This is a genomic window from Paenibacillus sp. FSL K6-0276, from assembly GCF_037977235.1.
Lineage (GTDB): Bacteria > Bacillota > Bacilli > Paenibacillales > Paenibacillaceae > Paenibacillus_AQ.
This window is the reverse complement of sequence record NZ_CP150276.1, coordinates 2,765,164-3,226,536: the sequence shown is the minus strand read 5'-3', so window position 1 is coordinate 3,226,536 and position 461,373 is coordinate 2,765,164. Positions and strand designations below refer to the sequence as shown.

Genomic DNA, 461,373 nt, shown 5'->3' with positions numbered 1-461,373 from the left:
GAGCCGGAACAATAGCTCACCCATGTTAACTATCCCTGCCCGTATCGTTAGCAAACGAAGTGAAATAAGGCAGCAGGTTCAAGAAGATAATGGTTCAAGTCGTACGAGTACAACATACTACTTAACGTACGAATTGAATGGTGGCAGTCGAATAGAATTTAAAGTAGATGGCCATGAATATGGAATGAGTGCAGAAGGCGATAAAGGCATGCTTACTTATCAAGGAACTAGATATTACGGATTTGAGCGACAGCCACAATACTCTACTGCGGAGTAGTTATTAGCTATACATTAATTCTAAAGCCATCTCCCTGTTCCATTCATCGGAGCAGGGAGATGGCTTTTATGTGCGAATAAATGTGCAACTAAGCGAAAAGCGACTGATTTGAAAATTAGGCGAGAACTGTCACCTCTTGGGCTAATGCACATACAATACAGCATGCAGTTAAGAACGAGGTTGCAATCAAGAAGCGACCCCAAGGAGGAGACAGCGTGGCCGTCATCAAAACGAACTCGGAAGATGTAAAGGTGCTGGCTCGGTTGATGAGAGCGGAAGCGGAAGAAGATGGAGATCTAGGCATGCTTATGGTCGGGAATGTTGGCGTCAATCGGATTCTTGGGAATTGCCTGGATTTTTTGAACATTCGTACTGTGAATGACATGGTCTATCAAAGTCCAGGAGGATTCGAAGCGCCGCAGAAATCATATTTCTATCAACGAGCAAGAGAAGCAGACATCCGTCTTGCCAAACGTGCAATTGCAGGTGAAAGAACTTGGCCAGCGACCAATGCTTTATGGTTCTTCCGTCCTGTAGGAGATTGTCCTCCAACCTGGTACAACCAACAAAACACAGGCCGCTTTAAAGCTCATTGTTTCTTTACTCCGACTGGAGAAGATTGCCCGGCTGTATTTATTGGCAATTAGCAGAGTAACTGTGTAAAAGAGAATTACTCATTATTATGAGTAATTCTCTCAGTAAGCTAGTGTAAAGTTTCTTTTGTGCCCAAAGGGAGCAGCTGCTCCGATAAACATTTAGGAGGTTTCATTAAATGATCGTTCAACCATACCGTCCCGTCACTTACACTATTGGTAGTGTTTCTTCAGGTATGCAAATGCCAATGTCAACAGGAATGCAAGGAATGCAAGGCATGCAAGGCATGGGCAGCATGCCGCCACAAGTCACTAGCGGAAGTCCGATGACACCAGGAGGGGTTGTAGTCCAAACCCCACCACAACAGTACGAACAATCTTATATCGAGAATATTTTCCGACTGAATTTAGGCAAAGTAGGTACATTTTATTATACGTACGAAAATAACAAAGAGTGGAATGCCAAAATCTACAAGGGTGTATTGGAAGCTGCGGGCCGTGACCACATTATTATCAGTGACCCAGAAACTGGTCAACGCACCGTATTACTTATGATTTATTTTGATTATGCTACATTTGATGAGCCCCTTACTTATCAATATCCTGGTGTGATCGGCAATCCCCCTACAACGAGAAACTGTCGCTAATCTAGTCCATATTTTTCGGATGAACCCCAAAGCCAAACGGTTAGGGGTTTTTCTTTATATATAATGATATTTTGGAATAATAAGGGGAATAAAGAGACCCATTTTTTTTCGAAAGGACACGCATGCTTGCGAATGCAACCAATATATTTATATAATGAAAGTATATATTCAAATTCGTGATTCTAGATTGGAGATGAAACCATTGGGAAATTGATACTGAAAGGAACAACTGGCAAGCTTCATGCCAATACTTTGAAAAAACGAAGGAGGTGGGCCTATCCATCCGTACGGAGAATGATGGATAGGATTATAAATTGAGCGACCCTTTACCCGGTATATTACACGTAGGTCTTATTATTCTGTTGGTATTGTTGAATGGATTCTTTGTTTCAGTCGAATATGCAATGGTGAAAGTACGAAGCGGTAGAATTGATACCCTTATTGAAGAAGGTAGTAAAAAAGCTTTAAAAGCGAGAAGCATCGTTCGCAACTTGGAAGGTTATCTATCCGCCTGTCAACTTGGTATTACATTGGCTTCGCTTGCGCTAGGATGGCTGGGGCAACCAGCTATAGCTAACCTTATCGGGCCTTTATTAGGAAGTATAGGTTTTGGAGTAACCACTGTTAATGTTGTATCTTTGATTATTGCTCTAATGTTCATAACTATCTTGCATATCGTACTTGGTGAGCTTGCACCTAAGACCATTGCAGTTAACAAGGCTGAATCTGTCCTTCTGCTAACATCTGGACCGATGAATGTGTTTTACAAGATCATGTATCCAGTGATATGGATCGTAAATGGGCTGGCACGTGGTTTATTGCGGATCTTCCGTTTAGCCCCAGCTTCAGAGCTGGGAACGGCGCATACGGAAGAAGAGATCCGTATTATCATGCAAGAAAGTAACAAAAGTGGCTTAATTGATAATACCGAAATGGCGCTGGTTGACAATATTTTTGAATTTGTTGATACAATGGCTCGGGAGATCATGATTCCTCGGACAGAAATGATCTGCCTGAATAATAATCTTTCAACTGAAGAGAACCTTGAGGTTGCTTTTGATGGAATGAGGACGCGTTATCCAGTCTGTGACGGAGATAAGGATCACATTCTAGGCTTCATTCATATCAAAGACTTAATTAGGGATCGCGCACAAAGCTATCATAAATTAATTCGTCCTATACTAACCGTTCCAGAATCTATTCAGATTAGTGCTCTGCTGAAGGTCATGCAGCGTGCGAAGACACAAATTGCCATTCTGATTGATGAGTACGGCGGAACATCAGGAATGGTTACGCTAGAAGATATCATGGAGGAAATTGTGGGCGAAATTCAGGATGAATTCGATGAAGAACGTCCTGGTGTTGAGAAGCTGGGGGAGGATGAACACTCCATCGACGGCTTGATGCTTATTGAAGAGATTAATGATCTTTTGGGTATCCATATGGAAACAGAGGATTACGATACGATAGGCGGTTGGTTGTATTCTAAACTGGAGGTTAATCCACCTCAAAAAGGGCAGTCTGTAGAATTTGATGATCATTTGTTTATTGTGGAAGAAACAGATAATAAGCGAATTTCTCGAATTAAGCTACTGAAGTTACAGCTATTGACTGAAGAAGCTGGTGCTTAATGAACTTATTTATAATGTTAAGGACGCAGTGCTTATAGCACTGTGTCCTTTTTTACAGTATTGTTTGCCAAAAAGAGATTTAAAATTATATAATTTTAAATGTATATGATAAAAACTATATTAGTCCATAGAGGACAGAAAGGAATTCTCCTTGAGTAAACCTAATAAAAGTACAAGCGTTCCCCAGCTGAGCAAACAAGAAAAACGGCGGGTAGAACAGGAGCAGCAAAAGCAGAAAACGAGAATCTTAATTATCAGTTCAATAGCTTTAGTAGTCATTATTTTTGTTGGATTGTTTATGTTAGCCTCGAAAGATGCCACAAAAAATGCCACATCAGGAGAACCGGTAGCATTCAATTACAATGAGCTGCCAAGGATCGGTAAAGAGGATGCACCGGTTAAACTTGTTGAATTTGGAGATTTCAAATGTCCAGCTTGTTCCCAATTTGCTACTTCAGTTAAACCGCAAATTGTTCAAGATTTTGTCAATGAGGGGAAAGCAGCGCTCTACTTTGTAAATATGGCTTTCGTTGGTCCAGACTCTGAGACTGCCTCACTTGCTGCATTATCTGTATATCATCAGAATAATGATGAATTCTGGAAGTTCTATGATGCTGTTTATGCACAACAAGGTGAAGAGAGCGAAGAATGGGCGACTGAGGATTTCCTAGTAAGCCTTGCGGAGAAAGAGAAGCTAGCTATTGATTACGAACTACTTCGTAAAGATATCAAGGAACGCACATATGCAGATGAGCTGAATAATGGCATTCAGTTAGCTAGCGAAGCAGGTATGACTACTACGCCTTCACTCTACATTAATGGAGAACCGGCAGACGATCCTTTCGACATTGAAGCGATTACAACTGAAATTAACACCGCCGTAAAAGCTGTGGAGGTAAAGTGACAAAGTCCCTATCTTTCTGCAAGCGTAACTGCCTGTATCTCGCCTGGTTTGTATCACTAGTTGCTGTCGCCGGTAGCTTATATTTGAGTGAAGTATTGAAATATGAACCCTGTAAGCTCTGCTGGTTCCAGAGAATTTTCATGTATCCTCAGTTAATCCTACTGGGAATCGCGACGTTTCGAGGGGATAAACGCATCATCCCTTATGTACTTCCATTAAGTCTGATTGGTGGCAGTATCTCAATCTATCATTATGCGGAACAGAAGATTCCTGCGTTAAGTAAAGTCCTTCCTTGTACGATTGGTGTTCCATGTAATAAGGATTACTTAAACTTTTTCGGATTCATTACGATTCCTATCCTTGCGTTAATTGCTTTTGCTTTAATTAGTATTTTGCTTTGGTACGGACGCAAGGAAGAAGAAGTGTTGGAGTTAGAAACAGAGGAAAACCTAGGATTTTAATTTCATACTTTGTAGATACAAAATATGTGAAAAGGTATTAAAGACACGGGGCAGAGGGATAATTGAAGAGAATGAAAGAGAGCATCCAATTAGACGCTATATTTGCGCTTATTGGATGTTTTTTCATTCTTTTTTCATTTTTTTCAACGCTTTACTGTATACACTTTGTAGACTAATATTAGACCTTGTGAGAAGTTGAATATGCGCTGAATTTTCTTAGGAAAAACGGGGGAACCAAACTTGGCATTTATGCCAAAGGGGTGAATCGGAATGAGTCGATTGGACTTGTACCGTAGGGCTATATACCACAGCCCGAATCCGCCAGCTAACCTCGTAAGCAAGGTGGAATAATGACCATGCATAGCATGCGGATCATTTCCGTATGCTATTTTTAGTGTCTGCATTTATGAAATCCACCAATGAAAACAGCGCGCGGAATTTCCGTTTCTGCTCTCAAAGAAAGGAACTGTATCCACAATGGTAAGCAAGGTAAAACGACTATTGATCGGGCGTCCGATGAAGTCGAACGAACTCGATCATGAAAAGTTATCCAAGGTGAAAGCACTGGCTGTCCTGTCTTCTGATGCGCTCTCGTCTGTAGCCTACGGAACGGAACAAATTCTGATTGTACTGGTGGCTGCGGGGTTTACTGCCATCTGGTATTCCCTGCCAATTGCATTAGCCGTATTGGGCCTGCTGGCCATTCTGATTTTATCCTATCGGCAGACGATTTATGCTTATCCGCAAGGAGGTGGAGCTTACATCGTAGCCAAGAGTAATCTTGGCGTTCCGACAGGTCTCCTAGCAGGAGGGTCTTTACTGGTGGATTACATTCTGACCGTAGCTGTTAGTGCTTCGGCAGGGACGGATGCGATCACATCTGCTTTTCCAAGTCTTCATAATCATACTGTTCTCATTGCTGTATCTGTTATCATTCTTCTAACTATAATTAATCTTCGCGGAGTTACAGAATCGGCTTCATTCATCGCAATCCCAGTGTATTTGTTTGTGGTTTCGATTGTAGTTCTGATTATCTCCGGTGTTATAAAATATGCACTAGGCGGCGTTCATGCGAATGTGCCTGAAATAGGTGCCGCTGTATCCAATGTTAGTTTGTTTCTGCTGTTAAAAGCTTTTAGTTCTGGCTGTTCGGCACTTACAGGTGTAGAAGCCGTATCTAATGCGATTCCAAACTTTAAAGCACCAGCTGAAAAAAATGCAGCCAAGACCTTAATGATCATGGGAATCATCCTTGGCTTTATGTTTACCGGTATCACACTGCTGGCGTATTGGTACGGAATAGTACCTGACGAAAAGGCTACCGTTGTCTCGCAGATAGCTGAATCGACCTTTGGTCGCGGCACCTTGTACTTTTTTATTCAAGGTATCACTGCAGTGATCTTGTTCTTGGCAGCTAATACGGCTTACTCAGCGTTCCCACTACTCGCATTTATGTTTGCAAAAGACAAATATATGCCACATGCTTTTATGGTCCGTGGTGACCGTCTGGGTTTCTCTAATGGTATTATTTTTCTAGGTGTTCTTTCTGCCGTGCTTGTAGCTGCATTCCACGGAAATACAGAAAGCTTGATTCCTCTTTATGCGGTAGGCGTGTTCATTCCTTTTACATTGTCACAGCTTGGAATGATGGTTCATTGGTTCAAAACAAAGCCGGCGGGATGGCAAAGAAGATTTGTTGTGAATACCATCGGTATGCTGACTACATTGACTATTACGCTTATTTTTATCATAACTAAATTCTCGAGTGTATGGATGGCATTCATCTTCTTACCTGCTGTAATGTTCGTGTTCTACCGTATTCACAAGCACTATTTGAACACTGCAGATCAGCTTCGTATATGTCCTAATACCGATAAACCTTTGATTAAAGGAAGCACAGTTGTTGTCCCTGTTGCCGGTGTAACACGTGCTGTACTACATTCCATCAGCTATGCGAAGTCTTTGACAGATAATGTTGTGGCTGTGTATGTAGGCTTTGATGAAGAGGACATCCATAAGATGGAGCAACGGTGGGAGGAATGGAATCCAGGTGTACGCCTGATTGTACTTCGTTCCAGATATCGCAGTGTAATTCGTCCGTTAGTGAAATTTATTGATACTGTAGAGTGGAAGACTGCAGCGACGGATCATATCACTATTCTAATTCCACAGTTTATTACTAAGCATTGGTGGCAAGCCGTGCTTCACAATCAGACCAGCTTTTTAATCCGCTCCTATCTAATGAATCAAAAAGATGTTGTGGTAGCGACTGTCCCTTATCATTTGAATAAATAATGGATCATTTAGGAGAGGCTATATCCGGAACATTCGGAAATAGTCTTTTTTGTATTTTTTTAGAAGGAAATTGTTGTAAATCCACAAAATTTAAAATTTATATGTTGACATAGAGAATGAGAATCAATATCATTTAAAAGTGAGACAGAGGTAGTCAACACCTTTGAAAACAAAAGCGTGTACACACTAGGAGGGTATTTAATGTTTTCGTTTAACAGAAAAAGATTTGGAAGCATGAAATTAACGATGATCGGATTAATGGTGATGGTGCTATTTTTATCCGCTTGCGGTAATAATAATTCCGGAAACTCTTCAAACGCAGGAACAGAGCCAACGACAGCGCCTACGGCTGAAGCCACAGAAGCTCCCGCAGCGCCTAGAACGTTAACTGATGCAATGGGACATGAAGTGACTATTCCGGCCAATCCACAACGTGTGCTGGGTTCTTATTTAGAAGATTCTTTGGTAACACTAGGGGTAACTCCAGTTGCACAATGGTCAGTGCCTAATGGTGTTCAGGATTATCTGTCTACTGAATTGAAGGATGTTCCTACGATCAGCTACGACCTTCCGCTGGAGGCTGTAACCAGCTTTGCGCCGGATCTAATTCTCATTCCATCAGAGTCTTCTGTACAGAATGGCATTTATGATCAATTGAATAAGATTGCGCCTACTTATGTTATTGGGGATGAATTAAATCAAGATTGGCGTAAATCGCTGCTTAAGATCGGTGAAATTCTGAACAAGACCCCTGAAGCAGAGAAAGCCATTAAAGATTATGAAAATAAAGCGGCTGCAGCGAAAGAAAAGCTTAGTGGAGCTATTGGACAAGAGTCTGTGGCGATTTTATGGTTGGTGCAAAAGAACTTCTATATTGTAGACGAAACTCGCAGCAGTGGAGCTGTGTTGTATACAGATCTTGGAGTCACTCTTCCTAACCTAGTCACAGAGATTCCAGCAAGAACAAGAGCAACTTGGAATCCTATTTCACTTGAAAAGTTGTCTGAGTTGACAGCTGATCATATTTTCTTGGTGAACAGTGATAAATCTGAGGGTTCAGAAATCTTGGATAGTGCAATCTGGAAAGGCATTCCGGCTGTAAAAGCTGGAAACGTACATGAAATGAGCTCAGCAAGCAGCTGGCTATACAGTGGTGCGAATGCTGGCACCAAAATCATTGACGATGTATTGGAAAACCTTGTGAAATAAGAACTTGTAATTCACCGGTGATGAGCTTTTCATTTCGGTCTGAAAGTGCGTGCAGATTAAGTATCTAAGGATACAAAGATCTGCACCATTTTTTTATAAACCACTCTATCATGCGTTAAATCTGTTCCTCCATTGTACATAATAAATATTTTTGCGATAATGAGAATGATTGTTGTTATCATCTAAATCGTTGTAACTATCTAATAAGGAGACGACTTATGGTTCCACCCTCAGAATTCGCACACAAAAAGATGAATCAAGAAACGGAAAAAGCTTTACATTCACGGCCAGCAGCTGCTATCAGTATCATCATTTTTGGCCTTGTTACCATAGCCTTTGGACTGGCACTTTCAGTCTCCCTAGGTGCGGCAGATATTAAGTTAGCCACGGTATGGGAAGCCATATTTCGATTTAATCCAGATCTTCAGCAGCATCAAGTGATTAGAGAACTACGATTACCTCGTGCTATAGCTGGTGCCTTGGTCGGTGCTTGCTTTGCAGTAGCGGGGGCTATCATGCAGGGAATGACACGGAACCCACTTGCGGATTCAGGTCTGCTCGGATTAAATGCAGGGGCGGGTGTAGCGCTGGCATTAGTGTTTGCTTTTGCACCTTCGCTTTCTTTCACTTCTCTCATGTTGTTTTGCTTTATCGGTGCAGCTGTAGCCTCATTGATCGTGTTCGGAATAGGGTCTATCTCCTATAGTGGCCTAACACCCTTACGGTTGACTCTCGCAGGCTCTGCAGTCAGTGCACTGCTAGTCGCCATTAGTCAAGGCGTAGCAATCCTCTTCAACTTATCTCAAGACATAGCTTTCTGGTTAGCTGGTGGAATGGGAGGGGCAAGCTGGACTCAGATAAAAATTATATTCCCTTGGGTTGTGGTGGCATTAATCGCAGCCCTGATGTTATCTCGATCGGTCACGTTACTTAGCTTAGGAAAGGAAGTGGCAGTTGGACTGGGGCAGCGGACCAGATTAGTACAGATAGCTTGTATGATTGTTGTAGTCATTCTAGCAGGAAGTGCAGTCTCGACCGTTGGGCCTGTTGCTTTTGTAGGACTTATCATTCCGCATGTTACCCGTTACTTGGTCGGTGTAGATTACCGTTGGATTATTCCTTGCTCGGCAATCCTTGGGAGCTTATTGATTATATTTGCGGACATTGCCGCTAGAATGATTAATGCACCTTATGAGACCCCGTTGGGAGCTTTAATCGCCTTAATAGGTGTACCATTCTTTATTTACTTGGCGAGCAAACGGAAGGGGGAGCTATAATGCCTAAATTTACCCTAACTCCGTACGAAAAAGAACGCCGAACACGAGGAATGACAGTGTTATCGCTGCTTGCTATATTGATCATCGTAGTATTTATCGTCAGCATGAATACTGGGTTTATGCGTCTGTCACCACTAGAAGTACTACATACTCTAATGGGTGATGGAACACATCAGCAAAAGCTTATTTTATTTGATTTCAGATTACCACGTATAGTAATTTCATTGTTAGTCGGAGCAGGCTTTGCAGTTTCTGGATGTATCCTACAGAGCCTATCGCGTAACGCACTTGCTGAACCAGCTACGCTGGGAATAAATGCTGGAGCTGGTTTTGCGGTGATCATCTTTATCTCCTTCTTTCCCGCAACAACAGCAGCACCCGTATTTGTACTCCCGCTATTAGCGCTTGGTGGAGCTAGCTTAACCGCAGCCCTAATCTATATACTTGCTTATCGGAAAGATGATGGTCTGTCCCCTACGCGGCTGATACTCATCGGGATTGCAGTCGCTGCAGGAATCAATGCAGTTCAACTTGTTTTGTCTTTAAGGCTTGATCCTAATAACTATCAGTTTGTAGCTACGTGGATCGCTGGAAAAATATGGGGTGGAGATTGGAGATTCGTTCTTGCTCTACTACCCTGGATAGTGATTCTATTGCCGTTCTCTTTCTATAAAGCACGGATACTTAATGTATTAAATCTTGGTGATCATACCTCATTAGGACTTGGAATGCGATTGGAAAAGGAACGCATCCTGCTTCTTGTTACAGCTGTAGCCCTTGCTGGCTCTTGCGTCGCTGTAAGTGGTGGTATTGGCTTCGTCGGTCTAATCGCTCCTCATCTGGCGCGTAGGCTTGTAGGCCCCAGACATCAAGTGTTGTTACCTGCATGTGCTTTGACAGGGGCACTGCTTATGATTACCGCCGATACGATCGGAAGATGGGTGTTACAACCTGCGGAAGTACCAACAGGTATCGTGGTTGCGATCATTGGCGCACCTTACTTTTTATATTTGCTCGCCAAATCAAAAGCGTAAAACAAAGCAAATGCTTACGAAGTGAGTTTTACTATGTAGTCTAATCAAGGAGCCATGCTCCGTAAAACTTTAAAGGAGTTGTAAATCATGTCAGAACGTTTAAATACAAAAGAGTTAAGTATTGGGTATGCGGAAGCTACAATAGTTAAAGGATTGAACTTGTCCATTCCAACAGGGAAAATTACAGCGCTTGTTGGAGCGAACGGTTCCGGTAAATCAACAATCCTCAGAACCATGGCGCGGATTATGAAACCTAAGAGCGGTAGCGTGATGCTGGACGGCAAATCGCTCCATAATTTCTCTACAAAAGAGGTCGCTCGGCAGCTTGCGATTTTACCGCAAAACCCGACGGCTCCTGATGGTTTGACGGTGTCTGAGCTGGTTAGCTATGGCCGTTTCCCACATCAAAAAGGGTTCGGCACGATGACAGCAGAGGATCGTAGTATTATTTCCAACGCTATTTCCGTCACTGGAATGGAGCCTTTCCATGATCGACCGATTGATCGTCTTTCTGGGGGACAACGTCAGCGTGCTTGGATCGCTATGGCATTGGCACAAGAGACAGACATACTATTCCTAGACGAGCCAACAACATTTCTTGATATGGCCCATCAGCTTGAAGTGCTTCAACTTCTACAAAAACTGAATGAGGAAGAGGGACGTACGATTATCATGGTGGTTCACGATCTAAATCATGCTACTCGCTATGCGCAGCATATGGTAGCTATTAAGTCCGGTAGTGTAATTAGTGAAGGCTCCCCTACTGAAGTCATGACACCAGATGTGCTTCGCGAAGTATTTGGAATTGAAGCAGATATTGTTCCTGATCCACGTACGGGTGTGCCGTTGTGTCTTCCTTACGAACTTGCTGCGTATAAAGCAGTGTAATTATAGTAAATACAGTTTATTAAGCGTGGGAGTATAATCAGTTATAGTGGCTGCAAGAAGATTGTCTTTACTTTATGCATGCCTGCTGATTGTTCCGCTTCAAAATAATGTTTATAATTTACGATAACAGGCTCCCGTCATTGACAAGGGAGCCTGTTCGTTGTTACAGTTGTGTTTGCCTACAATTCCATGATAACTACTTAAGTATAAACGTTCTTATATTTAAAAATAGATCAAGGATCATCATTTATACATGATTAAAGGAGCATGAAACATGAATATTGACAAAATTCAAGATGACCTGCAAAAGCTAATGACTACAGGAATAGTGAAGAGTCATGAGAACTTAAAAGATCACGTGTACACCAAAATGGGCGGAAAAGCTGATATTTTGGCAGCACCAGCTACTTATGAGGAAATACAAAAGATCGTTACATATGCTGAACAGAATGGGATAACCCTTACGGTACTTGGGAACGGCTCCAATGTGATTATTCGTGATGGTGGTGTGCGTGGTATTGTTCTGCAAACGGCAGGACTAACCGAAATGGGAATTCGCGACAATCTCTTCTATGCTCAGTGCGGTGCCAAAATAATTGATGTTTCCAGATATGCACTGGATATGGAGCTTACGGGTCTTGAGTTCGCCTGTGGCATTCCTGGAACAGTTGGTGGAGCGCTTTACATGAACGCGGGGGCTTATGGCGGAGAAGTAAAAGATGTGCTGCATAGTGCGCTGGCTATAACTAAGACCGGACAATTGGTTACTCTACAAGGCGATGAACTGCAATGGGGTTACAGAAAAAGCGTGTTCGCAAGCGGCGAGTATATCGTTCTTGAGGCCAACTTTGCTATGACTTCCGGTGATGCATTGACCATCAAGGCTAAAATGGATGAATTAACTTATTTGCGTGAATCGAAGCAGCCACTTGAGTATCCATCTTGTGGTAGTGTGTTTAAACGTCCTCCAGGTCGGTTTGCAGGTCAGTTAATTCAAGAGAGTGGCTTACAGGGAACAAGAATCGGTGGTGCTGAGGTATCCAAGAAGCATGCAGGGTTTATTGTAAATGCAGATAATGCAACTGCCAGCGATTACATTGGGCTAATTCACCATGTAAGAGCGACTGTGAAAGATAAATTCGGAGTGGAGCTAGAAACTGAAGTGGAGATCATTGGAGAAGAGTAATAATTGAAATCTAAAAGAGTCTGCAGATTACGATGCAGGCTCTTTTTTTGGTACGCCCAGCATGGGCGTCATCTTTAGGGTGAAAGTCCCGAACGGGGGCTGGCGAGCGCCTACCGTTAGCCAAGGGCAAGGGTGTCCACCGTGAGGTGGAATCTGAAGGAAGCCGGAGGCAAAAGCACGGGCCAAGGTACACGAACTGGATTTGAGGCTGTGTCCGTCGGATGAGTCACCCAAACATGACGAAATCCAGAGCCGCCAAGGGCGGACGCGGTAAACTCCAGTGGTCGCGGGCAGACAGATGACGTTCTTATCTGGGGAGGCCTGTCAGGTAAGCAAGGAAAAAAACTTGTAACCGTAGCCGAGAGGCTGCGCTGAACTGGCAGGAGTCAGCAGAGGCCATAGTACGTAAGCTGTTGCAACAGTTTACGGAAGGGCTGAACCGAAAGGAGAGAGGAAACGATGCGTTCGCAGGAAGAGCAACGACAGCAGAATATCTCGCAAGAGAGCTTGCGGCAAAGAGAAGCGGTGAAGCCGTTAGGGTATGCCGGAGCGCCGAGTTCTTCGTCGGCACAAGTCGCCCCTCCCTCTCGCGAAGACCAGAACAACTTGCTGGAGCGAATGCTCGAAGGAGATAACCTTCGGCTCGCCTACAAACGAGTGGTGCAAAACGGAGGAGCACCCGGAGTGGACAATGTAACGGTAGCGAATCTACAAGCTTACTTGAAAACACATTGGGAAACGGTGAAAGCCGAGCTTCTAGCGGGCGCCTATAGACCTGCGCCAGTCAAACGGGTGGAAATCCCCAAACCCGGAGGCGGTGTACGGCTGCTAGGCATCCCGACTGTAATGGACCGATTTCTCCAGCAAGCCCTTCTACAAGTCATGAACCCGATCTTTGACGCGCAATTTTCTTGGTATAGCTACGGCTTTCGCCCAGGGAAGAGTGCGCATGATGCAGTCAAACAAGCCCAAAGATATATCCAAAGCGGTCTTAGATGGGTGGTAGACCTGGATCTGGAGAAATTCTTTGACCAGGTGAATCACGACATGCTGATGGCAAGAGTCGCACGGAAGGTGATGGACAAAAGAGTACTGACACTGATCCGTGCCTATCTGAACGCCGGAGTCATGGTGAAAGGAAAACGAGAGCGTAGCTGGGAAGGAACGCCACAAGGTGGTCCGCTCAGTCCGCTCTTGGCGAACATTTTGCTAGATGATTTGGATAAGGAATTGAGTGGACGAGGGCTGCGATTTGTACGCTATGCGGACGACTGTAATATCTTTGTAGCGAGCAGGCGAACGCGTCATGGAATCGGTAAGTCGGTTTGTAGAAGGAAAGCTGAAACTGAAAGTGAACCGGGAGAAAAGCGCGGTGGCCAGACCTTGGCACCGGAAGTTCTTAGGGTTCAGTTTCTTGAGTCAGAAACAGGCGACAATTCGAATAGCACCGAAGAGCCTCTTAGCATTTAAAGAACGGATTCGCGAGCTAACGAACCGAACATGGTCCATTTCAATGGAAGAACGGATTGGCCGACTGAACCGCTATCTGATGGGGTGGCTGGGCTATTATCGTCTAGCTTCGGCAAAGACGCATCTCCAAAGGCTGGACCAGTGGATACGGAGAAGACTCCGAATGTGCTTGTGGAAGCAATGGAAACGAGTGCGCACACGAATCCGAGAACTCCGGGCACTAGGGGTTCCAGAGTGGGCTTGTTTTAAGATGGCCAACTCGAGGCGAGGCGCATGGGAAATGTCCCGGAACACGAATAATGCCCTTCCGACTTCCTATTGGGAAGCGAAAGGGCTGAAAAGTTTGCTTTCATGTTATCTGGAACTTTGTTAACCTTTTGGAACCGCCGTATGCGGACCCGCAGGTACGGTGGTGTGAGAGGACAGGGGCTTACCGCCCCTTCCTACTCGATTCATAATAACATGTTGTTTAATCCGCTGAAAGGGTGTATTTAGCTCGATCTGTAGTTATTTCCGCCTTGCGATCACCTATGTCCTCAATACGAAGCCCGTCAATAGCTAAGTCATAGGTGGAGTGTGGTAGCGATACTAGCTCACCATCGGCGTTTAAAGTGCTGCCAAATCCTTTTAATATTAATGCACTCCCTAGATAATCATCGATAACATCATCCGCACTCCGAAACTCAACGGCCTCCAAATTAAAATGGATTTTATCCAGATCACGAAGCTCTTTCTTTTCAATAACAATGGTTTCATTTACATGACTGTTAATCCAATCCATAAGTTTCTGTATGCTTTGTTCCATAAGATGATCCCACCCTTACCTCGAAGATTATTATGTTTAAGTTACCCTTTTCTTTAAATTTGAATCCATATTTTTTCCACATCTCAGCGTTAAAGAACACAGGAAGGTACTAAGGAATAGCGAATGTTACAGATTAGCAACAACAGAGATAATCCCCTACAACCAGAATAAGGATAGAAAGAAGTTAACTATTCGGAAAAGGTGGTAGTGCCATTGATTCAGCTAACCGAGGTCTCAAAGTATTATCAAGAGAGGTGTGTGGTTGATCGAATTACGTTCACGGTGGAGAAGGGAGAGGTCTTTGGATTCCTAGGTCCTAATGGTGCTGGGAAAACAACAACAATGCGCATGATGACGGGTCTTCTTCAGCCTACAACAGGTGAAATATTAATTAATGACATGAATATTTTACAGCATAAAAAAGAAATCCATGCCCAAATTGGCGTTGTTTTCGAGCTTCCCAATCTGTATATGCGTTGTTCTATCCGAGATAATCTGGAACTGTTTGCTGATCTGTATGGTTTACCCGTAAAGCGAGTGAATGAAGTGATGGAGACCCTCCAACTGTTAGACAAGGAAAAAGCTAAGGTGAGTAGCTTGTCCAAAGGTTGGAAGAAGCGCGTCCTAATCGCCAGAGCATTATTACATAAGCCCCAAGTGTTGTTTTTAGATGAGCCTACCAGTGGATTAGATCCAAATTCAGCTTCACTCATTCGTAATCACATCAAGAGAATTCAAGAAGAAGGCACAACCATTGTCTTAACGACACATGATATGCACGAAGCAGAGGAATTAAGCGATAGAGTGGGTATTATGCATGCTGGCGCATTGGTGGCACTCGATGAACCTCATAGACTTAAGTCCATTTATGGTAAACCAGAAATTGAAGTTAAATATCAACTGGATAGGGAAGTTGTTATGGAATCCTGGCTGATAGCGAAAGAATCTACAAAAGATCATATTTATCAGCTAATGTCTACTAATCAAATCTTAAGTATGCACAGTAAAGAGGCTTCACTGGCAGATGTATTCGCTGCCCTGACGGGAAGTGAGTTAAGTTGAGTTATCCATTATGGAAGCTATTTAAGCATGAATGTAAGGATATACTTCGTAATCCAGCGACTGTGATTTTAATTTTTTTACCTATATTTATGGCTAAGGTAATCATCACAGTAGTAGACAAGAGTGGTCTTGATTTCATGCTTCTTTCTACTTGGATATTGTTTGCGCAAGTAATGGTAGGGATAATGATTACCGGCCCAGGATTAATTGAGGAGCGAGAAAGTAAGACTTTTGATGCGCTGTTGATCACACCCTTAAGCAGAGATCAGATCATTGCTGCTAAGGGCGGAGCAGTGCTTGTCTGCTCATTATTTTCTCAAATGATTGTGTTTGTAATAACCAAAGGGATCAGCGATTTATTACCTATGCTTTTGTATATGGTATTTGGTGGAATTATTTTTGTACAAGTCAGAATTATCATTGGATTAAAGGTAAGTTCCTCCAAGAATGGTTCAGCCATCAGCTCCGTATTTATGGTTGTTTTTTTCTTGGTAGCTTCTGTGTACGTCGCTCTTCCGGAATGGACCTATCCGATCTTTACCGTTCTGCCAAGTATTGAAATCGTTGAGAATTTGAACAGTATTCTTAATGGAGAAGGATTATTGCTCGTAGAAAGTCTGCTCTTGCTCTTGTGGATTGTGGTGCTTTCGGTCTGGATTTGGAAGACGGGTAAAGAGTAGAACTTGTCAGGAGCGGGCTCCCATGGTATAGTTCAAGACGCAATATGTTTTAAGAAGAAGTCTGCACGGATTGTGCAGGAGAGGTTCGCGAACTCCCTCTATAAAAAACTAAGAGTATATTAAACGTATAAGCGGATGCTGTCCTTAAACCGGATGCTGCCTTCGTTTCTTCTTAGTAGAGCCAAGTTTTCGAAATCTCGTTCTTCTTTCCATTACCGGCCAAGGCCGAAGGAAAAGAGAGGGGTTTTTTGTCGTGTCAGATGGAAGATTGAAAGAGGAAATGCAAGAAGTCACTTTGCTTGGTAATCAGGGAACACAGTACAAGTTTGGTTATGATCCAGCTATTCTTGAGGTGTTTGATAACAAGCATCCTGGGCGTGATTATTTTGTTAAATTCAACTGCCCTGAGTTCACTAGCTTATGTCCTGTAACAGGACAGCCGGATTTTGCCACACTGTATATTTCGTATATTCCTGAACAGAACATGGTGGAATCCAAATCTTTAAAGCTGTATCTGTTTAGTTTCCGTAACCACGGTGACTTTCATGAGGACTGTGTCAACATTATTATGAATGATCTGATCTCACTGATGGACCCACGTTACATTGAGGTATGGGGCAAGTTTACTCCGCGTGGAGGCATATCGATTGATCCTTATTGCAACTATGGAAGACCGGGTACGAAGTATGAGGCGATGGCGGAGCACCGCTTAATCAATCACGACCTCTATCCGGAAAAAGTGGACAATCGCTAATCCCAACATGTTGATAAGGAGAGATTTAGATGAATAAAAAAGCACTCGTTGTATTCAGCGGCGGACAAGATAGCACGACTTGCCTAGTTTGGGCTTTGAAGCAATTTGAGGAAGTGCAGGTAGTTACCTTCAATTATAATCAACGTCATGCGGCCGAAATCGAAGTTGCAACGGAAATAGCCGCTAAGTTTAATGTAAAACAACATATTCTTGATTTAGGGTTGCTTAACCAGCTTGCGCCGAATGCACTTACCCGTCAGGATATTGATATCGTTGCTGGCGAAGGCGATGAGCTTCCTAGTACGTTTGTGGACGGACGAAATCTGCTGTTTTTATCTTTTGCAGCGATATTGGCGAAGCAGTTGGACTATTCCCATATTGTCACTGGTGTCTGCCAAACGGACTTTAGTGGGTATCCGGACTGCCGTGATGTTTTTGTAAAATCATTGAATGTTACGTTGAATTTATCTATGGACTATGAGTTTGCGATACACACTCCTTTGATGTGGCTGGATAAAAAAGAAACGTGGAAGATGGCCGATGAACTGGGTTATTTTGATTATGTTTGCGAGCACACACTGACCTGTTATAACGGTATTATTGGCAGTGGTTGTGGAACTTGTCCGGCTTGTCTATTACGTCAGCGTGGTCTTGAGCAATATGAGGCGGAGAGAACGGAGGTCGGTTCTTAATGCTTAACGAGGTCTCAGTCTGCAAAATATTTACGTTCGATGCGGCGCATCAATTAATTGGTCACAAAGGGAAATGCAGCAATCTGCACGGACATACTTATAAACTCGAAGTAGTACTTAAGGGCAAACCTGTGGCTGTGGAAGACCATTCTGACGAAGGTTTTGTTATTGATTTCAGCGATATCAAAACGACAGTGCAACAAAGCCTTGTAGATCGAATAGATCACGCTTTTCTTGCTATGGGAAATGAACCTGTGTTAGAAACGTTAACGAATACGGGCTCCAAAGTAGCCTTGTTGTCTTTCCGCACCACAGTTGAGAATATGTCCTCATATATTGCCTTTAAGCTTAAGCAAGCAGGGCTGCCTTTGTACTCTGTAAAGCTATGGGAGACACCAACCTCCTGGGCAGAGGTGCTGGCTGAAGATATCCCTGAAGATGGGCCATCTTACCGGTTGTATGGGGGCTGTGACTGTGAGTAAGATTCCCGTAATTGAAATGTTCGGTCCCACCATTCAAGGTGAAGGTGCGGTAATTGGGGTGAAGACGATGTTTGTCCGCACCTATGGCTGCGATTACCGCTGCGGCTGGTGTGACTCCGCTTTTACCTGGGATGGTACTGCTAAGGATAAGGTTCGAATGATGGAAGCGGTTGAAATCATGAATGAACTATTAGCTTTAGCTGGGGATAATTTCGACTGTGTTACGATTTCAGGCGGTAATCCTACCTTGATTGGTGAAGGAATGGGTACTTTCATTAACCTGCTACATGAGCGAGGAATAAAAGCCGCTATAGAAACTCAGGGCAGTAAATGGCAGGAATGGTTCAATGACGTGGATGTGCTGACCATCAGTCCGAAGCCACCAAGCTCAGGGATGACGACGAATTGGGAGATGCTAGATAACATCATGCGTAGGATGGAGAATCTGGGACGTTCCACGCATAGCTTAAAGGTCGTTGTGTTTGATGATAGGGATTTTGATTATGCAAAAGAGATCCACCAGCGATATCCGGATGTGCAGCTCTTTCTGCAGCCGGGTAATGATGATGTCACGGAAGAGGGTAACATTTCTTCTCGACTTCTGGGAAGGCTGGAGTGGCTGTTTAATAAAGTAATCGAGGACCCAAATATGAATAGAGTGCGTGTACTTCCACAGTTACATGCTTTAATCTGGCATAATAAGCGAGGCAAGTAAAAAAGGTTTGAAATGGAGCGGGTGTCTGCTTAGCAGATACCCGTTTTTTGTTGAGAGGAGTCTTTAAATAGGTAGATAGAATGTCCCATAATCTGGTATGATTTTCATAAAAGTTGTAGGAGGTACCTAATGGGAAATTCAACTGCACTATTAATTATCGATGTTCAAGAAGCTATGTTCTCCTATCCTGATCAAAAGCTGTACGATGAAGAGGATGTAATGGAGAGAATTATTTCCCTTCAGAACAAAGCTAGGCTGGCAGGTACTCCAATAGTTTATATTCAACACACCGAAGATGATGAATACACAAAAGGTACACCCACATGGCAGATCAGTCACCGCATCACACCGCAGGAAGACGAAGTTATTGTGGAGAAGCCTACGTGGGATGCTTTTCACCGAACCGAACTGCAAGATGAGCTACAGAAACTCGGGATCACGAATCTGGTGATTTGTGGGATGCAAAGTGAGTTCTGTCTAGATACGACCATAAGACGCGCTTACAGCATGGGATATAAAAATGTGCTGGTTTCAGATGCTCATAGCACCTTTGATAACGGGGTTCTAAGTAGTAGTGAGATCGTTAAGCATCATAATGCGGTAATCGGAGGGAGATTCGCCCAGTTACGAGCTGAAAGCGAGGTTCAGTTCTAGATGAATACACCTCAAGCTGCCATGAAACCTATTCAGCGTTCTCGACTTAGACTATTTGCCGGAAAGCGGTATTTTATTTGGAAAAGATACTTGAAATGGTGCACTAGCCGCAGTAAGGTAGCGAAGCAGCGCACTAGTGATATTTTATCTTATGAGGCAATGAATCACGCTACACCATTATTAAGAAGTCTTCGGAATGTAGATATGGTGCTTCAATACAATAAAATAACTAATTTACGGCTGGCGATCGCGAAACTGGATGGACTCATGGTACGTCCGGGGGAGACTTTCTCTTATTGGAGATGCATCGGTAAGCCCAGTAAACGAAAAGGCTATTTGGATGGGATGGTGCTGCATTATGGGGGCTTCCATTCTGGAGTTGGCGGAGGCTTATGCCAGTTGTCCAATCTCATCTACTGGATGACACTGCATACACCTCTTACAGTAACGGAACGTCATCGGCACAGCTATGATGTATTTCCAGATGAACAGCGTACACAGCCATTTGGAAGCGGGGCTACCTGTTCTTATAATTATTTGGACCTTCAAGTGAAGAATAACACGAATCAAACGTATCAATTAAAGCTCTGGCTGGATGATAGCCATTTGCATGGGGAATGGAGATGCGATGAGCAGTCTCTTTATGAATATGAAGTGTATGAAAGTGACCATAGGATTAGCTTGGAGCCTTGGGGTGGATATATACGTAGCAATCGGATTAGTCGAAAAGTATATACACGTACCGGCGACCTAGTTGGAGAGGAAGCTGTAACGGATAACTATGCGCTTATGATGTATTCCCCGCTTCTTCATGGATAAGAGCAATTTGATATTACGCTGTACCCATAAAGCATATACTCTCGTCAGAAATGACATTGCTTATGCTTTTTTTAGTGAAATTTAATGAAAATAGATGCATTTTTTCACGGTCTGCGTTAAATTAACATATGTGACTTAAGATAGTGAAAGGACGCGTACCATGTGAAGCTTAAAAAACCACCACTTCCTATTCCCATTTTAATGTTGATTGGGATTGTGGCTATCTCTTTTTCTGCCATTTTTATTAAATGGTCTGCAGCACCAGCATCTGTACAAGGAATGTATCGGCTTCTGTTCACCTCACTGCTGATGTTGCCTTTTGCAAGACCTTACAGTGGAGCTGCGTTCGCTCTTCGTAAAAAAGACTGGATCATGCTTATGTTCTCAGGCGCTATGCTAGCTCTACATTTTTTGCTTTGGATGGGCTCTTTGAAGTATACTTCGGTAGCAAGTTCAACGATGATCATGGCGCTGGAGCCAGTGTTTATTATGCTGGGCGTTTATTTTTTGTATAAGGAAAAAACGGCTGTGTCTGCTATTCTGGGGCTGAGTATTGCTATTGGCGGAGTAGTGTTTATCGGCTGGGGAGATATTGGTATTTCTGCGGATAATCTGAAAGGTGATTTGTTATCGGTTGGAGGAACAGTAGCGGTAGCTGTGCATATGCTTATCGGTCAAAAGCTTGTAGTGCGCATGCCCTCATATTTGTATAGCTTGATAGTGTTCTTGTCAGCGGCTGGTGTGTTTGCCATATACAATCTGATTATGGGGATTTCCTTCTTCAACTATCCTGCGAATGAGTGGGGAATCTTCCTATTGCTTGCAGTGGTACCTACGGTATTCGGCCATATTTTATTTAATTGGCTACTACAGTATGTATCCGCAACTACGGTATCTATGAACATCTTAGGCGAACCAGTGGGGGCTAGTATCCTTGCTTATTTGCTCTTAGGAGAACAATTAACTGCGCTACAATGGGCAGGTGGACTTTTGGTTATGTTTGGACTGGGCGTATATTTGTATGCTGGAAGAAAGAAAACGATTCAGGTGGCAGATGCCATTCAGAATGCTTCATAACAGATATTTTAATCATAAAGGGGTCGCAAGGTATGGAAGAACAAGATCAAATTGTAGATCAGAATACTGAAAAAAACACAGGGCCAACGAGTGAGGAACTATGGAACGAAGACACGTACACAGCTTGGGTTGCTCGATTTGGTACACCGTCAGAGGCAGCAGCCAAGTTAATCAAGGAACCAAGTGCAAAGCTGTACCCGCTCTCTACTTATTTTGGAGATGTGCAGGGTAAAAAAATGATGAATCTTATGGGATCAAACGGAATGAAGGCAGTTGCACTGTCATTACTTGGGGCGGACGTAACGGTTGCCGACTTCTCGGAAGCTAATGCGCGTTATGCGGCTGATCTTGCACAAGAAGCGGGTATTCAGCTTACCTACATCGTATCGGATGTTCTTAAGCTTCCAGATCACGTGCTCGACGGTTCATATGATATCGTATTTGCGGAGTTAGGGATTGTACACTACTTTACCGACCTTGCACCGTTCATGGAAACAGTCCGTAGATTGCTATCTCCTGACGGGGTATTTATTCTTAGGGATTTCCATCCTGTGACGACTAAGCTTATTTCGTCCAAAGGATCTACTGCTAAGGTTCGCAAGCACAAAGTTAGCGGTGACTATTTCGATACGACATTGGAAGAAAAAAAGGTCTCGTACTCTAAGTATTTGCCTTCCACAGGTAAACCAGTAGGTGAACAGGAACATAGCGATGTATATTGGCGCCGCTGGACACTTGGAGAAATTGTAACAGCTGCTGCCAGTTCTGGACTTGTGATCCGCCAATTAGTCGAAGAACCCAATCTATCCTCGGACGTTTATGATAAAGGAATACCAAAGACGTTCACCTTGGTGGCCGGAAAGGGTCTGTAATAAACATATGCGCTGAACTGAGATTGTCTCGGTTCAGCTTTTTTGTGAATATAAGAAAGTATATATTTTACGCTATACATTATCCATATATTTCTCGCAGAAACGGCTGCACCATCCCTGAAAAGACGGCGCAGCCGTTTCTGCTTGGTTCAAAACATAAAATTTTAAACGTTTTTGCGGAGAATATTCCATTACATTGGAAAGTTATAGGATATACAATAATTTTACATTCAAGATTGAAAGCGATTACTTCATAAAAAAGCATTCATAAATTTGAGGTGGATATCAAATGGACGAAGTATTGCTCCGTATGGCGGGAATCGATAAATTTTTCCCAGGTGTTCATGCATTGAATCAATGTCAATTTGAACTGAAGCGTGGAGAAGTTCATGCATTAGTTGGAGAAAATGGTGCAGGGAAGTCTACCCTGATGAAAATTGCAACTGGTGTCTATTCCAAAGATGCGGGTCAGATGTGGTACAAGGGATCAGAGGTGGAAATAGCCAATACCCGTGCTGCGCAGGAACTTGGAATCAGTATTATCCATCAAGAATTGAATTTAATGCCGCATCTTACAGTGGCCCAAAATATATTTATTGGTCGTGAGCCGCGTAAGGCACTGAAATGGTTCGTTGATGATCAGGAGCAGAATCGTAAGGTGCAGGAACTGTTTGATCAGATGAACCTAAAGTTGGATCCGAAGACTTTGGTCTCAGACCTGACTGTCGCTAATCAGCAAATGGTTGAAATCGCCAAAGCATTGTCCTTCAATGCGGAAGTACTGATTATGGATGAACCAACCGCAGCGTTGACAGATACGGAAATTAACGAGTTATTCCGTATGATCGAGCAGTTACGACAAGAAGGGGTAGGCATCATATACATCTCTCACCGAATGGATGAATTGAAACGGATCTCAGACCGCATTACAGTCATGCGTGATGGTTGCTATGTGGATACCGTTCGGACGGATTCGGTAACAATTGATCAAATTATTAGCATGATGGTCGGTCGTGAACTTTATCAAGCGTCAAAGCCGACAATATCGAAACAGACACAGCAAGTTGTATTAGAAGTTCAGAATCTATCCAGTGGGCAATTGTTGAAGGATATCAGCTTTCATCTGAATAAAGGTGAGATTCTGGGTTTCGCTGGATTAATGGGAGCTGGACGTACTGAGGTTGTTCGCGCCGTATTTGGGGCTGATCCTATCGATAAAGGTGAGATTAAGCTGCATGGAAATACGGTTCGTATACGACAGCCTCATCAAGCGGTGCAGCATGGTATTGGCTATTTGTCCGAAGATCGCAAACGCTACGGACTGCTTGTAGATATGGACATTAGCATGAATAATGCGATTGCTTCCTTCTATAAATTCCGTAATGCATTCGGATGGATGAAGGATCGGGAAATGCGAAAGTCAGCGGAGCAGCATGCAGAATCACTAGCAACCAAGACTCCAAGTATAAGCCAAAAAGTCAAATTCTTGTCCGGTGGTAATCAGCAAAAAGTAGTTATCGGTAAATGGTTGACGAGAGACTGCGATGTGCTGATCTTCGACGAACCGACACGTGGTATTGATGTAGGGGCGAAAAGTGAGATCTATAAGTTGCTTGATCAGTTGGCGAGCGAAGGAAAAGCGATCATTATAGTCTCCTCAGATCTCTTAGAGATTCTAAGAATGAGTCATCGCATTATTGTCATGTGTGAAGGACGTATAACTGGAGAACTAATCGCAGAAGAAGCATCGCAAGAAGCAATTATGAAATACGCGACGATGCGTTCATAATCGTTCAAGAGTTTATCGGAGGTGTCAAGGTTATGAGGATCGCAAATAAAGTGATTAGCCAACCTATCGGCTCGAAGCAAACCGGGGGGCAATCAGGATTCAAACAAAAATTATTGGCATTCGCAAGTTTGATCATATTGGTCATCGTATTTTCCGTAGCATCAAGTAACTTTTTTCAGTTCTCTAATCTAGTGGGTATTCTCGTCTCTACAGCTGTAATCGGAGTATTAGCGCTAGGAGCAACCTTTGTAATTATTACGGGTGGAATCGACCTAGCTTTGGGAACTGTGATGACCTTCTCCTCGGTGATGGTTGGTGTCATCATTACATTCTGGGGACTACCCGTTCCACTTGGAATTCTAGGCGGGATTCTAGCGGGTGCACTGTGTGGATTTATAAGCGGTTTGATGGTGGCGAAGATGAGTATTCCGCCCTTTATCGCTACTCTAGCGATCATGATGGTTACTAAGGGATTGTCACTTGTCATAACGGGTGCCAAGCCGATTTATTTCAATGATGATCCGATATTTGCCAAGATTGCAATGGGCAAGATGATCCCTGGCATTCCTAATACCATCGTAATCTTCCTATTGCTCGGTGTTATTGCAAGCGTCATCTTATCGAAAACAATTATTGGACGCTATAACTTTGCACTTGGCAGCAATGAAGAAGCGACTCGCTTATCAGGTGTGAATACGGTCAAATGGAAAATTGTGATCTATACCATTACAGGGATCTTCAGTGGAATCGCTGGTATCCTGATGGCATCCCGACTTAATTCAGCCCAGCCGTCACTTGGTACTGGTTATGAGCTTGAAGCCATAGCAGCCGTTGTAATTGGAGGTACATCTTTAAGTGGGGGCGTCGGTTCTATTCTGGGTACGATTATCGGTGCACTGATAATGAGTGTACTGACAAATGGCTTGCAGATTATGTCCGTTGCACAGGAATGGCGAACAGTCATTGTTGGTGTAGTCATCATCATAGCAGTATATGCTGATATTCTGCGCAGACGGAAGCAATGAACGAGGTATTATCTCCATATGGAGTGATATACAAAGCAAATGACGAGGGGGAAATATTAAATGAAACAGCGTCGCAGAGGGATTATCATGATTGCCAGTTTGTTACTGGCTACTACCTTACTTGGTGCTTGTAACAACAGTGATAGCAAAAAGAGTGCATCCGGTTCAGACAAACCATATATCCCAGTCATTTCAAAAGGATTTCAGCATCAATTCTGGCAAGCGGTTAAGCAAGGAGCTGAGAAGGCTGCTAAGGAGTTTAACGTCGAGATCACGTTTGAAGGACCTGAAAATGAGAGTCAGGTAGATAAACAAATTGAAATGTTGCAGACGGCGCTAGACAAGAAACCTGCAGCAATCGCATTAGCAGCTCTGGACAGCAAAGCAGCGATTCCTTATCTGGAAAAAGCAAAGGAAAACAATATTCCAATCATTGGCTTTGACTCTGGAGTAGACAGCGATATCCCTGTAGCAACAGCAGCGACTGACAATAAAGCGGCAGCAGCATTGGCAGCTGATAAAATGGCTGAGTTGGTTGGCAAGAAGGGCAAAGTAGGTCTAGTCGTACATGACCAAACAAGTAGCACAGGACAACAGCGTCGTGATGGCTTCTTAGAACAAATGAAAGCGAAATATCCAGATATTGAAGTGTTAGAGCCGCAATATGGCGGTGGAGATCAGTTGAAATCCACGGATCTAGCTAAAGCGATGATGCAGGCCAATCCAGACCTTAAAGGGATCTATGGCTCAAATGAAGGTTCTGCAGTAGGTGTGGCTAATGCGGTAAATGAATTGCAGATGGGTGGAAAGATTGTGGTCATCGGCTTTGACTCCGGTAAACAGTTAATGGACGCAATTCGTAGTGGTGTTGTGGCTGGTGCTGTTACACAGGATCCCATTGGTATTGGTTATCAAGCAGTGAAGGCAGCTGTTCAGGCGATTAAAGGGGAGACCGTAGAAAAGAATATTGACACCGGGTTTCACTGGTATGATAAGAACAATATTGATTCCGATGAAATCAAACCTCTGCTATACGAATAGGAGATATTAATAATAGAGGTTGCCTCACAAAGGCAACCTCTATTATGCTTATACAAAAAGGTAAACATTTACATTAAGAGGAATGGATGCGTTAATAGCTTAGGAGGTGTTGGATGTATAAGATTATTCTGGTTGATGATGAAGATGAGGTTCGTGAGGGGATCAAACAGAAGATATCATGGAACAAATATGGTTTTGAGCTTGTTGGTGATTTCGATAACGGCAGAGATGCCCTTGAAGCGATCGAGCAGTATCGACCAGATGTGATTATTACAGATATTTACATGCCCTTTATGGATGGATTAGGATTGGCCAAAGCTGTAATGGAACGTTATCGGGACATGAAGGTCATTATCGTAACTGGATATGAAGACTTCGAATACGCCAAGCGGGCTATAACCTTGAAGGTGACTGAATATTTGTTAAAACCGATTAATGCCCGTGAGTTTGCCGAATTTCTAAGCAAAATGAAGCAGGATTTGGATGAAGAGCATTTACAAAAAGCCAATATCGCTAAGCTTCGCATGCAATTAAATCAGAGCTTTCCTTTGCTCCGCGAACGATTTCTGGAGAAACTTGTTACTACTCGTATGAAAAACGAAGAGATCGAGAATAAAATGAATTATTTTCATATACAGTTGCAGGGTGCGGTTAAGCTTGCAATCGTAATAGATATAGAAATGGAGAATCGGAGCCAGGACATTGCTTCTGATGCAGAGCTACTTCGTTTTGCCGCTTTTAACATTGTGCAGGAGCAACTTGAGAAGGAGCAGGGAGGCGTTGTGTTTCAGACGAGAGATGGTAAACTCGCCGCGATATTATCAGGGGATTCAGAAGAGATCGAAGTCACAACACAGCTTCTCGCGGATCAAGTTCAGACCAGCTTGAACAAATATTTGAAGCTGACGGCTACCATCGGCATCGGTCGAAAATACTCTGGCTTGCAGCAAATACCACAATCTTTCCAGGAAGCGATTTCATCGATAGAATATCGATATCTTTTAGGCATAGATAAGGTTATCTCCATTCAGGATCTTGAGTTTGGTAAAGGATTGGATCAAGCACATTTCTCATCATGGGAAAAGCAATTCATATCCGCATTGAAGACAGGTAAAGCTTCAGCGATCTCGGAGGTCCTCTCCAAATGGTTTCAGGAACTAAAGAGTAATAGCTCCTCAATAGAAGGCTGCCGCAGTAGCATCTACCAGATGCTCGTCTCTCTAATGAATTATGTAGTGGATATCGGATTCCCTAATACAGTGCTTGTTTCTCAAGATATGTTCGCAGAGGTTGCTGCCCTAAAGACTTTAGATGAAGCTAGGAATTATCTAGAGAGAACTTGCCATGAGCTGATACTTAAGCTATCGGAACAAAGAACAACAGTTAGGACTTCTCAGATGAAAGCCGCGGAAGCTTATATTCGAGATAATTATTGTAATGACAGCTTCTCACTCAATGAGCTGTGTAGCCATATTTTTATGAGCATCAGTTATTTCAGTGCGACTTTTAAACAGCATACCGGCGAGACTTTTATTGAGTATTTAACTCGTCTCCGTTTGGATAAAGCTAAAGAACTCCTTGCAGTCACACAGTTGAAGACTTATGATATCGCTGCTAGAGTTGGCTATGCTGATCCACAGTATTTCAGTGTTATTTTCAAACGTAATGTAGGGATCACACCGAAGGAATATCGACAGCGACAGAAGGAGAATCTCCCTCTATGAAACGTCATCGCTTCTTTCGAAGTCGAAGTATTCATACTAATATTGCTATTTCATTTTCACTTCTTATCCTCTGTACGACTATCGTGCTGAGCTATACTTCATATCGGCTCTCCTCAGCCGCTGTCATGGGGAATTCCGTAGCCTACACTTCACAATTAATAGAACAAGTAAAACTGAACATCGAGAATTACATTAGCAATATGGAGAGTATTGCTGCATTGGTGTTAACTAGCAGTGATCTAGAAAAGTATGTGAAAGGTTCGAGTTCGGGGCAAGAAAGAGAGGCCAAGGATAAGCAGTTAGCAAGCCAATATCTTCGTTCTGTAGTCCAGTCCCGCACCGATATTTCTTCTATAGTGTATGCAAGCTCGGAAGGAATAACGGTTTCAGATCGACTGGATGCAGTTTTGAAACCGCTTCCCGAGTTGGTTTCTCAAGAATGGTATCAGCAAGCTATGAACCAGACCGGAGTTGCTGTTTCCTCCTCGCATGTACAGCACCTATTTCAGGATGAATACCGATGGGTAGTGTCGATCAGTAGAAAGCTCTTGGATACTTTTTCCGAAATGGAAGCAGAACGACAGGGTGTGCTACTCGTAGATCTTAATTACAGCGTTATTAATAATCTGTGCAAACAAATCGAACTGGGAAAGCGCGGTTATGTATTCATCGTAGATCCGGCGGGGAGCCTGGTCTATCATCCTCAACAGCAACTGATCTACTCGCAGCTCAAGTTTGAGCAATTGGAAACGGTTCTCGGGATTAAGAGTGGATCAGTTACGGTTAACACTGGGGACGAACAGAAACTGTACACCGTGGATACAACCAGCTTTGGCTGGAAGATTGTGGGGGTTACCTATCCAGATGATCTGGTTGCTAACAAACAGCGGATGCAAGGGACCGCCGCCCTGTGGGGAGCAGTAAGTCTGATCTTCGCTATGGCAACATCCGTGTTCCTCTCGTACGCTCTGACCAAACCGCTCAAGAAACTGGAAATGAACATGAAAAAAGCGGAACGAGGAGAGTTCGACATTCGTGTGGAGATTGAAAGCACGAACGAGATAGGCAAGCTTGCCCGAACTTTTAATCTTATGATCATGAAGATTAAGGAGTTGATGAGTCAGATTGTCATGGAGCAAGAGATGAAACGTGTGAGTGAGTTGAAGGCACTCCAAGCTCAGATTAAACCCCACTTTTTGTATAATACGCTAGACTCGATCATCTGGATGGCAGAGACTGGAAAGATGGAGGAGGTGGTCGAAATGACCTCATCTCTATCGAAGCTGCTGCGTTCTACGATCGGAGAGGGCGAGGAATTGATTCCGATCGCAAGAGAACTAGAGCATATTCGGCACTATCTAACGATCCAGAACATGCGCTATCGCCATAAATTCACTTATTCTATAGAGGTTCATGAAGATATTCTTGAATGCAGTATTTTGAAATTGGTCCTTCAACCCTTAGTTGAAAATGCAATCTATCATGGCATAAAGCATAATCCTGAACAAGGTCACATTCTGATTAGGGGCAAAAGAGAGCAAAGCGATATTATTATTCAGATTATTGACAATGGTGTCGGCATGGATACAGAGCAGATTGGCAAGTTACTGCTTCAAAAGGCAGATTATAAGAGTGGCAGTGGTGTAGGAGTCGCGAATGTGAACCATCGAATTCAGCTTTATTTCGGGGACCATTATGGTTTGTCTTTTGCAAGCGAAATGGAAGAAGGGACGACGGTTACGTTAAGTATTCCAGCGCTCTATGAGGAGGAGAGTTAATGGGCTCACTTTGGTCAAAAATAGGCCTGTCTGCTCTACTGTTATTCTTCATTGTAGCGCTTGGGTGGGTAGGCTATCGTATGTTTACGAATGAACTTGGTACCAAGGTCAGAACTATTATCTACGTTCCTAAGACCATCGATAGTAGTATTGAATTCTGGGAAGTGATGAAACAAGGTGTGGCGACTGCTGCCAAGGAATTCGGTGCAGATGTACATATGGTAGGAACAGATACCGAGCTAGATGTGGATAAGCAGATACAACTGCTAGAACAGGCGATTCAGGAGAAGCCCGATGCCATTATTTTGGCTGCTACCGATTATTATCGTCTCGTTCCGATTGCAGAGCAGATTAAGGCTGCGGGCATCACTCTTATTACGGTGGATTCGGGACTGAATGGCGGTGTATCAGAGAGTTTTATCGCCACAGATAATTACGAAGCAGGACGTAAAGCAGGGCAGGAGTTGATTAAAAATATTCATAGCGACGATCAAGTCGCCATTATTAATTTTGTACAAGGCTCCGCTACAGCTATAGAGAGGGAGAAAGGGGTTCGGGATGCGTTATCTCAGAATGGAGTTAATCATGTGCATGATACCCTTTACAGTAACGGATCTTCGCGGAAGGCATACCAATTAACTATTGACCTTCTAAAGAATCAGCCACAACTAAAGGGAATTATTGGCCTAAATGAGCCATCTACATTAGGTGCGGGTCTGGCAATTATGGATATGGGCCTAAAATCAAAAGTGAAGTTGGTTGGATTCGACAATTCCAGTAGTGAAGTTCAGTTGCTGGAGAAAGAAATTATGCTGGGAACGGTAATTCAAAAACCTTTTACTATGGGGTATTTGGCTGTGAAAACCGCACTTGAGGTCGTTTCAGGTAACAAAGTAGATCCTATTATGGATACAGGCTCCGAATTCATTACGAAGGAAAATATGTACACAAGCGAGAATGAAAAGTTAATGTTTCCCTTCATAGAATAAGTAAGCAATAACGCCTTCGACGTCCCTAAAGGACGGTAAGCGTTTATGCGAGAAATATAAGGATAAGTATAGTGTGAAACTTATACTTTCTATATTTTAAATAAGGGAGCTTCCAAAACCGTTATGGCTTTGGGAGCTCCCTTATTTTAGTTACTGGAGTCGTTTAATATTTCGGAAAATGATTGCTGCAACGGTGTTAATATATGATCTTTTCGCCAAGCCAGAACAAAACCACCGCTCTCAGGCAAAATTCCTGGCAGAGGAGTATAACAAAGACGACCCAATTCAAGTTCTGCTTCAATACTAGCCTTAGAACAAATTCCTACTCCATCCCCCTGGCTGACTAACTTCTTAAGTGTCTCAGGTGAATTCAACTCTGATCGGTTCCACAACCTTATATGATTTAACTGTGCCCATTGATCCGCAAATCCCCGTAAACAAGAACCAACCTCATACTGAATCCAAGGCTCAAGCGCTATCTTTTCCGGTGTTAACTTCCCTATGTTCTCAAATGGATGTCCAGGTGCAAAAATAAGCACAGGTTCATCGCGGACAATGAGCTGAAAGTTAAAGGATTCATCATGCCAATCTGAAGTGTGTAAAATAGCCATTTGAATTTCTCGGCTCCGGAGCCGTTCTCGTAACAAAGTATCACTTTGGATGGTCATTGAATTATTAATCCCCGGATATAGTTTCATGAATTGGATTAGCGCTTTAGGTAAAATATAAGTTGCAGGAATATAGCTTGCTTCCAGCTCTAATGTACCTTGTGTAGGGGAAGAAAACTGCTTTACAGTACGTTCAGCTTCGGCTGTGAGTGAGACGATCTTGATAGCATATTGATACAAGGCCCGTCCAGCATCTGTGAGCAGTACTCGTCCACTTCGATATAGGAATAAAGGAGTACCAAATTCATTCTCTAGATTCTTCATATGAAAAGACACGGTAGGTTGTTTAAGGCCTAATTCAGCAGCTACATCGGTTACTTTTTTATATTTTTCAAGTAGTATAACGATCTTTAATTTCATAATATTCATGACTTTCCTCCGCATAATGCTTAGTTGGATAACAAATTATATCCCCATTATAGATTATATCTATACATATATATAGTTTCTATTGGTATTTTTATCGTTGGCTTTACAAAGTTAAGAAGTTTCTCTAACGAACGAGCTCTAGAATAAGAAGAGTCAGAGGAGCCAAGAAGCTCCGGACAACAACATATGCGTTCGATGAACTTTTACAGTAAACAAGCATATGGGGGCCAAAGCTCCAGAACACCATGTTAAAGCTTTCGAAGCCAGTTTTGTACGATCTGTATGAGGAAGCCATGCTAACAAAACATTTAGGAGGAGACAAAACAATGCAATTAAAAAAATCATGGATTATGACTTTGGCTTTAACAAGCGTACTGGCACTTTCGGCCTGCGGTAATGGTGGAGGAAACAAAACGGGAGGAAACGCTGCAGCTACAAATGAAGGAAGTGGCGGTGCTAAAATAAGTGGTTCGATTCTAGCTTCAGGTTCAACTGCACTACAACCATTGGTTGAGCTGGTTGCTGAGAATTTTATGGATAAAAATGCTGGTGTGGACATTCAAGTTCAAGGCGGCGGTAGTGGTACTGGTCTGACTCAAGTTGCTGAGAAGCAAGTAGACATCGGAAACTCTGACGTATTCGCAGAGGAAAAACTAAAAGATAAAGATGCAGAAAAAGCAGCAGCACTCGTAGATCATCAAGTAGCTGTAGTAGCGATCGCAACTGTAACACATCCTGATGCTGGTGTGAATAGCTTGACTAAGCAACAGCTTCTAGACATTTTCACAGGAAAGATCACTAACTGGAAAGAAGTTGGTGGAGCGGATCAAAAAATCCAAATCATTAATCGTCCAGGAAGCTCCGGTACACGTGCAACTTATGAAAGTTATGCTTTAGGAACAAAAACTGAAGATATCCCAGGATCTATTCAAGAAGATTCCTCCGGTACCGTTAAGAAGATGATCGGAGAAACTCCAGGAGCTATCGGTTATCTGGCTCTTTCATACCTTGATGATTCCATCAAAACACTTAGCCTCGATGGTGTAGAAGCATCTGTAGACAATGTTATTTCTGGTAAATATCCAGTATGGGCTTACGAGCATATGTACACAAACGGCGAACCTAATGAAACGGTAAAAGCATTCCTCGACTTTTTCTTAACAGACGAAGTACAAACAGGTGAAGTCGTTGAGCTTGGGTATATTCCAGCAGTGAAAATGCAAGTAACACGTGACGTTGCAGGAAATGTTACAGCTAAGTAATTAGTAAGGATTAGAATCTCAAGTGATTAGAGGCGGATACATCTGCCTCTCTTTTCACTTTAGAAAGAGGGAGCAATTGAGGGTGAAACTAAAGAACTCACGCATCGAGAAACATCATATTGAAGATTTTGTGGGACGTACATATATGTCCTTCTGTGTACTGCTATTGATAACAATCATTGTATCGATGGTATATTTTGTAGCGTCTAAAGGCATTTCAACTTTCACAAGTGGCGATGTTAGCGTTTCTGATTTTCTATTCGGTACGAAGTGGTCACCTGAAGCAGATACGCCATCCTTTGGTGCTTTTCCGTTTATCGCAGGATCTTTCTTGGTCACTTTGCTTGCAGCATTGATTGCTAGTCCACTTAGCCTATGCGCTGCACTATTCATGACTGAGATTGTTCCAGGATGGGGAAAAAAATTGCTTCAGCCAGTGATTGAGCTGTTGGCAGGTATCCCTTCAGTTGTTTATGGTTTCATCGGATTAAGTGTTATTGTACCGTTTCTACGCAACAACCTGCCTGGTCAAGGCATCGGGGTAGCTGCAGGCGCGCTTGTGCTCTCGGTCATGATTCTTCCGACGATTACAAGCGTGGCTGCAGACGCGCTGGCTTCATTGCCGCAAAATTTAAAGGAATCCTCCTATGCGCTTGGTGCTACCCGGTGGCAGACGATCTCTCGAGTGATTATTCCGACAACGTTTCCTGCTATTATGACAGGTATTGTTCTGGGGATGGCACGTGCATTCGGTGAAGCCCTTGCTGTACAGATGGTTATCGGGAATGCGCCATTCGTACCTAAATCACTCTTTGAATCAGCTTCTACCCTGACGAGTGTGATTACGCTTGGAATGGGGAACACAACCATGGGCTCTGCGCACAATAATGCTCTGTGGAGTATGGCACTGGTTCTTATGCTAATGACCTTTGTATTTGTCTTCTTTGTGAGACTGCTTGAAAGGAGAAATAAAATTTGAAGCCGAGAACCGTAAATAAAATTGCCACAAGCCTTATTGTATTTTTCGCAATGCTCATCGTAGCTATTCTTGTTGGTCTATTGGGATATATCCTCTTTCGAGGTATTAGTCATATTAGTTGGGATTTTCTATTCTCGGCACCGCAAAAAATCCGAGCAGGTGGAGGGATTGGCCCTCAGCTATTTAACTCCATATTCCTGTTAGTATTGACGCTAATTATTACAGTACCACTTGGATTGGGAGCCGGTATTTACATGGCTGAATATGCTCGTCCAGGTAAAATCACCAGCTTTATTCGCTTAATTGTTGAAGTATTATCTTCGTTCCCTTCAATCGTAGTCGGCTTGTTTGGTCTATTGCTGATTGTTAACTATTTCAATCTAGGCTTCTCTTTAATCTCTGGTGCGTTGGCATTGACGGTCTTTAATCTACCGTTGATGGTTCGGATTACTGAGCAAGCTTTCCGTAGTGTTCCGAAGCAACAAAAAGAAGCTGGTTTTGCGCTAGGATTGTCCAAGTGGAAAATCGTAACCTCCGTGTTGTTTCCAGTAGCATTACCTACGATTATTACCGGTACTATTTTGTCCGCTGGCCGTGTCTTTGGGGAAGCAGCCGCGTTGATGTTCACTGCAGGAATGAGTAGTCCAAGACTAGATTTCACCAACTGGAATCCACTTAGTCCAAACTCACCACTGAATCCTTTCCGTCCAGCAGAAACACTGGCTGTTCATATCTGGAAGGTAAACAGTGAAGGAATTGCTCCTGATGCTGCGCAAATTGCTGCGGGAGCTTCTGCAGTACTTGTAATTATGGTATTAATCTTCAACCTGGCAGCACGTTATTTCGGAAGATTTATTTATCGTAAGCTTACAGCTTCAAAAAGAATGAACTAATTCCTAAAAATTAAAGTAGAGATGTAGGAGGAGTAATCGATGGGAACGTCGGCAACAGCAGTGCGTGAATCTTTTCAAACCGAGGACCTGAGTATTTATTATGGAACATATGAGGCAGTGAAGGGTATTAGTCTTCCTTTTGCTGAAAATACGGTTACTGCACTGATCGGCCCATCCGGCTGCGGTAAATCAACCTTTCTTCGTTCACTGAACCGGATGAATGACGAAATCTCCGGATCAACAACCAAAGGAAGCATCTGGATTGATGGAGTAGATATTAATGCTCCTGGCACAGACGTTATCAAACTGCGTCAGAAGATCGGCATGGTTTGGCAAAAGCCGAATCCGTTCTATAAATCTATTTATGATAACATCGCTTTTGGACCTAAGTATCATGGGATTAAAGGGAAAAAAGCACTCGATGAGATTGTTGAGAGCAGCCTTCGTAAAGCAGCACTGTGGGATGAAGTTAAGGATCGGTTAAAAGATTCAGCGCTAGCGCTGTCCGGTGGTCAACAGCAGCGCCTTTGCATTGCAAGAGCGTTGTCGGTTAACCCACAAATTCTACTCTTGGACGAACCAGCTTCTGCACTAGACCCGGTCTCCACAGGTAAAGTAGAGGAGCTAATCAAGGAGTTGAAAGAGGAGCTTCGCATTGTAATTGTGACACACAACATGCAGCAAGCTGCACGGATTTCTGATTATACAGCTTACTTTTATCTAGGATCTCTTGTAGAGTATGATAAGACGGATAAGGTCTTTACAAATCCTGAGAATCAAATGACACAAGAATATATCACGGGTCGTTTCGGCTGAGTCACTTCAACATCGTTCCTTAGGGGACGGTGTTTTTGTAAATATAAGAGTTTATATGCTGCACAACTATAACATTCTTATATTTCTACAAGGAACGGATGTCGCTTTAAAGGACGACAACGTCGTTTCTTCTTATTTCCTGTTATTTGCAAAAGGTAGAGAGATACTGTATTATTTGCGATAATGATTATCATTATTATAGGGAGTGGATCTGATGACACAAACTCAACCGACTCAAAAAAATAGCGTAGCTAATGTGATTAAAGAACGTCGCTCCATTAAACTTTTCAAAAAAGATCTATTACCTCAAGGTTTATTAGAGGAATTGTTGAATGTAGCCGTATGGGCACCGAATCATGATCTGCGTGAGCCGTGGAGATTTATTGCTTTTCAAGGTGAAGGTTCAAAGTTCTTGGCTGAGGCCGCATTTTCCTTCGTGAAACGAGCGATAGCTGATCCAGAAGTAGCCGCTAAACGTAAAGAATATATCTCCAACATTCCTTTGACATTAATTGTGGTCATCCCCGAGGATCCTCGGCAGAGAGAGTGGGATGAGGATTTTGCAGCAGCGTCCGCACTTGTGCAGAACTTCCAGCTAGCAGCTTGGGAACAAGGCGTAGGAACGATTTGGAAGACGGATCCTTACATCTATTCTCCTGAATTCCGTAACAAAATTGGTGTGAAGCCAGGTGAGAAGATCATTGCTATGATCCATGCTGGATACCCGGAGACTGTGCCAGACAGCCGTCCACGGACGGATGCTTCGGAGTTACTGCAGATCGTTGATAGCTATCCAGAGAACGGTGTAGTGGAATAAGGGAAACGAGCATCCATTGGGATGCTTTTTTTTATTGCGGCGTGCCCAGAGGCACGCATTATCTAGTTGGTGAAAGTCCAATCAAAGGAGGGGCCAAGCCACCTTTGTAGCTAGGATGCTTACGCATGGCGAAATCTGTGTGTAAAAGCGCATCGACAAAAGTACCGGTCAGAGACCGGGCGAGCAACAACCCAGGCCGCAACATGAAGTGAATCCTGCCGCGTCGTCAAAAAGGCCCTGCAAAGGGGAAGAGAGGCTGCCGAGTCTCGCGCATATAGACGAAGGCCAAGGAAGCTGTAAAGAACTTGGGTCAACAGTGAAGAATCCTCCGGCGTATAGGGAACGGCATGGGCTGAAAGATAATGCAGTGAACTGGGGAGACCCTCCCCTGCACGGATTTTTTTTTTTTTTTTTTTTTTTTTTAGGAACCCGTAAAGAGACATTCTATAAGCCTAAAAGGTGAAGTGAATGGTCTGCAGGAAGGGAGTCCGAGGGGCTCATAGTACCGAAGAACCTAAGGACAACATAACCTTAGGGAGGGAAGGAGCCCTGCTTTGTTTATACTTTTGGAGGAGGTACGAGTGAGTGAATGCCAAAGGGCTAACGACACCAAAGGAAAAAGTTCAACAACTCCAAGAAAAGCTAGGTCATGCGGCCAAGGAGAACAAAAAGCGTAAATTCCATGCGTTGTATGACAAGATTTATCGGTGGGATGTACTGTGAAGCGTGGAAACGAGTGAAAGCCAATAAGGGTGCCGCAGGAATAGATGCGGTGACGCTAGCAGATATTGAGGAACAAGGAGAAACACCGTTTCTCAAGGCATGTGAGCGAGAGCTCAAAGAAGGCAACTACCATCCACAACCTGTACGGAGACACTATATCCCGAAGAAAGACGGGAAGCAAAGGCCACTGGGTATACCCACCGTACGCGATCGAGTCATACAGATGGCAACCAAACTCGTGATTGAGCCCATCTTTGAAGCAGACTTTGAGGAAGTATCCTTCGGATTTCGTCCGAAACGAAGTGCTAAAGGTGCGTTGGATAGAATCCGAAAAGCCTGCAACCGTAAAGGAAATTGGGTAGTCGACGTCGATATCCAAGGCTACTTCGACAATATTAATCAAGAGAAGCTAATGAAATTGGTACAGATGCGTATCAATGACAGGCGGATACTTAAAATAATACGAAAGTGGCTGAGTGCAGGAGTTTTGGAAGAAGGAACGGTAAGACGTTCGGATTTAGGGACACCGCAAGGAGGAGTGATTTCACCGCTCCTTGCGAATATCTATCTAAATTACTTCGACCAACTCTGGGAGAAACACGGAAAAGGAATAGGAGAACTCACGAGGTATGCAGACGACTTTGTAGTGGTTTGCAAAACCAAAAAGGACGCAGAACATGCGTATAAGCTTATACGTACGATTATGGAACGTCTGGAGTTGACCCTACACCCGACCAAAACTCGCATTGTAGGATTGTGGACAGGAAACGAAGGATTCGATTTCTTAGGCATGCACCACCGGAAAACCAAAGCAGAAACATCCCAAGGTAAGGTGTACTACACCACGCAGCAGTGGCTAACACAGAAGGCAGAGGAACGTATTCGTGAGGTGGTCAAAGAAAGATTGGCACCGCCGAGCATGCGTTCAAGATCGTTCGAGGAACATGTAGAATGGCTCAATCCCAAGATTCAAGGATGGAGAAATTATTACTACACGAACTATAGCCAAAAGAAGTTAGCAAAACTAGACTGGTATATTTTGGGGCGGTTAACACGGTGGTATGCAAAGAAGAGACAACGCAAAAGATGGATAGGTTCATTATCTGAGGTTAAATATATCGCCTTACAACATGGACTTAAAACGCTATTGTAATCCGCACGCCCATGAATGACGAACATCGGAAAGCCGTATGAGGGAAAACCTCACGTACGGTTTGATGAGGAGGGGCTGAATTTATTCAGCCCTTTACTCTAGAATCAGTTTGTGATGAATGCAATATATAATGTACATAATGACCGATATAATTTACATTGGGATAAAACGGTATGGATTGATATAAGGGAGGGAATAGAGTGGGGGAGAACAAGAACATCAAGTTGAAACTGGCTCGTATACAAAAGAATCTTTCCCAAGAACAGTTAGCTGAAGCGGTAGGGGTTACAAGACAGACGATCGGGCTGATTGAAGCCGGGAACTATAACCCAACGATTAGGTTGTGTATAGCCATCTGTAAGGTGCTAAATACGTCATTAGACGATATTTTTTGGGAGGAATAAGGGTGAGAAGGACAAGGATTAAAGATGAGCGGATTATCACAGAAATTCAAAAGTTTAGTTCTCATGGGTTTTTGATTGTGTTTGTGGGTCTAATGGTTAGTCTTTTTGTTAAAGTGTTTATCCTGCAATGGGACATTAAATATTGGTTGGATACGTTCGTGATTGTGATGGTAGGCTGCTTGTATATTACTGTTCGTTCCGTCAAAGATGGAATATATCTGCTACCGAGTAAGGAAGGGGATGTCAGACAGTTTAAAAAAATCAATTTAATTTGGGGAGTTGTCAGCACGTTAATATGGGCCGTGTTAATGTTCCTATCTGATCTTAGAGAGCCTGGGGAGGTGGATATTAGTAAAAGTATATTGAGCACGCTCGTTGGAGCGGTTATTTTTTTCGTTGGGATCACTTGGGGGATGTGGTTCTTAATCAAAAGATCCAACAAAAATGTGGATAAAAATCTAGATGGATAAGTGAAATTGATATTCACTCTTGTAAAACTAATGTCATTAGTTTATATTTAAGCTAATACCATTAGTTTTGTGGAGGGGTAATGATGAGAGTAACACATGAAGGACATTTACTACAGCTGACTTGGATGCCAAGATTGTTTCCTGTGAATTGTTACATCATAGGGGAAGAAGATGGATTGACTTTGATAGATGCGGCAATGCCGTTTAGTGTAAAAGGAAAGGAATTATAGATACCTCTGCGAAGTTAGGTAAGAAGATCACTCGTATTGTATTAACTCATGCTCATAGCGATCATGTAGGTGCATTGGATGAGCTAAAGAAGCTGCTTCCAGAGGTTCAGGTGTACATCTCAGAGAGAGATGCAGCATTACTTCGCGGAGATCATTCTCTTCGGGAGGGAGAACCTCAGACCCCTATTAAGGGGGGCGTTCCCAAGAAGATATCTACACAGCCAGATATATTACTCTATGATGGCGATACCATTGGCTCATTGACAGCGATTCTTACCCCTGGTCATACCCCGGGCTCTATGTCTTTCGTTGATTCACGGAGCGGCGCTGTTATCGTTGGAGATGCTTTTCAAACCTTTCGAGGAACCGCAGTGTCAGGAACCGTAATTCCTTGGTTTCCGTTTCCGTCTATGGCGACCTGGAATAAAGCTCAAGCACTGAATAGTGCTAATAAGCTTCTGAAGGCTTCACCGACTTTACTGGCTACTGGGCATGGAAACTTGCTTAAAAACCCAGTCCAAACCATGGAGAAAGCTATACACAAAGCACAGATGATTCAAGATAGGAGTAATTAAATGTCACCTAGAGCGGGATTAGATAGTCGTACGCTAGTTATTGCAGCAGCAGAAATTGCTGATCATGAAGGAATAGAAGCCGTGACCTTGGCCGCTTTGGCTAACAAACTGGGTGTTCGTTCTCCGTCGCTGTACAATCACATTAACGGGCTGCAGGATTTGCGCACACAACTTGCGATTTATGGACTTGGCGAGCTTTCCACGACCATGACCAACGCGGCTAAAGAGCTTAGTGGAGATGCTGCTGTACAGGCGATGGGCCGAGCGTATGTGGATTTTGCTAGGAGTCGCCCTGGTTTATATGAGACTACGCTGCGAGCGCCTGAACAGGCAAATACGGAGCTGGAAGCGGCAAGTGATCATATTTTGAAGCTTATTATTCATGTGATGCAGGATTATCAATTGGGTGAGGAGGGAGAAATTCATGCAGTACGCGGGTTACGAAGCATTCTGCATGGTTTCGCCTCTTTAGAGCAAAAGGGCGGTTTCGGAATGGTGCTTGATACCAATATAAGTCTATCTCGCCTCATCAGTACTTTTATTGCCGGGATCGGAAATATGAAATCTAAATAATGGAGTACATAGGAGATGATTTAATGAAGTATAAGGGATATGAAGAGGGCAGTGTCACCACTTTTGAGGAAACAGCAGAAATTGTTGCCAAGGTTGGGATTTTACCGCTTGCAAGCCTGATTCCTGAGCACCCATCTTTAAACGGATTAACTAAAGCGGAGAATTGGCATACGGGATCAGAGCTAGACCCGTGGTCATGGCGTGTAAGGTTTCCTGGTGAAGGCCTGGCTGGATACGGCAAGTTTGTTAAGAAAAAAGCTATCTTAGTCTCTAGCGAGTGGTTCCCAGCATTTGTTGCAGCAGTAGGAAGTGCTAAATCTATAGAAGAACGTTACAATGACGGATTGGCAAGCAGAGAAGCAGTGACCTTACTTCAAATTGTCCGTGAACATCAAGGGATTGATACGCGTATACTTCGTGCTGAAGCTGATATGAAAGCAAAAGAAAAGAAAACGGTATTCGATAATGCGGTTACGGAGCTTCAGGCATCGCTGGACATCGTTATTTCAGGTGTAAAAGAACGCCAAAATGCAGAAGGTGAGAAAAATGGCTGGAGTAGTACCTCGTTTGAGACCGTAAACCACTGGATGGAAGATAACGGTCTTTCCGTATGTGAGGGCGATAGAGAAGAGGCTATAGCTTGGTTACATTCCAAAATGAATGGCGTATGGTCGCCTACAGCAATAGCTTGGACGAACAAAGCATTCTCATGGAAATAATAAGAAACGACGTTGTAATCCCTTAAAGACGACAACCGTTTCTCGTAGAAATATAATAACAATTAACTGTGGAATTTATAAATTGTTCTTATATTTAAATAAAAACGGTTAATCACTTCTCTTCAATGAGAGTGATTAACCGTAAGCGTTTTCTAATAAAGTCATATCCATCAGATTATTGTTCCAACATTGGTGCTAAGTAAGCAATCAGGAAATACAAGAATCCGAAAAACAGCATAACATAGGCGGTATATTTGATTGCATTAGATGCAACAATTCTTGAATCCACCGGTGCTTGAATTTCTAGCTGTTCTTCATCATCGCTGTCAATTTCATTGGATATTGGGTCTCTCAACATGATAATCCCCTCCTTGGAAATTAAATCCTTAATTGTATTGTGACATATTTGTGAACGGAAATCAACAATAGTGTGAACAATTATTGAACTTTTATTCAAATTTGGACATTTTATTTTTTGATATCTAGAAAACAATGCCAAACAACCTGCTTTTGTCCTCTGGAGGAGGAGCAAAGCAGGTTGTTTGGCATTTGATCTATCTAAGAGTTAATGTGAACAATCTAAGCCCAATCGCCGTCACGGAAGATAGGTACGGTTGTTCCATCATCCTTAATCCCATCTATGTTCATTTCGGGTGATCCCATCATAAAGTCAACATGGGTATGGCTTTGATTCATCCCTTTTTCCAGCAATTGTTCTTTGGTCATTGTTGTACCTTCTTGAAGGGTGAAGGCATACGCTGCACCTAAAGCCAAATGGCAGGAGGCATTCTCATCATACAACGTGGTGTAATATAGAATACCGCTCTCGGAGATCGGTGAGTGGAAAGGCACCAGAGCGACTTCTCCTAGATAGGCAGAACCTTCATCCAAAGCGATAAGGGAAGCCAGTGTTTCTGAACCTTTTTCAGCGGTGAAATCCGTCACTTTACCATTCTCAAAGGTAAGGGTGAAATTATCAATAAGTTTACCACCGTAGCTAAGCGGCTTAGTGCTACTTACCTTACCATTAACGCCAGACTTCAGTGGGGCAGTAAATACTTCTTCTGTAGGGATATTGGCGAGGAAAGGGACACCGTTGCCATTGACAGCTCCGGCCTGACACCAAATATGTCCTTCTGGTAACTCAATCGTTAAATCTGTTCCAGTAGCTGTATAGTGCAGTTTACGGAACTTATTATCATTCAAGATAGCACAACGCGCTTTTAGGCCATCCAGATGATGGCTCCACGCTTCAATAGGATCGGCTTGATCCGCACGTGTGGCTTTAAAGATAGCATCCCATAGCAATTCAATTTGCTGATCAGATGAAGCTTCAGGGAATACCTTAGCCGCCCAAGATGATGATGGGAAGGCCACAAGACTCCAGCTTGCGTGATTCCCCATTAACAATTCACGATATGGAGCTAATGTCTGTCCAGAGATCCGCTGATTATCAGCAATTCTTCCTGCCTCAACACCACTCAATAGATCTGGATTAGTAGAGGTTATCGTTAGAAATGCTGCACCCTTTTTAGCCAGATCTTCCAATTCATCTGCTTGCCACTTCGGTGGTTCCAAGAAGGAATCGGATGGAGCAAGGTCATAACGCGTACGTATAACAACCTCATCACTATAATTCACCTTGACTAGCTTCGCGCCCGCTTCATAGGCTTTGCGTACCACAAGACGCACTAGTTCTGCGGAAACGATGTCGGCATTCACAACAAGGGTCTGACCAGGTTGGATATTAACCCCAATCTTCACTGCTAGTAATGCATAATTCTCCAGTTTTTGCTTGAAATCCAACATAGTTTCTACTCCTCCCAGTACCTCTAATCTTTTATTTCATATTTAGTAGTAATTAAAACGCCCAGTTTCCATTAATGAATACAGGTTCTTCAATTCCATCAGCAGTTATCCCGTGAATATTCATCTCTGCAGAACCGATCATGAAATCCACATGGGTAACACTATTATTCAATCCATGCTCAATCAGCTCATCTGGAGTCATATCCTTACCGCCTTCTAAACAGAAAGCATAAGCCATACCTATAGCAAGGTGATTGGATGCATTCTCATCAAACAATGTGTTGTAATAAAGAATATTGGACTCAGAGATAGGGGACTTATGAGGAACTAATGCAACTTCACCGAGGTATTTTGCTCCTTCATCCATACTAATGAGGTGTTCAAGTGCTTCTTGACCTTGCTCTGCACTAACACTTACAATTCGTCCGTTCTCAAAAGTAATAGAGAATCCATCAATAATGTTGCCGCCATGGCTAAGAGGTTTTGTACTTCGTACGGTGCCATTTACACCAGTCTTTAGAGGGGCGGTAAATACTTCTTCGGTAGGCATATTGGCTACAAAAGAATGACCTTTAGCATTAATGCTGTCTCCTTGTGCCCAAAGATGGCCTTCTGGAAGCTCGATGCTTAGGTCCGTGCCAGGTGCTATGTAATGCAGCTTTTTATATTTTTTTGCATTGAGTACGTCTGCTTTTTGCTCCAAGGTATCAAGATGCTCCTGCCAAGCAGCTACTGGATCTTCACGGTCTAGTCTCACGGTGTGGAAAATAGCTTCCCAAAGTTTACTTATACGTTCTTCAGCTGGAACATTAGGGAACACTTTATCTGCCCATGCTTGACAAGGTACAGCAACAATACTCCAGCTAACTTTGTCGGACATTTGCATTTCACGATATTTGGTGAGCGCGGCTCCCCGTACTTTTTGATAATTGGAGATTCGCACAGGGTCAATGCCTTTAAGTGCATCAGGATCTTCCGCGATCACATTAAGAATAGCCGCACCCTTCTCAGCGAATTCGGTCATTTCTCCTGCGTACCAAGTAGGAGGCTCAGTGAACACTTCTGGAGCAGCATGTTCAAACTGCTGGCGCGTAATGCTCGCATCACTCCAGTTCACTTTAACTAAACTAGCCCCGATCGCATATGCCTTGGCGGTAATCAGACGTACGAAATCAGCCGCAAGAATCGGTGCATTCACCACCAGAATTTGCCCTGGTTGAACGTTAACTCCGATCTGGACAGCTAGATCTGCATATTTACTAAGTTTTGCCTCGAAAACAGTCATCGATATTTCCTCCATTTGCTAATAGTTTGGTACTTTACAAGTATTGTACTAAATTATTAACCGCCGGATGAAAAAAGTCAATTACGTGGAATTTACAATGCAAAGAGCAGGAATTACGTTCATTTCAATGCTATACTGAAAGGGTAGATGATTTGATGAAAGGAAGGAAGATAAGCGGATGAATCTAGAGATCGTAAGTGCTGAAATGAGCCGTAAAGAGGATAGAAGTTATGTAGGGAGGACGATATTTACTCTCGAAAACCATAAGGCTCCATATGAGATTACTTTCTTCAGTACAAGAGGAACGGAATGGGATTACAGTATAAGCTTTGCAGGTGAGCCTGGGAGCGAAGAGCAGTTCTTAGAAACTGACGCGCTGCTTGAGAATGATGACGATGTATACAATCAGTTGCTAGATGCTGCACTGGATAAACAAGAGATCGTAGAAGAGTAAAATATACAGTTTTGATGTAACCAGCGGCAAAATTTTTAGCCGCTGGTTACATCAAGCCTTATCCGATCGTAATCTTGCCTTCAGGATAACGGTAAAGCTCCTTACTACCCTTAGGCTTGAGCGCATAAGCAAGAGTAAGTGGACCCGTCCGACCTAGAAACATAAGAAAAATAATGAGTATTTTACCTGTTGTAGTCAGCTCTGGAGTAAGACCCATAGAGAGACCTGAGGTTCCGAAGGCAGATACGGCTTCAAAAAGTATAGCAAGGAAGTCAGCCTTCTCTGTCAAGGATAACAACATCGTAGCGATGACAACTAGCATCAGAGACATTAATGTCATCGTAACAGCTCTATAGACATTTTCTTTTGCGATCCGGTAACGAAACATTACAATATCCTCTTTACCCCTTAATCTTGCGGAAACCGCAGCCACTAGAACAGCGAACGTAGTAATCTTAATTCCCCCACCAGTTGACCCAGGTGCAGCTCCTATAAACATTAATAAGATCATTAGAAATTGTGTTGATTCTCGCATAAGTGGAATTTCAATCGTGGTGACGCCGCCTGAACGTGGTGTTATCGCTTGTAAGAAGGTGGCCATCATCTTTCCACCTGCACTCAAGGGCTTCAGCGTAGAATTAAACTCCAGCAAGAAAAATAGAGCAGACCCAATGATAATCAATATCGCAGAGGTCGAAAGAACAACCTTCGAATGAAGAGTAAGTTTTTTGCGTTTTGGAAAGTCCAAAATATCGGATAGGACGATAAAACCTATCCCTCCAAGAAAGATGAGGATCATCGAAGTAAAGTTGACAATAGGATCATTTACAAAACGAGTAAGTCCACTAAAGGGCCCATGAATGTCACCAAATAGATCAAATCCCGCATTATTAAAGATAGATATACTGTGGAAAATTCCATAATATATAGCTTTCCCGAAAGACATATCCATCATAAACCTACCGGCAAACAAGATGGCACCTGTAAGCTGAATGACAAGGGAATAAATTAGGACTCTGCGGATTAACTGTACAATACCCTGCATCGAATTCTGGTTCATAGATTCTTGCATAAGGATTCGCTCTTTCAAGGATATTCGTTTATTAAGGACCAAAGTAATCAAAGTAGCCATCGTTATAAAACCCAGTCCTCCGAACTGAAATAAAACGAGTAGAACAACTTGTCCGAAGCTAGTCAGCTGTGTGCCCGTATCAACGACTGCCAGACCAGTAACACATGTTGCTGATGTTGCCATGAATAATGCATCAATAAAAGAAATATTCTCCTCTACTGATGCAGCCGGCAGACTGAGCATTATAGTTCCGGCAGCGATCAGTATTACAAACCCTAGTGATAAGACTTTAGGTGGAGTTAATTTCAATCCACCGAAGTTCAGGTTAGCCAATGCAATTCTCCTGACATACGTGATATTAGAGTAATGCTCACAAAATTATAACACAACTTACCAGGCCTTCCCTAAATGGAGGGAGGTAATTGACATATTTTATCGAATTATTCTAGAATAACACCCTATTCTGCAACTTTAAAGAGGAGGCTTTCTTAATGGTGACAAGTCCGATTCTGAATAAGATTGGTGCGGTTTTTATTCCGGTTAAGGATATTGAGAAATCTAAAGAATGGTATTGTCAATTGCTTGGGTTGCCGTTGGATGGTGACGTATTATTCGGGCATTTATATGTAATCCCCATGAAGGGACCTGGAATCGTATTAGATAGTAAAATTTACACTTCAGAATCCGTTCTTAACATTCCCTCTTTCCATCTAAATACCGAAGATATTGATGCTGCTTATGATTATGTGAAGGCAAGCGGTGGAGAGATTCTTACGGATATCGAGCATGATCACTGGTTCAATTTTAAAGATCCTGATGGGAATGTCATCATGGTCTGCCGTTGTTAAGAACCTTGCAGTTCGGAGGAGTAAGATATGATCATTACGCTAAGAAAGTTAATTCCGGAGGATGCATGTGAATTACTACGTCTACAGCATCAGTTGGATCAGGAATGGTAGGTTTCTTATCGGTTAGAGGTGGAAGTGTTAGACGCAATCGCCATAGTGCGTACATAGTCATTGGCATTCTAAGACAGTATCAAGGTAAGGGGATCGGTGCAGGTCTGTTCCGAGAGATGAATACATGGGTTATGAATACTGAAATTGTTCGCCTTGAGCTAACGGTTATGTCACATAATCAAGTGGCTTTAGAGCTATATATTAAAAGCGGGTTTGTAATCGAAGGGACCAAAAGAAAATCTCTTGTTATTGATGGACAGTGGGTAGATGAATACTACATGAGTAAGATCTTAATAAAAGAAAAAAGGATAGAGGATCAGATATAATCTGATGACTCTATCCTTTTTTATGAGTAAAAGCTTATGAATTCTCAAGCTCTGACGATTTAGTATCACCAGCATTTTCAATGATGACCTCAACTTTGCGGACACGGTATCTGTTCATCTCACGAATGATTAAGGTTACGTGGTCATGAACAATACTTTTGCCAACGGCTGGATCTGGGATATGACTGTATAACCAGCCTCCAATCGTGGTCACTTCTTCATCTTCGAAATCAAGACCGGTGAGTTCCTTGACCTCAATAAGAGATACCTTACCATCGAACAGATAATTTGTATCGCTTAGTTTCTCAACGTCTCTGCGTTCATCACCGTCAAATTCATCACGAATTTCACCTACGATTTCTTCTAAAATATCTTCAATCGTGATGAGTCCAGACGTTCCACCATATTCATCAAGCAGTAGGGCAATGTGCACCCGCTCCATTTGCATACGTGTTAAAAGATTCTTGACCGGTGTTACCTCAGATACTGTCAGAACAGGTTGAATCAAGCCTTTGAAATCAAAATCAGGATTGTTGTCATATTGTAAATAAAGCTGTTTCGTATTGATCATTCCGATGATATTATCCTTGCTTCCTTCAGCAACCGGGAAACGAGTATATTGTTCCTTACGGATAATCTCGAAATTTTCTTTCAATGAATGATTGGTGAAAAGACATATCATATCAGTTCGTGGAACCATTATTTCTTTGGCCAACATCTCATCAAAAGTAAAGATACGGTTTACATAGCCATACTCAGCTTTATTGATTTTTCCACTTTCATAGCTTTCGGACAAGATCAAACGAATCTCATCTTCACTATGAGCGTCTCCATGCTCACTTGCAGGCTTCATCCCGAAAAGGCGAACAAGCAGATTTGCGGAACCGTTCATGAACCAAATGAGAGGGTACAATATTCTGTAGAACCAAATAATCAGCGGTGATGTAATTTGACCGATTTTTTCCGGAATGTTTATAGCTACCGTCTTCGGAGCAAGTTCCCCGACAACGACGTGTAGGAATGTTGCAATAATGAATGCGAATAAAAACGCAAGAGGGTGACTTACACTTGAACTAATATTAGCCCAGTCGAATACCGGAAGGAGCAACTGCTCAAACGCCGGCTCTGCTAATGCACCAATACCCAGCGCAGTGATCGTAATTCCAAGCTGACAAGCGGATAAGTATCCATCAAGATTAGCAGACACTCGCTGTACAGCTAAGGCATTTTTCTTACCCTCGATCACCATTTGACTGATCTGGCTACCTCTAAGTCTCACCAATGCAAATTCCGTTGCTACAAAAAAAGCGGTTAAAATAATCAAAATAGCCACCAACGTCAAACTAAGTCCTATACCCATATAATCTTTACCATCCCTTTCGTTCCTAAAATAGGTTATACTCATATTATGAGTTCTTATGAACTATTCTACGAACTTTTTAGAAAAATATCAAATGGTGGAGGGAAACTGATATGGAATCATTTGCATTGACTCGTGTGGAGATGTCCAGTCTTCTGCTCTCATTGACCGGATTATCAGACCGGAAACCGCTGAATATCCTCCAAGAGGCATGGACTAAATTTCATCTTGATGAAGTACAAAAGGGGACTTCACTACCCGCTTTTTTATCTACAGATGTTCCACCCATTTTACAAAAGATCATTAAGGGCCACCATGTTAAAGGCTTTTCACTCGGTGAAATTGCCTCATTAGGCCATTTAATAGAGTATTCCACGTTGACCGTTACAACTATGCAGAATTGGGTTAAGCGTGACTTTAAGGAATATCTCGGTTCTCCTAGAGAAGGTAAGAAGTATTCGATTAATCAGGCAGCGCTTCTGTTTATTATCGATGATCTCAAATCAGCCCTTAATTTCGAAAGTATACGTCAGTTATTCCAGCTAATGTTCTTGAATCCAGATCGGGACGATGACGATCTCATTGAACCGGCTAAGCTGTATTATGCATATGCTGAACTTTTTGAAGAGATCAAGAGCAATCCAACGATACAGACGCAATGTAAAGTAGATCAACTTTTGCACAAGGAGTTTTCTTGGAAAGAAGATTCCCTTCTTAGAAGTTCCACAGATCGTGTGATCAATCGGCTGACGCATCTTACGAGATCTCAGAGAGAATCTGTCCGCAACATCCTGCTTATCGCGACGATATCTGTTCAGACCTGTTATTTTCAATCGCTAGCCAGACAATACTTTAATGCTGCTTTATTCCTTGATTTTTGAACGCTTCAATTTTAAAATGTATAAGTGAAACAATCAAAATTAAGTTTTATTAGATAGATGCTTTATATAAGGGGGCTTAGAATTGAATCAAATGACACTACTGCGGAATCCAAAACAAAGGAAGTTACTCTTCAGTGCAGGCTTAAGCTGGATGTTCGACGCGATGGACGTCGGGATGATTTCTTTTGTTGTTGCAGCTTTAGCCAAGGATTGGAACCTGGGACCGGAGCAGATCGGAATATTGACTAGTATTAACTCCGTAGGTATGGCTGTGGGTGCTGCGGCAGCTGGAATTTTAGCGGATCGTTTTGGACGTAAACCGATTCTGTTGTGGACGTTGCTTATTTTCTCGTTTGCAAGTGGATTATCGGCATTTGCTACAGGCTTCGCTATACTCTGTGTACTTAGGTTTATCGCTGGATTTGGACTAGGCGGGGAGCTGCCTGTCGCTTCAACATTGGTTTCTGAAAGTATGCCAGCTCGGGAGAGAGGTCGTGCGGTTGTTCTGCTGGAGAGCTTTTGGGCTGTCGGGTGGATTGCTTCTGCTTTAATCGCATTCTTCGTTATCCCTGATTATGGCTGGCGTGTAGCTTTTGGTATCGGTGCTGTTCCTGCTCTATACGCTTTATATTTAAGACGCGCCATTGATGATTCACCGAAGTTTGCAGAGATTAAGAAGGCGCCTGTATCCTTGAAGAAACGGATCGCTACAGTATGGTCACCTGAGTACCGCCGTTCTACCATTATGCTTTGGATTTTATGGTTTACCGTGGTGTTCTCGTATTATGGCATGTTTCTATGGCTACCTACAGTTATGGTACTTAAAGGATTCAGTTTGGTCAAAAGCTTTGAGTATGTACTTATCATGACACTCGCCCAGTTGCCTGGTTACTTTACTGCCGCTTACTTCATCGAGAAGTTCGGACGTAAGTTTGTCCTAGTCATCTATATGCTGTTCACTGCGGTTAGTGCTGCTTGGTTCGGTAATGCGACTACGGAAGGCATGCTGATGGCTGCTGGGATTTGTTTATCGTTCTTTAATCTCGGAGCTTGGGGTGGAATGTACGCTTATACACCAGAGCTGTACCCGACATCTATACGTTCTACAGGCGCAGGTTTAGCGACCTCCTTTGGCCGGATTGGTGGTATCATTGCTCCTTTGTTAGTAGGGGTGCTGGTGGGTAAATCGATGGCGATTGGTTCCATTTTCATGTTATTTTTTGTAACGATTATTATCGGTGCGTTAGCGGTGCTCTTCCTAGGAAAAGAGACAAAAGGAACGGAGCTTCTGTAAAGGATAATTCTTCATTACATACTTGATGTTAATCTATTAACAATGCTAAAATTTATTAAGAACAAAACGGTTCCTTCACAGTTGTGAACAGGACCGTTTTTTTACATTAGTCCTTCTTTTATAAGAACGGAGCGATCGAACATGAGTAAGGATAGTAAGCAGCCTCATTTCACGGAATTAGTCTGGGAAAGCACGGAAGCAAATATTCCTATTCCCCCGCGAAATTCCCCTGAACCTGAGCTACCCAAGTCATCATCTGCGAGTATAGGAAAGCCTAAGGCGTCCACTGAACCTTCTTTACAGTTACAGCTTTGGGATTCGGAGACGGAAACACCGGAGCCTGTGACAACAACCGAAGGACAGTTCGTAACTAGAGCGAAGGAATTGGAACACAAAACCGAGGATTCAGCGCTATTTGTTCCTTTTAAGAGCTACTGGCCTACCTATGGCCATATGACAGGCACACAAAGTAGATGGTATTTTTATTGGCGTAATGAAGTTAGACATGGTAGATATCCGAAGGCGGATCTTTCATATATTTTTCTGCACGTATATGAGCTTATTAATGGTGTAGGCTGGGAAGATCCTTATGATGGCTATAGGCAGCTCAGTCAAATCTGGGAAGCTTATCGAGAGAGTTACAAACGTCTGGATCAATATTTAGGTGGTTGGATCGCGGACTTCTCGTTTGTTCATCATTTGGATGTGCCTCTTTCACTAATCGTTGCTCGTTCACGTGGCCTTGCTGGAGATCTGGCAGAACTAGAGTTAATGCGATGTCTTACTATAGCTCCTGATCAGCTAACCTTTACGGTATTAACAGCAATGTCGGACTACGATATTAGTAAATCCAAGTTCTACATGGGAGAAGGTAAAGATGCCCTCGAACAATACATCCCGCAGGTAGTGGCATTAATCAACGCTTATGTCACCCGGAGACATGGCTCAAATTTGGTCGAAATGTTCCCACCAGGACCATCTGTGATGCGGGAGCGTTATTTATTCCGAAGTGCCGTATATGATATTTCGCTATATGGCTATTCTGTACTTATACCAGTTGTGCGTATCAGTAAATCTCCACCGCTTCGTAGTTTGATTACAAGGCTGTTCCGTTTGACTGAGAATAAACTACGGGAACTGCTGGGATATCGAGGTCGACTCAAAGGGGTTAACGTAGATGCCGATATGGACAACCTAATCACTCGTTTCCTGAAGCGGGAGTTTGAGAAAGAGAAACAGGAAGACAAGGGTCCGGCAGTGGTTATTGATCGTGAGAAGCTAGAACGTCTGCAGAGTGATTCCGAGATTGTCCGAACCATGCTTACGGTTGAGGATATGAATGAGATGGACGAACTTGAGGATAGCGAGGCCGAAGTCATTACTGAGGAACCCAAGCCAGTAAAAGAAGGCATTAATCCTATTGAATCTCTTGAGCCTGAATCAGCAATTGAAGAAGTTCATGCTACAAACGTTGGGACGGAGTGGGAGCAGTTTGCAAGTGCTATAAGTCCACTACAACGAGGAGCTCTGCTTGCTCTTTTGAAAGAGGACGGAAGACAAGCACTGCAGAAGCTAGCTGCTGCAAACGGCACGATGTCAGAGCTCTTGATTGACGAGATTAATGAAATCGCAATGGACATTCTCGGTGACTTGATCATAGACGGAGAAGAAATAGCAGAGGAATATACAACTAATCTGCTTAATATTTAATGAGGTGAACTTTTGATGAGTGCATTAAAAATACCCAAACGCATGACGACAGCGCTAGTCAATTCACTGACAGCCGGTGTGGTTCCGCGTATCGGACTAGAGCATATAGCTGTCGGCCGCCGGCCAGAGATTGAAGCTATATTGAGAGATATGGACAACATTGCGGAGGGTGGAGCTGCTTTTAAGCTGATTACAGGAAAATTCGGTAGCGGAAAAAGCTTTCTTCTGCAGATGATCCGTAATTATGCAATGGACCGTGATTTTGTTGTAGCAGATGCTGATCTATCCCCTGAACGAAGATTAGTGGGAACGAAAGGACAAGGTCTCGCAACTTACCGTGAGCTGATGAGTCATTTATCTACCCGGACGCGTCCAGATGGAGGAGCACTAGAGATTATACTACAAAAATGGATCATTACGCTTCAGCAGTCAGTGATGCAGGAGAATGAATACGGCCCTGATCACCCCCAGCTTGGTGACGAAGTAGAGAAACGAATCTATGCTGTAGCCTCTGAAATGCGCGGTTTGGTACATGGATTTGATTTTGCCAAAGTGCTGGCTTCTTATTGGAATGCACATAAGCTCGCTGACGATGAATTGAAGCAGGATTCTCTTCGCTGGCTAAGAGGTGAATTCGCCACTCGAACGGAAGCACGAAAAGCACTCGGTGTAGGCGTGATTATTGATGATGACAATTGGTATGATTATATGAAGCTGTGGGCGGAATTCACTTCTGCTATTGGTTATAAGGGACTGCTACTGTTTATAGACGAAGGCGTCAATCTCTACAAAATCACGAACAGCATCTCACGTCAGAGTAACTATGAGAAACTGCTTACGATGTTCAACGATACAATGCAAGGCAAGGCAGAAAGCTTAGGAATTTTTATAGGAGGTACTCCGCAATTTGTGGAGGATGGAAGGCGTGGGTTATTTAGCTATGAGGCACTGCGTTCTAGATTAGTTGCAGGACGATATGGTGCGGCGGGTCTGAATAATTACACTGGACCTATCATTGCGCTGGACATGCTCTCACACGAAGAGATTCTGGTTCTTTTACAAAAGCTTAGAGATATCCATGCTCTTCATTATGGTTATGAAGCACAGTTAACGCAGGAACAATTGGTTCATTTTATGGAAGAAGCCGTAGGGAGATTAGGGGCTGACGAACTCTTGACTCCGCGCGAGGTGGTTCGAGATTTCATGGATCTGCTACACACACTGCACCAGCATCCGGAGATCTCATTCGAGAAGCTAGTAGGTGAACGGACCTCTAAACCTGTTGAGACAGAACAAAACGAGCTGGATGGGTTCCTGGCGGAGTTTGAATTATGAGTGATAATCCGTTTTATAGGCTGGCTCCATTTATTAAAGAATTCATTTATAAGAACCGCTGGGAGACCCTGCGCGAGGCGCAGGTGGATGCCTGCCGTGTTCTGTTTGATACGCCGCATCACTTACTGATTGCTTCGGGTACAGCTTCTGGCAAGACAGAGGCAGCTTTTTTTCCGGCGCTTACCGAGCTGTATGAACGTCCTTCCGATTCAGTGGGGATTCTGTATATCGCACCATTGAAGGCACTGATCAACGATCAATTTACACGGCTGAACGATTTACTCCGTGAAGGCAACATTCCGGTGTGGCATTGGCATGGTGATGTTCCGCAAGCCGATAAAACCAAACTCGTGCAGAATCCTTCCGGCGTGCTACAGATTACCCCTGAATCCCTTGAAGGACTATTGATGAATCGCCCGAATGCCATTCCAGCGCTGTTCCATGATCTACGTTTCATTGTTATTGACGAGGTGCATGCCTTTATGGGCGCTGATCGAGGGATTCAGGTCTTGAGTCAACTAGCGAGAATCTCCCGAATGGCGGGATGCCAACCGCGCAGAATCGGTCTATCGGCCACGCTTAGTGACTATGCCTCCGTAACGGAGTGGCTGGCAGCAGGCACGCGGGAGAGCGTTGAAGTCTCCGCTCCACAAGGCGGGCGTAAGCTCCGTTTAAGTGTGGAGCATTTCTCTTTTCCAGATGCACGGGACGAAGTGCAGGCGGAGCATTTAGAACGCGCGAAGCAGTCTTACTACGATTTCATTTATGATCACACGCATCTTAAGAAAGCGTTGATCTTCACGAACAGCCGCTCGGATGCGGAGACGGCGACCCTTGAGCTGCGGAGAACGGCCGCGAAGCGTGGGGAACGGGATGTCTTTCACGTTCACCATGGCAGTATCTCCGCGATGCTCCGCGAAGAGACGGAAGCCGCGCTGCGGCAAGGTTCCGGACCTGCAGTTGCGGCAGCGACATTGACGCTGGAGCTGGGCATTGATCTAGGAGAGCTGGAGCGAGTGCTCCAGGTCGGCGCACCTTATAGCTGCGCAAGCTTTGTGCAGCGACTGGGTCGCTCGGGCAGGCGCGGTGACGCCGCATCCGAGATGATCTTTGTCACGCCCGAGGAAGAGGATGAGGAAGCGCAGCTTCCGGCTCGGATGCCTTGGACGCTGCTGCGAGCGATAGCGGTTATAGAGCTATATGTACGCGAGAAGTGGGTTGAACCACAGGTGGTGCGCCAGCTGCCAGTTGGGCTGCTATACCATCAGACGATGAGCATATTGAAGAGTATGGGGGAGGCGGAGCCGGAGGAATTAAAGGAAGCTGTTCTGAGCTTACCTTCCTTTAATGGCATAGATCCTACGGACTACGATATCTTCATGACTTATATGCTGGCTATGGGACAAGTCGAGAAGATGGATGAAGGTAGCTTGATTATCGGGATGGCGGGGGAGAAGATCGTGAACAACTTCCGCTTTTACGCAGTCTTCAAAGACGATGAAGAGCATGTTGTCTATAACGGGACTGAAGAGATCGGTTCGATTACAACGGTACCACCTCCTGGCTACTGCTTCACTCTGGCGGGGAAGCTTTGGAAGGTAGAAGAAGTCGATAATCGCCATAAAGCAGTTTATGTGAAAACCTCACGCGGTAAAGTGGATACGTTATGGCTTGGAGCGGGTGGGGATGTTCATACACGAATTATGACCAAAATACGTGAAGTCTTAGGCGCAACTGCCTTGTATCCGTATTTAGCTCCGAGTGCGGCAGCGCGGCTTGAAAGAGCCCGTCGTTTAGCGAAGGAAAGTGGAATGCTTGAACGCTCCGTTATGCCAGCAGGTGGAGATTCGATGTTTATCCTACCGTGGGCGGGTAGTCGGCAATTCCGCACGCTGGAGCGCCTTCTCAAGAATAACTTAAAGAGTTCACTGGGACTACGTTCTATTGTACCTATGGAACCCTATTATATGGTCGTTGCCGGTAAGGCAGATGCAGAAATGCTGGAAGCGGAGATTATCGCTGAAAGCATGGCTGCCACAGATCCTCTAACACTGCTATCTCCGGATGAAGCGCCCTATCTCGGAAAGTATGACGAGTTTATTCCTCACGAGCTACTTCGCAAAGCATTTTCTTTGGATGGATTAGATGTTCCCGGTCTTATAGAAGTGCTGAAACAGTGGCGTCAGCCTCAGTAAATAATCGGAAATATATTTTAAATCAAAACGTCCGCTTCTGTGGGCGTTTTGTTATGTTCGGACCCCATAACAACATTTTATCCCGCTTGCGTCGTTTTAGCCTTTCCTGCTGTTCCAAAAGCTGTATAAAAATGGGGCGGAAGGAGAATAGTATCTAGAAGATTCCTATAAGAGGATGATTGCGATGTGGTCTAAAATAGTCTCTTATATTCCGGACTGGACAATTTTTATGCAAGCGGCGATAACGCTGTTCTTTCCCATAGGAGTTTATTATCTTTACAGGTATTTGTATTTTTATGTTGGAAGCGGACGCTCTAGGGAGACAGGGGCCAAATCACAGGAAGCGGAACTGAAGAAGGGGGACAAACGGGAAGCAAATCCGCAGCACCGTGTGTCTTCTGCGTTTACCCAGGACTATGATGCCGACCTAGCAGCAATAAAAACGGCATTAGGGGGAAACGGAGATGTGCATTTCCGTGAATTCTCAGTCAAAGGTATTCAGGCACGTGCCGCGTTGGTCTACGTGGAGGGTATGCAGGACGAAGAGCTAATCAATCAGCAGGTGCTGCAGAATCTGATGTTTGCCGGTGATGCGCAGGCTTCGAAAGATATATACACCTATATGAAACAGAATATGCTCCCGCTGGCTCAGCTTAGTGAAGCCAGGGATCTGGACCAACTGCAGGAGTCTGTCCTGTTTGGATACACTGCGTTGATTGTCGAAGGCATGCGTGAGATGCTGCTGGTGGGCTTTCCGCATGGAGCAGTGCGCTCAATTACTGAGCCGACCTCGGAAGCTTTATTGCGGGGACCACGGATTGGCTTTACTGAAGTGCTCAGCGAAAATACTTCAATGCTGCGGCGTCAAGGGCTCAATAAGAACCTGGAAATGAAAATGGTTGAAGTAGGCAGCGAAATCAAGAAGAACTTGGTTATCGCTTATATGAAAAACATTGTAAATCCCGATCTGCTACAGGAAGTGAAGGATCGGATCTCCAAAATTGATATGGATTTCATTCTGGAATCTGGCTATGTGGAGCAGTTGATCGAGGATGATTATTTAAGTCCGTTTCAGCAAACACAAAATACGGAAAGACCCGACCGTGTGATTGCCTCCTTATTAGAGGGGAGAATCGCTATTTTGCTGGATGGCACACCGTTTGCACTCGTTGTGCCAGTGACATTCAGTATGCTTATGCAGTCTCCCGAGGATTATTATGAGCGCTGGCTTCCAGGTACACTTTTACGGGTGCTACGATTTTGCGCAGCATTTCTGGCTCTGTTAGCCCCTGCGCTATATATTTCCTTTATCTCCTTTCATCCGGGGCTAATTCCTACTCAGCTGGCGATTTCCATTATCGAAACACGCCAAGGAGTACCCTTTCCTGCTTTAATCGAAGTGTTGATTCTGGAGATTTCCATTGAAATCTTGCGTGAAGCTGGAATTCGTCTGCCGAAACCCATAGGTCCAGCAATGGGGATTGTCGGAGGTCTGATCATTGGAGATGCCGCGGTACAGGCCGGTATTGTAAGTCCCTTTCTAGTAATTGTTGTCGCCGTGACAGCGATCTCTTCATTTTCCATACCGATGTACAGTGCCGGCATTACCCTCCGAATCTTACGATTCGCAGGCATGTTATTTGCGGCGGTCCTGGGCATGTTCGGAACCATCCTGTTCTTTCTGCTGATTTGTAGTCATCTGACTCGACTTTCAAGCTTCGGGGTTCCTTACATCACCCCTATCTCGCCTTTCCGGGTAAGTGACTGGAAGGATTTATTCGTCCGTGCGCCGTTATCCATCATGAAGCGAAGACCGGAGATGCTGAAGACCCAAAAGAAAAAGCGCAGGTCCTAGAGAATGTATCTTAGCATGAGTAGAGGGGAGACCACAGTGTTCAAACGTACTGATGACAAGATCACAACCTCGCAGGCTGCCATAGTATTGACGAATTCGATGCTAGGAGCTGGAATACTGACCTTGCCCAGAGAAATTGTCCAAGCTGTGAAGACTCCAGATGCCTGGATTTCTGTGATGCTGGGTGGTATCGTCGTGTTAATAGTGATACTGGTTATGGTGAAGCTTAGCCAGCAATTCCCAGGTAAAACTGTCTTTCAGTATTCTAAAAAAATTGTTGGAAATCTTCCAGGCGGTGTACTGAGTTCACTGTTGATTCTGTATTTTATTGTGATTGCGGGATTCGAAATTCGTGTACTGGCGGAAGTAACATTGTTCTTTCTTCTGGAAGGGACACCAATCTGGGCGATTGTGATGCCGTTCATCTGGGTTGGTACTTACTTGGTGTACGGTGGGATTAATTCCATTGCTCGCGTATTTCAGATTGTGTTTCCAATCAGTATCTTTATCCTGATTATTTGTTTTATCTTAAGCACCAGGATTTTTGATATCCAGCATTTGCGTCCTTTTCTGAGTGAAGGCATGATGCCGGTGATCCGGGGCATGAAGTCGAGCATCCTGGTCTTTACCGGTTGTGAGGTTGTGATGACAATGACGGCCTTTATGCAGCATCCACAGCAAGCAGTCAAGGGAATGTTGGTCGGATTATGCATCCCGCTGATGCTGTATCTGATTACTGTCGTAATGGTGGTCGGCGGTCTATCTATCAATTCAGTAATCACCAGCACCTATCCTACGATAGATTTGGTACGGAGCTTTGAAATTTCAGGTTTCTTTTTTGAACGATTTGAATTTCCGTTGTTGGTCATCTGGCTGATGCAGATGTTCTGCAATTTTTGCAGCTTTTTCTTTAATGCGTCACTTGGAATCTCGCAAGTGTTCAACCTGAAGATCCATCCGGTGATGTTTGCCTTAATGCCTGTAATTTTCATCTGCACGATGATCCCTCAACGCATCAATGATGTCTTCAGTCTTGGTAATTCGATTGGCTATATGGGTGTGCTGATTTTTATGTTGTTGCCACTGTTATTGTCGATTGTATTACTGATCAGGAAGAAAGGACTCAAGCAGAATGTTTAGACAGAGGGTTATACACTTACTGTTAATATTCATGATTCTGCTTACGCAGCCTGGTTGTTGGAGCAGTAAAGAAATTGAAGACCTGAGTGTTATTACGGGATTGGCGCTTGACAAGGGGGAACCTAAAGCGCTCGAGCGGGAATTTGAGGAACGTGGAGGGAGCTACCAAAAGCATAATAAAGTTACGGCAACCGTACAAATTGTGCCTGGAAGAACAATCGGAAGCTCCGGAAAAGGCGGCGAAACACCCAAAACCCATTTTTCCAATATTTCAGAAACAGGGGATTCTCTGTTTGAAGTATTCCGTCAATTCTCCATACGAAAGAACCGTCCGATTATAGGCAATCACCTCAAGGTTATAGTCATTTCTGAGGATCTAGTGCAACAGGAGAAGATCAGGCAGTTAATGGACTTTGTACTGCGAGATAACGATATCCGTCCGAGCTGTCTCATATTTCTTAGCCAAGGGCGTGCGTCCGATACGCTTATGACGACCGAGGAGGAGATTCCTTCCTTTCGACTGGTGGAGATGGTCCGTAACAACTTCAGAACCAGTAAAGTTATGAAGGGCATAACGTTATCGAATCTAGATGGGCTGATGTATTCCAAGCAAAGCTTTGTGTTGCAGAACGTTGTGGAGGCACAAGGTGAGGTCAAATTTTCCGGAGCCGGTATTATCAAGGGAGATACAGGACATTGGATCGGCAATCTCGACCCAAATGATGTGGAGAGTATTGCCTGGATCAAGGGGGATATAAAAGGCGGGAGCATCAAAGCATATGATCAGTCGAACGATTCAATTACTTATGAGATTAAATCCGTTAAGAGCAAGATTACGCTGAATGAGACCGATGATAAGAAGATATCATTTCATGTTGCAATTGAGTCCACTGGACGCCTAATTGAGAATTGGGATGTTGATGCGCATTCCTCGGATGTTGTTTATTTCAAAGAACTAGAGAAGATATTTGAAGAGAAATTAACCCAACATATCAATGGTCTTATCCACAAAATGCAGTTCACCTACAAAGTGGATGTAGCAGGATTCGGGGATTGGTTTAGCATTGAAAAGCCGCATGTCTGGAAACAGATTAAGGATCATTGGGACGAGAAATTTACTCAGATTCCATTGACCTTTGATCTAAAGCTTAAGATTACCGATTTTGGTTCAACATCTGATTGAACGAGTTCTCAGGCAAGGAACATTGGCTATAGAACTAAGCCTGCAACAGACAGAATATCGAAAATATTTTTAATCGAAACGCCCGAATAAGCGGGTGTTTCGTTATGTTCGGACATATTTTGTATTTTTCTAGAAAAAACAAACCATTTATCTTAATTTTTACACCTTGTTGAAAGCGCTTAACAGTACAATAATTAGCCTATAACGAAAACAGGGGGCGTCAAACAATGGTCAGCAAAAAAATGAAGGCAACTTCAACAATTGCGTTATCAGCAGCTTTGGTTTTAAGTATGGCAGCGTGTGGAAATTCAAACAATGAGAGTAAAGGCGATACAGAGTCTAAAGGTAATACAGCTACGAATGCTCCAGATGCTGGAACTACAAAAACCGAAAGCGCTAAGAAGGTCACTATTACTTTTCAAAATATTTACCCAGATCCAGCAACACCTTCTTACAAGATGCTTCATGAGTTAGTCGATCAGTACGAAAAAGAAAACCCTAACATTCACATCGAACTGGATACTTTAAATACGGACCAGCAAAAGGTCAAATTGAAAACACAAGCCGCTTCCAAAGAAATTCCTGATATTACGATTGTTAACCCAGCTGCACAAATGAAACCTTTCGTTGATGCTAAATTGTTCGCTCCCCTGAATGACATGCTGGATCAAAATGGACTGAAAGACACCTATCAATCCGGTCTTCTCGATTACTACAGCTTCGATGGCAATGTTTATGCACTACCAGATGGTAATAACATCGAGGTAGTCTACTACAATAAAGAACTATTCGAGCAAGCCGGCATTAAAGACACCCCTAAAACATTCGATGAATTACTCCAAGATGTTAAGATCTTTAAAGCAAAGGGCATTACGCCAATCGCAATCGGTGAAAAAGATTCCTGGACGGGTTCATTCTTGTTCATGAATATCCTGCTTCGCACAAATGGAGGTCCTGGTTTCCTTCAAGATGTACTGGATGGTAAAAAAACATTTGAAGATCCTGCTTTCGTAGAAGCTGTAGATCGTTTCCAAGATCTCGTGCAAGCAGGTGCATTCCCAGATGGAGCTACTTCGATTGATGCTAACGCAGGCGGTAATATCTTCAAATCTGGTAAAGCTGCTATGTGGGTGATCGGTTCATGGGAAACAGGTGCAGTTGACGCTTCCTCTGTGGCTGGTAAAGCAGGAGCCTTCCAATTCCCATCCGTCAATGGTAAAGGGGATCCAAATGAATTCATGCTCGCACCAGGTAGCGCATTTGCCATTTCTGCGAACAGTGAGCATTTACAAGAAACGAAAGACTTCTTGAACTTCTTCACACTGAACCTTCCTAAAAAACAATTTGAACTTAAAAATGCTGTAGGGATTGGTCAAAAAGTGGAGGGAGATTTGAAAGCCGCAGGTTATTCTGATCTGGCGATCAACATTTCAGGATTGTTCAATCAGGTTAAAGGTGGAGACTTGGCCTTTGACAATACTATGAACCCAGCTACGGCGCAAGTACATCTCAGCAGCATCCAGAATCTTTTTGTTCAAAAAATGGATTCCGCTCAAGTGGCAAAAGAACATCAAACCGCATTTGAAGCAAATAAATAAGAAGGTTTCCAAACGTGATGCGAGGGTGCTTAAACGCTTCTTCGCATCGTGTTTATATTCTAGGGGGCGGAAATAATGAAGGTACTAAAGGTTCCAGCGCGCACAATAGCCGTCTTCGTGTTACCTTGCCTGCTTTTGTATGTGTGCTTGGTGTTTGCTCCTATCCTAGTATCCTTTTATACAGGATTGCTACAATGGGACGGAATTACGACTACGAAAACATTTGCTGGACTTGCTAATTTCAAAGAGATGTTTTTTCATGATCCAGTGTTTTGGCCATCTGTAAGGAGAACCTTGCTCTATGCTGTTGCCTCCATGGTGGAAATTCCATTTTGTTTGTTGATGGCTATCCTTCTAAATCGGTACGTGAGAAAAGGAAACACTTTAGTTTCTATTTACTTTACGCCGGTTATTTTATCAGTGGTCATCATTGGGCAGCTCTGGAAAACGATTTATGACCCTGTCTCCATGGGAGGGATGTTGAATGGCGTTCTGATCTCACTTGGGCTAGATAGCTGGACTCATAATTGGATCACAGAACCTAAAATTGCAATGTTCGCGCTCTATGCAGTATCTCTTTGGCAATATTTCGGCTACCATTTGCTGATTCAATATACCGGTGTTCAGAATATCCCGGATGAGCTGTATGAAGCGGCAAAGATCGATGGGGCTGACGGATTCAAAGCCGATCGCTATATCACTTTTCCGCTGATTATTCCAATCTTTAAAATATCTATTGTACTCGCCTTTATAGGGTCTTTGCAGGCTTTTGATCTCGTCATGGTCATGACAGCCGGTGGACCCGCTCATGCTACAGATGTTATTTCCACACATATGTACAACAGCTCATTCCTATCTTTTAAATATGGATATGGTAGTGCGATCGCTTCGTTCTTGGTCATACTGTGCCTTGTATTTACTGCTGGCATTAATACTATCTTTAATAAACTTGAAAAAAAATTCAGTTAGCAAAGGAGTGCGCGATCATGCGGAAAGTCAAGAAAGGATTCGTGTATCTTCTCTTTGCGATTCCTGTCGTTACCCAGCTATATCCTCTTCTTTGGCTACTACTCTATTCCTTGAAGACCAATGAAGAGATTCTGGATGGCAGTTTTTTCTCATTTCCTAATGTATTTCAGTGGCATAACTATAGCGAGGCTTATAAGTCCGGTAGTTATCTAAAGTATTTATCCAACAGCGTAATGGTTACCGGTGTAACGATGATCTTCGTCATTCTGCTTAGCTCGATGGTAGCTTATGCGATCTCTCGGTTCCGTTGGCGTTACGGCAACTTGGTCATGACGATATTCTTAATGGGGATGATGATTCCCATGCAGGCCACTTTACTACCGCTGATGATCATTTTCAAAAATGTGCATGTTCTGAATACACATTTATCGCTCATATTGCCTTATGTTGCTTTTTCTACTCCTATAGCGGTGTTCATTTTAAGTGGGTTTATGAAAAGCATTCCGCATGAAATCGAAGAATCGGCCTTTATCGATGGGGCGAGCGTATATCGTATCTTCCGCACGATCATTCTTCCTGTTTCCGTACCGCCGGTAATGACAGTGTGTATTCTAACGTTCATTAACATTTGGAATGAGTATATCTTAGCGGCCACCTTCATTTCCTCCGAGAAATTGAAGACTTTGCCCTTTGGCGTGTACACATTTGTTAGCCAGTATTCTGTTAACTATGGTAATATCGGCGCTTTTCTAGTCATGGGTGCACTGCCCGTCATTTTAATTTATTTCTTCCTATCTAATCAGATCACGAAAGGAATGGTGGCAGGAGCAGTAAAAGGATAATACTATATTGCAAATTACAATAATGGAATTATAATGAAGAAGCAGCAGGACAGATGAGTTTGAGGAGGGAAGCCTTTTTGAGAAACAGCTTTCATTCCATCCACCATCGATTGTTTTTGCTGTTTCTTTTTTGTATGTCTAGCATTCTACTGATTGTGAGTCTGCTCTACTACAACCGGACAACGGTACAGTTTCATGAGAAAATTAGTGATTTGTCGCAGAAAAATGTCGCTCAGACGGCTGATCTTTTCAGCTTGCTGTACAAGGGCTATGACAGTCTTTCTAAATCACTCAGCAATAACTTTGAATTGATACGTCTCCTTAATGAAACAAGCAATGAGCCCGCAGTAGCCTACATCAATGAACAGACGATTACGAATATTCTCGGAGCTATCTTTTATTCGAGGGATGACCTCGTAGGGATCCATGTCATTACGGATAAAGGAAAGATTTATAATTACGGAAACTATATGAATGTGGTTGATCCAGGATATATGAAGGAGGATTGGTATCATCAGCTTCAGGCTTCCTCCGGTAAAATGGTCTGGCTCGGCGTCTATGAACATTCACTTATCGATCAAGTGGAGGATAGTCCTGTGTTTGCCTTCGGTCGTCAGATTTACGATCTTAATGAGCACAAACCGATTGGTATTGTTCTGTATGAGATGAATCCGAAGCCTGTTCTAGATGCACTTGATAATGTAAAGCTGGGAGAGCATAGTCAGGTGTATTTAATGTCGCAGGATGGACGATTCGTATCCTCAGCAAAAGATCAGGAACCTGATTTAAGGCAACTCCCATCTTTGCAGAACTCCCAAAATGTAGTGGTCGAACAGAAATCGAATCGTCTGCTCGTCGCTTCTAAACTGTCCTTCTCCGGATGGTGGGTGCTTAGTATTACTCCTGATCGCGACCTAAATGTGGAATTGGTAGAGATGAAACGTTATCTGTTCATTGTATTCTCTATCCTCGTACTCGTCTCCATCCTGATAGCTTCCATTGTTTCACGAACGATTTCTTTACCGCTTAAAAAGGTGATCCGAGAGATGAAGCAAGTGGAGATCGGTAATTTCCGGGGAATGGTGAATGTTTCTTCTTATCAAGAGATTAATATCCTTGTTGCTTCCTTCAATCGCATGGTTCGCCGAATCGAAGAACTGATCGAGCGGGTAAAGCTCTCTTCCGTCAGTGAGAAGAATGCTGAGCTTCATGCTTTGCAATCTCAAGTAAACCCACATTTTCTATACAATACACTGGATATGATTTATTGGATGCTGGATGAGGAAGGAAATGAGCAGCTGGGCGAACTTGTTCTCTCGCTTTCTTCGATGTTCAGGTACAGTAGTCATTGGGAAGCCGACGTAGAAGTCACTCTTCGAGAAGAACTGGAACAAATCGGACACTATCTTAATATTATTTCAATCCGACTGGAAGGTCGTCTACGGATTGAGATGAATATAGATGAACGATGGTTAGATGTTCGCCTTCCCAAGATGACTGTACAGCCGGTCATTGAAAATGCAGTAAAACATGGTTTGGAATCGCTTGACCGCCAAGGGATTCTGATGGTTAGTACACTTGAAGAAGCTGGAGTGCTAAACATCATTGTTCAGGATAATGGTAAGGGGATGGATGCAGCGAAGCTAAATGCATTGGTGGAATCCTTGGACCGGCCAACAACAAAAGAAAATGGGAAAATGGGGATAGGTCTTCAAAATCTACATCGACGGCTCCAGCATATGTTCGGAGAATCATATGGTCTTGTGATACGAAGTTTACCTGGAGAAAGAACCGAAGTGGCTATCGTGCTGCCGATTCCGCAGGAAGGAGAGAGCAATCGTGAACATTCTCATAGCTGATGATGAACGGGTGATCCGCGAAGGCATCAAGCGTACAATAAGAAGTATATATCCAGATTATTGTGTTCATGTTGCTGCGTCGACAGAAGAAGCTGTCAAGATTATGGAAGAACAGCCCATTCATATCGTCTTAACAGATATTCTCATGCCAGGAATGAATGGCTTGGAGTTTATGAGGATTTCTAAGCGGCGGTATCCTTATGTCAAATGGGTGGTCATCTCTGCACACAGTGAGTTTGCTTACGCGCAAGAGGCAGTTCGTCTTGGAGCGAGAGATTATTTACTAAAACCGATCGGCAAAAGCAAGCTGCTTGAGATCATCAGTAACTTAGCGTTAGAAATAGAGCAGGATCATAAGCTCATTAAAGATGAAGACCGGCTAAGGACAAGTCTGAAATTCTTAAGAGAAGGTGTATTCCAGAGACTCGCATCAGGTTTTAATCTCGGTAATCTAGACATTAGTCAATTAATTGAAGATCATCAATGTTTCTATTTGATTTTGCTGCAAATGGATGCGGGCGATAAAAACATTCGTATTGAGCATTTTATTGTAGAGAATGTGTTAACCGAGTTGATTGAGCGGGACGGGAGCGGGTTTGTGGTCAGCTACGACCGACAAAGTCTGCTGAGTTTAATCACCTTAAGAGAAGACGTACGACTAGAGACTTTTCTGGAAGATGGGAAGACATATTTGAAGCAGTATTTGAAAACACCCTTTCAAATGATACATTCCGGACTTAGCTATGATATAAATACCGTCCCTCAGATCGTAATGAACTTAAGAGAGGTTGTGAATTCGCAAGTATTGGATTTAGCGCCTGCTAAAGGAAGCGGTGAAAAAGCCATCGACATCGCTTTGCAGTATGTTAAGGAACACTATTACGAAGACCTCACTTTGGAAAAAATTGCTTCTGTTGTGTTTTTAAATCCGGTCTACTTTAGTCAACTATTCAAACAAAAGACAGGTCAAGGATATAAAGAATACGTTACATCCTTACGCTTGGAGCAAGCGAAGTTGCTGCTAGTGAACTCGAAGCTTAAGGTGGCAGAAATCGCCGAACGTATAGGATATCAGGACATGCGACATTTTACACAGATGTTCCGCAAGCGGTTTCTTTTAACTCCGACAGAGTATCGTCAGCAGCTAAACAATGGAGCATAATGAACTCATCCATATGAAAGCTAAAAAGGATCTCAGCAGCTATTAGGTTGGCAATTGAGATCCTTTTTTGTATGTAGATCAGTAAGGGGGGTAACTAGAAGCTGCATATACAAACAAAAGGAAAAGTAAAATCAAGATTGCGTAAATAAGCGTACCGACAATTCCACATACCAGACCCGCGATGGCTAGGCCTCTTCCTTGCTCATACCGAATCCGGATCTCTTTCAGTGATATGGCAGAAAGTATAATCGCTACAATCCCTAACAAAAATCCGATATAAGGCACAACTATGGACAGAATTCCTAAGACGAAACCAGCAATTGACTTGCCATTCATCGGTGCTGGAGGGGGTGGAGGTGGATAATAGTTTTGATTCTCGTTCGGTTCATAACTTATCAAAGTCACCTCCAATAAAGAGTGTTATTGAATGTAGTTAATCCAGTGTTCGAGATGTACACAAGGGACAAGTCCAATAGATTCAGCTAATTTGATGGACGCTTGATTCGTTTCAAGAACGTGATAGCGTGGAATAAAACCAAGCGCTAAAGTTTCCTGAATAGCTGTTCGAACCACTTTTTTAGCGTACCCGTTTCTCTGAGAAGATTCTAAAGTATGTACAGCGCCGATTTCCCAAATGGTTTCTTCATTACGAAACGCAAGACAGGTACTGACTGGATTATCGCCTTGAAAGATCGACACGGAAAAAGCCCCACTTTGAAAATAGTCTTCTATTTCATCTTTGGTGTAATGATTAGCGGCCCACAGCGGAATTAACCTGTCATCAACCAAGTGATTGATTACAACTTCTTTGTCCTTCGGAAAGATTTGTCCCTCAGTTGTACTATAAGAGAAGAACCCTCGAACTTTCTCTATAGAAAAATGCGCGGACAATGCCTTCGTATACTTCACATCTTGCAATTTAAATACAAACTTCGCTTTCAGGGGCAACAGTTGAAGTAGAGCCGGAAATAACTCAGGGTTGCTGTAATCCATAAATACGATGTAATCGGCTTGAGGATATACTCTATGATCATATGCGTATGCTGTGGCTGGAAGAAGCAATAAAACGCCCCACTGATCTCCATGCTCTACCAGGTGAGACTCCATGACTTCGTGGAAAGAGGTTATCATTTTTAACAAACTCACATTCTTCAATGGTTCCTTGCGCAATCTGGTCATAATTTGGTCGTTCTGGTGCATGTTAATTTACTCCTCGCTCAATATATTTCACTATAAATTGTACTTATGCAGATATTCATATTTTGGATGATCATTATAGCGCAGAAAGATGTAAGCTTGACAGTGACTGCTATAATTTATTAGGGAAATAATGCCTTTTTTTCTGGAAGGAGAACCTTACCACTACAGTAGCTCTATCACAGGATTGTTTGGGCTAATCGGTGTAGCAAGTGCTGCGGGTGCTCCATTTATCGGGAGGTTAGCAGACAGGATCGCACCTAAGAAGATTGTAGGTATACTGTTGGTGCTGACATTGATTGCTTATGGATTCTTCGGTTTACCGGATTTACAATTTGGAGCCTAATTGCCGGAGTAATTATTCTGGATCTTGGAGTACAAGGGTCGCAGGTTAGTAACCAAACGCGGATCTATGCACTTGAGCCAGCGGCACGCAGCCGTATTAATACTGTTTTTATGGTTAGTACTTTTACTGGTGGAGCTATTGGATCAACACTGGGAAGTTTTGCATGGCAGCATTGGGGCTGGAGTGGTGTCTGTATGATGGGCGGAATGCTAATTGTAGCCGCTATATGCATTTGGATAGTATATAGAGTAATTGAGAAGAGGGTATTATACGCAGGAGGTGCATGATTATCGCTGAGAAGACAAAAGTCGTAGAAGTTGTCCCGTATGACCCAGAGTGGAAAGTAGAATTCAATAGAATAAGAGATCAGCTGTTATCTTATGTCGGAGATCTCATTATTACGATTGAGCATGTGGGTAGTACTTCTATTGAAGGGCTCGCAGCTAAACCTATCATAGATCTTGATCTTGTGATGGATAGCTACGATGTACTCCCACAAATTATAGAACGTTTACAGCAGCATGGTTATGAACATCAAGGGAACTTGGGAATAGAAGGCAGAGAAGCCTTCAAAAGACGTCAAGCGGACGAATTTATGAAATATCATCTGTATGTATGCCCTAAGGATGGAAAAGGGTACTTGGAGCATATCGCATTCAGAAACTATCTTCGTTCGAATGAGTCAGCGCTTCAAGCGTATGCAGAGGTCAAACAGCGTCTGGCGGTACAATACCGCTACGATATTGATGCTTACTGTGAAGGAAAGACAGCATTTGTCACCTCGATTTTATCCAAAACCATGAAATGACCCATAAGCAATCATGTGCCAGATCGAAGATGGTTTCGATATTCACTGGGGGACATGCCGCTCCATTTACGGAACTGCTTGGAAAAATACAACGCGTCATTGAAACCGACCGAAGAGGATACCTGGTCGATAGTGAGCGTTCCTCCAAGCAGTTCCTTTGCTTTATCCATGCGAACCTTTAACAAATATTGCTTGGGTGACATTCCAATCTTTTGCTTAAAGGCCTTAGAGAGGTGTGCCCTATGATAACCAAGAGAGGATGCCATGTGGTCGATACTGATCTGTTGATGAAATTGGAGAGAGATCCAGCGGATCGCTTGATTGATCTGGCGGTCGATAACATCTGGTAATTGTGCGGATTTAGGGGTGAGCGAACTTATGTTCGCAAGGCCGAATTTGTGCACCAAAAGGCGCAGCCACCCAGAAGCCTCCAAACTTTCCAACCTTGGATAAGCAGACTGCTGAAAGGAAAAACGAATATGTTCATACAAGTTATGTATCTCTATAAGGTTATCTAAGTGTATTAACGGCTTGTCCGGTGTAATCCCCACTTCTTTTAATAGCTGTTGAACGGCTTCCCCTTGCAAGGCCACCCAAACATAAGTCCAAGGCTGTTCCATGTCTGCCTGATAGCTGAATAATGCCCCTGGGAAAATAACAAAGGTATCTCCCGTACCACATACCTGAGAGTTACTTCCACTCTGAAACACGCCCTTTCCTTCAATTACGGTATGTATAAGGTAGTAATCGTGAACAGAAGGCCCCATCTTATGTCCAGGGACCGGTTTGCCTTCACCGCTGAACAATACAGTCAGGTCGGGTTCATCTGGAGCAAGATTAAACCCTGCTGTGAAATGATAATGCTCTGAAGCCATTTGCTTCCGACCTCCTATAAGTGATTTGATTTACAATTAGATTATAGGACGGATCACTTAAATGCAACAAATATCCATATATGAATTGTATTTCTCCATACTCTTTGAGACTGCTCTCATTTATAGTAAATAGTGAAGAGAGCAGGCGGTCACCATCATAAATCACAGTGTTTATAAGGGATTTTCATTCTAGTTTTCTGTGTATATGGCGATGTTGAAACCGTACACCTCACTAAATAAGGAGGAATATTTCACATGTCTAAAATTACATTTATCGGAGCGGGTAGTACCGTATTTGCCAAGAACGTATTGGGTGATTGCATGAGAACACCAGCCCTTCAGGGTTTTGAGCTTGCATTGTTTGATATTGATCTTCAGCGTCTTAAAGATTCTGAGAATATGCTGAACAATATAAAAGAAAGTAGTGGTAGCACCTGTGTCATAAAATCCTATACGGATCGCAAAGAAGCCTTACGCGGAGCTAAATATGTGATTAATGCGATTCAAGTTGGAGGTTATGATCCTTGTACCATTACGGACTTTGAAATTCCGAAGAAATATGGCTTGCGTCAGACGATTGCGGACACGGTTGGTATAGGTGGTATTTTCCGCAACTTACGTACCATTCCAGTCATGCTGGATTTTGCTGCAGACGTAAGAGAGGTTTGTCCAGATGCGCTTTTCATGAACTATACGAATCCTATGGCAGTACTGACCAATGTGATGAACACCTATGGTGGCGTGAAGACCGTTGGATTATGTCATAGTGTACAGCATTGTATTCCAGGCTTGTTCGAACATCTCGGAATGGATCAGACAGGGGTACAGGCTAAGATTGCCGGGATTAACCATATGGCTTGGCTATTGGAGGTTACGAAGGACGGAGAGGATTTATACCCGGAAATCAAACGCCGCGCCGCTGAGAAGCAGAAAGAGCATCACGGAGATATGGTTCGTTATGAAATGATGCTTAAATTTGGTTACTACATTACGGAGTCTTCGGAACATAACGCAGAGTATCATCCTTATTTTATCAAACGTAATTATCCGGAGCTCATCGAACGTTTCCAAATTCCACTCGACGAGTATCCTCGCCGCTGTGTAGATCAAATTGAACGCTGGCAGCAAATGCGTGAGGAATTAGTAAATAACAAAGAGCTTGTGCATGAACGTTCGCATGAATATGCATCTTACATCATGGAAGCCATCGAAACGAATGTACCTTTCAAAATAGGCGGCAATGTTATGAATACAGGTCTTATCACTAATTTGCCAAACGAAGCTTGTGTAGAGGTTCCGTGTCTTGTAGACAGCTGTGGAGTAACTCCAACCTTCGTAGGTGATCTGCCTCCGCAGTGTGCAGCACTGAATCGTACGAACATTAATACACAATTGCTCACAATTGAAGCAGCGATTACGCATAAGAAGGAGCATATCTATCACGCTGCTATGCTCGATCCGCACACATCTGCCGAGCTGTCGATGGATGATATTACTAACATGTGTGACGAGCTGATTGCTGCGCATGGAGACTGGTTGCCAGCGTATAAATAAATTGCCTATATCTACAATTCAGTACGCAGAAAGCCTGAGAAATCAGGCTTTTTTTTGCTTGTCTGTCTAGGACAACTGGGGTACATCGGAATACACATATATGGACACCTAATTGCGGAGGTGAAGCGTGATGATCATTGAGAGCCATACTTTAGCATCGTCCACATCCCATGCCACCCCTTATTATGTGATCAGAGGTGAGCTACCTGGTCCTGTGTTTATGGTGGTGTCCGGCATACACGGGAATGAAACGGCAAGCATACATGCTGCTCATAACATCGTGAATCGCTTGAGACAAGGAGAGCAATATGTTCACCGAGGAACTCTTATTATTGTTCCCCTCATGAATCAAAAAGCTTATCGCAAACGAATTCGAGGAGTGCCAGATTTGAACCGAACGTTTCCACGTTTTCGGAACGAATCTGCAAGCCATCCGTTATCCAGCCTTGCTTCAATTAGTACGGCGTTATCGACCCACCTGGTATCTTGATCTCCATGAAGCGAACGGTCTGTCTCAAAGAAATCCTAAGCGACTCGGTCAGACTATTATCATAAAGCCTGGGAGCCGAGGGACGGTTACAGCAAGAAGTATCATAAAAGACATTAACCGTTCGATAGCTTATTCAGGACATCATTTTAACATCCGATTACGAGAGCGTCCCGGTTCGTCACGTGCAGCCGTCTCCCGTATATTAGGAGCGAAGGCTTATACTGTGGAAACCTGTTGGAGTCTCGACCGTGACCTTCGTATTCGGTATCAGATAGATATTGTTAGCCGTTTTCTAAGAAGTGCGGGGTTGACGTGATGAATAGAAACTCTTTAATCTAAGCAAGTTGACCCTAAGTTCGTGGGATTCAGCTTGCTTTTTGTTGACTGAGCAATGTCATTCAGTTGAATCAAAAATGCAAGAAAAATGGCCATATTGGCCTAGGAGAACATTTGTTCGGGTTGGGAATTTTTTGCGAGGAAAGATCTGTGATTCTAATAATTTGAGATTTAGGTAGAATTCGTATACCATTGTCACATACAAGATTAAATACAGTGGGGGAAAGGTATACATTCAATGCCTAAAATGATATATAGTTTTCGGACTAAAATGATTATGTTGCTAATGGCCAGTATGCTAGTATCTGGTGGAATAACCTTTTTAATCTATAAAGCTCTCCAGCGATATTATCGCTCTGAGGTAAAGTTTGAGAATCCATTAACCCAAATTCGCTATGTAATAAGAGATATTGGAGATGTGAATACATTTTTAATTATCTTTATACCACTTGCCATTTTATTCTTCTTTTTATTCACTAAACCGTATGCAAAATACTTCACAGAAATCTCAAAGGGGATTCATCAGCTAGCGTCAGGTGATTTCTCAGAACGAGTAGATATACCCTCCAAAGATGAGTTTGGGATGATTGGACAAGATATCAATCTGGCAATTGAGAATCTACAGGAAGCCATTGAGCGGGGAGACATTGCCGAGAGCAGTAAAGATCAACTCGTGTTGAACCTAGCGCATGATCTGCGTACACCGCTAACCTCGGTTATTGGTTATTTGGATTTGATTTTGAAGGACGAACAATTAACTCCCGAACAGACCAGACATTACACAACGATTGCTTATACCAAATCTCAACGCTTGGAAAAATTAATCGATGAGCTGTTTGAAATCACACGAATGAATTACGGAAAGCTTAAACTCGAGAAGACCTCGATCGATCTCAGTGAGCTTCTCTTACAATTAAACGAAGAATTATATCCAGTCTTTGAGAAAAATAGTCTTACTTCCAGATTGGATGTAACTCAGCCACTGAAGATTTATGGTGACGGGGAATTGTTAGCACGTGTATTTGAGAACCTTCTCACGAATGCAGCTCGTTACGGAAATGACGGTCAATTTATTGATATTCACGGTTACTTGGATCAAAACGATGTAGTCGTTGAAGTTATCAATTATGGAAATTGTATTGAGCCGGAAGAACTGCCACGTATTTTTGATATGTTTTACACGGGTGATCGTGCACGAACACATCCGACAGGAAGCACGGGACTTGGCTTGTTTATTATTAAAAATATAGTAGAGCAGCATGATGGAACCGTATCTGCGCATAGCAGCGTAGTTCGCACACTCTTTGAAGTACGCCTCCCGCAAAATAGTAATTGAAGATCAATTTCTAATTCATGAAGTGCTATTCTAAAGAGGATTCATTGGTTGGAGGATTAATAAAGATCGTCTAACCTTTGAAATCCTCTTAAAAATGTGATATCATTAGCTTGCTAAGTAATTTGGATGGCGGTTCGGGGGAACAAACTGTGATTGAAGATGAGATAAGAGAACTACTTGATAAAATTTCAGCGAAAATGCGTAGAGATTATGCAGAGCTTCTGAGGGAACTTAATCTTCATGTTGGCCAAGAACAGTTATTATGCCGACTATGGAGAGAGGATGGAATGACACAAATACAGCTGAGTGAACGTTTGAACTGTGAACCTCCCACAATTACGAACATGGTAAAATCACTTGAAAATCATGGGTTTGTTGTTCGAAAAAGAGATCCTGAAGATGGCAGAGTAAGCCGAGTATACCTAACGCTAGCCGGACGTAATCTTTGCGAACCTGTGGAACAAATATGGAACAAGCAGCTGGATAAATTATTAGCAGGGATTCTACCCGAAGAACGTTTATTATTAAGAAGGCTTATGAAACAAATGGCTGATAATTTATCTTGAATCAGGAATTATTCACAGAATTATTCACCATAACCATTAGCAAGCTAATTAAAATTCAGAAAAGAGGAACATAGATGATTACCAGTTTGACTCGAATCAATGAACTAGCCCGGAAAGAACGTGAAGAAGGTCTGACAAAGAGTGAGTGGGTTGAACAGATCGTTTTGCGTGAAGATTACCTACGTGAAATTCGTGGACAAGTTCGTAACAGTCTATCAGGAGTGACGATTGTTGATCCTGAGGGAAATGATGTTACGCCTGAAAAGATTCGTTTATCCCGCAAAGAAACATTGAACTAATGAAGAACTAATGAACTTGAAAAACACCTTTAGAATATCGTTGAATTGCCCCACGGCTTAATCAGCGAATATCTAGAGGTGTTTTTTTGTGATGTCAAATAGACGGAAGTGAAACCACATCTATAAAAGTTCTCTTAACGGAAGTTTAATTCAATTTCACTAGCTGAGGCTGAAAGTTAAGGTTCAATTAAACTTGAGTTACACAGGATCTAAGACTGGATTGTTAGAATGAAATGGACATCAGATAAGATATAAATATGTGGGAGCTGGAATTAGATGATGAAAAAGACAGTTTTCTTTTTACTAAAAGCAATAGGAGTTATAGTCATAGCCATAGTGCTTTTTCTAGCCATTGTTTTTACGGTTAATGTGATCTGCAACAAATTGGAGAAAGGTAAAATTGAACCATATGGTCAGCAAGTACCTGTAGACGGAAAAAACATGAATGTCACGATTCAAGGAAATGGTGAAGAGACGGTGGTATTACTACCAGGATACGGAACTGCAGCGCCGGGTATTGATTTCAAGCCGCTAGTTGACGAGTTATCTCCATTTTACAAAGTGGTTGTGATTGAGCCATTTGGCTATGGATTAAGTGATGTCACCGAAAAAGAACGAAGTATTGAAAATATTGTGAGTGAATTACATGAATGTTTACAACAATTAAATATAGACCGTTATATTCTGATGGGGCACTCCATATCCGGAATTTATGGTCTAGACTATGTGAACAAATACGAAAACGAAGTTAGTGCATTCGTGGGGATCGACAGCAGTGTACCGGCACAAGGGGGCGGGGATGAACTTCCAATAGCAACCTTAAAATCACTTAAACAATCAGGTTTCTACAGATTGCTGGTTAAACTCGATCCAGCCCAAATCATTACACCAGACGTTGATGATAAAACTAAAGAGCAAAATAGAATGATTTCACTTAAAAACATGATGAATCCAAACACCATTAGCGAAGCAGAGCATTTCACAAGTAATTTTAAAGCCGCTGAAACTTTAAAGTTCCCTAAAGAACTTCCTGTAGTGTTCTTCTTAGTGAAAGATACTACGGATGTTGAAGGCTGGGAAACTTTACATGAAGAACAGATAAAAGATTCTTTACATGGGAAGATGATGATGTTTGAAGGAGATCATTATTTACACCATACACGATCGAAAGAAATCGCCCAGAACTTCAGAAGCTTCATGAGTGAAATAAAATAAGATGCATGAGAAAACGTCGAACGATTCCTTTTGTGAATCACTCGACGTTTTTTATATGAATGATAAGTTGCAAAAAATGATGATTGATCAAAGCAATTGTGGGCACTCTATATCCTAATCTTTATTATAGGAAGGACTACAATAGCATGTGCGGAATAGCTGGAATATTAAAGTGTAATGGACAACCACCACAAGAAGAAACCTTAAAACAAATGACAGGTGCAATGAATCACCGAGGTCCTAATCATGAAGGAGTATGGCTCGACTCTCGAATTGGGCTCGGTTTTCGTAGGTTATCCATTATAGATTTGCGTGATGGCAATCAACCGATGACGAATGAAGATCGTTCCCTTTGGATTGTTTTTAATGGTGAAATCTATAATTATAAAACACTACGAGATCAGCTTAAGCTAAAGGGACATCACTTTCAAACGCAATCAGATACAGAGGTCATTGTGCATTTATATGAGGAATACGGCAAGGACTGTGTCCATCATTTACGTGGAATGTTTAGTTTTGCGATTTGGGATGTTAAGGAACAGACCCTTTTTGCTGCTAGAGATCATTTTGGCATCAAGCCTTTATATTATTACAAAGATGAGAATAATCTTTTATTTGCTTCGGAAATTAAAAGCATACTTGCTGTTCAAGGAGTGCCTAGAAAGCTTCAGTATCAAAGTTTATTCAGCTACTTAACTTTTCAGTATGTGCCACAACCCGATACGATGTTTGAACATATTTATAAGTTAGGACCTGCAGAGCGAGTATTTGTTAACTCGGAAGGCGAAATGAAGATCGAGAAATATTGGGAACCCCATTTTCATCCGGTAGAACGATCTTTAGCAGACTATGCGGAAGAAATTCAGTGGAAATTGAAAGAGTCTGTAAACCTTCATTTACAAAGTGATGTGAATAGAGGGTGTTTTTTGTCCAGTGGAATTGACTCCACAGCGATAGCTGCAATGATGAGAGCAGAAGAATCCACAAAAACCTTTTCTATTGGATTTGAAGGAGAGAACAACGAAACGATCATTGCAAATCAAACGGCAGCCAAACTGGGAACGGATCATTATTTTCATATCTTATCTACAAAAGACTTTTTTGAGAGTATACCGAAAACGGTCTGGCATCTAGATGAGCCTATCGCAGATCCTTCCGCAATTGCACTCTATCATCTAAATCAGCTTGCAAAAGAACATGTCACGGTTGTCTTATCAGGTGAAGGTGCGGATGAATTATTCGGAGGATACCGAATTTATAGAGAGCCAGACGCATTAAAAGCAATATCATGGATGCCCAATTTCATTAAGACTACGTTACGAAAATCATTAAACATGTACCCTTACAACTTTTATGGTAAAAATTATATACTTCGGGGACTGACACCTTTAGAAGAGCGTTTTTTCGGTAATGCTAATATCTTTAACAAAAGCGCAAAGATGAACTTGCTCCATGAATCGGTACATGCTCAAAGAAGTTTTTTACATGCCACCGATATTGTTAAGCCTTTTTATGAAAAGACAGTACACCTAGACCCAACGACAAGAATGCAATTTATTGATATGAATTTTTGGTTACCCGGCGATATTTTGTCAAAAGCAGATAAGCTGTCCATGGCACATTCTTTAGAATTAAGAGTACCGTTTTTAGATAAAGAGGTTTTTGAAACGGCTAGTAAGATTCCTGTATCCAATCGGATTGGCAACAAAACAACAAAACTCGCTTTGCGTAAAGCTATGGAAGGAATCGTTCCGGATGCTATTGTGAATCGCCCGAAATTAGGATTTCCCGTACCGATTCGTGATTGGCTCAAGACTCCAATTTCGAATATAATATTTGAGCAAATACGATACAGCGGTATTGAAGAAATATTCAATATGAATATCATCGAAGAGATGTTTATCCAGCATCGGAGTAATAAAGGTGACTTTTCGCGTAGAATATGGTTAATTTACATTTTTTCAGTGTGGTACACTCTTTTTATGAAAGAAGATCTGAAGCAATTAAATAATGCCACGCAGTGATGGGAGTGGTTCGAATGAATATTGAGGAATATGCGTGGAATAAACATGAACAGCAACTAAAAGAAACAAACGAATTTACTTATAGTAGTCCGAAGATAAAGATTGTAGATAACAATGAATTAAGAAATCAACTTGAAGAAACGCTTGAAAAATTGCCGCAGAAGTTACTTGCCAAATGGGCTTTGAGAATTGCTGTTGAACATTTGTCTTATCTGGATGATTACCTTGTAAATGACCCGCGAATTGATTTAGGTATAGAAACTCTAGAAAAGCGAATAACAGGAGATATTAGAGCCTTCGACTTAAGAAAAATTGGATTTATAGTAAATGAATTAGCTAAAGAGTCCACAACCGAAGTTAGTAAGTATGCTGCACGTTCTTTTGCCCAAGCGATTGCAACAGGACATATGAGAGGACATGCTATGGTAAGCAGTGACTATGCAGTTAAGCTTGTAAATTACATATCAAACAATTCCTCAGTGGCCGAGGCCGCCACAAAAGAACGTGAAAGACAATTAAGGATAATTGAAGAGTTGATTTGAAATTGCAAACACATATAAGGTTACTCTAAATAGTTAAATAATGGAAAAAATAACGTACGTAAATAAACAGATAAAGTTTTATGCGAGATTCTGGCGGGCTTTAAAAGGTTTGCTTTAAATTAATATCACTACACATTATACAAATGAAACGAGTTCTGCAAAAGAAAAGATCAACTGGTTCATGGAAAGGAAACATTTAAACATTGCAGCGAACATTAATGGACGACAATATTGGCAATATTAAGGAACTAAATTGCTAGTGCCATTAATTTAATCATAACTTACTCACAAAACCCGTATTTTGTACATATGTCTATAGGTTGGAAAATACCCTTCTTGACATAATGAATGTGTACTGAATTGTCTGGTGATGTCGGTGGACAAGAACATGGTCCCTTGTAGGACAAGAACTTGGTCCCATTGCCGACAAAGCCCCTATTCTAGCCATAAAAAAACAACTCAATTGAGTTGTAATCAATAATCATGCTTCTTTAAATAAGAACTCACGTAATTAATTAGTTCATAATTTTTTGGATAATCAATGGATATCCGTGCCGGTACGTAGGATTTCATCTTTGAAATAGCTCTCTTTTTTCTTAAGCTATGATTGGGGCATTGATATGCAGTGATTCTTGTGTTGATTGTATTTTCATAATACAGATTGAAGTTTATACTTTCAGCGCTCTTAACTTTAACCTCTTGGTATTTAAAAGCAATTTTGAAGTTAGCTTTTGTGTTCATGAGTATCTTATCCCAGTTAATATTTTTCTTACCATGAACTAATATATCATCAGCATATTTTAGACACTCGTAAAAAAACACTAGACTAAATCGATATGACCATTGTTCTTGGATCCATTCCAATGTATCCTTATTTACCCGTTTCCCCTTACTCGTAAGAACATATTCTTCCAATAATAATTTGATGTCATCAGTTATTGCATTAGTAAGCTAGCCCTATTCGACTAATAATGCAACCCATATAAATATTACATACAATAATATAGCTGTTGCAACGGCACTTAGTGGAATAATCCATGTTAGGTGTGTTTTGAAGGGTTTCAGTACACGTATCCATTGATCTCTTTTTGTGAGTAATTGATTGTTAGCTATTCTAATTATATTTTCAACTTTATGTTCATCTGTGTTAAGGAACTCCTTCCAAAGTTGATCATACTGTTCTTTGATTGAATCTTTATTGGTACTATCTTTTAATATAACCATATCTCCCTCCTATAAATATTTTGTAGTAATAAGAGATCAGGAGAATAACTATATATCCTCCTGATTTAAAATTAATAGTTTATATAGTTATTAGTTCCCGTAGATATGACCTCTAACTCGTACTGCATGTGCGTCACTCGGATTTGATATCTTTAAATGTACTCCCTGTGGAGCATGTGATGCTGCTACAGACATAGTTTCATAAAAAGCAGCACCATTCCAATAGTTAAACCCTGTATGGAATATTTCCCCGATTGTATCATCGCCATAAAAATGTTTATATACAACGCTGTATCTCATTGTGCTCTCGACAGTTACTCCTCCAACCTGTTGCCATCCTGTTATACCCAAAACTGTTTCTGTCATATTAAATTGGTTACTATAGATTGAATCACCCTTACCAACAGTAGAATCTCCATAATTTCCTATATTCACTGATTGAGGAGCAATAAGACTTTTATTATTATTTTGCGTATTGGATAGTTTTTGTGCAGCCGTACTCATTGTTTCTACCCCGTTTATAAGTAATTTCCAAGTTCCTTCATGTTCAATTACAGGAAGAGATATTTTATTTATTTCTCCATTTTCTTTTCGGGTTAGATCCAGAGTGACTATAAATGAACTATCGGAATCAGGTAAAACACTTTCAATACTTGCATTGGAAAAGGGGTCGGTAGTCAAATTATCGTTGTACTGTTCAATTTGATCTTGCTCTGAACTAAATCTGGTATCAACAACCCATTTCACTGCCTCAGTAATGTCTCCAGATTGAACAGCGTCAATATAATTACTTACAGACTCTTTTGCCAATTCTAATGGTGAAGTCGCTTCTGCATTACTTAATCCAGGGAATGCAGAAAGTAAAACTAATGGTACAACAACCAAGGTTCTTTTCAATTTACCAAAAAAATTAAAACTTGTCATTATTACAATTCACCCTGTCATCTATTTTAGAACACTATATTATCATACCTTTTTTGGGGTTTTTTGTAAACTAAAAGGTTAATTATGTAATATATTGTAGCTGATGATTTTTGTTTTTCCTGAAATTTCGTGTAGGATTATACTAATCTATATTTGAGGGGTGAAGGAAATAGTGGAAAAACAAGATACAAAAAAAATAATAAAGAACTTCTTATTGAAATGTTATCAAGTGGAGAAGTAAAAGTAGAAACAAAAGTTAAAAACAAGCTTGCCAGTCATACGAGCATAATTACAACAACGACAATCAGTATAGATGACAAAAATATTTATACTTCTAATGTAGAAACAAAAAACTTTCATTTTGGTCGTTGAGAGGTTAAATTCTGTCAGAATAGCTTGCTATAATACAAAAAAAGGGATTTACCGATAAGATTACGGTAAATCCTTTGTTTTGTTTACGAAAAGGGATAATGAATATACACAGTAACTGAGCGGTCATCGGAGATAGGACAAGTATAGTAAATTCTATTCTCTTCCGCTGTCCCCAATACACTAATCATCATACTATATCACTGCCTTCACTCTTAGATCCCATAGTTCTTCTGGAATAGGTAACGGTATTACTGTGACAATGAATATTTCTAATCGATCACCTCTTTTTTATGATCTCGATGGCATCTCCTTTATCAATTACCATTTTAATATACTCACCTTCACTTAATTGGTCCTCAAATCCTGTTACATCATATTCCGTACCCGATATCGTGACGACGGTATGCACTGATGATGAAATAAAACCTTTAACCCGTTGTAATTTTAGAGATTCAATAACCCCGGTTACTTCGGTATAAGTTGAAGAAGAAGCAGTGCCTTTACTGGTACCATACAAGGTAGCAATCGTGACTATGGCCATTAACGCTAAAACATAGACCCAGAATCCTTTATGCATCTTATTAACTCCTTTTTCAGGTGAGCGGAGCTGCAGCAGTTGGCCACGCCGCCGATCATTTAACTCCATAACGTTCTGCCAGTCTACAAGCTTGTCTTCCGAGTCTAACACTTTATTTTCAGTCTAATACTTTATTTTCATCTGACACCAATAGCTTCCTGAAATAACTAGTTTGGGGAGCTATAGCCGCTAGATCCTACCGGCACCCACGTAATTAATCTGTTCGACCGTCGTCCACCATCTCTCTCTACCCATTCGGCCAATTCACGTGGGAATTTATTAAAGAATCTTCTTATGCAGGTAAAAAACAAGTTGTTAAAATGTTTAATCCAAATTAGTTTGATACATGTCAAATCGGCAATAGTACCATGTTCTTGTCCATTTTCGGCAATGGGACCAAGTTCTTGTCCGAAGAAAAGGACAAGAACTTGATCCCTTAAAACAGAAAACCCGCGCTGGGCGTGAACTCTTATGGGACTATGTTCTTGTCCACCGACAGTGTTGTCGGTGGTGGTGGACAAAAACATAGTCCCTTGTAGGACAAGAACTTAGTCCCTTTGCCGACAAAGCCCCTATTCTGGCCATAAAAAAACAACTCAACTGGAGCAGTTTTCAATAATCATGCTTCTTTATATAAGAACTTACGTAATTAATCAGTTCATAATTTTTTGGATAATCAATGGATATCCGTGCTGGTACATAGGATTTCATTTTTGAAATAGCTTTCTTTTTTCTTAAGCTATGATTGGGGCATTGATATTCAGTGATTCTTGTGTTGATTGTATTCTCATAATACATCTTAAAGTTTATACTTTCAGCGCTCTTACCTTTAACCTCTTGGTATTTAAAAGCCATTTTGAAGTTAGCTTTTGTGCTGATGTGAGAATTTATAAGAACTTTATCTTTAAGACATAATCTACATTCTTGAAGCATTCGTGCCCCAGCTCCCTGCCGGCATGCCTTAATGGTCTATATATTTGGCACAGGCCCCTCAAAAAAAATAACAGAACCCTTAACTTAAAGCACTTTAAGGGTTCTGTTTATTATTTTATTTATTTGACATATTTAATTGCATACTTGTCAAGAAGCATTTCGGATTTGTTCAATTGCTTAATTCCTTCTGCCCCCTTCTTTTCACCTGCATTGAATTTGGACCAATTTATTTTGGTCGTCTTCAAGCTGTCCCGCATTATAGTGAACCCTTCCAACTGGAGTTTTGCTCCTGCCAGATAGTAGGTATGTATTTCTTTCAACTCTACATTATTAGCTTTGAGGTTTTTCAACCCGGATACAAATTTAGTATAATTGGGCAATACAGTATTGTTTAAAGTAAGAAAGAGTGTTTTTCTTGTTGAATCGTTCAGGAGTCTATTTTGATTTAACGTAGTTATGGCTTTCTTTTCATAGCTTCCTAATGGCTGCAACTGCTCAATGTAATCTTCAAGATCCTGTAACATAATTTCTTCGTGTGTAGGTTCCTTTATAACTACCGGCTTAGTTGGTTCAGGAATGACTGTATAATCATCCACCACTTGAACAGTGAATACATAAGGTTCAAACTTTTCTCCAATATTGACAGTTAAGGTAGCATTCCCTTTATTTATTGCATGAAGTTCAGAAACCCATTGCGTTTTTCGTACGACCTTGACAACATTCTCATCTGAAGAGATTGGAGTGAAGTCATGTTCCGTAACGTCTGCATCGGTCCAGTCAGTGATGGCTATTTCGTATGATTTCCACTCCCCAACTTTTATCTCAGCAGGTTTGGTCACTTTGACAATGTCGGTGATGTTCTGTGCAGCCGCATAAATACTGCCAACCCCGAATACAACCGATACTATAATTGCTAGCATTAGCGAATAAATCCAACTCTTTCGTTTCATATAGCCTTCTCCCCGCTTAATTATTAATAGTAAAGCATCTACCAATTTTGCTAAGACATTTCATGAATAGGTCGCAGGTAGCAAAAGCAGCATATTACTTTCCTCTTATATTATATAACTTAGCAGGAATAATTGTCCTATGTTTTTTGGGTTTGCTTCCCGTTTCGGGGCACCACCTTTACAAAGGAATGGTTTTACGTCCGGGTCTATTCTGATCACTCACACAAATGCCGTCCGCCAGCAGATTCCAAACGCTTCCTTGTTTCCGAACGCGAGTATAGGCGAGCATTCGACACCTGTGGCCTGCGTCAAGTCGGTGTAAGACATACATTAGATAATCAAATCGGCAATAGTAACATGTTCTTGTCCATTTTCGGCAATGGGACCAAGTTCTTGTCCTGAGTAAAGGACAAGAACTTGGTCCCATAAATCAGAAAACCAGCGCTGGGCGCGGGCTCTTATGGGACTATGTTCTTGTCCACCGACAATGTATGACCTTTATTGATTGAATGTTGTGTTTAACACCTTCATTTTGATATGGGCATACGTATTTGTCATCCGACATTTGTATATATTGTTACACATTATACGCCCCTGTTTTCCTCGATAAAAATAATAAGTTGTCTGAAATAAAAAACCACCCGCTTTTAGTACGCAAGGTGGCTAGGTTTAAACAATTTTTAATCTGATTTGATTCTTACGTAAGTCGGACTATCATATCAAGTGTTTAGTGCTTGAACAGTCTGATTCAATCAGAAAAGCCATGATTATTTTAAATATTTCCCTGTGAAAGAATGTTTAGCTTAAATGAATTGTATAGGTTTCGCCTCAAATATAATTTGGCCACCCCTGCTGCCGCCATCAGGCCCCATGTCGATAATCCAATCCACCTGACTGATGACGTCAAGGTTATGCTTGATAACGATGACTGTATTGCCCTTGTCCACGAGCCGGTTCATAATTTGCCACAGCCCCAGTGAAATCGCCGGCAGCTTCAGTCCACTTCTGCCGCAGCGGTTATATGTCATCGTCGCATAGCGCTCGCTTGACGCCACGTAGTTGATCATCGTAAAGTCCCCCCGTGAATCATTGCTTCAAAGGTATAACCATGTTCCACGTATCGGAAGCGTCCTTAAAACCATCACTGCCGTCCGAGACGGCCGCGAACAAATGAGTCGGCTTGCCGTTCTGGAACAACAGGAACGGCCGCTCCAGATTGCCCAGCGTCTGCACCGTGCCGTCATCCCAACGCACCGTCCGGGAATAGCCTTGCGGCTGCCCATGCAAGCTCCATTTCAGCCCGTCCGGCGACTCGGCGTAGATGCCGCCGTATTTTTCTCCGCATAGATGCCCTTCCATATCTTTGGCGATCAAATTGTATCCTTCGTTTGTTTGCCAGATGAAAGGGTCTTCGATATGGAACGACTCAGGAGGAAACACTGGCTCGTCACTCAGCACCCGGTACAGCCCCTCGTAGTGATCCGCATACGCAACGCCAATCGTCATGCCGCCATGCAGGTTGCCTTCGTAGTGACGTGCCTTGTAGATCAGCAGCACGGAACCGTCCTCCCGGACACACGGAGCCGGATTGGAGGTCAGAAAGCTATCGAATCGTCCGGGACGTGTTGGCAATATCGGTTCGTCCGCTCTGCGCCACGGGCCCAAAACGCTGTCCGCTATAGCCAGACCTACCCGTTTGTTCGCCCGCGCCACGATGCATTGAGGATCGGTTAACCCGAAATTCCCGGGCGGCTCTGGATCGCTTAGCGGATGGGTCGAACCCGTATAATAAAGCAAATATTTGTTGTTATGCTTGACGATATGGGGGTTGTGCGTGCAGCGTCCGTCCCAATATTCCGCTCCCCTCGCCGGAAGCGCCACCTCGCAGAATCGGTACGGTCCCTCTGGGGTATCCGAGTCTGCCCTGACAATCTCTGAAGCCGTCATCCAGCCGGGATGCATCGGCAGTGTCTTCGGCCAGCGCGAGGCAAACATATGGAATTTGCCGTCCTCGCCCTGCACGACGGAACCGCACCATACCCAATAACCTTCCATACGGAAGCCGCCGCCACGCGGAGCCGGCAACATTGTGCTAGTATGCATGTACAGTCACCTCGTTTTTTCCCGCTGCTCCATATTTGCTGTGAAACATGGTCTCCCATCCTTCCAAATGAAGTGAATAACAGGACTGCTCCATATATCGATCCTAAGGCGTATTCAGCCCCACATCGTCGGCCGCTAGCGGGCGATTCAGTAGAGGCGCGCCGGAATATTCGTCCGCCCCCACATCTGCAGTCGCCCGCATTTGACCGTCCATATCCGCCAGCACGAACGCGTATGTCCCCACAGCTGCATCAGTTGCCGGGCTGCTCGCGGACAGTTTCTGAATGCCGTTAACCGCAGTCAGCAGCGGATTGATATTTCGGATCTGCTCCGAGCTGCGCGATATGTTGCTAATAGTGCTGCCAAACCCGATGTTGCCTTGGAACAGCGTATTCGTTGTCGCCGCCTCGTAATAAAGCGTGCCGGTGCTGTTGTATACGATATTGTTCGCCACGACGGAATCCTGCGGAGCATACGCTTTGCCCGAGCCGATGACGATACCGGTTTTGCTGTTTACAATCGTATTGTTTACGATAAGCGCCCGGTAAACTTTCCATTGTTTGCGCAATTGTTCGACCGTCGGACTTGGAGGGGAGCCTCCAGTACCGCCGTCGAAGTCGCCGTTAGGCAAGTAGATTGCTTCACCAGTCAAATTCTCAAAGTAGTTGTTATAAATCTTATGGTCATTGCCGAACATCCGGATGCCTTCCTGATCCGACTCCACGCCGTCCCCGAGGAAGAAGTTGCCATATACGCTGTTGTTATGGCCATGCCGCAGCGTCAGGCTGCCCTTGGACGTGCGGAATGTATTGAAGCGCACCGAATTGCTGCTGCTCTTGACCGATACGATTTCCGGCTCTCCATCGCAATTCTGAAATACATTGTATTGTATCGTATTATAGCCGTGGGAGAGCGTAAGACCCGACAAGCCGAGACGAATTGTCTCTTTGCCGTTAGCTACCCATGGGCCTACATCATGGAAATAGTTGTATTCGATAATATCGTATTGCGAAATTTGCCCTGAGCCGTCCTGTCCTTCGTAAGCGATCAGCGGTTCGGTGTCGCTCTTCAGTCCGAAGTCATTCCGGTCGATGCGGTTATGATGGCTGTTCGTGCCCCGCACTTGCAGCCACATCAGGCCGCTCCCCGAGCTTGGAAGCGCAAACGTATTACGGGTCAGTCGCACATGGTGCGAGCCTTCCAACACCACTGCGCCATTGCTTGTGTTCGTAAACTTTAATCCGTCCAGCACCACATGCGAGGAGTTCTCGACGCGGAAGCCTGACGCTCCCGAGATGATAGCCTGACCGCGGTTTTTCGCTTTAATGACGATTGGCGCGTTGGCAGTGCCGTTTTTGTTCTGAACAGCAAACGGGCTTGTACGCGAATACGTGCCGTTTGCCAACACAATCGTTTTACCCGCCGTAGCGGTTGCAAGCTCGGCAGCCAACTGCGTGGAAGTGCTAACTTCGACGACCGTCCCTTCGCTACCGCTGCCGCTTGAATCGCTACCATAAATTTCGACCTCGGCAAAGCTGTTCCAGGCGTTCACCGAGTTGCCGTGGCCAACAATACGAACGTAGCGGACGGGGGCAACATCGGCAAAATCAAACGTCAGCAAGCTGTTGCTCAGACTGCTGACCGCTCCCGAAAGCACTGTACTGAAGTTGTAGCCATCATATGAAGTCTGGATATCAAAAGCGAAAGTTCGCTCCGCCCCGTTGGTGAAGGCGATCTTCACGTATTCCACCCGCTTGCTCGATCCAAGGTCGTATTGGACCCACTCCCCCTCGCCACTCGCTGACCAGCGCGTGTTAAGATCGCCGTCGATTGTATACGCGACGATATTGCCGTCATCTCCGCTGGCCATAAGTTGTGGCACGGTAATCGCCAACTTGCTTGCGCCTGGCGGAGATCCGCTCGCGGTGCCGTAGAGTTCAACTTCAGAATAGCTGTTCCACAGGTTGGAGGAATTGCCGTGCCCAACGATCCTCACATAGCGGGTAGAATCGACATCCGGAAAATCGAACGTTTGCAGACCTTCCACAAGGCTACTCACAACTCCGCTGCTGACGGTCGTAAAGGTGGAACCGTCCGTAGACGTCAAAATATCAAAAGTAGAAGTGCGGCTTGACCCATTCAGAAATGCAATTTTGATGAAAGACACTTTGCGATTTACGCCCAAATCGTACTGGATCCATTGCACGTCGCCATTCGCCGACCAACGTGTTAAGAAATCGCCGTCCACTGTGTTGGCTGGAACGTTGCCGTCATCTCCGCTCGCCGTCACGTCGGAGCTGCCAATTGTGAACTTCGTATCAGCCGCCCTCGCCGTTCCTGATATTAACGCAACCAGCATACAGATCAAAATAATGCACGTCATACTTTTGGTTCCCATAATTCATTTTCATCCTTTCCATTATGAAATGATGGTTATTGAATCATTCCCTTCGTTCCGTCCGGCACCTCCTCTCAAGAATACGGAAGCCGGGAGGAGCTTCCTGTCCTCCCGGCTTCGTGATTACGGCCTTTGATCCCGCTTAAAAAACATGCTGGCTCCAGCCTTTGCTCTTCGCCAAAGCTTCAATATAATAGTAATCACCGTAAATCAGCGATACGTTGATGTTGGTATTGACTGGCTTATGACCGGTTGCGCCGAGCAGGATGCCTTCATACTCCGGCTTGTCGAGCGCACTGTAGTTGTTCGACAGCGAGCGAAGAATGCGCGTGGCCGCGCGCTGATATAAAGCGGCTTCCTCAGGAGCCACCTGCGACGCGATATCGATCAAGCCAGATGCTGCGCAGCTCGCCGCCGAGGTGTCGCGCGGCTCGTCCGTCAAGTCGGTCGCCGCACGGAAATCCCAATGCGGCACATCGTCTTCCGCCAACGCGCTGATGAAATAATGCGCCACCCCCTTCGCCGCATTCAAGTAACGCGCTTCTCCCGTATAGCGGTAAGCGCAGCTCATCCCGTAGAGCGCCCAAGCTTGGCCCCGCGACCAGGACGATTGCGGCGCGAAGCCCTGTCCGCCGTCATAACGCTCCACTTCGCCCGTCTCCGGATCGAAGATAACGATATGATGCACCGAGCCGTCGCCTCGGATGAATGAGCGAAGCACCATATCTGCATGGGCGACCGCAATATGCTTGAAGCGCGGATCATCGCTTTCTTCACTCGCCCAGAACAGAAGCGGCAAATTCATCATCGAATCGATGATCGACCAACCCGTCTGGTTGCGGGGCCAGGCTCGAATGAACTGTCCTGCCGGGTTGTACCTGCCCGCCAGATAGTTGGCGGCGAACAGCCCGCGCCGCCGAGCGTCCGGGTCGCCGGTCAGCTTGTAGCGGATAACCGATGTCGGCAGGAACTGAAAGCCAACATCGTGGTGGAAATGGTTGTCCCGCAAGTAACATTGCTCCATGCGTTCGTCCCAAGGCTCCGCCTCCTCCCGATAATGTTGCTCGCCGGTCATATCGTACAGAATCCACAGAATGCCCGGCCAGAAGCCCGAAATCCACTGATCCACTTTAATCTGGTCATATTTGCCCGCCGCCGAAACATGCGGCGCTTCTGTCCAGCCCGCTTCGATCATATGATCAACTTTAATCTTCACTTTATCCCACCAAGCCGTCAGCTCGGATGGTTTCAGTTTCACATTTTCATTGCTCATCTCTGAATTCCACCCCTTCTCCTAACCTTTAATGGCACCGATCAAGGCGCCTTTCACGAAATATTTTTGTAATAGCGGATAGACCAGAAAAATCGGAAGGGTCGCTACCATAATCGTGGCGTATTTCAATGTCTCGCCCAATATGATGATCTCATCCTGGGAGGCTCCTTCCGCCATGGAGGTTGCCTCGCCAATAATCAAAATTTCTCGCAGGATCAACTGCAACGGATACAGCGACCGATCCTGAAGAAAGATCATGGCGTTAAACCAGGAGTTCCAGTGGCTTACTCCGTAATACAGGCCTACCACTGCAAGCACGGGCTTGCAAAGCGGCAGGAAGATGCGGAACAGAATGCCAAAGTCGTTGGCGCCGTCGATCTTGGCCGACTCTTCCAGCGCATCCGGCACTGCCTCGAACGATGTTCGCATGATAATGAGGTTAAATGCGCTTATTGCGGTAGGCAGGATCAGCGCCCACAGTGTGTCCGTAATGCCCAACCCTCTGACCAGCAAGTAGAACGGAATTAATCCACCGCTGAAAAACATGGTAAACACGATAATCAACGTAAGCTGCTTGCGATATTGCAACGTTTTTCTGGACAAGGCGTATGCGGCAAAGGAAGTAAGCAGCAAATTGAGAGCCACGCCTACAATGACAATAAATAACGTGTTGCGGTAGCCGAGCAGGATCATCGGGTTGCTGAATACCGCCCCATATGTTTCAAGCGAGAAGCCCAGCGGCTTCCAAAGAATGCCCTTATGCGCCATCATCAGCGCTGGTTCGCTGAATGAAGCAAATGCCACGTATAGAATTGGGTACATTGTTACAATCATGAGTGCGGACAAAAACAGCGTATTGCAAACCCTGAATATATGTTCACCCAAGCTTACTCGCATGCGAACCCTCCTCTACCACAAACCCGTATTGTTCAACTTCCGGCTTATCCAGTTGGAGCCGATAACAAGCGCGAAGTTAATCACGGAGTTGAACAATCCGACAGCGGAGCTGAAACTGAATTGAAAATCTTGAAGCCCGATCCGGTACACATACGAGGAAATGACATCCGCTGACACATAAGTGGTCGGGTTGTACAACAGAATAATTTTCTCGAAGCCAACGCTCATAATTCGGCCAATGTTCAGGATGAGCAATATAACGAAAACGGGAAGCAGACCGGGTAGAGTAATATGAAGCATCTGCTTCCAGCGTCCACCCCCGTCGATCTTGCAAGCTTCATATTGCTCGAGATCGATCGCAGACAGCGCGGCCAAATAAATAATTGTACCCCAGCCTATATGCTGCCAAATATTCGACGAAACGAAGATTGTCCGGAAAAAAGACGGCTCCAGCAGCATCGTAACCCGCTCACCGCCGAAAAATGCGATAATATCGTTAATGACGCCGTCACTGCTCGTAAAATCCTTGATCATGCCGCAAATAATGACAAGCGAAATAAAATGCGGCAAATAAGTAATCGTCTGAACCGAACGCTTGAACAGTGCATTTTTCACCTCATTAAGCAACAAGGCGAGAATAAGCGGAGCGGGAAAACCGAAAATGAGATCGTACAAGCTAATCATCAGAGTGTTTTTAAACACCCGCCAAAAATACATCCCGCCAAAAAAGTCTTTGAAATGCTCAAGTCCTACCCACGCGCTGCCCCCAATTCCAAGCCGGGGGTTAAAATCCTTGAACGCAATAATCGAACCGTACATCGGGAAATAATGAAAAATAATGAAATATAACAAAACAGGAGTAAGCATCATGTACAAATACTTGTTCTTAACCATGTCTTTCGCAATATTAAGCGGCAGACGACCGGCATGCGTGACTTTGCTGCGTCCCAGCTTAAATTGAGCCATCTCCTACTCCTCCTATCCACATCCAGCATTATCGGCAGGGGATGGCTGCACCATTCCCTTGCCCCCACGGCAGCCTGCAGCCAGCCGTGGGACGATACATGGAGTTATCTGTTGTTGTAGCGATCCAAGGCGCCTTGATAGATGTCGATTACATCGCGAATCCCCATATCTTCCAGCTGCTTCACAAAGCTGTCGAACTTGTCGAGCGGCTCGTTGCCCATTACAAATTTGATGAACATTTCTTCCAGATACGTGTTGACTGCCGTCATCGTCTGCGCTACCTTCTTGCTCTCATCTACAGTAGGCGTAATGAACGCGGGCAAAATATGTTTCGCCGCATCGGTCTCCGACCAAATCTGGACCGCCTCGTCCTGTTGTGGGAACGTGTTGGTCGTTTTTTGCTCATGCATCGGAAATGGACCGTTCGGAACCGTATACTGCGCCAACATCTGCTGTGAAGTGTACTTATCGTTTTTTACGATCATATCGGTAAATTTCGGAACGCCGTTGTCCATCGTGTAGCTTTCGCCTTCAACGCCGAAGTTGTACATCATGGTTCCTTGCTCGCTAAATGCGAAGTCCAGCCATTTTACGATCGTTTCCAGGTCTTTCGCCGATGTCGTCACGGCCGCGCTTGCTTTCGGGTTATATTTGAAATCGCGCTGTCCGGTGAACGGTTTTTCGCCTGCTTTCAATACCGGATAAGGAGCCGCTACAAGATCAAAAGCCGGATTTTGGGCTTTACCGGACTCCAGCCATTTGCCCATTCCGCCGCCCAGCAGGAAAACAGTCGCGCCGGACTCACCGTTCAGAAGCCGCTTATCCAGCGTGTCGCGCTCGACGATCGGGAAGTCTTTATCAATCAGCCCTTCGGAATACCACTGGCGGAACAGCGTCATAACATCCTTGTATTGCGGATCTAACGGACCGTATTTCACTTTGCCTTGGTCGTCAATATAGAAGCCGTGCGACGTTTTGTATGCGTCGAAGAACGCGTCCTGCAAATTCATTTTGTTCGCGTATAGCGCCGTCAGCGGTGCTACGGCGCCTTTTTTCTCTTTGAACGCCGTCAGAACCTTATGCCAATCGTCTACCGTTACAGGCAATTGCAGCCCTAGCTCATCCAACCAATCTTTGCGCAGCATTGGTCCGCGGAAGACTAATCCTTCCTCGTTTCGCACCATCGGGAAGACGTAATATTGGCCACTGTCGGTTTTCACCATTTTATCCAGCTCTGGATTAGCTTCCAGCATCTTCTTCAGGTTAGGCGCATATTGGTCGATCAAATCGTTTAGCGGTACGATAACCCCGTCTGAAATCGCCTTTTCTGGTCCACCCGGATAAATACTCCAGTCGTACTCCAGCACATCCGGCAGCTTGCTGGAAGCCAGCAACAAATTAAACTGCTCTTCAGCTTGACCTTCGGTCGGGTGGATGTAGTTCACTTTCACGCCGGTAGCTTCTGCAATCGCCTTCCCGATCGGCGCTTCAGCCAGATTCGTTGTAAATGTAATCAGGTTTCCGTTGATTGGAGCCCAGTATGAGAAAGTATCTTTCGTATCCAGCGGATACACCGGCATATCCGATCCCTCGTTGCCTTTGCTTACGCCATCGCCGCCCTTATTGCTGACGGCGCTTTGAGTCGGCTCTGTCTTATCCTTGTTTCCGGAGCCCCCATTACTGGAGCATGCGGTTAACAACAATGAAAGTACCATTGCGATCCCCAGTGTGAGCTGCAGCCTTTTATGAGTCTTGCCGTTGCGATTTTTCGCCATTGTGCCCTCCGTTCTTTTCGTCTCGAATAAGTTGGTTTGAATACGCTTTCAACATAACGTTAATCTGGTGCCGCAAGCCATCGTTAAAACCTAAAATATACTGCAATTTCTCAAAAATGAGGGTAACAAAACCGCATGTTTGCCACTTTTTCTTGAAAAGAAAAGCCCTAGAGCTACTTGACTTCCCTGTAGCGCCCGGGCGTTATCCCTTCAAATTTTTTGAATATGCGGTGGAAGGTATTCACATCGTTGTAACCAACCTTCAGCGATATTTCGCTGACCGTATATTTCCCGCCGATAAGCAGCAATTTGGCCTGCACCAGCCGCGTCTTGTTAATATAATCGAGCAGAGATTCGCCGGCAAGTTCCTTGAACAGTTTGGAAACATACGACGGCGTCATGGAGAAGGCTTCCCCGATCATCGAAATGTTCAGGTTCTCGTCCTGGTAATACTCGTTGACATATTTCATGACCTTATCGATTAGCGGATTGCTGCAGTATTCACGGTTATTATTAACGTAGCCGCACAGAAGCTCTAGCATATCGTAAAGCTGGCTGCGCATCTCCCCTACCGTCTGGCATTGCATCAGGCGTTCGATGGCGCGCACTCCGTCAGGCATATCCGGCTTGCCCGCGATGCGGATTTCGCCGATTACTTTTTGCAGCGTAGCCATTAGATCGAAAATGAGACATTTGGCAGTATGAAAAGGAAACGGCTCCGTCGTCACATTTTTCTGAATGATCTCCCCGACGAACGCTTTCGCCTTATCGAGCTGCCCTTCGCGAACCATAACGATCAATTGCTGCTCGGCCTTGAGCGGATAAAAATAACCACCTGGAGCAGCCCCTAGGTTGTCATTGCCGCTCAGGTCCCCATAATGAATAATGCCCCCGCTACCTACAATGATACGGTATTCCATCGCCTCGATCGCTTCCTGGAACGCCTGGAAGATGCCATATTCGCCCTCCTGTTGCGCGCTGATGGCAGCGGTCAACTGGACATGGGCATGATTGGAGATGAACGACATCGTTTCTTCCGCGATGTGCCCCAGCTCCCCCCGCTGCTCCGTCGGCGATGCAAGCTGATGGTTGACGATGCAGGCGAGCAACTCCTGGTCCAGCTCTACCGCATAGGCGTTTACTGACTTTCGCGCGACCTCCTCGACCACGTTGGCGATCAGGAAGTGCAGCAACCGCTTATTATGGACCTGATCCTCATCCTTCCGATGGAACTTGCCGAAGTGCTCGATGCGCAGCAAAATAACAGAAAATCCGCCCAGCGGGAAACGCAGATCATAGGCTGAGAACGATTCGTGCAACGGGATATGGCTGTCGAGTTGCCCCTTCAGCAGCCGCTGCAAAAAGTGCGATCTGAGTGTATTGTTATGCTGATTCAGCTTGTAATGAAGCTCCTCCTTCTCATGGAAGGTGCTGCTCAGCGCCTGCTCCAGAAAGGAGTATTCATTGGAGCCGCGATCAAAGGTAAAACCCGCCTTGAACGACAAGCTCTGGATCAGCGCATGGATCGGCAGGTAGTTCCGTTTGAGGAGCCAATACGTCACGCCACCGCCAACAATAAGGCAAAGCAAGATGCTGGCGATCGTCAATTGCTCTACCACGTTCATCTTCTGGTGATATACGTTCGCCGGCAGCGTCATCACATATTTCCATCCCGTAATGGATGAGGTTGTGTAGGATGCAACAAGCCGGCGACCGGCAGTCTCGATCTCAAGTTGTCCCGATTCTTCCGACATATCGCCGTATAATAGAGCAGGTTCCGACAGCGACTCGCCCGTAGACGCAATGAACCGGTTGTCTTCATCCAGAATAAAGATCGTACCTTTCTCAGGCGCCGAAGCTTGCTCTAGCAGCTTGCTGCGGTCAATCATGAACAGCAAGACAGCTCCAGGTTGATTCATGATTGTTGAGTTCACATTTTGGGCATACATGACCGTAGGCCGCCACTCATTCTCTTCGGACACAACAACGGAGTGGTAGCCTTTAATGTACCATTGGTCAAAATATTCTCGTAACGACTGGTACGGCATATGCTCTTCAAGGCGAATATGGTCGTATAACGCTTCGATGTTCATACGGTTGTTGCGGGCGATGACCGTATCGCTATTTTTGTAGTAAATATAAATGCCTTCAAGAAAATCGTTAGCGATTTCGTATACGCGCAAATCATTAGCGATTTGGTATATATCGTAGTGGTCCGAATCAGACAGATTGGTATCGGCCGAAATAAATGCTGCGATTCGCCTGTTGAGGCTCACCTCGAGGCTTAGATTCTCGATTCCTTTGAACTGGCTATCTATGGCTTGCTCCATCTGAAGAAGAATAGATTGGTTGGCACGGTTAATTTCAGCCTTTACAACGTTCAGCGTCGCGCCGTATATAACGCCGCTGATCAGAATGGGCACGAGCAGCACCGAGACGTAGGAAAGCATCCAGGTCATGTATACGCTGCGATTTTTATGCCGGAGCTGCTTCAGATAGATTGTCCACCGGTTTCGAGTTTGGGCCATAGGTTCTCCTCCATGTTAGTTTTAGTCGGAGTCGGGACCGACGTCAATTCTTGTCAGAATAGCCGGACAACGAATATCCGCGACATCCGCTTTATGATTGTTAATACAAACCGCCGGAGACGGCCGGTATTCATAGATGGCCGGCTGCTCCTTGCCGCATATTCGATTGTAAGCGATTACACATTGCTCCGGCGCATAAGGAATCCGCTTGCCGAGGGTAATGCCGTGACGACAATTGACAATCGTATTATTCACTACACTGGCGCGATAGACGCGCCAATGTTTCCTCAGTTCCTCCTGCGTCGGCGCCTCGGGATAGCCGTCCGATCCGCCATCGTAGTTGCCGCCGTCAATGAGCAGCGCATCCAACGTCAAGCTTTCCATATAGTTATCAAAAATGTGATGGTCGTTGCCGTAAATGCGAAATCCGCCCATTTCTTCCTTCACGCCATCGCCGATAAATACATTATTATGAAAGCGATTTCCATGTCCGTGACGCGCTGTCACTTGGCCGGCGGAGTTAAGGAACGTGTTGTACCGAACTGTATTATAGCAGCTTTTTACCGAAATAATCTCGGGCTCTCCGTCGCAATTTTCAAACAGGTTGTGTTGAATTGTAATATAGCCGTTCGAGAGAGAGATGCCGGACAGGCCGAGCCGGATCGCTTCAAGCCCATTGACGACACGCGGGCCTATATGATGAAAATAATTATATTCAATGACATCATGCTGCGAGATTTGTTCACCGTCGCCATCAAAAATAACGAGAGGTCCGAGGTCGGCCTTTGGCCCGAACTCGTTGCGTTCGATCCGGTTCCAGCCGCTGCCGCTTCCCAGCACTGACAGCAGACTATACTCCGCCCCAACCTGTCGCGGCTCAAATCTATTCCGCGCAATCCTCACATGCCGCGAACCGTCCAGAATGATAGATTCGCGCTGCTCGACCTGGAAATGCAGTCCCCATACCTCTACATAAGCAGAGTTTAAGATGCGTATACTTGATTCTCCAGCGATCGTCGCTTTTCCTTTATTTACAGCGCGAATGCTTAATATTGCGGTGTCCGATCCTACTTTGCCTTCAATGATATAGTCTTCATTCCGTTCGTAAACGCCGTCTGCCAACAAGATCGAAGAACCAGGTTCTGCCCGGCCAATGGCTGCCGCCAACTCGTCGCTACTCGATACCCAATAAATAGTAGTCATTTTCCCACCTGCTTCCTATAGAATAGGCGGATATGATCCGCAGCCTCTGCAGGATCATATCCGCAACTTCACAACCTCTATTATGAAAGATACGTTTCCCATGCCATAGTGTAAAAAAATGAAGCAATCATAAAAATGTAAACTGAGGCGCAAAATAAGCGGGAATTACCGCCTTGCAAGCTGTAAATCGCAACCTGCCGGTGTACAATAAATGAGAAAGGACGTATCCTGACACCAAATCGTGGATACGTCCCCATTGTTGTTGCCTGCTCTCCCGCCCGCTTACCCGAAAAAGAAGTACGCAACCTTCATCTCTTCTTCTTTCAACAGCAACTTTTGTGCCGCTTCGAGCAAAGGCGTGCGGTCATAGACAAGACTTTTCATCGCTATTTTGCCATCGGTAATCGTGAAATAGTGCGCTTCTTTCGACGGATCGTCGCGACGGCGGTAGGACACGCTTCCCGGATTCAGCCACAAACTGTCGTCACTCAAATAATGAATGCATCTGCGATGTGTATGTCCGAAAATAATGCGGCGATCTTCTTCGGCCCCAATTGTCCTGACGTTGCGTTCCGCCCAGAAAGCATCGTACTTGGGCAAGCTATCAATCGTCAAATAGTTTTCGTACAGATGCTGCATTGTATAGCTATAGCCGTCCATCTCGAATGTGCGGTAGACCGGTATGCTTTCGAGGAAGGAAATTTCCGCTTCGCCGAGCAGCCTTGCATTGTAATGCGCCCACTTGATCTCATCCTCCGCCACATCATGACCGCTATTGCCGTTTCGGTACAGGTCGATAATAATGTCGTCATGGTTACCGCGAACACAATTCGCATCGTTCTTATGCACCCATTCGATAACTTCCCGCGGGAAAGGCCCGTAGTCTACAAGATCTCCCGCGCAATAAATCACGTCACAGTCGGATTCTGCCTTGCGGATCGATTCCAGCGTTTTGACGTTGCTGTGAATATCCGAAATAATTAAAGCTTTCATAATCGATTCAACTCCCTAAGATTCAACATTCTCAGCAGTACCGTCACCACATCCGCCCACGTAGCTTTATCGCCTGGCATGAAATGGTCCCGCACCTCAATGATTCCCGCGGCAGACGCCAAGGATACAGCCTGCCTTTCCCAGTCGGGGGTGTCTGCGCTGTCCGCAAACCACTGCGGCGCCGTCCACAACATTGGCCGGGACATAATTGGTGGATGGTTGCGACGAAATGGCCGTAACGGAACCTGCGTGTAACCCTATTTGACCATTCCCTTCAATCGGTAGCCTTCGGACAATATTCAGGCTGTAGACATTGCGTATCAGGCTGTTCTCTTCGTTTTTTAATTCCATGTTCAATTGGTTCACCTCGGCAAATGCGGAATGCTGTCTCCCGAAGACAGCAGCAAACACTCCGTCATTTCGAATTTAAGTGTTCTCCCATTTGTCGAGCGGCACTCTCCCTCCTTTATATAAAAAGATGGAACCTTGATAAATCGTCAAAAGCTAAAATCGCCCTCAAATATTCCAACTTCTTATCTACAATTTTTGGAATGGACATCAAATCTTAAAAAAGTCACTCATATGATCGGTATGTTTGGATGAACAGCCGCTGCCACAACTAAATAATCTGGCCTCCTTGTCATGGACACTTAAAAAGAAGGCTGCAAGGTAGCCGACAAAAGAATGGATTCCTTATCTCGACATATCTCACGAATAAGCATAGAAACATCTGTTCTTCTGTCAATAAAGTGGACAGTGTTGTTAGGAAGTTTTCTGGTAGTAGAGTTGCTCGAAACGTGACGGTGACAGATAGCCTAAGGTACTGCACGTTCGTTTTCGGTTATAAAATAATTCCAAATAGCGATACAGCTTCTCATACGCTTCTATTTTCGTTTTAAATTTGGGGACGCAATAGACCATTTCCCGTTTCAGTATGCTGTGAAAAGCTTCAATACAAGCGTTGTCATAACAGTTCCCAGACCTGCTCATACTCGCTTTCATCCCATACTGCTTGAGCTTGCTTCGGTACTCCTTGGAAGCATACTGCGCTCCTCGATCAGAGTGGTGAATGAGTCCAGGTCCGGGATTTTTCGCAATATACGCTTGGTTTAATGCATCCAGCACCAGATCGGTGGTCATCCGGTCACTGAGTTTCCATCCCACAATTTGTTTGGTGTACAGATCCAGAATACTGGCTAAGTACAGCTTGCCTTTGCGGCACGGAATGTAGGTAATATCCGCGACCCATTTCTCGCCCGGTTTCGTGGCTGAAAAGTCTTACTGGAGCTCATTTTTAGCGATGGGAAACGCATGTCTCGAATCGGTTGTCGCCACTCGAAATTTACGGGACATACAGGAACGAAGACCGTTTTTTCGCATGATAAAGCCGACCGTACGTTCCGATACGACCCAGCCTTCCTTTAAAAGTTCATGACGAATTCTCGGGCTACCATACCGTAATTCGGAGTCATGGTAATGCCACATAATTCGCTCCGTGAGGCGCTTTTTTCGCTTTGCTCTCTGGGATGGCGTTGCTGCACGCCATTTGTAGTAGTCACTCCGAGACACCTGCAAAACCTGGCACATCTTCTCCACTCGAAAGTCGGAGCGATACTCTTCGATGAATTGGAACCTCAGTTCTTTTCTTAGCTGAAGATGTGCAGCGCCTTTTCTAGAATCGCGAGTTCTTCTTTCAGATCTTCGATCTCTCGATCTTTTCGGCGCTGCTCTGCTTCAGTGGCTTTCAGTGTTTGCTCCAAATCACGGATTTTCTCCGGTTGATGGACGGTTTCCTGATCGAACTGACGATATTTCGCTAGCCACTGATGTAACGTGCTTTTGGGGATATTCAGTTCCTGCGCGACGTCAGACATCGTCTTCGTTTGCTCTTGAATGTACTTGACCGTTTGCTTTTTAAACTCTTCATTGTAGTGTTGCCGTTGTTCTCCCATGAGTGGACACCTCATCTTTCGTTAAGCTCATTATTCCTTTTCGCTAACGTTGTGTCCACTTTTTATTCTAGCTGCAATGTTTACCTCTCATCGAGTCAATTGTTCATAACAATGTGAAAACTGTCCTGTATTATGCTACTTATTGAGGTTTTAACTACAGTGTTTTTTTATTTAGATATCCATCAAATCGGTAATCGGACTATGTTCTTGTCCATTTCGGCAATCGGTACAAGTTCTTGTACCGATAAAATAAAAAAGCCGCTAAAATAGCGACTTTGGTCAAGACCCCATTTTATAGACACTGAAAAAAGCCCTAGCCAATAAGCTGCTTCCGGTACTGAACCGGAGGCAGCTTATTTAGCTTTCGTTGTGGCCGATGTTGGTTGTGAAATCGAATGTAATCTTCAATTTTCCTTTGTGCCTCACCATATTTCGGATATCATAAGGATAGAGTCCTTCCGTTTTGAGATGCGAGAAGAAGCTCTCCATGGAGGCATTGTCATAACAATTGCCTCGGCGAGACATGCTGATTCGGGCGCCAACCTTTGGCAGCATGTCGTGGTATGCATGGGACGTGTATTGGAATCCCTGATCGCTGTGAACGATCAGTCCGGTCACGTCTTTTTGCTGAGTCCATGCCTGCTGAAAGGTTCTGAGAACCAGTTCATTGTCGTTCCTAGCACTCATTTGATAAGCGATAATTTCGTTATTGAACAAGTCTTTAACGGCTGAGAGATACAGCCACTTCTCGCCTACACGATATTGCGTGATGTCTGTCACCCATTTTTGGTTGGGAGCAGCCGCCTTGAAATCCCGTTTCAATATATTTTTCGCTACCCGATCTCCTTCGGAAGAAGCATAATTACAACGATGCTTTCGGCGGATCCTCGAACGAATTCCTAGATCCTGCATGATTCTGAGTACCTTCTTATGATTCATCCAAACCCCGTGGTCTTGTAGCAGGAACAATTGAATTTGGCGATAACCGTAGACGCCATTATACCGTTCATACACCTGCTGAAAGAGTTCTTTCGCTGCCTGGTCCCGTTCAACTCCTTTTCGTTTCAAGAAAGCGTAATACCCACTTCTGGAGACAGCAAAGAGTTTGCAGAGATCGCTAACGGCATACTCTTTTGAGGCGCTCTCAATGACTCTATATTTGTTCGTTTCACCTCCTGCATCCAGATTTCCAAACACTTTTTTAGCATTTCATTTTCCAGTCTGAGCTTTTGAACATATCAATCTTGATCGATATATTCTTACGACGTCCTCGTTGATCCATTAGCCTAAATACGCCTAGCTCTCGGGAACTCTTCATCCATTTCTTTACTCGACTTTGATCTTGAATCTTAAAATGCTCCGTAATTCTCCGATAGGTCCATCTTTCCTCCACATGTAAACGAGTGGCCTCTTTTTTTATCTCATTCGAGTATGTTTTAAACTTCTGTTCTTTGATCGCCACAAAAATACTCCCCCTAGAGTAGACATTGGATAAACCAGGGGTTTTATCCAATGTCTATTCTAAGGGGTGCACTTCAGATTGAAGCCAATCCTGTTCAAGACTTTTTTCATGATGCGCAACTTCTCGGAAAGTGAAAGTGAACCCATTCATAGTTTTAGACCCGAGCCATTACTTTTTTGTGTTTTGCAACCTCCCTATACCCATTCCCTTTCATTCTTAGGGGCATATGATAATCCCATATATTTGATATATGGAGATGAGCAAATGACAACACCAATTGATGTGTTAATCCCAGCGATTGAGAAGGATCTAGCGACACTGCCCCATATGATCGATGCCGACACCGTGCTCATTCGTCCCAACGTCTTCAAGACAGGTGACAAGACCGTATTTTACTGCAGAAACTGGAGTCTGCCCGAATACTCCCGTACGTATAAGAAACTGATGGGAAAAAGCCGCTCTGCTAAATTATCCTTCGTTACTCATTACCTACTGTTCGAGAAAGCAAAAGTGAAGCAGTTAAAACAAGCGATTGAGTCCAAACATAACACGAGCTGGCACTCTGCCATTATGAGAAGTATGAATAAATCCAAGCAACGTTCCAAGATGTCTTCCCTGATTAAAACGTACCGGTCCATTCTTTTCACAAACGTAAAGGGTATCTTAAATCTTCCAAGGCTGTTGCCAAATGAAGCGCTATGAAGTGGTCTGGAAAGGACCGATACACAAAACAAGCGGTCTTGGCCGTGTCAGCAGAGCCTATGCAAGATCACTGAAGCGGCAGGGTGTTACCGTTCGATTAGGTGCGCCAAGCCATCGTAATATCGACATCCAGGGCAAAAAGGTACTGATTTATCACCATATTCCCAGTCACATGCAATGGAAAAAAGAGCACAGCGTGTATGATTCCATGATTTTGAATACCGTGTGGGAAACAAGCAAGATCCCCAAAAGCTGGCTTTCACATATGAACAAATTTGATGCGGTGTGTGTTCCCACCCTGCATAACAAGAGAGCTCTAAGGCACAGCGGGGTGAAAGTCCCGATTTTTGTCGTTCCTCATGGGGTAGACACCAAGGAATTTCATCCGAACAATAAGAAGATGTCTTTGCCGGGTGCGGCAGGGAAGTTTACGTTCGTGTCTGTCTTTGGTTTCCAGCATCGCAAAAATCCGGAGGGTCTACTAAGGGCATACTGGGAGGAATTTTCCTCTAAAGATAACGTGATTCTGGTGATCAAAACGAACGGATATGCGGCGAATGAGAACGAGAAGTGGATTCAGCAGAAAGTCATGCAATACAAAAAGAGACTGGGGATTCAAAAAGATACAGCCCCTGTTGTCATTATCGGCCGTCAGCTCAGTGAAAGCCGTCTCAAAGGCTTGTATACGCTCGGCAATGCCTTCGTCCTCCCCACCCGCGGCGAGGGCGTCGGCCTGCCTTTTTTAGAATCGCTGGCGAGCGGCGTACCAGTCATCGCTACAGGCTGGGGCGGGCAAACGGATTTCCTTACGCATAACAACTCATTCCTGGTTCCATATCAGCTGAGGAGCCCTTCAAGCAGCATGAATAGAGCCATATCCAGAAAGTTCAGCAGATTGTTTGCGCAAAAGGGACAACGCTGGGCCGAACCGGATCTGCACAGCCTCAAAAAGCTCATGAGGAAAGCGTACGAGAATCCCTATCTTTGTAAACGGAAAGGACACCAAGGGCGAAGGGATATGCTTCAGCTATCCTGGGATCGGGCGGGGAAGTTAATGAAAAATGCGATTGAAGAGGTCATTCGATCCAAGACATAAGGATGAAGGTGATGCTCCTTAAGGAAGGAGGAATGAGCTGCGTATTGTACTATTGTGCGGGGGATCTGGAAAAAGGCTTTGGCCTTTACCCAACGAGATTCGTTCCAAGGTATTTCTTAAGCTTTTTCCCGATATCCTGTTGCATTCTAAGGAAAATCTCGCTCTCCTCGGAACAAAGCCTATCACCATTGACACAAATATGCCCACATTTATGACATTAATCTCCCTACAATGTGTCTCTTCTCACCTTATCACAGTAAAATAAAAAGTTGATCTTTAAAATAGATCAACTTTTTAGTGTGCGTAAATTGAGGGCTTCTTCAAGATGAAGACTCCCCGCTAAACCTTCCCATATTCAAAGGCTATGACCAACTTATAACAGCTCATCTGCGATCATTTTTGCCTTTTCCGCAAGCTCCCTCATATCATCGGTCGGAACAAGCTCGGCTAAATCGTAGGACAGCGGATTACGGGAAAACTTGTTCAATTCATCCCGAAGCAGGGTTCTTTTTTCTTCGGAGGCATCAATATAAAGTTTGCACGGCTGTCTAGCCTCATCCAAATCATGCAAATCGACATAGCCTGATTTACGACTCTCCAACACAATGGCTGAAAGATCGATTAAAGTACCGCAGGCAATATCAAGTTCTACCCGAAACATGCCGTTAGCACTTCTCATATCAAATCCAATATTACCGCCGTTTTCCAAGTCTCCCTCGGAAAGCAGAACATCGAAACCCAAGTCCTTTAAAATCTGATTGAGCGTCACATCCGTTAAGTCCAATTGTTCCAAATAGTCTATTAATGCCAGCGAATCATCGGAACCGCCAATTAATTCTCCCCACCATTTGCTTATGTACATGTTCTTCTCCACTTTCTTTTAGGAATTGTAATTTGTACCGCTGTCAATAGAATAGACACATAGAATCGAGAAAATTAAGCTACAGAACGGTACGTGCGTTCACGCTGGTTGGGTGTCATATATCCAATGCTAGAATGAATGCGTTTCCGTTGTAGAAGCAAGTAATGTATTCAAAAATACGTTTTTTAGCACAAGCACGTGTCTTGAATTTCTCAAGTTACTTCGAATTCACCTAATTTAATTACCATTACTAATTCTCCGATTATGTTGTATATGAATGAATAACTATCCCTCTATGAATCTATCCTTATATCGAAGGTTGTCAAAATGAACATAAATCTTCAATCATTTTACTGCTTATTTCTGAATCCGTTCCCCAGTTCAAAATTTTTGCCGTTTGTTGAATTCTTTTCAAGGAATCAATAGCGCAATGCTTTAGCCCAGGATCAATTACCCCAGTTATTTTTATCTGACCAAAAGCGACAGCATAAGTGACCATATCACTTTGGATCATGTTCATCTCGTCAGTCTCTACTACTCTTTTTACTTCATCTTCTAACAAGCTGCTTACGGGAACATATTTCATTCCCCATACCTTTTCAATTATAAATTTAGGAAACTCAACAAAATTCAATTGACTTTTCTTTCGCAGATTTTCAGTTAATTCCGCCAATGTATCCGAGCCTTCATCACTGCCGAAAGGCGCTTCTTCCTCGCCGCAGTCATAATAAAAATCGTCTGTAAAATGTTTAACAAAATTAGGATGGGATGTCTTGGTATGGAGCCCTATTTCCTCATTATCAAAGTATAAATGGTTGATAAAATCAAAATTACTATCAGCCTGATAGCCTTTCTTTAACTTTTGTTTCATTAGTTTTTCAGCTTGTTTGGTACATTCTTCTTCAGAGTCAAATTCTTTGATCTCATATTTTCCGGCGGCGCCTGTCTTTCCATAATTCACAACAAAGTCACAGCCACTATAATCTATCCACCAAAATTTACTGGATTTTTCGTCATGAAAGGTGAATGATTGTTTCACTCTAACACCCCCTAAATAATACGTTTCAGATCCCAAGACAGCTTTGCCTAACCGTATATTGATCCACACGGTAAGAATCTGTTATTTTTTCATGAGCTTTGTTGAATGTAAAGTAATCTAGTGAATTGCTTCTTAAGTATGTTCTAGTAAGCATGGGAAACTTCACATAACAGACGACAATTGTTAAAAGAAAATAAACCATTAGACTAAGAAAATATAGTATTAATCTATCTGGCAGGATAATGCAAATGATGAATAGAATAGTTAATATTAAAAGGTCAATTTTACAGATACCTTTTACTATTTGGAGGTGGCGACTATACAAAAGTTAAGTAATTCCTTTAGTGGAGCACTTAGAACATTTTCATATTGGATAGCAAACGGTACAGTGGGATTACCACTTCTTGAGGGTATTGATTATTCTTGTATTTTTGAAGAACCAAGTGCACTAGAACAAGCATATGCCATATTTGCAAATGTAATCGAGATGGATGAAGTAGGGATAGTTTGTAATGCCAAATATGCAGAAATGAGAGCAGCACAGTATATTAGAAGTTATGTTGACAGTAGTTATAAGGTTGAACCAGAATTTGAAGACTGGGAAATTGATCTTTATTAGACAACATTAAGCTCTAACGAAGAACTATAGCTCAATAATAAGCGGCAGTCTAAAACTTTATTTTCTTCTTACAACAATTTCCTATATTACAGCCATTTTAACATAATATCCTTCATGTTTGATATCGTCCAATTGTTTTAGAACCTGAGTCATGTACTCTTCTTCCATATAAAAATCAAAGAGCATAACAACCCAAAGCACATCTCATATTCTTCAATTAATACTACCTTACGAATGTGTTTTGAAATTGATGTACCTGTATTAAGATTAGAAAATGCAGTAAAGTTTCTCAAACAAAAATAACCACATAGATGAAAGAAACCCGATTAACTTATTACGAGAATCGGGTCTCTTTCATGGCTTCATGATCAATATCGTATTATATAAATGCATGAAGAGTTACAAATTCCATTCGATAAAGAAAGTTCTGAATCAATCTATAGACCTACGGGAAAATGCTAAGACTTGTACATGTTCGTCAATCCGGGCCAGATCTGACACGAAGCACCACAGGAAGGGCAGCTCACTTGCCCGGCCAAATACGGGATGTGGCGCATGAGCCTGCTTTCTCCTATGTCGGAGCAAAGCTGCTGCAATACGACCAATTCGTTGTCCCTGATCGCCTGGGACGGCGTAATGGAGATAGATTCCTGCTCAGCATGAAATACAGGATCGCTCCGATAAGCCAGTAGCTTGTCGTCTTCAGGGGAAGGCCAAATATAGATATCTTCGCCGCAGGACAGACAAGAGGCCACATATTCGTCGCCTTCACTGAACGTGATTAGAACTTCAGCCGCTCCCCTCCAGCCTCGGTACGCTGCATCGGCCGCGATGACGTACCTTTTCTCTCCGTTGTCTTTGCCGACTTCAGCCGCAAAACGCATCATATCTGAGCTATAACCGGCCAGTTCTGCGATAGCGGTCATATAGCTGTTGTAGATATCCATACACACAACCATACCGGCTCGATCCATTAGTGGCTGTAGTTCAACCGGCAACTCATAACCGGCTCCGCTGCTTTCGCACCGATTGGCTTCGAACAGGCCACAAGTCACGAAAATATCCAGCTTGACCTCCAGACTCTGCGATCGATGGGCAATCTCGGCCAGGTAAGGGACTGCGGCCAGTGTGCTTGAATAAATGGTATTTTGATGAAACAACTGCTCCCAATACAATTCAACTGTTACAGCTTCCTCATACTGCTTCTGCAAGTGTTTGATCAACTGCGGTACATTCTCAGCAGAGCCGTAGGGACCATCCATTTTACCCCATACAAGACTGGCCAAATCCAGCATGCTATCCACCTCATTTTATGTTTGTGAACATTATCCTTTAATTGTATTTTCTACTATGCAAATGTTTTTAAATTTCATAGCTTCAAGTTTTTCTTTTGTTTGCTGTGTACACATCAACCAGTTGTGTTGATAGTCTTCTTTCGTTCTTATTGCTGTAAAGAAATCGGTATTAATAGGTTGAGGGTTACAAACATCAACATACATGTCAGAATAAATATAAACAATATCAACTTCTTTTTCTGGCAACCATTTTGCTCTCTTAATACGGGGTTTGCCGTTATTTAATGTATGTACTAACGGATTCTCTCTCCATTGTATCTCGTTCACTTTAAGTCCTGAAAAATTTTGAACCAGTTGCTCCGCAATGGAGCGGTGCGTGAACATTCCTTCTTGTAGAGATGCGTTCACACCATATGTTTCTATGAAATCTCCAACTTTTGAACCGATTACACCATATAAGCTTTCATTAGACCACATAGCTTCAATTGATTCATTTTCTTTAGGTTTGGATGGCATATCCTTACCTTTCCATGTTGTCGAAATATTAACATACCCATAATCATCATCTATAAATGACTTCGCATTAATAACCCAACCAGTGACCGACATTTTTCCACCTCATATAAATATCTGAAAATATAAATGAAGCATAGACGACAAACCCGAAACCGACCACAGCTAATAAAATTAAACCACCAAAATTAAAACACAACAGCAATCAATACATCATGCCTTTTTTAATACTCCTTGAGGAGACCCCGAGCAAAGAAAACTCAAAACGCCGACAACTTTTCCAAACACTTAATCATCGTTGTATTTGTAATACTTATCCCTTCCGGTTCGCTGCTGCCCAGACAGCCGCGAAACCGTCCGCGCACTCGCCCTTCTCTTTTTGCTGCCGTTTTTGCAGATTGTCCAGGCTGCCCCAGATCAGTTCCACCAGATGGCGGGCATAATGAGGAGCCAATGACGCTATAATTCTAGAGAGAGCTTGCAGATTCACTGCGGTTTCGAAATCTGTGCGATATTTGTTGAATTTACCGTCCTGGCATCTAAGCAGACAAGCGGTTATCGTCGGCAGCGTCGTTTCGTCAATCCCATACTGCTTAATGAATGCCCCGGCAAAAGCAGCCTGAACGGACTGATGCTCTTCATCTACACGCTCCATATAGGCCTTCACGAGCGGAAAATAACGTCGATTCGCTAGTCCCAGACCGAATGCCGCATACGTACCGGGCATACAGTTTTTCTCGACCTCTGTGTCTTCATACCATTCATGCTCCACCATCGCCAGCCGCACGTAAGTCTCCAGCTTCGGATGCAACTCCTCATACTGCAAAGCATTAGCAAAGAAACGATGGGTTTGCGATTTCGCCAGACCTGGAATAGATACTATGTTTTTGGCTTGCGATTTCAGCTTGATCTGATAGCTTCGGAAGAACCCTTTATCCAGCAGGCGACAAATAAAATCTAGACCCTTCGCATAACTGTCCGCACATTCTTCCTTGATTCGAATGGTGATAATCGAGAAAACGTCATGAGCCTGACATTCGATCTGTTCATCCTTATAAAGGATAACTTCTGCAGGAAGCGTTCCGCTACCCACCTTGAATACCTTGACCGCCCGCGTACTGCCTAGTTCCTTCAGCCTTTCCAGTAGATCGAGTCCATTTTTTCGACTGTAGTTGGGTTCGTATTTAATAATCAAAATGGCCGTTTGCAGAACCAGTTCCATTTGCTTCGGCTCCATAGCGGTCAAGTCGATACCCTCTTTTATTGTATGTTCAGCTTGCCCCCATCTGGACTTGACACTATGGAAGTAAATCGGCAAAAACACACTTTCAGCCCACTTTCTAAACGCATGAATAAATTGGGAACGATGCTCATCCAGCTTTGATTTATTACCTTTATTCCGTTCCATCACCAACCCATATACGCGCAAAATAAAGGCAGTATCCATATCCGGAAACAGCTGCGGATCGACCAGATGCCGAGAGAGAAAGAAGCTCTCCAGCGGATCAGTCGGATAAGACTGGCCTTCCAGTTTATCCTCGATATAGGCATGAATGCGCTGCAACAGAAGCTCACGCTTGCGCTGGTTCACATCGTTCAGTATGGGAAGTGTTTCGGAGCCGCCGACTTCGATGCTAGCTTGAAATCGGTAATTCACCAAGGCACTGTCCTCATAAATTTGCAGCTTTTGTCTGATTGCCTTTTCTAGCAACGGTATCAACACATTCTCTATTTCCTGATGGGTCAGCGGGTTTTCCAGACGAGTACCCTTGTGCTGACAGTCTGGTGAACCGTTAATCCAAGAATATAATTTGATTTTCCCATCGCTATACTCAATATGTAGAAGGTCATGAATGCCGATTTGAAGCGAAGTTCGCCCAGTAATTTCGTTTATGTCCTTTTCCTTTTTCTGTTCGATCTGTTGAAACCATTCATCTACTGCACCAAGTATTTCTTCCGCTACCGTGTTGATCAAATGGTTAAAATCGGCATCCAATTTCATTCCGTTTCCACCTTCCTGTGTTTGGTTCTGCTTTCTCCATCTTTCACCAAGATTGGTACACTCCTTGTATTTCCCACTCAAGGGAAATCGAGTTCTGGTGTAATCTTTTGAAAGATCTTCTCTACCTCGGCAGTATGGCTGCGCTCAAGTTCCTGCCATTGAACACACGACAAGAGCACAAACACATGGGTATCCGACAAATAAGAATCCCGAAACAACCGAATCTCAAACTGCTTTTGAATGATATCCGCAATGCCTCGAATCGTTATGTAACGATCGTTAGACGAAAACGTCAGTGGAATCGAATAAATTTCACCCGCGTATGACAGAGACAGTCCTTCATCCACCTCTTCCACGATTACTTCTTCAGGTAAAAATTTACCAAATAAACGGACAATCTCACTATCTTCTTCTCGCCAATCCACAATCACCCCGTACACCCAGGAAAACAGATTAGCTCGTACCGACGACAACCCCTCTTCCCTTGCTGCATGCAAGAAGTCCGTCCGATCATGGTCACTGAACACACCCGAATGCCTGTTCAAAAATGCATCAATATCCTCCACACTTCCGTGGAATAGAAATTCCAAATCGTGTTGTTCTATTTGTTTCATCACGCTCACCTCATCAAAGTTCTCGTTTGGCATTTTGCCTATCAACTCCGATTCAATTCTACTCTTCAGAATGGTTGACCATCCTGTCTCCAAATCTTTCACAACGTGCTACCATACCCCATCCCGCCAACGGGAAAAAGACGGTGGGGAGCTAGCTCCTACTCCTTACGTCTGTTGATGGAACAGGCATAGCGTGCGACAATCTGTACAAATCTCGATATACAACGTACCTTCAGAACTTTCCAACAATACGTCCCAAGGAAGCGCCGCGAGAAATTTCATGGTTTGGCCGCAATCCGGACATGTTCCAAAATGGGCATCCTGCACCCAATCCGGCCAGCCTCCGATCGTGATGACCTCATCACCACCACTAGCGTAATGCTTCGGTACAGCCTCGGCACTAAGTGTGAGCTGATTCTGGCTCATCTCCAGAAGCTCCGCCTCAGTACAATAATTTTCCGTTTCGAAAGACGGCTCATTAGACACGATTTCACTCCGGCCATCTTCCCCATAGCACACGAACGTCTCTTCAGAGAATGTGATGCAATTCGGACAGACGGGAATGGCGAGTATGCCATCGACCCCCAGAAAAGAAAATCGTTCATCAAGGCCATCCAGCCGCAGGACATCGATCAATCGGCAACCGCAATGCGGACAGTGCTGCTCCAATAATTGACCAGCCTTTGCTGCCTGATCGACGCCATCTCCCGGCAGCATCGTGTAACATCGCTCGAAGTACAATGAGCTGCGATTCCCCTGATCATCGAAACGCCAGCCACCGTGATGAGCATAGACAGACGGGTTCACATACAGCTTGCTGCGCCAGGGCAACGGGTTACTCTCCAGCCTCAGGAATGCTTCCTGAATGACTTCATCACCTTGCATTGCAAGGCAGAGCAGCAAATGACTTGCTTTATCACATGCAGGATCAAAAAGACGAATAAGCAGCTCATCACGCACCTCGGGTGAAGCATTCCGATAGAGCTTAGCTGGAAAGAATATACCCTTGTCGAACGCTGCTTGTGCAATTTGCGCAGTGTTGATGTCGTGATAGCCAAGCAACCCATTGAAGTCTTGATAAACTTGATCCCACTCCCCAATCGTTTCAATATTCGAGATGATCGATTCAACCATTTTCTCCACTTCTTCACTGCTCATAGCCTGGTAGGCTTCCCGCTGATTCTTATTTCGACAGCGATAACAGATTCCATTAAAAACAATAGATTTTCCGCATTCTTGGCATTGATTCGACATATTTATTTGCATCATACTCACTCCCACTCTTTTGTCCTCGCGCTAATGAAAACATTTCATCTGAGCAGGTAGTCATTAAAAAGCCAATCCTCTTTGACTTCATGTACTGCTTGAGGCGCTGCGAGAGCAGCTACTCCGCCCCTTCTATTGCTACTTGAGTAGCTTGTTCTTCAGATCCTCGGCCGTGTCCGGCTTCCAATAGCTTATTTTTAATTTCTGCTCCTGAACCAATTGTCCAACCTGTTCAAAAAGCGCTGCTCTCTTCTGGGCTGGCCAATGGGTAAATGACTGCAAATCACTAGACACATTCCAAATTGAGGTTGCATTTTCCTTTTGGGACCATTTTTTTATAAGAATCGATTCAACGTCCTCATAACCTATCCGATACAAAATACCAACATATGTCGCGCCAATTCCATCATCCAGAATCGCTCTTTTCAGAAAATACGATTGAACCTTTTGGCAACAAATTTTATTATTTAGCGGAAGCAGATCACCCAGCACATCATCAAATTCTCCAGTTACTCTTCCAACATAATAGCTCGTTTTAATAAGACCGCTTAGCTTTTTCTTCTCCGGATCAGCTGCCAAAAGTTCTATCCAGCGCACATCCAAATCCTCAAACAGCAGCGGTTTAAGTGAAAAATATGTATCATCCCTAAGCATATGACCCCAGCCAAACAAAAACGTATGCCGGTTTTGCTTAGGATCAAACTTCACCGTACCTAGCACGTTCAAAATAAAACACTGCGCCACCGGATCTTTGTAATACTGTGAAAAGGCCTCGAAAACATCGCCAGCAGGCTTGGTTAGAAGCGCAGAAGCGAAGACAGGAGACAGCCAGGCTCCCCCATATTGTTCATATAGCTTGCAAGCCAGCGCTTGCAGCCTAATATCTCCATCCATCAAAACAGAGCCAGCCAAAATCATAGGAAAGGCTTGCTCTAAAGTCATACCTTCCAACGTATCGCTTATATCAAAGGAAGAAGTATCTCTGTGGGTTAACTTTAGTACCTCGCTGTCGCGCTTAAATGATGAAACCTTCTGGATATGCTCTGCTGCAAGCTCATACACCTCGCACATTTTCTCACTCGCTTTGCCCGGCATCATGCCAAGTAAGGCAAGCAGTGTTTCATGCTCTTCCCAGCTGATCTTGCTGCCAGGCTTCTTCTCCAGAAACGTCTGCAAAAAAGCTAGCAATCGATCAGCAAGCAGATCCGACACTGTATTCGAGAATGTGTGGTTTAATATATTTTCGCATTTTTGAGGTGACTTTAATAGCTTTTTCCAATAAGCTGTAGCCGGTTCATAATCAATCTTAGCCAGTGCCCTCTGGGCGGCAAGCTTACTCTTCCCGCGCTCTGTACTAGCCAGATGCAACAGCTCAGGCGCCTCTTTAGCTCCGAGCTCCGAGATAGCCTTCTCTCTGCTACTCCCTTTTGGTGGCAATGCATCGAAAACTGGCTGATTATAATCTGTCATTACTGCGTTCCTCCTCATCCTGAATATTTCTATTATAGTAACATGACAAATTTTTCCGATATATAGTTCTGACTTCCTATAAAACACACCCTGCATAACCCGCCTTCTTCTACCAAATGCCGATCATGTCAGCAACTTCGTCTTCAAAAAGTTAGCTTAATGCCCATTCCCAGTCTAATACTATAATTTTTTCCGACAGTAGTAAGAAAAAAGCCGATTATTCCTTAGCAGGGAAGATCGGCTTGTTATTTTCAATAATGTCATATCGTATGTTTTGCGCTTTTTGTTGGTATGACCCCAGATAGAGAAACTAGATATGTATTCAGGTCTATCTCTGTCCACTTGCTGTATTTTTTTGCGTATAACAACCCAAAAGCACGCCATGCTGCTACATCTTGTAACGTACTTTCTTCATTTCCGGAATTAACAACAGTCATTTAACACGCTCTATTATAAAAAGAATCGATTTTCAAACACTAGCATATCAGGTTTATATGATGAAGACCCTACTATGGTCACTTATTTATTTGGTTAAACAACTGCTGTTCCTTTTTGCCAAGAGGTCTGATTTTCTCGGCATTTTTAAAATTTTCGATAGCCTTTGTTAGACTGTTTTTGATCGATTTCTCTGTATGGTCCGTCTTGGATTTGGCCATCCATTTTTTCCGTAAGATCTGTACTGTGCTTTCTTTTTGCTATGTAATTTTCTGAAAAATCCGCTACCCACATAAAAGATTGAATATCTTCAGATTCCACCTGTTTCATGACTTTCACTTCGTATATAAAAAAATAACTTCAATTATCAAAGATATTACCGATGTGGATCTGTTCCAAAATCAATTCATCCAAGCTATCTGCCTGTTTCTCAAAAGGATCATCCACTTTAAAAACTGCATCAAATCTGGAAATTTTAGAGTTGAAGGAAATAAATACGAAGATCAAGGCGGAAGTGATTGATTTTTTATCAGACATGACTAAGCTGACACAGTTGGATTTTCAATATATTGATTTTAACAAGAAACGCATAGAAATCATTTATGCTATTGATGAAGAGAGCAACAAGCAGAACGGCAATAATAACCGATTTGAGCTTATCAACGGTCCGTGAGTTTACATTTCACAAGTTCTTGTTGTGATATGCAAACTCTTTCTCAATTAAATCTTCGAAACTTTTTGTAAGAAGTTTTATTTTATTTTGTTCATGGGCATAATAATATATTTTTGTTAGATCATTAGATTCAGAAGTATCCCATAAAACCAAGTCCCCATCAGCTTCTTTCCAAAACTCACCAAGAACATAATATTTTTTACCAAAAAACTCAAGAGGATATATATTTTCAAATTCGATTTTAATACCTTCTAAAGAGATGGCTGACACTGTTTGAAAAAATTCCGCAATATCTTCAGGCATTTTTATACCAGAGGTTGTTTCAAATTTTTCGACTTTTTCATTGTTTAATCCAACGTGAATGAAATCACTTTCATCAAAATTGTATTTCAATGAATTTGAAAACTTGGGATATCGATTAAAAATTTCAGGAAATTCAGCTTTTATTTTTCTTAACCGCTGTTTCTCCATTTCTAAGTTTGCTTTATAGGATTCTTTCAGTTCTTTCTCATAGTTTTCCTGATAAACATTTTCTTTCACATAAAGGATCTTGCTGTCATCTAAATATTTAATTGCTCCTTGTTGACTGCGCAAAATAGGTAACCAACGGAACCCATGCATACAAGGTTTAAGCCTCAGATATTCACCACGATTTAAAAATGACTCCAACTGCTTGTTATGATTATTCCACCAAGTGCTCCATTCTTCTGGAGAAGTCCTACAAGACGCCAAGTTTATCAATTGTTCAATTAATTCTTCTTTTATAATTGACATTCGTTCTCTCCTACATATCGTTTCTAAACTAATTAATAGCATCGCTTAACTTGACTCTCTATAGATCCTTTCGTTCATCCATTTTTGTGCATATATGCACGTTTATTAGAATTATCAAACTTAATATCAAAGGTCTTTTCTGTTCCATTTAACGCCATAGCTAGGTCACGTAACTTGAAATAGTTATTCCCGAAAATGTTACAAAATGATTAAACCTTACTCGGATTTTATGCAAGTCATTTTAATTTGGGTGAGGTTTTCTAAGTTGATTTCGATTTGTAATTCGGTATGCTCATTAATAGCGATTAGGATTTTATCTTTAATTTCCAAGTTTTTTATAGGGTTTGAATTTTCAAAAAACATTCCCCATACCAAACGGTCTTTAGCATCCGTACAAGCAATAAATCCTTCATTTCCCATTTGACCATCACCGCCATGGATTTTCCCGTCTTGATAATCAATACTGACCCGTTCATCAACGATCGTCCAATAATCATCATTATACTTTGCTATGCTTTCAATGGTTGTGTCACACATGGGAGAGCAAAAAAATTCACTTTCTTTTGTGTTGGGGTCATATAGGCTGTAACAATTTAAAATTGTTACAGTGCCATTTGGAAAGACGATGCAATTAATGCCGGGCAGTTCATGCTTTTCAAGATTCCAATGTTCCGAAATACTAATATTCATAATAAATCTTCCTTTACATCCTATTTTAATACAACATAATTCTGTACTTCGCATTAGTTTATTGTTTTGAACTATACCAGATTAGCCTCCGCCATTTTTAGATGAGGTTTTCAGCCTGTGAGCTGTCCGTTATTGCTATTTGTTTTCCATTAATTTGCGGTTTGTGACAGCTACGCTAGTACTAGCCCTACTAAAAAATAATGAACCAGCCTACTTAATTTTCAGCTGATTCATTTCATATACTACTGTTTTTATGCATTGTTTTTCTATTGCATCTCTATTGTATTAGACATGATTAATTGAAAAAAATCTTCAAGACTATTTGCTGTTTTTTCTACTTCTTCGAATTCAGGTTCACATCCTTGTACAATAGCACCTATATCATTCGTTAAATCAATTGCATAGAATGAATATCCATCATCAACTGACATAACTATGGGTAGATATTTATCCCACCATGAAATTATTTCTGATTTCCATTCCTCATCATTCTCTGTTGCTTCTAAGCTTAACTCTTCAAATTCATTCCATTTAAATGCACTATCCGAGTTATTATTATACTCATCCTCACATATAAACCATGTTTTCTTACTAGGCGTTATGCATTCTTTAACCCTTTTTAAAAAATCTAGATAACCTTCGGGAATTTCTTTATACCTTGATGCTATACTATCATTTAAATTTAATTCATATTCAGATTTATCAGTTATATCCCATCCATTATCTTTAGTCCAACTAATGAATTCACTGCATTTCTTATTCATAATTCCTCCTACCGGTTGAACACCCTTATGCTGGATACTGCAACTCTTAACCAAATACTCTCATAGAATTGCTCGAAATTTGCCGATTTCTTAGTGCCCGTTCATTTCCTCATTTCATTTAGTAATCGCGCACTGCATCGAACCAGCGCTGAGCCATCTGCTCTGTTATAGGCTGGCCAATCAGGTGATCAGACTGGCTGAGTTGCCATACCGCTTCACCAATGTCTTCTCGTTCGGTGGTTTCGATACCTTTGAGGGTATTGAAGCGCACGGTGAAAGCGGTAATGGCCGCCTCGGCATCGGCCATGCTTCGGGCCTGGGCCAAGTTTGCCTGTGCAATGTTGTAAGCTTCGTTAGCCAGCTTGGCCAGACGTTTAGGCCAGGACGAGAACGGGCGGCCAAACACAGTCGTCCACCACTCAGGCTTTCGCAATTGGCTCACTGAAGCATGGTCGGTCCACGCGCGTGTTTTATCGCGTGTTTTCATTTGCTGCTTTAGGCGCTTGCCCGCGATCTCTTCCACATTGTAGGCGATAAATCTGTCAAGCAACGGCCATGTGTTCAAGGGCGGCAAGTCCCCCAAATCTGGCATGAAGCGTAGCTCCAGATTTGTTAACCGGGCATGACGAGCCAGCAAGTCCATGTCACAGAAGTTCCCCCACAAACTCAGTGAGTTAAGGTTTGGGAACCGGTTCAGACACTCCAGCGAGATGGGCTGTCTTAGCGGCGCGTTCCGTAGCGTCAGGCTCGTCACTTGGTGCAATTCACCCAGGTCGGGCAGCAAGTAAGAAGTATCATTCTTGCGTCGGCTAGTGCGCGGCGCTAGTGTTAGAGAAGATGGCATATCGCCAGTGGCCGAGAAGCGTGATAGATCGCCGGACACGCTCAGGCGGAAATGCCGCTTCGGAAGCTTCAGGCTCAGACGCCCCCCGGACGGGTCCAACTTGATATGCAAGCCATGCAAATTGGATTGTCTGGCGTCTGCCACCGTGTCTGCAAACAGGATCGGAGCCCACGTCATCTCTTCAATGGGACGTTTCTGTGCCCAATCAAAAAAGCCTGCGTCACTGCCTGTATAGTGCAGAAATCGCGGCCAGGGCGAGCCCGCCGGAGTGGCAAAGGCATCGAATACGGTCCAATCGATTAAGGCATCAGGCGCAACGTGAAGATCTGCCTTCTTCCCCAATTGCGACGGTCCAATGGATAGACTGCCCACACCGGGCTGAATGACAAGAGTGTGACTGCGAGGACCTGTCAGGTCGATGGGATAACGACCAGCTTCTCTAAAGGAACCAGCAGTAGGACGAGCTTGATTATCATTTGGCATTTCTATCATCCTTTCTTCTAAACCATATCAAGTCATTTCGGCAAGTGCAGACATTAGTCCATGCCATGCGTGGCCTCCTTGACGACAGGACTTTTCATTCAATAGGTTAATTGCATTAGTTTGTCCTTTGTGTTTAACCCGCTTGTGTTCTCCTTTAAACTCAGTCCTGCCAGATTTGCGATCTGTTTCGGATGATGGTAACTACTTATGTCACCAATCTCTGCAATGAAGCCAGCTACTGTATCTCTACCTACTCCTTTAATGGCAAGCAATTGTTCTACACCCGGTATTTGCTCAATTAATTCGCTGAGCTTTAGATCAAGTTCATCGAACTTATCCTGAATAAGTAGGTACTGTGTAAGCAGTAGCTGAATCTCCATTTTGGCTAAATCCTTGCGCTACTTAATGCCTACAGAACGTTTCGCTGCCGATTTCAGGTTCTGTATTCTACCCATACCCCAAATAATCGTCAACCTTAGAGAAATACGTGTTAGACTGTGCCCATAATTAGAAACAGCGACAATCATGTTCGAGAAAATAAAATCTTAGACTGTCGCTGTTTTATTGAACTATAGTTCTCTGTTAGTTCAATGATCATTTTAAATATATACTTACAGGTCAAATATAGGCGGAATAATTCGATCAAAGTCTCTATGTACAAGTGCAAATTTATCGTCTGAACCCCACAACGGTTTAGAAAATGAAATAACCTCATTCTCTCCTCGAGGGGTAAACTCGACTGAAACTTCCACATTAATTTCATGAATTATCACATCAGAATTTTTGTCGAAATAACTATCTTTTGCTAACTCGTGATCTTCATCTACGTCATAATAAAGGGATGAAGTAGTTCCTCTGATATGTAGCAAATTAAATTGATCAATATTCCAAATAAATTTTTCAACAATATTTTCACATGGGTGGGTAAAGTATAACCAGCCCTCACCACTTGGCAGGAAAACAACTAATATGTCTTCCATGGCACCTGGAGCATATAAATTATCAACTGACCACAATCCGGTTATTCTTTTTTCTAGAGTCATTTTAACCCCTCCCTTATCGGTACACTATTCATAATTTCCCGTTAAAATACATACCTTGAATAAGACTGGCAGCTGTCTAATGAGTTATCGTTCATTGTTAGCAAAATAATAAATTTTAAAGGACTATATCCTGAAAACCTACTTCATACAAATAACAGCTCATCAGCGATCATTTTTGCCTTATCCGCAAGCTCCATCATATCATCGGGCGGAACAAGCTTGGCTAAATCGTAGGACAGCGGATTACTGGAAAACTTGTTCAATTCATCCCGAAACAGGTTTCTTTTTTCTTCGGAGGCATCCATATAAAGTTTGTGCGGCTGCCTAGCCTCATCCAAATCATGCAAATCGACAAACCCTGATTTAAGACACTCCAACACAATGGCTGAAAGATCGATTAGAGCACCGCAGGCAATATCAAGTTCTACCCGAAACATGCCGTTAGCGCTTCTCATATCAAATCCAATATTACCGCCGTTTTTCAAGTCTCCCTCGGAAAGCAAAACATCGAAACCCAAGTCCTTTAAAATCTGATTGAGCGTCACATCCGTTACGTCCAATTGTTCCAAATAGTCTATTAATGCCAACGAATCATCGGAACCGCCAATTAAATCTCCCCACCATTTGCTTATGTACATGTTCATCTCCACTTTCTTTTAGGCATTCTAATTTTCCAAATAAGATAGTTTCATTAAATAAGAGGTTATTGGCTTTAACAACGCTTAATCCCTCAAAAGCATCGACGGTCAAGAAGCACCTCACGAATATATTCTGCAAATGGGATATCAAAAACCGGACTCAGTTAATTCATTATGATATGAAAATATGTAAACAGCTACTTGTTGAGGACTAATAAGTTATTTAATTTAGTAATCGTTTCCTTAGAAACTTTTTTACTGTAAAGGTCTTCATTTTGCTTCCAATATAGTAATGTCTTTTTCATAGAGATGGCGAACTCAGGATAAGCAAGATTGTAATGGACTCCAATGCCAACTGTAGCAAGTAGGCATTGGGTGTATTTTGGGAGCTCGCCCACAATTGTGAAGAACATATCGTTATACTCAAAATAAGAAACACGCTCTTTAGCATGATCATAGCTCAACGGATAGGTAGAAATGCGGGCAGTCTTACCCTCAAAGGCTGCATACTTGTTTGCCTCTCCCCATACTCCCTCCCAGCTGAAGTTGGTCAGGCGAGAGGCTAGAAAATCGTTATAATCGGGTTCAGAGTGCTGTTCAATATCGGTGAATGCTATGCGCATTGAACCTCGGTTACGATAAAAGGCGCTGTCGATAATGATAATGCCGCCGTATAAGCCACTGGGATATTGAAAAGTAAGGCAGCTGCCATTGTGATAATCACTTTCAACTTGCGTAGGTGGCTTGACCCTCTTTTTTGCTATGCTTTTGGGTACGCTAATTTTGGCGATAAATGTATGTAAATACTTTTTTCGCTGGTTAATAAAATGTGCATTTGCTCCAAGCTGTTCACAGACAGTAAAGTCACTCCCACTCTCAATGATCTGAGCGACTTGCTCTAACAGCGAATCCTCTAAGGATTTCGTTTCCCAAAGGCAGTAGGACAACGCAAATAATACATTGTTTCTATCATCTGTATTATTTAAGCTATAAGTAAATTTCTCTTGTAACTCGCTTACAATTTGAGTAACTTCAGAACCCCGATTGTACTGATCATAGAAATATTCCTTGATCTCACACGAGGTGTCATTACCAAAAACCTCAGCACTCCATGTTCCCATACGCTCAACACCTCTAGAAAGTTATATGCTACTGTAAGGCTTCTACTACCGATAATCGGGTAATGTCATTTCGATGCAACAGAGGATAGTGGTGTACCTTGATATTTCCAATCAATCTAATACAGCTCGTGAAAATAGGTCTTTCATTAATGAGTCATCTTCACATGCTTCCTTAAAGGCGATTGCAAAACTAAGTATGGCTTCTTTATTGTCTGTATAAATGCAGAACGTATCGGCTTCCGGGTCAAATCGTATAATATCAACTAAGTGAGGCATTTTTTCTTCAAGAAACACGGCTGCTAATGAACCCCAATCATAGCCATTGCCTTCACATCCTTCTTCGGCTCGTGTTTGAAAAATTTCATGCTTATATTTGCCAACACCTAAAATCATTGATATGCTTCCATTATTATGCGCAACTAGCCCAAATGGGTTTATTTTTTCTTCAACTTCTAACAAACGGGGGTCAGTCCCAATCCTCATCCCCTTTTCAACGTTTACTATATGGATGGTTTCATTTCCTGCTCTAGCAGCGGCGTTGCGGCTCATTTCTAAAAACGTCCTGCCATGTGAATCTTCAGGATCTAGTGCTACAGCTTGTTCAAAAGCAACGATCGCTTCCTTATACTGTTCAAGGTAATAATAAGCATATCCTATTCGGAAATGCCAAAGAGGGTCGTGCTCGCCTTGCTCTTGCACAGATAAAAAATATTGGATAGCTTCATTATAATTTTCTTGATTATTCAATGCTCTTGCCAAAAGGCAAACTAAGTCATAGTCCCTGTCTACCTCGGGTATATCCATAATTTTGTTAATGATTTTCGCATGCTGGCTCTTGTTATGCCAAAGAGTGAGCTGTTTCAATAAATCCTTATCCATCTTTGTATCATCTCCTCTTACTTTAATCAAAAAATGATTGCCATATATTAGAATAACCCATATGATCTATGAAGTTCAATCAATTGCAATTATCTGAGAAATGAAGCGAGGGGTAAACTTATGAGTGAAGAGTGGATACATGCTATGCATGGTGTGCCTTGGACGCCTAAAAAAATGAAAGCAGCTGTTGAAAAACTAAGGCGACGAGCTACGATCAGTTTTGCTTTTGATTCAGATACATTGGCGGATTTAGTAAAATTAGATGAAATGGTCCTATCCCATCGTCCTGATCTTATTTTGCACATATGGAGTTACAGAAATAAAGGGGATTATTCAGTTGAAATGCTAGACATCTTAGCTGGATTGAAAAACGTAACTGCCTTGCATCTAAGCATGAAACAAAAGCAAGATTTACATAACCTACAGACGCTAAAAAACGTGGAATTTTTGAGAATTGATTCTGACCAAACACTTTCTATCGATTTTATAAGCAGTTTTCAAAAACTTCAGCACTTGCAATTAAGTGGAAAATTCGATGATTTGTCTCCCATAGGAAACTGTAAAAATCTTAGCAGCATAATCCTTCAGTGTACAGTTGAACAATTGAACTTTGTCAAAGAGATCCCCATAGAATATCTCCTTATCGATAACTGTAACGTGAATTGTGATCTGGATGTACTCAACGTTCGAACCTTGAAGATGTTAGAGCTATCATCCATTGCAAAACTAGAGGATGTTTCCTTCTTGAGTAGATTCGAGAATTTGGAGTTTTTGAGTTTGTCTTTATCCAGAGTGGAGAAGCTATGCGATTTTTCTGCTATGGATAACTTGAAACAATTAGAACTGAAAAACATGAAATCGCTGATAGAGATAGATGTCTTAAAAACTGCATCAAATCTGGAAATTTTAGAGTTGGAGGAAATAAATACGAAGATCAAGGCGGAAGCGTTTGATTTTTTATCTGACATGCCTAAGCTGAAACAGTTGGATTTTCAATATATTGATTTTAACAAGAAACGCATAGAAATCATGCAAAAAAAATGGATTGATTCAGGTAAACAGGACATTTTAATGGATTGTATTCCAAAGGAAAAAAGACAAAGAAAGATGAATTCGATTCATCTTTCTCGTATATTGATGTAGTTTGCTTTTCATGAGAATACACCTCGAAAATGGGTAGTAACAGAAGGTAGACATAAAGGCAAAGATATTTGGAAAGGCCATTGCAATGTAATTCAAGAAAACGGATATTTCATTTGATAAAGATTAATTAAAGAGCCTGTTTAAAAAGCCCATAAAATTGGATAAAAAACAAAAATGCACCTATGCGAAAAATGGTAAAATGGAAGTAACCACACGACCCTATAACCAATAACGCGGTGCATTAACACACTCGGTTTTGACGCGGAACTCATCGCTTATATCGATGTGTAGGTAATATCTGCTACCCACTTACGGTTTGGGGCTTCTGCTTTGAATTCACGATCTAGCACATTGTCATAGACGGGAAGGTTATGTTTGGAGTTGGTGGTTGCCTTATTCTTTTTAACCGTACGGGATCTCAGCTCTAGTTCCTTCATGATACGTGATAAGGTTTTCCCCGACACGTGAAAGTCTTGTTGTTCCAGCACTTCTTTGATTTTTCGGCTACCATAAAGTCGACGAGAATCTAGAAAAATTCGGCGAATCCTTTACTCCATCTTTTTCCGGTCTTTACTACGTTTGGTTTCCTTATTTTTGTTTTCTCGCCAAGTATAGTAGACGCTTCGTGAAATTTCAAAAACAGAGCACATCTTCGCGACACGGAGCTTGAAGCGATGATCATGAATGAAGGAATAGATCAGCGCCGGTCTTTTACGAAGTCGTGCATCGCCTTTTTTAAAATTTCGTTTTCTTCTTCCAGATCTCGAATCCGCTTCTGCAGATCGCGAGATGTCTGGTCATCTGGTTTTCATCTGTACCGTTTGTAATTTGAACTCATTATCATATGTTTTTTTCATCTTAGACACCTCGAACGGATTTGGTTTTATTCTCCCATTCTCGGTTCTCCGTATCCACTTTCTAGTCTAGCTGCAGATTGATTCACCGTCTTTTAAAAGCATTAAGCCATCTTACTTATCTGAGCTTCATATTGCTTCCTGTCGAACACAAATGGCTTCAATATATCATAATTCCAATACCCAGCTGCTGAATCAAGACTTCTATTAGGTTGTTCAAATTCACTCCAGATGACTTTATCATCCATAATAGTTATCTTAACATTGAAATCCCAACAACCTGGACTTCCACAAACACATTCTAATATAGAGACTTTCTCATCATAGAGATACCATTTGTCTGGTTCGTCAAGGAAATGTCTAGATGGAAAAAACACTACACTTTGTGGAAGCCCTCTATATTCTCCTGCTATTTTAGCATTGAATGGGAGCTCAATTTCCCTAAGTATTTGAACTAATCTTTTGTCGTTGATATAGATATCAACAAATTCTGATTCATCAACTTTTGTTAATACTAGCTTGATTTTGTCCAAGTAAGAATACCTCCTAAATTTCTCTTTTATTAAATCATAATTATTCCTCAGCATAATTAGTGGACAGAACTTTCCAGTATTCCCAAGCTTCTAAGTAGCCTTGATTTCAATTTGTAATTCGGTATGCTCATTTTTCGAATCCCTCTGCTTCCCGACTTTGAAAAATTTCTTTTTTATAAGTACCAACATTCAACTCTTCGATCATTTGAAAATATGAATGCGTCTGATCCTAGTTATACTTAAATTCATATTTTCCAGCAATGTACTCATTAGCGTTATATTTCCCCAACAAACTACCAATCACGTTCACGAATGGCTACTTCTGTTTCTATTTCGATACCAAAAAAGGCTAAAATATCTTCAACAGTTTGTGCAATTGATTCTCTGGCAACTGTTTCAATTTCGCTGTCATTTTCGTCAAACTCTTCTGCAAGATCATTGATTGCATGGATGGCGAAATCAAGCTTTGATTGAATTTCTTCGATATCTTGATTTCCTTGTTCCAAAAATTCAACAACTTTAACTAGTTCAGCTTTGACTTTATCCACAAGAAAATTAGGGTAGTATCCATCAATGTACATATCTTTTAAATATTCAAATGACGCACCACCATTATCTTGCATGCTTAGCTCAAATGGTTTAGTTTTGTCTGCAACATTTACTTTACCTCGGCTCCAATCTAATAATGTCAAAGTATCGCTATCTTCTGGATCTAGCTTATCTGTAATTTCAAATTCTCTTAATGCTTCCTCATATTGTTCTAGATAATAGTAGGAATAGCCCACGCGAAAATGCCAAAGAGGGTCATCCTCACCTAGTTTTGCAATACTCAAAAGCTGTTGAAGTGCTTCATCATAACGTTCCAGGTTATTCATAGCTCTTGCCATTAAACTGACCGTATTATAATCTCTATCTGATTGGGGAATTTCCATAATTCTATCTATTATTTTTTCATGTTCATCTTCTTCATGCCAAATAATAAGTTGTGCGAAAGGGTCTTTTTCCATCACTCTGCCTCTTTTCGTATGTAAATTTTCCATATATTTTCCTAATTTCCCTTAAATCAACTATCACCATTACTATATCATCATTTTGTGAATTAAGGATATTATTCTATGAATGACCTATTTTTACACGTATGTCAGCAGATGGTCAGAGATTTGCTACTCCTCTTAATATAAATTCTAAGAATCAGGATAAATTTTACGATATTCCTCATCGTCTTTCGTTTTAGTCCAAATACCATATTTCCAACTGATTTCACCATTTTTCAATTTTGTTACTACATCTTCTTCATATTTTTCATAGTTGAAGGATTCATCCATATCGATACGAATATCTAAAGTGTGATGTTCATCACACAACAAATCACTAAGGTCGTCTACTCTATCTACAAGTATGACTTTATAAGTAACCGTGTCACCTTCAGCAATAAAACGACCTTTTTTTGTTTTCGTAAGGTAAACGAATGCCAAAAACTTTTTCCATCTTACAAACAAGTTTTCCGAATAAATCATCTTCAAGCAAAACAATACTTAATATTTTTTTCATAACGCTAAACCTCCTTCCATTACGCTCAAAATATAAAAATAAATACAAAATTGACTGTCCAGATACGCTACAGATATACCATTAATTTATTTTGCTTTTTTAGGCTCTTAGATTCTTGATCTTAACTTTCATGGCTAATAGTCAATATGTTTTCGTTCGCATCCAAATAGACAACAATCAACTGATCCGTATACTCTGGGTCAAAAGTAAAATCCATAATGAATATCTGTTTTTTTAGTTCTTTTTCAAAGTTACTTCCCAACCAACCTTCGCCCAAGCTGCTTCCCAAGCTTTTTAGCATAAGTAGGTCAACCATCTCCAGTTCACTTAATGTTTCAGGTTGCTCCATCCCAAACATTACTTTTAAGCTTTCATCATCCATTTCTAATAGATGAAAAGCAAAGAAATCATGAAGCAACTTATAACTAGGGTCTTTTGTATTTTGAATAATATCTCTTAGATGCGCCCGAGCCTTGTTTACCAACTCATCCATGTGATCTAGTGCATGGGAAACACGAGCGATATCGCTCTCATTTTGTGTAATTTTTTCCGACACATTAAAATAAACCTGGATCTTGTTATCAGGCATTAGGTTATCTATCCAAATAGATTCGCCGGGTGTGTACTCTAGACTAGGAAATTTCGTGCTTGGTATTTGTTTCATCATTTAGTTGGCTCCTTTAATCTTTCTGATCAATTAGGGGTCCCACCAGCAAAACGCGGATTAACAACGTAAAGAGGGAATTTACCCAAAGAACAACTGTTATTATCACGTTAAATGGTCCTGCCGTACTGAAAAGCCTTGCCTATCCTTCATTTTTAGTCATCAACTAAATCGATGTGTCAGCTTGAGCTATACTTCAACCTGATGTCATACTACAGACTTAAAATCGTCTAGATAGGGTCGTTTTCACCTTTTTCTGACGCCTCATTCACCGACTCTATGAGCCTATCTGGACACATTGACGGCTTAATGTTGTAAATACGCGTTTTGTTGACTGTACCCCTATCTCGATTGAAACGAAACAGGAAATTCTTCGTGCATACTAGGAGGTGTCCGTCTAAAATAGAATATTTCCTAACGGAAACATTGAGGGGATAGTCCATGTGTTCACTACACTACTATCGGGCTATCTTTTTTTTCTTTAGCTTTCTAATGGCTTGCCTTGTACCTTCAACCCTTGAGACCATTTCTTTTTCGCAATACTCATCAAGAATTTCAAGAGTCCCTTAAGTAATAATCTTAAACTTAGGAATAAAAAGATGATAGACGATTTACAAAGATAACTATCCAATCATTAAGATCTACATTCTATTAAATTCATATCCACTACAAGTAGAAAGGAAAAAAAGACCACATTACCGATGTCGATTACGTAATGTGGTGTATTTCATGGGTTAATTTAGAAGTTTATTTCTTTCCAGTCACTCTCACTTATTTTTTCATATGTTATAAAACCTTCAGTTGAAACCCTTTTTTCAAGCATCCTGCTAACCTCGTGTTTAGTACAATCCTTCTCCATATAAATTTCATCTTGTAAAAATAATATAAATATGGAACTGGATGCATCGTTATTCACCAAATAGAAACCCAATAATTCGTTATATTGAGTGCTAAAAAACAAACCTATATACTCTATTTTGAGTTTAATATTTTCCTTGCATTCAATTAATCCTTCATAACTATCAAATAAATTAAAATCATCCAAATCGTAAATTCTATTCATTGAGATTAGCGGATTCATACCTCTTATATACAAGCCTATGACATCACCATTATCTTTCTCAAGAAAAAGGACATGGTCTAATCTCTCATTATCATCCTCATCGTGTAAATAAATAATACTTGAGATTTCTTTTTGCACAAAAAAAAATCAAACTTTTTCGCAAAAGATAATATATAATTATTCATTTCCATCCTCACTCTCTAATCAAATCTAAGTCGGATATTTACTTACTTGATAAACGACCTCCTTTTTTTTATCTCGATTAACTAAAACAACTGCATCACCCTTAACATAAGCATCTACAGAGTTGATTGTATTCCAATCAAAGGATTTCGAATTAGTGCGATTTCTGGGTCATTTACAATTGATAAAATGAACTTCTTCATCCCTTCTGTATCCCCTCTAGTAACTGAAACACCTAAATCCCTTGAAGTGCGGCCCATTTTCTTTGCTGGCACAATCTCACTTCACTTTTGATATCAAAAGTCATGGATGGATGACGAAAAGAGAGAGGTTATGAATACCCTCCCAAAAAGTTAGAAAATGCTTATTTCGTGGTACTAGGATTTTATGCAAGTCATTTTAATTTGGGTGAGGTTTTCTAAGTTGATTTCAATTTGTAATTCGGTATGCTCATTAATAGCGATTAGGATTTTATCTTTAATTTCCAAGTTTTTTATAGGGTTTGAATTTTCAAAAAATATTCCCCATACCAAACGGTCTCAGCATCCGTACAAGCAATAAATCCTTCATTTCCCATTTGACCATCACCGCCATGGATTTTCCCGTCTTGATAATCAATACTGACCCATTCATCAACGATCGTCCAATAATCATCATTATACTTTGCTATGCTTTCAATGGTTGTGTCACACATGGGAGAGCAAAAAAATTCACTTTCTTTTGTGTTGGGGTCATATAGGCTGTAACAATTTAAAATTGTTACAGTGCCATTTGGAAAGACGATGCAATTAATGCCGGGCAGTTCATGCTTTTCAAGATTCCAATGTTCCGAAATACTAATATTCATAATAAATCTTCCTTTTATATCCTATTTTAATATAACGTAATTCTGTACTACGCATTACAAGCTCTGGGTCGCTGTAAGTGACATTGGAATCATAGTAATAACAACATTCACACTTCATAAAAATTATCCTCGATCAGTGCCTCGAATGAATCCGCTAATAACTCGATCTCCCCGCTATCGTGGTAACAAATGAAAACGCTTCCTGCTTTATTGATTATAATCGGATCGCCGGAACCATTCATAGAGATGACATAGCTGGTTTGTAAAACCTCTGCAAAGGGAGGCTCCTTGTATTGCTCTCGGGCCCCTAGAGTCAAATCGACAACCGTTTCGTTTCCGAGACTGGAGCCATTTGAGAATGCATATACCGCAAGACCTGCATATGCCCCCCCAAACGTCCGGATAAAATGCACATAATCCTCATGAAAGTTTACTTTCAGACGCTGCTCTGCATTAGCAATTTCCTCTTGGCTCGCCGGACTGCCTACTATTGTGCTATTATCCTCCCGATGAAGGAAAGTATTTAATCTCTTCATTAATGTATCATTCATAGGATAGTCGCCCTCCCTGCCAATTAATTCGAATTAGCTACCGTTCAAGCCCCCGCTATCGCATCCGGACTTTTTGATTATTTTCATAGTTATTCAACACTCTCAATTTTCGAAAGATTAAAGTCTTCCCAATTATCTCTTGTGTTCTGTGAATGTGGATTAGCAGGAATTATAATTTTTTCCGTTGGCAAGTAAAAATAATTCTTTTGGGTATTCTTTTGCAATCCTGAAATTTTCTTTAAGTCCCTTTGAAATGTTCGATAAAAAGATTGTATCTGTTTATTAGGATTCTTTGATATCATACGCATTTGTATAAGTTCTCGACTTTTATCGGTTTCTCTGCCGCCTTTAACTTCAATAGAATAGGAGCTTGGTGTATCATGAAAATATCCAAATTCTTTGATTTGTGTTATATCTTGTATGGGGTAGCAGGAAAAGAAAAAAGAGTTATATGCAGTATCATTAAAATAACTGGCGAACAAATCGATTTTTTTACTTTCAAAAGATGAATATTGACGTTCACCCTGTGCGTTAGCAAATATTTCGGCATATAGTTTAACTCCATGACTCAGCATTGCATTATGGCTCTCAGTAAGAAAATCCATAACAGGCATTGAAATATTAAAATAGATAGCTATACAATTTTCCTCCTCATCCAAAATATAAATTAATAGGCGTTCTTCAAGTTAAATTTTACCGCACCTAACGAATCTTAAACAGAATAAATCACTCATTCTCCATTAATTCAATGATTGAGTTTGCATGAGATTTCATTAACTTCATAAGGTTTTCTGAAACATCTTTAAGTGGATTGTCTTCACCGCATTCATGTATTAACATTTAAATCTTTCCAGATTTTCTATCAAGGATAGCGATGCTTCAGGTAGCCATATCTCCTATATATAAAACTAATCTCCCTTTAGTTTAGAAAAGGTTGCCAATCAACCTTGCATGCCAGTTCGCCCGCAGGCTCCGCACGCAAGAGCGTTAGCTATCGCGCTCGTACGTGTTACGATCAAAAAGAAGAGGTAAGAGATCAATGGACGATAGAGGTCGAAGAGTCATGCAAACGATTCAAAACTTGTTCGTACATATGGATTGTGCGAACCGCCTACTGCTTGAGGCGCTGTGAGCCGCGCCGGTGGACGAACCAGCAAGGAAGCGACGCTGTTCCTGCACGTGCTCCAAGCGGAGCGCATCTAGCTGATCCGGCTGCGCAGCGAGAGCAGCTAATCCGCTCCTTCTATTGCTACTTGAGTAGCTTGTTCTTCAGCTCCTCGGCCGTGTCAAGCTTCCAATAGCTTATTTTTAATTTCTTCTCCTGAACCAATTGTCCAACCTGTTCAAAAAGCGCTGCTCTCTTCTGGGCTGGCCAATGGGTAAATGACTGCAAATCACTAGACACATTCCAAATTGAGGTTGCATTTTCCTTTTGGGACCATTTTTTTATAAGAATCGATTCAACGTCCTCATAACCTATCCGATACAAAATACCAACATATGTCGCGCCAATTCCATCATCCAGAATCGCTCTTTTCAGAAAATACGATTGAACCTTTTGGCAACAAATTTTATTATTTAGCGGAAGCAGATCACCCAGCACATCATCAAATTCTCCAGTTACTCTTCCAACATAATAGCTCGTTTTAATAAGACCGCTTAGCTTTTTCTTCTCCGGATCAGCTGCCAAAAGTTCTATCCAGCGCACATCCAAATCCTCAAACAGCAGCGGTTTAAGTGAAAAATATGTATCATCCCTAAGCATATGACCCCAGCCAAACAAAAACGTATGCCGGTTTTGCTTAGGATCAAACTTCACCGTACCTAGCACGTTCAAAATAAAACACTGCGCCACCGGATCTTTGTAATACTGTGAAAAGGCCTCGAAAACATCGCCAGCAGGCTTGGTTAGAAGCGCAGAAGCGAAGACAGGAGACAGCCAGGCTCCCCCATATTGTTCATATAGCTTGCAAGCCAGCGCTTGCAGCCTAATATCTCCATCCATCAAAACAGAGCCAGCCAAAATCATAGGAAAGGCTTGCTCTAAAGTCATACCTTCCAACGTATCGCTTATATCAAAGGAAGAAGTATCTCTGTGGGTTAACTTTAGTACCTCGCTGTCGCGCTTAAATGATGAAACCTTCTGGATATGCTCTGCTGCAAGCTCATACACCTCGCACATTTTCTCACTCGCTTTGCCCGGCATCATGCCAAGTAAGGCAAGCAGTGTTTCATGCTCTTCCCAGCTGATCTTGCTGCCAGGCTTCTTCTCCAGAAACGTCTGCAAAAAAGCTAGCAATCGATCAGCAAGCAGATCCGACACTGTATTCGAGAATGTGTGGTTTAATATTTTTTCGCATTTTCGAGGCGACTTTAATAGCTTTTTCCAATAAGCTGCAGCCGGTTCATAATCAATCTTAGCCAGTGCCCTCTGGGCGGCAATGCATCGAAAACTAGCTGATTATAATCTGTCATTACTGCGTTCCTCCTCATCCTGACTATTTCTATTATAGTAACATGACAAATTTTGCGGATATATAGTTCTGATTTCCTTTAAAACAAACCCTACATACCCTGCCTTCTTCTACCAAATGCCGATCATGTCGGCAACCTCGTCTTCAAAAAGTTATTTGAGCCAACGTTTCATGTTAGCGTAGTATCGTAGATATGGATCGGTGACTGTATTATTTTCCTAGTCTAATGGTTTATTTTCTTTGAACACCTAGAATACTGATAATAATCCTTCCATGAAAGCACATCAACAGGAAAACCGTTAATTTGTGTTGGAACGCGACTTTGGGCATAATCTCTGCTGCTACACTCGCTCAATACTATCAGTCGCTTGATAGGACATGGACTTTGTAGAAATGATGTTCTGGTAGCATATTACTCCTGCATTTTAATTCCGACTTCATCAACACTACCACTCCACTGTAGGTAATATCATTCTCATGTTCGCCCAACAGTTGAAATACACTTTTCATTTCACGACTATGTAAAAATAATTTGGTCATCTCATACCCTCTAGTCGTTAAATAGTCAATCGTACAGGTGCCGCAGTAAACTTATTCGGACTACCTAATACCTGTATTAAATTGCCCCAAATGTGGAACTTCCAATGCTCACCTTCATTCGGGTTCACTACCCGTTGATCTTGAGTCATCATTCTACTCAGTTCTTTGAAATCGACATAATAGATTTTGCTTCCTTCTAAACGAACAGCAAGAACTGCAATGTCCGCATCGTCCAAGAGTTCTACTTGTTTTATTGTAAGGTCGAACCATCCCTTGCCGTTTGGATGGATCTTGGAGAATGGTGTGCAGACGACGACTCGCTTTAGACGAATCTTTAAGATTATCTCGACCATTAGATATTTTTAAAAACACAAACAGACCAACGGCGTCCCGTTAGTCCACTTTCGATGGATGCGCTCTCCATGTTACTCATAAACACTACTTTCTCTAGATGACTTGTGACTCTCGTAAAATAAGGCTATAACTGCGCTTTGAAGCCCCAAGTATGTAGTCGAACCAAGTTGTTTATGTGTGCTGTACTCATTAGCATTAAATTTACCCAACAAACTACCAATCACGTTCACGAATGGCTACTTCTGTATCTATTTCGATATCAAAAAAGGCTAAAATATCTTCAACAGTTTGTGCAATTGATTCTCTGGCAACTGTTTCAATTTCGCTGTCATTTTCGTCAAACTCTTCTGCAAGATCATTGATTGCATGGATGGCGAAATCAAGCTTTGATTGAATTTCTTCGATATCTTGATTTCCTTGTTCCAAAAATTCAATAACTTTAACTAGTTCAGCTTTGACTTTATCCACAAGAAAATTAGGGAAGTATCCATCAATATACATATCTTTTAAATATTTAAAGTCAGAACTTAGTTTTTTCATGAAATGATCCTCCAATAATATGACTAGAATATGGATATTTTACTGAATATACTTTTTCTACGTCAATCATAAAGAAAAGCACGTTCTATTGTTTTTTAGATAAGTATTCCTCAGATACAAAATCAGCAAGCCAAACTCCATTATTGGCAACGTAAAATTTTACGCCACTATCAAAAGCGGCTTCCCCATTCACTTCAAGGATAACCAATTCTTCTCAGTCTGTAAATAGTAACTGTTCTGGATCAATTGTTCAGTCGAAAAAATTGTGCTGATTCGATCTGTCACAGGGAAGCCGGGAGAACGAAGAGGCTTTAGGATCGATGCACCGTAACTGAAGACCCTGTAATCTAATGGGGAAATATTGTGTATGAGGTTCAATATACACTTTCTTTAACCTGAAATTCTAACTAATCTATAAATACCTCTGAGTTCCTTAGTGTATCGTACATAGCTGTTTTCCAATGATTTACTAGATTCATGTTGCAACTTATAAATTTTCGATTTAATTCTTCTTTTATAACTTGAGCAGTTGAATTTATAAAAAGCCTGATATCACAGGCTTTACTGAATACAAATTATTTAGGTTCCTTGGTGTCATTGGTTGTCATGCTCATTTCTTACCCAAAGTTCTTCTGGCGTTGAGCGAATCTCTGCTTGTCACAGCTTTTCTTTCAATTCACACAGATGTTCATTTAACGAAATTCGTTCTCCACTTTACATCCCCTTTTCAGGGTTGAATATATCTAATGAATCATAACTCCTTCATAATCGTAAATGAGCCGTCGATTCGGTTCTGGAACACAAGATGCCGCTTAATGCTACCCATGTAGTCGGATTGCAAAAATTCGTTGTTGCCGACCTGGCGCAGTCCTGAACCGTTCAGCCGAATGGCGAAAGTTCCTCCAATTTCCAAGTTTTCAGCACTTGCGGTGAAATACGCCCATCCATGCAAGATGTCCAAAGGCTCAAGTTCCCAACCAATTATTTTACGAACAATTTCATTACCCCTATTGAACAGATGAAGGAAAGTAATACCCTTCTCTTTATCACGCTCCACAAAAACGAATGAATCGGAATCAGCATCTCCCATGTAATCTGTCATATAGAAGAAATAGGTAGAGAGTTGCTCCTCCTTGTTCTTCTCAGAATCCCAATTATCATCGTTCTGCTCGATATACGTCCCGCCAGTGGGCGGCAAGGGCTGTCGCATGAGCGGAAAATAGACCTCCAACCAGTCAGTTTGTATTCCTGAGCCAATGTAATACCGATACCTTTTATCCCGCTCATCCAATATGGTCGAACTAACTCTAACTTTCGACTTCCCATCCAGCGACATCCGGTACACGCCAGGCTCGGTAGTCATGCTATTGGTGATATAATAGATGCTCTTGTTCTTGAGGAAAAATTGATCGATTCCCCCTAGGCTGGTAAGGCGTGTTAATTTCTTGGAGGGCATTTCAAACTTGTAAATATCTCCTGTCTGGTTAGTCCCATGCTTCAGAAGATACAATGTCTCGTGATTTTCATAAAGGATGTTGCTATAATTACCGGTTATGACCGGATAAGTCTTCGTCTTGTCAGGCCCGGCAACCGTCTTGTACAGCCCCACATTAGCTTTTGCCCAAAAGATTGTCAACGGTTCCAAGGGCTTTGTATAAGCAATTTTTTGGACTTTAATCTTTAATTCGGGTGCTTGTTCTAGATTTGGAGCGATTCGAGTTGCCCCGGTTAGTGTTATGGATGTCAACACAGCCACAATGAGAACAATCATCTTACGTTTAATCATTTCTATCCACTTCTCCCCAGAAAATAATTCGAACTCTCTCTCCAGTCCTTTCTTGAATTAACATAAGGAGAATCCTTGTCTCCACGACAAGAGCTAGTACTCTCCTCGTACTAATATTCGACACAAGGGATTATTTCCCTCTGCTTTTACATAATCGGTAATCCTTATATAAACCTAGGAACAAGATCTCTCCACTGTATTCATTTTATTTTAGGTATACCTTTGCAGCTAATAGTACAAGTTCTTGTCCATTTTCGGCAATGGGTACAGATAAATTGAGCAGACTGTGGTAGCCTGCTCAACATTAAGTTTTATTCAAACTCCATTACTTCATTCCTTGTAGTTGGACCAAGTTCCCTAAACCTTTGAAATAACCCATTTTCCGTGAAGTGATTTATCTCACTTGAATATTCACCCATGATAATCCAATCTAAATCGATCTAAACATGTTTCTTAATTTCGCAAATCATATCAATTGGATATTTGAAAATTCAATCTGAGTCATGTTGTTGAATTTTCGGATGGGGGCCTTGGTAATAAAAGATCAACCTTTTTGAAATGATTCCTTTTGAATTATACTTGCGTATACGCAGTTCATATAATACCAACTTAATTTTTCCTTAGCGTACGTTTTTCGCGTTTTGTTGGCGGTACCTCTACTGCAAACTTTCTACATACTCTTTCAGAAAGGCGTCTAGCGTGCGGGGTTCTCTGCCAAGCAAGCGCTTCACAGTGTCAGTAGGCCTTTCCAGCACAACCGTAGCCATAGCTTGAATTTCCACAACATGGTTCGCGATCCAAGGAGGCATGTGCCCATGCTCGATTAGATTGCGGTTTAGAGCTTGGGGTTCCATGTTGATGTAGCGTATCGGCCGATCAAGCAGGGCAGATAGTTTACCCGCGATCTGGGGATAACTGAAAATCTCCGAACCGGTAAGCGTATAGATTTGCCCCGATACCTCTCGGTTGGTCAGAACCTCTGCGGCAACATCCGCGATATCTCGACAGTCAATGAAGTTACATGGCGAATCGCCCATGGAGCCGAAGAAAACATCTTGTGTCGCAATCGTTGGTGCAAGGTTCAGTAAGTTTTGCATGAACGCATAGGGGCGCAACACGGTGTGGGTGAGACCTGAATCGCGCAGGGTTTTCTCGATTTGTTGATGCCAGCCTGCCACTGCCACTGGAGAACTCTTCTCAAAGGCAGGACTGGATATTTTGACAATGTGTTTGATTCCGGCTTCAGCAGCAATCTGAATGATCGAAGTTTCCAATTCGATTTGTCTTGGACTGTTGGACATGGCGAGGAAGAGCTGGCTACCTCCTGTAAACGCGCGGCGCAGCGATTCGGGGTCGGAAGCATCGGCCGATGCGACCTCAATAATCGACCGGCCTTTTTCTCCGATCTGATCACGCAACTTCTCAGGTTCTCTGCTCAGCGCCCTGGCCGGTACGCCAAGATCAACCAATCGTTCCAAAAGCGTACTGCCTATCGTACCTGTTGCTCCAATAATAATTATCATTTCTTATCTTCTCCCTTTGGATGATAAATTTGTTGTGACGGCAAGACGCCACCGCGACGTCACTATCGTGCTTGCTATGAATCCAGACAAGGGGAAATCGATCCAGACACGACCGACCCAAGCCAAGTGATTGCCCGGAATTATAATTCCCAGCAAACTAGATGTCGCCCATGCGGCGAATAGGCCAAATGTTGCTCCCATCAACGCAAACAGCCCAACCACAACCAAGCGAGGTGCGCCAATGATCCACCGTTTATGGCTTCCGCGGCTGCGCAACCAAAGGCCAAGCATCAAAGCTCCCAAGGCCGATGTTCCGCCGATTGTGGTCAATGCTCCTATTTGAAGCCCCCTGTCGGCAGTGATCAATCCCCCGATACCTGCCATAATAGCAGGAGCAACGTAAGCCATTACAACTTCACGCCACAATACAAAAGTCTTTGGCTTGGAACCAGCAGCCTTGGTACCATAAATGCCATCTGTCTGATTCGAGTACTTCATCTTGTTCATTTAGTTACTCCTTTCTTCTTTTAACTAGTTCGTGGTTGTTTTCAGTGAGATATAATTAGGAAGCTAATTATATAAGAGAAAAAATGGGCTAGCTTCACTAGCCCGTTCTACTCATTACTGATGTTTTCCTTTGGTTCGCATGATTCGTCCGTAAGTGCTGAGATGCCTTGTGTAACTCGACCTAGCAGGTCGAGAAATACGCTGCGGTCCTCGATATTGAGTAAGCCCACCATTGCTTCCAGCCGAGCGAAATGCTCAGGAGCCATATCACGGAGCTTCTTTGCTCCTTTTTCCGTCAAAATGACCGATCTCTGACGGCCATCTTCAGAGCTTGATCGCCGAGATACTAGGCCATCTCGCTCAAGAGTGTCGATAAGACCAGTCACTGTAGCACGTGTAACACCTAGATGCTCCGCTAATTGCGAAGGCAACTCTTCTCCTTCGTTATCTTCAAGGTCTGCCAATAAACGATATCGCCCTGTTGATAAACCGAATCTGGAGAAATGAATCTCCGCGGCATGTCCAAGCTTGGCTCCCGCTGCCATTAGCCTAGACGCGACGAGTATAGCCTGTGCGTCTATGTCTAGGTTATAGCGATCAATCTGACGCTTGGATTGTACAAGCGAGGGAATAGAGTTAATGTCATTTGTCAAATTATTATTGTTGTTCATACATATAGTATGGTCCCTAATCACTTTTGTGTCAACACATTTTTCTATCAATGCCAATGAAAACCAACGGCAGAGATCCTTAGAGTAAAGAAACGACAGGCCGAGTTGCCTCTCGTCTCTACCGTCTGCACCACGTCTCCATGCCCGTTATACAGGTAATAATAGTTCTAATGCAGAAAGACTGCCGGCAAATTTCTCCGACAGTCTTTCTCTTAAAAAGTAGTATGCTTATCTTCATATTCGCTGGACAATCCCTTAAGCGATTTGATTTTACCATGGGGATGCTGTTCTTGCTTTCGTGACTTCCAGGCAGCTTCCTTCCTTCTCTTCTGGTGAGCCATAAAAGATATCCTCCTCTGGAAATTGAGATGTATACTACTTCCTTATGATGTCATTCCTAGGCTACGTTCATTCATATAATTATTTTGTGTTTTACAGGCATAATACACTAGGGTATTTGTTTTTTTGGTACGTTCTCCTCGTATCCGTTGGCCGCCGGTGCATACTGTAGCGGCACAATCGAGTTCTCCGAACAGATTTGCACATTGTAGCCAGTTTAAGTAATAGTTCCTTTCCTTCATCGTAAAATAAACCGTCCGTTCATTGATATGTCTTTTATTTTTTCTGATCGTGACCACTTGTTTATTCTTCATCACTATTTCTTGTATTATCAAATTGAGTAAAAATTGAAAGACCACTCCGTTCATCAAAACTCAAACGAGCGTGGTCTTTTAGGGCCTTTCTAGTAATTATTAATATTGCAGTATCGCTTTGGCTACGATTGCAAGGTCTATAATATCAACCGTACCGTCATGATTTACATCCGCTTTCTCATTCCAGCCCGCTTGCCCCTGATGTGAACCGTAAACTTTCGCAACAATTGCCAAGTCTCCAATAGAGATACTTCCATCTCCATTGACATCTGCAGTTATTTTCTTGGCATCAAATATTTGAATTGCTGTTTCCATTGCAGCCTTCGCGCTATCCACCAGCTGTTGAGAAGCATTCGGATCATTTGCTATCGTAAGGGCCGTATCGATCGTCGACTGCAATATCGTTTTGGAGCCATTCGTATAAAGACCGTCCTCATTGCCTTCCACTGCTGCATTGTACTTAGCTTGAGCGCTTGTGATCAACGTATTCAAGAGAGTTTTATTTACAGGTGTACTTGCTATACTTATTTGAATCTCGTGGGAGGCTCCACCGACCTGCAGCTCATTCCCCTCTCCGTTAGCAATCACAACATGGTCAACAAAAATGGTCGTACTGGTTTCCTGAGATACGGATTTTGCCTTAAATTCAAATGATAGCAAATCGCCTTGGGCTGGCACGTCCGCACCCACACTGGCAACTATTATCCGGATTTGTCCTGGGACTTTCTCCTTCGTACTTATGACTTGGAATCCGTCCTTCAGTGATGTAACCGCTTCGAACTGTACATTCACGGGATCATAGTGTAGCGTCAAATCTTGAGCAGTTACCGATTGGTACACACTTTGCGTAACGTTGCTCAATCCCATTGTGAGATCAAATGTTTGACTAGCGGGAACCTTCTGCAGTCCAGTTAAAGTAACCTGAGACACTTGAGGTGATGGCAATACAGTCACACTTATGCTTGTTGTTAACTCTACGTTGTTCGGATTTAATACTCCGTTAGGCAAGGTTACCACTCCGCTAACTGTGAACGTCTGTCCTGTCGTTGCAGATGGAATATAGGTTGAAGTATCCACATCCCATGCCACTTTGGTTTCTAGACTTCGCTTATTGGTCAACAGTTCGACTGTTGCGGGCAAACCAAGAGCCACAGCTGTCTTCGCTGTTCCGTTGGCCACTCCAGTGATGGATGCCGGTGCTGTTATTCCTTCAAGCATCGGCACTTCATATACTTCGAATTCGGTTATGTTCGGTTCTCTCCCCCAACCGTTTGAGTCCGTTTGTGTACCTGTAATTAAAAACCTGATTTTCTGGGCTGTTACTCCAGCGAATGAGTGTGTAATAGGTTTATCTATTGTAGTCCCGCTGGCAATATCAATCCAACTGGTACCACTGTAATACTGAAGCTTATATTCCGTTGTCCGGTTCAAAAACTCACTAATAACAACCTGATTAAACGTTTTATTAGATCCAAAGTCCATCTGGAGCCATTCGTTAACACTTGTTCCGGTTCGTGGAGCCCATTTCGAAATCGTACTTCCATCATTCGCATTACTTGGTATAAAATCGTTATTCATTTGGCTTGAAGCAGTTGCTGTTGCAGTTAGGGATAGATTTACATTCGGATTTGGAATTACGGGAACATAGTTATTGCTTCTGGATATCGAAAAACCTTGCGCTGCATCTATAGTATCTGTATTCGTATACATATTAGATAGAGATATGCTCTTCGTTACCCCGTTTTGTGTAAAGGTATTTCCTTGAATAACAACATCTTTTGACCCTTGAAAATTAAGCTGCAATCCTCCTTCCTTTATAATATTATTGTTAAACTTGAAACGGTTAACACTTTTGGAATAAATACTCGTATTTCCGTTCCTTTTAAAGGTATTACCTTCAATACTGATATTACTATGGACTGTTTTATCCGGGTTCGTTGAGGAAGTGCTTGGTTCGATGCTAATTACTGAATTTCCTCCATAATTGAATCTGTTATTGCTAATCGTTACATCTTTCACCATTCCTGATTCGTACCAACTACTCGCGTCGTCAGCTATTAAAATTGCACTCATTGGTGCTCTATTAAATGTATTATTGTCAATTATAACTTTTCCTCGTGTAGTCATCAAAATACCTCTAGTCGAGAAGGATTCAAATGTTGATCCTGTAATTGTAACATTCGGAGTCCAGGTAACGTTCTCTACATAGAAGCTATTTACATTCACCGTGTTTGGAACATCTTTATCAAGAGTAAGAAGAATATTGTAATCGTCTACTCGTGTCACTCCTGTCACTGTAGCGTTGCCAGCAGCAAGCAAGCTGGACCCGTCTATAAAATCAATCGTGTCGTTAACAGCAAAGGCATCAAATCCCCAGCTCTGAGAGTGCATAAATCTTACTTTAATCTGGTTGGAAGCTGGTTTATCAACGATTCGAAGATGAGTTCCGTGAACGTTGATCGGGTCGTCATGAGCTCCGAAAAAGTTGGAATTATTGACTTTAATTTCGCCCTTACACCCGGAAAATTGCATGAAATCAGCCATAGAAGCGTTCGTACGACCACTCCCAGCTTTCGGAGCGAAATTTAAATTCTCAAAGTCAAGATTCTCACTATATTGTCCTACGATCCCAAGCCCTGGGGCGGCGTGGAAGCTTACCCCTGTCCACGTTACATCTTTGCTTCTGTAGATAACAGCGCCTTGTTCTTTTCGTATATCATTGCGAAGCTGATAAGTATATCCATTTACTGCTATTGGAGCGGAGTTAAAGTTAAATCTTACTTTTCTGTTCCCTAAATCCTGGACACTAACCACGCTGGATAAAGGGTTCGAAGTTCTCCATGTTTCTTTTGTATTGGGATTATATCCCTGAACTTGCGTGACGTTTGCATAACCGCCAGCTACCCAATTATCGATCGGATTGCCGTTACTATCAACTTCTCCAGTCCATTGAAGCATGTTGTTCGTGATTTTATACAACGAATCTGGATGAATATCTGCTTCGAAATACGTACTGCCAACTGTAGCTACGGTCAGTTCGGACATAACAGGTCGCTTAAAGTCAAAACTAATGTTATTCATATTCACATTCGTAGCGTGGTCAAACACGATAGGTGTCATTACACCGTGGAATAATAACGTTGATCCGTTACCCCGGATCGTGATGTCGTTTATATTTTTAAATAATAGCCCTATCTTTCTCCACCCACCTGGTGTTTGCGCTGCTGTTGAGGCATTTGAAATATAGTACTGAGCACTAATGGCAGATGAATCATTAAAGTTATACGTCCCTGTAGGAAAATCTAAAATTACCGGCTTGGTGGCATTTTGGGCGGCTGCAATCGCTTCATTAACCGCTGGTCCTGCGTCGTCCCCTGTGTAGTTGACGGTTATGACCGAATAGGTTACACCATCTTTGATTTCCGTCGTTTTTGTATAACTAGTAGCAGCAAAAGTTGTCGGTATGTGGAATAGACATATTATTACAAGAAGCAAGAAGGATAGAGCTATCGCATTTAAAGGTTTTAATGACATCATTTTCCACCTCTCAAAATATGTGATCGCTTCCAGTCTGGGTTTTAACACTCTTTTCGATCCCCCCATAATCTCTAAGAGTTCATTTGTTAAGCCTGCAAATAATATATTTTAGTACCGCTATAATAAACATGGAATTTTATCCTTTTTTACTTGTAAAATTAGATGAGTTATTCCATAACAGCTCAGTAAAGAAAATATTAGTAACCTCGCGACCGGGTTTTTTCCGAAAAATCTCAGAGTCTGTCCACCATAACAAGCATGGACTTCATCACAACAGCTCCAGTGGTCGGAAGCAGCATTACGGTCTTAGGAAATCGTCTGACCAAGGTTACGGACACAAACACCATGAGCACACTTATTACAAAAATAACTATAAAAACTGTAGTTAATCAAAACAGCCGAGTATAGCGTTCTTTTATAATCATCGACTAAATCTTTAGATTTATTGCCCTTCTCTTGTCATGTGAATTCCTCATAAAAATTAGTACAAAAAAAAGCGAAACGGATAAAAGCTCCGCTTCGCTCACTCACTGTGCCGCCGGCACTATTTTGCTTGTTGTCCTGATATCAATATTCCATATGCATCAGTGACTTAAGCATAACTATCAAACTATTTACTAGTGCCAAGTAATAAATTCACAATTGTATCAAGCTGATGCTCTAATGAAAAAGGGTCCTCCATTACGAATTCATCATGATAATTATCACCATACAAATAAACTTTACCTTTCTGTTGGAGGCAGCTGCAGCATATCGTATATAGTGGAAGAACCATAGTTTCCGCTCTTTGCCGCTAAGACGTATACCGCTTTTCAGAAAACTGAACAATTGAAACGGTTTCCCCTTCCGCAAAGGGGCTATTTCTTTGCCGGTATCTTTTATTTCCAGCATACAGCCAGAGAATAAGACGTTACTTACTAGAAAGTGCCGTGTCACTACACCGCAGTTCCATCCTCTACTCAAACAGCCGATCAGCTTATTTCCACAGGTAAAGCTTCCAACTATAGGAGAGTCACTAGGTTTCTAAAACACATTTAGGGACAAAGTAATAATCATTTTCTAAGCCGATCCAGAAAAGGATCGGCTTATTTTTAAAGCTTTCTTAAGATCAATCCTGTCTGTTCTCAACAGATTTCATACGGTTTTGTTCGTCAGGCAGTCGGTCAATACTAAATTCCTGGCCTGCTTCTAACTCACCATTGCCGCAAGCACTTCGGGCAAAATTTGTGAACTGTCTTTTTTGCTCATCAAGCTCGTGTTTTTGCTTTAGAAGCTCTTTCGGATCCTGATTTGTCATACTGTTAACCTCCTAGGAAATCAAAATAAGTCTCCTATTATGAGTTTTGCTGGTGCATTGATTCGTCCTTGATTTCTTCTTGAAATCCGGAGATGCTATGTTCACGGCGTTTGTTTTTTTCAGCTATTTGAGTTTTTTCTTGTGCTGAAATTTCATCTCCAAATTCTTCGAGATAATCGTTCGCTTCCTGGTAGTTTTCTATCGTGTTCTGAATCGCGTTTTGCAAGTGTTCAACGTTATCCTTGCGATTATCCGGTTTGCTCATAATTGTCACCTCCCAAAAATGGAATTATGCTGTTTATTCGCACTACAGAAGTTTTCCATAATAGTGCCGTGCTTATGCAAGAAATTCAAAATCCAGCTTCTCTTTGTTTATTGAAAATAACGCTATCCGGATTCTGCGGTAGCCCTCCTAACCGGAGCTGAACAGTTCGCCAGCTTACATTCGGAGCGTCTGACAACGAACCTTGCATCCAGTGTTTTCGCTTCATAGGTGACCTGCCTTCGTTATTGTTCCATCTATATTACATGATGTACGCATCTCTGTATCTTCTTCACGAAATTTATATTATTAATAGCCGAACCCAGCGTGGGATCGGTTATACATCGTGGCTTCTTTTAATTCATACTCGCCCCCAGAGCGCTCAGCAATTAATTTAACAATTTCATATCCATAGCGATCAGCTTCGAACAAGAGCCGTAAAACCATCGTATCGGTATGTCCGCGTAGAAGGTCGGATGTAATTTTGTTCTCACTCATATCATCACCTCTCAATAGCGTTGTATATCATACTACTGTGACAGTCAAGGACTTTGACGAATAAATTCGCTCTACATAATAAAAATACCGCCCTTAGTTTTCTAAGGCGGCATCTTGTGTAATTTGAAAGTTCATATCGTACTCCGGTTACGCTAAAGTACTTGATCTATAATATCCGGATCAAAATCAACCATAATAAGTATATCCATATGACGGGCGTTCCGTAGCAGATAGTTAACCGATGGGCAATGCGAAACCCGCACAGGATTTATCGTTCTGATCTGGAGCCCATATCTTATACAGACGAAAATTACCTTACGCCTGCGCCAAGGCCCACATAGCGATTCATCCCGATCCCATGCCTCCAGTCGTTCATCCACATCTGCGATCTCACGCAGAGTAAGCTCCCTCAAGGCGATTAGATCTCCAATTTTTTCAGAAAACTCCAGTGCTTATTTAGTTAACTGAATTTATTGCCTCACTTCTCGATACCATCTAATTCTGATACGATTTCTTATACTCGCGTCCGTCTGATTTATCTTGAATGGGGTTCCACACCTGGGCAAAGAACGGTTCACGCTTTGCACGTTCTTTGTAATTCCAGCTTTCGAGTTCACACTGCGGGCAGAAATGTCCACCTTCTAGCATAAGCTTGGGACTTGCGGTAAAGGTATGGCCGAACGCACATTTGAAATCGAGTTTGCCCGTCCAATCCCCCGTTTTCATGTCACTTGAAAGGCATTCACCACCACGAAATTTCGCAGCACCTTTAATATCTTCTAAATTTAATTGTGATGCTGGCTTATTTTCATCGTAGCCGTGATCAAGCTTGATGACTTTATCCCAATTCCCGAATTTCTTCATTTCGGACACCTTTGCAGGAATCGCCTCCCAGTTGTTCTTGCTGCCCCAATAAGCGTCTATTTTCTCAATGTCATTATCCTCGATAAAACGTATCGTTCCGCGTTCCTTCACAGCCTGCTTTTTCATCGTCCGCTTAATCATCGCACCCATGAATTTTTGTCCTCCGGGCAGCTTCGTAATGACTTTCGCTACAGATACAAGTGCGCCAAGATTATCGAGGTAGCTTTGATAGAAATAATCTATTGAATCACGGCGAAAGTGAAAATAGTTCTCCAGCTTGTCAGAATCCAAATAATATTGTCCGTGAAAATTCCGTGTTGCATACCATTTGGGGTCAATTACATAATCGAGATTCGTTATTCCAAGCTTTCCATAAAGCACCCGATACATCTCAAGCGTGCTGACTCGACAGCTCTCGCCCCCGCCAATGTTGTAAATGTGCTGCCAAAATCCATCCTCTAGTTCTCCATCAATATCTTGGATGCACAGGTTCCGCATTAAACGTCCTGAATCCCGGTCAGATACGTATTCAAGCACATTTTCCAGACAGTTATGGAACATAATAGGGTCTTCTATCTTGCTCATCGCTGGACCCATGATACCCGTTTGGCGGAGGCTTACCCAATAACTTAGTCCTGATTCAATTACCATACGCTCAGCGGCAATTTTCGAAACGGCATAGTAGTCGTAAACACTTGGTTTGAGAGGGTCGCCCACACGCCCCCAATGGATCGGCGGCATACGGTCACCCGTCTCCGCAATTGTGCCGATATTTACGAAACGCGTTACATGGGCACGACCACTTTTCTTAATGGAGTCGACGATATTTTTCGCTGAACCATAATTAATCTGCATGGTTCGTTCGGGAAACTCGTCTGCAGCAGGAGATACAAAAGCAGCGATATGGAGCACAATGTCGGCATCCTTCACACATTCATAGACCAGGTTGCGGTCTAGTAAATCGCCATAGACTACTTTAACACCATTTAGTCCCTCATATTCTTTCAGCTTTTGGCGGCTGGTTGAATTGTCTAAATCAAAGAGTAATAGCTCGCACTTCGCTAAATCGTTTCGCAGTAACTTTAATGTTTCGCCACCCATATTGCCCGCTGCACCTGTTATCATGACGCGTTTTTTCTTCACCATATTCATCACCTGCATCATAAGTTTATTGACAAGTCAATCGTCTCCCTTCAGAATACAGACACAGTGTCTATTTAACAACCACCAGTTGATTATCGAACTGATGTGACTTAGACAGTTTAAGGTAATCTGTCGATTATATAAAAACTTTATTATATTGGAGGCGAATCTACGATGAATCAACGTGAAAGGTTAACCAAACTGCTGCTGAAGCAGAGCTTGATTAGTCTGCTCAAAGAAAAAAACATAAGTCAAATCAGTGTAAAAGAATTATGCACGTCAGCAGGCATTAATCGCTCTACCTTTTATTTGCATTATGCAAATGCATATGAGCTGCTAGAACATGTAGAGCAGGAGATTATTGATAACACAAGTGAATATCTAGAAAAAATCGAAGCTAATGACAGGGGCATTACTTATATATTGGCCTTTTTAGATTACATCAAAAAGAATGATGATCTGTTTGCCGTTATGCTACTCAAATCAAATGATAACGTGTTGTTTTCAAAACGTTTGCTTAATGAAATACTGATGAATATTGACAATCACCTTCAGCTTGACGTTCCTGAAAATATGAAACGGTTTACTTATGCTTATTTGGTTAATGGAAGCTTAGCGATTATACAGGAGTGGATACTAGGAAAATTCATTATATCAAGCAATGAGTTGGCTCAACTCATTTTCTCTTTAGCGGACCATTCCTTATTAGCGTTTAAGTCATCGGACGAGAATTAAGGGTGTTCCCTTCGATTCATTCTGGCCACGCCGGTGTCTTAAATACCGCCCTTTTATCCATGACAAGTTGCATTAATGCCGTCCACTATGACAAAGGCCATACATGACGTATTCAGCCATTATAATATCTCGATATACCCCTCTGTTCCGTGCACGCGAATTCGTTGCCCATCTTTTATCAGCTTGGTAGCATTCTCCACTCCGACAACTGCTGGTAATCCATATTCACGTGCGATAACTGCTCCATGGGTCATCAGACCACCAACTTCTGTGATTAGGCCTTTTATGGATACAAACAATGTTGTCCAGCTAGGGTCAGTAAATGAGGTGACTAATATATCTCCATCTTCCAGATCTGCCTCTTCCATGTTTAAGATGACACGTGCTCGTCCTTCTATAACTCCAGAAGAAACAGCTAGACCTACGATTGCTCCGGCTGGGAGATTTTCACGTTTGTACTCACCTGTAATGATTTCACCATCAGACGTGATAACACGTGGTGGAGTTAGTTTTTTATATAATTTGTACTCATCTTTTCGTTTGCTAATGATTTGGTAATCCAGTTTATTTGTGCTTACGACTTCGTGAAGTTCTTCAAAAGTGAGATAGTATATATCTTCTTTTTCATGAATAACGCCCGCTTGTACGAGTTGTTCAGTTTCTTTCAGTAGAGACTGCTTATAAACGAAGTAGCGATTAACCATACTGTATTTGGGATATTCCCGATAACCGCTGAAATTCCGGATTAGGTCGATCATTCGTTTTGTTTCATTGGCTTTTTGTTCACCATCCGGTAATCGCTTCAATCGTTCTAATAACACTTGTTCTTTTTCCAAAGCTTCCTGTTGCCCTTGCTCAAATTTCCGATCGCTAGCATTAGGCTCAAAGGTTTTAATGTTACTGAGAATCATGGGGACAAGAGTAGTTGGTTTTTCACTCCAACGAGTTTTAGTAATATCGATTTCTCCGCTACATCGCATTCCGTATTTGTTGAGGTATGCCTGGATAGCGTCTTGCGTTTCCTGTCCACCATCAAACTTAACTAGCTCATCCAAGAAGTTTTCATCTTTTACATGCTGTAAATAATGAATTACTTTTGGATAAGGACGAATCACATCTGCGACATCCAATAGCGCAAGACCCATTTCCGAAGTAATATTGCCCTGTACAGATTGAGAAAGCGTATCTGCTACGTTTTTTTCACCTAACCACTCATTCATTTTTTCATTGATCCATGATGAAGCATCCATAGCCGCCATAATCACACCCAAACTTTGTGGGTCAAATAGAAACTTCTTTAATTGCTGTAGATCTTCTAGAATAAAATCAAATAAATCTGATCCAGATTTCGTTTGGATGTGTCGTTGTAACTCTTCTATCGATGCTTGACTCTTCTTAATCAAATCAGTAACGATTGTCGGATCGCTATCGATTTGTGCTTGAGAATCCGCAGACGATATCCCTTCATTGCTTTTATTGGGACTAGGTACTTTTTTAACATCTGGTGACGATTTTATAAAATCTTCTCGCGCTACGATGGTCATGAGTGCGTCTTTTATGAGCGGATCGGATTTCCCCAAGGTATTAATTATCATTTCTCTGCTGACAGGCGAAGCCAGATGTGTTGTCACATCAACAAACAATCTTCCGCCAGCTGTACGCATAGGTGCAGGAGTCGTTAACAGGTAAAATGACAACCCTAGTGGTTTCATGGGATCCGTCATCATTTGTTGATGCCCGACAGATACGTAAACGTGATTTTCTTGATCATTCACTTCAGGAATCGGAAATAAAGTAGTGATTGGACGGCTCTGAACAATATAAAATGTATCGTTGGCCAAACACCATTCGATATCTTGTGGGTAACCGAAATAAGCTTCAATCTCTCTACCTATGCGTGCCAGTTGTGAAATTTGTTGTTCCGTAAGTGTTTGAATCTTTTGCTGATCGATATCGATCTGCCGGGTTTCTGTTCCACCTTCTTTTAGTCCATAGATAGCCAATTTTTTGGTTGCAATCCTCTTATCAATGATTTCTTCTTCCTGTACTTTATAACAATCGGCAGATACTAACCCAGAGACCAGAGCTTCTCCAAGCCCAAAACTGGCATCGATGGATAGCAACTTTCGGTTAGAAGTCATCGGATCAGCGGTAAATAAAATTCCTGAGGCCTGTGGGAGAACCATCTTTTGCACAATAACAGATAAATAAACCTGATTGTGGTCAAATCCATTTTGCTTACGGTAGATTACCGCGCGATCTGTAAATAGTGAAGCCCAACATTTGCTGATATGCTGCAAGATGGCATCGACGCCGATGATATTTAAAAAGGTGTCTTGTTGACCTGCAAAAGAGGCATGTGGTAAATCTTCAGCAGTCGCACTAGAACGCACTGCATAAGCATGTTCCTCACCTAACTGAGAGAGATAGTGAGTAACTGACTTCATAACATCCGAAGGAATTTCTACTTCCATAATGACTTGTCGAATCTTCCTGCTGATTTCACTAATTTGATCTCGATCTTCTACTTTTAGGATAGTTAATCGATCCAACAAAGCATAATACGTTTCGTTCTGTTCTATGGCTTTTTGATAACCCACTGTTGTAACACAAAATCCTTCTGGTACTTGTATTCCTTCAATTTTTGATAAACGCCCTAAATTCAACCCTTTTCCGCCAACGAGCAATAGCTGCGTATTTTCCACTTCCTGAAAACCGAGAACCAAAGAACTCATTCGAAATCTCTCCTAACCATTAAATTGAGAAAAAACATTTGACAAGAGTTTAGCAGCATGGTACATTATTAACGTAAGATGCAAAAACTATGTCTATTAAACTCGCGGTAGTCGTGATCCGATTATATCATCGTGTCTGTTCATATGCAATATTAAAGAACCTGATAAACAACTCAGGTTCTTTTTTTGATTTCTAGCTATCATTAGAATGCATTCGGAGTGTGAACATCGCGGACTAGTAAAGAGAGACGAGGCTAGTTATAGCAAATAAACCACAGCCCTTTATTTAGGCGTACGGTTTATTTGCTTTAATATTGGAATTACAGTCCCTTGACTTCAAACTCATAGATTCGCGCTGCAGTATCGGCTCCCTGCGTGGGCTTAAGAATCAATAATTTTACATAGCGGGCTTTCACCAATGCAATCGCGTCTGTCGACTCGGCTGCTGAGTTTCCTTGGACTTTGACGACATCAGTCCAGTTCGTTCCATCGCTGCTCACCTGAATGGTATAATCGCTGGTATTAAACCCGGACCATTCTCCTCCGCTCTGAGCATGCTTGATGATAAAAGAGCTGATTTGATGCTCGGCTCCGAGATCGACTTGAAGCCAATGAGGCAGATTTCCAAGTGCACACCATTTGCTGTTATCCGTCACTTTACCGTCTACGGCGTTTGGTGCTCCTTCTTTTTCCCCGCATGCATGATCGGCTGTTGCAGTTTTGCCAAGTGCTAAATTCTTCACCGCACCAGCTTCCTTGCTCACTGTGATGAGCGCCTTTTTCGTAATTGTGTCTTGGCCCGAACTGTTGGTTGCAGTCAGTGTCACGCTATACACGCCTTCCTGATTGAACGTTACAATCGGGTTCTTCGATGTGCTGACAGCTGGGCTTCCGCTTTCGAAGTTCCATGACCATTCTTCTGTCACTTCGGTCGACAGGTCGGTGAAGTTTACGCTCTCACCTGGAGCCACCAAGGTCCGATCAGCCTTGAACTCCGCAATCGGCTTCGGATAAGCTGGCCAGCTGATCTTCACGCTGGATGTCTGACCTTGCTCGTATCTTCCATTGATTGCAACGACCTTCAATACTGTGACTGTTTCCTTGTCTATTCTTCTCATCTCAGGAACGTAAAACACATGATTTGGCGTTGCACCCATTAGCACCTCACTGCCATCTGGCAGTACACGATAGATTTCGTATTGCTTCACCTGCTGGTCAAGCTGTTTCCACTCCAATCTAGCATCTCCATAAATTCCATCGCGGAAATCGGATTGAGTGACCTTCAGTTCGCTAACTGCCGGCAGCGTTTTTATCGGGTCGTTGGCATTTTGGATGGAGAGCTGGCCTATTTGAATGGAATAATCACTAATCGTGTCCTTGGTATCAAAATAAAGTGACAACGCTACGATCCGTTTCCCTTTGTATGGGGTCAAATTCAATGTTTCGGTAGTCCAGCCTGGTTCTGTCTTATCCTTCACGTTAAGGAAGACAAATTGGTCGGGTTGGTCTGCGAAAGCAAGACCCACCTTCAGGCTTGGCTTGTTCAGTGTTTTATACGTGACTGACAGCTTCGTACTTGCTTCGATTTTAAGGTCTGTCTTGTAGAGCTTCAGATGTGTCGCATTGTTATGGCTTAGATCACCTGATACCTTCAGCGAACTGCCGCCGTAATACGCATCGGACCAATCGAGCTCCGGAGTAAGCGATGTTCCTTTGCTGTCTGCGATCCAGCGCCATGTTGGCAGGATATCCTGCAGGCTTCGGTTATTCCATCCCTTATCCCGAACCTGCTTCCCTAGAACATAATATTTCTGTCCGCTTCCTGTATTGAAGTTGGTGATGAAAGGCAGCTCATTTACAGAGGATGATTCTACCACATTGTTCGCGATTCCTTTCCAGGCCTGATCGCTCGCGGTATTGCCCGGATTCCCGTTTGGCCCCACCCAGAATTTGTTCTCGCGTGCGAAGAAGTCCTCCATACTCTCCGCGCTGTTAAAAGCCCAGTCCGGGCGGTAAATACCAAGGGAAGTGACTGCAGGTTGACCATCCGTGAACAGCAGATTCCAGTTCACCTTCGTATCGTAACCCTTGGCCTCAACATCGATGCCTGCATACAGGTCATACGGACTTCTGTCCAAGCTTCTGGCCTTCTCTGCTGAGCTTTTAAGATCTTTCCACCAGAAGTTCAGGAACATATTGTCTGTTATCTGCTTCTTATTGTCTTGCAGGAACATTGCATTCTTGTCATTTAGTGCATTTTGCCAATTGATACTGCCCTCCTTGGTCATGGAGTCGTACCATACGATGTGCATAGATGCAGATTTGTGCGATTCTAGATAACTTAGGAAAGCTTTCATTTGCTGTGCGTCAGCTGGTGTTCCACCCTCAGTCTCCTGGTTAATGAACCAACCGTCAAATCCGTAATACTTCGCAACCTGGATCAGCTTATCTGCGGCAGGAAAGGAGCCGTCGCTGTTCTGTTGAAGCATTTGCTTCACCCATTCAAATTTCCCTCCATACACGGTTGGCGGGAAGAATACCGTTCCGATGATCGGCACGCCATTCTTATGAGCCGCGTCGATAGTATCAGCGCTTGGCGGTACGATGATCCCTTCACCGGCAGATCCGCCCCAATAGACAAGCTTGTCAACATACTGCCAATAAGTAAACGTGTTAGCTCCAAATTTGTCCGAACCCTGTGATGGCACACCACTTGTTCCCGAGTTCAGTGCTGATAGAGCCATAACTTTCGGCGCTTTTGTCGCATGAGAGTTAACTCCATCTGTCACAAAGCGGTCTTGCAGCGGGATTGTGCTCTGGTTGAATGCCGCATCCGGGTCGGATGCAGGAGTCCACTGAAGCAATTGCTCTGGAAACCAGTAGGATGAATAAGGCTGTTTAGCGAACGCAGTAGTGGATAATGCTGCGCACATCACAAATAAGAATATAAAACCTACACCAATCTTTTTCATGCCGTACTCCTCCAATTGATAGATTATATGATTGCGCTTACATTTTATCAAGTTGGACAAAGCTGTAGATAGTGGATTAATGGCAAATTCAGGTGCAATTATTACAGATCGTAAGCCTGAAGCTCTATAGCAAGCATCAGCTTGCGCTCCATAAATAAAAGAGCCCCCATTTAAACAAACGGGTGCTCTCAATCTTTTAATAGGTTCCTATTTTTTGGAATACCAAGCTATATTACGTGTTAGATCTATTGATCCCATTTCCTGGTTCCACAGGCAGAGTCGGTTGCCGCAAGCGTACTTTCGTTAATCTTTCAGGTTTAGTAAAAAATGCCGTGTGTTCTGATAGGCATCTCTCCATCCCATCTTAGCGTAGAATCGAAGTCCATCAAGTCCCTTGAAATAATAGGCGCCGATTAACCGCTCCTTAAAATAATGAGTCGCGATTCTGGCTTTCTCTTGATAGTCTTGATACGCTTTAATGACACCACTCCACGGCATATGCCGATCGAGAATCGCAAGGTCTACGAGAAAATCACCGTACATGCAATTCCCATCAATGATGCCGGTAATCCGTGTTCCGTCGGACAAAATATTCCACTGGTGAAAATCTCCGTGTATAAAGCTTCTGTTCGATTCATTATATGGTACGTAGGTCATCAAACGACTATAGATTTCTTCGTATACGTCTCTCTCCAAGCAAGACGTGCGGAAGAGTTCATGCCAGTTCTCCCAGAACGTCCCCGTCTGATCTTCAGCATTTACGGCAACGACGAAGTCCTTCCAAGATGAATAGGATCCGTTGCCGTCAGGTCCGATCCACCCGTACCCGTTAGTTCCTCCAATATCCGCTTCAGCCAGTCTTGTCAAGATGCCGATAATCTCCGGCAACTGATGGGTTTGTTCCTCTGCCGTGCAATCGGACAGGTTGCGCCCTTCCATCCGCTCCATGATCAAATAAGTTAACTGGCTAGTTCGCCCTAACGCCAAACATTTGGGGAAAGGGATGCCTTGGCCCGACAGCAAATTCGATATATAGCTTTCCGTCTCATACGTACGTTCCAGATCGCTGAATTTCACAACATAGCCTTTCCCTTCGAGGATGAAAGAAAACACGTTGCTTAAGTTGCCACCAGACAGCGGTGTAATCTCAACCGCACCAGGTGTGAGATGATTCCACAATACTTTTTCAATTTCACTCATTGCCAAATTCGGTTTCTCGTAAGCCATCATCGCTCCAACTTCCGTTTATTAGAGTCCAGTATGAATTGAGCCGCAGCATATTCAAAACACTATACCACTGCCTCCACCACTACAAAAAGATTAAATATCTCGTTCCTCATACTGAAAGGGTTCTTCCAACGAGTAAATTTCATGGAAAAATCCTACGAACGGGATATCGTCTTCCAGGCATTTTATGCAATATGATAACTCTTCATCACACTCCGGCTCTTCACCTTGATTCCGCATACACTCGAACTCATCTACAATTTGTTCCATGAGGGTCACTTTGATAAATAAGGGCAATTTCTCCAATATCGAATCTTCGATCCGTGTCTCTGATCTGTATCCCTCAAGGACTGTTGTAAAATAGTCATCCATGAATTTTTTGCGTTTACCCGCGTCTGGTTCAGCCGCTATCCAGCCTACTCCGCTTCTCCAGAGATCTGCCAGGTCATACATATACCAACCAAAACATGAATTATCGAAATCATATACAGTGATTTGCCCGGTATCAAAATCTATCATATAATTCCCATCGTTGTAATCAAAATGGATCATACCAAAGGACGTATGGTTTCTTTCTAATCCTTCTAAGGTTTTCAGGAGCTCTACCAGCTTCTCTTTAAGCAGAGGTAAGGAATCGGGGATCAGTTTATTGATAAACTCGACATTATATTTATCCAAAAAACTATACCGACGATGGACAGGCGTATATTCTTTTGACAATTGATGCATTTTTCCTAGGACTTTTCCGCAGTTATAATAATATTCGGTAATTGGAACTCCTTCCCGATACCGATAATGATTGTCCACCAACTTTTTTCCTTTGGCCTTTTCAAACAGGCAAACAAAAAAGGTGTAATTATTATGAGTGATCTCTTCCAGCAGATTCCCCTTCTTGGAGCTGACTACATCTGAGACACTACCGCCATGCTCGAATAAATACCTGATATATTCAGCTTCGCCCAGCAATTCTTCCCGGCTCCTGTCATTTAAGAAGGCGATCCTGAGTATTTTTGCATCAGCACCAACTTTCTCACAGTTATAAACGACATTCCGCCCTCCGGTATGTGCCTTAATCAGCCACGTTTCATAACCTTCTAACTCGTACAACTCTGATACTAATGGAAACAAATATGCATCAAAGATTTTAACTACCTCATTATTAGTCAAAAAATCTCTCCTTTAGCGTGATAGAATGTGTCCAACTAATTCTACTTCTACGTACAAATGTTTAATCGCTGATTTTAAAAAAATATCTTCACATCCAACGTATATTCTCCCAAATCCACTTAATATATGTATAGTTTACCAGCTTCTACTGATAAACTGGATAGTGAAAACAATTATAATTGAATTATCCTGATTCGTTATTTTAGGCTAGTTTCTGCAGCTCACGGAATTAATCGTTCTGAAGAGTACAACAGATACAGCGAGTTGTTTTCACAGATCATAAAACGCCCAAACCGTAACAATTCGGGACGTATGCAATAACAATTAGGCGTTTATCAAATCGGCAATGCGACTATATTCTTGTCCCTTTGCCGTAGTTTATTAGTTTTTTTGTTTGAGACATCAATAGCCAAACTTAATGGAATGAATGAATCTATTTTAGAGATACCTTTCTTTAACATTTTTTTGTTTTCCATGAACAATTCTAATTCTACTGTTTTGATACTTAAAAAATGGAGGTGAAATAAATCCTTTAGAATAGACTGAAGAGGTCTTCCTGACGCATGACTTCTTGTATCCTGTAAACCTAAGATTCAATTCTCCTGATAGTTCGCACGCCATCTCTTTCCTGAGGATTCGACTCTTTGGATCCCGATAACGGTTACGTCAAAACCACATTCTTCAAATATTTCTCTCGGTAACTTGCCCTTGTTATTTTCTAAGATGAACAATTGCTTAAACGCATCTGTATATGTAATTGCTTTTGATGATACGAACTTCACATAAGGATTACTAGATAACTGCTTGATTTCTTTATCTGTGAATATTTTCTTGCTCATACTATTCCTCTTCCCGTCTTCTTGTATAGACAAAAATACCCTATCGAGTGACTTTTTTAAAGTGTCTACTCGATAGGGTACAGTTTATTATAAGTCAGATTTTTTTTGATTTTAAATAACCACGAAACTAAACAAACTGACTCCTGTTCATAGAGAAATCATTAGTTTAGGTACTTTATAAATGATAACAAAACGGATTACATTTTGTTATATGTCTCCATGAATAAGAAGGATACCTGCAAACATCAGCTGAGTCCCTTGTATCGATATAGCTCCAGAGTATAAGATGATGCCGCTCCGTATCGGGAAATAGATCAATCTCCCGTTTCTAATCCTCTGGTGCTAGAATCAAGGAGAAGCATAGCGCAAATACTTCTATTCGTTCTCTTCGTGTGAACATATCGCCATTCTGTTCGCCTAGACCTTTCGATAATCCGTAGCTTTCTAGAGAGAGCAGTGGATATGCTTCATCAACAGGCAAGTAATCCGGCGCGAATATGCTTCGCCCAACAGAACCCGTAAGCGGACTCGCTTGAATCTGTAACGAGTTTGATTATAAACAGACATACTCAGGATGCCATTGCTTTTTCACAAGAAAAAACCACATGGAGTATGTAATACTTTCTCATGCGTTTGAGATTATTCTGTAATTATCATAATAGTGAGTAGTCCAAAAGGTGTGTGATCCAAGTAAATGCTTTACAAAGAAAAAAGTGATGCTCTATTTTTCCACCGTACAATACAGAAAACACCGTAATGTTACCAGGATATGCAAAAAAAGCTTTTAGAGGTACATATGTACCTCTAAAAGCTTATGTACAACGAAATCTTGAAATTTGTTATTTTATTGCTCCCGTTCCCTGCATAGAAACTTTAACATGTACATCAAATACAGCCTCGGGATAAATGGTCTGCCATTGCTCCCATTCCATATCCCCTTCATGCCGGGTAGCTCTATAGAGCAATCCGAAACCGAGCGGATCTATCCCGTTTGTTTGCAGCTTTTTCATCAAGCTTGATATCTTTGTCTTCTCTTCCTGTTCAACATTCTTTTCAAATTCATCCCAATTGTCTTCATACAGCAGGTTTACGAATTCTTCTACAATTCCGCGCATTTGGACAGATACATGAATAACTGGTTTATTTTTATTGTTTGTATCAATCGTATAGCGCCTCTTCAGTTGTTCAATGGCCAAGACGAAAGGTTGACCTTCCATTTTTGTGGTGATTTCGAAATGAGGATAACTTTTAAGCAGTTCTTTAAAGACGCGAGTTTCCTCTGGAGTCAAAATCGTTTTTATCTTCTGCTTGTCTAAAAGAGCAGCCGTATCAATTTTGTATACCTCTTTTTCAGCCTCGATGACCGGCAAGTAGGGGTCCATGCCCTTTTCAGTGGTTCGACGATAGAAATCATAAAATTGTTCGGGAACCGTGAACGATGAGATTGATCCCGATTCGGACAGGCTTAAAAACAATGCGTTACCTGAAAAATTTTCCGATTTTGGTTTCATTTTAAGAACGGTCTCCGCGTTAGGCTTTCCTAATGCCACCATCCCCTCCATCGGAATATCGAATCTTCGCGACAGCCAACTAAGCGGCTCTTTGATACTCTCATGGGCTAATGATTCACCCAAAATACATACTTCTAAGAGGCCATAATTGAGATCTTTCGATGTTTTTGCGGTTATCCGCCCGATCGCGCCTGTTATCGTTTCGGAATTCTCGCTTATAATTTGAGTATTATTCACAGAAGGATCAATTTTTTGGGTGGGTAAAGCTAATTTTAAAGTCACGCGATATGGATTATTTACATCATCCGATTTATCTACTCCGATGGCGATCACGAATATACGTTTGTCGATATCCTTGAAGGCACAACCCGATTGTATAGCCACTGTAAAGCAGAGGAGCAACAGGAAGATGGTTCTCATGCTCTGCGCTGCCATTTCATTACAGCAAACAACGCAATAAGCGCGACCATCAGAAATTCGGTATAAAATCGTAGCTCAAGCCAATTGACTGTATGGTATTTGATTTGTTTTAGTGTGAATGTGTTGAAGTAGATCATTGTAACGATGGTGAATAGGCCGCAGATTGTCCAAGATAATAGTTGTTCCTTTCGTGGATTGTTTTGAAATTCCATAGAGAAGCATCCTTTCAACAGTTCAAGTCCAACATGAATGGTTACAGCCGCATATATTAAGAGCAAAAAAAGGACTATGAGAAAATAAGGCATAATCGTACGTGAGAATAACCCTGACATGATACCAATAGAATCTAATGCAGAATACGTGGGGGCTATATAATTTCCCACCCCGTAAGTGCCATGAATCCCAATGGAAACAAGCAAACCAATAACCAAAATATGAAGATTAACAATAAGGATAATGGGGAAGAACTTCCATTTGATTTTACTGGGGACAACTCGGTTAAATATGATCAAGCAGACGAATCCAGAGAAAACACTATTTACTGCAGCAATCGTTTCCCATTTTGGCCAAGTGAATGCATAATCTGCCATTGCTTTAATGGAATTCCACTCTATTCCTTGGCTAAAGATGGCTTTTGTTAAAATGTAATACATTATAGGAATACAAATAAAAAGAACCAACTCTAGCGTACTTAAGATTGTTTTACTTGACCTTGTAGCTCCCCAAGATACCGTAAGAAACACAAATGCTATGATAATAATTGTTTTTACATCTGTTAGATACAAATTAAAAAAGGATGATGCGTATCCTATCATGATACATCCTTTTGTTATAGTCATAATTGAAAAAAATATTAATAATGATACTCTTGCCCCTGCCGGCAAAAACATCCGAAAGATTTCAGGCAAACCCTGCTTTGGAAAATGCCCTAATGACTTCGTCATTGTTACAAGAAATATCATGCCACTAACCGCACCTATCACGATAGCCATCATGCTTCCATTAAACCGTTCATCCAATAAAAGGTTATATAATAAAAGACCTGAGATGGTTAACCCATCATACCATAATACATAAAAAACATATCGATTCAATGAAAAGCATCCTCCTTTCCTTTATTATTTTTCGAATTTTTCATGCTCTCCAATAAACACTTTTAAATAAGGTTCACCAAAGCTCTTTAAATCGTTCAAATAAATGATCAAACAAAATAGTCCTGCGATTAAGCCCACATATCCAAATAAACTAGCTAACAAGATAAAAGGATATTTGACAATCCGTAATGCAAAACTCATAGCATTGATCGGTACGACAAAATTGGCGATACCAATGGCGGCAGTTACGATAATCATGATATTGCTAACCAGATTTGCCTGCTGCGCAGCTTGTCCTAGAATTAATCCGCCAACCGTCGTTGCTGCCGCGCTAATCGATTTGGGAAGCCGTATGCTAGCTTCGATTAAGGTATCGATTAAGAACATCATAATGAGCACTTCAATGTACGACGGATAGGGAATACTCGCACGGCTACCGGCTATAGAGAAGGCGAGTTGGGCTTGAAACAACTCAGGGTTGAATGAGACCATAGAGATATAGATGCCAGGAAGCAGCACCGTAATGAAAATGCCGATATATCGTAGCACCACAAGGCTTAAACTGATCCATAACTGCTCAAAAGCATCATCCATCGAGGAAATAAAATCATAAAAAGTAGCTGGGGCGATTAAAACGAATGGGCTACCTTCAACAAGAAGAACGATTTTTCCTTGTATCAGATTTAACGCGACGCGATCCGGTCTTTCTGTAATCATCAATGTAGGAAAAAGTGAGTATTTACGACTAGTAAGTAATCTTTGAAGGTGTGCCGCTGAAAGAATGACATCCGGTTTAATCGAAGCGAGCTGCGTTTGAAGTTTGCTTAATACTCTTTTATCAACTAGAAGACTATCATAAACCAAACCGACTTCTGTCTGTGGTAATCCCCTAAGCTTTCTTTGCTCATAAACAAGATTTGGAGAGGGATAACGATATCGAATCAAATTGAGATTTGTATCAATCACATCGCTGAATGAATGTTGCGAGCCATAAATCGCCGTTTCCGAGCTTGCATCCCCAAGCTGATTATTGATCACTTTTTTCGCGCTGAACAAGAAAAGCTCGTTTTCCATCTGAATACAGGCATGGCCGATCATCAACTTCTGCAAAATGTCTTGTTCCTTTTCCGGTTTGCTGATGTCGGGAAGTGAAGTAAGATAATCTTTGAATTCCTCTTTACTCGAGCATTCTAGTATGGAGTAGATCAGATCAGCCTTGATTTTCTTTTCATCGCAAACGCTGACCAAGTAGAGGATCTCCAACTCAATATCCTGAATTCGAACGAGTTCCTTCTTCATATCGCTTGAGGAAGCTAGCTGCTTCTTAATTAGTTGAAAGGCTTCGATCATGGTGCAGCAATCCTCCGGTTCTTTTTTATCATCTTTTCCTTTTATCCACAGTTTTATTCTTGCCTATAAATATACTAATAATCGAAAGAACCATTTTCATACTCCTCCCAGTTATAAAACAAAAAGGCAGGAACAAGGTTTATCACCTTATTTCCTGCCTTTCAATTATCATGTCATAACTAACGGCAATTCCCTCATTCCCCATTCTTCCTTCAAAATCCGGGTAACGACTCTTCATCCCGTAACGTTTTAGTTCACCACGACCCTAACACGACAAAGGTTCAACACTTGAGTATACAAGTCGCTACTATTACCTTCTCCATGAAACCTCCAGAGATTGGGAGCGGCTTCACTCCACAGTAGTGCGTCTTGGCCTAGTTCAAAGTCGAGGGAACACTACCCGGTGAAACTGTGTACTCACTCTCGTCCACCGAGTGTGTTTTCTCGCTGTTCAAGCTCTTGGCTTCTCTTTTGAATGATCTCTTATGTTTCGCCTGAAAACAGTAAAAATGGCCTACCACCATACGATTTGAGTGGTTAACATTCATTCGATTGGCGACAGACCTAATATTCCAATATGGCCGGAACGATGAATGAGCCTGATGGCACGTTTAGTGCGACCTCCGGGATACTACCCCATAAGCAAACAAAAAAAGCCGCAATGAGCGACTTTTTGATTATAGTTGACTACTGTGCTCCCACTATTGGATGCGGACCAGCAACAAAACCACAATAGCTTTGCTTTTCGATCTTCAGATCACACATTCTCTAACATGAATTTTCCAATTTCATTCAAACTATCTTCCGCTTGCGGTGTGACCCCCACCTGATCGGCAAAGCCGTGGGAAAGTCCTTTGTAACGAACCGTTTTCACTTTGACGCCCGACTCCTTCAGCTTTAAGGCATATGCATCATCCTCTATACGCAAAAAGTCATATTCACCAAACAAAATAATGGTAGGCGGCATCCCTATCAGATCTCCTCGCAGCGGGCTAACATGAGGGATTGTATCATCGGGCACCCCCAAATATTCACCTAAGCTGACAGTTCCTAAACCGCCGCTCAGCAGGTCCAGTATCGAACGAATCTGTTTATCCTGAGACGGGGATATTTCATAAACATCTCTGCGCTGCATATGTTCCTTCATTCCTGCTGCGTCCACGCTTGGATATAGTAGTGCCTGCGCCTTTACCATCTGAGTTCCCTCATCCCGATCTTTCATTGCACACACCGTGGCTAAATTCCCACCTGCGGAATCTCCAGAAATACAGATGCGATTCGGGTCACCATTGAATTCTTCGGCGTGAGCATATACCCATTTCAACACGGCATAACAGTCGTCGAGCCCAGCAGGGTATGGGTTCTCTGGAGCTAGGCGGTAATCAACCTGAATCGATACGCAGCCGGTATTCGCAACCACGAGCTTGCACATCTCCTCTACTACATCAGGTCCACCTGCTACGAAACCACCTCCGTGGATGTAATAGAACACAGGCTGCAGTCCTTCGCTCTTCTTCTGCGGGGTATAAATTCGCACAGGTACTGCCACATCTCCGTTCTGAACCTTCGCATGCTTCACATCAACACCATCAGTGATCGGAATGCTATTCACGCCATTCATCATCCTGCGCATTTGAGCTGCACTTTTTTGTATATTTTTCTTTCGGCTGCCTTTCAACATCATCTTAACCAACATGCCCTTGAAGCCTTTCAGGAGTGACTCCATACTCTGATAAAAGCGAGGATCTAGCACGCCAGGCTCATCGGTTTCAGGAATGGGCTTAATCAGGATATCCAGCCCATTTTCATTAATGACATGCTGTCTTTCAAGAATAGATGTAAGAAGCTGTTGAGAATATTTACGTTCCATGATGATGCTCCTTTTCGAATATTGTATGGTAAAACGAATCGCGGCGATTTGTATGGGTTGCCATAACTTAATTATAGATTTGTAATTGCAGAAAAAATATCGCAATATTTCTTTTGTTATATCCTTCTTTTATCATTATTAATGAAAGCGATTTCACGAATGACTTCGAGAGCAAAAATACAATATAAAAAAACAAAAAAAGGACGACACTAATGTCATCCTTGATATACTATTTTCTATTTAACGTGTTAGTCTAATCGCTTGTACCTCATGTGGCTGTACAACAGCATTTACCACAAAATTCGCTGTCACTTGCTGCGATCGCATTTGAAATAACGGCAGGGACCGACTTTCAAGATAAGACCATTCTTCTGGACGCATGTCCTTAGGCGCGCCCATACTCAGCCATTCGTCAAAGGCGCTTCCCCCATCCGGACCTACCGAATACCTACGCTCTGTATAAACACCCGGCGTTAAGTCGTCGAGACAAATGTGATACTGACGGGAATTGCGTATATTGAACACGTTGTACCGTTCGGTTTGAGTCAGGTGAGTGGTATGGCGATAGCGATACAGTGTATCATAATGACAATAATTATATAAAAATATCTGTATTTCACCTTTTGAAGAAGTTATAAAATACCCATCACCTTCAGCTATCAGGCAGCTTCCTGCATACCGCAACAACTGCAGCGCACGATAACAGCTTTTGGGCAATCCCCCGCGAGTGAATAAACCAAACCCGCCATGAAAAAGATCCGACGAAGGAACGATCTCCTCCATATGGTCACTTAACGACCAGTATCCCATAGCCTCAAACTGGTCGTAGTTTTCCAGAATGTTTTTGAATAGAAAAGCGGATTTGTAGGAGGTATCGTTGCACAAATCACGCTGCCATATGCTATTACTCCACTCTTCAAGAATTACGGGCAGATTGCCGAAACCACGTTGACGCAGTAGCTTTTTGACCTTGTGCAACGCGTGCCCCAAAAACTGTTCATCGCCGCTTGCAGCAAGAGCAAAAGCTTCATCCTCAGCCATAAGCTTTAGACCAGTGTCTTCTTGTGATGGTAATATGCTGTGATAAGCACGTAGAGCCAATGAGTCGGGCATACAGGTACCCTTACTGCAAGACACTAGAAAGTCGCTGATTAAATCACTTGAATCAATGTTGCTTCCTGGACCAACGATATGAAGCAGTGGATCGATAGCACGGATCGCGAGGCTGGTCTCTCGATAAAGCACCCAGTATTCTTCCATTGTAAACACACCATAGCTCGAAAACTCTGGACTCACGAATGGAGCGAACCTCCATTCCCGAACTGACTCGATCCCATACCGGTCAATGAAATGCCGAACAAGAGAAGTCACAAGGGCGAGCCATTCGTCTAATTTTTCGGGCATAGATAAGATGCTTGGCCTCTTGAATGGAAACACGGCTTCTCTCGCTAATGCTGAGGGCATATAACTGAATTCCACATAAGGTTGTAACTCGACTGAAAGCATGAAGTCCAGTACCTCATCAATATAAACAAAGTTATAATCTATGCTGCCCGACATTTTGCTGACATATATCATCATGTCATCGTCCAACAGACCTTTGCAGCGCATATAGCGAAAGCCAATCTCCTTTTGGATCTTTCGTATTTGCGCTTGTACCGCGCCATTCAACAGATCTTTGGCATATCCTGCATTAATCAATGTCCGCCAGTTATGACTCAGCGTCCGAATCTTACGGCTAGTGTCCACATGAAGATCATGTATCTCGTTGACTTGGGGTTTGACATTGGATTGCTCGGGGTGTTGCAAATGCTGCATCAGTGTAGAAAAATCGGTCGAGAATCCCACACTTGCCGTATTGTTCTCCTTAGACTCAGCGACATCTTGCTCATTTACGAGACGGTATTGCCCTGGTGTAACGCTAAAACGCCGTTTGAAGGCATCGATCAACGCGTTGGTACTTGGAAACCCAACTTCTGAGGCGATGTCCGTGATCGTTCTTTCACTACGAAGTAGAGACACAGCCTGACTCAACCTAACATTCGTAAGGTAGGCAGTGAAAGTAAGACCAAGCTGTTTCTGAAATAAATGAGATAGGTAGGAGCTACTTAAATAGATAGTGGAGGCTAGTCCACTCAGTGTAATATTCTCCCGGTAATGTCGGTGAATATAATCGGTAGCTTTACGCAACCTTTCCCTGCTTGGGGATTTGGAGGGATCCTTAGGCTTGTTCTGCTCAAGAAAATTATGCACAAGGTTGTTCAGCAGTACCCCCACACGACTACGTAATAATATAGGTAAACGAGATTCGTTTTTGTAATAGGCCTGGAATACGCTGGCGAACTCACTGCGGAGTAAATTATAACGAGCTTGCTCCTCCTTCGGATACAGAAAAGACTTACACTCTATAATTATACTTTCAATCTCAGGACAAAAAACTGCCAAAAATGCGGGCGAGATAAACAACGACAGTGCTTTGCCCGAACCTTGCATCTCCAAGGAGTGCAGTTGGTAGCTGTTCAATACAATAATGTCATCCTGCCGAACTTCATAGGCAAACTGCTTGTCATCCAGCTGTAGTACCCCAGTTCCCTGCAAGATATACATTACCTCTAGTTCCTGATGCCAGGAAGCGATAGCGTCTTCAGGGAGGTTTATTGAAAACCTAAAATCCGAGGCAATCAACGTATTTTCTTGCATACCTAACCTCCTATTCATAAATCTTAATGGAGCCTTGCCTCATCCAAAATCCTATCATATAACCCCATGAAATCAAGTCTTCCGTTGTTAACGAAGGTTCGGATCAGGTTGTTTTTAGTGTCTTTTTTACAAACAAAATAAAAAGCACCAGACTAATAAACCCAGATATTGCACAAGTAATAAATACCATCTGATATCCCATGAGCTGTGAAACAAATCCTAGTAGAATAGCTCCTAAACCAATTCCTAAATCAAAAGCAGTTAAGAATGTAGCGTTCGCTACACCTCTTTTCACTGGTGGAGCTAATCGAATCATCGCTACTTGAAGAGCCGGTTGTGCTGATCCGAATCCAATTCCGTACAAAATAGCAGTAATAACTACTCCAATAAGTCCTTTAGACATTGTTAGGACGAATAGTGCGACTATCAGAATGAAAAGAGCAGGAACAATAATGACCCCTTCCCCATATTTATCGGAAATCTTCCCTGTAAGTGGTCTAATTACTGCAAGTGTGACTGCATAGACTAAGAAAAAAGTACCCGTATTAACTTCTATGTTTGCAGCAAACAGTGGTAAAAATGTTGTTATGCCTCCAAAAGTAAAAGATAAGAAAAATGTAACAATAGCAATAGGTAAAACTGTTTTTTCAAAAAATGATATTGGTTTTTTTGATGTATTTTGAACTGCTGGAACTTTCGCACCAAATCCAAGTATGAATGCAATCAATGCTAATACTGTACATAGAAGAAATAGGTAATGAAATGAATATGATTTTGTTACCCAAAGACCAACGATTGGTCCTAATGCCATTCCTAATGTCATTGCTAGTCCATACCATCCCATTCCTTCTCCACGACGAGATTGTGGAATAACATCAGTCACAGCCGTTCCTATCGAAGTTGTAGCAACTGCCCAGCTGACTCCATGGAGGATACGTAATACTACTAAAAACATAATGCCTGTTACCCAATCATAAAAATACATTGTTATTGCAAAAAATAGTAATCCGCTTATTATAAATACTCGTCGACCATACCGATCCATTAATCCTCCAATAATAGGACGGAAAATTACTGCCGATATTGTAAACACTCCAATAATTAATCCAACTTGAGATTCACTTCCACCTAATTGTTTGATAAACATAGGCAGTGTTGGCATTAGTAAATAAAAACCACTAAATAGTAATAAAGCTGTAATGGTCAGCATGATAAAGTTTTTTGTCCATAAACGTTCCATTGTAATGTAATCCTTCTTTCTATCGATTTTACGCACTCTCCAAAAATAGCGAGATAGGCGAATAAAAAAGCAGTACCACCGCTATAAAAGTGCTGGTACTGCCCTTTAGAGTGACAAGCGCTTTGTTAATTAGAACGTACTTGATACTTTAACAGCCTTTTCAAGCCCTTCAGCAATAATCACTTCTGCTTTATCAGGGAATTGGTTGTGTCCTTCAATCACAATGGTCTCCATGTCTTTTACACCGAAGAAGCTCATCATACTTGTTACATATTTAACAGCCATTTCTACATCAGCTTTTGGTCCCTCAGAATATACACCGCCACTTGCGTTTAATAATACTATTTTTTTATTTCCAATAAGACCCACTGGACCTTCTGGCGTATATTTAAATGTTTTGCCCGCGCGGTTTAGGTAATCAATATATGTGTGTAGTACAGCTGGGATGGTTAAATTCCATAAAGGGAAACCAAATACGACTTTATCGGCTGCAAGGAATGGATCTAAATATTTATCAGCAACAGCTACTGCTTTTGCTTCTTCTACTGTTAAATCTAATCCTCTACTAGACTTAAATGTACCGTTAATCATATCTGCTCCTACGTAAGGCAATTCCTCATTGTATAAATCCAGCTCTACCACTGTATCATTTGGATGTGATTCTTTATAGCTCGCTAAAAATGCCTCATATAATCTAACACTAACCGACTGATCCGCTGGGCGATTGTTTGCTTTTACAAATAAAACTGTTGTCATTCTTTGTTCCTCCTGATTGTTCACTCTTATGTTGTTTATAATATTTTTTTAAAACTATACTCCATTTCTCCAGCCATAGCTGCAGGAGTATCACCAGTTTCTCTGAAATCGTGCGTATACATTTGTTCAAACGGTCCAAAGTTCACTTGCTTATAAAATTCAAAACAAGGAAATCCATCGTGTGCTCCTTGCATATCGACAGTACCATCTTTTTTGACATGGACTATTAATAGATAGTCAACAGGAGGTGCATATGCATTTAATGGATTGCTAGCACTTGCACTCATTTGAAACTTGACGTCATCAGAACCCCATACAATATCAGTGCACAAAATACCATCTGTACTAGCTTTTCCTGTTTTTTTATTAACAGAACCATCTGGAGTTGTAACTCTTTCTGTTGTAATGCCAGTATTTGCATATGTGAAAATTTCTTTTTTGTAAAAATCCACAACTACTTCTTGTTCAACTCTGGAACGCATAGCGTTGACAGCATAGGGTGTGAATTCGCGTGAGTCACCTTCAAATTGGATCACGTTTCCTGTTTCTGCATCCTTTCTAGGATCAGTCCAAGATATTGGAATAAATACACTAGCTCTAATTTTAACAATATTAGTCATGAGAACCCTCCATAATTTATTAATTCTGTTTCAGTGAATACCTTTTTTACACAACCGAAATATAGTCAACTTGATTGACTACATTCTGCATAGTACAATGTATTTCGAACAAAGTCAACTAAGTTGACTTTATTTGAGGAGGTTTTATGTATGACTCAGGAAGTATTTAGTGAATTGGATCTGACATCACTTTTATCATTATCCTTAAGTACATCAATTAATGAACTACATGATAGATTGCGTGAATTAGGATTTGGAGATATTAGACCTGTACATGGTTTTATGTTTAAATGTATTACTCCAAACGGAGCAACAGGTATAGAACTCGCTGAATATTTAGGAATTTCTAAACAAGCTGTAAGTAAAATGGTGGATTATCTTGAGAAAAGTGGTTATGTAATGCGCAAAACTCATCCCACTGATATGAGAGGGAAAATTATTATTTTGACCGAACGAGGTTGGTTAGTAGTGAAAGAAAAAGAGAAGATACTAACAGAGATTGAGCAACGTTGGATTGAAAACATAGGTACCGAACGACTTCAAATGCTCAAAGAAGATCTAACAAGACTTGTTTATGAAGCAAATGAAGATAAATTACCAACGAGATTAAGACCTGTCTGGTAAGTGTGTGGTGAGAATTTCGGGTATGCTGCAATACATCAGACCAAAAAGGGTAGAAGACTTATGGATCTGTCTTCTACCCTTTTGTAAGCTGATTATCTGCAGTGTAACCTTCAGTATTTTACTCCAGGAAAATACTATCCTAAATACCCTTTAACTAAGCCCAGCGGCAGTGGCTTGGGCTGCTCGCAGCTAGTGACCAGCTCCGCATACCGCTTAGAGTCGGAACTTGTATGGAATGCATGCATAATCTCAAGTACGTGATTGGCGAGTTCTCCGTTTGCGCGCGGCGTTTCCCCCGTGTCGATGCAGCGGGCCATATCCGCTACTCCTATGCCTCTACTGTTATCTGCATAATTGTAGATAAGCGGGATCTCTTGGAATTCCGGGCTGTTAGCCGGGCGCATAAGGATCGGCCCTCCGAAGTTGTTGGGGTCCGGTACGATCAAAGTTCCTAGCGATCCGTAGATCTCGATTCTCGGCAAAGTGCTGTGCCAAGTATCGAAGCTAGTGATCATCGTTGCCACGGCACCACTGTCAAACTCAATCGTTCCAGCAACATGTGTAGGTACTTCTACATCAATGACTTTACCAAACTTCTTTTCGCTAGTGATCGTTCTATGAGGAAAGGAGGTTTTAGTGATACCGCATACTGTTTTAGCTGGGCCCAACAAGGACACCAGCGCGGTTAAATAGTAGGGTCCCATGTCAAACATGGGTCCGCCACCGGCTTTATAATAGAATTCCGGATCAGGATGCCAGCTTTCATGTCCATGACAGAGCATAAAGGCAGTTGCCGCCACCGGCTGTCCGATATATCCATCCGCAATCAGCTTACTGCAGGTTTGCAGACCACCTCCGAGAAAAGTATCTGGTGCGCAGCCGAGGAACAGGTTTTTTTCCTTCGCAAGGCGAACTAGCTCGGTGCCATTCTCCAAGGAAAGGGATAATGGCTTCTCCACATACACATGTTTACCTGCTAGTAAGGCTTGCTTACACACGTCAAAATGAAAATTAGGCGTTGTTAGATTAACGACAATTTCAATCTCTTCCGAAGCAATTAATTGCTCTGTCGTCCATACATGAGGAACTCCATATTTCTCCGCCGCTTGCTCTGCTCGTCCTTTATCCAAGTCGGAACAAGCATAAACCTCAGTATTAACGAAGGTCCCATTCAAATTTTCAAAATAAATGCTGCTGATGTTTCCGCAGCCGACTATACCTACCTTCACTTTGCGCAAGATCATTCCCACCTTATCTCAGTTTTAGTTAGCCGCCCATAAAAAGCCTTTTCGCATCAGTTCCTTGGCTTCTGGAATATCGAAAACATCTGCATGATGTCCAAGTGAATTATAGAAAACCTTCCCTTTTCCCCATTTCTTCGTATATACAACGGGCATCGTGATGACACCATTCGCTGAATGCTCACCCTCACTCATCACAAACGCAGTTGTTGCCAAAACATCCACCGCAGGATCCACATGTAAATAATATTGTTCCGATTTCACCTTGAAGTCTTGGATGCCCTCCACAATGGGACTTGAGCCGGAGTGTACGATATTAACTTCGTACTCTACCCCATCATTAAATGGATGCGCTACCCATTGTGACCCGGTCAAAAATTGCCACTCTGTATTGTTACGGAAAGAGTCGCACATCCCTCCATGACAACCGGCAATTCCTACTCCAGAAGCTACTGCCTTCAGAACCGAAGATGCCTGATCATTGCTGATTTCTCCCATGGTCCATACCGGTACAATAAGGCTTAAGTCCGCAAGCTTCTCTGCACCGTTGAAGCTCTCCAGCGTATCAGACACTTCAACTTCAAAGCCTTCATCCTCTAGAATGCCAGCAAAAATTGCGGCTACTTCATTTGGTTCATGCCCATCCCATCCACCTTTTACAATCAATGCCTTCTTCGTCATCCTGCAATCTCCTTTATATATGTAGTCAACCTTTCGTCCATCTGATGAAATTGTAATCCAGATCGTAGAGGAGTGCTCGCCATTTCACTTGTAGGAATGGTCATTTTTTGCTAAGTTTTAGAGGTGAACATAAAATTCGAATCGCATGAACAGGAGATCTCATGAAAGCCTTTCACGAAAATAGAACTTACCATTCGACTTTCCCCTTCACTGTAATAGTGTCTAATGAATTTGATTTTATAGCCCACTGGCATAACGATCTTGAGATAGTCTATGTATTTGAAGGTTCAATTCGGATGGGAATCAATTCTGAAATGAGGGTCTTGAAAACAGGTGATATGGCTATATGCAGCAGTGGAGACATCCACTACTATGACAGTAAAAGCAGCAGCTCCAAGATAATGATGGTTATATTCAATCCTTCTTTAATCGGTTTTCCTGGAGGATGGCCCCTGAATGTGAGACTGACTTCACCATTTATTGAGAAACGAATAGCTACACGAGAAGAAGAGGTAGGTATCAACAAACGTCTTCCTCTGATCCTGCAGGAACTTATGGGTGAATATAATCAAAAGCTGGAATATCATGAACAGGTAATCATTGGCCTATTGCACGAGTGGAGCGGACTCATTTTACGGCATGTTCCTTTGGATAAGATTAATCCACAGAAAGATAAAAGACGCATCACTAACATGAAGATTATGCAAGGGGTTCTTGAATACCTCGACGTCAACTACATGCATCCCATCACACTTGCTGACGCTGCAAGGCAAGCCAATATGAGCCTCTTTTATTTCTCCCGCTTCTTCAAGAGTCTTTCGGGTATGAGCTATATTGCGTACCTTAGCAACATCCGAGTCAACCAGGCAGAACAGCTGCTGCTGACCACAGACAAATCCATTTTGGATATCGCCCTGGAGTGCGGTTTCACTAATATCCGTACCTTCAACAGAGTATTTAAACAGATTAAACAACGGACTCCAAGTGAACTGCGTTAAAGGATACAATTCCCATTACCTTACTTAAGCAAACAAAAAGCCGATGATCTTTTGGTTTAGATCATCGGCTTTATTTTGCGTTGAGAAAGAGTGTCACCTGGTAAACCTTTTCTTTGAAAAATGTGCAACGTTTATTAACTGATAATCATACCTGCAATAGCGGCGCTTAAACAAGATGCTAGTGCGCCAGCGATGATGGCTTTTACACCTAAGCGAGCAATGTCCGGTCTGCGTTTAGGTGACAGTTTGCCAAGTCCTCCAAGTAAAATTCTTAGAGAAGAAAAGTTAGCGAAACCACAAAGTGCAAAGCTTATAATCACCACTGATTTTTGAGATAAAGTATCAATAAGTGGAGCGAAATTACTGTATGCCACAAATTCATTAATGATTAATTTTGGACCGATGAAGTTACCTGCTGTCAAAGATTCATACCAAGGAACGTCAATTATAATTCGCAAAAGGGACACTATATAAATACAAACAGTCCCAATGGATGTAGGATCTCTTTTCACAGGGACTGTTTGGATGAACTATTTAATCTTTATCACTACTGTGTTCAGACCCGAAAACCCTTTAAAAAATTCACAGCCTGGCGGATATCTTCCTCTGGATTAGTGCCAACTTCCCGTTCTATGGTCAGGAATCCTGTATAACCGATGTCGTTCAGCGCTTGCAGATAATTGTTCCAGTCGACAGAACCTGCTCCAAGTGGAACTTCACGGAACGCCGAGCCGGTCTCGGCCATTTCAGCCATCTTCTCATGGTCTAATGCTGGTGCTTCATAACCATATTGACCGTAAACATCGCGCGGATCGATATCGGCAAGTTTGAGACCATCTTTAGCATGGGTGTGTACAATGTAGTCTTTTAGTGTATGAACACCTTGCACGGGATCATCACCAGTCACCATCACCATATTGGCCGGATCAAAATTGACAGAAACCCCTCTGGAACCCAGACCGTCTAGGAACGTCTTCAGACACGCAGCGGGTTCCGGCCCAGTCTCAATCGCAAAGTAAGAATTCATCTCATGTGCATATCTGCTGAGTTCCTCGCAGGCGATGTGCATGGTTTCATAGATTTTACTGTCCGGATTAGCGGGAACAATACCGATATGTGTAGTTACTATATCTGTACCTAGCTCCTTGGCCAGTTCCATAATGCGTTTGGACTTTTCGATTTTGGCACGGTTCTGTGCAGGGTCCTGAAAACCATGTCCGCCCAAATCTCCGACGAGGGCAGAAATTTCGAGACCCAGCGAAGCGATGTAATCCTTCCATTCACGGCGGACTGACTGAGAAAGGTTAGCGGGATCAAATTCGCCTTGCACCGCATAAATCTGAACTCCATCTGCCCCAGCTTCTTTTGCCTTGCGCAATCCCTCTTTCACTCCGACCTGAAAGCTGTCTACGATGACGCCGATTTTGTTAGTGATAATTGGTTTAATCATGGCAATATCCTCCTTTATAATGAATTAGATTTGGCTCCAAACCCGCTTGATGTATTCCAACCCAAGTCTTGTGCCCTTGCGGCACTCTTCCATTCCCTCAAATTCTACAGAGATATATCCGTCGTAACCGCTTTCCTTAACGATTCGAATTACACTCGGCATATCGATGTCTCCTTGACCAACGATGGAACCTCTCAACCAGTTCCCACCGGAGGACTGGAACCAACCTTCGCCAGGCTGGCGGTCTTGCGGACGAATATAAAAATCTTTGAAATGCACCATCGAAGCAAGCTTGATGTTGTTAGTCACAGCAATAAGTGGGTTCTCATCTGCGCACAGGAAGTTGCCAATGTCGAGTGTTGTACGGAAGTTGTCTCTTCCTACTGCGTGAACCAACGCCTGTACACGATCGCTGTGCTGAATAAAGTATCCATGATTCTCCACACTGGTCGTAATGCCCAAACCTGCGGCATAATCGGCAATTTCTCGGCAGGCTTCAGCCAAATGTGGAAGCTCTTCCAAAAAATGCGTGATTGATAGATCATTTGACGAGGCTACATCATGCCGCATCCGCTGAATGCCTAATGCCGCACAGACGTCTACTTCCCGCTTTACCCGCTCGACTTCCCGCTGTCTTTCCGCTGTCTCCAGCCCGGCAAAGTTCGCCCCGATAGCATAATTGGACAACTCTAGTCCACGACCCGCTGCCGTTCGTACGATCTGATCAATTAGCTCAGGATTTTCAACCAAATTGATGCCCAAGGGTACAATCTCCGCATGCTCCGCGCCCAGATCGGCGATCGTCTCAATGACACCTTCAAGCGTGAGCTCACCCGTCGAAAAAGCTGAATGCAGACTGTAAGTGCTGATTCCTAACTTCATAGTTTCACCTCTTCACCTTTGGCTGCGGATTCATAGATCGCACCGAGTATTTTCATGATTGTAACGCCGTCTTGCACAGGACTAATCGGTGTAGCGCCGGTGCTGATGTTGTTCGCAAAATGATTAATTTCATTCTGGAATGCACTGTTGAACTCAAACCCCTTATGATCGGTCTGCGGATAAGTATTGACGATCGTATCCGCCTGTTCTTTGACGATGACTATCTCAGGATCAATTTCAAAACCACCCTTGTCACCGTACAGGCGCACCGAGCGCTCGTCTTCCTTAACATGCAGTGTAAAGCTAACATCGACCATCAGCGAAGCTCCATTCTCAAAACGAATTAGTGCATTTGCTAAATCTTCCACCGTATTGTTCGCTGCATCGTAATCAGCCGCTTTATAGAAAGAAAGATTCTTGATATTAGAACGATTGCCAAGCTTCCGGTAGGTATTGGCACTTACCGATACTGGGTTCGGACGGCCCATCAAATACCAGCACAGATCGATCACGTGGACGCCGATATCTATCAGTGGTCCGCCGCCGGAGCGTTCAATATCACTGAACCAGCCGCCGGGATTGCCGAGTCTCCGGAACGTCGTCGCCTTCGCATAGTAGATTTCGCCGAATTCTCCTTGTTCCACCAATGTCTGAAGTAGCTGGGCATTGGAGTCATAACGTCGTACAAAGCCTACTTGCAAAGTTTTGCCGCTCTTTTCCACTGCCTGCTGAACTTGAAGCGCTTCTTCAACCGTGCGGCAAAGCGGCTTTTCCACAAGTACATGCTTGCCTGCCTCAAGCGCCGCGATGCTGATCTCAGCATGAGAGTTGTTCCATGTGCAGATGCTGACTGCATCTATTTCGGAATTAGCCAGCAGTTCACGATAATCCGTGTATACTTTTTCCACGTTATACTCAGTAGCAACAGCTCGTGCACGCTCTTCATTCAGGTCACATACCGCATATATGGTTGTCTGCGGATTATTCCGGTAAGCACTTAAGTGCATGCCGGAGATAGAGCCGGTTCCTATTACGCCAATTTTGATCATATCCATCAACACTCTCTCCTTTATTTTGCATAGGGTATGATTCGTATTATAATGATTTCAACCCTAAACACCATGCAGAGCCTTGCGGTTTCATTTGTACAATTGTGCTATAGGAGGTGCAGTCAATAAATGTTGGACTATGATAAACATCTTCAGGAACCCATGGACATGCCGGATCCCGAGTTTCCGATTAAAGTACATACCCAGCGCTTCAACCAAGAGGGAGTTTTGTTGTTCCCACATCATTGGCATGAGCATCTTGAGTTTCTGTTTATTGAAAGCGGTGAGGCTGTTTTTGAATGCGGACGAACACCGATCAACGTACGGGCTGGCGATTTAGTTGCTGTGAACAGCAACGAGCTACATTATGGGGTGAGCGCTTCTTCTAATTTATTGTATTATGCGATTATTGCAGATACTTCTTTGTTGCATAGTGCGGTAAGCGACGCTGCCGAGACCAAGTTCATCGCCCCGATTCAGCAGAACCAGCTGCTGTTACGTAACCATATCCGGGGGGATCAGCACATTACGGACTGTGCGCTGGCGATTATTCGGGAACTGGAACTTCGCGAATTTGGGTATGAGCTGGCCGTCAAGTCCGAGCTATACCGCCTGCTAACGCTGCTATTGCGCAGACATATCGTCACCGTACTCTCACAGGCTGAGCAAGAAAGACGTATTCAGACCGTTGAACGCTTCGCACCTGTTTTGCGTTATATCGATACCCATTACCAGGAGCCGATTCAAGTTGATGAACTTGCGGCACTAACAAGGCTAAGCCGCTTCCATTTCAGTCGTCTCTTCAAGGAATTAACTGGGCATACGATATCGGAATATATAAATGCTGTCCGATTAGACCGTGCAGATTATTTGCTCCGACATACCCAGCTAACGATTTCTGAAATCGCTACCACTACTGGCTTCAGCGATATCTACTATTTTAGCCGGACTTTCAAAAAGCATAGAAAAGTAACCCCAAGCAGTGTGAGAGGGTTCTAGTTAGGTGAACAAAGGACTGCCTCTTGGCAGTCCTTTGTTATTGAATGGAACGTTTTCTGTAGTTAAATTGTCATTGCCATACAAGCTGTCCCTTTCTTATTTTTGCTGCATAGATGATTTGGCCTGTATGATAATGTACTTCTCTTACCATCGCTATCATGAGATTAAGAGCGGTAGTCTCGTTATTTACTTGGCTATATGTAAGTGGTGGTAAATTAAGAAAGGGTTGGGTCATCAATAACTCCGGGTTAGATTGTAGCCGTTCAAGATATTGAATGAGAATATCAAAAGCATCCCTGGTCATTGTTATGGCTTGTTCTTTTGTCATTTCTAGCCCTCGTTCAAACTCCCTCTCTCTATCTCTTATATCAGGAATATCTAAAAGAATGGTTTCAATTCGAGAGTGCACTGCCCCGCTAATGTGAGCAACTAAATTTGCAATACTGTTACTTTCCACGGTTGGGGACCAAGTAATATCCTCTTGGGTACATTGCTCAAGTGCTTGAAGCGTCCATTTCTTTTCCGATCTAAATTTAACTAACATACTTTCAATTAACTCAATGGCGATATCCATTGCTAACCTCCTATTAATAAAACCTATGTATAATTTTACCAAACGCATCTCCTCTGTCAAATGAAATCTAGTCCCAATGATATTTTTATGCCACAATGTTTTGTTACATTCTTATAAAACTCCTGAGAAGAGTTAATTGATAATGTTCGTTGACCTTAAAAGAAGGAGTTGGTATATGACACTGGATAATTCAGATTAGTACAAAAGAGATTGATGAAATTATCTACTGTTTTTTAGAAAAAGGAGATACAAAATGAAACTCAAAAAATGGATTGTTTTGTTTTATTAATTGCATAAAAGAAACTATCTTCCATCTTATAGGTATAATTAACATAACAAATATAAAGGAGGAGATTTCATTGAGAAAAATAATTAAACTGACTTTATTAGTACTTTGCATAATGATTTTGCCGGGAACAATGATTTATGCCGCATCGAACCAATCAGAAGTTTCATTATATTTCAATAATGTGGTACAAAAACAGGCAGCGATATTGTCCGAGGGAGATATTCTCTTACCTGCTGAACAGCTCTCTAAAAATTTGTTTGCTTTAATCGCCTTGGACGAAACAAGTAAAGCGGTTCGAATCTACAAGCCAAACGTGAATATGGTATTGCTTGATAACAATGGAGAGATCTTCGGTAAGGTAAAAAGCCCTGCCCGCTTTGCGTTTTCTACTTTATTACAAGTGGATCATTTAAAAACAGAAATTTCAGATATAAAACTTACGATCACCGATCCTGCGGATAAAACAGAAACCATTGATAATCAACAAATTAAGAAAAGTGAAGAAAACTTTTGGTTCAAAACCAACGAGTTTACTTATTCCTTTAATACAAAAGGTACCTATACTATTCAAGTGTATTTTAAAGACGTCGATTCAAAAACATGGTATCCTGTCTCTGAAATCGATGTATTTGGCATATGAATTTCCGATAGTTGAATTCTTATTTCCTCACTTCTTATTATTCTTAATCACTTCATTAAAACGGTCAGGAAAATTGGTATGTACCCCGTCTACGCCCCAAATTACAGCTTTGTCCATATTGACTTGATAATTCACTGTATATGGAAATACCTTTAGCCCAGAATTTTTCACCTGTGCGACATAGGACGAATTTATTCTTTGAAAGTTAGGGCTAATACCGACCGCATACGTTTTTACTCGATTGATATAAGATTCTGGTATTTTATAAACCGGAATATTATACCAGACAATTTGATAAAGAGGGATCTCTGCGTTAATGGAATGAAACCTACGTAAACTCGACTCACTAAATGAATGTATGGAAACATGATCCGACAGATTATATTTTTCAATTTGTTCGTTTAATATGGTTTCAATATTCGGATTCAAAGCGGGATCTTTAATCTCAATCATATAGTCCACTTCTTTTCCAAACCTTTCAAATACCTCTTCTAAAGTCGGAATACGTAATCCAGCATATTGATCTCTAGCAAACATGGGATACTTTTCGTTAAACCATGAGCCAGCATCTAATTTCGAAATCTCCTCTAAGGTAAAATTCTTAACGTAACCTGTTCCATTTGTGGTGCGATTAACAGTTTCATCGTGAATAACTACAGGTACCCGATCCTTAGTTAACTGAATGTCTAACTCGATATAATCAGTCTCCATATCCATAGCTAGTTCGAATGCAGGAATAGTATTCTCAGGAGCATATCCCGATGCGCCACGGTGAGCAATGGTATATACTTTGTCCGCAGGTTCAAGAATTCCCTTCACTTTCATACGAATCCATGGAGAATAGGCATACATGGAGGTACACAATAAGATCAATAAAAATATGTGAATAAATATAAAGTACATTTTAGAATTTTGAATCCTTTGCATAAAGCTTCCCTCTTCTTTTCAAAAAAATTATTGTATATTACTTGATGTTCAATTTGCAAAAAAAATAACCCATATCACCTTTCTTCCATATTCTAAATGAAAACGAAAAAAGGTGGATTATGATGACCGAAATACAAATAGCTGCAGTGGGAGACCTTATGGTCAAACGTTATATAATTTCAGATGCTAAACAATCGGACGGAACCTATTCGTTCACTCCCCTGTTTGCAAAAGTAGCTCCTTATCTAAGACAGGCGGATCTAACGATCGGTAATCTCGAAACCACCTTTGCCGGAAACGGAAGAGAATGCCGAAAAAGTCCACGATCTGGAGGTCCAATATTCAAGTGCCCAGACGAATTAGCCCCGGCGCTAAAAGAAGCTGGATTCGATGTATTAGTGACAGCGAACAATCACTGCATGGACTATGGTGCCTCGGGCCTGATTCGGACATTGCGAGTACTGGACCGTAGTGGAATCGATCATACCGGTACATCAAGATCAGTACAAGAATCCAAGCATACTCTTATCAAAAACGTTAATGGGATTACAGTTGGAATTCTCTCCTACACTGCAGGAACCAATAGAATCCCCGTACCTGTTAATCAGCCATGGCTAGTCAATCGGATAGAAACCAATAAAATCATTAGAGAAATACGAGATTTAAAAAAGAAAGTCGATCTAATCTTACTTTATATGCATTTTGGAAACGAATATCAGTACACACCAAACAAGCGGCAAAAGCAGCTGGTAAACCTCTTTTTTAAAAATGGTGCAAACATCATTCTGGGATCTCATCCTCATGTGCTTCAACCCTTAGCGGTTCGGGGAAAGAAGCAATTCGTTAGTTACTCGCTCGGTAATTTTGTTTCGACTAAGCTTAAGAATAATCCCTATACACAAAGCGGAATCATCCTTACGCTCACAATCAAAAAGGACAATAGTGGTAACACGAGTATAACGAACATAGATTACATCCCGACTTGCGCCGATAGAAGGGTAACAAACGGTGGCAGGAAAATTTCAGAGGTCATTCCCATCCGTGAAGCATTAAAGAGCACTGTTTTAAAAACGGAACGGCGAAATCTCTTAAATCGTATGTTGAAGCATACGACAGATATCTTAAAGCGGCAATAAAGGAATCAATTCATAATCATTTAGTCATTCCAACAAATGTGGTAAGTACCCAAGAATGAACTTAGTTGCTCAAGTATCAGATAAGAGGTTAACGAAGTCACTGACACCTTTCCATTATTGATGACGGGTTCCGATAAATATAGTTTATTCAGAACAAATATGTAATGATTTGAAGCATCGTTTCCTTCTCTACGAGTTACCTTTATCTCTTGTGGACGGTAAAATAAACGATTTGCCTCTTCTTTTGTCTGCTCACAACTTATTAAATAAGACTCTAGTCTGGAATCCGTCATTTCACAGATTACCTCGACAGTTATAACATTGTGTTCGATTAATTTAGTAACTAAATGCTTTAAAATAACATTCGGCCCAATATTAACTTCCGAACAATGAAATTTTGCTTCAGAAATAATAAGTTGTAATAATAACTCGGCAGTTTCAAAATCCGTCGAAATATAGTTGCCCTCTAATTCTAATTTGGATAATAACTGAGCTGGTGATTGTAGAAGCCCTGTGATTTGCGCACTCCGCACCCATGAATCTAGATGATCCAAATGAATCTTATTATCTTTATTTCGTAGAGGACTTATTGTATTCCCTTCAATTAAATCAAAGATTACACTAGGTTCATAATCGTACTTTGAAAGGATATCACTTATCTCAGGGGAATGTAGTAACTCCTTTGTTCTTTTATGGTGATCAATACCTTCTATCTGTTCTAAAACATGGCTAAAAGGGCTATGTCCAATATCGTGTAATAGTGCTACAACCACTATGATGAATAAAATGCAGTCTGCGTACCGGAAATGAATTTAATAAATACGATTCTGTTTCCGTTAATCTTGTTTTAAGTCCCCACAAAGGTTCCCATAATTCATTACCACCTATTATTTGTGCAATATATCCACCATTATTTATATTACTCATTCTTTCCCCCCTTACTTCACTTAAAGCATTCTACCTCATTCATCAACAAGTTTCTTTACTTATTTTTCATAGCAATTGCCATAGAAATGTTAAAGAAGTACCAGTTCCCTTTAAAAATTTGATGATATAGTTATTGTAGAATGCATTTTTATAACATTGAAAGGATCTTACCAACATGGCAGCACAAATAAAAAGACAGTTGAATGATGGTCCGAAAATTCGAAAAGAAAAAGAAATTGTTGAAAAAATGATTCGTATTTATTGTAAGAAAAAACATCATCAAAAAGTCTTATGCGAGGAATGTCAGGGCTTAAATGAATACGCTGGTAAAAGACTATCTCTCTGCCAATTCGGTGAAGAAAAAACAGCATGTGCAAAGTGCCCTATACATTGTTACAAAAAGGAGTATCGCCAAAGAATAAAAGAGGTTATGCGTTTCTCAGGTCCATGGATGCTATTATATCACCCAGTTGAGTCCATTAGGCATATCCCTCTACCTGGTAAGTTAAGAAAGTAGCATATAAATAAAAACAGCAACAGTCTATGACTGCTGCTGTTTGGGATGAGTGTCCGGTGGCGTGAAGCTTACTCGAACTTATTTCATCGCTTTTACTAGCTCTGTGAAAATAACCCCAAGCGCGTAGGCTCCCGCATCCGGATAACCGATGCTGCGTTCACCCACGGTGCCTGCTCTTCCCATACGGGCAACGATTTCCACAGTCTTCTGAGCGCCGAGAACCGCTGCTTCTGCTGCTTTGGTTGCTGCCAGCTTTATATCGTCGCCTTGTTCGGCGCATTGTGTCCAGGTATCCGCAAAGGGTACAAGCGCATCAATTAATGTCTTGTCGCCAACGACAGCACCTCTCCCGAAAGATCTTTCACCCGTATCCTGAATCCCTTTGACGACGGCTTGCATCATATTGGCAAAATCTTGAATGGACAACTCTTGCTTCTGTTGTGCGGACTTGCTCGCTGCGCGGAAGCCCGATCCCCAGATCGGTCCTGAGGCGCCACCACAATGTTCCATGATGATCAATGAACACGCATCAAGGAAGTCACCGACATTGCTGAGATGATTAGCTAGAATATCTTCCCACTCTACTTTTAGCTGCTTGAAGCCTTTAGCTACGCTCATCCCAAAATCGCCATCTCCGGCGTGGGCGTCTAGCTCGCAGAACGGCACCTCATTCTCGATAATGACCTCACTCATTTGATCGATCAAATATACGATATTTTGCAAGGAAAACTGGTTGTTCTTAACTACCGCTGCTTCTGAATCGGTATTATTCTTGAAGGATACCGTGCTGTCTGCTTTCTCTTCCTTGATGATCTCGGTATAGTTCACGGGCTCAAATGGACCTTTAACCGACAATGCCGGTGTATCGCACGGAGCAGATAACCATTTCTTCAACGTCTCATCCAGTTTCATAATCGTCACCGATGCGCCAGCCATATCGATGCTGGTCATATAGTTGCCTACAAATACTTTAAACACTTGCTTATTCTTGGCCGTCAACTCACGTATCACAGAATTATTCAACAAATAAAGCTCTTGTAGTGGTGTTCCACCAAATCCGTTGATCAGAACAGCAACTTCTTGCTGCGTATCATCATTCATTTGTAAGTTACTCAGCAAAGATGGAACCATCCGCTGTGCCAGTTCATCCGCTGACACGGCTTTTTCTCTGCGTATTCCAGGTTCACCGTGAATTCCGACACCGTATTCCATCTCGAGATCTTCGATATGAAACGTCGGGCTTCCCTTGGCAGGAACGGTACAAGAAGTAAAGGCGAAGCCGATGGTTCGAACATGGTTAATCGCATGCTGCGCCGCTTCTTTTACTTCCGTCAGGGACAGTCCGGCTTCTGCCGCAGCCCCGGCTACCTTATGAACGAGAACTGTTCCGGCAACCCCTCTTTTCCCTACCGTATAGAGACTGTCATCGACGGCAATGTCATCGTCTACCTTAACATATTCCACTTGAATACCGTCTTCACTTGCAAGATGGGCTGCATTTTTAAAGTTCATGATGTCGCCGCTGTAGTTCTTAATGATAAGCAGAGTTCCCTTGGTGCTTGCAGTGCGGCGGATCGCTTGATAAACCTGAATCTGTGATGGAGAAGCAAATACATCGCCGCACACAGCTGCATCCAGCATACCGCTACCTACGAATCCGGCATGGGCCGGTTCATGCCCACTTCCACCACCGCTAATTAGCGTAACTTTATCGGAGTTGATCTCTTTTTTAGAAATCACTTTGAATTTATCGTTGAAATCAAGCTCAGGATGCGCCAAGACAAGTCCATTGCACATTTCCCGGACTAGCGTTTCCGGCTTATTCATAATTTTCTTCATCTTAAAGCTCCTTACTTAATTTGTATTGACGACCTAAATGGTCGGCAGCCATAATCGCCGATGCTACCGCCTCTTCTGTAATTGGGAACGGCATCGAATGAATGGATTCCTCAGCAATACATGCTTTTTTGGCAACCTCAAGTAGTTCCTCGTAAGTTACTTGCTCAACTCCGATATCTGCTAGGCACACCGGAAGACCAATCGACAGACAGAAGTCCAGCACTTCTTTTAATTCGGTACGGTCAGCATTTTCAAGCACCAATTGAGCAATCGTACTGAACGCTACCTTCTCGCCATGATAATAATGATGCGTTCCCTCTAAAGCTGTTAAACCATTATGGATCGCATGAATCGCAGCCAAACCTCCGCTTTCAAAGCCTAGTCCCGATAACAAAATATTCGTTTCAATGATATTTTCCAAGGCTGTCGTTACGATATTCAGATCGCAGGCCTGCTTCGCCTTGAACCCATTCTCAAGCAAAGTTTCATAGCATAGTTTGGCAAGACCTAGTGCTGTTACCGTCCCTTTGGCTTCCCCACAAACACCTTCACGAACCCCGCAAGGTAAGCCCGCATTCACGTTGGAATAAGAATTTGCTGTAGCTCTAGCTTCAAAATAAGTTGAGAGTGCATCTCCCATCCCTGCAACAAGAAATCTTGTAGGCGCTTTGGCAATCACTGTTGTATCGATCATGACTACACTCGGACTTTGCTTGAAATAAGCATAATCATCGAATTCACCTTCTGGGGTATAGAGGACCGCGGAGTGGCTTGTTGGTGCATCAGTGGCTGCAATCGTTGGAACGATAATCAGTGCTTCACCTTCTGCTACGCATTTTGCCGTATCAATCGCCTTACCTCCACCCAAACCAATCGTGCATGCACATTTATGCTCCTTGGCCAGAGCCTGCAATCTTGCGACCTCTTGTCTTGAGCATTCCCCATGGAAGCCGCTTTCAACAAGGGTTATATTAAATTTCAGTTTAGTTGACTCCAATTTCTCTTTCACACGTGTGACATCATCTGGATGTGCAATGAGCAGTGCGGAATCACCGAATGTTTTTACAAAATAACCTAAATTCAATAGTTCATTCTCACCTTGCACATATTTCGTCGGACTGATAAACGCTCTTCTCATTTTCATTCCTCCTAGGTTGTATATAGTTATATTATAGATTGCTCCATTTCGGTATGCATGAAACAATAAGGTTCAAATAAAGCGTTTTCTTATCGTGTTTTTTTGTCTTCTCTTAAAGAAATTGTATTATCTTGTCCTTTTGTTGAAAAATTCGCTATAATGTTCAATATGTTTCTATAACTTTCCTAGGAGAATATCGTGATGCCCAAATCTCGATTTAATTTAGAAGAAATTATTGATTTGAAGAAATGGGAGAAGTTGCAAGACTCCTTATCGCTCGTGACTAAAATGGCGATCCTTACCGTTGATTATAAAGGCGTTCCCGTGACTAAGCACAGCTTCTGTCAGCCTTTCTGCCAAGGCGTGCGCCAGGATTCCAACCTCTCCCAGTACTGCCAAAAGTGTGATGCACGTGCCGGTATCGAAGCTGTTCGTTTGAACAAGCCATATATTTATTTATGCCATTTCAATATCATCGATATCGCCATTCCAATTATTATTGACAATCAATATCTTGGTGCGATTATGGCCGGACAGCTTAAGCTTCGTGAACCTGACGTGTCGCATCTGGAGCAGATTGTATCCAGGCCACCTAATGTAGAGGCGAATATGAAGTTTAAAGCGCTCAAAGAGGATTACGAGGCACTTCCTATCTTATCCTACGATGAAGTAACGAAATGCGTTGACTTACTGCTACAGCTAAGCACCTATATTGTGGAAGAAGCCATTCATAAGCGTACGACAGTCGATTTGTACAAAAGAGTACTGACCTCAGATATTGACGCAGCTACATCAGCTGAAACTTTCGACGAGACAGACCGTGCTTATCGAAAAATTCAATCCATCCAGCAAGAACTGTCAGGGGCACTCATTGAGACCAAATTGAAAAATGGGATTCAAAAGTTCGTCGCTTCGAATGCAGTGCTTCAGCCTGCGTTTGATTACATCTATGCGCACAAAAATGAGAATTTCAGCCTCAAAGAAATGGCCAAGCTTTGTCATATCAGCTCCAGTTATTTCAGCCGCATATTTACAAAAGAAACGGGAGAGAATTTCTCCATCTTTGTTAATAGGCTCAAAATTGAATGGGCCAAGCAGCTGCTGGAGTCCACTGACGCACCAATTAATCAAGTGAGCGATGATTTAGGATTCTGTGATACGGGCTATTTCATTAAAACATTCAAAAGGTTCGAGAACCTCACCCCAGCTGTATACCGAAATATGTATATGAGTTGATTATTTAAGATTCCCAGCATCCTCCAGCCACTGTTGCATCAAGGGGAAATCTGTGATTTCACCCAATATAGCCTTTCTGATGTTCCCCTCTCTATTAATAATAAACGTGGCAGGAAGTGCACTAACTTCGTATGCAGTAGATATTTTTCCAGTAACATCGATAACAACTGGAAAGGAAAAACTATGATCCTTAAGATATTCTGATACCGTCGCTTTAGACTCTCCGACATTAATAAACAAGGTTTCAATTTGAGCACTTGAGGACTTGTGAATGTCATTAAGCAGGGGCATTTCTCGCACACATGACGTACACCAGGAGGCCCAAAAGTTAAGTACCACAATCTGTCCCTGGAAATCGCTTAGACGAACTTTTTCACCTTCTAGTGTAGTAGCTTCAAATTCAGGAGCGATAGAGCCCACTGCAATCCTTTCAGATGAAACTCTTTTTTCATTATGGCTGAATACCCATACAACAGTCATGACAGCCGTGATAATCACTAGCAAGGCAACAATTCGACGCATGCTCATTTCAAACCCAGACTATGATTAAAGGCTGTATACAGAGAACCAAATTTCGCATGAAATTGTTCGGTTGGACCTGAACCAACATTTCTTCCATGGCTTAGAAAAACAATCTGGTCGGCGATCTTATCTGCAATTTCTAACTGATGCGTAGAGAAAATTACTGTATGCCCTTCTTGTTTGATCCTATGGAGTAGGTCTACAAATTCATTCATCCAGAAAGGGTCAAGGCCGTTTGTGGGTTCGTCCATAATTAGCAAGGGCGGTTTGGCGAGCAACGCCTGAGCAAATAAGATACGCTGGCGCATTCCTTTGGAAAAGGTATTGACCAGACGATTTCGTTTATCCTCAAGACCTACTAAGGCAAGTACTTCGCTGACTCTCGCTTTACGTTTGGGTACCCTACGGAGAGCCGCCCAAAAAGTCAGAGCTTCCTCCGCCGACAGCCCATGATTGAACTGATAATCATCCGGCATATAACCAATTTGTTTCGAGAATTGTTTGCGTGATTTGTGCCAGTATAGACCACCCACTGTGATTTCTCCCACCGAAGGCTGAAAAATTCCGGCAACCATTCGCAAAACGGTACTTTTGCCTGCCCCGTTACCGCCACATAGTGCAAGTATGCTCCCACTGGGGATTTGAAAGCTAATCTCTTGTACTAATGTTTGCTTCTTAATAACCTTAGAGATTCCTTTTACATTCACTAATGGGTTATCCACGGGAGCGCCCCCTTTCCCATATCCAATATACAAGCAGAATCGAGCTCAACATCCAGACCAGACAGACACCCAGAAACAACAAATTACCCTTCGATCCATTTATCCATTCTACCCATTGATAATATTCAGGCCCCAACACAGAACCTCCGCCCAGCTTGATAACAACGAATAACCGAACAAGCTCCGCTGGGTTGAGTATTGTTAATGCGACGAGCAAGGGCTTGATCCAGAGATAAGGCATTAAACCTAAAAAGGCGATCAAAAAGGTCGGCCAGCCTATTACTGTGAAAAACCACACAGCAACAGAAACAGTCAGCGCCTGCCAGCGGTTACTTGATAATGAACCGATAAACAAGGCGATGGTCAAGAATAGTAAAACAAGTCCTGCGGAAAAAAACAAAAAAAGAAAGTAAGTAGTAGAATCATAGGCCATGCCCAAGAATCCACTAATCATACCCATTAAACCATAACCGAAAGCCACAACCGTAAGTAATACGGCAGCCAGCCCCACATACTTGCCAAGAATAAATGATAACGTTCCTATCGGATAAGTAGATAAAAGCTGCCAGCTCCCCTCTTCCTTCTCTGAGGCAAGTGAAAAAGAGCCTAGAAATAAGGTCATGAGCGGCAGCAGATACAGAATCAGACTTAACATGGAACCTGTAACTGCGGTATAGCCTTGAATCTCATTTTGTGCATTAATCAGCAGTAAGCCGAGACTAAACGTGCAGAATAATGCCAAAAAAGAATAGGCCCATGGATTACGAAACCCCATTTTAATCTCTCTGCGTGCGACTTGCAGGATATCACCCATTATCACATATCCGTCTCTTTATCCGATGTCATGCCTTCCATTTCCTCAGACTTATGCTCGTCCATATGACCTTCTCCGCCATTCATATCCATGTGCATCATATCCGTATTTTGTTTCCATTCATGCGTGGACAGATCACTAGCTGACAGAACGATGCCAACACCTTGTTCCTTTACAAAAGCTTCAGCTGAAGCAGTGTCTTTGAAGCTGATGACTCCATAAGCCATAGGCGTACGTAGTGTCTCATCATAGACAAAGCTGGCCTTACTGAATTCTACCCACTCTTTGTCGTTATAGTCACGAACATAGTCCATTCCAATATTTTTGCTTCCATTCTTGTTCTTCCATTCATTCATACAACCAATGTCATCAAACTTATAATTCTTCCCGTCTTTCGTTGCTAGTTGTGTAGCAAAGGCATCGTCCTTAACCTGCATATTGCAAATCGCGCAAATATCAACTTTTTCATTAATCGCCAAAGGTTCAAACTTTTTGGGGCCACAAGCCGCCAGAATTAACAAACCCATCATCAACATCAGCACAAAACTCCATTTTTTCATAACCTTAATACCCCCATATATAGTATTGTGATCACAGAGAAAAACAAAAGCAGCCAACCCACTACCATTACTGACCCTTGCCCCTCACTAACTTGTCCAACATTTGCATTAACTGAATCCAATTGCATAAGCGGCTCTAGATCGGTGGACCATTGTTCTTTACCATTTGTATACAGATCGCTTAAAAATGTCATGCCCGGTGATTGAAAAAAGAGCTGATAAGCAGCATTTTCTGTAATTAATTGCTGATAAAAAGGGTTAATAGCATAGGGTAGATCACTTACGCCATCACCCGATACATCCAGCCCTTCGAAAGAATCCCAAAAATTTCTCGTCATCTTATTATTCTTGGAATCGGTTGCCTGTGCTTCAATCACATTTGCAATAAAAGCATTCTGCTGAAAGCGGTTGCCTTCAGAACCCTCAAATTGAATCCCAATATAATTTCGGAGCACCATATTATTCCGGAGAGTGTTGTCGGAAGACTGCTGCATATAGATTCCTACCCGATTACCTTCCACGAGATTATGTACAATCTGAGAGGTACGAACGTCAAAGAGCAGGATTCCTTGAGAATGAACATTCTGATTCTGTTTACGAAAAGAGTTTCCTGACACCATAACGTCGGTCACTCCCATCACCATCGCGCCAGTTATGTTGTATTCTCCAATATTGTTCGTAACAGATGATCCATTGATATACATACAGTGAACGCCATATCGTAAATAATAGAGCCGATTGTGATCAACCTTTGTATTGCGACTCTTCTCTATATAGATGCCATCTCGGAGATAAGAGATTTCATTCTCTCTGATATCTAAACCATGAGAGTTATAGAGATCGATGCCATTGCCTCTTTTTCCCGAAGTAACACCTTTAGGTATAAACCAGCGGATCTTATTGTTTACTACAACTCCACTATCGGCCTCACGTAGCACAATGCCAAAGCCAAATGTATGTATGACTAAATCTTTCAAAGTCACCTGATCGCCTTCCACCCGAATCGCTGCTGCTTCTCCCCCGTTATCCTGCTGTATATTAAGTCCTTGAAGCTTTACCCCATCAGCCTGAATCATAACTGCAACTTCAGCATCTGGAGATGAATTTAATAGTGTCACCCTACCTTCCCCGTTAATCGTCAGCCTTTTATTAATATAAACCGGGCCGAGGTAAGTACCTGGAGCTAAAGTAATCGAATCTCCGATTTGGGCAGCATTAATAATCGGCTGGAGTGGAATCGCTTTCGAAGTAGTATTTGCACTGGCACTCCCGCTGTAGGTCGTGATTATTAAGAAAAGGCTAAGTAACATCAGGATCGATACTCTAAATATGACTGGGTGACAGAAACTTTTGGATATAACCATTGTTCACCCCCTTGTCAGCGATTCATTCTCTAATCTATCATTCCATTTAGTGAACGATCATTACGCCTAATTGTAAAGAAAAGGAAGATGTATGCCTATAGCTCAATGTAGCTATCCTTAATGAAAAGATGTGTCTGAATTGTGATTTATGTCACATCAATAATTATCCCAAATGTGTTCCCATACAATAAAAAACCGCGCATAGCGCGGTTCCATTAGGTTTGCTTATTATCCTCAAGGTATTGATAAACTGCCATCATTTCTTGTTTATTCAACTCCCGAATACGATTGAAAATTGGAATATCCGCTACAGCCACAATATTTAAGCTTTCCGTAACAACGTCACTTACATTGCCAGTTAACCAAGTTTGCACGTCAATGCCTTCGACGATTTCCTTACGCCCTTCATCATTAATGCCACTTGCATAACAACTAACACATGGAATCGTTAATTTATAAACACCATCATGAAGCCCATCTTCCGAAATGGCTTTCTTCCCTTTGCAGAATGGACATGGATGACTAGCTTTTATCTTATTAATTAGAGTGACCAGTTTTTTGTAACCAAACGCTTCATACACATAGGTTAGTTTTTTATATTTTCCATTCGTGAAATACTTATCAATAATGTTTTCTCTAGTTTCACTAATATTATCAAAATCACAAATGGTAATTCTATTATTCATGCTTATGGATTCAATGCTTCCGCTAATCTTTCCCCAGAATGGCAGAGCATTTTGTAATACCATTTCATAGTGTGCAAAGCTCGCTAGCTCTAGTTCAAGCATTTTTAGAGCAACTTGTGTTTCCCTAGACAATAGAGAGACATCCTCTGTTAGAACCATATCGCCGCCAACAATGGCTTTCATTTTTTCAAGCACCTGTAATTTGCCAACGGTACTAATCACTTGATCAAGAGGTTGTCCAAGGATCTCACGAATATCTGTGTCACCAAACTTTAGCTTTTTATGATGATTTAGTACGGTTCCTTGACAGATTGGACAGGTAATCATTATCTTGGACTGTTTAATATGCTCTTTAATGATCGCTTTCGATATTACCATGTAGTTCCCAATGATGTAATTAAAACCTTCCCAAGTCCTCGTTGCCTTGCTTGCTTTATCATAAAATGACTTTTCCCAATACCCGTACCAAAAAGTATGCTTTTCTGCATCCGTCATCTCACTATAACTCTTGCTGATATCTTGTCCGAGTTCATTCTTAATCTCTTCAAAGATGAATTTTAATTTGGGGAATTGATAGAATTTCAGAATATCCATTGCATCTGGATGCAATAAGCCATCCCAAAATGGCACATTTTTGTCCTGAAGAACAACATCAAAATCAAACTTATCAATGACTCGACGTCCCTTGCAGCATGGACAATGATTGTCTTGATAATAGAAATCGAAGCTACTTGTATCTTTAATGGTTGGATGTGCCGTTACAATATGGTTGATCAAGCCACCCATTTCATACAGAAAAGTATATTGACTATACAAGTGTCTTTCCAGATCAATGGCGATGACAGGGGCAATGGTATCTGATTCGTATTCACCATAAATCAAACGTGCCATAGAGGATAAGCTTTTTAAGATGCCACCTTTATAGACGTTTTCCGCATTTTTAAAATAGGCAATCTGATCTTCTTTTAAATAGTTAATGCCATTTTGTTGACGCAGTGTTGAAGAAATCTGCAATGGCGTGACATAATCCTCACTGTTTTGTTGACGATAATACTCTTCATGGCTGACGACATCTAGATGGTCCACTGGTTCAAGCTGTCTTTTGCCAAAATCAACAATAAAATCAGAGTTTTCTAGCATATACGAGTTATGTTCAATCATTATAATGGAGACGGATTCATCCTGTAGAATGACTCTAATGCTATCAATGAATTGATTTAAAATATTTTGTGATAACCCTTTGGAAGGCTCGTCAAAAATGAAAAGTGTATGTGGATTTCTTGAACCTGCAAACAGCTCAGAAACTAAATGGACACATTGAAATTCACCTGTTGATAAAGACTGTGTTTTTCTTTCCAACGTCAAATAACCAAGTCCAAGCTTGATCAATAAGCTTAAGCGTTTATGAGCAATGTCTTCATTTGGCAGTTCATCAATAATATCTTCAATCGAGCGCTGAAAAATATCATCAATCTCTTCACTATATTTTGTGAGCTTTCTTTTAATATCAAGAAAAGTTGCAACCGTAGACCGACTGGTAATCGATTGATTTCGATCTTGCCCCACAATCACCAGCTTATCCTTGGGATATCGCTTCACAAAATCTTTGGACATACACTCATTAACCAATGTAGATTTACCACAGCCAGATTCACCAGTGAACGTTACAAGTCTATTACGAGGAATCTGAATTTCGGCCATTTGAATATTACGACAGTAAAGATCATGAAAATGATAGTATTCAGTGGGTGCAGCCTGATTTATCTCTCCATTGATCGGCTCTGGACGTGGCGATTCTTCAACAATTTTCCCGCCGTATTTACCACTACCTGGTCCAAAAAACAATTGCTCGTCCGTTATATCTAAAACCGTGTCAGAATGATCAATGAGCCAAATTTGATTCTTAAAGCCTAATTGTTTAATCTGTTCTAATATTTTCAAAAGGGTTTGGTGATCCAGACCCACGGAGATTTCGTCAATGATAATTACTGTATTTTCACTGGTTGCCATGAATTCTGCCAAGTAAAGTCGTGTTAACTCTCCACCTGACAAGGTGCCCATAATGCGATTTAAGGTTAAATAACCAATATTCATATGGATTATGTTTTTTAGAATGTTTTGTTTACCCTCACTAATTTTCAATACTTCAGCTAGTGAAAAAATGGTTTCAATGCTTAAGTCATTAATATCGGAAATACTCTTGTCCTGATCCAATAACTCCATTTTGTATTGTTCAGTTTCGTGATTATAGCGCTTCCCCTTACACTTTTTGCATTCAACATTTTTAGTAGTCCCGCGACCTTTACAATCTGGGCACCAGCCTAATTCATTATTAAATGAAAAAACCTCTGGAGATAGGTTATAACGTTCAGCAATCGCAACACGAATCTCTGTGAACACACCCGTATGTGTGCCAATGGTTGAACGAGGATTGGAAGAAATGGATGATCTCCCTAGAAAAAGTACAAGTGGCATTTCTTCCATCTGAATCGCACTGAAATTAGTTTCCATAATATTAGGGAATAAATACTGATATTCTGCCTTTGGCAATAAAGAAACGAGACGTTTCTTGGATTCTTCGCCGATGGTTTGACAAAAGGTTGTTTTACCAGAACCGGACAAACCAGCAATCCCTAGGGATTGATCTACAGGTAGTACTGCATCTAACTTGTTAATATTGTTCGCAATTAATCGGTTTATTTTCATAGTGGTATCATCTCATCTCCATTCTCTTCATTTAGTATTGCCATGATTTATTCCATTAAAAAGGGCACTTTCCATGTTTCAGAAAAGCACCCTATTCTTGAAATTACAGTTCTGCTAATACTTTTTCAAGCTGACTGCCCATATTCGCCCAAGCATATTTAGCTCCCTCAATAGCGCCTTGGCGGGCTTTGGTCTCTTCACTAAATCCAGATTGACCAAGATGTAGATGAACCTTACCATCTGACTCCTTGCTCAAAGTCCAAGTAACCGTAGTGCCTTCTCCGGCACTATGCCAAGTATAAGATAATGTATGTGGCTCGTCTACTACGAGAACCTCGCAATCTACAATACCATCCCACCATTCATTTGGTTCTGCACGAAATTGAAATTTATGCCCTACGACTGGTTTAAAGTCATTGCTCCAGATCCATTTCGCAAGTGTATCTGAATCCGTTAAAGCGTCCCATACCTTCTCGATGGAGCTTGTAAATTGATAATCTAAGGATACATCTGGTTTCATTATTCTTCCTCCAATAATAGTTTTAGTTTATCGATTCTTTCTTTCCAGAAACCTTCGTAAAAAGATACCCAATCCCTAATTTCTTTCAATGGATTGGCATTCAAACGATACCTCGTTTCTCTACCAACCTTTCGAGCAATTACAAGATCAGCATCTTTAAGGATAGATAAATGTTTAGAAACTGCAGTACGACCCATTTCAAAATGAACCGTAATTTCATGTAGGGGTAATTCATCAACATCAGCCAGTATTTGAAGTAGTTTTCGCCTTGTTGGATCTGCAACAGCGTCATAAACATCCCTCACTTGACTATTTTCGTTCAAAACCACCCCCACCTTTTCCGTAATATTACCTGTAGTGTAACCGATTATACTTCATCAGTACCTAATAGGTCACCATTCGGTGTCTAATTAATTATAGGACACCAAATGGTGACATGTCAAGATTTCTTGTTATTTTCGATCTGAGTCCTTTGCGATATAGAAATGACAAAAATCACCGATTAGCGTATAATTGGTGATTTTTGTCCTACTTTTCAAAACCTCTATCTCAGAATACCTCTACTCAGTATAACGGCAACACTTCTTGTTTAAGTCCTGAAAAGAGTTCGCCGGATTGATCAAAGAAGGTGTCAGGCAATTGATAATACGCATCTCCCATTGACACAACTTTTAATTCAGGAATGATATACATAGCCATATAGGTTCCGTCCTTGAGGTTGAACTTTAGTTGATACGATTTCCCTTGGGATTGCGCCTCTGCAATAGCCTCGTATTCCTTATTGCTTAAATCAGCTGTTTTTGCGCTGTACAGACCCTCAATGATAGATTCCACAGAAGCATGGTCAGTCATTTTCTTTAACACGTCATTCCCCACATGATTAAGAACATGGATATCTTTTGCATGCTCTTTTAGATTAGACATATCCAGATATTCCTTTGCTGTCATCGCAGAATCGTTTACCTTCGCCACGACTTCTGCCAGATAATATTCTTCTTCATACTTAACCGCAATGCGGAAATGGGATGGATACGTCGGGATTTCATATAGCTTTCCGCCAACAGCGAACGTAGAGGAATAATCCTTTTCTACATAGTTATCCCCGTTGTCCTTCCCGATCTCTTGGTTGATATCATAATCTAATGTTCCAAGTGATTTTTCAGGCTTCACTCCTGTGAACTTAAACTGAGCGCCATCTCCAACAAATGCATAACGATATCCGTTGTAATTTAAAATTTTTCGAATTCCTGTGGGTGCCGAGACTGGAGTCTGCTGCGTTATTTGTGGTGATTTAGTTATTGATGGCTTCAGAGGAGAGGAGTATATGGCCACTCCTAACACCAGTGCAGCGCAAGCAGCCAATGTTCCCCACTTCGCAAATGTTCTCTTATTCGTCCGTCTCGCTGTGTTAGCCTTTTCTACCAGATTGCTGTCTACATAACCAATAGTCTTAAATAGATCTTTATTATTCATAGGATATAACCCTCTTTCATTAAGTATATTTGGAGTTTTTTTCGTGTTCTGAAAAGGACCGACTTCGTTTTACTTTCACTTATTGAAAATCGCGTTGCGATATCAGCCAAAGAATCGGAGTACCAGTAACGTCTCAGAAAAATATTCCGATGATCTTCGTTAATCTTCAGCAGGAAATTGCTTATGGATTCGGCCATTTGTTCTTCCTCATATTGACTTTCGACATTGTCTGGGGAGGATAAACAATCATTTAATTCATCAAGAATCGTATCGAATTTTTTATTCCGCTTTTTAGCCATATAATAATCGTATTTATTTAACGCGATATTTCGCGTGATCCTCCCCAGAAAAGATGAGAGCTTAGCAGGAGCCTTCGGCGGAATCGCTTCCCACGCTCCTAGAAAGGTATCGTTTACGCATTCTTCTGAATCTTCAAGATTTGAGAGAATGTTATGAGCTATCCGGGTACAATAATTTCTATATTTTTTGGATGTTTCTTCTATTGCTGTTTCATTGCGCGCAAAATACAGCTGTATGATTTCACTATCTTCCACTCCATCACTTCCGTTCAATTTGATTAAGGCCTCACTTATAAAGTAAGAAAAGAAGGGTTTTGGTTGCAAAAAAGTTTTTTCTTATGTAAATAGTGCGGGAAAAAACCGTATGTCCTCATAAGCTTCGACATTCGATGCCAATAATATGACGCGTGATCTTATCATTATTCCTAAGTCATCTTCACGACCAATGTGCCAATGAAAAAAAGCCAGTGTACCCTTTAATGGGCATCACCGGCCAATATATTTAAAATAGAATCAAACTAAACCCAGATGGTTTTTGTACATGAGTTGACTTGTTTACAGTCCTGTCTCTATTTATAGTCTTTGCAAAAGGTTGCTGAATATCTTTTTCATCTGACGGCGTATAAAATTTGATTAGCTCGATCCATCCACTCTCCTTCCAATACTCCTTCCCCTTGCACCTCAAGTCCAAAATCGAGAAAAAACGCTTTAGCGCAATTCCGCAGTGTTAAGTATCTTACTCCAGATGCTAATTGCTTTTGGGCGTTTTCAAGGGGCAACATTTAGCAAAATAGGTCGGGCTCATTTGAACCTGACAGCCGGTACATAAATAACACCGTATTATTAAAAAAATGGGAAGAGCGCTTGGAACAAGATCAGTATTTTTCATATTCAACATACCTACTAACCTAACCATCAAGTCTGTCTTGATTTTGCACCCGAAAGTAGAACCCGTTACTATAAAAACGAGGGTTTATGTTTTGATTTGTTTTGGGTTACTCATTCATATAAGTTGTTACCCGATTTTGAATGAGTGCAGCTACATCTTCAGCGGTTTTGTGCCCCGTGAAGAATGTTTTTGCTTCTTCGGCAATTATCGTTTGAACCTTATTCATCAATGTAATGGGAAGGCTCGCACCATTAATCATTTTCTTAAGATCTTCGAGAATCTCTTTAGATATAGGCACGCTTCCAATTTTCGGATCTTCAATCTTCCCGTCACTTGATTCTTTCATTAAGTTATCAAGCATGTCGTTGCTAACTTTCTTATGAATGGGGAAACCATCTTGTTGAGGGATGCTTTGTATTTCTTCTGACATTAGAAATTTCATAAAGTGCCATGCTGTTCCTTTGACTGTTGAGTTGGAATTCATAGCTATGTTTTTCTGTCCACCAAATGCAATTCCTGATTTCTGTCCAGCTGCATGCGGCTTCTGATAAATCGCACTATCTTCATAGAAATTGGCCAGACGACCAAGGTAATCCTTTGGAGAATAAATGTTAGAGAGATTAAAATGGCTTGTTTTGTTTTCAGCAGTAAGAATTTTGTCATCATACAATCTTTTCACACGTTTAAGAATATCTAAAAAAAGCTCTGACTCAAAATTAACAGTCCCGTTGTTTCCTTCAACTAACTGCAAATAGTTATCTGAAACTAAATAATTCAGCATCTCCTCTGGTGTAATGTTTCCTAAAGAATAGGTTTCATTGTTATGACCAGCTAATTGTTTCCCAACTTCCGCAAACTTACTCCAAGTCCAATTTTTATCATCAATGGTTACATCAGCATTTTTTATGACATTCTTATCACCGAATAAAGCTTGTAAGTAAAACTGAATGGGTAGTACATATAACCCATCATTTATTTTTGAGTTTTCTAGAATATTCATTTGATAAAGTTTAGGATCAAATGATGAATCCATCGCAATGAAATCGTCCAGATTAACGAATGCTTTTTTGTTTATATATTTTTCAACTGGGAGAGGAATGATATCCATAACAAATAGGTCTGCACCCTTGCCTGATAAAATTTCTGTAGTCGTTGTCTTTATATACTTCTCCACTTCTGCTGAGCTCATTGTAGTACTAGACTCGAATTCTTTGAATTGAACCGTTACGTTTGGATGTTTTTGTTCATATTTCTGCTTCGCTTCTTTATAAAAATCAGTAACAGCAAGCGTTGAAATGACTATTGTCTTCTTAGTATTTTTATTTTCATCTTCTATGCTGCCGGTCTGCTCATTTGGAGGATTTGTATTTCCAGGGGTGACCTTATTCCCACTACCCGTGTTATTGTTGTTTTTCGCGTTGCCCCCCATACACGCTGTTAAACCTAATACGATTATCAAACCCATTAGTATACTTAAGCACTTCTTCATTTTATCTGTTCACTCCTATTCTTCAATTTAGTCGTACTCTGCTGCCATCTTGTAGAGGCTCACTGCTTTCGATAATAATGAATTGTCCAGGATAAGCCCCTGATAGAGCTACTGCTTCAACATCATTGGATTCACCCACGTCAATCGCTACTTTGCGTGCTAGATAGGTGTTGCCAAGAGGTCCTGTTTTTTCTTCAATAACAAATATAAAAGGTTCAGTCCCCTCGCCATGAATGGCTTTAAGTGGAATTAGCATTGCTTCACTGCTCTCAGAAGACATGCTTAGATTTACATTTGCCTGTTCTCCACCTTCTAATTGCTTGCTTTGCACCCAGATTTGGACTCGTTTAATAGCATTTTGCTTACCCACTTCCTCATTATCCGCCCTCGTATTTTCAATTCTCTTAATTTGACCGTCCAGTGACTGCGCTTTACCCTTGATCTTAATGTCAACCTTTATTTTTTTTCCTATCTCCATTTGATCTGTAATGGAAGATGGTATATCTAACGTGAATTGATATCCAAGATCATCTTGTGAAAGGCGGACATCTGCACCTGCCTGACCACTTGGCAGCCCTTTTATCGCTGATACTTGTGTAATGACACCATCGAATGGTGCGGTAATCTGTCTAAAATTTTTCAAATTATCACGCATACTTCGGAGCTTTCGGTCCTGCACGCCTGATTCAAGTTGTGCGATATCGAGATTTCGTTTGGCTTCACGAATCATTTCGTCATCAGGATTGTGCAGTGCTACAATGTACTGCTCTTCCAAGCCTTCCATCATTAATTGTAAGCGGGCGAGATTTGCTTCATCATCTTGAATACGATCTTCCGCCTCGCGACTATTATAGGTAACGAGGGATTGTCCCTTTGTGACACGATCTCCGACTTTTATCCTCACCTCCTTAACATCCCAACCTGCTTTGTTATTTAATTCCACTATGCTTATCGGCTGCAGCATACCGCTGCCACTGAAGTTCTGTATAAGCTGTCCGGAGCTTGCCTCTTCTGCCCACACTTTAGGTAAATTCATCGTGAGCAAAGTGTTGCTGTATAGAGTAAAGCCGAGTAAAGCAGCGATAAAGAGAACAATTGCATGTCTGATCCTCTTCTTTACTCGATAATCAGCTTGTTCACTTGTTTGGTCGTTCATGAAATCGCTATCCTCTCTGTTTTAGTCTTATGGACTTAACCCTTGATACCAGACATCTGAACACCTTCAATAAAATAAGATTCTGTGTATAAAAATAAGAGCAGCATTGGTGACATATACAGCACAGAAGCAGCAAACCCAATACCACGTGCCTCTTCTTGAATTCGCGATAAGTAGAGGGATAATGGCTGTTTGAACGCATCTTCCAAGAAGATTAGCGGCTGCTCTACCATATTCCAATAATCAACAAAGAGGAGTATAACTAGCGCAGAAATTCCGGGTTTAATTAGTGGAAGAATGATTTGTACAAATATTTTCAGATGTCCTGCTCCATCCATAATGGCTGCTTCGATATAGGAGTATGGGATTGACAGCATGAACTGCCGGAGCATAAACACCCCAAATGCCGCAAATATTCCTGGTAGCACAATTGCGCTCGCACTATTTAAGAGACCTAAGTGATCCGCAATAATATAGTTTGGAACGAGTGTCACTTGAAAAGGCATTAGCATGACGATTACATAAACTAAAAATAATGGGTCACGACCTCTAAACCGCAGTTTGGCAAACGCATATGCTGCTAAGGAAGCGAATAAAACCTGACCTAAAATAATAGGAACAACCATAAAAACAGAGTTCCAAAACATGTTCAGGTAGGTTGGAGTACCAAAGAGAATTTTCCCATATTGCTCGAATGTCACCCAATCAGGTATTAGTTTTAAAGTAATAAATGGATTAGAATCGACTAAATTAATATCCAACACTTGGCCAATGAGATCATAGTTGCGTCCAATTTCATTTTCCGACATGAATGAGTTCATTAAAGTGAATATAATTGGAAATACCATTACGGCTGCAATAACGACTAGAAATGCTGACAGAGTCCATTTATAGATCAATGCTGTTTTTTTCATCGTGTACACCTTCAATCCATAAAACTTCTAAATTGTCGTTCTAGAGCAAACATTCCTAAAACGAAAATCAATAAAAACGCTACCATCAATGTCGAGGCTGCTGTTAGCTTCTCCACATCAAGTAAATAGAACATGTTGTTCATATAGTGCTGAAGCATGTATATGCTGTCGTGCGGATAATCCCCGGCAATTAAATAGGTTTCTCGAAAAATTTTGAATGAATTAATAATTGACATAAGAACAACAAAAAATAGGGTTGGTGTTAAATAGACTAATGTAATGCTGGTCAATTTACATAAGCGGCCAGCCCCCTCTAAATCAGCCGTTTCGTAATAATCTTTTGGAATGCCTTGCAAACCAGCAAGAAATAAAAGGATGTTGTAACCGATGTTTTTCCATAAACTAATAACGGATAACGCCATTCTTGCCCATTCTGATTTCATCCAATCGATTCTTTCGTATCCGAGGGTGTGCAGTAAGCTGTTGAGCACGCCGTTCCAGTCAAATAAAATTTGCCACATCATGACTACAGTTGCGACGGGAACGACGAGTGGTAGAATATACGCGGTACGGAGCCATTTACGAAAAAAAACATTTTGATTCAAAAACATGGCCAGTAGCAGTGACAATGCAATCATGAGCGGCACACTTATTCCGGTAAACAACATCGTATTTACTGAAGCTTTATGAAACGAAGAACTATCAAGCAACTGTTTATAGTTACTCAAGCCGACAAACGAGCCGTTCGTCGTTCGATCCATAAAGGAATAGCCGACCCCAATCACGAATGGAATGAGATAAAAAATAGAAAAACCAATTAAGCTTGGTGCAAGAAAACCGATTGCAATTACACTTTGTTTACGAAACCATTTTTGGAACTTCAATGCAGTCCACTTCCTTTTTCAAAGCACTACTTGGATAAATATTCAATAATACCCTCTGCAATCAAGTTTGATGTATTGGTTTGGAACTCTTGTGATTGCATACGCTGCTCATCCTCTTTATTTGAAATAAAACCTAGCTCCAACAATATCGAAGGGCTTTCGTTCTCACGTAAAACATGATAGTCACCATAAGAAACGCCTCGATCTCTTACTTCCATGTTTTGTTTAAATATTTTTCCATGAATAAGATTTGCTAATTGCTGGTCCTTATCTTCACTGTAATAAGTTGTTATCCCCGATACATCACTCGTTTCAAAAGCATCGTAATGAACACTTATAAATAGATCGGCGTTATGATCGTTAGATATTTTCGTCCGTTCCGCGAGTGACAGTGACTCATCCTCGTCACGGGTTAAGATCACTTCTGCTCTTGTTTTCTCTAGCAGAAGCTTTTCAATGTTTTGGATCGTATGGAGCGTTATTTCTTTCTCTTCCAGTCCAGACTGGCCTGTTGCGCCGATATCACGTCCGCCGTGACCAGCATCAAGCACTATCTTTTTCCCTTCTAAAATAAGATCGCTCTTTTCAATAGTGGGGTTGATAATAGCCTCCTTACTTGTTAAGTCAGTCACTTCCACTTTAAGAAACATTTTGTAGAAAAATAATTCTGCGATTGCAATAAAGGAAATAAAGATCGTTTTTCTCATCATTCTTTTGATTTTCATAGTTTGCTCATCACTTATCTCTCGTTGTTATTTTTAATTTGTTAATCTATTAACTTATTAACAGTGTACTTGTGAGAGATAAAGATAAAACGGAGCCGAAGTGAAGATGAAATGAAGATGGTTACAAAAAAAAAACCACTTGCGCTTGACGTTGTTAGAACACGTCATGGAAGTGGTTTTTAAAGCCTACATCGCTATGCTTTTTTTAAATAAAAGTAAAACAGTACGCCGTCAACCGTATTCATTGCGCCGTAGGATACACCATGAAGCTCCAAAATGTTTTTGGAGATGGCAAGTCCGAGGCCAGTACCGCCTAATGCTCGATGTCGCGCAGCATCTCCACGATAGAATCGATCCCATAATTTATCCAGCTGTTCGGCAGGTATATGCGTACCTTTATTTTCAAAACTAACCTTAATCAGCTCTTGCTCTTCTCGAACTGTAATATAGATATGCTCATAATCAGGTGTATAACGTATCGCATTTGTTAAGAAATTAGTGATGACCTGCTCAATCCGATTCTGATTAGCCATTACTTCTACGGATATTAGATCGGTATGCAGATGAAGTTGCTTAACCGCAATTTGAAGAATTAACTGATCACAAATCGTTTCAATGCTTTTATCAATGCAAAACGGCTCCATCAACATTTTGTAGGTGCCTGATTCGAATTTGGCAAGTTCAAGCATATCGACAATGAGCAGATCCATCCGGTCCACTTCTTTTTCCATAGCGTCAAAATAATGCTCTCTCTTATGGGTTGCAACGCCATCTTTCAAAATAGAAATGCAGCTTTTCATTACACTAAGCGGCGTCTTCAGCTCGTGGGACACGCCTGATATGAACTGTTTCCTCGTGCTTTCCAATTGTTTTTCCTTCTCAATATCCTGCTGCAGCTGTTCGATATACGAATGCAGCGTATGGGATAAGGAATTGATGCTTCTAGACAAATCCCCGATCTCATCACTTGATTTGATTTGAATTTTTTTCGAAAAATCCAAGTTTGCTATCCGTTTAGTCGTCTCATTAATTTGCAATAAAGGTCTGGCAATTTTTCTTGAATAATACAAAGAAACAAACACAATAAGGAGTAGCACAAGCGCAATCATGTACACATAATAATCTTTGAGCATCTGTACAGCTTCATCAACGGGCTGCAGCGATGCCATTGAGAAAATGTAGCTCGTTTGACCATTATGATCTTTTATAGGGTCAATGAATAGTTTGTATTTAACATCGTTTTGAGTAAAATCAAGTATTTGCTGTTGTCTATAAGGCTCCAAATCTTCGTCGAATAATAAGTTGGCTTGAAACTGCTTCATCCTTTCCATAAACAAACGATTGGTATACATGAAGCTGGAAGATTCATTCCCTTTGGGTAAACGCACCTTTGTAATCGTTCCGCTCATCATCAAATCAGGAATGGGGTTATACTCTATTTCAGGATTCATATTTGTAAACTTTCGAGCAAAATCAGTTATCTCCTGTTGTGAATAAGAATCCAAATCTATGTCGAGGTAGGCTTGGTATTGCTTCATTTTTTCCATAAACATACGATTGGTATAGATGAAGCTGGAAGATTCATTCCCTTTGCGTACAAGCATCTTCGTAATCGTTCCGTTCAATTTCATTTCAGGAATGGGGTTAAATTCTATTTCAGGAATTTGAGCATCCTCTTTTTTTTCTGATTTTTTGATTTGTAATGCGAGCTCGTATAATTTTTTAGCTATAATCTCATTTCTCCAATTATCTTTGCTATTTTCTACATCCAGTTCATAAGGTATTAATGCTGAATCAGTTGCATACATAAAAATATTAACAGCTGTTCCGGGCTTTAACAGTTCTGATAACTGATTTTGATCTGTATTTAATACTTCTTCAATGTTCATCAAATGATACAAAGGTACCGATATGATTTTATTTGACCAATCTGGTTCATATTTATTAATATCTGTTTTTACTTCCAAATAAAAATCATTTGCATTTTTTAAGTTGCCATAGCTGTCTAAAGTGGTAATCCACGTGTTATTTTCACGATAAAAATCTTGCTCCAACTTCTGAAGCGCTAGAACATTTCCATCGCTATTTAACAAATCCGTTTTAAAGGCTTGAATATTAGCTTGTATATCAGCTACTTTTCGATTCGCGTAATATTGTTTGAAGAAGATCGTTTGTCCCAAATAAACAGCTGCTAAGATGAATAAGCATAACAATGTTGTTAATGTAAATAATTTAAGTACAATGCTTCTTCTCATAATTCACCGTTAAATTTATAGCCGGTTCTTACAATGGTTGTAATCACTTTCGATTTATCGCCAAGCTTGTTTCTTATATTACGGATATGCGTATTTACTGTGCGATCATCACCTTCGTATTCGTATCCCCATATTTTCGTAATAAGTTGCTCCCTCGTAATGACAATTCCTTTATTTTGCATTAAATAAGCTAAAATTTGAAACTCCGTGTAAGTCAGATATATGTCCACTTCATCTACGGTCAAAGTTCGAGAAGGCAAATGCATACGTAAACCGTTTACCATTAAGATGCTCGTTTCTTTATCAGTACTTGATACTGCGGTGTCCGTCGATCGTTCTTTGGGGTATCTGCTGTCCAAAAGTCGTTTCGTTCTCGCTAATAAAACAGGCGGACTGTACGGCTTAGTGACATAATCATCCGCACCTAATTCGAATCCGAGCAATGTATCATCTTCGTCTACTCTTGCCGTTAACATAATGATAGGAACGTTGGATGTTTTTCGTATTCGTCTGCAAACAGACCAGCCATCCAGCCCCGGCAGCATAATATCAAGAATGATTAAATGAACCTCATTGGCTTGAAATAAGGCTAATGCTTCATTGCCGTCCACAGCCTCTAGCACATTATAATTCTCATTCATCAAATAATCTTTTATAATTTCCCGTAAAATATGTTCATCTTCCACGATTAATATCGTTTTTGTCACTTCTATTGTTCCTCCTATGTAAACTGTCACTTTGCATACAAATCGTGATTTTATTGTAACCTAACGGTTATCTTTTATAATTGTATTAAGCCTATCACACTCAGATGAAGATGGCGTAAAGAAAATATAAAATAGTGAGCCGATTTTTCGACTCACCTTCCATATTTAATGATAATAAATTAGTCCCCACTCTAATAAGTCTGTGTTTAGGTACACCCACGATACCTACTTGATCGAAAAAGGGCTAAAACAGCGTTTTGATGCACTTACGTAGCAACACAACAAGGGTTTTAAAAGGAAGGTAATCAATGTAGTTCTATCGAAAGCGTTGGACGAACTCGAAGGGCTAGGAAAATAAGAGGCAAAAAAAGCACGAGATGTTCTCGTGCTTTTTTTGCCTCCAAACCGCTATTGGGAAGTTATCAAGACATTGATCTATATAGTCTTTTCCACATCTCGAACGTATTTAATCGCTTTTTGATATGAAACCTCTAAATCAAGGCTTGGTCTATGTATCAATTTATTTCGCATCTTTCCGCCTTGCCACAAATAGTATAATGTGATTTAACATGAACCCCCTGCTCTCAAGTTCTCTTACAAATACAGGCCAAGATGGAATGCAACCTATTTCATAGATTTAAAACACCAGAATAGCCTAGAGATAATGAAGTCCGCGAAGCTTCCCTTGTTCCACTAAAAGGAATTTTATCTGAATTGTTATCGAATTTTCCTTGCTTAGATTTGGAAACAGCCTTATCTTCAAATAAACTCTTTGAAAGTACTAAGTAATTTAAGGCTCAAAATCAAAATCAGCGGTTGACCGCTCGTAAAGTAAGCCGCTGCGGGTTCGGAGGGTTCTTCCGACCCTCCGCTATGTTTGTGCGTAAAGTCAACCTCTGATTTCAAGGTAGAGACTAATTTAAACCATAAAAAACCTCCCTGCAGTTAAACTACACTGCTGAGAGGTTTATATCTAATAAAATATCTTCTCGTCACGTTTTTCCTTGAGTATTTCCACCGCTTCCCGAAATCGCAGCGAATACACGATCTCACGCTCCCGTAAAAACTTCAGACTGTCTTGAAGATCAACATCGTCTGTAAGATCAATTAGCCACTGATAAGTTGCTCTCGCCATCTCCTCCGCCGCAATATCCTCGTAGAGATCCGCAATCGGATCACCTTTTGCTTGAATGTAGGTAGCAGTAAATGGTACGCCACCAGCGTTCTCATAAGTGCGACTTATTTAACTGGCGTTCTAGGGGAATCAGGCGATCTGAGCGGTTTCACGCATGGTAACGCACTACTGCGTTACGCAGGTCTAAATTTTGACCGAAGCAAGTTCGGGAAAATGGAAAGGTCAGATGTCGTTGAGTAAACGAGGCCGCCCGCGCCTTCGACACTTCCTTTATTTAATCACGATGTGCATGGTCATGTTAACGAAGAATTTAAGGCTTTTCATCAACATAACGTCCAGGTTAAAAAGCTTAAAAAGATGAAGTTCATCATGAAGTTATGCGGAAAGCTGGCCCGTCTTTTAGTCGGAATGGCACGCAGCGATGAAGCCTACAACCCAAGTAAAGTCTTTGCATTGGCAGCTTAATACCAACTCACGTAAGTTGGTTTATTCGCAGGATTACAAAGAAAGCACGAAGTATCGGTAGATGTTACGCAAAAGGACTCCGACCCGTTCCGTTAGAAAGCCCGACCTCCACACCTTAGATAGGTGTAACGAAGGAATGAAAGGGCATTTGACCCGTTGAGACATGGGAGTGAAAATCGCTAGGGGTATCGTGGAGAATACGTGCAGCAAGTGGAACAAATTGGGTGGAACTACTCCCTCCTCTATTCCCGCACGCCTTCTGACCGTACATCTTAGCAAACCTGGCTCTCTTCATTCATCAACCAAATCTCAAGGTGGGTGAAATCCTGCGAATACACGAGCTTGCGTGAGTAAATCAAATCATACCGAGGAAGCTTAGCAAGAGGATCTCTTTCTTATTCATTAGTTAAAAATTCAAGCAAGCACGGGCAAGCAGCTCAAACGAATGCAGCCGTTTCTCATAGTCTGGAATCATAGTAACGATAATGAATTCATCAACTTCATACAAGTGAGATAACTGTTCCAGCTTTTCTTTAATCCTTTCGGGTGTGCCTACCAGCAACTTGCGTTCCAAGAGCTTGGACTTCTCTTCGGCTGAGCCTTCTTGTTGGAATAATGTCAACTCAGAAGTGCTTCTCGGTAAGCCTGCAAAATCTCTCCCCCAGCTACATCGCTCATGAATTGACTAAACACATAGACTGCTCCAAACTCGGCAGCATATGCCGCACTTTTCTTGTTTGTACCCAGCAGCCATAGCTCCGGTGATTCAGGTGGGGCCGGACGGGCGGTTATCGGACGTCCTTACCTTATAATCGCTGGAAACCGCAGCCAGATCATGCATTCGTCCATGTCCATCATCTTTGGACGCGAATACAATATCGTGCCGTAGCATATCCATAATCATTTTGCCGATGAACTGGTGCTAGTATTCCGCATATTTCTTTTTGAACTCTTTATTAAATTCCCACAGATCCGGTAAGATCGTTCGAACATTGCGTTTACCAAAGTCAGTTCATTGCCCTCTTTTTGTACCGCTACGTAATAATTCCCACGTTCATCCTTGATCAAATCCTTATACAACTCAACATTCAAAGTTAACGTCTCCTCTCTGATTACCTAAAGGATAACACCTTAAGAACCTACCCTTACAAACTTGATGTCAGCACTGTTGGTTCTGTGGTAATTTGTACGTTTCCTGCTACAGCTCTGGAAATCATGCAGGAGCCTTCTGCTTTGTGGGCAATACGAATTGCTTTATCAATATCGTCCTCTGACGCATCTTTGATAAGTGTGATGATGGGTGAATGTTTGATGGCTTCATATGTAAAAATGTTATTTGTTACATCTACTGTCGCCTCTGACATTAAGGTCAGACTGGAAGTCGTAAGCCCTGATCGCTCCAGCATAGCTGCTAGTGTAATGAGATAGCAGGTTGCCGCGGCACCTAGAAGCATCTCATCAGGATTCGTTCCAACTCCGGGTCCTCCCATTTCCTTCGGAATGGAGATTTGAGTCTTGAGTTGTCCAGCTTCAATCATTCCATCACTATTACGACCGCCGTTCCATACGGCATTCAATATAAATGGGTGCTTCATTTTCGAAAAATCCTCTCTGTCTTAAAATCACATGTAATTAAATTGTCGAAACTTAGCTTGACCACCGTCATTTTTCTCAAACCTAATTTACATGCTAACATAGAAGCATACGGTGAACAAACTAAGGAAAAGCAAAAAAAGAACCTTAATAAAAAGGTTCTTTTTTTGCTTTTTCAAGATTCAGGGTGCTTTGAAATTATTTAATAACTACATATTCCAAGTTAACAAGTTTTGCATAAGCAATAATTTGGTCTGTTGTTAAAGTTAATGATACAACGTGATAGCGACATTGCTTCCAGTCGCTCTCTTCGACTGTCTTACACTCCAGAACAGGGTGAAAGTTGCAGTGCCGTCAGTAGAAGGTGCGTTGGTTCGCGTAGTCGTCGGGTTGGAAGTGGTCAATGCCTGCAGACAGTTGGATATCGCTATTCCGGAGGAATTATCGATTATTGGGCAGGACAATTCCTATATCGCCAAAAATGCGAACATCAAACTAACCACTTTGACACATCCACAAGAAACTATGGGACGAGATGCAGCAGATTGGGTCATTAAGAAACTGCAAGGAAAAAAAGACCTGCCCAACAACACTTATTATCAACCCGTGTTAATTGAAGGTGAAACTGTAGTTGAGAGATAGGATACAATTTGAATAGAATGCGTCAATCTTCATATTTAAAAGATAAGCAACCCACCAATAATGACTAGTGGGTTGCTTTTTATTTTGTCTCTAAATTAAGCGGTCAGTCTCCAATTCCCGTTTCAAAAACGCTATACTTTCACCTTCAATTAAAGCAATAATGATAGATTGACGTGTCTCATCTCCAATGGCTGCTAGAGCCTTGCTGCATTCACGAAATCCCTCAGCGAGATTCATCAAGCGATCTTGTCTATCCATAGGCCGCCCCTTTGGTTTAATGGTTTAATCATATGAACTATTGTACATGAAATTTAAATGATTAATGCTTTGGTAAAGAAAATCGAGACCATTGAAAGGAAAATTGATCCGATGCATTCTTGTTACCGTTCTACTCTCCATGCTGCTTACAGGTTGTTGGGGATCAAAAGAAATTGAGCATATGGTCTATGTAAATACATTAGGAGTCGATTATATAGATAACAAAGTCGTTGTTTATATCCAAATGGTTAACTTTAGTGGCATTGCCAAGAAAGAGGCAGGTCAGAGCCAGCAACAGAAAACTTTCGTCGGTAAAGCAGATGGCGATTCGTTTGATTCAGCGATATTCAATTTATATGCTACTAGTCCACAAAGAATTGTCTGGAGCAATGTGAAAACAATCGTATTTAGTGATGCAGCACTAAAGAAAGGGGATGTTGTCAATCAAGTATTAGATCTAGATACCCCTTCTACATAAAATGATCTTGTAACCACTTCTCTTTTAACAGCGTCCATCATTGTGACTACATCATTTTCTAGATTTTAAACACCTCCCTCATAAAATATAACCGATTACAATTATGTATTTTATAACTATTTCATCATTCACAAATAGGATTTGGTTGCCCCAACCTTACAATTGGGGCAACCGTTATCCGTCTCAAATTAAGCTCTGCGAATCGTAAACTCAAAATCCATATCTACCGAAGGATCAATTTGATATTCATCAAGGACTGGCGCTCCCCAACTGTCATCGCCGCCTACACCCATTTGACGACCAGCAATCGTAACAACGGTATGATGAATGTTCGGCAGCTCATAATGATGCGTCGCATTCTCCAGCTCCATTGCCGTATATGGCGATATATTGGCTTCAACAGGGGCTGCGACTGGTGCCGATATTATGATCCCTTGACCATGGTCGTTGGTTATTGTTACCTCTCGCACACCTGTGCGGTTTCCCGATTCCTGCGGTACCAAATAGGACGACACATTGTCCACCGCATGATTGTGAAAGCGACATAATCTCGCACCAAACGCACGGTCAATATAATTCTCTTCCGGCCCATTCGCATACCAATTCAGCTGGTAATAATCCGCAGGCACCTTGAAGGTTAAAGCGAAGAGGGGAAACTGCGGTAAACCCGGTTCTCCATGGTAGCGTGATTTTATCCTTATGCTTCCATCGGAGAACACCGTGTAAATTACACTTACTCGAACTTCCTCTGACACACTCAGTTTATAGACGTAAGTCACAGTCGCTCGGTCTTCTTCTTCCATAAGCTCAAAACTTAACGTTCTTCGCGTCAAACTTGCTGCAAACCAAGGGGAAGAGTCGAAATGCATTCCCGCACCCTTGTCGTTGTCTGTCATAGCTCTCCAAAAGAGCGGTGCCGGCGGCGACGAGATCATTTCCCGTCCCGAATATTTGACGGATATTAGTGTACCAGCCTGCTTTGAGAACATAACGGAGAAGTCACGACCATGAACGCCAATATTTACGTCCCCTTCAACTACGCGAAAATCATTCACAACAGGGGTTACCTTAGTATGTGTTGTAGCCTCATCTGTCAACTTGTTCTCCACTTGAAAAACATGCTGTCCAAAAGCGATTTCATAACCTGCGTTCGCCCATAACGAATCTTCCTTGAGCACAAGAGAAACATCTAAACTATACTCACCAGACTGATTAGTCTCTGGTAAATCAAGTTCTACATATCTTTCTTCTCCGGGTTTAACCTGGGCGAATACATTTCCACGATGGAATTCCCTGCCCTCATAATTCAGACAATAATTTAATTTATAAGCATCCAAGCCAACAAATAAGTTCTCATTTCTGATGGTAACGCCATGGCAATCCGGGGACAGTTTGATGTTCTGATACAGAAATTTCACTTCCTGCATTTTCGGAGACCATCTCCGATCCGCATACACTATTCCATTTCCGGAGAAGTTGTAATCGGTTGAACGGTCATCGAAGTCTCCACCATAAGCCATGTAGGGTTTGCCATATCGATCATTTTTTACGATAACCTGGTCCATGAAATCCCAGATGAATCCACCTTGATACATTAGATACTTCTGTTCTAACTCTGTGTATTTATGCAGGCCTCCGACGGAATTACCCATCGCATGCATATATTCACAGCTAATATATGGCTTTAATGGATTCTCTTTTAAATATATTTCGATATCTGCTGCTTTCGCATACATCCGGCTCTCCATATCGCTCGCATCATCATAATCGCGGTTATGGAATACCCCTTCATAATGAACCAAACGGGTGGAGTCCTTCTCTCGAAAATAATTCGCTACATTCCGAATGACTTCTCCAGCAAAAGACTCATTGCCACAGGACCAAATCAGAATCGATGGATGGTTCTTGTCTCTCTCTACCATAGAAATGGCACGGTCCATTACGATATCTTGCCATTCAGGCTTACTGCCTGGTATGTTCCAAGACGGTTCTACGATCCCCATTTTCTGCCATGATCCATGCGACTCTAAATTCATCTCGTCAATAACATAGACACCGTATTCATCACACAGCTCGTACCAGAGTGTTTCATTCGGATAGTGCGACGTCCGTACAGCGTTGATATTCGCTTGTTTCAAAGTCTTTATATCCCATATCATATCCTCTTTCGTAATGCTGCGACCGAAGCGGGAATTAAACTCGTGTCGATTGACACCTTTGAATACAATACGTTTACCATTTAAGTGCATAATCTTATCTATCATTTCGAATTTTCGAAAACCAACCTTTTGCGGCACGACTTCCATAAGATCCCCGGCTGCGTTGTATACAGATACGTAAAGGGTATACAAATTAGGATCTTCTGCGCTCCACAGATGAACCTTTGATCCCTCAAGCGCAAGCGAAACGGAATCACCTGAAACTCCAGTCTCCCTACAAACTACAAGATTTCCTGCTTTATCCTTAAGCTCAAGGAGCACTTTCGAAGCTGGCTTACCCATCAACTGCAGCTCAGCTGTCACCGTTCCCTGCTCAAACTGCTCATCCAGATCGGACTGAACATGAAGATCCCGCACATGAACATCAGGCACAGTATATAGATACACGTCGCGAAAGATCCCAGAGAAGCGCCAGAAGTCCTGATCCTCCAGCCAACTCCCGGTACTGCGCTGATAGACCTCAACCGCCAGCTTATTCTCACCTTCCTTCAAATACGGTGTCAGATCAAATTTACTCGGTGTAAAGCTATCTTCGCTATAGCCAACAAACTCTCCATTTAGCCATATATAAAAAGCGGATTCAACTCCCTGAAAAGAGATATACAATGGACGTTGTTCCCAGCCCGCAGGTACTACAAAATATTTCACATAGCTACCTACAGGATTATGGTCCTCAGATATCATCGGAGGTCTAAGATGCTCATGACCATCCCATGGGTACATCGTATTTACGTACTGGGGTTTCCCAAAACCCTGAAGTTGGATATGTCCCGGAACCTCAATATCATCCCACCCTCTGCAGGACACATTCTCCTTATAAAAATGCGCCTGCCGTTCCATAGCATTGTGGGAGTAACTAAATTTCCAACTTCCGTTCAGGCTATAGCGCCAAGGCATTTCTCCAAGCCCTTCGGCTTCAACTGTTGTTTCGTAATACCGATGATCGGAGTGCGCGTGTATTCTGCCTACTGCATAAATAGAAGGGTCTGACAACCATTCCAGACTTGGAGCGACGCCCCGTTCAACCTGCTGCTTCATCTAATTTTCCTCCTTCTTTTCTTAAAATGATCGCTAACTTATTTAACTGAACCCGTCATCCCTGCCACAAATTGCTTTTGCATCATAAAGAATACAAGTGCAGTCGGCAGAGTCGTAATGACAATCGCAGACATAATCAAACCATAGTCAGGGGCATAACCCGATCCAAGATTCGAGATTAGAAGTGGCACGGTCATATTTTCTTGTGATTGCAATACAATCAGCGGCCATAGATAATTGTTCCAGCTATTTAGGAAGGTGATAATCGCAGCGGCGGCATAAGTTGATTTCATCGTCGGCATATAGATGCGGAAGAATAAACCAAATTCCGAAAGACCATCGATGCGGCCGGCTTCCATCATATCCTTAGGAAACATTTTTGTGCTTTGACGAAAGAAGAAAATTAGGAATGCTGTTGTGAATGTCGGTAAAATGACTGCCGCTGCTGTATCGATACCAAGAAACGGTATCACACTTGATACTTTGGCGAACATTTGAAATAGAGGTACCATGATCGCTGCAAATGGAATCATCATTGAAGCTAGTAAAATATTAAATACGATATCTTTACTCCGGCTACGGTACATTTCAAAACCATATCCAGCCGCCGATGCTACCAGCAGTGAAAGCACAGTAGTCACCACAGAGATTTTTGCGGAGTTCCAAAGGGCTTGCCACATATCTACGGAACTAAATAAATTGTCTATATTCTTAAAGAGATGCGCACCGGGCAGCAATGTCCCTTTAGTTACATCAACCGACTGATTCGTGGCACTAATAATCATCCAGATAAATGGAAAGATAGAGATCAGCGCAGCGATGATTAGAAACAGGTAAGTAAACATGCGTTTAGTTTTCATTATCTCTTGTCTCCTCCTATTTTGTTCTGAATTAGCGTCAGAATGAGCACCATTACAACAATCGAGTAGGAGACGGTTGCAGCGTATCCGAAGTCAGGCGTGTATTCAAAAGAAAGGTTATAAATATATTGGGAAATCGACATGGTTGCATTGCCGGGTCCACCTTTCGTGATGTTAACCACCTCGTCAAACAACTGAAGTGTTCCAATGGTCGATGTTATCGTCGTAAACAAGATAATCGGCTTCAATAGGGGAATTGTAATTTTGAAAAATTGAGTAAATGCACTGGCGCCATCGATGTGAGCAGCTTCATAAATAGATTTGTCGACATTTTGTAGGGATGACAAATAGAAAATCATATTATAGCCAGCAAAGCGCCAAGTGATGGCAATGATGATCGTAACTTTGGCCCAAAAGGGGTCAGTAATCCACTGAATCGGTTCGCTGATTAAATGCAGATTCACTAGAAATTTATTGATGATACCTTCGGCTCCAAACATGTACTTAAAAACAACGGAGTACGCTACAAGTGACGTTACCGTCGGCAGAAATATGGCCGTTCTGAAAAAACCTTTGAATTTCAGTCTTTCGTCATTAAGCAACACAGCGATAAAGAGAGCCAGCACCAGCATGACTGGGACCTGAATAATTAAGTAAATAAATGTGTTTTTGACGGCTGTAAGGAACGTGGTATCGCTAAACAATCGAATATAGTTATCAAATCCGGTAAAATGAAGATTGCTTCCTCTACCCGTCTTAAAGGATAGAATTAAAGCTTGGATCATTGGATAAAAATAGAAAATACTGATCATGATGACCGGCACAAGGACGAATAACCAACCCGTCAGATGGTTCTGCCGTGACCCTTTAGAGCTCTTTTGTTTTTGCGGGCTTAGCCCTGTCTTTACAGTTTCCACTCCACTCCGCACCCTTCTGTCTTATATATTAGAGATGAAAGCCCCTGCTACCCATCCTTCTGTAGAATCCAATTTACAGGAGAAGAAGGAGCAAGGGCATCGGTTGTATAGCCTAAGTGCGATTATCGAATTTGAGTATCCGCTTGCTTCTGCGCATCTTTCAGAACAGTATCTACATCTTTGCCACCTAGGTAAGATTGCACCGCTACAACCATAATGTCCTCGATTGCGTAAGTGTTCATGCCATAGTTGACGTTAGGAATTTGCTCGGTCCATGCTGCAAAGTCAGATACGACCTTTTGGCCTTTGAAAAACTCGTCCGCAGCTGAGTAAGCTTCACCGCTCGCCGCAGCTTTCAAGGTGCCGATAACACCAACTTTTGTATTCAACGTCTGATATAATTCAGCGTCAGAAGCAAAAGTCTTTGCAAGGAACTCCGCTGCTGCTTCTTTACCATCTACATTCATTACATACCAGGAGCTACCACCAAGGTTGGATGCGTGGACTGAGCCTTCTGTTGTTGCTAGCTTAGGTAGTGGAGCTACTGCCCACTTACCAGATTGGGAAGCTTCGGCTTTAATCGAAGGTGTAATCCAGTTACCTGTCGGCACAGTAGCCACTTCACCACCATTGAATGCGCCTACAAATTGGCTCCAGTCCGAATTTACTTTCACGATGCCAGAATCCATCATTTCCTTGTACAATTCAAGTGCTTCTTTCAGAGCAGCGTTGCCTTCTATGGTCGGAGTTTGACCATCATCTCCCGTATACCATGCACCCGCCGATTGGATCATTACTCGGATAAGTCCAAGATCATTTGGATCAAGCGTCAGCATGCTTTTGCCGGTTTTCTCTTTAACAGCTTTACCAATCTCGATATATTGCTTCCAGTCGATATCCTGTAATGCATCCAGGCTGTAGCCTGCTTGCTCGAGATAATCTGTCCGTACATACATTCCAGTTACACCAGAATCAAACGGAACACCGTACTGCTTGCCGTCAACACTGGTCGGGCCAATCTTATAATCCGCAAAGTCAGCAGCCTTTACAACATCCGACAATTCATAAAAGGAATCCGGATACGCTTGCAAGAAGCTCTGCGCACGATAATCTTCGATCAGTACAATGTTAGGCAGACCCTTCGTGGAACCAGAGTTTAGCCCCGTGTTCAGCTTTTGAACGATATCAGCTTGCGCGTTCTCAACGACGTTAACCGTTACGTCCGGATTAACTTTCGCATAAGCATCTTTGGCAACATTCATAGCGGCAATGTTAAACGCCGGGTCCCAAGCCCAAACTGTAATCTCTTTTGGCTTGGTACTACCTTCGGCTCCGGAGTTACCAGAGTTGCTCGTTTCATTTTTCGTTCCACCTGTGGAACATGCCGACAGTAGAACCACACTAGCTAGCATTACGGATAATAATTTTTTCACTACGTAAACCCCCTTGATAGTCTGAAAAATAATAAAGATGGAAGCGTTTTCTCTGCTACGCCTCCATCTTATCATTTTGTATTCGTTTTCTTTGGCAGTATCTTTGTTAGCTTTGGTGATATTATTGGGTCCTATTTTGATTCTCATTTCGACTCTGGTACTATTTTTAGATTCATGTAAAATTTTTAGTTTTTTAACAATGGAAGCGTAATAACGATTTGTGTACCTTCATTCCGTTTGCTTGTAATATTAATCCCGTATCTCTCTCCGTATAACAATTTGATTCTGTCATCCACATTCCGTATACCGATCCCGGAGAACAGTTGGCGTTTGTGCTTCGACGCTGGTAGCTGCTCCTCTTCCAACAAATTCGGGTCAAGATCCATTCCATCACCGTTATCTACAACTTCACATACAAGTTGATCTTCCTGCACGGCAATCATGATGAGAATTCTTCCCTCATCTTTAAGGTTGAATGCATGAAAGAATGCATTTTCGATAAAAGGTTGAAGAATTAGCTTCGGCATATGATAATCCAAGCTCTCAGGCTCCACAAAGTAATTCACACGAATCTTCTCACCGTACCTCACGTGATTAATATACACATAATGCTTCAGTGACTCCAATTCTTGACTAACGGGAATGGTAGAATGAACATCACTGACCGTATTTTGCAGAAGTGAGATTAGTGAATTTATCGTTCCTGCTGCTTTTTCCTTATTGCCCTGCTGCACCAGAAATTTGATAGAAGCTAGCGTATTATATAAAAAATGTGGATTGATCTGCATTTGGAGTGCCGCCAGCTCCGCATTACGTTGTTGCTTCTGGGTCTCCATCAGCTTATCAACATAATCATGAAGTGAATCAAGCATGAAATTGAAGGCGTTACCTAACTCCTTAACTTCATAGCTACTATTAGTGACATCTACATGATTATCGAACTCGCCTGTAGGAATACTCGACATCTGTTTAACGAGTACACGCAAGGACTTCGTCATTTTCCTTGTAATTAAAAATACAATAATAAGCGAAATTGCTACGATAGCCATAATCGTCAACGACACTGCTTTGGCATTTACCATCTGACCAGTCACAGCTTTCTTATCGATCAAATTCACCAAATAAAAATCAAATTCAGGCAAATATTCCGAGAACACTACTCGTTCATTCCCCATAACATAGACAGATTCTCCATTGTCTCCTGAGCTCTGTTCAGCAACTACTTCTTGAAGCAACTGTTGATCAAGCAGCCCAATTAACTCTGTCCTGTTGCTGGATACGATTTGTCCTTTTCCATTCAGCAACACAACATCATTACCTTCACTCGTAAAATTGGCATAGAAGGTCTTAAAATCGCTATCACGAATTGCAATGTACATAGTGCCATAGATACTGCCGGTCGAATGATCAAACAGAGCTTTAGAAGCCACTAACATGATCTCTTTCTTTTTAGTTTTACCATCCTCTTTTTGATAAAGTTGGTACAGAATTTGCTGAGGATGGGCCACTGTCGCTTTCGTAATCGTGTGGTTCTTCAGTTCTTCAGCGGTAGCAGACCAATACCAAGGATCGGTTGAATAACTTCTGCCATTCGCACCTACAATCATAATACCAATATCAAAGGCACTGAGGTTGGAGCGGACTGCACGCATGCTTTCTGTCATCTGGTAGGTTTTGATAGCAAGAGTCACTGCATCCGTCTCTCCCCCAGACAAATAGCTTCGGATGGCCCCATTCTGAGCTGTCATTGTAGCGCCCGTAGCTACAACGTTGTTGTAAGACTCCAAGTTTGTCTTCATCTGATTCAGTAGTTTGCCGTTCGTTATGCTGAAGGTCTTTAAAAATAAATTTTCTGACATACGGATCGTAATAGCCAGCGTCAGGAGTGATACGGTTACGATGCTAATGAGAGTCACGAGAAACAGCTTGAGAAATAAGCCCTGCTTTCTAATCTTGTTTATGATATTTCCAATCATGGCTGCGCTACGTCCCGTCTCCGGTACCGGCTCGGAGAAATGCCAGTCTGCTTTTTAAATACCTTGGTGAAATAACTCTGATCTGAATAACCCACGCTTGCGCTAATATCGGAAATTGATTTCTCCGTTGTCTCGAGCAACTCCATAGCTTTTTCCACCCGGACTTTGTTCAGGTACTCACTAAACCCTTCGCCATTATGTGCAGTAAAATAACTCGATAAATAAGAAGCATTAAAATGGAACTGTCTAGCTACTCCTGTCAGTGTGATCGGATCTGCATAATGATTCTGAATATATTCGAGTAGCTTCGTCATATTTGGGTTAACCGATGGATTCGTCTCACCAATAGTGCGCTCAACTTCACGAATGAATGCTTCAGTAACAGCAATAGCATCACTTGCATACAGCGCTTCATCTATTTTTCGGAAGTAGTCGTATTTGGTCTCCTCCAGACCTCCGATCTCACACTTCATTTTTCCAAGCGTGGTCGCTACGTTAAATATAAAGTTCCCCAATAGCGATTTGAATTCGAAAATATCAATGCGATAATCCATTGAATGCAGATGGACATATTCCAGAAACTCTGTAAATGCCTTCTGGAATTGCTTACGTCTCAACTGATCCATTAATTCTCCCATGTCAATTTCCTGATACGCTCCCGGAAGTCCCGGCAAATGATCATTCTCAATCAGACTTCGTTCCGGCAAGTAGAAACTGTATCGTGTAAGCTTCAAATAATTGTCACGATAAATCTCACCAAGTCTTTCAAAGTCCGCGAAGCTCTGACTGATGATAAAATGCGTTTCTCTCACACGATGTTCTATTTCCGAGATCAGATAACGGAGCTCAATCACAAGCTCGTCCCATTGTTCTGGATTAGCGTTGAGCAAATAAATAACCGAATCGTTAATGAACTTTAGTCGAATAAACACAACATCGTCCAAAGCGAACTTATGGATTCCTCTTTCCAATTCAGTTGCGAAGTTTAGCTTGTCGCCAGAATCTTTAATATGTTTCATATCCGCTCCGAAAAACGCGAATTGTCTGTGAGGAAACTTCGAATGTAGCATCGTAGGTTCCAGCACAGATTCATATCCTGTAATGAGCTTCTCGATGACTAGTAAAAGTTGCTTTTCCTCTGGATCGGTACCTGGATCGGTCATCTTCATCCCTGCCATTTTAGCCGTTGTTTTATTTAGGATGGACAACAGGTAATCGGCTTCCAGCTTCGGCTTCAGGATATAATCCGCTACACCACTCTGAAATGTGGATCGGACGTAATCGTATTCACTGAAACTGCTTAATACGATGACTTCAATTTGAGGGTACTTCTCCTTTACGATCTTGACCAGCTTCTCCCCGCCCATTACAGGCATTACGATATCTGTAATAATGATATGAGGACTGATCTCGTCCATCATATTTAGTGCTTCAAGACCGTTAGAAGCCTCGCCGACGATTCGATACCCTTCTTGTTCCCAATCCAAAAGGTGCTTTATTCCCTGTCTAACTAACATCTCGTCATCCACAATCATAATCTTGAATATTGGTTTCATTTCTGCCCCCTTGCAGCTGTTCAACCTATAATTGTATTCATTCACTGTTTGAACAAATTTTATAAGCCTTGAAAATGATCAGAACGCCGTCCCTATCGAATATTAGTTGTAACCGTTTTCTTTTTTATCTGTTACTGCTCAACCCATCCGACTTGGAGCGACCTCTGTACAATTATAGCATTAAGACTACTTAAATTTGTTTAACCCAAATAATAGTCCTCACCAGCAATTATGGTCAAGACCCCAATTTTTCATCAAATCCCAAGCACAAGCTCATTCATTTGATTTACAATAATGATATATCGTATTACAATAAATTAATGTTGATTTACGAATTGAATTTGTGTATTATATGGTTAACAAGTAAAGGAGAATGTCATATGAAAAAAAAATATCTATTCGCCTCTGCCCCCCTATTGTTAGGAATCATTAGTTTAATGATCTCGGGTATGGTGGGTTCAAGCGTGGGAGCAGATGGTATATTGCATGAGCCGGCTTTTTTCTTAATTCCACTTGGCTTCCTGTTTATTTTCAGCGGTATTATTGCATGGTTATTTATAGGTCTCGGCTCAGTCCTCCACAATAGAAACAAGATTTCATAATATCCTTGAGTTGAGACAATAACTTTTATAGTGATAAGAAAGAAGCCGCGAAATTCGCGGCTTCTTCTGCTTGGTGTTCATTTAAATATGACATGGACTCTATTGACTCAACTTCTGCTGGAGTAAAACTGCCAGCTCTTCGGCTGTATCCCAAACTATCGGACGGATATTTTTCACATGTACAGAAAGATTATTGGCATCGCTGCTGTTCACAGTCCAAATCACTGGAATGTTCAATCCGAGCGCATATCCAGCCGTAAAATACACTTCAGGGGATTGACCGGTTAAATCTGCGATAATCAGTTTACTCTCCTCTATCAGCTCCAAGGAATACAATTCACGGTTTTTCGTAGTCGTATGACTTAGCAAACGTGGCATATAACCAAACTGCTCGATTTTAGGAAGCAGTTTTTCCACCCACTCCGTGTGCAAATCCTCCGCATCCGACATTAGAACGATACATGGTTTTAATTTTTTGCCTCCTGCGATTGCCGCAGCTTCATTCCATCCCTCGTCTGTCAGCTTAAAGGTCATGCCTTCTCTGATAATAAACTGCTCGTTAATCAGCTTATCTATGATATATACCAGTTCTTGCAGATTGGGCGAATACGTCAGGTTATAGCTACTGGAGAGTGGTTGAATGACAACGGATTCCACAGGGGCTTCGGAATGTCTGTATAAGTATCGCAATAAACGGTTTCCTTTATCTTCAATCGTCACAGGAATTTTCGGAGAAATTACAACAGACTCTATATCGTCGGCCGATAGACTGACCTTCTCACCACCATCTGTCAGCTCCCGTATATAAGCCGATACGATATGAAACATGTCGCGTTTCTTTTGATGCGGAAGTGAATTAATGGGCTCATAGCTATCTCTCAATAAGTTATAGAACCCGTCGGGAGAACAATTACAACCTAAATATCTATCGTAATCGCCATCTGTTGTAGTGGAGACGATCTCATCACAGAACAAGCAGTATTTCTTACTCATGACAACTCATCACCTCTTATTCATTGATATCCCCCTACCTTACCAAGAATATCTTAAAAAGTAGACAAGAAGATATTTCCTTTAGTTGTGAGTAACCCCAACTATCGTTATAAAGGCAAATCCTTTTCCTTAAAGACACGTATGCCAATCGCATAAAGTACAATACCTACAACACCAAGAAGAGTAAATTGAATCCAATAATCGCCGTTATTTATGATTGCATCCGCATCAAATAATGTATTCAGTGAGATGTACTTAAATCCCTCCAGACTGCTATCTACCTTACCCATCAGTTCAAAGAGAAAGAAAGCAAGTGGGATACCTGCACCAAAAGCGAGTGAGTTTTTCGACAAATTGAAGATACAAGAAAATAAGAAAGAAATACTGCTGGTTGCAAACATTAAGAGAAATAAACCTACATTGAGCATAATCAGATCCGAAATATTAAAATCAATATCGCTCTGGAAAGCCTGAACAGATACTACTCCTACGAGATGGATAAAATCGTAAACATTACAACAAGCGATGTTACTAGATAAATAGCCTGTGTTCTGACCACTGTGCTTCTTTTTATAGGTGTTGATAGCAAGTAAGCCATGGAGCCTCTATCTACCTGAGACGCAATAAGACTATTGGCGGTCATAATCACAAAGATCAATGGCAGAATAACACCCTGCATCGAATAGAAGGTCTGAGAGAGCATGCCAAGGAAAGTGGTTGATCCTAACATGCTCGCAAGTGGTGTGTCCTTCATCATATCCGACATACTGGATAGAGTCTTTGGATCGAAAACGGCAATGAGTACGCCACTAAACACACTCATAATTATCGTGAAAATAAGCCATAACTTGAAATTGGCTTTCAATGTTTGTTTAAAGATCGTTTTACTAAACATTAGTTACTCCCCCTTTAGTATAGACTTCTGAAGTATTTTTCGAGTGTGTACTTGTTTTCAGTGATAAACTTGATCTCATACCCTTTGAGCACTTTGAAGAGCGTGTTGATCTGACGATCATGTATCTTTACAATGACTTGATTTTGACTTTCACGTTGATCTGCACAATCAAATGGCTCTGTTAAAAAACGTTGGTAGTCCTCAGGCGAAGTAAACTCAATTTTGTACGTCTTCTCTTCATTGTGTTTAACCTCAAGAGTTGATTTCACAGCAATAATTTGACCATCTTTAATAAGAGCAACCTTGTCACAGGTATGTTCAACTTCTTCAAACATATGACTCGACATAAAAATCGTTTTTCCTTTCTTCTTTTCTTCGTTTAATATATCTACAAATTCAGCTCTCATCAGAGGGTCAATTCCTGTTGTCGGTTCATCCAGAATCAAAATATCAGGATCAGCCATTAAGGTAGCGACAATTGCAGTCTTTTGCTTCATACCCTTAGACATTCTTTTCAAGTTAGCTGTTGGATCTAGTTGGAGTTTCTCTATGATTGTATTTGCATAAGTCATGTCTTTGAGTCCTAACAGCTCAGCCTGCTGTTTTAGGAATTCCGTTCCAGTTGGAGCATTGGGAAATGCGATCTCTCCAGGCGTATAGCCAATCATTTTCTTTATCTCAGCCGAGTCTTCCCAACAGTCCATTCCGTTAATTCTTACACTTCCGATTTGTGGCTTTAAGAAGCCCATCAAATGACGAATCACTGTGGTTTTACCTGCTCCATTTGTGCCGACAAAACCAAACACTTCACCTTTCTCAATCGAGAGATTAATGTTAAAAACACCTCGTCCTTGGCCATAATCTTTTGTCAAATCATTAATCTCTATCAATGGCATTATGGTTGGCACCTCCCTCTGAATTAGAGTTTCGGTCATAAAACTTCATAAAGTAATCCTCAAGCGTAAACTTGATCTCTGAGAAAAACTTCAAATCATACTCTGATAGGGTGTTTATGAACATGTTGATGTCGCTATCATTCACTCGTATTTCCGCTTGTTTTTTATGCGCTTTTAAAGAAGTGACTTCAATGTCTTTTAGAGACAGAACCTCTATACTAAAACGTTCAAACTCTTCTTTGGAGTTGAATTCAAATTCAAAGGATTTGCTCTCATTGTGACGAAGCTCATCGGCTATAAAGGTTGAAATTAACCTTCCATCTTTGATAATTGATATTTTGTCACAGGTAGCGTCAATCTCATTAAAGATATGGCTCGATAGTAAAATCGTTTTCCCTTTTTCTTTTTCCTCTTTGATGAAATCAATAAATACATTTTGCATGATGGGATCAAGACCGCTTGTAGGTTCATCAAGAACAAGAACGTCGGGATTATGCATAAAAGCTGTTACAATAGCGAGCTTCCGCTTCATCCCTAAAGACATGCGTTTTAAACTGCCCGCTGGATCAAGCTCAAATTTTGAAATCAAATAATTGGTATGAGTCATATCATTGATGCCACGTAAATCAGCCATCATCTTAATAAACTGTGTCCCCGTCAGCGATTCAGGCAAGGCAATTTCCCCGGGCAAATACCCTAGATTCTTTTCTTTGTTGGTTTCAAGGTTCATGGAACTGGTTGTTTATTTATCAAGACATTATAAGGAACAGGACAAAGGGAGCCAGGATAATCATCTGATCCATTTAGCAAACGCGCTCTCCTTTATGGAAGACCACTATCTAGAATCGTTGGCGCTAGATCAAATCGCCAAACACTCAGGTATATCTATAAGACACTTAAACCGGATCTTTCGCTCCTACTATCAGACGACTCCTATTTCCTATCTCCATCGTTTGCGTCTGGAGCGGGCTTGCGGCTTGTTGAAGCATTCTGACTTCAGTATTACCCAGATCTCACATGAAAGCGGGTTTAGCGATAGCAATTATTTCACTAGACAATTTACCAAAACCTACGGTATGTCTCCCAAGGCGTATCGGAAGAAGTTATGAAGAATCGCGTTCCTAATACAACAATAAGCCCTAAAAAGAGGACTTATTGTTTACTCAATCGTTCAATTTTTTTATCCATCCGTTCCAATACTCTATTCATCTCTTCCATTCTAGATAAGAGTTGCTTCCGCTGCTCAATCAGGAGTTCTACTCTAGCATGATTAGCCTCTTCCCCCTGTCTATACAACTCAACATACTTAATCAAGATTTCAACGGGAAGACCAATGCCTCGCATACATTTGATATGTTCAATCCACCTGCAGTCTTCTTCCGAATAGTCTCTATTTCCGCTTTTATTGCGATTCACACGTGGAATAATACCGATGCGTTCATAATAGCGTAGCGTATCCGGGGACAGATTGAATTTTTCACTTACTTCTGTAATGGTCATACTTTCGTTATCCTCCGACACTCAGTATTAATTAAAACCAATGATTGGGTGCGGTGTATAAGGTTCTTCCAAGAACGCAATTTCTTGAGGTGTTAACGTAACGGATAACGCACCTACAGCATCTTCTAGATGTGACATTTTCGTAGCACCAATGATAGGAGCAGTAACCGGTTCTTTCTGAAGCAACCAAGCAAGCGCGATATGAATACGTGGAACACCATATTTTTCGGCGATAGCAGCCACCCGCTCCACAACTAATCGATCTGCATCTGCAGTCCCATCATATTTAGATTTTTGAATCTGATCGGTTTCTGAACGATGGGTTGATACTGCCCAGTCACGAGTTAATCTTCCTGAGGCCAACGGACTATATGGAATAACACCGATTTTTTCTTCCTTACAAAGTGGCAACATCTCGCGCTCTTCTTCACGGTAGATTAGGTTGAGGTGATTCTGCATGGATACAAAGCGAGTCCAACCATTTTTCTCCGCCACATATAAAGCTTTTTGGAACTGCCAAGCATACATAGCTGAAGCACCAATGTATCTTGCTTTACCTGCCTTAACCACATCATGAAGAGCTTCCATCGTTTCTTCGATAGGTGTGTGATAATCCCAGCGATGGATCTGGTACAAATCCACATAATCTGTTCCCAATCTCTTAAGGCTCTTATCGATCTCACTCATAATTGCTTTTCGGGAAAGCCCAGCACCATTAGGTCCTTCATGCATACGATTATAGACCTTAGTCGCGAGAACAATTTCATCTCGATTGGCATAATCCTTAAGAGCCCGTCCAAGAATCTCCTCACTCGTTCCGTCAGAATACACATTAGCAGTATCAAAAAAATTAATTCCAAGCTCAAGAGCTTTTTTTATGATAAGCCGACTCTGCTCCTCATCAAGCACCCACTGATGGATCCAACGTTCTGCTACACCAAAGCTCATACAGCCTAGACAGAGCCTAGATACATCCAGCCCCGTATTGCCAAGTTTACCATAGTCCATTTACAATGATTCCTCTCTTTCAATAGATTGTAATGTTCATTTGCTGATATTTGTTATTATTTCACTTGGAGTTCACTCCAAGTCAAGTCCGCTGCCTTGAAGAATTCAACATCCTACCGATTTAACTAGTGTACTGGACGGTTGCACAGCAAATCCAGTTATTCGCTTCGTCAAAAGTAATTTTGGGAGCCCATGGCGCTGGACTTGCCAATTTGGCTTTTTGTCAATCAGGAATACAAGTTATTGAGATTATTCATAAACAGCATATCGTTCCAACGTATTGGATGATCAGCAACCACAATGCTCTCGATTATTACATGATGTATGGGCAAGGCTGGCCAGATCCTGCTATTCGTTTTCCAGGATTCGAAGATATCTACGTGGATATTGATCGTCTGAAGCAAACTTTGCATCTGTCAGGGTTGAACACTTGATTCTAATATTTTTTTGGGGGACAGCTTGTTTTGAAAACTCAGTTTTAATCACGTTTGATTACATATTTCATCCATAGTCCATCATCAGCAAGTTTTTCTACACTTTTTAAGAAGAAATTCGCAGATCGTTGTTTTTGCAGAGAAGCACTATTTTCAAATATGGTCACAGAACTAGAGGCTCCATCTGCAATTGAAACTAATACCAAATTCAGTTCATCAATCAATCCTTCATTTAAAAAGGAGCCATTTAAAACGCCTCCACCCTCTAGCATTAATGCATCAATTGAAAAAAATTGTTTCAACTTTTTCACTACTAGAGAAAAGTCTAACCTCTCTTTGCCTCCGAAAATATAAGAGATCATAAGATTTCTTAAATGATCTAGATAAGCATCAGATACCTGCTCTGTAAGTACTTCAATGATATGATCCTCTGTTCTATTGTTACTTCCTTCTGAGATGTAGTTCTTGGTCCATCCTAATTTTCGGTTATTATTAGTTTTGTTGCTTCGGCATATGCAGGAGTAGTGGAAATGAGAAGCCTGTGCCACATCATGTCTTGGCTGAGCAGCTTGGGACGTTGTTAGGGAGGAATTTATAGCTCTGGCATCCAGGTAAAAAAGTACAGGAGATCTGAATGGCCCTCGGCCTGTAGACGTCAGGAGTAGAAATCTCATCGGAAAACCGATATAAAGCGCCGCCTGACAGATTCCTCAGGCGGCGCTTTTTACAAATAGGGTATCTCATAGATACTGAGACGCAGCTTTAACCGTTTTTTGCAAGTCTTCGACAATGTCTCCAGACAGTTCTTATTTACGGTAATTCTTAGTTCTTTCATCCTCTATAACACCATTCCAATTCATTCCGTAGGCAAAATCATAAACATGTCTTTCCGAATCCACATGACATTCCATGTCATGTGCCACATCTTCCAGTTGCTCTTCTACCGTTTGCATGCCTGATGGCATTTGTACTGGGAGCAATCCGGAAGGCTCCTCCGCACCTATTAATACTTCCATAAGTGCCTGATCCTGCAAACCAAAGTTAGCAAGTATTGCATCTGCCTCTCCCTCAAATTCGGCAACGACCGAAGGGTTGGAGAGTAGCATCGACACAACCACCGGCTTGCCCTTCATCAGCTTGCGAGCTTCCAGAATAGTATCCAGATCGCTCTCATTATGCGTATCAACGGTTTTCCCCTTATAAGAACGGTTAAGTACATCGTTATCACGCGCATCTCCGGTTAAACTCTGCTCCCGAGCATGCTCCGCAGTGTACGGTCGATACTGTAGGCTGATTGGCACATAACCATTTCCGCCTTGGTCTGAATCTTCCTGGCTGTAGCCTACTCCCGATTTGGGACTGCTAATGAAGACAAGAGCAAAGTCTGCCTCTTCCGGCTGATTTGTGACATGGTAATATTTAGACACAACATCCAGGTTCACCGGATATTCCGTTTTTTCTGGCGTCGGATTGCCGATCCAATCCTTTCCTGCTGGAGTGTAACGCTTCGGAATATATACTGTTTGTTTCGATGCCAACGGCAAGACTTGGTTTTTGTTCTTTAGCAGAACGATCGACTTCAGCTGCGCTTCATAGCCTGATTGCATAAACTCCGGGTTCCCAACAATCTGCGTGCTCTCCTCAGGATTCAAATACGGGTTCTCGAAGAGACCCAGACGGAAAATATTAAGCAGCAGCCGAACAGCAGACCGTTCAAAACGACTCCGCATCCACACCTCTCCATGCTCAGCTACTCCCATTTTGTAAGCTTCAAGCACAGGCTCAATCTCATTATTGCCGCCGAATTGGTCAACGCCTGCCATTAAGAGCTTGTAATGCCGTTCCGCGACGGACAGACCTTCTACGCCCCAAGGCTTACCACTGAGAAAAGAATCCTTACTATTTGATTCGTCGGCTGTAATAAGCCAATCAGTGCATACAACGCCATCGTAACCGTATTTTTCCCGTAGCAGATCGGTAATAAGATAAGAACTATAGGAATTCCCGACATTTTCCCCGTTCACTTTATCTTGATCTGTGGAAATTGTGTAATATGGCATGACCGCTGAAGCCTGCTTGGTTGGACCATCCAATTTGAAAGCTCCTTCTGTAAAAGGAATAAGATGTTCTTCAAAGTTACCTCCAGGATAGACGGCATATTTGCCGCAACCATAATGTGCATCCCTTCCGCCTTCACCGGAACCACCGCCAGGCCAATGTTTTACCATAGCGTTCACACTATCATATCCCCAGCCTTCGTTAATCTCCCGGTCATTTTCCGAGTTCTGGAAGCCGTCGACATAAGCTCTAGCCATATCAGCAGACAGCTTCGAATCTTCGCCAAATGTGCCGTTGAAACGGAACCACCTCGGATCTGTAGCAATATCGATTTGCGGGGACAGCGCAGTTCCTAAACCGAGCGCACGATACTCACGGGAGGCAATTTGCCCGAACTGATATGTGATCTTTGGATCGAAGGTTGCCGCCAGGCCAAGCGTCTCCGGCCACATAGAGATTTCTCCACCGGCACCGGCATTGAACTCCGAGCTTGAATCTGAGCCGTGGCGCGGGTCGGAGCTGTTGTTAGCTGGAATACCTAGATCGGTTCCTTCTGCAAATGCCTGTACCTGATTGTTCCACAGGGCGGCTATTTCTGGACTCTCCACTGTGGTAACCAGAATATGTCTCAGATGGTCCTGTGCCAGAAATGCCAACTGCTCGTCGGTTAGCTCCCACGGCTTTGCACCGCTCTCCTCAAAGGATTTACCGTTGTACGTTCCTGAGAACCAGCTGCTACTGAGTGCTGGAATGGATTGATGACCGCTATACAGCATGAGTCCGGCAATTTGTTCAACACTCATCTGTGAAGCCAGATCCTCGGCCCGCTCTTCCGGCGACAACCGCCAGTCCTCATATTTATCCAACATGCCATTTCGATTCAGATCCTTGAAGAACAGTCCGTCCTGCTCGAGAATCTGCACTCCAGATTCAGGAGAAAAGCCCAAGGTTGGGCCGCCCTTATTGCTTACGTAAGATATTTTATGAAGGCTTTTGGTGGTTTTAAAAGTCTCTCTCTGATTCATTTGGTTTCCCTCCACTATTTTCTTGTTCTCTTTCTTAGACAAGTTCAGCTTATTGTGATTTGACTTCGATGGCCGACAGCTCGGCTGTTTGGACTCTCTTCTCTTAGAAGTGGCTTCACTCCCTGCATATCTAGTATCGTACAGACGGCAAGGAAGATATAAAAGAAGGTCCAGCAGTCGATGCCTAACAGCACGGGAGCATCATCAAGCGGTAACCAAGCAGAATGCCCAATGCCAATCTGCCAAAAGGAGTGTGAGGCTGCCCTTTAATCGTTGCTCCAGCCATTGTAATTCCTCCTCACCCTTTTAGAAACCGTTTACTAATTAATTATAAAGTAAACCACCCCTTGGATGAGAGGTGGTTTATTATACACTTTTAGGTTCATTTTTAATGTAATTGAAAGCGTTTCAACATTAATGATTAAGATAGATCATAAAAAATGCCTCATTTTCTCAAAACAACGGAATCAGCTCTATGAGCTCCACGCTATGTGGTTCCACTCTCATGACAGTAGAAAGCTCTTCACCTGCTTCTAGAATCTGAACCTGTCTGCGTGGGGGAGAGGCAGCCTTTAGATAAGCAGTGTCCTCTGCAGTTAGAACAGATGGAGCTCCCATCTCCACCCACTTATCAAAGCTGCTGCCATACGCTCTGCTGATCGTATGCGTCACTTGCTTATACCTGCCGGATGGTAATCCAGTTAATGTGAGCTCGATCTTAAGAATTCTTTCATTTTTGAAACCGCTATACCGGCTTGTAGGTGTAATGAACGATGTATCTCCAAGCGCATACAGATCATCAAAATGACAATAATTGTAAGTTAAAATCTGATATCCCCCTCGCCCCGCCGTCACGATATATCCCTCTTCGTGAGCGACTAGCCGGTCTCCCAGCTTGGCGAGCAGTTCATAAGCATACATAGCCGCTTTGGGAATCCCGTACTGAGCCATGAGTCCAAGCCCACCGTGAAAAATCCGGGACGAAGCCGCCGATTCCTCAATGTTGTCACTCAGTACCCAATATCCGAATCCACTGATACGGTCAAGATTCTCGATTACATTCTTTACGATATATGCAGCCTTATATAATGTATCATTGGTCAGTTCACGATGAAATGCCGTTGAATTCCATTCGGTTAAATATAGTTCATGTCCGTTAAGTCCCAACTCAGCAAGCAGCCCGATCTCCCGCTCCAGCGATTCCTTCAAATAATCTGGGTTTGGTGACACCTTGCTAAACCCCTCTAGCGCCAGTGGGGATGACTGTATTTCACTCGATACTTCTTTTTGTTCCTGAGTTATATGGAGCAGACTATCCATGTTCTCATGAGGATAAAAATGTAAAGGGATGAAATCCGGAAGACAATCCCGTTCTCTACAGAAAGTGAAAAACTGTTCACAAAACGCATTGGAGTTTAAAGTAATAATTCTACCAGGAGCGCCAATCAAGAGGTTCGGAGAAACGGCTTTGACGGTATGGAAAGTTCGTGCATACATTTCGTTGTACTCTTCATGCGTCGCAGACCAGAACAATCCATACTCCGGTTCATTCCAGAATTCAAACTTCCAGCTTTCCACCTCTTCAAGGCCATACCGATTAAGACAATGGCGAATAAAGCGATCCACCAATTCACACCAACGGTCCATGGATTTAGGAAGACTCACATAACTCTCTTCATAAAACACCTGTTTACTGCTGTCTGCTGCGAGATCAAAAGGTATAAACCCAAGTTCTATAAAAGGCTTCAAGCCGATAGATAACAGATAATCAAACAACTGATCCACAAAACGGAAATTGTAATGTGCCTGCCCTTCATAATCCTCCCAGTACACCATCATTGAATCATCAAATATCCCATGAAAACGCAAATAGCGGAATGGACACCGCTCTTGTAAATATTTCAACTGGGCTTGTACATCGCTTTGAAGTCCTTCGTTTGCTTTGCTGATCGTAATGATATTTTTCCAGCTATGCTGGATCGGTCGCTGAGTTCCGTCTAAAGATATACTCGCAGATAGCTGAACAACCGCATGAACTGGTTCGAGCTGAAGCGACTGACTACGTCGTAGGAATTGCCGAATAATGCCCAGTGCACTGGATTGATTAAATGCCAAGTAGCCGGAAGTAGAACCTTCCTGTTTCGCATGAGTCTGGGGTCGATATTTTTTGCGGTACTCATGCGGTGTAATATGATACCGGCTTTTGAATGCAGCATAAAAAGATTTTGCATTCGGAAAGCCATGCTGAAGCGCCAGCTCGGCAAGCGACTGCTCTTGATGACTCAGAAGGGCTTCAACAGTGTTTTTTAAGCGAATGCTAGTTAAGTAGGTTTGGAAATTCACCCCGATGTTCTCGCTAAAAAACTTGGACAAATACGGCACCGACAAATACTCGCGTTCCGCTATTGTCTGCAATGACACCGGCTCTTTATAGTGCTCATCTATATAAGTGATGATGTTCATCATCCGCTCCATATATTTTACATTCATAGCTTCACCGGAGTCTGGCCTCTTGAACTGCTTGACCAAAACGGAGAACAACCCTAGCATTCGTGCCTCCATCTCCAGCTCATAAGCTTCTCCACCTTTGTAATTCAGCTGCACCATTTCAGCCATGAGCTGACGCATGGTGTCTATGCCGCTTTGCTTCTCGGGACCTGCTTCGGCAGAATAACATTCAAAGCTGATCTTCTCCACATTGTGAATATGCTGCTTAAGATAGGTTATAGGAATTCGAAAGGTAGCGATGATATTCTGATCTAAGCCGATGACTTCATGCACGTAACACTGGTTAATGAGCAGCATATCCCCTTCCTTAAGCCTATATTGGCGGTTTCCGGTCGAAACCTCTAGATTACCGGACAGCACAAAAATCAGCTCCACACTCATATGCCAATGATTCGGCACATAGTTGACGCCATGTAGAGAAACATCAAACGGCAATTTGCCTTCGGTATCAAACCGTTCATAGCTGGAATGGCTCACATACTCACTTCCTTGTCTAAATTATCTTGTAGTAGCATACAATGTCGCGTTTCAGTGGTCAAATCGATTTTCTGTGATCCCCTCTCTAACAAAAAACACTGATCCAGGTCAGTGTTTTATTGTCTCCTATTTAATTTGAAACGTATCGAAATTGTCGCCATCAACACGGACGTTCATTTAAATCGCCCGTTTGAACTGGGTATTGTATAGCTCGTGATAGGCGCCCTGCATCGCAAGAAGTTGCTCATGACTACCTTGCTCGGCAATTCCTCCACCCTGGATAACGAGTATGTGATCAGCACCCTGGATCGTACTGAGCCTATAGGCGATCAAAATATCGTGCTGCTGCGAAGACGCTTTTTTAACATTTGCCGGATTCGCGACTCTGTCGCCACATCGAGCGCGCTAGTACTGTCGTCCATGATTAGGATAGTTGGCTGAATTAATAACGCCGCGCAATCAAAATCCGCTGCTTGTTCCACTTCTTCATCCGTAGCCTCCGGTCTGCCATATCGTATATTATCACGGATTGTGCTGCTGAACAGAATAGATTGCTGCATAACGTATCCTCTCCTGCGACGCAAATCTTCCAAAGCAATTTTGCGAGTATCAGAGCCATCAATTGTGATAGATCCAGAGGATACTTCGTAGAGCCGAGGAATGAGGCTGACCAAAGTAGATTTCCCAGCACCGGTGGCTCCGCGTATGGCCACTGTTTCTCCTGGCTCGGCAGTGAAATTGATGCCATCTAACACAAGGTTATCATCCGTAGAACCATAAGAAAATGATACGTTGTCAAATTCGATTCGACCATTGTGTATGGAATCTTTTTTAGCGGAGTCTACGTCTGTAATCTCGCTGATAGTGGAAAACACCTCATTCTCCCGATCGGCGGAGACCTTTGCACTCGAGAAGAATGTGAGCATATTGCTCAACATCAAAATTGACATCAACAGTTGGGTTATGTAGTTAATAATGGCGATCAACTGACCGACCGGCAGCGAGCCATTCCAGCTCTGCAGCCCCCCAAACCAGAGTACTGCAACAATACTGGCATATAGCACAAGCATCATGAGCGGCATATTCAACGACATTAGGCGCACCTCTTTTATCGCAGTTTCTGTGTAATCCTTGTTAGCTGTATTAAATCATCTCTGTTCATGCTTAGCACGGACGAATGCTTTGACTACACGGATACCCGATAGATTTTCCTGTAATACTGTGTTGCCCCATCTTATTTGACCTGCATTTTCATACAATATTACAACCAGTAGTGGCACGGTAACGACAAGGGTCAGCGTAGGACTAATCCGTAAATCATTACCAAAATTTAGAGAGGCGATGCTCGAAAAAACGGTGCAGCCCACCCCACCAATTAGACCGATAAATGCCACTCCAAGCATGGTCAATCCGTTCGAATAAATATGAGATAAATCTTTCGTCATAATACCATGATCCACAATGCTCGCCATTAGCGTGGGCTGTAGTGGATCCATGGACACTTCGACCAACATCATAAGTGGTGCTAACACAGACCACACCCAATTCGGCCTTAAATAATTCTTAAGTTTCCACATTCCGTTACATTCATTTCTGGAAGGACCTATTGTTTTATGATAGATAAGTGATTTTGGAAGTAATAGGTGTTCTCGGCTTAGCATTTGGAACTTCTTCCGGATATCCAATTCCAAATACTCCAATAACATCATAATCTTGTGGCACACCCAGAATCTCACGATTATGAGGCAAAGCGTGTAAAGTGGTTCGATTCACAATAAGCTTATCCAAGAATGCGATAGCCCTGCCGCGGCGAAAAGTTTGAGCACTTTTAGGTTGATCCATAGAATCTTTCATCCCATGTTTATTCATGTGTTCACGATCTCTGTGTTCCCCGTTTTCTCTATGACCGCGCTTTCCGAAATGTCCATCGCGCATATTTATCCCTCCTTCGATTTGTATACATATGTATTCGTTACGATTATGTATACGTTTTGAATAGGGTCTGTCAAGTTTATTCTCACTCTATAAACGTCGTCATAATCCATTTGATTTCAACTTGTACAAATGTAGCTAACAGCGGTATAAGTATGGTAATCAATATTGATAGATATGTGTTTCTTTTCCTTGAGGAAATACACAAAAAAAGAGGTTGCAGAAAGTCGCAGCCCCTTTTGGTTTTTTCGGTAAATGAATGGTCTATTGATACTATAAAGATCGAGCGAGGCGGAATCCAAGATCATCCACGCTAAAAGTGGGATGGCTGCGACGACGACAGGTTGCTCCACAGCCTCTAGCCTCTTCAGCCCAGCTACCTCCTCGAAAAATTCGATAGGAACCGTACACTTGTTCATCATATAAATCCCAGCACCACTCCCAAACATTCCCTAACATATCATAAAGCCCCCATGCATTCGGTTCTTTCGTCCCTACTGCATGGAGTTCGCCATCTGAATTTTCATTATACCAAGCAATCTTATCCAGCTCTCCATATTGATAACCGGAAGTCCCTGCTTTACATGCATATTGCCACTCAGCTTCCGAAGGAAGTCGATAGCCACCCACTTCCCAATCACAAATTATGTGTTCTCCATCTTTGCTTATAGCATAAGCTTCCTTCAATCCAGCTTTATGTGAAAGCAGATTACAAAAGGAAATAGCATCATGCCAAGAAATGTTAACTACTGGTTTATGATTTTCTTCAGGTGATTTTGATGATTTATTAGTTATAGCGTTGTAAAGCTCCATCGTTACAGGATATCGAGCAAGATGAAATGGTCTTAATTCAACTTTCCAATTGCTTTTTATTCTATCGTCTCTTAATTCTATTTCTCCCCCTGGTATTTTAACCAAAGGATAGTTCAAGTAGCGTTCAATTTCATTTGACACTCTATCTACCTCCCTTACTTTTTATCAAAACTCAACTCATAAAGATGTAAGAATCCAAATTATACTAATCAAGTATTGACAGGGTATAAAGAATAGAACTATAATCTAAACAATTCCTAGAAAATTACTATGAATTAAACAACGCTGAAATATCGAATCATACTTGGGTTATCTAGAAGAAGGAGTGTAAACACATGCCAAATGTTCAAACTTTCAAAGCAACTGCCCATTTACAAGATGGGGTTAAGGTCGTTACTAAAGCAAGACAATTCGATCTTGTCATCGACGAACCACAAAGTCTTGGGGGAACGGATACAGGAATGAATCCTGTCGAAGCTTTGCTTGCTTCTTTGGGCGCCTGCCAATCCATTGTGGCTCGAGTCTATGCCCCTAGATTTGAGGTAGAGCTTGAAGATTTCAGAGTTGACGTTGAAGGTGATCTGGACCTTGATGGATTTTTCAACCGTTCTGAAGTTCGTCCCGGTTATTCTGATATTCGTTATACATTCTACATAAAGACCCCATCGCCTGCCGAGAAGGTCGAACAATTCGTACAATTTCTAGAGAGCAAATGCCCTGTGGGTGACACAATTGCTGCCCCGGTGAATCTTAAGCTGAATCGTATCATTATTGAAAAGTAAATTATTGAATATCTAGCCTAATGTATATAGGGCTGTGAGGTTGCATAAAGCAACTTTACAGTCCTTTTTCATTTCACCCTCTCTTCCATCATATAATGCTAAAAATGAAGGACTTCGGAGGTACTAAAGGAATGAATCATATACTGAGCACAGTAGATAAAGAGATCGAGCGTTTAACAGCATTCCTGATTGATCAACAGCATCAAGATGGATCTTGGCATTTTTGTTTTGAGAATGGAATCGTTATCGATGCATATGTTATCATCCTCTTCCGGATATTGAACGTACAGAATGAAGCTCTGGTTAGGCAGCTACATGATCGTATACTTGCTGAGCAACAGCCAGCTGGATTCTGGCAATTGTATAGAGATGAAGAAGACGGAAACTTATCTACCTCAGTTGAAGCCTACTACGCCCTTCTCTACTCTGGGTACAGTAAGGTGACAGATGAGCCGATGGTACGTGCAAAGCATTATATTCAATCCAAAGGTGGGATTGGGAAAGTTACTAGCATCTTAACTAGAGTCATCCTTGCAGCTACAGGACAGAGCAAGTGGCCTTTATCGATCTCTTCGATTCCTCTAGAAGTTTTGCTATTCCCAGCTTATTTTCCTATTAACTATTTTGAATTCTCAGGCTACTCAAGAGTGCATCTCACGCCTATGCTCATTATGGCCGATCGACGTTTCACAATCTCAACAGCTAATGCTCCTGATCTGTCTGATCTCATAGACACTCGTATTGAAGCAGATGAACCTACTTCCCGTGGATATCAAGAGCTGCAGGACGTTATACACTCTGGCCTAAATAGACTTCTTGGAAGTCCTCGTTACATTCACGAAGTCGCCCGAACCAAAGCAGAACAGTTCATGCTCCAGCGGATTGAATCCGACGGGACACTGTACAGCTACGCCAGCAGTACAATTCTCATGGTGTTTGCTCTGCTGGCTCTGGATTATGATCAGCAGCATCCTCTGATTACGAATGCCATAGATGGGCTTACCGCGATGCAATGCCGTTCTGAAAGTAACACAACAATTCAAAACTCCCCATCTACCATATGGGATACGGCTCTAATCATCTATGCTTTGCAGGAAGCACAAATTCCCGATGACCTTATCACGATTAAACGCGCTGCTTCGTATCTGCTGTCCAGACAGCAGAATAAAACTGCTGATTGGAGCATTCATAATCCGGATACGGCTCCCGGGGGATGGGGATTCTCAGAATCTAATACGATTAATCCGGATGTGGATGACACAACCGCAGCTTTAAGAGCCATACGAAGTTTATCAATAGCTCAACCGTCCTATCTAGAATCATGGAATCGCGGACTGAATTGGGTGCTGACTATGCAGAATAAAGATGGCGGCTGGCCAGCATTCGAAAAAAATACCAATAAAGAAATGCTCACTTGGCTCGCTATCGATGGTGCCAAATCTGCTGCCATTGATCCCTCGGAGGCAGATCTAACCGGGCGTACCTTAGAGTATCTAGGGAACTTTGCCGGACTTGAGACGCGGAATGAATTCATAGAGCGAGGTGTGAAATGGCTGATTCAGTATCAGGAGAAGGATGGTTCTTGGTACGGAAGATGGGGAGTTTGTTACATCTATGGAACCTGGGCTGCATTAACAGGTTTACAAGCAGTTGGCCTACCAATCAATCATGATACCTTGCAAAAAGGAGTGAAATGGCTCCTAAGCATTCAGAACTCGGACGGTGGTTGGGGGGAGTCCTGTCACAGTGATCGGTTATTGCAATATGTGCCTTTGGGTAAGAGCACACCTTCCCAAACCGCATGGGCGCTTGACGCACTCATCGCAGTTCAACCGGAACCTACACCTGCGGTAGATCGAGGAATCCAAAGACTAATATCATCTATGAACGAAGACGATTGGAAGAGCTCTTATCCGACAGGCGCTGGTCTTCCCGGTAATTTCTATTCCAACTATCACAGTTACAGATACATCTGGCCACTAGTCACGCTGAGTCACTATAGAAAGAAATACGGAGAATTGTAGAAGCTTTTACACATAAGGCTTTAACTTGCTCAATGCCAAAAAAACCGCGAATTTCTTCGCGGTTCATTTCTTCTATAAAAAGAAAATTAGTCGATTTTATTAAATTCGATCCAATCGATCTGCAAACCTGGCTTGATGAACTCCAATTTCATTTCATACATACCTGCTTCGAGTTCAACTTTCACAAGCTTTTGTCTAATCCATTGACCTTCAGTACCATTCGTTTGAATGGTTGTCATCAATTGATCATTCACAGTCACATTACAAGCGCTTTGAGCCAGCTCAGGTTCCGTTGACATGATATGCACCAGGATCCGGTATTGACCAGCCTGTTCCACTTTAAAGCTTGTCGATCCTGTAACGACTGGTTTAACCTGTGGATTGTTAGATAATGATTGAGCTTGTTCTCCAGTAAGTGAGGGATTAGCTTTGAAGGACTCAACTGTTTCTACAATTTCCTGTTTTCTAGAGAACACAGGTGCATTCATAATAAACTCACAAATGTTAATGGCAGAACGTTGCAGCTCTCCTCGGGTTAACGTACCATTTTCCAAGGACTCAATGGTGTTATCATTCCATCCGTTAATTTCTGCACCATAGTTAGCTACAACCATATAGAGGTCGTTTTGTGCACGAACCATCCAGTTTGTAAATTTCCGATCTGCTGGTCCGCCGTTAACCACATCATTCATAATCGCCCACCAGTCAGTCATTACAATCCCTTTAAAGCCCCACTCCCCACGAAGAATAGTGGTGTTCAAATCATAATTAGAAGCCGCCCAATGTCCGTTAACTGGATTGTAGGAGGTCATTATAGAATTCGAACCGCCCTGCTTCACCGCGATTTCAAAACCTTTCAAATAAATCTCACGAAGCGCACGTTCAGATACCACGGCGTTTACCTTACTACGATGTTTCTCCTGATTGTTACAAGCGAAATGCTTCATCGTAGCGGTAGATCCGCCTTTCAAAATACCCCGAGTACATGCAGCGGCAAATACCCCAGAGATCAACGGATCTTCTGAAAAATACTCAAAGTTACGCCCATTAAGCGGGCTGCGTCGGATATTAAGGCCAGGTCCAAGCAAGGAATCCACGTTATTTCTTAACAACTCTTGACCTTCCATAACATAAAGCTCTTCTACCAACTCCGCATTCCAAGTTGCTGCAAGAAGCGTTCCGATAGCAACTTGAGTAGCCTTAGCTCCGCTATCCATACGAATTCCTGAAGGACCATCAGCCGTACATGCCACTGGAATTCCGAGATTAAATAAACTGTCACTTACGCCTCCAAATGCAGAAGCCGTGCCCGGTGTAACTAAAGGACTGCTCATCCCTTCACCACGTACAATTGCAGCCAAATCCTCATCACTAAGCTGCGCAATAAAGGCTTCCATACTAACTTTCCGTTCATACACATCTCTTAATTTATATCCTTTATTTCCTGTTTGTGAAATCGTCTCTGGAAGATTGTTCTCGATCCGCTCAGCTAACGAAATCTTGCGTCTAGGAACTTCTACATAAGCGATCTCATACGAACCGTCTGCTTTCCGAGCGCCAGGCATCATTCTCGTAAAGTTTTCTGTTGGTGCAAGAGCTTCTTGCAACTGCTCTACAACTTGAAGAGTTTCTACGACGTAGCCATCTTTACCCTCAACACCGACTTCCACCACTTGTTTAACACTAGTTCCCACATACAAGCAGTACGTACCTTCTTCGAGTACATAGGCAGAAGGATGCCCTGTCACACCTGCGTCATCATAGGAAGCCATCGAATGAACAGAGAAACTCACGGTAAGACGCTGAGCTTCGCCCGGCTCAAGAACTTTTGTCTTGCCGAATGTCACCAGAGCTTTACTTGGTTTTCCCAGCTTACCTTGCGGAGCTTCATAATAGACCTGAACAACCTCTTTTCCAGCAAAGGTAGTTCCTGTATTGGTAACGGTTACGCCGACTTCAATATAAAGCTCGCCTTCTTTGGTAATAAGCTTAGCTTCTTCTGGCTTGATACTAAATGTTGTATAGGATAACCCATAACCAAATTCATACTGAACCTTATCCGGGCAAAATGTCTCGAAATAACGATATCCCACATAGATATCTTCCTGATACATGTTCGTAAATTCATTGCCGTAATTCTGTGTTGATGGGTAATCATTGATGGAATAAGCGATTGTATCCGTCAGTTTACCGCTCGGAGTTACCTCTCCAGACAGCACATCAGCAATCGCATTTCCGCCTTCCATACCACCTTGCCATGAATAGATGACAGACGAAATCGGATATTTAAAGCTTTTTTCGTTCATCCAGTTCATATCAATAATATTCGAGACATTCAGGACAACTATTGTTTGCTCAAAATATGTAGTTACCTGCTTCAACATTGCCTTTTCATCACTTGTTAATTGGTAGCTGCCCGGTGCATCGGCATTATCCTGATCTTCTCCTGCCGTGCGTCCGATCACAAGGATAGCCTTGTTCGATTTGCTTCTAGCCTCGGATACCAATTCATCGCTTAAAGACATTTCCTTCTGATGCCAAGGTTCTGCAGCCCATGCGCCTCCACCATTATCAAATGGATTCTGCTCAATCCACTTTTCATAGACAGCAGCCAGTTCTTCGTTAACTGTAAAGTTCTTCTTACTGCGAAGACCGTCCAATAAATTAGTCGTATAAGTAACATGGACACTACCGCCTGAACCTGTACCACTGCGATAATAATTCACTTGGGATCTGCCAAAAATCGCAACATTATCGCCTTCGCCAAGCGGAAGCACCTGATTGTCATTCTTCACTAGTACCGCACCTTCTGCGGCTACTGTCCGGCTAAATTCTGCAAAACCTTCTAATGGGATTCCCACATTCTGTGTGCTCATTTTATTTCCTCCTATTGTTCAATTCTATAGGTTGTTTCTTGAAATCTTCATTTCTTTAATAACATCCTAAAAATTCATCTATATCATTATAGTACATTGGAAAACTGGAATATATATAATAATTAACTTTATTAATATAATTATATTGGTCTGAAGATCCACTAATTTAATAACTAGGCAAGCCATGAAATTGTAAATTAAGTTGAATATATAGGTATTTGCACCTAAAATCAATCTATTCAAGAAAACAATTCCCGGAAAGTATCAGTTCCTTCTCATGCGGATTCTTCTTCTCTATCGCTTTATCTACCATTTTACCTAGTTCATCCAGATTGATCGGTTTCAAAATATAATCGCATACCCCTATTTTCATGGCCTGCTTGACCAGTTCAAAATCATCATAACCATTTACAATAATCTTCTCAGGCTTATAGTCCTCTTCGGTAGATAAGGCGCTAAGGAATTCCAGACCAGACATGCGGTTCATCTTGATATATGTGATAATCAGCAAAAACCTCTGTAATATTGTAATCCTCCCAATGAAAGCGATTCCTTAGTCCTTCACGAATCTCATATTCATCATCCACTATAAGTACACTAAGCATCTCTCAATTCCTAAAATAATTAATTTAATATTGTTGGAATGGAAACAAAAAGGAGATTACCTTTGTAAGAAAGAATCCATTTACACAGCTCGCAAATTTACTTTCCATGAAAAACTTAAATAGGCTACTTGTCTCAGCGTTCTTACTTTGGATACCCAACGGATCTTTACAGGCAGTTTTTTCACAATTTACAATGGATACTTTCAGTTGGAAGCCTGCACTAATCGGACTTATGTTTTCAATTATGGGTCTCCAAGACATCATTTCACAAGGTTTCATAATGCCAAAGCTTTTGAAAAGACTTAGTGATAAACAGATAGCAATTCTAGGAATGGTTTCGGAGATTATAGGCTACAGTCTTATTGCGCTATCTTCTTTGTTCTCATTCTATCCTCTTTTTATCGCTGGAATGTTTATTTTTGGTTTTGGTGATTCCATCTTTGGGCCTTCATTCAATGGGATGCTCTCCAAGTCTGTCGATTCTAGTGAACAAGGAAGGATTCAAGGAGGTAGCCAATCTATTCAGGCTTTAGCAAGAATGATTGGTCCTATTATTGGAGGTCAAATCTATGTATCACTTGGTCATGCCGCACCCGCTTTTATGGGTATGATCCTTATAACAGCGGCAATAGCAGTTTTATATAAGAGAACGCATGCAAATATGTAAACTACCTACTTTCTTTAGGCAAGTATCCACTTAGAGGGTGTACGCGCAAATTCGGCAAACACATCTGTACGTTGTGTGTGATAAACTTTCATTGTCCTTCTTCATAAAAGGATAATAATAGGGTTTCAGAACTTAGGGACAAGTTCTGAAACCCTAGCTGTCTACAGTCTGAGCCGACAGATAAACGCTGCCGACTTCCCTTACATTTCTTCATCTTAATTAAAGTTCAACGATCTTCGTAGCAACATTGTTGCAAAATTTCCGATCATGCTCCACGAAAACAAGAGTTGGCGTGTATTCAAGCAATAGTTCTTCAATTTGCATACGTGAAATAACATCAATAAAATTAAGCGGTTCATCCCACACATATAAATGAGCTTTCTCGCTTAGACTTTTGGCAATCAGCACTTTCTTCTTTTGGCCGCCGCTATACCTAGATATATCTTTCTCAAATTGGACTCTAGAAAAATCAAGCTTTCTTAAAATAGATTTAAACAGACTTTCATCAATCTCATTATCTCTAGCATAGTCTGATAAATTGCCCTGTAAATCCGAAGTATCCTGCGATACGTAGGAAATGATAAGCTGGCTATCTTTTTTGAAGGTGCCTTTATAATCTATATCCTCACCACAGATCAGTTTGATAATACTCGATTTTCCTGAGCCATTTTTACCTGAAAGCGCAATTCGCTCACCCTGCTCAATAGAAAAGCTTATATCATTACAAACCCTCTTCTCGCTGTAAAATATCGATATATTATCCAGTTCAGCAAGCTGTTGTTTATGATATGCAAGCTGTGTAATCTCTAAGTTCTCAGAATTCTCGTTATTTTTAAGAAGCTTTGACTTTTCGTTGATAGCAGAATTTTGTCTTTGTTCAATGGCTTTAGAACGTTTCATCATTTTAGCAGCCTTGTGGCCAATATAGCCTTTATCAACTTTAGAGCCGGAATTTCTCGTACCGTTTTTTGTTTTTTCCACTTCGTGTGACCAGTTGCCTGTCCTTTTAGAAGAAGCAGATAAGCGTTTAATGTCTCTTCTAAGTTTCTCGTCCTCTGCTAGCTCAAAGTTATCTTGTCTGACTTTATTCTCCCACCAGCTAGAAAAATTACCTTTTTGAATCTCTATATTGGTCTTATTAATGGACAAAATATGGTCTACACAATTATCAAGAAAGGATCTATCGTGAGATACCAGGATATATCCACTTTTCGTATTGAGATAATCACTGACTAGCTTTCTTGCCGTCATGTCCAGATGATTGGTGGGTTCGTCGATCAATAGGAAACTATTTTCCTTAATGAATAATGTGGCTAACAGCACTTTCGTCTGCTCTCCGTTAGACAATGAATCAAAGGGTCGATACAGCACATCTTCAGAAACCTTTAATAATGAAAGTTCACGCATTAATTTCCAATGAATATAATCCGGAAAAATCTCGCTGATCACATCAATGGTATTAAGCTCCTTGTTATCCACCTGGAAAGGAAAATATTCAAAAGTGACATGAGCAGAAATATTACCGTTGTATTCATATTTTCCAAACAATAAACTCAGAAAGGTGGTCTTCCCTCTTCCGTTTCTTCCAGTAAACCCTAATTTCCAATCGGTATCGATTTGAAAGTTTACATTCTCAAAGATGTTATCGTAGCTACCTTCATAGGTAAAGGTTAGATTTGTTACATTTATTAATGACATAAAATTATCCTCCTGTATTGAAAAAATAAAAGCCACAAGAAAGTTACTTTCTTGTGACTCAAATAAATACAACAAATCTAGCCCCAAATGGAGTTAGATAAGGATATATTGTTCGAGTGAAAAGAAGTAGTAACTTTCTTGCATACAAAAAATAAAACAAACGAAATAAACCGTTTTTGTTGTTTTATTCATCATAGGACGCAAGATAATTACTACACTATACTTTTCAACTCCGATCATTAATTTGTATCCATGTTATCATGCCGATTTGTTTTTTTCAACTTTCCGATCCTTAAATCGTTAAGAAATGAAATCACTTACTAAGTGTTGGCTAACTCATCTGCCGAGGGGCCGTAAAGGCCCGGTACTGGTATATTTAGAAGCCGGAAGTATACCCCAAGCTGTGCCCGGTGGTGAATCATGTGATTCAGTCCGATGGTACGAAGCGCGACTGCCCGTGACTGACGGCGGATGACCTCTGTGCCATTACGTAGTGTCCACTCCGTACCAAGCGTCTCCACATTGCTTTCAGAAATTAATTTTTCAATCTCGCGAGCGCTCATATCGAACTCTTGCAGAACCGCGGCGGGGCTCTCTAGTGCTTCTCTTCGATATGGCACAGACGCCAAATCAAACTCCGAGTGAAGAAGAATTGCTGATTGCCAGTTCAGCAGATTGACAAGGTGTGTGGACAGCCCACCGAGACTCATTGACTTTTCATGTGGTTTCCATGTCATATGCTCCTGCGGCAGCTTCTCCAGCATACGACGCGTACCAGCTAACTCCTGCAAAACATCCCCGATTATCAGATCTTTATCCATTCCTCTATCTCCTCTCAAAAATGAAGTACCAACTAAAGTTTATCGTAGAGAATCATCCTTGAGTTTTTCGGCGATACCCTTCTTCAAGGATTTCTTTTAAGCCTTGAGTTCTTTTTTGAATAAATGTATTCCAAAATACTTTTCCTTTTTCAGCTAGTTTTTCGTTAGTATAATTTCCTTCTTCAAACTTTCCCCAACAACCATCCTGTGTTAACTTTTCCCATCCTAAATAATCTACATAAATCCGGTTATCTGAAGGGATATCTGAACCCATTGAATTGATCTTAACCAACTCAGGACAGAGCCACATAGCAGTACAAACGGACAATAATCCTCCATGCATTTCATTTAAATTTTCTAAACCTGCCGCTTCAACTGCCTCTTCCCATGCATTATGATTATTATGATTTGCGGTAATTAAAATAATCTGAGGGTATTTATAGTTGATTTGTTTAACGAATGCTCCCTCCCAATATGATCCACCATGTCCTGTACATACCAAAAATATTCTAAAGCCTTGTTTTATTAAATTACAAATAATTTCTTCTAACATGTTTGTTAAAATATTTGGACTTACTGTAACTGTTCCTTTGAAATTGGCATGTTCTTCAGAGGTATTGAACGGTAAAGTAGGTAACACGTAAGCATTTAATTCTCTCCCATAAGCATCTGCATATAACTCTGCAATAAGCGTATCCAAATGCATAGGTAAGTTAGGCCCAAATTGCTCCGTTGCGCCTACTGATAGAACAACTGTATCAATCCCACTATTAGATAATTCTAATGTCGTATTCTTAAAACTAAGCATAACAGCACTCCCTATAAAAGCTCGATTCTTGATATCCATCAGATTATACCATTTCCAAGACGTGGAAAATAACTATAAATAAACTATACCTGAGAACCTTCTTATTCTTACAGATACATAAAAAAACCTCCCATAAATTGAACCTATTAGATCAAGGTTTCATAAAATGGAAGGGTTTAAAATCATTCTTTTGCACTAGCGTTTAGACTTACAGCTGGGCTTAGATACTCTCTACTAATTGCATGGTCGTTACACATGTATTATCACTCTTAAAAGTGGAAAATGCGGCTTTCGCTTTTACACTATCCTGTTCTATTGTTACATTATATTTCTTATCGCGTGGTAACCAAAGATCAATGAATCCGTTCGATTGGGACTTCATGGCTTGATCCACAATGACGTTGCCCTCAGTGTCTTCAACATATATACTAAACTCTTGTTCCGTTAATTCTCCTTGGCATCCAGTCAAGCTGTGGGTTGCACAAGGGTGTGTATTCTTAACATATGGAGCGATGGAAACAAAAAACTCGTCTTTGGGTAACTCATAGGTTGTCGATTTATTGTTGCTGTCGGTCACAATGAGCTGTTCTGAAGTGATAGAAGCAGACAGGTCTTTCATGCTGCTTGAACTATATTCTTGCACTAATTGCTTAACATTAGATGTACCACTTGCTGCAGGTGTCTCTTTATCGTTCCCCCCTACAAACAAATATGCCCCTAACGCAACAACTACAACTGCTCCAGAAGCCATCCAGATTTTTTTCCTCATTGATATTCATCCCCTTCTCTTTGTCGGTTGATCCCAAGGCTTTCATATCGTTCTCTTCGATTCAATTATTCTCATTACACCAACAGTTCACATATGTTTTCTATTATATCATTATTAATACATTATCATATGTTCGGACAATTGCCTTGTCAAAATAGTGAATATTCGCGAAATTTTTAACATTGATGTTAACGGGGCAATAAAAAAAGGCTTCCTCTGGTTATTCACCGAGAAGAAGCCTTGAATCCTTTTATATTGTTTAAGCTTGCAGACTATTTACTAATTTACGAATGACATCCGCTAACGGAGTGACTGGACGATTCAGTAATTTCTCCAGATCGCCACTTTCAATATCCAGCCATCCTTCGCGAATACCACGCTGAATCGCAACAACGAATGGCAGAGCAGCTTCTGGTACACCAACCTCAGCCATGATTTTCACATAAGCTTCGTCGTCAACTTGCAGCACTTTAATTTCTTTACCAATTACGCCACTTATGATTCCAGTCAATTCTTCTTGTGTTAAAGGCTTGCCAGACAACTCGTAAATCGTATTCTCATGTCCTTCCCCAGTTAGAACATTAGCAGCAGCTTCTGCATAATCTCCTCGTGCTGCCCAGCCAACTTTACCACTACCAGCAGAAGTTACCCATAGGGCACCTGCTACGGCTCCTTGAATAGATCCAATCTCGTTCTCCATGTACCAGTTGTTGCGAAGGAAACTGTACGGAATTCCGGTAGCTAGAATGGCTTCCTCGGTTACACGGTGTACTTCAGCAAGGAACAGCTCACTCTTCTCTGCATGTCCTACGCTTGTATAGGCGATGAATCCAACACCAGCTTTAGCGGCTGCATCAATAGCTGCTTTATGTTGGCGAATCCGAGTCTCGTTATCTCCATCTGAAGATACAATTAGCAGTCGATCCACACCGGCAAACGCTACATCCAATGTCTCCGGCTTATCAAAGTCACCATGACGGACTTCCACGCCACGCGCTTTAAGATCACTTGCTTTATCTGGATTCCGAACACTAACTACAAGATCCCCTGCAGACACAGTTTTAAGTAGAGATTCTATTACCAATGATCCGAATTGACCTGTTGCTCCTGTTATAGCTATTTTCATGTTAATTTCCTCCTCAAAATTGGATTATATTCATCCTCAAATAACCGTTAACCTGTAACAATTGTAGTTACATTTAAAAAGATTGTCAACTCCTTTATATTCCTAACCTTGACTCAACATAATAAATACAAACAACCCTCGCTGCTTCCGTTTGGAATGCAGCGAGGGCTTGAAGATATCAGCTCCATATTAACTTAATAACCGTTCCCTTACCTACGTGACTCTCGACAATAATCTGCCCCCCCATACATTCGATCAGTCCTTTAGAAATCGCCATGCCGAGCCCAGAACCGTTGGAGGTAGACGCTGTATCCGTTCCTCGATAATATCGCTCAAACAACCGAATCATTGTTTCTTCATCCATTCCATCACCGTCATCAGCAAATTGAATGATAAATCCGCTGTCCCTATCTTTATGAATAAGCGAGACGGTTAACTTTGTATCCGGTGGGTTATGGAGCAACGCATTCGCAGTTAAATTATTGACAACCCTCTCTAGCCAAGGCGTATACAGTTGAGCTCTAACTGCGGTTTGTGCAGGTTGAAATACAATTCGCTGCTTCCCATAAGAAGGATTGGCAGCAGCCTGGTCGAGAGCCTGTTTCAGCCAAGCGTTTAATTCAACTTCCATCGTCTCAGGTGGTTTAATTCCTGACTTTAGACGATAGGTCATCGCAAGATCACTGATCAGCATGTCCATATGAGCCGATTTATCTAACATCGTTGTTGTAAACTTACGTACTTCCTCTTTCGACCAATCATATGAGGGTTCTGTCAGTAAATGAGCATATCCTGTGATAGAGGATAATGGGGTTTTCAAATCATGAGTAACACCGGCGATCCATTCCTCGCGTAAGCTCTCCGTCTCCTCCCGCATAATTTGATCTCTCTTCAAGGTTGCAGATAATTTCTCAATCGAAACCATCACATCAGCAAAAACACGGTATCTTCGCCTCCATTTTAAGGCGGCTGTTCGACTACGACGAAGGCCTTTACGATCCGTTGGCTCTGTATAAATGGCATTTCCGATGGAATCGAGCCATACTAGCATATGTAGCATAGGTGCACCAAAACGATGCGCTTGCCACAAGGAGAGCAACACAAATGCAATCAATAAAGCGATAAGCATGGCAGATGAGCCGACGATCACTACCTTAACCTCTTCGGGTACCCGCACTGTTTTTCCTGGATCTGTTCCTTTGATATTAGGTTCTCCAATGATCCAGGTATGACCTGACTCCTTATCAAAAGAAGATAGCACATGGTACCCATATCGATCACTGTACATGGTGCGAAGTGCTAGCTCTTGAACGGAATACTCAGTGGGGATCATATTAGGCCTGTTATACGAGAGCATTTCCTTTCCTGACGAATCTATAAGTTGAACAAAAGTCTGCGCATCTTTGATTTCTTTCTCAAGATCCTCAGGAAGTACCGGCTCCCCTTTCGCATCTGTGAATGAAGCTTCACTAACTTTCTTTAATAGAGGATCTAATATATTAGGTGCACCATATACCAGTGTAAACTGTTTACCCTCCTTTTCTTGAATCCATAACGCTAGATGATAAGGAAACGGCTGAGCACCGGTCCAATAGGCAACTAATTCGCCAGGCCCATATTGTTTGGGTACATCATTAGGTGTATTATAAGCACTTTCAACTAGTCCATCTTCATTAAGACTTTGTAGCCAACCTTTATTTTTCTTCACTTGCTCCAGTAAACTTGGGGAAAATTGAATACCGTTCTCGTCAATCTTAGAAGATTCCATCAATTGCTCAAGGCCAACATTGGCAAAATCACGCGTGAGACTAATATCAAGAAACCGCAGCAGGATCCAAGTTAGCGTTACAGCAGAAATAGAGAGAACTAGCACACCTGTAATTGCGAGCTGTAGTACAAACTTTAACGTTAGCCGGCGCTTGATATTCATGGCATAGACAACCCTTGGCGTTCTGCATTGACCAGCTTGTAGCCAAGACCTCTAACGTTAACGATAAATTTCGGGTCAGACGGGTCTGCTTCAATACGTTCTCTAATGCGGTGAATATGTACCATGACCGTGTTATCGTCACTTAACGCTTCTTCACCCCAAACCCTTTCATACAATTCGCTTTTGCTGAATATTTGATTGGGATGTTTGCATAAGAACAGCAGCAATTGGAATACAAGTGCCGGACAAGAGACCGGCTCACCCTCAACCAGCAGCTCCCCTGCTGCCTCATTAAGTTTAAATCTCCCGTAATCATAAACGTTCGCAGATTTACTATGAACGGTCTCCGCTTTCTTTTCAGCACTGAAATAGGCTGGTGAACTTAAGTATCTCCGCAGCTGCGCTCTTATTCGAGCAACCACTTCAAGTGGATTAAAGGGTTTGGTGATATAATCATCTCCCCCAATAGCAAATCCAGTCAGCTTATCAAAATCAGAGGTTCGAGCGGTAAGAAATAGGATGGGTGCGTTCGTCGTCTGCCGGATAAAAGGACAGATTTCGATTCCACTGCGTCCTGGCAACATCACATCCAATACAATCAAATCATATTTTTGGGCTTCGCAGGCGCTTACAGCCTCTTCACCCGTCACCGCAGTATCAATATTCAGGTAACCCTCCTTACGCAGCACTGTTTCCATAATCTCCAAAAGTGATTGCTCATCATCCACAAGCAAAATCGAAGCTTCATTCATTGTGATATTCCCTTTCCAAATAACCGATGTTTTTATCATCATAGCATGATTTTATACGCGATCAATCGCACTTTCCTTAACGGAAGCTTAATTCGTATTCGTCAACTTCCAAGAAAGTTAAGAGCTTGTTAATACAGCGTTTCAGAAGAGCTAAGACTCGTTTGTTACAATTTGACTATTAGGAGGAGATATTCTTGAAAAAAAGCTCTAAAAAAATAATCAACAAACCGGAAATGTCAGCAAAAACAGTTTTGGCAATAGGATCACTTACCTTGCTATTAACAGCTTGTGGAGGAGGAAAAGCGGATATGAATAATAATGCGGAAGTGGAGCAAACATCCAGTTCAGTCTTAGAATCAAACGAAACAGTGTTCCTGCCAGATGATCTACCAAAGTTTCTGCTTAAAGGGAACTATAAAGAAATGTACGCCCACTTTAGCCAGACTTTGAAAGATGAGGTAAGCGAGACTGAATTAACTGAGACCGCTAAGGAATTCACTAAGGATATCCAGACACTGAACAAAGCTTCTGCTATGCAGCTTAATGGATTTGATCGGCGCACATGGGTGAGTGATGCAGGTAATAAAGGGCTTATCGGAATGTTTGATCCGGATGGAACCATTTCATTAATCCAGATTCAAGAACTGACAGCTTCCCCTGAAACCGATACAAAACTTACCAAGCATGAATACGCATTGCCGTTCCAAGGCGACTGGTTTGTATTTTGGGGCGGAGAGAATGTGCTTGTGAATTATCATTATGAAGTAGAGATTCAGCGTTACGCTTATGATTTCATCCAAGCCAAGGATAACTACTCTTATAAAGGAGATCCGCTTAAAAACAAAAGCTATTATGTCTTTGGGAAAAATATTCTCGCGCCTGCGGATGGCACAATCGTATCGGTAGTGAATGATATTAAAGATAATGAACCTGTAGGTGTCATGAATCCAAACCAGGCAACCGGCAATAACGTGGTCATCGATCACGGTGGTGAATATAGCCACCTAGCTCATCTCAAAAAAGGTTCAATTACAGTTAAGCCGGGCGATAAAGTCAAAAAAGGCGATATCATTGGGCTGACTGGTAACTCAGGCAACACTAGTGAGCCCCATTTACATTTCCAGATCTCTGACGGCGTAGATTTGTTCAACTCTCGTTCTATCCCTGTTAGGTGGGAGAATGGATTGAAGCCGATCCAAGGCGAGACGATTACCGCTACTGAATAGCGACCATTCTTGGTGGGTAAGGTTGTCTCCCCAAGGAGATGGTCGGATGAGACAACCTATACCTAAGATTGAATACATATAAATAGGACGTTTTTCAAATATTAATAGACCTATAGTGACTAAGTATTGATCTCTTCTCTGAAGAAAGGAAATGTTAAACCAGATGACTTTACTCCTAGGGTCACATGTATCCATGACTGGACCAAAGATGCTCCTTCGAGCTAGTGAAGAGGCCGCATCTTATGGAGCGACCACCTTTCTAATTTATACTGGAGCACCGCATAATACACGCCGCAAACCCATTGAAGCTTTGAATATTGAAGCAGGACAGGCTCACATGAGAGGTAACGACATTTCTAATATTGTGGTACATGCCCCATTTATTATTAACTTAGGGAATACGCTATCGGCTCAGGTTTTTGAACATAGTATTGAGTTTCTTCAATCAGAGATTATTAGAACAGAAGCTTTAGGCTCTATACAAATTGTCCTGCATCCCGGTTCACATGTTGGTGCGGGTCCACAAACCGGAATCTCTCGAATCGTAGAAGGCTTGAACGAAGTGCTAACCGATAAACGAAATGTTCAGGTTTCATTAGAGACCATGGCGGGAAAAGGTAGTGAATGCGGAACTTCATTTGAGGAATTAGCTGCGATCATTGATGGAGTGACTCATAACGAGCGCCTGTCTATTTGCCTGGATACTTGCCATATCCACGATGCTGGTTATAATGTGAAGGAAGATTTTGATGGCATATTGGATCAATTTGATCGCGTAATCGGAATAGAACGCCTAAAGGTCATTCACGTAAATGATTCAAAGAATACCATGGGCTCGCGAAAAGACAGACACGAAAATATCGGACATGGATATATCGGCCTTCGAGCGCTTCGATATGTAGTCCATCACCCGCAGCTAACAACCATTCCCAAGCTCCTAGAGACCCCCTCCATCGGTGAAAAGAAATATGTCAACCCGCCCTATAAGCATGAGATTTCATTGTTACGAGGGGAAACCGATGAGCCGATAAAAAAATAAAAACCGCAAACAACGCGGTTTCTATCTGTGTAAGCTATACTCAATTTATCCTTTTGCAGGATCATTCGTAATAGGTGCAGTTTCGTTCACTTGGAGTTTCTTTAGCGAGTTTTTCTTTGCAGTTAACTCTTTTGAAAGATCAGTTTGCATACGATTTAAGGTCTTTATCTCATCGTTCAGCTTTTTGATTCGCGACATTTTACTACTCAAATCTGTATGAGACTTACTAAATTTCATATCCTGTTCTAATTGATTAATTTTGAATTTAGATTTTTCTTTTTTGTTCTGTGTGTTCTTGATTTTGTTTTCGATTTCCGTAATTTCTTGTTGTAGTTTATTGATCATTGGTTTAGTAAAATTAATAGCCATTCTTACACCTCATATCATATTGTGTTGCTGAGAGACTATTCTACTATAAAAAGATCAAAAAAGCACACTCATATGAGCATGCTTCGAAGGATTACACCTTTTAGAAATAATCAGAGAAATAAGGATGTTCTGGTCTAATCAGTCCTTCAAGCAAATGAATCGTGGCTTCATCCGTCTGAACACGTCCGATTCGAGCCAAGTAGGTTGGACGCTTATAGCCCATTAACATAGTTGTTAAAGTAGGAATATCAATCGTAAGCGAAGGATTTACTCCCCCTTCTTGTAGGGTCCCTTTCCCTTCTTTATCTACGGTTAACGTAAATGTCCCCTGATTCCATTCCAGCATCGGATCACTCAAGTTAAAAATAAGCTCACAGTCCTTATCCTGTCGTTTAAAAGGATACTGTTCGATAAATAAATGGACATCCACAATCCGCGCCATAAAGTATGGAGCTATAGTTTCCTTGATATCCCCATCATCTAAAATGAATGACAACGGTTCCCCTTTATAAATATCCCCTTTAACCAGTTTGATCATTGAAAAGTGTGCACTTATAAAATTCCATAACCCCGTTCGAGCTTCTTCGTTAATGAATACCATTTCTTTGATATAGAAGATCTCCTCGGCAATCCAATATAACAAATATCCCATGGGCAAGTCATCGTGATTATAATAAATACCAACCGTCATATCATCCAAATCCCACCGCAAATATTCTTCCCAGGCTAGCTCATTTCGAATCATCGCCCCATGATGCTGCACAGCAAACTGATCATAAATCACTTTGATGTCTGGATGCTCATTGGATACGCGCTCCACATTTCCTGGGACATTTCTCATATTTGGCAGTTGAGTATCTGGTACTTCAAATGAGATTTTATCGGTGATGATTTCCCAGCCTTTTCTTCTATAATAAGGGATTGAATACGGATAAAGATAAGATATTGATTGTTTACGATCCCGCATTTTAGTTAAAGCATAAAGCATCAGCTTATTCATTAAACCCAAATTAGCATATTCGGGATAGGTTCCAACACCCGTTAATCCACCCATCTCATAGATATGCCCAAAAATATTAACCTGAAATGGGTATACAGCTAACTGAGAAATGAGTTTGTCTCCATCAAACCAACCTACAACATCAGCATACTTAAGGACTGGCAACTTAGCCTGAGTGATCTCACGATTTTCCCAGCCAAAGATTTGTAGATCGCGATTAGTCACTTGAAATACATAACGTAGTAAATTATTAAATTGCTCTGCGTGCTTGGTTTCGACATTGGCTAATCTGATTCGATCCTGTAACTTACTGCGACTCACTGTTATTACCTCCGATAAATTGTCCACTTTTTCAGCTTAGATTACTAGCTTGTTCACATTGACTCAACGCATAGTATTCTTTTTATACGTTGAATCAATGCATTAGGTGTCCATTATCTTGAGATTTCTTAATCCTTACCCAGTGAGTTCCTTTGCAATCTAGGGATCAACGCATAAGCAAATGTGATAAATGGACTTAACCATAAGAAGGTTGCATAAGGTGCATATTCTATAACGGGTACACCCAGAGTTACTGCGAAGAAGGCACCACTAACACCCCATGGAATCAATGGATTAACGAGAGTTCCGCAATCTTCTAGCGTACGGGAGAGTGTCTTCGCTGGAATACCTCGGCGATTATATTCATCTTTGAACATTTGACCTGGCAAAAGGATTGAAAGATACTGTTCACCAGTGATGCCATTTACCGCAATGGAAGAAGCTCCACTCATAAGAACAATACTGCTATTACGCTTAAGTGGTTGAATGAGTTTACGGAAAAAGGCCTCGATAACACCGCAATGCTGAATCAAGCCACCTAAGGATAAGGCAATTAAGATTAGTGATACAGACCACATCATCGATTGCATCCCTCCGCGATTGACGATAGAAGCAACCGTTTCATTCGCGATATTACTGTTATATCCGTTCTGCATTACACTAAACAAGACATCGATTTCAGTCTGCTGCTGAATCAAAGCCGTCACAAGTAGTCCACTGGCGATACCGACAACTAACGTAGGCAGGATCGGTATCCGCTTGATCGAACAAGCAATGACAGCTAGCGGAGAAAGCAGCGTTAACCAATGAATATGGAACCCATCTTGTAAAGCAAGTTTAATATCCTTAATCGAGGATAGATCGATTGAATTCCCTTTTGGAGCAAACAAGAAAAAGATAGTAGTTATAACAAGCGCTGGCAACGTAGTGTATACCATGTTACGAATATGTGTAAATAAAGATATCCCGGCCACTGCAGGAGCAAAATTCGTTGTATCGGAAAGTGGCGACATTTTATCACCAAAACAAGCCCCACTGATAATCGCTCCAGCAGCCAGAGTTGGAGAAATCCCCGTAGTTACTGCAATTCCCATTAAAGCAACGCCGACGGTGCTTACTGTCGTGAATGAACTTCCGGTGAACATCGAGACGATGATCGTGACGTATAATGCGCTCACCGCAAAATAATTCGGATTAATATAATCCATACCATAGTATAAAAGTGACGGCACCGTACCACTCATCATCCATACAGCGATTAGAATTCCGATCAGCATGAGGATTAGAATCGGCATGATGGCCGTTTGTATCCCTTGAATAATGGCAGATTCGATCTTCTTCCAAGAGAATCCAAACATCCCTAGTAAGACAGCGGTACCTATTGTAGTTACGAGAAGCGGAAGATGCGGCTCCGCTTTTAAAAGAAAGATGGAGACAAATAGAAGTGCTAAAATAAAAACGATGATAATCATGCTTTTTGAGAAACTAAGCTGTTGTTCCATAACGATAATGCTCCTTAACATTGTATTGGGTATAAAAATAATGCTCAAGCGCTTACGCGCTTTTAAGCTTTATGGCTTTTGGGCATTGAAGCGCAGAGGTAATCTTAACGAAAAGAATGAGAACAGTCAATGTAAAGAACATACATTGAAGGAATTTCCATAAAAAGTTCATAAGTATATGCGAGAAATATAAGACATAGAGTAACGTGTGAAATTTATAATTTCTTATATTTAAAAAAAGTGCTGGCAGTTATGCCAACACTTTTGACTTGATTCTTTACCCTATTTTAATTGCCTGTGCTTCCACTACCATTAGGTTTTCTCGATTCAGATGTTTTGTAAGTTATCGGGTAGGATTGACTCCCTAGCAACACCCTATGACCCTGGAATTCATCATATAAATTTATACGGAAGCTTCCTCCCCTTAATTTATTGTAAAGGTTACTATTAAATGAAGTTGTGTATGACTTATTTTTACCCATTGGCAAATCAGTCCCCATTACCAAAGTCTTCTCCATAGATTGTCCGTAAGGGTCAATAAGCTCTAAGACTAACTTATGCTCATAGGCACCTGCTTCAAAATCTTCTTGTTCGGATAAGCTATAATTTACAGCTATATCTAATGTGTCCCTCTCTTCAGTAATGTAACCCACTGCATTTGCAACCGAAAGGTTGTAAGGGAATAGATCAACACTTATTAGATTATTCTGTGAGATTACTGCTTTAGGGGTAAGTGCTAATTTAACACTATTGATAAATCCAGTTGATGTCCCCCCTAGATCTGTAAGCTTACCGTCAGCAACCCCTTCTCCAATATATAGCACAAGCTGAGAGGTATCCACACCTTGGGGAAGCTTACTCCAGATGGTAACCAATTTTTTACCATTTGGGCTAGTTGGCGTTGTCGATTGGCTAACCATCGCGTTGAAAAATTGGTTATCAGGTGTTTTGTAATAAGCTACCAGCTGTGCCTGTTTCGACTGGCGTGGTTCTTCGCTAATCATTTCCAGTTCCGTATAGATCAAATTAGATTTGTTAGAATTATATGTGGTTGTCCGACGCTCACGGACTTCTGCTTTTTTGCCTAACGAATTCATATGATGAGATTCACCTGCAGCAATCGTATGGATCACATTATTTAGCGAGTTTGAATACATGGAGAGAAACTTCGTGACTTCATCTCCAGAGGTATCTTGTAGCACAATTTTCAGCTGATTGAAGCTATAAGAATATGGCACTTTCGCTATCACAAATATCTCTTTTGTTTCATTAGGAGCTAGTGACGTTTGCGAATTTGTGGTCACGATCTGGGCTGTACTGCTCAGATCACTCATTCCTGCTTTGACTATAGCTTTTAAAGAAGGTAGCTGTACTGAGGTTAAGCCTGTGTTCCGGATGCTGATATTAGTTACGATTTGATCACCATCATCCCAAGGCAACCGCTGATAGGATCCAAGCTTCACCATGAACTTCCCGTACCTGTTCTCGACCATATACTCTTGTCCCATCAGATTATTATATTCTAGAGCATACGGAATGTTATACAACGCAGTTGGAAAAACAACCTTGTCATCAACAGCGGGTTCCGTCCACTCCAGCTTTAACGTACCTTGATTAAGTGTTAATGGCACATCCGCACTGAGACTGACGATCTTTTCTTCAAGTGGTTTCAATATTACATTCGCAAGTGCTTTTGAATCTACCGGAATACTTAATCCTTCAGCAGCTTTAACCGTAAGCTCATATGCAGGTAGCGTGACAGGTTTATTCCCAAGATTCTTTAGGCGGAATTGAAGATTCCATTTCGCAAAGTCATTTTCCGAATATACGGAAGCACTCTTCAATTGTGTTTCAACCGTGTTATTCTTGATAGAAATCTTTTTCACAGCATAATTAGCCACAGCGAAGTCAGAAGTTGTTACTGAAGGAAGCTTAAAAGATTTAACAGGTAGCATTATTTTCAAAGCTTCATCTTCTTGTGCAAATTGCAAGATCATATGTTCAGTCTTCATATAGGAAGGAACTTCAGTTAAATAATAAATCGTCTTCTTTTCTTGGGACTGTACATTGAAACTGCTGCTAGCATCCTCCTGCTTAAGTTCGAACACCGAACCACCAGCTGATCTCAGGTACGCAATATAAGTAGAATTGCTTAGCACTTTTTTACCCAAATTCGTGTAACTAACGCCAACTCTCATATAGACTTTTCCATTCCTTTTAAGCCTTTGCATACTTTCCGCTTTGATATCAACTTGCAGATTATCCAGCGTGAGCTTCTTGCTCTGGCCTTGAGGAACGACAACTGAATAACTTGCCGGAATGGAGAATACACCCAGCTTTTTCTGATAATCCTGGCTACTGAAATCCCACTTCAATAGGGTCACTTTGGTGCCGTTTAATTTTGTAGACTCTCCAATATTCACGTAGTAAGTTACAATTTGACTACTCTGTGGAGGAATATTTTTTTTAGTAACATCTCTCGTGACAGGTTTACCTTGTATGACTGTCCCCCCAGTTGTAGTAACCCTTGAGAAATAATCTACGTAAGCTACACTATTGGTACTACTATTGCTATAACTAAGTGTGTATATAAGTATATTACCGCTCGGTTGCTCTAAAATATTCATATCTATTAGCTTCACGTTGACATTGTTCTTTAAAGCGATCGACCCAAGTTTATCAAGAGTGAATACCGCTGCAGTTGAAGCACCTGTCGGTGCTGCGTATATGCTGTTTGCAAGAGGTTGGCTTAACATCATTGCACTGAGCAGAACTACAGTGTATGTTTTTAGTGGTTTGTGCATGAGTCTCCCTCCTTATACAAAATCCTGTTCAATACATCTATTCGTTTAGAACGGTTGCTACTCGATTCTGGATCAGCTTTGCAACATCTTCCGCAGATTTTTGTCCACTGAAGAATGATGAGGACTCCTCTCTAATAATAGAAAGCACTTTAGTATCCAGTTCCGCATATTGATCTACCGTATGAATGATTTCTTTAAACTTAGTAAATTCTTCATCAGAAACCTTAGCCGCTTTTCCGGTTGGAAGCTTATATGCTCCACTTTTCACCTTTTCCTGAATATCGTTTAAATTCTTATCGTTCACTGATTGGAGCAGAGAGAATCCTTCTCTATCTTGCAAGGACTGTGCTTCTTCAGATAACAAGAAGGTCATAAACTTATAAGCTTCTTCTTTCACCGGAGTATTGGCTTGTATGGCGAGCATAGATGAAGGAATGAGTCTCATACCACCAGTCTGACCTGCATGTGGCTTTTGAAGGTACACCGGATTTTCAAAGTAAGAATATGGACCATCGATAAAGTCTGTTGGTGACCATATAACGATGGAGTTAAATAGCTGATTACCTATCTCCGCTGGCTCCGCAGTCAAAACTTGTTCTTTATACATTTTCTTGACTTGTTCCAACAGCTCCACAAAATCAGGCGAGTCGAACTTCGCTTGTTTCGCTTCACTATCAACAAACAAATTATAATTATCAATAGCCATTTCTTGGAGTGTCATTTCCGCTGGGTAATCCGTTAAGGCATACAGTTTGTTTTTACCGTCCTTCCCAGCCTGTTGTATAATTTCCTTCGATAGCTCTCCAAACTCTTTCCAATTCCACTTCTTATCGTCAATCTTCACATTAGAGTTCTTAATCATATTTCCATCACCTATGAACGCTCTAAAAGCGAACCCGGTAGGAATGAAGTATAGACCGTCGTTCACCTTCATTGCGTCCAAAACATTCATTTCTAAATCGCTCTTATTTACCGTTTTATCTTGTTCAAATATATCATTCATGTTCACAAGCAACTTTTTACTCACATAATCATCGATTGAAAAGGCGCTTACATCAAAAATATCTGCACCTTTTCCGGAGAGTAGGGCTGTATTCGTTGTTTTTTTATATTCTACATAACCATTCTCCCCCCACTCATTTCCCACTTCTTTATATGCCTTAATTTGTAGGTCGATATCCGGGTATTTCGCTTCAAACTTTTTCTCTAGCGCCTGATAGAATGCACTCGATTCTGCTAGAGATAGAGTCAAGATTGTCTTCCCCTCTTCAGTTGTCGTTTTCCCCTTACTTTCCACTTTCTCATTACCTCCGGAATTACATGCCGTTGTCATTATCAAAGCACCCATTAATAGTACAAAAATAGACCTTTTAAACATTTGATTTCCTCCTACTATTTTCTCGTTTATATGAATTCTTATTGCAGTCGAACTCGGTTCCCGTCTTCAAGAGGTTCACTACTTTCCAGAATAATTGAATCCTCCTCATAGAGAATATCCGATTGAATCATCGTTTCTTTCTCGTTTTTTTCACTGGAGTGAATACGAACTTTTTGAGCGACAAAGACATTGCCTAATGCCCCCCGCTGCTCGTCAACTTTATAGACAAACAAACCTTCGCGATCCTCATGAATAGCTTCATTGGATAGGAGTAATCCCTCTTGGAGTGAATGTTTTTCGATTTTGATCCGAGCCTGTTCACCTCCTTTAAGTTCTGGATCAACGACTTTTATTCTCAAATTCTTTTGAGGAATGGTTTGAGTCTTCCCGGACTCATTACTAGAGGGGCTATCAGTACGTGACTCTGAATTCGCAACTTCTTCAATGGAGCCACTTAGGGTCCGGGCTTCTTGTCCATGATTCATATCAACCTCAACCTCTATCTTTTCTCCAGCAGAAATCCCTAAATTGGACAAATGCACGGAATCCATAATAATATCCAATCTGTAACCCCGACTACTGTTGGATACAATTACATCCGGTTCTCCCATTGAAGCTAACCCTTCGACGGCATTCAGTTTTGAAATCAGACCATCGAAAGGAGAGAATAGTTGTTTTTCGCTTGTTAGACGATTTTTTAGCCCGCTAATCTTATTTTCCTGAGCTAAGATATCTAACTTACCTTTTTCGATATCACGTCTTGCATTTCTGATTTTGAATTCATCCTCTTCGAGCGCGGATTGGATGTACTGATCTTCCCTATTTTGTTGATCAACTTTCTGCTTTTCTAAATTTGTTAATTCATCTTTCAATTCTTGCTCAGCAGTTATGCTCTCATAGATAATAAGCTTTTGTCCCTTTTTTACACGTTGTCCTTCTTTCACAAGAATTTGTTCGACCTTTAGTCCGGAAGTATTCGAAAGTTTAACTTCAGCAAGTGGCTGCAATATCCCACTACCTTCAATCGTAAATAAAAGATTACCCTTTGTTGGTTTTTCGGTTCTAACTTTCGGCAAGGTCAAAGATTGTATCGTGTTACTAAATAATGTAAAAAACAATAATAATCCCATAAAAACCATGAAGACGACTTGAATATTTCGTTTGCGTCTACGATCAGTCAGCCCTATACCTAACTCCATATCCCGTCTTTCTCCTCCAATCAACCTTTGATACCAGACAATTGAATGCCTTCAATAAAATACGATTCCGCATATAAAAACAGCAGCACCATTGGAGCCATGTAGAGTATGGATGCAGCAAAAGCGATTCCTCGCTCACCTTCGTTGATCCTCGATAAAAAGACCGACAAGGGCCGCTTATACGGGTCGTCTAGAAAAATAAGCGGCTGCTCCACCATATTCCAATAATCAACGAACAATAATATGACAAGTGCTGCCAGACCAGGTTTAATCATCGGAACAATAATCTTGTAAAAGATAAGCAAATGTCCGGCTCCATCCATTTTGCTCGCTTCGATATAGGCGTACGGTATATCCAACATGAATTGCCTGAGCATAAACACACCAAAAGCTGCGAAAATTCCTGGCAATATAATCGCATATGAGCTATCTAATAATCCTAGCTTATCCGCCATAATATAGTTCGGTACTAGCGTCACTTGGAAAGGCATAAGCATCGTTAGGACATAGATAAGAAACAAAGGATCTCGTCCCCGGAATTTCAGCTTCGAGAAAGCATAGGCAGCGAGTGCTGCTACCAATGTTTGTCCTGCAATGATGGGTACAACCATGAATACTGAATTCCAGAACATCGTCAGATATTTCGGGTTGTCCAGGAGCACCTTACCATACTGCTCCAAGGACACTTGATCCGGCAGCAATTTTAAATTCACAAAAGGAGTTTCTCTCCCTTCAATTACCTCGTCCATCTGCCCGATAGGTCCATAATTGATCTCAATTTCTTTCTCTGTCATTAACGAATTTGTGAATGTGATCACAATTGGGAATAATAACAAGACTGCAATAACAGCCATGACGAGTGTTAATGCCCCTTTTCGAAACACTTTGACAACTGGCACAACCTTTTTCACCCCTATTCCATGAATTTTCGATGCCTCCGCTCAAATGCAAACAATCCCAACACAATCAATAAAATACAACCAAACATTAAGGTCGCCGCGGCAGTCAGCTTCTGAATATCGAGCGACATGAACATGTTGTTCATGTAATGCTGCATCATGTAAATGCTATCGTGCGGATAATCACCTGCAATCAAATACGTTTCTCGAAACACTTTGAATGAATTAATAATCGACATAATGACCACAAAAAACATTGAAGAGGTTAGATAGACAAGCGTAATACTGCGAAACTGCCGTAATCGTCCAGCACCTTCAATTTGAGCTGTTTCATAATAATCCTTTGGAATTTGCTGCAATCCCGCCAAGAATAAAATCACGTTATAACCGATGTTCTTCCATAAATAAACAACAATGATTACATTTCTAGCTGCATCCGTCTTCATCCAATCCACACGATCGATACCGAAGTTGTTCAGCCAGGCGTTAAGCGAGCCATTCCAATCGAAGAGCATCTGCCAGATCAAAATGATAGAAGCGACAGGTACGACAAGCGGCAATACGTATCCAGTCCTCAGCCAATTCCGAAAATATGTATTTTTATTCAATAACATCGCTAATCCTAACGAGAGTACAAGCATAAGTGGAACACTTATCGCGCTAAAATAAAATGTATTGGATGCTGCTTTACGGAAGGAACCGCTCTCTAACAACTCTCGGTAATTATCAAACCCTACAAAATGGCCATCTATCGTGCTGTCCATAAAAGAATAGAATACTCCCATAACAAACGGTATAAGGTAAAACATCGCGAATCCGATACCGCTTGGTGCCAGGAACATCATTGCCGCTGAGACATCCTTTCGAAGCCATTTCCTGATCGTTGGATTTATCATCCTTACAGTAACCTCCTTCATGTACATAGAATAAGAAAAACTATTTAAAAAGAAGTGCGGTATATATTAAGTATTTCTTAAATTTCAAAAAATGAAGTCGTGAGATCACAAAAAGCCGTTGATAGGGATATCAACGGTTAATAAATTTAAACTTTTATTGAATGATTCATTGATTCCTAATTCTTCGAGTACAACTCCACGGCCTGCGTATCCGTAATAGGATTTATATATTTCTCTAGCGTTATAGTCAATGGCTGAGGATAGTTCTTCGCTTCTGCTCCAAATATATATATAAACTCGTCCACGCCTGCCCCATCCTGTGCCCTCATAAATCCGCCAAAATTTAATACCGCGCTCCTATTTGTAGTATATCCAGACTGATGCACTTTCCCTTCTCCGTCCGTGAAGGTTTCAGACGTACGGGTATAATAGTTCAAATATTGAGCATTCTCAAGCTTATGTCTTAAGAGGATCGTTCCCTCCATTGCATCATTCTCTGGAGTTGGCGTGACTAACTCAAGTCCACTTCCGGGCGCTTCAATAAGCTGATACTTGTTAAGATCGACGACAATTTTCATTTGATCCTTTTCGACTGCCGAAATTCCGAATGCTTTCAACGAGACGCTGTCTGGCTTACTCTCTACAATCTTTTTACTATTTTTAAACACCAGCGTAGTCTTGGAATCGTCCGAGTAGACTTCAGAGTTATCAGCAGTGATAAGTGTGGGATAATAAGACTTCTCTTCAGTGCCTTCATGCTTACTGATTAGAACTGGGTTGATCAATTGAAAAATCCGTTTATCATTGTTTTGATCATACTCCAGATCTACATAGGTGCTAAGCGGAGTATATTGGACCCCAGTTACTTTAATCTTTTGCCGGTCCACTGTAAGTGTTCCGTCTGTGTCCAGTATACGTTCCTGTGCTTTGAGCATATCAGGATCAAGCTCGAAAGCAACATCTAGGCTAGTCCGATACTTATTACTACTGGATAGGAGAGCCTTATCTGAAGTTTCAGTAAGAATAATATTATAGTTTACTTTCTTTGGGTATTTAACTGTTGGTGAAAGATTAGTGGAGTATATAAAATCCATAGACTGCCCTGGTTGAATTCGGCTCTCGCTAGCAAGCATACTTAATGATGCGCCTTTGTGAAGAGACGACTCCTTTATCCCTTCAAATTGAAGTGCAAAATCCGCATGTATAACTACTTCGTCCGTATTGTTCTGAACACTATATAGGACATATACCTTCCGTCCATCTGTAACGGCACCAGTCACATCTATACGGTAACCCTTGTTTTCCGCACTCTGACCCACCGGCATCACGAGATTCTGTTCAAGAGCACTTGCAAGTGCAGGATCTAACCTGGAGAAAGAGCGATAAGCTTTGAAATTATCCGTATTTTTAGTGCTAGCTGATTGTACAGAAGGTTGAGCTACCCCCTTATCCGGTAATCCGATCGTTGAATATGTAAATAGAAACGCAACCGCTGCAGCTGCAACCACGCCCATACCTGTAGTATAGATGCGTCGCTTTTCTCGCTTTTTCCCCTCCACAATTCCCTTTTTCATAGCGTTGTAGATTTTCATCTCCTGTATTGTTTCGACATTTTGTTGCACTTCATCGATGTTCTTATGTAGAATACGTTCTTCTTTTTCTGTCATTCCGTTCACCTCCAATATTGCTATAGATAGCTCCGAAGCTGTTTGAGTCCCTCACGCAGCCAAGTCTTAATGGTACCTTCTGGTCTTTTTAGCACTTTAGCAATTTCGATAGTGGTCATGTCATGGTAGTATTTAAGCGTTACGACATGCCGGTATTTAGGTTTTATCCGATTCATCGCACGCTCCAGGTCAATTCGGTCATTACTCTTCATTTCCTGTGCCGCTTCCTCCACCATCTTTTCAGCTACAACCACACGTTTTTTGCGCCTTAATTCATCCATGCAGCAGTTGATCGTTATTCGAATCAGCCAGGGTGTGAAGGACTGTTCGTCCTTTAATTTTTTGCGTTTCATCCATGCCCTGCATGACGCTTCTTGGATCACTTCCAGCGTGTCTGCCTCTGTTCGTAGATAACTATAAGCAATAGCGTACATTTTTCGATGCTCCACATACAAACGTCTAAAAAAAGCTTCTTCATCCATTTGCGCAAAATCTACCATTCTGACTTCATCCATTGTGTTTTCCACCTTCCACCACCCCCTCTTTCTTATATCAGGAAGATGCATCCACCTCATGTACATATAAGTAAGACGGAGTTGAACGTAAAAACGATTGATTTTTTTTCAAATTCATTTAATATGTTGTAAAATAGTAACGTTAAGTACATCCTTTAAAGCATTTTGTGAAAAGAGGTGGATCGGTGCTAAAAGCTGACAGACAGGCGTACATCCTAAAAAAAGTAGAGACCGAGGGCCGCGTTGTTGTCCTAGAATTAACACAGGAATTAAATGTAACTGAAGATACCATACGAAAAGACTTACAAAGCTTATCGAAGTTGGGACTTCTCAAACGAATTCACGGTGGAGCCCATAGCCTAATTAGTGACATGAAAGATTTCAATTCACGTTTAGAATTCAATAGCCAGACCAAAGCTGACTTAGCTAAACGAGCTTGCACGCTTATTGAGAATTCAAAGGTCATCTTTATTGATGGCGGGTCACAAATTTAAAAGTAGCTGAGAACATCCCTGAGCATTTTGATGGAAGAATTATTACCAATTCCCCCTCTATTGCTTTATCACTATGCCGGTTGTCCAAAGCTAGTATAACCTTGTTAGGTGGCGACCTCGATAAAAAGAACCAAGTGTTATTCGGAGCTTCAACGCTTAGAGCGATACAGCAAATCCATTTGGATCTAACGTTTCTTGGCGTATCCACGCTGGATTCAAAAGTGGGCATAACCGTACCCTCTAATGAGGAATCCATTATTAAGAATCAGCTCTTTGAACAATCCTCCATGGTCATTGCCATAGCTACGAAAGAAAAGCTGGAGAAAATATCAACTTTTTTTGTAGCAAACGTATCCTCATTGGACTATTTAATCACTGAAAGTACAGTGGATAACAAGACTATTGATACCTATACAAAACTTGGAGTTAACGTGGTTACGGTATAGTTTATTTCTTCTGAAGTACAAAAAAAGATGAACACCGTTGAGGACTGTGCTCATCTCTCGTTTAAAAAACTCTTGATCGTGTCGTACGAATCATGATTATGCTGCTTATTACTGATCGTTTTGGAAGTAATCTCATTAAATTGGGCGTTTGGGATGTATTCTGAGAGTAATCGTCCGTAGGCGTATGGATGAATAGGATCAAGTTGACTAGCAAGGATCAATGTGGGTATCTTTAAGTTTTTCCAAGCCTCACAATCATTATTAGGACAATCCATTGGCAGCTTAACAAACTTCATCGAGGTTTCTTTTACATAAGGATATTTAAACTGCCCTAATAGGGTTTCACCCGCATAAGACGATAATGAATTTATGGTTTGGTAGACCTCAGAATTTTCGTATCTGTTTACGAACCAACGCCTCTTGCGGCTTATCTTCCCAGGCTGGACGAGACAGAATAAGCTTCTTAATCCTAGCCGGATATCTCAAAGCTAAATGAAGCGATACGCCAGCACCTGTTGATATTCCTCCAATATTAAATTGATGGATACGAAGATAGTTCGTTAAAGCCATTACATCTTCCGCGAATTGTTTAAAAGAAAAATCATCCGCATGACCAAAGTCCACAGTCTTTCCATGACCTCGAAAATCTAGTGAGATCCTTCGTATGTGATCTGTTTGCTTCATTAACCCGAAAGTTTGATTGACGTCTCCGCCTAGACCATGAAGAAATATAAAAGGCTCTTCCTCCCCTCCATCATCTTCATAATAAAATCGAATGTGATCGTAGGTAAAGTAAGGCATATTCTCTCCTCCTTTACAAAGGACCTGAAACGTTACTTAGGTAAATAGTATTTCCAGTCTTCACGGATTCTTCTACAGCGAGCATCGCTCTCATCGTAGCAATCCCATCCTCAATCGTTGCCCCTACACCTGGCTTATTATGCAGAACAGAATCCGCGAAACCTTCAATCTGCAATCTATAAAAATGGCCATCGGCTCCGAGCGGTCTGTGGTAGCTGTTATCACTAGCTTTGAAAATTTCTACATCGCTTGATTTTAATGTCCAAGGGTTATAAGTCTTCCCTACCACTGATCCGAATTCACCATAAATTTGGAACCCTTCATGCCAATCCATCTCAACCGCAATGGTCAAATCCAATTGAGCTACAAAGCCGCTTTCAAACTCCGCAGTAATAAACCAGCAATAGGCACCGAACTTTTGTGTATTCCATGCTTTCACACTTACTATATTTCCACCTAGATATCTTGCGGTATCGAACAAATGGCTTCCATGACCTAAAATATAATAACATTCCTTATTTGCTTTTGGATCTCCACTAGGTCTCTTCACATTTTTACCAGATATAATCACTGGCTGAACATTTTCGGTGACGGTATATCGATAAGTGGAATCACAATACCAAGCTTTCAAGCCAATAATCTCACCCATTTCATGATCCACAAACTCTTTAGCTGCTACTATACCGGGGTCAAATCTCTTCATATTTCCAACTTGAACCTTGAGATCGGTACGATCCACAAGTTCTTTTAATTCTTCCACTTCTTCGATCGATACACCTAAAGGCTTTTCTACTAATACATGTTTACCTGCTCGCACTGCTTGTTTAGCAGCCTCCACGTGAAATTGATCCGCAATTCCGATAACAACAGCATCTACGCTCAGGTCCGCCAACATTTGATCATAATCCGTATAAACCTTGTCAGGTTCATAGATAGCATTCATTCTTTGGAGCAAGTAATCGTCCACATCGCATATTGCGTAAAGGTGAGCATTACGTGAACGCCTTATAGAGTCAAAATGCGCCGCTTGTGAAATCTGACCGCAGCCTAAAACACCGATGTTCAACAATTTGTTTTCTTTTTTCATATTCATGTCCTCCTATTCTAGTTAAGGTAATTCAAAGCATGCGCTACATCGTCCTCAGCTAACCCATGCATAATAACAGGCCCGTCATAAACCTTACTTAATTCATTTAGATATTCCTTTAAAGGCAAGTTTCCTTTACCCACCGGTGCAAAAGTGATCTTCTCTTCGGTTACAAAAGCATCCTTGCAATGCGCAATGGCAATGTGCTCCTTCAGCGCTGTTAGCGTTTTTGATATCTTACCTAAGAGGTCCTTATGATCCTGTGGAGTTACTAGATTTGCTGCATCATACAAAACCTTAAGATAGGGTGTGTCCAGATCTTGTAATAGTCTCAAAGCATCTTCTGCCGTACTCACCACATTGGTTTGTTCAGGTTCAAATACTAGCGTTACATGGTTATCTTCTGCAATATTCAGCATCCACGCAAGACTTTCATGCAATAGTGACCATGCTCTTTCTGTATGATTATCTGGATGAGGACTCCAGAAATCTTCTTGGTTCAAGCTACCCGTAGAAATCGAAACATACGGAACAGCTAATGCTGCTGCAGCCTCAACTACATTTTTAAAACACTGTAAATTATCGTACTTCTTCTCCTCATTTAGCTCTAACGTATTAAAAGTCCCTGAGATCACCGCGATGTTAACCCCACTATTGATTGTTGCTTCTTTGATTTGATGGATGGTTTCCTGATTGATTTCTTTAGGTAAACTTTCCAATCCTACATTAGCAAAATTGAATTGAACCGTACTCATGCCCTGGGCTTTGACTTTGTGTAAGGCGATCTCCAGTTCATAGTTCAAGTATACTTTCGAGAAAATTCCTAGCTTCACAAGTAATCACCTCCTTTATCTCTTTTCAACTTCATCGTACACGCATTTTCGATTATAAACTATAAATTTCAATTACTATAAATAAGTAATAAGCAATACAAAAGCATAAAAAAAGTGCTGGCATTATGCCAACACACTATTTTCAAACCAATTATCGATTTCGATTAATCATGTAATTCAATAAATGCTTCAGAAAAGCAATATTACGAGGGATCTCCTTCAATGCTTCCATGGCAAGGCAATAGTGTTCCCACATCTCTTTTCTTGCGCCTTCTGGACCAAGTATAGATACAAAAGTCGAATTGTTATTCTCCACATCCTGCCCTATCGGCTTACCTAGTAAATGATGATCCCCTTCCAAATCGAGCAAATCATCTTTAATCTGAAAGGCAATCCCCGCATGGTAGGCAAATTTTTTCAAAGACAGAATTTCTAACTCCTTAACCTGAGCGAGAATGGCTGGCATCACTAGTGAAGCTTCAAATGCAATTCCGGTCTTATAAAAACAAATCATATTTAATTGCTGTAGCGTCAATGCTTTCCCCTTAGAATTCAAATCCATCGCCTGCCCCATACATGTATCTTCTGCTTTTTGGGCTGAATATTGCATTAAGGCAAGCACAGCTTTTGCATCAAAAGAATGAAGTGACGCCTGTTCCTCGATCGACTTCTGAATCAAAAATAGTCCAGTTAATTCCGCCGTGGAGCTATTATACACTTCGTGTAGAGTTGTACGACCTCTTCGGGTTGAGGCATTATCCTGGGATGGAAGATCATCGAAGATCAAAGAGGCAGTATGCATATATTCCAAAGATCTCAGAAGCGGCACAATGGCCGATTCATCTATACCATATTCGTTAACACCCATGACCCAAGTCAATATAGGCCTTATCCGCTTACCATCCCCCTCCAGACTATAATTAGCTGCATCAATAAGCATCTCTTTCATGGCTGGCGTCTCGGCTGGCTTAGCTATCAGCAATTGTTTGTTGATTTGAACTCGGACCCTTTGAATCGTATCTCGAAATTCCACTTTTTCCTTCTTGCTGTTTTTTAGATTCAAAAGCAACTGATCCCGAAGCAGCTTATCGAAAAAATCCACATCGTCCGCTTTCTGCACCATCTGCTGTACAAGCCGATTAAATTCTGGTTGACCAGATGCAAAGATCTCCATGATCTCTTTATACTTTTCAATCCCTACACGTTCTTTACAGCGCTTGAGGCCATTGATGGCTCGATCTAATATTACCTCACGGGTTTTAGGATCGGATTGATACACGGTGTGTATTAAATGGGAAATGACCGTCCAGTATAATTCAAAAGGGTTGATCAGATCCGTACGTTGACCACGGTATTGCAAATAATAAGTATAGGGAGTTACCGCCCCCACCTTCATATCGTCAAACATATCCGCAAAATCATCAGCCAGCTGATTGTATAACCCATAAAAGAAGGTACGTTGATCAAATCCGTCATCTGTTGGAGCACTAATTACTGATCTGACAATTAAACGGGAAGATGAGGATTTTAAAATAATGGGTATGAAAAGCTCTTCATTGCTGTATTCAGAGTTAGAAAGCTCCTTCATTCGATCCAACTCCTGGGAATGGAAAAATACAAAGGACTGCTCGAAAAATGCATCCTGCATTTCTTCCCGCTGATACCCACTAATATACTCAAAAGCCTCCTTAAGCTCTGAATGTACAAATCGAATGAACGGCATGTTCTCTCCTGACCATTCACCCAATTCCGGTACAACTCTATTAAGGATCGCGGTGCGTATCATATGGGAATACTGTTCTTTCTCTTGGTCGGTTAAGACACTGGAATCAAGGAGATCGTCAATGAATGGATAAGTTAGGCCATATGAATAACCAAGCCTAATCGCTTCATCAATTCTCTTGGCACGATCCACAGGTGTTACTTCATCGTCCATCTCTTCCATCACATGGAGAATCACCCCAATAATGATCTTGATCAATTTACGCTGCGCTTGCTCGGGATTCATTTCCTTCGGAAGATGTGCTGATACCTGCTTAAGTTTGTCTATCACCCAAATCGTGGCGGTTTCAACGCCTTCCTTCTGGGCCCAACGATAAATCCCCGTCAAACTCATGAAATCTGACTGATCCTCCGTACTTGTCGAGCCTGGATGAATCATCTGATTTCTAATGTCGGCAACCATACGCTTAATCCGTAGCTGTGTGTTCGGTGAATCCAAAGCTTGCCCCAGATCTCTCATATAAAGATAGGAAACACTTCGATCCAAATAATCATCCAATTTACCGGTTTGATTCAGCCATCCTAGATATCTATGATAATCCTGAGAATCAGGTTTCCTTTTCCCTCTTGATAAAAAGGACAACCATGAACGACGATGAATATGGTTCTTCTTCCACAACTGAAAATCTTCAATCAAGGTGGACACATAAGTTTTTTCTTTGAACTGTTCACGAAGAGATGCAAAATACTGAGCCGCCTTCTGCTCAGCGGTCGAATATCCTGTATCGGCGTAATCTGTAAATTCTTCATTCATAGGTGATGACCTCAACTTCTCTTTTTGTTAACATGACCCATTAGGAAAGAACAGAATTTTCTTCCTGAATGAAATGTTCATCAGTTAATACGGCCAAAACTCTTTTGGGTTACGAAAAAGAAGCCTGACTAATCAAGCCTCTTTCAAAATTACTATACACAAATTATTTTATTTTGATTTATCTGCATTATGCTCCTTTACTTGGATCTCCAGTGAGAGTGTAGATCCTAATTCCTTTTGTATAGATGCTAGATCTGTTAACTGCTCGATATGATATACGCCACCTGGAAATGGTGAATCATACAGAAGCTTTGATACTGCTGCTGTCACTTTTGCAGTGATGATGGATTGATTCTTTCCTTGCAATATTAAATCAGCATGCATTGGCTTCCCCTCTCGATTTCTTCCACGAGCCTCAACCTTGATAGCGAACTGGTCACTCCCTAAATGTACCCGCTCCATAGCACGAACCATCCACCTGTTCACCCAGCTTGTTTTCAACAAACGAACAGCCCCTGTTTTTTTGGCTATAGCCAGCATTTTAGTAACGAAGACTGAGTCCAGACAAAATCGTGTGGAGATGGACGAAGCTTTGAGCGTTCGGGCAAGATCTGAGAATGGGAAACGATATGCATGGCGACTCCCTAAATCGTCACCAAAGTGATACGACTTTCTATCGGTGAAGCTCTCCACCTCTACCTGACGATCCTTCTGCTTAACTTCAAACTTTTCTCCTAAACTATTCACTGTCCATTCGATCGCTGCCTTACCATGAGAATCACCAAGTCCGAGCATTATCGCGATTTCGATTTCTTCCGTCTGTTCCATCAATCTCTCCGCTTCATGAGCCATTAGATTGGTTATACCGGGTGCAAGCCCTACACTAAGAACGGCACTAGACCCATATCGTGCAGCCTCTTCATTGAACGCCTCAATTTGAGATAAAAACGGACCGCTCGCTGATACATCCACATAATGCGTACCGCTACGAAAGCAGGCTTTAACAAAATCCGTATTCGTTTGATCCAAACACATGATGAATAGCTTCATTTGATCTAGTAAATGTGGAGGTAACGGCTTATTGGTATCTAACTGTAACGGCCTGACTTTACCCTGGGTAGATTGACTGAACCGCTCTGCTTTTTCAAGACTTCTCCCTGCAGAAAATACTTTACCTGGAAACTGTTTCTCTAATATTTCACATATCGTACGCCCTACATATCCATAACCACCAACGACAACTATATCTTCTTTTTCCTGCATTTTTATCACCGCATCCTATATAATAGAGTTGATTAAGAATCATTCTCAATTATAAGGATTTCGCTTCCGTTCACTATCCCACAAATGTGGGGGTTCGTAATAATACATTAATGACTAGAGGGCTACCCAATGAATACCAATAAACATTACAGTCTAATAAAAAAACAAATCATTAAGCTAGGTATGGTTAGTGATTCATCTCACAACTACCGTACTTCCTTGCTTTCCCTCTTGCGTGAAGTTCTTCCTTTTGATGCCGCCTGCTGTACTCATGTTGATCCACAAACATTGCTTTCTACTGGTGCGGTTACTGAAGACAACGTAGAATCCATTCATCCCCACTTGTTCCAGATCGAATACGGTGGGGATGATGTGAACAGCTACGAGCAAATGGTTAATAGCAAACTCCTCGTCGCTACAATATATGAAGCAACCGAGCAGCAACCAGAGCGGAGTGCCCGGTATCGAAAGGTTTTGTCTCCAGCAGGTTTTCGGGATGAACTACGAGCAGTGCTTATTCTTGGAGAATCTTGTTGGGGCTATTTGACGCTGTACAGAAATGCGGATCAATCGGAATTCTTACAAGAGGAATGTGATTGGATCACCTCATTGATTCCTCTGATTGCAGCCAGAATGCGGGCTTTCAGTCTTGAGCTTCCAGAGAGAGAGGAGACATGGCTTGAAGATCATTATGGTTCCGGCATTGCAGTACTATCTGATCACTTGGCTCTTCTCTCGTCCAATCCCGCAGCGGATCGCTGGTTAGATAAGCTTCGATCATTGGAAATGATCGATGCTCATGTCCTGCCACGGCCAATCCGTGCTGTAAGCACGCAAGCATTAAACAGCCCCTCCGAATCTGTGGGGATAGCGAAGGCATGCATTCGTATGACTGAGGGGCCTTATTTGGTCGTTCGAGCAAGCCGTCTTCAGACTTTCGACGGTCAGATCCAGGTTGCTATTTCTTTCGAGCCCGCACGTCCAGCGGACATGCTTCCCATCATTGCTGAAGCGTATGGGTTGACGGAACGTGAGCAGCAGCTATTACATGGTGTAATTCGAGGATTATCCACTAAAGAATTGGCTTCTGCTCTACATATTTCTGCTTACACTGTCCAGGATCATTTAAAGTCCATTTTTAGCAAGTCAGGTGTCAGCAGCCGAAGAGAACTTATTTGGTATTTGCATTCTCGCTACAATATTATAGAAGCATAAGATGTTAATCTTTAATCCAATGGCTGACTAACGAGCATATGATATAAGCCTTTAGTAGCCATTAACTGTTCATGAGTACCAGACTCTGCAATAACCCCTTGATCCAGAACGAGAATGCGGTCCGCATGCCGGATTGTGCTCAATCGATGCGCGATGATGAGGGTCGTTCGATTGTTGAGTATCGTACTCATATTCCGTTGAATCGTCTTCTCAGATTCATTGTCTAGCGCGCTCGTCGCTTCGTCAAAAATGAGAACTTTCGGACTTCCGATTAACGCCCGTGCTATTGCGATACGCTGACGCTGCCCTCCAGATAAACTTGCACCCCGCTCTCCAACCTGTGTATCGTAACCATTCGGAAATGTCACAATGAATTCATGTGCTCCCGCAAGCATAGAAGCGGACATTACCTCATCCATCGAGGCATCCGGAACTTGATAAGCAATATTGTCATGAATCGTTCCACTAAAAAGGCCAGCTTCCTGCTGTACAACTCCGATTTGTTTGCGAAGTGTAGAGGCCTGAACCTGCTTCAAGTCATGTCCGTCGATACGAATGGTACCGCTGCTTGGAAGGTATAATTTAAGCAATAGATTCGCCAAGGTAGATTTTCCTGATCCGCTTCTACCAACAATCGCAATGGTCTGACCCGGTAGCAGGTCGAAGGATATGTTCTGCAGCACATTTTTTCCGTCAGAATCGTAACGAAACGATACGCGTTCAAATTCAATCGCCCCTTGCAGCTTTGGCAAAGCTGTCAATCCGGCAGAACTTACTTCCTCAACTTCTGTCTCGAAGACATCATCAAGTCGTTCCAAGGCAATTCGCACGTTTTGGAACTCATCCCAAATGCCGATTAAACCTAGTGCTGCATTTGTAACGAGTGCATACACCGCACTAAAAGCCATCAGCTCCCCTACAGTCAGCTTCTCCACAATAATAAATCCAGCCCCTGCATACAACACAGTTACAGCACTTAAGGTTTGTAGCACTGTAGCGATAGAACCGGAGAAGATACTGATTTTCCAGCCCTTCATTTGAACATAAGTGGATTGGCGAAAGCTTCTCTCCACTTTCTTTCTTGCTTCATCTTCTGCCGCGAGAGCTTTCACGGTACGCATGACGCAAATCGTTTCCACTAATATATTCTGCAAGTTTACGTCCGCTTGGAATTGTTTTCTGCTGTTGCGCTTCAAAAGTGGCGTTACGATCAGCGTAAGAGCAATGAAGCAAGGTATGAACATTAGCGCGATCCAAGCAAGCGTAACGTTATATGCAAACATAATTCCTATGTATACAACAATCGTAATCACGTTCAGAATGGCATTCATGCTATTTGTAACTAGAAAATGACGGATGACCTGATTTTCCCCAGCACGAGTCAAAATGTCGCCCACTTTCCGTGTGGCAAAGTAACGCATGGGCAAACGAAATACATGTCGATAAAAACTCATGATCATATCGATGTCAATTTTAATAAACGTACCTGCGATCACCCATTCCCTGATGGATTGAACAACTATAGTAAGCAACGAGACACCAAGCATGACAATCAACATCATGTTCAGATCATCATACTTACCACCAATAAGCACCCTTTAAAAATAGTACCCTCTCTATCCGTTATGATGAACGAACTGGAGTGGGTACTATTTAAATGAAAATCTAATAATCTGATCAAGCTACTTAGAGTTGTTACTTCGTATCTATGGATATAGACAGCGTCCCATTGGATTCAATTAAAGAAATTTGGGCTTGATCCGTCTGCCATTCCATACGAAAGATTGTTCCTCCGCCTTCTTTTTCCATATCTGTTGTGTTACCTTCGCTGTTAGTGGTAGGCTCTCCAAGCTGTTGCGTTATCTCTTGCGTTAATTTTTCCTTGATAGCTTCTTCAAAATGAATCGTCTCTCCAATCACTTTTCCGGAGTCATCATAGGATACCTGAAGAATTGCCTCGTGATTCACAATCTTCTCTTCATATTCGCGGGATAAAAGTGTAGAATTCGTACCTTCATTACGATAGGGCGCTCCTTCGCCGAGAGATTGGACAACTTGAGCATCCTCTTTTCCAATCAAACTGGCTAGTGATTCAAGGGTATATCTGTCCTCAGCTCCGCTTGGTGCAATTGTTGGAGGTGGTAGCTGGGATTTATCTGGTACTGGTCTTGAGCATGCACTAAGTGCAAGGACCGTAAGCAGTAACAAACAAGTTTGCTTTAATTTTTTCATGGGTTTCATTCCCTTCATTGCTAGCACTTGATTTATTTTTTACAATTTATTGAATGATTATGTATCGATATAGCCAAATTCACCCATAAAAAAGACGATATCTCATGAAGTCAAATGACTTTAAGATACCGCCCTACTTCATGAATCTAGCAATTAAAGTGAAGCTGAGGCTTGGCTGACCCAAGTCAATAATTGAGTCACATCAACTGTATTCCCTTTACGCAGTTTAAATGTTTTTCTCTCCGGAGGACCCTCGAACATCCCTTCTGGAAACTCGAGCTCACTCGTATTAAAAATAACAAAACTTACCGCATCTTTCGATGTTGAGATGGCTGCTGCGTATTTACCATTTTTCAAAAAATGAGGCTTCTTATACTGAATTCGTTCCTGCACATCCGGGATCGCCTGGTGAACAACCTCACGAAGAGTATTGGATAATTCCACCTGCCATGGTTCTTTTAAAGCATCAATATAATCGATTACTTCCTGATTCATTCTTCATCTCTCCTTTATGTACGTAACGGTTTAAAGATGTCCTACTATTTATTTCTTGTTCTTCAAGTCATTATCCTCCCTCGAAGTTTGAAGAATTTTACTACCCGCCAAATAAAAAAAGGAAAAGTTCCGAAGAACTTCTCCCTCATGTTATTGCTTATTGAATCGTCAGATTAAAACCGCTCTGGATATAATTCAGATTAGGGTTAGCGATATTCGTTGTCGTCAAGTTGTTAAACGTTGCGGAGCCATTGCCTGTGTAGGTGTAGATTGCCGAACCCTGATGTGGCCCAGAGAACCGTGAAGCTGTAATACCATCAAGTCCAGTGCCGTTAATATTGATGTTGTTGAACACGGTGTTCATACGAATACCGGAACCACCTACAGTGTCGATGATGTAGTTGTGTTCAGCCTTATGGCTACCGCCTCCAAAAGCTGCTGCACGCCAGTTATTCTCAATAGTGTTATAGGAGAAAGTGTTATTTACACCCGCCGGAACCATTAGTGTTACTTGTCCATACTGCAAGACCATCGTCACCGTTATTTCGTACATTGGTGTTTCGAACAATCGAATTGCTAGTTCCTTGTGAGTAGTGCTCTACACAGACATCATGGATGTTGCTACGAACAATTGCGTACTGGAAGAAGAGGTAAGCGTTTTGCCGATAGCGATATTGCTACCCGGTGCAGGTGTTGGCGTGGTCCTTGGTGTGGCTGTTGGTGTTGGTGTAGCAGTCGCCGTTGGCTCTGCAGTATGTGTGGTTGTCGTCGTCGCTACTGTGATTGGGTCAAGGTTATCGTTGCCAGAATCACCAGCGTCATATTTATATGCGATTGTGTTGTTACCCGCATTCAGATTAATCCCAATTTGCCAAGTTAAGCAGCGAGGACTGAAGAATTTTAGTGCCATTAACGTATACACTAATTGTCTTAGCACTGCCACTCGCATTAGCGTATATCGACGTCACCTCACGGCTGCCTGCTGCTGGCATGTTGACCGTGAATGGCGTTGTTGCCTTGGTCAAGTATCCATCCACGAAGCCCGTAGCGGAGTATCCGGCATGATCTGTGTTCACTTTAGCTCCTCCAGACAGTGAAGCAGATTCAGCTTCGTATGTGCTGGAAGGCGTTGGGGCTATAAATGGAATCTAATGGAATCAGTTCAAATCAAAAAGGCCTGATTTCTCAGGCCTAAGGTTATTATTGTTTTAGACATTCGTTTTCACTTCTTTATCTAGACCTTTGTCAGGAGAGTTTAATAAGACTACCCCTCCTACAATTAATACTATTCCAGCGAAAGTAAGAACACCAAATGGATCCCCCCACACTACAATACCAACGAACGCTGTTAGAACTGTACCTACACCCGACCATATAGCATAAGCTAAACTTAAAGGTATTTCTCTTAGGGATATAGATAAACTATAAAATGCTATTGAAAAACCAATAGCAACGCCTATAGAAGGGAGTAATTGTGTGAATCCTTCTGACATTTTCAGCATAGTAGTACCTATAACCTCACTGATAATTGCTATACTTAGAGCAAAATATCCTACATTTCTTTTCATGCTACTGCCTCCAAATTCTAATGAGCCCCACCAGAGAGCTTCATAATGATTACACCACCAATGATGAGTAGTAGACCTAGTAATTTCTTACGATTAAAGTTCTCTTTATAAATAACTACGCCAATTATAGCTGTCAAAGCTGTACCTACCCCTGACCAAATCGCATAAGCTGTACCTAATGGAATTGTTTTAAGAGCTAAAGAAAGACTATAAAATGCTAAACCCATACCAAGGATCACGCCAATGGAAGGGAATACCCTTTTAAACCCGTTAGATACTTTTAGCATTGAACTGCCAAATACCTCACAGATGATCGCTGTTGCCAATAATACATATGAATTCAAAGATAGCCCACTCCTTACTTCGTCATATTTATCAATTCTTGAATGACTTTAGTGCGTAATTCATCATCTAACACACCTAAACCGAACATTTCGGAATACCATAACCCATCAGCTGCCAACCTAACAATAGTAGAAAGTACAGGATCAATGCCGTCGTTCTCTATGTTTTTTTGCCACATTGCATATTGATTTTGAAATTTACTAAGAATATCTGGGTTGGTAAAAAGAGCAGCAGTAAGCGCTGTGCTAATCTCTCTGCCTTCCTTAATATCTTCACTCACCACTTCAGTAAATGCTCGAATCCACTTCCCTGTTTCAACCGTTGCGCTCATTGCCCTATCTTGAACATTGATAAAAAAATCGTTCGTTAACTCTTCCACCATACCTTTTATCAAAGCTTCTTTATTTGGAAAATGGTGAAGCAGCCCGCCTTTACTGACTCCAGCTTCTTTAGCAACAGCTTCAAGCGTAAGCTTCTCCACTCCGTTATTTTTCACAATAATCGAAGCAGCCATTAAAATAGTTTTACGTTTAGAATTACTGTTCATGTTCATCACCTCTACTATTTACTATACCGTCTGGACGGTTTTATTGTCAAATGAAAATTTGTAGTTGAAAATTGACATAAATCGATTACGCTAAATCTTTTATATACCAAGCATCACATGCAAAATGCTCCGATCCCGCTATGGGGGCATCTAAAAGCTCAAATCCATTTTTCATATAAAAACGGTTGGCAGCATGCATGTTTTGCAGTGTCTCCAGATAACATTTGTCAAAGTGAAGTTTGGCAAAGTCCAGTGCTACGTTCAATAGCGCAATCGCGATACCAGTTCCTCTAGTAGACGGAGATAAGTACATCTTTTGCAATTCGCATATTTTATCCTCACTCCCGAAAGGCGCTATTCCGCACCCACCCAATACTTCTCCTTCTTCTTCAACAACCCAATAGGCTCGATTCTCGCAATGATTGTAATATCCATATAAATGATGCAGACTGTCATCTTCCCACGCAAGCCCTGATCTATTCCCGCCAAACTCAATCAGGCAGTTCCTAATGATCTGTTCAATCGCATGATTATCCTTTAATTGTATTCTTCTGATGTTCATGGTTAATTGGTCTCCTAATTTTCGAATATCATCTTTTATTATTTCTATTGTACCACCTCAATAAGAGGATAATTATAATGAGTTTCATACATAATATAGGTGTATTTATTAAGGGGGGTACTTCAATGAAAGTGGCAGCAAAGCAGCTCTGGATTGCAGCATTAGGCGGTGTTAATGAGATTGGTAAGAATATGTATTTCCTGCAATATGCTGATGATATTGTTGTAATTGATTGCGGCTCTAAATTCCCGGACGAAAGTTTCCTTGGGATTGATCTGATTATTCCCGATGTAACGTATTTATTAAACAATCTTGATAAGGTTCGAGCACTAGTGGTAACTCATGGACATGAGGATCATATTGGAGGAATTCCGTATTTGCTTAAACAATTGAATATTCCAATCTACGCGACCCGTCTAACCTTAGGCTTAATTGAAAACAAACTAAGGGAACATGGAATTCTGCGACAAACAAAGCTACATTGCATTGATTCTGAGTCTACTTTAAAACTAGGAGCGATTACTACAACGTTCTTTAATACGAACCATAGTATTCCGGATTGCCTTGGTGTTGTATTCGATACCCCTGAAGGGACCGTTGTTCATACTGGAGACTTCAAATTTGACATGACCCCTGTTAACAAGCAGTATCCCGATATACATAAAATGGCCGACATCGGGAAGAACGGTGTAAAGTTCCTACTGTCAGAGAGTACCAATGCAGAACGTCCTGGCTTTACCCCCTCTGAAAAGCTCGTAGGCGCACACATAGAAGAAGCGTTCCTGAGAGCTGACCGCAGAATTTTTGTTTCTACCTTTGCTTCAAATGTACATCGTCTACAACAGATCATTGAAGCTGCTCATTTAACCGAACGCAAATTGACCTTACTTGGCAGAAGTATGGTGAATGTCGTACGAGTAGCCCAAGAACTCGGGTACTTAAGTATTCCTGAGAACATGCTGATCGAACCTTCAGAAGCCGCTAAGCTTCCCCCAGAGCAGGTAACTGTATTATGTACTGGCAGTCAAGGTGAGCCCATGGCTGCGCTATCCCGATTAGCTAACTCTAGTCATAGATTGATGGAAATCCAAACCGGAGACACTGTTCTATTAGCTGCCAATCCTATTCCCGGAAATGAACGTAATGTATCTAGAATCGTCGATAATCTATATGTTCTTGGTGCAAAAGTTATCTATGGTTCACGAAGTGAGCTTCATGTCTCCGGGCACGCTAGCCAAGAAGAACTTAAATTAATGCTAACCTTGATGAAACCTGAATATTTTATACCGATTCATGGTGAATACCGCATGATGCATCATCACAGCTTGTTGGCGGAGTCAGTCGGTGTTAACCCTGATAATATCTTTATTCTGAAAAATGGGGACATCGTCGAATCATCATCAGGTGTTGTCCGCCAATCTGGCCGAGTGGCTGCTGGGCAGACCCTAGTGGATGGACTTGGGATTGGAGATATAGGGAATGTCGTGCTTCGCGATCGTCGCCAGCTGTCAGCAGACGGCATCTTGATTACAGTCATTACACTAAGCCAAGCAGATGGACGTCTATTAAACGAACCGGATACCATATCCAGAGGATTCATATATGTCCGTAACTCAGAAACTTTAATGGAGGAGATCAACCAGCTTGTAACCTCCACCCTTCAAAAGATGAGTGAGGCTGACCTTGGCCAATGGAATATCATCAAGCAGACCATCAAGGAGACCCTGAGTAGATTCCTGTACGAGAAAACCAAGCGACGTCCGATGATTCTTCCCATCATTATTGAGGTGTAGTAAAAAGGAGCTCCTGTGGTGGGAGCTCCTTTTTCGGTATCCATCTATGAGAATGGAACTTAATTACATTATCGATTTTTTCAATGCGTCGGCTTCTAGAACCATTTTTTGATGTACTGTAATGATTTGTTCCAGCCGCGCAACCCGCAATTGGAGACTAGAGTTTAATGGATCAGATTGTAACTGCGCGGCTAATGAAAAGTACTGGGTGACTTCCCAAACACTTCGCATAGCCGTACTTAAACAAAAACCATATCTAGCAAGTTGCTCGTCCCCGTGCCATTCTGTATCCTTTAACCCCTTGATATAGGCTTTGAACAAAGACTCTTTATATTCCTCGTAACGATGGATTGGAATGACCCCTAAGCTCATGTTTACTCCAAACATTTTGCCAAGGTCTTCACCTAAACCTGATATGCTCATAAATTGCCAATCTATCAATACTAACCCGCCGTTTTGAGTTAGCAACATATTCATTTGACTGAGGTCCTGATGGGCTAGCACTCGTGGTATGCTATTTAATGATATCAAGTTACTGTCTATCTGATTAGTAAAGTCTTGGAACCATGCCCATACACTCGGCTCTTGCTCTCTATGTAATTGATTTATATATACTTCCGGATTAGGAGCATACATTCTACTGGACGTAGTCCATGACTTAAGCCAGCTTCTGCATATCCACTTCTCATCAGGAATTTTCTTTCCCATAAGATAAGCCCCATTGAAACGCCCTAACTGCTCAGCGATAAAATCAAATTGCTTCTTCGAATGCGCATACTCCCCTTTTATTCGTTCCATCCATAACCATATGGTGCCATCCGCTTGCTCCTCGACAAGATAGCACTTAGGAGTTTGGATTGAACAAGGAAGCTCGTCCAGTATATTAGATTCAAAGACTAGGGCTTCTCGGCGCCAGTAATTGTGATGCTCTGGATCATCTTTTTCTACACTATCAGGCTTGATTATTTTTAATATGATTGACCACGGAAGTTGCTGATGATTAATTAGTACGAGCCCTTGAAGATGAAAGATACCCGCTGTTGTAAAGTTTGGTGTTTTATAATCTAAATCTTCGCATGTGAAAGTGAGTACTTCTACTTCAGGCTGCCCAAAAATTCGTTGGACACAAGTCTTGATCTGGTCGATTTTCGTCTCTAACACATAGAACCTCCTTGTCTAATCCAGTTATTATCCGCTAAAAAAAGCCTATGAAGCGTAACAGAATCGTTAACACCTCATAGACTTTTTCATTAGAGATTAGCTCATTAAAATACTTTTGTTGTCCAATCTTCGCAATTCCAAATATCTGTTACGATATCCTGATAAAATTCTGGTTCGTGAGAAATCATAAGAATGCTTCCTTTGTATGCTTTCAGAGCGCGTTTCAGTTCATCTTTAGCATCAATATCCAAGTGGTTCGTCGGCTCATCCAATACGAGTATGTTAGTCTCACTGTTAATGAGCTTACATAGACGCACTTTTGCTTTTTCTCCACCGCTCAAGACAGCGATTTTACTCTCAATGTGCTTCGTGGTCAGTCCACATTTGGCAAGGGCAGCACGTACTTCGAATTGTGAAAGGGATGGGAATGTATCCCAGATCTCCTCAATACAAGTCTTATAATTGCCTTCCTTCATTTCTTGCTCAAAGTATCCAATCTCCTGATGGTAGCCACGTTCTACAGAACCGGACAATGCAGAGATTTCGCCTAAAATGCTACGTAGTAAAGTCGTCTTACCGATACCGTTCGCACCAACCAGAGCGACCTTTTGCCCACGCTCCATCAACAAATTAAGTGGTCTGGACAACGGAGTGTCATAACCGATAACCAATTCTTTCGCTTCGAAAATCATCTTACCCGCAGTTTTACCTTCTTTGAAATTAAACTGTGGTTTCGGTTTTTCCTTCGCAATCTCGATGATCTCCATCTTGTCGAGCTTCTTCTGTCTGGACATCGCCATGTTACGAGTTGCCACGCTGGCTTTGTTACGAGCAACGAAATCTTTTAGCTCTGCTATTTCTTGCTTTTGGCGATTATAAGCAGATTCAAGCTGTTGTTTTCTCATTTCGTAGACCTGTTGGAATTGCTCATAATCACCCACATAACGGGTCAGCTTTTGATTTTCCATATGGTAGATCAGGTTAATAACGCTGTTCAAGAATGGAATATCATGAGAGATCAGAATAAACGCATTATCATATTCTTGAAGATAACGTCTCAGCCATTCAATATGCTGCTCATCCAGATAGTTCGTCGGCTCATCGAGGAGCAAAATGTCTGGTTTTTCAAGCAAGAGCTTCGCAAGCAAGATTTTGGTACGCTGCCCACCACTAAGATCAGCAACGTCGCGATCCAGACCGATATCGGTGATTCCTAATCCGCGAGCGGTTTCTTGTACCTTCGCATCAATCATGTAGAAATCTTGATTCGTAAGTGTATCCTGGATGGTTCCAACTTCTTCAAGCAGCTTCTCCAGCTCTTCTGGCGACACGTCACCCATTCTGCCGTACATATCGTTCATCTCTTGCTCAAGATCAAACAGGTATTGGAATGCCCCTCTAAGTACATCTTGAATGGTCATGCCCTTGGTCAACACCGCATGCTGATCGAGGTAGCCGACACGCACCCGTTTGGACCATTCGACTTTACCTTCGTCAGGTTGCAGCTTTCCTGTAACAATATTCATAAAAGTGGATTTACCTTCGCCGTTAGCGCCGAATAATCCGATATGCTCGCCTTTTAGGAGACGGAATGAAACATCCTTGAAGATCGCACGATCTCCAAAGCCATGACTTAATCCTTCTACATTTAATATGCTCATTTATGGACACCTTTTTCTTATTTTTCTCGCTATATTATAAGCAGGATTACGCAAAAACTCAATGGAGAAGCAAAAAAATATCATATAATGGCCCATAATACGAAATATCTCAGGTTTTCAGATCATATCTGGCAGGTGAAGATTTTGCGCTGGCGATTGCTCACTATCTTTTATATGATATTATGCAGAGATACAATATGGAGTTAATTGAGGTTCTAAGGAGAGTCAGCGATGAACAAACTTATATTTTTTCTGGGGCCAGCTGGGGCCGGCAAAACCACATTAGCTAAAGCGATCGCTTCCCGGCGTAAAGTACCCTTCTTTGATATGGATATTCTCTTACGGCCAGCCGCAGACGCCATCATGACTTTACACGGATTGGACCCAGCAGACAGAGACTCTGCCGAGTACAAAAGATTATGTCGTGATTTAGGTTACCGGATTACGATGGACGCCGCGCTAGACAATATTGGCCTGAATGTGGATGCATTTGTAGTTGGGCCATTTACCCAAGAAGCTGCCAATCCTGACTGGATCAGCAGTGAGTTATCTCGTATCGGACGTTCCCTGCAAGATGTTGAGGTCAAAGTCGTCTTGGTCGAACTAGCCAACGAGGAATTGTACCGGATGCGAATTCAAAACAGACAATCACCACTAGATGAATGGAAGTTCCAGCATTGGGATGAATTTCGCAAATCATTTGGAAACCGTAGTGTTAAGTGGCCTCTCCCAGGTTCCAATGTTAAGGTGATCGACAATTCTAACCCTGACTTTACGATGACTGTGGCTGCGGTGGAGCATTTTATCTACGAATAGGAAATAGATATTCTTCAATGACATACGTTTACAAAAAATAAGACCGGCAAAGAGAAAATTCTCTTGCCGGTCTTTATAATGTTACTGAATGTACTTCTGACTTACCAGATCTACAGCTATGACTTCGGTTGGGATCACAAATCAATATCTTGTTACTTAATTTTCAAGGCTTTTACAAGAATAGAAGCGTAATACTCGGCACCCTCAGGTTTCAGATGCACACCATCTTGGTAGAAATATTCGTCTTTCCCTTCACTAGCAGAGTGCCAGTCTACTACGGTCGTATTACTAAACTCACTGGAAACTTTTGAAATATTGTGGTTTACATTATTTTGCCATTTTCTTGGGACGCGTGCATTGACCAAAAAAATATGCTCAGCATCGCTTAGCGAGCTCAGTAGTGCACGTAATTGCTTTGAACTAAAGGATCCGTTGGTTCCCAGCTCAATGATAATCCGTTTACCCAACCGGCCTTCTGTTCTAAGTTGATCCACTACCTCCTGAGCTTTCACCATCTGTCTACCGATCTCTCCATCGACTACAATACCAGGTAATTTTTCTGAGAGATAAGGTGCTGCGTCCAAAATAACGGAATCTCCAATGGCCGTAACGTCTTTTCCAGCTTGGCTATCTTCAGACACTGATTTCTTTTCTTCAGGATCAGTTTTTTTTACTTCAGAATTAGGCTGTTCCTCTTCTGTAACTGTTTTTCCCAACTCAGTATCAGGTTTTTTCACTTCAGAATCAGTATTATCCTGTGCTATAGCTGGTACTGTTGGTATATCAGTCACACCCTCGTCTATCGACTTGTGATTTGCGGGATCATCCTTTATTCCCATATCTTGTTGTTGCTGCTGCTGCTGCTGTTGTTGCTGTTGCTGTTGCTGTAGTTGTTGCTGTTCATTCTGCATACCTGCCGATTCCATCCCCGTATCAGATCCAGCGTTTAACAAGTAACCTTTGCAAGCGATAGGGATAAGAATCACAGTAATAATAGCAATTAAGAAGCCTGGACGAATACCACCGCGTTTTTTTACACTTATATTTTTCCAAGTTTCCTTTAATGAACCCCTCCGAATTGGCTCCTCCACATACTTGTATGACAATGCAGCTAGTGAAAAACTCACTGCTACCTGAATTATGATACGGAGAATGCTGCTTTCTTCAGTATTCACATTCGGACTACTAAGGATAATGACTGGGAAATGCCATATGTACAAGCTATATGATCGCACTCCGATCCAACGCAGAGGCTTGCAGCCTACAATCGATCCCAGTCGGCTGGCAGGATGAGCGAGTACGGCAATAACTACAGCAGCGATCAAAGAAATCACGAAAAACCCACCACGGTAAAGCAAATCGTCATACTCATTAACCTGATTAAAAAGTACCAACAATAGAATGAGTCCTAGTCCTCCTACGATATCAAGCACACGCCGAGCTGGTTCTGAGACCTTATCATTAAGCTTCTGACTTGGCCATGCAACTGCAAGAGCTGCTCCAATGAGAAGTGCAAATATGCGGGTATCCGTTCCATAATACACTCTACTTGGGTCTGTACCCGGTACATAGATCAATGCCATCGCTAAAGCTGAGACAGCTGCACTAGCCATAATCCATGCAATAAGCTTACCTCGCCGACGAGCGATCTTCATCACTATAATGAGAACTATTGGCCATAGAATATAAAATTGTCCTTCAATAGAAAGCGACCATAAATGTCCGATCGGAGAAGGCGGTCCAAAGCTCTCAAAGTAGGAGACATTATGAAATATTAGCCACCAATTATTGAAGTAAAATAAGGAAGATAAAAAGTCACCCTTCAATCCAAACAATCTTGTAGGTTCTATAATTAAGAGCCATATGGCGACAACAAGAAGCATGACGATCATCGCCGGCAGCAGCCTCCGTGCTCTACGAAACCAAAAGTCTATAAGATTCAGTCTTCGGTGTTGCTCCCACTTGGTAATGATTTGGTCAGTAATGAGATAACCTGAGATAACAAAAAATATTCCAACGCCGAGAAGTCCACCCTCAGCCCAATTTAGATTCAAATGATAAGCGAGTACAGCGAGTACTGATAAAGCCCTTAGACCATCAATTCCTGGCACATAACGCCTGCCACCTACAGATTGTATAGAAGACTGGCTCCTCATATTATTTCTGAAAAGCTTCGTGTTGTCTTTCATAATGTTTCATTCCTTACCGATGATTTATCGTACATAAGTAAGACGCTGTAACCGCATGAAAAGTTCTGTAATCTAGTGAAAATGTTATAAAATAAAAAAAGTAAGTGGATAAGCCACATCGCGCACCGAAATCATCAGATACCTTAAGATTGAAAAGCACCTCTAAAAAGTTTGGTGATTTTCTAATTTTAGAATAATTTCTTCAACATCAATGCCCCGTAATTCTACGTAAAAAGGCAACGCATCATCATTTAGACAATACTCTAACCGCAATCTGAGGTTTTTCCATCTGACCATATTCATTGCTTGTTCTATTGAGAAATAGCCCACTTCCAAACTTTCGGAACTAGTAGCAAGCTCACCACCGATAGCTTTACCCAGAAATAATGTAGTGCAAATAGATCGATCCATATTTTGAAAAACGCCGCAAAACTTATTAATCTCTATATCAATGCCCGATTCTTCTTTGGCCTCCCTGATCGCCGCCTCTTTAAGGGACTCTCCTTCTTCGACCTGTCCTCCTGGCATCTCCCATCCTCTGCGAGGACCTTTTATTAATAAGATCTCTCCTTGATCATTGAATACAACTGTAGCTGCGGAAAGAATATGTTTTGGGGGTGTCATATAGGTTACCTCCGTCTAATCATTTCTAAGTTCTTCTACCCTAGTTAATTCTGAAAACAGGTCCTTTTGATGAAAAAGGCAAATCGTTTCCCTTTGGCAAAATATAAGCATGGTCTCTTTTAATGGTCAGCTTGTCACAATAACCATCTGTAATAATTAGAAGAGGCCCTTTTTTAGGGAAATCTTCAGCTTGTTGAATTAAATCAATAGCAGGTTGTAGGATCGTTCCCCCTCTTCCCTTCACTTGTACTCGATCTGCGATAGCCTCGGGAGGCATGTAGCCTGCATCATAAGGACAAGCGTCACAAAAGATAATCCGCGCAAAAGGAACATCACGAGCCTGAGCATAACTTGAAATGGCCCCTAATGCTTTGGCCAGAAGCTTTTTATCCATAGAGCCTGAGGTATCTAAAATAACTCCAAATGTGCGGCCATCATCTGCAGCTCCACTATGAACCCACTGTGGTCGAGGGATATCAGGTGTAGAAGATTGACGTCTGCTAATTCGTGAATAAGATCTGCTCTTCTCAAGTGGTGAGAAATAATGATCAAACCAACGAGCAAGCTCTACATCCCATTTAATGGGTGGCTGGCCCAGTGCTCTGATCTCTTCAACAAGTCCCGATGGCAAAAGCCCTCGGCTTTGTTCTTCATGATACATAAGTCCTTGTTGCATTGCATTTTTACAAAAATCATCTAGCGTCTGTCCTTCTCTCACATCCCAAAAACTAGATGAACCGTTATCTAAAATGTCACCAAGTCCGTTGCCTCTCAAGGTTGCCAGTTTCTTATAAGTGCGGATATCTCCGACCATATGATCATAAATCGTTTCGGCAGATAAACCTTTAAGCTCAGGATCTAATAGGAGACCAATTCGCGGATACTCCCCTACACTCATTTCCACTAGCCATAAATTTATAACATAGTCACAAGCCACATTCCAAAGATAATGATCCCGCCCAAGACATCGCTCATGATGCTGAAGACCCGCGTGCAAAAGCTCATGTGCCATCACGAAAATACATTCATCATCGTTTAGTCCGGCTGCAGGGTTCATATAAATTTTGCGATCGATAACGTCAATGGCAGCTATGGAAATATCTAATCGCCGACAGATCGTCGGATCTTCTATAATCTCAAAACCAGCAGCAAGCGCACCTAATAAAGGATATCTGTCCATGAACCATCGTTTTGCACGCTGTGAGGCTGTTAAAGAAAGCGCAGGGTCGCTAATAGTATTCGCATGTCCCCCCGCAACACTTACTGCATTCGTTACAGCATTTGATAAACCATAGGCAAAATAGGATTCCCAATCCGGTGCTTCTCCCCAGTACCTTCTAGTGGTTTCTCGAACATTCATATCCATTTTCGAAAAACCCGCAGTCCCAAAATATCTGGAGGTGTCCGGAATCCCTTTTATCATTAATTGCTCGTAAAGCTGTTGTTCATCTTTAATTGTAAGATCAATTCGAGACTCCATATCTGCGGGCACTTTACCAAACTTCAAGTCATTTAAAAACTTTGCTATGTATACATCACATGCAACGTTCCACGCCACTTGATTCTCTTTAATCTTTAAATGTCCAAGTCCTAAATGAAGAAAACAATGTGCCAAAACGTACATCCATTCAGCGACCTCACCACGCCGTTTGGGATGAGTGTAAATATAGCCGTTATTAGTGACAATGCCCAGCCGTCTTCAGGATACGGTGTGTTTTCATTATGGATAATCGAAGCTCGAACAGACAAAGGTGCAAAAATAGGATGATCCGCGATTAACGAACAAGCTTCATTAAAATTTTTCAAAGCAGGATTTTCTGGCATTGTTTTTTTAGCCATGCTTACCCCCTATCTTTTATAGCAAGACGTGGTAAATCACGAACAATTTCAACCATTAACCAGTCCGGAATGTTATTACTTTGCTCCTGCTTAGCAACTACTAACTGTGCAATTTCAAAGCTAATGACTGATAGGTCTTTAATCAGCTTCTTAACTGTGTGTGCAAATTGGCGATGTCCATCTCGAACGTTATCTTTAATTGGAGGAAGTTCTTTAATAATCTGTGCCCTTAAGGATTGCGCTAGGAAATAAAGGAGATCCCGATCTTCTGGAGCCGTTGGAAATGAGGATTTACCTTCAATAATTTGATTGAGTTCATATTTCCCAGTTAGATTTTTATAAAAAGCCTTGAATTGAGTAGCATGAGAAGGTGTCAGCGAACCATTCGCTAAAATACCTACGGTGTCTACGTTTATATCCTCACCAAACTCATGTAGTGCGTCACTAAGCATATGCCAAGAACGTGGAGTTGAGAAAGGCTCTTCCGTCTTTGGAGGTGCACTCCACAAATGATCCGGCCGCAGCTCCAAATATTCAATAACCATAGGATGAATGCTATTCTCATATGCCCAAGAAATCCAATTCTGAAAAGAAACATTTAGCTGTATATGGAACATCCGATTGATAAGCGCCGATGACATAGGTTTAACAATTGCACTATCTTGTGCACGATTTCCCGCTCCAATTACTATGGAGCCCACAGGTAGGTGATAATCGCCGATACGACGTTCGTGGATTAGACTATAAAATGCTTTTTGTACCTCTTGAGAACAGGCATTAAGCTCATCCAGGAACAAGCAATAAGGTTCATCCCGAGCAATCATTTTCGGAGGACAAAATTGGCTCTTTCCATTAACGATTTGTGGTACTCCAATGATGTCTTCCGGCGCTAGCTGAGAACCCAAAAGAGAAACACATGGAAGACCCACCTGATCAGCAAAAGCTTCTACAAGTGAAGACTTCCCAATACCAGGCGCCCCCCAGATAAAAACAGGGCGAATCACAGAAACGTTTAGAAGTACTTGCATAAGTTGAATAGGTGTTACAGGAGTTGCTAAGTTCAAATAAATGCTCCTTTTTTATATGATAAGATTATTAAAGCTCTAAACAAGCTTTGTCATTTAGAGCATCGTGAATATTGCGGGCAAGCCAAATTCTATTCTCCTCACGCTGTGACTCCGAAAACTCATGAAATAACAAAAGCACTAATTCAAGTCGACGCTTCTCGATAAAGAGTGGGAGCTCTTCTAGCCACTTATTGTCGAGTGCATACTCTCGATTATACCCCTTCATAAAGGACCTCAGCATGGCTGCCGCAAGACTAGAAGTTCTATTCTGCTCTACCTCCGGTTTTCGCCGATCCCCAAAGATGGTCGAGTAATAAACGGCAATTGCAATATCATGCACCCTATAGTCGTATCCGCAATCATCAAAGTCAAACACGGTGATCTGCCCCTCATGTACGAAAAAATTACCCGAATGCAAATCACGGTGACATAGCCCATAGCTTTCACGATTCCGTTGCAACTGGTTAATCCGATCATTTATCTGAAGCAACTTTTCAAAAAGCTGCTGTTCAACAGTGCCAAAGTTAGCAAAGTCAAACTCTAGCTTAGCCTGATGTGGTCTTGCCAGAACAGTCTCCGGACGCTCGTATTGCAGAGTTGCAGCATGCATTCTTCCTGTTACCTCACCCCATTGCTCAAAAAGCTCCGGTCCCCAATAGGGATCGGAAGCATTAACATGACCACCAGGTGCTTTCTCCATTACACAGATCATAAATCTTTCCTCATCTTTGGCTAGCGTTTGTACCAAACTGCCATCCTGAAAGGGAATGGGGCGAGCCAGTTTCACTCCATGCTTTGCAAGATGGTCCATAAAGTCAAGTTCAGAAATAACCATCTCCTGCTCCTGATGAGAATGATGAGTTACACGTAAAATAAATTCATGATCATCTTTTAGAAAGCTATAGACAACATTTTCAAAACCACCAATATACTTTATCGTTGTCCAATCGACTTGAATCTGTTCTGCAGCTTGCTGAAGCATTTCTTCATCGAATTTCACCTGCCAGTTAGGCATTTCAAACACGCTCCTACATTCTAAGGAAATATTATTTATAATGGTATATTTTATATAGTTGTTCTCTATCAAAATATTTTAGCACTTCACCACCAATAAAAGAAGCATTCAAAAAAGGTAGGGGCAACCTTGAACTTAACAAAGTCCATGACTGCTCCTACCTTGATTATTTTTCATTTTTATGAGCTTAAATTTCTATGGGTTACTTTATAGCTGAAAGCTCACTTCTGTTACCCACTTATGATTTTTCACTTCATCTCCACCTGTAGTAGGCTTGTAATCAATCATATATACCGTGGTTTGTTCCGCTGCGTTAATTTGAGCCGTTGCACCTTTCATATCTTTCATATGGTCTGCTTCCATCACGACTTCTGAGCCTGATTCATAGGGTTTATTGGCTGACTTTTTGATTTCTTCATGAATAATCCACTTGTGATTTGTAACTGGAAATCCGCCTGTTGTGGGTCTATAAGAAACGATATACGCTGTGGTATCAAAAGCTCCAACTATTGTTGCTGTAGCCCCCTTCATACCTTCCATATGGTTCGTTTGGATGATCGCTTGACTTCCAACTTTAAAAGTTGGATTCTCTGCCACCTTCAAATGATCAGGTACTTCACCTGAACTAGAGTGTGAGGAATGTTCCATTTGTGTATCGTTTGAGGATATCTTATTGCCATAGCTATTATCATTGCCACATGCGCTTAGAGTGAGAGCAGCTGCGATTATGAATAGATATAATTGCTTTTTCATATGACGGATTGTCAAGCTAAGTGCGACACTTCGGACATGAAAGATTCGTGAGCAGACTTCCACCCCAGACATTTCCGGGGGCGGTGGTTGATGAGATCTAGGGCGTGGGCAAGCTCCTCATCTGAAACTTGTGCAAAATCATGGCCTTTGGGAAAGAACTCTCGAAGGAGTCCGTTGCCATTCTCGTTAGACCCTCGTTGCCAGGACGAGTAGGGATCAGCAAAGTAGACATCCAGTCCATGAAAGGCTTCCAGAGCGCTATAGCAGGCGAATTCCTTTCCTCGATCCGCAGTAGCCGTTCGGAAAGTTTCTTGCGGATACTGGCTAGCCACAACACCAAAGGCGATCTCCATCGAATGAGCGGTACGGTCGGGCATCTTTACGGCCAGATACATCCGTGTCTTGCGCTCGATAAAGGTCGCGGCACAAGCACGGCTTTTTCCTCGGCTGGAAACCACCGTATCTAGTTCCCAGTGCCCGAAGGAATCTCTCTTTCGTACTCCCTTTGGCCGTTGACTAATGGTTTTCCCCACGAGGAATCGACCACGTGTCTCCAGTGGTTTACGTCGTTTACCCTTATGCCGTAGCACCTTTACTTCGCCTGCAACCAGACGACCTGCATATAGCCAACGGTAGATCGTCTTGAAGCATACGAAGGGTTGACCACTGGCTCTACGCTGTTCAGCAATCTGCTCGGGCGACCAGGTAAGTCGGAGTTTCTCATTGATCTCTCCGGCCAGTTCCGCGGTGAAACGACCTGTCGACTTACTCCCTTGTCGACGTTCGCTATACGCGATCTGAGCGGTCTCAGCAAGATAGGTATTTCCCTTGCCTCCTCGCTTCCGTTCTCTGGCAATGACGGAGTGATGACGTCCAAGTTCTGCCCCAATCGCTCGACTAGACCATCCCAATCCGTATAGTACTTCTAGTTTGCTTCGCTCCGTTATGCTAAGATGAGTGTAACCCATGGTGTGATTCTCCTTGTGTGAATGGTGTGTGGTAACTTCATTCTACACGAATCCCCATGGGCTTTCTCTGTTTAGCTGTCGCACTTCATATTACAATCCGTCATATATAAAACCTCCGAAGTTTATGTGCCTATGATTATTCATTTACCCATTTCATAAGATCACAAACCATATGAAGTGTTTTCGAAAATGTTAAATGATAATTACATTACCAATAAATGAGTGTTGTCTCAGTTATTGAAGGTTATTTATAATGTTTTCTGAAAGGAGGCTACTACAATGAAGAATAAAATATTCACTTTGTTGCTTCTTTTGGGTCTAGTAAGCATGGCTACAATGATCGGTTCTGCTAGTGCTGCTCCGGTATTAACCGTAGGAAGTTCTTCTGGAGATGTATGGGATCTTCAATATCGATTGAAAACACTGGATTTCTATACTCAGCCTTTAGATGGTGTATATGGATCACAAACGAAAGCAGCCGTTGCTAAATTTCAAAAGACCTATGGATTGAGTGCTGATGGAGTTACTGGCACGAAAACTTGGAATCTACTAAAAAAATACACGCTTAATATTAATGAAATGGATTTTTTGGCTAAAGTAATCTACAGTGAGTCTCGCGGTGAGCCTTATAAAGGCCAAGTCGCAGTTGGCGCTGTAGTTATGAATCGCATACAATCTAATCAATTTCCAGACAATATTAAAGATGTTGTATTTCAAAAAGGCGCATTCACAGCCGTATCTGACGGCCAGTACTGGCTTACTCCAAACCGGACTGCCTATTTAGCAGCTCTTGATGCTATCCGAGGTTGGGACCCAACAAACAATTCAATCTATTATTTCAATCCAGATACAGCTACTAGTGCTTGGATCTGGTCACGTCCTCAGAACTTAAAAATTGGTAAGCATATATTTGCGAGTTAAAAGCTTCAAATAAATGTAATCGCCGGTCAACCCTTTAGGGTGGCCGGCTATTTTTTAGTATAAACGATCTTCTTAATACTATCCTTAGAAAGACAGTATTCACTTGAGAGCTGGTCAACGGTTGCACCACCAGCAAACTTCAGGTATATCTCAATATTTCTTGATTTCAAATATTTTCTACTCCCTGACTTCTCTCCCCATTTCACATGCAATTCTTCAGGCTTTGGAACGTAGACCATACCACCATTTATATATTTCTGTATTTCATGTAGTAACTCTTTTGGGAAGACTGTATCTGCATTTACATATTTCATAATTGTTCTGCTCCTTAAACTTTGATGAGATCACAAACAGCCTGCCTAACCATAATGGTCAGACAGGCTGTTTTTATAAAAAGCTTACTATTAAGGTTAAGATGGCTCGGGACGGGGTCGAACCGCCGACACTAGGATTTTCAGTCCTATGCTCTACCAACTGAGCTACCGAGCCTTACTATTAAAGTTAAGATGGCTCGGGACGGGATCGAACCGCCGACACTAGGATTTTCAGTCCTATGCTCTACCAACTGAGCTACCGAGCCTTACTATTAAGGTTGAGATGGCTCGGGACGGGGTCGAACCGCCGACACTAGGATTTTCAGTCCTATGCTCTACCAACTGAGCTACCGAGCCTTACTATTAAGGTTAAGATGGCTCGGGACGGGGTCGAACCGCCGACACTAGGATTTTCAGTCCTATGCTCTACCGACTGAGCTACCGAGCCTTACTATTAAGGTTGAGATGGCTCGGGACGGGGTCGAACCGCCGACACTAGGATTTTCAGTCCTATGCTCTACCGACTGAGCTACCGAGCCTTACTATTAAGGTTGAGATGGCTCGGGACGGGATCGAACCGCCGACACTAGGATTTTCAGTCCTATGCTCTACCGACTGAGCTACCGAGCCTTACAGGGATACAAATATTTCTTCTAAAATGAAAACAAAAAGACCCCTCGTCCGAAAAGGGACGAGGAGCCGCGGTACCACCCTAAATTAGAACTATTCTGTACAAAAAACAGAAATGTTCTCACTTTAATATTTAACGGTTAAAACCGGTACACCTCTACTTACCAACAATGGTTTCAAGGGACTGCTCCGGAGTGAACTTCGATCAACCCTTTTCTCTAGAAACGCTCTCAATCTCCGGCGTTTCCTCCCTGTAAAGAGGTATTGAACTACTTTTCTCCATCAAAGCATTTGTTTGGATATATAATTTTTCTTATTGTAAGCTCTAATCCACTATAAGTCAATAGAAGGAATAATTCCCTCATGCAGATTTCTTTATCCTAATCCATTATTAAAATTAAAAATCATCTTTAATTCATCATCAAATGACTTCCTACATTCTTCTTGAAAGCTATCACTAGTATATTCTTTTAGTGTTTTTCTCCAAAAGTGCTGAGCTCTCATATTGGTAGCCGTGGGGTTGGTCTGTAACTCCCATTTTCCCATATGAATATTAAAAACCTCCTTAGCCGCAAATTCAGCGATTCCCTTACCTCGGAAAGGTCGCAGGATAAAAAATTCATTCAAATAGAATTCACAATTCGGTGGTGCATAAGGTGGTGTGGCCACTAATGCAAAGCCCACAGGAATTTCATTCTCTTTTATTAAATAAGGATACAGAATACCCGGTTTCTCCCACCATATGTCGAAGACTTTATTCTGTTCATTCAGTGTCTGCGTTTCATTATCCTCATATACTCCGTATTGATTAGGGAGGCTCCCCCATATCTCTGATAGATCGTGTAAGTATAGTGGGTATAGATTGTTAATCACAAACTTCGTCGTACTATCAGTTAATGTTACGGTGATATTCATTTCGTTCTCTCCGTTCTATCGAATTCTTGAATATATTTATGGTGATCACTCATATAACGTTCTGTGTAGTTATCTTTTGTATACTCCTTAAGTAATTTTCGCCAAAAGGCTATAGCAGGTATATTATTCTCCATTTGAGCTAGTTTCCATTTGACTTTAAATAGATCAAGTGCTTTTGTAGCGGCAGCAGTCCCTATTCCATTTCTTCTATATTTCTGCAAAATCATAAAGTCATAGATCACATGAGTTGGATTTGAGTCTGTATCTAAGTTCTCCATAAGAACAACCACGAATCCAACAATGTTACCTGAACCTACAATCAGATAAGGATTCCATCGATGATCTCCTTCCCAAAAATAATTAATATTTACCTCGAATTCCCCATGCTGGTTCACGTCTTGATCCGTAAATAAACTGAAATCATAATAGTAAAGTTGATATAGATTAGACAATACCTCTTTATCTTCAAACGTTACTGGAACAAGTTTAATTTCCATTATACCTCCACGGTTTTCTTCTCTATTATCACTTCTGTACTTAGTATAATTACGACTTTACTCTAGTTATATACCATCTTTAATTAAAATTAAATTTTATATAAAGTCACTACTCATCTAAAATAAAAAAGAGTTCAAATAAGTTTATACGCTCAGATGAACTCTTTTAAAATTGATTATTAAGTTAACTCTACAATGACCTTGATGGTTTCTTTAGCTTCAATGGCTTTATCAAAGGCTGCTTGGATATCATCTAATTTATAGGTCTGCGTCACCATTGTAGAGATATTCGTTTTTTTGTCGTTAATATGATCAATAACTTTTACAATATCTTCGTGTGTGTATCCACTTGCCCCAATAATGTTCACTTCTTTGCTCATCACTTGAGCGAGACTTACGGGTACCTCATTTTTCTGTTTTTTGAATCGACTGTTGTTCTGTTGTTGTTAAAATCAATTCATATAACAGATCCATCAATTTCGGTGTGAAATAAGGAATATTTTTGGTTACAATCAACACCTTATACATATGAGAATGTTCTGCAATATGCTCTAACAATAAAATCAGAGAGGTAAGTTCGTCCCCAGGTTTATAGGATTCATCAAATTTATCCGAGAGTATTTTCTTTAAATCTGCTAATCAAATCATTAATATCTTTATAATGCAAATAAAATGTAGCTCGATTGATTTCAGCCTTTTGCGTAATGGCATTGATCGAGATCTTAATCAATTCTTTCTCTGCTAATAAATTTATAAAAGCATTTCGAATCGCTTTTCTTGTCCTTCTTATGCGTAAATCTAAGTATGTTTTTTCTGCCATGTTTCTTCCACCTCGTAGTTAATGAACATACTGTCAATTATACGACAGGAGTCCAGATAAAAAGCGTTTGAGCACTTCTGTATGATCGCCTGATTTCCTCCGGATATAGTACAAACATTCCGCATATTATAATTGTATAAAAATGGGAGGTGTGCTTTAAATATGCCGGATCCTTTTGTATTGAGATCTCTAGATGAAATAAGATTCTGGTCACGAATCATGAAAGAACACTCTTTTTTTCTTAAATTAGGTTTTCGTTGTGAAGACACGCAACTAATTAATGAAGCGAACCATTTCTACGCCACATTCGAAGCCATCGAGAATAGATCCCTCGGATTTACTGTCGATTCTGATCCAGCAGTAATACGGAAGTTTAATGAGGAAGTTCATAGTGCAGCTTCACATATCTGGGCTTTCAAAAGGAAAATATTAGGATTAATTTTACAATGCAAACTTCCAGGTGGTACGAATTTCCCTTTATTAGTAGATCATGTCAGTAGGGAAGCCAATTATTTTCGAAATCGACTGGAAGAATTGAATCAAGGTAGGTTAGATCCTTTACCTGACGCAATTATCAATGAAAATGTCTTCTTTCTACGTATAATGGCGGACCATGCCAAATTCATTGGACATTTATTGGACCCATCTGAACGTCAACTCGTTGAACAAGCGAGAAATTTTAGCCATGATTTCGATACATTGTTGTATCAAGCTATTGATCTTAGTTCCATGCGTCCACAATCCCAAACCAAGCCCCTGCTAAGTCAGCAACTTGATGAGAATAAAGTCTCGGTTAAATCCCTCCGTGATTTCAAGAAAACCGCTCGAGATCTTATTGAAGAATGTCGTATAAAAAGCATCATTCATCCACTTCTTGCGGATCATGTATTCCGAGAAGCTGAAAGATTCCTCTATATTATTGATGCATTTGAAGCTTCTTTGAATATGAATAAAAAAATCGTATAGAGTTATAAATTTAATGGAAAGGGCGACTACTTGTATTCAAAATAATACAGGTTGTCGCCCTTTCCATCTTTAAATTTGATTCCAAACGATTTATAGAACTTTAAATACGATTAAAAAATAGTTGGTATTTGAGAAGAAACACTTTATAGTAAAACTTAGGAGGAAATAGGGATTTTATGGAATGAGAGATTACTTCGAGTGACTACAAAATCAAACGATAAGGATGATTGCAAATGAAAAGGTTTAGTCAATGTTTTATACTTTGTTCTATGGTTTTTGCTTTATTAATGCCATCCACTGTGTTTGCTGCTGATAAGAAATTGCTCAATGAGGCAAGTATTACTTTGTCTAGCGATGTTATTCCAGTGGGTGGAACGATTAAAATAAAAGTTCGCTTACTAGCTGAAATGACCAGTCTTACATATGCAAAATTGACACCTGAAGTTTCTGATGAGTCTATACTTACCGTTGAATTGGATGGATATTCAGATTATATTATTACAGGAGTTCAAAAAGGTTCTGCAGAAGTAGTCTTCAACATTCCTGGTTGGACTGAAGAAAGATATCCAATTACCGTTCTATCCAAGGCAGCTTACGAAGAAAAGCTGAAAACGCCTCAAGAAGTAATAGATTTTACAACCTATTCTAATGAGATAGCAGCTATAATTAAATATGACGAAATTGCCTCTGAGGCATATGTAAAGAACAGAATAGATACAGGAAACAATAGAAAACAACGCTATACAGCGTTTAATAATGTGATCCTTCCTAATTACACTAAATTGGTAATAGAGGCAAAAAAGATCAAAGCACCCAATGCAGAATTGCAGGTATTACATGAAATCTATTTAAAAGCGATTAAGACGCAACTAGAAGCAATGACAATGATGAAAGAGGCCTTATACAAAACAAAAATTTCTAGCACCGCTTTTAAAGCAGCAAATAAAAAGATGGATGAAGGCGTGAAATATGAAGGACAGTTTGTAGATGGGATCGATAAATATCGGAAAAAGTATGGTATTTAAGATTAAATTATAATTAAATCCAAAAAGCCACACAGAGCTTTCTCTGACGTGGCTTTTGATTTATCGTTATTTTTTTGTATAAACAATCTTCTTAATACTATCCCTCGAAAGGCAATATTCATCTGAAAGCTGGTCAACGGTTGCACCAACAGCAAACCTTAGACAGATCTCAATGTTTCTAGATCTCAAGTACTTTCTGCTCCCTGACTTTTCGCCCCATTTTACATGTGATTCTTCAGGCTTAGGGATATATACCATACCACCGTTAATATATTTCTGAATTTCCTCTAATAATTCTTTTGGGAAAATCGTATCTGCATTTACATATTTCATATTCGCTCTGCTCCTTAAACTTTTTTTATGAGTTTGAAGGTAGCAAAGTCTATTCTAAAAACAACAATGCACAGTGCACTGGCGGTAAATCAAATTTTTATTCGCTCTATACAAACAACCGCCGTTGTTTATAGTCTAGACTTTGCATAGAGCTTATCGCTAATTTTATCACTATTGTCCGCCCTCCTTAGTTTAATGTGTAATTACTTGTTCCAAAATGCGCTCAGCTGTCTTCTCACCATTTGCAATACAATCGGGAATACCCACACCATAATAAGAACATCCAGCAAGGATTACATTAGGATAATGATCTGCAATCTTCTTCTCTAAGGATACTACAATCTCATGATGGCGTATGTGGTAATTTGGCATAACATCATGCCATTGGGTCACATCGTAGGTGACTGGCTGTCCAGTAATCCCAAGACTGGTCTGTATATCTTTCAACGCCACCTTTAATAATTCCTCTTCTGAAAGCTTAATCAAGGACTCATAATGCGGTCCTGAGCTCTTATAAAAGAGTCTGACAAGCAGACGTTGTTGTCCAGATGTGTGCTCCCACTTGCGACTTGTCCACGTACAAGCATTACAAAGAACATCGTCACTGTTGGCGGTTATGAACCCTGTACCATTCGCTGGCAGCTGACTGTCAGGGATATCAAATCCTAGATACACACTAATCATAGAGCTGTTAAACAACTGATTGAAATCTTCATTCAGCGCTTCGTCTTGAAGTAATGCTTGTGCAGTAGAATGCATCGTTCCTAGTACGACAAAATCGCTGTCCAAGATTCGTCCATCTGCCAGTGTTACTCGGTACAGTTCTCCATCCTTTGCAATGCGCTCGGCACGAATCCCTTTGATGATCTCTACATCGGACAGCTGTTCTTCCATGGCGTCGACCAAAGCAGATACGCCACCCTTAAAAGACATAAACTTCTTATCGCCGTTCCCCTGGAATTTAGCCTTATTCGCGGACAATCCCTGAATAATACTTCCATATTCATTTTTATAATCAATCAAATAAGGAAGGGTCGAGGCAATGGTAAGTTCACTCAATTTCCCGGAATATACACCTGAAAGAACAGGTGATATTTGCTTCTCGACAAGTTCTTTTCCTAAGAAAGCTTCAAGAAAATCACCTACAGAATCATTTTTCGTAAAACGATTATTCGGAGTATAGAAATCTTTAAGTGCTTCAACTTTACCTTCAGCAGAGATCAAATCTGTAGTAGCAAGCGATTCAATACTGAGAGGGATGCCAAAGACTGCATCTTTAGGAATTTGCTTCAGCTTACCTTCTGTGTAGATGTATGATATTCCTGTCGCGTTATATACAACTTCATCCTGAATGCCTAATTCTTCAATCAATGGGGCTACATTTGTCTTGCGAGTGACAATTGAATCAGCACCTGACTCCATGCTGAAGTCTTCATGCTGAAGTGTTCTGATTTTGCCGCCCAGTCTATCGCTGGATTCAACCAAAATGATTTTTACATTCAACTTATTATGCTGTATAGATTTCTGTAAATAGTAAGCGGTAGACAATCCAGTAATTCCCCCGCCAATCACGACGACCGTTCTCAAGCGTTGACACCTGCCTCTAAAGTAATAATCTGTTAAATTCAATTGAATACATTATATCATAGGGATTTATAAGTAATAACATACCGTTCGTGTCATATATGACACAAAATATCCCCACAAAGTGGGGATTTGCTTCGATGCGTACTCAGGTACTTTGCGGGGGCCCCAAAAAATATATACCTTCAGATAAGTCTAAAAAAGCCGCGATAATCGCGGCTAATCTTTAAATATTCTCCTGTTTTAAAGCATCAATAATATTCTCCTTCTTCACTTTTGAACTGGAGTACAGCATAGCTAAGCTAACGATGATAAAGACTGCGACTATGACATACAAGATACTCATCCATGGAAGTGCGAATCCATAGGAGAAACTACTCATCATGGATCTGTAGATCAAGTACATAACGACTATGCTAACCGGAAGCCCGTAAAGTAATGATTTTATCCCATAGAAGATACTTTCATAATTAATCATTTTATTAAAACCATTTGGTGTCATCCCTACAGACTTCAGCATCGCAAACTCTCTTTTACGAAGTGATATGCTAGTTGAAATCGTATTGAAAATATTCGCAATCGATATTAATGTAATCAAAGCAATAAAACCATAGGTGAAAATTGACATTAACATGATCATCTGCTCACTATTTTGTCTATTTTGATACACATTTTGAACATAAACATTCCGTTCTTTCATTTCCTCAATGGCCTGTTGTGTCGCTAATGGATCTGTGCTGTTCAGGTTAAGTCGGCTTTGAATATCTTTACGCATCGTATCATTTGTTAATTGATCGAAGACTTGTTCGGAGACGATGATGTTTACTCCACCAACTAATGCTGAATGAATACCCATAGGACGCTTATCAGTTAATGCGACAATTTCTACTGATGTTAAATTCGTCTCTTTCTCTGTATCCCAATCCGTATAAATTAAATCAAGCTTCTGACCGATTTCCGAATGAAGAGCTTTGGTCTCAATAATCTTTTTGGCGTTCTCATCCTCAAAGGTAACCGTATCATTCACAATAGCAGACATCTGATCGATATCCGTTAATTGTTCATAATTTACACCGATCGTTTCTGCATATGTTTTCAAACTCTGTTCATTTAGTGCATGGATCTGAATGTAGTAAGGATATTTCCCATTCTTTAGAATACTCCTATCCTTCTCAACGATCTCTTGCAATTCTTTTGCTATATCTTTTTCATCAATCCATGAACTCAAACTAAGTTCCCTGACCACATTATATTCCGTTATATTAGGTAAGGCAGATATCGATTTAGTCAGCCGATCTACTTTTTGAGCGTCCTCAGTCCCCATATAGACTTGGATATCATAGTTCAAACCATCCTGTGAGAGTTCTACCGACTTTCTCATATTAGTAGTGAACGAAGATACGGATAAAAACAAAACGATACTAATGACAAGTGAGAACACGGTTGCTTGGTACCTACGTTTATTTCTCTTTAAATTCTTCAAACCAATTTCCGCTTCAATTCCAAACAACTTGCGAACGAACTTGGAAGTTTTCACCGCTTTACCAGAGAGCTTAACATCGGTCGTTTGTCTGATTGCATCAATCGCTGAAATCTTTGAAGCTTTTCTGGCTGGAAGATAGGTGGATATAAAAATCGTCAGTATCGAAACTACACAAGCGGTGAATAGGGACAGAGGTGTAACAACCAACGTTAATTTTTCAGTTATCCCTAGTACATCTTGAATCATCGTATTGATAAACATAAAAGTGATCCCGATTCCTGCAATTCCGCAAAGGATCCCAATAGGGATACTAATTAAACCGATGATCATTCCTTCAAAAAACACCGAATTCTGCTTCTGCCTCTTTGTAGCACCTACGCTGGAAAGCATTCCCAAATGACGTGCACGTTCCGAGACAGAAATCGCGAATGCATTATAGATTAAAGAAACAGAGCCAATGATAATCACAGTCATAACGATGACTGACAATGAAAGAAGTGTATTACGTAAACCATCGCTATTCGTCACACCATAATATCGCAGCAGACTATTATTATAAGAGATGGACTCTATATCGTTTTCTTTTGCCAATTCCTCTGCATGCTTGTATATAGAGCTATCCACCTTGTTTAATACAACCGTCGCTGTAGCTTTTTCGGCTGCTCCAATCAAGCTTTCATCCACATAACTTAGGGAAGTATAACCCGGAGACCATGTTGGTTCCCAAGTAGGATGCTTTATCACTCCTACAATCGTGTAGTTCATTTGTTTTTTATGAATGATCTCTTCATTCAGGGTTTCATCTTCAGTCCGTAATCGTTCGTTCTGAGATAAGGGTTGACCACTATTTTTATCATCATTAGTGACTCGTTCTCCGACATCGAGAGTTAAAGTTTCACCAATCTTGTATGTTACTTTAGCATTCTTTGCAATCTCCTCAGAAATGACTACTTCATAGTTAGTTTTCGGGAGTCTTCCTTCCAGAAGTTCAATCGGAAATTGTTTAAAACCAGCTGCATTATATTCCTTGATATACCAATAGGGCTTGTTCACATTCTGCCCCCCCTCTAAAGGGGCATAGCCACGATCATTTGAGATGACAAGTGTTTTCGTTGCATCATCTGCTTCTATAGCTTTGAGCTGAGCTTTAGTAACATTTCTATATTGGACATGCCATTCTCCATTAGTCGAGATACTCTGCTTCTTCATTAATTCCATAAAAGAAAAACCAAGCGTTGCCACAGCCGTCACCATAGCCACAGAAATGATGACTCCAATGATAGTAACCATTGTTCTTCGCTTATTTTGTTTCAAATGTCTAAGTGTTAATTTATTTACGATATTCACGGACGAATCACCTCATCTTTGGCGATCCTTCCATCTTCAATGGTAATGACTCGATCCGCTTGCAGGGCAATCCGTTCATCATGAGTAATGATGATCAACGTTTGATTATAGGTTTTATTAAACATTTTTAATAGATCAATAATTTCACTGCTGTTCTTACTATCCAGATTACCGGTTGGCTCATCCGCCAGCATGATTGCGGGATTACTAATTAACGCTCTACCGATAGAGACCCGCTGTTGTTGCCCACCTGAGAGCTGATTCGGGAGATGGTTTAAGCGATTCTCCAAATTTAACGCCTTTACGGTATCCGCAAATTGTTTCTTATCCACCTTGTGCTGATCAAGCAATAAAGGGAGTGTGATGTTCTCTTCGACCGTTAGTACCGGTATAAGATTATAGAATTGATAAATCAGCCCAATTTGTCTGCGTCTAAAGATCGCCAGCTGTGTTTCATTCAATTCATAAATATCCGTATTATCTACGAATACTTTGCCGCTTGTCGGTCTATCCACCCCACCTAATAAGTGCAGAATGGTCGATTTCCCGGAGCCAGATGGCCCGATAATCGCTACGAATTCCCCTTTTTTAATCGAAAAAGATACATCATCCAATGCCTTTACCGCTGTTTCACCTTTTCCATATGTTTTAGACAGATGTTCAATCTTTAAAATGTCCATTGTTAGACCTCCATTTGTTGATGAGATCAGTATATCTGTCTACAATGACTATCCAGTGACTCTAAAGTGACATTCTAGTCACTAAGCCATAAGTGCTAAATGACTTGCTTATAAAATTTGATCTGAAATTGTGTACCCTTTCCCACTTCACTCTTCACATCGATCGTTCCGTTTTGTCCAGTGATAATGCTTTGTGCCAAGGCAAGTCCAATCCCTACACTATCTTCGCTTGCATTCTTACCTTTATAGAATCGTTTGAAGATATAGGGGATCTCTGCCTTTGGGATTCCTTTGCCGTTATCTGTAATGATAATTTCCGTAAACAGTGCATTTTCTGCAAAAGAAATCGTGATGTCACCACCTGCTGGCGTGTGCTCTACACAGTTTTTGAGAATATTGATCATAGCCTCAGCTGTCCAATTGAGATCGCCCACGAATGTGGTGGTATCTTCCCCATCAATTAACATCCGTAGTTCCTTAATATCCATTGGAATAAGCATAGGCTCCAAAGATTTTTGAACTAGCTTGTTTACCTGAACTTGATCTTTTTTAAAATGTATAGTTCCAGCATCGATTTTGGAGAACTTTAATAAAGAGGAGACTAGCCAGCCAATTCGTTCGAGTTGGATCGTAATTTTCCGAGTAAACTCCATTCTCTTCTCAGTGTTCAGCTCGGGATCGCTTAATAAATCTGCCATCACAGTCATGGAGGTAAGCGGGGTTTTGAGCTGATGAGAGATATCCGAAATCGCATTGGTGAGTTTCATTTTATCTTCTTGTAGTTGAGCACTCTGCTCGGATAACATTAGCGTCACTTTATAGATGTCATTCTTCAGAATACTAAGCTCACCTTCCTGATTATCACGAACATCGAGTGAATAATTCCCACTACTGATTTGACGTAGATACCCTGAGAGCTTTTCAATTTCAACGTATCTCCAGCGGGTAAACAATACACTGCAGCCTATAAGCAAAGCTGAAGTCACAGCTGTGATCCCTACCGTCTCTAGCGATATAAATGCCGCTACTGCTGTGGCCACAAGACTGATCGAGCACATCGTCAATAATAACCATCTAATTTCTCTATTCCGAAGCATCCTAATCACCAACCTTGTAACCCAACCCTCGAACTGTTTTGATCAGTGTTGGTTCTTGGGGGTTATCTTCTAACTTTTCCCTAAGTCTTTTTATGTAAACCGATAATGTATTGTCGTTCACGAATTCACCTGCGTTCTAACAATTGATTTCTTGAGAGAACCTGACCAACATGGTTAGCAAAGATCAGTAATAATCGATATTCTAATGCGGTCAGTAGCACTTCATCGCCGTTCTTATAAACCTTTCCTTCAAGCGTATTAATCCGTATATTATCTAATTCAATATTGGATTGGGTTTGAGCCTGCTTGTTATATCTCCTTAAGACGGATTTAATACGGGATAATAGCTCCCGAATCCGAAAAGGCTTGGTTATGTAATCATCAGCTCCCATATCAAGTCCCATCACCACATTGACCTCATCATCAATCGCCGTTAAAAAGATTACCGGTATATCACTTTGCGCTTTCACGATCTTGCACAATTCATAACCGCTACCATCCGGAAGCGAAAGGTCAAAAATGCATAAAGTGAGCTCAGATAATTGTTCCTTTAGCACCGCTTTGGCAGAAGTGGCGTCATAACATAGAAGGGTTTCAAAATGATCTTGCTGTAATGAATATTCTAGTCCTGATGCTATCGTTCTATCGTCCTCAACAAGCAAAATTTTCATGGATGATCATCCTAACCTTATAATGTATTCAATCGTTCCATTCGTTCCGATGATCATTCTCTCATAATTATAGAGTTATACCAAATTACAATTCATATTAAAGTATTTACAACTTCACGGTAAAAATAATAAAAACGTCTACTCCATGAAATAGACGTCTCTAAAATGATCATATCGCAAAAGCACCACACTTATATTGATGTACCTGCTGAAACCCTAGTCGAAGTGCCGATTTTTTCGAAGCTTCATTATCTAGTGAACAATCCCAGTAAGGAATAAAGCCATTGGCAAGCACATCCTCAACTACTAACGTCGCTAAATATGTCCCCACTCCTTGTTTCTGGAACTCAGGAAGAGTTTCAATTCCGATTGCATGCGTATCCTGTGTAACAAAACTAGAATAACACACCCCCATAATTTCAGATCCCTCAAAAGCAGCATATCCAAAACCTTTTTCGGTAAAGTCTTCTTTCGATGACCAGAATAAATCAATATTTTCATGTACAAATTCTATATTCTTTAGATCTAAGTTCTCCCAATCCAGCATTTTAAGATTTATAGTTCTAATCCCATTAGTCAACGCTGTAGGTGGCTTGTGAAGTAGCTTAAACACCATCTGTTCAAAAGGGTATAGCTTCCTAGAAGGAAACATCAATTCCAGATTCCATTCATCATGCTCACCAGAAACTTCGAAATGTTCCATCCCAAGTTCCTTCATTCTCGGTACAATATGACTAGTTACATAACTGTCCAATGCATGGATAAAGGCTTGATTGGTATGATCGCCGATAAGGTAAAACCCTTCAATCCCCTGACTCCACACTAACGCACTCTTTGGTGTTGTAAGTTGATCGACAAAGATCCAACCTGGATTATTGCCTTCGATCATAGAAAGAATTTCGGGATGAAGATGTTCTCCTTTAAGTAGTGGCTTCAATTTATAATAATCCTCATGAGGTATTTCATGCATACAAACACTCCCCTTATTTTCCTTGCAGATGCTGTATACATAAGTATAAAGTAATCGTCCTTAATCGGTTGGTAAAGTTCATTCATAACTGAAGATTACTGTCCATGTATAAGCGATTTCCTAGCCTTAATTAATAAAAATGAAGGTCTCCTTCTTTCATTTAATAATTTGGGCATCTTTTCAAGACCCTCAGGTGTAGATTCAGGTTCAACAATTTCTTCAACGGTCAGCCCATTTTGGATCAAAGTATTAAGTAATGTAGAAAGTTTTCTATGGTATTTTATAACTCCATCGATTCCCCAGAACTGTGATCTGAGACCTTCTTCTCCATAATTATCAATAGGCCAATGGAGAATATTTTGATCGGAATCTTTAACCCATCCACTTTGGCTCTTATTCGATAAAACAACCGGATGCTCTGTTGAAAATACTAAGTAGCCATTCGGTTTAATCCATTTTGAAATCCTACTAATGAGTGTTTTATAATCCTCGACATAATGAAAAGCTAACGAACTTACTACCAAATCAAATTCATTACTATTAAAATCGATTTCCTCCATAGAGCCCTGTACATAACGGATCTCAGGTCGTTTCCTTGCCATAGCTAACATCTTCTCAGATATATCTACTCCTGTTACCTGTAATGCATTGTTATCAATCATATAGTTCGCCAGTTCTCCAAAACCACAGCCAAGGTCGAGAACATTTAAATCTTGTAGGACTGGAAGTAAACCTCTTATTGCAGGTTGTTCAATAAAGTCATTGTATGTAATTCTTGATTCCCTTAAGTTCTTATACATTTGAAAAAACTCAGGGTTGTCATAAATGTTCTGTTGCATGATACACCTCCACGATAATCGCTTTTATTGATGATGTTTACGAAGTCGGTTGTAATATAGCCAAGTTCGACTAACATATGAGCCAAACATTAGAATTAAGATGGCGAACAAGATCAAATTAATGAGCTGCAATCGATTCAGATTCGAGTAAGTCGATAATTTAATATTTATTACTAAGTTATACATATATAAAATAATGAGGGGCAAGAACATAGCGGAATACGTTAAAGCTATACGTCTAGCTAGTTTCAATTGATTTAACTTATCGCTGTATATTTGCGGTTTGGCTTCACCTGGTACGTATTCTTGGCCCCATAAGACCCATTTCTGACTCCATGAACTCGAATGATACAGACATGCCCAGCCAGAATCCGTGTGAATGTTAAAGTAATTGGTATCAGCAGTATTCTGTAAGTCCGCGCAATAGCACACTTTACGAGACTTCCCTCTTTTAAAATAAAAGGAAGTTCCTGTTTTGCCAACACAGTACAGATTATACCCCTTTTCTTCCATCCCTTCGAGCCACTGCTCAAGCCGATCTGGCGCATACATCCATCCAAGTTTTCTTTTGACAACAAGTTGACCGGAGCTTTTCAACCGCTTCTCTTCTTTCTTACTTAGCCTGTGCTGAAGAAGGGGTGTGCCCTGACCATTTCGCTTGGTTCGCTGTAACAATTCTCCTGTTAATCTTTTGTTAGTCTTGTTTAATTTGATCAACGAATATACTGTGAAAATACATAAGATAACGCTAAGCCCTAATGCAGTAGCGGGGATAAAACCATACGATCCGGTAAAAACATTAGAATGACCAAACTTGGAAACACTCATTGCTATCACACTTATAAAAATTACATTGAGTAATCCAACCATTATATAAATCAGGATCCCTATATAAATATACATGATCTTCTTGTTATGTTTAACGATTCCCTCTCGATCAGGAAATGTTCTTATCTGTTCTAAAGGTAGCTTATTCAACGTCACAACCCATTTGCCGCTCTGTAACACCTTCGTCCATCCAAAATTCGATAACCCTTTAGAAATTGATTGATTTGGAACTTTATCGAATACGATCCGATAGGTAGCTACTTTCAATTCATCATGCTGAAAGTAAAAATATCTAGTTAAGCGGTTGATTCGGATAAGTTCATAGCCTTTTTGCGCCATAGAAGCCAACCATTCTTCGGTTTTCTGAACATCATAACTCCAAAAGGGTCTAAATATTTTGATGAGCATCTACATCACCCCCATATTTTATAGCATTCTCATGTAGCTCTTTAAGCCTATTGATCTCTGTAGCAAGAATTAGCGTCCCTAAGTCTGTTCTTTCGTAAACCGTTTTTCTCTCTTCATCAGCAAAAACAGTAATCATCCCATCTTTTTGCATCTTCGTTAACGTGCCATAAACTGTACCTGAACCTAACAAAAGACGTGCTTTCGTGATTTTCTCCACATGCTTCACTATTCCATATCCATGACGTGGTTCATCTAAGGATAAAAGAATATAGAATGCTGTTTCAGTCATGGGTACATATTTTTTTAACACTTTCTCAGGGTTCAACACATGCCCAGCTCCCTTATTACGTAACAGTGTTTATACGTCACAATTAAATATGTCTCAACGTGACTATATCACGCCGTGACATAGTCTGCAAATAAAATAAAAAAAGTGTGTAGAATCGCTTCATCAGCCATTCTACACACTTTACATTTAACTGCTCCGACCTGCCTATCGAATATCTCTTACTCGAATATTACTTCCTAACAGACTTGAATCACTACTTAATCTGAATGACGGGTAATGCTCGTCTGCTTCAAGTCGCATCTGTTCATCAAATAAAGACTCCTGTTGACGGTCTACAAAAAAAGTAAAAGGCTCCTTCTGAACTTCAATATCTGTAGCATAGGGTTCACTAATGATCTGAATTACGATCACGCCATTACAACCACAGCCCTCTGTATCGAAGAATAATTTAAAATATCCTGGTCGTTCACCAAGGTTTTCTTTTAACTTTTCAATAGTTAGAGGGTTCAATTGTATGAACATAGGATGATCTACTCCTTATTTATAATTGAGCTACTACTTTGCCAAAGTATAAATTGATTTGCTTCCACCCTCGTGTGACTGCCATCACTCCTATTTTGACAGACATGCGACTGATGGTAAGTTTAAGCCGACTTCTGCGTCTCCCGTTCGCCACCTAGTTTAAATACGAGAATACCACCAACGATTACCAGCACACCTATCAACTGATTCAAAGTAAATGGAACCTTCTCCAAACCTAACCAGCCTAGTGAGTCCCACAGTAGTGCGAACCCAAGCTGAGAGATTAATACGATCGAGATTGTATACGTAGGGCCTAGCCGCTTAGTACCTTGCACGAGGCATATTACTACCCCAACTCCGATCAAACCGCTGATCCAGTACCATGGTTCCATATTTCTCAAAGTAAATATACGGGTTCCTTCAACGATAAGACTCATGATAAATGAAGCTAGGAATCCCATTCCTAACACTAAAGTTGTCGTCGCCCAAGATCCAACCTTTTCATTCACCTTCGTGTTAAATATATTTTGCAGACTTACGAGTGATCCCGCGATAAGCGCTAATATCAAACCAATAACCATAACTTAACTCCTCCATTTATCGACTATACGCAAGGTTGTTAGAATTTCAGTATCACTACGCCAACAATCATCAACCCGATACCAATGAACTGCGGCAGTCTCATCTTTCGCTTTTCCATCCCAAACCAGCCTTTAATATCAATTAAGAAGGTCAGACATAACTGAGCAATCAACAATGAGGATATCGTAAACGTAACACCAATTTTCTGAATGGCAGTTACTTCACTGAAAATGATAACAGCCGCAAATGCGCCACCGATCAAATATAAGGGTTTCACTTTCTTAAATCCTTGCCACTTCCCATCTCTGACGAACAAGAGAATTAGTAAGGACATGATGAACCCCGTTAACTGTGTAATCGTCGCCGCTTGCCAAGTCCCGATATCTTGACTAATTCGAGCATTAGACACGCCCTGTAGAGTAATACAAGCCCCCGCTAAAAACGCAAATATAATTCCTCTCATTTCTCTCTCTCCTCAACTTCGATCTCTTACATATTAAATAGCAATTCAGGTGTTTAAAAAAGGACATCTGTCCTTAATAAGAAGAAACGACGTTATTGTCCCTGCAAGACTCTCTTATATTTCAAAAAAAAAGCCCGTCTCAAGCCATCTTGCAGGCTTAAAACGGGCTTTAAACACTTTAGTTCTTTAATTTATGAGAGCAAATTCTGCTCATTCAATTTATCAAAAATGATTTGGGTAACTACAGATACACAATTCCGATCCTTATAACTTAACCAAGACAATTCCTCGATTTCGGACGCCGGAGTTAGTGTACCTTCATAATCCGCAATATAACAGGTCATTTTTACTGTAACACCTTCCGTTTTACCATGAGCCTCAGCTTCAAACGTTCCAAAATAAGAGACAGTATCTGCCTTGATCTGAACAGAGATCTCTTCCTCTATTTCACGCACAAGCGTCTCCTCGTCTGTTTCTCCAGCTTCTCTTTTTCCTCCAGGCAAATAATACGTATCTTTCCCTTTAGAACGCGCACATAAGACTTGTCCGTTCTCGATATGAATCCAAGCGATTTTATCAATGATTGTATTCATATTGTTCTCCCCATGCCTTTTTTCCAACAATTATATCCTATAGCTGAACTCACACATTTATACAACTTCTGCTTTAGCTTTTTGAATACGCATCTTAGATTGCGGTTGATGATGAAGCAGATAGTACACAGCGATGGAGATAAGCATCACGAACCCTGCGACTTCGTACATCATGCGGTAATCTGTATAGGAAGCAATTACACCCATAATATAAGAACCAGCTCCATAGCCCAAATCAAATAACAAGAAGAAGGTTCCATTTGCGCTTCCTCTCCGTTCTTTGTCTGCTAATTTAAGAGCAAGGGTCTGAAAGCATGGCATAAGCGCACCATATCCAACCCCCATAATGATGCCTGAGAACATTAGCGTGAATCCGGATTGAGCTTGACTTAAGCTAAGCAGACCCACGGCGAAGATCAGAATTCCGGGATAAATGAGAATATGCTCATTATATTTATCGAAGCTGACGTTCCCCTAATAATTCCTCACCAAATGCTTTATACAACTACCCGGCTAACATTTTTTCTTTTTCATTCATGATGTCTCTTTCCTCCTTAAAGGATCTCGCTGCTTATAAGCTATTTATACCAAGATGATTGTAAAGCGTACATGTTCGAGTAAATCCCTTTAGTATGTACTAAGTCTTGATGGTGTCCTACTTCAGCTATCCCTCCATTATACATAACATAGATTGTGTCTACATTCTTTGCCCAACCCAATCGATGTGAAATGAAAATAGCCGCTTTATCTTGGCAGATCTCTAATAACTTCGTATAGATTTCCATCTCGGCATTCGGATCAATAGCAGAAGTGGGTTCGTCGAATACTATAAGCTCCGCATCGTTATATAACGCACGCGCAATCGCTAGCTTTTGCCACTGTCCCCCTGATAACTGCCTGCCCCCTTCAAGCAATTGTCCTAACCTCACATCCAGTCCACCTAATTCTTGGAACAAATCTAACAGCTCACATTTTTCTAGAATGCTCAGTATTTTAGCATCATCTGAAGGTGTATTAGCATCACCCAATAGGATGTTTTCTCTTAGCGTCAGTTCAAATTTTATAGCATTCTGGAATACGACGGACACCTTACCGTGAGGTTCTAAACTATCCTTCCAGCAAATTGTTCCGGAGCTCGGTGTATATTGCCCTAGTAACATTTTAATCAACGTTGATTTTCCTGCTCCATTTTCTCCGACGATGGCTATTTTCTCACCCGGCTTTATGGTCATATTAATGTCAGATAAGACATGCTTGTTTGATTTGGCGTATTTAAAGTAGACATTTGAAACGGTAATGGGCAACATAGATTCAGAGGTATTATTGATATTACTCTTTTGATAGATTGTGTTTTTATATGTAAGTACTTCATTCAAGTCATATAATTTGCTACTGCTGATGTAAAGCTTACTTAATGGCCAAGTCAGACTCATAATTTTACCGCCACTCGATAACAATGCCAGAAATAACACAGAGATTGTACCCACAGTAACTGTGTTAGACTCCCCCATTTTACTTAACAGATAGACCAAAACAACGAAGATTGCACTCGTCTGAACCATGGCCACAACCATCCCTGTTTTGATCTCGAATTTCCTGGCACTATACCTTTTATTATGCTGCTTCTTCATTATCATTGCACAGAGATTAGTAAAATAAGAGATGGAGTTATAGATTCGCATTTCCCTTATTGCATTAGGGTCTTCCAAAGTTTTAGCAAGATAGTCCCCCATTCTTCCATCAAAGGTGAGCTCTCTTCCTGTTCTTCTAACTTTAATTTCAGTAAATAATCGAATGGATAAGGTAGTCACGATCATTAGAGTAACCACCAGTGTGACCAAGAAATATCCACTTGTAGCCGATAACCAGATGATGCTTAGTAGTCCTGAGATAATACCTACACTGGATACCAAGAACCCTGTAATCCCCTCTAAATCTTCTCCAACTATTGTTTTAGCTCTTTGCAGCTTATTTCCAAACGCTTCATCATCAAAAATCTCAAAATCAACATGATTTGCAATATCTATCAGCTCAGATTGAAAAGCGAGTGTTAGTTCCGCATTCATTCGATTCTTCATCATGTTGGTTATACTCAATGAACAAGTCTGTACTCCATGAATCAAAACAAACCATAGAATAGGGAGAAAGGTCATGATGCCCTCAGCCACAGAATTAATGATATTCACTTGGACAGAGTAAGAATAAAAAGTTAATAATCCACTGATTATGGGTACTATGATAGTTATTGTTGAGATAAGCGGACTTTTTCTAACCATCCTCACCAGGATCTTTACAATATTATAGATGTCAGACTTCAGCGTAAATCTCTCCTTTCTCATACATATAAAGAGGACTGGCGATTGAACATCTTTTTGTATTTACCATCTACCTTCATTAATTCTTCGTGCGTTCCACACTCAACGATTTCTCCATGCTCAAACAGAAAAATTTTATCGACGAATTTGGACATATACAGCCTATGTGTCACGATGATGGAAGTCTGCTGCTCTCCTAATTTCATGAAAGTATCAAACGCCTGTTGTTCCGCATAAGGATCAAGCGCAGCAGTAGGTTCATCAAAAATCGTAAGAGAGCCGTTGTTGAGGTAAGCTCGAGCAATCGCAAGTCTTTGCCATTGTCCTCCAGATAAATCTGTTCCCCCAAACTGTGGACCCACTAAGGTATCCAACGCAACACCAAAATAATCGGCTTCTGCTTTTTTCATCGCGGCTACTAGTCTTGAATCGTCATGAAGGGCATCCATATTTCCTAATGCAATGTTTTCTCGAATCGGTCTATGTAGTTTAGTGAAATCCTGAAAAACAACTCTGATTTCCTGTCTCAAGTTATGTGCTAAGACTTCATTCTCTCCTTTAAACCACTGGATGCTTCCAGCTGTTGAAGGATACAACCCTAAGATCAACTTAACAAGCGTAGATTTTCCCGAACCATTCTCACCTACAAAAGCAACTCGCTCACCAGGATGAATGGTGATGATGATATTTCTGAGGGTGTCCTTAGCGTTGGTCGCGTATCGAAAAAACAAGTGTTTGATTTGGACTTGCATAGCGTCTATATTCTTGATCGTGCTTTCCAGATTATCACTTAGCACCTGCTCTTCCAAATCCAAATATGACCTATAATCCTCGTAACGCAAACGACTCTTCACTAAATCAGAATAAACCCTTGTTAAGGTTGGAATAACGGCGAATAATTGATTAGATATCTGAAGTAATAACACAAAAAGTCCGGCGCTCTGTCCGCTACTTCCAATCGTCATTGCTAAAATGGCAATCGTTATTCCATTTAATAAGATCATTATTAAGCTTTGGGAGAAGTTAAGGCTTTCAGAATAAATAACCTTACGGTGCATTTGTTTGAAATTACTAATAAAGATCTCTCTCATTTTGGTAAACAAATAGGAGGACATTCTATACATTCTTACTTCTGGAATGCTATTTCTGTTAACCAACAAATCGATTAAATAGTTGATCGTTCGTACAGTGGAGGTTTGATTCGCTGAAATGGCCTCTACTTTCTGAGACATCCTTCTCATGAGATAAAGCTGCAGAATCTGCACCCCTAAAATAATCAAAGCCAGAATATAAAATCCATAGCAGGATAAGACCACGATTAGCACAACTAATGTTACCAGGTGGACTGTCACGCCCATCCATTGGTCTAACAAATCAATCAAGGAAAGTCGTTTTGCTTTTTCTCTTTTAGTTTTTGTTGCGGGGTCTTCCAATAACGCCGTAGATAATTTAGAAGTCTTATTCAAAATGCTATGTTCCAGCTCATATATACTAATTGCTGTTAAATTGGTTACAGAAATGGCTCGAAGAGAACCATTGATGCCAGCCAGATATAACATTAGCATGAGCAAACTTACTAATAACAAGATATGTAGGTAGGCGTTAGGATTGAAGTTTTGAATGAGGTCAACCACATATTTCGTTGTGAACAATTCTGCAAAAAGGATTGGGGGTCCCAGTAAGTTAGTCATAAAATATAAAAGTGAGTTTCTTTTGTCTTTCACATATAATAGTTTTACAACATAGAGAAAGTCAGGCAGACAGCATCTCTCCTTATAAGTGTATTCCCTTCTGAAAACACTTTCTTTGTTTAGAAGTGGAATCCGATTATAACGTTTAATGTTTATAATTGGAAGAGGTAATTTACGAAATGACCAAATGAACAGGAGTGTAAATTCATGAAACTTCAATTCAACTTATTCCCCGGTGGATTGCCCAAGGCGCTCACCATGAGCTATGATGACGGACAGAAACACGATATTCGCTTGGCCGAGATTTTTGATCAATATGGGATTAAAGGCACCTTCCATTTAAATAGCGCAATGATAAACGCACCTGGATTCTTATCTCCCGCTGAGGTTAAACATTCGCTCAGGAACCATGAGGTATCTGCCCATTCCGTTACGCATCCACATCTAGAGCGACTTCCCTTACCGATGGTGATCGATGAATTATTTGAAGACCGTAAGCGACTTGAGAAACTGGTGGAATACCCAGTAAGAGGAATGTCCTATCCTTACGGTACATACTCTCAGGAAATCATTGCGCCACTACAGTCTGTTGGGATTGAATATAGCCGCACAGTCCATTCTACCAAACAGTTTGATACACCTCTGCATTTCATGGAGTGGCATCCAACATGCCACCATATTGAAGATCTGCATCACGTTTGGGAGCGATTTACAACGGAGGGTCCATCCCAGAAACTGAGACTCTGTTATGTTTGGGGTCATAGTTATGAATTCGCACAGCAGAACAATTGGGAGCTTATCGAAACTTTTTGCCAGCAAGCGGGTGGACATTCAGATATTTGGTACGCAACCAATATAGAGATTTATGATTATGTCACTGCACTGTATTCACTGAAAATTAGTGCTGACAAAACGATCATCCGTAACAACTCTGCTATAGATGTATGGGTATCGGTAAATGATCAACCTGTTCAGATTAAGGGTGGAAGCACGTACTATAATCGTTCATAAATGTTTTGGATAGAAAAAGGGTGCATAGAATGCCATTGATGGCTATTCTCTACACCCTTCACCTATTTCTAGAGAGTTCGACTCATGCTCATTGAATTTGGATAGGTTAACTCAAAGCCAAACTTTTTATAAATACCAATACCTGAAAGCTCAGACATCAGAATAACATTGGCATCTTTGGGAGCCGTTAGTGTTAAATAATTCATTATTTCAGTAATTAATATTTCCACTAAGCCTTGTTCTGAGGGCTGAACCGTAAGATCTACAATTTGATAATAACAAGCGCCATCTCCAATCACTCTCCCCATTCCTATTAACTTATCATCATCATTCCTAATAACAACTGAAAAAAGCGAATTAGCCAATGCTAATTTTGCTACTGAATCTTCTTTCCGATTAAGTCCTGCCAGCATTCTTAATTCAATGTACTCTTTGTAGTTTGGAACCTCATATGAAATATTCATGTAATCCTCCTTCGCAAAATAAGACCTTCATCTACTACTTTACAACATTGATGCAAGTGAGAAGGTTCTGGTATTTTCAGCTTGCACTTATACATATTTCAATCTTAAAACCTTGTCTTGCAACTTTAAGGTTCTGTGATAACATTTGCGTAGTCATAACTCTTAAGGTATAGTGAGAACTCAAAATGGATAAATCGGAGAGAAGCAAGAGATGAAATACTACAAACCCATTGATATTGCAAGAGAACTTAATATTAGCTCAAGCGCACTACGTCATTATGAGTCTTGGGGAGTGGTGCCAACGCCTTCGCGTGCTGCTAATGGATATCGGCTTTATACGGATATACATCTAGCCTATTTTCGCTGTCTACGTGCTATGTTCCCCGGCTTTGGGGTGGAAATTACCTGTGAGGTTCTTAGATATATTCAAAAATCAGAGATGGACGGAGCCTTTTGGCTTGTTAACAAGGAACAGGCGAACCTTCATAAAGAAAAAGTAGCTGCCGACCAGACACTTGAACTATTGCAAGATCTCCATCTGCCACCTATTACAAGTAAAAAGCTTAACCATCGGATGACGATTGGCGAAGTCGCTGCACTCACAGGTGTCACAACATCTGCTATTCGGCATTGGGAAAAAGAAGGACTCCTTCACACGGAGCGTGATCCAGACAATGGTTATCGGTGGTTTACACCAACACATATTCGAAAGATCCTACTTATTCGCACCTTACGAAGCACCGTCTACTTTTTAAAAAGCATGAAAGATATTGTACAAGCAGTGGAACATCAAAGTCTTGAGCAAGCAAAAAAAGTGACGGAACGGGCTATCCGTAGCATTCATGAGCGTAATCGAGCGCAGTTTCGTGGTATTCATCAATTAGTGGAATTATGCAAGGTCTTAGAACTAATGTGAAAAAGAGGCACATCCAAAGTGACTGGATGTACCTCTTTTATGATAATATGCTTATTTCGTGACAAGTGTATAGGTTACTTTTTTTGCATATCCATCGATCAAGGGGGTGTAGTTAAAGGTCAGTACATTGCCATCACGGTTCTTTAATACCAACATTTTAGATAAAACATATGGATCTCTGCTATCAGTAACTTTATCCCAATCCTTCCGGTCCTCAGTACTGATCAGATGTTCACTGAGATTTGTAACTTCGTCAGTGCTGCTATTAATCGCAAATAGCTGTGTCGTAATCAATGATCGTACAAGCGTCACATCTGCGACCGCATACTCCACAGTGAAATCTCCTGATGTTCCTGTAAGCTTCTCCAACTCGAGTAACTTGCCCAATCGGCCGTCCTTAGAAATATACTGAACATTCTTCCCGTCGGTCATGAACAACTGAGTGGATTGTACCTGTGATGCGTGTGGGTAAGCTGCGGTTACGAAATGATAGTCCATTTGCTTGAGAATAGTGCCCGCTTTAACCAATACCTGATAGCTGTTGCTGAAATCGGTGAACATGGCATAGTGATTGTCTATTAACTGGAGCATGTCCTTGCCATTATCGAAACTCTTAATCTCAAATCCATGATTATAAGCGGATCCTGTGAGAGGTAGTTGACCTATCCTTACTGGCTGTCCAGCGACCGAATCACGGTAGTATAGATCACCATTTAATTGAGATACCCAATAGGTTCGACCTTGTGCAGTTGCAGTGACAAATCTTGGTTTATCAGCAATTTGAATATTACCTTCCTTATCCACCCCTATTTTGCCGCCAAGCACATTCACCGCTGAGACCAGCGGCACGTATACGGAGCCTTTGATAATACGTGGCTGTTTGGATAGCCCAATTATTGAGCCATTAACCTTTGAATTCTTAGAACCCACGATAATAGCTACTTCACGTTCTGGACGAACCAATTTGGCCTTTTTGGATTGTTGATCCCAAGATAACGTATAACCCATGGCATCTGTGAGTGATTTTAGGGGTACAAAAGTAGTATTCTCCGCGATGACCTGTTTGCTGCTTATTCCAGTGTCTTTATAGTTGAATTGAATTTGGCTATTTTCTTGTGCAGATACCGATCCATATCCAGTACTTAAAGTCAGAGCAGCTAAGATACCAAGCGTTATCTTCCACTTCTTCATTTCTATTAGTCTCCTTCGACATTAGTGATATGTAATTAGACGGTATTTTATGGAAAAAGTTTCTTATCTGCTCTTGAAGCACACAAAAAACCTGACCTCGACGCTTAGCCGTAGTCAGGTTTTTAGATGTGCATAATATAATTATCTATTTTCTAGCAAACTCATAAAATGCAAAAGTATCCTCCCAAGTTGTGAATCCTGCTTGCGCCAGTTTATCGCTGCCCCCACCTTTACCATTGTAGCTACCAAGATGAGCTTTGAAGAACGCTCCGCAGGAGATCTCCGAATTACCATTCTGAGCGAAAACAACTTTATTCTCTAAAGAGGTAGCTAATAACACGGGAACAGAGCTTTGTGCGGTTAGTTTGTTGGCTAGGCTTTGTAAATCTTTTAGCGATTTATCCTCAAACACTTGTGCGATCAACTTTCCTTCTTGTTGGGCTAAAATCTCCTGCACTACATAATCATCATTCTTCTCTTTAAGTAACGCTAGTTCAGCTTGAAGCTGTTTTTGTTCATTCTCCCACTTCTCTATCCGATCGATGATTTCATCTTTACCGGTGTTGAACTTAGAAGATAGTGTTCCAAGGATTTGCAGACTGCTATTAAACTCCTCCAAGGCACGGTATCCACATTTAAAATAAATTCGCGTATTCCCTTTTTGTTTCTCCGCTTTCAGTAGCTTAATCATACCAATTTCACCTGTTGAAGATACATGTGTACCTCCGCAAGCGTTATATTCAACATCTTTGATTTCTACAATCCGGATGTTCTCCGTCACTTTTGGCTGTTTAACCAGTTTGAGCTTTGAGGCCTCTTCCCCCGTTACAAAATAGCTAAGGATGCTGTGGTTCCGATAAATTTGCCCGTTAACCTCCCACTCTATAGAATGAAGTTGCTTTGGCGTCAGTTCTGGCGTTTCTATGTCGATGGTGCAATAATCTTCGCCCAAATGAAAGCTTTGGGTCATAAACTGAAACAAATCGAGACATATCGCTGAGAGCAAATGTTGTCCACTATGCTGCTGCATATGATCAAATCTTCTATTCCAATCAATCTGGCAAGTTAACACTTCCTCATCAGGGAAGCGTTCCAGCTTATGGAGCACAAGTTCCGCCTCATTGATTACATCAAGTACAGGAATTCCCTGAATAGATCCTAGATCACAGGGTTGTCCTCCTCCATGCGGATAAAAAGCTGTCTCCTCCAAAATAACATAGAGCCCCTCTTCTCGTTCTATCGTTTCAGTAATACGGGTCTGCCAATCGGTCAGGTATGTAGAATTGTAGTATAGTTTGTTGGTCATGAATGAATTCCTCTCTTATTCGGTTTTCGGCACATTAAGCTTATAGTATCATAACGGATTTCAAAGACAAACAGAACCAAGAAAAACGCCTTGCGGCGTTCATAGACAGTAATTCTTCACGTTATCAAAGCTTTCTATTGTATCACTTTATATTTAATATAATCTTTCCTTTTGCCCTGCCTGATTCGGAATACTCCATCGCCTTTTGAGCTTCTACAAAAGGAAAAATTTGATCAATAACAGGCTTTATTTTTCCTGATTCAATAAGCTCCGAAATTATCTCCAATTGTCTGCCGCTTGGCTTCATGAACAGGAAGCTGTATTTGACATTATATTTTGTCTCTAATTTTGTCAGATTCCGGGTAATCAATCGAAAAAGATTCGTTTTTATGAAACCGGCCCTATACTCTTGTCCGAACGAGCGCCTCGGTACGTAACTGGCATATCACACGTTCAAAATAACACGAATACTAAATTCCAAGAAATAAAAAAGCCGAATGGATCGTTCTCATCCACTCAGCTCATAGGTTTAATTTACTATAATTTGTATAATATCACTTTCCGTTGTTCCACTTCCATTCATAAACTCACCGCGATATTGATAAATGCCAGGAGATTTCCCTGAAATTTGTGTAATGGCCGATTGAGCACTTGGTGTTTGTGAAGATAAGGATTGCGTTTCAATAAGTTCGCCATTTTCATATAATCGATATTGAGCTGCGTTCGTGCCCCACCACATATTAGCAGTAATGGTATAGTTCCCATCTTGATCCCAGTTGTCACTGGACAACACAGGTTTGCCGGGATTCGCCTCAGTCACGGTGACGGTGTGTGGATCACAGGAAGTCGTTCCATACAAATTGATAACTCACATGTATACACATAGGTTCCATTCGGCTTTCCTTGAATAGGATAAATGGAAGTCTGAGCAGCTGGCGAAACATCGTCCAGTGACTTCGTTTGGATCAATTGGCCATTCTCGTACAACTTATACAGTGAGCCATTGTTTCCCCACCACATATTCATCGTAACCTCATAATTGCCATCATTTAAGCCTGTCGTAACACCGCTATTATTCGAAAGTGTCGGTTTACCTGGCACCCCATTTGCAAGCAATGCCGGACTAACGGAATGCCGTTCGAACTTGACTGCATCAGCCCTCGTATAAATCATATCGGCAGGTAGAGTTGGCGGATCTACCGTTGTCGGAGTAACCCTGGTTAATCGAACATACTCGCTGCCGTCTCCAATAAAGTCGAACGTTCCTAGATTAACCCAACCCGACGAGCCGACGGTTGCATCGATATACGTGACCTCGGTAACCGACTGATGCTTCACTTCCACTTTGACATAATTATCGTTTGCCGTCGTATGGACGAGCTTGTAGATGGAGACCGTATATTTCCCCTCTGGAAACTGGCCTTTCCACGTCGCTGATGATCCTTGAACTGTAGAGTAACGGGACTTAACACCAATTTTGTATCCGGCTAAATTGCTTTGGCTCCAAGACCCTTCTGTCGTGTATAACCCAGTCGTATTCGTGCTGTCGACAATAACCGTTAGGTCCCTGATCGTAATTGTCAAAGGCGGTGTTGTTAAGGTCACCCCGTCAATCGTTACAGTGGCCCATACCTCAACGTGATCCGTTTCCCCATCGAGACTTAGAAGGGTCAACAAACCGCTACTGTCCACTTCAGCCAGATCGGTTCGATCCACGAAATACTGTACATTTGCCTGTGATATATCAGCAATCAGACCGTTATCCAAATAGCCGGTTACGCTTAGTTGTGCGGTTTGAGTCATTTGCAGTTCGTCCCGATCCGACAGGATCACCGCAGACTCCAATTGCGGCATACTGTTTGGGTCCACCCACATCATGGCATCGGCAACTACTCGAGACTTATTGGCCTTATTAGTTAATTCCACGTACCCACTATCGCCTGCTGCAAAAGGATAAGCTCCCAGGTGCACCCAAGTCCCATTGCCCGTTGTCTCATCAACGTTAACCGTCTCGGAGCCTCCGCTATAATAAACGGTAAATGAGGCATTCGTTGCCCAATTTTCACTGGTAGCGGTTATTTGCGGAAGCTTGTAATACACGCTGTAAGTAACAGTTTCCGGCAGCTCAGGCCGCCATACAATTCTGCTTGTCGCTGTGCCGGTAGTAGATTTGGCATACACATAGTTATCATAGTAATAGTCGTTAGCCGTTGTATCCCGTATCCAGACGCCTTCTGTCTCCGCCTCCGTATTATCCACAATGATCGATGAACCCTCCTGCCAATCCGGTTGAACTGGAGCTACGGTTACCTGATCAGGCAGATAGAGTGTCCGCTTGCGAGTCTGTTTCCCGTCCGATTCCACATAATAAGTGAAGGTTTGGGATAAATCGTTTACCCGTATCGACCATTCCATCGGATAGATCGTATCTGGAATGGTCGTATACGTAGCCCCCCCATCCAAGGAATAATGGATCGTCGCTGGTTTCGTCGTTTTTGCCTGCACATAAGCATCGTAGGCCGTTTCGTCGGGCTTGACGATCAGCATGCCTTTAACCGCATCTATTGGACTGTGGATATCGAAGAAATAACTTGCATCCGATGTATCAGCAGTTCTGACCTGGTGCAGCGGCACATCAATGTTGAGTCCTTCTACAATGATAGCGGTTATTCCCTTGCTTGAAACCGTGGCTTGAATGATTCCGCCACTCATAACCGCTTGCTCTGGTGTGCCATTGTCACGGATGATGGTTACGGTATAATCTTGTGCCGGGTTGAACCCAATGATTTGCGCATTCAATTCGATCGGAGTCTGAACTTCAGCTGACGATTCGTTGCTTAACCCGATGTAGAATTTATTCCCGCTCTCTCCCGTTATCCAGTTCAATTGAGGATGGTTGGTCTGAATAATCCCCTTGGGCATCCAGAGCCAAACGTCGGAATTACCGTAAAAATGACCGGGTTTATTTCCATAGAGGTGATATTTGAACCATAAAAAATTAGTTTCAAATACAGAAGGAAATGTAATGCTCCCATTCGATTTCAACGATTGTTCGCTGATCAGATAATCCATCGTTTGCCCAAGTTGCGCCGGCATATGGTGATAATAGATAGATGTAGCCCCGCTTGGGCCTTCCAGTGGAAACTCTGGTTCAAGTTGACTAACGGCGAAGCCCTTATAGTAATAACCTGGATAGCTGGAATATCGTCCGATGACCGCATTATGAGCGATATCCTGCAGCAGTTCATCGCCAGTATAGAGCGACAATCTCAGCATGAAAGGAGCCTCCTGTGCATTCATCCGATAATAGCCAGTTGTACTTCCCGCCTCAAATGTCAACCCGTTGGGTGAAATAAGCCAACTTTCCGCTTGTACGCCCCCGGCTACGTCTTCAGGGAGTTTACTCCTAGGATAATCGTATTTACCACTTTCCGGCCAATGGAACGACTCTGCGTAATTGTACGTCTCCGGCTGCGGAATCGTTACCGTGCCTTCAGGAACCGGACGAGCAACGAACATGGTGGCGTACCGTTTGGCTTCCTTGTACGCGGCATTCAAGTATTTGGGATCCTTCGTTTCCTCGTAAAGCTCCAAGATCTCCATCCACAGCTTGCTATAATAATAAATAAACTCATTTTTACTTACATTCACAGATTCAGGAGTATCGATATGTTGAAGGATATAGCTGTCGGCTGCAGTCTTGGCAGCCTGTAAATACTGAGCATCCCCCGTCATACGATACATCATAAGGGGCTGAATGACAGGCCCCCGATCTTTCTGGTCAGGATCACGCACAAGATACTTATCCTGCGCCAGCGCCCCAATTCCTGCCGAAGTACCCATCATCTGATTGACAGCCGAAACGCTTGAAAAATCGAACGGCAAGGTTGCCATTTTCCATAACGACGGCACGCCGTATACTGGCTTCTGCGTCGGCGACCAACCGATTCCATTTCGCGATACACCAATACTGGATGGACGGCAGCGCCCTCGTATCGTAAAGCTGGTCGTCTCCGGTCAAGTAGTAGGCCCCCAGAAGAACTGCATTCGATGTTGTTCGAACGCTATCCTCATTCTCAATATCAATGAAGCCCTTGGCTCGGTTCCACCAGCCGCTGGGCGATGGGACATAATTAACAGAGTCGTCCCCCTGCGGCTCTATCTTGAGCAGATCGATCATATTGAACATCGCATCAGTAAGCGACTGATCAGCGACATTTTCCCGATATGCCGAATAACCGTATTCACTGCGAAGAATATCCCCGTAGACCTCATATAGACTGCTGTTTTCAGCGATTAGCCCCATATGAAATTGATATGTGCTTTCTGCGGTCATTTGCGAATAAGTCCCTAGTTGAGGAGCATAAAGGATCGGCTGCACGCTGCCTTCGTTGTTGACAAGACTCATGCCAAGCCGTTGTTTGGAAACGCCGCCCGTCGGTTCAAATTCGACAGGAAGCTCTTCCGACGGTACAAATACGCCATACGAAAAAGCGTTCCCAAAGCTATCGTTCTTTTCAACCAGACTCATCGGAGCGCTCAGCTCCCTTAAGCTTGTTGATTCTACCGAACCTACCATTTTTGCATGTGACCTGAAACCATTTAACACTTCATTGACGCCAGAGATTTGCTCTGTTGTGAAAGACTGATAGCCAATCACATAATTGCCATCCCGGCGAGGTGTAAAGGCGAAGGAAACATCAGGTTTGTCGCCTGCCATGGACCAGTTCACTTGTAAATCGTAATCGCTTGCATGTGAAGAATCGGTTAATACCGCCGTGTGGCTGTCGGGGAAATCGATCTCGTCGAATGTAATCCAGCGTTTGTTCATCGTATCGTAGTAATTGGTTCGACTCCCCGCATTCCCATCCAATAAGACCCATTGTTCTTCAAGTCTTTCCGCCACATTATTGACAGGCACCCAGTTCCCCGTATCCGTGTCCTTGTAGAACATATCACGAACGATGGATTTGCCTCCATCCCAAGCTGCTTCATAGAAGGTCGCCTTATAGCTAGCATTCTCGATGCTGCCTTTTTCCGTGTAACTGAGATTCGCCAATGTACGGCTGCGCAGCGGAGGCAACGGTGGAGCTTGCTGCCGGATATTCCCTTCAAACTTGACCGCATCGGCCCGCGTAATGATCGTTCCGGTCGTAGGTTGCGTTCGAGTCAGTCTGACAAATTCGCTATCATCACCACTGAAATAATAGGACCCCAAGTCAACCCATCCGACCGATGGGCCCGACGAGGGTCTCAGATCCATAAACATGACATCCGTAATCCCATTGTGAACAATTTCAATTTTAACATTACTATCTGCTTTATCCGCCCAATCAAGCTTGTTGAACGAAATTCTCGCCGTCCCTGCTTCCAATCGCGGATTCCATGTGATGCTTCTTCCTACAGCATCGGTAAATTTTGAACTGGAATTATTATATCCCTTTACTCCCGTACTTGTAGTCCAATAAGGAGCGGAGTACCCGTTATTCGCGTTATCTACATCAGCGGTGACAACACCATCAATCGTGATGCTTCCATCATCAATGATGATCGTCTTATGAGGCTCTTTTTGCTGAATATTCCCTTCGAACTTGACCGCATCAGCTCGCGTAAGTATCGTGCTCGTGCTGCTGGTAGACCGAGTCAATTTAACGAATTCTTCACCAACCCCGGAAAAATAGTATTCTCCCAAATCCACCCATCCCACAGGAGCGCCAAATGAAGGTCGCAAATCCATAAAGAGAACATCCGTCGTTCCATTATGAACAATTTCAATTTTTACATTGCTATCCGCCTTATCCTCCCAGTTAAGCTTGTATAACGAAATTCTCGCCGTTCCCGCTTCCAATCGTGGATTCCATGATATCGTTCTGCCTGCTGTACTCGTATATTTAGAGCTGGAGTTATCATACCCCTTCACCCCTGTACTTGTGGTCCAATTCGGGGCCGAATATCCGTTGTTCTCGTTACCCACATCAGGTGTCACAACATCATTGATCGTGATGCTCCCGTCATCGATGATAATCGTCTTATACGGTAAGGTCTCCGCATAAGCGGTCCTTATTCCGACTAGGCTGAAAGGAACTAATATCGTCACGATGAAAACGATTAAGAAAAACAGCTTCCTTTTTATCATACAAATCACAGCCTCCCTTAAGTTGATAACGCTTTCAAAATAATAAAAGCCTCCTTTGTTCGAAGTCGTAAAGAAGCAATCAGCCTTTATCCTTCTGGCTAATTTCGCTCCGTCGTCGTTTTTATCATAGCATGTCACATAACTGTGAAATTTCTTTAATTTTAAGAATTTCTTATAAGATTTTAAGTAAAAAAGAGACCTACATCATAAATGACGGCTCAACTGCAGCCATTTATGATGTAGGTCTTCCACTTAGACAATGCCTAATGATCAATTATAATGGCGGCTGCACCAATAACAACTTCCCAAGCTGGATCACCGTTTGATCATACCAATCTGGATGCTGCCGAACATGCTCTCTACTTCGTTCATTGCCGCATGCCTCAAACACGGCCGCTTTGTCTGTCTTCTCGGTATCGATTTCGAAGCGAACCGTATGTTTCCCATTCGGGAGCTCCGGCAAGAATACATATTGATTACGATTATGATCGTTGTGTAGTGTGAATCGATCGACAATAAAGGGTTCCTCACTATCCACCGACACCTTCAAACTGCCAGAATCAGGACCCCCGATATCGAATAACCCGATATGGGTTCCCTCGAACTGCACCGTGATAGTCTCTCCAGGATCGACTGCTCGCCATAGGCCGGGGAACAACCAATTGTACTCGCGCACTAAAGCAAAATCATCGGGAGTCATGTAAGACCATCCTGCAGAAAAATCAGTAAGACTATCCAGTGACAGCATGGTCGCATACTCCCAAGGATTAGCCGCGACTAACGGATTCTGAGGCAAGTGATGTTCCAACCTTCCCAGATGATCTCGAAGTTCGCTAATTTTTTCAAATGACCGGGTGATCGTATCCGTGTAAATCTGGTGTCCTTCGGGAATGGTCGGATGGATCGAATCATGCGTAAAAATAACAGCTCCGGGAATGGATACGTCTTCCCTTGAGGTGAAAACGAGTTTTCCCTCCGACACCAAGTGACTGACCGCTACGCCCAGATGAATCGTAGGAATACCATAATAGTCAGCCACTTCCTCTTGCATTAGAGCCCCCTTCTGGTATTCCCCAGACTGAAATCCGGCCACATCCCGCTCCTTCAGCGTGTAAACGAACAGGATATCGGTAAACCGGCTCCGCTTGCGGATCTGACGGACAATTCCTTCGATCCGCGCCTTGGATTCGGGATCTCCGCCATCGTTGCCGACAAATTCAACAAATACTAGATCAGGTTGATGACGCAGTACATCTGTCTCCAAACGGGCACAGCCCAAATCCGATCCTGTCCCATTAATGCCTGCATTCACAGAGCGAATATCCGCCTTAGGATATTGCTCACGAAGCCAATCCGCCGTCATGACCCTGTATCCTTCAGAACGAGTATTGCTACCACCGAAATAGACGATTGTTACGGTATCCCCATTTTCCAACTTATGAATTACATTAGGTAGCCCTCTTCGAGGGAATAATTCCTTCATCGCGACTTCACCTGACCTCATTTATCGATTTTAGAAGCAAACAATTTTACAGCAAACACTTCAAAATAAGGCGAACCATAAGTTGCGCAGAAATCGAAGCGGATTCGGGTTACATCTTTCGCATCCACCTTATGTTTATTCAACGTGAGATAATTCCCACAAGTTATGATTTTCCTCTCGGTTCCGTCTACTAAGGTTAAGGTTATAGCATAATCTTGGATAAGGGACTCGATCGGATCGTCGAAATGCTCCAAATCCAGCTGCGAATTGAAAACAAGATGGATTTCGTCCAGATTTTTGGGGCTGGCAAAACAGAATTCCAACCATTCCTGTCCTTCCGTACGTTCAGAAATCCAGCCGTTCGGCAGACCATAAGGTCTGGAGTAGCCGTTGACGACATTTTCAGGACTATACATATTCTGAGATGGTAACAGATCCTTGAAGCAAATGCTCTTATTAAATTTCTTCAGCCTGGACGACTCTTGCGGCCTATAATGGAAGCTGACCGCTCCTGTCATTTTCTCTTCATTGCCGTATAAGGCAAGGCTCATCGTACCTTCCAATACGATGTAGATTTTGTCGTCAGCCGGTTTCTTGCAGCCCAAGTCTAGCGTAATCCAGTCGTCATGACCGGCCGCAATAACCAACCGGTAGTCTTTCAACTCGCTGGTGGGAATGTAGTTTTCCTTCCGTTCCCCGCCAAACAGCTTCACATGCAGTGTTTCCGAATGCTCGGACCTATTTTTAATTTTGATTCGTACGCTTTCAGCCACGGCTGTCTGAATCGGCAAAACCATACATAACCCTTTCTCCAAGGAAATATCTTCGGATGGATGAAGATTGTCATAGCTGCGCTGAGACGAAGCACGAATAGTTAATCCGTCAGCGAAGTAAGGATCCAATTTCTCTTGAAGCCCTACAATCGTTTGTCCGTCTCGAAGCAGCAGCGCCTGCAGCTCCCCTATATGAGATTCGACTATGGCCGCGGGGTCTATCTCATATTTCAAGCATAACGAAGCAGCCGTTCCAACCGCCTGCCCCATACAACCGCAGGTTGCCATTACCCTTGTAGATCCGAAAGCCACATGGGTAGCACTTATATTGCGACCAGCGAACATGAGATTAGGAATATTTCGTGAATATAAACTGCGGAAAGGGATGTTGTACAATCCAGGCACGAAATTCCAAGCTGTAGCCGGCCCCTCATCGTAGATGCCCTTATTAGCATGTAAATCCATATACCATCCACCGACGGATACAGCATCTTCGAAATGCGGCTTTGCTGTAAGATCGTTCTGAGACAACATGTGATCCCCAATAAACCGCCTCGACTCCCGCTTTCCCGGAATCGGGCATACATAATCCAAGATGAGATTGTCCACATCATCAAATTCGCCGCTATTTTTGATATAATCCCAAATCCCGTACACCAATTTCCGCAGCTCCAATGCGATGTCTTCATTATTCTTGATAATATCCATATGTCCGCCGTATTCCAGCCACCATAATCCGCCAAGCCCGTTGATTTTTCTTGGAAAAGCCCGATGGTTTAAGCCTTTTCTGATACTATCGAAAAAAGCCAACTTCGTAATATCATATGCAAAGCCAGGTCTTTTGTATGGAACGGAATATCCTACGTCACGGGCTTGAAACAGGATCGTATCGCCCATGGTGTAATGGTCCGCCACTTCAGGAGCTAATTCTTCCTTGTATTCATGCTTCGCCTCTCTCCCCCATCGGAAGAGAGCACCTGCCTGATATCCGACAATTCCATCTCCGGAGCAATCGATATAGGTTCGGCTTTCAAAACGAAATTTTCTTTCGGAAGCCAATTGAAGGCCCTCCACCCATTTAATTCTGCCGTTCTCCATACCCGTTTCATGCACGCATGTATTCAGAAATAGAGAAATGTTAGCCTCATCATAAACCATATCCAACAAGACCGTATCCGAAAGCGAAAGCATAAGCTTCTTGTTGTATAACGGATTATAGTGAAAAATCTTCAACTTGAGTTCTTCCACCAACCCGCCCTCGCGTGCATAATAGGATGGACTGTTTCCGAGATATGCCGACCCGTTGATATGAACCCTGACCTCGCTGCTCGCATTTCCTCCAAGAACCGGTCGATCATTAATAAGTGAAACCTGCAGCCCTTGGCGTGCGGCAGAAATGGCAGCGCATATTCCAGCAATACCTCCGCCTACGACGGTTACATCTGCTTTAATAAGCTCCATTTTGATAACCTCCATGATTAGATCCTTCTATCATGGTAATCCTTTTGATGCCCTTTTTTTTACATGATTTCGCGAGAAATTTATACATTTTTTGCAACCTTATTTGGATTCATACCGTGTCATTTTGATCCGATATTGCTTAGGAGTATCACCCGTATATTCTTTAAATAATTTGCAAAAATAACCTTCATTCACAATTCCTACTTCCTCGCACAATTCCAATAAAGAATAATCCCGAACATTTAACAGCTCGAGAGCTAATTGAATTTTTTTACGGTTGATGTAGCTGATAACGCCCTCATTCATTGTTTTTTTGAATAAGCTGCTAAAATACGATGGAGCTAAATTCACTTCCTCCGCAATAGCCTCCAGTGTTAATCGCTGTTTCAGGTGTTTCTCTATAAAACGCATAGCACTCATGATTTCTACGCGATGTAATTGTTGGCCAGTGTGTACATATTCGAATGTGAAGTCGCCAATATAGGCAAGCTGCTCCCGAAATGTCATAAATTTTATGGGAAACTCTGATGCATCCGTGGTCAACTTGTTCCCCGATTTAAACTTCACAATAATGTCTCTGTACAAGTCTCGTAGCATAGGCGCCATGATGGACTTATGAATTTTATGGTCCGTAACAAATTGGTTCAGATCAGCAAATGCTTTCTCCAGCTCTTCCTTGGAAACCTTTCTTTTCACCCAAGCAAGAAAATCAGCCAATTTCTGCTGAAATTCTTCTTTTCTGTCATTATGGTAATGGAACCGATGCATGGGTGTTTTGACTACTTTCTCTGTATGATAATAGAAATCATCACTCACATTTTGAGCTTCCGTGTAAGCTTGTTTGATGGATTCCCAGCCTCGGTGCGGACCTCCAAAAGCGACGGATACCCTTTGATTCAAATATTGATGCAAATGGGAGACGATCTGCCCCCCCAATGTCTGGCAATCATATTCCGTTTCCATATCACTGCGATTATTTTCCCAGGAAAGAAAGCCAATAAAACGATTATCGGATAGATCCGCAGCTACACCACTGCCACCATTCATCACCGTTTCTTCGATTATATTCGTAATCGCATATTTCAAGATATTTTGATCAGACGCTGAATATTCGTTTCGGAAGCTTTCATACATATTCATTTCAACAATGAAGCAGCAATAGTTGGCTTGAAAGAAATGGAACTGCATGCGATTGGCAAAATCCGATGCCCGATGAGAAGGAATTTCGCCTCTGATAAGCTCGTTAAAAAATTGCTTGCGGACTCTATATTTATTTTCAAGCACGGATACGTTTAACGATTGAAATTCCGCTTCTTTTATCTTAACCTCATTTAAAATCCCGGCTGCCTTATCTAAAGCTCGATCCAAATCCGCGTCCCTAAGCGGAACCTTAACGATGTACTCCAATACGTTGGCTTGAATAGCTCTCTGGGCGTATTCAAAAGATGAATAGGCGGTCAAAAGAATGTATTGGGTATGGGGAAGCTTTGGCTTTAGCTGCTCAATCATGGAAATTCCATCCATTCGCGGCATAACGATATCAGATATCACGATATCCGGCTTAAGCTTTACGATCTCCTCTATCCCCTTCAGCCCATTATTCGCTTTTCCCACTAAATGAAATCGCCTATCCCTATGGGAGAGCTCGTTAAAAAACAATTCCAATCTCTGAATGATTAGATCTTCATCGTCAACAATGAAGCAGGTGTAGTCTCTCACCATCATGCATCTCCTTTAAATAAGCCTGCTGGGAATAAGGCGCGAACACGGGTTATTTCCTTAGGTATGCTTATGATTTGGAGCCCGAACTGTTCTCCGTAGTGAAGTCTTATTCGGCCATGAATATTATTTAACCCAATTCTTTTCCTTTTCACTTCCACATCACTTGGTTCTGAAATTAAAATATGCTTTATTTTATCAGTTGGAATACCCTCGCCTTGATCAACTACTTCTATTATGACGATGCCGCCCTCCCTGTACGCATGAATAGTAATTGGGCCTTCGATCCCCCCTCCGTTATAACCATGGAAGATGCTATTCTCCACAAGGGGCTGCAGCAGCATTCGAAAAACTGGAAAATCTATTAACCCTGCTTCGATATTTTCAATCAAGTGGAAGTTCCTGTTATAGCGGATATTCTGGATCGCGATATAGTCCGATACATTTTGCAATTCCTGACGTAGTGAAACCTCTTCCGAAGCTTCGGCTATCCCATATTCCAATATTGAAATGAGAGACTCGATCACCACATCTACTTTCTCTATTTGTCCGAGTCGTATGACATTGCTGATAGAACCAAGCGTGTTATACAGAAAATGAGGGTTTATTTGAGACTGCAGCACTTGAATTTCAAGCTTCCGCTCAAGTTCATTATGAAGCTCCGCTCCCCGAATCAGTTCCACAATTTGCTGCAGCATACGATCGAATGCCCGGGAGAGATCTCCAAACTCATCGTTTCGGTTAATCGATATAGTAGTTGTTAGGAGGCCTTGCTCCACCCGCTTCATTTTTGTTTTAAGCGCATAGAGTGGGGTCCTTATATATTTGGCAATAAAAAAGGAAACGAACAGGCTTAAGAGAAGACCTGCAGCTAGAAGCTCGATATAATAGGTTTCCAATCTGGACAAAGCAGCTTTCAAGCGTGATTCATCGTTGATCGAGATGATGGTCCAGTTGAATTTTTCAGTCGGTTTTTTCAGAAGGGAAACCGGAATACCCTCCTTGGTATACAGTTGAAGGCTTGTTTCTGTATTATCCAGAATTTGTTCGGCTGACGTTTCACCGATTGAAAAAGTATGATCTTGAATATTCAGTGGTCCTTTATTTTCCGAAAATCCGGCAATGATTTTTCCCGATGCGGTGATTAGAGCCAAATTCATTTGTTCTTTTTTATTAATCTTGAACAAGGTTTCTTCAATGGCATTTAAATCCAAATCTACCGCAATGGCCATAGGAAACGGAGCGCCGTTCAGATATCGAACCATCGTAACTGTCCAGCCGGAATATTTAGATTTGTAAGGATCACTGACAAATGTAGTCCTTCTGTTCTTGTCAGCTGCATCAAACAAAGGTTCTCTTTCAGATAAAGGTTCATCGAATATTCGGGTAGGTGTACTTCCGCCTAGAATGGATAAATCGCTTTTGATCAAATAAATATTACTGACGTAATTACTGTTGAGTTCATACAGCTCTCTTAATTGCTTTTTAATCACGTCCGGATTGTCAATGTTGGCTTTCACCGATGACTCGACCGAGAACAAGATCGTCTGGAAGGAGGAAAAATTAACTGTGAAATACTGGTCAATCTTGTCAAGTATTTGGTTGGTGTAATAAATGTCAGTGGTTCTTATTTCCTTTTGGACATAGCGATAAGACAATTGGCTTATCAAGATTATGCAGCTTAATACAAATGCAAACACGATAAAAAATAATTTTAAAGGCAAGCTGATTCTTCTTCGCATCGATCATCTTCCTTTTAAATCTGTATTAAACAAATAATAGCATATGACAATAAAGAGAGGGGCTATTTATAGCCACTCTCTTCGTTTAATTTACTTGATTAAGCCTGCTTCTTTAAATTGCTTGATTACTGACTCCTTATATCTCTGCATGTCAAACTTGGTTTCCAACGTATTGAGGAAATTGTCCCAGCTCGAAAGAGGTTCTTTGCCAGTCATAAATTTGACCAAGCTTTCATTAATGTAACGTTGGCGGTCAGCTGCCAATGAATCGCCCGGGTCTTCAGTCAATAAATTCCCGGGCAAAGTAGCCGCCACGTATTTCTGATTGTTCTTAAAAGCTTCTGCCGTCTTAGGATTCTGGAAGCTGAAGTACTCAGCATCATCACCACGACGCGGCATTCTATAATGATCGACCCATAGGTACTTTTCTTTCATTTCCTTCGATAATTCGGAGGTTTTATTTTTGATCTTGCCGTCCACCAAATCCCAATGAATCCCTTTAATTCCGTATGCAAAATTCGGATATGCTTCTTTGTCCGTAAAGAGATAATTCAGCATGGACAAGATCCGAATGATTTTGTCCTTATCCGCTTTCTTGGATATGGCCCATGAATTGCCTTGGAACGATTTTCTCTCTACAATTTGATCACCATAAGGACCTATCATTGGAGGAATGACGATCCATTCCGGCACCTCTCCACTGATTTCTTTCATTTTTTGCTGATAATCTGGCTCCAGCCTGCGGGAGTCTCTTATCATGAAGCCAACTTTACCCTTAAATAACTTTTGGTCCAACAAATCGGGAGTATTCATCGTCACCCAGTCTGGATCTACAACTTTGGCTTCCATCATTTTATTAATATAAGCGAGCGCTTCTTTCATTTTTGAGTCGGTAAACAGGAACACCGGTTTATTGTCTTTCACATCAATGGCTGAGGGAGGATTGACACCAAACATCCACATCAAACTATCGAAGCCGTAGGTTTGCAGATTGCCTTCTTTATTCATACCGCCTATGAATCCGTACGTATCGTTTTTGCCGTTACCGTCCGGGTCTTTCTCTGTAAAGGCTTTCATAACTTCGAATAGTTCGTCAGGTGTCGTTGGCACTTCCATATTCAGCTTTTTCAGCCAATCATTGCGGATGAAGAAGCTTCGACTGATACCGTTTACATTATCATAACCTGGAACTCCAATGGTTTTTCCTTGATAGGACATCGCCTCCCAGGAGTCGTTGCTAAAACGTTTCTGCAATTCAGGAAATTGATCCAGATACGGTGTCAAATCCGCAAGAACGCCTTGGTCATAATATTGCGCGAGATCCGCCCGGCTCTTCAAGAAGATCAAATCTGGAATATCTCCGCCAGCAATGAGCGTATTTAATTTAGTCGTTGCTTGCCCTGATTGAGGAATCATCATTTCCAAGTCGATATTCACTGCTTTTTCCAACATTTGGCGTTGGATATCTTCTTCACGGGGAGGAATCGGGGCAGCAGCGTTGAAAGTGCCTTGGTTAAACATCGAGATTTTCAATTTGGGTTCAAACTGACTAGGCTGGCCTTGCGAATTACTCGAAGCTGTTGATATAACTTCTTTTTGTTCCCCACATCCTGTCAATACCGTTCCCACACCCACTATTGCTGTCAGAATAGCAAATGTAATCGCTTTACGTTGCATAATGACCTCTCCTTTGCTTCTATATTATCACGGTTTCCCCGTAACAACTCAGGTTGGAATGCCTTTTAACCTTTAACAGATCCCAAGAGCACACCTTTGGTAAAATGCTTTTGCATAAATGGGTAAACGATCAAAATTGGAACCGTAGTCACGACAACTGCAGCCATTTGCACGGCGAACGTACTAACAGCTCCGGAATTGGCGAGCGAATCAGCGCTTTGTGTTGCGACGTTAAGCAGGATGTTACGCAAGATAACTTGAAGCGGCATTAAGTTGGAATCATTGATATAAACAATAGCATCGAAATAACTGTTCCAATGCCCGACTGCGTAAAATAAGGAAATTGTGGAAAGGACGGGCAAGGACAAGGGTAAAATGATCCGCCATAACGACTGAAGCTCACTTGCACCGTCTACCCTCGCTGATTCCTCGATTTCAGCAGGCAATTGCTCGAAAAAACCTTTAATGATCACCAGATTAAATGCACTAATGAGATGTGGAATAATCAATACCCACGGACTATTTAGCAATCCCAAAGAGCGGATTAGTAAATAAGTCGGAATTAATCCTCCCCCAAACATCATGGTAAAGACAATGAATAGTAGAAATGGGCTTCGCCCCGGCAAATATTTTTTGGATAACGGATAAGCCGCTATTACCGTGAAAAACACATTAAGCACAGTGCCTACAATCGTTCGAAACAATGTAATTTTATACGCCTGCCCGATACCATGAGAAATGAATACTTCTTTATAAGCTAGAAAGGTAAAGGATTCTGGTATAATAACAATACCTCTTCTTAACACTTCCGATTCTGGCGTCACTGAAACAGCAACCACATATAGAAAGGGTAGTAAGCAAAGTAGGGATAGCAAAATAAGAATAAAATAAACGACTGCTTGCCAGACTTTTTCCCCGATTGTCAAATTGATCATTTTGATAACCACCTCACCAAATTTGCCCATCGAATTTTTTTGCAAGCTTATTTGCTGCCAACACTAAAACAAATCCGATGACAGCTTTAAACAATCCCACAGCGGTAGCCAAGCCAATCTTAAGTCGCTCGAGCCCTTCACGGTATACCCATGTGTCGATAATGTCGATCTTCTCCTGATTAAAGCTGTTGGCAAACATGAATATTTGGTCAAAACCAGCATCCAGAATATGGCTTAATTTAAGGATCAGCATCAGAATCATAACTCCTCGAATGCCGGGAAGTGTTACATGCCATAACTGTCTCAACTTGGAAGCGCCATCAATCCGAGCCGCTTCATATAAACTTGGATCGATTCCTGCTAGTGCTGCAAGGTACAATATCGCTCCCCATCCAATATCCTTCCATATTTCAGATAAGATGATCAGCAGTCTGCCCCAGGCAGGTTCCGTTAGAAAGGAGATAGGTTGAACACCAAATTCCTTCAAAATCATGTTAAAAAGACCATCCCCTGGGGCTAATAATGCCACCATCATTCCATAAACAATGACCCATGATAGAAAATGGGGCAAATAAGTGATCGTTTGTACGATTTTCTTAAACCATTGGGTATAAACTTCATTGAGCAGCAAAGCAAGTATGATAGGAGCTGAGAAACCGAACAATAGCTTATACAGCGAAATGATAATCGTATTTCTCATGATGTCCCAGAAATAAACGCCGTTCATAAAATCTGTAAAATTTTTAAATCCCACCCATGGGCTATCCCATAGTCCCAAAGCTAGGTTATAGTTTTTAAAAGCAATAATGATTCCCGCCATAGGAATGTATTTGAATACGGCAAAGTAAACTAATGCCGGGAACAAGAGAGCATACATCACTTTATACTTTTTTATCGTTCTTATCCATGAATTCCGCTTTTTGGGGAGGGGAATGGCGTCCGTAGCCAATTTCGCTTGCATTTCATCACCTCGTCTTTATTTATATTTGTATAATAGCATCCCCCTATCGGATAAATTTCTGTAATTTCAAGAATTTCTTATAAGATATTAAGTAAGTACAGCCTTGGATAATTCCAATACATTAGGCATGAAAAATCGGACAGAGTGAGCGCAACCGTTTCTAGGTGCTTTCACTTGTCCGTAAATTATTTTCATATTCACTGCAATCCATACTTCAGAACTTTATTTGTTACTTCGTACTATTTATTCTGGATGGAAGATAACCTTTGCACCTGATACACAAGTTTCAAAGGTAGATCTTGATATGATACTTCAAAAAAATAGTGTATTTGTTTGGATAAATGAAGACTCGAGACTTTTCCTCACCGATGGAGAAGTACGATTTATGATGGGTGGTTGACCCTCGCACCCGATAATTCAATTACAGTATCAATTCCTGGTCCCATTTTTAAGTAATAAAGAAGGAATAGGCACTACACCTGATATATATACTCAGGGTGAATTGAGAACAAGGAGCGTTATGCTGGCTCATGCAGTAATTGGTTAGGCGGCATAACGTTTTCACGACAAGATAATGTAAGAAGGATAATTTACTACCGATATAATCACTGCTTAATATCTGAAGGTGCGCCCTAGGATGGAAGGCTTAAGATAAAACCTCCATTGGTTTTATTACAAAAAGAGATTACAATCAATGATACCTATTTTTTTATTAATCCAAACCGAATGTCAATTCGTTTTACTAAAGGTAAATAATAAATGGAAGCTAACTTTTATTGATTAATAAGGCACTTCCATTTGGTCTAAATCACTCTTGTAATAATGCCCGTTTTTTTGTCTTAATGACAAGGAAGCGGGCATTATTAAACTAATTTAAACTCTTAGCATGAATTAACTAAGAAGAATATTAAAGAGCTTCAAGAGTCTGGATCCAAAGTAGTAAGGTCTGGATAGGATATACTAGAGCAGCCATGTAAGCCTGAATCAAGAATATACAAGCGATAATAATTAGACTTAGCACTACAGCACGACCAACAGATTTTGTTGCATTCTTTGCTTCCTAAGATTGAGAAGCAATACTATCAAACCCAATAAATCCAAGTAGTCCATAAGTTGCTGCTTGTGCAATATTACTCCATGTGAACGTATCCGGGTTATAGAAAGGTCTTAACGAAACTCCTCCAGCACCTAGCCCATCTACAAATACAAACTTAGCAGAGAAAATTAACAGCATTAAAATGAATGCTCCTTGTGCAAAAGAACGTGTTATTTACCCAGTTCTTAACTGTCCCTCCTTTAGCTACTACAAATGTCGTGATTGCTAGGCCTGCATATTTGCAATTTTCAGCACCTGAATAGAGAGCCCTGCAAAAGCCTCGATTTTGAGAGAATCGGTACGCCAAGATGGAAAAAGAGATAGAAAAGTAAAAAGCAGCTCTTTCCTCGTCAGAGGATGGGCTGCTTTTGCTCATTTCAACTAAGCATAACTGCCCGTTAGTTGAATAAAGGCAGCCGATCACGTTGACTGACCGGCTCCCTTATCGTGTTTATTGAGCTATCGTGTCCCGTTAGATCAATAAAAACCTACTCTTAAATCCACTCTTTTCCACATTCACTAATGAATTTAATATCGCTTTGATAATGTTCAAGATGCCCTTCATCTATCATCTTTTGGAAAGCACTGTCACCTTCACTGGCTTTTCTTTTAATGGTTTTACATAATCCTTCTAATCGTAGCAATACCATCTCCAAATAATCTTCTTCTATTTCCTCACCGTACGATTCAAAAAACAATTTAACTCTTTGTTTTATACGGTCTACATGCTGTAATGAATTAAAATAAACTCCCTCACCTGTTTCAGAATGATAAACCCTACTTAAGGGGACGCAAGTGTAAAGAGTATAAGCTATATCCCAAAGTCTTGGACCGGGACCGGGACCAGCAACATCAACATCAACATCAACATCAAGATCAATAATACCTACTGGTCTACTGGTCTTTCATGATTAAAAATAAGGTTGTATATTGCAAAATCATTATGGCATAGTACCTCGAATGGTTGGGGGGTGTTATCTATTGATTGCCAACTTTCTTCAATTGAAAAATCCCGCACAGAATCATGATAAAGGCGGAGTATCTTCGCTATTTCTTTTAATACATCATTAGACCACATGTATTCTTTTAAAGGATAATTGCCAGCTTCTCCTTCAATAAATGATAATATCTCTCTACCTTTTTCATCAATACCTAAAAACTTTGGTGCATAACTGAAACCTTTGTTCTCCAAATGCTTTAATAGCTTATGAATTTGGGGACTATCTGGCTTTAATTCCCGTCGTACAGTATCTCCCGAACGATAAACGTTAGAGACATTCCCTCCTGTTAGCATTTCTTCAATTTCATGGTTTGACATCTAAATATTCCTCCCTAATATGACTTTCTATAAACCGTAAAACATTTCTGTTTGTTCAATTATCCTGCCTGTTAGCTGAATAAAGGCAGCCGTTCACGTTGACTGACCGGCTGCCTTATCGTGTTTATTGAGCTATCCTTCTCCATTAGGTTAACAATCTCTTCAAGTCTATTCTTGAATAAGTTTTTTCATAAGTAGTCCCATCATCATTGTAGAAAATAGCAATTTTTATATATGGTTCGGAAATAGCTTCGTACCCGTGTTTTGTAATGAGCTTTATCATCTTTGGATTTTCTATTGGGTCAACACTAACGAATAAATCAGAAAAGCCAAGACTTCTTGCAATTTTCTCGTGAAATCTTATTAAATCCGTACCGACGCCTTTGCCACGATAAATCCCCTTTACATAAAGGTCACTTAATTTGGGTAACACGCTACCCTTTAGTTTTAGAACACAAAAACCTAGAATTGTATTATCTTTTTCGGCTACTGCCAAATATACTTCCTTATTTTCATGTTGTTTCAAATACTTAATAAACAAGTCCGCATTTTTTCTAATATTACATAAGCCATTAATATCTTCTTCATTCGCCGCTCTTATACTATATCCCATTTTCCGCCTCCTACATCAGTTTCATTCATTAAGGTAAGCTGCCCGTTAGCCATACATGCAGCGCAAGCGCCGCACCACAGATGATGAAAATGGTTATATCTTCCAATACTGCTACTATGGCTGGGAGAGGAAGGTCGATAAGCTAGGGTGCCTACGAGCTCATCTGTTAGTCTGACTCCAACGATCACGGTGCATCACAGATTGTCGCTCCCTATTGGAAAGCACTCATGGGAGATTAATCCTACTCTGATTGTTGCACCAGCCTCTTATCTAATTTAGCCGTAGAGAGGATGCTTTAAGGTGGAAATCGTAGTTGAACGGATGTGGTATGGATATTCATAAGGATAATATTACCGCATGTATTCTAACGTCTAACGGAAAGGAGATTCAAACGTTTTCAACTAAAACTGTGTTTCTATTACAATTAATTGACTGGATTAAACAGCATGAATGTACTCACGTTGCTATGGAAAGCACGGGTGTATTTTGGAAGCCTATTGTTAATTTACTTGAAGCCGAAGGAATTGAATTTTTAGTGGTGAATGCCCAGCATATGAAAGCTTTACCTGGACGTAAAACAGATGTCAAGGACTCAGAATGGATTGCAAAGCTTCTTCGTCATGGGCTACTTAAAGCAAGTTTCATTCCAGATCGAAATCAACGGGAGCTTCTAGAACTTGTTCGATATCGTCGTAGTATCATTGAAGAACGAGCTAGACAACATAACCGAATTCAAAAAGTGTTAGAAGGAGCCAATATTAAGCTCAGCTCTGCTGTCTCTGATATTATGGGTGTCTCCTCTCGTGATATGCTCCGTGCCATTGCAGATGGTGAGGATGATCCTGAGAAACTAGCGAACTTCGCTAGACGCACAATGAAGCGGAAAAGGATGAACTTGAACTGGCTCTACATGGCTATGTAAACCCTCACCAACGCTTGATGATCAAGGCTATTTTAACTCACATTGATTTTTTAAGTGAACAGATCGTGATACTAGATCTGGAAATCGCTACGAGGGTAGCTCCATTTCATGACGATGTCGAACGTTTAGATTCAATTCCTGGAACAGCTACTCGAATGGCAGAACAAATCTTAGCCGAATGGGACCAATATTAAGAAGCAGTTTCCCAGTGCTGCGCATTTATGCTCATGGGCGGGACTTGTACCTGGGCAAAATAAAAGTGCAGGAAAGAGACTTAAATAAAATGAATACCTTTATCCAACACTTCTCGAACCCTACTCCTGGCTTCATCAGCACTTCCTACGCCAATCGGTTCTTGCCCACCGTATCCCCCAGGTGCTGTAAAAACTTTGCCGGATGTAAGAATTCTAGGTGATGTACAGCCATCGAGTGCATTCGTATGTGAGATGACTTCATCAATCGTTGCGTTTGTCGTCATTCCCTCGTCCCGGATCGTGGTAATTCCCTCTTTAAGACAGGCTGCCAAATATTCTTTATGGTACCCATGTAGAGGCTCATTCTGTAGGTATTTGAAACCGGTGTGGGCATGAGTATGAATAAATCCCGGTAGGATCACAAGGCCTTTCAAGTCTAAAAGCTTTATTTTTTCATTCACAGGATAGTTATCCAACTCTTGCGAAATGAAACCGATTCGTCCATCTGCAATCTCGATTGTTACATGATGGATGGGCGATCGTCCGGTCCCATCAATTAAGGTTCCGTTTGTAAGCAACATTTTTTCGCAAACCATGGTATAAACCTCACTTTTTGTTATTTATTCCTCCATAAAATTATAGTACCGGATAGAGGAGCGAGATAGATACTATTTGTTTGTAAATCATTTTATACATACTCACGCTTACCCTTTTCGCCATAATCATTCTTTCGATCAAAACTGCCAATTACTCCAATGAACTTCGAAGAGGAGCTGTCCTTGCGGCAGCTCCAATCTATCGTTCCTCGTTAGTTCAAATAAATACTTATTGGTTACCGCCTGTTAACTTCACTCTATGGAGCAGATTAACAATTAAATTTTCATTTGAATGTTCAAGAGAATAAACCGACATCGTATCAAGTTCAAATTCTTGTGATAATTTCAAAGACAATAATTCTTTGATTTCTCCTTCTGTCATTGAAGAACGACTAGATCCCGTATAACAAGCGATGCTATGAAGCGACAAGAAGAACCTTAGGGGATGCCGGTAAATCTAAACTTACAGGGAGAGATGAAATGAATCCAGTTATCGGTCTAGATATTTCTAAAGAAGAAAGCCATGGACAAGCCTTTTAGCGCGTGGAAAGCCATTCAGAGGGTTATTTCACTTCGAGCACACTCGTGATGGTTTAGCAAATCTCCATCAAGTTTTAAAGGACATTGAATCTGCATCCAAACAACGTCCTTTGCTTATTCTAGAAGCAACCGGCCATTACCAAAGTCCCGTTGTTCAGTTCCTAGAAGAACATCACTATATTTACATTGTCATTAATCCGCTCATCTCAAATCGGCTTAGGAAGTCTCAACTTCGTAAGGTAAAGACGGATGCTGCTGACGCTTACCTATTGGGAGAGTTGTACTACAAGGAAGAGTTTGAACTTTTTAAGAAAAGAGGCGCGCAACTCCTCAATCTGCACTATCTTACAAGACAATATGAGTCACTTTCAAAGATGTGTGTGCAGACTAAACTTCAATTCCAAGCTGTTTTAGATCAGGTTTTCCTGGCTTACAAAGGCGTCTTTGGAGCTATGTATATTCTGGTATTTCACTACGGCTTTTAAGTGAATTCCCAACCTCATATTCAGTTGTACAGACGGATGAAAATACACTCAGAGCTATAATGAAAGAACTGCTTTCTTCGAAACGGGGGCGTTCAGAGGATTGGATCGGGTTCAACGACTGCTAGATGCGGCAAAACAAAACCCATTTCAGCAAACCATGTATGCAAGCCACTTAATCAATTTGAGAGTCCTTATTACCCTCATTCTTCAGTACCAAGAGCATCTTACTGAATTGGAACAGAACATAGAAGCTCTGGCTGAAGAAATTGAAGAGTATGCACTAAAATTGCTGCAACAATTTTGGCTGAGATTGGGGAAATCGATCGGTTCGATCACACAAAGAAGCTGGTGGCTTTTGCTGGTGTTGATCCCAGTGTATTTACTTCAGGTAAGTTTGTGGCAATCCAAAATAGAATCACGAAACATGGCTCCAGAAGGCTTCGTACAGCCCTGTATCAAGCTGTGCGATGTGGTATTCGTAGTAATAGAAACAAGAAATTAAGATCTTACTACGATAAAAAGCGTGCGGAAGGAAAGCTGTTCAAAGTAGCGGTATTGCTTGTGTAAACAAACTCATTCACTGGATTTTTGCCATCTTGACTTCAAAAGAAGCATTTCGGCTAGAATGATCAGCATGAAATAGAAAAAGATGAAATATATTCCTGTGCCGAAGGGGACGTTTATTTGTCATATCTTTTTTTAAGTATACCACTCCTGGAATCGGCCTTTAATAATCAAATATTGACAAGTTATTAGCTGGAATAGCACAGCGAGGCCGCCGAATCGTTTCAGCAGTCGTCCTAATTGATTATTAAGCTCTCGTTGTCCAGTTAGCATAACCGCTAGTTATGAATGAAAACATTATATCCAGAGTCATTAATAATTTCTTCTACAATCTCGGTTGTTTGTTTTAGAGTAGTGTCGTTAATAAATGGCTTATTGGATGAGGACATTTCCATTTTGTTCAGCAAAAACAAAGAGCGTTCTAAGGATTCAATATCTCCTCTTATACTTAGACGTTCAATTAATTTTTCTTTATCTGCTGTTAGTATGACATACTTTAATCTTACATTTAAATCTGATATATGTTTACAAAACCAATCAAGTTCATCCTCAACCACAAAATCGATTACTACATTAAAGTCATGTTGAATAAAATTCCTTGTTAATGCAAGGATGTTCTTCCATGTTAAACTTAGACGTTCCTCCCATGAAGGTTCTGATTCTCCCTTAAACATATGAAGTATTACATCACCCTCAATAAGAACGCATTGCTTAACATTTCGTGCAAGTTCTATCGAAGTTGTTGATTTTCCAACACCAAGCGGACCTGATATAAGATATATCAGGTGTTCTCTGCTTATCTCTTGCATTTCAATATTTCCTCCCAAGTCGAAAAATGAACTAATAATATCTTATCAAAATTCCATTATTGAAAAAAGTAAATTACACAAGATACTATTGTACATCTTCCCTATTCTTCAGAAAACGATAGATCTTTATCCATTAAACTATACTGCCCGATAGCTCAATCACTCCTCATTCCCGTTAATCCATAAATAAACTACGACTAATTTTCGCAACCGTGGCATGTTTTTGCTTTGCTCATTGGTTATGAATACATGTTCTTGTCCCTAGACACATCGGCTATTGGACCAGGCGCCTGTGATGGTTTATGCGCATGTTACTCTTTATAGTATTATCTATAAGCGAGCAGATTCCATTCGTTTAATAAATCCAGTCTTAGTGCTCTTGTATCCTACTGACTCATAAAATCTATGTGCTTGTTCTCGGTTTCCACCAGAAGCCAATATTATGTAAGAACAGTGCATTTTATTAGAAAAATCCTCAAGTGTAGCCATGAGGATCTTACCAATTCCCTTTCCTTGATACGTTGACGAAACCACAACATTTTCTACCAACATATATGGTTGACACTCTCCTACAATATCCGGGCATACGATTCCCATAGCTGTTCCAATTACCTTTTCGTCTTTACATGCAACTACAACATAGTAGTTTGGCTGTGTCGAAATAATCTCTAACTGACTTTGCATCTTTTCAATGTTGGAATCAGTTCCAATAAACTAATGAATAATTCAGACAAGTCATTAGCATCTTCAATTCTTGCCTTTTTTACGTTTATAGCCATACACTCATCACCAACGATTTTTTGTAATTTTTTACAAGAATTTCCGATAACGTTTGTGTATCTATGAACCCGAGAGGCTTAAGGCGTAAACGGTATTGGGTCAAATGGACTTTGCCTCGCTGAGCTATCTGCCTGTAGGTTAAGAACAAATGCGGTGATCGGTCAAGTATCTATGTTCTTGTCATTTTCGGAGAAGTATATAAGTTCTTGTCGTCTGACATCGGAGGACATATATCGTTAAAGGACAAGAGCTATGGGGTACGGAATCCTATATTTTATATTAGCCGTTATCTTCTCGCATGGGTGGAGAAAATGAATGTCCCGCGGACCGATTGAATTATTAATGCGAAAAGTATGCTAAACTTAGGATCACCAAAAACCCCCTCGACCTGAGGGGATTTTTTCTATTGCAATGCATTACGTCTCTCCTAACATTTCCTACAAACGCTAATGATAGATGAAGATGACGGAGAGAACGGCGTTTTATCCCAGTCAGCATATTGATGTTCGACGCGAAAGGCGTGACGGGTTAATAAAGAATGCAGCGTATCCTGATCCGTGAACCGACAAGCAATTCGGGAAGTCGTTCGCTTATACCCCCAATCACGCATCGTGACCCAATGCATGATATGCTGGCTAGCATCGTAACATTGTGTGCCTGATACCTTGACGTTATTCCCATCCTTATCAATAAATGATCCCCATTCTGTCTCCTCTTGATCGGATAAATCCGTTCCCTCCGGATTACGGGTCTCGAATGCAAAGATTCCATGGGGTTGTAAATGTTTGTGAACGGAAGTGAGCAAATCTATTTGATCTTGATCACTTAAGAATGCCTGAAATGCATTACCAGTCAAATAAATCATCGAAAATCGCTTGTCCGATTCGAAGGTACGGGCATCGCCTTCCATAAAAGTAACAGTCAACCCTTCCGCCTTCAACCACGCATATGCGAGCATCGCTGAAGAGATATCTACACCGGTCATCGTTATGCCGGCTTTCGACAGGGGTATCGTTGTTAAGCCTGTACCACAAGCAAGTTCTAACACTTCCCCAGGACTCGATCTAGCAAGCTCAAGATAGAACTGATATTTGTCCATTTCACCGTCAAATTCAAGATCGTAATTTACCGGATCTTGATATTCTTCAAGATTGCTATGTTCAATCAACGCCATTCCCCCTTTCATTTCTTGTTTTAACATTTCGAATGGCCAAAAATGAATCTATTGAATAAAATAGACACAATGTTGCATCGAAATGAAAGCCCTATCGCCAGCCATCGCGCTTAACAGTATTATTTTACTATTTTTTTGATAATCCATTTGGTAATAAATATTTATAATCAATTTTTATTGAACCTTACATAACTACTCTTTAAGTCGATAATCACTACGCTATCCTGCCCGTTACTCCAACAAAGCAATAGGGGCTGTTTCCAAGCAAGCTCCTTAACTCTCGTTCCTCGTTAGGTTAGTGAGGCTGCCGACAAAAGTTCTAAAGGCCTCAATCCTTCCCTTCATTCAAGAAAAAAGGACGCTTTTCTCAGCGTCCCTTTAGCCTATAATTTGGAAATGTTGCTTGGCATTCTGCCTGTGTGTTGAATGGTACGAATCTGAGAAGTTGTTATCCGGAATCCAACCAGAATAAACGACGAGGTTACATTGTTAAAGTTAAAAGCTCGTAAGTCTGAAATGTTCTGGCTACCACGGAAAATTCGAAAATTCCCTGTAAAGTTGCGGCCTGAAAACAGTACTAACGTAACTTGACTAGGAATTACAACATTTCTTAGCCGAAAACTGGAGATGATGTTGTTAAAACCGAATAAGCCCAGATTTGAAACTGCCACGCCTCGTCTAAATGTTAGACTTCTTCCAGTAAAGTTAAAACCCGAGAAAAAAGTAACTCTAACATTTCGATTAAATATTAATCCCATCCCTTTCACTCTCCTTAACTTAAGATAGTAACAGTGTATGAATTGGTTAATATATTTGCTTGGACTTATGCTACTAATCTAGAACTCTCCCGGATATCGTATCCTACCCAATCGCTACGAGGCTTCCAGTCCATGTCTGCCCTTAAGCATAGCAAAAGCGATGGATCCGCTCCATCGCTCGTTATGTATTATTGGTTGTGTTAAACTGCCAGCTAATTCAATGAACATCAAAGAGGAGCTGTCCTTCTTCAGCTCCACGCTATCGTGTCCCGTTAGCGGAATGTGCCGCCCCGAGTAGTGTAATTCATACTAATCTTCAAATATACTTTTTAAAATCAAATCTGCGCATTCTTCGGAAGTGTTTAAATGTGTGTTGACAGTACAATTATACTGGATATCTTTTGCCATGACTTTGTGTTGCCAATCAGATTGGTCTTCGGTTCTATTTCCTCGTGCAATATTTCTCTGACGGCAAATGTCTAACGGGCAGAGCACTTCAACAATGTATAATGGGTACCCAGAAAATATATTCTTCACTTTTTCATAATGTGGTTTCAACTCAGATCGGTCTACCATAATGCCATCAATAAGTATATTTTTACCATGGTCAGAAAATAATTTGGCTGTATGATACATCATGATAATTGCTTCACTTAAATACTTCCAATAATCTTCACGAAGATAACGTTCACCTATCATTTCTTCAAAAAGGTCATTGGCAACAACATAAAAAAATTCGTGCGATTTTAATTGTAAAGCATCTACTATTGATGTTTTTCCAGAACTCGTAACACCGTTTAAAAATACGATTCTACCTTTGTTCATCCTGTTAATACCCCTTATTAGTACAATTAGTTCCATTATAATATTTAAACTGTAAGATATTTTTTAGGTAAACATTAACCTTCACAACGTTTTGAAGTGGTACATCGAGTTGATTGAGTGTGTCTTTTAAGTGTGAAAAAGTATTGTGAATCTGCTCGGTAAAGGTTACTCCAAAACCTCTATGTAATCCTAGAAACACATAATCTCCAGCCTCAACAGCAGACGAATAGCTAAACGGCGTTGAAATTCGATTTATCATTCCCATGAGCCTCCTATGTAATAAGTTCGCTCTTCTAAAATAGAACATTTGTTCCCATTTGTAAATATTTTCTTTTAATTGAACTCCACGCTATTCTGCCCTTAGCTTAATAGAAAGAAGGAGCAGCTGCCATGGCAAAACTGCTCCTTCTTTTGTTCAACAATCGTTCCCCGATAGAACAGAACTGATTTCTTCGAACAAATCAAATATGATAAAAAACCGTTTTACCATTTAGAAAAGGTTTGCAAAAATGTTCAATCAGACCTGGGATATTTTTATGTATCCACATATGCTTATCTTTATTGCTTACGAGAAATGCGTAGTATGCAACTATTGCCAAAAACATAAAGCCCTCTAGTTGCTCAATATCTATTCTTCTGGAAATAACACTAGTGTAGCCGGAAATTAGGGCATCTCGCAATTTGTTTTCGGTCAATAAGGCACCCATAGCGACGTCCATCGCGTAATATCCAAACCCTGATAAACCAAAGTCAATGAATGAAATCCCTCTTGATGTATGGATTAAGTTACTATAGTTGATGTCGGCATGGATAAATCCCCATGTCTCAATCGTTTTGCTTAATACTTTCATACGATCGTTAATCAATGAAAATGTATTTTCAAGAATATGAAAATCCTTGGTCGTGATAATCCCCATCTCTTCACCAGATCGCAATTTGGTCAATACGCTATTTGTCCACTCCATCCCGTATTCGGGTCTCATAAAACTTGAACCATGTTGAAAACTATGCGAAAACTGATGCAAATCTGCAATACGGGTCCCCAAGGTACTAACTGTCCCCTTACTAATTAAATCTTGCTTAGACATGGTTTCCCCAAAAATCCATTTTAAGACTGAACAGTGCACTTCTTCGTGTTCAATGACAACGGTTGTTACCAGTTCACTGTTTAGATTTGGAACAGGGATTTGAACAGGTAATTCGGAATGAGACGACCAAGCTAACAGATATTCTAATTCCGATTGAATAGCCTCGCGTGTATTATGCACACCCTGCATGTTTTTTGTAATGGGTTTATGCATTCGCAACAAGTAAGTATCTTCAGATCTCTTTTCTGTTACTTTATATGTAATGTTTTCATTATGACGAATCAATTCCACGAAAGGGTCAATAAAAGAATACTTCAGTAAGACTTCCATATAACACGAAGTATACTCCATAGAATATCACCCCATAGTTTAGTGAACAACAAAACCCCTTTTTATTATTGCGGTATCGTGTCCCGTTAGCCATACATGCAGCGCAAGCGCTGCACCACAGATGATGAAAATGGATCGACGAATCTGTCCATACTGCTACTATGGCTGAGAAAGGAAGGTCGATCAACATGGTGCTTAGAGCCCATCCGTTAGTCTGACTCCAACGACCACGGTGCATCACAGATTGTCGCTCCCTTTTAGGAAGCACTCATGAGAGATTAATCCTACTCTGGTTGCTGCATCAGCCTCATTTTTTATTTTCAGCTATGAAAGGCCCTTGGTACTTTAATTTCATAATTCTTCTCAGGCTCAGTCTTTTTTAAAAATCATTCGGCTAGGTCTAATTTATTTTTGTCTTTTTGAGGTTTTTCGCGGATTTATTTTTCATGGGAGTTGAACAAAAGGCAGCCTATCGTGTTGACCGACTGCTTTCTAGTCTTTATTGAGTTATCGTTTCCCGTTAGCGGAGCCGAAAGTATATAAATTTAATTCATTAGTTCTTAAGCCAAAATTGCACTTCATGATTAGTGAATTCATTCTTCATCAAAGTAGAAAATATCTGCTCGTTTTTAACCTCTAAAATACACTGCCTATAAACGTATTCTCTACCACCATTTTCTTCATACCACTTATTTATTCGATTTCTGTGTTCAATGTCCCCTCTAACAATCGTTTCTATTTCCTTGTACTTTTCATAACTGTCGTACTCCCAAATAGCGAATATTTCAGTGGTTGATTCATTACTCGGTACCATCCATCTTCCAACTAGTTGAGCCCCATGTTTAATCTGATTCGGCAAATTAGTTTCATTAAAATGTGCATTAAAAATATCAACAAACTCATTTTTTACAATGTAAAACTTCCTTCTATAAAACAAAATCGCCACATCCTTTCTAAAGTCTTAATATAACTACTCTGTGTTTTCAGTCATTTTTCCTCTAGCTGGGCTACGATCACCTTAACGCCAAGTGCTTGAATTTGTTCGACTGCCTCCGGATCTGCATCCTCATCAGTAATTAACAGATCTAAATCTTCAATCCGGCCAGCTTTCGCAAACCCTTCGTTGCCAAGAGATTGGTGCGTGGCAATTCCGATGCACCGACGGGATGCAACAGATACCGCCCGACCGAATGCCCCTACTTCAGGAGTGGCCACAAAAATCCCTTCCTCCGAGATGCCTCCTCCAGTGACGAAGCTGACATCAAACTTAAACATACGGATAAATTCTGTCGCTAGAACGTCAGTAATATTTCCTGACGGCTTTACCCGACCACCAATTAGGTAGGTTTCAATCCATTGTCGTTCCCTTAAAGAATCGGCTACCCGCATGCTATTTGTAAGATTGTAAGTGGCATTTGTTCAGGCAGATGCTTCAATAGCACATAAGATAAAGATCCGCTTCCAATAAATACAGTATCGCTTTCCCGAATATACGATACAGCAAGCTTAGCAATCGCATTACCTTGCGGAGTTCCTTCGCCGTATCGTATTTCTGGTGGAGGTGGGGCTTGTCGAACCTTCGTGGATGGAATCGCACCGCCGTGGGTTTTCTTGAGCAATCCCTGTTCCTCCATAATGGAGAGATCACGCCTGATTGAATCGATGGAAACCTTGAACTTTTCCGCTAAGTCTTTGACCATTACACGTTTTTCTTCACTCAATAATGCTAGGATTTTTTCCCGACGCTCTTCAGCAAACATCCCAGTGTCTTCCTTTGGCACGCATTATACCTCCTGAACATTCACTTTTCTCTTTATAACAAATCAGTTATATTCTTTAATATGCCTTTTTGTAAAGATTCTATTGTGAAAATCATCATTTTTATGCTGTTTCATACAGTTTCTTTCAGTTTACAGTTCTGCTACGCAAAGATCATGTTAAATAAAAAAAGACCGTCTATGCGGTCCTTGACTTTTTTGACCTATTGATTGCAGCAAATTCATTCAACTATCCTGCCCGTTCGTATTATGAGGTCACCAGATCTTTCTCGTAAGATAGCGGTAGCCGGGGATCGAACGTTTCTGCCCGTGGGACTTGGATCCCGAGAGCTATTCTGTTCATCCACTCTACTTGTTCAACCATGGTTAGGCTGGTTGGGACGTTGATCCCGTATCACATGCGATAGTGTGGAAGACAAGAAGTTTAGGGGTTGCCGGTGAAAATACTACAGGATTGATGTTATGAATCCAGTCATTGGTTTGGATGTGTCCAAGGGAGAGAGCCATGCACAAGCTTTTTTAGACCGTGGAGTACCTCATGGGAAGATCTTTAGATTTAATCATGATCTAGAGGGATTATCGTCTTTTCTTAATTATGTTAGAGCAGTGGAATCAGCTGCAGGGATGAGCCCTTGCATTGTAATGGAGGCAACAGGCCATTATCATAGCCCTATTGTTCAGTTTCTTGATGAGCACCAGTATCTGTACATCGTCATTAATCCGTTAATCTCATATGAAGCAAAAAAAACTAATTTGAGACGGGTCAAGACGGATGCTGCTGATGCCTATCAACTTGGGGCGCTGTTCTATAAAGAAGAGTTTGAACCCCTCAAAAAACGGGGTCAGCATCTCATGAATTTACGCTATCTCACTCGTCAGCATGAATCTTTAACGGGTATGTATGTTCAAGCGAAGCTGCAGTTCCAGGCTATTCTAGATCAGGTTTTTCCTGAATACCATGGCGTGTTCGGTGACCTCTATTCGAAAGTTTCGCTTCGATTTCTTGCCTTACACCCAACGTCTAAAGAAGTTCTGGATATGACTGTGGAAGAGATTACAGCAACAATCCAACGCCTTACAGGACGCGGTAGATCTGCTTTATGGTGTTCGGAGCACGCTCAAATCTTAGTAGCGGCAGCAAGGCGAAATCCCTTTAAGGAGACGGCTTTTTCAAGTCATTTGATCTCCATGCAGCTGCTCATCAAATTGCTTCTTCAATACCAGGACCATCTAGCAGACCTTAATAAATCGATAGAGACCCTGGCTGAAGAGTTACTTGAATATGATTTAATCCAATCGATACCCGGTATCGGCACTAAAATTGCTGCAACAATTTTGGCTGAGATTGGGGAAATCGATCGGTTCGATCACGCAAAGTGGCATATATTGCTTCGACGATGCCACCCTATTCATTATTCATCGCCTTAGATTTCGATATATTTATCGTAAACCCAAAAATAAAGCTAATTCTGTCGTCGAACTATTCACGCCATTCCAGTTCAACAGGTAAAAAGGGAGTCGCTATATGTACCGATGTTAGTCACCCTCACCCATATATATTTATAGAGGTTGGGTGACTGTTTTGGTAATGTTGTGACAAGTTGGGTATGTTACTTTCTGAGGTGAAAATCAAATGACTAAATTAATGACCAATTTGTTGTTGAAGTTTCATGAGAAGTTGGAAGTGCAACAGATATTATAAATGTGACTCGTAGACGCGCAAAGGATCACCCTCAATAGTAATTATGTGGATAGTAAAAAGTACAAACGGATGTTGATGCTTAGTAATGAAACTTCTCTTTTATCTAGGCTCTGTTATTCTATATTGTTGATTTTCAACCAAAAGAAAAACCGCCTTATTATTGAGGCGGTTAATTCAACTATCGTTCCCCTTTAGGCAGTTTACTCGGTCCAAATAATAATAAGGCTACACCTGAGATCAAGAAAATTAGGATTGGATTACTGATGATTTAACTTTCAGCCTGCTCAGAACCTGTTTTGCTGCAATATTACCCGTTTCAACTGCTCCATTCAAAAATTGTTGATACTCGAGAGAAGTATGTTCACCAGCAAAGAAGCAATTTCCTTCTGGTTCACCGAAAAGCCCTCTGAATTTGGTGTATTGACCTACTTTGTAGCAGGAATACGAACCTTTGGTCCATTTAAAGTCAGGCCAATTATCAAGTGTTGCTTTACCATTCCATTTTTTGGATATTCCCGACAAATCTTTTTCAAATAAATTCAAGAAATCTTGTGCGTATGCGTTTGCTGAACGTGATCCAAACCTATTGCCAAGTTTCCCTCCAGTGAAATCAACCATGATTCCTGATTGACCCAATTGACCTCTCGTTGTATCCCAAGTATCATGATAAGCATTAGATACGAACGCACCATTACTTCCAAGCGACTCCCAGTGGCGATCAGTAAACTGTAGAGCCAGTTTCGAATTTGTCGCTACACCGAGTTCAGCAATTGCTGTTTTCTTAATACTTCTAAAGCCTGCTCGATCTATTTCAACATCACGCAGAGTAGCAACAGGCAATGCCAGAATCACATAATCAGCTTGTACGCTACTGATTCTTCCAGCAAAATGGAGTGAATACGTGCCATCATTATTTTTCCTTATACTTTCTAGTGGAGAAGATAATGTAATTTGTCCATTCAGCTTGCTTGCTAATTGTTGAGGGACTAGATCATTTCCACCACGAACATGGAATCTTTCTTCTCCTCCAGTTCCAAAAGGTGAAAATTCCTCTTTGGTTGACGTACTCATGGCATAAATCATATTTAGCGCACTTATCTCCGTACTCTCGAGACCGACATTAGCTGTATAAGCTATATCAACGATTTTCGAAAATTTGGAATTCATGCCACCTCGAACATTCTTATTAAGCCAATCAACGATTGACATATTATCCAATTGCTTACCACGTGTGGTGTATTTATTGTATAAGGTCACATGCCCAGCATCTTTGCGATCTTTTTGAAGTGGATTCCAGACATCCAAAAACATTTTGGACATCTCTTCAAAATCACAAAGGGAACCGTCCATGACAATTCTGAAATCACCTTTCTCATAAGCCCATAAATCATCAATTTGTAGATTGAGTTCTTTAATCAGATTTATTAAATATGTATGATCCGTATTAATTAACTCACCGCCATGCTCATAAATTTGTCCATCTTTAAATACATCTCTTCCTGTAAAACAGCGGCCGCCTATACGGGATGAGGCTTCATAGACTTGAGAATTGACACCTGCTTGCTTTAATCGATAAGCAGCGGTTAATCCTGCTAGTCCAGCACCTATAATTGCAACACGCGGAGCTGTTGCTGCATTCACTATTTTAGTTCCAACATTTAAGACAACCGGAGGCACCATCATTACTGCTGAGGCTAAAAAAGCTTTCTTCAAAAACTCTCTACGTGTAAAACTATGTTGAACACGTTCTTCGATTACTTGTTCAACAGGGACGTTCCGAATTGATGCTTCTCCGGCAATTTTAGCTGCTGATTTCAATTGACGCATTAAAGGAGTTTTTGACATCTTATTCATCCTCCGGTTGTTCTCAGAGTATTAAACCTTTATTCAAATTTCATCATTACATGTTTAAAGCGTGTATACTCTTCTAAAGCAAAGACAGATAAGTCAGAGCCGTACCCCGACATCTTATGTCCACCGTGTGGCATCTCGCTTAGCAAACTCAAATGAGTATTTGTCCAAACCTCGCCAAATTCAAGCTCCTTGCTTGCTCTCATCGCGCGATCTAAATTTTTCGTCCACACAGAAGAAGCTAATCCATATTTACAATCGTTTGCCATTTCAATTGCTTCTCCATCCGTTTCAAACGGCATTACTGTGATCACAGGGCCAAACACTTCTTCCTGAACAATTTCATAGGATTGCTTTGCGCCTGCAATAACTGTCGGACGATAGAAGAAACCAGGACGATCCATGCGTGAACCGCCTGACAAGATTTTGCATCCACTGTTGACAGCACGCTGCACCATTCCATCAATTTTCTGAAGATGAGCTTCTGAAATGACAGGACCAACCAGCGTATCCGGCAGCATTGGATCTCCGACTACGGTACTCTCAACAAAGGAAACCAATCTTTCAATAAATTCATCGTAGATATTTTCCTGAATATAAATCCGAGTTGCAGCTGTGCAGTCTTGCCCGCTGTTATAGAACGCGCCGGCTGCTGACCAGAAAACAGCCTCTTCCATGTTCGCATCATCGAATACAATAAACGGTGCTTTACCACCCAGCTCTAGATGAAGTTTTTTTACGGAGTTAGCGGCCTCTTTGGCAATCGAGCTACCCGCACGAACACTTCCTGTCAGCGCCGCCATTTTCACCTCAGGATGACGAACAAGTTCTGCCCCTGCCTCGGTACCGTGACCAGTCACGATATTGAATACTCCAGGAGGCAGTATGCCAACACTAAGTTCCGCTAGTTTTAAAGCGGTTAATGGTGTAAGCTCGGAAGGCTTGAGAACGACTGTATTCCCAGCTGCAATTGCAGGTCCAATCTTCCAGATCGCCATAGCAAGCGGGAAGTTCCATGGAGCGATTGAGCCCACGACACCGAGTGGCTCCCGCCGAATCATACTGGTGTGCTGAGCCATATATTCTCCCGAGAGAGGCCCTTGCAGCAAACGTGCAGCGCTTGCAAAAAATCTCAAATTGTCAACAATGAACTCGATGAGATGAGTTGAGAATTGAATTGGAAGCCCGACATTCTGAGTTTCCAATACGGCTAGTTCTTCTGCGTTAGCCTCGATCCGATCCGCAAGCTTTAACAATGCCGTGCTTCTCTCTCCAGGAGTCGTATTTCTCCACGTTTTGAACGCTGCTGCTGCCGATTGCACGGCAGTATCAACATCCTCTTTATTGCAAATCGGAGCTTCTGCTAGCACTTCACCTGTTGCTGGATTCAGAATTGAATCGTACTCTTCACTCAAGCTATCTACAAATTCTCCATTAATAAAAATTTGTTTTCTTTGTATCATTCTTCAAGTCTCCTCTACAATAAGTTATTCTAACAACCACTGTCCAAAACGCTCATTAAGCTTATCAAAGTTCTCGATCCAGTAGCTATCGTCAGCTGCTATTTGCATCTCTTGCAATTCTGGTGTTACGCCTAGACGCTGCTTATCCGCATCCGACAATTTGTCGATCGCTTTTTGATTCGCAGGTGCATAATCAGCATTCTTGCCATATTCCAGCTGCACGTCTTGGGAAGTAGAGAAAGCGATAAATTTCATTGCCAAATCTTTGTTTTTAGTACCCTTTGGAATTACCCAGCCGAGATAAGAACGGAATGCGTTCTCATATGTGAATTCTACAGGTGTTCCCTTTTTCTTTTGCGCAGTCAGCGTACCATCATAAGCCGTTGATAGGGTAGCCGTTCCATTGGTTAACAGTTCCGGCACTTGCGCACCACTCGTCCACCAAGTTTTAAACTCTTTTTTAATTCCATCTAATTTCTTGAACGCACGGTCCACATCTAACGGATAAAGCTTATCTTTGGTCACACCATCAGCTAATAATGCCATTTCAATAGTTGGAGCCGGGAATTTATAAGCAGATCGACCGCCAGGGTATTTGCTCGTATCCCAGAAATCTGCCCATGTCTTGGGTGCATTTGCTGCATCAATCTTTGTCGGATTCCAGCTAATGACGGTAGCAAAGGAATCAGAAGCGATAAAATTAGCTGTTGCTGTTTGATCGTTGTATCCCTCTTTATTAATGACATTATAATCCAAAGGCTCGAACAGCCCTTGTTGACCGGCTAGTTTTCCATAGAAAGAGTCAACATTCACGACATCCCAAGTGACGTTTCCGCTATCTACCATCGCTTGCAGCTTTCCGTAATCTGGCGGTGTTTCTAATTCAATCTTCACGTTATATTTTTTCTCGAAGGCATCGTACACTGCTGCTTGTCGATAACTGATCGAGTTTGCATCCCAATCAACGATCGTTAATTTCTGTGCTTGATCTGAATTACCTTCTTTTGTACTACACGCCACTAATGAGGCGCTTAAAGCAAAGACCAAAGTCATAACGGTTATTCTTTTCAACATTCTAACCCCCCCTTATTTTCATGAAATAAATGAAATTACTCCTGCTTTAAATTTCGCTTTGCAGCAGTAGAAGAAATCCAGCCCTGAACCAGAAATAAAGCTAAGGTCATAAAAATCAGAACAGTCGATACGACGGCGATGCTAGGATCGATACTCGTACGCAAGCTTTCCCAATATTTTACTGGTAGCGTTTTCGTATTCGCACCTGACATGAAAAGCGAGATAATCGGCTCGTCAAATACGATTGAAAAAGCAAACATCGCACCAGAGAATAAACCTGTTTTCATCAAAGGGACGGTTACCTTAAAAAAAGCACCTATAGGCGTGGATCCAAGTCCAATTGCAGCTAATTCTAAATTGCGATCTACCCCTTTAAGACTGGCAGATACGAGAGTAAACACAATCGGAATAGCAATAACCGAATTAGACAGAATCATCCCGAAATAAGTATCTGGCAGTTTGAAAGGCGAAAGGAAATAATAAAGCCCAATTGCCACGATTACTGCGGGTACAACCATTGGTAAGAGCATGATAGGAACAAAAATATTTTTGCCCCGAAAATTCAATCGTGTAAAGGCGATCGCTGCCATCGTACCTAGAATCATAGATAGAATCGCTGTCAAGACACCAATGATCAAGCTTCGCGAAAAGACTTCGATCCAAACTGGACTATCCAACACCTTTTCGTACCACTTAAGCGAAAAGCTTGGAGGTGGAAACTGAAAATAGGAAACTGATGTAAAGGATATAGGAATAATAAGCACAATCGGAAGTATGAACACAAATAGAATTAAAACAACTAGAACCCTTAACCACATGTTATATCACCCCTTTCAAAGCTGGATGCTTCCTAAAGATAATGAATGGGACGAGAATTAATAGGAGCGTTGCAGCCAAGAGAATAATTGAGAGTGCTGCAGCCAAATGCCAATTTAACGTTACATTAATAAAATTAGCAATGAGATTTGAGATCATAGTGTCTTTAGGACCACCTAGAATCACGCCTGTAATAAAAAATCCGAGACTGAATACAAAACAGATCAACACCCCCGCAATTACCCCGGGGATAGATAACGGAAGCAGTATATCGCGAAACGCTTTCCATGGACGTGCTCCCATTCCTTCAGCAGCTTGAATCAATCGACCATCAATGCCTCTCATGACGGAATAGATACACAGAACCATGTAAGGAAAAAGATAGTGAATCATACCGACAGCGTTGCCAAATGTATTGTAAAGCAGCTGAAGCGGTTCATCGATTAGGCCAAGTCCCATCAGCAATTTGTTAATCAATCCTTCATTCTGCAGCATGATCATCCAAGTAAATGTTCGGATCAGTACTGAGATCCAGAATGGAATCATGATCAGAGCCATCGTCAAGTTTCTCCACTTATCTGATTTCATCTTATAGAGTAAGTAAGCTACCGGATAACCAAGCAGCAAAGTAACAATTGTCGCAATAATGGAAATTTTAAATGTGTAAAGAATTACTTTTAAATAAACCGGTGTTGTAAATACCTTCACGAGATAATCGAAAGTATAAACTTCTCCGTTATGGATACCCAATTTCATGATCTTCAAAATTGGGATAAAGGTAAGCAACAGCATGTAAACTGCCGGAATAATAAATAAGAGCCACTGAATGCCCGGAATCGATGATAAATCTCTTTTTTTCTTATAAATCAGATTATTGGTTATTTGTGTCTGCGTATTCGTCATTTGTAACGTTCACCTCGCTCTCCTACTATTTCTAAGAAGCAGGGATAGCTTCGTCGTCAGGAATTAAGGAGGCATCCTTTGCATTCCAGCCAATCTGAATCTCATCTCCGACTGCGATTTGCTTCGAACTTCCATATCGTAGCTTGATACTGAATTGTTCGTCCATATTGGTTACTACATCAATGCGGAACGAATCCCCAACATAAGTTTTCTCCAAAACTCTGGCTTGAAAAGCATACGTACAGTAAGATTTATCTTGAACAATATGAAGATTTTCAGGTCGAACGGCAATCAATACGGTTGAGTTGGCTGGGAGTTCATTCTCTGATTCAATCTGAACCACTTCTCCACTTAAAAGTTTAATCACAGACATACCTGATTCTGTTCGAATCACTTTCCCTTTGAGCCAATTGATCTCACCGATAAAGGATGAGACAAATTTACTTTGCGGATGGTTGTACAGTCTCTCAGGAGAGTCAATTTGTTCGACTTTCCCCTTATTCATGACACAGATACGATCTGACATCGTTAAAGCTTCTTCCTGATCATGCGTTACGTTAACTGTTGTAATACCTAATTTCTCTTGAATATGCTTAATTTCAAACTGCATTTGTTGGCGTAAATTTCTGTCTAGAGCACCAAGCGGCTCATCCAGCAATAACAAAGGCGGATTAAAAATAATTGCCCTTGCTAATGCCACTCGCTGCTGCTGACCACCGCTAAGTTGATTAGGAAAATGCGTGGAAAAGTCCTCAAGACGAACAATTTCCAGCACTTTATGCACCTGCTCCTTAATCTCTTGCTTCGAGAATTTACGTAAGCGAAGTGGATATGCAATATTATCAAAAATGGTCATATGTGGAAATAAGGCATAGTTTTGAAATACCATGCCAATATTGCGTTCATAAGCCTTCTTCTTGGTAATATCCTGGCCATCCAGAAATATCGTTCCGCCATCGATAGATTCAAAGCCAGCAATAAGCTTGAGCAATGTCGTTTTCCCTGAACCACTTGGCCCCAAAATAGTAACAAACTCACCTTTATTAATAGATAAATGAACGTTATCAACAGCTGTATATTTTTTGTAAAGCTTTTGTGCGCTTCTGATCTCCAAATGAGCTGCCATGAAACTTCACTCCAATCTATACCTGTTTTTCAAAGATGACTTTGCCATCCATCATGGTTAACTCTACCCTCGCATCCTTTATTCTTTCAGTCGGTACATTGAATAGATCGCAATCGATCACAATTAAATCTGCTAATTTTCCTGCCTCAAGTGTACCTAATTCATTTTCTCTAAAAACACCATAGGCAGCTGAGGATGTATACGCTTGCAAAGCCTGTGTTAAAGTGATAGCTTCATCTTCATTAAACAACTCACCTTCGCCTACAACTCTAGTAATGGCTCGGTATATTTCTAATAGTGGGTTTAAGGATACAACAGGGTAATCCGTATTTAATACGACCTTCGCTCCTGCATCCAGTAATGACTTAATTGCGAAGGTATACTTACTTCTCTCCCCTATACAGGAAAAATAATGATTTTTATTGATTAGTTCCATATGCTCTGGTTGCATTGATGCGATTACATCCAATTCTTTAAACCGTGGAATATCAGTTGGATGTACGACCTCGATATGCTCGATTGTATGCCTTGCATCTCTAACCCCATTCTGTTGTTGTGCTTCTTCAAATAGATCAAGTGCATAATGCACTGCGCCATCCCCTACGGCATGAAACCGAATACGGAACCCCTCTTTATCTGCAGCAAGCACATAGTTTCTCATTTCTTCTGGTAGCAAAGGCCCGTGTGAATCTGGAATATCCGTATAAGGCTCAACAAGGTTAGCAGTATGTGTAGTCACAACTCCGTCCAAAAATTCTTTCAGTCCAGAGAAACGTAGCTTTCCTGATTTATACTTATCTCGATAAAACTGTGCCCTCTGAATATCTGCATCAAGCCCGATCAAAAAGTGAATTCGTGTAGTCAGCTTCTCTTGTTCTTCAAACTCTTCATAAAGATCAATTTCATTAATTTCTAGATCAGTTACTTTAAAAATATCCGTTATTGAGGTGACCCCATATTTAGCAGCATGACTTAGGAAGGTTTCAAAAACTTGTCTTTTTCGATTTTCCGGAAGATTCATTGCCTGTTTAGAAGCAATACTAGCAGCTGACTCATAAAGTATGCCAGTAGGCTCTTGAAACTCATCCTTCATAATCTTCCCATGCGGAGGATCAGGTGTGTTCCGATTAATTCCGAGTATTTCCAAAGCCTTAGAATTAACCCATACTGTATGACCTGAAGCATGAAATAAAAAAACTGGACGGTCAGGAATAACAGCATCCAAGGAGGAACGATGAGGCAATTTCGAATCGTCCCACTTGGTGTGATACCACATATAACCTTGAACCCATAATTCATCAGGTCTTGATTTGGCAAATTCAGCAACCCTATCTACAACTTCTTGTTCAGAACGAGCATCTAAGAGATTTATATTATCCTCCATAAGACAACCGGGAATAACATGGAGGTGCAAATCATTAAAACCCGGCATAACAAGTTTATTTTCAAATTGATAAACTTTAGTTTCGGGTCCAATGAGTTCTTGCATTTCAGATGCTGTACCAACTGCTACTATTTTATTACCTTTGATAGCAATTGAAGCTGGCTTCGGCAAATCTTCAGTACCCGTAAACACAGCATTACTTGTAATCATAATGTCTACCTTATCAACTTGTTGCATGGATTTGCCTCCTATTAGTAGTTTAGTAGACTACTGTTTCTGCGTTTCACTAATCGTGATATATAGCTCAACATTCTTACTTTTTAAATAGGAGAAATACGTTTCAGGATCAACACACAGCTCAGGTGGTTTAACACCTTTCTCTGTAATCTCACCCTTCAAGAGCATTTGAGCGACGATTGAAGCCGGAATCGCCGTTGCATATTGTGTTGGACTGACTGCCCACTCATGATGATATCTCGTTAACAATTCTAATCTTACGGTAGTCTGATTTCCATTTTTCTTTCCTTTGACCTCAACCAATAAAGAATCGGTGCCCCAAACCGGATTTTCCTTCTTGGCAAGCACTTTAGTTAACAACGAAACCAGCTGACGGCGAGGAACTGTTCCATCTTCCAGTGCATTTGTATCAACAAGACCGAGTTCTTCCAGCATTTTAACTTTCTCGATGGTTGAAGGATCCCAAGTATCTTTGTAGGTAATTTCTTTTACTTCTGGGAAGCTAGTAGGTAATGTTGCTAGCTCGGAATGAATAATGGAATATGTTTTTTGAATGCCTAAATCTTCATGGAATTGAGTAAACTCTTCATCTGCTAGTGGAGGAATTTCGACTAACTTACCTTTTTGTACAGCGATTGCAGGCTTAACTGCTTCATCGATGATTGTATCTGCAGAAAAGGCAAACGTTGTGCCTGAAGATGTAGATCCATAGCGAATATGAATTTCTTCAGGAGTATCAAGTAAATTCACACCATACCTGCAAAATACGTTAGAGCTACCAGGATCTGACCCCATGCCTGTAATTGAAAGCACATTCGCAAGCTTCATTTGATCATCGAGCTTCAATTGTTCATTCGTATATTTAAAGAGTCCACCCAAATCAAGTATGCTTGTGCCTACAGCTGATGCAGCTTTCATTGCATCTAGATTAAAAACATAGTTAGTCGCATTGACACATACGCTACCTTGCCGTAACACTTCTTTGGATGCTTCAAAATCTCTAATATTTAAAATTACAGTGGTGACCCCTTTGCCGACCCAAGCGGCAAGTTCATCCAGTCTCGCTTGATCTAGGTCTGCAGCTACAACCTCAATGCCACTCTCTACTAGATCTTTCACGATCACTTTTCCAATTGTTCCTGTTGCGCCTAAAACAACTACTTTATTCATGTTGAGCCCTCCAACTTTGTAATGTGTACAACTTCAATCTAGACTATTATTGTGACAACCAGCCTGCTGGAGTAACATTCAGTTTGATATTAATTTGTTTAGGCTCCAAAAACTGTTGGAATCCATATGTACCTAAATCTCTTCCAATACCACTCATCTTAAATCCACCCCATGGTGCTTCATTGTAAGTGTTGTGGTAGGTATTAATCCAAGTAATACCTGCTCTAATCTTACGAATTACTCTCATTCCTTTTGCGGAATCGTTCGTAAATACGCCAGCTGCTAGGCCAAATTTAGTACCGTTGGCTAAACGGATGGCTTCCTCTTCGGTACTGAACTTCTGAATAACAAGAATAGGTCCGAATATTTCTTCTTGTACAATTCTCATATCAGGTGTCGTATCGGTAAAAATTGCAGGTTCAATGAAATAGCCCTTACCTTCAATTTGTTTACCACCACATAGCAATGTCGCACCTTCATTTGAACCGATATCTACGTATCCTAGAACATTTTTTAACTGATTTTCTGATACGAGAGGGCCCATTAACGTGTCTTCCTCAATACCAGGTCCGATCTTGATCTTTTTCACTTGGAGTAATAATTCCGCTACAAATCGCTCATACAAGCTTTCTTGAACAATGAGTCGGGATCCTGCAGAGCACACTTGACCCTGATTGGCGAAAACTGCAAAAAGCGCATATTCAACTGCCACATCAAAGTCTGCATCTTCAAACACGACCAGAGGAGATTTCCCCCCTAGTTCTAGGCTTAATCTTTTCATAGTATGAGCTGCCTTTTGAGCGATTTCAATTCCTGTTTCTGTCCCTCCAGTAAAGGAGATCTTATCAACAAGTGGATTTACAGATATTTCGTTCCCAATCGTAGCCCCTGGTCCCAGAACAAGATTAATGACACCATTCGGAAAATCTAATTGGTCGATCAACTCAAACAATTTAATGACTGTAAGTGGGGTAACAGAGGCTGGTTTTACTACTACCGTACATCCTGCAGCGATTGCAGCTGCAATCTTTTGCGTCGCCATCACTAATGGATAATTCCATGGCGTAATTAATGCCACAACGCCAATTGCTTCTATAACTACCATTGCTTGAACATCATCTGGTACGTCATACACCTGTCCGTGTGGCTTGGTTGCTAACCCTGCGTAATATCTGAACTGATTCACCGCATCGATGACATCAAATCTCGATTCATTAATGGGCTTTCCATTATTCAACGTTTCGAGTATGGCAAATTCCTCTGATGCCTCCTCTAACTTACTTGCAAGACGAAGCAACAATTCTGAACGATATCTTGCCTTACTTTCGATCCAGCCATCTTCATAGAACGCTCTATGTGCCGCCACAATTGCTAATTTAATATCATCTACATTGCCTTCGGTAACAATCGAAATAACTTCTTCTGTGGCAGGATTTATTATCTTACGCGTCCTTCCTCCACTTCCGAGCACCCATTTACCATCAATGTACATGTTCTTAATATCCATTGCTTCTTGCCTCCTTTCTATTTTTCAATTATTTATTCATCAAAAAAACGTTTCGTGAAAAATGTAACCATTTTGACATCTAATTGTACTAGTTTAGACAATAATTACTTATTCTGAATCAAAGAGATTTTTCCTCTTTTTGGACAATTTCACTAAACATTCTGTCTAATTATTTTTCATCACTTGTTTAAATGTTTGAATGATAAAATCCAAATCTTCATTTGTGGATGAAAGTGGTGGTGATAATGTAAGAATATTGTTGAATCCCGGTACTGTATCGCCATTACGACCAATGATCAAACCTTTGGCTTTACATGCTGCAATAATTTTACCTACAGCTACAGGTGATAACGGTTCTTTCGTTTCTTTGTTCTCCACGAGCTCGAACCCCATCAAAAAACCAAAACTGCGAATGTCGCCTACCAGTCTGTGATCCATAAGATCACTCATTTCTGCTACCAAACGCTCTCCGAACTTCTCGGAACGTTGTACCAAATTTTCATTCGCTATAATTTCAAGATTTTTGAGAGCTAATGCACAACAAGCTGGACTGCCACCAAATGTATTGACGTGTCGAAGATGATTAAATTCACCTTGTTCTTTAAAAGCTTCATATATATCCTTGCGAACAGCTGTTGCTGATAATGGCAAATATCCACTTGTCAAGCCCTTGGCCATCGTGACAATATCTGGCTTAACATTGTAATTCATATGTCCAAACTTCAACCCGGAACGACCAAATCCACATATGACTTCATCGATGATGAGCAGCACATTATACTTCTTACAAATTTTTTGGACTTCGTCAAAGTAAATCTGATGGGGAACGAGAACTCCACCGCCAGAAATTGCTGGTTCCATAATTACAGCTGCTATAGTTTCCTGTCCTTCCCAAATGATTCTTTCCTCTATTTCACGTGCACAGAAGAGGTTGAATTCTTCAATTGACATACCTTCAGGTCGACGATAGTTATCTGGAGGACGCACATGAAGAAATCCCCCGCCAAGTGGTTCATACATATACTTGCGGGTTGCTTGACCCGTTGCGGCTAATGCTCCCATTGAGTTACCATGATAAGCACGATAGCGAGATATAAACTTGTGACGAAGAGGAGACCCCGTTTGCTGATGATATTGTCTTGCGATCTTGAAGGCGGTTTCATTTGCATCTGAACCACTGTTAGAAAAAAAGATTACATAATCCCCTTCAAGCCATTCATTCAGTTTCTCTGCTAGTTGAATCGCTGGAAGATGACTTTGAGATAGAGGATAATATGCCATTGCTCTTAACTGCTCATAAGCAGCTTCCGCTAATTCTTGTCTTCCATAGCCTACATTCACACACCATAGACCAGACATTGCATCAAGATAGCGGTTCCCTTCAATATCCGTAATCCAGGAACCTTCCCCTTGAGTGACAACCATTGGTCCTTGATTCGGATTATAAGGAGACATCGCGTGCCACAAATACTGACGATCTTTTGCTGTAATTTCTGCACTATCATCCGAAGAGGTCATCATTCATCAACCTTTCACTTTAATAACGAGCAGTCAACATTTTCTTGCGCGTATAGAACTCAACACCATCTCTTCCATTAGCATGCAAATCTCCATAGAAGGATTTCTTGTAACCAGAGAAAGGGAAGAAAGCCATCGGAGCTGGAACCCCAATATTCACACCCAACATACCCGCATCGATATCTTCACGGAACTGGCGTACTGCTTTGGCACTATCTGTGTAAATACATGCCCCATTCGCAAACTCAGAATTGTTCGTTATCTCAATTGCTTCACTTAAGTCCTTAACTCGAACGATCGACAGCAGAGGAGCAAAGATCTCGTCTTTCCAAATTTTCATATTCATATTGACATGATCAAAAATAGTTGGTCCGACAAAATACCCTTTTCCTTCAATTGCGGCATCTTTACTGCCATCACGCACAAGCTTAGCGCCTTCTGACTCGCCATTTTGGATATACCTTAACGTTCTCGTTTTATTTTCTTCACGAATAACTGGTCCGAGGAAGACTTCCTTGTCCATGCCATTCCCAATGACAATCTGATCGGCAGCTTGCTTAAGTCGTTCAACTAACTGATCTGCAATATCTCCAACTGCAACAACAACCGCACAAGCCATACAGCGTTCACCTGCTGATCCAAATGCACCATTAATAATTTGAGTAACTGTATTATTAAGCTCTGCATCTGGCATTACGATGGAATGATTTTTGGCCCCTGCGAGTGCCTGAACTCTCTTGCTGTTCGCACTTGCAGTTTTGTATACATATTCTGCAACAGGCTGTGAACCAACGAATGAAATTGCTTTAACTTCTTTATTCTCGATCAGACCATTTACCACATCTTTTGCACCATGTACTATGTTCAAAACACCATCAGGGAATCCAGCTTCCTTGAATAGTTCAGCAATCCTATTGGCAAGTAATGGTGTTCGTTCTGATGGCTTCAATATAAATGTATTTCCACATGCAATAGCAAGCGGGAACATCCAACACGGAACCATCATAGGAAAATTAAAAGGTGTTATGCCTCCAACCACACCGATTGGATATCTGTACATACCTGATTCAAGTCCAGTTGCTATATCTGGAAGCTGTGACCCCATCATTAGTGTCGGAATCCCAGCTGCAAATTCTACACATTCAATTCCACGCTGAACTTCGCCATAAGCCTCTTGATAACTTTTTCCATTCTCTAAAGTTACGATCTGCGCCAGCTCATCCCAGCTTTGAACAAGAAGTTGCTGATATCGAAACAGGAACTGCGCTCTTTTGGGCACCGCAACTTTCTTCCAACTATCAAACGCTATGCTAGCTACATCAGCGGCTTTATTCACATCATCTTTAGATGAAATAGGAACATAGGCTATAATTTCACCTGTCGCTGGATTTGGTACTTCTTCATAATGAGTGCCACTACTCTCGACCCACTGTCCACCAATAAAATTTTTCAAATACTTCGCTTTCATCTGAACCTGTGTCATCATGTACCTCCCGGAAATTGATCACAAGATGATCATTTTAAGTTAATAGTAATGAGCTTTATCTCTGTCATTTCTTCGACGGCATATTGAACACCCTCGCGTCCGAATCCACTTTCTTTCACACCGCCATATGGCATGTTATCAACACGAAACGTTGGAAAATCATTAATCATAACCCCGCCTACTTCAAGCTGAACCGCAGCTTGCATAGCCGAATGAATATCATTCGTATAAATGCCTGCTTGAAGTCCAAAACGCGAATGGTTTACTTCCTCAATTGCTTGTTCTAGCTTGCCAAATGGAGAAACTGTTACGATAGGTCCAAACACTTCCTCACAGGATACAGGCTCATCACTAGCTACATTTGTCAAGATCGTAGGCTTAAATATTCGAGAATTATGAGCCTTACCACCTATGATAACTTGTGCACCTCTTGATACAGCAAGATCTACCCACATCTGCATCCGATTAACTTCTTTTTCATGGATCAAAGCTGATATATCTGTGGTTTCATCGAATGGGTCACCAATTACGAGTTTTTCTACTTTTATTTTGAATTTAGTTATAAATTCCTCATACTTATCTTCGTGTACATATATTCGTTGAATCGAAATGCACACTTGACCACTGTATGAGAATGCTCCGATAACACAGCGATCGATTAACTCATCGGAGATATCATATGTTTGATCAATAATTAAACCTGAATTCGAGCCCAGCTCCAACGTAACACGCTTCAATCCAGCTTTATTCTTAATAGCGATTCCTACTGCCGGACTTCCTGTGAATGAAACAGCCTTCACTCTCGAATCACAGACGAGCATCTCGCCAACAACTGAGCCAAGTCCGGGAATGATATTCAATGCGCCATCTGGCAGCCCAGCTTCTTGAAAAATCTCAGCTAATACCAAAGAGGATATAGGAGTTTGATCTGCTGGTTTTAATACAACCGAGTTTCCTGCTGCAATCGCAGGTCCGACCTTATGTGCGACCAAATTAAACGGAAAGTTAAAAGGTGTAATGGCAGCTACCACACCAAGTGGTTTACGAATCGTAAAAGCTATACGCCCCTCTCCACCTGGTGCCGCATCCAATGGAATCGTTTCTCCGTGTATGCGACTTGCTTCCATTGCCGCAAATTTATAAGTCTGAATCGTACGAGCAATTTCACCTCTTGCGGTCTTTAGCGGTTTTGCCGCTTCCGAAGCCAGAAGTTGAGCAAGCTCCTCTTTACGTGCTTCTATTTGATGAGCCACTTTATCTAGAATAGCTGAACGCTTATGAGCTGGTAATTTAGCCATCTTCTCTGCAGCTGACTCAGCCGCTTGAATCGCAGCTTCCGTATCTACTTCGTTTGCATAGCCTACATCAGCGATTTTGTCCCCTGAAAAAGGGGAATATAGTGCTTTGTACTGTGTTGCTTCTTTCCATTGTCCGTTAATAAATAAGTCCCACTTCACATGTATTCCCTACTTTCTTAGTTTTTCATATTGCTGAAGCATTACCTCTTTGATTATTTCTAGCCCTTCAGCAAGCTCTTCATCAGTAATAACAAGTGGAGTTAGGAAACGGATTACATTACCATGAACCCCTGCACTTAATAGGATAACACCAGCTTCATAGCATCCCTTTTGCACTGCTGATACATATGCTTTGGCCGGTTCTTTGTTATCCGCATGAACGAATTCAATAGCGCACATCGCTCCAAGCCCACGTATATCTGCAATGAGAGGGATTGTTTTCTGTAAATCTGTAAAGCAGTTCATGATCGTTTGACCGATCAAACGTGATCTTTCTAATAGTCCTTCACGCTCGATTTTTTCGATTACAGCAATTGCTGCAACACATCCAAGTGGACTACCACCGTAAGTCCCGCCAATCTCACCAGGTGCAGGGGCATCCATAATTTCTGCGTGTCCTGTAACTGCACTAATTGGCAATCCCGCTGCAATAGATTTCGACATTGTAATCAAATCAGGCTCGATCCCAAAGTGCGTACTAGCAAACATTTCTCCTGTTCGTCCGAAGCCTGTCTGAATTTCATCAGCTATGAACAAAATATTCTCACGCTTACAAATTTCATACACGCCTCTAACAAATTCTTTCGGTGGAACGATAAACCCACCTTCTCCTTGCACAGGCTCCATGATGACAGCTGCTAATTCTTCTGGTGAAGCTTCCGTATATAGGAAGTCCTCAAACTGCTGGACACAATACAGTGCGTACTCATTCTCGGACATACCTTGAGGGCGACTCATTGGATTCGGATATTGTGCTTTATAAATAGCTGGGGCAAATGGACCCATTTGGAATTTATAAGGTTTTACTTTGCTTGTAAGAGACATTCCGAGCAGTGTACGTCCATGAAATCCACGTGTAAATGAAACTATCCCAGGTTTTCCTGTGAATTTTCTTGCGATTTTCACAGCATTCTCCACTGCTTCTGCTCCGCTATTCAAAAGAATGGTCTTTTTCTTAAAATTCCCTGGAGTTATTTCGGAAAGCTTCTCCGCGAGGGATAGATAAGATTCGTACATTACTACGTGAAAGCATGTATGAATATACTGTTCGGCTTGTCTTTGAATTACATCCACAACCTCTGGTGGACAATGGCCTACGTTCATCGTGCCAATAGCTCCAGCAAAATCCAAGAAAACATTACCGTCCACATCATATATCAAAGACCCTTTGGCCTTTTGAACAAAAACGGGAGTATTGTTGCTGACACCACGTGGTATAAATAATTGCCGTTTATCTAATAATTCCTGCGTACGATTCGCCGGGAATTGTGAGCTTACTGATACAAACTTACGTGTCATTTTCATGTCCACATACCCCTCTTCATCCTTTTCCCAAAGGATTATTATGTATTTTTTAGATTATAAAAACGCTTTCTTTTCCTAATTTTAATTGAATAATATTCAGAATACTATTGCTCTAAGGGATAATTTTATTTATATTTATTATCACTAAGGAATAATAATCTTCTCTTATTGGAGTGAATCACTAATGAAGTTAATCGATGCTTTACAACTACCAACACTCCGACAGTCTAGAATCGTAGCTGGCGCCGAAAATCTCGATCAGATGATCCGCTGGGTGCCTATCGTTGATCTGCCAAATCCTCTACCATGGGTACGTTCGGGAGACTTTCTCCTAACGACTGGCTACGGATGGCCCAAAGATGAAGAAAAACTCCGTGATCTTGTTATCGAATTTTCTAAACGTGGACTCACTGGTGTAGGTCTAGCCGTACCCCAATACTTTGATGAAATGCCTGCAATTGCCTGCGCAGTAGCTAATGAACTGCAATTCCCACTTATTGAAATACCTTGGGAGATTTCTTTTAATGCCATTACAGAAGAAATCCTGAGTTCAATTCTGACCTATCAATATAAATTACAAGAACATTCTGAGTTCATTCATCAGGAAGTTACACGTATCGCTTTAGAAGCAAGAGATCTTCAGGAAATAGCTCTAACATTTGGTAGGTTAATAGGAAGAACCATCGTTATTCAACATCCAGAAGGGCCTTTATTAGCTGTTTATCATAAGGAAGAGGAAGCCTACAAAGGGGAGAAGGCGGAGATATTTCTTCGAGAATTTTCTATCTTTTCCAAGGAACAAACAAAAAAACTTTCTTTACATTCAAGTTCTCAACCAATAAGAATCCCCTCTACCTCTGGCTCCGATACAACTTCCTATTTTGTGTGTTCCATTTCGATCAAGAAAGAATTGGTTGGTCTATTTTGGATAATTGAAGGTCAGCATCCACTTGGTGAAGTAGACCTCCGTGCAGCCCAATCTGCGTCTATTGTTATGGCCTTACATATCTCACAGCAACGTGCCCTAGCCTCATTAGAAGCACAGTTAGGGTATTCATTCTTGGATTCATTATTTGAAGGTGAGTTTATTACTACACCTCAAACTCTACGACGCGCTGAACTTTTGGGCTTTGAACCAGAAGCTATATATTCCGTTGGTATTCTCATTATGGACGCACCTGTTCCACTGTCACATGAAGGTATCCTTAAGCGTGAACGTCTCGCTGATAACTTAAAACGGATAATGCAAGAAATGAATATACCTTCCGTACTTTCTCTGACACAAAATCAAATCTTATTTTTAATACCCGATCGAATTCAATCCGAAGACATATGGAAGTTAATTAAAGACTCCAATTTTTCTTTTGCCGTCAGTCTCCCTCATCGTGGTTTTAGTAACATTCGTCAAGGATTTAAGGAAGTTAGTTCAATACTACCCCATATCAATTTTGGTCAAATCCATCGTTACGAAGACTTATTAGTTCCTCGTGTTTTGATGGGGGATCATGATGCAAGAACATCCTTTCTCGGCAAACTATTTGACCCTTTAAGGCGAAGTAAGAACGGTGACGTACTGATCCATACTTTGTTAGCTTTCGCTCGATTGGGCTTTCAATTAAAAAAGACGGCTACTGAATTAAATATCCACCCCAAAACTTTACGCTACAGGCTCAATCGCGCGATCGCAATTGGAAATTTTGACCTCAATGAATCCGAAACACAATTCCATCTACAACTTGCTATTCACATCATCACATTAGAAAATCAAAGGGAATTGACGAATCAGATGTAACAATCTAACAAGCTCGAATCGGTCGAATAATTACCCAAAAAGAAATCGAAGCAAGAAATTTAATCTTTTTCAGAAGAGACAGATATTCTGACAATCGGATTGGTCATGTTGGCGTCGATATCGGAAATGGCAACATGATCAATACCTATAAAATCCCACCTGGTGTCACTATCACGAAGTGGAAAAGTCCGTATTGGTTGAAGCAATATGTAACGGCTCGTGAGATTTTGTAGGAAAATCGCTCCCCTTGATAATGCTAAAATTAGCTTTTTGGCGATGACAGACCTAAGCCGGTTCCTTCGATTTCACGATGCATCCCTTTTGCTCCAAGGTCAGTTCAAAGGTTAATTCCGGGTATAAGATCTCCATTCGTCTATTGGTCCTGGCAAGAAAAGGTTCGATCTGTATGTATTCAATTTGAACGGTCAATGAAGAGGATTCCACTCGTGTTAAAGCGAGCAGCCCCTTTACGAGTCCTTTTAAATAGCGGACTTTTTGCAGTGATTTAGTTAGAATTGAAACCCCCTCAAATATTCCACCGAAACATAAAAGCACGAGAAATAAATCGTTATGTATAATTCCAGAGATATTATAGAAAAAAACAGAGCCCCGTTTTCGAGGGAAGCTACTGAAAAAGTCCACCTTTTCTAAAAACAATAAAATAGCAAAAAAAGAGCCTCTAGAATCGCTTCTAAGGCTCGAATTACATATCGGAAGTCATACTTTCCCCCCTTAAATTCATGATTTTTTCAAAACTATTACTTTTTCAGTGCCCTCTTTCGTTCAGGGCTTCTTTTTTTAGATATCCATAGCTTGTAACCCAGCGATTCAGTTAAGTAGGATTATATTGTCCAAACCCTGCAGGAATTACTCTTCTAGTGTAATTTACACGATCGACTTTCCAAACTCCACCGGTATATATCAATTGAGCTGTACGATCTTCAATATATTGGTCTTCGGCAGTCAAACCGTTGGCTATTATGACAGATTGCGATAACGTCGCTGTCGTTTTACTCGTATATTCTACCGAAGTAATAGGTGCTTCATACTTAGTTGAGTGTTCTAGATTATCTTGGCTTATCGATCGAATTAACTTTTCCGTAAATAAAGGCTTAAAAAGAGTTGTTAAATTCTTAACGGAAGACCCAATCACTGCTTCGTTCAGTTTTTGAGACAATAGTATCAGATGCGTGTCCGTGATTTGCTGTGAGGAAGGGACTGAGATAGACGGCTGCTCCATATTCACCACAATCTTCTTCCCATCTACTGCAATCGTTGCTTGCTTGGACTGCTGATTCCATGCGATTGTTGCACCCAAAGATTGACCTACAAATTTCAATGGAACGTAGGTCGTCCCTTGAATCACCTGAACTGGAACATCCATCTCAATGTACTTAACAGTACTCTGATCAATGGGTAGAGTATATACGAGCGCTCGTTTGAAATTAGCAGCAAGGAATATTCTGGAACCACCATTATCAATCGACACCAATTTTTCCTTCTGGAACCATCCCACACTCGCTCCTAGATGTTGAGATACGGCACGTAACGGAATCAACACCCGATTGTTCAGCAACTGACCACTGGTCACAGTCTCTCCTGCATTAGCCGCAAAACTCGGAGCAGGGAGAGCAGGGAGAATAAGCAAGGCCGTTGCCGCGAGCGTTAAAGTTAGTTTTTTAATCATATTTTGCCTCCTGTTGAGATTAATAGACTGCAATAATGTTTGTTTGTGTTATTTCAAATGATTTAGGATATATTTTTTAATTGGAACTTCCTCCAAACCCCTTCCATATAAAGTATATACGTCTTATTTATCTCATTACCCGTTATTCTTCCATAAATACATGTTTGGCTTTAAATATACCGAAAAAAAAGTAAATTTATCTACGTACAGGTATTTCTAATTACTCAACTTTCGAAGCTAGATTATCAGCTGAAACCCTTAAGGACGTAAGAACAGATGTAGCCCTAGGTTCCGCTGAAATCGTACGAATTTACGGAATGCGCTGGAGTATAGAGACCTTTTATAAAGTGACCAAAAGCTATTTGAAATTAGGTACAGAGTTTCAAGGTCGTTCGTTTGAGCAACTGATTAGCCACACGACCATTGTATTTAACCGCTATTTGGCGATGGAATATGAACGACGACAAACGAGTAATGACCGAACTCTCGGTGGACTTTTTTTCTGTTTGCCGATGAAGTCCGAGATTTAGACTTCCAGACCGCACTTCAGCAACTTATGGGTTTATTTCTCGATCTGGCTCAAGCGAAAACAAAAAAGAACAAAACGTCTGTTTTTGTCAACTACAGGATTGGATCGCTAGTTTACTCAGCTATATCAAGGGTTTGTTTAAAGATTTAAGCTGCGAAAGTTGAGTTCTTTATTTTTTAATCCAATACTATATTTTCCATCAACACTCCCTCCACATTTCTCACAACCCTTGCGCCATAAGGTACTATCTTTAGATCATCGCACCACTCACAAATGAGTACCTCAACTCATATTCTGGATCTCCGCAATTTCGAATATTATGTAATGTATCAACAATTTAAAAAAGGCGAACGATTAGGTTCACCCGAAATTGTAAACTCACCTATATTTTCTTTTTAAGAATTAACAAGCACAAGTTATTGCTTTTAAATTTCTTATAGCAATAGCATTTAGTCGAAGTGCTTCTACTATTGACTCTCTTACTGCTTGCACTTCAAATCTGGCAATAGGCAATCTACAAAGATTATCATCGATTCTTTTAAGACTTGCTTTCAAAACCACTCTTTGTTTACGCAAAGCATTTAAAGCTCTTTGAATTCTTCTCTTCTCTGCAGCAGTCATAAACTACCACCTCTTTTCGATTGTGATAGTATATGAGATGCTAATTCCTCCTTTTCTGCTTGTACAATCTGGACCCAATTGACTTAGTTTCACGTGTTTTTAGCGTTTAAGTACAAAATATACTAATTGATCACGAAGTTCAGCGTCCCTTTCAAACCCTAATCGCTCCATCAATGTAATCGACCTAACATTCTCAGGTTCAACTGTAGCATCAATAGTTGTTAGTCCCATTTTAGAGAACCCAAAATCAATAACTTCTTTTATCCCTTCGTACATAAGCCCTTTTCCCCAGTAAGCTCTGGATAAATCATATCCAACTTCTGCTGTGAATTCACTACCTTCTCTTCTTAAATAGTGAAATCCGCAAGTGCCGATGAGCCCATTCATATCTTTATCGAACATGCCCCATCTGCAGCCCAAATCATCTATATGGAACTGAATGATCTCTTCTGCCTCTTTTAGATCTTTACAGGGTTCGATATCCATATATCTAGTAACTTCTTCATCTGAGAAATGTCTATATACTGCTTCTGCATCCCCTAGATTTAAAATTCGAAGATCGATTCTTTCTGTGTGTAATGGTGGATACTCGAGTTTTTGATTGGTCAACGTAACACCTTCCATTTCTAAAATTATAGGATTACCCAAGTGCTAGTGATACAAGCCTACTCCAATATATAAGCTCTTCATCCTGCCCGTAAGCCCCAATACATTGAAATCCTAAAGGCATGTTATGAATAGTGGCTGAAGGAATACTTACACTTGGCGCTCCTGCGTAAGACCATATGGCCGTCATTCCGGCCCATCCTGTCCGTGTTCCCCACAATGGAGCAGTTCCCGCCTGAGCGGGCGAGACCCAAATATCAATCCCTTGTGCCCTTTGGACATCCAGTAGATCATATCTCAACTTGATTTGTCCTTTACGATATCGCTCCAGTTCTTCCTCTTTGATGGTTTGACCTGATTCAATACCATCACGCATCACAGTACCATAGCAATCTTTGTATTTTTCAAATCGTACGGCATGCCCTTGAGCCATTTCCCCTTGTACTAACCTCAACATTCCATCCCCATAGATGAAACTATCTTCCCATGGCATCTCAACCATTTTTATGACGAAGCCCGCTTGTTCCAACTTCTTAATCTGGCTCCAAAAAGTATGTTTAGCATCCTCTTCTAATAAAGTCATGAATACCCATTCTGGAATACCAAGCACAGGTTTACGGTTGGATTCGAAAGGCGTCCATTCCGAGATGAGTTCTGAAGAGACCCGCTCCATGCTAACCATATTCTGTGTGAAAAATCCCATCGTATCAAAAGAAGGCGACATCAACTGAACACCATCCAAAGGGATACGACCATAGCTTGGCTTAAATCCAACAACACCACAAAAGGAAGCAGGTGCCATAACTGAACGCAAACTCTGTGTGCCTATCGCAAATGGACACATACCAGTGGCTACTGCCGCCGCAGACCCTGCACTAGAGCCTCCTGATGTATGATCCAAATGATGAGGATTACGAGTTGGGAGATGCCCGGCATAAGCGAATTCTTCGGTCACCGTTTTGCCTGTGAACCATACTCCTTTTTGCCGCAGCTTTTTAATAAAACTACCTTCTGAACGTGTTAATTCCTGTGGAGGAAGATTTGAACCCGCACGAGTGGGCAAGCCGTCTATATGAATCAGGTCCTTTACTCCTACTGGAACTCCATATAATGATGGTTTTGGGACGCCATTATAGGTTTGTCTTAGCAGCGCTACTTCACTCATGATTCTATCTGCTCTATTCTCTTCCGATACAAAAGCATGGATGTGAGGCTCCAACTTATCATAACCATCTAAATACTGATTAAGGAATAGCTCAAGTGATGAATCAGTGGGCTCTAACCCTTGATGAAACTGTGTTAAAGAAGATGTATTGATATACATACCTTACCCCCTCCACAATTTATCGAACTAAGAACCGTTTGGCTTTGATTGTCTTTATTTGGAATAACTTCATGTTAATCGTAGTCCTTTACTAAGGCAATAAGTTTAATCACTGCATACAAGGCGCACATAATCACCGCAGTACCAACGAATAAAAGAATAGTCTCCACTTGGACTCTATCAGCTAGCGGACCGGTGCGATTCTTTTTGTTCGTCGCATGTGCCGAATGAAGCATGAAAACAGGTTTCTTAGATCGTTCCTTAGATTCTTCAGATCGTTCACCGGTCAATAATAGGATCTTGCAATTATCGAATTGACGAACCCACTTCGCATAAACGTCTCTTTTCATATACGAAGTGCAGAAACAGCAGCTAGAGTCTGGAAACATTTTACGGTCCCGAATTCTCTCTTCTAAATTTAATTCACCCCATATAACAACTAAGGGAAGATCAAGTTTTTCGCTTAAGTACTGAAGATATACATCAGTCTGCGGCCAATCAAACAATTGTTTTTTAGTCGTATCTCCAGAATCTCCATCGACACGCATATGAACAAGCTTGATTTTTCCCTTGGGAAAATGATAACCGTGAAGGCTACAAGCGCCGTCGCGACACTATCTACCCCATCCGATACATTGCATGAACTTCATCATAATCATGTAACGGGAACATCTCTGAAGGCAACTCAGAAAGTACATAATGCTCTGCTGCTCAGCTGCTCGACTAATATCAACCGTATCCACTCTATCTCCTTCTATAGGCATAAAAAACCATGGAACGCAAAAAGACACCAAACAGGTGTCTATTGTCTCCATGGCAAAATAAGCCCTAATATTTATGAACTGGTCAATAAACTGCGATTAAATACAGAAAAATGATTTTTTAGATTGAGTTTCTAACACTATAACCTTTTTAAGAATATTTCAAATATTATTCTCTCTTTTCTTTACTTAAAAGATCAGCTAGCTCTACCGAATTCTCATTTCTTAAATCCAGCATCTTTTCGCTATTGCAATCTTTAATCAGGTAGCCATTTTTAGTTTTAAAATCCATATAAAGGCTGAATCCGACAATTTCAGAATTAGCATAAGTAACAGTCATTTGATAAGTTGGTGGACCACCCACATCAATAGCCCCGGGTACTTTTTTTGTAGTTCTTATAGCATCTTCAAAGATTCGAATGCTTTCACTGTCAGTGTAAGTGATTTCCGTTGTTTCGGACACAAGGCTAACGCTAACGATCTCTTGCGTCGGTTTGACTAATACAATTATTAAAATCAATAAAATTATCAGTGAAATTGAAATGATGCTATTTTTTTTCATAACTACCTCCTTACTGAAGAAAGATGGAGACTGATCATTCAGTCTCCATAAATTTATAACTCATTTGAGTATGTGTTGGCAATTTCATTAAGTAAATTATCCCTAACATTATTATCTCGTGTTATAAAAGTACCTAGTTTATTAGTAGTTGCAGAATTCACCTCATCCAGTGTAAAGGTTCCTTCGTTTCTATTTACTATTTGATACTGTCCTTGTGAATCCTTCTTTAAAATAGATGGTTGCCGAAACAAGTTTTTTTCTTCTACTGAATCCGGCTCTGCTATAAGCAAAAAGGAATTCACTTTACTAAAAGCACTCATTATTTTTGTAATCCGCTTACGGCATATCCACCGGTCCCTCCGCCACCAATTTAATAAAGGCATGATCCTTTAGGTACTTAAATCCTTCCTTTATATCATGTACATTCGATTTCTTAACGTCCCCCACCTTAGCGTGAGCTGGAACAACGATTATACACATCATACCGATCCCTATGATTGCAGTGATCACATCAATAAAAAAGGTAGTTTCTATGGTACTAATCGATAGAATCACGCCACCTGCTGCTGGAGCCAGAAACATCATCAAGGATAAAATACTACTGTTTACTCCGTTTACCTTCATAAGCTAATCTTTTGGAACAATTTGAGGAATAAGTGCGTTCACAGCAGGAACCTGTATGCCCGTACCTGCTGCTCGAATCAGCAAAATTACATATAGCAACCAAATATTTTTATAACCCATCAAAAACATCACGGCGAGGATAAGTGTAGCGATCGCAATCATGCCATCCGCTAGCATTATCATTTTTTTACGACTATAACGGTCCAAATAAAGATATGGTTTGAGCTGTTAGTAATAGGGTTATTTTTCTCTTCAAGTTGTCATTAATGGTTTGCATTAGCTCATTTAACTCCTTTATTTCTGGTTTCATCTCCTATGTTAAGCACACGATCGACCCATCCCTGGTAAAACTGTTCTTCATGAGAAATAAGAATCACAGAACCACTAAATTGGATTAATGCTTTTTGTAAAGCGTCTTTCGTTTCAGCATCTAAGTGATTGGTCGGCTCATCCATGATTAGGAAGTTGTATTCTGAGAGCAGTAAAAGGCACAACTTAACTTTAGACTGTTCACCGCCGCTGAGTGTACGAATAGACTGTGTTACAAGGGTATCTTTAATCATACACTGCGCTAGATGGCGACGTATTTCCTTTACCGTCAGTTTGGGATCATAAGCTGAAATCACCTGAATAGGTGTCATCGTATCATCTTCCCAAGTTAAATCTTGCTCGAAGTAACCGACTTTGACTTGTTCTGCGAACTGAAACCTACCGGTAATCGCTTGGATTTCTCCAACCAATGTTTTAAGAAATGTTGATTTCCCTATTCCATTGAACCCCGTAATCACCAGCTTTTGTCCGCCACGGATGGAGAACTTCAATTTAGGCAACAAAGGTTTATCATAACCAACCACTAAGTGATCCACTTTAAGCGCTACTTGTGAAGTGCACGAAAGCTCCTTAAAGCAAATAGACGCTTTGGAGACAAATGTCGGAGCAGCGATTCGTTCCATCCTATCCAGCTGTTTCTGGCGACCACGGGCAATTTTTGAATTGACACCTGCACCGTTTTTTCGAATGAATTGCTCTGTAGTTTCAATTTTTTTCTGCTGTGCATGATATTGCCGGATATGACTCTCTCGTAAATGTTCCTTCTGCTTCACAAAATCTGAATATTTCCCATGGTATTTTTTAATCGTTTCCCCCTCAATATCGTAAATACTATTGGATATTTTATCGAGAAAGGCATAGTTGTGAGATACGACAATGAACGCTTGATCGAATGCAATCAGATACTCAGCGAGCCAGTTAACATGTTCCGTATCCAGATAATTGGTTGGTTCGTCGAGTAATAGCACATCAGGTTGTTCAAGTAAAAGCTTGGCTAGAATGACTTTAGTCCGCTGCCCCCCACTTAACTGCTCGATGGGACGATCGATTCCAATCGCATTAATCCCTAGACCCGTAACCATTTTACTAATGTTGCTCTCCATCGAATAATAGTCTAGCGCTTCTAATCGTTCCTGGTAGTCTGCTGCCTTTTGCAATAACATCTCATTGCCAGTTACAGCGCATTCCTCATAAAGCTCATTCATTTTTCGTTCTAGTTCATATAATTCTGAGAAAGCCTGTCTTAAATAATTATGAACCGTACTGTTTCCATCCATGGCAGCATACTGATCGAGATGACCGATTGTAATATTGGGCTGCCACTTTATCATTCCATCATCTGGAATCACTTCGCCCGTCAAGATGCTAATTAACGTGCTCTTCCCCGTTCCGTTCTGTCCAACCACGCCTACATGCTCACCCTTGTACAATTCCATAGACACATTCTTGTATAGAACCTTATCTCCAAAGGCATGTGATAAATTAGAAACCTCAAGTAAACTCATTTCCTATTCCTCTTTTCTGAAATTAATTAAGAACGCAAAAAAAGCAGAAGACACTGCCCCCTTAGGTGCAAGCCTTCTGCTTGTCAGTACACGAATGAACGGTACGAACATATAAATGTCAGTGTAGAAACTGAGCACTATAACACAAAAGGCTGTAGACGAAAATTGTCTACAGCCTCTTAATCATTAACATCGAAAGATAGCATAACCAAATAAGCATGACATTTCACGCTAAATCGGATTTGCTATCTATCGATGATATAAAAGCAATACGCTTTTGATTAAGCTCCGGACAACGTTTCATCGTTTGTATCCGTTTGTTCGGAGCAGCCTCTGGTATATAACTTTACAGTTTCTACATGAATCATGTTAAACCATCCCTTCGTTTGGTAACAGTTTAAAACGCATACCGTTACTTGTCAACTTAGAGCGGGAAATCATTCTTTATTTTTAGACTCCAACAGTTGTATAACTTCTTTTGCTTTTTGTATCGCTTCTTCTAGAGAATAGATTAAACGATCCGTTACTGTGACAATATCTTCGAACTCTCCAGGCGTATCTAGTATTTCTTTGATGCTTAGTTCCTTTGATTGTTCTGCTGTATTTATTAGTCGAAGAATAGCATTCATTGAATAGTGTGCTGATCGCAATGTACGAATAATCTTCATTCTATTTAATTCTTTTTCTGTATAAATGCGATAACCATTCGGTAGTCTAGGAACCATTAATAAACCATTTCTTTCCCAGTTCCTTAGGATTTCAGGTGTTAATTTCAATAACTGAGTGATTTCACTCCGAGTATAGGTCTGATAAGACAATGACCCCTTGCCACTGAGCCATTGTTCAACCAATTGAATCGCTTCTAAAGCTAATTGATATTCTTGTTCAAGATGAGCCAAATAGTCATGAGCAAGTTTAAATGCCAGCTTGAAATCTCTTTTACCACTAGCTTCAACAACGGCACGTGCTTTTGCTCGACTATGACCTTGAATAATCTCACAATGAAATGCGGTTCTTGCTATTTGAAGCTGAAATAAGTGGAGATCTGAAAACACTCGATATCCATTGTCTGCACGAGGAACTGGAGAAATATACTTCCACTCCTCATAAATGCGAACGGTATTCGGATGTACGTTAACAAGACTCGCTATTTCTTTGGTGCTATACATCCGTACGCCTCCTTCACTTCCATTTAAAGAATTTGATGGCGCCACCTAAACCAATCAATATACATAAACCAAGAATTATAATGCTAAGGAATAAGTGCTGAATAGACTCTCCAATCGAAACTTGCTTTAGTAAATGAATGCCATGTGAGAGGGGTAAAATATCCATTACCCATTGAAAAAATCGCGGCATAATTTCATATGGAATCGTTGCGCCCGAGAATAGAAGCATTGTGAAGTAGGCAACTGAACTCCATAAATTTGCAGACTTTTGATCAGGCACGACACTGCCGATAAATATCCCAATACTGTACATCGCACACACAACAAATGCATAAGTGAGCAGAAAGACTCCCCATGAACCGCTCATTTTATAATCAAATAATAAAGTATATACAGCAGTTACGCCAATAAATGAAACAAGCGCTGAGGATAATTGAATAACAACTTGTGCAAATAGTATGTGTAAAGGGGATACGGGGGTTACTTGGAATCTTTTTAAAATCCCTCGGTGCCGATAGTCAGCAATGGTAAGGGGTACACCCATCACGCCTGTCGCAAGTATCCCTATACATATGACAGCAGGGTAGGAGATTTCAAACATGGATGCTCCGCTGGCTGACACATCTTTACTCATGACATATCCAAAAAGAGTCGCCAATATAATCGGGAGTATGATCCCGAATATAAGAATATCCATGCCTTTCCAAACAAGCTTGCCCTCTATCTTTAGTAGTGTCCAAAATAATTTCATTCCCATTCCTCCTCACCTGCAAAATATAAATAAGCATCCTCTAACGTTGCTTGTCCACTAAGCGTAATAATTTCTTGAATAGAACCAGACGCGACTGTTTTCCCTTCTCTTAAAATGATTAAATGATCGCAGAGAGCTTCTACTTCGTCCATATAATGAGAGGTGAGTACAATCGATAGTCCCTTTTCTTTCATAGTTAAAAGCTGTTTCCACAGCATCTTACGCGCTTTAGTATCAAGCCCCGTTGTTAATTCATCTAAGAAGACAAGCTGAGGATTGGGCAAAAGGGCCAACAAAACAGCTAAACGCTGCCCTTCACCACCAGATAGCGACTTTACTGACTGTTTTTTCTTATCATGCAATCCAAAGATATGGAGTAAAGGGTCGATAGTGTGTGGGTTTTTGTATAAAGCACGCCATTGGATACATGCTTCTTCAATGGTTAAGCGATCTTGAAAATTCGTATCTTGGAATTGCACACCAACTTTTTGAAACACTTCCTTTCGTTCAGTTATTGGCGATTTCCCAAGTAAGACGAGTTCTTGGAATTCGCTTTTTTCGATACCTAGAATTGCAGCGATACTCGAAGATTTCCCTGCACCATTTGCACCTAGTAAACCAATTACCTCTCCTTCACTTAAATGAAAGCTTAAATCCTGGACAGCCATTTTTTCTCCATATCGTACAGAGAGATTACTTACGGATAAAACCATATCCCCACCTCATTTCAGATATTAGGTTTACACTATATCAAATGAAGTAAAGGCTGGTGTAATATTGGAGGGTTTGTTTATTCAGACAAAAAAAGAGGAGGTCAGCTCATATCACGAACTAACCATCCTCTGTCAGATGATAATATATTTAAATATCCTATTACCTTATTTTCTTTTTTTAACACTACTTATCCTGGTCCCTTGAGGGATAGAAATGAACTGGCTCTTCGATACACCAATAAGCTGTGAAGTATAAATACTCGAATGTCCTGAGAACAAATAACTCACCACACAAGCGATGAACATGTATATAGCACCCTCGGAACCGAACAGCTCGATCCCCATTAAAAAGCAAGCGATAGGCGTGCTTGTAGCTCCGCAGAAGACAGCAATAAAACCGAGCGCAGCCAAAAATGGTCCATACACATGTAATATTCCAGCCAAAACATTACCTAATGTGGCTCCAATCGCAAACAACGGAGTAACTTCACCACCCTGAAATCCTGTTCCTAAGGTAAAGGCGGTAAAGATCAGCTTCCATAAAAAAGCGAACGGCGAGACATCCCCCTCAAAAGAATCCTTGATTAAAGGAATTCCGAGACCTAGGTAGTCGCGGGATCCTACAACGAATACTAACGCAATGATAATTAAACCACCTACTAAACCTTTTAACATTGGATTGCTAATCATGGCGGTGAAGGTTTTTTTTAGAAAATGAGTCAGTTCACTGAAAAGCATACTCACAAGACCAAAAATCACAGAGGCCAATACCACTTTTAGAATAATGGATAGACTTAAAGCGGGAAATTCATTCACTACATAGTGAGTATGATGAACGCCCCACAATCGAGTGGTGACCAAATCACCAACAAAGCTAGCCACAAAACAAGGAAGTAATGCCTGTTGGCTAATGAGTCCAATGGTTACCACTTCTAGACCAAACAAGGTTCCGGCCAGCGGTGTTCCGAAAATAGAGCCAAAGCCTCCACTAATCCCGCACATTAACAGTATTTTGCGATCCAGCGGGCTGATTTTGATTAATTTCCCAAACCACTCCGCGAGGCTTCCTCCCATTTGTACAGCTGTCCCCTCACGCCCGGCAGATCCGCCGAACAAGTGAGTTACCAGTGTCCCGAACAATACTAAGGGTGCCATACGTAAAGGAATGGTCTCGCTGCCATCCTGAATTTGTTCTAAAATAAGGTTATTTCCTTTAGCGCTGTTTTTCCCGTAACGCTTATATATGAAACTAACAAGTACTCCTGCAAGGGGCAGCAAGTAAAGCAGCCATGGATGCTCTAAACGTACATCTGTTACGTAGTCTAAGCTTTTTAGAAAGAAAGCAGAGGCAGTTCCCGATAAGATACCAACCACACTTCCGAGTACAATCCATTTAATAAACGTACTCCAAAGTGCAAAATGACTTTTTTTCTTAGCGAATCCATACCATCGTGCAGACCATTGATTCATAACGACAGCTCCCAAAGTCAGTATAAATTAGTCTCTGGCAACAAAACAGACTCCTACCAGTGAAGCTCACACTGGTAGGAGTCATTAGTCTGAAGAGACAGTTGAGGCGAACTCCATCGCCTTGTTATATGCTATTCTTAGTCCTCAGAGTCTACGTTATGATACACTTGTTGAACATCTTCTAAATCTTCTAAGGCATCAATCAGTTTCTCGAACTGGGCTTGTGCATCTTCAGGAAGCGTTACATAGTTCTGTGGAAGCATGTTAAGTTCAGCAACGGTAAATTCAGTGATTCCTGCATTCTTGAATACTTCTTGTACGGCATGGAACTGATCAGGTTCAGCGTACACGATAACCGCTTCATCCTCTTCTAGCACATCACGTACATCAAGCTCTGTATCGAACATCATCTCAATTACTTCATCGGCAGTTTTGCCTTCCACACCGATAACAGCTGTTGAGTCAAACATGTAGGCTACGGATCCGCTGACACCCATATTCCCGCCATTCTTACTGAATGTAGAACGGATCAAAGGCGCTGTACGATTAACGTTATTCGTAAGTGCATCGACGATAATCATCGAACCATTAGGTCCAAATCCTTCGTAACGAAGCTCTTCATAATTCTCATCACCGCTGCCTTTGGCTTTATCCATCGCGCGGTCAATAATCGCTTTTGGTACATTGTAAGTTTTTGCACGTTCTAATACAACCTTCAAGGCCCGGTTTGCTTCTGGATCGGGTTCACCTTTCTTGGCTGCTACATAAATCTCAACACCAAACTTTGCATAAACGCGACTTGTGTTGGCGTCTTTGGAGGCTTTCTTTTCCTTAATATTATTCCACTTACGACCCATATTGTTCCCGCTCTCTTTCAACATGAATTAAAAACAATTGTTACTTATTATACCCTTGATCAATAGCTCTAGTAAAGTGCACTGGTAGGTTAATCCTCTAAGCTGTCACAATACACTCATAAAAAGACTCCTGAATCAGTCAGAAGTCTTCTAAAAACTTATTTTATTTATATCCAAACCTCTTGGGCTGTTTCAATTACGAGACGTATTTTATCCCACTGCTCTTCATCGGTTAGGATATTCCCTTCCTCGGTTGAAGCAAACCCACATTGAGGACTTAAGCAAAGCTTCTCAATATCAACATATTGTGCCGCTTCTTCAATACGCGCTTTAAGCTGTTCTTTGCTCTCAAGACCACCATGTTTTGTAGTTACTAGTCCTAATACCACAAATTGATCTTTAATAAAACGTAAGGGTTCAAAATCGCCCGCCCGCTCATTATCATACTCCAAGAAGAAAGCATCCACTTTAGTATTCGAAAAAAGCTCTTCGGCCACAGGCTCATAACCACCAGCAGCGAACCATGTGGAGCGAAAATTACCTCGGCATACGTGAAGCGCGATTGTCATGTCCTGCGGACGACTGGCAATGCTCTCGTTAATCAGCCTGACATAATCCTTAGCCAATTGATCTGGATCTTTTCCTCTGCTTCGTAAATGCGCCCGATGTCTACCACTACACAGCGTTCCCCAAGTTGTATCGTCTAACTGGAGGTAACGGCAGCCCGCATCATAAAACGCTTGGATTGCAGTTCGGTAAACAGCAATAATATCTTGGAATAGAGTTTCCTGATCCGGGTAAACTTCATTCCCGTTAAACTCCTCTACAAAGTGAAATAAAGCGGGTGAAGGTATTGTCATTTTCGGAATTCGTTCTCCAGCCATTTGCTTCAGAGCAATAAATTGCTTGATCATCGGATGATCTTCAAAGGCAATTCGGTCTACAATTCGAAAAGATTCCGCGCGCTGAACCGCTTCCACTCTTCCTTGATTCAAGTTAATTTTCTCTGTCCCTTTAATCCCTACAAAGAAATCGAGATGCCACCAGGAACGACGAAATTCCCCATCTGTGACCGCCAATAAACCCACTTCTTTTTCTTGTTCCAGTAATTTGGCGATTTCAATATTCTCTATTTCATGAAGCTGACTGCCCGTGATTTCACCATTGTCATATTGAAGGCGGGCCGCTTTAATCTCATCCGTTCGTAAGAAGCTGCCAACGATATCGTAGCGAAAAGGTGGAGCATTTCTCTGGGTGTCAATTACGGGTCTAATCATACCGATCCTCCTACTGCTATAGTAAAAAATGATTTAGATCAAAATAACTACCTGAAACCAGGTCATTCAAGATCTCGATATACATAGATGCCATTACACTCGGTCTACGATCTTTATGCGCTATCCATCCAACTGTAAATACTTCATTACTCTCAAAAGGGATCGTCTTCAGTCCATCTCCATTTAGATCAGACGCCAGAATCCCTGTGCCCACCGTATAGCAATCCGTACCCATTAATAAATTGGTCAGTGTCGCCCGGTCATTCACCTTTATATTCTTCTCAATTTGTGAAAAGCTTAACATTTCCTCCGAGAAGTGCAGTGAATTGTTCTCACCCTGTTCAAACGTGATATAAGGGAACGGCACAATATCATTCTGTGTAATGACTTCCTTATGAGCAAGCGGATGTCCGGTTCGAACATAAAGATGTGGATCGGTATTAAAAAGTGGTGTGAATTTCAGATTGCCATCACTAAACAGTTTATTCATATGCTTATAGTTACTCTCGTTAATATAAAGAATTCCTAGATCACTGCGCAAGGTACGTACATCTTCGATAATCTCGTAGGTTTGCGTCTCTCTCAAGCTAAAATTGTATTCTGAGACGTCATTCTGCTTCATGAGATTAACAAAGGCGTCAACCACAAAGGCGTAGTGTTGCGTGGAGATGGAAAAATAGATCGGACTGCGCTTTTTCCCAGTATAACGATTCTCCATAAGCTCCGTCTGTTCAATGATTTGGCGAGCATAACCTAGGAATTCCATCCCCTCAACGGAAATACTGATTCCACGGTTAGTTCGCTCAAAGATCGTAATCCCTAGTTCACTTTCTAACTCTTTAATGGCATTGGACAGGCTCGGTTGAGAGACAAAGAGCTTCTTTGCCGCCTCATTCATGGAGCCACTATTTGCAATTTCGATAGCGTAGCGGAGTTGTTGCAACGTCACTCCTATTCCCCCTGTTCCAGACCTGTTAGTTCTGTATTCTGTTTCATACTAGGTGATATCGTAGCATATTTTCATATGGCAATCCAAGATATTCCTTAGCTCATCTTCATGTTAAGCTTCTTTAGTGCGTACGCTTCTTAGCAGCATCAATTTTGGAGGGGTCGAGCCCTTTCCAAATATTCGGCATATCGACCTGCTCTGGGTGATCGAATACTAAAAAAGCTGTAGGCAAATATCGTTCACCATACTGAGAGGATGGCTTGTTCATAATCTCGTTGTCTTTTACAAGCACGGTAGAAGAACCTCCATCCAGATTCGCTGCAATCACAGCCCCATGTTTGAGAAGGATTTGTTGCACATCATACAGATTTGCCCCAATACTATAAGTAGGCTGTCTTCCATCGATAACAACAAATATAATCGCTCCGTCAGCACGCTGACCCATCGCTGTTCTAGGTGCAATCCCCCAGCCTTCAGCCGCGTTCTTAATCAATCCTTTTCCATTGACGATCAGACGTGGGCTAAAAGTAACTGCCTCCTGAACACCCATTTTACTAATCTCATCTAAAGTATAATTCCCAGCAACCATTTTCCCTTGTTTATCAAGACCTACGATCTGTGTGGATTTCTTACCACCGAGACCGTTGTAATATAACTTACCTTGTGAGATCACAATACCGATAGGTTTAAACCCGTTACCTTTCCAGTTGGGGTCGGCGAACCCACCACCGTTAACGCCCGCAATAGCACCTGTACGCTTCACCATGCTAGTTACTTTCTCACCTGACCCTACCTTATGTGGAATTCCTAGACGGACTTTAGTAGGATCATTAACGATCATGACATATCCGGAATATCCACTACCTGAGACATTCTCTATCTCGACCAGCGGTTTCTCTTTTACTTCTGGTTCAGGAGTGATGGTGTGTGTATCCTTTTCGACCCCCATCTCTTCAAATAGGGAGCTATATTCAGTCACTCTGTCTTTTAATCCGTCCTCGCCAATAATATATTTAGCCATGTAGCGGTGCTGTGTTGTAATCAGTGTATCAGCGATTGAATAGCGCAGATTTTTAGCCGAAGGTGCAAAGTAGAACCAACCACCTCCAGCAATCAACAAAATTAAGCAGAATAGAAACACTTTGGATAGTGTTCGGAAAAAGCTCCGTTTCTTACGTTTTTTTGTTGGCTTCTTTTTGCGTACGGTGGAACGTTGAGGTAATGATGAAGTGCTCACTTCTTTTTCCTCCCTGACTATTAATATCTAACCTTATCATAGACGATAAATTTCATGAAAAGTTTCTATTAAGTAACAACCTAAAACAAATAAGTAACAACCTAAAACAAAACAAGCAGGCTTCCAATAATTCGGAGACCTGCTCATCTTTACATTCTCAGCAAATTAGTGTCTTCCTGCTCCTCCACCACTGCTAGCGCTACCCCCACCACCAGATGAACCCCCACCACCAGATGAACCACCACCACCAGATGAACCACCACCGCCGGAAGAACCTCCTCCACCTGAGGAGCCTCTATCATTGTTAGAGTAACTACTGCTGGAAGAACTTGAAGAATGTCTTCCTGCACCTCCGCCACTACTGGAACCTCCACCACCACGGTTCTCGTTGCTTGAGGAATATCGTCCTGCTCCACCACCATTAGTAGAGCCGCCTCCACCGCTGTTTCCCCAAAAGCTTGAATGGGAATTATTTGATGGTGTGTTTCTATGATGATGGTGATAATAACGTCTATGCCAACGTCTACCATAACCGTAATCCGCTTGACCGTACCAATTTCCATACCGTCGAATATTTCTTGGGCTATATGGATTAAATGGCAAGCCATACATTTCAATATATTTATTGCGACGTGAAAGTCCATATCCGAACAATATAAGCGGGCCAAACAACAATGCGTACATTAGTAGACCCTTACCTATACTGACCCCGGTATCCTTTGCTGAAGCACTTGTAGAGGAAGAAGTTGAACCAGCTGTGCCTCCACTATTTCCCGTAGTTCCTGTAGCTCCCGTCGCTCCAACTGAATGATCTGCTCTTGCCAACAAGAAACTGTACAAAGCATTGGAAGTCGCCGTAGCTCCCGTTCCGTAATCTTTTTTCACAAATTGGGGCTCAAGTACGGTATCCAAAATATTGCTGATTGCATCGTTAGTTAGAACCTTGTCGATGTCCTTCCCTTGAAGAACATGATAGTTGTCTCCACCAATGTCTAGCACGAGCATAACATCCTTAGGACCTGCGGCAACGGAGGCAAACTTCATATAGGTGTAATCCTGAAGTGTTTTATCTCCTGCATTCTTTACAGTAACCACATAAATTCCGCTGCCAGTTGTAGTTTTATATCTATTGCTAGATTCGTTCAAATAATCCTTTGTCACTTTATTGAGTACACCGGCATTGTCGGATACATAGTTTTTGGTACCGACATTTTCCACCCAGGTCCCACCCATGGCTTGAATAAAAGCGCCATACGTTTTGCGTGCGCCATTACTATAAGTTTTAGCTGCAAAATCCGGCTCAAGATATTGAGAAAGAATTTCTTTAATCTTACTGTTAGGCAACGTGTCCTCAATACCCTTACCTTGTACCGCCCAGTAGTCATCATCTTTTATAGAAAGCAGCAATAGAAGCCCGTTATTCTTATCAGCAGAGCCTACGCCCCAGCTATTGAATAGCGAAGTTGCATACTCTTCCATCGAAACTCCATTTGTAGAATCGACTGTCACCACCACGACTTGAGCGCCCGTATCCTGGTGTAATCGAATCCCATAGTTCACCATGTAATTCTCAGCTTTCTCGTCGATCACATTCGCAAAATCATTCACATAAAATGACCCGGTATGCTTAGGCACCGCGGTTTTGGCTGAAGTCAAAACCGGAAGCAGCAGTACACTTAACATTAGAGTAGCAAGTGTGGTAAGTAGCATTTTTTTTAAAGTTCTGTAGTTCATATGTACCTCCTGATCTATCATAATCTCTCTTATTTATCGGTTACGCTCAGCTTACACAATAGTTCCATTTTATTCTAATCAATAAATTACACGGCGAAGAATGACATTTCGGCCATCTATTGTTCAGAGAAAGCAAGGCTATTGAGACTATCATTTAATTTAAATAGCGGCAGCCTATGACTAAAATAATCGTAGGCTGCCGCTTTCCTATTCGATGCTGTACTTGTCAATAATATGTTATATGAAGCGCCTAGACCTCCTTATCTACATAAAAAGATCAGCACGCTGATGTTTAGATATAGCAATAATAATAAAAATAATAATAATCAAGTTAATCAGTATTGCTATCAAAAAATCTGATAATTTATTATGATCTCTACGAAATATTAATCGATTTGTCTGAAATCCTAATGATATAGTGACTGAATAACTGACCATCGAACTTATCAAATACTTCAACACCATATATAAAACAAGCTATTGTTAAAATGATCAGAAGAATGAACTGAGAAACTTTAGTCCCAATTAATCTATTCATGTTTTTATCCTCATATAGGTGTTTGTTAAATGTTTTTGATAACACGAAATACCCAACGATAGAAGGCTCTTATCTTAGTCTGTTTTCTGCTGTGAACCCTGTTAATACTAAAACTTTCATGCATTCAGCTTAACTATATGTACTTTATTTCACTATTGAAAAGTTTTCCTCATTCTCATTAATAGGCAGATCGATCATAGTCACTTTCTTTACAGATGCCCGTTTCAATGACTGCATGCAATGGACTAAAAAAGAGATCTCCTGCTCTCCTCCTTGCAATTCTACCTCTACACTTCCGTCTTTTAAATTTCTAACCCATCCCGTTAATTTCATTCTTTGAGCAATAGAATATATCTCCAAGCGGAATCCTACATTTTGAACTCTACCGGAAAAAACTACTTTTTTTCTAGCTATTGTGCTTGATGAAAACTCCAGTAACTTAATGCGGTTTGCATGCCAAATCACATAATTATTTCTTAATTTCTTGAAAACACTCATCCTCTTCACACTCCTTTTAGTTGAACTACCACGATTTATGCTATATTGTATCATAACCATTGGTAAAATAAGGTGATTTATTGATCGATCCTCAATCACTCATCCAAAGATACTCTCACAGAGCTACCCCTTCCTTAAGTTTCCATCCATTCTTAAAACACAAAAAGACTCAACATTGTGCTGAGCCTCCTATTTTTATATAAATTCAGAACTAGAAATTAAATTATCTGGGTCTGCACCCATCCGATGATTTTGATTCAGTTCGTTAATTCTCGCCACTTCTTCCGTGGACAATTCAAAATCGTATACATCGGAATTCTCAATAATAAGCTCCACTTGGCTTAATAGCGGATGGAGTTCCACTTTATCAACCATAGGTTTGACTGTGGCCTCTGTTAATTAGGTCTTCTATGTAATGAATTTGAAAATTTGAGACACCAATGACACGAACCTTACCGTCACTATATAGTTTTCCAAGCGCTCTCCAGGTGTCTTTGTAATTGCCTTTCACAGGCCAGTGAACCAAATATAGATCTACGTACTCCAGACCTAATTTGTTAAGACTGGACAAATTTGTTGTAGGTCGGTTCAATCTATTCATTAAAATCAAACAGCGCAGTTGTTAAATAACGTTCCCCGGTATCCGGCAAAATCACCACGATCGTCTGGGTTGGAGATAAAGCTGTAGTATTCGGTGCTGGTCCAATCGGTTTGCTTGTAATTGAAGCTTTGAAAGCATCCGGCGCAGCAGAAATCTATGTAGTAGAACTTTCTGAAGAACGTAAGAGCAAAGCCGAAGAACTTGGTGGTATTGTAATCGATCCTAAACAATATGATGTGGTCGATGAAATTCAAAAACGTACCAATGGTGGCGTGGATGTTGCTTTTGAAGTCACAGGCGTCCCTCCAGTTCTTACGCAAGCTATCAATTCCACTAAATTAAGTGGTCAAATCATGATCGTCAGTATTTTTGAAAAAGATGCTACGATTACTCCAAACAACATTGTGTTAATGGAACGCAACTTGACGGGTATGCAGCCTAGTGGCTGAACTATAGAACAAGAGTCCTTCTCATTAAGAGAGGGACTCTTTGCTTTTTTTATAATTATGTGTACTTCTCATTTAATAAATAGTGAAGATTCTCTTTTACCGAAGGCCATTCTTTATCCAAAATACTAAAGACAATATTATCATGAATCGAACCGTCAGATCTGATTCTATGCTGGCGTAGAACCCCTTCTTTTACAGCCCCTAATCGTTCTACTGCTCTTTGTGATCTCAAGTTAGTCTTCACCACTGTAAATTCTACACGAATCAGCTCTAGCTTTTCAAAGCAATAGTGAAGCAGTAATGACTTGCCCTCTGTATTCACACTAGTTCTCCAGTACTCAGGCGAGATCCACGTACATCCGATTTCAGCACTGCGATGGATCAAATCCGGGTGCATGATTCGAGTAGTTCCGATAATTTGTCCAGACGCTTTTTCAATGATGACGAAGGGGATTTGCGATCCGTTTTTTTGATTAGCGAACGCTGTTGTGATTAAATCTTGCACCTGCTCGTCCGACGTTATTTTTCGCCAAGTAAATTCCCAAATGATTGGATTTTTTAACACTCTCACTAGCCCTTCTACATGGCTTTCATCCATTGGAACCAGCTTGATTGTAGAGCCCTCCAAGATTGAATTAAGATGTTGGCTCATTTCGCACATCGCTCTCTTAATGATATATGTTGGATGATATCCGCAATTTCTTCTACACGATAGGCGATATGATCTGCCCCAGCTTTCTCAAGTTCTTCCTTAGGCCCGTAACCAAACGTTACACCGATAGATTCCACTCCACAACCTTTGGCTCCGATGATATCATGCTCACGGTCCCCAATCATTAGCGCTTCCTCTGGAAGAATAGCATTCTGATCAAGTACGAACTGAATAACAGCCTTCTTCTTGGAACGGGTACCATCCAGATTACTACCTCCGATATGCTCAAAATAATGATCTAGTTTGTAATGCTCAAGGATTTGTTCTGCAAAAACAGTAGGCTTGGAGGTGGCTACATACAATGAATATCCTTTATTCTTAAGGCCTTCCAGCAATTGTGGTATACCATCAATCACCATATTCTCAAGCAGCCCAACAGTGCTGTAACGCTCACGGTAGAAGATAACCGCTTGTCGCGCTTGTTCCTCTGAGAAATGATGTAGCTCAATAAATGAATCGTAAAGAGGTGGGCCTATGTAAGGAAGAAGCATATCCAAATGCTCGATCTGAATATCAAATTTGTTCAATGCGTATTCTACGCTTTTTGTAATGCCTTCTTTAGGGTCCGTTAATGTCCCATCCAAATCAAATAAAATACTTTGTAGTCCTCTTCCCACGGTTGTCTTGCTCCCCTCGACTGTTATTAATGGATGTATTTATAATACCTTCGTTTCTACATACTTTCCACATACTTCTCGAATACGATCAGTACGAAAGTTATTTTTATAAATCGGAGGAGTATTTTATGAATATGACGCATTATATGTCTTTGCTAGCGGATAATCAGCCTTGGAACTTGATTTTATTCATGGCGATCCCCGTGATTTTTGCTGAGACGATCACCGTTACAGAGTTTATTATTTTGTTCACCAAGAATCTAAAGGGCTCGTTACGGACCTTCAACAAAGTCTGTAGCATTCTCGCCGGATTGTACTTCACGGGTGTATTCCTCTACTTGTTCCCTACCGCGTTCATTCCTTTATCAGTGAATGGCGAGTGGCATACGTGGGTGGACGTGGTAGTCGTAGGTTTCTATTTAAGCGGAGTGCTCTTCTTATTACCACTAGCTTTGTTAGATCTTGGTCTGATCGCTCGCAAACGTACGGAAGCGGAGAAAATGAAGCTTCATTTTATGCTCATCAGTGGATTCTTGGTTGTAGCGCATATCGCGATGATCTTTGGGATGATCAATCCGGAAATTGTGGGTAGTATGGGCGGTATGGACGGTATGATGCATTAACTAAGCATCAAAAAATTAAAAAAAGCAGATCAAGGCTAAGCCCTTGGTCTGCTTTTCTAATTTGATGAGAAGGTTATCCCGCACTTGGGACAGATACTACACTACGCTTCTTGCGCAATAAAAACATAAGTGGTAATCCAAACAATACGATAATTGAGCCGACTACGAATACATCATTCACACCCATCGTGAACGATAGTAATCGTATCGAATCTGTGTTACTTGCACCTGAGCTGATTAACTCTTTAGAGTGAAGCATGGATCTAGTAGACAATATAGAGGTGAAAACTGCAATCCCGAGTGAACTTAACACATTACGAACCCAGTTGTTGATCGAAGTGGCATGACCCGACCATTCGACTGGAATTTCCTCCATAGATGCCGTACTGCTAGGGACGTTCGCCAATCCGATTCCTAGATTCCGAACGACCATCGCCCACATAATAAAGCTGTAAGAAACGTTCGTATGCAGCCGACTCATCATGAATAAGCCGATGAAAATAAATACAATACCCGCGGAAATTAACTTCACAGGCCCAAACTTCGGATACATCTTACCCACAATTGGACTTAACAAAGCGAGGAGGATCGAAGATGGTAATAAGATTAACCCCGTTTTAAGCGTTGTTGCTCCTTCTACCGTTTGTAAGAACAATGGAGTTAAGTAGGTTCCAGCATACATCGCTATCGTCACCAAACTGTAGATACTAAGCATGGCAGTAAAGCGGCGATTTCGGAAGACACGCAGATTCAGCAGAGGCACTTCCGCCTTCAGCTCGTGCAAGACAAAGAAAACTAGAAGAACGACACCCACAAGTATTAATGATAAGGTTCTCCAGGAGCTCCATCCCCAACTGTTGCCTTGGCTAAATGCGGTTAACAAAGATAAACTGCCCAGTACAACGGTAAGGAATCCAGGAATATCAAATGACTTCGGAACATTCATTCGATAGTAAGGAATTAACACTAGGGTTAGAATAATAGCAATGATTCCAATGGGGATGTTAATTAAAAATAACCAGTGCCAGCTAGCATACTGAAGTAACCATCCGCTAAACGTCGGACCTATGGCTGGGGCAACCATCGCGGACAGCGACCACAGGCTTACGGCGAAAGGTCTGCGTTCTGCCGGGATCACTTGAAATATGATGGTCATCGTACAAGCCATAATCAGCCCACTGCAAGAACCTTGAAGCATTCGAAATACAATCAGAGAGGTTGGATTCCAAGCTATTGCACAGAGTAAGGAGAACATGGTGAATCCTATCAAGGCGAATAGATAAAGTCTCTTATAGCTGAATCTCCCACCCAGATATCCTGCAAGTGGTGCAGTTACACCCGTAGCGAGCATAAAACCTGTAACCATCCATTGCATAGTGTTCAGGTTCGAATGGAAATGATTCATTAAAAGAGGAACAGCAATGTTGATGGTCGTTGTACTTAAGACAGAAACGAAGTTTCCAAAGAATATGGCAATCATTATAGGCCAAAAATGTATTTTACTTTCTTGCTTAACGTCCACGCTACCCCTCCTTATTTTTTATATGTCTACTTTTACATATATAATTTAACTTAAATAATGTTATAATCGTATGGGTAATATGTCAATGATGACATAGCCCCAAAAATCACAATAATAACGGATTTATAATAACTGGAGGGCTTCAGAGTAATGAATACACTGTCTTATGGACTTCTTGCTTTACTTAGTGCTAACTCGTTGTCTGGATATGAATTAACACAGAATATCAAACCGTTATGGCGAGCCGGACATAGTCAAATCTACCCTCTTCTAATGGGCATGGAGCAGCAAGGTTACATTTCATATCAACTCATTGAACAGTCGGATAAGCCGGATAAAAAGGAATACTCCATTACGGAAGCAGGACTTGAGCAATTGCGGAAATGGGTGGAAACACCAGCTGAGCCTCCAGTTCTAAGGGACGAGCTACATTTTAAGCTGTATAGTCTATGGCTCTCCAAACCCGAGGAGGCAAAAGAACTTCTACAAAAACGAGCGGAGTTTTGTAAAAGCGAGCTGGAGCGTTACAAGGTCTTGCTGAAAGCCAACGAAGTCTTGCGTGATGAACGAGGTGAGACTCGTGAATTAAAAGCAACGACTTTTGGACGCTATTTACTGATTCGGAAACGAGTGCTGGATATGGAGAGCTCTATACAATTTTGCGAATGGGCACTTGAAGAGCTTGAACCAGCAAAATAGCTTAGTTGACTGCAAGTAAAAAGAGACTTCGCGTATACACGCAAAGTCTCCTTTTGCTCTTACTTTTCGGATTTTGGTAATCTAGGCAGTTGGACCTCGCAACGGGTTCCGATTCCAGGCTGACTTGTAATCCGAATGGTGCCTCCATGTAATTCCACATGCTTTTTTACAATAGAAAGTCCAAGACCTGTACCCCCGTATTGCCTCGATCGTGATTTCTCAACTCTGTAGAATCGTTCAAAAACATAGGGTAGTTCTTCCTCAGGAATACCTATTCCGGTATCTTCTACAATAAATACAGCAGAATCCTCGTCAACATCCTCATTCACATGGACAGTAATCTCACCTTCATCCGTATAACGGATCGCATTCTCCAGAAGATTCATCATAATCTGTTCCATACGCTTTTCATCTCCACGAACTCTATACGAATCTCCATGATACGTAATCTTCAGCTGAATTCCCTTCTCTTTGGCTTTCAGTTCCACTCTGCGTACCGCTTGTTCTGCCATATGCTTAAGATCTATCCAATCCAGCGTAAGTGTGACTTTACCTTCCTCCATCTTTGCCAGTTCAAATAGATCATCTACCAGATGCTCGAGCCGATGCGCTTCCTCGTGAATAATATCCAAATACAGATCTCGCTCCCCTTCGGTCTCATAAAGACCATCCTTTACGACCTTGGTATACCCTTTCAAATAGGTGATGGGTGTTCGCAGCTCATGAGAAATGTTGGCTAGAAATTCCTGACGTGTATCTCTGTATCTTTGCAGATCTACAGCAAGGTCATTAATAGCTCCTGCCAAAAATCCGATCTCATCGTTGCTCCTTATGGAAAGTCTAGTTTCTAATTCACCAGCAGCGATTTTTCGAGTCGCCTTTTGCATTTTGATCAGCGGTCTTGATAACAGCAAGCTAATTATTCCCGTGATCCCTAGTGCCAATATAAAAGCCCCAATTCCTGCGAGCAGCAACAAGTTACGGATAGAAGCCAAGGATTGCTTCATGTTCTCTGTAGAGGACATTACATAGAGTGCAGACTGGATGGCGTGACCATCTGAAATTGGTTTTCCTGTGATGAAATATCTATGTCCTGTAGGATCTGTATACTCAAAATTCACACTTTTTCCGGCAAATATCCGACTAATATCTGAAGCATTTATGAATGAACGATCTGCGCGGTCATGAACACCCGAATGTAGAATTACACTACCGTCTTTTGAAATATTAAATATACTCACGTCCGAAAACTCTGCAAAAGTACTCATCATCTGCTCGTTTGAACTATCCGGCGATTCAGCCATTCCGATAAAGTGAGAGGTTAGCTCCTCGGTTTCTTTTTGCATCTCGTTGTAATAAAAGCTGGTAAACATTCGGTCTATTGTAATCCCAAGAATAAGCAAAACAACTAAAAAAACAGACATAATGACCGACCCGAGCTTCAGTCCGATAATATTATTCTTCATATATGATTACCTGGGATCTCAAATTTATAGCCTAACCCCCATACCGTCTGAACAGGATTATAAGACAGGCCAGCCTTATGTAATTTCTCGCGAATATTCTTAATATGTGTGTCGATGACACGGTTCTCACCCTCATAATCATTGCCCCATAAACGCTCCACTAGTTCTTCTCTCGTAAAGACACGGTGAGCATTTTGCGCCAAGGCCGTTAGCAGATCAAATTCCTTGAGTGTAAATTCAACTACTGTATCAAGAATATGTACCTCACGAGCTTCCGGGTAAATCGCTAGCTCAGGGTAGGTCAGAACCTTTTTCAGAGGTTGTTGGGTCAATGTAAGCAGCGAACGACGGAGCAAAGAATAAATCCTTGCCACTAATTCTTCCGGCTCGAAGGGTTTGGTGAGATAGTCATCCGCGCCTATGCCAAGGCCACGTACCTTGTCTTTGGTTTCCGAACGGGCTGTAAGCATTAGAATGGGGACAGAGCTAACCTCTCTAACGGCTTTACAGACCTGCCATCCATCCATATCTGGCATCATCACATCCAATAGGATTAGATCAAAGTTATGTTGTTTCAACAGAGTTAGTGCTTCATGCCCCGTTGACGCTTCTCTAGTCGTTATTCCTTCTTTCGTTAAATAAATCCGTATTAAATTCCGCATGTTCCATTCATCATCAACGATCAGTACCTGAAGCTTATTCAAGTCGTTCACCCTCTTCGTGGCCTAGTTCTTCTTATTATACAAAATAAACACAGAACAAGCCGACATCATTCCTAATGATGCCAGCCCGTCATACCCTTAGTGACCGGAATGTGGATTGCCTCCTGTAGCCGGTGAGATTTCCAGCATATCATCGATTTCACTTTGGGCCTTCTCTTTTATTGCGCTGATGTCCCCAGTTAACCAAGCATGGTTATAAGGCCCTTCCGCTGGTGAATCTTGAAATTTAGGTTGAAGGGTCATCATATATTCCATCACGGAATCTGGCAACCCGTCTTTTTCCGTAAAGATAAGTGGCGCGTGTTTCCCTAAATGTGAAAAAGGTGCAGAGGCGATCGCCAACATCGTTGAATCGGTTGTTAACAAAGACAAGTTATGTCCAGGCGTCGTTATGCCCCAGCCGAATCCGTTGCTAGCGTCCTTAAATGTAGCAAAAGCAATGGCATTCTCATAAGCGTTTTTTCCAGCTATACGGGTTACTGTTCCGTATTCTTGCAATTGCTTTTCTACAGATGTTGATACAACGTCTTCAGGCCCTAAGATATAAATCGTAGCCGTACCTCCGCGTTCTTTCAAAGCATCGACCGTGGAGCTTGGAATTTCTTCTTTTGTTACATAAAGTAGCGGCTCTGGCATATGGGCAATCCAGTTCACTGCAGGAAGCGTGTACTCAGGACTATCCATGGAACCTACAATGACTGCCTTTGGAAGTTCACCGGAGGCTTTTGCGTAATAAGTATCAATGGCTTGAGCTACAGCTGCTGGCTCGTCCCCTTCGATTTGGTCTACTTTCAGATCCACTGTCTTTAATTTTTCTTCCACATTTGAAGCCATGGGCCCGACGAGCACTACCTGTACACCATTATTTCCTTCCGCACCTAAAGGATTCAATCGCTTAAGTTCTGCTAATGTTACCTCGGGAACACCGTCTTTAGTTGTAAACAGAATGGGGCCATTATTCGGATGATGAATCAAATCCGCACTGACCGCGGCAATCTGCCAATTGCTCACATCCGTTAACACTACACTTGAGGGTCTATTGTTTTTGGTCTGTGCGGTCCATAACGTTTGTGAGACTATAACTGCTGCCTCAATAGGGTCAGAAGTGTTAATGCGTGTTGTGTTTTTTGTTGCTATCCAGGGTTGATCTACTGACGATATAACAGCTTGCTTGTCTGATCCAGATGAGGTGTTAATGCTCGATTGACAGCCAGTTAACACTGCACTTAGAAGCAATGTAACAGCAACTATGGGTATGATTTTTTTCATCCTAAACCCTCCATTTTGATTTTCTCGCTTGATTTAGAGTAGTTTAGTCTATAAATGTGTAGAAAGTATGTAGAATTTAAAATAAATAAAATTTGCATATGATAAAAAAAGCACCCCGTAAGCCACGAATGACAAAGGATGCTCTTAATTACTTTAGAAGTTATGTTTCAGTGATTACCAGTGTTTAGCGATAAAGGTATCCCGTCCGGATTGCTCACGATCCTCTTTATAATGCTTAGGATTCTTGTGATGATAGTCCTGATGATACTCTTCTGCTCGATAAAAGGTTGGCGCTGGAAGGATTTCCGTCACGACTGGTCCTGAGAATCTACCACTGACAGCAACCTGCTCCTTCGAGGCAAGGGCTGCTAATCGTTGTTCTTCATTATAATAAAAGATGGCTGTCCGATATTGTGTTCCTCTATCCTGAAATTGTCCACCATCATCCGTGGGATCAATCTGAGGCCAATATAATTCTAGCAGCTTCTCGTATGAAAAAAGCGCCGGATCAAATGTAATTTGTACCACCTCGTAATGTCCTGTTGTTCCGGTTTTGACTTCTTCGTAAGTTGGGTTCTCGGTTAATCCTCCAGCATATCCTGATACAATCCCTTGGATGCCTGGTAACTCCTCAAATGGTGTAACCATGCACCAAAAGCATCCACCTGCAAACATTGCCTGTTCCATATGTTCAAGTCTCTCCCTATCCATCAGCCATCTAGTAAATAACATATGCTATGACGATAATACCTATAGGTTATAAAGTCAAAGGAAATCAAGCATGAATATTCGAATTCAATAATATAAGACGTTATAATATAACAATCAACGGAATCAGAAAGGAACAACCTATGAATAAGAATCGCTTGGGGCAATCCGATTTATATGTAAGTGAAATAGGACTCGGGTGCATGTCCTTAGGTACGGATGAGGCAAAAGCCATTTCCATTGTCCATGAGGCGCTCGATCAAGGCATTAACTTTTTAGATACAGCCGATCTGTATGATGAGGGGCGCAATGAAGAGATCATCGGTAAGGCGATTCGTCGCCGCCGCGGAGATGTGATATTGAGTACAAAAGTGGGCAACCGCAGAATTTCAGGCCAAGAAGGCTGGAGCTGGGATCCATCGAAATCCTATATCAAATCCGCAGTCAAAGACAGTCTCAGACGCCTCCAAACGGATTATATCGATCTGTATCAGCTGCATGGCGGAACAATTGATGATCCGATGGATGAGACCATTGAAGCCTTTGAAGAACTTAAGCAAGAGGGGCTAATCCGATATTATGGGATCTCTTCTATTCGACCTAATGTCATTAGAGAGTATGTAAAAAAATCAAACATAGTCAGTGTAATGAGCCAATACAGCATTTTAGATCGACGTCCTGAGGAAGAAATTCTCCCTCTGCTGGCCGAGCATGGGATTAGTCTAATTGCTCGGGGTCCTTTGGCGGGTGGCATCCTTTCGGAGAATGGCCGCAGCAAGGCAGAGAAGAAGTACTTAGATTACAGTAGTGAGGAGCTTCTGAAATTGCATGATCAGCTTGTGCAGGAAACGAGTCACTCTCGCCCCCTAGCACAAACGGCACTTCATTATCCGCTAGCTAATCCATCCGTGGCTGTGATTATCCCAGGAGCGAGTAGCATGGAGCAATTGAAGAAAAATGTAACGGTTGCTGAGACAGCCCCGCTGTCTTCGGAGGAACTCGAAATGATTCGAGAGTTGAGTAAAGCTAATCGTTACACACTTCATGTGTAAATGTAGTCCATCCTATATAAAGCACAAAACACACGTCAATCGTACTGGTGCTTTGTGCTTTTATTTTGTTATCGTTGCGGGAACCGAGAAATGAACTTTTCATTGGCCACATGTAATTTTTCGAGATACGTTCTATACGAACTACTGATTATTTTCAAATTTGAAATAAAAATATCGTAATAACCTGAACTCTTTTGAAACTCAACTAAAATTTGCTGCATCCTATAAGCAGGACTAGCTTTAAAATCGTCAGAATTACGATATTCTAAATAGCCAACTACAGATTCATGATTAACCTCCAAGTAGTTATCCAAGTCATTCATAATTGAATCAAAGTCTGCAGCCATTTTCTTTAGATGTGTCCGTGACAAAGCATCGAATGATTCTGCAAGGAATACTTGCAAATCCTCCGGGAACTCCAAATTACCCATATTATCAAGGAATTCAACTATTCGATTATAGGCAATAATTTTGTCATTCGTATCAATCTTCTCGTCAAAGAATTTTCCGAAGTGAAAATACAAATACAGTCCATAATTACCTGGAAAAGCTAGAAGACTCACTTTCGAGCAAATAATTGAAGCAATCAAATTGGACTTTTTCTTGCTGCAAGAGAAATTCTTTAATAAATTTGAAATCATGTAGCGCTTTAGATTTATCTTTACTCGTTAGAATTAGTTTAATATCAGGAACACTCAACCCAAGTTTTCTGTATATAGCAATCTCTTTCAATATAGCTATGTCATCTTCATTGTAATTTCGATACCCATTCTCAGAGCATTTTAAATCTAGAAGTCCTTGTTGCTCATAATAACTAATGGATTTTTTTGTTATATTACATATTTTCGAAACTTCACTTATTAACAATGCTATCACCTCAGTATCATTCTAAACTGATCCCTTAGGTAACAGTCAACACTTCAAAAATAAGAGCGCCAGTCTAGTAACTGTAACGGGTTACGTTTTGAAGTGCTTTATATAAAATTTTATAAGTATTCACAGATAAAATCACAAAGTATATTTACTAATAAAACCTAAAAATTTAGTCAAAAGCAAAGGCGTTTTCACCTGTGCTTTTAGATTTTATATTAAGCATAATCATTAACTTGAAATTGAATTTAGTAGAAAATTAGATATAAATGTTGTATAATATTGGTATTCGTTTTTACAAATTTGTTATAATTTGTGAAGTGAATATTATTTTTATTTAGCAATCTATTAATATATATAGATTTAATTTTAAAGAAAGGAGAAATTTTCATGAAAGTAGAAATTTTTAGACCAGTTAAAATTATAGGAGGTATACATCTCCTATAGAATAGAAAGGGAGATAAAGATGGAAAGTATAGTTTCAGATAGATTAATTATTAGAAAGTTTAAGGAAAATGATTGGCATGATTTATATGAATATTTATGTGATGAAGAAGTTGTTAAATTTGAGCCTTATGATATTTATTCTGAAAATCAAGCTAAAGAAGAAGCAATTAATAGAGCAAATAATGAATCCTTTTATGCAGTTTGCTTAAAAGAAAGTGGAAAGTTAATTGGAAACCTATATTTAAGTAAAGGAGACTTTGATACTTGTGAATTGGGTTATGTTTTTAATAGAAAGTATCAAAGCAAGGGTTATGCCACAGAAAGTGCAAAAAGATTGCTTGACTACGCATTTTCAGATTTAGGGGCAAGACGTATTATTGCTATGTGTAGTCCAAAGAATACTGGTTCTTGGAAGCTTCTTGAGCGTTTACAAATGAGACGTGAAGGTCTGCTTTTACAAAATGTTTATTTTAAAACCGATAGCAATGGACAACCTATATGGTTTGACACATATGAATATGCTATATTAAAATCAGAATGGCATAAGTAATACGATTATAAATACAGCAAAATAATAAGTATAATATATATACAATATTATTTTCTTGTGTAGCACAGGCTAATAACCTGTGCTATTTTCATAAAAAAATTATCTAAAATATATTATATCTTTGTAATCAAAATCTTTATCAGTAATACCAAGTCTTTGTGCAGGGGTCAGCTCTTTATCCCAAACTTTTGTTGTCCAACAAAAGTTATAAAACGTTCTAAATATAGTTATTATTTGTTGTGCATATTTAGGGTTGTAGTTAGCATAAATATAGCTTTTCCCATCTGCTCGTGCTGTTATTAAAGGTCTCTCTAAAGGACCGAGCATCAGCGAAACATCATAGTTCTCATCAGGTATTCCTTCTAAATCTATCGCATTCTAGTTATGAAACCCGTCAAATTGCTGAGTTAATTCTAGTTCAGCTGCCTTTTCCGTTGCTACTTCAACTAATTTAGGTGTTATGTCTGAAAGGGTTACTTTATATCCGAGCTTAGCCAGTTCCATGGCGTATTTACCGGGTCCTGCGCCATTATCCAGCACCTTCCCAGTTGATGGCATATATTTCTTGATATAATGCAGATTAATAATGAACTCTAATGGTTCTCTATCCAGCCTACCCCACTCGTCAAAGCTTGAGTAATAATCAATAATATTGCTCATCTGCATAACTCCTACCTTCTTTTGAAATATACTATCTTCGATATGTCAAACTTCTCGCTTATAGTTCTTTCTTACATTTTACCATTATAAAATTTATTGAAGGTTTATTCTGCATGTTTTTATTAGGCTCATCCATTTCTGAAAACTCTACCAGTCCATATTTTTCAAATTCTTGTGTTATGGAGTCAGAATCATAAAAGAAAATTTTCACGCCATCCATGGTCTCAAAATAATCTTTATCTAATTGCTTACCCTTTCCGAACATTGGGGCTTTTTTTGAAACCGTTGTAAAAATCATAAATCCATTTGGTTTTAACTGATCATAACAATCCTTAATAAACTTCTCTCTTTCACGATGATTCAATAAATGAATAAGTGCATAGCAAAATATACCATCATAGCATTTGTTATCAAAAGGCATGTCCGTTACTGAACCATGAAAAATGCCTATATCAATTCCATTTTCCCTCGCCAAATCAATCGCTGTTTGGGAAATCTCAATACCTGTTACATTTATTCCACTCTCAATAAAAACCTTTGCATTTCTACCATATCCAATACCTGGTACCAGTATATCCTTAACATTCTTTTCAAGAAAAAAGTCCTTAGTCACGATTGCGGAGTCTGTAGGTTCAAATCCCCACATCGTTTGTTTTTCTATAAAGCTTGATTCCCAGAATTCCGTCATACCTCATTCTCCTTTATATTAAAGTCATTACGGACTTGTATTATCCTTAATAGTTCCCAAAAAAGAACGGATCTTTACTCCGTCTTCATTGTTTTCGCCAAATCTGCAATTTTCTTATTCTCCAAGTACTGCTCCATCTGTCTCTCAGCGTCAATCACAACCTGTTGAATCAGGCACTCGCTTCCGTGATCCAGACTACATTCGAACAAAGAAGCAGTCCCTTCGATCGCATGGATAATATCCAGAAAAGAGATATCTTCGGACTTCCGTCTGAGACGATACCCCCCGTTTGCACCGGGTGCAGATTGAATCAGTCCAGCCTTCACTAGCTTGGTCATCATTTTAGACAGATAGGTTTGTGAAACACCCAGCTTCTCAGCAAGCAATTGAACGCCTACTGGCTTATCGGACGCCGCAGTCACCAGATAAAGCATTGCATGAAGCGCATAGTCTGTCGCTTGGGAATATTTCATTCAGCACCTCCATTAACGACTTTGAAAATCCATAATAACTCTAATCGTTAAAAAAGACAAGCATAGGCAATGTGCGCCATCGGTTTTTCGAGCTGCATTTATATAACTTTCAATTTGCTTTGTAAGTCTTTAGTTAAATAAAGCAATAAATCATCATCGACCATGACTGGTTGTCCTGGTATGACCGGAACATTGTTATACGTCATTTAATTTCCCTTACAACAGGTTCCGATGTTGAAATAATATCAACGACATGGTCAATACAACAGATCCCATAGTGCTTATAGGGTCCTGGAAAATCCTTTGATGCGAATATTCCATTAGAAATAAAATCAAGATACCTTGATTTCTTATAAATCCTAAATATTTTTCCGTCAAATTCCTCATAATCATCCCAAGAAGTAAAGAATTCATTTCTAATCGAATATGCAATGTATGAGTAAAAATCAACTTGTATTAATGAAGAACTTTTCTCTCCAACCATAAGTGGTTCAGGTATATCACTAACTTTACTTTTACAAAAAGATAACCTTAGTTGATTTACCTCTGGCTCTATTAGACCAAAGAATAACACATCCTGCAATTCTTTTAAATCTGTATATTTCATCTCATCTCCTCCTCATCACTAATTTATTCTCATTCCATGTACTACTATTTCCTTTGAAGCTGATACTCTACTCTTTCGCTTTACGGTTAGCTTTAACATGTTTGAGCTGAGCAACTATAATGACACTAATAATGACCAGAAGGAACCACGAACTGATCTTATTGACACTAACCACATGCCATACATAATTCTGATCAGGATATTTCCAAGCATTAAAGAATGTAGCGATATTCTCAGCTAACCAGATAAAAAAACCTACTAAGAAAAAAGCCAGTGTCAAGGGCATCCGATAAGTAGTGTTTCGTACCCGATAAATGATCCAAGTTTTCCAAAAAACAATGAGCACAAGCCCCTTTAACCACCAGCGAAAATCAGGAATAAAGTGATGCGTGAAAAAGTTCAGATAGATGGCTGCTCCGAGCGATCCCGCAGTAGCAAGTCCCGGCCAGCCGGTCATATCCATTTTCAGTCTACGCCAAATTTGACACATATAGCTCGCGACACTCGCATACATAAACCCGCTATAAAGTGGTACTCCAAATACCTTGATAAGCCCGGGCTCAGGGTATGACCATGACCCCATTCTTATCTTATAAATTTCCAACAGCAAACCAATAATGTGAAATACACAGATGACTTTAATTTCATCTAGTGTCTCTAATCCAGTACGGTACATAAGATATTGAACGGTAAGCAATATAATAAGAATGGCATCATATCGGTAAATATAAGGCAGATCTATTACGTTAGAGAGAGCTAATGTCCCAAAGATCGCAATAGGAAATATGCAACTCATCGCCTGATGATAGCCAAAATGCAGGAGCTGTGTAATTGATTTCAATGATGCTCTCTCCTTTCCAGGTCATGCAATGCTAATCTTTTCATTCTGCAGTGTCTATTACTCATTTACATCTTAAGTATCTTCGTCCATTAGGTATTCTAAAATATCTCCAGGCTGACATTCTAAAGCTTTACAAATCGCATCAAACGTTGATAATCGAATCGCTTTTGCTTTTCCATTTTTCAATATAGAAAGATTAGCCATTGTAATTCCAACCCTTTCTGTAAGCTCTGTAACGCTCATTTTTCTTTTAGCTAACATCACGTCAATATTCACTATAATCGCCATTATTTTCACCTCAGACTGTTAAGTCATTTTCTGATTTTATTTCTATGGCATTTTTTAAGAGCTTTTGAAGAACAGCAGCAAAGACCGCTATTACTATTGGAGCGCAAGTCATGACAAGTCCGAGTACTATGAGACCTGGTGCATCGGCTTCTTGTGCCATTTCGTAAATAAGTGGCATGCCCGCCGCATATAAGATACTGATGATGATTGCACAGTATATTATATTTTTTAAAGCCTTAATGGATAGTTCTGAGAACGCTTTGTTCGTGTCAATGTAGCTTAGAAGTCTTAACGCCTGATATAACGCTACGAAATATGCCATCACCGTTGCATATACCCCTATAAGAACGGGATAAACCAAATACATCGGATAATCTCCAGCTGCCTTATTAGGTATCGTAGGCAACCAAAAAATACACAAAGCAAGAACCGGAATTCCAATAAGAATAACAACTATCTTTAAAAAGAGTGTTTCTCGTTTCATAAACTGCACCTCACAAAGTTAATAATGTGAATTCAATTTATCACATCATTTATCGTTTTACAATATATTTTGATTGTATTACAAATATTTTTTATCTTTAATAACAAAGCAGGGCCCCCTCCTCATAAAGATCGAGGAAGGAGCCCTGCTAGGAAATGAAGTGATCATAAAAAAACATAAGAGGAGATATTGTTCATTTATATCTTAAGTGTCCTCTTCACTTTTGTATTCTAAAATATCGCCAGGCTGACATTCTAAAGCCTTGCAGATCGCCTCTAACGTTGATAATCGTACCGCTTTTGCCTTTCCATTTTTCAATATAGACAGGTTAGCCATTGTTATTCCAACCCGCTCCGAAAGTTCAGTTACGCTCATTTTTCTTTTAGCCAGCATCACGTCAATATTAATAATAATCGCCATTGTTTTCTCCTCAGACCGTTAAGTCATTTTCTGATTTTATATCAATAGCTTCCTTCAAAAGCTTTTGGAGAACTGCAGCAAAAACTGCAATCACCATGGAAGCAAAAATCACGACCATAGCGATAACTATGATACCCGGGGCATCATCTTTCTCACCAATGAGATAATAGAGCGGCATCCCTGCAACATACACACCACAGATTGTAATTGCACAATTTTTTATATTTTTTAATACCCGTACAGATATTTCCGAGAAAGCATTGTTCTTGTCAATATAGCCTAACAGTTTAAAAGCTTGATACAGTGCAATATAAAAAGGTATCGCCGATGCATACAAATCGATGAAAATGAGATATTTAATAAAACTATAATCGGGATATAATTCTACTGCAAAATTCGCAATTGCAGGTACGAAAAATATACACAAAGCAAGTACTGGAAGTCCAATAAGAACTATAACGATCTTTAAAAAAAGTGTTGATCCTTGTTTCATAAAACACACCTCACCAAGTTATTTTCAAAATTGAATCTAACATACATTTTATCGTTTTACAATATATTTGGATTGACTTATAATATACTTCTTTATAATCGTTATTTCCTTCCCTTTTATTCTTATACTAAGATAATGCTTGAAAAGGCTCCCGATTAGTCGAGGCCACTGAAAAAGTCCAGTTACTAATTTAACTTAAGGCTATACATTTAAGGAGTAGGTTTAACTACGGGGAATATTTGGACTACCGGCCGCTGTTGTCTCCAGATTTCTTGATTAAATCGCTATTTGCGGTTGAAATCCGGAGACAAAGGCGGTCGCTATCGCTCCTCCAGTTCCAAATTTCCCCTTCGCTACACCCCTCTAATGTTTTTAAGTTCAAGTTATAAAGGCGCCTTTTAGAGGCCCATGAAAACTCCATTCCAGGACACCCATCCTCGATCTTTTCGAGGATGGGTGTCCTGTTTTGCTGTATAATGATTGTATTAATTTCAGGTGGTGACTCGGATGATTTCAAACCAACAATCCCTTAACCTCAGTCCATTTATGGCGATTTACGATATCGTCGTACCTAAAGATAATATGCTACGACAAATAAATGACCTCGTAGATTTTTCTTTTGTTCATGAAGAATTACAGAATAAATATTGCCTAGATAATGGTCGCAATGCCGTGCCTCCTATTCGTATGTTCAAGTATTTATTACTAAAATCGATTTTCGATTTATCCGATGTGGATGTCGTAGAACGTTCTAAATATGACATGTCGCTCAAATACTTCTTAGATATGGCGCCTGAAGACGATGTCATCAACCCTAGTTCACTCACGAAGTTTCGTAAACTTCGGTTGAAAGATGTGAACCTGCTCGACATGCTGATTCAAAAAACGGTGGAAATTGCATTGGAAAAAGAAATCATTAAAAGCCGCGCAATTATTGTGGATGCTACCCACACGAAATCACGATTCAATCAGCAATCACCCAAAGAAATATTGATGGAGAAGTCTAAGCTGTTGCGCAAGGCCGTTTATCAAATCAATGAAAACATGAAAGATAAATTCCCGCCAAAAACAACTACAAACGAATTAGTGGATGAACTGGACTATTGCCAAAAAGTAATTGACGCCGTGGAAAAAGAAGAAAGTATCCGCGAATATCCAAAGGTAAAGGAAAAGTTGAACTACTTAAAGGAAATCGTAGAAGATCACGTGGAGCACCTTCAATTTTCTAATGATCCAGATGCACGTGTGGGTCACAAAACAGCCGACTCTTCTTTTTTTGGCTATAAAACACATATTGCAATGAATGAAGAACGTATTATTACAGCTGCAGTAATTACAACAGGTGAAAAAAGTGATGGAAAACAACTTCAATCCTTGATTACTAAAAGTCGTAAAACGGGTATGGAAATCGATACGATCATTGGAGATACAGCCTATTCTGAGAAAGAGAATATCCAATATGCCCATGAAAATGGATTGCAATTAGTATCCAAATTACACCCATTAATTACGCAAGGAAAACGTAAAAAAGAAAATGAATTTGAGTTTAATAAAGATGCAGGAATGTACGTTTGTAAAGCCGGACAGATGGCAACTCGCAGGGCACGTACGGGGACAAAAAATGTAGGAGCAAATCAAGTAGATACCTATTACTTTGATATCGATAAGTGTAAGCAATGCCCCTTAAAAGAAGGTTGTTATAAAGAAGGAGCAAAATCGAAAACCTATTCAATCAGTATCAAATCAACGGAGCATAGCGAGCAGCACGCGTTCCAAGAAGGAGAATATTTCAAAGAAAAGTCAAAAGAGCGCTATAAAATTGAAGCGAAGAATAGTGAATTAAAACACCGACATGGGTATGATGTGGCAACTTCCTCAGGTCTTGTTGGCATGCACATGCAAGGGGCAATGGCCATATTCGCTGTCAATCTCAAACGAATATTGACGTTAATAAAGTAAAAAACATGAAGAAATCATAAAATAAAGGCGAAATCTTACTCGGAATGGAGTGAAATTTCGCCTTTATCTATTTAGGTACATTTTACAGATTCTTAAAGCATACGTTTTTCAGTGCCCTCGATTAGTCAGCAGCCTTTTTGTTTAGCCCTTGTTTCTTAAATTATTCTTCTCTCAGCTCTCTATTTTTAAAGAATGATAGTTGTTTTTTATGTAGTTAAAGCCAGAATAGACAGTTATGATTAATGCAAAATAGATTAAAATTTGATCAATAGGAATATTCGTAATAAAGGCGAATGGATGATTGTCTAACATAACAACTGTAATCGCAACCACTTGAGATACCATTTTAATTTTGCCGTATCGATCAGCTTGCAACACTATTTTCTGAGAGACAGCGACAAGTCTAATCCCTGTAATGATAACTTCCCTTGCTACAATAACTAATGCTACCCATGCGTATAATCTATGCTGACTTACTAGTAGGATCAACGCAGCAGATATGAGTAACTTATCCGCCAATGGATCAAGTAACTTGCCAAGGTTCGTAATCTGATTATATTTCCTAGCAATATACCCATCTAGTTTGTCAGTGACTGATGCGAGTATAAAAACAATGGCTGCATAATAAATTCCATCTGGCCAATCAGGATATTTTGAAAAAAGTAGAATGAAGATGGGGATTAATAATATTCTGGCGATAGTTACTTTATTTGCAAGATTCATAATTCCCTCCTGAATTCATAAGAATATAACCTTCATTGGAATTTTGTAAAACGATATCAAAGTTTCGATGGAAAGGATGCATAAACAAATCATACTGAATTCTACGTTCTTCATGAGATTTTTTTAAATCATTAATATTTGTTCCTCTTTCAGAGACATCACGTAGACTCCTCCTCATCAATTCAGTGTCTCCATCCGTATATAAGTACACTTTCAGATCAAACAAGTTCGGGTCTGCAAAAGCAACGCTCATGCCTTCTACAATATTCACTCTGTTTTGTGAAGCTATCATAGTACTCTTTAAATAATTCGTGTCTATTGTATAAAAATCTAAACCATCTCGCATCATTCGAATGTCTCTTTCTAAAGCGGATATATTATGAGCAGCAGGGTGACAAGCTGTCATTTTATTATGATGATGTTCATTGTTATATTCATAGTCGATTACAGTGTACTTTCTAAGATGAGAACCGATAATATAGGGGTCAGTATTCATATAATTTACACCCTCATGTCCCAGTAGCTTTAAAAGATTATGGGCAAACGTTGTCTTTCCAGATGCACCATGACCCGATATCCCAACGGTGACTCTTTTTACCTCACTGCTTATCGAATTGGCTATTTTATATAATACCTTATCCATATATTCCTCCATCTTGTCGTTATATATTTGAACCTATTAATAATTCTCGGGCGGGGCACTAAGTCTAGTGTCTGGTCTAAAATACTTGATATAGTTATGGTACATTTCTGTCTCTTTAAATCCAAGACTTTCATATAACGATTTTGCAAAATTGCCTTTGACTACTTCAAGGGTAACCTTATCCTCGCCCTTGCGAATAATCTCATTAACAAGAAATTTAACAAAAGCTCTACCATAACCTCGTGATTGATGTTCTATCGAAATAGCAACAATACTTATTTTATTTCCTGCTATTTTCCCTATAGCTACTATAGTGCCATCAACTGTCATTACAAACATATTATCTTTATTTTTCGTAAACTGTTCCCGTTCCCATTCCACAGGTGTATAAAAAAACGAAGGATACATGCCTATACGCTGACGCATATGATAAAATGCTAATTCGCAAACTCTGTCCCATTCAAAGTAATCATTCTCCTCATAATTTCTAACCAGGATATTCTCTGAAGGAAAAGGGTCGCCCATTCGTTCCATAATATATGAGGTAAAGTATACGCGATAATTATTTCTTTCCAAGACGGTGATTAATTCAACATCGCTAGAAAGAACATTGAATACTGTATGCTCTACTAATTCATTATGTATAAGTACTTTTTCATATTCTTCTATTAACTTCGATCCTACATCCATTATGTCATACTCATTACTAACAAATAGGGTCGCTTGTGGTTTTCTTCCGAACCCATTAAATGAAAGAAAGCCTAAGAGTGTATCCTTAATGAGGGCAACCAAAATATTATCTTTGTTGGTCTCTTCATCCTGACAAAAAATCTTCAATAGATCATTATTGTGAAGTAACAATCGTTCAATTTGCGCCTTATCTCTTAGCGGACTATATTTGTGTATTAAAAAAGGGGGCATCTTGCTCCTCCATTCTAGAGACTTGTTATACCAAAAATAATCTTAAACGCGTTATAACTTTTCTATTTTTTTTAAAACCTTCCTTTAAGTCTATGATAACTACGGTTTTGCCAATCCAAATCCTGACATATAGCGAACGGAACCTTACCGGTTTCACAATTCCTTTTTCTTCAAATTCAGTTCCATCCTCTAACTCTGTTTCAGTTCTAATAAACCATGTATTGCCAAGACCAAATTCAATATATTTCATATATCTAGCACACTTTCCTCCCAAGTGATTAGATGAGCCCATTCATTTTATCATACTAATTAGGATTAATCTGGTAAAGAATAATTATTGTTAAACTACCTTATCTAATAGAAAAATAGGCTGCCGAATCATACCGGCAGCCTGTTGTGATTGTGTTATGATTTTATTTCCCTTTGATAGAAATCATATAACTGGTCAATCGATGAACTTGAAAAGATAGACGTGGCTTGTTCAATTTTCTCACGTTTCCAATCGAACCAACGCATTTCCTTTAACTTTTCGATTTCATGATCTGTAAAACGTTTTCGGATCTCATTAGCAGGATTGCCGCCTACTATTGTATATGGTGGAACGTCTTTTACAACAACCGATCCTGCCGCAACAATAGCTCCTTCACCTATTTTCACACCGGGCATAATCATTGCATTCATCCCAATCCAGACATCACTTTCTATTTTCGTATCCCCTTTGGGTTCGTAAGAGGTTTCAATCTGGTCTACAAAAGGATACACGGTAATCCATTCAGGATGATGATTGTGATTTCCACCCATCAGAATAATCACATCACTTGCAATGCAAACATAATTTCCTATAATCAATTTATCTAAATGCCAACCATAATCTTCGATCGGGTTAAATAACTTTCTGGACGTTTCGTCCCCCCAGAGATATCTGACGCAACCATCTTCAAAATCATGATTATCGTAATAACCCGAGTAGTAAGAGTACTCCCCTACCTCAATCATTGGGTTGGTGACTATATCCTTTAAATACTTAATTTCAGACCAGTGGTTTAACAACTGTTGTTTCAATCTTTTCCCCTCGCTTCTAAGTAATTTGAATCATTTATCCTTAGAAGCTTGATACAGTAGCGACATTCTTAAACCGTTTCAAACGACGAACCATCGTCCTCATCCTTTTCCTAATTAATGGAGACATTGTAACAAACGAATGATTTGTTCGTCAAATCAACCTTACGGTTTCCTTCTACGATACAGATAATCTTGTTCTGAAGTCATTTTCGTTAGTAATGTATTGAACATCTACATATCCATTTCGAATTGCGTTATGGTACAGCGCTTCAAGCTTCACCTGGTCTTTACCATAAACCGTAGCATATTCACAATCCACGACTAAAAGCACAAGCTGACAATCACTATTTAAGAACTCCTCATAGGTCTGAACATCTATTACGTCCTTCTCTTTTGGAAAAGCCTTAAAGTTCGCAAAGATAATATAGTATTCGTAACTCTCTAAAAGCTCCTTCAAAACTCTGCCGTCCATTCCATAGATTTCTTTGTGAAACAGAGCCTCACCCAACGTATCGTTTTGAATAAAATAAGACTCCTCACCACCTATATACCAATGGAATGTCTCTGTATTAAATGGCTTTAATAGATCTCCAAGTATTTTCCCATGTTCATTAGGAATCTTAAAAGTGATTCCTCGTCTCATGTATATCCCCCCTTTTTCTATTCGAATTCCCTATACAAAAAACCTATGAATTAATATCCATAGGTTTTATTAATGAAAATCCCCGTCAATCGTCATACCTTCGAGTTATTGATCGTTGCTTAACTATGCACTCGCTCTTTTCCACCTAGACCCAATGTAGATGCCGTTAAAGTATGAACTTCATGCAGAAGCTCTGGATTTTCTAATAGTGAAAGGCCATAAGAAGGAATCATTTCTTTAATCTTCGGTTCCCACTCTTTTATATGTTGAGGGAAACATTTGTCAAGTACTTCAAGCATCACGTGAACAGCCGTAGAAGCACCTGGAGAAGCACCTAATAATGCTGCAATCGAACCATCTGCGGCGCTAATAACCTCTGTACCAAATTGAAGGATTCCTTTCCCATCTTCTGTATCTTTGATAACCTGAACGCGTTGGCCTGCCACAACTAGATCCCAATCCTCGATTTTGGCATTCGGGATAAACTCTCGTAATTCTTCCATGCGCTTTTCTTTCGATAACAACACTTGCTCGATTAGGTATTTTGTCAAAGACATGTTTTTTGCACCTGCCGACAACATCGTTAGGAGATTATCCGGTTTTACGGAAGTTATTAAATCAAACATTGAGCCGGTTTTTAAAAATTTTGGCGAGAAGCCAGCAAACGGTCCAAATAGCAACGATTTTTTATTGTCAATAAATCTGGTGTCAAGATGGGGAACAGACATAGGAGGCGCTCCGACCTTAGCTTTACCGTATACTTTTGCATGATGCTGCGCAATAACGTCTGGATTATTACACACCATAAATATTCCACTTACTGGGAATCCTCCAATATGTTTCCCTTCAGGAATACCGGATTTTTGCAGTAAATGTAGGCTTCCTCCCCCGCCACCGACAAAGACGAATTTTGCAGTATGGCTTTCAATGGTACCGCTGTCGTTTTTCACTTTCAAGTCCCACGACCCATCGCTCGTACGTTTGATTCCATCCACACTATGTTTATAATGAAGATCTACATTTTTACTCTTTAAGTGGTCAAATAATATGCGCGTTAAAGCACCAAAGTTAACATCTGTGCCGGTGTCGATTTTTGTTGCTGCTATAGGTTCATTCGATGGACGATTTTGTAAAATAAGCGGTATCCATTCCATTAGTTTTCTAGAGTCATCGGAAAATTCCATTCCTTGAAACAAAGGATTCTTTGACAGCGCTTCAAATCTTCTCTTCAAAAAAGCTACATTCTTCTCCCCTAGTACCAAACTCATATGGGGCAATGGCATGATAAAGTCCTGCGGATTATGTATCAGCTTACGATTTACCAAATAAGACCAAAATTGCATTGAAAGCTGAAACTGTTCATTAATTTGGATAGCTTTACTTATATCTACAGTTCCATTGGATTTTTCGACAGTGTAGTTAAGCTCGCAGAGCGCCGCATGTCCAGTTCCTGCATTATTCCATTCATTAGAGCTTTCCTCACCTGCATTTTCGAGCTTTTCAAACACTTTAATCTTCCAATCCGGCACTAATTCTTTTAAAAGTGTTCCTAAAGTCGCACTCATGATTCCAGCACCAATTAAAATGACGTCTGTTTCAGTTGCACTTTTGCCCATTATTACCATCCTTATCCCCTGAATTTTGCAGAAAGGATGTGGGCGCTCCTTCTTAGGCGTCACACCTTTTCTGTCTCAATTATACCCTTATCCGAGTGTATTACAATTATTTATAAATTTAATTATCTACTATTATAGGAAAAAAATAAGTTATTTAAAAGCTTGCAAAAAAGAGAGAAATAAGTCCTCAAGGTTAAGGAACTTAAGTGACAGCCATAAACCCGCTTCTTGCAAGGATTAATAACATTTAAGCATTATTAATAAAATAAATGAATATGCTGCCCGCAGCAGCAAGATCAACTATTGCCCATAAGAAGCTTTTACGAATTAGCATGAGCAAGGCAGCGATTACGCTAACGAAACAAGCAATGAGCATAATATAAAAGGTGGTGAATAATCCACCAGAAAGAAACATCAGTACGTATAATATGACAAAGGTGAACACAATGGTCTGCACAATGGGAATTAGCTTATTGTTCGTTCGAATGTTCTGTAGTATTTTCTCCATATTGTATGCGCCTTCCAATTATCTTGCTTTTTATAACCTATACTTCCTTTAGATTATTCCACTAAGAAGAATTAATCAAACCCATCTCCCTCTGTAAGTCGTAGTCTTCTTAGAGTTTAACCCAATATGGAAAGTCCCTAAACACGAAAAAGCTGCCTCATTCGTAGATAAATCTACTTATGGAACAGCCTTCACTATATTAAAGCTTTATTTGTTCCTCTGCGACGAACTATAAATACGCTTCACCAGCTCCAGCGCTTTTATCCCCTCAGTACCACCCAGCCAAAACTTTCGTCCACTGATAATATGGTCATAAAAGTCCTCAATCAGTCTCTTATGCCCAGTCCCCCAATACGATTTACCTTCCGTTGGACTGAATATAGGCTCGCAAACCAAGCTTTCCTTCCCATCTTTCCAAAGATACAAGTAGTCTCTACGAAGGTTAAGTGTCCCCTCCTCAAAGACTATCTCCAACTCCACCGGAGAGTTCTCAAGATAGGTATTCGTACCATAAAACAGCCCACGAACATTATTGGTGAAGTCGATACAAGCATGGGCAGTATCTTCTACTTCAATGACGCCATCAAGCACATCCGTGGTAATACTGCCCTTCACAGAAGTAATTTCACCCCCATACCACTGGAGTAAGTCCAAGGTATGAATGGTCTGATTGATTAGAACACCTCCACCTTCCGTGGACCATCGTCCTCTCCAGTTACTATCTTTGTAATAACTTTCATTTCGGTGCCAAGTTACGACACCCTTCATACAAAGTAATTTCCCTAATGCACCAGAATCAATAGTCTTCTTAATATAAATGGAAGCATCATTATAACGGTTCTGGAACGCAACACCAAGCTGGCCTGTACTCTGTTCCGCAGCTTCCAGCATACGCATGGCAGAAGGAAGGTCAACGGCTATAGGCTTTTCAGTTAACACATGCTTCCCTGCACGCAACAGATCTACAGCCATTTCTGCATGAAGATAATGCGGTGTACAAAGATGTACCACATCAATACGGTCATCATTCAGTATTTCTCTATAATCATCAGTAGCATGGCAGGCATATTCAATTCCAGCACGTGTAGCTTTATCAGCATCAATATCTACAATCGTAATCGGATTCACACCTTCTATAGCTGATATTGCTTTAGCATGGAGAGGAAAAATCGCCCCGCAACCAATAATGGCTACTCCAAGTTCGTTCATCTACAGCAACCTCCATTCTCTTCCTATTCGTTATTTTAGTAGATCGGGGGTTAGATTAACTGCTTGGGCTTGAGCCTTCAGACATAGCTCTGCAGCTTTGAAGACATGTGCTTGTGTCATGGCCTGCTCCGTCCGGTTCAGACAATCCAGGATTAGTTCACCAAAGAACGGAAATCCAACTTTTCCAGCTACATGCTCATAATGCTCCCCTTCCCCATTCACCCAGTACACATGATCCGGTGTATTTGAACGCCCGATATCACTGTATTTACGGAGTTCAATGAAGCCTTCAGTTCCCATGATCATTGTACGCCCATCTCCCCAGGTTCCGAGCCCTTCAGGCGTAAACCAATCCACACGGAAGTACTGGGTTGCGCCATTGTCCCCAATAAGCGTTGCATCACCAAAGTCCTCCAATTCAGGGTAAGACGGATGATTATAATTTGCTACCTTACTGTGAACAACTGAAGCATCCTTACAATCTGTATAATACAAAAATTGTTCTATTTGATGGCTGCCGATATCGCACAGGATTCCGCCATATTTCTCCCGCTCGAAGAACCATTCCGGGCGACTAGAAGCATTTAAACGATGCGGTCCTAATCCAATGACTTGTAGAACACGACCAATAGCCCCCTGACGGATCAACCGCCCTGCGTAGATAGCGCTTTCAACATGAAGACGCTCACTAAAGTAGACCATGTACTTCTGATTGGTTGCTGTGACCATAGCTCGAGCGGATTCCAACTGTTCAAGTGTTGTAAAAGGGGTCTTATCTGTAAAATAATCCTTCCCGTGAGCCATTACCTTAATACCTAAAGGTCCTCGTTCCGAAGGGATAGCTGCCGCTGCAATTAACCGGACCTCAGAGTCTTCCAATATTTCATTCATAGACTCAGCAGCCCTGACTCCCGGATATTTGGCCATGAAAGCTCTAACCTTCTCCTCATCCGGATCATATACCCATTTCAGCTCTGCACCAGCCTCTACGAGTCCATTACACATCCCGTAAATATGACCGTGATCAAGTGCGATAGCAGCGATGATGAACTCACCTGGCTTTACAACTGGTTTAGTTTCATGCGTGGGGGCATAGGTCATACCATCTTTTCTGTTCATCAGAATCCTCCTATTTAAATCAATTCGATTCTATAACATGTTAAGAAGATAGCGCAGACTAATCTCCAAGCTCTCAAATGGATCACGACGGCAAACATCTTGCTCCACTGCGTACCATTCAACACCTGTTTCACGGCAAGTAGCAATGATCTCACCATAGTTCATGTTTCCTTCACCGATTTCAGCGAAGACTTGTTGCCTGTCTATAATCGCCATATCCTTTAAATGTACAACCTGCATTCTACCTTCAACTTTACGTATCCATTCCACTGGACTCGCACCACCTGCCTGAACCCAATATAAATCAAGTAAAAAACCGACCGCAGGATCAGTCTCGGTGAGCAGTACTTCCATCCCAGTAATACCGTCAAAGCGTTCAAATTCAAAATCATGATTATGATAAACAAATTGAAGACCGTGTTGTTCTTTTAGTGTTATTGCGATTCCCGATATCAATTTTGCGAACTTGCGATAGCTTTCGAGCCCAGTACGAAATTCTTCTGGTAAACTCCCAAGTCCAATATATTTGCAATTCCACAGTTTATGCTCTGCGGCCAGAGCCTCCAGATCGTTCACTAACCGATCCCAGGACACATGGGTCGCACATATTTCCAAACCTGCCTCATCGGCATATACTTTTACGAGCTTCGGATCGATTGGTCCGATGGATGAAATTTGGATGGCTTCATAACCCATGGCAGATACCTTTTGAAAAGTTGATCTTAAATCTTCCGCAGTTTGGGTAAAATCACGTAACGTGTACATTTGAGCTGCAATCGTCGAACGTTTCATAGAATCTATCCTCTCTCCATCGGTTTAATGAGTTCCCTTAACATCCAATGTTTTGGTTTCTGTGGTTTCCTTTTGGAAAGTGGAGTGCTCTACTTTTTCCATCAGCTTCTCATAGAAACAATCTGAATCTATCGGAAGCTCCACCCAATTGTCCGTCCAAGCCGATAAATACATGGCATTCGAAAGGGTTAGTCCCTTAATACCTTCCTCCCCGGGAGCAAGTAATGCTTCATCATGCAAAATGGCATTCGTAAAGTTCCGTAGAATTCCTTTATGCTGCTCCCCTCCGCCATTTTCTACAGGAATCTCACATTCCCAACACTCTGGACTACCGAATCCTCCCGTAAATTCTGCGTTGAACTGAGGCTCAGGCGTACGTAATCGCCAAAAGGTTAGCTTCCCGTCTTCCACTACGATCTTTCCATTATCGCCATTGATTTCAAAACGATTAGTCCCCGGTGCCTCTCCAGTTGTAGTAATAAACAGACCCGTAGCTCCATTCTCATATTCCACATAAGCGGTTACATCATCTTCAACCTCAATGTTGCGATATTTCCCAAAGTGGCAGAATGCTCTAATCCGCTTCGGCATCATGCCTGTCGTCCACTGCCATAAATCTAGCTGATGAGGATCTTGATTAAGCAGTACACCTCCGCCTTCACCCGCCCATGTAGCCCGCCAACCACCGGAGTTGTAGTAGCTCTGCGATCTATACCAGTCGGTAATAATCCAATTCGTCCGGCGGATCTCACCTAACTCACCAGACTGAATAAGATCTCTCAGTTTCTGATATAAAGGATTAGTACGTTGATTGTACATAATTCCAAATTTGCGATCAGACTTTGCTGCAGCATCGTTCATCTGTTGAACAGCTTTTGTATATACACCTGCAGGTTTCTCCACCAGAACATGATAACCATATTGAAAAGCCTCGATCGCAAGTGTAGGGTGATCATAATGTGGAGTACAGATTAATACCGCATCTATGATACGTGATTCGAATAATTCTTTCGGTGTAGAATACTTCCTTACATTCTCAGGCAATTTCTCTTCAGCCCATTTCAAGCGTTCTTCTCTTATATCACATACTGCTGTAAGCTCAGCTCCCTTAATTTCACTCAGCAGACTTTGCGCATGTGCAGTTCCCATATTTCCAATTCCAATAATTCCATAACGAACTTTACTCATCTCTGTTCACTTCCCTATTTGAGGTTATGTTTAGAGGATATACTTAATTTATAAACATGAACATGATTGAAATTAAGGTTTATTTGTATTTAAATAAGATGTTTTAGATAAATAGATCCGTTATAATGAGGATATTTAAGTTGTAAAGGAGTTAGATGATGAACAATCCAGGTAACTTAACAGGTCGTCTCCTGCAGAATCTTAAGGTTACTGTGACCCATGCCCAACTTAGTAACAGAAATCCCGGATGGAACCGCACGCTGGAAACTCCCGCTTTTAATCGGCTGTATTTCATAGACGGGGGTGAGGGGAAAGTAATTATAAACGGTATTACATATTATCCGAAACCTGGACAATTAATGATCATGCCTGCAGGGAGCACACAAACAACTGAAACTTCAGTCGATGATCCATATATCCGCTATTACTGCCACTTTGATGCTGACATAGGAGAGTGGCCCTTATTCCATGCGGAAAAAAAACTATATATCTGCGATTCGCCTAACCCAGATTCTATAAGGGCTATCTTCGTGGAGATGATCGAACAATTTCAGAATGACGATGTCTTATCTATCCTGCGTACTCAGGCTTGTTTACTTAATCTTATTGCCACTTGTCTTGAATCGAGCGACAATAGTCATACTGACTTTATGACTGCATTCATCCACACCGGTGACCAAGGTAAGCTAGCCCATGTGCTCCATTACATCGATAAATGGCTAAACAAGCCCTTGGAGATTGATGAATTAGCAGAGCTTGTCCACCTGCACCCGAACTATTTCATTCCTTATTTCAAGAGATTCATGGGTGTGACTCCTATGCAATATGTGCAACGCAAACGTATGGAGCATGCTAAGAGACAGCTTTCTTACACGGATTTCAGTATTTCGGATATTGCGGAGCAAGTAGGCATGGAATTGGTCCATTTCTCTAAATATTTTAAAAAGACAATGGGCCTTTCTCCATCGGCCTATCGGAATAGTACGATGTAACCCAATCCTAATGTTGCCAAGTAAACTCTAACCTAATTAATAGAGATGTCCCTCGGATTGGGATGAACTATAATGGAAACAACGTAGAATTACATTTTTTTAAGGCGGTGGATGATCATACTTATTAGAACAGCATCATTAAGTGACACGCAGTTCGTGCTTGATAAGGAACTTTAATTACATTCGGGAATTTTAGAGAGGGATTACTATGATTGTGGATACATTACGGGTATTCGTTACTGTAGCTGAGCAAAGCCATTTCTCTAAAGCAGGAGAATTACTAAATCTATCTCAACCCGGTGTCAGTCTACATATCCGGAATCTTGAGAATGAAATAGGCGCAAAGCTTCTGCATCGATCGCCTAAGCAAGTAAAATTAACAGAAGCGGGCACGATTCTTTATAAACACGCCAAACTAATATTAGCTCATTTCGAAGCAGCTAATCAGGAAATACAGATGCTTCAGGATGAGGTCACAGGCAGTATACATATTGGCGCTAGCTTCACTATAGGAGAGTATATATTACCCTCAAAACTTGCGGAATTTGCAAATCAATACCCACAAGTTAAACTTCAGGTGACTATCGGTAATACTGAGGAAATTATTGGAGGCGTTAGATCCAATGAATTGGATATTGGCTTTATCGAAGGAAAAGCACATGAGAATGATCTGATCGTCACGCCTTACATGAAGGACGAGATGATTATCGTCTCTTCTGCCAACCACCCTTTGTCAAAAATGGTCTCTGTGGAGCAAAGTATGCTACAAAATCAGGTTTGGGTTCTGCGAGAGCTTGGCTCTGGAACACGTGCTTTTAGTGATCATTTCATTCAAGAAGAAGAGATTTCTGTCAAAAGATCCTATGTCTTCAACAGTAGTCAGGGAGTTAAGGAAGCAGTCGCCTCCGGTTTGGGAATCGCTATGCTCTCCAGATGGATTGTGCGCAAAGAATTAGCAAGTGGCGAAATCTATGAGCTACCCATCAGACATCATCATCTAGTAAGACAATTCTCCATCATCCGCCATAAAGAAAGCTCCTCCTCCATGGCTACCAATGTCTTTATACAAAAACTACTTGTCTCTAGTAGAGACAAGTAGTCAGAGTGTCGAGAAACCCAGGTCATTTTACGACCGCGGGTTTCTTTTTAGGTTCTGGCATAAGTAGAATCGGAAAAGGGAGGGGGTTACCCCCTCTGTTCCAGGCGATCCAGGTGGATCGCCATCTTCTTCATGTTCTGCACGGCTGCCGTCATCAGTGCCTGTTCTCTGACATTCGGAAGTCCGCGCAACCGGCAATAGCGAAACCCATGGAGCTCTTTAGCATCCGCGAAGCTTCGCTCAATCGTCTCTTTTCGTTTGCGGTACAGTTGCTTGCCCGACTTACTGAGTCGGTTATTCCGCACCCATTCCTTGCTGTCCTCCCAGACGTGCCGGGTCACCACCTTTCGGTGATTTCGGGACTGAGTGCATTGGTCCAGCAATGGGCAACTCTTACAATGGTCCGGATCAGAAGCATACTGCCGGTAACCCTTTCGGTCTGTGGTCCGGTAATTCAGTTCATGACTGGCTGGACAAACATACAAATTTCGCTCGGCATCAAAGGTGAACTTCCATTTCGGAAACAATCCTTGCTTGGGATGAAATCTCCGGTGTGCAATCACCGCAAAAATCTTTCGGCTTTGTAATCCTCGACAAATCGGTGTGGTTAAGTAACCTGAATCGAGCGCAACGGCTTCAATCTTAAATCCAAAACGTTCTTGCTGACGGTCTAAACGCGACAAATATGGCACGGAATCATGAACATTGCCGGGCGTTACATGTACATCGGTAATGAGATTGTATTTGGTATCTACGGTACGGTGATCTAGATAAAAGAAGCCCTCCGGTTTGCCATCCCGGATCATATATCCACTATCTGGGTCGGTCTTGCTCACTTTAATCTCTTTCTCCTCGTTCACTTCCTCTCTTGGTTTCAGGGCTTTTTTCCATGCTCTTTCCGGTCTTCGGCCACAGCAGCGTTGAGTTCATTCACGTAATCTTTGGTGTTCTGCAGTACTTGTTGTTTGGTGTACTGGTGTTTATTCGCATTTGCTTTTACATGGGTTGAGTCGGTCACGAGAACCCGTCCACCGACCATCCGGTGCGAAATAGCCTGAAGAACAATCTCATCGAAAATGTCCTGAAAAATGTTCGTATCTTTAAATCGGGTTCGCCGGTTCCAACTAATAGTCGTATGGTCTGGAACCTTGTCGGTTAATCCCAGTCCTAAAAACCAGCGGTACGCCAAATTGGTTTGGATCTCTCGCTCCAATTGACGTTCGGAACGAATGCCGTAAAAGTATCCAAGAAAAATCATCTTAAATAAGATAACTGGATCAACAGCAGGACGTCCGTTATCTGCGCAGTACAACGGCCTAACTTTTTCATCGATAAAGGAAAAATCAATATACTTATCTACTTTTCGTAGCAAATGATCTTGAGGAACTAAATCTTCGATAGAGACAAACTCGTACGCTTGTTGTTTTTCTCGGTTGGAACGCAACATACAAATCACCATCCGTTCTATAAATAGTTACCTATATTATACAACATTAACGCGGTGTCGTGTGAAATTATTAAGACATAAAGAAGGCTGTCGAGACTTTCTCGACAGCCTGACTACTTGTCTCTAGTAGAGACAAGTAGTTTTTTTCTTACTATATTTTGCTTAATTAGTGTTCAACCAAATGTCCATCTTCCAGATGCAGAACGCGGTCACACCATTCGAGCATCCGTTCATCATGAGTAACCATTACCGCAGCCTTACCTTCATTCTTTACTTCGTCAGCAATCATTCGCACGACTTCTCTACCTCGTTTGAAATCTAAACTTGCTGTTGGTTCATCTGCAAACAAGATTGCGGGTTTATTCATCCAAGCTCTTGCGATAGCTACACGTTGCTTCTCTCCGCCAGATAGCTGTTCAGGATAATGGTTTCGACGTTTCCAGATATCAAGCCGCTTCATCAAATCAGCTGCCCGTTCCTTCGCTTCTTTAGAACTCATCTTCCCCTGTTTAGCTACAAAGAGAAGCTGCTCCTCTACCTTCAAGTAAGGCAATAACTGTGCGCTTTGGAACATAAAGCCTATCTTCTCTAATCGTAGCTCGGTCAGCTCACTTTTACTTTTATCTGTAAGAGATTCTCCGTCTATGAAAATCTCACCACTGGTTGGCGTAAGAAGCGCACCAGCTGCTGAGAGGAATGTACTCTTCCCTGTTCCCGAAGGTCCAAGGACAGCAACGAATTCCCCTTCATTGACTATAAGATTCAAATTGTTCAGAACAGATACCGTTGTATCGCCGTCTCCGTAGGTCTTGGTCACTTGCTTCATCAATAATTTCGCACTCATGCTCCAGCCCTCCCAATTGCTTCTAATGCATCTACTTTAGCCACTTTAGCGACAGAAATGAGTGATCCTAAAAGAGACATCCCAACGAACAAACAGCTGGTTAATAGAATCGTTGAAGGTTCCAGTTGGAATGGCATGGTGTCTGGCAGAACCTGATTCATTCCAAAGGTTAGTAGCAAGCTAATGCTAAGACTTGCAATGGCCAAAATCATAACCTGTCCAACTACGCTCCAAGCTAAGTAAGACATTTTTGTACCCATAGCCTTCAGAATGCCAAACTGGCTTGTTTTCTGAATCGTAATGACGTAGAAGAATACAGCCAGAACAAACCCAGCGATTACAAACAGGAAGACAATCATCATAAGCAGTGAACCTTGCTCTGACGAATAACCCGGAATATTGGAGATTGCTACTTTTTGCGTAATAACCTCTACATCTTTTGTATTAGCTGAGATCTTATCCACTTGCCCAGCATTTGCATTAAGCGCAATTACATTAAAAGGTACCGTTGATGTAGCCTCATTACCTTGATTAACGCCTTGTCTCATTTCCTGCCAATCTTTATTGTTGATATAGACTACTGGGGTATGGCTGTATGAGCTATTCTCAACATATCCTGTAACTTTAAATTCCTTCCCAGTTGCCTGATCTCGGATCGTACTGCCAATCTTAATGCCCGACTGCTCCAAGTCACGATCAACGACGACACTTCCCTGCGTGTCATTCGTAATCTTGTTACCTTCAATCACTTTTGGAGCCAGCAAACCATTCATATCTACTGCAAAAAAAGTAATGTCTGCCTTAGTATCCGAATCGTTCGCAGTCACTGTGCTCATTTGTAGAGCGAGTGAGGAAGCATTATTGTCTCCTACTACTGCTCGAACACTCTTGAGCTCCGAATCCGTTAACTGAGAGCGTCTAAACGTCTGATCCGCATCCTTCTGCACCACGTAATAGTTTGCCGGCATATTCTCTATTGCTGAGATATTAGCATACGCTAATCCTCTAGCCAGACCCGTTACGAAAAGTACAAGAAAGGAAACCAATAACATGATAACCATAATTAACAGGTATCTGGCTTTAGAATGTCGCATTTCCCTCAAGGCTAAAAACATATTACCACTCCTTCTAATCTGTATAGTCACAGTTTAGAAGATGAAAATGAACGGAGTATGAATAACCAGTTACAAAAGCGGAAGAGTTACTATAAAGGTCGTGCCTTTCCCTACTGTGCTGGATACTTCTATAGTTCCGTTATGCGTCTCTACAATTTTTTGAGTAATCGCTAGACCAAGTCCGCTACTATGTGTTTCTCGTGTACGTGCACGGTCTACTTTATAAAAACGATCAAATATCAGTGGTAGTTCCTCGGCTGGAATTCCTTCCCCTGTATCCGAAACGGTTACCACACAGTTCTGCTCATCCAGCTTAGCGGAAATCATAATGGACCCCTCAGCGGGTGTATATTTTATGGCATTGGTAATGAGGTTCATCCACACCTGATACAATAGATTGGAATCGCCATGTACTCTGATATCAGCAAGATTCAGCCTTACAGCCAATTGCTTCTCCGTTAATCTCCACTCCATAATTTGCACAACCTGCCGAAGCTGTGCCCGCAAGTCTATGGATTTCTTCTGCAAGGAGTTCGGATCATAATCAAGGGAAGATAACGTTAGCAGCTGTTTGCTAAGCATCGAAAGACGATGGCTTTCTTGGTCAATAATATTGAGATACTGTATCCGTTCATCCTCTGGTAAAGAAGAATCTTTAAGGGTTTGGGCAAATCCTTGAATAGAAGTTAATGGTGATTCGATTTCATGCGATACATTAGCAACAAATTCCTGTCGAGCACGATTTGTTCGTTCCAGCTCACGACTCATAATCATGAAGTGTGAGGCTAACTGACCAATCTCATCACGACGCCAAGTATTCAGATTAATGTCGTATCTGCCCTTTGAAATCCGCTTAGTGGCCGTAGTTAATCGTATAATTGGCTGAACCACATGCAGAACACTAATCATTACAAATCCTAGACTGAACAGTACGGTAAACCCGATGATGATAGCAAAAAACACGCGCAGCTCACCAAACTGAACTTCTGCATCCGGACGCATGAATAACGCATAAGTCTCGTTATTGACTTCAACAGGTACACCTATCGTATTACTTAATTGATTGTCAAAGAATCCTGTAATAAATGCACTAACAGGAAACTCCGCAACCCCATGGTACACTTGTCCATTCAGGACCTTCTCTAACTGCCGCTTATCCAAATCCTCTTTCCGAAATGGCTTGCCGTAGAATCGGGATTGACCTTCTGTATCGGTTAAATAGATTTTGTAACCCAATTTCGCTACGCTTCGCAGATAATCTTCCATAGCATCCGGGTGCGACTCCGAAAACTGCTGGATTTCAATAGCCATCCCCGTAAGCTTGGCATCATTCTGCGACTTAATCTGAGCTTGGTAATAGATATTAGACACCAAGAAACCGAGAAGACTGCTCACAACAATCGCTGAACAAAAAAGAATACACATCCTCACATACAAGGACTTCACGAGTTCACCATCTCCAATTTATAACCGATTCCCCGTACCGTCCGAATCGTGAAGTCATTTTGATAATCCAAAAATCTCTGACGCAATCGCTTGATATGTACATCCACCGTTCGTTCATCGCCTTCATAATCCATTCCCCACACAAGTTCAATCAACTCACTGCGTGTGTACAGTCGGCCGGGATATTGCGCTAGTTGTGCCAGTAGCTCAAATTCCTTTACAGGTAGCAAAATAATTTCGTCTCCATCAGTGATCTCATAATTTTTACGATCGATGACGAGTGAATTCAAGCGAATCCGATCATCCGAAGCTATAGAATAACGACGAAATAAAGCTTTTATCCGAAACAGCAATTCTTCTGGCTCAAACGGTTTCGTTACATAATCATCCGTACCCCGCAAATAACCTTGCTCTTTATCACTAAGTTGCTGCCGGGCCGTTAATAAAATAATCGGAATATCATACGTTTCTCGTATATGCTGGCATAGCTCTAATCCATCTACATGTGGCATCATCACATCCACTACAGCTAAATCTGCAATAGTCTCTTTCAATTTAAGTTTCGCGTCCCGACCATCGCTGGCCTCCATGACTTGATAACCTTCCCTTGTTAATACATGTCTTAATAACGTACGAATATTACCGTCGTCATCGGCTACTAATATCTTCTTCATCGTTTACACTCCCTGAATTACGGATGAACCCATAGTATCAACTTTAAAGGGTTAGAACAACTAAAGGCCCAAAAGAGACCATTTTGGGCAATCGTACATATACTACTCCTAATTATAATGAACTAATCAGGAGGTTAATAAGAAATGTATTGGACACCCTTATCTCAGAATAGATCTGATTTCAAACCTATATGGGCAACCTCTCTTCCACAAGCATTAAATTTAATCAAAGAAGCTGTGCAAGGTGAACGAAATGATGAGCTTTTCTATGATGAAATTATCAAACTAGCCCCGAACTCCGAGCAAGCCTCCATTATCACTTCTATACGAGATGACGAACGGGGTCACAATTTCATGTTCCGCGGGATGTTCAAAGAAATTACGGGTCAAGATATCACTGGGATTAGTAGTGAGCAATATCAACGGATCAGTTCCTATGAAGAAGGATTAGAAAAAGCACTCCAAGGTGAACTGGCTGCAGTCGAAAAGTATCGCAAAATATGGTTTGGTCTGCCTGTTGGAGTATATCGTGATACTGTATATGGGATTATTTTGGATGAATTAAAACATGCTAGTAAATACAATTATTTACTTACTTTGGATCGAACCACTATATAGTTGTATTATTCAGGATTATTGTTTAAGCCTGAAGGAAAGGGAGTATACTTTCCTTCAAAGAACTAACAGGGCGCCCCATTAGTTCCTCCAGATCTTTTGAAGTAGAGGCTGTATCTATTTTCGAGAGAAATGAATACAGCCAGTGCTGAATACTTGAATCCTGCCGATGAACAATTCTTTTTCCCGATAGCTCTGATAATACCTCCACAAGTTCACTGAAATCCCAAGGACGTGGTGAGGTTAGTTCATAAATCTGGTTATCATGGTACTACTGCCATAGCTAAGGCGAGATCCTTACGTGTGACAGAATTAAATAACCAGTTCCCTGGATAGGTGATTAGCTCACCGCTTTGGATAGCCTCTTTCAGACCTAATGCATCTACAAAATCCATATACAAAGCATTGCGTACGCCAAAACGAATCTAAAACCCTTTTTCCAAAAGATCATTTGCTCTCTCTGGATCACGAACACATGCGATAATCTGATCTGCCGGAACAAACTGTAGAAGATTTTCCATAATCAAACTTCCTAATTGACCTGTAGCCCCAGTAACCATAATTGATATAACACTCCAGCCTTTCTGTTCCTCGTATTCGAGACTGCAACATGTTAGCTAGCCATTGCCAAGCTTTTCTAATAAAACGATGAGTTGTTGAAGCTCTTGTTCATCCAGACCCTGCATACGTTCAGCGATCGCTTGACGATTTCCGTGAAGATGCTCTAGGAGTAAATGCTGACCTTCACCCGTGATCGAAATGATGCTTTTTCTACCATCCTGAGTATAATTCGAACGGGTTATCAAACCATCCTTCTCTAGTGGTATCAGCAACAGACTAATATTAGCTTTTGTGACACCAATATTGTGAGCCAGTGTAGAGGGTAGAATCGTTCCTCCCTCTTTAGATATCTCCACCAAGAAGAATTCTTGCGCCATTTAATCCTTTAGACTGCCAATATTTATCAGAGACAGCAACCAAGCTTGCAGTAGCATCAACTAAAGTGAAAATGCCTGAGTATGCAGCGGCTGATTCAATACGAATGGTTGTAAATGATCCATTATAGATTTTTCAACTCCATTTTAGTTAAGTGCTTAACTATTTTAAACCCTATTACAAGCTCTTCTAATTGTCAAAGAAAAAGAAACTGCCTCATCTCGCAGAAAATTCTACGGATTAGGGCAGCCTCATATCATTTATTCACTCTGTTAGATTAATACCGTCTTTGTGGATACGGCTTCTTCGCTGTATTGTTTAGTACCTTCTAACATCACCTCAAGCTTAATGATCTCCGAACGGCTGGCTAAACGAATCGGAGGTCCCCATGTCCCGTATCCAGAGGAGACAACTACATGCAAGTTATCCTTGCGGAGGTATCCCCAGTCCAGTTCGAATAAACGTTTGGTGATCCAGTGATTTGGAGCAATCTGTCCACGGTGCGTATGACCGGAGAGCAGAATATCTACCCCTTCCTGAGCTGCGACATCGAAACCGGTAGGCTGATGATCCATCATTATCACAGGACGCATCAGATCGAGGCCATCCAATAACGAGCTTACGCTCATTCTACCACCGGCTTCCATATTCTCAGCAGTCTTATCTTTTCGACCTACAATATACGTTCCTGCCACTTCTTCAACCTCATCCTGTAGGACTTTAATGCCTATGCTACTCATCAAATCGGTATATTCCTTAATCGAACCACCATAATATTCGTGATTGCCCAGCACTGCGTAGACACCATAACGTGCTTTTAATTGTTTCAGCTGTTCACTCATACTATTACGAATAAAAGGCTCTATACTATCGTCAAGTACATCCCCAGCCAGCAAAATTACATCAGGTTTCATAGCGTTCATTTGTGCTACCATTTTTTTGAGATGCCGATTGCCCACGATATTTCCTAAATGCAAATCAGAAGCAACCGCGATGGTTAATGGCGTACTGGTTCCGATGGATTTATCGATGGGAATGGGATGCGTACGGATAACTGTACTCCAAGCATTGATCGAACCCCAGACTAGAAAAACAATTAGTATTATCAGTAGTGTACCTCCCGCTTCAGAGATGTAGAGCGAGCGATCAACTCCCATCCATCCGAGTAGCACATATAACAGGTCCGCTAAAGGCAACATGATAATAGCAAATTCCATGCAAGCTAGATAATACGATCCAATCACTTTAAAGAATCTGGCTAATGGTTTCATTATTTTAGGCCATGGTATCATTCCGACAACATACGCAAATGCAACAAGCACGAATAATGTCCAGAACAAACCGGAGGAAGCACCCGAAAACCATTCATGAACAAGCAGCCAAACGTGATACCCAATGTACAAATTTACTAGGCCCAGTATTAGTAGCATTGCAAACCCTGAAGCTAACATGCGTAATGTTTTCATCGTTCCTCTCCCCTTTACCATACTGACTCTATACTTCATAACTCAAATCATAACACAAACCGTTAACCCAGTATAAATTGCAATGATGTCTTCGGAAAACGGAGGGAATATTCACACGCACTCCCTTACAACATTCCCCGTCAAAAAAAAAGAAAATGCCCGTCGGCATCTTCGTTGGAGGTTTACAGTTATACTGCTCTTTCACGTGTGGCCATACATTCACCTATTAGCTTATCGCATTTATTAATGTGATTCAGAAGCCAATCGGTTACGTACGGTTAAGGTTAATGGTTGAGAGAATTGAGACTCCCTTATCATAAGAATCCTTCCACTCAATCACGAAATCACCATCCAATTTCCTGAAATTTACATATCGATAAATACAACTAATTCGCTACCTTTCCGCACAAAAGATCTATTAACAACATCACAGGCGAAACTCCATATATCCAGATATAAGCCGCACTTCTGTGTCCATCTCTACTTCAGTACCGGTTCAATGTGTACAAGTACATTTGAAACTTGGTGTCGGTCTTTCAATTGTTCTTCAATTTCTTCCGTAATATCATGGCTCTGCACCACACTTAGCTCGGAATCCACTAACACGGTTGTATCCACTAGCACGTTGTTCCCATGGATGCGGGCTTTGATATCTTTAATGGATTGCACTCCGTCAATTTCAGCTACGGTTTCTTTCATCAGTTCAAGCTCTTCCGCATCAAATCCGTCCGTTAAATCATGTGTTGCTTTGCTAAAGATATCCCATGCCGTCTTGCAGATGATCAGGCCGACAATAATCGCTGTAAGCGGATCAAGCCAAGGAATTCCAAATCCGGAAGCCACAATCCCGACAAAAGCGCCTATACTAACTAAAGCATCTGATCGATTATCCAGTGCTACTGCCCGCATTGCGTTACTGTTAATGGAGCGGGCGAGCCTAATGTTATACATATACACACCCATCATTACTACAGCACAACCGACTGCCGTCCAGGCTGCTATAAGATCCGGACTTTCTAGTTCGTGTTGGATAAATTTGTTCACGCCCTGATACAACACTTGAAGTCCTACCACAATCATAATGAATGAGGCAATTAATGATGCTACGGTCTCCGCTCTGAAATGCCCGTAGCTGTGATTAGAATCCGGCGGTCTTCTGGAAATCTTGAGTCCGATTAGTACGGCGATAGAAGCAATAATATCAGTGCTGTTGTTTAGTCCGTCTGCAAGCAACGCTTGTGATCCCGCAACCTTACCAATGAACAGCTTGATGGCTGATAGGAAGATATAAGCAACTATGCTTAGCCAAGCTCCTTTTTCGCCTTGTTTGATGTCGTTGTAATTTTCCAAAAAAAAGAACCCCCAAAGAATAGTATTGTTCTATACTACACTTAGAGATTCGGGTGGGTCTAGAGAAACAGTGTTGCTAAGATGCGTAATAGTTCCCTCTGTCAAATAGAGTTGCTAGGTCATAACTGTTTTGCGGAACGTAACATAGTTTGCCTCTGTTCAACTTTATTTCATAAATATAAGAAAGTATAAGTTTAGTAACTATACTTTAAGTTTTATATTTCTCGCTTAAACGCTTACCGTCCTTATAAGAACGCCGAAGGCGTTTATGCTTGTTCTATTGGAATAGTAACTTTTTGCTAATTTAAATGTCTAATTATAGTAAGCTAAATTTCAGAGGGGCGTGGAACTATGATTCAGTCTTTGCAGAAGAGAATGATTAAAGTGATAGCTGTAGCAAGTATTGCATTGCCATTAACAAGCAGCGCTTCAATGTCAGTCATTTTTGCTGAAAAAGCAGTCATAAGCACAAGTAATCCCTACTACAATGAAGTCAAAGCACCCCTTCTTGTACCTGTATGGTCATCACCGCTCGCCATCTTAAAGGAAGATAGAACCACAGGGCAGGACGTTACAGCACTTGCGGAGAATGGGAAGGTCTTTGCCTTGCAGCAGAATAAAAAATTAGTCGCATTGAATGCTACAACAGGTAAAAAAATGTGGGAATTCGGAAGTGCATTAGCCCCATTGTTCACGTACAGTAATGGATTTATCTACGGACTGACCCAAAGTGGCTCCCTATATGCCGTTAATGAAGCAGGTAAAAAAGCATGGTCAGCTTCCTTATCGCTACCGAAAGCAACAAACATACAGCGCTTAGGATCCACCATTTATGTTACCCAAGAGGAGCAATTAGCAGCAGTTGATGCCGTCAGTGGAAAGATCAAATGGAAGGTTGAGGAGAAGAGCGGTAACTTTACAGGCTTAACTGAACTTATGGAAACTGATGGAGTTGTAATTCGGAGTTATCTATCTCAGGGAGCTTTAACAACTACCGGACTTGCCGCTTATGACAGTCTGACAGGCAAAAAACTATGGGACCAGACCCGACAATGGTGGCCACTAGCAGTAAAGGATGGCCTTCTCTACTCCATTACCAATACGTTAATGATGGATGATGATACTGTAAATCGTAATGTTAAAGTTTCTGTATTCAACGTAAAGACGGGTGAACTTAAAGGAGAACGTTTATATAAATGGACAGATACCGAGAATAAAGATGGAGCATTCACATTTGGTGGTGTAAATGGGACCGCGTTCTTGGACGGAAATGACTTCTATATTTTTCAGGGCAGAAAGCTTGTGAAATATGATTTCTGGAATTACTCAGCGGAAGGTAAGCCAGTTCAAACCTGGACCTCTATGGCTAAAGAGAAAGATTATCCTCTAAACCAAGTCCATATGCAAAGAATGTTATATTCCAATTATGATACAGGGACGTTATCCGCACTCAAACTTGGAAATGGTCAGGTCGTAGTCCTCAATAATGGTGAGAATCCTGTAGTTCAGACGGATCTTTTCGGAAACGTGGTTTATAGCGGACAATCAGATGGCCTATTTCATGCTTATGACATGTTGACGTTGAAGCCTATTTTCACCGTGAATACCGGCTCCCGTAACTTTGCCCCTTCGCTTAAAACTGGAGGAATGCTGATGATCCGGACAGATAATAAGCTGCTTGCCATAAAACTTCCTTCTTCTATAAAATAAAAAAGCCTGATTTCTCAGGCTTCGGGGCTTCAATAACTTATTCAGCAGGAGCTGTAAAAGTTCGTGCAGCAAATTCAGCATCCAGCATGTAGAAGGCGTTGCTATCTTTATCAATTCGTTTCAGTTTACTAATAATGTTGCTAAAGAGCGCTTCTTCTTCAACTTGCTCGTCAATAAACCATTTCAAGAAATAGATCGTTGCATGCTCACGCTCATCCAGTGCCAAGTCAGCCAAATGATAGAACCGTTTCGTGTTTTGTTGTTCATGCGCGAACGCATGTTCAAAAGTATCCAGCATCGAAGAGTACTCGTTCTTCGGCTCTGGTAATGCTTCAAGGGTAGCCCGATTATCTCGATCATTAAGGAACTTATAGATTTTCATGGCATGGAATCGTTCTTCTTCTGCTTGAATCAAGAAAAAGTTCGCAAAACCATCCAGACTTTCACCGGAACAATAGGCAGCCATAGCTAGATAAACATGAGCGGAATAAAACTCGAAATTCATCTGTTCATTAAGTGCGTTTACTAATCCATCTTTCATCTGACCGTCACCTCATTATTCAATTTTAATATGTAAAGATTTAAGTTCATCTTATCACCGTGTACCTAAGTCAGCAAGGATTCATCCTTTTGACATCTAAATAAGCAACGAAGGGACGACTTTTTCTGATGACCATTCTTACTCGTAACATCCTAAAACCTAAATCCACCGGCAGCCTCCTACTAGCTTCAGCTATGTTGTCTATGCTTCTCATAACTAGCTGCTCCAATAGCAGTAATAGCTCCCAATCTGTCGTAACAAACTCGCCGAATGCCGAATCCATACCATTACCCGTCTCCAGTACCACACCTGCTCCCACCTCAGAGAGTGATCCTATCGCTCTTCAGGTTTCCAATATGAGTCTCGAAGAGAAGATCGGACAAATGCTTCTTGTTGGTATTGATGGAACCGTTCTAGATGATCAAGCAAAAAGGATGATTGCTGATGACAAGGTCGGTGGAATCATCCTTTATAAGAATAATATTCAAGACTTAAAGGGAATGATCAGCCTTGTCAATTCCATGAAAGAGAGTAACAACGGTAATCCTGCCCCATTATTCATGAGTATCGATCAGGAGGGTGGAAAAGTCAGTCGGATGCCTAAGGAGTATGCTTCTTTCCCCTCTAATGGAACGGTGGGTACCCGTAATGATGCTAACGCTGCCGAAATGATGGGCAAGCTGCTCGCAAGAGAAGTGATTTCAGCCGGATTTAATATGAACTTTGCTCCCGTCCTTGATATCAATAGCAATCCAGATAATCCTGTGATTGGAGATCGTTCCTTTGGCAACTCCGCTGAACTAGTCAGTACACTAGGAATCTCCGAAATGAAGGGCATTGAGAGCGAAGGTGTTGTGCCCGTTGTTAAACATTTCCCTGGTCACGGTGATACTTCAGTCGATTCCCACCTTGATCTGCCGATTGTGAATATGACCGCTGAAGAGCTCGCAGATTTAGAATGGCTCCCTTTTCAAGCTGCGATTAAAGAGGGGACAGACGCCGTTATGGTCGCTCATATTTTGTTTCCAAAACTAGATCCTGATAAACCAGCATCTCTATCAAGTAAAATAATTGGTGAACTACTTCGTGGAGAAATGAATTATCAAGGACTCGTAATTACAGATGATCTAACTATGGGTGCTATCATGAAGAATTACAACCTTGCCAATGCGGCGGTAGATACCGTTAATGCAGGCAGTGATATCTTACTTATCGCACACGGCTATGATAATGAGCAACGAGTAATAGATTCACTACTGGACAATGTAAAAAAAGGTAAGATACAGGAAACACGGATTGATGAGAGCGTCTATCGGATTTTAGCATTGAAAGCTAAATATAATCTATCCGACGAGCCAGTTCCGGTTCCTGACCTTACCGAGCTAAACAAAGATATTAAATCTTGGAGACTTACGATTGAGAAATAGGATTAGCCTATTTCAATCCTTACTGAAGGACAACAACATCTCCTACTTTCAACCCGGAGACGGCCTCTGTTTTGTCTGCCGTCTCCATGCCCACTTTGATATCTCTTCGTTCATATTCCCCATTGCCTTTATCCAGCATCACGTAGGAGAGATCTCCTTCATGCATTACTGCGATGCTGGATACAACGATGGCATTTTCTTTGCGGACAGTCTCGATTTCTCCACTCAAGCTTAGTCCACCAATCAAGTGCTCGTCAGGCTGTAGTGAGATTACCACTTCAAATTGTGGAACCGAAGTAGCAGTAGCATTCTGACCCGAAGCAGTCTTAGCAAATTTAGATACCTTTGTTACTTCTCCAGATAGCTTTAAATCTTTTAAAGCTGTCATTTTAACACCGACCTTCATCCCCGTCTTAATACGGAAGACATCTTGTTCACCAACAAGAGCTATGAATTCAAGCTTGTTCATATCTACAATTTTTCCGATGTATTGATTGTCTGTCACTGTTTGCGGAATTTCACTCGCGCTATCGAATAGAAAAACCCCAGATGCCGGAGCATGGTAGAGCGCTGTTTTAAGCTTAGCCTTCTTTTCTTTTAATTCACGAGCCTGTATATCAGCATTCACTTGGTTTAGTTCATCCCCCAGCCGCGCTGTTTCTTGAGCTGCGAGTGCTTTTATACGTTCGGATTCTGTTGTTCCAAGGGCTGCATTCTCCGCATCCTGCTGACTAACAAATTCATTTAATTCTGCTTCTAGCTGAGCCTTTCGGGTGGTCGCCTCTTGTGTATCAATCTCATTCTTTAAGGCTTCCTGATCGAGGGTAAACAATAAATCCCCTTTCTTTACTTGCCCACCGTTCTCAACCTTCCACTTGGTTACCTTTGAAGCATACGGTGCATATACAAGCGTTTCATGCTCATATTGTGAATTTCCTTTGACCTGAACGGAGTTCGTGATGGTTTCCTGTGTCACTTCAAAAGTTATCGCTTGTGGCGGTTCAACAGGTTCTAGCTGTGCCTCGGTTTTATACATCTTGCTGTATACAAAATAACCTGCTGCAATAATGATCAATACTAATACAATCCACTTGATTCTCCTCTTCATCACTTCTGCTTCCTTTCAACTTAAAAATAGCTAATCCCGTTTTATCGCCGTGAGCGCATTCGTTCTGGACGCGCTGATCGCCGGATAAATTCCCGATAGTACACCTGTCATCACTGCAAATGCGATCCCTATTGGAAGGGTCATCAGAGGAATAGTAATTACTAATGGTTCACCCATCCCCATTCCGGCGGTACCAATGAGCTTATTTATGCCAAATACAATCAAGTACGAAAAGACAATGCCGAGCAAGCCGCCCAGCATCCCGAGCAATGCCGCTTCTGTAATGAACATATTTCGGATCTGCCCCATATTGGCACCTAGCACTTTCATAATGCCGATCTGGCGTCGACGTTGATGGGTGGACATGGTCATCGCAACAATAATCGAGATCGAAGCAATAATAAGAATAAATACACCAATACCTAGCGCTGCTTTCTTGACCATACTGAAGGTAGAAGCCATCGCCTCTTTTTGGTACAAGTTCGTGCTTGTGTTTAGTGTGAGTTTCTGGATAAGCTTCTCCACTTGAACAATGTTGTCCGTACTGTCGACTTTTACAATGGCTGAGTTGAAGACATCCTTCTGTCCAGCAGTTCCATTCATTAGTTTCAGTTGTTCAACCAGACGCTCACCAGTCTCTAGCGACACGTAGATCTTCTTGTCGTACATCGCCATATCAGGGTTCCCCCCACTATCCAATATCCCAACAATTTGAATCGGTGAGCTGACTAGAGATCGTCCACTTTGAGAAGTAGGGTCATACGACTGTAATTGAACCTGTTGCTTGTACATATCCGACGGAAGCATGCTTAAACTGTTGTACTGTTCCATTAACTTATTATTGTAAGGATCTGTATTCAGTTGATCAAAAAGACGCTGTCGAGTCTCGGTATCAATCAATCCTACAGTTGCTCCATAGTTCAACACTGCCATACCAACTGAATCAGAAGGACCACCCTGCTTAAATTTATGGTCATATTTCGTTAGCAAACGAAGATCCGTTCCTATAAGCTGTACGTCAGTAATTTTATTATCGATTGTAGTCATTTGTATGTAGCCAAGCTCTTGAAAAGGTGCTGCTGCGGTAACATGCCGCAGGCTTTGAACAATTTCCAGTTTCTGAGCCGTCAGCCTGCCGGGGTCGAGCTTTGCATCAGCAGGAGGAGCTCCACTTCCTTCGCCTCCCTTTTGTGAAGGGATGCCGCTGTTCGGAGTCACTGTAATTTCATCCATTTTGAAATTTCGGTTAATTTCCCGCTCCGTATAGCTTTGCGCGGAATCTCCTATACTTAAAGCAACAATAATAGCAGCACAGCCAATCGATATACCAGCCATACAAAGACCTGTGACAACTTTCCGTCGTTTGACTTGCTCCCAAGCCAAACGTGAAATATCACTAATCCTCAATGAGTTTACCCCCTTCGAGTTCTGTATTCGAAGAAGTTTGTTTCTCTGTAATCATATATCCGTCCTGAAGCGTGAATATCCGTTGCATTTGTTCCGCAACTTTGAGCTCATGTGTTACAACTATGAAGGTTGTCTTCATCTTCTTGTTCAGGTTAAGTAGGATATTGATAATTTCCTCTTCTGTCTTCGAGTCCAGGTTTCCAGTCGGTTCATCTGCGAAAATAACGGACGGCTCCGTAATCAAGGAACGCGCAATACTGACCCGCTGTTGCTGTCCACCAGACAGCTGAGAAGGGAACAGGTCGGCTTTATCCGGGATGCCGACCCCTTCCAGCAAGGCTAGAGCTTTTTGCTTGCGTATTGATGGTGAAACGGATTGAAAGACTAGCGGCAACTCTACATTTTCACGGACGGTCAAGCTAGTAATCAGTTCATAAGCTTGAAAGATAAACCCGATATGCTTCCTACGAAATTCGGATAGCTTGTTCTCGCTCATCTTCACGATATCTTGGTCAGCAATGTAAATGTGACCTTCCGTAGGCTTCATCAGACCTGCCATCAGGTTTAGCATGGTTGACTTACCGGAACCCGAGCTCCCTAGTAAAGCAACCATCTCCCCCTCTTTCACAGAAAAGTCTATTTGATGAAGGACTGCCGTCGTTTCATTACCATTCTTAAAAGAATGTGTTACATTTTCCACTCGCAACATTGGAGCTGCTCCTTCGCGTACTTTAATAGATATGAAATACTACTTCTCAGTTACAGCAGGTCTATCGATCTTTATGTTATAAGCTTGGCTAGCCAGCTCGATCCGTTCTCCTTGGAATTCATCATACAGTGTGATCCGGTAGGTGCCACCAGTCAAATTCTTATACATATTATTCGTAAAGGTCGCATTATACGAGTTGTTATTCCCTTCAAGAAGCTCGGTACCGATGTTCAAGCTTCGTTCCTGTGATAGGCCGTATGGATCCGTCATTTTGAGCACCAGTTTGTGTGTGAAGGTTCCCATGTCATAGGTACTGTCACGAAGTAGGTTGTAATTCATAACGATATCTATAGTGTTACTACCAAGCAGTGATCGCCCTTCCGAACTTAGAACAGACATCGTGTACGGATATAGCGCAACCTTCGTCAAGTTTTTCTCCGGTGGAGTGGAAACTGGATTTAGAGTCAATGAAGCAATGTTAATGAATCCCGTTGGTTCCTGACCAGGTTCAGTCAGCTTATTCCCAGTAATTCCTGGCCCTAGATACATGCTTACGTCCGATGGAATTACGGACTTAGGCAACTTTGCCCAATATGTGATTAATTGCTTGCCACCCGGCGTAGCTGAAGTATCTGGCTGATTCGCTGTGGCTTCAAATAGCTGGCCATCTCCCGTTTTAAAGTAAGCCTGAAGGCGAGCCATTTTGCTTTGTCTTTTTTCTTCACTGCTAAGCAGTAGCTCTGTATATACGAGGTTAGAGTTGAGACCTTCATAAATGATCGTTTTGTTCTCTTGTACCTTAGCGTTCTTGCCTTTACCGGTGATTGCATAACTTCCCCCACGTTCAATAGTGGATACAGCATTCATCGTACTGTTTGTGCTAAGCGACAGGAACGAGCTCTTCTCTTCTTTTACTGTTGAAAAGAGGTTCACTTTTAATTTATCGAACTCTTGCGTGTAAGGAATTTTGGCAAATACGTAGATCTCAGCATTTTTCCCTGGTGCAATTGTCGATGTTTCCTTGTCCATAAAGAGTTCTGTAGAAGAAGACACATCGTCATTGTCTACCTGGACAGATCCTTTTAATTCTGGAAGCGTTAATGCTACTGATTGTGAATTCTTTATATTTATTCTAGCAACAACGATATCATCATCTTTCCAAGGAAAGCGTTGTAATGACAGCAAGTTATAAGTGAAAGAGCCATATTCATTCGATGTGCTATACTCCACGCCTTTTTGAATCTCAGGCCGTAGTGTGTAGGAAATTGTATAGTAGGCAACTGGTACTGTCAGCTTGGCTGTATTGCCGGTACTTCCATTAGACCCTTCAGTTCCCTTGCCCTCTCCTGTACTACCCGTATCTGTGTTATCAGGAGCCGAAACAGCCTCTATCATTTGCAATTGCAGTGAATTCTGCTCAAGCTCAAGCGGAACCTGTGCGGTAAGTGGAATGATTTTTTCCTCTAAAGGCTTTATGGTTAATCCGCTCAATCCCTTCGCATTGATCGGTAAGGTTGTCCCTTTTGAAGATTTAACAGCAAGCTCATAAGTCGGCAACGTAACGGCTGCCTTCCCTATATTTTTCACTCTTAGCTGGAAGGTCCAAATTCCTTTATTATTCTCAGCGTATACGTTTGCGTTGTTTAACTGAGTTTCTATCGGATTATTATTAATGATGATTTTCTTAGTCACACCTTTGCCCACCACCAAATTAGGTGTTGTAGCTGCCGGCAACTTGTACGAGGATTTAGCGATCTCAAGCTTCAGTGCTTCATCCTTTTGCGTAAATTGCAGTTTCATATTATCTGTTTTCATATAAGCAGGAATCTCGGCAAGATAATAGATTGTCTTCTTCTCCTGCGGCTGGACCTTGTAACTAAGCTGAGAACGATCAAGCGCTAATTCATACGAGCTTCCGCCTGCAGAGAGCAAATAAGCCGCATAACCCGGATCATTGAGTACCTTACTGCCTTTATTGGTCAGGCTTATGCCCACTTTGGCATAGACCTTTCCATTAAATTTATAAAGCTCCAAGGACTCACTTTTGGCGATGACAGGAATGTCATTCATTGTGGTGCTAACATTTTTTCCATTTACAGCGGTTGGGGAATAATTAGCTGGCACAGTAAAACTTCCTGCGTGCTTTAAATAACCTTTAGTTTTGGAATCCCACACATACATAGGAATCTTGATCCCTTTTAACGAATTAGTCTTGCCTATGTTGACATAATATGTAACGCGCAAGCTTTCTTTAGCACCAATCTTCTTCTTAAGCGCGTCAGCACTCAGCGGGTTACCTGGAATAACAGCCCCCCCTGGAGTCATTACTCTCGAAAAATAGTACATTAGGTTTGCGTTTTTACTACTACCATTCGAATAATTCAGAGTATAGGTTAAAATATTCCCACCAGATTGTGACCAAATATTGACATCTTCAAGTGTAGCTTTGATATTTGCTCCTAAAGTAATGGAACCCAGATTGCTAGTGGCTGTTACTGTCGCGGTAGCTACAGCTGGATTTGTTCGAACAGAATTAGCGGATGCCGCTGAAGCGGTATGCCCAGTCAGTTGACTTATGACAAAGGTGCTTAATAGTAAAACAACATATGTACTGCTATACTTTCTCATTTACATCCCTCCACGAGTATTATGCTAGAATTATTATAGTGGCAAGTACAAATCCAATTGTATCCATGTTGTAACACTTTTGGACCGTTTGTAACCTATTTGTTCCTATTTGAATGAATTTGAAGAATATTCTATTCTATAATTTCAATTGATTCTTCAATGTAGCCACATCAGTAGCAGAAGGATTTTCTTCTCCATATCTAGCTTTTTCATATAATTCAATCAAGGAATTCGACGTGTTAACAGCACTTTCATCTCCCTTACGTTTATACTTGTTAAGAGATGTCCATTTTAAAATATCGTTTTCTGTTTCCTTCGGTGTAAGGTAACTCTTAACTTCATAACCATTATCGCGCTTCATATGGAGCCAACGCCGATACAACCAGCGAACACGTTCCCGTTCACTATTCATCTGCTCCCAGCGGTCTTTCCGAAGTCTTGGAGTAAGGCGGGCGCTCCAGAAATCCTTCAGACCTTGAACCGTTTGTTCCCAAGTAAATACGCTTTTCTCCTCATCAAGATAAGAGGTATTGTCCTTGGGAGTATGTTCCCTACGTAGCATGGATAGCAATGCATCCACTGCTCTCTTCCATTTGCCTCCGGCATTTCTGTACAACCACCTAAGTGCATAATAGGCTGCAACTCCCAATACCACGGCTCCAAAAATATAAAGGGTGACATCTAAAATAGCAGCTAGTAGGCCTGGCTTTTGATCTCCTACAAGCGGTAGCTCCGGACTCATTGGAGGCTGTTCTACTGGCGGAGGCAGCGGCTCGCTTGAGCCTGAGAATAGTTTGCTAATAAAGCCGAAGAACGAACGTAAAACATTCCATACAAGTATTCCTAGAGCTTTCCCTACTCCTGCCGCTAACACGGCCGCAACAATTCCTATGACAATGACATAAATACGGTTATTCCTTTGTATTGCTTTAGGCAAAGCTTTGCCCTCTTGAGAAAGTGTACTGTAGTGTAGATAGTTGCTATTAGAAATAAGTAGTGTGAGCATTAGACACAGACTGCCGCACCAAGTCAGTAGCGTAACACTTGCCTCCAAATCTGGAATTCTATGAAAGATAATGGTGGCAACAAAATAGATCACAATACCTATCCAAGACATCTTATTCATATGATCTCGAGAGTCACTAGTCATTCCGAGATAAGCGCAAATAAACCCTACAACACCTAAAGGTAGACTTTCGATAGACAAACTTCCTGATGACACAATACCAAGCGCTGCCCCAAGGATTAGAGCTGCCAGCAATTGCTTCCATCTGACACTACAACGTTTCCGTAGCAGAATGCCCACTAATGATAGTAGTGGCATTGTAGTCATCCACATAGGTTCAACTTGCTTGGGTAGTACATAAACCAGAAACAGAATCCATATTGGTAAAAATAATAGTAGTTCTATGATTGAGAATATCCAGAGTTTGATCGTATTCCATACGTAATCAGATAACGTAGGTTTCATGCGCGCTCTCTCCCTTGTTCCGGAATATCCAGCCATTCCACACCATTGCCTAGCAGCAATAGGAGGTCAGCAGCTTCTTGTAATTCTGCTCCTCTATGACAGCTAATGATCAGAAAGTCGGTATCACTTATTCCGCTCTCGGCTTGCAGTTCCAGCAATCGGCTCATAGGAAGAGTCCTGTCTAGCTTCAGCTTTGCTAACAGCTCTAGCAAGTCTTCCAGCTCTGCCATAGGTTCTGCTTCAATAGGATCTTTTTCGCCCCCGTTATCCAATCTACCGTTACAGATAAACCCTGTCTCAATTCCATGATGCATAGCATATTCAGCGATAGTTGCGGCATATCTTATGCCTTGCTCGATACGTTCTACATCGGTTACCGCTCTCCACATGGAATCACTGTCCTCTACATTCAAGCAAATGACAAGCCGTGAATCCGCGGTGTAGTCTTTCTTATGCACCTGCATAGAACCAGTACGCACTGTAGCCTTCCAGTTTACAAGTCCCATAGAATCTCCTGAGCTATAATCGCGAATACCTGCAGTCAGGAAAGGGTCTTCTACGATCCATCTTTTCACTGGAAGTTCACCTAGCCAGCTATGTATCGGTAGTGGAAGATCATCTAAGTTCAGCAGATTGGGATAGACCAGTAACTCTAATTCGAGTGGATACGTTTTGTTTTTTCGGATTAGACCAAAGGGATCTCCGGTTGTCATTGTGACCGACTCCAAGCGGTACAACCCACGTCGCTCGCAGGTTACTTGATGACGTCGTTTAATATGACGGTAAGATTTCAGATAGAATAAACTGATATGATTCTGATAGATTTCACCAGTGCTGATGCCGAGATTATCCTGACTTCCAAATTCCAAACCTCTGGCAATACTAGATTCCAGCCGAAGCCAAGGTAATGGCAAAAGTTTAGCATTAACGATTTCCTCGATCATCTCGAGGCTATCCCCTTCATAAGCAATCTTATTCGAAAAATATCGGGAATAGCTAAGCGCTTTAAGACCATTCCGATTATAGATAACGGCAAGAAGGAACAGTAGAGCTACTGTAATAAAAATGAACCAAGGCAAAGCCATAGCTCATTCCACCTTTCCGCCTCTTAAGGACGTAACGAGTTCTGTGGGCACCTCTACCTCACGAAGCACTTGTAACACAATATCCGCAGCCTGTCCCTCTTTTGAACCCAATCCACGATGAAGAAGCAGACGATGTGCCAGCACCGGAACGGCTACGGCTTTGATATCATCTGGTGTTACGTAAGATCTACCTTGAATAAAAGCATAACCTTGAGATGATCTAAGCAATGCCCCGCTTGCACGAGGACTCGCGCCTAGTTTTACTGCTGTAGATTTCCGAGTAGCTTCCGTAATTCGAACGATATAGGCTAGCAAATCATCACTAATACTCACGGAAGCAGCTAAACGCTGCGCGGCTTGAATATCTTGAGCGGTAGCCACTGCAAAAGTCTCTTCAAGTGGATTATTCTCGCGGAAGCGCTGCAAAATATGAATTCCTTCGTCAAATGAAGGGTAACCCGTAGTAATCCGCATCAGAAATCTATCTAATTGAGCTTCGGGTAGTGGAAAAGTACCTTGGTTATCTATTGGATTCTGAGTAGCAATAACAAGAAAAGGGGCTTCTAAGCCATGAGTCACACCATCGATGGTGATTTGCCGTTCTTCCATACATTCCAGCAGACTGGATTGTGTTCTCGGTGTTGCACGATTAATCTCATCAGCCAGCAAAATATTCGCAAATACTGGACCTGGTCTAAACTGAAATTCTCCTGTCTTTTGATTGTAAAAATTAATCCCACTTAAATCAGAAGGCAATAAATCAGGTGTGAATTGTATGCGCTTAAATGAACAATCTAGTGACCTAGCAAGAACTTTTGCTAGCAATGTTTTACCCGTACCTGGTACATCTTCCAGCAGGACATGTCCATTCGCAAGTAAGGCTGTCAGCAGCAGGTCTACTCCATCCTCTTTTCCTACAATGACTTTGGCCAGATTAGCTCTAATAGATTTGATGAGTTCAGTTACTTCTTGAAGATTCATGTAAATACACCATCCGATCTGAGGAAATTATGTAATAAGTGCTTTAATCATAACAGAAAGCGTATCCAATATATAATTCACAAGAAGAGGCCTTGCCCATTAAAAAGACAAAACCTGGATTCTCCTTCCTTTTTTTTCATTCTGCAGCCCTCTTTAAGTTTAAGTATTCCTTTCATCTTATCTTTCTGAAACAGCATTGCCCCTTGAATTCCTGCCCAATACTCCGGTTTCCCATTTTTCGAAGTTTCTTCTTTTTTACCAAATGAAAGATTATTTATAGCAAATCCAACACCTGATGCCTCTGCGAACAAACAATCCTTAGTCGTAGTTGAAAACAAATATCTCTTTGATCTAAAGTTCTTTAGTACATCCGAAGGCAAGGGTGAGTTAATCGTCATTTCAACGGTACCTGCTTCTTTGCCTTCATCGATAAACACTCCGGTTTGATTCCTATCGGTATAGATGTTGCTGTGCGAATCTGGCTTAGTTTGCCAATTGTTTACGAGGTTTATACTATCTACTCCATATAGTAGTAGACAAAGAAAGAACCGGTGCAAATGACCGGTTCTTCACTGTTTTTTAGTTTGAATCTTTTAACCAAAACATCAGCTTTGGATTAAAGGTTTTAAGATTTTCAATGATGCTTGCAATTGTTCTGAGCATTGTTCATACATTTTTTTAGCTTTTTCGTTCTCTGTCGATAAACTAAACATCTCCAGATCGGCTTCACATTTTTTCAGCAAAGCATATAATTGTGGCTTATCTTGCGGCTGTGGGACTTTAAAGTTGTCGGCATACAAATCGACCGTCAGTTCACCGTAAGAATCAACTTGACCGAGAAAAACATTCTCGACGGTTAGCCCCATTTTCTCAAGAGCCCCATCAAGCCAGCTACGTGTCAGATTTAAGGTATCCAACGGTTTATCTAATACTTTACCATCCATAATTACGGCTTGAGACTCTTTCTCTGGAGCAACCTTAATCCCAAGATGTTTTGGTGTTAGGGGTTGATTTTCACTCTTGAGAAGAACATTAATCGCTCCATCTGACTCCATAATCGCAAATTCCACTTCAGATATATTGAATACATCTTTTTTACGAAGCTCTTCCAGTAATTCATCTGTTGTTAAACGTTCCTTTTTCATATGATCTTCCATTATTTTACCCTCTTTAATAAGTACAGTGGACTTAAAATCAATGAAGTCTCTTGCTTTCTTACTCTTCATCTGAAGATATTCGATCCCTAAAGAACAAGCGACCCATACAATCAGTGCAATGAGCCCCAGATGCCAATGCTTATCCGTATCCAAAGAAATATAGGCGGCTAAGCTGCCGACGGTTATCCCCGTAATATACTCGAAGAACGAAAGCTGCGATACTTGTCTCTTTCCCAGTAATTTTGTTAACAAGAAAAGCACAACCACAGCAAAGAGTGTTCGTACAATAACCTCCAACCACTCCGGCATCTCAAATTTCCTCCTTTTGAATCAACCTTTGTTTATTAACACTCATTATTTGTCGAAAAAGGTCCATTCAATCCGGAATTCCACTACTTATTTATGGAAAATCGGTTGTCGTGAAATGCTTGTATTTTTTTCCTGCATAAATAAAGTGAAGGTAGAGGACAATAGGAAACGTCATGCTAAAAATTCAAAATAGAGGAGAGAAACCTAATGACAGTAGCCTCACAAGTAAAAACATGTTTATCATCATTAAAAGGTGCTCAAGCGAGCCTTGAGCAATTTGCACTTGAAACACAAAACGAGAGTGCAAAAACTCTGTTTACAAATGCAGCCGAGCAAACGCAACAAATCGTAACCCAAGTTGAAAATCGGGTAACCGAATTAGAGTCTGAAGAACCTCAATACAAAGGCTTCTAACATTCACTTAAACAATCAAAGGGATCTTAAAGCTAGCCATTACTAGCTTTAAGTCCCCTTTTCTACAACATAACTCCAATACCGCTTACTTTCTTTTTTTAGCAGGAATCAGGATTTGAACCGATGTGCCAATTCCAACACGACTAAAAATAGTTACGCCATACTCAGGTCCATATTGCAGTTTAATACGTTGATCCACATTACGGACGCCATAACCTGTGTTCGTATGACCTTTCGAATCGAAGATTTGATCAATACGCTCTTGTCTGATGCCTATACCATCGTCAATGATACGGAACAGAATATTATCGTCTTCCTTACGGCCAACAATCCGTAAATGAATATGATCACCACACCAAGCATGCTTCAACACATTCTCTATAAATGGTTGTAGAATCAGTTTAATGGTCTCATAAGGCCAGATCTCTGTATCGAAATCAAACATAACCTCCAAACGGTCACCGTATTTAATTTTCTGAATTTCCAAATATGCATTTGCCTGCTCAATTTCAGTTGGAACCGGAATCATCGTACGACCTTCATTAAGCGTTAGGCGATAAAACTTCGCTAATTCCAGTACCATCTTCTGCAGTTTCTCATTTTGACCAAACTTGGCTAATTGAATAATAGAGGACAAAGTATTGTACAGGAAATGTGGATTGATTTGCGACTGTAGAATTTCAAGCTCCGCTTCCTTCTTCTGGAGCTGCGTCAGATATACCTCTTTAATCAACATATCAATATTCTCACCCATATCATTCAGCGCGGTTGCTATCTGAGAGAACTCATCCTTGCCTCGATATTTTATACGCTTGTGAAGATCACCTTCCCGATAGGCATTAAGCACATATACGAATTTATTAATCCGAATCGAAAAATATCGAGATATAAATATGCCGACGAAGCTAAAGACCACACAACATATGAGACACATTAAAATAATAAACAGACGTACCTTCATTGCATCCTTTTCAAGGATTGTAGTAGGAACAAGCGCAATTAATTGCCAAGCTTGGTTAGCAACCATAACTGTTTCTCTAATCGTCAAGTAATCCTTATTAAGTTTGGTTTCATCGGTGTAGTTCTTTGGTAGTTCTCCCGATTGATACATCGTTTTTCCAAACTCGTTCTTTATAATTAGATTACTTCCTTTACCTATCTTCGTATAATTGACACTGTCGAACAGATCTGGAATTCCTACATTAATCCGCAGGAACCCTATCTCCTTTGGCTCAAGAGGTTCATATGTATCAATTAATCTACGGAGCAACGAGATGCGATTATTCTCTACGTCGCTCTCAATCTGCCACCATTTCATAGTTTCAGCGTATTTTTCAGTTGGAAAATCATAATACCAAGATTTCCCTTTAATTCGTTTCATGTGGTAAAGATGATAAAAGCTACTATTATCGAGATAACCCTCAAGTGAATTCGAGTAGATCTCAGGGATCGATTCATTCATTAAGAATAGCGACATCCCAACCTTTAAGCCTGTAGATTGGATAGCTACGTCCAGCTTCGGAAGTACCTTTTTAGACATCCGATCGTAATTTTCCCAGCCTTCCTCATAACTTCGTAGATTCCGATAGAAATCAAAATCACTATATAATTGCGTTGATATTCGAGTAACTTCGTCCATTTTATAATCAATATTGTCACGAATCTGCAGTAACGTTCCTTTAATGTTCGTATTAATATGCTCGCGTAATGAATCATTGTACATGGAGTGAGAGACGAACCCGATCAGGGAGATAGGGATAATTATAAAAAACATATACGTCAGCATTAATTTATACCCAATCGGCACATACTTATGTCTTCTTGGCTGTTTCATGGAACATCATCCCCCATCACTTGTCGCGCTTACGGTATTCCATTGGTGTCATACCATATGCCTCTTTGAACTGTCTGCTGAAGTATGGGAGATAACGGTAGCCCACCTTGTTCGCGATTTCATAGATTTTACATGTCGGATCTTTCAAAAGCTTGCCCGCTTGTTCCATTCGAAGCTGATTGAGTACTTCACTGAACGTTTTCCCAGTTTCCTCTTTGAATAAATATCCCAAATAGTTAGGAGAGAAAGAGAATTGCTGCGCAATATCTTTAAGCGTAAAGTTATCACTCATCCTGTCCTTCATCATTTGGATGATTTCTCTAATCAATTTATGGTTCACAGAATCTGATTTGCTACGCAGGTACTCGGAGATCTCAAACGTTTTGAGTACGAGCCAAGAGCGAATATCACTGATCGTATCGAATTGGTGTAAGACATCTAAACTATGTATCTCCATACCTAAAATTTCAAATAAATCCTCACTTACATCCTTCAACTGCTGATCCAGCTTCCAAATGATATACATTGCCAGATTATGAATAGTGAATTTGGATCTTAAACTACTTACAGAGCGGAACAGCTTGTCGATCTCATCATAAATAAGAACTAACTCATATTCTTTCATCGCTTTAAACAGCGTATCCATACGGGTATCTAGCATACGAGCATCGATCATTCCAGGTTCACTGCTAACGGTTTCATACATAATAAGATTGCCTTTGCCAATAAACATCTTTCCGTCCACAGCTTCCATGGCTTGTCGATAGGAGATGTGGACCTGTTCCATAGCAAACGTTGGTTTACCAACACCCACGGTCATTGTGACTGGAAACTTCGCGCGAATCAAGGCATAAATATCCTCAGTGAACTTTTCCATTTCTGGTTCGTTTATCAACAACGCGATCCGATAGGACGATACCTTGTAACAATGTGGCATACCGTGCTTCTGACCTATTCTATTCACTTCATAAAGGAAGTCCTTGGCCATTTGATGTTTAGATAGATTATCCTTTCCTTGAAGCCAGTTGAAATAGTCAAGCTCCAAGACGGCTACACGAACAGGCCAATTCAGCTGATCCAGACCGTATGACTTCACAAGTGACAACATTCCAGCCTGGTTACCCTCTTCCCATTCCCCTTCCCCTTCAAACAAGCGTATCAACAAATCATTTTTGGCCATAGGAATCATATGCTGATAGGCTTCTTCGACATCACGACGTTTACGTTCATCGTCTAAATCCTGTCTTACTTTCTGAAGTGCAGCAATGAGTTCATTGTCATCCATTGGCTTAAGGACGTAACTATATGCCTTTAGCGACAGCGCTTGCTTAACATAACTGAAATCTTGGTAACCGCTTACAAATATCACGCGAATATCCTTTTTTTTCTCTATGGCAATCCGGGCCAGCTCTAGACCCGACATATTCGGCATATTTACATCACTAACGATAATATCAATAACATGCTGATCTAAAATATCGCACGCGGTAAACGCGTTATTCGCTGTCTTCACAACTTCCATACCAAGCTCATTCCAAGGAATAAATTGTCTCATACCTTCCAGATCAAGCATCTCATCGTCTACTAATAATACGTTGTACATCAACACAGTCCCCCTTTGAAATGCATTAAACCCATCCCTCTAAATTCTGCCATTACTCTTTTCCAGTATACCATTCATTTGTTAAACAGCTTTTTAAAAATGAGTCCTAAGAATAGAACGTAAAAACGAAGGCTTGCCTAGTAGCAAACCTTCGAATTACAAATTACTATTTTCCTAAAGCTTTCTTGTTTTCTGTCCATACTTTTGTTACATAATCAAGGAATTTCTCATAGCCAACCTTCATGGAATCATCATGTGCTTTGTCAATAATGGCTAATGCTTCTTCATCAGTTTTTGCGTACATTGATTTTGCTCTAGCTGTCAGCCAGATATCTCTAACGCTTTGTCTGATAATACCTTCTTCACTGTCTGGAGCCGGATCCCAATTTAGGAACTCCGTAAAGTCACCTTGGGAAGCCCATGTTACTTCCATCTGCCAACGGTTGCTAAAGTCAATCTTGTCAGCGGGAAGAGTTTCCAGAAACTTTTTCTTCGTATTATCCAAGAAAACCGTGTTACCAACCCATACCAAGTCACCAGCTTTGCCGCTAATTTCGGATAAATCTTCTGGTTCATTCAAATATTTTTCTTTATTAAATTTAGGGGTAACGCCATCTGCTTCAAAACCATCCCAATAAGTATCTGGTCCTGGAGGTCCCCAGTTAAGTACCATATTCCCTTCTGGACCTGTCATCCAGTCAAGCATAGCGAACACAGCCTCAGGATTTTTAGCGTTTTTAGTGATTGTAGCAACGTTCCAACCAAGCTGATTGTACGTTCCTGGAGTAATCTTACTTTGATCCAAGCCCGGTTTGTAAATTGGTTTAATGAACATATAACCATCTTCCGGATTGTTCTTCTTCATCTCTTCATCAGCGGTAGCGAGCAACTTCATCGGATCGAATGTCGCAATCACAGCAAATTTGCCATTCATCGCTTTCTCTCTAATTTGATCTTCCGTTTGGGTATTCGCATCCTGCGTCATTAGCTTCTCACGCATTAATTTGGCACCAAATACAACGGACTCACGGAACCCTTCATCTTTGTAAATCGAAGCCATTTTGTCGCCATCAGGAACTGCGTATATTCTAGTATACGAAAGGTTATTCTCTTTAAAAGAGGAGAACAACTGATCAATACCATTACCATCTTTCGCTAAGCCAGTCTCGAACGGAATAACGTCAGGGAACTTCGCTTTAACAGCATTTAGGTAAGCATACAAATCATCCGTAGTCTCTAGCTTAGGAGAACCTAGTTCTTTGTAAATCTTTTTATTGATCGCATAACCGGCATTTCCGTTAGGTTGTGTTGTATAATAATTCGGCAGCTGATAGATTTTCCCATCAGGGGAACGAAGCAATTCCAAATGCCCAGCTGTTAAGTACTTTTTAAAGTTTGGATATTTATCAATGTATTCATCCAAAGGAACTAGCATATCCGCTTGACGAAGACGCTCTACGTCAGCACCTTTCTCGGTCCACACAATATCCGGTAGCTCGTTACCAACGATCATCGTTTGCAGCTTTTGAGCGTTATTACCACCCGAGCTAATTCCAGTGACATTGATTTTCAAATTATCTAATATCCATTTGGAAGCAGCATCTTTGCCCCATTTTGGCATTTGATACCAACCGTAATTTCCGTAGAAAGATACTTCAAGCGGTTCTTTCCCTAACTCATACAAGTCTGACACTGGAGCTTCAGTTGCTGTGTTGACCGCTGTTCCTCCATCTTTCTCTGGTTCAGCAGTTGTAGCTGGAGCGCTTGAATTGTTACCACCACATCCCGCCACCAAAGTCGTCAATAGCAAGGTAGACATCACACTGAGAAGCATCTTTTTCTTAGTCTTCAATGTATTTTCCCCTTTCAAATTTGTAATCTATGTTCAAAGCAATATGCTCTAAACTCAAACAGGTTCTATCTCCCTACTCTTTCAATGATCCGACTAAGACCCCTTTAACAAAGAATCTCTGTAAGAATGGATATACACATACGATTGGAATTGTTGCAACCATGATCGTAGCCATCGTCAGGGACTTCGACGTTATTTTCTTAGCCGCGTTAATATGTGCAATGGAACTTGCATCTACATTAGACAGTTGCTCTGAAGCAATATTAGAGAACAGAATCTGCCTCAAGATGGTCTGAATCGGCATTAACTCCTCTTTCGTAATGTAAATACTCGCTACGAACCACTCATTCCAGTGATTTACTGCTGTGAACAAAGATAACGTTGCGATAACAGGACCGGACAGCGGAAGTACGATGCGGAGAAAAGTCCCCCAGTAACCGCAGCCATCAATCTTCGCTGACTCCTCCAAGCCTTGTGGAAGACCTTGAAAGAAGGTGCGAAATATGATCATATTCCATACGCTGACAAGTGCAGGAATAATAAACACCCAAAATGAATTGAAGAGGCCTAAACTTCTGATAAGCATGTATGACGGAATGAGTCCCCCTCCGAAATACATTGTAATGATACACATAATCATGTAGTATTTGCGACCCATCAGTTCACGCTTCGACATCCCATAAGCAAATATCGAAGTGGCCAATATCGCTGTTACTGTACCAATTACCGTTCGCAATGTAGCAATGACGAATCCACCCATTAAACGAGAATCTTCAAATACGATCTTATAATTCTCAAGCGTGAACTCACGGACCCAGAAAGTAATTCCGCCTTTGGAAGTATCCATCCCCTCATTAAAAGAAATCACAAGTGAATTCCAAAATGGATAAAATGCGGAGAATGCCAGTAAGGTCAAGAATACATATATGAATCCAATAAACAATCGGTCTCCTATGTTAGTACGTTTCATAGTTCAGTCCCCCTATATTGAGTAATTCATTACCACAAGCTGTTTCCTGCTTTTCTGGCAATGAAATTTGCAAAGGTAAGTAATGTCACACTGATAACGGCCTTGAACAATCCGATAGCAGTCGCATAGGAGTACCTGAAGTTATCTATACCGACACGTACAACATATACATCAACTGAATCTGATACTTCTCGTAGAGCCGGATTGGAAGCAAGGATCAAAATATCTTCAAATCCTGCATTCACCAGATTACCAATTGCCAGAATCATAAAGATAATTACAACTGGCATAATTGAAGGCAACGTAATCAAATATATCTGTTTAAAGCGACTTGCACCATCCATCGAAGCAGCTTCATATAAGTGCGGGTCAATACCAGCAATGGCAGCTAAGTAGACGATCGATGCAAATCCAATTTCCTTCCATACATTGGTTGTAACTAAAATGCCCCAGAAATATTCTGTCATGGAAAGGAAGTTAATCGGTTCATCAATAAATTTCAATTTCTCAAGCAGCATATTTATACTGCCGTTATCTACGGATAGCATCGAAGTAACCATTGAGCCGATAACTACCCAAGATAAGAAGTGAGGCAAGTATGTAACGGTCTGAATAACCCTTTTAAAGAACATCTTACGAATTTCGTTCAGCATTAAAGCTAAAATAATGGGTGCAGGAAATCCAAAACAAAACTTCAGTAAGCTGATTATGATTGTATTTTTCATAACCACTTCAAATTCAGGAGCATTAAAGAAGTAAATAAAGTGCTTTAATCCAACCCAATCACTGCTAATAAAGCTATTACCTAACTTGTAATCTTGAAAAGCGATAAGAATACCGTACATGGGGATATAGGCAAAAATAAAAACTAAAACGAGTGCTGGCAATACCATAAGCTGTAGATCTATTTGCTTAAAAAAGCGTCTTATCCCACTAGTTCGTTGCTTGTCGAGATTCGGTCTTGATGTCTTGTCTGGTCCGACGCTTGCGTTCGCCATATGTAAGTCCTCCTAAACCTAGATTCTTATAAATAAAGCATCTTTCATGGCTTTCTCTCTTTTTGCAGCCTTGGTTCTCCTCTACTCTCCCTCCGTTGATTTGCAACCTTATGAATTAATCTTAATATCTAAGCGCTTTCAAAGGTATATGACAAAACAACTATTATTGATACTTTGACACTGTCTTGATATGGCTCGTCCGATCTTACTTGAGATTGAATAAAAAAAGACACATGCAGAACTATTGAGGCCACTGAAAAACGTGTGTTTTAAGAATCTGTAAAATAAGCTTAAACAGCTAAAGGCGAATTCCCCTCCATTCTGAGTGAGAATTCGCCTTTATTTTATGTATGTATTCCTCATGCTCTTTACTTTAATAGCGTCAATATTCTTTTGAGATTTACTGCAAATATAGCCATTGCTCCTTGCATGTGCATGCCGACGAGACCTGAGGAAGATGCCACATCATACCCATGTCTGTGTTTTAGTTCACTATTCTTTGCTTCAATTTTATAACGTTCTCTTGCCTTCTCTTTAAAATATTCACTTTCTTGGAAAGTTTGCTGCTCACTATGCTCCGTGGATTTGATGCTCACTGAATAGGTTTTTGATTGTGCTCCCTCTTTATAACATCCTTCTTTGTAGGGGCATTGCTTTGTCGTAGCATATTATCTTTAGGTACGACGATATCGTAAATCGCCATAAATGGACTGAGGTTAAGGGATTGTTGGTTTGAAATCATCCGAGTCACCACCTGAAATTAATACAATCATTATACAGCAAAACAGGACACCCATCCTCGAAAAGATCGAGGATGGGTGTCCTGGAATGGAGTTTTCATGGGCCTCCAAAAGGGGCCTTTATAACTTGAACTTAAAAACATTAGAGGGGCGTAGCGAAGGGGAAATTTGGAACTGGAGGAGCGATAGCGACCGCCTTTGTCTCCGGATTTTAACCGCTAACAGCGGTACAATTCAGGAAATCTGGAGACAACAGCGGCCGGAAGTCCAAATATTCTCCGTAGTTACGACTGACTCCTTAAATGTATGATCTAGAAAGAACTTTTTCAGTGGCCTCGAACTATCTGCATGTGTCTTTTTTCATCAATTAGTAAGAGTGTTCAGTACTTCATCACTTATCTTCTCTGTAATTACCCTTTGGATCTTTCCATCATCTAGATAGACAATAGAAGGTACTGAATCTATTCCTAGCTTGGCAGCAAGTCCGGGTGACTTATATACATCTACCTTTGTAACCCTGACATCAGAATGGGTTTGTTCAAAACCCTCAATTAGAGGTAATAACTCCCGACAGGAAGGATCGGTTGCATTCCATAAATAGACAACGGATGGTTTGCCTTGATTTAGAATTTGATGTTCATAGGTCTCACATTCAGAGATATACTTCTCTGCACCATACCCTGCAATGGCACCATCTCCGACAGCCGTAGCCACTTGCTTAAGGAACTTATCACATACATCTCCTGCCGCGAACACACCAGGTATATTCGTTTCCATTTTCTCATTGACACGTACGTAGCCACTTCGATTCAAATCTACTACACCTGTTAAGATTTCTGTGTTCGGCGTATATCCAATAAATAAGAAACATGAATCAACCTTTACGTTTTGCAGTTCATTAGCTTTTAAATTTTTCAGGACGACGGAATTCAAGCGTTCTTCACCTTCGAATGAACTTACCACTGTGTTCCACATGAATTCCATTTTAGGATTTTCCAGTGCCTGAGTTTTAGCAATTTCATTACAATCCATTTTGCCATAATCATGCATGACAGAAACGATAACTTTATCTGCAAACTTGGTCAGAAACATTCCTTCTTCAATAGCTGCATCACCACTTCCAACAACCATAACCGTCTTTCCCGTATTTGCTGCAGCGTCACAGGTTGCACAGAAAGAGATTCCTTTATCATATAAGAACATATCCTCATTAGCTGCTCCTGTGATTCTTGGTTTTCCCCCACTGGCTATGATAATGACCTTGCACTCATAACGAACTCGAAAGGTTTCCACTATTTTTATATCTTCCGCTACCGAGACAGATTTTACATCTGTCATTTTGAAATCCACACCAAATTTTTTGGCTTGCTTATGAAATAGTCCCATAAGGTCTGTTCCGGTCGTTCCTTCAGGAAAACCAGGATAATTTTCTATTTCATTAGTATAAGTCGCAAGACCGCCTACCAACGATTTTTCCAAGAGAAGTGTTTTTAATTTTGCTCGTCCACAATAGATTCCCGCTGTTAATCCAGCGGCCCCGCCACCGATAATGACGACATCATACTGTTCTGTCTTCTTTTCCATTCCTTTTGTCCCTCCTATGTAGTCTGTGATTTCAATAAAATAGGCTGACTCTCGTCAGCACTATAAGCTCAGCCTATTTCACTTTTCACATAAAGAATTTGGCTAATAATTTACTGCCTATAAATGCACCAACCAGCAGAAACAATCCAAAAATCCATCCTGAAAGCGATAAAGAGGCTATAGCCGTAAACAATGCACCTATATTACAACCATTAGCCAGTCTAGCTCCGTACCCCATGAGCAAACCACCAAGTACCGCTGCTACAACCTGCTTTTTGGACTTAATTTTCTTCAGCTTGAATTCGGAAGCAAACAAAGTCGCTGCTAATGCACCTAAGATAATCCCTACATTTCGAATGGATCCACCATCATTCAAAAATCCGGAAGATAATGTTTTTTGTGCTTTTTCCGAACTAAAATATGCCCATTGATCTACATTTCCGCCTGCTAATCGATACAACCAAGCTCCCCAATCTGCAAAAGCGCTAGTTACTCCCCATCCTTTAGAGAAAACGGCCAGATGTGCTGTAGCAAACACAGCGAGAAGTACAGCTCCAGTTACATAAGTAAACGGTTCTTTGAGCAAGCGCTTGTAAAAGCGGTTAGACGATATCTTCAACCAGAATTCGTTCACCGTTTCATTCACCGTCCTTTCCTAGTAACCGATCCTATTTTATCTTCTCAATAACAACTTCCCATTCACCATCATCAACCTCTTCGATTTCCACATTATGTCCCTGTTTTCTCGCCCATTCTGGTACGTTCTTCATTGCGCAGCTATGATCTATAGCCACTACTAGTACATCACCTACATTGAGTTCAGTCATTTTCTTTTCTGTTCTCATTAACGGAACCGGACAAGCTTCTCCCATGCAATCAAGTGTAAATTCAGCCATCTTGAAAACCACCTTTAATTTTTATTTGGATATACCATAGTGAAATAATTCACGTAATAACTTAAACTAATCTGCACTACCCATCTTTTTCTCTTGCCATTTAACTGCAGCGATGTACAACAGTAGAATAATCAGGAACTGAACAACCAGTGCCCCAAGCCAACCAAATACATCTGGCAAAAATACAGTTGGTGCATCCTTTATAACGTTAGCTCTCCACCAACCCATATCATGTGATCCCCAAAGCGAACCGATGACAAAGAATACAAGTGACAGCATCTGCATCGTAAAACCTTCACCTACACGCATCAATGTACCCGAAGCGCAGCCACCCGCGATAACCATGCCAATTCCGAATAATACAGCACCAATGATCAATGCGAAGCTGATCTGACCTACATTGTCCATCCCAGGAATCGGTTTACCTTGTAGAAACGCTGGGTACTTAATGGCCGTAAATCCGATCGTAGCGAGGGAAAAAGCAATCAGTACAGCTCTTGTAACCGATGTGCTGCCTGTAATACATGGATCTCTAAGTGATGCGGTAAAGCAGAAACGTGATCTTTGCAAAATAACTCCAAACGAAATACCGAAAAGCAGGTAGACAACCATTTTATCGTGGGCTTGGTCTAAGAAAAAACCAAATCCAATAATGAGAACGGTGACCAACAATGCGATGGGCAACTGACTCTTTTTTGGTTTTCTAGGAGCTCTGGTACGGGTTGATCTCGTTTCGGGACTTACGGTTTGCCCCATAGTCTAACACCTCCATCGTTTTTATGTAATTGACTATGTGAAAATAATAACATACTTATTTATGCTGTGGTTATCTGCTTTCTTTATGCTGTATAAGTGTTACTAATGGCACAGATGGAGCGTAATCAAGTATGCTATAGTTTGCACTAACAGCGGGCAACAGGAGGAATAAGTATGAATATGGAAACGCTTAAATTTTTTTTAGATATAGCATCGTTAAAAAGTATATCTAAAGCAGCTCAGAAATCTCATATCACCCAATCCGCACTTAGTCAGCAGTTGAAATCTTGGGAGAATACCCTGGGTTCTGAACTTTTTGTGCGAAGTAATAAAGGGGCCAGCCTAACTGAAGCAGGGATTATTGCGGAGAAGTACGCGGAGCAAATCTGTAAATTGTATGATGATATGATCACAGAAATCAATCATTTACAGCCAACACAACAGGAGCTGTCTATTTATGCGATTCCAGAAGTATGTAATTATGCCCTGCCTTGTACCTTATATGAGGTGAAAAAACATTTTCCCAATTGCCATATCACTTTAAATGAAGGGGCATCATCCTTAGTAGAAGAACGTTTACTTCTTGAAGAAGGTGATATCGGCTTTATTTCCGGTCCTTCTCCGAAATCCGAATTAAGCTCCCATATGGTATTTTCAGATCAAGTTATGTTGGTGGCAAGCAGTACGACCGTTTGTCCTGATAAAATCACACTGAATGAGCTCCCCAAATATCCTTTGATTTGGTCCTCACAGCTTCATTGTGTGCAAAGGACTTTAAATGACGTATCTGTGGGGGATCTTAAATTAAATATACTTTTTAATCTGGACTCCCTTGAGGCAGTAAAGCTGGCTGCTATTAGAGGGCATGGTCTCGCCTTTCTCCCCTATATGTCCATAAAAAAAGAGTTGTATAGTAAACAACTCAAGATCATTCCTATTGATCAGTTCCAGGTCAATAACGATGTCTACTTGATAAAGAAACAAACTCAACGCTGTGACAACGATACGAAACAGTTAATTCGGTATATTGAAAAGACTTTAATAGATACTTTGTGCTGAGCCTAAGTCTCAATAGTTATTTCCCAGACTCCATTAATCACTTCTTGAATGGAACATTTTAAATTTGAACCACGACAGTAATCAGTGATGGAAACTTTTGCGCAGCTATGATCAGTAACTAGCATCACCTTTTCACCTTTCTGAATGGCTTTTTGATGTTTTTTTAACATCATTACAGGTACTGGGCAGATTTCCCCCAAACAATCAATTTCAATCATGAAGCTGCCTCCATTCCATAGATCATTAAAGTTTTAATAATGACCCAGCATTATTTTCTTCACAAAAGATGTTAATTCAAGGCTGTTTAATTGTTCAATTTCTATCCACTGTGCCCCATCAGAGTCTTGGCCGTCCCCACCGGTCTTAAGCTCAAAATTTGAATCTAACAATGAAACATTATATATGATCCCTATATGGTGTAATTCTTCTAACTGAGTATCACTGTATGGATAAACTAACGTATAGGAAATGGAATCATGAAGCAAGCCTTTTAAACTTGTAATCCCGGTCTCTTCCCAAAATTCTCTCTTAAGGGTTTCATAAGGCTCCTCACCAAACTCAATAGAACCCCCTGGAAAATCCCACTTGCCTGTATGAGGGCCTCTCGCTTTCTTAATAAGTAATACTTTATCGTTCTTCACTAAAACTCCATACACTCCAAGATGAGTATATTTTATCATTTCCATAAATCCACCTCCCCCACAAACACAGCGGTTCCAGAAATAAATACATCCATTTTATCAGAATCCATGCGAGATACTTCTACGTTCACTTTCCCATCTCTTCCGATTTCTTGCCCTTGTTCTACATCAAATTGTATCAAGTCCAAATGCGGATCAATATATCTCAAGTAATAAGCCCCCATAACTCCTGATGCTGTACCTGTTACTGGATCTTCAACGGTTCCCGAAAAAGGAGATGAGAAATGTCTGGCATGCATTAATGAGTGTGGATCAAGAGTTTGGAGTGAAAATGGGTGGACTGATGCTTTTGGAAGCTGCGTTAAAATCTCTGGAAACAACGGGTTTATCGGTTTCATTCTACTGAAGCAATCAATATCCTTAATAGGAACTAATAACGTCCACGCCCCAGTACAACCATATACAATCGGCAGATCCTCTCTAACTCGTCAACTGATAAGCCAAGTGCGTGTGCGAGTTTAGCTCTATCACCGTCAAATTCAATAAAATTCGGATGATCTTGTTTCATTTTTATCAATAATTGATTGTTATTATCGAAGCTAAATTGGATCGGTAGCACTCCCACATTTGTTTCGATATTTATAGAGCTAACCTCTCCAAGAAAACCCTTTGTTTTCAAAGCAAATAAAGATGCCATAGTAGCATGTCCACAAAGATTGATCTCATGACCTGGAGTAAAATACCTGAGCCTTAAATCAGATACATCTGATGGGACTACAAACACCGTTTCATTAAAACCTACCTTGTGGGCAATAGATTGCATGTCACTTTCGCTCAAATGATCCGCAACTAACACTACTCCCACAGGATTTCCTTTGTTTGGATAAAGCGAAAAAGCATCATCATGAAGCACTTTGATGTTGTTCACTGGTAAGTCTCCTTTAAATTTATTTCAGTAAAGCTTGATAACTTCATGAAGTGAGAAACTCAGCTGTAAAAATTTCTATTTCTCTTAAAACTTCTTGGCGGTTAGATATCGCATTACATATAAAAAAACGGTCTTTATTGTGCTCATGAAACTGTTTAATTACATTAGGCTGCTGATTGAAGAATTCTTTATGAAGAGCTTCACAATCAATTTCAGGATGAGTATCATGAAGTTCCTTGAGTTCAAATACAAGGACATCTTTTTTGCGCTGGATTATTTCACAGACTACTTCTTTTGAGTACATACTATGAGCTAATAAGATTCTTAATGCCGATAGGTCATTGGCTTTTTCCTGTGAAATTTTAATTAATTCTTCTTGAATCTGTAGGACTTGTTTCTTATTCCAATGATCAATTAATTCATAAAAAATCCTGTACACCCATTCTTCATCATCACTGTGTTGATTTAGTACATCTTTAACATATGGAATCATCGGATCCCCTATTTCAAGTAAAAAATCAGCTATTTCCCCCGCACCTGGCCAATTTGTATCTTGTATCCATTCAAGTAAACCCGACAATATGCTTTTCACACGTGGATATCCCAAACGTATGACTGTTTCAGCCGCTCCATCCCAATATTCTTTTGAAATAGGCTGCAGTAACAAATGAATATCCTCATCCTCTATATATTGTAGTTTCTTAATTGCATCTTCTTTTTCCTCTTCGGGTGTGTCCCATGATAACTTTTTGATTAAACTAGATATACTTTCCATTGTATCCACCTTCTCATGATCATTTCGTCATCATAGCAAGCTTCATGGATAGTCTAATAGGTAATGCAGCATTGCCCATCTGGTTCAAATCCCCCACTATAAATAAATCTTTAACCGGGTAATAAAAAGCAAAAGACCCTGTTGAGCCGGAGTGCCCCATTAACTCGCCCTTCCCCATAAACAGCGTGATCAACCCATCCATAGGGATCCTCATATAGCCGCTGCCATAATAGATAGGTCCCATGGATGCTTGAAGCTTATTAGATGCCGATAGTTTTTCAAATAACGCTTTATTAAACAGCTTGCCTCCAAAGAAGGCCTTAATAAATATCATTAATTCACGAGCTGTGGTGATACAGCCTCCACTCGCACGACTACTCCTAATCACTTTGGGGCGGTAAATAGATTTATCCTTGTAATAGATATTCGGTATAAAATCATTTTCATGTTCAGGGAGATATGTACTTTGGAGTGCTAGTGGTTCAAATATGTATTTCTTATACGCTTCAGCTAATGTTGTATTTGTTGCTTTCTCAATGATTTCACCAAGCATGTCAAAGTTTATATCGGCATAGTATGCTTTTCGCTTAGTTCGAGGAGCAAAATGTGGCTTCAGGTTCTTTATCAGCACCACCTGCTCACTGAAGGTTGTGTAATAATCCTCCTCAACGGCACGACTCTTAGCACTATTTATACCTTCCTCAAACACATCCGGTAACCCACTGATCTGAAACAACAAATCAGACAGGGTCAGATCAAAAGAATAATCCTTGCCACCATACACATGGATATTACTTAACAGCTCATTATCAAAATACTTTGTAAGTTTATCATCCAAGGAAAGTTCGCCTTTCTCTAGTAAAGCTAAAATACAGGTAGTAGTAAATAACTTGGTAATGCTAGCCATTAGCAAAGGGGAGTCAATATCCCTCCCCCCATATCCCTTGCTGTAAGAGAAGTCGCTATTAGTGTTCTCTACAAATAGGACTCCTTCATGAATTTGTTTAGAACTTGTGGTTTTATTAAAGATCTTTTCAATGGTTTGTATTCTTTTGGTTGTCATGGGTTATCCATTCCTCCAATCTACTAGCTCAGTAGAATACCGATATAGTCATCTTTTCCAATGAACTGTTTAAAGGATATAAGTATAATTGATAGATAATGAATTAGTATTGTTAAGGGGGATTGAAATGGAAGTTATGTTTAGGAATTTCGAGAATTCTGATTATGATAAAGTTTGTGATTTTTTGATTGATTTATCAAATGATGACCGCACTCATATGAATTGGAACTGGGCAAGGTGGGAATGGATGTTTTTTCATCCTGACTTTGATAGGAACTTCATGGACAAAATTGGATTGTGGTTTTGCTATGATGATATAGTAGGTGTAGCGATCTATGACCACTACTTTGGCGAAGCATTTTTTGCAACTAAACAAGGATTTGAGGCGCTAAAAGAAGCCATTTTAGAATATGCCATAACTATTTTCAGCAACGAACATGGACTTGGGATCGCAGTGAATGATTTGGATACTAAAACGCTAGACTTATTACACCGTTGGAAATTCGTAAAGAATGATCTGACTGAGAACATCCTTGAAATCACATTGGAGCAGGGAAACCTTGATTCCA

The 461,373-nt window shown here is 41.4% G+C and carries 437 protein-coding genes, 6 tRNA genes, 26 pseudogenes, 3 riboswitches and 1 other annotated feature (2 of these 473 cut by a window edge); of the genes and pseudogenes, 124 read left to right on the top strand and 345 right to left on the bottom strand.

Annotated elements, in window-relative coordinates:
- From MHH52_RS15250 to ltrA (MHH52_RS15190), 13 genes and pseudogenes are all read left to right on the top strand, one after another.
- Positions 1 to 277 carry the 3' portion of a DUF2500 domain-containing protein gene (locus tag MHH52_RS15250; RefSeq protein WP_340009670.1) on the top strand. It extends 113 nt beyond the left edge of the window, so 277 of the gene's 390 nt are visible here — the last part of the coding sequence; its start codon lies off the left edge, out of view; its stop codon occupies positions 275 to 277.
- Between the two features lie 215 nt (positions 278 to 492).
- Positions 493 to 924, top strand: a complete 432-nt coding sequence (locus MHH52_RS15245) for a cell wall hydrolase (protein ID WP_042128184.1) — start codon at positions 493 to 495, stop codon at positions 922 to 924.
- Between the two features lie 125 nt (positions 925 to 1,049).
- Positions 1,050 to 1,517, top strand: coding sequence for a spore coat protein GerQ (gerQ, locus tag MHH52_RS15240; protein WP_340003437.1), 468 nt, complete (start codon positions 1,050 to 1,052; stop codon positions 1,515 to 1,517).
- 314 nt (positions 1,518 to 1,831) lie between these two features.
- Complete coding sequence (locus MHH52_RS15235) at positions 1,832 to 3,148, top strand: hemolysin family protein (RefSeq protein ID WP_313641089.1); 1,317 nt, start codon at positions 1,832 to 1,834, stop codon at positions 3,146 to 3,148.
- A gap of 151 nt (positions 3,149 to 3,299) precedes the next feature.
- Positions 3,300 to 4,052: a DsbA family protein gene (locus tag MHH52_RS15230; protein WP_313641090.1), complete on the top strand. Its 753-nt coding sequence runs from the start codon at positions 3,300 to 3,302 to the stop codon at positions 4,050 to 4,052.
- Positions 4,049 to 4,513, top strand: coding sequence for a disulfide oxidoreductase (locus tag MHH52_RS15225; protein WP_340003435.1), 465 nt, complete (start codon positions 4,049 to 4,051; stop codon positions 4,511 to 4,513). Before MHH52_RS15230 ends, MHH52_RS15225 begins: the two co-directional genes overlap by 4 nt.
- Before the next feature lie 194 nt (positions 4,514 to 4,707).
- Positions 4,708 to 4,867, top strand: a riboswitch (cyclic di-AMP (ydaO/yuaA leader).
- A 123-nt stretch (positions 4,868 to 4,990) separates the two neighbouring features.
- The gene (locus MHH52_RS15220) at positions 4,991 to 6,808 is read left to right on the top strand and encodes an APC family permease (protein ID WP_340003434.1); all 1,818 of its coding nucleotides are present in this window, start codon (positions 4,991 to 4,993) and stop codon (positions 6,806 to 6,808) included.
- 201 nt (positions 6,809 to 7,009) lie between these two features.
- Positions 7,010 to 8,017: an iron-hydroxamate ABC transporter substrate-binding protein gene (locus MHH52_RS15215; RefSeq protein WP_340003433.1), complete on the top strand. Its 1,008-nt coding sequence runs from the start codon at positions 7,010 to 7,012 to the stop codon at positions 8,015 to 8,017.
- A 251-nt stretch (positions 8,018 to 8,268) separates the two neighbouring features.
- Positions 8,269 to 9,294, top strand: a complete 1,026-nt coding sequence (locus MHH52_RS15210; protein WP_340009668.1) for an iron ABC transporter permease — start codon at positions 8,269 to 8,271, stop codon at positions 9,292 to 9,294.
- Positions 9,294 to 10,328 (top strand): iron ABC transporter permease, encoded by a 1,035-nt coding sequence (locus MHH52_RS15205; protein ID WP_340003431.1) that lies wholly within the window; start codon positions 9,294 to 9,296, stop codon positions 10,326 to 10,328. Before MHH52_RS15210 ends, MHH52_RS15205 begins: the two co-directional genes overlap by 1 nt.
- Before the next feature lie 87 nt (positions 10,329 to 10,415).
- Positions 10,416 to 11,216, top strand: a complete 801-nt coding sequence (locus tag MHH52_RS15200) for an ABC transporter ATP-binding protein (RefSeq protein WP_340003430.1) — start codon at positions 10,416 to 10,418, stop codon at positions 11,214 to 11,216.
- Positions 11,217 to 11,490: 274 nt separating this feature from the next.
- Positions 11,491 to 12,402 (top strand): UDP-N-acetylmuramate dehydrogenase, encoded by a 912-nt coding sequence (gene murB, locus MHH52_RS15195; RefSeq protein WP_340003429.1) that lies wholly within the window; start codon positions 11,491 to 11,493, stop codon positions 12,400 to 12,402.
- A 459-nt stretch (positions 12,403 to 12,861) separates the two neighbouring features.
- Positions 12,862 to 14,245: pseudogene (gene ltrA, locus MHH52_RS15190) on the top strand (group II intron reverse transcriptase/maturase).
- Between the two features lie 96 nt (positions 14,246 to 14,341).
- Here the strand turns inward: ltrA (MHH52_RS15190) and MHH52_RS15185 are convergent.
- Positions 14,342 to 14,677, bottom strand: a complete 336-nt coding sequence (locus MHH52_RS15185) for a hypothetical protein (protein ID WP_313641495.1) — start codon at positions 14,675 to 14,677, stop codon at positions 14,342 to 14,344.
- Between the two features lie 213 nt (positions 14,678 to 14,890).
- Here MHH52_RS15185 and MHH52_RS15180 point away from each other — a divergent pair, with 213 nt between their 5' ends.
- The 16 genes from MHH52_RS15180 (at position 14,891) to MHH52_RS15105 (ending at position 30,830) form a co-directional block, all read left to right on the top strand.
- Positions 14,891 to 15,739: an ABC transporter ATP-binding protein gene (locus MHH52_RS15180; RefSeq protein WP_340003428.1), complete on the top strand. Its 849-nt coding sequence runs from the start codon at positions 14,891 to 14,893 to the stop codon at positions 15,737 to 15,739.
- Positions 15,736 to 16,419 (top strand): ABC transporter permease, encoded by a 684-nt coding sequence (locus tag MHH52_RS15175; RefSeq protein ID WP_340003427.1) that lies wholly within the window; start codon positions 15,736 to 15,738, stop codon positions 16,417 to 16,419. Before MHH52_RS15180 ends, MHH52_RS15175 begins: the two co-directional genes overlap by 4 nt.
- A gap of 74 nt (positions 16,420 to 16,493) precedes the next feature.
- A riboswitch (PreQ1 riboswitch) is annotated at positions 16,494 to 16,537 on the top strand.
- Between the two features lie 162 nt (positions 16,538 to 16,699).
- On the top strand, positions 16,700 to 17,173 hold the full coding sequence (gene queF, locus MHH52_RS15170; RefSeq protein WP_340009666.1) for a preQ(1) synthase: 474 nt from the start codon (positions 16,700 to 16,702) through the stop codon (positions 17,171 to 17,173).
- A 29-nt stretch (positions 17,174 to 17,202) separates the two neighbouring features.
- Positions 17,203 to 17,865 (top strand): 7-cyano-7-deazaguanine synthase QueC, encoded by a 663-nt coding sequence (queC, locus tag MHH52_RS15165; RefSeq protein ID WP_340003426.1) that lies wholly within the window; start codon positions 17,203 to 17,205, stop codon positions 17,863 to 17,865.
- Complete coding sequence (locus MHH52_RS15160; protein WP_340003425.1) at positions 17,865 to 18,347, top strand: 6-carboxytetrahydropterin synthase; 483 nt, start codon at positions 17,865 to 17,867, stop codon at positions 18,345 to 18,347. Before queC ends, MHH52_RS15160 begins: the two co-directional genes overlap by 1 nt.
- On the top strand, positions 18,340 to 19,062 hold the full coding sequence (queE, locus tag MHH52_RS15155; protein WP_340003423.1) for a 7-carboxy-7-deazaguanine synthase QueE: 723 nt from the start codon (positions 18,340 to 18,342) through the stop codon (positions 19,060 to 19,062). The genes MHH52_RS15160 and queE overlap by 8 nt, the downstream gene beginning before the upstream one ends.
- Positions 19,063 to 19,191: 129 nt before the next feature.
- On the top strand, positions 19,192 to 19,716 hold the full coding sequence (locus tag MHH52_RS15150; RefSeq protein ID WP_340003422.1) for a cysteine hydrolase family protein: 525 nt from the start codon (positions 19,192 to 19,194) through the stop codon (positions 19,714 to 19,716).
- Complete coding sequence (locus MHH52_RS15145) at positions 19,717 to 20,535, top strand: VanW family protein (protein ID WP_313641501.1); 819 nt, start codon at positions 19,717 to 19,719, stop codon at positions 20,533 to 20,535.
- Between the two features lie 162 nt (positions 20,536 to 20,697).
- The gene (locus tag MHH52_RS15140; protein WP_340003421.1) at positions 20,698 to 21,612 is read left to right on the top strand and encodes a DMT family transporter; all 915 of its coding nucleotides are present in this window, start codon (positions 20,698 to 20,700) and stop codon (positions 21,610 to 21,612) included.
- Between the two features lie 32 nt (positions 21,613 to 21,644).
- Positions 21,645 to 22,484 carry a class I SAM-dependent methyltransferase gene (locus MHH52_RS15135; RefSeq protein WP_340003420.1) on the top strand — a complete coding sequence of 280 codons (840 nt, stop codon included), beginning with the start codon at positions 21,645 to 21,647 and terminating at the stop codon, positions 22,482 to 22,484.
- A 289-nt stretch (positions 22,485 to 22,773) separates the two neighbouring features.
- Positions 22,774 to 24,273, top strand: a complete 1,500-nt coding sequence (locus MHH52_RS15130; protein WP_340003419.1) for a sugar ABC transporter ATP-binding protein — start codon at positions 22,774 to 22,776, stop codon at positions 24,271 to 24,273.
- Between the two features lie 32 nt (positions 24,274 to 24,305).
- A complete protein-coding gene (locus tag MHH52_RS15125) occupies positions 24,306 to 25,298 on the top strand; it encodes an ABC transporter permease (RefSeq protein WP_340003417.1) in 993 nt (330 codons plus the stop codon).
- 60 nt (positions 25,299 to 25,358) lie between these two features.
- Complete coding sequence (locus MHH52_RS15120; protein WP_340003416.1) at positions 25,359 to 26,339, top strand: ABC transporter substrate-binding protein; 981 nt, start codon at positions 25,359 to 25,361, stop codon at positions 26,337 to 26,339.
- 113 nt (positions 26,340 to 26,452) lie between these two features.
- Positions 26,453 to 28,063 (top strand): response regulator, encoded by a 1,611-nt coding sequence (locus MHH52_RS15115; RefSeq protein ID WP_340003415.1) that lies wholly within the window; start codon positions 26,453 to 26,455, stop codon positions 28,061 to 28,063.
- A complete protein-coding gene (locus MHH52_RS15110) occupies positions 28,060 to 29,841 on the top strand; it encodes a sensor histidine kinase (RefSeq protein ID WP_340003414.1) in 1,782 nt (593 codons plus the stop codon). Before MHH52_RS15115 ends, MHH52_RS15110 begins: the two co-directional genes overlap by 4 nt.
- Complete coding sequence (locus tag MHH52_RS15105) at positions 29,841 to 30,830, top strand: substrate-binding domain-containing protein (RefSeq protein ID WP_340003413.1); 990 nt, start codon at positions 29,841 to 29,843, stop codon at positions 30,828 to 30,830. The genes MHH52_RS15110 and MHH52_RS15105 overlap by 1 nt, the downstream gene beginning before the upstream one ends.
- Positions 30,831 to 30,976: 146 nt before the next feature.
- On the opposite strand, the gene MHH52_RS15100 is transcribed toward MHH52_RS15105, so the two are convergent.
- Positions 30,977 to 31,867 carry a LysR family transcriptional regulator gene (locus MHH52_RS15100; RefSeq protein ID WP_340003412.1) on the bottom strand — a complete coding sequence of 297 codons (891 nt, stop codon included), beginning with the start codon at positions 31,865 to 31,867 and terminating at the stop codon, positions 30,977 to 30,979.
- A 326-nt stretch (positions 31,868 to 32,193) separates the two neighbouring features.
- On the opposite strand from MHH52_RS15100, the gene MHH52_RS15095 reads away from it, so the two are divergent.
- From MHH52_RS15095 to MHH52_RS15040, 12 genes and pseudogenes are all read left to right on the top strand, one after another.
- Positions 32,194 to 33,129: a phosphate ABC transporter substrate-binding protein gene (locus MHH52_RS15095; RefSeq protein WP_340003411.1), complete on the top strand. Its 936-nt coding sequence runs from the start codon at positions 32,194 to 32,196 to the stop codon at positions 33,127 to 33,129.
- A gap of 76 nt (positions 33,130 to 33,205) precedes the next feature.
- Positions 33,206 to 34,108, top strand: coding sequence for a phosphate ABC transporter permease subunit PstC (pstC, locus tag MHH52_RS15090; RefSeq protein WP_340003410.1), 903 nt, complete (start codon positions 33,206 to 33,208; stop codon positions 34,106 to 34,108).
- Complete coding sequence (gene pstA / locus MHH52_RS15085; RefSeq protein WP_340003409.1) at positions 34,105 to 35,001, top strand: phosphate ABC transporter permease PstA; 897 nt, start codon at positions 34,105 to 34,107, stop codon at positions 34,999 to 35,001. Before pstC ends, pstA begins: the two co-directional genes overlap by 4 nt.
- A 39-nt stretch (positions 35,002 to 35,040) precedes the next feature.
- Positions 35,041 to 35,817 carry a phosphate ABC transporter ATP-binding protein PstB gene (pstB, locus tag MHH52_RS15080; RefSeq protein ID WP_313637298.1) on the top strand — a complete coding sequence of 259 codons (777 nt, stop codon included), beginning with the start codon at positions 35,041 to 35,043 and terminating at the stop codon, positions 35,815 to 35,817.
- 214 nt (positions 35,818 to 36,031) lie between these two features.
- A complete protein-coding gene (locus MHH52_RS15075) occupies positions 36,032 to 36,634 on the top strand; it encodes a nitroreductase (RefSeq protein ID WP_340003408.1) in 603 nt (200 codons plus the stop codon).
- Between the two features lie 585 nt (positions 36,635 to 37,219).
- Positions 37,220 to 37,357 carry a hypothetical protein gene (locus MHH52_RS15070; RefSeq protein ID WP_340003407.1) on the top strand — a complete coding sequence of 46 codons (138 nt, stop codon included), beginning with the start codon at positions 37,220 to 37,222 and terminating at the stop codon, positions 37,355 to 37,357.
- Positions 37,326 to 38,510 (top strand): group II intron reverse transcriptase/maturase, encoded by a 1,185-nt coding sequence (gene ltrA, locus MHH52_RS15065; RefSeq protein WP_340003406.1) that lies wholly within the window; start codon positions 37,326 to 37,328, stop codon positions 38,508 to 38,510. The genes MHH52_RS15070 and ltrA (MHH52_RS15065) overlap by 32 nt, the downstream gene beginning before the upstream one ends.
- A 200-nt stretch (positions 38,511 to 38,710) precedes the next feature.
- On the top strand, positions 38,711 to 38,914 hold the full coding sequence (locus MHH52_RS15060) for a helix-turn-helix transcriptional regulator (RefSeq protein WP_313637294.1): 204 nt from the start codon (positions 38,711 to 38,713) through the stop codon (positions 38,912 to 38,914).
- A gap of 2 nt (positions 38,915 to 38,916) precedes the next feature.
- Complete coding sequence (locus MHH52_RS15055) at positions 38,917 to 39,384, top strand: DUF6773 family protein (RefSeq protein ID WP_340003405.1); 468 nt, start codon at positions 38,917 to 38,919, stop codon at positions 39,382 to 39,384.
- Positions 39,385 to 39,467: 83 nt separating this feature from the next.
- Positions 39,468 to 40,189 (top strand): annotated as a pseudogene (locus MHH52_RS15050) (MBL fold metallo-hydrolase).
- Positions 40,190 to 40,762 (top strand): WHG domain-containing protein, encoded by a 573-nt coding sequence (locus tag MHH52_RS15045; RefSeq protein ID WP_340003404.1) that lies wholly within the window; start codon positions 40,190 to 40,192, stop codon positions 40,760 to 40,762.
- A 23-nt stretch (positions 40,763 to 40,785) separates the two neighbouring features.
- Positions 40,786 to 41,481, top strand: a complete 696-nt coding sequence (locus MHH52_RS15040; protein WP_340003403.1) for a hypothetical protein — start codon at positions 40,786 to 40,788, stop codon at positions 41,479 to 41,481.
- A gap of 175 nt (positions 41,482 to 41,656) precedes the next feature.
- On the opposite strand, the gene MHH52_RS15035 is transcribed toward MHH52_RS15040, so the two are convergent.
- From MHH52_RS15035 to MHH52_RS15025, 3 genes are all read right to left on the bottom strand, one after another.
- Positions 41,657 to 41,839 (bottom strand): hypothetical protein, encoded by a 183-nt coding sequence (locus MHH52_RS15035; RefSeq protein WP_313637288.1) that lies wholly within the window; start codon positions 41,837 to 41,839, stop codon positions 41,657 to 41,659.
- A gap of 221 nt (positions 41,840 to 42,060) precedes the next feature.
- A complete protein-coding gene (locus tag MHH52_RS15030; protein ID WP_340003402.1) occupies positions 42,061 to 43,290 on the bottom strand; it encodes an aminopeptidase in 1,230 nt (409 codons plus the stop codon).
- 52 nt (positions 43,291 to 43,342) lie between these two features.
- Positions 43,343 to 44,575, bottom strand: a complete 1,233-nt coding sequence (locus tag MHH52_RS15025; protein ID WP_340003401.1) for an aminopeptidase — start codon at positions 44,573 to 44,575, stop codon at positions 43,343 to 43,345.
- 178 nt (positions 44,576 to 44,753) lie between these two features.
- Here MHH52_RS15025 and MHH52_RS15020 point away from each other — a divergent pair, with 178 nt between their 5' ends.
- Complete coding sequence (locus tag MHH52_RS15020) at positions 44,754 to 45,029, top strand: hypothetical protein (protein ID WP_313637280.1); 276 nt, start codon at positions 44,754 to 44,756, stop codon at positions 45,027 to 45,029.
- A gap of 58 nt (positions 45,030 to 45,087) precedes the next feature.
- On the opposite strand, the gene MHH52_RS15015 is transcribed toward MHH52_RS15020, so the two are convergent.
- Complete coding sequence (locus MHH52_RS15015) at positions 45,088 to 46,434, bottom strand: TrkH family potassium uptake protein (RefSeq protein ID WP_340003400.1); 1,347 nt, start codon at positions 46,432 to 46,434, stop codon at positions 45,088 to 45,090.
- A gap of 161 nt (positions 46,435 to 46,595) precedes the next feature.
- On the opposite strand from MHH52_RS15015, the gene MHH52_RS15010 reads away from it, so the two are divergent.
- Both MHH52_RS15010 and MHH52_RS15005 read left to right on the top strand, forming a co-directional pair.
- Positions 46,596 to 46,949 carry a VOC family protein gene (locus MHH52_RS15010; RefSeq protein ID WP_340009664.1) on the top strand — a complete coding sequence of 118 codons (354 nt, stop codon included), beginning with the start codon at positions 46,596 to 46,598 and terminating at the stop codon, positions 46,947 to 46,949.
- Positions 46,950 to 47,053: 104 nt separating this feature from the next.
- Positions 47,054 to 47,386, top strand: coding sequence for a GNAT family N-acetyltransferase (locus tag MHH52_RS15005; RefSeq protein WP_340003399.1), 333 nt, complete (start codon positions 47,054 to 47,056; stop codon positions 47,384 to 47,386).
- A 34-nt stretch (positions 47,387 to 47,420) separates the two neighbouring features.
- On the opposite strand, the gene MHH52_RS15000 is transcribed toward MHH52_RS15005, so the two are convergent.
- On the bottom strand, positions 47,421 to 48,746 hold the full coding sequence (locus tag MHH52_RS15000) for a hemolysin family protein (RefSeq protein ID WP_340009662.1): 1,326 nt from the start codon (positions 48,744 to 48,746) through the stop codon (positions 47,421 to 47,423).
- A 113-nt stretch (positions 48,747 to 48,859) separates the two neighbouring features.
- On the opposite strand from MHH52_RS15000, the gene MHH52_RS14995 reads away from it, so the two are divergent.
- From MHH52_RS14995 to MHH52_RS14935, 13 genes are all read left to right on the top strand, one after another.
- Entirely contained in the window at positions 48,860 to 49,627 is a 768-nt protein-coding gene (locus MHH52_RS14995; RefSeq protein WP_340003398.1) for a DUF1836 domain-containing protein, read from the top strand.
- Positions 49,628 to 49,709: 82 nt separating this feature from the next.
- The gene (locus tag MHH52_RS14990; protein WP_340003397.1) at positions 49,710 to 50,921 is read left to right on the top strand and encodes an MFS transporter; all 1,212 of its coding nucleotides are present in this window, start codon (positions 49,710 to 49,712) and stop codon (positions 50,919 to 50,921) included.
- A 141-nt stretch (positions 50,922 to 51,062) separates the two neighbouring features.
- The gene (locus tag MHH52_RS14985; protein WP_340003396.1) at positions 51,063 to 52,631 is read left to right on the top strand and encodes a TerB N-terminal domain-containing protein; all 1,569 of its coding nucleotides are present in this window, start codon (positions 51,063 to 51,065) and stop codon (positions 52,629 to 52,631) included.
- 15 nt (positions 52,632 to 52,646) lie between these two features.
- On the top strand, positions 52,647 to 53,966 hold the full coding sequence (locus MHH52_RS14980) for an ATP-binding protein (protein WP_340003395.1): 1,320 nt from the start codon (positions 52,647 to 52,649) through the stop codon (positions 53,964 to 53,966).
- Complete coding sequence (locus tag MHH52_RS14975; RefSeq protein WP_340003394.1) at positions 53,963 to 56,161, top strand: DEAD/DEAH box helicase; 2,199 nt, start codon at positions 53,963 to 53,965, stop codon at positions 56,159 to 56,161. The genes MHH52_RS14980 and MHH52_RS14975 overlap by 4 nt, the downstream gene beginning before the upstream one ends.
- A 184-nt stretch (positions 56,162 to 56,345) precedes the next feature.
- Complete coding sequence (locus MHH52_RS14970) at positions 56,346 to 58,016, top strand: spore germination protein (RefSeq protein ID WP_340003393.1); 1,671 nt, start codon at positions 56,346 to 56,348, stop codon at positions 58,014 to 58,016.
- Between the two features lie 36 nt (positions 58,017 to 58,052).
- On the top strand, positions 58,053 to 59,156 hold the full coding sequence (locus MHH52_RS14965) for a GerAB/ArcD/ProY family transporter (RefSeq protein WP_340003392.1): 1,104 nt from the start codon (positions 58,053 to 58,055) through the stop codon (positions 59,154 to 59,156).
- Entirely contained in the window at positions 59,149 to 60,339 is a 1,191-nt protein-coding gene (locus MHH52_RS14960; RefSeq protein WP_340003391.1) for a Ger(x)C family spore germination protein, read from the top strand. Before MHH52_RS14965 ends, MHH52_RS14960 begins: the two co-directional genes overlap by 8 nt.
- A 227-nt stretch (positions 60,340 to 60,566) precedes the next feature.
- Positions 60,567 to 61,937, top strand: coding sequence for an extracellular solute-binding protein (locus tag MHH52_RS14955; RefSeq protein ID WP_340003390.1), 1,371 nt, complete (start codon positions 60,567 to 60,569; stop codon positions 61,935 to 61,937).
- 75 nt (positions 61,938 to 62,012) lie between these two features.
- Positions 62,013 to 62,906: a sugar ABC transporter permease gene (locus MHH52_RS14950; RefSeq protein WP_313637254.1), complete on the top strand. Its 894-nt coding sequence runs from the start codon at positions 62,013 to 62,015 to the stop codon at positions 62,904 to 62,906.
- A 17-nt stretch (positions 62,907 to 62,923) separates the two neighbouring features.
- Complete coding sequence (locus tag MHH52_RS14945; protein WP_340003388.1) at positions 62,924 to 63,748, top strand: carbohydrate ABC transporter permease; 825 nt, start codon at positions 62,924 to 62,926, stop codon at positions 63,746 to 63,748.
- A gap of 77 nt (positions 63,749 to 63,825) precedes the next feature.
- Positions 63,826 to 65,607, top strand: a complete 1,782-nt coding sequence (locus tag MHH52_RS14940; RefSeq protein WP_340003387.1) for a sensor histidine kinase — start codon at positions 63,826 to 63,828, stop codon at positions 65,605 to 65,607.
- A complete protein-coding gene (locus tag MHH52_RS14935; protein WP_340003386.1) occupies positions 65,588 to 66,769 on the top strand; it encodes a response regulator in 1,182 nt (393 codons plus the stop codon). Before MHH52_RS14940 ends, MHH52_RS14935 begins: the two co-directional genes overlap by 20 nt.
- Positions 66,770 to 66,847: 78 nt before the next feature.
- Here the strand turns inward: MHH52_RS14935 and MHH52_RS14930 are convergent, their stop codons facing one another.
- Together MHH52_RS14930 and MHH52_RS14925 are read right to left on the bottom strand one after the other, a co-directional pair.
- Positions 66,848 to 67,105, bottom strand: a complete 258-nt coding sequence (locus tag MHH52_RS14930) for a DUF4190 domain-containing protein (protein ID WP_340003385.1) — start codon at positions 67,103 to 67,105, stop codon at positions 66,848 to 66,850.
- A gap of 84 nt (positions 67,106 to 67,189) precedes the next feature.
- Entirely contained in the window at positions 67,190 to 67,969 is a 780-nt protein-coding gene (locus tag MHH52_RS14925; protein WP_340003384.1) for a GNAT family N-acetyltransferase, read from the bottom strand.
- Between the two features lie 130 nt (positions 67,970 to 68,099).
- Between MHH52_RS14925 and MHH52_RS14920 the strand changes: the two genes are divergently transcribed.
- Together MHH52_RS14920 and MHH52_RS14915 are read left to right on the top strand one after the other, a co-directional pair.
- Entirely contained in the window at positions 68,100 to 68,312 is a 213-nt protein-coding gene (locus tag MHH52_RS14920; RefSeq protein ID WP_340003383.1) for a hypothetical protein, read from the top strand.
- A 289-nt stretch (positions 68,313 to 68,601) separates the two neighbouring features.
- Positions 68,602 to 69,120 (top strand): GrpB family protein, encoded by a 519-nt coding sequence (locus MHH52_RS14915; protein ID WP_340009661.1) that lies wholly within the window; start codon positions 68,602 to 68,604, stop codon positions 69,118 to 69,120.
- 11 nt (positions 69,121 to 69,131) lie between these two features.
- Here the strand turns inward: MHH52_RS14915 and MHH52_RS14910 are convergent, their stop codons facing one another.
- A complete protein-coding gene (locus MHH52_RS14910) occupies positions 69,132 to 69,995 on the bottom strand; it encodes an AraC family transcriptional regulator (protein WP_313637240.1) in 864 nt (287 codons plus the stop codon).
- Between the two features lie 255 nt (positions 69,996 to 70,250).
- Here MHH52_RS14910 and MHH52_RS14905 point away from each other — a divergent pair, with 255 nt between their 5' ends.
- From MHH52_RS14905 to MHH52_RS14870, 8 genes are all read left to right on the top strand, one after another.
- A complete protein-coding gene (locus MHH52_RS14905; RefSeq protein WP_340003382.1) occupies positions 70,251 to 71,549 on the top strand; it encodes an alpha-glucosidase/alpha-galactosidase in 1,299 nt (432 codons plus the stop codon).
- Between the two features lie 130 nt (positions 71,550 to 71,679).
- The gene (locus MHH52_RS14900) at positions 71,680 to 72,039 is read left to right on the top strand and encodes a succinylglutamate desuccinylase/aspartoacylase family protein (protein WP_340009659.1); all 360 of its coding nucleotides are present in this window, start codon (positions 71,680 to 71,682) and stop codon (positions 72,037 to 72,039) included.
- 574 nt (positions 72,040 to 72,613) lie between these two features.
- A complete protein-coding gene (locus tag MHH52_RS14895) occupies positions 72,614 to 73,711 on the top strand; it encodes a HAMP domain-containing sensor histidine kinase (RefSeq protein ID WP_313637236.1) in 1,098 nt (365 codons plus the stop codon).
- A 149-nt stretch (positions 73,712 to 73,860) separates the two neighbouring features.
- Complete coding sequence (locus MHH52_RS14890; RefSeq protein WP_340003381.1) at positions 73,861 to 74,277, top strand: MarR family transcriptional regulator; 417 nt, start codon at positions 73,861 to 73,863, stop codon at positions 74,275 to 74,277.
- A 74-nt stretch (positions 74,278 to 74,351) separates the two neighbouring features.
- Positions 74,352 to 74,576, top strand: coding sequence for a DUF896 domain-containing protein (locus MHH52_RS14885; protein ID WP_313637232.1), 225 nt, complete (start codon positions 74,352 to 74,354; stop codon positions 74,574 to 74,576).
- A 276-nt stretch (positions 74,577 to 74,852) separates the two neighbouring features.
- A complete protein-coding gene (locus MHH52_RS14880) occupies positions 74,853 to 75,791 on the top strand; it encodes an alpha/beta hydrolase (RefSeq protein ID WP_340003380.1) in 939 nt (312 codons plus the stop codon).
- A gap of 146 nt (positions 75,792 to 75,937) precedes the next feature.
- Positions 75,938 to 77,815, top strand: a complete 1,878-nt coding sequence (gene asnB, locus MHH52_RS14875; protein WP_340009657.1) for an asparagine synthase (glutamine-hydrolyzing) — start codon at positions 75,938 to 75,940, stop codon at positions 77,813 to 77,815.
- Positions 77,816 to 77,829: 14 nt separating this feature from the next.
- Positions 77,830 to 78,357, top strand: a complete 528-nt coding sequence (locus tag MHH52_RS14870) for a putative immunity protein (protein ID WP_340003379.1) — start codon at positions 77,830 to 77,832, stop codon at positions 78,355 to 78,357.
- A gap of 957 nt (positions 78,358 to 79,314) precedes the next feature.
- Here MHH52_RS14870 and MHH52_RS14865 read toward each other — a convergent pair.
- Entirely contained in the window at positions 79,315 to 79,581 is a 267-nt protein-coding gene (locus MHH52_RS14865; protein ID WP_340003378.1) for a hypothetical protein, read from the bottom strand.
- A 90-nt stretch (positions 79,582 to 79,671) separates the two neighbouring features.
- Positions 79,672 to 80,505, bottom strand: coding sequence for a hypothetical protein (locus tag MHH52_RS14860; protein ID WP_340003377.1), 834 nt, complete (start codon positions 80,503 to 80,505; stop codon positions 79,672 to 79,674).
- A gap of 153 nt (positions 80,506 to 80,658) precedes the next feature.
- Between MHH52_RS14860 and MHH52_RS14855 the strand changes: the two genes are divergently transcribed.
- Complete coding sequence (locus MHH52_RS14855; RefSeq protein ID WP_340003376.1) at positions 80,659 to 80,877, top strand: hypothetical protein; 219 nt, start codon at positions 80,659 to 80,661, stop codon at positions 80,875 to 80,877.
- 277 nt (positions 80,878 to 81,154) lie between these two features.
- On the opposite strand, the gene MHH52_RS14850 is transcribed toward MHH52_RS14855, so the two are convergent.
- The 18 genes and pseudogenes from MHH52_RS14850 to MHH52_RS14765 form a co-directional block, all read right to left on the bottom strand.
- Positions 81,155 to 81,565 carry a hypothetical protein gene (locus tag MHH52_RS14850; RefSeq protein ID WP_340003375.1) on the bottom strand — a complete coding sequence of 137 codons (411 nt, stop codon included), beginning with the start codon at positions 81,563 to 81,565 and terminating at the stop codon, positions 81,155 to 81,157.
- 941 nt (positions 81,566 to 82,506) lie between these two features.
- A complete protein-coding gene (locus MHH52_RS14845; protein ID WP_340003373.1) occupies positions 82,507 to 83,337 on the bottom strand; it encodes a hypothetical protein in 831 nt (276 codons plus the stop codon).
- Between the two features lie 803 nt (positions 83,338 to 84,140).
- Positions 84,141 to 84,392, bottom strand: coding sequence for a hypothetical protein (locus tag MHH52_RS14840; protein WP_340009875.1), 252 nt, complete (start codon positions 84,390 to 84,392; stop codon positions 84,141 to 84,143).
- Positions 84,393 to 84,423: 31 nt separating this feature from the next.
- Positions 84,424 to 85,392, bottom strand: a complete 969-nt coding sequence (locus MHH52_RS14835; protein WP_313637220.1) for a glycoside hydrolase family protein — start codon at positions 85,390 to 85,392, stop codon at positions 84,424 to 84,426.
- A 151-nt stretch (positions 85,393 to 85,543) separates the two neighbouring features.
- A complete protein-coding gene (locus MHH52_RS14830) occupies positions 85,544 to 87,838 on the bottom strand; it encodes a chondroitinase-B domain-containing protein (protein WP_340003372.1) in 2,295 nt (764 codons plus the stop codon).
- A gap of 142 nt (positions 87,839 to 87,980) precedes the next feature.
- Complete coding sequence (locus MHH52_RS14825) at positions 87,981 to 89,033, bottom strand: glycoside hydrolase family 88 protein (RefSeq protein WP_340009655.1); 1,053 nt, start codon at positions 89,031 to 89,033, stop codon at positions 87,981 to 87,983.
- 99 nt (positions 89,034 to 89,132) lie between these two features.
- On the bottom strand, positions 89,133 to 90,008 hold the full coding sequence (locus MHH52_RS14820; RefSeq protein WP_340003371.1) for a carbohydrate ABC transporter permease: 876 nt from the start codon (positions 90,006 to 90,008) through the stop codon (positions 89,133 to 89,135).
- A gap of 12 nt (positions 90,009 to 90,020) precedes the next feature.
- Positions 90,021 to 90,902, bottom strand: a complete 882-nt coding sequence (locus MHH52_RS14815; RefSeq protein WP_340009653.1) for an ABC transporter permease subunit — start codon at positions 90,900 to 90,902, stop codon at positions 90,021 to 90,023.
- A gap of 176 nt (positions 90,903 to 91,078) precedes the next feature.
- Positions 91,079 to 92,749 carry an extracellular solute-binding protein gene (locus tag MHH52_RS14810; RefSeq protein WP_340003370.1) on the bottom strand — a complete coding sequence of 557 codons (1,671 nt, stop codon included), beginning with the start codon at positions 92,747 to 92,749 and terminating at the stop codon, positions 91,079 to 91,081.
- A 173-nt stretch (positions 92,750 to 92,922) separates the two neighbouring features.
- Complete coding sequence (locus MHH52_RS14805) at positions 92,923 to 95,277, bottom strand: AraC family transcriptional regulator (RefSeq protein WP_340003369.1); 2,355 nt, start codon at positions 95,275 to 95,277, stop codon at positions 92,923 to 92,925.
- Between the two features lie 21 nt (positions 95,278 to 95,298).
- The gene (locus tag MHH52_RS14800; protein WP_340003368.1) at positions 95,299 to 96,480 is read right to left on the bottom strand and encodes a polysaccharide lyase 6 family protein; all 1,182 of its coding nucleotides are present in this window, start codon (positions 96,478 to 96,480) and stop codon (positions 95,299 to 95,301) included.
- A gap of 282 nt (positions 96,481 to 96,762) precedes the next feature.
- Positions 96,763 to 97,473, bottom strand: a complete 711-nt coding sequence (locus MHH52_RS14795; protein WP_340003367.1) for a metallophosphoesterase family protein — start codon at positions 97,471 to 97,473, stop codon at positions 96,763 to 96,765.
- The gene (locus MHH52_RS14790) at positions 97,470 to 97,679 is read right to left on the bottom strand and encodes a hypothetical protein (protein ID WP_340003366.1); all 210 of its coding nucleotides are present in this window, start codon (positions 97,677 to 97,679) and stop codon (positions 97,470 to 97,472) included. Before MHH52_RS14790 ends, MHH52_RS14795 begins: the two co-directional genes overlap by 4 nt.
- Before the next feature lie 556 nt (positions 97,680 to 98,235).
- A pseudogene (locus MHH52_RS14785) lies at positions 98,236 to 98,739 on the bottom strand (IS3 family transposase); the annotation flags it as partial.
- A 155-nt stretch (positions 98,740 to 98,894) separates the two neighbouring features.
- A complete protein-coding gene (locus MHH52_RS14780; protein WP_340003365.1) occupies positions 98,895 to 99,032 on the bottom strand; it encodes a hypothetical protein in 138 nt (45 codons plus the stop codon).
- Positions 99,033 to 99,119: 87 nt separating this feature from the next.
- Positions 99,120 to 99,425 carry a transposase gene (locus MHH52_RS14775; protein ID WP_340003364.1) on the bottom strand — a complete coding sequence of 102 codons (306 nt, stop codon included), beginning with the start codon at positions 99,423 to 99,425 and terminating at the stop codon, positions 99,120 to 99,122.
- 357 nt (positions 99,426 to 99,782) lie between these two features.
- Entirely contained in the window at positions 99,783 to 100,622 is an 840-nt protein-coding gene (locus MHH52_RS14770) for an IS3 family transposase (RefSeq protein ID WP_340003362.1), read from the bottom strand.
- Positions 100,623 to 100,626: 4 nt separating this feature from the next.
- Positions 100,627 to 100,887, bottom strand: a complete 261-nt coding sequence (locus MHH52_RS14765; RefSeq protein ID WP_340003361.1) for a transposase — start codon at positions 100,885 to 100,887, stop codon at positions 100,627 to 100,629.
- A 264-nt stretch (positions 100,888 to 101,151) separates the two neighbouring features.
- Here MHH52_RS14765 and MHH52_RS14760 point away from each other — a divergent pair, with 264 nt between their 5' ends.
- Genes MHH52_RS14760 through MHH52_RS14750 form a run of 3 tightly spaced genes read left to right on the top strand, consistent with a single transcriptional unit; the run spans position 101,152 to position 102,950 of the window.
- Positions 101,152 to 101,589, top strand: a complete 438-nt coding sequence (locus tag MHH52_RS14760) for a hypothetical protein (protein ID WP_340003360.1) — start codon at positions 101,152 to 101,154, stop codon at positions 101,587 to 101,589.
- On the top strand, positions 101,576 to 102,685 hold the full coding sequence (locus MHH52_RS14755; RefSeq protein WP_340003359.1) for a glycosyltransferase family 4 protein: 1,110 nt from the start codon (positions 101,576 to 101,578) through the stop codon (positions 102,683 to 102,685). The genes MHH52_RS14760 and MHH52_RS14755 overlap by 14 nt, the downstream gene beginning before the upstream one ends.
- Before the next feature lie 37 nt (positions 102,686 to 102,722).
- Positions 102,723 to 102,950 carry a sugar phosphate nucleotidyltransferase gene (locus MHH52_RS14750; protein ID WP_313637312.1) on the top strand — a complete coding sequence of 76 codons (228 nt, stop codon included), beginning with the start codon at positions 102,723 to 102,725 and terminating at the stop codon, positions 102,948 to 102,950.
- Positions 102,951 to 103,058: 108 nt separating this feature from the next.
- On the opposite strand, the gene MHH52_RS14745 is transcribed toward MHH52_RS14750, so the two are convergent.
- The gene (locus MHH52_RS14745; RefSeq protein WP_313637181.1) at positions 103,059 to 103,547 is read right to left on the bottom strand and encodes an imm68 putative immunity domain-containing protein; all 489 of its coding nucleotides are present in this window, start codon (positions 103,545 to 103,547) and stop codon (positions 103,059 to 103,061) included.
- 322 nt (positions 103,548 to 103,869) lie between these two features.
- Positions 103,870 to 104,586, bottom strand: coding sequence for a WGR domain-containing protein (locus tag MHH52_RS14740; RefSeq protein WP_313637180.1), 717 nt, complete (start codon positions 104,584 to 104,586; stop codon positions 103,870 to 103,872).
- 310 nt (positions 104,587 to 104,896) lie between these two features.
- Here MHH52_RS14740 and MHH52_RS14735 point away from each other — a divergent pair, with 310 nt between their 5' ends.
- Positions 104,897 to 105,205 carry a hypothetical protein gene (locus MHH52_RS14735; protein WP_068585464.1) on the top strand — a complete coding sequence of 103 codons (309 nt, stop codon included), beginning with the start codon at positions 104,897 to 104,899 and terminating at the stop codon, positions 105,203 to 105,205.
- Between the two features lie 458 nt (positions 105,206 to 105,663).
- On the opposite strand, the gene MHH52_RS14730 is transcribed toward MHH52_RS14735, so the two are convergent.
- The 8 genes from MHH52_RS14730 to MHH52_RS14695 form a co-directional block, all read right to left on the bottom strand.
- The gene (locus MHH52_RS14730) at positions 105,664 to 106,500 is read right to left on the bottom strand and encodes a hypothetical protein (RefSeq protein WP_340003355.1); all 837 of its coding nucleotides are present in this window, start codon (positions 106,498 to 106,500) and stop codon (positions 105,664 to 105,666) included.
- Positions 106,501 to 106,530: 30 nt separating this feature from the next.
- Complete coding sequence (locus MHH52_RS14725; RefSeq protein WP_340003354.1) at positions 106,531 to 107,109, bottom strand: hypothetical protein; 579 nt, start codon at positions 107,107 to 107,109, stop codon at positions 106,531 to 106,533.
- A 217-nt stretch (positions 107,110 to 107,326) separates the two neighbouring features.
- Positions 107,327 to 109,015 (bottom strand): DUF6138 family protein, encoded by a 1,689-nt coding sequence (locus MHH52_RS14720; RefSeq protein ID WP_340003353.1) that lies wholly within the window; start codon positions 109,013 to 109,015, stop codon positions 107,327 to 107,329.
- Positions 109,016 to 109,092: 77 nt separating this feature from the next.
- Entirely contained in the window at positions 109,093 to 109,731 is a 639-nt protein-coding gene (locus tag MHH52_RS14715) for a hypothetical protein (protein WP_340003352.1), read from the bottom strand.
- 63 nt (positions 109,732 to 109,794) lie between these two features.
- Complete coding sequence (locus MHH52_RS14710; RefSeq protein WP_340003351.1) at positions 109,795 to 110,898, bottom strand: hypothetical protein; 1,104 nt, start codon at positions 110,896 to 110,898, stop codon at positions 109,795 to 109,797.
- Between the two features lie 135 nt (positions 110,899 to 111,033).
- Positions 111,034 to 112,365: a hypothetical protein gene (locus MHH52_RS14705; protein WP_340003350.1), complete on the bottom strand. Its 1,332-nt coding sequence runs from the start codon at positions 112,363 to 112,365 to the stop codon at positions 111,034 to 111,036.
- A 582-nt stretch (positions 112,366 to 112,947) separates the two neighbouring features.
- Positions 112,948 to 113,130 (bottom strand): hypothetical protein, encoded by a 183-nt coding sequence (locus tag MHH52_RS14700; protein WP_340003349.1) that lies wholly within the window; start codon positions 113,128 to 113,130, stop codon positions 112,948 to 112,950.
- 30 nt (positions 113,131 to 113,160) lie between these two features.
- Positions 113,161 to 113,337, bottom strand: coding sequence for a hypothetical protein (locus MHH52_RS14695; protein ID WP_340003348.1), 177 nt, complete (start codon positions 113,335 to 113,337; stop codon positions 113,161 to 113,163).
- Between MHH52_RS14695 and MHH52_RS14690 the strand changes: the two genes are divergently transcribed.
- Positions 113,336 to 113,473, top strand: coding sequence for a hypothetical protein (locus tag MHH52_RS14690; RefSeq protein WP_340003347.1), 138 nt, complete (start codon positions 113,336 to 113,338; stop codon positions 113,471 to 113,473). The two genes, MHH52_RS14695 and MHH52_RS14690, sit on opposite strands and share 2 nt — an antisense overlap.
- 9 nt (positions 113,474 to 113,482) lie before the next feature.
- Here the strand turns inward: MHH52_RS14690 and MHH52_RS14685 are convergent, their stop codons facing one another.
- The 9 genes from MHH52_RS14685 to MHH52_RS14645 form a co-directional block, all read right to left on the bottom strand.
- Positions 113,483 to 114,247 (bottom strand): SMI1/KNR4 family protein, encoded by a 765-nt coding sequence (locus MHH52_RS14685; RefSeq protein WP_340003346.1) that lies wholly within the window; start codon positions 114,245 to 114,247, stop codon positions 113,483 to 113,485.
- Positions 114,248 to 114,463: 216 nt separating this feature from the next.
- Positions 114,464 to 114,937: a hypothetical protein gene (locus MHH52_RS14680; protein WP_340003345.1), complete on the bottom strand. Its 474-nt coding sequence runs from the start codon at positions 114,935 to 114,937 to the stop codon at positions 114,464 to 114,466.
- 266 nt (positions 114,938 to 115,203) lie between these two features.
- Positions 115,204 to 115,701: an SMI1/KNR4 family protein gene (locus MHH52_RS14675; RefSeq protein WP_340003344.1), complete on the bottom strand. Its 498-nt coding sequence runs from the start codon at positions 115,699 to 115,701 to the stop codon at positions 115,204 to 115,206.
- Between the two features lie 118 nt (positions 115,702 to 115,819).
- Positions 115,820 to 117,028 (bottom strand): hypothetical protein, encoded by a 1,209-nt coding sequence (locus tag MHH52_RS14670; protein WP_340003343.1) that lies wholly within the window; start codon positions 117,026 to 117,028, stop codon positions 115,820 to 115,822.
- A gap of 98 nt (positions 117,029 to 117,126) precedes the next feature.
- Positions 117,127 to 117,408, bottom strand: coding sequence for a transposase (locus tag MHH52_RS14665; RefSeq protein WP_313641918.1), 282 nt, complete (start codon positions 117,406 to 117,408; stop codon positions 117,127 to 117,129).
- Between the two features lie 231 nt (positions 117,409 to 117,639).
- Positions 117,640 to 118,071 carry a hypothetical protein gene (locus MHH52_RS14660; RefSeq protein ID WP_340003342.1) on the bottom strand — a complete coding sequence of 144 codons (432 nt, stop codon included), beginning with the start codon at positions 118,069 to 118,071 and terminating at the stop codon, positions 117,640 to 117,642.
- A 143-nt stretch (positions 118,072 to 118,214) separates the two neighbouring features.
- On the bottom strand, positions 118,215 to 118,709 hold the full coding sequence (locus MHH52_RS14655) for an imm68 putative immunity domain-containing protein (RefSeq protein ID WP_340003341.1): 495 nt from the start codon (positions 118,707 to 118,709) through the stop codon (positions 118,215 to 118,217).
- A gap of 197 nt (positions 118,710 to 118,906) precedes the next feature.
- On the bottom strand, positions 118,907 to 119,830 hold the full coding sequence (locus MHH52_RS14650; RefSeq protein WP_340003340.1) for a hypothetical protein: 924 nt from the start codon (positions 119,828 to 119,830) through the stop codon (positions 118,907 to 118,909).
- A gap of 111 nt (positions 119,831 to 119,941) precedes the next feature.
- Positions 119,942 to 120,709, bottom strand: coding sequence for an Imm51 family immunity protein (locus MHH52_RS14645; RefSeq protein WP_340003339.1), 768 nt, complete (start codon positions 120,707 to 120,709; stop codon positions 119,942 to 119,944).
- 120 nt (positions 120,710 to 120,829) lie between these two features.
- Here MHH52_RS14645 and MHH52_RS14640 point away from each other — a divergent pair, with 120 nt between their 5' ends.
- Positions 120,830 to 121,852: a hypothetical protein gene (locus MHH52_RS14640; RefSeq protein ID WP_340003338.1), complete on the top strand. Its 1,023-nt coding sequence runs from the start codon at positions 120,830 to 120,832 to the stop codon at positions 121,850 to 121,852.
- A gap of 275 nt (positions 121,853 to 122,127) precedes the next feature.
- Here MHH52_RS14640 and MHH52_RS14635 read toward each other — a convergent pair whose 3' ends face one another.
- From MHH52_RS14635 to MHH52_RS14515, 25 genes and pseudogenes are all read right to left on the bottom strand, one after another.
- Positions 122,128 to 122,388, bottom strand: coding sequence for an IS3 family transposase (locus tag MHH52_RS14635; RefSeq protein WP_340009651.1), 261 nt, complete (start codon positions 122,386 to 122,388; stop codon positions 122,128 to 122,130).
- Between the two features lie 422 nt (positions 122,389 to 122,810).
- Positions 122,811 to 123,239, bottom strand: coding sequence for a hypothetical protein (locus MHH52_RS14630; RefSeq protein WP_313641923.1), 429 nt, complete (start codon positions 123,237 to 123,239; stop codon positions 122,811 to 122,813).
- 293 nt (positions 123,240 to 123,532) lie between these two features.
- On the bottom strand, positions 123,533 to 123,862 hold the full coding sequence (locus tag MHH52_RS14625; protein ID WP_340009649.1) for a DUF5713 family protein: 330 nt from the start codon (positions 123,860 to 123,862) through the stop codon (positions 123,533 to 123,535).
- A gap of 561 nt (positions 123,863 to 124,423) precedes the next feature.
- Positions 124,424 to 124,738: a hypothetical protein gene (locus MHH52_RS14620; protein WP_340003337.1), complete on the bottom strand. Its 315-nt coding sequence runs from the start codon at positions 124,736 to 124,738 to the stop codon at positions 124,424 to 124,426.
- 173 nt (positions 124,739 to 124,911) lie between these two features.
- Complete coding sequence (locus MHH52_RS14615; RefSeq protein WP_340003336.1) at positions 124,912 to 125,457, bottom strand: DUF2004 domain-containing protein; 546 nt, start codon at positions 125,455 to 125,457, stop codon at positions 124,912 to 124,914.
- A 736-nt stretch (positions 125,458 to 126,193) separates the two neighbouring features.
- Positions 126,194 to 126,702: pseudogene (locus tag MHH52_RS14610) on the bottom strand (hypothetical protein).
- Between the two features lie 491 nt (positions 126,703 to 127,193).
- On the bottom strand, positions 127,194 to 127,547 hold the full coding sequence (locus MHH52_RS14605; RefSeq protein ID WP_340003335.1) for a hypothetical protein: 354 nt from the start codon (positions 127,545 to 127,547) through the stop codon (positions 127,194 to 127,196).
- A gap of 107 nt (positions 127,548 to 127,654) precedes the next feature.
- Positions 127,655 to 128,098, bottom strand: a complete 444-nt coding sequence (locus MHH52_RS14600) for an SMI1/KNR4 family protein (protein WP_340003334.1) — start codon at positions 128,096 to 128,098, stop codon at positions 127,655 to 127,657.
- An 89-nt stretch (positions 128,099 to 128,187) separates the two neighbouring features.
- Positions 128,188 to 128,757 carry a hypothetical protein gene (locus MHH52_RS14595; RefSeq protein WP_340003333.1) on the bottom strand — a complete coding sequence of 190 codons (570 nt, stop codon included), beginning with the start codon at positions 128,755 to 128,757 and terminating at the stop codon, positions 128,188 to 128,190.
- Between the two features lie 590 nt (positions 128,758 to 129,347).
- Positions 129,348 to 130,421: a hypothetical protein gene (locus tag MHH52_RS14590; protein WP_340003332.1), complete on the bottom strand. Its 1,074-nt coding sequence runs from the start codon at positions 130,419 to 130,421 to the stop codon at positions 129,348 to 129,350.
- A gap of 511 nt (positions 130,422 to 130,932) precedes the next feature.
- A complete protein-coding gene (locus MHH52_RS14585) occupies positions 130,933 to 131,112 on the bottom strand; it encodes a hypothetical protein (RefSeq protein WP_340003331.1) in 180 nt (59 codons plus the stop codon).
- Between the two features lie 17 nt (positions 131,113 to 131,129).
- Entirely contained in the window at positions 131,130 to 131,465 is a 336-nt protein-coding gene (locus MHH52_RS14580) for a hypothetical protein (protein ID WP_340003330.1), read from the bottom strand.
- Between the two features lie 214 nt (positions 131,466 to 131,679).
- Complete coding sequence (locus tag MHH52_RS14575) at positions 131,680 to 132,006, bottom strand: DUF5713 family protein (protein ID WP_340003329.1); 327 nt, start codon at positions 132,004 to 132,006, stop codon at positions 131,680 to 131,682.
- Positions 132,007 to 132,757: 751 nt separating this feature from the next.
- Positions 132,758 to 133,792, bottom strand: a complete 1,035-nt coding sequence (locus tag MHH52_RS14570) for a hypothetical protein (protein ID WP_340003328.1) — start codon at positions 133,790 to 133,792, stop codon at positions 132,758 to 132,760.
- Between the two features lie 656 nt (positions 133,793 to 134,448).
- Positions 134,449 to 135,315, bottom strand: a complete 867-nt coding sequence (locus MHH52_RS14565; RefSeq protein ID WP_340003327.1) for an NmrA family NAD(P)-binding protein — start codon at positions 135,313 to 135,315, stop codon at positions 134,449 to 134,451.
- Between the two features lie 3 nt (positions 135,316 to 135,318).
- Positions 135,319 to 135,822 carry a hypothetical protein gene (locus MHH52_RS14560; RefSeq protein ID WP_340003326.1) on the bottom strand — a complete coding sequence of 168 codons (504 nt, stop codon included), beginning with the start codon at positions 135,820 to 135,822 and terminating at the stop codon, positions 135,319 to 135,321.
- A 107-nt stretch (positions 135,823 to 135,929) separates the two neighbouring features.
- Positions 135,930 to 136,493 carry a MarR family transcriptional regulator gene (locus tag MHH52_RS14555; RefSeq protein ID WP_340003325.1) on the bottom strand — a complete coding sequence of 188 codons (564 nt, stop codon included), beginning with the start codon at positions 136,491 to 136,493 and terminating at the stop codon, positions 135,930 to 135,932.
- A gap of 212 nt (positions 136,494 to 136,705) precedes the next feature.
- Positions 136,706 to 136,834 (bottom strand): DUF6254 family protein, encoded by a 129-nt coding sequence (locus MHH52_RS14550; protein ID WP_313638730.1) that lies wholly within the window; start codon positions 136,832 to 136,834, stop codon positions 136,706 to 136,708.
- A 411-nt stretch (positions 136,835 to 137,245) separates the two neighbouring features.
- Positions 137,246 to 140,683 (bottom strand): discoidin domain-containing protein, encoded by a 3,438-nt coding sequence (locus MHH52_RS14545; protein WP_340003324.1) that lies wholly within the window; start codon positions 140,681 to 140,683, stop codon positions 137,246 to 137,248.
- A gap of 1,108 nt (positions 140,684 to 141,791) precedes the next feature.
- Complete coding sequence (locus tag MHH52_RS14540) at positions 141,792 to 141,980, bottom strand: hypothetical protein (protein WP_340003323.1); 189 nt, start codon at positions 141,978 to 141,980, stop codon at positions 141,792 to 141,794.
- 37 nt (positions 141,981 to 142,017) lie between these two features.
- A complete protein-coding gene (gene tlp / locus MHH52_RS14535; protein ID WP_340003322.1) occupies positions 142,018 to 142,245 on the bottom strand; it encodes a small acid-soluble spore protein Tlp in 228 nt (75 codons plus the stop codon).
- Between the two features lie 85 nt (positions 142,246 to 142,330).
- Positions 142,331 to 142,471, bottom strand: a complete 141-nt coding sequence (locus MHH52_RS14530) for a hypothetical protein (RefSeq protein ID WP_340003321.1) — start codon at positions 142,469 to 142,471, stop codon at positions 142,331 to 142,333.
- 107 nt (positions 142,472 to 142,578) lie between these two features.
- A pseudogene (locus MHH52_RS14525) lies at positions 142,579 to 142,740 on the bottom strand (helix-turn-helix transcriptional regulator); the annotation flags it as partial.
- Between the two features lie 152 nt (positions 142,741 to 142,892).
- Positions 142,893 to 143,153, bottom strand: a complete 261-nt coding sequence (locus MHH52_RS14520; RefSeq protein WP_313638788.1) for a hypothetical protein — start codon at positions 143,151 to 143,153, stop codon at positions 142,893 to 142,895.
- An 82-nt stretch (positions 143,154 to 143,235) separates the two neighbouring features.
- A complete protein-coding gene (locus MHH52_RS14515) occupies positions 143,236 to 144,768 on the bottom strand; it encodes an NAD(P)-dependent oxidoreductase (RefSeq protein ID WP_340003320.1) in 1,533 nt (510 codons plus the stop codon).
- 153 nt (positions 144,769 to 144,921) lie between these two features.
- On the opposite strand from MHH52_RS14515, the gene MHH52_RS14510 reads away from it, so the two are divergent.
- Positions 144,922 to 145,482: a TetR/AcrR family transcriptional regulator C-terminal domain-containing protein gene (locus MHH52_RS14510; protein WP_340003319.1), complete on the top strand. Its 561-nt coding sequence runs from the start codon at positions 144,922 to 144,924 to the stop codon at positions 145,480 to 145,482.
- Positions 145,483 to 145,601: 119 nt separating this feature from the next.
- Here MHH52_RS14510 and ppsA read toward each other — a convergent pair whose 3' ends face one another.
- The 14 genes and pseudogenes from ppsA to MHH52_RS14440 all read right to left on the bottom strand — a co-directional run bounded on the left by ppsA (position 145,602) and on the right by MHH52_RS14440 (position 165,983).
- Positions 145,602 to 148,217: a phosphoenolpyruvate synthase gene (gene ppsA / locus MHH52_RS14505; RefSeq protein WP_340003318.1), complete on the bottom strand. Its 2,616-nt coding sequence runs from the start codon at positions 148,215 to 148,217 to the stop codon at positions 145,602 to 145,604.
- 320 nt (positions 148,218 to 148,537) lie between these two features.
- Entirely contained in the window at positions 148,538 to 151,189 is a 2,652-nt protein-coding gene (locus MHH52_RS14500; RefSeq protein WP_340003317.1) for a discoidin domain-containing protein, read from the bottom strand.
- Between the two features lie 303 nt (positions 151,190 to 151,492).
- Positions 151,493 to 152,419: an aminoglycoside phosphotransferase family protein gene (locus tag MHH52_RS14495; RefSeq protein ID WP_340003316.1), complete on the bottom strand. Its 927-nt coding sequence runs from the start codon at positions 152,417 to 152,419 to the stop codon at positions 151,493 to 151,495.
- A 90-nt stretch (positions 152,420 to 152,509) separates the two neighbouring features.
- Positions 152,510 to 153,583, bottom strand: a complete 1,074-nt coding sequence (locus MHH52_RS14490) for a phosphotransferase (RefSeq protein WP_340003315.1) — start codon at positions 153,581 to 153,583, stop codon at positions 152,510 to 152,512.
- Between the two features lie 596 nt (positions 153,584 to 154,179).
- Positions 154,180 to 154,422, bottom strand: a pseudogene (locus tag MHH52_RS14485) (HTH domain-containing protein); the annotation flags it as partial.
- A 328-nt stretch (positions 154,423 to 154,750) separates the two neighbouring features.
- Positions 154,751 to 154,903, bottom strand: coding sequence for a hypothetical protein (locus MHH52_RS14480; RefSeq protein ID WP_340003314.1), 153 nt, complete (start codon positions 154,901 to 154,903; stop codon positions 154,751 to 154,753).
- A 358-nt stretch (positions 154,904 to 155,261) separates the two neighbouring features.
- Positions 155,262 to 156,353: a Ger(x)C family spore germination protein gene (locus tag MHH52_RS14475; protein ID WP_340003313.1), complete on the bottom strand. Its 1,092-nt coding sequence runs from the start codon at positions 156,351 to 156,353 to the stop codon at positions 155,262 to 155,264.
- Positions 156,350 to 157,447, bottom strand: a complete 1,098-nt coding sequence (locus MHH52_RS14470; RefSeq protein ID WP_340003312.1) for a hypothetical protein — start codon at positions 157,445 to 157,447, stop codon at positions 156,350 to 156,352. Before MHH52_RS14470 ends, MHH52_RS14475 begins: the two co-directional genes overlap by 4 nt.
- 24 nt (positions 157,448 to 157,471) lie before the next feature.
- The gene (locus MHH52_RS14465; RefSeq protein WP_340003311.1) at positions 157,472 to 158,797 is read right to left on the bottom strand and encodes a spore germination protein; all 1,326 of its coding nucleotides are present in this window, start codon (positions 158,795 to 158,797) and stop codon (positions 157,472 to 157,474) included.
- 757 nt (positions 158,798 to 159,554) lie between these two features.
- Positions 159,555 to 160,667, bottom strand: coding sequence for an alpha/beta hydrolase (locus MHH52_RS14460; RefSeq protein WP_340003310.1), 1,113 nt, complete (start codon positions 160,665 to 160,667; stop codon positions 159,555 to 159,557).
- A 240-nt stretch (positions 160,668 to 160,907) separates the two neighbouring features.
- A complete protein-coding gene (locus MHH52_RS14455) occupies positions 160,908 to 163,367 on the bottom strand; it encodes a helix-turn-helix domain-containing protein (protein ID WP_340003309.1) in 2,460 nt (819 codons plus the stop codon).
- Between the two features lie 103 nt (positions 163,368 to 163,470).
- A complete protein-coding gene (locus tag MHH52_RS14450; RefSeq protein ID WP_313638754.1) occupies positions 163,471 to 164,607 on the bottom strand; it encodes an MFS transporter in 1,137 nt (378 codons plus the stop codon).
- A 129-nt stretch (positions 164,608 to 164,736) separates the two neighbouring features.
- Positions 164,737 to 165,363: an FMN-dependent NADH-azoreductase gene (locus tag MHH52_RS14445; protein ID WP_340003308.1), complete on the bottom strand. Its 627-nt coding sequence runs from the start codon at positions 165,361 to 165,363 to the stop codon at positions 164,737 to 164,739.
- 35 nt (positions 165,364 to 165,398) lie between these two features.
- Entirely contained in the window at positions 165,399 to 165,983 is a 585-nt protein-coding gene (locus tag MHH52_RS14440) for a DUF3238 domain-containing protein (RefSeq protein ID WP_313638756.1), read from the bottom strand.
- 150 nt (positions 165,984 to 166,133) lie between these two features.
- On the opposite strand from MHH52_RS14440, the gene MHH52_RS14435 reads away from it, so the two are divergent.
- Positions 166,134 to 166,607, top strand: a complete 474-nt coding sequence (locus tag MHH52_RS14435) for a MarR family transcriptional regulator (protein WP_313638757.1) — start codon at positions 166,134 to 166,136, stop codon at positions 166,605 to 166,607.
- Between the two features lie 134 nt (positions 166,608 to 166,741).
- Here the strand turns inward: MHH52_RS14435 and MHH52_RS14430 are convergent, their stop codons facing one another.
- Both MHH52_RS14430 and MHH52_RS14425 read right to left on the bottom strand, forming a co-directional pair.
- A complete protein-coding gene (locus tag MHH52_RS14430; RefSeq protein WP_340003307.1) occupies positions 166,742 to 167,845 on the bottom strand; it encodes a Gfo/Idh/MocA family oxidoreductase in 1,104 nt (367 codons plus the stop codon).
- A gap of 24 nt (positions 167,846 to 167,869) precedes the next feature.
- Positions 167,870 to 168,529, bottom strand: coding sequence for a ThuA domain-containing protein (locus tag MHH52_RS14425; RefSeq protein ID WP_340003306.1), 660 nt, complete (start codon positions 168,527 to 168,529; stop codon positions 167,870 to 167,872).
- Between the two features lie 218 nt (positions 168,530 to 168,747).
- Here MHH52_RS14425 and MHH52_RS14420 point away from each other — a divergent pair, with 218 nt between their 5' ends.
- The gene (locus MHH52_RS14420; RefSeq protein WP_340003305.1) at positions 168,748 to 169,527 is read left to right on the top strand and encodes an AraC family transcriptional regulator; all 780 of its coding nucleotides are present in this window, start codon (positions 168,748 to 168,750) and stop codon (positions 169,525 to 169,527) included.
- Positions 169,528 to 169,661: 134 nt separating this feature from the next.
- Here the strand turns inward: MHH52_RS14420 and MHH52_RS14415 are convergent, their stop codons facing one another.
- From MHH52_RS14415 to MHH52_RS14400, 4 genes are read right to left on the bottom strand one after another with little or no spacing between them, the layout of a single operon-like run.
- Complete coding sequence (locus tag MHH52_RS14415; protein WP_340009647.1) at positions 169,662 to 170,054, bottom strand: nucleoside transporter C-terminal domain-containing protein; 393 nt, start codon at positions 170,052 to 170,054, stop codon at positions 169,662 to 169,664.
- A gap of 29 nt (positions 170,055 to 170,083) precedes the next feature.
- Complete coding sequence (locus MHH52_RS14410) at positions 170,084 to 170,977, bottom strand: sugar phosphate isomerase/epimerase family protein (RefSeq protein WP_340009419.1); 894 nt, start codon at positions 170,975 to 170,977, stop codon at positions 170,084 to 170,086.
- Between the two features lie 24 nt (positions 170,978 to 171,001).
- Positions 171,002 to 171,859, bottom strand: a complete 858-nt coding sequence (locus MHH52_RS14405) for a sugar phosphate isomerase/epimerase family protein (RefSeq protein WP_340009417.1) — start codon at positions 171,857 to 171,859, stop codon at positions 171,002 to 171,004.
- The gene (locus tag MHH52_RS14400; protein ID WP_340009415.1) at positions 171,856 to 172,914 is read right to left on the bottom strand and encodes a Gfo/Idh/MocA family oxidoreductase; all 1,059 of its coding nucleotides are present in this window, start codon (positions 172,912 to 172,914) and stop codon (positions 171,856 to 171,858) included. Before MHH52_RS14400 ends, MHH52_RS14405 begins: the two co-directional genes overlap by 4 nt.
- Positions 172,915 to 173,037: 123 nt before the next feature.
- On the opposite strand from MHH52_RS14400, the gene MHH52_RS14395 reads away from it, so the two are divergent.
- Entirely contained in the window at positions 173,038 to 173,907 is an 870-nt protein-coding gene (locus MHH52_RS14395; protein WP_340009413.1) for an AraC family transcriptional regulator, read from the top strand.
- A gap of 70 nt (positions 173,908 to 173,977) precedes the next feature.
- On the opposite strand, the gene MHH52_RS14390 is transcribed toward MHH52_RS14395, so the two are convergent.
- Positions 173,978 to 174,481: a DUF1572 family protein gene (locus MHH52_RS14390; RefSeq protein WP_340009411.1), complete on the bottom strand. Its 504-nt coding sequence runs from the start codon at positions 174,479 to 174,481 to the stop codon at positions 173,978 to 173,980.
- Between the two features lie 359 nt (positions 174,482 to 174,840).
- Here MHH52_RS14390 and MHH52_RS14385 point away from each other — a divergent pair, with 359 nt between their 5' ends.
- Entirely contained in the window at positions 174,841 to 175,410 is a 570-nt protein-coding gene (locus tag MHH52_RS14385) for a hypothetical protein (protein WP_313638767.1), read from the top strand.
- A gap of 27 nt (positions 175,411 to 175,437) precedes the next feature.
- Here the strand turns inward: MHH52_RS14385 and MHH52_RS14380 are convergent, their stop codons facing one another.
- Entirely contained in the window at positions 175,438 to 176,337 is a 900-nt protein-coding gene (locus MHH52_RS14380) for a glycerophosphodiester phosphodiesterase (protein ID WP_340009408.1), read from the bottom strand.
- Between the two features lie 119 nt (positions 176,338 to 176,456).
- Here MHH52_RS14380 and MHH52_RS14375 point away from each other — a divergent pair, with 119 nt between their 5' ends.
- On the top strand, positions 176,457 to 177,473 hold the full coding sequence (locus MHH52_RS14375; protein WP_340009406.1) for a CapA family protein: 1,017 nt from the start codon (positions 176,457 to 176,459) through the stop codon (positions 177,471 to 177,473).
- 20 nt (positions 177,474 to 177,493) lie between these two features.
- On the opposite strand, the gene MHH52_RS14370 is transcribed toward MHH52_RS14375, so the two are convergent.
- Positions 177,494 to 178,246: an HD domain-containing protein gene (locus MHH52_RS14370; RefSeq protein ID WP_340009404.1), complete on the bottom strand. Its 753-nt coding sequence runs from the start codon at positions 178,244 to 178,246 to the stop codon at positions 177,494 to 177,496.
- A 329-nt stretch (positions 178,247 to 178,575) separates the two neighbouring features.
- On the opposite strand from MHH52_RS14370, the gene MHH52_RS14365 reads away from it, so the two are divergent.
- Positions 178,576 to 178,917, top strand: a complete 342-nt coding sequence (locus tag MHH52_RS14365; protein ID WP_340009403.1) for a nitrous oxide-stimulated promoter family protein — start codon at positions 178,576 to 178,578, stop codon at positions 178,915 to 178,917.
- A 78-nt stretch (positions 178,918 to 178,995) separates the two neighbouring features.
- Here the strand turns inward: MHH52_RS14365 and dhaK are convergent, their stop codons facing one another.
- Together dhaK and MHH52_RS14355 are read right to left on the bottom strand one after the other, a co-directional pair.
- Complete coding sequence (gene dhaK, locus MHH52_RS14360) at positions 178,996 to 180,756, bottom strand: dihydroxyacetone kinase subunit DhaK (RefSeq protein WP_340009401.1); 1,761 nt, start codon at positions 180,754 to 180,756, stop codon at positions 178,996 to 178,998.
- Between the two features lies 1 nt (position 180,757).
- Positions 180,758 to 181,894 (bottom strand): glycerol dehydrogenase, encoded by a 1,137-nt coding sequence (locus MHH52_RS14355; protein ID WP_340009399.1) that lies wholly within the window; start codon positions 181,892 to 181,894, stop codon positions 180,758 to 180,760.
- Between the two features lie 201 nt (positions 181,895 to 182,095).
- On the opposite strand from MHH52_RS14355, the gene MHH52_RS14350 reads away from it, so the two are divergent.
- The gene (locus tag MHH52_RS14350; RefSeq protein WP_340009397.1) at positions 182,096 to 183,130 is read left to right on the top strand and encodes a PocR ligand-binding domain-containing protein; all 1,035 of its coding nucleotides are present in this window, start codon (positions 182,096 to 182,098) and stop codon (positions 183,128 to 183,130) included.
- Here the strand turns inward: MHH52_RS14350 and MHH52_RS14345 are convergent, their stop codons facing one another.
- The 18 genes and pseudogenes from MHH52_RS14345 to MHH52_RS14260 all read right to left on the bottom strand — a co-directional run.
- Positions 183,131 to 183,610: a redoxin domain-containing protein gene (locus tag MHH52_RS14345; RefSeq protein WP_340009395.1), complete on the bottom strand. Its 480-nt coding sequence runs from the start codon at positions 183,608 to 183,610 to the stop codon at positions 183,131 to 183,133.
- 44 nt (positions 183,611 to 183,654) lie between these two features.
- Complete coding sequence (locus MHH52_RS14340) at positions 183,655 to 184,374, bottom strand: ABC transporter ATP-binding protein (RefSeq protein ID WP_340009394.1); 720 nt, start codon at positions 184,372 to 184,374, stop codon at positions 183,655 to 183,657.
- Entirely contained in the window at positions 184,367 to 185,188 is an 822-nt protein-coding gene (locus MHH52_RS14335) for an ABC transporter permease (RefSeq protein ID WP_340009645.1), read from the bottom strand. Before MHH52_RS14335 ends, MHH52_RS14340 begins: the two co-directional genes overlap by 8 nt.
- A gap of 2 nt (positions 185,189 to 185,190) precedes the next feature.
- Positions 185,191 to 185,748, bottom strand: a complete 558-nt coding sequence (locus tag MHH52_RS14330; RefSeq protein WP_340009392.1) for a nitrous oxide reductase accessory protein NosL — start codon at positions 185,746 to 185,748, stop codon at positions 185,191 to 185,193.
- On the bottom strand, positions 185,745 to 187,112 hold the full coding sequence (locus MHH52_RS14325; RefSeq protein WP_313638780.1) for a NosD domain-containing protein: 1,368 nt from the start codon (positions 187,110 to 187,112) through the stop codon (positions 185,745 to 185,747). Before MHH52_RS14325 ends, MHH52_RS14330 begins: the two co-directional genes overlap by 4 nt.
- 215 nt (positions 187,113 to 187,327) lie before the next feature.
- Positions 187,328 to 190,504 carry an ATP-binding cassette domain-containing protein gene (locus tag MHH52_RS14320; protein ID WP_340009389.1) on the bottom strand — a complete coding sequence of 1,059 codons (3,177 nt, stop codon included), beginning with the start codon at positions 190,502 to 190,504 and terminating at the stop codon, positions 187,328 to 187,330.
- A 103-nt stretch (positions 190,505 to 190,607) separates the two neighbouring features.
- Positions 190,608 to 191,024 (bottom strand): SRPBCC domain-containing protein, encoded by a 417-nt coding sequence (locus MHH52_RS14315; RefSeq protein ID WP_340009387.1) that lies wholly within the window; start codon positions 191,022 to 191,024, stop codon positions 190,608 to 190,610.
- Complete coding sequence (locus tag MHH52_RS14310; protein WP_340009385.1) at positions 191,024 to 191,347, bottom strand: metalloregulator ArsR/SmtB family transcription factor; 324 nt, start codon at positions 191,345 to 191,347, stop codon at positions 191,024 to 191,026. The genes MHH52_RS14315 and MHH52_RS14310 overlap by 1 nt, the downstream gene beginning before the upstream one ends.
- 241 nt (positions 191,348 to 191,588) lie before the next feature.
- The gene (locus tag MHH52_RS14305; RefSeq protein WP_340009383.1) at positions 191,589 to 192,497 is read right to left on the bottom strand and encodes a hypothetical protein; all 909 of its coding nucleotides are present in this window, start codon (positions 192,495 to 192,497) and stop codon (positions 191,589 to 191,591) included.
- A complete protein-coding gene (locus tag MHH52_RS14300) occupies positions 192,494 to 193,051 on the bottom strand; it encodes an RNA polymerase sigma factor (protein WP_340009381.1) in 558 nt (185 codons plus the stop codon). Before MHH52_RS14300 ends, MHH52_RS14305 begins: the two co-directional genes overlap by 4 nt.
- Before the next feature lie 740 nt (positions 193,052 to 193,791).
- On the bottom strand, positions 193,792 to 195,174 hold the full coding sequence (locus tag MHH52_RS14295) for an extracellular solute-binding protein (protein ID WP_340009379.1): 1,383 nt from the start codon (positions 195,172 to 195,174) through the stop codon (positions 193,792 to 193,794).
- A 22-nt stretch (positions 195,175 to 195,196) separates the two neighbouring features.
- Positions 195,197 to 196,330 carry an efflux RND transporter periplasmic adaptor subunit gene (locus MHH52_RS14290; protein ID WP_340009377.1) on the bottom strand — a complete coding sequence of 378 codons (1,134 nt, stop codon included), beginning with the start codon at positions 196,328 to 196,330 and terminating at the stop codon, positions 195,197 to 195,199.
- A 35-nt stretch (positions 196,331 to 196,365) separates the two neighbouring features.
- Positions 196,366 to 197,244 carry a carbohydrate ABC transporter permease gene (locus tag MHH52_RS14285; RefSeq protein WP_313639982.1) on the bottom strand — a complete coding sequence of 293 codons (879 nt, stop codon included), beginning with the start codon at positions 197,242 to 197,244 and terminating at the stop codon, positions 196,366 to 196,368.
- An 11-nt stretch (positions 197,245 to 197,255) separates the two neighbouring features.
- Complete coding sequence (locus tag MHH52_RS14280; protein WP_340009372.1) at positions 197,256 to 198,128, bottom strand: sugar ABC transporter permease; 873 nt, start codon at positions 198,126 to 198,128, stop codon at positions 197,256 to 197,258.
- Positions 198,129 to 198,154: 26 nt separating this feature from the next.
- On the bottom strand, positions 198,155 to 198,853 hold the full coding sequence (locus tag MHH52_RS14275; RefSeq protein ID WP_340009370.1) for an N-acetylmuramoyl-L-alanine amidase: 699 nt from the start codon (positions 198,851 to 198,853) through the stop codon (positions 198,155 to 198,157).
- Between the two features lie 194 nt (positions 198,854 to 199,047).
- The gene (locus MHH52_RS14270) at positions 199,048 to 201,108 is read right to left on the bottom strand and encodes a HAMP domain-containing sensor histidine kinase (RefSeq protein WP_340009368.1); all 2,061 of its coding nucleotides are present in this window, start codon (positions 201,106 to 201,108) and stop codon (positions 199,048 to 199,050) included.
- Positions 201,105 to 201,815, bottom strand: a complete 711-nt coding sequence (locus tag MHH52_RS14265) for a response regulator transcription factor (RefSeq protein ID WP_340009366.1) — start codon at positions 201,813 to 201,815, stop codon at positions 201,105 to 201,107. Before MHH52_RS14265 ends, MHH52_RS14270 begins: the two co-directional genes overlap by 4 nt.
- A 973-nt stretch (positions 201,816 to 202,788) precedes the next feature.
- Positions 202,789 to 203,040, bottom strand: a pseudogene (locus MHH52_RS14260) (manganese catalase family protein); the annotation flags it as partial.
- Positions 203,041 to 203,064: 24 nt separating this feature from the next.
- Between MHH52_RS14260 and MHH52_RS14255 the strand changes: the two are divergent.
- Positions 203,065 to 203,415: pseudogene (locus MHH52_RS14255) on the top strand (IS110 family transposase); the annotation flags it as partial.
- A gap of 406 nt (positions 203,416 to 203,821) precedes the next feature.
- Here MHH52_RS14255 and MHH52_RS14250 read toward each other — a convergent pair.
- The gene (locus tag MHH52_RS14250) at positions 203,822 to 204,037 is read right to left on the bottom strand and encodes a hypothetical protein (RefSeq protein WP_340009364.1); all 216 of its coding nucleotides are present in this window, start codon (positions 204,035 to 204,037) and stop codon (positions 203,822 to 203,824) included.
- 111 nt (positions 204,038 to 204,148) lie between these two features.
- Here MHH52_RS14250 and MHH52_RS14245 point away from each other — a divergent pair, with 111 nt between their 5' ends.
- Positions 204,149 to 204,304, top strand: coding sequence for a hypothetical protein (locus MHH52_RS14245; protein WP_340009362.1), 156 nt, complete (start codon positions 204,149 to 204,151; stop codon positions 204,302 to 204,304).
- Positions 204,305 to 204,315: 11 nt separating this feature from the next.
- Here MHH52_RS14245 and MHH52_RS14240 read toward each other — a convergent pair whose 3' ends face one another.
- The 3 genes and pseudogenes from MHH52_RS14240 to MHH52_RS14230 form a co-directional block, all read right to left on the bottom strand.
- Complete coding sequence (locus tag MHH52_RS14240) at positions 204,316 to 204,507, bottom strand: hypothetical protein (protein ID WP_340009360.1); 192 nt, start codon at positions 204,505 to 204,507, stop codon at positions 204,316 to 204,318.
- A 53-nt stretch (positions 204,508 to 204,560) separates the two neighbouring features.
- Positions 204,561 to 205,010 carry an OsmC family protein gene (locus tag MHH52_RS14235; RefSeq protein ID WP_340009359.1) on the bottom strand — a complete coding sequence of 150 codons (450 nt, stop codon included), beginning with the start codon at positions 205,008 to 205,010 and terminating at the stop codon, positions 204,561 to 204,563.
- A gap of 276 nt (positions 205,011 to 205,286) precedes the next feature.
- Positions 205,287 to 205,394 (bottom strand): annotated as a pseudogene (locus MHH52_RS14230) (glycoside hydrolase family 11 protein); the annotation flags it as partial.
- Between MHH52_RS14230 and MHH52_RS14225 the strand changes: the two are divergent.
- A pseudogene (locus MHH52_RS14225) lies at positions 205,393 to 205,650 on the top strand (substrate-binding domain-containing protein); the annotation flags it as partial. The pseudogenes MHH52_RS14230 and MHH52_RS14225 sit on opposite strands and share 2 nt — an antisense overlap.
- Before the next feature lie 90 nt (positions 205,651 to 205,740).
- Here the strand turns inward: MHH52_RS14225 and MHH52_RS14220 are convergent.
- A complete protein-coding gene (locus tag MHH52_RS14220) occupies positions 205,741 to 205,908 on the bottom strand; it encodes a hypothetical protein (RefSeq protein ID WP_340009357.1) in 168 nt (55 codons plus the stop codon).
- Positions 205,909 to 206,011: 103 nt separating this feature from the next.
- On the opposite strand from MHH52_RS14220, the gene MHH52_RS14215 reads away from it, so the two are divergent.
- A complete protein-coding gene (locus tag MHH52_RS14215; RefSeq protein ID WP_340009355.1) occupies positions 206,012 to 206,386 on the top strand; it encodes a hypothetical protein in 375 nt (124 codons plus the stop codon).
- Between the two features lie 188 nt (positions 206,387 to 206,574).
- Here MHH52_RS14215 and MHH52_RS14210 read toward each other — a convergent pair whose 3' ends face one another.
- The 6 genes from MHH52_RS14210 to MHH52_RS14185 all read right to left on the bottom strand — a co-directional run bounded on the left by MHH52_RS14210 (position 206,575) and on the right by MHH52_RS14185 (position 216,385).
- A complete protein-coding gene (locus MHH52_RS14210) occupies positions 206,575 to 209,643 on the bottom strand; it encodes a glycoside hydrolase family 2 TIM barrel-domain containing protein (RefSeq protein ID WP_340009353.1) in 3,069 nt (1,022 codons plus the stop codon).
- A 38-nt stretch (positions 209,644 to 209,681) separates the two neighbouring features.
- Positions 209,682 to 210,503 carry a carbohydrate ABC transporter permease gene (locus MHH52_RS14205; protein WP_340009351.1) on the bottom strand — a complete coding sequence of 274 codons (822 nt, stop codon included), beginning with the start codon at positions 210,501 to 210,503 and terminating at the stop codon, positions 209,682 to 209,684.
- On the bottom strand, positions 210,503 to 211,315 hold the full coding sequence (locus MHH52_RS14200) for a sugar ABC transporter permease (RefSeq protein ID WP_340009643.1): 813 nt from the start codon (positions 211,313 to 211,315) through the stop codon (positions 210,503 to 210,505). The genes MHH52_RS14205 and MHH52_RS14200 overlap by 1 nt, the downstream gene beginning before the upstream one ends.
- A 227-nt stretch (positions 211,316 to 211,542) precedes the next feature.
- On the bottom strand, positions 211,543 to 212,853 hold the full coding sequence (locus tag MHH52_RS14195; protein WP_313639962.1) for an extracellular solute-binding protein: 1,311 nt from the start codon (positions 212,851 to 212,853) through the stop codon (positions 211,543 to 211,545).
- A 185-nt stretch (positions 212,854 to 213,038) separates the two neighbouring features.
- Positions 213,039 to 214,829, bottom strand: coding sequence for a histidine kinase (locus tag MHH52_RS14190; RefSeq protein ID WP_340009347.1), 1,791 nt, complete (start codon positions 214,827 to 214,829; stop codon positions 213,039 to 213,041).
- Positions 214,826 to 216,385, bottom strand: coding sequence for a response regulator transcription factor (locus MHH52_RS14185; protein ID WP_340009346.1), 1,560 nt, complete (start codon positions 216,383 to 216,385; stop codon positions 214,826 to 214,828). Before MHH52_RS14185 ends, MHH52_RS14190 begins: the two co-directional genes overlap by 4 nt.
- Positions 216,386 to 216,765: 380 nt before the next feature.
- Here MHH52_RS14185 and MHH52_RS14180 point away from each other — a divergent pair, with 380 nt between their 5' ends.
- Positions 216,766 to 216,987: a DUF3955 domain-containing protein gene (locus MHH52_RS14180; protein WP_313639959.1), complete on the top strand. Its 222-nt coding sequence runs from the start codon at positions 216,766 to 216,768 to the stop codon at positions 216,985 to 216,987.
- A 99-nt stretch (positions 216,988 to 217,086) separates the two neighbouring features.
- Here the strand turns inward: MHH52_RS14180 and MHH52_RS14175 are convergent, their stop codons facing one another.
- The 5 genes from MHH52_RS14175 to MHH52_RS14155 form a co-directional block, all read right to left on the bottom strand.
- Positions 217,087 to 217,980 carry a hypothetical protein gene (locus MHH52_RS14175; protein WP_340009343.1) on the bottom strand — a complete coding sequence of 298 codons (894 nt, stop codon included), beginning with the start codon at positions 217,978 to 217,980 and terminating at the stop codon, positions 217,087 to 217,089.
- Between the two features lie 107 nt (positions 217,981 to 218,087).
- On the bottom strand, positions 218,088 to 218,408 hold the full coding sequence (locus tag MHH52_RS14170; RefSeq protein ID WP_340009341.1) for a hypothetical protein: 321 nt from the start codon (positions 218,406 to 218,408) through the stop codon (positions 218,088 to 218,090).
- Between the two features lie 59 nt (positions 218,409 to 218,467).
- The gene (locus MHH52_RS14165; protein ID WP_340009339.1) at positions 218,468 to 218,875 is read right to left on the bottom strand and encodes an ABC transporter permease subunit; all 408 of its coding nucleotides are present in this window, start codon (positions 218,873 to 218,875) and stop codon (positions 218,468 to 218,470) included.
- A 14-nt stretch (positions 218,876 to 218,889) separates the two neighbouring features.
- Positions 218,890 to 219,771 carry an ATP-binding cassette domain-containing protein gene (locus MHH52_RS14160; protein ID WP_340009337.1) on the bottom strand — a complete coding sequence of 294 codons (882 nt, stop codon included), beginning with the start codon at positions 219,769 to 219,771 and terminating at the stop codon, positions 218,890 to 218,892.
- A complete protein-coding gene (locus MHH52_RS14155; protein WP_340009335.1) occupies positions 219,752 to 220,501 on the bottom strand; it encodes an ABC transporter ATP-binding protein in 750 nt (249 codons plus the stop codon). Before MHH52_RS14155 ends, MHH52_RS14160 begins: the two co-directional genes overlap by 20 nt.
- On the opposite strand from MHH52_RS14155, the pseudogene MHH52_RS14150 reads away from it, so the two are divergent.
- Positions 220,473 to 220,880, top strand: a pseudogene (locus MHH52_RS14150) (helix-turn-helix transcriptional regulator); the annotation flags it as partial. The gene MHH52_RS14155 and the pseudogene MHH52_RS14150 overlap by 29 nt on opposite strands.
- A gap of 43 nt (positions 220,881 to 220,923) precedes the next feature.
- Here MHH52_RS14150 and MHH52_RS14145 read toward each other — a convergent pair.
- A complete protein-coding gene (locus MHH52_RS14145; protein WP_313636827.1) occupies positions 220,924 to 221,271 on the bottom strand; it encodes a MerR family transcriptional regulator in 348 nt (115 codons plus the stop codon).
- Positions 221,272 to 221,298: 27 nt separating this feature from the next.
- Positions 221,299 to 222,279 (bottom strand): aldo/keto reductase, encoded by a 981-nt coding sequence (locus MHH52_RS14140; protein ID WP_340009332.1) that lies wholly within the window; start codon positions 222,277 to 222,279, stop codon positions 221,299 to 221,301.
- Between the two features lie 128 nt (positions 222,280 to 222,407).
- Between MHH52_RS14140 and MHH52_RS14135 the strand changes: the two genes are divergently transcribed.
- Positions 222,408 to 222,713 (top strand): glycosyltransferase 61 family protein, encoded by a 306-nt coding sequence (locus MHH52_RS14135; protein WP_340009331.1) that lies wholly within the window; start codon positions 222,408 to 222,410, stop codon positions 222,711 to 222,713.
- 44 nt (positions 222,714 to 222,757) lie between these two features.
- Here MHH52_RS14135 and MHH52_RS14130 read toward each other — a convergent pair whose 3' ends face one another.
- From MHH52_RS14130 to MHH52_RS14095, 8 genes are all read right to left on the bottom strand, one after another.
- Positions 222,758 to 223,261, bottom strand: coding sequence for a dihydrofolate reductase family protein (locus MHH52_RS14130; RefSeq protein ID WP_340009329.1), 504 nt, complete (start codon positions 223,259 to 223,261; stop codon positions 222,758 to 222,760).
- 258 nt (positions 223,262 to 223,519) lie between these two features.
- Complete coding sequence (locus tag MHH52_RS14125; protein WP_340009327.1) at positions 223,520 to 225,796, bottom strand: glycoside hydrolase family 3 N-terminal domain-containing protein; 2,277 nt, start codon at positions 225,794 to 225,796, stop codon at positions 223,520 to 223,522.
- A 453-nt stretch (positions 225,797 to 226,249) separates the two neighbouring features.
- A complete protein-coding gene (locus MHH52_RS14120; RefSeq protein ID WP_340009325.1) occupies positions 226,250 to 228,781 on the bottom strand; it encodes a helix-turn-helix domain-containing protein in 2,532 nt (843 codons plus the stop codon).
- Positions 228,782 to 228,958: 177 nt separating this feature from the next.
- The gene (locus MHH52_RS14115) at positions 228,959 to 229,114 is read right to left on the bottom strand and encodes a hypothetical protein (protein ID WP_340009323.1); all 156 of its coding nucleotides are present in this window, start codon (positions 229,112 to 229,114) and stop codon (positions 228,959 to 228,961) included.
- Positions 229,111 to 229,875 (bottom strand): ABC transporter ATP-binding protein, encoded by a 765-nt coding sequence (locus MHH52_RS14110; protein WP_340009321.1) that lies wholly within the window; start codon positions 229,873 to 229,875, stop codon positions 229,111 to 229,113. The genes MHH52_RS14115 and MHH52_RS14110 overlap by 4 nt, the downstream gene beginning before the upstream one ends.
- A 54-nt stretch (positions 229,876 to 229,929) precedes the next feature.
- On the bottom strand, positions 229,930 to 230,358 hold the full coding sequence (locus tag MHH52_RS14105; protein ID WP_340009320.1) for a hypothetical protein: 429 nt from the start codon (positions 230,356 to 230,358) through the stop codon (positions 229,930 to 229,932).
- A gap of 34 nt (positions 230,359 to 230,392) precedes the next feature.
- Positions 230,393 to 230,716: a hypothetical protein gene (locus tag MHH52_RS14100; protein ID WP_340009318.1), complete on the bottom strand. Its 324-nt coding sequence runs from the start codon at positions 230,714 to 230,716 to the stop codon at positions 230,393 to 230,395.
- A 270-nt stretch (positions 230,717 to 230,986) separates the two neighbouring features.
- Positions 230,987 to 231,667 (bottom strand): SUMF1/EgtB/PvdO family nonheme iron enzyme, encoded by a 681-nt coding sequence (locus tag MHH52_RS14095; RefSeq protein WP_340009316.1) that lies wholly within the window; start codon positions 231,665 to 231,667, stop codon positions 230,987 to 230,989.
- A 194-nt stretch (positions 231,668 to 231,861) separates the two neighbouring features.
- On the opposite strand from MHH52_RS14095, the gene MHH52_RS14090 reads away from it, so the two are divergent.
- A complete protein-coding gene (locus MHH52_RS14090) occupies positions 231,862 to 232,308 on the top strand; it encodes an OsmC family protein (protein WP_340009314.1) in 447 nt (148 codons plus the stop codon).
- A gap of 131 nt (positions 232,309 to 232,439) precedes the next feature.
- The gene (shc, locus tag MHH52_RS14085) at positions 232,440 to 234,332 is read left to right on the top strand and encodes a squalene--hopene cyclase (protein ID WP_340009312.1); all 1,893 of its coding nucleotides are present in this window, start codon (positions 232,440 to 232,442) and stop codon (positions 234,330 to 234,332) included.
- Positions 234,333 to 234,418: 86 nt separating this feature from the next.
- Here shc and MHH52_RS14080 read toward each other — a convergent pair whose 3' ends face one another.
- Entirely contained in the window at positions 234,419 to 237,208 is a 2,790-nt protein-coding gene (locus tag MHH52_RS14080; protein WP_340009311.1) for a glycoside hydrolase family 3 C-terminal domain-containing protein, read from the bottom strand.
- Between the two features lie 235 nt (positions 237,209 to 237,443).
- Entirely contained in the window at positions 237,444 to 237,686 is a 243-nt protein-coding gene (locus MHH52_RS14075) for a response regulator (RefSeq protein ID WP_340009309.1), read from the bottom strand.
- A 176-nt stretch (positions 237,687 to 237,862) separates the two neighbouring features.
- Between MHH52_RS14075 and MHH52_RS14070 the strand changes: the two are divergent.
- A pseudogene (locus MHH52_RS14070) lies at positions 237,863 to 238,480 on the top strand (MFS transporter); the annotation flags it as partial.
- 219 nt (positions 238,481 to 238,699) lie between these two features.
- Here MHH52_RS14070 and MHH52_RS14065 read toward each other — a convergent pair.
- The 7 genes from MHH52_RS14065 to MHH52_RS14035 form a co-directional block, all read right to left on the bottom strand.
- Positions 238,700 to 240,178, bottom strand: coding sequence for an Lsa family ABC-F type ribosomal protection protein (locus MHH52_RS14065; RefSeq protein ID WP_340009307.1), 1,479 nt, complete (start codon positions 240,176 to 240,178; stop codon positions 238,700 to 238,702).
- A 320-nt stretch (positions 240,179 to 240,498) separates the two neighbouring features.
- Positions 240,499 to 240,999 (bottom strand): DinB family protein, encoded by a 501-nt coding sequence (locus MHH52_RS14060; protein WP_340009305.1) that lies wholly within the window; start codon positions 240,997 to 240,999, stop codon positions 240,499 to 240,501.
- A gap of 52 nt (positions 241,000 to 241,051) precedes the next feature.
- Entirely contained in the window at positions 241,052 to 241,846 is a 795-nt protein-coding gene (locus tag MHH52_RS14055) for a creatininase family protein (protein ID WP_340009303.1), read from the bottom strand.
- A gap of 181 nt (positions 241,847 to 242,027) precedes the next feature.
- Complete coding sequence (locus tag MHH52_RS14050; protein WP_340009301.1) at positions 242,028 to 242,576, bottom strand: CueP family metal-binding protein; 549 nt, start codon at positions 242,574 to 242,576, stop codon at positions 242,028 to 242,030.
- A 259-nt stretch (positions 242,577 to 242,835) separates the two neighbouring features.
- Positions 242,836 to 243,702 carry an SDR family oxidoreductase gene (locus MHH52_RS14045; protein WP_340009299.1) on the bottom strand — a complete coding sequence of 289 codons (867 nt, stop codon included), beginning with the start codon at positions 243,700 to 243,702 and terminating at the stop codon, positions 242,836 to 242,838.
- A gap of 178 nt (positions 243,703 to 243,880) precedes the next feature.
- Positions 243,881 to 245,632 (bottom strand): HAMP domain-containing sensor histidine kinase, encoded by a 1,752-nt coding sequence (locus tag MHH52_RS14040; protein ID WP_340009298.1) that lies wholly within the window; start codon positions 245,630 to 245,632, stop codon positions 243,881 to 243,883.
- Entirely contained in the window at positions 245,629 to 246,384 is a 756-nt protein-coding gene (locus MHH52_RS14035) for a response regulator transcription factor (protein ID WP_313636846.1), read from the bottom strand. The genes MHH52_RS14040 and MHH52_RS14035 overlap by 4 nt, the downstream gene beginning before the upstream one ends.
- Before the next feature lie 194 nt (positions 246,385 to 246,578).
- On the opposite strand from MHH52_RS14035, the gene MHH52_RS14030 reads away from it, so the two are divergent.
- Positions 246,579 to 247,610 carry a M23 family metallopeptidase gene (locus MHH52_RS14030; protein WP_340009297.1) on the top strand — a complete coding sequence of 344 codons (1,032 nt, stop codon included), beginning with the start codon at positions 246,579 to 246,581 and terminating at the stop codon, positions 247,608 to 247,610.
- Positions 247,611 to 247,773: 163 nt separating this feature from the next.
- On the top strand, positions 247,774 to 248,649 hold the full coding sequence (locus tag MHH52_RS14025) for a deoxyribonuclease IV (protein ID WP_340009295.1): 876 nt from the start codon (positions 247,774 to 247,776) through the stop codon (positions 248,647 to 248,649).
- 45 nt (positions 248,650 to 248,694) lie between these two features.
- Here MHH52_RS14025 and MHH52_RS14020 read toward each other — a convergent pair whose 3' ends face one another.
- The 10 genes from MHH52_RS14020 to MHH52_RS13975 all read right to left on the bottom strand — a co-directional run bounded on the left by MHH52_RS14020 (position 248,695) and on the right by MHH52_RS13975 (position 261,199).
- Positions 248,695 to 249,018 carry a hypothetical protein gene (locus MHH52_RS14020; RefSeq protein WP_340009293.1) on the bottom strand — a complete coding sequence of 108 codons (324 nt, stop codon included), beginning with the start codon at positions 249,016 to 249,018 and terminating at the stop codon, positions 248,695 to 248,697.
- 100 nt (positions 249,019 to 249,118) lie between these two features.
- Positions 249,119 to 250,339 (bottom strand): GNAT family N-acetyltransferase, encoded by a 1,221-nt coding sequence (locus tag MHH52_RS14015; protein ID WP_340009291.1) that lies wholly within the window; start codon positions 250,337 to 250,339, stop codon positions 249,119 to 249,121.
- A gap of 128 nt (positions 250,340 to 250,467) precedes the next feature.
- Complete coding sequence (nhaC, locus tag MHH52_RS14010; RefSeq protein ID WP_313636851.1) at positions 250,468 to 251,841, bottom strand: Na+/H+ antiporter NhaC; 1,374 nt, start codon at positions 251,839 to 251,841, stop codon at positions 250,468 to 250,470.
- A 287-nt stretch (positions 251,842 to 252,128) separates the two neighbouring features.
- Positions 252,129 to 254,645 (bottom strand): hypothetical protein, encoded by a 2,517-nt coding sequence (locus MHH52_RS14005; RefSeq protein WP_340009290.1) that lies wholly within the window; start codon positions 254,643 to 254,645, stop codon positions 252,129 to 252,131.
- A 37-nt stretch (positions 254,646 to 254,682) separates the two neighbouring features.
- Positions 254,683 to 256,023: an ABC transporter substrate-binding protein gene (locus tag MHH52_RS14000; protein ID WP_313636853.1), complete on the bottom strand. Its 1,341-nt coding sequence runs from the start codon at positions 256,021 to 256,023 to the stop codon at positions 254,683 to 254,685.
- A 38-nt stretch (positions 256,024 to 256,061) separates the two neighbouring features.
- Entirely contained in the window at positions 256,062 to 257,162 is a 1,101-nt protein-coding gene (locus MHH52_RS13995) for a biotin/lipoyl-binding protein (RefSeq protein WP_340009289.1), read from the bottom strand.
- 80 nt (positions 257,163 to 257,242) lie between these two features.
- Positions 257,243 to 258,121, bottom strand: coding sequence for a carbohydrate ABC transporter permease (locus MHH52_RS13990; protein WP_340009287.1), 879 nt, complete (start codon positions 258,119 to 258,121; stop codon positions 257,243 to 257,245).
- 14 nt (positions 258,122 to 258,135) lie between these two features.
- Positions 258,136 to 259,017 carry a sugar ABC transporter permease gene (locus tag MHH52_RS13985; protein WP_340009285.1) on the bottom strand — a complete coding sequence of 294 codons (882 nt, stop codon included), beginning with the start codon at positions 259,015 to 259,017 and terminating at the stop codon, positions 258,136 to 258,138.
- Positions 259,018 to 259,193: 176 nt separating this feature from the next.
- On the bottom strand, positions 259,194 to 260,684 hold the full coding sequence (locus MHH52_RS13980; protein ID WP_340009283.1) for a DUF4179 domain-containing protein: 1,491 nt from the start codon (positions 260,682 to 260,684) through the stop codon (positions 259,194 to 259,196).
- 20 nt (positions 260,685 to 260,704) lie between these two features.
- A complete protein-coding gene (locus MHH52_RS13975) occupies positions 260,705 to 261,199 on the bottom strand; it encodes an RNA polymerase sigma factor (protein ID WP_340009281.1) in 495 nt (164 codons plus the stop codon).
- A gap of 185 nt (positions 261,200 to 261,384) precedes the next feature.
- On the opposite strand from MHH52_RS13975, the gene MHH52_RS13970 reads away from it, so the two are divergent.
- Positions 261,385 to 261,693, top strand: coding sequence for a DeoR family transcriptional regulator (locus MHH52_RS13970; protein WP_340009279.1), 309 nt, complete (start codon positions 261,385 to 261,387; stop codon positions 261,691 to 261,693).
- Positions 261,694 to 261,707: 14 nt separating this feature from the next.
- Positions 261,708 to 262,139, top strand: a complete 432-nt coding sequence (locus MHH52_RS13965; protein ID WP_340009640.1) for a hypothetical protein — start codon at positions 261,708 to 261,710, stop codon at positions 262,137 to 262,139.
- A 384-nt stretch (positions 262,140 to 262,523) separates the two neighbouring features.
- Here the strand turns inward: MHH52_RS13965 and MHH52_RS13960 are convergent, their stop codons facing one another.
- From MHH52_RS13960 to MHH52_RS13940, 5 genes are all read right to left on the bottom strand, one after another.
- A complete protein-coding gene (locus MHH52_RS13960; protein WP_340009277.1) occupies positions 262,524 to 262,940 on the bottom strand; it encodes an alpha/beta hydrolase in 417 nt (138 codons plus the stop codon).
- Between the two features lie 13 nt (positions 262,941 to 262,953).
- Positions 262,954 to 264,027: a Gfo/Idh/MocA family oxidoreductase gene (locus MHH52_RS13955; protein WP_340009275.1), complete on the bottom strand. Its 1,074-nt coding sequence runs from the start codon at positions 264,025 to 264,027 to the stop codon at positions 262,954 to 262,956.
- 17 nt (positions 264,028 to 264,044) lie between these two features.
- Positions 264,045 to 264,860, bottom strand: a complete 816-nt coding sequence (locus MHH52_RS13950) for a sugar phosphate isomerase/epimerase (protein ID WP_340009273.1) — start codon at positions 264,858 to 264,860, stop codon at positions 264,045 to 264,047.
- Positions 264,861 to 265,011: 151 nt separating this feature from the next.
- Positions 265,012 to 267,396: a polyprenyl synthetase family protein gene (locus MHH52_RS13945; RefSeq protein WP_340009271.1), complete on the bottom strand. Its 2,385-nt coding sequence runs from the start codon at positions 267,394 to 267,396 to the stop codon at positions 265,012 to 265,014.
- 168 nt (positions 267,397 to 267,564) lie between these two features.
- Positions 267,565 to 268,659: a saccharopine dehydrogenase NADP-binding domain-containing protein gene (locus tag MHH52_RS13940; RefSeq protein WP_340009269.1), complete on the bottom strand. Its 1,095-nt coding sequence runs from the start codon at positions 268,657 to 268,659 to the stop codon at positions 267,565 to 267,567.
- A 129-nt stretch (positions 268,660 to 268,788) separates the two neighbouring features.
- Between MHH52_RS13940 and MHH52_RS13935 the strand changes: the two genes are divergently transcribed.
- Entirely contained in the window at positions 268,789 to 269,874 is a 1,086-nt protein-coding gene (locus tag MHH52_RS13935) for a helix-turn-helix transcriptional regulator (RefSeq protein WP_340009267.1), read from the top strand.
- An 11-nt stretch (positions 269,875 to 269,885) separates the two neighbouring features.
- Here MHH52_RS13935 and MHH52_RS13930 read toward each other — a convergent pair whose 3' ends face one another.
- From MHH52_RS13930 to MHH52_RS13885, 10 genes are all read right to left on the bottom strand, one after another.
- A complete protein-coding gene (locus MHH52_RS13930; RefSeq protein ID WP_340009265.1) occupies positions 269,886 to 271,469 on the bottom strand; it encodes a peptidase domain-containing ABC transporter in 1,584 nt (527 codons plus the stop codon).
- Between the two features lie 100 nt (positions 271,470 to 271,569).
- Entirely contained in the window at positions 271,570 to 272,106 is a 537-nt protein-coding gene (locus MHH52_RS13925) for a hypothetical protein (RefSeq protein ID WP_340009263.1), read from the bottom strand.
- 153 nt (positions 272,107 to 272,259) lie between these two features.
- A complete protein-coding gene (locus MHH52_RS13920) occupies positions 272,260 to 272,601 on the bottom strand; it encodes a DUF1801 domain-containing protein (protein WP_313636866.1) in 342 nt (113 codons plus the stop codon).
- Between the two features lie 157 nt (positions 272,602 to 272,758).
- Positions 272,759 to 273,154: a hypothetical protein gene (locus MHH52_RS13915; protein ID WP_340009261.1), complete on the bottom strand. Its 396-nt coding sequence runs from the start codon at positions 273,152 to 273,154 to the stop codon at positions 272,759 to 272,761.
- A gap of 45 nt (positions 273,155 to 273,199) precedes the next feature.
- A complete protein-coding gene (locus MHH52_RS13910; RefSeq protein ID WP_340009259.1) occupies positions 273,200 to 273,511 on the bottom strand; it encodes a hypothetical protein in 312 nt (103 codons plus the stop codon).
- Positions 273,459 to 273,677: a hypothetical protein gene (locus MHH52_RS13905; RefSeq protein ID WP_340009257.1), complete on the bottom strand. Its 219-nt coding sequence runs from the start codon at positions 273,675 to 273,677 to the stop codon at positions 273,459 to 273,461. The genes MHH52_RS13910 and MHH52_RS13905 overlap by 53 nt, the downstream gene beginning before the upstream one ends.
- Before the next feature lie 132 nt (positions 273,678 to 273,809).
- A complete protein-coding gene (locus tag MHH52_RS13900; protein WP_313636867.1) occupies positions 273,810 to 274,169 on the bottom strand; it encodes a multidrug efflux SMR transporter in 360 nt (119 codons plus the stop codon).
- A 17-nt stretch (positions 274,170 to 274,186) separates the two neighbouring features.
- Positions 274,187 to 274,513, bottom strand: a complete 327-nt coding sequence (locus MHH52_RS13895; protein WP_042188043.1) for a multidrug efflux SMR transporter — start codon at positions 274,511 to 274,513, stop codon at positions 274,187 to 274,189.
- A gap of 14 nt (positions 274,514 to 274,527) precedes the next feature.
- The gene (locus tag MHH52_RS13890) at positions 274,528 to 275,061 is read right to left on the bottom strand and encodes a TetR/AcrR family transcriptional regulator (RefSeq protein WP_313636869.1); all 534 of its coding nucleotides are present in this window, start codon (positions 275,059 to 275,061) and stop codon (positions 274,528 to 274,530) included.
- Positions 275,062 to 275,146: 85 nt separating this feature from the next.
- The gene (locus MHH52_RS13885) at positions 275,147 to 275,623 is read right to left on the bottom strand and encodes a GNAT family N-acetyltransferase (protein WP_313636870.1); all 477 of its coding nucleotides are present in this window, start codon (positions 275,621 to 275,623) and stop codon (positions 275,147 to 275,149) included.
- 125 nt (positions 275,624 to 275,748) lie between these two features.
- On the opposite strand from MHH52_RS13885, the gene MHH52_RS13880 reads away from it, so the two are divergent.
- Positions 275,749 to 277,416 (top strand): ribonuclease J, encoded by a 1,668-nt coding sequence (locus MHH52_RS13880; protein WP_313636871.1) that lies wholly within the window; start codon positions 275,749 to 275,751, stop codon positions 277,414 to 277,416.
- 63 nt (positions 277,417 to 277,479) lie between these two features.
- On the opposite strand, the gene MHH52_RS13875 is transcribed toward MHH52_RS13880, so the two are convergent.
- Both MHH52_RS13875 and MHH52_RS13870 read right to left on the bottom strand, forming a co-directional pair.
- Positions 277,480 to 278,577, bottom strand: coding sequence for a phosphotransferase (locus MHH52_RS13875; protein ID WP_313636872.1), 1,098 nt, complete (start codon positions 278,575 to 278,577; stop codon positions 277,480 to 277,482).
- A 104-nt stretch (positions 278,578 to 278,681) separates the two neighbouring features.
- Positions 278,682 to 280,238 carry an ABC-F family ATP-binding cassette domain-containing protein gene (locus tag MHH52_RS13870; protein WP_313636873.1) on the bottom strand — a complete coding sequence of 519 codons (1,557 nt, stop codon included), beginning with the start codon at positions 280,236 to 280,238 and terminating at the stop codon, positions 278,682 to 278,684.
- A gap of 231 nt (positions 280,239 to 280,469) precedes the next feature.
- Between MHH52_RS13870 and MHH52_RS13865 the strand changes: the two genes are divergently transcribed.
- Positions 280,470 to 281,054, top strand: a complete 585-nt coding sequence (locus MHH52_RS13865) for an AAA family ATPase (protein WP_313636874.1) — start codon at positions 280,470 to 280,472, stop codon at positions 281,052 to 281,054.
- A gap of 152 nt (positions 281,055 to 281,206) precedes the next feature.
- On the opposite strand, the gene MHH52_RS13860 is transcribed toward MHH52_RS13865, so the two are convergent.
- The 8 genes from MHH52_RS13860 to MHH52_RS13825 all read right to left on the bottom strand — a co-directional run bounded on the left by MHH52_RS13860 (position 281,207) and on the right by MHH52_RS13825 (position 289,509).
- The gene (locus MHH52_RS13860; protein WP_340009253.1) at positions 281,207 to 283,165 is read right to left on the bottom strand and encodes an acyltransferase family protein; all 1,959 of its coding nucleotides are present in this window, start codon (positions 283,163 to 283,165) and stop codon (positions 281,207 to 281,209) included.
- Positions 283,166 to 283,405: 240 nt separating this feature from the next.
- Positions 283,406 to 283,867 carry an NUDIX domain-containing protein gene (locus MHH52_RS13855; RefSeq protein WP_340009251.1) on the bottom strand — a complete coding sequence of 154 codons (462 nt, stop codon included), beginning with the start codon at positions 283,865 to 283,867 and terminating at the stop codon, positions 283,406 to 283,408.
- Between the two features lie 40 nt (positions 283,868 to 283,907).
- Entirely contained in the window at positions 283,908 to 285,491 is a 1,584-nt protein-coding gene (locus MHH52_RS13850) for a peptidase (RefSeq protein WP_340009249.1), read from the bottom strand.
- Positions 285,458 to 285,706, bottom strand: a complete 249-nt coding sequence (locus MHH52_RS13845) for a hypothetical protein (RefSeq protein WP_340009247.1) — start codon at positions 285,704 to 285,706, stop codon at positions 285,458 to 285,460. Before MHH52_RS13845 ends, MHH52_RS13850 begins: the two co-directional genes overlap by 34 nt.
- Before the next feature lie 2 nt (positions 285,707 to 285,708).
- A complete protein-coding gene (locus tag MHH52_RS13840; RefSeq protein WP_340009245.1) occupies positions 285,709 to 286,770 on the bottom strand; it encodes a MoxR family ATPase in 1,062 nt (353 codons plus the stop codon).
- A gap of 31 nt (positions 286,771 to 286,801) precedes the next feature.
- On the bottom strand, positions 286,802 to 287,788 hold the full coding sequence (locus MHH52_RS13835; RefSeq protein ID WP_340009243.1) for a phosphotransferase: 987 nt from the start codon (positions 287,786 to 287,788) through the stop codon (positions 286,802 to 286,804).
- A 207-nt stretch (positions 287,789 to 287,995) separates the two neighbouring features.
- Positions 287,996 to 288,541 (bottom strand): YdhK family protein, encoded by a 546-nt coding sequence (locus MHH52_RS13830; protein WP_340009242.1) that lies wholly within the window; start codon positions 288,539 to 288,541, stop codon positions 287,996 to 287,998.
- Between the two features lie 11 nt (positions 288,542 to 288,552).
- Positions 288,553 to 289,509 (bottom strand): IS30 family transposase, encoded by a 957-nt coding sequence (locus MHH52_RS13825; protein ID WP_340003901.1) that lies wholly within the window; start codon positions 289,507 to 289,509, stop codon positions 288,553 to 288,555.
- A 327-nt stretch (positions 289,510 to 289,836) separates the two neighbouring features.
- On the opposite strand from MHH52_RS13825, the gene sleB reads away from it, so the two are divergent.
- Complete coding sequence (gene sleB, locus MHH52_RS13820) at positions 289,837 to 290,430, top strand: spore cortex-lytic enzyme (RefSeq protein WP_340009638.1); 594 nt, start codon at positions 289,837 to 289,839, stop codon at positions 290,428 to 290,430.
- Positions 290,431 to 290,477: 47 nt separating this feature from the next.
- Here the strand turns inward: sleB and MHH52_RS13815 are convergent, their stop codons facing one another.
- The 12 genes from MHH52_RS13815 to MHH52_RS13760 all read right to left on the bottom strand — a co-directional run bounded on the left by MHH52_RS13815 (position 290,478) and on the right by MHH52_RS13760 (position 293,606).
- Positions 290,478 to 290,744 (bottom strand): CD3324 family protein, encoded by a 267-nt coding sequence (locus MHH52_RS13815; RefSeq protein WP_340009240.1) that lies wholly within the window; start codon positions 290,742 to 290,744, stop codon positions 290,478 to 290,480.
- Positions 290,745 to 290,846: 102 nt separating this feature from the next.
- Positions 290,847 to 290,919 (bottom strand) — tRNA-Phe (locus MHH52_RS13810).
- An 18-nt stretch (positions 290,920 to 290,937) separates the two neighbouring features.
- A tRNA-Phe gene (locus tag MHH52_RS13805) sits at positions 290,938 to 291,010 on the bottom strand.
- A gap of 18 nt (positions 291,011 to 291,028) precedes the next feature.
- Positions 291,029 to 291,101, bottom strand: a tRNA-Phe gene (locus MHH52_RS13800).
- Between the two features lie 18 nt (positions 291,102 to 291,119).
- Positions 291,120 to 291,192: transfer RNA gene (locus MHH52_RS13795), tRNA-Phe, on the bottom strand.
- 18 nt (positions 291,193 to 291,210) lie between these two features.
- Positions 291,211 to 291,283: transfer RNA gene (locus MHH52_RS13790), tRNA-Phe, on the bottom strand.
- An 18-nt stretch (positions 291,284 to 291,301) separates the two neighbouring features.
- Positions 291,302 to 291,374: transfer RNA gene (locus MHH52_RS13785), tRNA-Phe, on the bottom strand.
- A 54-nt stretch (positions 291,375 to 291,428) separates the two neighbouring features.
- Positions 291,429 to 291,669: a binding site (T-box leader), on the bottom strand.
- Between the two features lie 80 nt (positions 291,670 to 291,749).
- The gene (locus MHH52_RS13780) at positions 291,750 to 292,289 is read right to left on the bottom strand and encodes a GNAT family N-acetyltransferase (protein WP_340009238.1); all 540 of its coding nucleotides are present in this window, start codon (positions 292,287 to 292,289) and stop codon (positions 291,750 to 291,752) included.
- A complete protein-coding gene (locus MHH52_RS13775; RefSeq protein ID WP_340009237.1) occupies positions 292,286 to 292,786 on the bottom strand; it encodes a GNAT family N-acetyltransferase in 501 nt (166 codons plus the stop codon). Before MHH52_RS13775 ends, MHH52_RS13780 begins: the two co-directional genes overlap by 4 nt.
- A 179-nt stretch (positions 292,787 to 292,965) precedes the next feature.
- Positions 292,966 to 293,166, bottom strand: coding sequence for a hypothetical protein (locus MHH52_RS13770; protein WP_340009235.1), 201 nt, complete (start codon positions 293,164 to 293,166; stop codon positions 292,966 to 292,968).
- Positions 293,167 to 293,191: 25 nt separating this feature from the next.
- Positions 293,192 to 293,314 carry a hypothetical protein gene (locus tag MHH52_RS13765; RefSeq protein ID WP_340009233.1) on the bottom strand — a complete coding sequence of 41 codons (123 nt, stop codon included), beginning with the start codon at positions 293,312 to 293,314 and terminating at the stop codon, positions 293,192 to 293,194.
- Positions 293,315 to 293,393: 79 nt separating this feature from the next.
- On the bottom strand, positions 293,394 to 293,606 hold the full coding sequence (locus tag MHH52_RS13760; RefSeq protein WP_340009232.1) for a TetR/AcrR family transcriptional regulator: 213 nt from the start codon (positions 293,604 to 293,606) through the stop codon (positions 293,394 to 293,396).
- A gap of 162 nt (positions 293,607 to 293,768) precedes the next feature.
- On the opposite strand from MHH52_RS13760, the gene MHH52_RS13755 reads away from it, so the two are divergent.
- Both MHH52_RS13755 and MHH52_RS13750 read left to right on the top strand, forming a co-directional pair.
- Positions 293,769 to 294,572 (top strand): DUF2935 domain-containing protein, encoded by an 804-nt coding sequence (locus MHH52_RS13755; protein WP_340009231.1) that lies wholly within the window; start codon positions 293,769 to 293,771, stop codon positions 294,570 to 294,572.
- Positions 294,573 to 294,805: 233 nt separating this feature from the next.
- Positions 294,806 to 295,597, top strand: coding sequence for a hypothetical protein (locus tag MHH52_RS13750; protein ID WP_340009230.1), 792 nt, complete (start codon positions 294,806 to 294,808; stop codon positions 295,595 to 295,597).
- A 66-nt stretch (positions 295,598 to 295,663) separates the two neighbouring features.
- Here the strand turns inward: MHH52_RS13750 and MHH52_RS13745 are convergent, their stop codons facing one another.
- The 17 genes and pseudogenes from MHH52_RS13745 to MHH52_RS13665 form a co-directional block, all read right to left on the bottom strand.
- Positions 295,664 to 295,930 carry a CD3324 family protein gene (locus MHH52_RS13745; protein WP_313636886.1) on the bottom strand — a complete coding sequence of 89 codons (267 nt, stop codon included), beginning with the start codon at positions 295,928 to 295,930 and terminating at the stop codon, positions 295,664 to 295,666.
- A 192-nt stretch (positions 295,931 to 296,122) separates the two neighbouring features.
- Complete coding sequence (locus MHH52_RS13740) at positions 296,123 to 297,517, bottom strand: protoporphyrinogen oxidase (protein ID WP_340009229.1); 1,395 nt, start codon at positions 297,515 to 297,517, stop codon at positions 296,123 to 296,125.
- 223 nt (positions 297,518 to 297,740) lie between these two features.
- Positions 297,741 to 300,344: an FtsX-like permease family protein gene (locus MHH52_RS13735; RefSeq protein ID WP_340009228.1), complete on the bottom strand. Its 2,604-nt coding sequence runs from the start codon at positions 300,342 to 300,344 to the stop codon at positions 297,741 to 297,743.
- A complete protein-coding gene (locus MHH52_RS13730) occupies positions 300,341 to 301,024 on the bottom strand; it encodes an ABC transporter ATP-binding protein (protein WP_313636889.1) in 684 nt (227 codons plus the stop codon). Before MHH52_RS13730 ends, MHH52_RS13735 begins: the two co-directional genes overlap by 4 nt.
- Before the next feature lie 95 nt (positions 301,025 to 301,119).
- On the bottom strand, positions 301,120 to 302,121 hold the full coding sequence (locus MHH52_RS13725) for a HAMP domain-containing sensor histidine kinase (protein WP_340009226.1): 1,002 nt from the start codon (positions 302,119 to 302,121) through the stop codon (positions 301,120 to 301,122).
- A 1-nt stretch (position 302,122) separates the two neighbouring features.
- A pseudogene (locus tag MHH52_RS13720) lies at positions 302,123 to 302,792 on the bottom strand (response regulator transcription factor).
- 169 nt (positions 302,793 to 302,961) lie between these two features.
- Positions 302,962 to 303,762 carry a GNAT family N-acetyltransferase gene (locus tag MHH52_RS13715; protein WP_340009224.1) on the bottom strand — a complete coding sequence of 267 codons (801 nt, stop codon included), beginning with the start codon at positions 303,760 to 303,762 and terminating at the stop codon, positions 302,962 to 302,964.
- Between the two features lie 95 nt (positions 303,763 to 303,857).
- Entirely contained in the window at positions 303,858 to 304,601 is a 744-nt protein-coding gene (locus MHH52_RS13710; RefSeq protein WP_340009222.1) for a class I SAM-dependent methyltransferase, read from the bottom strand.
- A gap of 24 nt (positions 304,602 to 304,625) precedes the next feature.
- Positions 304,626 to 305,837 carry a DUF2812 domain-containing protein gene (locus MHH52_RS13705; protein ID WP_340009220.1) on the bottom strand — a complete coding sequence of 404 codons (1,212 nt, stop codon included), beginning with the start codon at positions 305,835 to 305,837 and terminating at the stop codon, positions 304,626 to 304,628.
- Positions 305,818 to 306,162 (bottom strand): PadR family transcriptional regulator, encoded by a 345-nt coding sequence (locus MHH52_RS13700; protein ID WP_340009218.1) that lies wholly within the window; start codon positions 306,160 to 306,162, stop codon positions 305,818 to 305,820. The genes MHH52_RS13705 and MHH52_RS13700 overlap by 20 nt, the downstream gene beginning before the upstream one ends.
- A gap of 168 nt (positions 306,163 to 306,330) precedes the next feature.
- The gene (locus MHH52_RS13695) at positions 306,331 to 306,648 is read right to left on the bottom strand and encodes an iron-sulfur cluster biosynthesis family protein (RefSeq protein WP_313636895.1); all 318 of its coding nucleotides are present in this window, start codon (positions 306,646 to 306,648) and stop codon (positions 306,331 to 306,333) included.
- A gap of 122 nt (positions 306,649 to 306,770) precedes the next feature.
- Complete coding sequence (locus MHH52_RS13690; RefSeq protein WP_340009216.1) at positions 306,771 to 307,229, bottom strand: DMT family transporter; 459 nt, start codon at positions 307,227 to 307,229, stop codon at positions 306,771 to 306,773.
- 38 nt (positions 307,230 to 307,267) lie between these two features.
- Positions 307,268 to 307,693 carry a DMT family transporter gene (locus MHH52_RS13685; RefSeq protein WP_340009215.1) on the bottom strand — a complete coding sequence of 142 codons (426 nt, stop codon included), beginning with the start codon at positions 307,691 to 307,693 and terminating at the stop codon, positions 307,268 to 307,270.
- Between the two features lie 191 nt (positions 307,694 to 307,884).
- Positions 307,885 to 308,286: an NUDIX domain-containing protein gene (locus tag MHH52_RS13680; RefSeq protein ID WP_340009214.1), complete on the bottom strand. Its 402-nt coding sequence runs from the start codon at positions 308,284 to 308,286 to the stop codon at positions 307,885 to 307,887.
- Positions 308,287 to 308,343: 57 nt separating this feature from the next.
- Positions 308,344 to 308,733: pseudogene (locus tag MHH52_RS13675) on the bottom strand (MFS transporter); the annotation flags it as partial.
- Between the two features lie 131 nt (positions 308,734 to 308,864).
- Positions 308,865 to 310,382 carry an ABC transporter ATP-binding protein gene (locus tag MHH52_RS13670; protein ID WP_340009213.1) on the bottom strand — a complete coding sequence of 506 codons (1,518 nt, stop codon included), beginning with the start codon at positions 310,380 to 310,382 and terminating at the stop codon, positions 308,865 to 308,867.
- Positions 310,383 to 310,621: 239 nt separating this feature from the next.
- Positions 310,622 to 312,292 carry an ABC transporter ATP-binding protein gene (locus MHH52_RS13665; RefSeq protein ID WP_340009211.1) on the bottom strand — a complete coding sequence of 557 codons (1,671 nt, stop codon included), beginning with the start codon at positions 312,290 to 312,292 and terminating at the stop codon, positions 310,622 to 310,624.
- Positions 312,293 to 312,499: 207 nt separating this feature from the next.
- Between MHH52_RS13665 and MHH52_RS13660 the strand changes: the two genes are divergently transcribed.
- Positions 312,500 to 313,303, top strand: a complete 804-nt coding sequence (locus tag MHH52_RS13660) for a polysaccharide deacetylase family protein (protein ID WP_313636904.1) — start codon at positions 312,500 to 312,502, stop codon at positions 313,301 to 313,303.
- A gap of 68 nt (positions 313,304 to 313,371) precedes the next feature.
- Here MHH52_RS13660 and MHH52_RS13655 read toward each other — a convergent pair whose 3' ends face one another.
- The gene (locus tag MHH52_RS13655; RefSeq protein WP_340009208.1) at positions 313,372 to 313,767 is read right to left on the bottom strand and encodes a GNAT family N-acetyltransferase; all 396 of its coding nucleotides are present in this window, start codon (positions 313,765 to 313,767) and stop codon (positions 313,372 to 313,374) included.
- Between the two features lie 211 nt (positions 313,768 to 313,978).
- On the opposite strand from MHH52_RS13655, the gene MHH52_RS13650 reads away from it, so the two are divergent.
- Complete coding sequence (locus MHH52_RS13650; protein ID WP_340009206.1) at positions 313,979 to 314,683, top strand: MerR family transcriptional regulator; 705 nt, start codon at positions 313,979 to 313,981, stop codon at positions 314,681 to 314,683.
- A 51-nt stretch (positions 314,684 to 314,734) separates the two neighbouring features.
- Here MHH52_RS13650 and MHH52_RS13645 read toward each other — a convergent pair whose 3' ends face one another.
- The 15 genes and pseudogenes from MHH52_RS13645 to MHH52_RS13575 all read right to left on the bottom strand — a co-directional run bounded on the left by MHH52_RS13645 (position 314,735) and on the right by MHH52_RS13575 (position 337,094).
- A complete protein-coding gene (locus tag MHH52_RS13645; protein WP_340009205.1) occupies positions 314,735 to 315,874 on the bottom strand; it encodes a copper amine oxidase N-terminal domain-containing protein in 1,140 nt (379 codons plus the stop codon).
- Between the two features lie 145 nt (positions 315,875 to 316,019).
- The gene (locus tag MHH52_RS13640) at positions 316,020 to 317,180 is read right to left on the bottom strand and encodes a DHHA1 domain-containing protein (protein WP_340009203.1); all 1,161 of its coding nucleotides are present in this window, start codon (positions 317,178 to 317,180) and stop codon (positions 316,020 to 316,022) included.
- A 142-nt stretch (positions 317,181 to 317,322) separates the two neighbouring features.
- A pseudogene (locus MHH52_RS13635) lies at positions 317,323 to 317,598 on the bottom strand (zinc-binding dehydrogenase); the annotation flags it as partial.
- A gap of 111 nt (positions 317,599 to 317,709) precedes the next feature.
- Positions 317,710 to 318,281 (bottom strand): annotated as a pseudogene (locus tag MHH52_RS13630) (endonuclease); the annotation flags it as partial.
- 2,701 nt (positions 318,282 to 320,982) lie between these two features.
- Positions 320,983 to 323,316 (bottom strand): hypothetical protein, encoded by a 2,334-nt coding sequence (locus MHH52_RS13625; RefSeq protein WP_340009202.1) that lies wholly within the window; start codon positions 323,314 to 323,316, stop codon positions 320,983 to 320,985.
- Positions 323,317 to 323,590: 274 nt separating this feature from the next.
- Positions 323,591 to 324,799 (bottom strand): GDSL-type esterase/lipase family protein, encoded by a 1,209-nt coding sequence (locus tag MHH52_RS13620; protein WP_340009200.1) that lies wholly within the window; start codon positions 324,797 to 324,799, stop codon positions 323,591 to 323,593.
- A 17-nt stretch (positions 324,800 to 324,816) separates the two neighbouring features.
- Positions 324,817 to 327,048, bottom strand: a complete 2,232-nt coding sequence (locus MHH52_RS13615) for an FAD-dependent oxidoreductase (RefSeq protein WP_340009198.1) — start codon at positions 327,046 to 327,048, stop codon at positions 324,817 to 324,819.
- 84 nt (positions 327,049 to 327,132) lie between these two features.
- Positions 327,133 to 328,755 (bottom strand): response regulator, encoded by a 1,623-nt coding sequence (locus MHH52_RS13610; RefSeq protein WP_340009637.1) that lies wholly within the window; start codon positions 328,753 to 328,755, stop codon positions 327,133 to 327,135.
- Positions 328,755 to 330,494 carry a histidine kinase gene (locus tag MHH52_RS13605; RefSeq protein WP_340009197.1) on the bottom strand — a complete coding sequence of 580 codons (1,740 nt, stop codon included), beginning with the start codon at positions 330,492 to 330,494 and terminating at the stop codon, positions 328,755 to 328,757. Before MHH52_RS13605 ends, MHH52_RS13610 begins: the two co-directional genes overlap by 1 nt.
- 90 nt (positions 330,495 to 330,584) lie before the next feature.
- Positions 330,585 to 332,171 (bottom strand): extracellular solute-binding protein, encoded by a 1,587-nt coding sequence (locus MHH52_RS13600; RefSeq protein ID WP_340009196.1) that lies wholly within the window; start codon positions 332,169 to 332,171, stop codon positions 330,585 to 330,587.
- Positions 332,172 to 332,236: 65 nt separating this feature from the next.
- Positions 332,237 to 333,106, bottom strand: coding sequence for a carbohydrate ABC transporter permease (locus tag MHH52_RS13595; protein WP_340009194.1), 870 nt, complete (start codon positions 333,104 to 333,106; stop codon positions 332,237 to 332,239).
- Between the two features lie 13 nt (positions 333,107 to 333,119).
- Positions 333,120 to 334,067 (bottom strand): ABC transporter permease subunit, encoded by a 948-nt coding sequence (locus MHH52_RS13590; protein WP_340009193.1) that lies wholly within the window; start codon positions 334,065 to 334,067, stop codon positions 333,120 to 333,122.
- A gap of 1,060 nt (positions 334,068 to 335,127) precedes the next feature.
- Positions 335,128 to 335,301 (bottom strand): hypothetical protein, encoded by a 174-nt coding sequence (locus MHH52_RS13585; protein WP_340009192.1) that lies wholly within the window; start codon positions 335,299 to 335,301, stop codon positions 335,128 to 335,130.
- A gap of 356 nt (positions 335,302 to 335,657) precedes the next feature.
- Positions 335,658 to 336,481 (bottom strand): annotated as a pseudogene (locus tag MHH52_RS13580) (phosphotransferase).
- Positions 336,482 to 336,626: 145 nt separating this feature from the next.
- Positions 336,627 to 337,094 (bottom strand): GNAT family N-acetyltransferase, encoded by a 468-nt coding sequence (locus tag MHH52_RS13575; protein WP_340009190.1) that lies wholly within the window; start codon positions 337,092 to 337,094, stop codon positions 336,627 to 336,629.
- Between the two features lie 300 nt (positions 337,095 to 337,394).
- On the opposite strand from MHH52_RS13575, the pseudogene MHH52_RS13570 reads away from it, so the two are divergent.
- Positions 337,395 to 338,289: pseudogene (locus MHH52_RS13570) on the top strand (IS110 family transposase); the annotation flags it as partial.
- 1 nt (position 338,290) lies between these two features.
- Here the strand turns inward: MHH52_RS13570 and MHH52_RS13565 are convergent.
- Entirely contained in the window at positions 338,291 to 338,791 is a 501-nt protein-coding gene (locus MHH52_RS13565; protein ID WP_340009189.1) for a hypothetical protein, read from the bottom strand.
- A 244-nt stretch (positions 338,792 to 339,035) separates the two neighbouring features.
- On the bottom strand, positions 339,036 to 339,188 hold the full coding sequence (locus MHH52_RS13560; RefSeq protein ID WP_340009187.1) for a hypothetical protein: 153 nt from the start codon (positions 339,186 to 339,188) through the stop codon (positions 339,036 to 339,038).
- A gap of 98 nt (positions 339,189 to 339,286) precedes the next feature.
- On the opposite strand from MHH52_RS13560, the pseudogene MHH52_RS13555 reads away from it, so the two are divergent.
- Positions 339,287 to 340,460, top strand: a pseudogene (locus MHH52_RS13555) (IS110 family transposase).
- A gap of 213 nt (positions 340,461 to 340,673) precedes the next feature.
- Here the strand turns inward: MHH52_RS13555 and MHH52_RS13550 are convergent.
- The 9 genes and pseudogenes from MHH52_RS13550 to MHH52_RS13510 form a co-directional block, all read right to left on the bottom strand.
- Complete coding sequence (locus MHH52_RS13550; RefSeq protein WP_340009186.1) at positions 340,674 to 341,204, bottom strand: AAA family ATPase; 531 nt, start codon at positions 341,202 to 341,204, stop codon at positions 340,674 to 340,676.
- Between the two features lie 330 nt (positions 341,205 to 341,534).
- Positions 341,535 to 341,888 (bottom strand): GNAT family N-acetyltransferase, encoded by a 354-nt coding sequence (locus tag MHH52_RS13545; RefSeq protein WP_340009185.1) that lies wholly within the window; start codon positions 341,886 to 341,888, stop codon positions 341,535 to 341,537.
- Positions 341,889 to 342,411: 523 nt separating this feature from the next.
- Positions 342,412 to 343,185 (bottom strand): class I SAM-dependent methyltransferase, encoded by a 774-nt coding sequence (locus MHH52_RS13540; RefSeq protein ID WP_340009184.1) that lies wholly within the window; start codon positions 343,183 to 343,185, stop codon positions 342,412 to 342,414.
- Positions 343,186 to 343,541: 356 nt separating this feature from the next.
- The gene (locus MHH52_RS13535) at positions 343,542 to 343,829 is read right to left on the bottom strand and encodes a hypothetical protein (RefSeq protein WP_340009183.1); all 288 of its coding nucleotides are present in this window, start codon (positions 343,827 to 343,829) and stop codon (positions 343,542 to 343,544) included.
- 396 nt (positions 343,830 to 344,225) lie between these two features.
- Positions 344,226 to 344,741 carry an AAA family ATPase gene (locus MHH52_RS13530; protein ID WP_340009182.1) on the bottom strand — a complete coding sequence of 172 codons (516 nt, stop codon included), beginning with the start codon at positions 344,739 to 344,741 and terminating at the stop codon, positions 344,226 to 344,228.
- Between the two features lie 4 nt (positions 344,742 to 344,745).
- Positions 344,746 to 345,000, bottom strand: coding sequence for a RidA family protein (locus MHH52_RS13525; RefSeq protein WP_340009180.1), 255 nt, complete (start codon positions 344,998 to 345,000; stop codon positions 344,746 to 344,748).
- A 202-nt stretch (positions 345,001 to 345,202) separates the two neighbouring features.
- Complete coding sequence (locus MHH52_RS13520; protein WP_340009178.1) at positions 345,203 to 346,120, bottom strand: phosphotransferase; 918 nt, start codon at positions 346,118 to 346,120, stop codon at positions 345,203 to 345,205.
- A gap of 592 nt (positions 346,121 to 346,712) precedes the next feature.
- Positions 346,713 to 347,096, bottom strand: coding sequence for an NIPSNAP family protein (locus tag MHH52_RS13515; protein WP_340003675.1), 384 nt, complete (start codon positions 347,094 to 347,096; stop codon positions 346,713 to 346,715).
- Between the two features lie 50 nt (positions 347,097 to 347,146).
- Positions 347,147 to 347,919, bottom strand: a pseudogene (locus MHH52_RS13510) (DeoR/GlpR family DNA-binding transcription regulator).
- 480 nt (positions 347,920 to 348,399) lie between these two features.
- On the opposite strand from MHH52_RS13510, the gene MHH52_RS13505 reads away from it, so the two are divergent.
- On the top strand, positions 348,400 to 349,365 hold the full coding sequence (locus MHH52_RS13505) for an IS110 family transposase (protein ID WP_340009176.1): 966 nt from the start codon (positions 348,400 to 348,402) through the stop codon (positions 349,363 to 349,365).
- 520 nt (positions 349,366 to 349,885) lie between these two features.
- On the opposite strand, the gene MHH52_RS13500 is transcribed toward MHH52_RS13505, so the two are convergent.
- From MHH52_RS13500 to gabT, 13 genes are all read right to left on the bottom strand, one after another.
- Positions 349,886 to 351,484: an NAD(P)/FAD-dependent oxidoreductase gene (locus MHH52_RS13500; RefSeq protein ID WP_340009174.1), complete on the bottom strand. Its 1,599-nt coding sequence runs from the start codon at positions 351,482 to 351,484 to the stop codon at positions 349,886 to 349,888.
- Between the two features lie 38 nt (positions 351,485 to 351,522).
- Complete coding sequence (locus MHH52_RS13495; RefSeq protein ID WP_340009172.1) at positions 351,523 to 352,953, bottom strand: gamma-aminobutyraldehyde dehydrogenase; 1,431 nt, start codon at positions 352,951 to 352,953, stop codon at positions 351,523 to 351,525.
- 24 nt (positions 352,954 to 352,977) lie between these two features.
- Positions 352,978 to 354,027 (bottom strand): ABC transporter substrate-binding protein, encoded by a 1,050-nt coding sequence (locus MHH52_RS13490; RefSeq protein ID WP_340009170.1) that lies wholly within the window; start codon positions 354,025 to 354,027, stop codon positions 352,978 to 352,980.
- A 35-nt stretch (positions 354,028 to 354,062) separates the two neighbouring features.
- The gene (locus MHH52_RS13485; RefSeq protein WP_340009168.1) at positions 354,063 to 354,845 is read right to left on the bottom strand and encodes an ABC transporter permease; all 783 of its coding nucleotides are present in this window, start codon (positions 354,843 to 354,845) and stop codon (positions 354,063 to 354,065) included.
- A 1-nt stretch (position 354,846) separates the two neighbouring features.
- Positions 354,847 to 355,746, bottom strand: a complete 900-nt coding sequence (locus MHH52_RS13480; RefSeq protein WP_340009166.1) for an ABC transporter permease — start codon at positions 355,744 to 355,746, stop codon at positions 354,847 to 354,849.
- 31 nt (positions 355,747 to 355,777) lie between these two features.
- Positions 355,778 to 356,872 carry an ABC transporter ATP-binding protein gene (locus MHH52_RS13475; RefSeq protein WP_340009165.1) on the bottom strand — a complete coding sequence of 365 codons (1,095 nt, stop codon included), beginning with the start codon at positions 356,870 to 356,872 and terminating at the stop codon, positions 355,778 to 355,780.
- A gap of 16 nt (positions 356,873 to 356,888) precedes the next feature.
- Positions 356,889 to 358,493, bottom strand: coding sequence for an amidohydrolase (locus tag MHH52_RS13470; protein ID WP_340009163.1), 1,605 nt, complete (start codon positions 358,491 to 358,493; stop codon positions 356,889 to 356,891).
- Positions 358,494 to 358,523: 30 nt separating this feature from the next.
- Positions 358,524 to 359,663 carry a saccharopine dehydrogenase C-terminal domain-containing protein gene (locus MHH52_RS13465; protein ID WP_340009161.1) on the bottom strand — a complete coding sequence of 380 codons (1,140 nt, stop codon included), beginning with the start codon at positions 359,661 to 359,663 and terminating at the stop codon, positions 358,524 to 358,526.
- Positions 359,664 to 359,709: 46 nt separating this feature from the next.
- Positions 359,710 to 361,170, bottom strand: a complete 1,461-nt coding sequence (locus MHH52_RS13460) for an aldehyde dehydrogenase family protein (RefSeq protein WP_340009159.1) — start codon at positions 361,168 to 361,170, stop codon at positions 359,710 to 359,712.
- Positions 361,171 to 361,335: 165 nt separating this feature from the next.
- A complete protein-coding gene (locus MHH52_RS13455; RefSeq protein ID WP_340009635.1) occupies positions 361,336 to 362,688 on the bottom strand; it encodes an aspartate aminotransferase family protein in 1,353 nt (450 codons plus the stop codon).
- 19 nt (positions 362,689 to 362,707) lie between these two features.
- The gene (locus MHH52_RS13450) at positions 362,708 to 364,171 is read right to left on the bottom strand and encodes a CoA-acylating methylmalonate-semialdehyde dehydrogenase (RefSeq protein WP_340009633.1); all 1,464 of its coding nucleotides are present in this window, start codon (positions 364,169 to 364,171) and stop codon (positions 362,708 to 362,710) included.
- Positions 364,172 to 364,203: 32 nt separating this feature from the next.
- Positions 364,204 to 365,631, bottom strand: coding sequence for an aldehyde dehydrogenase family protein (locus tag MHH52_RS13445; RefSeq protein ID WP_340009157.1), 1,428 nt, complete (start codon positions 365,629 to 365,631; stop codon positions 364,204 to 364,206).
- A 9-nt stretch (positions 365,632 to 365,640) separates the two neighbouring features.
- Positions 365,641 to 366,996 (bottom strand): 4-aminobutyrate--2-oxoglutarate transaminase, encoded by a 1,356-nt coding sequence (gabT, locus tag MHH52_RS13440; RefSeq protein WP_340009156.1) that lies wholly within the window; start codon positions 366,994 to 366,996, stop codon positions 365,641 to 365,643.
- A gap of 184 nt (positions 366,997 to 367,180) precedes the next feature.
- Between gabT and MHH52_RS13435 the strand changes: the two genes are divergently transcribed.
- Positions 367,181 to 368,788 (top strand): PucR family transcriptional regulator ligand-binding domain-containing protein, encoded by a 1,608-nt coding sequence (locus tag MHH52_RS13435; protein WP_340009154.1) that lies wholly within the window; start codon positions 367,181 to 367,183, stop codon positions 368,786 to 368,788.
- Positions 368,789 to 368,805: 17 nt separating this feature from the next.
- The gene (locus MHH52_RS13430) at positions 368,806 to 369,021 is read left to right on the top strand and encodes an NlpC/P60 family protein (protein WP_340009631.1); all 216 of its coding nucleotides are present in this window, start codon (positions 368,806 to 368,808) and stop codon (positions 369,019 to 369,021) included.
- Between the two features lie 599 nt (positions 369,022 to 369,620).
- On the opposite strand, the gene MHH52_RS13425 is transcribed toward MHH52_RS13430, so the two are convergent.
- Positions 369,621 to 370,475: a copper amine oxidase N-terminal domain-containing protein gene (locus MHH52_RS13425; RefSeq protein ID WP_340009152.1), complete on the bottom strand. Its 855-nt coding sequence runs from the start codon at positions 370,473 to 370,475 to the stop codon at positions 369,621 to 369,623.
- 272 nt (positions 370,476 to 370,747) lie between these two features.
- Between MHH52_RS13425 and MHH52_RS13420 the strand changes: the two are divergent.
- Positions 370,748 to 371,168, top strand: a pseudogene (locus tag MHH52_RS13420) (IS4 family transposase); the annotation flags it as partial.
- Between the two features lie 238 nt (positions 371,169 to 371,406).
- On the opposite strand, the gene MHH52_RS13415 reads toward MHH52_RS13420, so the two are convergent.
- From MHH52_RS13415 to MHH52_RS13320, 20 genes and pseudogenes are all read right to left on the bottom strand, one after another.
- Entirely contained in the window at positions 371,407 to 371,625 is a 219-nt protein-coding gene (locus tag MHH52_RS13415) for a hypothetical protein (RefSeq protein WP_340009150.1), read from the bottom strand.
- A 99-nt stretch (positions 371,626 to 371,724) separates the two neighbouring features.
- The gene (locus MHH52_RS13410; RefSeq protein ID WP_340009149.1) at positions 371,725 to 372,234 is read right to left on the bottom strand and encodes a GNAT family N-acetyltransferase; all 510 of its coding nucleotides are present in this window, start codon (positions 372,232 to 372,234) and stop codon (positions 371,725 to 371,727) included.
- A gap of 31 nt (positions 372,235 to 372,265) precedes the next feature.
- Positions 372,266 to 373,555: an amidase gene (locus MHH52_RS13405; RefSeq protein WP_340009147.1), complete on the bottom strand. Its 1,290-nt coding sequence runs from the start codon at positions 373,553 to 373,555 to the stop codon at positions 372,266 to 372,268.
- 74 nt (positions 373,556 to 373,629) lie between these two features.
- Entirely contained in the window at positions 373,630 to 373,905 is a 276-nt protein-coding gene (locus MHH52_RS13400) for a hypothetical protein (RefSeq protein WP_340009145.1), read from the bottom strand.
- Between the two features lie 580 nt (positions 373,906 to 374,485).
- A complete protein-coding gene (locus MHH52_RS13395; protein WP_340009144.1) occupies positions 374,486 to 374,878 on the bottom strand; it encodes a hypothetical protein in 393 nt (130 codons plus the stop codon).
- A 53-nt stretch (positions 374,879 to 374,931) separates the two neighbouring features.
- Entirely contained in the window at positions 374,932 to 375,198 is a 267-nt protein-coding gene (locus tag MHH52_RS13390) for a hypothetical protein (protein WP_340009143.1), read from the bottom strand.
- A 49-nt stretch (positions 375,199 to 375,247) separates the two neighbouring features.
- Positions 375,248 to 375,779 (bottom strand): annotated as a pseudogene (locus MHH52_RS13385) (MFS transporter); the annotation flags it as partial.
- A 4-nt stretch (positions 375,780 to 375,783) separates the two neighbouring features.
- The gene (locus MHH52_RS13380) at positions 375,784 to 377,337 is read right to left on the bottom strand and encodes an ABC-F family ATP-binding cassette domain-containing protein (RefSeq protein ID WP_340009141.1); all 1,554 of its coding nucleotides are present in this window, start codon (positions 377,335 to 377,337) and stop codon (positions 375,784 to 375,786) included.
- Positions 377,338 to 377,774: 437 nt separating this feature from the next.
- A complete protein-coding gene (locus tag MHH52_RS13375) occupies positions 377,775 to 378,506 on the bottom strand; it encodes a MerR family transcriptional regulator (RefSeq protein WP_340009139.1) in 732 nt (243 codons plus the stop codon).
- Positions 378,507 to 378,519: 13 nt separating this feature from the next.
- Positions 378,520 to 379,257, bottom strand: a complete 738-nt coding sequence (locus MHH52_RS13370) for an ABC transporter permease (RefSeq protein ID WP_340009137.1) — start codon at positions 379,255 to 379,257, stop codon at positions 378,520 to 378,522.
- Positions 379,254 to 379,970 (bottom strand): ABC transporter ATP-binding protein, encoded by a 717-nt coding sequence (locus tag MHH52_RS13365; protein ID WP_340009135.1) that lies wholly within the window; start codon positions 379,968 to 379,970, stop codon positions 379,254 to 379,256. Before MHH52_RS13365 ends, MHH52_RS13370 begins: the two co-directional genes overlap by 4 nt.
- A 165-nt stretch (positions 379,971 to 380,135) precedes the next feature.
- Positions 380,136 to 381,440: a voltage-gated chloride channel family protein gene (locus MHH52_RS13360; protein ID WP_340009134.1), complete on the bottom strand. Its 1,305-nt coding sequence runs from the start codon at positions 381,438 to 381,440 to the stop codon at positions 380,136 to 380,138.
- Positions 381,441 to 381,508: 68 nt separating this feature from the next.
- Positions 381,509 to 381,570, bottom strand: a riboswitch (Fluoride riboswitch).
- Between the two features lie 7 nt (positions 381,571 to 381,577).
- On the bottom strand, positions 381,578 to 382,297 hold the full coding sequence (locus MHH52_RS13355) for a YebC/PmpR family DNA-binding transcriptional regulator (RefSeq protein ID WP_340009132.1): 720 nt from the start codon (positions 382,295 to 382,297) through the stop codon (positions 381,578 to 381,580).
- A 167-nt stretch (positions 382,298 to 382,464) separates the two neighbouring features.
- On the bottom strand, positions 382,465 to 383,574 hold the full coding sequence (locus tag MHH52_RS13350) for a 5-methyltetrahydropteroyltriglutamate--homocysteine S-methyltransferase (RefSeq protein WP_340009130.1): 1,110 nt from the start codon (positions 383,572 to 383,574) through the stop codon (positions 382,465 to 382,467).
- A gap of 16 nt (positions 383,575 to 383,590) precedes the next feature.
- Positions 383,591 to 384,523 carry a LysR family transcriptional regulator gene (locus MHH52_RS13345; RefSeq protein ID WP_340009128.1) on the bottom strand — a complete coding sequence of 311 codons (933 nt, stop codon included), beginning with the start codon at positions 384,521 to 384,523 and terminating at the stop codon, positions 383,591 to 383,593.
- 121 nt (positions 384,524 to 384,644) lie between these two features.
- Positions 384,645 to 385,760 (bottom strand): phosphodiester glycosidase family protein, encoded by a 1,116-nt coding sequence (locus MHH52_RS13340; protein WP_340009127.1) that lies wholly within the window; start codon positions 385,758 to 385,760, stop codon positions 384,645 to 384,647.
- A gap of 165 nt (positions 385,761 to 385,925) precedes the next feature.
- Positions 385,926 to 387,494, bottom strand: a complete 1,569-nt coding sequence (locus tag MHH52_RS13335; RefSeq protein ID WP_340009125.1) for a TPM domain-containing protein — start codon at positions 387,492 to 387,494, stop codon at positions 385,926 to 385,928.
- Between the two features lie 682 nt (positions 387,495 to 388,176).
- Positions 388,177 to 388,530 (bottom strand): acylphosphatase, encoded by a 354-nt coding sequence (locus tag MHH52_RS13330; protein ID WP_340009123.1) that lies wholly within the window; start codon positions 388,528 to 388,530, stop codon positions 388,177 to 388,179.
- 195 nt (positions 388,531 to 388,725) lie between these two features.
- Positions 388,726 to 388,905 carry a hypothetical protein gene (locus MHH52_RS13325; protein WP_340009121.1) on the bottom strand — a complete coding sequence of 60 codons (180 nt, stop codon included), beginning with the start codon at positions 388,903 to 388,905 and terminating at the stop codon, positions 388,726 to 388,728.
- A complete protein-coding gene (locus MHH52_RS13320; RefSeq protein ID WP_340009119.1) occupies positions 388,898 to 389,131 on the bottom strand; it encodes an aldo/keto reductase in 234 nt (77 codons plus the stop codon). Before MHH52_RS13320 ends, MHH52_RS13325 begins: the two co-directional genes overlap by 8 nt.
- A gap of 68 nt (positions 389,132 to 389,199) precedes the next feature.
- On the opposite strand from MHH52_RS13320, the pseudogene MHH52_RS13315 reads away from it, so the two are divergent.
- A pseudogene (locus tag MHH52_RS13315) lies at positions 389,200 to 389,565 on the top strand (zinc-binding dehydrogenase); the annotation flags it as partial.
- A 70-nt stretch (positions 389,566 to 389,635) separates the two neighbouring features.
- On the opposite strand, the gene MHH52_RS13310 reads toward MHH52_RS13315, so the two are convergent.
- A complete protein-coding gene (locus MHH52_RS13310) occupies positions 389,636 to 390,232 on the bottom strand; it encodes a GNAT family N-acetyltransferase (RefSeq protein ID WP_340009117.1) in 597 nt (198 codons plus the stop codon).
- On the bottom strand, positions 390,229 to 390,909 hold the full coding sequence (locus MHH52_RS13305; protein WP_340009116.1) for an HAD family hydrolase: 681 nt from the start codon (positions 390,907 to 390,909) through the stop codon (positions 390,229 to 390,231). Before MHH52_RS13305 ends, MHH52_RS13310 begins: the two co-directional genes overlap by 4 nt.
- A 128-nt stretch (positions 390,910 to 391,037) precedes the next feature.
- Between MHH52_RS13305 and MHH52_RS13300 the strand changes: the two genes are divergently transcribed.
- A complete protein-coding gene (locus MHH52_RS13300) occupies positions 391,038 to 391,532 on the top strand; it encodes a DUF6803 family protein (RefSeq protein WP_340009114.1) in 495 nt (164 codons plus the stop codon).
- Positions 391,533 to 391,605: 73 nt separating this feature from the next.
- Here MHH52_RS13300 and MHH52_RS13295 read toward each other — a convergent pair whose 3' ends face one another.
- Positions 391,606 to 393,054 carry an MDR family MFS transporter gene (locus MHH52_RS13295; protein WP_340009112.1) on the bottom strand — a complete coding sequence of 483 codons (1,449 nt, stop codon included), beginning with the start codon at positions 393,052 to 393,054 and terminating at the stop codon, positions 391,606 to 391,608.
- Between the two features lie 150 nt (positions 393,055 to 393,204).
- Here MHH52_RS13295 and MHH52_RS13290 point away from each other — a divergent pair, with 150 nt between their 5' ends.
- A complete protein-coding gene (locus tag MHH52_RS13290) occupies positions 393,205 to 393,753 on the top strand; it encodes a PadR family transcriptional regulator (RefSeq protein ID WP_340009110.1) in 549 nt (182 codons plus the stop codon).
- 59 nt (positions 393,754 to 393,812) lie between these two features.
- Here the strand turns inward: MHH52_RS13290 and MHH52_RS13285 are convergent, their stop codons facing one another.
- The 4 genes from MHH52_RS13285 to msrA form a co-directional block, all read right to left on the bottom strand.
- Complete coding sequence (locus MHH52_RS13285; RefSeq protein ID WP_340009108.1) at positions 393,813 to 395,219, bottom strand: HAMP domain-containing sensor histidine kinase; 1,407 nt, start codon at positions 395,217 to 395,219, stop codon at positions 393,813 to 393,815.
- A complete protein-coding gene (locus MHH52_RS13280; RefSeq protein WP_340009106.1) occupies positions 395,216 to 395,923 on the bottom strand; it encodes a response regulator transcription factor in 708 nt (235 codons plus the stop codon). The genes MHH52_RS13285 and MHH52_RS13280 overlap by 4 nt, the downstream gene beginning before the upstream one ends.
- 96 nt (positions 395,924 to 396,019) lie before the next feature.
- Positions 396,020 to 397,210, bottom strand: a complete 1,191-nt coding sequence (locus MHH52_RS13275; RefSeq protein WP_340009104.1) for a cell wall-binding repeat-containing protein — start codon at positions 397,208 to 397,210, stop codon at positions 396,020 to 396,022.
- Positions 397,211 to 397,384: 174 nt separating this feature from the next.
- Positions 397,385 to 397,897: a peptide-methionine (S)-S-oxide reductase MsrA gene (gene msrA, locus MHH52_RS13270; protein ID WP_076194248.1), complete on the bottom strand. Its 513-nt coding sequence runs from the start codon at positions 397,895 to 397,897 to the stop codon at positions 397,385 to 397,387.
- Between the two features lie 164 nt (positions 397,898 to 398,061).
- Here msrA and MHH52_RS13265 point away from each other — a divergent pair, with 164 nt between their 5' ends.
- A complete protein-coding gene (locus MHH52_RS13265; RefSeq protein WP_340009103.1) occupies positions 398,062 to 398,970 on the top strand; it encodes an aldo/keto reductase in 909 nt (302 codons plus the stop codon).
- A 68-nt stretch (positions 398,971 to 399,038) separates the two neighbouring features.
- On the opposite strand, the gene MHH52_RS13260 is transcribed toward MHH52_RS13265, so the two are convergent.
- Positions 399,039 to 399,533 carry a hypothetical protein gene (locus MHH52_RS13260; protein ID WP_340009101.1) on the bottom strand — a complete coding sequence of 165 codons (495 nt, stop codon included), beginning with the start codon at positions 399,531 to 399,533 and terminating at the stop codon, positions 399,039 to 399,041.
- Complete coding sequence (locus MHH52_RS13255; protein WP_340009100.1) at positions 399,508 to 399,846, bottom strand: MerR family transcriptional regulator; 339 nt, start codon at positions 399,844 to 399,846, stop codon at positions 399,508 to 399,510. The genes MHH52_RS13260 and MHH52_RS13255 overlap by 26 nt, the downstream gene beginning before the upstream one ends.
- 460 nt (positions 399,847 to 400,306) lie before the next feature.
- Between MHH52_RS13255 and MHH52_RS13250 the strand changes: the two genes are divergently transcribed.
- Entirely contained in the window at positions 400,307 to 400,837 is a 531-nt protein-coding gene (locus tag MHH52_RS13250) for a GNAT family N-acetyltransferase (protein ID WP_060623953.1), read from the top strand.
- Between the two features lie 99 nt (positions 400,838 to 400,936).
- On the opposite strand, the pseudogene MHH52_RS13245 reads toward MHH52_RS13250, so the two are convergent.
- The 10 genes and pseudogenes from MHH52_RS13245 to MHH52_RS13200 form a co-directional block, all read right to left on the bottom strand.
- A pseudogene (locus tag MHH52_RS13245) lies at positions 400,937 to 401,152 on the bottom strand (insertion element protein); the annotation flags it as partial.
- Between the two features lie 63 nt (positions 401,153 to 401,215).
- On the bottom strand, positions 401,216 to 401,497 hold the full coding sequence (locus MHH52_RS13240) for a methyltransferase domain-containing protein (protein ID WP_340009099.1): 282 nt from the start codon (positions 401,495 to 401,497) through the stop codon (positions 401,216 to 401,218).
- Between the two features lie 58 nt (positions 401,498 to 401,555).
- Complete coding sequence (locus tag MHH52_RS13235) at positions 401,556 to 402,185, bottom strand: class I SAM-dependent methyltransferase (RefSeq protein ID WP_340009098.1); 630 nt, start codon at positions 402,183 to 402,185, stop codon at positions 401,556 to 401,558.
- A 74-nt stretch (positions 402,186 to 402,259) separates the two neighbouring features.
- Complete coding sequence (locus MHH52_RS13230; protein ID WP_313641362.1) at positions 402,260 to 402,658, bottom strand: Rrf2 family transcriptional regulator; 399 nt, start codon at positions 402,656 to 402,658, stop codon at positions 402,260 to 402,262.
- Positions 402,659 to 402,860: 202 nt separating this feature from the next.
- Positions 402,861 to 403,265: a hypothetical protein gene (locus MHH52_RS13225; RefSeq protein ID WP_340009095.1), complete on the bottom strand. Its 405-nt coding sequence runs from the start codon at positions 403,263 to 403,265 to the stop codon at positions 402,861 to 402,863.
- 67 nt (positions 403,266 to 403,332) lie between these two features.
- Positions 403,333 to 404,106, bottom strand: a complete 774-nt coding sequence (locus tag MHH52_RS13220) for a DUF817 domain-containing protein (RefSeq protein ID WP_340009093.1) — start codon at positions 404,104 to 404,106, stop codon at positions 403,333 to 403,335.
- A gap of 72 nt (positions 404,107 to 404,178) precedes the next feature.
- Positions 404,179 to 404,394 (bottom strand): helix-turn-helix transcriptional regulator, encoded by a 216-nt coding sequence (locus tag MHH52_RS13215; RefSeq protein ID WP_060623959.1) that lies wholly within the window; start codon positions 404,392 to 404,394, stop codon positions 404,179 to 404,181.
- Between the two features lie 10 nt (positions 404,395 to 404,404).
- Positions 404,405 to 404,878 carry a DUF2975 domain-containing protein gene (locus tag MHH52_RS13210; RefSeq protein WP_340009091.1) on the bottom strand — a complete coding sequence of 158 codons (474 nt, stop codon included), beginning with the start codon at positions 404,876 to 404,878 and terminating at the stop codon, positions 404,405 to 404,407.
- Between the two features lie 204 nt (positions 404,879 to 405,082).
- Complete coding sequence (locus MHH52_RS13205) at positions 405,083 to 405,298, bottom strand: helix-turn-helix transcriptional regulator (protein WP_313641366.1); 216 nt, start codon at positions 405,296 to 405,298, stop codon at positions 405,083 to 405,085.
- A 10-nt stretch (positions 405,299 to 405,308) separates the two neighbouring features.
- Positions 405,309 to 405,791: a DUF2975 domain-containing protein gene (locus MHH52_RS13200; RefSeq protein WP_340009089.1), complete on the bottom strand. Its 483-nt coding sequence runs from the start codon at positions 405,789 to 405,791 to the stop codon at positions 405,309 to 405,311.
- A 507-nt stretch (positions 405,792 to 406,298) separates the two neighbouring features.
- Between MHH52_RS13200 and MHH52_RS13195 the strand changes: the two genes are divergently transcribed.
- Complete coding sequence (locus MHH52_RS13195) at positions 406,299 to 407,750, top strand: IS1182 family transposase (RefSeq protein ID WP_340005788.1); 1,452 nt, start codon at positions 406,299 to 406,301, stop codon at positions 407,748 to 407,750.
- 171 nt (positions 407,751 to 407,921) lie between these two features.
- On the opposite strand, the gene pgsA is transcribed toward MHH52_RS13195, so the two are convergent.
- The 12 genes from pgsA to MHH52_RS13135 form a co-directional block, all read right to left on the bottom strand.
- Positions 407,922 to 408,473, bottom strand: a complete 552-nt coding sequence (gene pgsA / locus MHH52_RS13190) for a CDP-diacylglycerol--glycerol-3-phosphate 3-phosphatidyltransferase (protein WP_340009087.1) — start codon at positions 408,471 to 408,473, stop codon at positions 407,922 to 407,924.
- Positions 408,457 to 409,116, bottom strand: a complete 660-nt coding sequence (locus MHH52_RS13185) for a phosphoribulokinase (RefSeq protein ID WP_340009085.1) — start codon at positions 409,114 to 409,116, stop codon at positions 408,457 to 408,459. The genes pgsA and MHH52_RS13185 overlap by 17 nt, the downstream gene beginning before the upstream one ends.
- Positions 409,117 to 409,152: 36 nt before the next feature.
- Positions 409,153 to 410,037 carry a GNAT family N-acetyltransferase gene (locus MHH52_RS13180; RefSeq protein ID WP_340009083.1) on the bottom strand — a complete coding sequence of 295 codons (885 nt, stop codon included), beginning with the start codon at positions 410,035 to 410,037 and terminating at the stop codon, positions 409,153 to 409,155.
- A gap of 25 nt (positions 410,038 to 410,062) precedes the next feature.
- On the bottom strand, positions 410,063 to 410,287 hold the full coding sequence (locus tag MHH52_RS13175) for a DUF3977 family protein (protein WP_340009081.1): 225 nt from the start codon (positions 410,285 to 410,287) through the stop codon (positions 410,063 to 410,065).
- A 155-nt stretch (positions 410,288 to 410,442) separates the two neighbouring features.
- Positions 410,443 to 411,099, bottom strand: coding sequence for a CatB-related O-acetyltransferase (locus tag MHH52_RS13170; protein WP_340009079.1), 657 nt, complete (start codon positions 411,097 to 411,099; stop codon positions 410,443 to 410,445).
- 175 nt (positions 411,100 to 411,274) lie between these two features.
- Entirely contained in the window at positions 411,275 to 411,742 is a 468-nt protein-coding gene (locus tag MHH52_RS13165) for a DUF2691 family protein (protein WP_340009077.1), read from the bottom strand.
- A 119-nt stretch (positions 411,743 to 411,861) separates the two neighbouring features.
- Positions 411,862 to 413,358, bottom strand: coding sequence for a malate:quinone oxidoreductase (locus MHH52_RS13160; RefSeq protein WP_340009075.1), 1,497 nt, complete (start codon positions 413,356 to 413,358; stop codon positions 411,862 to 411,864).
- Between the two features lie 247 nt (positions 413,359 to 413,605).
- On the bottom strand, positions 413,606 to 413,866 hold the full coding sequence (locus MHH52_RS13155) for a hypothetical protein (protein ID WP_340009073.1): 261 nt from the start codon (positions 413,864 to 413,866) through the stop codon (positions 413,606 to 413,608).
- 207 nt (positions 413,867 to 414,073) lie between these two features.
- Positions 414,074 to 415,075: a Gfo/Idh/MocA family oxidoreductase gene (locus tag MHH52_RS13150; RefSeq protein WP_340009071.1), complete on the bottom strand. Its 1,002-nt coding sequence runs from the start codon at positions 415,073 to 415,075 to the stop codon at positions 414,074 to 414,076.
- A gap of 30 nt (positions 415,076 to 415,105) precedes the next feature.
- Positions 415,106 to 416,194, bottom strand: a complete 1,089-nt coding sequence (locus MHH52_RS13145) for a Gfo/Idh/MocA family oxidoreductase (protein ID WP_340009069.1) — start codon at positions 416,192 to 416,194, stop codon at positions 415,106 to 415,108.
- A 30-nt stretch (positions 416,195 to 416,224) separates the two neighbouring features.
- Entirely contained in the window at positions 416,225 to 416,986 is a 762-nt protein-coding gene (locus MHH52_RS13140; RefSeq protein WP_340009068.1) for a sugar phosphate isomerase/epimerase, read from the bottom strand.
- Positions 416,987 to 417,010: 24 nt separating this feature from the next.
- Complete coding sequence (locus MHH52_RS13135) at positions 417,011 to 418,174, bottom strand: Gfo/Idh/MocA family oxidoreductase (protein ID WP_340009066.1); 1,164 nt, start codon at positions 418,172 to 418,174, stop codon at positions 417,011 to 417,013.
- Between the two features lie 155 nt (positions 418,175 to 418,329).
- Between MHH52_RS13135 and MHH52_RS13130 the strand changes: the two genes are divergently transcribed.
- Together MHH52_RS13130 and MHH52_RS13125 are read left to right on the top strand one after the other, a co-directional pair.
- The gene (locus tag MHH52_RS13130; protein ID WP_313641003.1) at positions 418,330 to 419,166 is read left to right on the top strand and encodes an AraC family transcriptional regulator; all 837 of its coding nucleotides are present in this window, start codon (positions 418,330 to 418,332) and stop codon (positions 419,164 to 419,166) included.
- Positions 419,167 to 419,374: 208 nt separating this feature from the next.
- On the top strand, positions 419,375 to 420,265 hold the full coding sequence (locus tag MHH52_RS13125; protein ID WP_313641004.1) for a LysR substrate-binding domain-containing protein: 891 nt from the start codon (positions 419,375 to 419,377) through the stop codon (positions 420,263 to 420,265).
- Between the two features lie 86 nt (positions 420,266 to 420,351).
- Here the strand turns inward: MHH52_RS13125 and MHH52_RS13120 are convergent.
- The 5 genes from MHH52_RS13120 to MHH52_RS13100 all read right to left on the bottom strand — a co-directional run bounded on the left by MHH52_RS13120 (position 420,352) and on the right by MHH52_RS13100 (position 425,791).
- Positions 420,352 to 421,712 (bottom strand): IS1182 family transposase gene (locus MHH52_RS13120; RefSeq protein ID WP_340003511.1). Its coding sequence is split into 2 segments (ribosomal slippage): positions 420,352 to 421,142 and positions 421,142 to 421,712, totalling 1,362 coding nucleotides; the frame shifts between segments, so codons are not numbered across the junction.
- Between the two features lie 166 nt (positions 421,713 to 421,878).
- Positions 421,879 to 422,556: an ABC transporter ATP-binding protein gene (locus MHH52_RS13115; protein WP_340009064.1), complete on the bottom strand. Its 678-nt coding sequence runs from the start codon at positions 422,554 to 422,556 to the stop codon at positions 421,879 to 421,881.
- Positions 422,553 to 423,617: an ABC transporter permease gene (locus MHH52_RS13110; RefSeq protein ID WP_340009062.1), complete on the bottom strand. Its 1,065-nt coding sequence runs from the start codon at positions 423,615 to 423,617 to the stop codon at positions 422,553 to 422,555. The genes MHH52_RS13115 and MHH52_RS13110 overlap by 4 nt, the downstream gene beginning before the upstream one ends.
- 123 nt (positions 423,618 to 423,740) lie before the next feature.
- A complete protein-coding gene (locus MHH52_RS13105) occupies positions 423,741 to 425,042 on the bottom strand; it encodes a HAMP domain-containing sensor histidine kinase (protein WP_340009060.1) in 1,302 nt (433 codons plus the stop codon).
- Between the two features lie 71 nt (positions 425,043 to 425,113).
- Positions 425,114 to 425,791 (bottom strand): response regulator transcription factor, encoded by a 678-nt coding sequence (locus MHH52_RS13100; RefSeq protein WP_340009059.1) that lies wholly within the window; start codon positions 425,789 to 425,791, stop codon positions 425,114 to 425,116.
- A 144-nt stretch (positions 425,792 to 425,935) separates the two neighbouring features.
- Between MHH52_RS13100 and MHH52_RS13095 the strand changes: the two genes are divergently transcribed.
- Positions 425,936 to 426,409, top strand: a complete 474-nt coding sequence (locus tag MHH52_RS13095) for a ferritin-like domain-containing protein (protein ID WP_313641008.1) — start codon at positions 425,936 to 425,938, stop codon at positions 426,407 to 426,409.
- Between the two features lie 260 nt (positions 426,410 to 426,669).
- Here MHH52_RS13095 and MHH52_RS13090 read toward each other — a convergent pair whose 3' ends face one another.
- The 5 genes from MHH52_RS13090 to MHH52_RS13070 form a co-directional block, all read right to left on the bottom strand.
- Positions 426,670 to 426,801: a hypothetical protein gene (locus MHH52_RS13090; RefSeq protein WP_340009058.1), complete on the bottom strand. Its 132-nt coding sequence runs from the start codon at positions 426,799 to 426,801 to the stop codon at positions 426,670 to 426,672.
- A 30-nt stretch (positions 426,802 to 426,831) separates the two neighbouring features.
- Positions 426,832 to 426,927, bottom strand: a complete 96-nt coding sequence (locus MHH52_RS13085) for a hypothetical protein (protein WP_340009057.1) — start codon at positions 426,925 to 426,927, stop codon at positions 426,832 to 426,834.
- Positions 426,928 to 427,023: 96 nt separating this feature from the next.
- Positions 427,024 to 427,344 carry a MarR family transcriptional regulator gene (locus tag MHH52_RS13080; protein WP_340009056.1) on the bottom strand — a complete coding sequence of 107 codons (321 nt, stop codon included), beginning with the start codon at positions 427,342 to 427,344 and terminating at the stop codon, positions 427,024 to 427,026.
- A 270-nt stretch (positions 427,345 to 427,614) separates the two neighbouring features.
- The gene (locus MHH52_RS13075; protein WP_340009054.1) at positions 427,615 to 428,808 is read right to left on the bottom strand and encodes a metallophosphoesterase; all 1,194 of its coding nucleotides are present in this window, start codon (positions 428,806 to 428,808) and stop codon (positions 427,615 to 427,617) included.
- Positions 428,809 to 429,288: 480 nt separating this feature from the next.
- On the bottom strand, positions 429,289 to 430,158 hold the full coding sequence (locus MHH52_RS13070) for a cation diffusion facilitator family transporter (RefSeq protein ID WP_340009052.1): 870 nt from the start codon (positions 430,156 to 430,158) through the stop codon (positions 429,289 to 429,291).
- Positions 430,159 to 430,509: 351 nt separating this feature from the next.
- Here MHH52_RS13070 and MHH52_RS13065 point away from each other — a divergent pair, with 351 nt between their 5' ends.
- Entirely contained in the window at positions 430,510 to 431,868 is a 1,359-nt protein-coding gene (locus tag MHH52_RS13065) for a PQQ-binding-like beta-propeller repeat protein (protein WP_340009050.1), read from the top strand.
- A 37-nt stretch (positions 431,869 to 431,905) separates the two neighbouring features.
- Here MHH52_RS13065 and MHH52_RS13060 read toward each other — a convergent pair whose 3' ends face one another.
- Both MHH52_RS13060 and MHH52_RS13055 read right to left on the bottom strand, forming a co-directional pair.
- Positions 431,906 to 432,409: a ferritin gene (locus MHH52_RS13060; protein ID WP_340009048.1), complete on the bottom strand. Its 504-nt coding sequence runs from the start codon at positions 432,407 to 432,409 to the stop codon at positions 431,906 to 431,908.
- A 70-nt stretch (positions 432,410 to 432,479) separates the two neighbouring features.
- Positions 432,480 to 432,716: a hypothetical protein gene (locus MHH52_RS13055; protein ID WP_340009046.1), complete on the bottom strand. Its 237-nt coding sequence runs from the start codon at positions 432,714 to 432,716 to the stop codon at positions 432,480 to 432,482.
- A 49-nt stretch (positions 432,717 to 432,765) separates the two neighbouring features.
- Here MHH52_RS13055 and nagZ point away from each other — a divergent pair, with 49 nt between their 5' ends.
- Positions 432,766 to 433,836, top strand: coding sequence for a beta-N-acetylhexosaminidase (gene nagZ / locus MHH52_RS13050; RefSeq protein ID WP_340009044.1), 1,071 nt, complete (start codon positions 432,766 to 432,768; stop codon positions 433,834 to 433,836).
- 19 nt (positions 433,837 to 433,855) lie between these two features.
- Here the strand turns inward: nagZ and MHH52_RS13045 are convergent, their stop codons facing one another.
- From MHH52_RS13045 to MHH52_RS13005, 9 genes are all read right to left on the bottom strand, one after another.
- Positions 433,856 to 434,944 (bottom strand): efflux RND transporter periplasmic adaptor subunit, encoded by a 1,089-nt coding sequence (locus MHH52_RS13045; protein WP_340009042.1) that lies wholly within the window; start codon positions 434,942 to 434,944, stop codon positions 433,856 to 433,858.
- A gap of 30 nt (positions 434,945 to 434,974) precedes the next feature.
- Complete coding sequence (locus tag MHH52_RS13040; RefSeq protein ID WP_313641018.1) at positions 434,975 to 436,351, bottom strand: ABC transporter permease; 1,377 nt, start codon at positions 436,349 to 436,351, stop codon at positions 434,975 to 434,977.
- Positions 436,341 to 437,060: an ABC transporter ATP-binding protein gene (locus MHH52_RS13035; RefSeq protein ID WP_313641019.1), complete on the bottom strand. Its 720-nt coding sequence runs from the start codon at positions 437,058 to 437,060 to the stop codon at positions 436,341 to 436,343. Before MHH52_RS13035 ends, MHH52_RS13040 begins: the two co-directional genes overlap by 11 nt.
- A gap of 39 nt (positions 437,061 to 437,099) precedes the next feature.
- Positions 437,100 to 439,688, bottom strand: coding sequence for a hypothetical protein (locus MHH52_RS13030; RefSeq protein ID WP_340009039.1), 2,589 nt, complete (start codon positions 439,686 to 439,688; stop codon positions 437,100 to 437,102).
- 136 nt (positions 439,689 to 439,824) lie between these two features.
- A complete protein-coding gene (locus MHH52_RS13025; protein WP_340009037.1) occupies positions 439,825 to 441,159 on the bottom strand; it encodes a hypothetical protein in 1,335 nt (444 codons plus the stop codon).
- Positions 441,156 to 442,244, bottom strand: a complete 1,089-nt coding sequence (locus MHH52_RS13020; RefSeq protein ID WP_340009035.1) for a DUF58 domain-containing protein — start codon at positions 442,242 to 442,244, stop codon at positions 441,156 to 441,158. Before MHH52_RS13020 ends, MHH52_RS13025 begins: the two co-directional genes overlap by 4 nt.
- 3 nt (positions 442,245 to 442,247) lie before the next feature.
- Positions 442,248 to 443,225, bottom strand: coding sequence for a MoxR family ATPase (locus tag MHH52_RS13015; protein WP_340009033.1), 978 nt, complete (start codon positions 443,223 to 443,225; stop codon positions 442,248 to 442,250).
- Between the two features lie 77 nt (positions 443,226 to 443,302).
- Positions 443,303 to 443,662 carry a hypothetical protein gene (locus MHH52_RS13010; RefSeq protein ID WP_340009032.1) on the bottom strand — a complete coding sequence of 120 codons (360 nt, stop codon included), beginning with the start codon at positions 443,660 to 443,662 and terminating at the stop codon, positions 443,303 to 443,305.
- A 168-nt stretch (positions 443,663 to 443,830) separates the two neighbouring features.
- Positions 443,831 to 444,691, bottom strand: coding sequence for a DUF421 domain-containing protein (locus tag MHH52_RS13005; protein WP_340009031.1), 861 nt, complete (start codon positions 444,689 to 444,691; stop codon positions 443,831 to 443,833).
- A 207-nt stretch (positions 444,692 to 444,898) separates the two neighbouring features.
- Here MHH52_RS13005 and MHH52_RS13000 point away from each other — a divergent pair, with 207 nt between their 5' ends.
- On the top strand, positions 444,899 to 445,105 hold the full coding sequence (locus tag MHH52_RS13000) for a DUF1657 domain-containing protein (RefSeq protein WP_036678243.1): 207 nt from the start codon (positions 444,899 to 444,901) through the stop codon (positions 445,103 to 445,105).
- An 85-nt stretch (positions 445,106 to 445,190) separates the two neighbouring features.
- Here MHH52_RS13000 and MHH52_RS12995 read toward each other — a convergent pair whose 3' ends face one another.
- From MHH52_RS12995 to MHH52_RS12945, 11 genes and pseudogenes are all read right to left on the bottom strand, one after another.
- Positions 445,191 to 446,939, bottom strand: a complete 1,749-nt coding sequence (locus MHH52_RS12995) for a sensor histidine kinase (RefSeq protein WP_340009029.1) — start codon at positions 446,937 to 446,939, stop codon at positions 445,191 to 445,193.
- A 16-nt stretch (positions 446,940 to 446,955) separates the two neighbouring features.
- Positions 446,956 to 448,542 (bottom strand): response regulator, encoded by a 1,587-nt coding sequence (locus tag MHH52_RS12990; RefSeq protein WP_340009027.1) that lies wholly within the window; start codon positions 448,540 to 448,542, stop codon positions 446,956 to 446,958.
- A gap of 166 nt (positions 448,543 to 448,708) precedes the next feature.
- A complete protein-coding gene (locus MHH52_RS12985) occupies positions 448,709 to 450,394 on the bottom strand; it encodes an extracellular solute-binding protein (protein ID WP_313641779.1) in 1,686 nt (561 codons plus the stop codon).
- A 73-nt stretch (positions 450,395 to 450,467) separates the two neighbouring features.
- Complete coding sequence (locus tag MHH52_RS12980) at positions 450,468 to 451,364, bottom strand: carbohydrate ABC transporter permease (RefSeq protein WP_340009025.1); 897 nt, start codon at positions 451,362 to 451,364, stop codon at positions 450,468 to 450,470.
- Positions 451,365 to 451,393: 29 nt separating this feature from the next.
- Positions 451,394 to 452,362, bottom strand: coding sequence for an ABC transporter permease subunit (locus MHH52_RS12975; protein ID WP_340009023.1), 969 nt, complete (start codon positions 452,360 to 452,362; stop codon positions 451,394 to 451,396).
- 368 nt (positions 452,363 to 452,730) lie between these two features.
- A pseudogene (locus MHH52_RS12970) lies at positions 452,731 to 453,018 on the bottom strand (transposase); the annotation flags it as partial.
- Entirely contained in the window at positions 452,955 to 453,104 is a 150-nt protein-coding gene (locus MHH52_RS12965; RefSeq protein WP_340009022.1) for a hypothetical protein, read from the bottom strand. The gene MHH52_RS12965 and the pseudogene MHH52_RS12970, both read right to left, overlap by 64 nt.
- A 361-nt stretch (positions 453,105 to 453,465) precedes the next feature.
- Positions 453,466 to 454,686: an FAD-dependent oxidoreductase gene (locus MHH52_RS12960; protein ID WP_340009021.1), complete on the bottom strand. Its 1,221-nt coding sequence runs from the start codon at positions 454,684 to 454,686 to the stop codon at positions 453,466 to 453,468.
- A gap of 85 nt (positions 454,687 to 454,771) precedes the next feature.
- Entirely contained in the window at positions 454,772 to 455,320 is a 549-nt protein-coding gene (locus MHH52_RS12955) for a YeeE/YedE thiosulfate transporter family protein (protein ID WP_340009020.1), read from the bottom strand.
- A 34-nt stretch (positions 455,321 to 455,354) separates the two neighbouring features.
- The gene (locus tag MHH52_RS12950; RefSeq protein WP_313642118.1) at positions 455,355 to 455,582 is read right to left on the bottom strand and encodes a sulfurtransferase TusA family protein; all 228 of its coding nucleotides are present in this window, start codon (positions 455,580 to 455,582) and stop codon (positions 455,355 to 455,357) included.
- Between the two features lie 66 nt (positions 455,583 to 455,648).
- Entirely contained in the window at positions 455,649 to 456,338 is a 690-nt protein-coding gene (locus MHH52_RS12945; protein ID WP_313642119.1) for a YeeE/YedE thiosulfate transporter family protein, read from the bottom strand.
- A 174-nt stretch (positions 456,339 to 456,512) separates the two neighbouring features.
- Between MHH52_RS12945 and MHH52_RS12940 the strand changes: the two genes are divergently transcribed.
- Entirely contained in the window at positions 456,513 to 457,397 is an 885-nt protein-coding gene (locus tag MHH52_RS12940; protein WP_340009019.1) for a LysR family transcriptional regulator, read from the top strand.
- Between the two features lie 2 nt (positions 457,398 to 457,399).
- Here the strand turns inward: MHH52_RS12940 and MHH52_RS12935 are convergent, their stop codons facing one another.
- The 5 genes and pseudogenes from MHH52_RS12935 to MHH52_RS12915 form a co-directional block, all read right to left on the bottom strand.
- The gene (locus MHH52_RS12935) at positions 457,400 to 457,615 is read right to left on the bottom strand and encodes a sulfurtransferase TusA family protein (RefSeq protein ID WP_340009018.1); all 216 of its coding nucleotides are present in this window, start codon (positions 457,613 to 457,615) and stop codon (positions 457,400 to 457,402) included.
- Positions 457,616 to 457,648: 33 nt separating this feature from the next.
- Positions 457,649 to 458,083: an NUDIX hydrolase gene (locus MHH52_RS12930; protein ID WP_340009017.1), complete on the bottom strand. Its 435-nt coding sequence runs from the start codon at positions 458,081 to 458,083 to the stop codon at positions 457,649 to 457,651.
- A pseudogene (locus MHH52_RS12925) lies at positions 458,074 to 458,966 on the bottom strand (PhzF family phenazine biosynthesis isomerase). The gene MHH52_RS12930 and the pseudogene MHH52_RS12925 overlap by 10 nt, the downstream one beginning before the upstream one ends.
- A 43-nt stretch (positions 458,967 to 459,009) precedes the next feature.
- On the bottom strand, positions 459,010 to 459,741 hold the full coding sequence (locus MHH52_RS12920; RefSeq protein WP_340009016.1) for a DUF5071 domain-containing protein: 732 nt from the start codon (positions 459,739 to 459,741) through the stop codon (positions 459,010 to 459,012).
- A gap of 19 nt (positions 459,742 to 459,760) precedes the next feature.
- Positions 459,761 to 460,804: a serine hydrolase domain-containing protein gene (locus tag MHH52_RS12915; RefSeq protein WP_340009015.1), complete on the bottom strand. Its 1,044-nt coding sequence runs from the start codon at positions 460,802 to 460,804 to the stop codon at positions 459,761 to 459,763.
- A gap of 127 nt (positions 460,805 to 460,931) precedes the next feature.
- On the opposite strand from MHH52_RS12915, the gene MHH52_RS12910 reads away from it, so the two are divergent.
- Positions 460,932 to 461,373, top strand: partial view of a GNAT family N-acetyltransferase gene (locus MHH52_RS12910; protein WP_340009014.1) — the 5' portion only. 440 nt of this gene lie beyond the right edge of the window; the window shows 442 of its 882 coding nt (coding positions 1–442); it begins with the start codon at positions 460,932 to 460,934; its stop codon lies beyond the right edge, outside the window.

What these genes read in the sequence shown, in the direction of transcription:
- gerQ (WP_340003437.1), top strand. Translation starts at nt 1,050, where the DNA reads ATGATCGTTCAACCATACCGTCCCGTCACTTACACTATTGGTAGTGTT.
- MHH52_RS15220 (WP_340003434.1), top strand. Translation starts at nt 4,991, where the DNA reads ATGGTAAGCAAGGTAAAACGACTATTGATCGGGCGTCCGATGAAGTCG.
- MHH52_RS15215 (WP_340003433.1), top strand. Translation starts at nt 7,010, where the DNA reads ATGTTTTCGTTTAACAGAAAAAGATTTGGAAGCATGAAATTAACGATG.
- MHH52_RS15210 (WP_340009668.1), top strand. Translation starts at nt 8,269, where the DNA reads ATGAATCAAGAAACGGAAAAAGCTTTACATTCACGGCCAGCAGCTGCT.
- MHH52_RS15205 (WP_340003431.1), top strand. Translation starts at nt 9,294, where the DNA reads ATGCCTAAATTTACCCTAACTCCGTACGAAAAAGAACGCCGAACACGA.
- MHH52_RS15200 (WP_340003430.1), top strand. Translation starts at nt 10,416, where the DNA reads ATGTCAGAACGTTTAAATACAAAAGAGTTAAGTATTGGGTATGCGGAA.
- murB (WP_340003429.1), top strand. Translation starts at nt 11,491, where the DNA reads ATGAATATTGACAAAATTCAAGATGACCTGCAAAAGCTAATGACTACA.
- MHH52_RS15185 (WP_313641495.1), bottom strand. Translation starts at nt 14,677, where the DNA reads ATGGAACAAAGCATACAGAAACTTATGGATTGGATTAACAGTCATGTA.
- queF (WP_340009666.1), top strand. Translation starts at nt 16,700, where the DNA reads ATGCAAGAAGTCACTTTGCTTGGTAATCAGGGAACACAGTACAAGTTT.
- queC (WP_340003426.1), top strand. Translation starts at nt 17,203, where the DNA reads ATGAATAAAAAAGCACTCGTTGTATTCAGCGGCGGACAAGATAGCACG.
- MHH52_RS15160 (WP_340003425.1), top strand. Translation starts at nt 17,865, where the DNA reads ATGCTTAACGAGGTCTCAGTCTGCAAAATATTTACGTTCGATGCGGCG.
- MHH52_RS15150 (WP_340003422.1), top strand. Translation starts at nt 19,192, where the DNA reads ATGGGAAATTCAACTGCACTATTAATTATCGATGTTCAAGAAGCTATG.
- MHH52_RS15145 (WP_313641501.1), top strand. Translation starts at nt 19,717, where the DNA reads ATGAATACACCTCAAGCTGCCATGAAACCTATTCAGCGTTCTCGACTT.
- MHH52_RS15135 (WP_340003420.1), top strand. Translation starts at nt 21,645, where the DNA reads ATGGAAGAACAAGATCAAATTGTAGATCAGAATACTGAAAAAAACACA.
- MHH52_RS15130 (WP_340003419.1), top strand. Translation starts at nt 22,774, where the DNA reads ATGGACGAAGTATTGCTCCGTATGGCGGGAATCGATAAATTTTTCCCA.
- MHH52_RS15125 (WP_340003417.1), top strand. Translation starts at nt 24,306, where the DNA reads ATGAGGATCGCAAATAAAGTGATTAGCCAACCTATCGGCTCGAAGCAA.
- MHH52_RS15120 (WP_340003416.1), top strand. Translation starts at nt 25,359, where the DNA reads ATGAAACAGCGTCGCAGAGGGATTATCATGATTGCCAGTTTGTTACTG.
- MHH52_RS15115 (WP_340003415.1), top strand. Translation starts at nt 26,453, where the DNA reads ATGTATAAGATTATTCTGGTTGATGATGAAGATGAGGTTCGTGAGGGG.
- MHH52_RS15110 (WP_340003414.1), top strand. Translation starts at nt 28,060, where the DNA reads ATGAAACGTCATCGCTTCTTTCGAAGTCGAAGTATTCATACTAATATT.
- MHH52_RS15105 (WP_340003413.1), top strand. Translation starts at nt 29,841, where the DNA reads ATGGGCTCACTTTGGTCAAAAATAGGCCTGTCTGCTCTACTGTTATTC.
- MHH52_RS15100 (WP_340003412.1), bottom strand. Translation starts at nt 31,867, where the DNA reads ATGAATATTATGAAATTAAAGATCGTTATACTACTTGAAAAATATAAA.
- MHH52_RS15095 (WP_340003411.1), top strand. Translation starts at nt 32,194, where the DNA reads ATGCAATTAAAAAAATCATGGATTATGACTTTGGCTTTAACAAGCGTA.
- pstB (WP_313637298.1), top strand. Translation starts at nt 35,041, where the DNA reads ATGGGAACGTCGGCAACAGCAGTGCGTGAATCTTTTCAAACCGAGGAC.
- MHH52_RS15075 (WP_340003408.1), top strand. Translation starts at nt 36,032, where the DNA reads ATGACACAAACTCAACCGACTCAAAAAAATAGCGTAGCTAATGTGATT.
- ltrA (WP_340003406.1), top strand. Translation starts at nt 37,326, where the DNA reads ATGACAAGATTTATCGGTGGGATGTACTGTGAAGCGTGGAAACGAGTG.
- MHH52_RS15045 (WP_340003404.1), top strand. Translation starts at nt 40,190, where the DNA reads ATGTCACCTAGAGCGGGATTAGATAGTCGTACGCTAGTTATTGCAGCA.
- MHH52_RS15040 (WP_340003403.1), top strand. Translation starts at nt 40,786, where the DNA reads ATGAAGTATAAGGGATATGAAGAGGGCAGTGTCACCACTTTTGAGGAA.
- MHH52_RS15035 (WP_313637288.1), bottom strand. Translation starts at nt 41,839, where the DNA reads ATGTTGAGAGACCCAATATCCAATGAAATTGACAGCGATGATGAAGAA.
- MHH52_RS15030 (WP_340003402.1), bottom strand. Translation starts at nt 43,290, where the DNA reads ATGTTGGATTTCAAGCAAAAACTGGAGAATTATGCATTACTAGCAGTG.
- MHH52_RS15025 (WP_340003401.1), bottom strand. Translation starts at nt 44,575, where the DNA reads ATGACTGTTTTCGAGGCAAAACTTAGTAAATATGCAGATCTAGCTGTC.
- MHH52_RS15020 (WP_313637280.1), top strand. Translation starts at nt 44,754, where the DNA reads ATGAATCTAGAGATCGTAAGTGCTGAAATGAGCCGTAAAGAGGATAGA.
- MHH52_RS15005 (WP_340003399.1), top strand. Translation starts at nt 47,054, where the DNA reads ATGGTAGGTTTCTTATCGGTTAGAGGTGGAAGTGTTAGACGCAATCGC.
- MHH52_RS15000 (WP_340009662.1), bottom strand. Translation starts at nt 48,746, where the DNA reads ATGGGTATAGGACTTAGTTTGACGTTGGTGGCTATTTTGATTATTTTA.
- MHH52_RS14995 (WP_340003398.1), top strand. Translation starts at nt 48,860, where the DNA reads ATGGAATCATTTGCATTGACTCGTGTGGAGATGTCCAGTCTTCTGCTC.
- MHH52_RS14985 (WP_340003396.1), top strand. Translation starts at nt 51,063, where the DNA reads ATGAGTAAGGATAGTAAGCAGCCTCATTTCACGGAATTAGTCTGGGAA.
- MHH52_RS14980 (WP_340003395.1), top strand. Translation starts at nt 52,647, where the DNA reads ATGAGTGCATTAAAAATACCCAAACGCATGACGACAGCGCTAGTCAAT.
- MHH52_RS14975 (WP_340003394.1), top strand. Translation starts at nt 53,963, where the DNA reads ATGAGTGATAATCCGTTTTATAGGCTGGCTCCATTTATTAAAGAATTC.
- MHH52_RS14970 (WP_340003393.1), top strand. Translation starts at nt 56,346, where the DNA reads ATGTGGTCTAAAATAGTCTCTTATATTCCGGACTGGACAATTTTTATG.
- MHH52_RS14960 (WP_340003391.1), top strand. Translation starts at nt 59,149, where the DNA reads ATGTTTAGACAGAGGGTTATACACTTACTGTTAATATTCATGATTCTG.
- MHH52_RS14955 (WP_340003390.1), top strand. Translation starts at nt 60,567, where the DNA reads ATGGTCAGCAAAAAAATGAAGGCAACTTCAACAATTGCGTTATCAGCA.
- MHH52_RS14950 (WP_313637254.1), top strand. Translation starts at nt 62,013, where the DNA reads ATGAAGGTACTAAAGGTTCCAGCGCGCACAATAGCCGTCTTCGTGTTA.
- MHH52_RS14945 (WP_340003388.1), top strand. Translation starts at nt 62,924, where the DNA reads ATGCGGAAAGTCAAGAAAGGATTCGTGTATCTTCTCTTTGCGATTCCT.
- MHH52_RS14930 (WP_340003385.1), bottom strand. Translation starts at nt 67,105, where the DNA reads ATGAATGGCAAGTCAATTGCTGGTTTCGTCTTAGGAATTCTGTCCATA.
- MHH52_RS14925 (WP_340003384.1), bottom strand. Translation starts at nt 67,969, where the DNA reads ATGCACCAGAACGACCAAATTATGACCAGATTGCGCAAGGAACCATTG.
- MHH52_RS14920 (WP_340003383.1), top strand. Translation starts at nt 68,100, where the DNA reads ATGCCTTTTTTTCTGGAAGGAGAACCTTACCACTACAGTAGCTCTATC.
- MHH52_RS14910 (WP_313637240.1), bottom strand. Translation starts at nt 69,995, where the DNA reads ATGGCTTCAGAGCATTATCATTTCACAGCAGGGTTTAATCTTGCTCCA.
- MHH52_RS14905 (WP_340003382.1), top strand. Translation starts at nt 70,251, where the DNA reads ATGTCTAAAATTACATTTATCGGAGCGGGTAGTACCGTATTTGCCAAG.
- MHH52_RS14900 (WP_340009659.1), top strand. Translation starts at nt 71,680, where the DNA reads ATGATCATTGAGAGCCATACTTTAGCATCGTCCACATCCCATGCCACC.
- MHH52_RS14895 (WP_313637236.1), top strand. Translation starts at nt 72,614, where the DNA reads ATGCCTAAAATGATATATAGTTTTCGGACTAAAATGATTATGTTGCTA.
- MHH52_RS14885 (WP_313637232.1), top strand. Translation starts at nt 74,352, where the DNA reads ATGATTACCAGTTTGACTCGAATCAATGAACTAGCCCGGAAAGAACGT.
- MHH52_RS14880 (WP_340003380.1), top strand. Translation starts at nt 74,853, where the DNA reads ATGATGAAAAAGACAGTTTTCTTTTTACTAAAAGCAATAGGAGTTATA.
- asnB (WP_340009657.1), top strand. Translation starts at nt 75,938, where the DNA reads ATGTGCGGAATAGCTGGAATATTAAAGTGTAATGGACAACCACCACAA.
- MHH52_RS14870 (WP_340003379.1), top strand. Translation starts at nt 77,830, where the DNA reads ATGAATATTGAGGAATATGCGTGGAATAAACATGAACAGCAACTAAAA.
- MHH52_RS14865 (WP_340003378.1), bottom strand. Translation starts at nt 79,581, where the DNA reads ATGGTTATATTAAAAGATAGTACCAATAAAGATTCAATCAAAGAACAG.
- MHH52_RS14860 (WP_340003377.1), bottom strand. Translation starts at nt 80,505, where the DNA reads ATGACAAGTTTTAATTTTTTTGGTAAATTGAAAAGAACCTTGGTTGTT.
- MHH52_RS14845 (WP_340003373.1), bottom strand. Translation starts at nt 83,337, where the DNA reads ATGAAACGAAAGAGTTGGATTTATTCGCTAATGCTAGCAATTATAGTA.
- MHH52_RS14835 (WP_313637220.1), bottom strand. Translation starts at nt 85,392, where the DNA reads ATGGAAGGTTATTGGGTATGGTGCGGTTCCGTCGTGCAGGGCGAGGAC.
- MHH52_RS14830 (WP_340003372.1), bottom strand. Translation starts at nt 87,838, where the DNA reads ATGGGAACCAAAAGTATGACGTGCATTATTTTGATCTGTATGCTGGTT.
- MHH52_RS14825 (WP_340009655.1), bottom strand. Translation starts at nt 89,033, where the DNA reads ATGATCGAAGCGGGCTGGACAGAAGCGCCGCATGTTTCGGCGGCGGGC.
- MHH52_RS14820 (WP_340003371.1), bottom strand. Translation starts at nt 90,008, where the DNA reads ATGCGAGTAAGCTTGGGTGAACATATATTCAGGGTTTGCAATACGCTG.
- MHH52_RS14815 (WP_340009653.1), bottom strand. Translation starts at nt 90,902, where the DNA reads ATGGTTAAGAACAAGTATTTGTACATGATGCTTACTCCTGTTTTGTTA.
- MHH52_RS14810 (WP_340003370.1), bottom strand. Translation starts at nt 92,749, where the DNA reads ATGGCGAAAAATCGCAACGGCAAGACTCATAAAAGGCTGCAGCTCACA.
- MHH52_RS14805 (WP_340003369.1), bottom strand. Translation starts at nt 95,277, where the DNA reads ATGGCCCAAACTCGAAACCGGTGGACAATCTATCTGAAGCAGCTCCGG.
- MHH52_RS14800 (WP_340003368.1), bottom strand. Translation starts at nt 96,480, where the DNA reads ATGACTACTATTTATTGGGTATCGAGTAGCGACGAGTTGGCGGCAGCC.
- MHH52_RS14795 (WP_340003367.1), bottom strand. Translation starts at nt 97,473, where the DNA reads ATGAAAGCTTTAATTATTTCGGATATTCACAGCAACGTCAAAACGCTG.
- MHH52_RS14790 (WP_340003366.1), bottom strand. Translation starts at nt 97,679, where the DNA reads ATGTCCCGGCCAATGTTGTGGACGGCGCCGCAGTGGTTTGCGGACAGC.
- MHH52_RS14775 (WP_340003364.1), bottom strand. Translation starts at nt 99,425, where the DNA reads ATGGGAGAACAACGGCAACACTACAATGAAGAGTTTAAAAAGCAAACG.
- MHH52_RS14760 (WP_340003360.1), top strand. Translation starts at nt 101,152, where the DNA reads ATGACAACACCAATTGATGTGTTAATCCCAGCGATTGAGAAGGATCTA.
- MHH52_RS14755 (WP_340003359.1), top strand. Translation starts at nt 101,576, where the DNA reads ATGAAGCGCTATGAAGTGGTCTGGAAAGGACCGATACACAAAACAAGC.
- MHH52_RS14745 (WP_313637181.1), bottom strand. Translation starts at nt 103,547, where the DNA reads ATGTACATAAGCAAATGGTGGGGAGAATTAATTGGCGGTTCCGATGAT.
- MHH52_RS14730 (WP_340003355.1), bottom strand. Translation starts at nt 106,500, where the DNA reads ATGCTGGATTTGGCCAGTCTTGTATGGGGTAAAATGGATGGTCCCTAC.
- MHH52_RS14725 (WP_340003354.1), bottom strand. Translation starts at nt 107,109, where the DNA reads ATGTCGGTCACTGGTTGGGTTATTAATGCGAAGTCATTTATAGATGAT.
- MHH52_RS14720 (WP_340003353.1), bottom strand. Translation starts at nt 109,015, where the DNA reads ATGAAATTGGATGCCGATTTTAACCATTTGATCAACACGGTAGCGGAA.
- MHH52_RS14710 (WP_340003351.1), bottom strand. Translation starts at nt 110,898, where the DNA reads ATGATGCAAATAAATATGTCGAATCAATGCCAAGAATGCGGAAAATCT.
- MHH52_RS14705 (WP_340003350.1), bottom strand. Translation starts at nt 112,365, where the DNA reads ATGACAGATTATAATCAGCCAGTTTTCGATGCATTGCCACCAAAAGGG.
- MHH52_RS14700 (WP_340003349.1), bottom strand. Translation starts at nt 113,130, where the DNA reads ATGAAACAGGTGGAATCTGAAGATATTCAATCTTTTATGTGGGTAGCG.
- MHH52_RS14690 (WP_340003347.1), top strand. Translation starts at nt 113,336, where the DNA reads ATGACTAAGCTGACACAGTTGGATTTTCAATATATTGATTTTAACAAG.
- MHH52_RS14695 (WP_340003348.1), bottom strand. Translation starts at nt 113,337, where the DNA reads ATGTCTGATAAAAAATCAATCACTTCCGCCTTGATCTTCGTATTTATT.
- MHH52_RS14685 (WP_340003346.1), bottom strand. Translation starts at nt 114,247, where the DNA reads ATGTCAATTATAAAAGAAGAATTAATTGAACAATTGATAAACTTGGCG.
- MHH52_RS14680 (WP_340003345.1), bottom strand. Translation starts at nt 114,937, where the DNA reads ATGAATATTAGTATTTCGGAACATTGGAATCTTGAAAAGCATGAACTG.
- MHH52_RS14675 (WP_340003344.1), bottom strand. Translation starts at nt 115,701, where the DNA reads ATGAATAAGAAATGCAGTGAATTCATTAGTTGGACTAAAGATAATGGA.
- MHH52_RS14670 (WP_340003343.1), bottom strand. Translation starts at nt 117,028, where the DNA reads ATGCCAAATGATAATCAAGCTCGTCCTACTGCTGGTTCCTTTAGAGAA.
- MHH52_RS14665 (WP_313641918.1), bottom strand. Translation starts at nt 117,408, where the DNA reads ATGGAGATTCAGCTACTGCTTACACAGTACCTACTTATTCAGGATAAG.
- MHH52_RS14660 (WP_340003342.1), bottom strand. Translation starts at nt 118,071, where the DNA reads ATGACTCTAGAAAAAAGAATAACCGGATTGTGGTCAGTTGATAATTTA.
- MHH52_RS14655 (WP_340003341.1), bottom strand. Translation starts at nt 118,709, where the DNA reads ATGTACATAAGCAAATGGTGGGGAGATTTAATTGGCGGTTCCGATGAT.
- MHH52_RS14650 (WP_340003340.1), bottom strand. Translation starts at nt 119,830, where the DNA reads ATGGGAACATGGAGTGCTGAGGTTTTTGGTAATGACACCTCGTGTGAG.
- MHH52_RS14645 (WP_340003339.1), bottom strand. Translation starts at nt 120,709, where the DNA reads ATGGATAAGGATTTATTGAAACAGCTCACTCTTTGGCATAACAAGAGC.
- MHH52_RS14640 (WP_340003338.1), top strand. Translation starts at nt 120,830, where the DNA reads ATGAGTGAAGAGTGGATACATGCTATGCATGGTGTGCCTTGGACGCCT.
- MHH52_RS14625 (WP_340009649.1), bottom strand. Translation starts at nt 123,862, where the DNA reads ATGCAAGATAATGGTGGTGCGTCATTTGAATATTTAAAAGATATGTAC.
- MHH52_RS14615 (WP_340003336.1), bottom strand. Translation starts at nt 125,457, where the DNA reads ATGATGAAACAAATACCAAGCACGAAATTTCCTAGTCTAGAGTACACA.
- MHH52_RS14605 (WP_340003335.1), bottom strand. Translation starts at nt 127,547, where the DNA reads ATGAATATTAGTATTTCGGAACATTGGAATCTTGAAAAGCATGAACTG.
- MHH52_RS14600 (WP_340003334.1), bottom strand. Translation starts at nt 128,098, where the DNA reads ATGAATGATACATTAATGAAGAGATTAAATACTTTCCTTCATCGGGAG.
- MHH52_RS14585 (WP_340003331.1), bottom strand. Translation starts at nt 131,112, where the DNA reads ATGACCAAATTATTTTTACATAGTCGTGAAATGAAAAGTGTATTTCAA.
- MHH52_RS14580 (WP_340003330.1), bottom strand. Translation starts at nt 131,465, where the DNA reads ATGGTCGAGATAATCTTAAAGATTCGTCTAAAGCGAGTCGTCGTCTGC.
- MHH52_RS14575 (WP_340003329.1), bottom strand. Translation starts at nt 132,006, where the DNA reads ATGAAAAAACTAAGTTCTGACTTTAAATATTTAAAAGATATGTATATT.
- MHH52_RS14570 (WP_340003328.1), bottom strand. Translation starts at nt 133,792, where the DNA reads ATGATTAAACGTAAGATGATTGTTCTCATTGTGGCTGTGTTGACATCC.
- MHH52_RS14565 (WP_340003327.1), bottom strand. Translation starts at nt 135,315, where the DNA reads ATGATAATTATTATTGGAGCAACAGGTACGATAGGCAGTACGCTTTTG.
- MHH52_RS14560 (WP_340003326.1), bottom strand. Translation starts at nt 135,822, where the DNA reads ATGAACAAGATGAAGTACTCGAATCAGACAGATGGCATTTATGGTACC.
- MHH52_RS14555 (WP_340003325.1), bottom strand. Translation starts at nt 136,493, where the DNA reads ATGAACAACAATAATAATTTGACAAATGACATTAACTCTATTCCCTCG.
- MHH52_RS14550 (WP_313638730.1), bottom strand. Translation starts at nt 136,834, where the DNA reads ATGGCTCACCAGAAGAGAAGGAAGGAAGCTGCCTGGAAGTCACGAAAG.
- MHH52_RS14545 (WP_340003324.1), bottom strand. Translation starts at nt 140,683, where the DNA reads ATGATGTCATTAAAACCTTTAAATGCGATAGCTCTATCCTTCTTGCTT.
- MHH52_RS14540 (WP_340003323.1), bottom strand. Translation starts at nt 141,980, where the DNA reads ATGACAAATCAGGATCCGAAAGAGCTTCTAAAGCAAAAACACGAGCTT.
- tlp (WP_340003322.1), bottom strand. Translation starts at nt 142,245, where the DNA reads ATGAGCAAACCGGATAATCGCAAGGATAACGTTGAACACTTGCAAAAC.
- MHH52_RS14530 (WP_340003321.1), bottom strand. Translation starts at nt 142,471, where the DNA reads ATGAAGCGAAAACACTGGATGCAAGGTTCGTTGTCAGACGCTCCGAAT.
- MHH52_RS14515 (WP_340003320.1), bottom strand. Translation starts at nt 144,768, where the DNA reads ATGATGCAGGTGATGAATATGGTGAAGAAAAAACGCGTCATGATAACA.
- MHH52_RS14510 (WP_340003319.1), top strand. Translation starts at nt 144,922, where the DNA reads ATGAATCAACGTGAAAGGTTAACCAAACTGCTGCTGAAGCAGAGCTTG.
- ppsA (WP_340003318.1), bottom strand. Translation starts at nt 148,217, where the DNA reads ATGAGTTCTTTGGTTCTCGGTTTTCAGGAAGTGGAAAATACGCAGCTA.
- MHH52_RS14500 (WP_340003317.1), bottom strand. Translation starts at nt 151,189, where the DNA reads ATGAAAAAGATTGGTGTAGGTTTTATATTCTTATTTGTGATGTGCGCA.
- MHH52_RS14495 (WP_340003316.1), bottom strand. Translation starts at nt 152,419, where the DNA reads ATGATGGCTTACGAGAAACCGAATTTGGCAATGAGTGAAATTGAAAAA.
- MHH52_RS14475 (WP_340003313.1), bottom strand. Translation starts at nt 156,353, where the DNA reads ATGAGAACCATCTTCCTGTTGCTCCTCTGCTTTACAGTGGCTATACAA.
- MHH52_RS14465 (WP_340003311.1), bottom strand. Translation starts at nt 158,797, where the DNA reads ATGATCGAAGCCTTTCAACTAATTAAGAAGCAGCTAGCTTCCTCAAGC.
- MHH52_RS14460 (WP_340003310.1), bottom strand. Translation starts at nt 160,667, where the DNA reads ATGGAACGTAAATATTCTCAACAGCTTCTTACATCTATTCTTGAAAGA.
- MHH52_RS14455 (WP_340003309.1), bottom strand. Translation starts at nt 163,367, where the DNA reads ATGCAAGAAAATACGTTGATTGCCTCGGATTTTAGGTTTTCAATAAAC.
- MHH52_RS14450 (WP_313638754.1), bottom strand. Translation starts at nt 164,607, where the DNA reads ATGGAACGTTTATGGACAAAAAACTTTATCATGCTGACCATTACAGCT.
- MHH52_RS14445 (WP_340003308.1), bottom strand. Translation starts at nt 165,363, where the DNA reads ATGACAACAGTTTTATTTGTAAAAGCAAACAATCGCCCAGCGGATCAG.
- MHH52_RS14440 (WP_313638756.1), bottom strand. Translation starts at nt 165,983, where the DNA reads ATGACTAATATTGTTAAAATTAGAGCTAGTGTATTTATTCCAATATCT.
- MHH52_RS14435 (WP_313638757.1), top strand. Translation starts at nt 166,134, where the DNA reads ATGACTCAGGAAGTATTTAGTGAATTGGATCTGACATCACTTTTATCA.
- MHH52_RS14425 (WP_340003306.1), bottom strand. Translation starts at nt 168,529, where the DNA reads ATGACGAAGAAGGCATTGATTGTAAAAGGTGGATGGGATGGGCATGAA.
- MHH52_RS14410 (WP_340009419.1), bottom strand. Translation starts at nt 170,977, where the DNA reads ATGATTAAACCAATTATCACTAACAAAATCGGCGTCATCGTAGACAGC.
- MHH52_RS14405 (WP_340009417.1), bottom strand. Translation starts at nt 171,859, where the DNA reads ATGAAGTTAGGAATCAGCACTTACAGTCTGCATTCAGCTTTTTCGACG.
- MHH52_RS14400 (WP_340009415.1), bottom strand. Translation starts at nt 172,914, where the DNA reads ATGGATATGATCAAAATTGGCGTAATAGGAACCGGCTCTATCTCCGGC.
- MHH52_RS14395 (WP_340009413.1), top strand. Translation starts at nt 173,038, where the DNA reads ATGTTGGACTATGATAAACATCTTCAGGAACCCATGGACATGCCGGAT.
- MHH52_RS14390 (WP_340009411.1), bottom strand. Translation starts at nt 174,481, where the DNA reads ATGGATATCGCCATTGAGTTAATTGAAAGTATGTTAGTTAAATTTAGA.
- MHH52_RS14380 (WP_340009408.1), bottom strand. Translation starts at nt 176,337, where the DNA reads ATGCAAAGGATTCAAAATTCTAAAATGTACTTTATATTTATTCACATA.
- MHH52_RS14375 (WP_340009406.1), top strand. Translation starts at nt 176,457, where the DNA reads ATGATGACCGAAATACAAATAGCTGCAGTGGGAGACCTTATGGTCAAA.
- MHH52_RS14365 (WP_340009403.1), top strand. Translation starts at nt 178,576, where the DNA reads ATGGCAGCACAAATAAAAAGACAGTTGAATGATGGTCCGAAAATTCGA.
- dhaK (WP_340009401.1), bottom strand. Translation starts at nt 180,756, where the DNA reads ATGAAGAAAATTATGAATAAGCCGGAAACGCTAGTCCGGGAAATGTGC.
- MHH52_RS14355 (WP_340009399.1), bottom strand. Translation starts at nt 181,894, where the DNA reads ATGAGAAGAGCGTTTATCAGTCCGACGAAATATGTGCAAGGTGAGAAT.
- MHH52_RS14350 (WP_340009397.1), top strand. Translation starts at nt 182,096, where the DNA reads ATGCCCAAATCTCGATTTAATTTAGAAGAAATTATTGATTTGAAGAAA.
- MHH52_RS14345 (WP_340009395.1), bottom strand. Translation starts at nt 183,610, where the DNA reads ATGACTGTTGTATGGGTATTCAGCCATAATGAAAAAAGAGTTTCATCT.
- MHH52_RS14335 (WP_340009645.1), bottom strand. Translation starts at nt 185,188, where the DNA reads ATGGGTGATATCCTGCAAGTCGCACGCAGAGAGATTAAAATGGGGTTT.
- MHH52_RS14330 (WP_340009392.1), bottom strand. Translation starts at nt 185,748, where the DNA reads ATGAAAAAATGGAGTTTTGTGCTGATGTTGATGATGGGTTTGTTAATT.
- MHH52_RS14325 (WP_313638780.1), bottom strand. Translation starts at nt 187,112, where the DNA reads ATGGTTATATCCAAAAGTTTCTGTCACCCAGTCATATTTAGAGTATCG.
- MHH52_RS14320 (WP_340009389.1), bottom strand. Translation starts at nt 190,504, where the DNA reads ATGAAAATAAACCGATTAATTGCGAACAATATTAACAAGTTAGATGCA.
- MHH52_RS14315 (WP_340009387.1), bottom strand. Translation starts at nt 191,024, where the DNA reads ATGAAACCAGATGTATCCTTAGATTATCAATTTACAAGCTCCATCGAG.
- MHH52_RS14305 (WP_340009383.1), bottom strand. Translation starts at nt 192,497, where the DNA reads ATGAATAATAAAGATCTATTTAAGACTATTGGTTATGTAGACAGCAAT.
- MHH52_RS14295 (WP_340009379.1), bottom strand. Translation starts at nt 195,174, where the DNA reads ATGAAGAAGTGCTTAAGTATACTAATGGGTTTGATAATCGTATTAGGT.
- MHH52_RS14290 (WP_340009377.1), bottom strand. Translation starts at nt 196,330, where the DNA reads ATGAACGACCAAACAAGTGAACAAGCTGATTATCGAGTAAAGAAGAGG.
- MHH52_RS14285 (WP_313639982.1), bottom strand. Translation starts at nt 197,244, where the DNA reads ATGAAAAAAACAGCATTGATCTATAAATGGACTCTGTCAGCATTTCTA.
- MHH52_RS14275 (WP_340009370.1), bottom strand. Translation starts at nt 198,853, where the DNA reads ATGAAAATCAAAAGAATGATGAGAAAAACGATCTTTATTTCCTTTATT.
- MHH52_RS14270 (WP_340009368.1), bottom strand. Translation starts at nt 201,108, where the DNA reads ATGAGAAGAAGCATTGTACTTAAATTATTTACATTAACAACATTGTTA.
- MHH52_RS14235 (WP_340009359.1), bottom strand. Translation starts at nt 205,010, where the DNA reads ATGAAGCACCCATTTATATTGAATGCCGTATGGAACGGCGGTCGTAAT.
- MHH52_RS14220 (WP_340009357.1), bottom strand. Translation starts at nt 205,908, where the DNA reads ATGGATAGACAAGATCGCTTGATGAATCTCGCTGAGGGATTTCGTGAA.
- MHH52_RS14210 (WP_340009353.1), bottom strand. Translation starts at nt 209,643, where the DNA reads ATGAAGCAGCAGGTTGAACGGGGCGTCGCTCCAAGTCTGGAATGGTTG.
- MHH52_RS14205 (WP_340009351.1), bottom strand. Translation starts at nt 210,503, where the DNA reads ATGAAAACTAAACGCATGTTTACTTACCTGTTTCTAATCATCGCTGCG.
- MHH52_RS14200 (WP_340009643.1), bottom strand. Translation starts at nt 211,315, where the DNA reads ATGATCAGTATTTTCTATTTTTATCCAATGATCCAAGCTTTAATTCTA.
- MHH52_RS14190 (WP_340009347.1), bottom strand. Translation starts at nt 214,829, where the DNA reads ATGATTGGAAATATCATAAACAAGATTAGAAAGCAGGGCTTATTTCTC.
- MHH52_RS14185 (WP_340009346.1), bottom strand. Translation starts at nt 216,385, where the DNA reads ATGAAACCAATATTCAAGATTATGATTGTGGATGACGAGATGTTAGTT.
- MHH52_RS14180 (WP_313639959.1), top strand. Translation starts at nt 216,766, where the DNA reads ATGAAAAAAAAATATCTATTCGCCTCTGCCCCCCTATTGTTAGGAATC.
- MHH52_RS14175 (WP_340009343.1), bottom strand. Translation starts at nt 217,980, where the DNA reads ATGAGTAAGAAATACTGCTTGTTCTGTGATGAGATCGTCTCCACTACA.
- MHH52_RS14170 (WP_340009341.1), bottom strand. Translation starts at nt 218,408, where the DNA reads ATGCTCAATGTAGGTTTATTTCTCTTAATGTTTGCAACCAGCAGTATT.
- MHH52_RS14165 (WP_340009339.1), bottom strand. Translation starts at nt 218,875, where the DNA reads ATGTTTAGTAAAACGATCTTTAAACAAACATTGAAAGCCAATTTCAAG.
- MHH52_RS14160 (WP_340009337.1), bottom strand. Translation starts at nt 219,771, where the DNA reads ATGCCATTGATAGAGATTAATGATTTGACAAAAGATTATGGCCAAGGA.
- MHH52_RS14155 (WP_340009335.1), bottom strand. Translation starts at nt 220,501, where the DNA reads ATGAACCTTGAAACCAACAAAGAAAAGAATCTAGGGTATTTGCCCGGG.
- MHH52_RS14145 (WP_313636827.1), bottom strand. Translation starts at nt 221,271, where the DNA reads ATGACCATTACAGAAGTAAGTGAAAAATTCAATCTGTCCCCGGATACG.
- MHH52_RS14140 (WP_340009332.1), bottom strand. Translation starts at nt 222,279, where the DNA reads ATGGACTATGGTAAACTTGGCAATACGGGGCTGGATGTATCTAGGCTC.
- MHH52_RS14125 (WP_340009327.1), bottom strand. Translation starts at nt 225,796, where the DNA reads ATGAATCAGAGAGAGACTTTTAAAACCACCAAAAGCCTTCATAAAATA.
- MHH52_RS14110 (WP_340009321.1), bottom strand. Translation starts at nt 229,875, where the DNA reads ATGTCGTTGAATATGCCGCTCATGATGCTTGTGCTATATGCCAGTATT.
- MHH52_RS14105 (WP_340009320.1), bottom strand. Translation starts at nt 230,358, where the DNA reads ATGTGGAAACTTAAGAATTATTTAAGGCCGAATTGGGTGTGGTCTGTG.
- MHH52_RS14100 (WP_340009318.1), bottom strand. Translation starts at nt 230,716, where the DNA reads ATGCGCGATGGACATTTCGGAAAGCGCGGTCATAGAGAAAACGGGGAA.
- MHH52_RS14090 (WP_340009314.1), top strand. Translation starts at nt 231,862, where the DNA reads ATGCCAAATGTTCAAACTTTCAAAGCAACTGCCCATTTACAAGATGGG.
- shc (WP_340009312.1), top strand. Translation starts at nt 232,440, where the DNA reads ATGAATCATATACTGAGCACAGTAGATAAAGAGATCGAGCGTTTAACA.
- MHH52_RS14080 (WP_340009311.1), bottom strand. Translation starts at nt 237,208, where the DNA reads ATGAGCACACAGAATGTGGGAATCCCATTAGAAGGTTTTGCAGAATTT.
- MHH52_RS14075 (WP_340009309.1), bottom strand. Translation starts at nt 237,686, where the DNA reads ATGTCTGGTCTGGAATTCCTTAGCGCCTTATCTACCGAAGAGGACTAT.
- MHH52_RS14065 (WP_340009307.1), bottom strand. Translation starts at nt 240,178, where the DNA reads ATGTCATTAATAAATGTAACAAATCTAACCTTTACCTATGAAGGTAGC.
- MHH52_RS14060 (WP_340009305.1), bottom strand. Translation starts at nt 240,999, where the DNA reads ATGGATAAAGATCTGATAATCGGGGATGTTTTGCAGGAGTTAGCTGGT.
- MHH52_RS14055 (WP_340009303.1), bottom strand. Translation starts at nt 241,846, where the DNA reads ATGGATATCAAGAATCGAGCTTTTATAGGGAGTGCTGTTATGCTTAGT.
- MHH52_RS14050 (WP_340009301.1), bottom strand. Translation starts at nt 242,576, where the DNA reads ATGAGGAAAAAAATCTGGATGGCTTCTGGAGCAGTTGTAGTTGTTGCG.
- MHH52_RS14045 (WP_340009299.1), bottom strand. Translation starts at nt 243,702, where the DNA reads ATGAAAATAGCTATAACAGGAGCAACAGGTCAATTCGGATCATTGGTA.
- MHH52_RS14040 (WP_340009298.1), bottom strand. Translation starts at nt 245,632, where the DNA reads ATGAATATCAAGCGCCGGCTAACGTTAAAGTTTGTACTACAGCTCGCA.
- MHH52_RS14035 (WP_313636846.1), bottom strand. Translation starts at nt 246,384, where the DNA reads ATGAATGAAGCTTCGATTTTGCTTGTGGATGATGAGCAATCACTTTTG.
- MHH52_RS14025 (WP_340009295.1), top strand. Translation starts at nt 247,774, where the DNA reads ATGACTTTACTCCTAGGGTCACATGTATCCATGACTGGACCAAAGATG.
- MHH52_RS14020 (WP_340009293.1), bottom strand. Translation starts at nt 249,018, where the DNA reads ATGGCTATTAATTTTACTAAACCAATGATCAATAAACTACAACAAGAA.
- nhaC (WP_313636851.1), bottom strand. Translation starts at nt 251,841, where the DNA reads ATGGAACAACAGCTTAGTTTCTCAAAAAGCATGATTATCATCGTTTTT.
- MHH52_RS14005 (WP_340009290.1), bottom strand. Translation starts at nt 254,645, where the DNA reads ATGCACAAACCACTAAAAACATACACTGTAGTTCTGCTCAGTGCAATG.
- MHH52_RS14000 (WP_313636853.1), bottom strand. Translation starts at nt 256,023, where the DNA reads ATGTTTAAAAGGTCTATTTTTGTACTATTAATGGGTGCTTTGATAATG.
- MHH52_RS13995 (WP_340009289.1), bottom strand. Translation starts at nt 257,162, where the DNA reads ATGGTTTTTATGGGATTATTATTGTTTTTTACATTATTTAGTAACACG.
- MHH52_RS13985 (WP_340009285.1), bottom strand. Translation starts at nt 259,017, where the DNA reads ATGATAAATCCAACGATCAGGAAATGGCTTCGAAAGGATGTCTCAGCG.
- MHH52_RS13980 (WP_340009283.1), bottom strand. Translation starts at nt 260,684, where the DNA reads ATGACAGAAAAAGAAGAACGTATTCTACATAAGAACATCGATGAAGTG.
- MHH52_RS13975 (WP_340009281.1), bottom strand. Translation starts at nt 261,199, where the DNA reads ATGGATGAAGTCAGAATGGTAGATTTTGCGCAAATGGATGAAGAAGCT.
- MHH52_RS13960 (WP_340009277.1), bottom strand. Translation starts at nt 262,940, where the DNA reads ATGCCTTACTTTACCTACGATCACATTCGATTTTATTATGAAGATGAT.
- MHH52_RS13955 (WP_340009275.1), bottom strand. Translation starts at nt 264,027, where the DNA reads ATGAAAAAAGAAAACAAATTGTTGAACATCGGTGTTTTAGGCTGCGGT.
- MHH52_RS13945 (WP_340009271.1), bottom strand. Translation starts at nt 267,396, where the DNA reads ATGAATGAAGAATTTACAGATTACGCCGATACAGGATATTCGACCGCT.
- MHH52_RS13940 (WP_340009269.1), bottom strand. Translation starts at nt 268,659, where the DNA reads ATGCAGGAAAAAGAAGATATAGTTGTCGTTGGTGGTTATGGATATGTA.
- MHH52_RS13935 (WP_340009267.1), top strand. Translation starts at nt 268,789, where the DNA reads ATGAATACCAATAAACATTACAGTCTAATAAAAAAACAAATCATTAAG.
- MHH52_RS13925 (WP_340009263.1), bottom strand. Translation starts at nt 272,106, where the DNA reads ATGAAAAAATTAAAGCAAACTTGTTTGTTACTGCTTACGGTCCTTGCA.
- MHH52_RS13920 (WP_313636866.1), bottom strand. Translation starts at nt 272,601, where the DNA reads ATGAATCAGGAAGTAATCGATTATATTGATGCTTTAAAAGAACCATGG.
- MHH52_RS13915 (WP_340009261.1), bottom strand. Translation starts at nt 273,154, where the DNA reads ATGTACGAAATAACGGTGACGATGGTCTTGCAGTATGGACAAGTAACA.
- MHH52_RS13910 (WP_340009259.1), bottom strand. Translation starts at nt 273,511, where the DNA reads ATGGCACTAAAATTCTTCAGTCCTCGCTGCTTAACTTGGCAAATTGGG.
- MHH52_RS13900 (WP_313636867.1), bottom strand. Translation starts at nt 274,169, where the DNA reads ATGAAAAGAAATGTAGGATATTTTGCTCTAAGTATAGCAATTATCAGT.
- MHH52_RS13890 (WP_313636869.1), bottom strand. Translation starts at nt 275,061, where the DNA reads ATGAACAGTAATTCTAAACGTAAAACTATTTTAATGGCTGCTTCGATT.
- MHH52_RS13885 (WP_313636870.1), bottom strand. Translation starts at nt 275,623, where the DNA reads ATGAACATCAGAAGAATACAATTAAAGGATAATCATGCGATTGAACAG.
- MHH52_RS13880 (WP_313636871.1), top strand. Translation starts at nt 275,749, where the DNA reads ATGAAAGTGGCAGCAAAGCAGCTCTGGATTGCAGCATTAGGCGGTGTT.
- MHH52_RS13870 (WP_313636873.1), bottom strand. Translation starts at nt 280,238, where the DNA reads ATGAGCATATTAAATGTAGAAGGATTAAGTCATGGCTTTGGAGATCGT.
- MHH52_RS13865 (WP_313636874.1), top strand. Translation starts at nt 280,470, where the DNA reads ATGAACAAACTTATATTTTTTCTGGGGCCAGCTGGGGCCGGCAAAACC.
- MHH52_RS13855 (WP_340009251.1), bottom strand. Translation starts at nt 283,867, where the DNA reads ATGACACCCCCAAAACATATTCTTTCCGCAGCTACAGTTGTATTCAAT.
- MHH52_RS13850 (WP_340009249.1), bottom strand. Translation starts at nt 285,491, where the DNA reads ATGTACGTTTTGGCACATTGTTTTCTTCATTTAGGACTTGGACATTTA.
- MHH52_RS13845 (WP_340009247.1), bottom strand. Translation starts at nt 285,706, where the DNA reads ATGGCTAAAAAAACAATGCCAGAAAATCCTGCTTTGAAAAATTTTAAT.
- MHH52_RS13835 (WP_340009243.1), bottom strand. Translation starts at nt 287,788, where the DNA reads ATGCCTAACTGGCAGGTGAAATTCGATGAAGAAATGCTTCAGCAAGCT.
- MHH52_RS13830 (WP_340009242.1), bottom strand. Translation starts at nt 288,541, where the DNA reads ATGAAAAAGCAATTATATCTATTCATAATCGCAGCTGCTCTCACTCTA.
- MHH52_RS13825 (WP_340003901.1), bottom strand. Translation starts at nt 289,509, where the DNA reads ATGGGTTACACTCATCTTAGCATAACGGAGCGAAGCAAACTAGAAGTA.
- sleB (WP_340009638.1), top strand. Translation starts at nt 289,837, where the DNA reads ATGGCTACAATGATCGGTTCTGCTAGTGCTGCTCCGGTATTAACCGTA.
- MHH52_RS13815 (WP_340009240.1), bottom strand. Translation starts at nt 290,744, where the DNA reads ATGAAATATGTAAATGCAGATACAGTCTTCCCAAAAGAGTTACTACAT.
- MHH52_RS13780 (WP_340009238.1), bottom strand. Translation starts at nt 292,289, where the DNA reads ATGAATATCACCGTAACATTAACTGATAGTACGACGAAGTTTGTGATT.
- MHH52_RS13775 (WP_340009237.1), bottom strand. Translation starts at nt 292,786, where the DNA reads ATGGAAATTAAACTTGTTCCAGTAACGTTTGAAGATAAAGAGGTATTG.
- MHH52_RS13770 (WP_340009235.1), bottom strand. Translation starts at nt 293,166, where the DNA reads ATGAGCAAAGAAGTGAACATTATTGGGGCAAGTGGATACACACACGAA.
- MHH52_RS13765 (WP_340009233.1), bottom strand. Translation starts at nt 293,314, where the DNA reads ATGTATAAGGTGTTGATTGTAACCAAAAATATTCCTTATTTCACACCG.
- MHH52_RS13760 (WP_340009232.1), bottom strand. Translation starts at nt 293,606, where the DNA reads ATGGCAGAAAAAACATACTTAGATTTACGCATAAGAAGGACAAGAAAA.
- MHH52_RS13755 (WP_340009231.1), top strand. Translation starts at nt 293,769, where the DNA reads ATGCCGGATCCTTTTGTATTGAGATCTCTAGATGAAATAAGATTCTGG.
- MHH52_RS13750 (WP_340009230.1), top strand. Translation starts at nt 294,806, where the DNA reads ATGAAAAGGTTTAGTCAATGTTTTATACTTTGTTCTATGGTTTTTGCT.
- MHH52_RS13745 (WP_313636886.1), bottom strand. Translation starts at nt 295,930, where the DNA reads ATGAAATATGTAAATGCAGATACGATTTTCCCAAAAGAATTATTAGAG.
- MHH52_RS13730 (WP_313636889.1), bottom strand. Translation starts at nt 301,024, where the DNA reads ATGGACATTTTAAAGATTGAACATCTGTCTAAAACATATGGAAAAGGT.
- MHH52_RS13725 (WP_340009226.1), bottom strand. Translation starts at nt 302,121, where the DNA reads ATGCTTCGGAATAGAGAAATTAGATGGTTATTATTGACGATGTGCTCG.
- MHH52_RS13715 (WP_340009224.1), bottom strand. Translation starts at nt 303,762, where the DNA reads ATGCATGAAATACCTCATGAGGATTATTATAAATTGAAGCCACTACTT.
- MHH52_RS13710 (WP_340009222.1), bottom strand. Translation starts at nt 304,601, where the DNA reads ATGCAACAGAACATTTATGACAACCCTGAGTTTTTTCAAATGTATAAG.
- MHH52_RS13705 (WP_340009220.1), bottom strand. Translation starts at nt 305,837, where the DNA reads ATGCTCATCAAAATATTTAGACCCTTTTGGAGTTATGATGTTCAGAAA.
- MHH52_RS13695 (WP_313636895.1), bottom strand. Translation starts at nt 306,648, where the DNA reads ATGTTCATACAATTGAACCCTCTAACTATTGAAAAGTTAAAAGAAAAC.
- MHH52_RS13690 (WP_340009216.1), bottom strand. Translation starts at nt 307,229, where the DNA reads ATGGTTATTGGTTTGATATTAGCGCTTATCGCGGGATCACTCGTAAGT.
- MHH52_RS13685 (WP_340009215.1), bottom strand. Translation starts at nt 307,693, where the DNA reads ATGAGAGGAATTATATTTGCGTTTTTAGCGGGGGCTTGTATTACTCTA.
- MHH52_RS13680 (WP_340009214.1), bottom strand. Translation starts at nt 308,286, where the DNA reads ATGAATACAATCATTGATAAAATCGCTTGGATTCATATCGAGAACGGA.
- MHH52_RS13665 (WP_340009211.1), bottom strand. Translation starts at nt 312,292, where the DNA reads ATGACTAACTTACTGGGACCCCCAATCCTTTTTGCAGAATTGTTCACA.
- MHH52_RS13660 (WP_313636904.1), top strand. Translation starts at nt 312,500, where the DNA reads ATGAAACTTCAATTCAACTTATTCCCCGGTGGATTGCCCAAGGCGCTC.
- MHH52_RS13655 (WP_340009208.1), bottom strand. Translation starts at nt 313,767, where the DNA reads ATGAATATTTCATATGAGGTTCCAAACTACAAAGAGTACATTGAATTA.
- MHH52_RS13650 (WP_340009206.1), top strand. Translation starts at nt 313,979, where the DNA reads ATGAAATACTACAAACCCATTGATATTGCAAGAGAACTTAATATTAGC.
- MHH52_RS13645 (WP_340009205.1), bottom strand. Translation starts at nt 315,874, where the DNA reads ATGAAGAAGTGGAAGATAACGCTTGGTATCTTAGCTGCTCTGACTTTA.
- MHH52_RS13640 (WP_340009203.1), bottom strand. Translation starts at nt 317,180, where the DNA reads ATGACCAACAAACTATACTACAATTCTACATACCTGACCGATTGGCAG.
- MHH52_RS13625 (WP_340009202.1), bottom strand. Translation starts at nt 323,316, where the DNA reads ATGATAAAAAGGAAGCTGTTTTTCTTAATCGTTTTCATCGTGACGATA.
- MHH52_RS13620 (WP_340009200.1), bottom strand. Translation starts at nt 324,799, where the DNA reads ATGAAGGAATTATTCCCTCGAAGAGGGCTACCTAATGTAATTCATAAG.
- MHH52_RS13615 (WP_340009198.1), bottom strand. Translation starts at nt 327,048, where the DNA reads ATGGAGGTTATCAAAATGGAGCTTATTAAAGCAGATGTAACCGTCGTA.
- MHH52_RS13610 (WP_340009637.1), bottom strand. Translation starts at nt 328,755, where the DNA reads ATGGTGAGAGACTACACCTGCTTCATTGTTGACGATGAAGATCTAATC.
- MHH52_RS13605 (WP_340009197.1), bottom strand. Translation starts at nt 330,494, where the DNA reads ATGCGAAGAAGAATCAGCTTGCCTTTAAAATTATTTTTTATCGTGTTT.
- MHH52_RS13600 (WP_340009196.1), bottom strand. Translation starts at nt 332,171, where the DNA reads ATGCAACGTAAAGCGATTACATTTGCTATTCTGACAGCAATAGTGGGT.
- MHH52_RS13595 (WP_340009194.1), bottom strand. Translation starts at nt 333,106, where the DNA reads ATGATCAATTTGACAATCGGGGAAAAAGTCTGGCAAGCAGTCGTTTAT.
- MHH52_RS13590 (WP_340009193.1), bottom strand. Translation starts at nt 334,067, where the DNA reads ATGCAAGCGAAATTGGCTACGGACGCCATTCCCCTCCCCAAAAAGCGG.
- MHH52_RS13585 (WP_340009192.1), bottom strand. Translation starts at nt 335,301, where the DNA reads ATGCTGTTAATTTTCTCTGCTAAGTTTGTATTTGTAGATGGGCTAGGT.
- MHH52_RS13575 (WP_340009190.1), bottom strand. Translation starts at nt 337,094, where the DNA reads ATGGGATATAGTATAAGAGCGGCGAATGAAGAAGATATTAATGGCTTA.
- MHH52_RS13565 (WP_340009189.1), bottom strand. Translation starts at nt 338,791, where the DNA reads ATGTTGCTTACAAACGGAACCTTAATTGATGGGACCGGACGATCGCCC.
- MHH52_RS13560 (WP_340009187.1), bottom strand. Translation starts at nt 339,188, where the DNA reads ATGACAGAAGGAGAAATCAAAGAATTATTGTCTTTGAAATTATCACAA.
- MHH52_RS13550 (WP_340009186.1), bottom strand. Translation starts at nt 341,204, where the DNA reads ATGCAAGAGATAAGCAGAGAACACCTGATATATCTTATATCAGGTCCG.
- MHH52_RS13545 (WP_340009185.1), bottom strand. Translation starts at nt 341,888, where the DNA reads ATGCAAAGTCAGTTAGAGATTATTTCGACACAGCCAAACTACTATGTT.
- MHH52_RS13540 (WP_340009184.1), bottom strand. Translation starts at nt 343,185, where the DNA reads ATGTTAAAACAAGAAATGAAAGGGGGAATGGCGTTGATTGAACATAGC.
- MHH52_RS13530 (WP_340009182.1), bottom strand. Translation starts at nt 344,741, where the DNA reads ATGAACAAAGGTAGAATCGTATTTTTAAACGGTGTTACGAGTTCTGGA.
- MHH52_RS13525 (WP_340009180.1), bottom strand. Translation starts at nt 345,000, where the DNA reads ATGATAAATCGAATTTCAACGCCGTTTAGCTATTCGTCTGCTGTTGAG.
- MHH52_RS13505 (WP_340009176.1), top strand. Translation starts at nt 348,400, where the DNA reads ATGAATCCAGTCATTGGTTTGGATGTGTCCAAGGGAGAGAGCCATGCA.
- MHH52_RS13500 (WP_340009174.1), bottom strand. Translation starts at nt 351,484, where the DNA reads ATGTCAAAAACTCCTTTAATGCGTCAATTGAAATCAGCAGCTAAAATT.
- MHH52_RS13495 (WP_340009172.1), bottom strand. Translation starts at nt 352,953, where the DNA reads ATGATACAAAGAAAACAAATTTTTATTAATGGAGAATTTGTAGATAGC.
- MHH52_RS13490 (WP_340009170.1), bottom strand. Translation starts at nt 354,027, where the DNA reads ATGTTGAAAAGAATAACCGTTATGACTTTGGTCTTTGCTTTAAGCGCC.
- MHH52_RS13485 (WP_340009168.1), bottom strand. Translation starts at nt 354,845, where the DNA reads ATGTGGTTAAGGGTTCTAGTTGTTTTAATTCTATTTGTGTTCATACTT.
- MHH52_RS13480 (WP_340009166.1), bottom strand. Translation starts at nt 355,746, where the DNA reads ATGACGAATACGCAGACACAAATAACCAATAATCTGATTTATAAGAAA.
- MHH52_RS13475 (WP_340009165.1), bottom strand. Translation starts at nt 356,872, where the DNA reads ATGGCAGCTCATTTGGAGATCAGAAGCGCACAAAAGCTTTACAAAAAA.
- MHH52_RS13470 (WP_340009163.1), bottom strand. Translation starts at nt 358,493, where the DNA reads ATGCAACAAGTTGATAAGGTAGACATTATGATTACAAGTAATGCTGTG.
- MHH52_RS13465 (WP_340009161.1), bottom strand. Translation starts at nt 359,663, where the DNA reads ATGAATAAAGTAGTTGTTTTAGGCGCAACAGGAACAATTGGAAAAGTG.
- MHH52_RS13460 (WP_340009159.1), bottom strand. Translation starts at nt 361,170, where the DNA reads ATGGATATTAAGAACATGTACATTGATGGTAAATGGGTGCTCGGAAGT.
- MHH52_RS13455 (WP_340009635.1), bottom strand. Translation starts at nt 362,688, where the DNA reads ATGACCTCTTCGGATGATAGTGCAGAAATTACAGCAAAAGATCGTCAG.
- MHH52_RS13450 (WP_340009633.1), bottom strand. Translation starts at nt 364,171, where the DNA reads ATGACACAGGTTCAGATGAAAGCGAAGTATTTGAAAAATTTTATTGGT.
- gabT (WP_340009156.1), bottom strand. Translation starts at nt 366,996, where the DNA reads ATGAAAATGACACGTAAGTTTGTATCAGTAAGCTCACAATTCCCGGCG.
- MHH52_RS13435 (WP_340009154.1), top strand. Translation starts at nt 367,181, where the DNA reads ATGAAGTTAATCGATGCTTTACAACTACCAACACTCCGACAGTCTAGA.
- MHH52_RS13425 (WP_340009152.1), bottom strand. Translation starts at nt 370,475, where the DNA reads ATGATTAAAAAACTAACTTTAACGCTCGCGGCAACGGCCTTGCTTATT.
- MHH52_RS13415 (WP_340009150.1), bottom strand. Translation starts at nt 371,625, where the DNA reads ATGACTGCTGCAGAGAAGAGAAGAATTCAAAGAGCTTTAAATGCTTTG.
- MHH52_RS13405 (WP_340009147.1), bottom strand. Translation starts at nt 373,555, where the DNA reads ATGTATATCAATACATCTTCTTTAACACAGTTTCATCAAGGGTTAGAG.
- MHH52_RS13400 (WP_340009145.1), bottom strand. Translation starts at nt 373,905, where the DNA reads ATGAAAAGAGACGTTTATGCGAAGTGGGTTCGTCAATTCGATAATTGC.
- MHH52_RS13395 (WP_340009144.1), bottom strand. Translation starts at nt 374,878, where the DNA reads ATGAAAAAAAATAGCATCATTTCAATTTCACTGATAATTTTATTGATT.
- MHH52_RS13390 (WP_340009143.1), bottom strand. Translation starts at nt 375,198, where the DNA reads ATGAGTGCTTTTAGTAAAGTGAATTCCTTTTTGCTTATAGCAGAGCCG.
- MHH52_RS13380 (WP_340009141.1), bottom strand. Translation starts at nt 377,337, where the DNA reads ATGAGTTTACTTGAGGTTTCTAATTTATCACATGCCTTTGGAGATAAG.
- MHH52_RS13375 (WP_340009139.1), bottom strand. Translation starts at nt 378,506, where the DNA reads ATGTATAGCACCAAAGAAATAGCGAGTCTTGTTAACGTACATCCGAAT.
- MHH52_RS13370 (WP_340009137.1), bottom strand. Translation starts at nt 379,257, where the DNA reads ATGAAATTATTTTGGACACTACTAAAGATAGAGGGCAAGCTTGTTTGG.
- MHH52_RS13365 (WP_340009135.1), bottom strand. Translation starts at nt 379,970, where the DNA reads ATGGTTTTATCCGTAAGTAATCTCTCTGTACGATATGGAGAAAAAATG.
- MHH52_RS13360 (WP_340009134.1), bottom strand. Translation starts at nt 381,440, where the DNA reads ATGAATCAATGGTCTGCACGATGGTATGGATTCGCTAAGAAAAAAAGT.
- MHH52_RS13355 (WP_340009132.1), bottom strand. Translation starts at nt 382,297, where the DNA reads ATGGGTCGTAAGTGGAATAATATTAAGGAAAAGAAAGCCTCCAAAGAC.
- MHH52_RS13350 (WP_340009130.1), bottom strand. Translation starts at nt 383,574, where the DNA reads ATGATTAGACCCGTAATTGACACCCAGAGAAATGCTCCACCTTTTCGC.
- MHH52_RS13335 (WP_340009125.1), bottom strand. Translation starts at nt 387,494, where the DNA reads ATGAACTACAGAACTTTAAAAAAAATGCTACTTACCACACTTGCTACT.
- MHH52_RS13330 (WP_340009123.1), bottom strand. Translation starts at nt 388,530, where the DNA reads ATGAGTGTTTTCAAGAAATTAAGAAATAATTATGTGATTTGGCATGCA.
- MHH52_RS13325 (WP_340009121.1), bottom strand. Translation starts at nt 388,905, where the DNA reads ATGGTTGATAAAGTGGAACTCCATCCGCTATTAAGCCAAGTGGAGCTT.
- MHH52_RS13320 (WP_340009119.1), bottom strand. Translation starts at nt 389,131, where the DNA reads ATGAATAGATTGAACCGACCTACAACAAATTTGTCCAGTCTTAACAAA.
- MHH52_RS13310 (WP_340009117.1), bottom strand. Translation starts at nt 390,232, where the DNA reads ATGAGCCAACATCTTAATTCAATCTTGGAGGGCTCTACAATCAAGCTG.
- MHH52_RS13300 (WP_340009114.1), top strand. Translation starts at nt 391,038, where the DNA reads ATGAATATGACGCATTATATGTCTTTGCTAGCGGATAATCAGCCTTGG.
- MHH52_RS13290 (WP_340009110.1), top strand. Translation starts at nt 393,205, where the DNA reads ATGAATACACTGTCTTATGGACTTCTTGCTTTACTTAGTGCTAACTCG.
- MHH52_RS13285 (WP_340009108.1), bottom strand. Translation starts at nt 395,219, where the DNA reads ATGAAGAATAATATTATCGGACTGAAGCTCGGGTCGGTCATTATGTCT.
- MHH52_RS13275 (WP_340009104.1), bottom strand. Translation starts at nt 397,210, where the DNA reads ATGAAAAAAATCATACCCATAGTTGCTGTTACATTGCTTCTAAGTGCA.
- msrA (WP_076194248.1), bottom strand. Translation starts at nt 397,897, where the DNA reads ATGGAACAGGCAATGTTTGCAGGTGGATGCTTTTGGTGCATGGTTACA.
- MHH52_RS13265 (WP_340009103.1), top strand. Translation starts at nt 398,062, where the DNA reads ATGAATAAGAATCGCTTGGGGCAATCCGATTTATATGTAAGTGAAATA.
- MHH52_RS13250 (WP_060623953.1), top strand. Translation starts at nt 400,307, where the DNA reads ATGGAAAGTATAGTTTCAGATAGATTAATTATTAGAAAGTTTAAGGAA.
- MHH52_RS13240 (WP_340009099.1), bottom strand. Translation starts at nt 401,497, where the DNA reads ATGAGCAATATTATTGATTATTACTCAAGCTTTGACGAGTGGGGTAGG.
- MHH52_RS13235 (WP_340009098.1), bottom strand. Translation starts at nt 402,185, where the DNA reads ATGACGGAATTCTGGGAATCAAGCTTTATAGAAAAACAAACGATGTGG.
- MHH52_RS13230 (WP_313641362.1), bottom strand. Translation starts at nt 402,658, where the DNA reads ATGAAATATTCCCAAGCGACAGACTATGCGCTTCATGCAATGCTTTAT.
- MHH52_RS13225 (WP_340009095.1), bottom strand. Translation starts at nt 403,265, where the DNA reads ATGAAATATACAGATTTAAAAGAATTGCAGGATGTGTTATTCTTTGGT.
- MHH52_RS13215 (WP_060623959.1), bottom strand. Translation starts at nt 404,394, where the DNA reads ATGGCGATTATAGTGAATATTGACGTGATGTTAGCTAAAAGAAAAATG.
- MHH52_RS13210 (WP_340009091.1), bottom strand. Translation starts at nt 404,878, where the DNA reads ATGAAACGAGAAACACTCTTTTTAAAGATAGTTGTTATTCTTATTGGA.
- MHH52_RS13205 (WP_313641366.1), bottom strand. Translation starts at nt 405,298, where the DNA reads ATGGCGATTATTATTAATATTGACGTGATGCTGGCTAAAAGAAAAATG.
- MHH52_RS13200 (WP_340009089.1), bottom strand. Translation starts at nt 405,791, where the DNA reads ATGAAACAAGGATCAACACTTTTTTTAAAGATCGTTATAGTTCTTATT.
- MHH52_RS13195 (WP_340005788.1), top strand. Translation starts at nt 406,299, where the DNA reads ATGATTTCAAACCAACAATCCCTTAACCTCAGTCCATTTATGGCGATT.
- pgsA (WP_340009087.1), bottom strand. Translation starts at nt 408,473, where the DNA reads ATGAATCTTGCAAATAAAGTAACTATCGCCAGAATATTATTAATCCCC.
- MHH52_RS13185 (WP_340009085.1), bottom strand. Translation starts at nt 409,116, where the DNA reads ATGGATAAGGTATTATATAAAATAGCCAATTCGATAAGCAGTGAGGTA.
- MHH52_RS13180 (WP_340009083.1), bottom strand. Translation starts at nt 410,037, where the DNA reads ATGCCCCCTTTTTTAATACACAAATATAGTCCGCTAAGAGATAAGGCG.
- MHH52_RS13175 (WP_340009081.1), bottom strand. Translation starts at nt 410,287, where the DNA reads ATGAAATATATTGAATTTGGTCTTGGCAATACATGGTTTATTAGAACT.
- MHH52_RS13165 (WP_340009077.1), bottom strand. Translation starts at nt 411,742, where the DNA reads ATGAGACGAGGAATCACTTTTAAGATTCCTAATGAACATGGGAAAATA.
- MHH52_RS13160 (WP_340009075.1), bottom strand. Translation starts at nt 413,358, where the DNA reads ATGGGCAAAAGTGCAACTGAAACAGACGTCATTTTAATTGGTGCTGGA.
- MHH52_RS13155 (WP_340009073.1), bottom strand. Translation starts at nt 413,866, where the DNA reads ATGGAGAAAATACTACAGAACATTCGAACGAACAATAAGCTAATTCCC.
- MHH52_RS13150 (WP_340009071.1), bottom strand. Translation starts at nt 415,075, where the DNA reads ATGAACGAACTTGGAGTAGCCATTATTGGTTGCGGGGCGATTTTTCCT.
- MHH52_RS13145 (WP_340009069.1), bottom strand. Translation starts at nt 416,194, where the DNA reads ATGAACAGAAAAGATGGTATGACCTATGCCCCCACGCATGAAACTAAA.
- MHH52_RS13140 (WP_340009068.1), bottom strand. Translation starts at nt 416,986, where the DNA reads ATGAAACGTTCGACGATTGCAGCTCAAATGTACACGTTACGTGATTTT.
- MHH52_RS13135 (WP_340009066.1), bottom strand. Translation starts at nt 418,174, where the DNA reads ATGAGTAAAGTTCGTTATGGAATTATTGGAATTGGAAATATGGGAACT.
- MHH52_RS13130 (WP_313641003.1), top strand. Translation starts at nt 418,330, where the DNA reads ATGATGAACAATCCAGGTAACTTAACAGGTCGTCTCCTGCAGAATCTT.
- MHH52_RS13125 (WP_313641004.1), top strand. Translation starts at nt 419,375, where the DNA reads ATGATTGTGGATACATTACGGGTATTCGTTACTGTAGCTGAGCAAAGC.
- MHH52_RS13115 (WP_340009064.1), bottom strand. Translation starts at nt 422,556, where the DNA reads ATGAGTGCGAAATTATTGATGAAGCAAGTGACCAAGACCTACGGAGAC.
- MHH52_RS13110 (WP_340009062.1), bottom strand. Translation starts at nt 423,617, where the DNA reads ATGGTTATCATGTTATTGGTTTCCTTTCTTGTACTTTTCGTAACGGGT.
- MHH52_RS13100 (WP_340009059.1), bottom strand. Translation starts at nt 425,791, where the DNA reads ATGAAGAAGATATTAGTAGCCGATGACGACGGTAATATTCGTACGTTA.
- MHH52_RS13095 (WP_313641008.1), top strand. Translation starts at nt 425,936, where the DNA reads ATGTATTGGACACCCTTATCTCAGAATAGATCTGATTTCAAACCTATA.
- MHH52_RS13090 (WP_340009058.1), bottom strand. Translation starts at nt 426,801, where the DNA reads ATGGATTTTGTAGATGCATTAGGTCTGAAAGAGGCTATCCAAAGCGGT.
- MHH52_RS13085 (WP_340009057.1), bottom strand. Translation starts at nt 426,927, where the DNA reads ATGGAAAATCTTCTACAGTTTGTTCCGGCAGATCAGATTATCGCATGT.
- MHH52_RS13080 (WP_340009056.1), bottom strand. Translation starts at nt 427,344, where the DNA reads ATGGCGCAAGAATTCTTCTTGGTGGAGATATCTAAAGAGGGAGGAACG.
- MHH52_RS13075 (WP_340009054.1), bottom strand. Translation starts at nt 428,808, where the DNA reads ATGAAAACATTACGCATGTTAGCTTCAGGGTTTGCAATGCTACTAATA.
- MHH52_RS13065 (WP_340009050.1), top strand. Translation starts at nt 430,510, where the DNA reads ATGATTCAGTCTTTGCAGAAGAGAATGATTAAAGTGATAGCTGTAGCA.
- MHH52_RS13060 (WP_340009048.1), bottom strand. Translation starts at nt 432,409, where the DNA reads ATGAAAGATGGATTAGTAAACGCACTTAATGAACAGATGAATTTCGAG.
- nagZ (WP_340009044.1), top strand. Translation starts at nt 432,766, where the DNA reads ATGAGTCTCGAAGAGAAGATCGGACAAATGCTTCTTGTTGGTATTGAT.
- MHH52_RS13045 (WP_340009042.1), bottom strand. Translation starts at nt 434,944, where the DNA reads ATGAAGAGGAGAATCAAGTGGATTGTATTAGTATTGATCATTATTGCA.
- MHH52_RS13035 (WP_313641019.1), bottom strand. Translation starts at nt 437,060, where the DNA reads ATGTTGCGAGTGGAAAATGTAACACATTCTTTTAAGAATGGTAATGAA.
- MHH52_RS13030 (WP_340009039.1), bottom strand. Translation starts at nt 439,688, where the DNA reads ATGAGAAAGTATAGCAGTACATATGTTGTTTTACTATTAAGCACCTTT.
- MHH52_RS13025 (WP_340009037.1), bottom strand. Translation starts at nt 441,159, where the DNA reads ATGAAACCTACGTTATCTGATTACGTATGGAATACGATCAAACTCTGG.
- MHH52_RS13020 (WP_340009035.1), bottom strand. Translation starts at nt 442,244, where the DNA reads ATGGCTTTGCCTTGGTTCATTTTTATTACAGTAGCTCTACTGTTCCTT.
- MHH52_RS13015 (WP_340009033.1), bottom strand. Translation starts at nt 443,225, where the DNA reads ATGAATCTTCAAGAAGTAACTGAACTCATCAAATCTATTAGAGCTAAT.
- MHH52_RS13005 (WP_340009031.1), bottom strand. Translation starts at nt 444,691, where the DNA reads ATGCCGGAGTGGTTGGAGGTTATTGTACGAACACTCTTTGCTGTGGTT.
- MHH52_RS13000 (WP_036678243.1), top strand. Translation starts at nt 444,899, where the DNA reads ATGACAGTAGCCTCACAAGTAAAAACATGTTTATCATCATTAAAAGGT.
- MHH52_RS12995 (WP_340009029.1), bottom strand. Translation starts at nt 446,939, where the DNA reads ATGAAACAGCCAAGAAGACATAAGTATGTGCCGATTGGGTATAAATTA.
- MHH52_RS12990 (WP_340009027.1), bottom strand. Translation starts at nt 448,542, where the DNA reads ATGTACAACGTATTATTAGTAGACGATGAGATGCTTGATCTGGAAGGT.
- MHH52_RS12980 (WP_340009025.1), bottom strand. Translation starts at nt 451,364, where the DNA reads ATGAAACGTACTAACATAGGAGACCGATTGTTTATTGGATTCATATAT.
- MHH52_RS12975 (WP_340009023.1), bottom strand. Translation starts at nt 452,362, where the DNA reads ATGGCGAACGCAAGCGTCGGACCAGACAAGACATCAAGACCGAATCTC.
- MHH52_RS12965 (WP_340009022.1), bottom strand. Translation starts at nt 453,104, where the DNA reads ATGATTTCAAACCAACAATCCCTTAACCTCAGTCCATTTATGGCGATT.
- MHH52_RS12960 (WP_340009021.1), bottom strand. Translation starts at nt 454,686, where the DNA reads ATGGAAAAGAAGACAGAACAGTATGATGTCGTCATTATCGGTGGCGGG.
- MHH52_RS12950 (WP_313642118.1), bottom strand. Translation starts at nt 455,582, where the DNA reads ATGGCTGAATTTACACTTGATTGCATGGGAGAAGCTTGTCCGGTTCCG.
- MHH52_RS12945 (WP_313642119.1), bottom strand. Translation starts at nt 456,338, where the DNA reads ATGGGGCAAACCGTAAGTCCCGAAACGAGATCAACCCGTACCAGAGCT.
- MHH52_RS12940 (WP_340009019.1), top strand. Translation starts at nt 456,513, where the DNA reads ATGAATATGGAAACGCTTAAATTTTTTTTAGATATAGCATCGTTAAAA.
- MHH52_RS12935 (WP_340009018.1), bottom strand. Translation starts at nt 457,615, where the DNA reads ATGATTGAAATTGATTGTTTGGGGGAAATCTGCCCAGTACCTGTAATG.
- MHH52_RS12930 (WP_340009017.1), bottom strand. Translation starts at nt 458,083, where the DNA reads ATGGAAATGATAAAATATACTCATCTTGGAGTGTATGGAGTTTTAGTG.
- MHH52_RS12920 (WP_340009016.1), bottom strand. Translation starts at nt 459,741, where the DNA reads ATGGAAAGTATATCTAGTTTAATCAAAAAGTTATCATGGGACACACCC.
- MHH52_RS12915 (WP_340009015.1), bottom strand. Translation starts at nt 460,804, where the DNA reads ATGACAACCAAAAGAATACAAACCATTGAAAAGATCTTTAATAAAACC.